We start from the raw sequence: 461373 nt of genomic DNA on the forward strand, positions 1-461373 counted from the left end.
TCCCTACAATGATACGAACCATATGCTGCAAGAAGCCGTTACCACTCACATAAATGTGAATGACACCCTGATCGCGCGGATGGTCTCTGCACATTGATCGGTCCACTTCCATCCATGCTTCATACACCGAACGGACATGATTCTCTTTCTGAGACTTGCGTGAAGCAAAAGAGGTGAAATCATACGTCCCTATGAAATGTCGTAAGCCCTCCTGCATTGCCAAAATATCAAGCTTCGCATGATGATGATATTGCAGTCTTCTGTTGAATACATCCGGAAATTGATTCGCATTGACTGTATAACGATACGTTTTCTTTTTCGCTGCATAGCGAGAATGAAAATCAGCCGAAACTTCAATCGCATCAATAACGACAATATCGGAGGGTAATCTGGAGTTGAGTGCAATACACCAACGTTCAATCGGGATCTGGGACTCCGTAGGAAAATTGAAGATTTGTCTGCGGGCGTGAACACCTGCATCTGTTCGGCCTGAACCTGTAATTTTAACCTTCTCACCGGTTAAAGCACGAATCGCATCTTCAAGATGATCCTGAATGGTATTCCCACCCGGCTGTACTTGGAAGCCGAAATAGGCAGTGCCATCATAAGTTAACGTCATACATAAGTTCCGCATTATTACCACACCTTTGTTCCATACTATACATATCCCTATCCCGAACAGCAAAAGAAGCCCCTTACGGAGCTTCTATTACAGCACGAATTCCGAAATGAAGAGAAAAAAAGGGTTAATCCAGAATCGTTGATTCTGTCCCCTTTCCTCATCTCATCTGTTTTACGCGCGGTCTACCAGTTCCAAGTAAACCATTGGCGCTGCGTCACCACGACGAGGTCCCAGTTTCAGGATACGAGTGTATCCACCTGGACGCTCAGCGTAACGACCGGACAATTCGCTAAACAGTTTTTGGATTGCATCTTGCTCACCATCGATAGTTTCGCGGCGAACATAAGCTGCCACTTGGCGACGGGCATGAAGATCTCCCTTTTTCGCTTTAGTGATCAGTTTTTCAGCAATAGAGCGAACCTCTTTTGCTTTCGCTTCAGTTGTCTGAATGCGTTCGTATAAGAACAGGTCGGTTACCAGGTCACGGAACAAAGCTTTACGTGCGCTGGAATTACGGCCCAACTTTTGGTATGCCATTGTTTTCCCTCCTTCACTTCAAGCACTCGGCTGTCTATTCTTCTGTACGGAGTCCCAAACCAAGTTCCTCAAGCTTCTCTTGAACTTCTTCCAAAGACTTGCGTCCGAGGTTACGGACTTTCATCATGTCTTCTTCCGTTTTCGTAGTCAGCTCTTGCACGGTATTAATACCAGCACGTTTGAGGCAGTTGTAGGAACGAACAGAGAGATCCAGCTCTTCGATCGTCATTTCGAGTACTTTTTCTTTTTTGTCTTCTTCTTTTTCGACCATGATCTCTGCATCTTTCGCTTCGTCTGTAAGACCCACGAAGAGCATCAAATGCTCAGTCAAAATTTTAGCGCCGAGGCTTACAGCCTCTTCAGGACGAATACTTCCATCAGTCCAAACTTCCAACGTGAGCTTGTCATAGTTGGTCACTTGACCGACACGCGTATTTTCCACAGCGTAGTTAACGCGACTGATCGGGGTGAAGATGGAATCGACTGGGATGACGCCGATCGGCTGGTCATCGCGTTTATTCCGATCTGCCTGGACGTAGCCGCGACCGCGATTGGCAAAAATACGCATGTGAAGTCTCGAACCTGGTCCGAGCGTAGCAATGTGCAAATCCGGATTAAGGATTTCAACATCGGAGTCAGCACGGATATCTCCAGCCGTAATTGCTCCTTCGCCTTCAGCATCAATCTCGAGCACTTTCTCCTCGTCTGAATGAATCTTAAGCGACAAAGCTTTCAGGTTAAGAATAACCTCCGTTACATCTTCCATTACGCCAGGAACTGTAGCAAATTCATGCAGAACGCCATCGATTTGAACCGAAGACACTGCCGCACCCGGCAGTGACGAGAGCAAGATTCGGCGAAGCGAGTTTCCAAGCGTCGTACCGTATCCGCGCTCAAGCGGTTCTACTACGAATTTCCCATAGGTGCCATCATCGTTGACGTCTACCGTCTCAATTTTCGGCTTTTCGATTTCAATCACTGCAATACCCCTCCTTCAAAACGTCGGTCCTCTATGAAACATTTACCTTCTCTTGCGAAAACATGTAGTAGTATGCCTAAACAACCATTATTAGCAGATTGTGCCGGAAATATACCACACGCAGGGGCAAATCTCATTAGACACGACGACGTTTTGGAGGACGGCATCCGTTATGCGGGACTGGAGTTACGTCTTTGATCAGGTTAACTTCAAGACCAGCAGCTTGCAAAGAGCGGATCGCTGCTTCACGGCCTGCGCCTGGTCCTTTAACCATAACCTCAACGGCTTTCATCCCATGTTCCATTGCAGCTTTGGCAGCAGTCTCAGCAGCCATTTGTGCAGCAAACGGAGTCGATTTACGGGAACCTCTGAATCCGAGGCCGCCGGAGCTTGCCCACGAAATTGCATTACCGTGAGGATCCGTAATAGTAACGATAGTGTTATTGAAAGTGGAACGGATATGTGCCACGCCAGATTCAATATTCTTACGGTCACGACGTTTAGTACGTACGACTTTTTTCGGTTTAGCCATTTTCTCTTATCCCCCCTTATTATTTCTTCTTGTTCGCTACTGTACGACGAGGACCTTTACGAGTACGAGCATTCGTTTTCGTACGTTGTCCACGAACAGGCAGACCACGACGATGACGAACTCCACGGTAACAACCGATCTCCGTCAAACGTTTAATATTCAAAGAGATTTCTCGACGCAGGTCACCTTCTACTTTGACCTCTTTATCGATACTTTCACGCAATTTGCTGACTTCATCTTCCGTCAAATCACGAACACGAGTGTCCGGATTGATGCCTGTTGTGCTCAGAATTTTCTGGGAAGTCGTTTTACCGATTCCGAAAATATAAGTCAAGGCGATCTCAACGCGCTTATCACGTGGCAAATCCACACCAGATATACGTGCCATTTTACGCTACACCCCCTTCTTTAACCTTGTTTTTGTTTGTGTTTCGGATTTTCACAGATAACCATAACATTCCCTTTGCGGCGAATGACTTTGCACTTTTCGCAAATCGGCTTGACCGAAGGTCTTACCTTCATGTGAATTACCTCCTCAAAGTTTTGCTAAGCAAAACCCTCTTCGTAAGCATTGACCTTGTTCTACTATTGTAAAACCGGCTTCGAAGCTTTCGCAAGTTTTGCCGGGCAAAACCCGCTACATAAGCTTCACAGTTCATTGCAACTGTCTACTACTATTTACGGTAAGTTATGCGACCTTTTGTTAAATCATAAGGCGACAACTGAACAACTACTTTGTCTCCAGTCAGGATACGGATAAAGTGCATCCGCAGTTTTCCGGAAACGTGAGCGAGAATTTGATGACCGTTCTCAAGCTCAACCTTGAATGTTGCATTCGGTAGCGGTTCGAGAACCGTACCTTCCACTTCAATGACATCTTCCTTAGCCATTAGTCAGTCTCCTTTCTCTTCAGCTTGAATGTTGGTGGATTCCAGAAATGAATGAACCGCGTAACGGAGCTTTCCATTTGTCACCCGACCACTCTCGTTTAAACTGTTCACAACCTCGCTGCTAATCATGGGCTGGAGCTCAAGATGAAGAAGATTCTTCTTCTTTGGTTGATCAAACTTACGTTTGTCTCCATCCGCAATATATACGAACTTACCGTCCGCTATAGCAACAATTACTGCGGCTTGGTCCGCATTGCGGCCTTTACGGATCTTCACAAGTTGACCGAGCTGCGGATTAGACTGACTGTTCATGCCTCATCACCTACGCATTCAGTTTCGTGAAAATTTCCATACCATCTGGTGTAACTGCTACGGTGTGTTCAAAGTGTGCACATAACTTACCATCAACCGTGACGACAGTCCAGTTATCTTCCAACGTTTTCACATACCGTCTACCTACGTTAACCATCGGCTCTATGGCCAGCACCATGCCCGCTTTAAGCCGTGGTCCCCGATCGGGAAGACCATAGTTCGGAATCTGTGGTTCTTCGTGCAGATCTGCGCCTATGCCGTGACCGACATATTCACGAACTACGGAGAACCCTTCATCTTCAATATATTTCTGAATCGCATGAGATATTGTAAACAAGCGAACGTCCGGTTTTACCAGCGCCAGACCTGCGTATAACGAAGCCTCAGTAACGTCCAGAAGACGACGGGCTTCTTCGGAAATACGGCCGACCGGATAAGTCCAGGCGGAATCTCCATGATACCCCTGGTACTGCGCGCCAATGTCAAACGTAACGATATCGCCCTCGTTCAACTTGCGTTTGCCGGGAAATCCATGTACCAACTCTTCATTGACTGAAGCGCACACACTGGCAGGGAAACCGTTATAACCTTTGAAAGACGGCACAGCTCCTTGACTGCGGATATATTGATCAGCCATATGGTCAAGTTCTCCAGTCGTAATACCGGGAGCGATATGCTCTGCCAAGAGACGATGCGTTTCCGCAACAATTCTCCCTGCTTCCCTCATCAAGCCCAGTTCCGTTTCGGACTTACCAATGATCATCAATTAACCTCTCAGTAAGGACACGATTTCTTGAGAAACTTGATCGATATCCTGTTCTCCGTTCATTTGACGAAGAAGACCTTTAGTCTCATAGAACGTGAGGAGTGGTGCTGTTTTGTTGATATACTCGTCCAGTCGTGTACCTACACTCTCTTCATTATCATCAGAGCGTTGATACAACTCACCAGCGCATTTATCACAAATACCTTCCTGCTTAGGCGGATTGAATACCACATGATAAGTGGAACCACAGTTTTTACAAATTCGACGCCCCGTCAAACGAGCGAGCAATTTGTTGCGATCCACTTTCAGGTTGATTACATGATCGAGACCTGAGTTCAATCGATCCAGAATGCCATCGAGCGCTTCTGCTTGGGAAAGGGTTCTTGGAAATCCGTCCAAGAGGAAACCTTCTCTGCAGTCAGGCTGCTGCAAACGTTCTTCAACGATGCCAATGGTTACATCATCTGGTACAAGCAATCCTTGATCCATATATTCCTTGGCTTTCATGCCAATGGGAGTTCCCTGTTTGATCGCGAGACGAAATGCATCGCCTGTTGAAATATGGGGAATACCGAACTCTTTCACGATGACGTCTGCTTGCGTTCCTTTTCCTGCCCCCGGAGGGCCCATGAATAGGATGTTCACGTTATGTCACTCCCTCCAAGACTACCCTACATCAACAAACAGCACAATAGGTGCCGGCAAGTAAATCTTCACTCGACCGGTACCTATTGCCTATTTATTGATAAAACCTTTGTAGTGGCGTTTGATCAATTGGCTTTCGATTTGCTTCATCGTATCCAGCGCAACACCGATAACGATCAGGAGGGATGTTCCTCCAATTTGCGCAGATTGAGGCAAACCAGAAAGTGCCCCTAAGAATACAGGCAGAACGGAAATGACTGCCAAGAAGATGGCTCCGGCCATTGTCAAACGAGTCATGACACGGGTCAGATATTTCTCGGTTGCTTTACCCGGGCGAATGCCTGGGATGTAACCGCCGTTCTTTTTCATATTGTCAGCCATCTGCTGTGGATTCATCTGTACAAAAGTATAGAAGAATGTGAAACCGAAAATCATCACGACATACAGCAACATACCAAGAGGTTTGTGTGTAGTCAGATTCTGTCCGATCCACTGTGCCCAGAGGCGATCTGCCCAGAAGTTGGCGATGATCGTTGGGAACATCAACAGCGATGAAGCAAAGATGACAGGGATAACACCTGCTGCATTAATTTTCAGCGGGATATGTGTATTCTGCCCACCGTACATTTTGTTACCTACGACACGTTTAGCGTACTGTACCGGAATCTTCCGAATCGCCTGCTGAATGTAAATGACCCCTATGATGATCAACACAATAACAATTGCGATGATAACACCTTTAAGAATATTCATAAACAGTTGGTCAGGTTGAATGAAGTCAGATTCGATCGTTTGTTTGATAATGTTAGGCACCGTAGATAGGATACCCGCAAAGATCAAGATCGAAATCCCGTTTCCTATGCCCTTCTCGGTGATCTGCTCACCAAGCCACATCAGGAATGAAGTACCGGCCGTAAGTACAATCGCAATCAAGATATAATCTGCAAATGTAGCGTTAGGCACCATCTCTGTATTGTACAAGCGGTTGAATCCGATCGACGTACCAAACGCTTGAATCAATGCCAGCCCGATGGTTAAATAACGGGTCAACTGTGCAGATTTCTTCTTACCTTGTTCACCCTGCTTTGCCCACTCCGCTAATTTAGGAATAACGTCCATGGAAAGCAACTGTACTATGATAGACGCAGTGATGTAAGGCACGATCCCGAGCGCAAATATCGAGAACTGGAAGAGCGCTCCACCCGAGAACGTATTGAGAAGTCCAAAAACTTCTTTACCCGCAGAATTTGTCGCTTCGAACACATCTTTGTTAACTCCCGGTACGGGGACAAAGGAGCCGATGCGGTAAATGATCAGTACAAAAAGGGTAAATAATACCCTTTTGCGCAGATCTTCAACCCGCCAGATATTCTTTAGGGTCTTGAACATTAAATCACCTCAGTTGTACCGCCGGCAGCTTCAATTTTCTCAATAGCAGATTGAGAAAACTTGTTAGCTTTAACAGTCAGCTTCACAGTGACATCACCGTTACCCAGGATTTTGATTCCGGATTTAGCGTTTTTAACTACGCCGTTCGTCATCAAGAATTCTGGAGTTACTTCAGTACCCGCAGCAAAACTGTTCAGGTCTTCAGTATTCACAACTGCATATTCTTTGCGAGTTGGGTTTACAAAACCACGTTTTGGCAAGCGACGATACAATGGATTTTGTCCACCTTCGAAGCCTGGACGTACTCCACCGCCAGAACGAGAATTTTGTCCTTTGTGACCGCGACCTGATGTTTTACCTGTACCACTACTTGGACCGCGACCAACACGTTTGCGTTCTTTGCGGGATCCAGGAGATGGTGAAAGCTCATGTAACTTCATCGTTCGTTGCACCTCCTTAAAGATTTGTGGGATTAACCCGTTATTAAGCTTCTACTTCTTTAACAGCAACCAAGTGGCTTACTTTGTTAATCATACCACGGATGGCAGGATTATCGTTTTGTACCACTTTGCTATTGATTTTGCGCAAACCCAATGTTTTCACAGTTGTTCTTTGCGTCTCCGGACGTCCGATCAAGCTGCGGACGAGGGTAATTTCTAATTTAGCCATGAGAATTCCCTCCTTAACCCAGAAGCTCTTCGACGGATTTTCCGCGCAGTTTAGCCACGTCTTCAGCACGCTTCAAACGGGACAAACCTTCCAAAGTCGCATTGACCATGTTCATGGAATTCGAAGAACCCAGAGATTTTGTCAAAATGTCACCTACACCAGCAAGTTCGAGAACCGCACGTACAGGACCACCAGCGATAACACCAGTACCTTCAGATGCTGGTTTCAACAGCACGCGTCCTGCGCCGAACTTACCTGTTACCAAGTGAGGAATCGATGTTCCTACGAGTGGAACGTGTACAAGGTTTTTCTTAGCGTCTTCAATACCTTTGCGAATTGCATCAGGTACTTCGCCCGCTTTACCGATACCAGCTCCAACCCAGCCGTTGCCGTCGCCGACTACAACCAGTGCGCTAAAGCTGAAACGGCGTCCGCCTTTTACTACTTTAGCTACGCGATTAATATTTACAACTCTTTCAGTCAGTTCCAAAGTATTCGGATCTACACGCAAGTCGTTAACCTCCTTTTGAAAAATATCTTAAAACTCAAGTCCTGCTTCACGAGCCGCTTCAGCCAATGCTGCGATACGACCATGGTACAGATAACCGCTACGGTCAAATACGATGTTGGAAACACCTTTGTCTTTAGCACGTTTAGCAACGAGTTCGCCAACTTTACGAGCTGATTCAACAGATGCACCATTTTTGATGTCAGTGCTCAATTCTTTGTCTACGGTAGACGCGGAAGCGATTGTTACACCAGCAACATCATCGATGATTTGAGCATACATATGTTTACCAGAACGGAATACGTTCAAACGAGGACGTGCTGCCGTTCCTTGGATTTTCTTACGAACACGAAGGTGTCTTTTCAGACGAGCCTTATTTTTATCTGGTTTCGTAATCATCTCAAAGATTCACTCCTTTCAGGTTACCTCGCTGGCTTCAAAGCAGAAGCCACGGGGTATATTAGAAACACACGAAGCAAGCAAGCCGAAAGCCGCGCAAAGGCGGTAAGAGAAATCTTATTTCTTCTTACCGGCTTTACCTTCCTTACGGATGATACGCTCGCCTTCATATTTAATACCTTTACCTTTGTACGGCTCAGGTTCACGTACGGAACGGATTTTAGCAGCGTAAGCACCTACACGCTCTTTGTCAATTCCGCGAACGATGATTTTTGTATTCGAAGGTACTTCGAATTCGATTCCCGCTTCCGGTGTAATTTCAACCGGGTGAGAGTAACCAACGTTCAGAACGATTTTATCTCCGGATTTGCTTGCACGATATCCGACCCCAACCAATTCCAGAGATTTCGCGAATCCTTCAGTAACGCCGCTCACCATATTGTTTACAACGCTACGCGTTGTGCCGTGCAAAGAACGGTGAGTTTTGTTATCGGAAGGACGCACAACTGTGATTTCGTTATTTTCAACTGTAACCTTCATGTCTTTATGAAGCTCACGAGTCAAAGTTCCTTTAGGTCCTTTTACCGTAATAACGGTGTTGTCCAGGGTGATGTCTACACCACTTGGTACTGTGATTGGTTTGCGACCAATACGAGACATATGTTGCACCTCCTATCTTGTGACGTTATATTACCAAACGTAGCAAACGACTTCTCCGCCGGATTTCGATTGACGAGCTTCTTTGTCCGTCATGATACCTTTAGATGTCGAGATGATCGCGATTCCCAGGCCACCAAGTACACGAGGTACTTCGTTGCTTTTCGTGTAAACACGAAGACCAGGTTTACTGATTCTTTTCAGACCAGTGATAACGCGCTCGTTATTTTGACCGTATTTCAGGAAAACACGGATAATCCCTTGTTTGTTATCATCGATAACTTCAGCGTCACGGATGAAACCTTCACGCTTCAGGATATCGGCGATTTGTTTTTTCATTGTCGAAGCAGGCATTTCTACCGTTTCGTGACGAACAGTGTTCGCGTTACGAATACGAGTAAGCATATCTGCAATTGGATCAGACATAGTCATTGTGAGTTAACCTCCTTCCCGTTCAGGACTTTTTACCAGCTTGCTTTTTTCACGCCAGGGATCTGGCCTTTATAAGCTAATTCACGGAAACAAATTCTGCAAATTTTGAACTTTTGCAGGACCGAATGTGGACGTCCGCAACGCTCACAGCGTGTATATGCACGTACTTTAAACTTAGGTGTACGTTGTTGTTTAACTTTCATCGAAGTTTTTGCCACTTAGCCTGACACCTCCTAAATAATTTCGGAGAAAAGGGAGTCTTTCCAGACACCCGGAAACGTTATGCCAACATTACTTAACGAAAGGCATTCCCATTTGCGTGAGCAATTCGCGGGACTCTTCGTCTGTTTTCGCCGTTGTTACGATGACAATATCCATACCGCGGACTTTATCAACTTTATCATACTCGATCTCTGGGAAGATCAGTTGCTCTTTCAGACCCAGTGTGTAGTTACCACGTCCATCGAAAGCTTTACTCGATACACCGCGGAAGTCGCGGACACGAGGAAGCGTTACGTTGAGCAATTTATCTAGGAAGTAGTACATACGCTCACCGCGTAATGTTACTTTCACACCGATAGGCATATTCTCACGCAGTTTGAAACCTGCGATAGATTTTTTAGCACGAGTGATTACAGGTTTTTGACCTGCGATCAGTTGCAAATCGCTTACTGCGGAATCCAACACTTTAGAGTTTTGGACAGCGTCGCCCACACCCATGTTGATAACGATTTTCTCGATTTTCGGCACTTGCATTACCGTTGTATAGTTAAACTTCTGCATCAAAGCAGGAGCGATTTCTTGCAGGTAACGTTCTTTCATTCTTGATGCCATGAATCATAGCCCTCCTTTCTCATTCGGTTCAATTAGTCGATAATTTCTCCGGAACGTTTAGCAACGCGCACTTTCTTACCGTTATCCAAAACTTTGTAACCTACACGGGTTACTTTTCCGCTCTTCGGATCGATGTGCATTACGTTGGAAACGTGAATCGGAGCTTCCTTCTCGATAATGCCGCCTTGCGGGTTTTGCTGGTTAGGTTTCTGGTGTTTTTTCACCATGTTAACACCTTCCACAAGGACGCGGTTCTCACGAGGATAAGCAGCGATGACACGGCCTTTTTTACCTTTGTCTTTACCGCTGATCACCATAACCGTATCTTCCTTTTTAACGTGAAGTTTGTTGTTATGGGATTCCAGAACTTTTTTCACTCTTGGCATTTCGTACACCTCCTGTTTCTAACATCACGAGATTAAGCTTTAGATAACTTCTGGAGCCAAGGAAACGATTTTCATGAAGTCTTTATCGCGAAGTTCGCGAGCAACTGGTCCGAAAATACGTGTTCCACGTGGGCTTCTGTCGTCTTTTACAACAACCGCTGCATTTTCATCAAAACCGATGTAGGAACCGTCTTTACGACGTACAGAACGTTTCGTACGAACGACAACCGCTCTAACTACATCACCTTTTTTGACAACGCCGCCTGGTGTTGCTTGTTTAACAGAACAAACGATCAGATCACCGATTTGAGCTGTACGACGTCCCGTACCGCCGAGTACGCGGATACACATCAGTTCCTTCGCACCGGAGTTGTCGGCCACAGTCAAACGTGTAAATGGTTGAATCATTTAGTATTCCTCCTTTCAGCAATGCTGCTGATGCATTAGATGATAACCGCTTTTTCTACGATTTCAGTAAGTCTCCAGCGTTTATCTTTCGAAAGCGGACGAGTCTCCATGATTTTCACCGTGTCACCGATTTTCGCAGTGTTTTCTTCGTCATGCGCTTTGAATTTTTTAGTAACCTTAATGCGTTTATGGTACAAGTTGTGTTTTTTGTAAGTTTCTACAGCAACAACAATCGTTTTGTCCATTTTATCGCTGACCACTTTACCAGTTTGCACTTTACGTGCGTTACGTTCTTCGCTCATTGTTGGCCTCCTTCCTGATTACGGACGGATTGTCCATCCTATCCCTAATTAACCGATTCCCAATTCTCTCTCACGGATAATGGTTTTAGCACGAGCTATTTCTTTCCGCACATCACGGATGCGAGTCGGGTTATCCAGCTGACCGGTAGCTAATTGAAAGCGGAGGTTAAAGAGTTCTTCTTTAAATCCGGCAATCTTTTGCTCGATTTCAGCAGAGGTTAGGTTGCGAAATTCACTAGCTTTCATTTGCTTCACCACCCAATTCTTCACGTTTCACGAACTTCGTTTTGATTGGCAGTTTGTGAGCGGCAAGACGCATTGCTTCGCGTGCAATTTCCTCCGGTACACCAGCAAGTTCAAACATGATCTTACCTGGTTTCACTACTGCAACCCATTTTTCTACGTTACCTTTACCGCTACCCATCCGAACCTCGAGAGGCTTTTGAGTGATTGGTTTGTCTGGGAAAATTTTGATCCAAACTTTACCACCACGTTTGATGTAACGAGTCATCGCAATACGAGCCGCTTCGATCTGACGGTTCGTAATCCAAGCCGGTTCCGTAGCTTGCAGACCGTATTCGCCAAAGTTCAGAGTCGTTCCGCCTTTAGCTTGGCCTTTCATATGTCCACGTTGTTGCTTACGGTGTTTTACGCGTTTTGGTACCAACATGATTAGTTGCCTCCTTCCTTAGCAGCTTGTTTCTTAGCCGTAGGAAGAACCTCTCCACGATAGATCCATACTTTTACGCCGATAAGTCCGTAAGTAGTATGAGCCTCTGCTGTACCATAGTCAATGTCAGCACGCAGTGTGTGCAGTGGAACAGTTCCTTCGCTGTAGCCTTCAGAACGTGCGATCTCAGCACCGCCAAGACGTCCGCCTACTTGAGTTTTGATACCTTTAGCACCGGAGCGCATAGTTCTTTGAATTGCTTGTTTCAGAGCACGACGGAAAGAAACACGACGTTCCAATTGTTGTGCAATGCTTTCAGCTACAAGAACAGCGTCCAAGTCTTGGTTCTTAATTTCAGAAATGTTGATGTGTACTTTTTTACCGCCAGCAATTTTCGTAATTTGGTTACGAAGATTTTCAACTTCCGAACCACCCTTACCAATAACCATACCTGGTTTAGCAGTGTGAATCGTTACGTTTACGCGGTTAGCCGCTCTCTCAATTTCTACACGAGATAAAGCGGAGTCTTTCAATTTATTTTTCAGGAATTCACGAATTCTCACGTCTTCCATCAAAAGATCACCGAAGTCTTTGCCTGCATACCACTTAGATTCCCAGTCACGGATAATTCCGACACGGAGTCCGACTGGATTTACCTTTTGGCCCACACATTTCCCCTCCTTCTACTTCTCAGATACCACCAAAGTAATGTGGCTAGTACGTTTGTTAATACGACTTGCACGTCCCATTGCACGAGGGCGGAAACGTTTCATTGTCGGTCCTTGGTTCACGTAAGCTTGCGAGATAACCAAGTTGTTAACATCCAAAGAATAGTTATGTTCCGCATTCGCAATAGCGGAGTTAAGCAACTTCTCAACGATTGGAGAAGCAGATTTCGGAGTGTGACGGAGAATGGCAACCGCCTCACCTACTTGCTTGCCGCGAATCAAGTCAACAACGAGTTGAGCTTTACGAGGAGCAATCCGGATAAACTTAGCATGTGCTTTTGCTTCCATTGTGTAACCTCCTTTCAAACATTAAAGATATTCATTTATCTTCTTGTTTTCTTATCATCAGCAGTATGGCCTTTGTACGTACGGGTTGGAGCGAACTCACCCAGTTTGTGTCCGACCATGTCCTCAGTTACATACACTGGCACGTGTTTACGACCATCGTAAACGCCAAATGTGTGTCCGATGAATTGCGGGAAAATTGTAGAACGACGGGACCAGGTTTTGATCACATTCTTCTTACCTGAAGCTTCCATCTCTTCTACCTTTTTAAGCATGTAGCCATCAATGAATGGCCCTTTTTTCAAACTGCGACCCATGTGGAGATCCTCCCTTCAAACATAGCTATTATGCATCCGCAGATGCCTCACGAAGTTATGCACAGTGTGTATTACTTCGTGCGGCGGCGAATGATGTATTTATCAGAAGCTTTATTTTTCTTACGCGTTTTGTAACCAAGTGTAGGTTTACCCCATGGTGACATTGGCGATTTACGTCCGATTGGAGCACGACCTTCACCACCACCGTGTGGGTGATCGTTAGGGTTCATTACTACACCACGAACCTCAGGACGTTTACCCAACCAACGGCTACGACCGGCTTTACCGATTTTGATGAGCTCGTGGTCTTGGTTACCTACAGATCCGATTGTCGCGCGGCAAACTTTCAAAATACGACGAACTTCTCCGGAAGAGAGACGAACGGAAACGTATTTTTCTTCTTTACCAAGCAATTGAGCTTCTGTACCAGCAGCACGAACCAATTGTCCGCCTTTACCTGGTTTCAACTCAATGTTGTGGATAACGGTACCTACTGGAATGTTTTCGAGTGGCAGTGCGTTACCGATTTTGATGTCTGATTCAGGTCCGGAGAATACTTGATCTCCAACTTTCAAACCTTTAGGAGCGATGATATAACGCTTTTCACCATCAGCATAGTGAATCAGAGCGATGTTGGATGTACGGTTCGGGTCATACTCAATCGTAGCAACGCGGCCCGGTATTCCATCTTTAGTACGTTTGAAGTCAATGATACGGTATTTACGTTTGTGTCCACCACCATGGTGACGAACTGTAATTTTACCTTGGTTGTTGCGGCCTGCTTGTTTGCTCAACGGGGCCAACAACGATTTCTCCGGCTGATTTGTGGTGATTTCCTCAAATGTAGAAACGGACATGTTCCGTCTTGCCGGGGATGTTGGTTTATACTTTTTGATTGGCACTGGGTTTCCCTCCTTACTTCAAAAATTCAATTATACAGTTTCAAAGAACTCAAGCGTTTTGCTGTCTTTTGTCAACGTTACAAACGCTTTTTTCCATTCGCTAGTATATCCGGAATAACGTCCGTACCGTTTCGGCTTAGCTGGAACACGAAGCGTGTTCACGTTTTTCACTTTTACATTGAAAATAGCTTCTACTGCCTTTTTGATCTCGGTTTTGTTTGCACGGATATCGACTTCAAATACATATTTCAAGTCGTTCATCATGTCAGCAGTACGTTCCGTAATAATCGGACGTTTTACAATATCACGAGGATCCTTCATTACGCGAGCACCTCCTCTACCTTCTGAACTGCTTCTTTCGTAATGATCAATTTGTCGTGCGAGAGCACGTCAAGAACATTAATACCGTCAGCAGCTACGAATTTCACGCCTGGAATATTCCGTGCGGAAAGAGCTACATTATCATCATAGCTAGGAGCTACGATCAAAGCTTTACGTCCCACTTTGAGGTTACTCAAGATGGCTGCAAACTCTTTAGTTTTAGGCGTACTCAACGTGAGAGCGTCCAAAACGATAATGTCATTGTCAAGCACTTTGGATGAAAGGGCTGATTTGATCGCCAAGCGGCGAACTTTCTTAGGCAGTTTATACGCATAGCTCCGTGGTGTTGGACCAAATACGATACCGCCGCCTTTCCATTGTGGTGAACGAATTGAACCTTGACGAGCGCGACCTGTACCTTTTTGTTTCCAAGGCTTACGTCCACCGCCACGAACTTCAGAACGTCCTTTTACTTTGTGGGTACCTTGACGAAGGGAAGCGCGTTGCATAAGAACTGCATCGTACAGAACGTGTTGGTTCGGCTCAATTCCGAAAACCGCATCGTTCAATTCAACTTCGCCTACTTGGCTACCATCTACATTGTAAACTGATACTTTTGGCATTTTGTGTTCCTCCTTTCTTCAGTGGTTATTTTTTCACCGTTTCTTTAACTCTAATGAGACTGTTTTTCGGTCCAGGAATGGAACCTTTCACGAGCAATACGTTCCGCTCAGCGTCTACTTTAACTACTTCAAGACGTTGAATTGTAATAGTATCATGTCCCATGTGTCCTGGCAGGCGTTTGCCTTTAGGAACGCGGTTAGCTTGGATCGAACCCATTGAACCAGGGCCACGGTGGTAACGCGAACCGTGTGACATAGGTCCAGTGCTTTGTCCCCAACGTTTGATAACGCCGGCAAAACCTTTACCTTTAGAAATACCCGTTACGTCAACGAATTCGCCTTCAGCGAAAATGTCAGCTTTCAGTTCTTGGCCAACTTCATATTCTGCGATGTTGATACCGCGAACTTCACGAACGTAGCGCTTAGGGGCAGTGTTCGCTTTTTTAGCGTGACCTGCTTCTGGCTTGTTAGCATTTTTCTCTTTCTTATCGGAGTAACCGATTTGAATTGCTTCGTAGCCATCGTTCTCAATGTCTTTCTTTTGCAAAACAACACAAGGGCCTGCTTCGATAACCGTTACTGGAACGACGTTACCTTCAGGAGTAAATACTTGAGTCATTCCGAGTTTTTTTCCTAAGATTGCTTTCATGTTGACACCTCTTTTCCTTTATACATGGTCTTTGTTGTAGCTTGTATTACAATTTAATTTCGATATCTACACCGGACGGCAGATCCAAGCGCATCAAGGCATCCACAGTTTGTGGAGTCGGGTTAACGATGTCGATCAAACGTTTATGTGTACGTTGTTCGAATTGTTCCCGAGAATCCTTGTACTTGTGCACCGCACGAAGAATAGTAATGATTTGTTTTTCAGTAGGAAGCGGAATCGGACCGGATACACCAGCACCCGAACGTTTTGCTGTTTCAACAATTTTCTCCGCGGATTGATCAAGAATTCTGTGGTCGTAAGCTTTCAAACGAATACGAATTTTTTGCTTTGCCATTTTAGTCCCTCCTTCTATCGCCCAATTTTTTATCGGACATACTCCGTGAAAATTTTCTAGCCACTCTCCCATGGCAAAGGGGCCGGGTGTGCCAGTAACCTCTCACATCATCGCAACGTCACAGAACAACATTCATTATTATATAGAAAAGATAGGCGTATTGCAAGCATATTTAAGAAAAACATTTAAACTTATCTTTTCTGATGAAATGACTTCGTTTATTGCAGTGTTAATCTTCAATATCCAGGCTGCCTTGCCAATCCTTCTAAACTCGTAAATGATGTTCATTTCGTATGACGCAGGTTCCGAACTTTAAACATAATAAAAGAGTTCTCTATCCGATGTCGGATAAAGAACTCTTCCGAAGCTTCGTTACAATACAATGTTACTCGTTCCAGTACACTGTTACATATGCTTTATTCAGCGTTAAGCCGAATTATTTTTGGATAGATGCTACGGAACCGGCACCTACTGTACGTCCGCCTTCACGAATGGAGAATTTAGTTCCTTCTTCAATCGCGATTGGGGAGATCAGGGAAACAGTAACAGTGATGTTATCACCAGGCATTACCATTTCAGTACCTTCAGGCAAGTTGATGATGCCTGTTACGTCAGTTGTACGGAAGTAGAACTGTGGACGGTAACCAGTGAAGAATGGTTTGTGACGTCCGCCCTCTTCTTTAGTCAGAACGTAGATTTGAGCTGTGAATTCTGTGTGTGGCTTAACAGAACCTGGTTTTGCAAGTACTTGACCACGCTCGATTTGAGTACGGTCAACACCACGCAACAATGCACCGATGTTGTCACCCGCTTGAGCGGAATCCAACAATTTACGGAACATCTCAACGCCTGTTACAACGGATTTTTTAGTTTCTTCAGTGATACCAACGATTTCGATCTCTTCGCCGACTTTAACCGTACCACGCTCTACACGGCCAGTAGCAACAGTACCACGACCAGTGATGGAGAATACGTCCTCGACAGGCATCAAGAAAGGCTTGTCAGTTTGACGCTCAGGCAGTGGGATGTAAGTGTCGATCTCTTTGAACATCTCAACGATTTTTTGAGCCCATTCGCCATCTGGGTTTGCCAGAGCTTCACGAGCGGATCCGCGAGTGATTGGAGTATCGTCACCTGGGAACTCATATTCGTTAAGAAGGTCGCGAACTTCCATCTCAACCAATTCCAACAACTCTTCGTCTTCAACCATGTCACATTTGTTCAAGAATACAACAATGTAAGGTACGCCTACTTGACGAGAGAGCAAGATGTGCTCACGAGTTTGTGGCATTGGGCCGTCTGCTGCGGATACTACCAAGATAGCTCCATCCATTTGAGCCGCGCCAGTGATCATGTTTTTAACATAGTCGGCGTGCCCTGGGCAGTCAACGTGAGCGTAGTGACGAGTGTCAGTTTCGTACTCAACGTGTGATGTAGAGATTGTGATACCGCGTTCGCGCTCTTCTGGAGCTTTGTCGATTTGATCGAATGCAATTGCAGCACCACCGTAAGTTTTGGACAATACAGTTGTGATTGCAGCAGTCAGAGTTGTTTTACCGTGATCGACGTGACCAATAGTACCGATGTTAACGTGGGGTTTATTACGTTCGTATTTAGCCTTTGCCATTTGAACGTGGCCTCCTTAAAATTATAATTTTATGTTTTCACTGAATGAAGTGCTCCGAATTGAATTCTTATGCACTTGCATCCAGTGTGAGAAAACTACTCGGTGCCTTTTGTTTTGGCAACGATTTCTTCAGCGATGCTCTTAGGAACTTCTTCATAGTGGGAGAGTTCCATGGAGAATACGCCGCGTCCTTGAGTACCGGAACGAAGAGTTGTAGAGTAACCAAACATTTCAGACAGAGGTACCTTAGCACGGATGATTTGAGCTCCACTACGGGAATCCATACCTTCGATGCGGCCACGACGGGAGTTCAACATACCCATTACGTCACCCATGTACTCTTCTGGAACGGTTACTTCTACTTTCATGATAGGCTCAAGCAGAACTGGTTTACACTTGTCTTTAGCCGCTTTAAGCGCCATAGATCCGGCAATTTTAAATGCCATCTCATTGGAATCGACATCATGGTAAGATCCGTCTACGATTGTAGCCTTAACGTCAACAAGCGGGAAGCCTGCAATAACGCCGTTTTTCATTTGCTCTTCAATCCCTGACAGTGCAGGTTGAATGTATTCTCTTGGTACGGAACCACCGACAACCTTACTTTCGAACTGGCTGCCTGTACCCGGCTCGAGAGGTTCGAATTCAACCCATACGTGACCGTATTGACCACGACCACCGGATTGACGTACGAATTTACCTTCAACGCGCGCTGGAGCACGGAATGTTTCACGGTAAGCTACTTGTGGTTTACCCACAGTAGTTTCAACCTTGAACTCACGACGCATACGGTCGATGATGATATCAAGGTGAAGCTCACCCATACCTGCCAAGATCGTTTGGCCTGTTTCTTCGTCAGTATGAGCACGAAGAGTTGGATCCTCTTCAGTCAACTTACCGAGAGCAACACCCAGTTTATCCTGGTCAGCTTTGGTTTTAGGTTCAACAGCGATTTCGATAACCGGATCAGGGAAGTTCATTGACTCCAGGATAACCGGATTTTTCTCATCACATAGTGTATCACCTGTACCTGTATCTTTCAAACCTACGGCAGCTGCAATATCACCGGAGTATACTACAGTGATTTCTTGACGGCTGTTCGCATGCATTTGAAGGATACGACCGATACGCTCACGTTTGTTTTTAGTGGCATTCAATACATATGATCCGGATTGAAGAACACCAGAGTATACGCGGAAGAATGTCAATTTACCAACGTAAGGGTCAGTCATAATTTTGAATGCCAATGCGGAGAATGGCTCTTCATCGGATGACTTACGAATTGCTTCAGTTCCATCTTCAAGATGTCCCGTGATCGATGCAACATCCGTTGGAGCTGGCAAGTAGTCGACAACAGCATCCAACATCAGTTGAACACCTTTGTTACGATATGAGGATCCACAGATAACTGGGAATATCTTAACATCTACAACACCTTTACGGAGTACGGTTTTGATCTCATCAATTGTGATCTCTTCGCCTTCCAGGTATTTCATTGTCAATTCTTCATCCAGTTCAGCAACGCGCTCAATCAACTCGTTGCGAAGTTCTTCAACTTGATCTGCAAATTCTGCAGGAATATCGGTTTCTTCGATATCTTGCCCGAGGTCATCTTTGTACATATGAGCTCTTTGTGCAACGATATCAATGATACCTTTGAAATCATTTTCAGCACCGATTGGAAGTTGAATCGCAACAGCGTTCGCTTGAAGGCGATCACGCATGTCAGATACAACGTTCAGGAAGTCAGCACCGATGATATCCATTTTGTTTACATATGCGATACGAGGTACGCCGTACTTGTCAGCCTGTCTCCATACGGTTTCGGACTGAGGCTCAACGCCTTCTTTCGCACTGAATACACCAACTGCTCCGTCCAATACACGAAGGGAACGTTCAACTTCAACAGTGAAGTCAACGTGTCCCGGGGTATCAATAATATTAACGCGGTGGCCTTTCCAAGCAGCGGTAGTTGCAGCGGAAGTAATCGTAATTCCGCGCTCCTGTTCCTGTTCCATCCAGTCCATTGTCGCAGCGCCTTCGTGTACTTCACCGATTTTGTGCGTACGTCCTGTGTAAAACAGGATCCGCTCAGTTGTCGTGGTTTTACCCGCATCAATATGAGCCATGATCCCGATATTACGTGTATTTTTCAAGGAGAACTCTCTAGCCATGTAATGGGTCTCCCTTCAAAATTGAAGTTTTTTTTTATTGTGAACTGAATCCTACCAACGGTAGTGAGCAAACGCTTTGTTCGCTTCAGCCATTTTGTGCGTATCTTCACGTTTTTTAACGGAAGCGCCTGTGTTGTTGGAAGCGTCGATGATCTCAGCCGCCAAACGCTCTTCCATTGTTTTCTCACCGCGGTTGCGGGAGTAGTTCACGAGCCAACGTAATCCCAGAGCAGTACGTCTCTCTGGTTTCACCTCGATTGGTACTTGGTAGTTGGCACCGCCGACACGGCGAGCTTTAACTTCCAGGACTGGCATGATGTTCTTGATTGCTGCTTCAAATACTTCCATAGGGTCATTACCCGTACGTTCTTGAATCAACTTGAACGCATTATACAGAATGCTTTGAGCAACACCGCGTTTTCCGCCGATCATAATGCGGTTGATTAAACGAGTAACCAACTTGCTGTTATATAACGGATCAGGCAGAACGTCTCTTTTCGTAACTGGACCTTTGCGTGGCATGGATATCCCCCTTTCTTTCTTGTTCAGCAGATCCTGTACCTTCCAGACTTAGACCAGAAGGCTTTCAGGCTATCTGCCTATAATAGTTTAGGCTTTTTTAGCTTTTGGACGTTTAGCGCCGTATTTCGAACGAGCTTGCATACGGTTGTTTACACCAGCAGTATCGAGAGCTCCACGAACGATGTGATAACGAACTCCTGCAAGGTCTTTAACTTTACCTCCGCGGATCAATACCACACTGTGTTCTTGAAGGTTATGTCCGATTCCCGGGATATAAGCAGTAACCTCGAGACGGTTCGTCAAACGAACACGGGCATACTTACGAAGTGCAGAGTTTGGTTTACGTGGAGTCATTGTACCTACACGAGTGCAGACACCACGTTTTTGTGGGGCACTGATGTTAGTAGATTCACGTTTCAAAGCGTTGAATCCTTTTTGCAAAGCTGGAGATTTTGACTTCTCAACTTTTGCTTGACGTCCTTTACGAACCAGTTGGTTAATAGTTGGCATGTGATTGCCACCCCCTTCCTCAAATATTCATGTTTCTTTATAAACCTCTTTGCACTAAGCCCACAGACCCAGGCGGTTCATAAAAAGACAAATGAAAAGTTTTTGCCTTGGAGAATCCTTAAAAGTTCTCGGACAAAAACGTTCCTTACCCTATGATTTTACGACAGCAGCCATAGCTGCTCCTACTCCAATCCCGCAAGCCTTGCCGAGATTTTTCATTGTATCCACTTTCGTGCATTTCACATTGTGTTGTTCACACAAAGCAATGATTTTGGAAGTAAGCTGCGGATCACTATCTTCTGCGACATAGACTTCAGAAGCCATACCTGTCTGCACCATCCGCATGGTCTGTTTGGTACCTATTTTGACATGAGCATCTTGCAAGGCTTTTTCATTAGACATTGTGTATTCCTCCGAATAGAACCATGTACAATCAGCTGCCCACGCACCTTTGATATATTAGCATCTAGCGCAAGCATTGTCAATGCTAATCCTAAAACATTTTTTAAAAGTTTACGTACATCAGGATTCGTCCGCCTGTATTATACAAACGTCCGTCTCCTGACGCACAAAACTTTCACTCTCCTCTAATTAAGAAGAAATATATTTAATCAACCGAAACTGGCTCAAGTTCTTCCACTGAAGATTGGCCATCTTCTGGCTCAGCAAATTTGATGCTGCGGTAACGGTGCATACCTGTACCTGCAGGAATCAATTTACCGATAATTACATTTTCCTTCAGACCGAGCAACTGATCGACTTTACCTTTGATCGCTGCATCTGTCAATACACGTGTAGTTTCTTGGAACGAAGCCGCCGAGAGGAAGGAGTCTGTTTCCAGGGATGCTTTCGTAATACCGAGCAGGATTGGTTTAGCAACCGCCGGCTCTTTATCACTAAGAATCGCAATTTTGTTAGCTCTTTCGTACTCATGCATATCCACGAACGATCCTGGCAACAGCGTTGTATCTCCTGCATCTACGATACGGATTTTACGCAGCATTTGACGGATCATAACTTCAACGTGCTTATCGTTAATTTCTACGCCTTGGTTACGATATACGCGTTGTACTTCCTGCAGAATGTAGTTCTGTACACCACGTATGCCTTTAATCCGTAACATCTCTTTTGGATCAATGGAACCGTCTGTCAACTCATCACCCGCTTCAACTTCCATGCCTTCGCTTACGCGTACACGGGAACCGTAGGTAACGGAGTAAACTTTGGATTCCGCCTCACCTTGAATTTCGATTTCACGACGATCCTTCGCTTCGCGAATCTCTTTAACTACACCATCAATCTCACTGATCGTTGCTTGACCCTTAGGATTACGAGCTTCAAACAACTCCTGGATACGCGGCAAACCTTGCGTAATATCGTCTCCGGCTACACCACCGGTATGGAACGTACGCATTGTAAGCTGTGTTCCTGGCTCACCAATGGACTGTGCTGCGATAATACCAACTGCTTCACCAATCTCCACGTGTTTACCAGTCGCGAGGTTGCGACCATAACACTTCTTGCAGACACCATGACTTGCGCGGCAGCTGAGGACGGAGCGGATTTGCAATTTAGTAATACCTGCTTTGATAATCGCTTCTGCTTTATCGGAGTCAATCAATTCATTGCGACCTACAATGATTTCTTTCGTTTCCGGATGACGAAGAGTCTCGAAGCAGTATCTGCCTTCAATACGGTCGTAGAGGTCTTCGATAACCTCTTTACCATCCTGGATACGACTTACCGTAAAGCCTTTATCTGTACCACAATCATCATCACGCACGATTACGTCTTGGGCTACGTCTACGAGACGACGAGTCAGGTAACCTGAATCGGCTGTACGCAGGGCTGTATCCGCCAAACCTTTACGCGCTCCGTGAGTGGAGATAAAGTACTCGAGTACTGTCAGACCTTCACGGAAGTTCGATTTAATTGGGAGTTCGATAATTCGACCGGATGGGTTGGCCATCAGACCACGCATACCGCCCAATTGGGTGATTTGCGATTTGTTACCCCGTGCTTTGGAGTCTACCATCATCATGATCGAGTTGTAACGATCCATGGACTTCATCAGAATCTCAGTTATGTCATCTTTGGATTTTGACCAGATATCAATGATACGGTCATAGCGCTCTTCATTCGTAATCAGACCACGACGGTACTGATTCGTAACGATTTGTGCTTTTTCCTCAGATTGTCTAAGAATTTCAAACTTCTCAGGCGGAACGATAACATCAGATACCGCAACAGTAATACCGGCACGTGTAGAGTATGTGAAACCAAGTTGTTTGATTTTATCCAAAATAACGGCTGTTTCCGTTGTGTGATAAATTTCAAAACATCGTGCGATGATGGAGCCGAGGTATTCTTTACCGACACCGCCAGCCAGAGGAGCATTCATAATAGCTTCTCTGAGATCAGCACCTTTTTCATATACAAATGAGTGATCTGCAGTACCTTGGTACAGGTTAGCACGAGTCGCATCATTGATATACGGGAAGCTTGCCGGGAAAATTTCATTGAAGATAATTTTACCGATAGTTGTCAGCAACATTCCTTCTTGCTGCTCTTCCGTGAAGCTTGTTTTACCAAGCGCCTTAACCGGAATAGCTACACGAGCATGCAGACCAGCAGTACCACGTTGGTATGCCGATACAGCTTCGTTAACTGTACGCAAGATCATACCTGTGCCCTTTTCTTCCTTGTTGTCCATAGTGAGGTAGTAAGAACCAAGCACCATATCCTGGGAAGGAGTAACAACCGGTTTACCGTCTTTCGGGTTCAAAATGTTACCCGATGCAAGCATCAGGATACGCGCTTCCGCTTGAGCTTCAGCGGACAACGGAACGTGCACGGCCATTTGGTCACCGTCAAAGTCGGCATTGTATGCCGTACATACGAGCGGGTGAAGACGAATTGCTTTACCTTCAACGAGAATCGGTTCAAATGCTTGAATACCGAGTCTGTGAAGCGTAGGGGCACGGTTCAACAGAACCGGATGCTCCTTGATTACTTCTTCAAGAACATCCCATACTTCAGGACTTACACGCTCAACTTTACGTTTTGCGCTCTTGATGTTGTGGGCAAGCCCTTTATTTACAAGCTCTTTCATAACAAAAGGCTTGAACAATTCAAGTGCCATATCTTTCGGCAGACCACACTGATACATTTTCAGGTAAGGTCCAACAACGATAACGGAACGACCAGAATAGTCAACCCGTTTACCGAGCAAGTTTTGACGGAAACGTCCTTGTTTACCTTTCAGCATGTGGCTGAGAGATTTCAATGGACGGTTACCAGGACCCGTTACCGGGCGTCCACGACGACCATTATCGATCAATGCGTCAACAGCTTCCTGCAACATCCGTTTTTCATTTTGCACGATAATATCTGGCGCGCCCAGATCAAGCAGACGTTTCAGACGGTTGTTCCGGTTGATTACACGGCGATACAAGTCATTCAAGTCAGACGTTGCAAAACGTCCACCATCCAACTGTACCATTGGACGAAGTTCCGGCGGGATAACAGGAAGTACATCCATGATCATCCACTCTGGCTTGTTGCCGGAGTTGCGGAATGCTTCGATAACTTCCAAACGTTTGATTGCACGATTACGACGTTGTCCTTGCGCAGTCCGGAGCTCTTCTTTCAGGAACTCGAGCTCTTTGTCTATGTCAAGATCTTGAAGCAATTTTTTAACCGCTTCTGCGCCCATGCCAGCATGGAAACCATAACCGTATTTTTCACGGTAGCTGCGGTACTCTTTCTCGGACAACAGCTGTTTTTTCTCCAGTGGAGTTTCTCCTGGATCAGTTACAACATATGATGCAAAATAAATAATCTCTTCAAGAGATCTTGGAGACATATCCAGAGCAAGACCCATACGGCTCGGAATACCTTTGAAGTACCAGATATGCGATACCGGAGCAGCGAGCTCAATATGGCCCATCCGTTCGCGGCGTACTTTCGCACGTGTTACTTCAACGCCACAACGATCACAGACAACGCCTTTATAACGGACGCGTTTGTATTTACCGCAATGACATTCCCAGTCTTTTGTAGGGCCAAAAATCTTTTCGCAGAATAGCCCTTCTTTTTCCGGTTTCAACGTACGATAGTTGATCGTTTCCGGTTTTTTCACTTCTCCGCGGGACCAAGAACGAATTTTCTCTGGGGAAGCAAGCCCGATCTTCATGTATTCGAAATTGTTGACGTCCAACAAGGAGCAACCCTCCTTAACCAATTCCTGTAATCTAGGTTACGCCCACTCCGGCCGAAGCCGGAGCAAGACGTGAGCCTGATGAAAAACGCCGGTCATCATGCGCTCGAAGCGGTTTATTCCGCTCCGACCTCTGTACCCTCAAGGTTGAGGCTGAGCTTATCGCTCGCAGCGTCATCTTCATCGTCCATTTCTCTCATTTCAATCTCTTGCTCATCTTCACTCAAAATCTTAACGTCCATACCCAAGCTTTGCAGCTCTTTGATCAATACTTTGAATGATTCAGGAACGCCTGGTTCCGGAACATTCTCACCTTTGACAATGGATTCATACGTTTTAACCCGACCAACAACGTCATCGGATTTAACAGTCAAGATTTCTTGCAGTGTATAAGCTGCACCGTATGCCTCAAGCGCCCATACTTCCATCTCCCCGAAACGCTGTCCACCAAATTGGGCTTTACCACCCAATGGCTGTTGCGTAACAAGTGAGTAAGGACCCGTGGAACGGGCATGGATTTTATCATCAACCATGTGTGCCAATTTGATCATGTGCATGACACCTACGGTAACTTCACGTTCAAACTCTTCACCTGTACGACCATCATACAGGACAGTTTTACCATTACGTTGCATACCTGCTTCTTCCATCGTATCGAAGACGTCATACTCCTTCGCTCCGTCGAATACAGGAGTTGCAACGTGAATACCCAGTTGCATCGCCGCCATACCCAAGTGAACCTCGAGTACTTGACCGATATTCATCCGGGAAGGTACGCCCAGTGGGTTAAGAACGATCTGAACCGGTGTACCGTCTGGCAGGAAAGGCATATCTTCTTCCGGCAAGATGCGGGCCACGACCCCTTTGTTACCGTGACGTCCGGCCATTTTATCACCCTCGGAAATTTTCCGTTTTTGAGCAATATATACACGAACGAGTTGGTTAACACCTGGAGGTAGCTCATCACCGTTTTCACGGGTAAATACTTTCACGTCTACTACGATACCGTCAGTACCATGTGGTACACGCAAGGAAGTATCACGTACTTCACGTGCTTTCTCACCAAAGATCGCATGCAAGAGACGTTCTTCTGCTGTCAGCTCTGTTACACCCTTAGGTGTTACTTTACCAACCAGAATGTCGCCAGCACTGATCTCAGCACCGATGCGGATAATACCGCGCTCATCCAAGTTACGCAACGCTTCTTCCCCAACGTTAGGGATGTCACGTGTGATCTCTTCAGGTCCAAGCTTGGTATCACGTGCTTCTGACTCATACTCCTCGATATGGATGGATGTGTATACATCTTCCTTAACGAGTTTTTCACTGAGCAAGATCGCATCCTCGTAGTTGTAACCTTCCCAAGTCATGAAGGCAACAACAACGTTACGTCCCAGAGCCAATTCACCCATTTCCGTTGAAGGACCATCAGCGAGGATATCACCAGCTTTGACAGCGGCACCTCTTTTGACAATCGGACGCTGGTTAATGCATGTTCCTTGGTTCGAACGCATAAATTTGTGTAATTTATATTTAACGATATCGCCTTTAACTTCCTGACCGTCCACTTCTTCAACACGACGGACCCAAATCTCGTTCGCAGAAGAACGTTCGATAATTCCGTCATAATCGGAGACAATACATACACCAGAATCTTTTGCAGCTTTGTGTTCCATACCTGTACCTACAAGTGGTGCTTTAGGAATCAAGAGTGGAACCGCCTGCCGCTGCATGTTAGATCCCATGAGTGCACGGTTGGAGTCATCGTTCTCAAGGAACGGGATCAGCGCTGTCGCGACGGATACAACCTGTTTAGGAGATACGTCCATGTAGTCAACTCGTTCACTCGGCATCGTAAGGATGTTATCCGACTGTTTGTTGTAACGTACAATGATCGCTTCTTCTTCAAATGTACCGTCTTCGTTCAACTTCGCATTCGCTTGCGCGATAACATAGTTGTCCTCTTCGTCCGCTGTCAGGTAATCAATTTGCTCGGTTACAATACCTGTCTTCGGATCAACCCAACGATATGGAGCTTCAATGAAGCCATATTCATTCACACGAGCGAATGTAGACAAGGAGTTGATCAAACCAATGTTTGGTCCCTCTGGAGTCTCGATTGGACACATACGGCCATAGTGGGATGGATGGACGTCACGCACTTCCATACCTGCGCGCTCACGCGTCAAACCACCGGGTCCGAGTGCGGACAAACGACGTTTATGTGTCAGCTCACCCAGCGGGTTTGTTTGATCCATAAACTGTGACAACTGAGAGCTACCAAAGAACTCTTTAATCGACGCAATAACAGGACGTATGTTAATCAAAGCCTGTGGTGTAATTACGTTAGCATCCTGAATGGACATTCTCTCACGAACCACACGCTCCATACGGGACAAACCGATACGGAACTGGTTCTGCAGGAGTTCACCCACCGAACGCAAACGACGGTTACCCAGATGATCGATATCATCCGTGCTACCAATTCCCTGCAGAAGGTTAAGGAAATAACTGATGGACGAAATGATATCCGCCGGTGTCACGTTTTTAACGGACTTGTCAATGTTTGCATTGGCAATCAGTTTAACCACTTTACCATCTTCAGTTGGTGAGAACACATCAATCGTTTGCATAGGGATATCATTGGCATCCAAAACGCCGTTACCCACGTGATACGTGCGGAATCCAACGCTCTTCTCCAGATACGGCATGATTTCATCCAACAAACGACGATCAACCATTTGACCTGCTTCAGCAATGATTTCACCAGTCTCAGCGTCAACAAGTGACTCAGCCAAGCGCTGGTTAAACAAACGGTTTTTGATGTGCAGTTTTTTATTCATTTTGTAACGACCTACATTAGCCAGGTCATAACGTTTTGGATCAAAGAAACGTGCTACGAGCAAGCTTTTCGCATTATCCAGCGTCGGCGGCTCGCCCGGACGAAGACGCTCATAGATCTCAATGAGTGCTTTCTCCGTGGAATCCGTGTTGTCTTTGTCCAGAGTGTTGCGGATATATTCGTCATTACCGAGCAGATCCAGAATCTCAGCATCTGTGCCAAAACCAAGTGAACGCAGGAGAACCGTAACCGGTATTTTACGTGTACGGTCGATCCGGACGTAAACAACATCCTTCGCGTCCATCTCCAGTTCCAACCAAGCGCCGCGGTTAGGAATAACTGTAGCGGTATACGTTTTTTTGGCGTTTTTATCTACTTTGGTACTGAAGTAAACGCTAGGAGAGCGAACCAACTGGCTGACAATAACCCGTTCCGCACCATTAATAATAAATGTGCCCGTGTTGGTCATCAGCGGGAAATCTCCCATGAATACTTCCTGCTCTTTGACTTCGCCGGTTTCCTTATTAATGAGCCGGACTTTGACCCGAAGCGGTGCTGCATACGTAACGTCACGCTCTTTCGCATCGTCTACTGTATACTTCGGTTCACCGAGACTGTAATCGATAAATTCCAAAATCAAGTTACCTGTAAAATCCTGGATCGGCGAGATATCCTGGAACATTTCGCGCAACCCTTCCTCCAAAAACCAATCATAGGATTTTTGTTGGATTTCAATCAGGTTCGGAACTTCGAGTATCTCGTTAATTCGTGCATAACTGCGCCGAGTGCGTCGACCATATTGAACAAGATGTCCTGCCAACTTAAACTCACCCCTCAATGTCTACTCACTTTAAAAATTTCGTTGCGAACCTCTGTTTGTAACCTTATAATGGTACACATACAGAGCAAAGCAATGCATCCACAAATAAAGAAAAGCCCTTACTCGAAATGTCGTTCGAAAAAAGAGCAACTTTGATCGGCGGATGTCTTTCCAAATCATTCTTATCCCCAGTTTGCCCAAAATGTACATATTATACGCCAAACGTAGGCATAATAAGCCCGTTCGGCGTAAAAAAAAGGTTGACATTTTTAGTTAGCTAAAGCCAAGTAGGGCATCTTAATACTGACATTTTACAACTATACCACGACCTGAATTTCAAGTCAATAGTCCTATTGCAAAAAAAATGATCCCCTGCTTACTTTACAAACTCGGATTCAGCTTATAGTAGATACCTCTTCCGTTTTCACCGCTTTGAAAATCCGATAGCCTTTATCCTTCGTCACTTCTTCCACTCTTCCAAACAAAGATTCCAATTTCGCTTTCGCTGACGGGGCTCCTTGTTTTTTCTGAATGACAATCCACAACGAACCGCCTACCTTCAGATGGCGATGTGCCTGTTCGAAAATAGTATGAACCGTCTCTTTCCCAGCCCGTATAGGCGGGTTGGTTAGGACAACGTCAAAATCTTGCTTTTTCACTTCAGCCAGTAGATTACTTTGCAATACCGTAACATTGTTAATTCCGTTCGCTTTTGCATTTTCCCTGGAAAGTTCAACGGCTCTCTCGTTGATATCGATCATGGTGACATGCCCATCCGGTACAAGTTTGGCTGCTGTAAGACCCATTGGCCCGTATCCACAGCCCACATCGAGAACATGAGCCCCTGATGGCAACTCTATCGCATCAATCAACACTCTGCTGCCATAATCGATTCCATTTTTGGAAAACACACCGGCATCCGTCACGAATCGCAGACTGAATCCGCGAAGAACCGCTTCAGTTGCTCTGCGATCATGCGCCACTTGCGGTTTGTCCGAAAAATAATGATTGGACATGCCCTCACTCACTTTCCATTTACAATTACAGCAACAAACCCCTTGATATAAGTCAAGGGGTTTGTTGTTTTGTTCATTTAGCTTGTAATAGCTAAATTATTTAACTTCAACTGAAGCGCCTGCTTCTTCAAGCTTAGCTTTAACCGCTTCTGCTTCTTCTTTAGCAACTTTTTCTTTCAATGCTTTTGGAGCGTTGTCAACCAATTCTTTTGCTTCTTTCAGGCCAAGACCTGTGATTTCGCGAACTGCTTTGATAACGTTGATTTTGGAAGCACCAGCGCTAGTCAAGATTACGTCGAACTCGGATTGCTCAGCTTCAGCAGAAGCTACTGCACCTGCAGCAGCTACTGGAGCTGCAGCAGTTACGCCGAATTCTTCTTCGATTGCTTTAACAAGATCGTTCAATTCCAGTACAGTCATGCCTTTGATTGCTTCCAAGATTTGCTCTTTACTCATGAGTGAACCTCCATATATAATATTATTTTTTTAAATTCATTTGCCGCCTAAGCAGCATTCAGATCAAGTTGCTTACGCGCCTTGTTCTTCTTTTTCTGCAACTGCTTTAACCGCAAGCGCGAAGTTGCGCACTGGCGCTTGAAGCACGCTGAGGAGCATGGAGAGGAGTCCATCGCGGGATGGCAGTTCTGCCAATGCCTTAACTTCTTCTACTCCGATTACGCGACCTTCTACGACTGCACCTTTCAATTCCAGTGCATCGTTCTTTTTCGCGAAGTCGTTCAGAATTTTAGCTGGAGCCACAACGTCATTTACGCTGAATGCAATTGCAGTAGGACCTGTAAGAACACTATCGAGTTCTGTCAGTTCTGCTGCTGCAGCTGCACGGCGAAGCAACGAGTTTTTCAGCACTTGGAATTCGATGCCTGCTTCACGAAGTTGCTTACGCAACTCAGTTACTTGGGCAACGTTCAATCCGCGATAGTCAACAACAACAGTTGTAACGCTCTCGCGCAATTTAGCTGTTACTGCATCAACGGATTCTTGTTTTGCTTGAATCACTTTTGCGTTTGCCAATCTGTACACCTCCTGATCAAATTTATCCCATTAAGAAAAGCCTCCGTAGAATCACGAAGGCTTGATATATACTCATCATCGATTTGCATCGTTCTAAGTTCTATAATCACACCTCGGCAGGAAATTAAGCCAAATGGCACCTACTGTCTACGGCAAGCATATTCAAATGTCAACGGTCAGTCACTCGGACTCACAACTTTTATATCTTATCAAAAACAGGACAAGCCTGTCAAGAGATATTATCTAAAAGCTGCTGCGTTCACGCGTGCGCCAGGTCCCATCGTGGAAGAAAGACTAACATTCTTCAGATAAACACCTTTTGCTGCCGCTGGTTTAGCACGATTCAGAGCTTCCATGAGAGCTTTGAAGTTCTCATTAAGTTGCTCAGAAGAGAAAGAAGCTTTACCAATCGGTGCATGAATTTGACCTGCACGATCCAGACGATATTCGATTTTACCAGCTTTAATTTCTTGAACAGCCTTAGTTACATCGAAAGTTACCGTTCCGGCTTTAGGGTTAGGCATCAGACCTTTACCGCCGAGCAGTCGGCCCAATTTACCTACTTCACTCATCATATCTGGTGTCGCTACGCAGACGTCGAATTCGAACCAGCCTTGTTGGATTTTGTTGATCATGTCTGCATCACCAACATAGTCCGCGCCAGCCGCTTCCGCTTCTTTCGCTTTGTCACCTTTCGCAAATACCAATACGCGTTGTGTTTTACCTGTGCCGTGTGGCAAGACAACAACACCACGTACAGCCTGGTCTTGCTTACGAGGGTCTACACCCAAACGAACTGCTGCTTCGATTGTTTCATCGAATTTTGCAGTAGCTGCCTTTTTCACAAGCTCTACAGCTTCTGAAGGCTCGTAAGTTGCTTCGCTGTCAATCAGCTTAGCAGCTTCCAGGTATTTTTTACCGTGTTTAGCCATGTTTTATTCCTCCTTTGTGGTGTTAGCGGATATACCTCCCACATCAACCGGTCGCGAATCGACCGGTTTTACGAAGCCATGTTTCTTATGAAAATTAGTCTTCGATGGTGATACCCATGCTGCGGGCAGTACCTTCGACCATACGCATAGCGGACTCAACGTCTGCTGCATTCAGGTCAGGCATTTTTGTTTCTGCGATTTGACGTACCGCATCACGTTTAACTGTAGCAACTTTTTTCTTGTTCGGTTCGCCGGATCCTTTTTCAACTTTAGCTGCCACTTTCAACAGAACTGCTGCTGGTGGAGTTTTAGTGATGAAAGTAAAGGAACGGTCCTCGAATACAGAAATTTCAACTGGAATAATCAATCCCGCTTGATCAGCTGTACGAGCGTTGAATTCTTTACAGAATGCCATGATGTTGACACCTGCTTGACCCAAAGCCGGACCTACTGGTGGTGCTGGGTTTGCTTTACCTGCTGGAATCTGCAGTTTTACCATTTTAATAACTTTTTTCGCCATGATTGACACCTCCTTGCAAAATAGTGGTTAACGGGTTTTTCAACCCTCCCACAAGAAACTTGAAGAGACTATATCTTCTCCACTTGCGTGTATTCCAACTCAAGCGGTGTTTCCCGTCCAAACATGTTCACGTGCACTTTCAACTTGCTTTTGTCTACCAAAATTTCTTCCACGGAGCCTACGAAATTCGCAAAAGGGCCGACTTTAATACGTACGGATTCCTTAATATCGAACTCAATTTTCGGTTTAGGTTCAACCATACCCATGTGCTTCAGAATTTGTTCCACTTCTTCAGGCAACAATGCAGTTGGTTTGGACCCAGAACCTGTCGAACCGACAAATCCTGTAACACCTGGTGTGTTGCGAACAACATACCAAGAATCATCCGTCTGTACCATTTCCACCAAGACATAACCGGGGTAAACTTTACGCATAACGGTTTTTTTCTTACCGTCCTTGTTTACCACTTCTTCTTCCATAGGAACAAGAACGCGGAATATCTTGTCTTCCATGCCCATAGACTCTACGCGTTTTTCCAAATTGGCTTTGACCTTGTTCTCATACCCTGAATAGGTATGAACGACGTACCATCTTTTTTCCATATCAAGCCACCGGAACCCTTCTTAAATAATCGCTTCGATCACAAAGGAGATGCCAATGTCAATGACCCAAAAAAACAGCGTCATAACCACAACAGTACCAAGTACGATCAATGTGTAGTTGGTCAGCTCTTTACGATTAGGCCAGCGAACTTTTTTAAGTTCAGCCCAGCTTTCTGAGAAAAAGGAAATCAGAGATTTGAAACTTCGTTTCACGCCGACACCTCCAAAAACTATCTGGTTTCGCGATGAGAAGTCTGCTCGTTACAAAACTTGCAAAATTTCTTCATCTCCATGCGGTCGGGGTGATTACGCTTGTTTTTTGTCGTAGTGTAATTTCTTTGTTTGCAGTTAGTACAAGCCAAAGTAATAATTACCCGCATGATGTACACCTCCCGAAGACTTCCACATTCAAGCAGAGTCTCTAAATTGATCCTGAAAAAAAGCCATAAATTTAGGCCTACCTAAAACACTTTATCACAAGGGTATAACCATGTCAATGAAAGAATAGCCTTTCATTCATTGGGTATTACTTCCGTACAACGTACATTCGTTTCTCATCTCTGTTTTTTCTCTTCTCCTGCATGGACCGAGCGATTACTAGTATAAACATTCTTAGATTTTATAAACTTGAGACACTAAAAAAAGACTCAAACACCGAGCCTTTTCCGTCAACGACAACATGTGTTTAATTATCTCGAACTTCCAGGTACTTTTCAAGTTTGCGCTTGACGCGCTGAAGTGCATTATCAATGGACTTCACATGTCTGTCCAAATCAACTGCAATCTCTTGATAAGATCTCCCGTCCAGATACAACATCAATACTTTACGTTCCAGATCACTCAGAATCTCGGACATTTTATCTTCCAGGCCCACAAACTCTTCCTGATTGATGATAAGTTCTTCCGGATCACTGACCTGGGTTCCACAAATCACATCGAGTAACGTACGATCAGACTCTTCGTCATAAATAGGCTTGTCCAGAGATACATAAGAATTAAGCGGAATATGCTTCTGACGTGTTGCTGTCTTAATCGCCGTGATGATCTGTCTTGTAATACACAGTTCGGCAAAAGCCTTGAACGAAGCCAGCTTGTCCCCTTTAAAATCTCGAATGGATTTGTAGAGGCCAATCATTCCTTCTTGAATAATATCTTCCCGGTCTGCCCCAATCAGAAAATAAGATCTTGCCTTGGCGCGTACAAAGTTACGATATTTGTTAATTAGAAACTCTAACGCTTCGCTTTCGCCTTCACGGAAAGCTTCGACAATGTCTTCGTCACTTTGGTAATCATACTTGGATAACATGATATCTTTGAGGTCGACACTCACAGACAATCCCTCCGGCTGCAACGCAAGGTACCCCGTTACTCTACTCTATGAAATATAGGATCAGTATATATGATGGTACCTCACACCGTCAACCACGCTCTGCCTAAAAAAGAACATCAATAACATAAATGTCAAGAGTTTCAATATTCTAAATTCTGTAAAAACGTGCTGTTATTCCCGGCGCCATCGCTCAAACTCTTTTAATACATCGGGACTCAACTTGCCACCGAGTGTGTTACGCGTGGTCCTCGCCTGATCTTCTTCCAGTCGTTTTTTTAAATCTTTTTCGTTCTGCTCAACTTCAATTAGCAACTCCCTCGCAGATACACGTAGCGCTCCCTGTCCAAATATAACATGTTGCTCTACCATATCGCTCGTAGCCACATAGATTTGGCGTCTTCGCATGCTTAGTTCCCGAACGAGTCTCTCAATGCATTCGTCTGCCGTCTCTTTTTCCTTTGTAAAATAGATCTGCACTTTGCTCTGAGTAAAGGATTTACCGAGTCCAGGCACGAGGTAGGCGTCAAACACAACAATGACTCGCCGGCCGGAGAAAGCCTGGTAGTCTGCTAGACGAAAGAGAAGCCTGTTACGTGCCTCTTCGAGCCCACTTTCCGCCAGTTTGGTTAATTCCGGCCAGTCGCCAATCATGTTGTACCCGTCTACAAGAAGCACATCACGGGAATCAGCCATACCTTCTATTCCTGCGCTTGACGCGAACGGAGCACTTCATACATGACAACCCCGGCTGCCACGGAAGCATTCAGGGAATTAATCTGACCTTGCATTGGTAATTTGATCAGCACATCGCATTTCTCACGAATAAGTCGTCCCATTCCCTTGTTCTCATTTCCGATTACCAATGCCACAGGGCCAGTAAAGACTCCATTACCAAAGACACCTTCATGAGCCGTGACATCTGTCCCTACAACCCATACACCTTCCTCTTTGAGGCGATCAATGGTCTGTCCAAGATTACTTACCCGAGCCACTGGCACGTACTCCACAGCGCCTGCTGATGTTTTGGATACTGTCACGGTTACCGCTGCCGAGCGACGTTTGGGTACAATGACGCCATGCGCACCCGTGCAATCTGCTGTCCGCAAAATTGACCCCAGGTTATGAGGATCTTCAATCTCATCCAGCAGAATCAGGAAAGGATGCTCATTCTTCGCTTTTGCTGCGGCAAGAATGTCTTCTACCTCCACATAAGCGTAAGGTGCCGCTTGAGCAACTACACCCTGATGCTGAATGCCTGGTACCGTTTGATCCAGCTTACGCTTGTCCACGTGTTGAATGACAATACCTAGCTTTTTAGCTTCCGAGATAATAGGTTGAGTCAGATGTTTCTGTGCTGTATCGGCAATCCATATTTTGTTAATGGTCCGGCCTGAACGCAGCGCCTCCGTCACGGAGTGTTTACCGGCGATCCATTCTTCTTCCATCGTTGTTCGATCCTCTCTGTAATGCGTTGTTTTGTTGAAATTTCTATTTTTGTGTCGGTGATTGTTGCTCCGCGTGCTCAATGCCAAGCCCGATCAGTTCAATCATGCGATCGTGATGACCACTGCTGTAGAGGTAACCAATGAGACATTCAAAAGCCGTGGCATGTCTGTATTCCAACACATCTGCATTTTTGGGTACACTACCCGACTTGGCATTCCGCCCTTGCCGGACGATATCACGTTCTTCCTCTGTCAGTTCAGCCTCAATCGTTGTAAGTATGCGGCTCTGTGCCTTCGCTGATACCAACCCGGTTGCACTACGGTGCAAATGATTGGGACGCATGTTGGCCTTCGACAACAGATATTGACGAACAGCTACCTCATATACCGCATCACCAATATAGGCCAGTGCAATAGGTGGAATCAACCTCGCAGGTCTGGAAGGAGGATATGGGAACCATCCTCCGTCTGTGACCTGCTCCTGTTGTTTTGGTGTATTTGGATGTCCTTCGCTCATTTGCGCCGCCATCTCATGCCCTGCGCCGTATCTTCAAGCAGAATGCCACGTGCAGACAATTCATCACGAATTTCATCCGCTCTTGCCCAGTTTTTCGACTTACGCGCTTCTACACGCTCTTCAATCAGACGTTCCACTTCCTCATCCAGAAGTTCCGGCTCTGCGTCAGTATAGATGCGCAGCACAGCATTCAATTCACTGAACAACTCGAGGAGCGCACGAATGTCTGCCGCATTAACTACTTCTTGCTGCAACAGTTGGTTGGCTTCCCCTGCCCACTCAAACATCGCAGTAATTGCATCAGGAGTATTGAAATCATCCTGCATCTTCTCGTGATACTGCTGACGAATTTGGTCGAGTCTTGCCGCAAACTCTGCTGTGATATCCTGATCAACAGTTACTGCATTCAGACGATGGTTCAAGTTACCTACCGCATTCGCAATCCGGTCCACACTGTTCTGTGCCTGCTCCATCGTATCATCCGTGAAGTTCAATGGGTTGCGATAGTGGGTAGACAACATGAAATAACGAATCGCTTCGCGTTTATATTGATTCCGCAAGTCTTTAACCAAAACACCATTACCGAGTGATTTTGACATCTTCTCGTTATCAATCCGGATGAATCCATTATGCATCCAGTAGTTCGCAAGTGGTTTACCTGTTAATACTTCGGATTGGGCGCATTCGCACTCATGGTGCGGGAACTGCAAATCCTGTCCACCCCCGTGAATGTCCAGTGTATCCCCAAGGTACTCCCTAGCCATGGCGGAGCACTCAATATGCCAGCCTGGTCGACCATCGCCCCAAGGACTGGACCAATAGATCTCACCTGGTTTGGCAGCCTTCCAGAGCACAAAATCTTCGGGATGCTCTTTGCGCTCATCCACACCCACACGGATTCCAAATTGCAGCTCCTGCAGGTTTTGTTTCGAAAGTTTGCCATATTCGCTGAATTTGCCTGTGCGATAATAAACGTCACCGCCATTTTCATACGCAAACCCTTTTTCAACGAGCTCACGGATAAAATCAATGATCAGCGGCATGTTTTCCGTTACTCTCGGATTGCTGCTTGCCTTGGGAATACCCAGTCCCTCAAGGTCTTCATAATAGGCAGCAATAAATTTCTCAGCCACGTGAGGAACATCTGTTCCAAGTTGTTCTGCTTTGCGAATCAGCTTATCGTCCACATCCGTGAAGTTCACCACATAGTTCACATCATGCCCGGTCTGTTCCAGGTATCCGCGAACTGTGTCGAAAAAGATAACCGGGCGTGCATTCCCGATATGAATGTAGTCATATACCGTTGGTCCGCAAACATACATTTTCACTTTCCCTGGCTCTTGGGGAACAAATTCCTCTTTGGTACGACTCATCGTATTATAAATCTGAAGCGTCATGGTCACTTATCCTTTCATCCTATACTGCCTTATTTTATTGTATCACGTATCACGCACAGTCTCATTTTCACGGGCATTCTGTAGTGTACGTACTTCTTTCTGCAATCGTTCGAGTTCTTTTTGCATACTGCGCAAGGAGTCAACGACCGGATCGGGCAATTGCTGACTGAGGCGATCTACCCGTCGGCCATCCTGTTTAACAATTCTGCCCGGTATACCTACCACGGTGCTATTGGAAGGGACCTCCTTAAGCACAACGGAGTTTGCCCCAATGTTGCTTTGATCCCCCACGCTAAATGAACCCAGCACTTTGGCTCCGGATGAGATAACCACATTATTGCCAATGGTCGGATGTCTCTTTCCTTTTTCTTTCCCTGTTCCGCCGAGGGTAACCCCCTGATAGATAACAACATCATCGCCAATCTCACATGTTTCCCCAATAACGACGCCCATTCCATGGTCAATAAACAACCGATTTCCGATCGTAGCTCCAGGATGTATCTCAATTCCTGTCATGAATCGACTTACCTGTGAAATGAACCTGGCGAACGAGAACCATCTTCGTTTGTATAAAAAATGTGCAATCCGGTGTGCCCATATCGCGTGCAGCCCTGAGTAGGTAAATACCACTTCAAACCATCCCCGGGCTGCCGGATCGTTCTCAAACACCGCCTGGATATCTGATCTGATCTTCTTGAACATGCTCGTTCCCCTCTTGTTCAGGTTCCCGTCCTCCGGCTTACCGGACGGCGCGTTCCTTGGTAGTGTACTGCACACTCGCCTAAACAAAAAACGCCCCTGCAGCATTTAGCTGCAGAGGCGTTTATCGCGGTCCCACTCTGCTCGGTCCATCCTTAAATAGAATGAGCCCTCAAGCGGTTTGGTAACGGAAACCAATCGTCACAACCTATCCTAACGTTTTCCCATGTCATGATCGACAAAGGCGGGGCTGGATTCGGCTATGCAGCTCACGGGTGCATTTCGACTGATGGACAGTGGATGGCTCACAGCCACCGCAACCAAAGAAATCTTTCTTTGCCACGGGACCATCCTCTCTGAATCTGTCCGGGTCAGTCTACTTCTCCCGATCTTTGCTGTTCTATTAGATAAATCATATCAATTATTCGTTGTGTTGTTATTATAGCGAAAAGGCCTCAGACTGACAACAGCCTCCTACGTAATCCATACTTCATAGACTGTGTTCAGATTCCATATAAACGGAATGTCTTCGACTAAAATTATTTTACTTGTGCAAGCAAACGTTCGATCACCGTATCCCGACCCAGAAGTACGATCGTTTGGTTCAGATCCCGTCCATGTGTCTGTCCAGTCAAGGCTACACGAATTGGCATAAAGAGCTGTTTGCCCTTAAAACCGGTTTCTTTCTGTACTTCCTTGATCAATGCAGCCATTTTGCTCGGAGTAAACTCTTCGCTTGCCTGTACTTTATCCGCAAATGCCTTCAGTACGGTTGGCACCTGCTCCTCCGCAAGCACTGCTTCTCCTTCACTTTCAAGCTCCAGATTGGAACGGAAGAATACTTCCGACAATTCGACAATATCAGAGGCAGAATTCATTTGCTCCTGGTACAGGTGTACCAGAGTATAAGCCCATTCTTTTTGTTCAGCAGACAGCTCGGAAGAAATACGTCCAGCCTTTTGCAGATGCGGAATGGCCATTTCGGCAATCCGTTCCGGGTCAGCATGTTTGATATAGTGGTTGTTCAAGTGAGCCAGCTTGTGGGTATCAAATACCGCCGGGCTCTTGGACAGGCGTTTCGTATCAAAAATGGAGATCAGCTGCTCTTGCGAGAAGATCTCTTCTTCCCCTTCCGGCGACCAGCCAAGCAGGGAAATGAAGTTAAACATCGCTTCAGGCAAATAGCCGAGCTGATCATACTGCTCAATAAACTGAATAACGGATTCATCCCGTTTACTCAGCTTCTTGTGATTTTCATTCACGATCAGCGTCATATGGCCGAATTGCGGCGGCTCCCAGCCAAGCGCTTCATAGATCATCAGTTGACGCGGCGTGTTCGAGATGTGATCTTCCCCACGCAGGACGTGGGAGATCTTCATCAAGTGATCATCCACAGCAACGGCATAGTTGTATGTGGGAATGCCGTCTTTTTTCACAATGACGAAGTCACCGGATTCCTTGCTGTTGAACGAGATTGTGCCTTTAACCATATCATCAAACGTATATGTGCGCTCTTCCGGCACACGGAAACGAATACTCGCTACACGGCCTTCCGCTTCAAACGCACTAATTTGCTCTGGAGTCAGGTCACGGTGTTTGCCAGAATAACGCGGTGTTTCTCCACGTGCTGACTGTTCCTCGCGCTCTTGCTCCAATTCTTCTTCCGTGCAGAAGCAACGGTAAGCCAGACCTTTATCCAGCAATTCCTGCGTATATTTACGATAGAGGTCCAGACGTTCCGTTTGACGGTATGGTCCGTATTCTCCGCCCACGTCAATACTTTCGTCCCACTCAATTCCGAGCCATTTCAGGTATTTCAGTTGGCTTTCTTCACCACCGGCAATATTCCGTTTCACGTCCGTATCTTCAATACGAATAATGAATTTACCGTTATTATGTTTGGCATATAAATAGTTAAACAGCGCCGTACGGGCATTCCCGATATGCAGGTGTCCCGTTGGGCTCGGCGCGTAACGCACACGAATATCCGTGCTCATATGATCCCCTCCGTCACTAATTTATTGATGATATCACACACGTACAAGGCAAACAACGGACTGAGCGGCAATGCCCTCTCCCCGTCCAGGGAATCCCAGTTGCTCTGTTGTGGTTGCTTTCACGTTCACCTGTGTTACATCCGCTTCCAGTGCCTTGGCAATAACCTCAGCCATCTGTGGGATGTAAGGAGCCATCTTCGGCTTTTGGGCAATAATCGTTGAGTCAATATTCCCCAACTTATAACCGCGATCCTTCACAAGCTGCCATACATGCTCCAGCAATTTCAGGCTGTCGGCATCTTTGAATTCCGGATCGGTATCCGGGAAATGCTTGCCAATATCCCCGAGTGCCAGCGCACCCAAAATGGCATCACTAATCGCGTGCAACAGCACGTCTGCGTCCGAGTGACCCAGCAGTCCTTTTTCATAAGGAATCGTTACTCCGCCAATAATACACGGGCGTCCCTCTACCAGCTGATGTACATCAAATCCCTGTCCTACACGTATCATCGCTTCTTCTCTCCCCCCAGCAAAAACGCAGCATATTGCAAATCTTCCGGCGTTGTTAATTTGATATTGGTATAATTGCCTTCCACAACCTTGACCGACATTCCCTGACGTTCAGCCAGCATGGCATCATCTGTCCCCAGAAATCCGTCCTGCTCGGCTGATTCGTAGGCGGAGAGCAGGGAAGAAAGACGAAAAGCCTGCGGGGTTTGAATGCTCCACAGACTGCTGCGGTCTGGCGTCGCCGTAACGACTCCTTCCGCATTCACTTGTTTGATCGTATCCTTCACGGGAACCGCAAGTACAGCTGCTCCATTACCGGCTATGGCGGCCGCCATGCATCCCTTGATCTGCTCATGGTTTACAAAAGGACGTACCCCGTCGTGAACGAGAACCCAATCCGTCCCAAGTGCCTCAAGGCCTTTATGGACAGAATGTTGTCTCTCTTTCCCTCCCGGGATAACACGGACACGTGAATCCAGTTGGTATTCTTTTACCCAATCCTGGCAACGTTCAACATCTGCGGTTCCTGTGACCAGCACCATCTCGCGGATCTCGTCCAGCGCAGCAAATACCTCAAGCGTATGTATGAAAACGGGCTTGTCCTGCAGCAACAGAAACTGTTTGCTCTCGGTCGTCCCCATCCGGGTTCCGCGACCTGCTGCCACAATGACAACGCCCCACCCTTTATCCATGCTGCAATCCCTGCCTTGTCTGTCAGTTTATCGTCCAAAGATATACAATATCATTCAACGATACACTACCCATCATACCGCTTTATTGGGCTTTTTCCAACAGTTTCGGCTTGGCAAAAATCATTCGTCCTGCTGAAGTCTGCAACACACTGGTCACCAGCACTTCCATCATCATGCCGATATACTCGCGTCCGCCTTCCACAACGATCATTGTGCCATCATCCAGATAAGCTACACCTTGACCATGCTCCTTGCCATCCTTGATGATCTGCACCATGATCTCCTCACCTGGCAGAACAACCGGCTTAACCGCATTGGCGAGATCATTAATGTTCAACACAGATACACCCTGGAGTTCGCACACTTTGTTCAGGTTAAAGTCATTGGTGACCACTTTTCCCTGAAGCACTTTTGCCAGTTTAACCAGTTTGCTGTCCACCTCGGAGATTTCCTCGAAATCCCCCTCGTAGATCAGGACTTTTACATCAAGTTCCTTCTGGATTTTGTTCAAAATGTCCAGTCCACGCCGTCCTCTGTTCCGCTTGAGCAGATCCGATGAATCAGCAATATGCTGTAACTCCTCCAGAACAAATTCCGGAATTACGATCGTGCCTTCAATAAATCCGGTTTTGCATATATCAGCGATACGCCCATCGATAATAACACTGGTATCCAGAATTTTATGTTCTTCCATCCGTCTGTCCTCGTCCACCTCGGGATGACCCCATCGTCCAGACATCCAGAAGGCCCCCAGGTCGTCTTTCTTCGCCATGGCAAGGGTATAACCGGAATAAGCACTAATCACTGTCAGCGCCACTTGCAGCACTTCTCCTGCCGTCCCCATCCATCCCACAACAGGGTAAAGTAACAAGGCCACGAGCAATCCTGCAACTGTACCTGCGGCACCTGCAGCCAATTCGTTCATAGGTACTTTTGCCAATGAGTCAATTCCACTATGCAACCTGTCTGCCATCAATGTTCCACCAATATTACATACAGCCATAAACATTACAGCTCCCAGCAGCGTTGATATACCAGCTCCCAGTAATCCTGCTGACTGAATCCACTCCGCCATCCATGGGACCGATTTTCCTGCCAGATGATATGCCGTGTAGCCGAACCATGCACCGCACAATCCTGTAAAAGTTAAAATGCCTTTTTTCCACATTAGTCCCTGCACCTCCTTCAATGTATCTTGATCTTTATATCCAGTATGATCCAATTCCTGAATTGCTAATCCCATCTGGAAGAACTTTTTGGAAATGTTGCAATCGTCAGTTGAAAGTAGGTAAATTATTGGCATATAATGAATTCAATTCATATCCCGAGGTGAGTGGCAAAATGAGTACGCTAAGTTTACAGGCTTTCCAGGATCAAGTTTCTGAACTGTTGTTGCGTCATCGCAGCCTGATTGATGTACTGTCCAAAACGGGACAAGCCGGAGCGTCTGTTAACCGTGCCGTGTCCAAAGCCATTACCGAATGCGGCTGCATTGAGCTGCACGCCACCAAGCAGAAATATGCCCCGGAGAGCGATATCGCTCAAACCAAGGGCCTGCTGGAAACGCATGTGGAAGGTGAGTTGTGTGAGAACTGCAGAGAGGTCATCAGCTCTGAGCTAGGGCGGAACCTGTTCTACATGTCGGCTCTCTGCAATCTGCTGGACATTAACATGGAAGAGGTCGTAAATCACGAATCACAGAAGTGTTCAACGTTAGGGATGTTTAATCTGTCGTAAGAAGATATGTATGTCGTTCGCAAGGGTTTCTTTTACCGTAAATAGATCTGAATAAACAAAAAGCACGCATTCTCCAGTTCAGGAGAGTACGTGCTTTCTTTATATAGTGTCTGTCCCCGAGGCGACTTAACGATCGGAAGGACGGGAAGATTTCTCATCCTTGCGCTTTTTCGCCCGACTACGTGAGGCCGCTGTTCGCACATTATGCTTCATTCCATACAGGGCGTATAACACCAACGGAATAAAGATCAATTTGGATAACTGCTCCGGGAAAATAACGGCTACGGCTATGGCAAATAACACAACCCATGGTGCAATCCAGATTGCCTTGCGTGGCAAACCGACCTTTTTGAAATTGGGATATTTAAGCGAACTCACCATCAGATACGATAACAGCAATGTAGCAATCATCATGCTAACCGGGCCAATATCCTTATTGAACAAGGACAGTGTGGCCAGTACCCCGCCGGCTGCCGGTATCGGCAGACCTGTGAAGTATCCAGGAATACCCGGACGAACGTTAAACCGTGCAAGACGAATGGCTCCACAGATCGGAAAAGCCGCTGTTGCAATCCAGGCGAGGATCGGCATCGACTCTTGAAACGACACCATAAATATGATCAGAGCTGGTGCTGCACCAAAGGAAACCATGTCAGACAAGGAATCAAGTTCCTTACCGAATTCACTTTGGGCATTAAGTGCACGTGCCACTCGGCCATCCAGACCATCAAGCAGCATCGCTACAATGACCATAATGGCAGCCAAACTGTAATTTCCATCAATCGCAAGCAAAATTGCCATCATTCCAAGAAACAGATTACCCAGGGTAAAGAGATTCGGAATGAATCTGGTTAGCATCGTTGTTTCACCTCATCCATTTCAAGCCTTTATATAGGCAAACCCTTACATCTGTCTGTCGATAAACATTTGCTCCTGCAAACGTTTGAGGCCTTCCTTAATGGTCCGGGCACGAACTTCACCAATACCATCCACTTCGTCCAGTTCTTCAATTGTAGCCATAATAACATGAGGCAATTGTTCGAATTGATCCACCAGGTTATGGATAATGACATTGGGCAGGCGGGGGATCTTATTTAATACCCGGTATCCGCGAGGTGCAACCGAATCCTCTGAAGTGGCCGCCGATGAAGGATAACCGAGCAGACGGACAATATGATGTGCATCCAACAACTCATCGTCCGACAATCTTTTCAGTCCCACAATAATTTCACGGATTTTGTCATCACTGTCGTCACGGGCATAGTCTTTATACAATAACCAGGCTTCTTCTTCCGTTGTACCCACGAGCTCTTCCATTTGCATGGAGATGAGTCGTCCCTCATTCCCGAGTTCATGAATGTATCGTTTGATCTCCGTTTTGATCCGCATCACCATTTCGGTACGCTGAATCACATTAACCACTTCAGGAATCGTCACCAGTTCCTCAAATTCAGAGGCACTCAGATTCGTAAGAGACTGTGTTAATACCGCTTTGTATTTCTCCAGGGTTTGAATCGCTTGATTCGCTTTGGTCAAAATAACCCCGATTTCCTTGAGGGAATAACGAAGTGTTCCCTGATACAAGGTAATGATATTCCGACGCTGTGATATGGATACGACCAATTTACCCGTTTGCTTTGCTACACGCTCTGCCGTCCGGTGACGAATCCCCGTCTCTGATGAAGAGATAGATGAATCCGGGATTAACTGGGTATTGGCGTAAAGAATACGCTTCAAATCTTCGCTAAGAATAATGGCACCATCCATCTTGGCGAGTTCGTACAGGTAGTTTGGGGAGAAATCACAGTTAATCGAGAATCCCCCGTCCACCACTTCCATGACTTCAGGGCTGTATCCTACAACAAGCAGTGCGCCCGTCTTGGCGCGCAGCACATTTTCCAGACCTTCGCGGAAAGGTGTACCTGGTGCGATCAGCCTTAACAACTCATTCATATTATCCAGTTGGCTCATATCTTTCATCTTGTTATGCCCCCTAATCTAAAGCAACCGCTAGTGCATCTGCCACGGTATTCACACCGATCAGTTGTATCCCGCGAGGATGTTTCCAGCCCTTTAAGCTTTTTTCCGGTAAAATGACTCGTTTGAAGCCCAACTTTGCGGCTTCCTTCACTCGTTGTTCGGCCCGTGATACGGCTCGAACTTCACCTGTCAGACCGATCTCGCCAAAGATGACGTCGTCCGGCTTGGTCGGTACATCTCTCAAACTGGATGCAATGCTGACGGCAACCGCCAAATCTACAGCGGGCTCATCCAATCGTACTCCACCAGCCACGTTCAGATACGCATCCTGGGTCTGTAAGAACATACCCATCCGTTTCTCCAGCACTGCAATGATAAGATTTAACCGATGCAGATCTACCCCTGTTGCCATACGGCGGGGAGAAGGGAAATGGGTGGTTGAGATCAACGCCTGCAATTCCACGAGCAGAGGGCGTGTACCCTCCATACTGGCAACTACCGTTGAACCTGCTACACCCAGTGGACGTTCTGACAAAAAGAGTTCGGACGGATTGCCCACCTCACGAAGTCCATCCTCACCCATTTCAAAAATACCAATCTCATTGGTGGAACCAAAACGGTTCTTCACCGCACGCAGCAGGCGATACGTATGATGCCGTTCTCCTTCAAAATAAAGCACGCAATCCACCATATGTTCTAACATACGTGGACCGGCAATGGCACCTTCTTTGGTAACATGCCCCACAAGAACCGTTGCAATGCCTCTGCCTTTGGCAATCCGCATGAACCTTGACGTACATTCCCTTACCTGTGCTACACTACCCGGCGCACTGGTAACTTCGGGAAGATATACCGTCTGAATGGAGTCGATGACCAGAAAATGCGGCTGGATCTGATCCACCGCTTCCTCTACGCGTTCCATATTGGTTTCACACAATACATACAACTCGGCAGAGAGTGCCCCGAGGCGGTCTGCCCGCAATTTAGTCTGCTTGACTGATTCCTCACCGGAAACATATAACACACGCAAACCCGAATGCGTCAAAGCATGGGACGTCTGCAACATCAACGTTGATTTACCGATACCCGGATCTCCGCCCACCAGAACGAGTGAACCCGGAACAATTCCGCCACCCAATACCCGGTTCAACTCTCCGATTCCAGTCTGTACACGCGGTTCCTGACCGCTATCTATATCTATGATAGGAAGCGGTTTATCTTTACTGTCAAACAGAGGAGAATTTCTCCCTTGTGTTTTGACCACCGTCTCTGTTTCTTCCACCATTGAATTCCATGACTGACAACCCGGACACTTACCGTACCACTTGGGGGCTTCATAGCCGCATTCCGTACATTGAAACTTGGTTTTAACTTTGGCCACTTCAGCACTCCTATAATTTAGTTTTATAACAGCATTTTGCATTATTCGACGAATTTCACCCAAACTCCCTGACGTGCAGGGTTACTAAAAGTTTACCATTGTTTGAGATTTTTCGTAAAGGATTATCGCAAACTTTACACATGTTCCTGACATAATCATGTCCGTCTTCTGTCCAAAGTGCAAAAAATCCTCCCCGGCCGAGGCCGAGAAGGATTTGATTATGGAATAAGGATTAATACAAGCTGAAGCTCACTCCAAAGCTTGATGTATATTATTTGGTTTCGATTTCCTCATTGGACGGAACGACCACGTCTTTTTTCGTAACAGACAGCGCACCGTTCTCTTCGTCGATGAGCAATGAATCCCCTTTGGTTACGTTACCTGTGAGCAACTCTTCGGACAATTTGTCCTCAATATGCTTCTGGATCGCCCGACGAAGCGGACGCGCACCGTAAGCTGGATCAAAGCCTGACTTCGCAAGGAAAGACTTGGCATTATCAGTGAGTTCGAAATCGACCTCATGTTCGAGCAGTCGTTTACGAAGTTCTTCACTCATAAGCGTAACAATTTCAGCGATGTGTTTTTCTTCGAGTGAGTGGAACACGATAATTTCATCAATCCGGTTAAGGAACTCTGGACGGAAGCTTTTCTTCAGCTCATCCATCACTTTCCCCTTCATGTTGTCATAATCTGCTCCTGCATCTACAACTGCAGTGAAGCCCAGTGTAGAGTTACGTTTGATCGCTTCGGCACCCACGTTGGATGTTAGAATGATCAGCGTATTGCGGAAGTCAACGACGCGACCTTTGGAATCCGTCAGTCGACCATCCTCAAGCACTTGTAACAAGATATTGAATACTTCTGGATGTGCTTTCTCGATTTCATCGAGCAGGACTACGGAATATGGTTTGCGACGAACTTTCTCTGTCAGCTGGCCACCTTCTTCGTACCCAACATATCCTGGAGGCGCTCCGACAAGTCGGGAAGTCGAGTGCTTCTCACCATACTCGGACATATCAATCCGGATTACTGCATTTTCATCGCCGAACATCGCTTCAGCCAGAGCACGAGCAAGTTCTGTTTTACCTACCCCTGTAGGACCGAGGAAAATGAATGAACCCATCGGACGTTTCGGATCTTTAAGTCCTGCACGAGCACGACGAACCGCACGGCTGACAGACTTCACTGCCTCATCCTGACCGATGACACGTTCATGTAGAATAGACTCCAGATTCATCAGACGCTGTGTCTCTTCTTCTTTCAGTTGGTTCACAGGAATTCCTGTCCAGCTGGCTACCACTTGTGCGATATCCTCAGGAGTAACCTCGGAATCGGTGCGACCTTGTTTCTCTTTCCACTGGTTCTTCGTTACATCCAGCTCTTCACGAATTTTTTGTTCCGTATCACGCAGAGCTGCTGCTTTTTCGAACTCCTGACTTTGAACTGCAGCGTCTTTTTCCTTACGGATATCTTCCAGACGGCTTTCCAGTTGTTTCAGGTTTGGTGGGATCGTGTAAGAGTTCAATCTTACTTTGGAACCCGCTTCATCAATCAGGTCAATCGCTTTGTCTGGCAGGAAACGGTCTGTAATGTAACGGTCAGACAGTTTAACCGCCTGCACAATTGCTTCGTCCGTAATTTTCACACGGTGATGCGCCTCATAACGGTCACGCAAGCCATGTAAGATTTGAATCGCTTCTTCCGGAGAAGGCTGATCTACAGTAATCGGTTGGAATCGACGCTCAAGCGCTGCATCCTTCTCGATGTATTTACGATATTCATCCAGTGTTGTCGCACCGATACATTGCAATTCTCCACGAGCCAGAGCCGGTTTCAAAATGTTAGAAGCATCGATGGCACCTTCAGCTCCGCCTGCGCCAATCAAGGTATGCAATTCGTCGATAAACAAGACAATGTTACCTGCTTGGCGAATCTCATCCATGATTTTTTTCAGACGATCTTCGAACTCACCACGATATTTGGTTCCAGCGACTACAGAACCCATATCCAGGGTCATTACACGTTTGTCGCGCAATGTTTCCGGAATCTCATTTGCAATGATTTTTTGTGCAAGGCCTTCAGCAATCGCTGTTTTACCTACACCTGGCTCACCGATCAATACCGGGTTGTTCTTGGTACGACGGCTGAGCACCTGGATGACACGTTCAATTTCTTTACTACGTCCAATGACTGGGTCCAGGTTGTTCTCTCTCGCATAAGCCGTGAGGTCACGTGCCAGACTGTCTAGCGTTGGTGTGCTTACATTGGCAGGTGTGCCATTATGGCTGGATACAGCTTCACTGCTGCCAAGCAATTGCAGCACTTGTTGACGTGCTTTGTTCAGGCTAATTCCCAGGTTATTGAGCACACGTGCTGCAACACCCTCGCCTTCACGAATCAATCCGAGCAGGATATGCTCTGTGCCTACATAGGTATGGCCCAATTTTCGAGCTTCATCCATAGACAGTTCAATTACTTTTTTCGCACGTGGCGTATATGCAATGTTGGTAGGTTGCTCTTGGCCACGGCCAATCAGCGTTTCTACTTCATCCTGAATTTTTTCCAATCCGAGTCCCAGGCCGATCAGTGCTTTGGCTGCGATACCTTCGCCTTCACGAATGAGGCCGAGCAAAATATGCTCAGTACCGATGTTATTATGACCGAGACGGACAGCTTCTTCCTGCGCGAGTGCGAGCACCTTTTGGGCCCGTTCCGTAAATCTTCCAAACATCATATCTCCTGCACCTCCATGGTTTTGGATAAAACGAGGTCATGTAATGAAATAACCGTCGTATTCTTCATATCATTTTTGTTTGCAGCCGTGCTGCGAATAAAGTCATTTGGCATTTGTACATGCCTTATTATATAAAAGCCGCAATGCGGCATGAAACCATATTTCAATACAAAATCAGGCTAAACTAGGACTGCTTCGCTGCATTGATCGTATCACGAATCAACTGAGCTCGGTAGATATCTCGCTCATCTGTGCGCATATCTTCCCCGAATGTTTTCTGCAAAAATCCCGGCTGTGTCATCACATTCAACTCATTCATTACCGTGATGGACAGTCCATCCAACAAGCCGAGATCCACGCCAAGGCGTACATCCGATAAGCGCTGTGCAGCTTCCTTGGAATCAACAATAGCTGCATGAGACAATATGCCGTAAGAACGCATGACCCGATCCGTAATCCGAAGTCTGGAGTCGGTCATTAACCGTTCTCTGGCTGTACGCTCATGACCTATCATCTGTAACACAACACCATGCAGGTTCTCGATGACTTCCTGTTCGGTCTGTCCCAATGTAATCTGGTTCGAGATCTGGAACAGGTTACCCATCGCCTCGCTACCTTCACCGTATATCCCCCTTACAGTTAATCCCACTTGGGAAACTGCGGTTAAAATGCGGCCAATCTGCTGTGTCATCACCAGGGCAGGCAAGTGCATCATAACCGATGCTCTTACACCTGTACCTACATTAGTAGGACAGCTGGTTAAGTATCCTCTGCGGTCATCAAAAGCATAATCCACGTGCGCTTCAAAAGCATCATCTATTGCGGAAGCTTTCTCCCAGGCTTCCTTCACCTGGAACCCCGGATAGAGGCACTGGATACGAAGATGATCCTCTTCGTTAATCATAATACTGACAGACTCATCCTCACTGAGAATAACCGCACCATTCCTGGATTCATTCGCAAGACTTGGACTGATGAGGTGTTTCTCCACCAGCACCCGTTTGTCGAGTTCGTCAATATCGATCAGATCCAACGTATGAAAATCCCCAAAGGCATGAACGTCATCGTATTGAAGTACTTCGCTCAGCTTATTCAGCACCTCTTCCGATTGCTCATTGGAAGCCAGCATCGGAAACGGAACATGCTGAAGGTTGCGTGCAATCCGGACACGGCTGCTAATGACGATTTCGGAATCAGCCGCATCACTGCGCATCCAGTCGCTGAGCGCCTTATCTGTAAAGCGCAGATTAGGCATTACGCATCCCTCCTACTCATGACAAACTTTACTCCTGAGCTATTCCTTTTTCAAGTCCTCTGATCTGGTCACGGATCTGGGCCGCCTCTTCAAATTCCTCTTGCGCGATACTCTCCTGGAGCTCCCGCTTCAGATCAGCGATTTGCCGTTTCACCTTGATGCGACCACCAGCTCGTGCAGGCACTTTGCCTACATGGGACGTATTACCGTGAACCCGCTTGAACAAAGGATCCAGACGGCTGTCAAAATATTTATAACATGAACTGCAGCCGAACCGGCCTATCTTGCTAAATTGTGCGTACGTCATACCACACTCTTCACATTGAAGTGCTTTTGCAGGTGGTGTTCCTGTCGATCCACTTTTGCTGGCTGGATCAAAATCAAGCAATCCGGACAACAAGTTGTGAATGGAAAACCCACCTGCTGTTCCAGGGATCATTTCCCCTTTTTCACGGGCACATGACTCACAAATATGGAATTCCGTCTTCTCCCCATTTACGATTTTCGTAAAATGAAGTGTCGCCGGACGTTTATTGCATTCTTGGCACAGCATATTGATGTACCTCCTTTGACCCCGATAGTTTTCATTTACCGAGCAAAGATATTAACATCGCCTTCAACATTCTGGCACGAATTTGATCCCGGTAAGGAAGTTTGACTAATATAACCTCTCTAGATACAGCAGCTCGCATCAACCCGGCTTCCCGCTTGCTCAAGAAGCGCGCTTCTTCCAATTGATAGATCAGACCTTCGGCAGCTGTCTGCCCGATCTCTTCACCAATACTATGGTGCAAATGATTATGCAGAGCTGATTGGGCCGGTAATTCAATACGCTGTATGCGAACATAACCACCACCGCCGCGTTTACTCTCTACCAGGTATCCCTTCTCGAGTGTAAAACGTGTGCTGATGACATAATTGATCTGGGAAGGTACACATGAGAATTGATCTGCCAGATCATTACGCTGAATTTCAACCATTCCTTCGGGACTTTCATGCAAAATACTCTTCAGATATCGTTCGATAATATCAGAGATATTACGCATCCAATCATCCTCCACTGTCTGAAACGTTAAGTCAATAAGGACCCACACGCCCCCACAGAGTACACCTTCTCTACCCATTTAACCAATCAGGGAAACAGCGAATCTTGCTTCCACAGGTGTCAATAGGAGAGCGAAGGAAGCACGAAGGTCCTTTAATATTCCCTTGATCCTCCGATGAGATGAATCCCGTATATTGGCGATCATGCATCAGATTGTAGAAAGAAAGCTACTTAAGTATTGAACCTTTAGTTGACTTTGACTTTCTTTGACTTTATAACCATTATAGCATATTTTGTGGTTTTGCCAAGTGGGGTCACTATTCATTTTTTACGATTTTACACGAAATATTCCCCAGACACAAAAAAACCTCCCCAAAATTGCTGGAGAAGTCCATTTGTCTTTCAATCACGCCGTATTTCTATATAAGCTAATCAAGTTAAATGGAGCAGTGGGAATAGTCATCAGAAGAAATCGAGCAAATAGGTTTCCCGTTCAGGAATGACTTGTTCCAAAGCCTTGATTGCTGCTTCTGGTCCGTGAATTCTTCCGATCCGTGCCATTTCCGTTGGTCTGCGATACCCCATCAGCACTGCGGTAAGAGATTGAATATCCACCTTAATGGTCTGATCATCAGTAATTGGTTCCGAAGTTTTCCATATGGACGCTGTTCCGTTCATTGCCACGTTTAATTGCCATACCCCTTCATTCCATGGAGCGTGTGCATCTTCTACCTGAAGAACAATCTGCAACGGTGAGTCCTGATTTGCAAAGGGATACTGGGATATAAACTGCTCCACACTAACGATACGCGCCATAAAATAAGGTACAATCTCCTGCTGAATCCTCGGGTTATCCAATTGGAAGGCAAGTGTATCACTGGCAGGTGCCTGCAACGTAACTTCCTCGATCATGGAATCATGGTTAGCAATGAAGGTCCACAGTCCTTGCCTAGCCTCTTCGTTCAGATAGATGATCTCTTTAATAGTAAACTTATTTTCCTTAACCTCATATAAAAGATAACCTTGTGCTGCATCAGCTTCATCGTAATATACAGCCTTCTGGCTGCTTCCATTAACCAGAACTGAATTCTCCCACCTTGCATCATCCCGAACCAGAGTTCCGTTATAACGCTCAGCATAAGCACTGTATACTTCCTTTAATATGCTGAGGCCCGGATCCCCACGCCGAATTGTTCCAGGTGTCGCTTTTTTCATAGGCAAATGAGCTGTAGGTACTTTATAACGTTTAAATTCAACATACGTCTCCCATCCATACTTCCGATAGAAACCAAAAGAGAATGGATGCAAGAATGATATGCTCTGTTTGTTGCGATTCATTTCTTCCAACGCATGCTTCAGTAGACCCGCTACCCAGCCTTTGCGTCTATACTCTGGCCAGGTGGCTACACCCGCAATACCGCCCATCTCGAACGCTCTGCCATGAATATAGGTGTGAAAAGGAATGATGTGAAGTTTGGCTCCTAGCTGCCCGTCCTCATATACACCCCATATATCTTGTGACGAAAACTGACTCCGCCGCTTTTCTTTTTGTTCATCATTCATTACCACCTGAAAAGCATATTCGGAGAGTGCCATCGCTGGTTCAAAATCATCTACCGTCACTTTCTGAATTTCCATGTTGTCCTACACCCCATTCGCTAGAGTTATTATCAATCCAAATCATGGCCTGATATGTGATATATGTACCCCTTAGAGTGTGTCAGAGGATTCTTACAAAGTCAAATAAGAGATGCTTTCGCATCCCCTTAAATAAACAAATAAAAACCACCACCGAATAACATCGGCAGTGGTTCTTCGCTTGGCGGCGTCCTACTCTCCCAGGACCCTGCGGTCCAAGTACCATCGGCGCTAGAGGGCTTAACGGTCGTGTTCGGGATGGGTACGTGTGGAACCCCTCCGCCATCGCCACCAAACGTGATTTGTCGAAGCATAGCTTCTTGAAATCAGATATGGAACTGAAAATCATACACACATTCTGTGATGTACCAATTTTCATTTCAGAGATCGTTCTCTGAAAACTAGATTCGAAACGAAACATGCGAATTATCACTTGCTATTGGATAAGCCCTCGACCGATTAGTACTGGTCAGCTCCATGCATTGCTGCACTTCCACCCCCAGCCTATCTACCTCGTCGTCTTCAAGGGGTCTTACATACTGGGAAATCTCATCTTGAGGGGGGCTTCACGCTTAGATGCTTTCAGCGTTTATCCCGTCCGTACATAGCTACCCAGCGGTGCTCCTGGCGGAACAACTGGTACACCAGCGGTACGTCCATCCCGGTCCTCTCGTACTAAGGACAGCTCCTCTCAAATTTCCTACGCCCACGACAGATAGGGACCGAACTGTCTCACGACGTTCTGAACCCAGCTCGCGTACCGCTTTAATGGGCGAACAGCCCAACCCTTGGGACCTACTTCAGCCCCAGGATGCGATGAGCCGACATCGAGGTGCCAAACCTCCCCGTCGATGTGGACTCTTGGGGGAGATAAGCCTGTTATCCCCAGGGTAGCTTTTATCCGTTGAGCGATGGCCCTTCCATGCGGTACCACCGGATCACTAAGCCCGACTTTCGTCCCTGCTCGACTTGTAGGTCTCGCAGTCAAGCTCCCTTATGCCTTTGCACTCTTCGAATGATTTCCAACCATTCTGAGGGAACCTTTGGGCGCCTCCGTTACTCTTTAGGAGGCGACCGCCCCAGTCAAACTGCCCACCTGACACTGTCCCCGCACCGGATTACGGTACCAGGTTAGAACCTAGATACGATCAGGGTGGTATCCCAACGTTGCCTCCACACAAGCTGGCGCTCATGCTTCAAAGGCTCCCACCTATCCTGTACAGATCGTACCCAAATTCAATATCAAGCTGCAGTAAAGCTCCATGGGGTCTTTCCGTCTTGTCGCGGGTAACCTGCATCTTCACAGGTATTAAAATTTCACCGGATCTCTCGTTGAGACAGCGCCCAAGTCGTTACGCCATTCGTGCGGGTCAGAATTTACCTGACAAGGAATTTCGCTACCTTAGGACCGTTATAGTTACGGCCGCCGTTTACTGGGGCTTCGGTTCACAGCTTCGGGATTACTCCCTAACCACTCCCCTTAACCTTCCAGCACCGGGCAGGCGTCAGCCCGTATACTTCGCCTTACGGCTTCGCACAGACCTGTGTTTTTGCTAAACAGTCGCTTGGGCCTTTTCACTGCGGCCCCCTCGTGCTATTCACACTACCGGGGCACCCCTTCTCCCGAAGTTACGGGGTCATTTTGCCGAGTTCCTTAACGAGAGTTCTTCCGCGCGCCTTAGAATACTCTTCTCGCCTACCTGTGTCGGTTTGCGGTACGGGCACCTTCACCTGGCTAGAGGCTTTTCTTGGCAGTGTGAGATCATGACCTTCGCTACTATAATTTTCGCTCCCCATCACAGCTCAGCCTTACAATGTGCGGATTTGCCTACACATCAGCCTTACTGCTTAGACGGACATCCATCAGTCCGCGTCACTACCCTACTGCGTCCCCCCATTGCTCATAACGGCTTACGGTGGTACAGGAATTTCGACCTGTTGTCCTTCGACTACGCCTTTCGGCCTCGCCTTAGGTCCCGACTTACCCTGAGCGGACGAGCCTTCCTCAGGAACCCTTAGGCTTTCGGCGGATCAGATTCTCACTGATCTTTTCGTTACTCATACCGGCATTCTCACTTGTATAATGTCCAGCGCTCCTTACGGTACACCTTCAACCCTTATACAACGCTCCCCTACCCCTGATGCAAAGCATCAAGCCATAGCTTCGGTGGTGTGTTTAGCCCCGTTACATTTTCGGCGCAGAGTCACTCGACCAGTGAGCTATTACGCACTCTTTCAATGGTGGCTGCTTCTAAGCCAACATCCTGGTTGTCTGTGCAACTCCACATCCTTTCCCACTTAACACACACTTGGGGACCTTAGCTGATGGTCTGGGCTGTTTCCCTTTTGACAATGGATCTTAGCACTCACTGTCTGACTCCCGGAAGTAAGTCTATGGCATTCGGAGTTTGACTGAGCTTGGTAACCCTTGCGGGCCCCGCACCCAATCAGTGCTCTACCTCCACGACTCTGTTTTCCGAGGCTAGCCCTAAAGCTATTTCGGGGAGAACCAGCTATCTCCGAGTTCGATTGGAATTTCTCCGCTACCCCCACCTCATCCCCGCATTTTTCAACATGCGTGGGTTCGGGCCTCCAGTGCGTGTTACCGCACCTTCACCCTGGACAGGGGTAGATCACCCGGTTTCGGGTCTACGTCCACGTACTAATTCGCCCTATTCAGACTCGCTTTCGCTGCGGCTCCGGCTCTTCACCTTAACCTTGCACGGGAACGTAACTCGCCGGTTCATTCTACAAAAGGCACGCCATCACCCCTAAAACGGGCTCTGACTTTTTGTAAGCACACGGTTTCAGGTTCTATTTCACTCCCCTTCCGGGGTGCTTTTCACCTTTCCCTCACGGTACTGCTTCACTATCGGTCGCTAGGAAGTATTTAGCCTTGGCAGATGGTCCTGCCGGATTCATACGGGGTTTCACGTGCCCCGCACTACTCGGGATCCGTCTCGGAGGGAACAGACTTTCAACTACAGGGCTTTTACCTTCTTTGGCGGGCCTTTCCAGACCTCTTCGCTTAACCGGTTCCTTTGTAACTCCATGTGAGACGTCCCACAACCCCAAAGAGCAAGCTCTCTGGTTTGGGCTTCTCCGCGTTCGCTCGCCGCTACTGACGGAATCACTATTGTTTTCTCTTCCTCAGGGTACTTAGATGTTTCAGTTCCCCTGGTATGCCTCTACATAACCTATGTATTCAGTTATGAGTAACTGGAAATTACCCCAGCTGGGTTTCCCCATTCGGACACCCCCGGATCAAAGCTTGCTTACAGCTCCCCGAGGCAGTTTCGTTGTTCGCCACGTCCTTCATCGGCTCCTAGCGCCTAGGCATCCTCCGTGTGCTCTTAGTAGCTTAACCAGTTTGCTCCGGTTTTGGCTGCTCGCTTCCCTTGTTTTGGACTACGTCCAAAGCCAAAAGTCACTCCCATCCAATACCATCGCAAAAGCAATTAAGTACCAATTTATTAAACTTGTTTACACAAGTTCAGCTAAAAAGGAATGTTCTAATTCACGTTTGTTTCGTTTCGATATCTAGTTTTCAAAGAACAAGCCAAATAGATGAAATTGTTTGGTGGAGCCAAGCGGGATCGAACCGCTGACCTCCTGCTTGCAAGGCAGGCGCTCTCCCAGCTGAGCTATGGCCCCTCAAATTCCATCAAAACTGAACAAATGGATAAGTAACTGTGTTGCTGGTGCAGGTTCTAAGAACCTGCGTATTTGAATGTTTCCGTTGCAGGAAACGATTCTCCATAGAAAGGAGGTGATCCAGCCGCACCTTCCGATACGGCTACCTTGTTACGACTTCACCCCAATCATCTATCCCACCTTCGGCGGCTGGCTCCTTGCGGTTACCCCACCGACTTCGGGTGTTATAAACTCTCGTGGTGTGACGGGCGGTGTGTACAAGACCCGGGAACGTATTCACCGCGGCATGCTGATCCGCGATTACTAGCAATTCCGACTTCATGCAGGCGAGTTGCAGCCTGCAATCCGAACTGAGACCGGCTTTGTTGGGATTGGCTCCATCTCGCGATTTCGCAGCCCGTTGTACCGGCCATTGTAGTACGTGTGTAGCCCAGGTCATAAGGGGCATGATGATTTGACGTCATCCCCACCTTCCTCCGGTTTGTCACCGGCAGTCTATCTAGAGTGCCCACCCGAAGTGCTGGCAACTAAATATAAGGGTTGCGCTCGTTGCGGGACTTAACCCAACATCTCACGACACGAGCTGACGACAACCATGCACCACCTGTCTCCTCTGTCCCGAAGGAAAGGTACATCTCTGTACCGGTCAGAGGGATGTCAAGACCTGGTAAGGTTCTTCGCGTTGCTTCGAATTAAACCACATACTCCACTGCTTGTGCGGGTCCCCGTCAATTCCTTTGAGTTTCAGTCTTGCGACCGTACTCCCCAGGCGGAGTGCTTAATGTGTTAACTTCGGCACCAAGGGTATCGAAACCCCTAACACCTAGCACTCATCGTTTACGGCGTGGACTACCAGGGTATCTAATCCTGTTTGCTCCCCACGCTTTCGCGCCTCAGCGTCAGTTACAGCCCAGAGAGTCGCCTTCGCCACTGGTGTTCCTCCACATATCTACGCATTTCACCGCTACACGTGGAATTCCACTCTCCTCTTCTGCACTCAAGTCACCCAGTTTCCAGTGCGATCCGGGGTTGAGCCCCGGGATTAAACACCAGACTTAAATGACCGCCTGCGCGCGCTTTACGCCCAATAATTCCGGACAACGCTTGCCCCCTACGTATTACCGCGGCTGCTGGCACGTAGTTAGCCGGGGCTTTCTTCTCAGGTACCGTCACCTTGAGAGCAGTTACTCTCCCAAGCGTTCTTCCCTGGCAACAGAGCTTTACGATCCGAAAACCTTCATCACTCACGCGGCATTGCTCCGTCAGGCTTTCGCCCATTGCGGAAGATTCCCTACTGCTGCCTCCCGTAGGAGTCTGGGCCGTGTCTCAGTCCCAGTGTGGCCGATCACCCTCTCAGGTCGGCTACGCATCGTCGCCTTGGTGAGCCGTTACCTCACCAACTAGCTAATGCGCCGCAGGCCCATCCCCAAGTGACAGATTGCTCCGTCTTTCCAGTTTCCTTCAGGCGAAGAAAACAATTATTCGGTATTAGCTACCGTTTCCGGTAGTTGTCCCAAACTTGAGGGCAGGTTGCCTACGTGTTACTCACCCGTCCGCCGCTAAGTATCAAGGAAGCAAGCTTCCTATCAACTCCGCTCGACTTGCATGTATTAGGCATGCCGCCAGCGTTCGTCCTGAGCCAGGATCAAACTCTCAAATAAAGTATTGAAAAGAGCGATAAGCTCATTTTGAATCTGACGATTCATTGTGAATCAAAAGTTACTATCCATTTGTTCAGTTTTCAAGGAACTTGTATGTCCGTTTATGTTGATGTTTGTCAACCGGACAGGAATCTTATCATATCATGTTAACTAACTTACTGTCAACACTTTGTTTTCGTCATCTTTCAAATGATTATGACAATCATTCGTTTGAAGCGACAAGAAATAATATATCACGTAGTGATTTATTTAGCAAGCATTTTTAATCAACCTTTTGATATCATGATATCTTCATCTACGGTGTCTTGTCTCCAACCTGAATTCGACAGATTAGCACATTCTCTGAACCCAAGATGGGATAACGATCCCCTCCCTTCTGTTCGTTTGAAGAAAGTGATCCAAAAACTCTATAATAAGGTATATAGATATAGAGATAAGGTTAAGCAGTCACGTGTACTACTTTCATAAGTAGCCCATGAACAATCGTATAACCATCTCGCATTGCACCTTTACACAGATCACGTACTCCATTCACAGCTAGCTATTACATATTAAAGTTCTGAATAAACTCATTACTAACCTATATGGGGTGATCGCACTTGAAGCAATGGTTAAAGAACAGACGCAAAGGTTACGGCAAAAAGTTGGTTTCCATCCATGCTTGGAATGCCTGGATTGTTGTGATCCTTGCTATAACAGGTCTTATGCTGGTAGGCGGCTTTTGGCGCGAGATACTCGGAATTGGACGTGTCTGGTTAAAATGGCTACATATCATCGTTGGGCTAGCTATGCTGGCACCCGTAGTATATTACTTGATTTTGGCCGGAAAGCACTGGAAACAGCTTCGTAACAGACCATGGCAGAGGGTGAACACCATCTTTGTTCTTGCTCTGCTGGTAGGCTGGCTCCTCTCGGGTATTGTATTATGGCAGTTCAAGCTGGCTGGACCTCGATGGTCGAATGCTGCACTTTTGATCCATGACCTGCTGACTTGGGTGGGCTTACCTTATATTATCTATCACTCCATCACTCGGACCAAATGGTTAAAGGACCCTGCACGTCGTGCGGTTAAAACCACTACAGCTTCAACACGAACTCAAAATACAGCTGATCCATCTGATTCAATATCGGATGAAAAAGAAACTCCAGCTGCTGTATCTTCTTCCCAGTTTGATCGCAGTTCCGAGAGAGATCCCCTTAAATCTGTGGAGCGACCTCAACCGTTGTATACACGACGAGCTTTTATCCGCTCTGCTGTGGGGGTTGGTCTCGCCGTGACTCTTGGTCCTACTTTTATATCCTGGGTAGGACGAAATCTCAAGATCGATAATAGTATTGATAGCATGCTGGAGAACGATCCTAACCGTATGGTTCCTCTGCCACAACCGCTGTCCGCCTCTTCACCTCCCCTTGGAGGCGGGGCTGAAGGTCATTTCCGCGTATATACGGTTACGCCTATACCGTCCTTCTCCAATGCTAACTGGTCTTTCCGTATTGATGGATTGGTTGAACGGGCACAGGTCTGGAACTGGGAACAGTTCGTGAAGCTCGCGCGTACCGTACAGGTTAGTGATTTCCACTGTGTGACAGGGTGGTCTGTATATAAAAATACCTGGGAAGGCATCTCACTTGCACAGCTTTTGAAGCAAGCCGGGGTCAAACCAGAGGCTCATAGTGTGAAGTTTTATTCCGGTGATGGTGTGTATACAGATGCGATTACGATGGATCAAGCACAAATGGAGGATATTATGGTGGCTGTCATGCATGATGGCAAACCCATCCCAGCTGATCTTGGCGGTCCGGTACGGCTCGTCATTCCTCAGATGTATGCCTATAAATCGGTAAAATGGTTAAATCGCATTGAACTCATCGACAGCGAACATATCGGTTACTGGGAAGAGCGAGGATATGACAAGGATGCATGGCTTACAGGCGCATCTCAGCGCATCCCTAATAATATAAGTGGATCATGATCCGTTTAGTTAAGACTGGCGGCGTTCATTCGTTGTATTAATCATTCAAATAACAGCAAAAGCCCCCGACCACGTATCCGTGTCTTCGGGGGCTTTCTTATAGGAACTCTTTTGTCCGTTATCCTCTAACCCTGTGGGTTCAAAAGACGTACAAGTTCGTCCTCATCCTCAATCGTAGGAATACCGAGATCATGGGCTTTGGTTAGTTTACTACCTGCCTTCTCTCCGGCAATAACCAAATCTGTCTTTTTCGACACACTGCCAGTCACCTTCGCTCCGAGCGCTTCCAGTCTTTGCGTTGCCTCTTCCCGCGTCAATTGGTGCAGCGTTCCGGTCAAGACGACCGTTTTACCACTGAAGAAGGAATCTTCCACAACAGCAACGGTTGGTGCCTCAGGTGCCTGTGCTTTCACACCCAAGTTAAGCATTTTCTCAATCGCAGCCTGTGTAAACGGATCTGCAAAGAAAGTTACGATGCTCTCTGCCACAATACCACCGACATCGGGTAGTTCAACCAGTTCTTCCACGGTTGCATTCATAATGGCGTGCAGATCTCGATAATGATCAGCGAGCATGCGCGTTGTCGATTTACCTGTGTTCGGAATACCCAGTGAGTATAAGAAGGAAGCCAAGTCTCTATCTTTACTAAGCTCCAGCGCAGCGATAAGGTTGTTCGCTTTCTTTTCCCCAAACCGCTCCAGCTTCACCAGATCATCAAACTGTAACGTATACAGGTCGGCAGGCTCACGTACGTTCAATTCATCATACAACTGAATCGCCGTTTTCTCACTGAACGTCTCGATGTCCATGGCATCACGGGAAGCAAAATGGGAAATACGTGCCACCGTTTGTGGTTTACACGCAAGTCTATTGTTACAGAACAAATGCGCTCCGCGTTGCTCCAGTGGGAATCCACATGCCGGACACTGCTCAGGGAAGACGATCTCCTCGCCATCACTTTCCTCCGTCACTTTACCCAGAATTTCTGGAATGACATCATTGGAGCGACGGATAAAGACCCGAGTGCCCAGAGCAAACTTCAGATTTTTGCGCTCAATATCGCCGACATTGTTCAGCGTACAGTTCTGTACCGTTACCCCGGCAAGTTCAACCGGTTCTACGCGTGCCAGCGGAGTGACTTTGCCAGTACGGCCCACATTCCATACCACAGCGTTAAGAACCGTTGTGGTCTCTTCAGCCTCGAATTTATATGCCACCGCCCAGCGAGGGAACTTATCGGTATAACCCAGCACTTCGCGGGTGCGCATGTCCGTAATTTTGATAACAGCTCCATCGATCAGATAGTCCAGCTGACCCCGGTTCTCCTGAATCGCGGCCAGTTGTTCCATCACATCATCAAACTCATGGAAATAAGTAATCGACGGATTAACTTTGAAGCGGTTCTCACGCAGGAAGTCCATCATCTGCTGATGATTGGCGAACTGAATCTCATCTGAATAACCTACGTTATAAAAGTAAGCATTCAGTCGACGCTCAGCCGTCGCCTTCGGATTCAGGTTACGCAGTGCTCCCGCTGCTGCATTCCGCGCATTCTTGAGTGGTTCTGCCGCTGTCTCGTTGTATCGCTCCAGGACAGACAGGTTCATGATACCTTCACCCTGTACTTCAATCGTGCCGCTTGTGTAAGGAATTTTGAGCGGTACAGATCTGATCGTTCTCACCTGTGCCAAAATACCTTCGCCTACAGTACCGTTCCCTCGTGTGGAGGCTTGCACCAACTCACCGTTGGTGTACGTCAGGTTCAGCGTCAATCCGTCAAATTTCAACTCAATGACGTAACCTGGTTCCGGTAAAGGTGTATCGGGATTTTTGCTGTTATAGTCGTTGATCAGTTTCAGTACACGGGTATTCCAGCTGCGCAGCTGCTCAATATTTTGCGCTTTGTCCAGACTCCATAATGAAGATAAATGGCGATGTGGGGTAAACCCTTTGAGCAGTTCGCCGCCCACACGCTGTGTTGGAGAATCAGGCAGAACCATGCCGCTTTCCTGTTCCAGCGTAACCAGTTCATCGTACAGAAGATCATACTCCTTATCGCTGATCTGTGGCTGATCCATCGTGTAGTACTGATAATTATGCTGGTTCAGCTCGGTAACGAGTTGCTCCATCCGGTGCATCGGGTCCATACAGGGCCATCCCTCCGTTAATTTGATCTATGTAGAACTAACACTCCTATTGCACGTGAACTCTGATAACAGAATAACTTTCCATCGTTGATATCACTACATAATTTCAATGAATGAATATCCACACTGACACTCCGATAACAGAATAACTTTCCGATCGCTGTTATCCCCGGATTTCTTTTAATCCATTTTAAAAGGTGGAAATCCGGGGATAAAGGCGAACGCTATGCTTCTTCAAGTTATTTCTGCTCTCTCCGTTATCGTGTGGATGTTAGATTGAACTTATATAGATTTCTATTCATATCAATCTGGTTTAGAAATCCCGTGAAAAAAACGAGAGAAAAAGCAATTTTTTTTATGGAAGTTATTTCTGTTCTCTCTGTTATCGTGCAAAAGGAGGTTTCGTTCTTATTCTACTTTCGTAATAGGGGCAAAGCCGGCAAGCAAACGTTTCACACCCACCGGAGCCGGGAAGGCAATCTGCAGTTCGGTATCATTACCTGTCCCTTTGACCGCAACAATGGTGCCTGTCCCCCATTTGCCATGCTGTACTTTATCTCCTGCCTTGAATCCTGTTTCACCATCAGAAGCTACCGGCTTGGAAGCAGACGATGGCGTAGAGTATGTTGGGCGGGAGGTACTTGTGGTCACACGCGAAGTTGGCGTGGATGAGGTAGCAGATGAACCGCTCTTGCTTTGGTGATCAAAGAGCTTGGTGCCACCACCGAAGTTACTTCCTCCACTGGAACCTAGTCCACGTCCACCATATGAGCCGCCTCCGCTACTTCCGCGACGGTAACGATCACGAGCCATAGAGGTGTCTTCCTTCAGCTCATCCGGAATTTCATCCAGGAAGCGGGAAGGCGGGTTCGCTGTGGTACGTCCAAACAACGTCCGCATCTGTGCACAAGACAGGAAAAGTTGCTCTTCCGCACGGGTGATCCCTACATAAGCAAGTCGGCGTTCTTCTTCCAGTTCTTCATTGTCCATAAAGGCACGGCTATGCGGGAAGACTCCTTCCTCCATACCCACGATAAAGACAACCGGGAACTCCAGACCTTTGGCGCTATGCATGGTCATCAGGGTAACAGCGTCGCTCTGATCCTCTTCATCATCGTTCATGCTGTCGATGTCCGCAATCAATGCCAGATCGGTGAGGAACGAAACGAGAGTTTTGTCTTCATTATTTTTCTCAAATTCCATCGTTACCGACAGGAACTCTTCAATGTTCTCCAGCCGTGCACGAGATTCGAGTGTATTTTCATTTTGCATCTCAAGACGATATTGGCTCATCTCAAGGATCTTCTCGGTCAGTTCAGTTACAGACAGATATTCTACCATCTGATGCAGAGCAGCGATCATGTCATAGAACTCCACCAACGCATTACGCGTACGACCAGCAAAACCAAGATCATCCACGACCTGAAGTACTCGGAAAATGGAAATTCCACGCTCTCCTGCAGCAGCCGCTAGCTTCCCTACTGTTGTATCCCCGATGCTACGTTTCGGTACATTAATGATCCGGGTAAGGCTGATATCATCGTCGGGGTTGGATAACAGGCGCAGATACGCCAGAATGTCCTTGATCTCTTTGCGATCATAGAACTTGATTCCGCCGACAATCTGATACGGAATATCAGACTTGATCAGAATTTCCTCTATAACCCGGGACTGGGCATTGGTACGGTACAAAATGGCATGGTTCTGATAGGATTTGCCGTTCTTCACATTTTTACTAATCTCGGAGGTTACAAAATACCCCTCATCATGTTCGGAATCCGCACGGTACACCTTAATCTTCGAACCACCCTCTTTGTCCGTCCACAGTTTCTTCGGTTTACGCCCTGTATTCAGGCCGATCACTTCATTCGCTGCATTCAGGATATTGGAAGTAGAACGATAGTTCTGCTCCAGCAAAATCGTATTTGCTTCAGGGTAATCTTTCTCAAAGTTCAGGATATTACTGATATCCGCCCCACGCCAGCGATAGATCGACTGGTCACTATCTCCTACAACGCAGATGTGGTGGTGACTGTCCGCGAGCATGCGGCACAACATGTACTGTGCACGGTTCGTATCCTGATACTCGTCCACGTGAATGTACTGGAATTTCTTTTGGTAAAAGTCGAGAACTTCCGGCACTTCTTTGAACAGTTGAATGGTCTGCATAATGAGATCGTCGAAATCAAGTGAGTTGTTGGCTCTTAACCGTTTCTGGTACATCTTATATACCTTCGCCACAATACCTTCGAAATAATCTCCCGACTGCTTCTCATATTGCTCCGGACTGATCAGTTCATTCTTGGCCGTGCTCATCATCGATTGAACTGCTTTGGGCTCAAATTTCTTGGTATCAATATTCTGATCTTTCATACAGCTACGAATTACAGATAATTGGTCCGATGAGTCCAAAATACTGAAGTTGGAGGTAAAGCCAATACGTTCAATGTCACGGCGCAAAATACGCACACACATGGAGTGGAATGTGGATACCCAAATGTCGCGGCCCTGGGAGCCACCTACGAGTTGGGAAACCCGGTCTTGCATCTCACGAGCGGCTTTGTTCGTAAAGGTAATCGCTAAAATGCCCCACGGGGGCGCCTTCCGTGTTGCAATGAGGTAGGCAATCCGGTGTGTCAGCACCCGGGTCTTGCCGGAGCCCGCTCCGGCCATAATCAGCAGCGGGCCATCCGTCGCCTCGACGGCTTGCCGTTGAGGGGTGTTAAGCCGTGCAACGGCATCATGTATATTTACAGGTTGCATGCATGCATGCTCCTTTCATTGGTTGGTCTATAGAGCAAAATTAATAGGTTACACTCGCCACTCCGATGACAGAATAATCTTCCGATCGCTGTTATTCCCGGATTTTTCGATCTACTTTTTCAAAGGTAAAAATCCGGTAATAAATGCGAGCACTTCGTTTCTCCAGCTTATTTCTGTCCTCTACGTTTATCGTGTAAAAATTAGTTTAGCTTAAATTTAAGGGCAGTAAAAATACAAGAGAGAACACTTTTTTTTCAGTTTGCTTCTGCACTCTCCGTTTTTGTGTAAACATAGTTCCTGTAATCGAATTTCTTAGTAAAAAAGAACAAAGTCAGGTAATAGAAGTATGCTTAGGATTTAGCTTTATTACAGAAAGCTTTTAACGAGCATTTCGATTCTCCAGCTCACTTCTCTCCTCTTCGTTCTCGCGTAAACAACATTACGCTCATATAACTTCTTTAATTAGTAAGGGCAAAGTTCTATTTTAACAGATCATAAGGGGAAAATGGGGGAATGGTAAACTAAACCGTTTCATCGTTACCTTTTACGGCCAACACCGTCTCAAGTGCTTTGTTCAGATCACTATACACGATATTACCTACAACGATGGTATCTGCCACCTGAGCAGCTTGCGCGGCTTTCTCCGGATCATCAATTCCGCCGCCGTAGATGAGGTGTGCCCGATCCAGTTGTCTGTATGTCTCACCAACAAGCTCCATATCTCCGAACGTTCCGCTGTACTCCATGTATACAATTGGAAGATTGAGCAGACGCTCCGCTGCCTGCGCATATGCCACCGCAGCTCCTGTCGTCAGATCCGTATCTGCACCCGTCAACCGCGCTACCGTGGAGTTTGCATTAAGCACAATATAACCCTCGGCAATCAGCAGATCCCATGGGATCAGATAACCGTAACGCTCTATGGCTTGCTGGTGGTGCCCAATCATCCATTTGCTGTCCGTTGCATTCAGGACCATCGGGATCAGATATCCGTCAAATCCGGGAACAACAGCCTCCAGATTGGATACTTCAAGCACACAGGGCAACTCATAGCGACGCACGCGGGACATCAGGTCTACCGTGTTATCATAAGTAATTCCTGAAGATCCACCGACGATAATTGCATCGGTCCCCGACATGCAGACCAGATTGAGTTCTTCGTCTGTAATCTCCCGGTCCGGGTCAAGCTTAAATACATGTCTCCACTTCTTAATCATGTCTATCAACGAACATTCCTCCAGAGGTTCTTCTGCATCCTAGAAAGCTTGTAAACTAAGTCTAAGTCAGCAGGCAGTGAGTGTCAATGTTCGTATAAAAAGGGGAACAGAAAATCACAGACATTTCCCGCTCCTGGTTAGGGAAAAGCCTGTGGTTTGGATTTTGTTATAATTATAATTTCGACATTTTACGGTTTCCAGGCAAACCGTGTATTCATCTCATCCAGCTCCTGCTCCGTCAGCACGTCCGAGTACACCCCGTACACGCCCCACTTCTCATAGTTAGCCACCTGTTCAGTGTCATTGATGGTATGCACGTAGGTGACTGAGCCTGCACTATTGAGCTTGGCGACGAAATTCTGGTTTACTTTATATTCCGGCATAGTCACGGCATCAATATCATTTTTTTGAACAAAATCAACAACCTGATCTTCTGTATCCTGTGTGGCATATAACGTATAGATAATGGAAGGGAATGCATAGACTTCTTTCACCGTTTCAAGCATGGGTTCGTTATAGATCTGTACAACCACGCGATCCAGCACAGAGGGATCATGTTCTTTGGCAGCATCCACCAGGGATCTTAACACCTGCTGAATATCCTCATCCTTCTGTTCCTTGGTGTCGGTTACGATATACATATCCGGGTATTTAGCCAGTACATCTATAATGCCGTCTGCATCCATAGGCTGGTACATACCCAGAATAGGCGTATTCATGAACTCATCATGTGTCAGCGCCCCGGCCTGTTTATCCTCCGAAAGTTCTTCGTCTTGTCCTAACATTTTGCTCATATTCGCGGTCCATTCATGTCTGGCTACGGCTTTGCGATCTGATGTCAGCATAAAGTCGATCTCAAATACACGTGTGCCTTTCTCGTAATTGGCAATCATCGCTTCATAGGCGTTGGTATATGGTTGATCCCTGATGCTGCCCATCGCATGGGCGATTAATCTATAAGCGGTAAATCCGTCACGTTGTTCCTCACTCTCGCTTTCATAGGCGAAAAAGAGTGTGCCCACGGTAACGATCAGTAGTATTAACACGGCGGCAATGCGTTTCATATCACATTCACATCCTCAGTACCTTTTTGTTAGCTAACTACCCGAATTGAGGAGGCGTAAAACAAAACAGCCGCTCGAAGGCGGCTGTTAAATGGTGGGATGAAAGATTGTAAATCAATACCGTTAGGTAATCCTAATATGCATTCTTGAGACCATTTCGAATGGTTTCCCATATGATTTTGATATCGAATAATAAAGACCAGTTTTCAATGTAAAAGATATCTTGTTCAATACGATCCTCGATTGAGGTATCTCCTCGTAGTCCCTTGCTCTGTGCTAATCCTGTTATTCCCGGGCGAACGTGGTGTTTGATCATATATTTCGGGATTTCATCCCGGAATTGGTTGACGTAGTAAGGACGTTCTGGCCGAGGGCCAACTACACTCATATGGCCAAGCAAAACATTGAAAAATTGAGGTAACTCATCCAGACTTGTGCGTCTAATAAAAGTGCCAAAAGCCGTTCGTCGCGGATCATTCTTGGTGGACCACCCTGTGTCCATTGTGCCCTCAGGAATGAATTTCATCGAGCGGAATTTGAACATCATGAAGTTGCGTCGGTTAAGTCCTACTCGCTCTTGTTTGAAGATGACGGGCCCAGAAGAAGTAAGTCGTACTCCTACCGCGACAACGAGCATTACCGGAGAAGTTAAGAGGATCGCAGTGAGAGAGAAAAGAATATCGAAAGTTCTCTTCATCAATCGGTTCACCGCAATATCCAGTGGAATGTCGCGAACGTTAATCATAGGCATACCCGCAAAGTTATCGAAATGCGGCCGTGCTGGCAAGTAATCAAAGAAATCAGGAATGATTAGTGTCCGGACACCAGCTTTCTCACACACATTGATAATATGCGAATACTTATCATGAGCATCCAGAGGTAATGCCAGAATGACTTCATCAAGAAGATGCGTAGACAAGAACTCTTCCAGTTCGTCGATTCGGCCAAGAATGGGTTTGTATCTTTTCTGTTCACTCTGATCCCAGTGACGGTAATCATCCAGGAATCCAGTCACTTCATATCCAAGTTCGGGATAATTTCTAAGGTTGTCATAGAAACGTTTACCTAGTGATCCAGCACCAAGGATGAGCACAAACTGACGGTTGAAGCCTTTTTTGCGCAAGCGTTTCAGTTGTACTTTCACTATATAGCGATAGAAGAGTGTAAATGCTACATTGCCAATCATATACATGGCGAGATATGCACGAGAGATGTTTACTTCCTTGAAAAAGAACATCAGGCTCAGCAGCATAAAGAAGGCTATGCCATGAGACTGAACGATTTTCCAAAGTTCGTCTACAAATCGTTTTTTTCGCTTGGCTATATACAGGGAAGACATCAGTCCTGTGATGATGGCAAGAACTGCGTAAACCAAGCTCCACATCATATACTTCTCTATAGGTAGTGGATTTTGGTTCGTTAACAGGTCACTCTCAAATTTTAGCCACCAGGCCAACAAAAATGAAAGCTGGATTACGCCAAAATCAGCCGCAATATACAATTGAGTTAGAAATCGTTGATTACGCCGAATCATGGGTTCACCTCGGAAGATGCTTCATTCTCCGCTCTCATGCGGGTTGCAGTCTGCCCTTGTCGAGAAGGAAGGGACAATTTGCTGCGCAGCAGGGACAAAGTAAATTTGAGCGAGATGCCCACCCACACAGCTGTATTCGTGAGTAGATTGTACTTCTTCGCGTAGTGTTTGCGGTGGAACACCCACATCGCTCTATGAAACTCGTACGTAATTTTCAAAGGTTTGCGACGAGCACTTCCACCCTTATAATGCACAATATATGTACGTGGATAATAATAAATGCCCCATCCAGCCTCTTTAATGCGATAACACCAGTCGATATCTTCACCATACATAAAAAACGTCTCGTCCAATCCACCAACCTGCTCAATGGTTTCCTGACGTACCAGCATAAATGCACCAACGAGACAATCTACGGGATATTCATCATCCGGACTGAGATGCCCCAATTGATATTGATTAAACTTCGGCCGATCCGGGAAAAGTCGAGAAAGCCCAAATGCGTAATAAAATGACGCCGTGGGTGTCGGAAATCCTCTCTTGCAGGCTTTATCCAGTGAACCATCAGGAAGAATAACTTTGCAACCAGAAGCCCCCATCTCAGGATGACGATCCATAAAATAGACCATGGTATGCAACGTATCGGGCTGGATAACCGTATCCGAATTAAGCAGCAGAATATAACGTCCGCTGGCAATGTCCATTCCTTGATTGTTGGCCACAGCGAAGCCTGTATTATTTGAATTGGCAATCATGCAAACATCGGGATACGCTTTTTGAATGGCTCGAACCGAATCATCTTGTGAAGCATTGTCTACGACAATTAGCTCGTATTGGTAAGAGGTCTTGGAAGCATAAACCGATGCCAGGCAATCCAGTGTCAGTTGACGTGTATTGTAGTTAACGATGATGATAGTTATATCAGTAATATCGACCCCTTCTATATTTTCATCATGTAAAATGGCACCATTAATAGATCTGCTCATTTCCTAAAAACTCCCGACTATTATTTCCAAAGTAGAATTTGTCTAAAAGAACCCATCTACTGGGAGTATAGCATATATGGATAAACGATCTAAAGGCAACTTTTAATTGTGGATGACATTTGAATAAATGGAAAAGCTATAAGCTCTACGTTCTCAGCTGATGCTTACCATTCTGGGCAGAACTTCAATTAAATCAATTTATTAATCAAAAGATAATCAACAACAATATTGACACAATCATGAAAGCTCTGTTTATCGGTCTCAACTATCAGTTCAGGATTGATTGGTTCTTCATATGGAGCAGATATTCCTGTAAAGTTAATAATCTCTCCTTTTATCGCTTTTTCATAAAGCCCCTTCGTATCCCGTTTTATACATTCTTCAACAGGACATTTCACAAAAATTTCTACAAACTCTCCTGGTTCAAACAAACTGCGAACATTTTCTCGATCTTCTGTATAAGGAGATATGAATGCAGCAAGAACAATTAATCCAGCATCAACAAAAAGCTTGGACACTTCACCAACTCTTCGTATATTCTCTTTACGATCTTCAGGTTTAAACCCCAAATTAACATTCAGTCCATGTCTGAGATTGTCCCCATCAAGAACATACGTTCTCATACCTCGATCATGTAAAACTTTCTCTAGTGCTACACTTATCGTAGATTTCCCAGAGCCTGATAACCCCGTTAACCACAGGACGCAACTTTTGTGTTGATTTAATTCATATCTATCAGCCCTAGTAACAAAATTCTCGTGATAGACAATATTTTGATGAGTATATTCCGTATTCATATCTCCTTACACCCTTACATAATTATATTTAAGCTTATATGATTTCAAGTACGAAAACTCTCAGTTAAGCATACTGTTAATAGTATCTAAACACCTTCATTTACGATAACCAAAAAAGTTGATAGCTTCTATAGCTTGTTTATTGATAACATCAAGGATGTCTTGTCTTATGTTCTCTTTCCATGCATATGCTCTTGTTTTCATAATATCTTTGCTTATGTTCTCATGATGAGATACATTATGATATTTTTGAGCTCGCGTTGATTTCTCTAACATGTTTTCGTCAAAAGGAACCCCTAAAAAGTCTGTCAACTGATGTAATATATTATGCGGTTCATTAAGCAAATCTTCATATTTTATAAGAGTATATTTTTGATTATTTTTACTATACAAGTGATTGAGATACAAGTTTGAATCGCACCACATTCTTGGAAAAAAGGTTTCGATGTTATCTTTCCAGTCAACATCCCAATCGACGTTTTTTAAAGAAAGAATAACGTCTCTTACATCTCTTACAATATGAATTATCTTAATAGACTCTGAACCAAGACCAGTTTCTTCAAGAACTCTAATATTTAAGAGATCATTAGGAGATTTATCTCCCCCAATCATTGCACCATTATTTTTAGCAGAAGCATTAAACAAGTTAGACAAAATAGAATCTAACTTATAATCCGACTTCCAAACAATATTGATTACTTCATTTACTGACAAAGATTGTCCCAGGCTACAAGAAAAACGTTTAGAGGACACAATCATCGTTGAGATTAAAGACTTACCAATAGCCTCATCTTCTATCCGATTTAAGATAAAAGACAATGGAACAATAAAATCCGTTTCATCAGGTATATGAATATGATTATTGGCACTCAACAATGTAGAGAGTAATGTGGTTCCCGACCTAGGAGAACCGAATATTATAAAAATATCTATCCCCACTCTCAAATTAAATGTTTATCAAAATAGATCTCTTCCAAATCCAATAGTTTTAATAAACATAGGATTTAGAAGAGACGTCTATTTTTACACCTTATATCTCTTTCAGGAAGTCTTTTAACCCTTCGCGCCATAATCGCAAATCGGAAAAACCATTGGTACGAATCGATGTATGATCCATAACTGAATTACGCGGTCGCAGAGCAGGGCGTGGAAATTGTTCGGTCGTACAAGGCTCCAACTTAGCATACACGCCTACTTTCGACTCTTCAAAGATAGCCTGAGCGAATTCATACCATGTACATTCTCCTTGATTCGAAGCATGATAAATCCCGTATTTTTCAGAGGATATAAGCTCAAGAAGAAATTTAGCTAAATCCACAGTATACGTTGGCGATCCTTTTTGATCGTTCACAACTTGTAACTTCGGTTTTTGCTGTCCAAGTTTCAACATTGTTTTCACAAAATTATTCCCATAACTGCCATACACCCACGAAGTGCGGACAATAAACCAACGTGAAGATAAAGATTGTACCAAAACTTCCCCAGCTCGCTTGGATTTCCCATAAATACTTTGCGGATTGGTATTGTCATATTCCTGATAGGGAATCTCAGACATGCCGTCAAATACGTAATCAGTACTGATATATATAATTTTTGCTCCTACCTGCTCAGAAGCTACCGTAACATTACGCGTTCCTACGGTATTGACTCGATATGCTCTGTCTGGCTCCAACTCAGCATCATCAACTGCGGTATAGGCTGCACAGTGAATGACTACCTCTGGATGGTAGGTTGCTATGACTTCCTTACATTGCTGATAATCAGTAATGTCCAATCGTTCGCGATCACATCCCAAAACATCGTGCCCCTCTTTTTCCAAGAGAAGCACTACATCACGTCCCAGTTGTCCGCTAGCTCCGGTCACCAAAACCCTCATTCCGTAGTTTCTCCTAAACGAGACCCATACTGCTTTTCATAGTACTCTTGATAAGCACCAGATTGAATCCGTGTCCACCATTCTTTGTTATCCAGATACCACTCTATTGTTTCTTTTATGCCCGTCTCGAAGTTGTATTTCGGCTTCCAGCCAAGCTCCGACATTGTTTTAGTGGGATCAATACCGTATCTTCTGTCATGTCCAAGGCGATCCTGTACATACTGAATCAAAGATTCAGGTTTACCTAACTGTTCCAGAATGGTTTGTACAATGTGTACGTTTGTTCGCTCGTTATTTCCACCGATATTGTAGACTTCACCATTCCGTCCCTTATGGATAATCAGATCAATTGCACTACAATGATCTTCTACATACAACCAATCCCGAATGTTTAAGCCGTCACCATAAACTGGCAATGCTTCATCACTCAGTGCACGGGAGATCATAAGTGGAATAAGTTTCTCTGGAAATTGCAGTGGGCCATAGTTATTAGAACATCGAGTAATATTTACAGGCAAGCCAAATGTTTCATGATAAGCCCGTACTAGTAAATCTCCTCCGGCTTTAGAAGCAGAATAAGGGCTATTCGGCTGTAAAGGAGTATCCTCAGTAAATAGACCCGTAGATCCGAGTGATCCGTAAACTTCGTCTGTAGATACTTGAACAAATTTAGTGATGTTATGTTTTCTGGCTGCATCCAACAGAACTTGGGTACCATTAACATTTGTTCTAACAAAAACATCTGGTTCAAGAATACTGCGATCCACATGAGATTCAGCAGCAAAGTTGACAACTACATCTACATCTTGACCAATCAGGCGATCCATGTCTGCTGCATCTGTTATATCTGCTTTTACGAAGATATGGCGATTGTTTCCTTCAAGGGATTTCAAGTTTTCCAGATTACCCGCGTAGGTAAGAGCATCTACATTAATAATTTCATAATCTGGGTATTGCTTAAGCATATACATAACGAAATTACTTCCAATAAATCCGGCACCGCCGGTAACGAGCAGTTTCATGGGATTGAAACCTCCTGTTCCTTTGCTATCAAAAATTCATTTCTGCATCCTTAAAAAGTGGTTGCTTTGTGTCTTTCTCTGATAATATGGGGTTAGATGTAGGCCAATCTATTCCAAGTGATGGATCATTCCACAATATTCCACGGTCATGCTCTGGAGAATAGTATTCGTCCACTTTATACAACACTTGGGTATTAGGTACCAACGTACAAAAACCATGAGCAAACCCTTTAGGCACTAGCAACTGTCTATAATTATACTCACTTAGGATAAATGCCTCCCAATGACCGTACGTTGGAGATTCTTTACGTATATCCAAAATAACATCGTAGATCGCTCCAGCGATAACACGGATTAATTTGGTTTGGTCTCTGGGGTCGAGCTGATAATGCAAGCCACGTAGTACACCTGGTTGTGCAGAAAGAGACTGATTGTCTTGTATGAATTGATAATTTAGTCCCTTCTGCAACATGACTTGTTCATTGTAACTTTCCATAAAGAAACCACGATTATCTCCATGAACAATGGGTTCAAGCAATACTGCGTCATGCAGCTTGGAGGAAGTCACTTTCATCATTGAACTCCCCTTATATTATATTTTTAGTTTTCCAAACTCTTCTCCAAACTGAATTTCTTGAGAAAGCTCGTTAGCTCTAGCAAGAGAGGCATGTGTACCTGCATCAGTCCACCAACCTTGCAAGATGTCAAAGCTTAATTCTCCTTTTTGAATATATGCATTGTTTACATCCGTTATTTCAAGCTCACCACGTCCAGAGGGTTTCAAAGTTTTAATGATATCAAAGACTGTGCTATCAAACATGTATATTCCAGTCACTGCATAATTGCTCTTAGGCATCTGCGGCTTTTCTTCAATTGATACTATACGTTCGCCTTCAATTTCAGGAACACCGAAACGTTGCGGATCTGCAACCTCCTGAATTAAAATCTTTGCTCCAGTTCGCTGAGCTCTAAAATTATCCACGTAAGTACTAATATCATCCGAAAATACATTATCCCCCAATATGACGGTCATTTGGTCATTCCCCACAAAATGTTTTGCAAGATCTAGAGCTTGAGCAATGCCTCCAGCCTCATCTTGAACTTTGTAAGTGAAAGTAACTCCCATATCTTTCCCACTACCAAGAAGATTGACGACATCTCCCATATGTTCTTTACCTGTCACAATAAGGATATCTTCAATACCTGCCTGTTTTAGCTTTTGCACCGAATGAAATATCATAGGATATTTCCCAACAGGAAGAAGGTGTTTATTGGTGACTTTGGTCAAGGGAAAAAGGCGTGATCCAGTACCCCCAGCAAGAATTATACCTTTCATAAAAATATCGCCTCCATTTATTTGCTTTTTATAATCATTTTTGATAGAAGAAAAGTGATTGGAACAGTAATTACCATAGCAACCAAGGGCACAATCTGAGCATGCATTTGAGCATACTCTACTAGGATATACATCAATAACATATTGACTAAATACTGTACTATATATACGACCGGAAATTTAAGGAATTTCCGAAATGATATTTTCTCTTTAAAAACAAATACAGAATTTAAATAATACGACAGAAAAATTCCTGCGACATAAGATATCGAGTAAGAAATAGAGTAATTATAGAAAAGTAACAATAATAAATACATCAGATAAGTAGCCAAGGTATTTATTCCGCCACTAATTAAAAACTTTAAAAACTCCTTATTCAAATGTTTGGTCAATAACATAGGAAGGCCGTTCCCTGCTTTCATCTAATATCCTCCAAAGATATTCTCCAATCGTTCCCAACATCACCATTATAACTCCTAATAAAAATGTAATAAGAGCCACAATCGTTGTCCATCCCTGTAACTCAATAATTCCGAATACCGTACTGAATACAACAAAAAGTCCATACAGTATGCTGAACAATGCTGTGAAGAATCCAATGAAAGACATAAATCGGATTGGAGCATAAGAAAAACTGACAAACGAGTCAACGAATAGTTTGATTTTTTTGGCTAGTGTCCATCTTGACTTGCCTAGCTTACGCTCTTGTCTGACATAAGGAATTTGAACTTGATCATGTCCAAGCCAAAAGATCAAACTCATTATATTCGTGTTCTTTTCCTGGATTTGAAGCACTTCCTGAACAACCTGCTTATCAATTAGTAAAAAATCGAATCCACCTTTAGGATATCCCTTTAAAGCCAGTTTCTCTAATAAGTAATAATATGTATTAGAGAATAGCTTCTGGGAAAAAGATTCTTCACGATCGGATCTGGTTCCAAGTACAACCTTTTTACCGATTTTCCAGTGATCCAGCATTTCTCTAAACATTTCAGGTGGGTCCTGTAAGTCAGCGGCTATAATTCCAACACAATCTCCGGTTGCATATGCTAACCCAGCTTGAATTGCAGCCATCGAGCCGAAGTTCCGGCTAAGCTTGACAACCTTAATGCGTTGATCTTGATCCCTTGCCTCAAGAAGCAACTCCAATGATTTATCTTTGGAACCATCATCAACAAATACAAACTCTAAGTCACACTCTGGCAAAAGATTTTGTAGTTTTTGCAACCGTGGCACGGTGTGTGGAATATTCAACTCATTGTAATAAATGGGCACCACTATTGAGAATTTAATTCGTTCTGTACTCATTTATAACCTCCACAACTCTCAAAACCTCTTCCATTTCCATAACTGGACTTATAGGTAGACTTACCACCTCAGCATGAATTTGCTCAGAAATAGGAAATGCAAGATCACTCCACTCTCTGTAAGCTTCTTGCTTATGAGGTGGGATCGGATAATGAATCATTGTTTGCACACCATTCCTGGTCATGTACTCCATGAAGTGATTTCGTTCCTGCACTCTAATGACAAACAAATGCCATACATGAGATTTTGAAGTATGTTGTACAATAGGTAAAATCACTTCTGGATTTAATATATGTTCAGAGTAATACGAAGCTATTTCTCTTCTTTTTTCATTGTCCTGATCAAGCCATTTTAATTTTTCATTTAATATCGGTGCCTGAAGTTCGTCTAGTCTGCTATTGTATCCCTTGTATAAATTCTCATATTTCTTATGTGAGCCATAATTACGGAGGGCCATTAATCGGTTATACAGTTCTTCATCATTTGTTGTGATCGCCCCGCCGTCTCCTAAAGCGCCTAAGTTTTTACCTGGATAAAAACTGAATGCAGCTGCATCTCCCAAATTCCCAACTCGTTTATCTCCATATAAAGCGCCGTGAGCTTGAGCACAATCTTCGATAACTTTCAGATTATATCGATTAGCTATTTCGAGAATTGGATTCATATCACAGGCTTGTCCATACAAATGAACGACTAATATTGCTTTCGTATTTGGAGTGATATGTGCTTCTATTTTGGCAGGATCCAGATTAAATGTTTGTAATTCCGGCTCTACCAAAACAGGGACAGCACCATTGGCAGAAATCGCCAATATCGAAGCGATATAAGTATTTGATGGAACGATTACTTCATCACCAGGTCCAATATCATAACCATGAATAATAAGTTCAAGCGCATCCAGTCCATTAGCCACGCCTACACAATGTTCTGTTCCACAGTATTCTGCGAAATCATTTTCAAAAGCTTTTACGCTACTACCTAAAATGTACCAACCTGAATGAAGTACTTTATGTACTCCGTCCATAAGTGCCTTCTCATGCCGTAAGTTTATTTTCTTGAGATCCAAAAAAGGAATCACTATAGTCACCTATTTCCATGAAGTATTAAATCTCAACAATCAGATTTCGATCAAGACGATATTTTTTATGACATTCCGGGCATTCCAACAATTGATTTAATTTCTCTCCACAATTACAGATATAACTCTTAAACTCTGCTGGATTCCCATACCATAGCGTATTGTTAGGGACATCTTTAGTAACAACAGAACCAGCACCCACCATAGCATATTTACCAATAGTATTCCCAGCAATTATAGTTGAATTTGCCCCTATAGATGCCCATTCTTCAAGAATGGTTTTAAGAAATTCAGTCGGGTATTGTTTAGATCGGGGTCTAAGGTCATTCGTAAAAGTAACATTAGGTCCTATAAAAACATTGTCTTCAATTCTAATTCCGTCCCAAATGTACACTCCCGACTTAACAGTAACGTTATTACCAATAACGACATCATTCTCAATAAATGTATGGTCGTTAATATTACAGTTTGAACCTATTTTTGCGTTTGGTAACACATGAGCAAACGCCCATATCCTAGTGTCGACTCCAATATCGGTAGTTTCTACAATCGCTTGGGGATGCACAAAATGACTACTCATCCGCCATATACCTCCCTAAATTGATTATAATCACGAATGTAATCTTCAGGGTCATATAAATGTGAAGCAAGAACCAAAAGTACACAATCAGCAGAGAAATCATACATTTCATGCCAATCATTCGGTTCAAGTATAAGGATTTTGGTCGGTGAGTCCAAAATAACGTCTAGTTTACGTTCAATATTATCCAAAAAAACCTTGCACGTCCCAGACACACATACTAATGCTTGTCTGGTTTTATGATGAGCATGGTATCCTCTTCGAACCCCTTCCGCTGTGCCATAGATATAAAATACCCTTTTAATTTCAAAAGGAATATCTCCACTACTCTCAAGAACAGTCAGTAACCCTCTCTCATCACCTCGCTCAATCACTCGAACAATTTCGCTAACCATTTGTGTCGCTTCTTTTTTCCTCATACAAATCCTCCTATTACTCAGTAATTAAACCAATAAATTCTATCAGTAGTAGAATCAAGCCAAAACGAAAGAATAAACACTAAAACTATTACTAAAACATATACTAGGCAAATACGGATTATTGGCCAGATCATATTAGGCATTTTTTCTTTAACAACCATAAAATGACTATATACCCCGTAACCGAAAAATGGGAGAAAAAGAAAGAATAATGGGTAACCAAATCTAGACTCAATTACTGTTGTACCAATAAACAAAACATACAATACAAAGGGAATCATAATGCTCGAAAGAATAAATCTGTCCCTTCTCGCTAAATCTCCCTTTCTAATGAAGTATACGGCTCCATAAACAGATGTAATCCAATAAGTATACAGAAAAACAGATCCGACGATCCTACTAATGGGATAAAAATCCTTAATATATGTGTCGATGTACCCCCAATCAAATACACCAAAAATATGTGTGAAGTAAGTTAGCAAAAAGGCAGGGGTATTCTTGAAAATTAAATCATAAATATTCGTACCTGCATCAAAAGTAAAAGGGGTCTGAAAGACTAGTTGTGGAACTTGTCCAGGTATAACTACCGTCCCATATTTTAAATATGTTGCTGCTAGTCTGCTTTGAAATTCATAAAGATTGTCATGGATTAATATAGTCCAGTGACTATAATTGTGAATATTGTTATATAACTGTGGTATGAATACAACGCACGATATCAGGCCTGCAAAGATCCCTTTACTGTAACTTAATTCTTTCAGCATTATTTTCCTCAAAATTAATAATGCAAATATGCAAGGAACCAAAATTAAGGAAGATGGCCTTACCATAACTGCTGAAAAGCTACAAAATAAAACAATATAATAATACCTATCCTTATCAAAACTGTTAAATATCGTTGTAAATATGGATATAGTAATTAAACAGGAAGCAAGCAAATCAGTAAGAAGCAATGTAGTTGACTGTATTAAATATGGATTAAGAAAACCAAATACTATAATGGAATAATATATTATAGAGTTTTGAGTATACAAAAATAAATATCGACCAATCATAGAAATTGTATAAATATATAATACATATTGTAAAATACTGATGATTATTTTAGCATATTGAATTTCGACACCTGTAAAAATTCTAACGAGGGAAATAAGCAATGGCAATAAATATGTCCTTAAAGATTCATTTATGTTTAGTAAACCCACCTCTAAAATTTGCTTACTAAAATTGATATATCCAATCTCATCAAAATAATTGATATCATAATTACGCAATAAATAGTAGAAAAATAAAACAAAAGATATTGCCAGACTTAACCCGTATACTGTTTTCCTGTATTTCAACAACAACTAATTTCCTCCTACGAATAGCACTTTCTAAAACTAAAGAACTATATAATTCAGGATATATTTATAGATTAATTGACAAACAGCAAGATACTTTTTCATTCAAGAAAAAACATAGATACATATTCTTTTCATTTAAAGAATACTAGAAAAGAAGATTGTAGAACTACTTACTCTCATATCACACAAAGTAGAACTTGATTCACTTCAAGATAAAGTCAGTTATAACTATTCCTAATTCTCTAGTATCTCCATTCAAACCAATAACTTTAGGTACAAATGATTTATTAATCTCCATCTTTATTCTCACTTTTGAATTAATAGGAATATGATTATTAAATTGAATATTAAATTTACCTTTACTCAATTTTTGTACAGGAAGTTTGTAGTCATTTACCTGAATAGAAAGTTCAATATTTTCTAGTTCATCTGGAACCATACCTTTAATTGTTAAGACTCCCTCATCACCACTTTGGAAATCTCCTATAGCTTCTTTTGAAATCCAACGATAGCTATTTTCTTTAGGATACCAACCTTTTAAAAGTGACGCATTAAAAAAAGAATCTTGTATTCCTGTTAATTGATGAATATCCTCTTGATTGATTTCTATCATATAAAAATTAGTTGAATCAATACGTCTTGCATTACCTTTACTTTCTAATTCATCAATAACACTTTTTACTTGCTCGTATCCTTCCGTATCTATTTTAGGCATAATGATGAATTTAACATTTGCCCATAAAAGATATTTTTTGAAATTATCTACTGAATTAAATAAATTTAGATTTCCATATCTTGAACTCATATGCGGAATATCTTCATACCTACATGATAGCTGATTAAGTGTTTGTTCTTGTCCATCATACTGTAATAAACCTATACAGTTATTATTGTTCCCACGGAATCTAAGTTCTTTTTCTATTTCCAGTACCCCTTCGTTTTGAAACAGTTGAAGTTTGTTCTCATTTGTTTCAAAATTTGTTTTCAAGAGGTTAGTAGAAAATTTAGATGTCCCCCAACTCCAAGAAAAATGAGAAACCAACATTATATACGACTGCACTGGAATAAATAAAAGTAAACAGAACACTACTACTTTCTTGAGATTAATGTCAAGGTTTGCAATTAGAGCAATGAATGATATTCCTGAAAACAAAATAACCGGTATATAGTAATTACCATCTCCTCCTTGCGGAAAGCTCATAATATTGTAAACTGCTGATATGAATGTAGGTAAAAAAGCTATCAATAAAAAATAACTGTTCTTGGTCAGTTTTTTTCTAAAAAGAATGATAAATACGATACTAAAAATCCAAAAGAACAAGTATATATTACTGGGCCAAACCATAATATAGTGATTATATCCGGCTGGATCAAAAAGAATTTTATACCAATGATTTAGAAAATTCTTTTGATCACTAAGAATGAAATCTTGGGAATTATCTGTAAAGGGATACTTCCCTTCAAATCCCAAACGACTCCAAAAATTTTTCATTATTGGATAAAATGGATATCCAGTTAATTCATAAGTTCTAAATGTTATACCAAGGAATACACATATGGAGCTTATCAACAAGAAGATTGCTTTCTTCGTGTTTTCCGTTTTTTCAAAAAATCTTCTCCCCGTGTCACCTCTACGATTAATTAGGTAAGCCATACCGTAACCTAGAAACAGTAAAGGGATATACATTAAACTGGTTATTTTTCCACCAAAAGAAATTAACGATAGTGAGATTGCGATTAAAAAAGCCCAAGTAGATCTTTCTTTATACCACAACCATAGACTGTAAGCCGCAGCTAAAATAAATAAAGATGAAAACATATCGGTCTTAGCAGTTGATGCCATATTAGAAATAGCTGGGATACTCCCTAAAGCTACAGTTGCCAGACAACTAAAATTATTATTATTAGTTATATCTTTAGTGAATTTGAAAACAACTAACAATAATAATGCATATAACATAATGTTGATAGACAGTATAAAACTAAAATCTCCTAATCCTGAAAGAGGAAGTGCGAATAGTTCAAATAACTTGGGATAGTAGTGAACTACCATAGTAAGTCCAAGGTTATCAAAAAAAGAGTGTTTACCTACAAGAACCTCCTCTGGCCTTAATCCATACCAAATTGAATCATAATCTAGAGCTCTATTTGTTTTTGCAAACTGTGTCATAAGAAGAATGATCACAAATGTGAACCCTGTCATAATAATTCGATTAAAGGACAATCCTTGTTTATAGATATAAACAAACATTGGAGTATTCCATTTAATTAAACCAAAGACTGCTAAAAATAAAGTCAGTAATCTTAAATCATTAATTGTGCCGAACCCTAATCCTGAAAGTATGAGAGCCATTAAGCTCCAACATACAAAACCAATCAAAAATGCAACTAAGTATAGTTTTAATGAACGTACTTTGTAGCGCAACTTAGAAAAACTCATAATAAAAAAGCCAAGTGAAATAATTATTTCGAAATAGATGACTGCTAAAATAGCAGGTAATAACACTTGATGAAGTTGTAAATAAACAGCAATTACAACAAGTGGAACATACTTCAAGTATAGTCTTTCTTTAAATTTCAATATAAAGAAATATATCACTAAAAAAAAGAATATTAGTTCTATACCACCTTGGACAGTTTCAGGCTGAATAGCATGCCACTTATACACATTAATAAGGATATTTTTAACAGAAGCAATATTAAATACTAAACTTGCTACAATTAAAACAAAAGATAGCCAAAAAAATTTGGATTTGAAGTTTACAAGCCTCAATTCCCCACCCTTTTCTATTGATTATTGATTTCTCACAACATCATCTTCCCCAACATACTCCCCAACTTGAACTTCAATCAAATGTAAATCGATCTTCCCTGGATTCTCAACGGTATGCTCGTCACCCATCTGAATGAAAGAAGATTCATTTCTTCTAAGCAGAGATTGTTGCCCATTCACTGTAATTAACGCTGTACCGCTGACCACGATCCAGTGCTCATTACGATGAAAATGTTTTTGCATGCTGAGCCTTTCTCCTGGCTTCACTACGACTTTTTTTATCTTGTAATTCGATGAAACATCCAGTTCTGTATGATTTCCCCAAGGCCTATAAGCAGTAACATGATTATCGCATAGATTAGATTTTCTTAACTTTAATTCATTCACAACTTCTTTTACTTTTTGAGAAGAACCTTGTCTGGATATCATCAATGCATCTGGCGTATCTACAATCATCAAATCTTCTACATCAATTGTTGCAATAAGCCTGTCATTCGATATAACGAGATTTCTAGAAGAGTTAACTTGAATATAATGATCAGTCAAGGAATTACCCGCTTCATCTTGGGGTAATTGTTCATATAGGGCCTCAAAACTACCTAGATCAGACCACCCAATGTCAGAAGAGATGACTTTTACATTTGAGCTGTGCTCCATTACAGCATAATCAACGCTATTGGATGGTATAGATTCCATTTTTTCTCGTGGTATACGTATTGTGTCATGATGTGTAGTTGCATCATTAAAAGCTAAGCGTGATTTATGGAAGATTTCCTCATCGGAGAGTTGCAACTCTTTGAGAAACACACCTGCTTTAAATAAAAACATACCACTATTCCAATAATAGTTTCCTGATCGTAGATATCTTTCAGCAGTTAAATGATCCGGTTTTTCTTTAAAAGAAACTACATCCTGTCCATCTGCTTCTATGTAACCATAACCTGTTTCCGGATAATTTGGATTGATCCCAAATGTCACCATATACCCCTCAAGAGCCAGGTCTTTGGCATTTTCAAGACATCGATTGTATGCTTCTTGATTTTGAACAACATGATCAGATGGAGTAACAAGCACTAAATCGTCTTCTTCTGCAGCAAAACAAGCCAGAGCGATAGCCGGCGCGGTATTCCGGCCGACCGGCTCCAATATAAACTTATCTGCTTTCATCTCAAGCTCATTAAGATGATCCAAAGCCAGAAAATACTGTTCTTCATTAGATACAATATATGTTTGATCACACAGGGAAGTGTTTCTCTCCACAGTCATTTGGAATAAAGAGCGGTCTCCCATCATTTTATTAAATTGTTTAGGATACAGCGTCCGAGACAGTGGCCATAACCGGGTGCCATTCCCTCCGCATAACACAACATTAATCATATCGGTATCTCCTAGTCTTCAAAATCGAGAGCTAGAATATTACTAGCTGCTTCTCTCGTAAAGTATTTTTCTACATACTGGACTGCTTCTCTGGAACAAGCATTCCACATCATTTCGTCTTGATACAGTCGAATAACGGAATTAGCAAAATGTTGAGCATCATTGACGATCATCATCACTTTCTCAGAATCTTCAAGTCCTTCTGAACCGATTGAAGTTGTAACAACGGGAACTTGATAATACATCGCTTCCACTACTTTTCCTTTGACACCGGCTCCATAACGTAAAGGAACAACTACAAGTCTGGACTGATTATAATGTCTTTCAAGTTCTTCATCGGATACAAACCCCGTAATGATTACATCCTCGTTAGATCTTGCTTTCAAATCCTCTGGAGGATTCGATCCTACAATATAAAGTTTTATGCTTGGAATACTCTGTTTGATGCTAGCGAAGATCTCATCTAGGAACCAGATAATTCCATCATAATTAGGTGTGTGATTAAAGCCACCTACAAACAATAAATCTTTTCTATTATCAAACCCATTAAGCTTGTCAGTTGGATAATATGAACTTTCATATGGAAATAAAGGTATATTTCTTACCGGTTTATCAGGAAATTCATTTTGTAGTAATTCTTGTTCATAAGAACCTACAACGTGAATAACATCAGCATTATCAAAGAGTGAAAACTCTGTTTTTTTCCATTCTTCAGAGGACTTCAAAAGACTTCTATTTCCCGTTAATTCATAATTTCTCATTTCTCTAACGTAATGGAGATCATGACCGAAATAAATAATTTTTGCAGAAGTACTTTTACGGAAGATTTCAATATATTTTATAGAGATGTGTGGACGATTGAGATAAACATAATCAATATAGGCACCATTATTTTTTATCCATTTGTCAATATTTTTTGAATAATAGTCTCCATACAGAACTTCAATCCCCATTGATTGTAAATTAGAGGTATAAGGTTCATGCTTGAAGAAGTTATCACCAATGAAAATCACATGAAAGCCCATGGATACAAATAACTTCAAGTAATAATATGTCGCTCTCCCTCCCGCATCTTTATCGAAGTGCGGCACATAATGGTCTACAACAACAATTGTTTTTTTATCTCTACTTCGATCCCTAGCCCAGAAGATATGTTCCGCATTTGAGAAATGTTCTTGCTTAAGTACTGACTCCCATTTCTGCAAAAACTTTTCTTTGTTTGTGACTTGATAACTTTTAATTCCACTATTGGTGTCCGTTCCATGAGATATTCCTTCGAAGTGAATGATAATAGACTTAGGTTGAAAAACAACTTTGTAACCCAAATCTCGAATTGAAAATGCTAGATCTGTATCTTCAAAATAAGCAGGCACATAACGCTCATCAAATCCACCAAGTTTTTTCCATAATTCATGTTTAACTAAAATTGCTGCTCCAGAAATATAGTCAACAGATTTCACATAGTTGTACTCCGGTTTGTGCGGGTCGTCTAATCTTCCATAATTCCATCCACTCGCATCACTCCAAATTATCCCGCCAGCCTCTTGCTGCCTGCCGTCAGGATAGACTAACTTTGATCCTGCCATACCAATTTGTGAATCTGAATCCATTAAATCAACCAGAGAACTTAACCAGTTAGGTTGTACTTTCGTGTCATTATTGAGGAAAAATAAATATTCTCCTCTTGCAGATGTTGCAGCATGATTACAGTTGAGTAGAAAACCTCGATTTATGCCATCTCTTACTACATTAACATTTGAAACATAATCATGTATGTTCTTTGTCTCATCACTCGACATATCGTCTGCTATGATAATTTCATAAGATACATCTGGAGTGTTTTCAAGAATGGAGGCCAAACAAAGATACGTATACTTCCATTGGTTGTAAACGGGGATAACAATTGAAACTTTTGGATTTCTTTCAATCGGAAAATCCAAATGAACATACTCAGTAATATCAGGTTCTGATGCTCTAAGAGACGGAAGCACTTCTTCTTCATGTTTATTGATGTAACTATCAATTCTTCCGTTGAGTCGACCCGTGCCTTCAGATTTCAGGTAATATTTTAGTTTTCGAAAATTACCCCGATTAAAAGCAGATAACATTAATTGAGGTTTCTTGATAGTCATCTTGGTAAGCTTCAGCAACATACGCCGCTTACTATTCATAGGAACTAAACTATCTCTCAAACGATAATAACGATTTAAAACCTTCCAACCACTTGATTTATAAATATTTTGGAGTACCCGCTCTTCTTGAAGTAATAATTCAATATGCCCTTTTTGATTCTCAATTTGTACTAATAGTTCACTCACCTGCTGTAATAAATCTACTCTTCCTTTTTCTGAACCTTGAAGTTTTTCCTCCAATTTCTGTAGAGCGTCGTTAAGCTCATTCAATTTCTTCTCATTATCTTTATTTTCTTTTTCATAGTACTTCAATTCGCTAGTTAGATCTTTTGTCGCATTCTTCATTTCTACGGTTTTGCTACGAATAGATTCAAGTTCAGTATATTTTTCTCTCAAAAATTCAATTTCCTTATTTTGAATTTCAATATGATTATTCCGTTCTCCTACTTCCTCTTGTAGAGTGTTAATACGTTCCACTAAATTTCCATATTGTCTCGATTGAACACTAACAGAATTTATAGGCTTAGCTCTTTGAGAATCATTGGAACAAAATGCAATCATATACTTTTCGTAGTACTCCTCATTTCCCTTTCGCTCTTGTACAACAAACTTAGCCTCTGCTGAGGTCAAAGGATTATCAATTATAGATACCACTTCAAACCTCTGAGAGACTATATTCACAGTGAGGAATTGACTCTTAAGAAGTTCATTAAATTCCTCTTTATATAATTCTTTCACATGAAATTCGTTACTGTACCCTCTTTGATCAGAATAATATTTTTTGTTTGGAGTAGAAATAATGAAAGTTCCATCTTCCTTCAACAACCTTCGAACCTCTTTTAAAAATGATAACTGAGTTTGTTCATCTACGTGTTCTAACGTTTCAAATGAGACAATGATATCAAAAGACTGATCAGGAAAAGGCATATGATCTATGCTCGCGATATAATATTCAAGGTTATCCTTAACATATTTTTTCTTAGCATGATTGATAGTCTCCAAATCGATGTCTACACCAATGACCTTAGATGCCGAATTAGTTAGCAGAAAAGAACCATATCCTTCGCCACATGCAGCATCCAAAACTAATTTATTTTCAACTAATTGATCGAGCATTCTGTATCTTTGTGTATGCTCAATCTCTAATTCTTCATCTGATTCATCAGGTATAAAACGCTCCCCCGTAAATTTCAAATGTATCCTCCCCACTTTCTATACAATTGCTGAAAAAGAAATATCATTTAAACACAGAATACCACTAACCGATTCATAGCCAGTGGGTAACACCTCCACCAATAAAGCATCATGGACCCAACTGTGTTGTTTATGTTCTTGTTGAGAACCAGAAGCAATTGCAGGAGATATTGTATAAGCTCCATGATTAAGGCTCGGGAATCGAAAAGCAAAGTTAAAAACGTATCCTTCTCCCGGCTGAAGTGATTCGATTTCATACCCTAAAATATAGTTGTTTGTTTGAAAAATAATATTACCAAGCCGATCTTTAATTGAAAAACCAATGATGGGGTGTTCAATAGTCTCTTTGATATTCAGTCGAATCAAAACTTCCACTTCCTGTTCAACTTCAACAAGAGCAACTTTCTCTTGACTGTCAGTTTCAACCATTGAAATCCCAGTAATCATCGCTTTTTCATCACCCATCATATCGAGATCACCGTGTAGTGGATCAACTATATGTGACTTTGAAGAACCTTTAAACTGTTCTATAGAATTCGAAAGTTCATCAGCCTCAAGTTTTTTATAATTAGCTCCAATCATAAAAGCTTGGTATTTTTTTGATACATTCCTTGGTATCCCTTCTTCTATAAGCTTTCCTTCATTAATCCAAATAACCCGATCACAATACTTGTTGATTACAGACATATCATGCGTTACAAACAAGATGGTCTTTGTTTGTTTTAACTCATCAATTTTCCTGTAACATTTCTGTTGAAAACGTATATCACCTACACTAAGTGCTTCATCTACAATCAATATATCGGGATCCACATTTATAGCTACTGCAAATGCTAGTCTTACAAACATGCCACTGGAGTATGTTTTAACGGGTTGGTAGATAAATTCACCAATGTCTGCGAATTCCAAAATCCCCTCTAGCTTCTTTTGCATTTCTTCTCTAGAAAAGCCCATAATCGTGCCATTCAGAAATATATTCTCCATTCCAGTAAGTTCAGGATTAAATCCTGCACCTAACTCTAGCAGTGCAGAAATGCTACCTTGAACCATCAAGGAACCAGAGGATGGAGTGAGTACCCCTGTAATCATTTTAAGCAGTGTAGATTTACCCGATCCATTTTTTCCAATAACACCCAAACATTCACCCTTAGTCACATGAAAGTCAAGATGATCTAGTGCAGTAAATTTTTTATGATAAACTTTGTTTGTAAAATGTAAAGCTTCCTTTAAACGATCCACTGGTTTATCATACAATTTGTATTGTTTGGTCAAGCCTTTAGCTTCAATTACATAATTGTTCATTATAATCCACCTTTAAAGAACATCAGCAAAATGCGGTTTAAGTTTACGATATAAAAAGTATCCTACTATAAGTGTAAGAAGTGTAAACGACCAAAAATAAATCGTTAACTTTAGATCTTGCCAAAACCATTGACGATAAATAAAAATTCTTCGGTACCCATCGGTGATGTAGTACATAGGATTAGCCTTAAATAGAAACATATATTTTTCTGGAATCATTTTTAAAGGGTACATAATTGGTGTTAACCAAAAGCCAAATTGAACGATCAAAGCCACAATCTGTCCGATATCCTTAAAAAACAAAATTACTGAGCTGGTAATCCAAGATAACCCTAAAACAAGAAATAATGTAGCACCCAGATAATAGAATATTTGTAGATAATATAATGTAAATTCATATTTATATATAGAAAACATCAGTACAAGAAAAAGCAAAAAAAACAAATGTACAAACAATGAAGAACAAATACGAATAATTGGCAGTATCTCTAATTTGAAAACAACCTTCTTAACAAGGTAACTATTGTCAGTTACTGATGTAGTTGCCGTCTGAAAAGCATCCGAGAAGAAATTCCAGGGGATCATAGCACATATTAACCACAGTATGAATGGTGCATCATCTACAGGAGTTGACCTAAATCCGACCTGAAACACAAACCAAAACAAAAGGATTGTCACTAATGGTTGAATAAATGCCCATACAGCACCAAAATAAGATCCGAGATATCTTTTTTTGAAATCATTTCTAGCCAAATCAAAAATCAGCCGTCTCATCTTTATAAATTCAGCATACATATTTTAAGTTCCTCACTTAGCTCATTTTAATCGAGTGGTACAGCATAATGATCATGTGATAGAATAATGTCGTATCTACCAGAAAAGGAGAATCAAACCTTGTCGAATCCAGTATACGGGAAACAAATGAAATCGTCGAGTAAAGCTACGCCCAACTCGACATCGACGCTTCTATGGTCTTTGTCCACAGGGCTTATCTTATTTTTACTCTGGTCCGCGTTCCAAGTTGCGCTATTTAATGGTCAATTGCTGCAATTTGAGGCACCCATTTATTGGGCTGTTGCCATTACAACCCTCCTGTTCATCCTTTGGGTGGCTATCTACTTTAAGCAGATGAAATTAGAAACACAGCAAGATTGGCTCAAAGTAGCCGTTATATTACTCCCTCTTACCTATGTACTATCACTAATTAATGGAGCATCAGAATACTTGGCCAATAATATGATTCTCATCCAATGTATTTATGCCATGATTTTTGTGATGACAATGTACCTGCTTCAAAACAACAAAATCAATCATATCATACAATCTTCCTTAATAGGAATTGCATATGTTATTGTAGGATTTGGTTTGTTAAATTGGCTAGGAGCCTTTAGATTCGCAGGTAAACTCGTTGGATGGTTTTCCGCAGGCGTAATCAATGGTGTATACAACCAGGCAATCTGGAATGACTCCAACGGTGCAAGGCTTGCATCCGTGTTTCAGTATCCCAATACATACGCAGCATTTCTAATGGCATTTCTGTTTATTTCGATCTTCAGCATGATTCGTTCCAAAAGATTATTTACACAACTTTTACATGGCTTTATGATTGTTCCCATTATCCTGTCGTTGCTGCTAACACTCTCGCGTACAGGACTTGTAATGTTGCCTATCGTATTCGTTATCCTGTTACTTCTGCTTAAACCAGCCAAACAAATTCTGTGGTTTATCTATTGCGGGGTATCGGCAGTTGGCACTTTGCTGGTTTTAAATCCATTGAATACTGCAGGACTTGAGTTACAAAAGCAGTTCACAGGTTCTCTTGCAGCTAAGAGCTGGGCGATTCTTATCGGTGCCTCGCTTGTTGTTGCCTTGTTGTGTTGGGCTATCCAGCGCTTTGTAGCCGCTAGACTTGAAGCCAAGCTTCAATCTTGGTCAGCTCGAAAAGCATCCAGTGTATGGATTCCGCTAGGTTCAGTAGTTCTAACCGTTGTTATTGCTGTGCTTCTGCTCGGTACGAGCGTAAGAAACATTTTGCCGGACAGTATTAGCACACGACTGGAGAATATCAACTTCCAGCAACACAGTGTGCTAGAACGCATCACATTCTACAAAGATGCTACGAAACTATTTGCAGACTACCCTGTAATTGGGGCAGGTGGCGGAGCATGGACTGCATTGTATGAAAAGTATCAGAACAACCCTTATGTCAGTGCTCAAGCACATAACTTTTTCATGCAGTACCTTGTTGAGGTTGGCCTCTTAGGATTTATAGTATTTATGGCATTTTTACTTTATGTCTTTTATCAATATATACGATCATATGTCAGACGGAATGAAGAGGAACGCGAATCACATTTCGTTTACTTTATTCTTTCCATGTCAATCCTCGTGTTGAGTCTTCTTGATTTCAACATGAGTTATGTCTTTATTGGAATGTTGGTATTCCTTGGTCTTGGAGGCATGACTGCGGCGATCGAGCCTCAACCAACTCGTCGTTTAAAAATGGGAGAAGCTACGGCTCGCGGAGTTTACAGTATAGTTGCTGGAATAGCTATCATTGTGCTTCTCATTGTTTCTGTTCGATTCTTACAAGCTAATCATTATGCCATTGAAGGTAACGAGCTCGCAAGGAGCAGTCAGGATTTCCAACAAATCAAAGCGCCACTGGACAAGGATTTGTCCATACGCAGTACACATCCGGATTCACTAATGCTTTTGGCAACCCTTTATCAACAAGGCTACACGCAAACGAAAGATGAGCAATTCTACACAGCAGCCGTGCAATTGCTGCAACGTGGTCTCGAAGCAGAACCATATAATAAAGGTATGGTAAAACAACTCATCGGCATATACGAATTGAAGGGTGAAAATGACCAGGCATATACGCTACGAAAAGAATATGCGAGCAACTATATCTGGGATATGAACTGGTATGATCAGTTGATTGGCCGTTCTTTTGACTTAGGCTATCAAGCACTTGGACAAGGGGATAGTACAAAAAAGAATGCCTATTTCACTTCGGGAATCGCCGCATATCAGCATGTAGTAGACGGAGTGGAGCACCTTAAAACCCTCCCTAAAGGACAGCTTCAAGGCCAGCCATTCCAAGTCACCTCAACCATGATTCTCAACGCGGGGAAAATGAAGTATATGTCTAACGATTCTTCAGGAGCTACGGCATTACTTAAAACGGGAATTGCCGAAGACCTGACGGATGAGACGAATCGTGAAATTGCTCGTTGGTACCTTGCTTCGCTCAAAAGGGAATATAAACTAGATGAAGCTCTATACAATAAGCTGACTGCCATCTCGCCTAGTGAAGCAGACGAAATTAAACGAATTGCTGAATTAAATTTCTAAGTTTCAAAGTTAATAGCCCAAGATTAGAGCGATCTAATCTTGGGCTATATTTAGCTTCTATTAAACTTAAAAAGAGCTACATCAAAAAGAAATTGTTTCGATCTATAAAACTTGTGCAAATAAAATCACTCTATCAAAGTCTGAATACTGGTCATACATTGCTTTAGGAGGTACTGCAAGGTATATTCGATCAAATCCAACTGCATACAACATTTGATACAACGCATCTAATGTAGGTACTATTACAATAGACAGATCATCTTGAACATGATTTTTATCTGACGTATAAACTCCCATGCTACTACCCGTTTTAAGGCTTGTATCTGATCCATTTAATATCTGTGAATTAGGCATAGTTCTTGTTACTTGAGTTTCGATAACACACATTTTACTAGTTAGAGATCTAACTTTTCTAAGTGCTCCGATTGGATTTTCTAAATGATAAAGTAAGCCCAAGAAAAGAGTAAGATCGAATGTTCCAAATTCATTATCTTTTATATCAAACAGGTTTTTGTTAACATAAGAGATATTTTGAATATTTGCTATTTCTTTGATTTCGTTTGCTTTATTTAGATGTTCATTTCGAATATCAAATCCAATTACCTCTGAAGCCCCTCTTATTGCGATTTGAGAGGCAAACCAACCTTGGTTACAGGCGATATCAAGACATTTAACATCCTTCCATTTACCTCCAAAAAAACCATCTAAATATGGAAAAATAATATCTGCTCTAGTTTGATGAATTGTATTTATTAATTCATTATCCAAATTAGTAGAAATACCATTAGAGAAATTATATTTATAAAACCATCCTTCATGCTTCTTTAATGCTGCTTCAGTTTGTTCAGCTGATTGAATTGTTTGAAGATTCAGTATTGATTTTGATGTATACATTGCTTTACCCCATTCATTTTGGATTTATTCATATGCCTTATAATATATTAAATCAAAATCTGAATTCATGAGCCGTATAAATAATATGAAATATTCCCTTCAATGACCATTTAGCCCTAGACTTAACTTTTGTGACGTGTTTTTTTGGTTAAAAAACGGTTTAGAGCTAAAATAAAAATCTTAACCTCATGTGGATACGTTTCAGAAAAGCCCTAAACTTGGTTTAACATTCCTTAATACAATTATTTTTTTTGATTCAAGTCCCAACATGTCTCTGTAAAACTTTTTTTAAATACGCCAACAAATCCTCCCTCAGATCCGGGCGCTGCAACGCGTAATGAATCGACGTTTCAATAAAGCCCAACTTTTCACCAACATCATGACGCAGTCCGTCAAAATGATAGGCGAGAATCTGCCGCTGTTCATTCAATCGGGACAAGGCATCCGTGAGTTGGATTTCCCCCCCTACACCAGCAGATTGCTGACCTAGTATCTCAAAGATATCCGGTGTAAGAATATAACGTCCCATAATAGCCAGGTTGGAGGGAGAGTCTTCGGTCTTTGGTTTCTCAATTAAGCGGCGGGCCCGAAAGACGCGATCATCGGTAGGGGTCAGCAACTCTCCGTCCACAATCCCGTAGCGAGATACCTCGCTCCAATCAACAGGCTGTACACCAACAATTGGAGATTGCAGTTCATCGTAGACATCAATCATCTGTTTCAGGCAGGGATGGTCCGCTTCCACGATGTCGTCCCCTAGCAGGACGGCAAATGGCTCGTTGCCGATAAACTTGCGGGCACACCAGATGGCGTGACCAAGTCCCTTTGGTTCCTTTTGACGGATATAATGGATATCTGCCATCTCGGAGGGTTTGCGAACTTCGTTAAGCAAGTCCCACTTCTGTTTGTCCGCCAGATTCTGTTCCAGCTCAAAAGAATAGTCGAAGTGATCTTCGATGGCCCGCTTCCCTTTACCTGTCACAATAATGATATCTTCAATGCCTGAAGCAACGGCTTCTTCAATAATGTACTGGATCGTTGGCTTGTCCACGATGGGCAGCATTTCCTTAGGCATCGCCTTGGTGGCAGGCAGAAACCGGGTACCCAGCCCTGCGGCTGGAATAATCGCTTTGCGAATACGCACACGAACCCACTCCTTTTGCTAAACAAGTTAAACTAAAGATTATTTACACTGACACTACGATAACAGAACAACCTTCCGATGCAGCTTTCTTTCAGAAAGCTTTTAGGCGAAGTGTACGCTTTCGAAGTAGCTTTCTTGCAGAAAGCTTGTAGCTCCGCTTTTTCAGGTTATTTCTGTCCTCTCCGTTATCATGTAAATGATTAGTCCAACTTGTATAGATTCATATATTTAATGATTCTGAGAGCTACGATGCTTGGACTTCATTATACCATTAACAATTCGCGGATATCCTGTTCGGACAAGGTCGTCGATCCCCCGTCTCCTGGTTCGATCACTTCGGCAATCAAGTCCTTCTTCCGCTGCTGGAGTTCCAGAATCTTCTCTTCGATCGTACCTTCGGTAACCAAGCGGATGACTTGCACCACTTGTTTCTGTCCCATCCGATGGGCACGGCCAATCGCCTGTTCTTCCACCGCGGGATTCCACCATAGATCATATAATATAACGGTATCTGCACCCGTTAAGTTTAGCCCTGTCCCTCCCGCCTTCAGCGAAATCAGGAACAGTTCAGCTTCACCCTCGTTAAATCTGTGACACATCTCAACACGGCTCTGCGCAGGGGTCTGACCATCCAGGTAAAACAGGTTTCTTCCCTGTGCCGCAAGTGTCTGACGAATCAGGTTCAACATGCTTGCAAACTGGGAGAAGATGAGAATGCGTTTGCCTGCCGCCAAACAATCCTCGACCGTTTCAAGCAACTGTTCCATTTTCCCGGAATCGCCTTGATATCCTTCGACAAAGAGGGCCGGATGACAACACAACTGACGCAAACGCGTGATGCCAGCCAGAATTTTGATACGATTCTTCTGGAATCCGTTATCCTCCATGTCCTTCGATGCTTCATCCTGAAGCTGGGAAAGGTATGCGGCGTACAGTTTCTTCTGTTCAACCGTAAGCTCTGAGCGCTGTACCGTTTCAATTCGATCAGGCAATTCTTCCAACACATCCTTCTTCAGGCGGCGCAGAATAAACGGACGCACCATCCGCGAGATCCGTTCCGGAGGAAGGTCGCGGAATCTTCTGTAACTTGGAAATAACCCAGGGAATACGGCTTCAAAAATGGACCACAATTCATCCAGCGAGTTCTCTACAGGCGTTCCTGTAAGTGCAAAACGACGCGGGGCCTGAATTTGTTTCACTGCCTGGGCGGTCTGGGAAGAAGCATTTTTGATTGCCTGAGCTTCATCCAGAATGAGCGTATGGAAGGTTCGGCCCAGGTAGGTGTCCAAATCCCGGCGCAACAGAGGATAAGACGTCACAATCACATCTGCCTCATCCATTCCAGAAAGCATGCTGGCTCGTTCTTCTTTCTGACCGGCTGCGATCAGGACTTTCAGATGCGGGGCGAACCGCGCAAACTCATTAGCCCAGTTGTAGGTCAGCGAGGCAGGCGCCACGACAAGTACCGGGGGATGAATGACCCTCGTTCGGATTGTCAGTCCATCCTGCTGCATCGTGGACCATAAACCATCCTTATTCTCTGAAGTCATCTTATTCAATGGGAGTCCAGTTTCTAGATCGATGTCGGAAGTCACCAGCGTTTCAACGTCCCATAATGATCCGCTCTCCCGGTATTTATCAACGCCCGTATGGTCGATGTTGTACTCGGGTTTCTCCTGAAGAACCGCTGTGATATAGGCGATGCTTTGCAACGTTTTGCCAAGTCCCATATCATCCGCGAGAATGCCGCCAAAACGATAATAAGCGAGGGTACGCAGCCACTGATATCCGCTGTTTTGATAATCCCGCAGGATGGGGGTCAATGCTTTTGGTAATGCAAAATCCATCCGTTCAGGATCGCGCAGATCATCAAGGAAACGTTTCAGGGAGCCTCCCCACTTCACATGACCGGAAACTTCATCCCTGCCCGGCAACTGTAACGCCCGAACAGCTGGCAGCCGGATATGGCTGCTCTTGATGTCATCTGCTCCAAGTCCAAGCGAATCAGCCATGTGAGCGAAGCTGTCTGCACCTTCATTTTCAAGCGAAAGAAAGACACCGCTCTTGAGACGGAAATATGGTTTCTTTTCCACAATGCGGCGCATGAGTTCCTGAAGTTCCTGCTCGTCCACACCTTCCATCTCAAATGAAATCTCCAGCCAGTCCAAACCCCTTCCCAAATCTGCTCGTACTTTCGGCGGTGTTGGATAGGATTGCACCATCGCCTTCACGGCGTTTGGCATATAAATATCTGCCTGTTTCTCAAGCTCAGGCAACAGATGATACATGACATCATAGATGGCATCTTCGCGTTCGCTCGCCCAAACACTACCGTCTCTTTCGAGAAAGGATCGATCAAGCCGTTCAATCAAGTTTCGCTCTTTGTATCGATCACGCACCAAAATAACCTTTTTCTCTTCTTCATCAATCAAGTACTCTGCCAGCGGATTAATAACCATGACCTCATAGTCGAATTCCAGACGTGCTGTAATGCGTTCACGATAGAAGTCGATGTATAGTTTCGGTGAAAGTTCCGGTTCCGCGATCTGTTCACGCACCTGCGAATCAATGGACAAATGCCCGAGCGTACGCAGTTCTGGCACGACATGCTGCACAAACTCATCCACCTGCTGGGTCGAAATATCGATGCTTTCCTTGATTCCATATGAAGTGAGTGCACCACTCAAGTCCTCCAGACTTCGCATCTGCATCGGCTCCAACATATGCAACTGTCCTTCCACCACAGCGGCATCATAAGCAGGGAGAAGAATCAGTTCACGCAGTCCCGAAATTTCAAGCTGATACCCTTCATTCGTTCCCTGGGCAATCCGGTAAAACAAAGGCAATACTCCCTCACCGAGCGTGAGTGGTCCATTGGCAAATCCTGTACCCTCCATCCGACTGTCGGCCTGTAGTAGCAATTCCAGCAATGGCTTCCATACGAGCGGAGCAATCAGTATATCCCGTCCGTCCGACGCTCCCAAATAACCGGAGATGGATTGGCGATAGGCCTCTTCACTCTGTCTCATTCGAATGAGCATCGAGAGAATGGCCTGATCCTGCGAAGTGAACACATGCATCAATGGATCATAGTGGAACAGCTTGGTAAATGACATTGGCTCGCCCTTTTCGATGCAGTTCAGGAATTGCTTCACTTTTTGCACCACATACAGGCGTTTGTTACCCACTTTCAATTCAAGAGCAAGTTTCCCCCCACCCTTGTGAACCTGTGTCAGCTTGCATATAAACTGGACCTGCAATTCTTCCCGCAGGGAGGAACGGCTGACAGGGGCAGTGTATTTACGGTCATTCCCATGCAGCGATCTCCGGTCCTTGGCAAACATGGACAGAATCTGATCCGCCGTACGGTAAGAAGGTTTATCCGCCGAGCGACCCCATCCCGAAGCTGAGCTTGGCCGACCTGCTTGGGCAAAATGAACCGGAGGACGCTCTGGAACATCATTCGGTTGCTCTCGTTGTGAATCAGACTGTGGTCGCTCCCACCTGCTCTCTTCCACTAACGTCCCGACCCTGGACTTGGAACCTATGCTGGAACTGGTATTGGCTCCTTGGCCTGTAACAGGTTGAGGAGGCTTCCCAGATTCAATTGTGACATTACGCTCCTGTTGCTCACCCCATTCGTGAATAGCCAACAGGACAGCAGCCACATGTTTACAATAGTCATAATGCCTGCCGTCACCCGGACAACTGCAGCCTGCCACAACCTCTCCCGTTTCATCTATATCCACCGTCACCTGATAGCGCTCCGATCCACGTACCTGTGCTTCATAATGAAGCTGATCCTTACTGACCACCAGATTGGTCACCCTGCCAGATTGGTTATAATCTTCTCCGCGCTTGAATGCCGTGACCCCGCACAGCAATTTGATATCCATAATTGTGAATGGCGGCACGCTTCTTCGCCTCCTGTGTCATGATGTAAAAAAACCCCAAGAGCTCCTTAAAGCAGAGATTGGGGTTCCTTCATGCTGTAACTGTTGTTGTACCATACAATCTAATTATTTCACCAATTGACCACGTGTAACGCCCAGTTGGTTCGTTGCTTTGAGTGTTTTCCAAACTTGTGTACCACTGATCTCGCCGCGCAGTGCACGGTTGTACAGATCAATGACTTCGCGTACCTGCTCCGGTGTCTCTTCCAGGAATTCCACACGGTAACGGGATACACCCAGATCCATAAAGTTGGTTAGATACTCGGCACCTGACTGTTCCACGGCATTGTATACCGTATTACGGCAGCCTTCATCCACACGTACCGGGTGGGACATACCAATTCGGTCTTGCAGGGATGCACGCTGTTCCTCACAAGGACGTCCACAGTTCGTATAGTCCGTTCCTTCACTCATAAACGTACAATACACACAGTGCTCGGTGTGGAACATCGGCAGATGCTGATGGATAACCACTTCGGTCTGATTTGTACGGGAGTGGCCCAGCAAATCAACCATTTGTTGAATGTTCAGGTCATAAGATGGGGTAATCCAGTCACATCCGGCTTCCAGGAACAATTCTACTGCTTTGTGATTGGCGATGTTCAATGAGAAGTCGCCGATCAGTTCCGGGTGCTTCGAATCCGGGTTTTCCATCCGGTGGCGAAGGTAGAAGTACAGTGCACCTGTATTACGTACCAATACCGCATCCGGCTTCAGACGCAGGATGTTGTTATGATAACCGTTCTCCCCAGGCATGTGAATACGCGGTGTTGCCAGCGCGATCTTGCGACCAGCGGCATGCACAGCTTCCACGGCTGCCGGGAACTGTTTGATAAACTCGAAGTCGGCATAGATCATGCCTATGCCCGCTTCAATCGCTGCCTCCACTTGTGGCAGGCTGCGACAGAGCGCGGTCAGTTCTGCTTGACCGCGAGCGACTGGCGATGCCGGTTTTACCGAATCGCCGTACACATCTACCGCCCGTTTCACGTATACGGGTGGTTTAGGACGCTCGCCCGCGAGTTGTTCTACCGCCTGACGGCGAATGTTATTCAACTCGCGCATCGGGATGATGACGTCACCGTGAAGATTGACGTCCATTCCCTCCAACTGGAACACGGTGCCTCCCAGACGTCCGAACTGCTCTTCGAGCAATTCATGCGTCATTGGACGCTTCTGCGCAATGTCCAGTTCCATCTCGGAATCAATTCGGACAGTCGTACCTTTCTGTATGTCTGTCCACCAGGTGCTAAGCGGCTGGCCTGGGCTGCCGATGACCTTCACCTTCACCGGGAATACACGGTACGGTTTCTCGGTTTCGAAGCTTTGACGCAGACGTTTGTCCAGCGCCGGATCATTCGTTTTCCACACTTTGTCGCCAACTTTCACGCGTCGCAGATCCACATCACTGCGGCCTGGCACGATATCAACGATCCAACCCTCTTCGGCTTCGCCTTCGAGTTTTACGCCTTTGCGACGTACATCGTATACACGTCCGCCCTCTTCCTTCTGAGTCGGGTCTCCGGCGTCAAATACAATTCCGTCTCCACGTTTCACGGGTGCATCCAGCTTCAGGACCACACCATCGCGCAACACTTGATCTACACGACCAAGGTAGACGCCACGGCTTTTCGGGAACGTTCCATCCACTAGTTCTTTGTTGTTTGTACCGCTCAGGAAACCATGCGTGAAGCCACGGGAGAAGCTTTGCTGCAATTCGCGAACTTCTTCCTTGCTTGGCGGTGTGTTATCTCCATCAAAATAACGGTCAATCGCTTTACGATATTTGCTTACGACGTTTGCTACGTATTCCGGCGTTTTGAGACGTCCTTCAATTTTGAAAGAAGTTACTCCTGCTTCGATCAGTTCCGGCATCAGATCAATTGCTGCCAGATCCTTCGGAGACAACAGATAGGCTACATCACCCATCGGCTTGTGCACTCCATCCACCATTAGATCGTATGGTAGACGACAAGCTTGTGCGCACTCCCCGCGGTTCGCCGAACGTCCTCCCCACATTTCAGAAGTCAGACACTGCCCCGAGTAGGATACACACAACGCACCGTGAACGAACACTTCCATTGGAAGCTTCGCCTGTTCACCGATCTTCTGGATCTGCTTCAGGTTGTTCTCCCGTCCCAGAACGACACGTTCCATATCAAACGGCTTCGTGAACTCGACCGCTTCCGGTGACGTAATCGTCATCTGTGTTGAACCGTGAATCGGGAAATCCGGCGAGATCTCGCGGATCATCTTCACCAAACCCAAATCCTGAACAATTACAGCGTCCACACCTGCATCGACACATGCATCAATCAGTTCTTTGGCATCCGTCAATTCATTTTCAAAAATCAATATATTAAAGGTCAAGAAACCTTTTACGCCATAACTGTGCAAAAACGCCATAATCTCCGGCAGCTCGTCCATGCGGAAATTGTTCGCTCGTGCCCGTGCATTAAACTTTTCGACTCCGAAGAAAATTGCATCTGCGCCATTGGCTACCGCCGAACGCATACAATCCCAGTCACCAGCGGGTGCTAGAAGTTCAACGTCTTCTCTTCGTATTGTTGCTGTTTTCATGTAGATCCTCCCCATAACCGGCTATCCGCCGGATTTCATCCCTATATCCTTAAACGCCTGAACATACCAAGCCTAAGACTGCACCTTATCGGGTACACCTACATTGTCACGGTATTACAATATCTATCTATTATGTCTGTATTGCCTGAACTCCAAGCTTACAGTCATTCATATTCACCAGATCAGCAGTCATAACTCCTGAACTAGTATAGTGTACCACTTCTGCACCGACTCTTCTACGTTTTCCTGAAAAAACCGTTTACCATTTTCATTTCCAGTACAACGAAAAAAACCGAAAGGTCTTTTGACCCTCCGGCATGCATCACATTATTTAATAAATGTAAATGAGTTCACTGCTTTTTCCAAGGCTGCCGCCTGAACTTCTGTCTTGTTGGCATCATTCAGGCCACTTGTAATCGTATAGGTTGTTCCGTCCTTTTCAAACACGATCTGGCGACCCGCATATGGCACGCCTTTGTCCAGTTCATGATACGTAAAGGAAAATGCAGGCACACCCGCAAACGTCAGCTCCTCACTGCCAAGCAACTTGAAGTTCTTACGGGTTTTGGTGGCTTCGGCATAAGCTTCTCTCAGTTGGCTGACCGTCATCTCGATCGACTTGTCTTCGCTCGCCGCAATGGAGAATTCTCCGCCGGTAAAGGTATACACCACAGGTGAATATTCGAATTGATCACTGTAAGGTGTCCAGTAACGCGGAATATCTACACTGTATTTATAACGTTTGGACGTACGTGTAAGTGTCTTCGTTTTGTCTGTCAGATAAGGATCTTCATCCAGCTGACCGAAATTATCGGCAACCGTATCAAAATCAATCTCCACACTCTTCATAATCCGTTCAAACCATGCCCGATCTGCAATCTGCTCCTCAGGAAACGTATACTCTGCATAATAGCGATACCCATTCTTCTGCAAAAGAACATCAAACTCGGTCTGCCAGCCCCCGCCAAAGTTATAACGGAATTCATTCACCTCGGCAGTCTCTCCCGAGATATCCATCGTATATGAACCAATTGGCTCGTAACTCTCTGGTGTAAATGTCTCACGCATCCACTTATCCAGTTGGCCGCTCCAGTCTTTTACCGTAGTACCTGCCTTCGCCGATGTGACACGCCATTGCAGATATGCACCATCCTTGGCTTCATAGATCATCTGATTGTTGTCAATCGACCAGCCGGCAGGAATCATCAACTCAATACCATAGTCATCGTTCCACGCGGAGCGCATGCCTTGATCTACGGTAGACAGATCCTTGATCGTTCGATCCGATTCCGCATAGGTTGGCTGGAATGAATTGAGTAGCGCTGCACGTTTGCCCAGATCTTTATAATTCAATGCTTCGTAATCCGCGAGATACACATCATATTGACGACCTTCGCTCAGATACTGACGCATCTCCCATAACATACCGTCTACATCTTTCACGATAATGCGTGCATAAGGCGTTTTACCTTTCGACACCGCTTCACGATCCAGCACCGTATCTCCCGATTGTTTGGCCTCTTGGACAAGTTGCTGCAACAAATCATCCGCATCCAGAGCCACATCCTGATCGCTAACGTACACCTCAAGATAATAACTGTTGTCTGCAGCGCCGAAAGTCATCATGCGCTCCTGCTCACCGGTCTGGAAAACCATAAGGTCTGCCGGGTAGTTAATGGACCAGCCGTAAAAACTGTTGCCGATTCTGGTTTTGCCTTCATCCGGATGAATGCCATCCTCGTCATCCACCGAATCATCGGTTTGCAACAGACGAATGACCATTTCTCCGGAGCTGGTTGGAGCTAGCGTCGCTCCGATACCGGCAGCAACCGGACGAAGTGGGACCATGAGTACGCCATTCACCATCTTGGGAGCGGCACCCATCTCATGTTTCACACCATCCACCCAGGCAATTGAACTTCCAATCGTTAGGGTAACCGTGTGCGGACCTTCCTTGATTTTGACGACATCATTTTTCTCCAGCCGGATTTCACTGCCAAATGCTTTCTTGAACACACCAACAGGCACCATCGTAACACCCTTGAATTTGTAAGGTTTGGCTATGGCCTGCTTATCACCGTTAATGTAGGCGCTCGTGCTACCCGCTTTGACCCGTAGTTCACTTGTCGTCAGATCAGATGCCCATACAGGCAATGCCGCGCCAATGGTCAGCATCCCGGTTAATACACCTGTGCTTAGCACACGTATCCATGACTTTTTCATTCCGTTCTTTCGTCCTCTCTCCATCCGGGCTGATCGCCGGGCTTTATTGTTCTTCATCTGCAAGGAACGCTTCATCTTCCTCGTCTACGATGTCTGCGCGATCAGCAAGTACCAACGTGCGGGTGACGATATCGCCATCCGTTTGCATTAACAGCTTTACCTTTTGTCCAGGCAGATACTTTTTGAGTAACTCATTGATATCCACTACTGAAGAGACACGTGTGCCCGCGACACTGTAAAGGACATCGCCCTCTTTGATTTTGGCTTTCTTGGCTTCAGAAGACAGTACGCCCGTAATCGTTAAGGGATCATCTGTAGGCAGGCCCACAATCGCAGACCAGCTTTCTTCCAGCTGAAGCCCCAGACTTGCACGTTTTATTTTGCCATATTTAAAAAACTGATCGATGATATATTGAACGGTATCCACTGGAATCGAAAACCCCAAACTTTCTACGCCGACCGCAGAAAATTTCATGGAATTGATACCAACCACTTCACCTTTCAGGTTGACCAGTGGTCCTCCGCTATTTCCTGGGTTAATGGCAGTGTCGGTCTGAATCAACCGGTAGGTCGCCTCAACACCACGATTCAAGCCGCTAATTACCCCTACCGTTGCCGAGTTGCGCAAAGAAAAGGAAATCGGCGTACCCAAGGCGATCACCGTTTCTCCAACAGTAGTTTGTGAGGCTTTGGCAAAGCTCGCCGGTTTGAGTGATTTGGCATTGATTTTGATTAGCGCCAGATCACTGAGTGCATCACTGTATGTTTTCGTAATTTTGTATGTATTGCCATCCGTCGTTACGACAACCGGATTCGTTAATCCGTCGACCACATGTGCATTTGTTACGATCCATCCGTTCGACCGGATAATGACACCTGTACCATGTGCAAGATTATAACGGTCGTCTGATGTTGCACCGTCCTGCATTTCGGTAGATTTCCCAATAATGCCTACGACCGAAGGAGATACCTTTTCGATCACTTTGGGAATGGCTTCACTTCCCTTGTACGTGTACGTTCCGGATTTGGCATCATATTGTCCACTTCCACCAACTGCCTTGAGCAAATCTTTGGTGTTCACATAGACTTGACCGTCTACCACCTTCGCTTGCATCGCCGCTTTGGATTCAGCTGCACCGGCCGTTGCCGCTACACTAATCGAGAGTACAGCAGCCATCAGTATGGCTATCCCCTTTTTACCCAACACGCTCATATTCTCACCTGACCCTCTCTATACATCCTTCTTGCGCGACTCGACATCGGATTCATCGCTGAATCTATTCGCTCTTTCTCTCATCTGCAATTCCGGTATCCCTCAATGTATCATACAGAATCTGGATATACAATTGTTTTAAGTCCTATTTTAGTAGAGAAGGTAGAATCTTGTTCAATCGTTTCAGTATAAATGAAAAAAACACCCTCCAAGTCTCTCTGGAAAGTGTTCGTCTGTACCTCTTTTAGAGGTTGTTCAAAAAGTCCGCTTTTGATTACGAAGGATACCTGTGGCATCATCAGCATCGAATATAGAATTCAGCCGAAATGTCCGTTGCTCACGTAGTTCTCCCTACGCTCCGCTACTCCATTTCTAGCTTCATCCCATCTTCTCGGCACTGAAAACCGATCTTTTTGAACATGCACTATTGGCTTATTCAATTCAGCGGCATTCCTACTGAGCAAACCAACCCGTTATCATCGCATAGTCTGTCATCAGAAATACCAGTAGGCTGACTACTGCAAATCCGATCGCAAACAGATTCTTCTTCGGTGCCCGAAGAAGCCGAACAACTCCGATGAAAATCAGGATCGTAAATAAGATGACAAAAATATCAAATGCATTAAAATTCGATGTACTCGCCGTGGCAGCTTCTGCAAACAGCATGGATAGACAGACCTCCTTACCATAGTTGAACAGCTAACGCATACCCTAATATCTTCCTCTATGTTATCTGTACCCTGCTTGTAATGCAAGCCCTATCATCCATAAAAATGAAAAAAATCCAATTTGGCCGAATATTCCTGTAACGCTCGTCATAATGCATATGTAAACACTTTCACGAAATAACCTTAGTCCGAAAGAAACACCGTGCATAATTCATAATGAAAAGCCCTTCTTCTCGGAAGCAGAGCACATCAGATCATAATCCAACGTCTCAACCTTTTCGAAAAGAAGGGCCTATATTGCCACTTCATATTGATATAACTACTGGTTTAGAGGATCTTAGTCCACTAATTGCAGTGCCTTGCTACGCTCGGTATCCCGCTCCAGAACCGGCTTCAAGTACTTGCCGGTATAGGAAGCTTCCACTTTAACGATATCCTCAGGTGTCCCGGTTGCAACAATGGTACCTCCACCGCTACCACCTTCTGGACCCAGATCAACAACATAGTCTGCCGTTTTGATCACATCCAGGTTATGCTCAATCACTAACACCGACTCCCCAGAATCAACCAGACGGTGTAATACGTTCAGCAAACGGTCGATATCATCGACATGCAAACCGGTAGTCGGCTCATCGAGGATGTAGATGGTCTTCCCTGTACTGCGGCGATACAGCTCGGAAGCAAGCTTCACACGCTGGGCTTCACCACCAGACAATGTGGTTGCAGGTTGTCCCAGATTGATATAACCCAGACCCACATCCATCAGTGTCTGCATTTTACGATGGATCTTCGGAATGTTCTCGAAGAATTGGGTAGCATCTTCAACCGTCATTTCCAGCACATCGGAAATATTTCTGTTTTTATATTTCACTTCAAGCGTTTCCCGGTTGTATCGTTTGCCTTTGCAGACTTCACAAGGAACATAAACGTCCGGCAAGAAGTGCATCTCGATTTTGATAATACCGTCTCCACGGCAGGCTTCACAACGTCCACCTTTGATATTAAAGCTGAACCGGCCTTTCTTGTATCCACGGACTTTGGCTTCATTCGTCTGAGCAAACAGATCCCGGATATCATCAAAGACTCCTGTATACGTAGCCGGGTTGGAACGTGGTGTCCGCCCGATCGGTGATTGGTCAATATCGATAACTTTATCGATATGCTCCAGACCACGAATTTCTTTATGCTGACCCGGACGTACCCGAGCACGGTTCAGATCACGAGCCAGCGTTTTGTACAGGATCTCATTGATCAATGTGGATTTACCTGATCCGGACACGCCCGTTACCGCAGTAAATACACCTACAGGGATCTTCACATTGAGATTCTTCAGGTTATTTTCTTTGGCTCCACGTACTTCCAACCAACGGTCTCCTACACTTCTACGTTCTGTACGAATCGGAATGAATTTGCGTCCACTCAGATATTGACCGGTTAAGGAGTTCTCATCGTTCATGATCTCCTCCGGTGTACCCTGTGACATGATGGTACCTCCGTGGATACCTGCACCTGGGCCAATATCAATAATATAGTCGGCAGCCATCATGGTATCCTCATCATGTTCAACCACGATCAACGTGTTACCAATATCTCGCATATGCGCAAGTGTTGAGATCAGACGGTCATTATCCCGTTGATGCAAGCCAATACTTGGCTCATCCAGAATATATAGCACACCCATCAGGCTGGAACCGATCTGTGTAGCCAGTCTGATCCGCTGCGCTTCCCCACCGGACAATGTTCCGGCAGCACGACTCAGTGTAAGGTAATCCAGACCAACATTCACCAGGAAGCCGAGGCGGCTGTTGATTTCTTTCAAAATCAGTTTGGCAATCGTCTGCTCCTTCTCCGACAATTCCAATGTATCGAAGAATCGGCCAGCCTCACCAATGGACAAACTAGTCACATAGGCCATGTTGTGATCATTAATCGTAACCGCAAGACTCTCGCGTTTCAGACGCTGACCTTTACATGTACCACAAGGCTTCGCACTCATGTAACCCTCAATAAATTCACGGATACCTTCAGATGCTGTATCACGATATCTACGCTCTAAGTTATTCACGATACCTTCAAAGGTAACCAGTGCTTCCTTCCGTTGTCCAAAATCATTCTCATAGCGGAAACGGATTTTCTCCGTACCTGTACCCTGCAACAACTTGTTCATCTGCTCAGCTGGCAGATCTTCGACAGGTACATTTTGCGGAATGTTGAAGTGCTCACATACTGACTTCAGGAACTGCGGATAATAAGTGGATGTGCCACCTGTCCAGGCATCAAAAGCTCCATCTTCGATGGTCTTAGTCCGATCCGGTACGAGCAGATCAGGGTCAACGATCATTTTGACACCTAACCCATCACAATCCGGGCAAGCGCCGAAGGGACTGTTAAATGAGAACATCCGTGGTGCAAGCTCTTCAATACTGAATCCACACACCGGGCAGGCAAAGTTGGAACTGAATCGTAGCTCTTCTTCACCCATAATGTCCACCAGGAGTTGTCCACCGGACAAATTAAGTGCTGTTTCAATAGAGTCGGCCAGACGTGCCTGTACATCATCCTTAACAACGATCCGGTCAACGACGACTTCAATTGTATGCTTTTTGTTTTTCTCCAATTGAATATCTTCTGACAGGTCACGCAATTCCCCGTTCACCCGTACACGGACAAAGCCCTGCTTTGACACATCGGCGAATACACTTTTGTGCTCGCCCTTACGACCCGAGATAATAGGTGCTAGTATTTGTAGCCGGGTACGCTCCGGATATTGCATAATACGGTCAACCATTTGTTCTACGGTCTGGGAGCTGATCTCCACGCCATGATCCGGACAATGCGGATGGCCCACACGTGCAAATAACAGACGCAGATAATCATAGATTTCGGTCACGGTTCCAACCGTGGAACGCGGGTTACGGCTTGTTGTTTTCTGATCTATTGAAATCGCAGGAGATAATCCTTCGATGGAATCCACATCCGGTTTCTCCATCTGTCCAAGAAACTGCCTTGCGTAAGCTGACAATGATTCTACATACCGGCGCTGTCCTTCGGCATAGATCGTGTCAAAAGCCAGCGAGGACTTGCCTGAGCCACTCAGGCCGGTCAATACAACAAAGCGGTCACGCGGGATGGTAATGTCGATATTTTTCAGGTTATGTGCTCGTGCGCCTTTAATGACAATGTTATCGCTCGCCAATAGTATTCATCCTCTCAAATTTACTATCCAACCTTTTAAAAGGCTTTTCGATCCCTCCCAAACCCTCCCTTCCAAGGGAGGGCCCCAGAGGGCGCAGCCCTCTGGACACCCGAAACAAGCGGTGCAACGGTGAGGGGTCGGGTCTTGCTATGTGAAGGGTTGTCGTGTGCCCGCGGTTTCTGATAAGGTTCCAGCCTATTGCCGGAACCTTATCAGACCACTCTACTGCGAGGGGACGCTCTCCGCTTCGCCTTGGTCGCGGCAAAGTCGCCATTGCCTTTGGCTCGGCTCCAAGGTCAAGAGCGGGACGCTCTCGGCTTCGCCTTGATCGCGACAAGGTCGCCATTGCCTTTGGCTCGGCTCCAAGATCAAGAGCGGGACGCTCTCCGCTTCGCCTTGGTCGCGGCAAAGTCGCCATTGCCTTTGGCTCGGCTCCAAGGTCAAGAGCGGGACGCTCTCGGCTTCGCCTTGATCGCGACAAGGTCGCCATTGCCTTTGGCTCGGCTCCAAGATCAAGAGCGGGACGCTCCCGGCTTCGCCTTGGTCGCGACAAGGTCGCCATTGCCTTTGGCTCGGCTCCAAGATCAAGAGCGGGACGCTCTCGGCTTCGCCACGTTCGCGACAGGTCGCCATTGCCTTTGGGCTCGGCTCCAAGGTCTACCAGGCGCTTCTTGGCTCTCAGGGGGACACGACTCCCAATTGCTTTCCTATAAACCTTTTAACCAATTTCAACATTTCTATCAGTATAGACTTGATTTCAAGATTTCAACATCTCTTATTATCGGTAGATATCAACGATTTCCTTACTCAACAAGAGAACGGCCAATTGGCCGTTCTCTTGTTACAGATCCATCTTTACTGGAGCATATGAATGAGCAGTATCTTATTCAGCGCGAAGTTCCAGCAACGCATCACGAAGCTCGGCGGCACGCTCGAACTGCAGGTTTTTGGCTGCATCTTTCATCTCTACCTCTAAGCGCTGAATAAGCGCCTGGCGATCTTTCTTCGACATCTTCTCGGCTGCGCCTGTGAGATAGTCTTTCTTGGATTCGGCAACTTTGGTTGCCTCAATCACATCACGCACTTTTTTGCGAATTGTCTGTGGTGTAATTCCATGCTTCTCGTTGTACTCGATCTGAATTGCACGACGACGTTCTGTTTCCTTTATCGCCTTATCCATCGAATCCGTCACTTTGTCACCGTATAGAATAACACGACCCTCGCTGTTCCGTGCTGCACGACCAATCGTTTGGATCAGTGAGCGTTCGGAACGCAGGAATCCTTCCTTATCGGCATCCAATATGGCTACCAAGGATACTTCGGGCAAATCGAGACCTTCCCGGAGCAAGTTGATTCCGATCAGGACATGGAAAACGCCCAACCTTAAATCACGTAAAATCGCCATCCGTTCCAATGTTTTGATCTCGGAGTGCAGATAACGAACCTTGATTCCAACTTCCTTAAGATAATCCGTCAGGTCCTCAGACATCTTCTTCGTTAATGTTGTAATCAATACACGCTCGTCTTTGGCAATCCGGTCGTTAATCTCACCGATCAAGTCATCAATCTGCCCCTTGGTTGGACGCAGTTCAATAATTGGATCAAGCAGACCGGTTGGACGGATAATCTGTTGCACCATCGTATCGGTATGCTCAATCTCATACGGACCCGGTGTGGCTGATACATAAATAATCTGATCCATCTTGCCTTCGAACTCTTCGAATTTGAGCGGACGATTATCCAGCGCTGACGGCAGGCGGAAACCATGCTCAACCAATACCGTCTTCCGCGCTTGGTCACCATTGTACATCGCACGGATCTGTGGGAGTGTCACGTGAGACTCATCGACCACAATCAACATATCATCCGGGAAGTAATCCATCAGTGTATATGGGGTATCGCCGCGTTCGCGGAAAGTCAGCGGACCGGAATAGTTCTCAATTCCCGAACAGAATCCAACTTCCTTCATCATCTCGATATCGTACCGTGTGCGCTGCTCCAGTCGCTGAGCCTCCAGCAGTTTTCCCTGTTCACGCAACACTTCTAGACGCTCCTCCAGTTCACGCTCAATGTTCACCAGCGCAACCTTCATTGTCTCTTCTTGCGTTACGAAGTGAGACGCCGGGAAGATGGCAATATGTTCACGTTCGCCAATCAGTTCTCCGGTTAACACATCAATCTCCGTAATTTTCTCGATCTCATCACCGAACAATTCAACCCGAATTGCATGTTCACCCTTGGAAGCTGGGAAAATCTCAACAACATCCCCACGAACACGGAACGTACCCCGCACAAAGTTAATATCGTTCCGCTGATACTGGATCTCTACCAGACGGGACAAAATCTGATTGCGGGGTTTCTCCATGCCTACCCGAAGTGACAGCAACATGCTTGAATACGAGTGCGGTGAACCCAAGCCATAAATGCAGGAAACACTCGCTACAATGATAACGTCCCTGCGCTCAAACAACGAACTTGTCGCTGCGTGCCGCAGTTTGTCGATCTCTTCATTAATACTTGAATCCTTCTCGATATACGTATCGGAGGACGGGATATATGCTTCTGGCTGAAAATAATCGTAATAACTAACGAAATACTCAACCATGTTATTCGGAAAAAAATCTTTGAACTCACTTGCAAGCTGCGCCGCCAACGTTTTGTTGTGTGCAATAATCAGCGTCGGACGTTGCAGTTGGGCTATCGTCTGGGCAATGGTAAACGTCTTACCTGTACCCGTTGCGCCCAGCAGTGTCTGGTATCTCTTCCCCTCCTGAACACCCTTCACCAATTCTTTAATGGCAGCAGGCTGATCACCTTGGGGAGAAAACTCTGACTCGATTTCGAACGTTTTGTCGCTCATTATAATATCGCTCATTGCCGTATCTCACCCTATCGTCTAAAATAATAGTCACTATATATTGTCGAAGTTCCCCGAATTTTCATATGGGAAAACTTATAGTAATAGGAATATTTGTTCCCGTTTAATTATACCTCGTTCGTTTTAGTGATGCAAACGTGAAATGAAGATAGGAGTGGGTTAATTTATGGATATTGCGACACTTATCGGTATTATTGCCGGAATTGCCGCAGTCATTAGCGGTTTTTTGTGGGAAGGCGGTCAATTGTCTGGTCTCCTGCAAAAAACGGCTGCTTTAATTGTATTCGGTGGAACGATTGCTGCTGTGGTTGCCAGTTTCCCGGCGCATCGCCTTCGTACGATTCCAGCTGCCCTGCGTATGGCTTTTGGACGTAACAATAACGAATCAGGCTTGTGGGTTGAAGAATTGGTGGAGATGTCTTCTATCGCACGCCGCTCAGGTGTACTTGCATTGGAACGCAAGGTTATGGATCATCCGCATCCATTTTTGCAAGACGGTATTCAGATGGTTGTTGATGGTACCGATCAGGATGTGGTTCGCCAGATCCTGGAGATGGAGATTGATTCAATTGAACAAAAACATGAGGGCTACGCCAAAATATTCGAATCTGCTGGTGGTTACGCCCCAACCATGGGCATTATCGGAACCGTGATGGGACTTATTCAGGTACTTGGCAGTTTAACCGATCCAACCGGACTCGGACCTGCCATTGCTGTTGCCTTTACCGCAACCCTGTATGGGGTCGCCAGTGCCAATCTTATCTTTTTGCCCATTGCCTCCAAGATCAAATCCAGAGGTGCCGACGAAGTGCAGACCATGGAAATGCTTCTTGAAGGTGTACTTGCCATTCAGAACGGTGAGAATCCCCAGCTTGTACGCAAAAGACTGGAGTCCTTCACCCTTACGCATCGTCAGTCTATACGCCCTCTAGCAAAGGAGGGATTGGATGAGTCGGCGCAGTAAACGGCGCGGAAAACGTGAAACTATCGATCATCGGGATCGCTGGATGATTACTTATGCCGATCTCATAACGCTGCTTCTGATCTTTTTTGTCATCATGTACGCCATGAGCAATCTGGATTCCGGTAAATATGACGTCGTTACCCAGTCGTTACAAAATACATTCAATGCATCTGACTCTGTCCTTGAGCTTGGTGAGGGACTCGGTGAGAAACCCGGACAGACGATTACAGAGACTCCACCATCCGGAATTCAAGGTGAAGATTCTTCAAAAGGTGAAGGAAACCCTTCCGACTCCGGGACTGTAACGCCAGATGATGATGACAAGCCTCTCACAGAACGGGAAGAACAATTCAGATCACAGGAGCAGGAATTGCAAAATCTGTTCAATGTGATTACCCAATATATCGAGGATAATAAACTGGAAAATCAGATTTTTGTTGCGGACAAGCCACAGGGCCTATCCATTACACTTAGTGACCGCTTCCTGTTTGATCAGGGACAGGCCGCTCTGAAGGACGGTGCAGCACCAACACTCAGTAAGCTTGCCAGCTTGTTCCGTGATCTAAATACCGTTGTCAGCATTGAGGGTCATACCGATAACGTTCCTGTCGGAGCAAACTCCGCCTATACCGATAACTGGCAGCTTTCTGGGGAACGTGCACTGTCTGTTTTACGATTTTTTCTGGATACAGAGAAACTTAACCCGGACAGCTTCCAGTATGCTGGATATGCGGATACTCGCCCAACGGGTGACAACACCACAGCGGCCGGAAGACAAAAGAACCGTCGGGTCGAAATAACTGTCTTGCGTCAACTCCAACCTTAATCTTCACTTCTTAAAATGGTCTAATGTTATCTCATCTTTTATAACTATCGAAAAAGCACGATCTCTGTTCCTCTTCGAACAAGACCGTGCTTTTCGTTATGATGTTACACTTCTCACCATAATCGGTGACTGTTTTCAATCTCATCCAACGTCACTTTCAATTTTTCTGCTTCCTTCTTAATTTCACGATCTTCTTGCTGTTTTAACTTCTCTTCAAACTTCAACATGGCATCTAAGATTACCAAACGTTGCTCTGCCAGAGATTCTTCGTATAAGCGTTCTCCACGCGCCACTAAATGCCGGTTTTCCATCCGCTCACGAGGATGTATTTTGATAGACTCCAACTCTTTGAAACGTTGGGCAATCTCTTCGTGGGACAAACCGCTTTCTTTCTCTTCTATGATCGCCACTTTCTTTTCACCCGTATCCACGGAAGACACTTCCACTTCCAAGATGCCATTCATATCGTAAGTAAAGCGAACATCTATAGCCTGTTCCCCCTCCGGTGCAGGTGGTACATTAATCGTCAGTTCACCAAGTTTAATATTGTTTTCGACCAGGCGACTTTCGCCTTGATACACATCAGCTGTAATTTTAGTTTGATTGTGCCTTAATGTACAGTAACGTTGAACCCTGCTTACCGGAACAACCGTATTCCGTTCGATGATTGGGTCAAAAATACCCGATTCATATCGACCTTCACCTAAAGGTTTCGAGATGGAAATCCCTAAAGTATATGGACATACATCTGTCAGAATAACTTCCTGCACATCCGCATGGCGAGCTTTCATAGCAGCTTGAATTCCCACGCCAATGGCGATGGCTTCATCCGGATGCAAGTAATTTGCTGGCAGTCTGCCAAATAATTTACCCGTAAACGAGTAGATTACAGGCATGCGGGTTGCTCCTCCAACAAGAATAACGGCATCCAATTCATCGAGTTGCACGGCGGCATCACGGAGCGCACGTTCCACAGGCTTTTGCAACCTGGCAAGCAGCGGCTTCGCTAACTGTTCAAATTGGGTGCGATCAATGCTCACCTCTTTCACACCATCTTCAAGTGTCAAGGTTATCGTTCCTTCACGCCCTTCGCTCAATGCCTGCTTGCATAGCTCTGCCTGTTTCCAAAGCGCCATCTGTGTCTTGTCAGACAGATCATTCTGCTGAATTTGGTGATGATTCAAAAACCAATGCGTAATCAGTTCGGTAAAATCCTCCCCTCCCAGAAAGTTATCCCCTGCTACTGACTTCACTTCCATAATTCCGTCAAACAATTCCAGGATGGATACATCAAAGGTTCCACCTCCAAGGTCAAAAATGAGGAATTTTGTCTCTGGTTTCTGTTGATGCAGGCCATACGCAATCGCTGCGGCGGTTGGTTCACTGAGCAGTCGATCCACTTTAATTCCTGCCAGTTGTCCAGCACGTTTGGTCGATTTTCGCTGAGTATCATTGAAATATGCTGGCACACTGATAACAGCCTCTGTTACTTCAACACCTAAATAGGCTTCGGCATCCGCTTTCAAAGATTTCAAGACAAAGGAGGATAACTCTTCAGGCAAAAATTGATATGTACCCAAACTAAACGTTCTGTTTGTTCCCATGTATCTTTTAAATACAGATGCTGTTTTTTCTGGATGCGTGATTAATCGCTCTTTGGCAATCTCCCCTACTAAAATTTCCCCATTGTCGTCCACACTCACCACTGAAGGTGTCAAACGATTCCCAAGAGCATTCGGGATAATAACGGATTCACCGTTGACCCAGCATGATACCAAACTATTTGTTGTTCCAAGATCTATTCCTATTATTGTCATAAAGCTTCTAACCCTCTTTCTGTTTAACATCTACACTTGCTATAGAAGAGACCACGCGCTGTTATGCGCCGACTGCAACATATCATACGTGACAGATCGTAACCTGTCTAGTTCAGCCCTACACAAATAATCTACCATAGATTTAAAGCAACAGAACATAGGTATAACTCCATACAATGAAGTACAAGTCTAGTGTATAAATAAATTCAGTCAAATCATCTGTTTCACTGAGCCCTTAATATAAAAGAACCGAATGCCCCCTTATGCATTCGGCTTCTTCAAAATTAGTATTTACCTTATGCCTCTACTCCTGGCTGGCTAGGGCGTAGAATCGCAGAACCAACCGTCAGCAAAATGGCAGCCATGCCAAACAAAATCAATAGTGGCAATGTGATATCCGACAATGTACCACCAGCAGAGATCGTTTCCACCGCCTGAATCGCCCATTTCTGCGGAACAAAGTTGGCGAGCTTTTGCATATAATCTGGCATCAACGAGATCGGCCAGAAACAACCACCTATCATGCAAGTTGGCATAATGACAAGTGAATTCAGCATGTTGGCATTTTTGGGATTACGGATTAATCCGGCCACGGTACTTGCGATCCCCATGGAGACCAGCATGAATGCGGCCAAGATGATGAAATGAATGCCAAAAGGAATACCGGCATCATAATGCAGCAGCCACCTGCTGACTCCCAAAACCATAACAATCTGAATCATGCCAATGACAAAGCTTCCGAGGAAATTACCAAGCGCAATCTCATATGCACGGACGGGTGCCGTATATACTCTGGCCATCGTACGTTTCCTGCGATCTTCCATGATCACAGCCACTGCACTGGTCAGCAGTCCCATCATAAACATGATTGTAAATCCAGTCACATTGTTCAGGCCTGGCTTGGGATAGATCTGCAGATCGGTGACTTCACCAGCAACCTGATGTTCTCCTATCTCCTGTAAAAGCTGTTCAAAGGGCTTCTGTATACTCGATAGTATGTCAGTCTCACTTGAGACAGGACCTGCCGCCACCTTAACAGCTGAAGCAGATTGTAACAATCCGCTCGTCAAACCTTCAACTGCTGCTCGCAGTGTGTAGGAAGCTTCGCTTATCCGCAGCTCCACCAATTGGATCTCGGTTGGCTTTCCTTTTAACAGATCTTCCGTATAATGTGCCGGAATGATGATGCCAGAACTTCCTTTTTGCTGAGCGATGGATTCCTTCACTTCTGCTTCATTTGTCATCGGCTTGAGCAGGTACTGCTCGTTGCCAGCAAGTTCTTGAATCATCCATGCTCCTGCTACCCCTGTATCCTCATTGACGTAGGGAATGACCGTCCGTGTACTCTGCTCGCTTCCAAAGAGAGCAACCGCTCCTGTAACCACCAGGCAAGGCAGAAGCAGAAACGTAATGAAGCCCATTTTACGGCCAAGTGTACGTCTAATCATCAACCAGGCGATGTGCAGACTATTCATATCGGTATCCTGCCTTTCTATAGATCATTCCTGAGATAAGCAGTAATACAGCGCATACTGCGCCTAGCATTAGAATGTTATACACAATCTCTGCTACAGGTGCATCCAGCATCATTCTCAGAAAACTCTGGAGCGCCCAGTGGTTAACCGTAAATTGGCTAAGCCGTTGTACAAAATCAATCGGAATGGGCATGAACCCACCACTGATGAATGTCATGGCAACGATGATACCTTGTAAGGTTGCACTGGCCGATGCTGTGCTTTTGCATACCAATGCCACGATTACGCCAAGAGTCATGGATGCCAATGTGATGGATACACAAGTCAGCACAATATACCAAGGATGGGTTCCCCAATCCACACCGTAGAGCCAATATGTCATAAGGATAATCGTCGTTGCCTGCAAGAAAGCGAGCAGACTATTTCCTGCAATTTTGCCAGCGAAAATAACTCCGTTACCCATCGGTGCAGCCTGAAGGCGAATTAACGTTTTGTTATCACGCTCTCCAAAAAGGCTGGTACTGGTTGTCATACCCGAGTACAACATAAACATCGCCAGCATGGATGCGGCATAGTATTGGGAGGCACTATACGCCGTACCTGTCTTACCGGGATTAGTGACAGCAATGGAGGTGGAATTCACCGTACCAGACTCCGAAGCAGAGGCCATGGCAGCAATTACTTCCGGACCGAACACTTTGGTAATCGCCATCTGTCGGTTCCATTCATCCGTAAATCGTGTGAACAAAGTTTCACCCAAGGTATTGAGCGTATTATCCTTTCCTCGTATCCACTGTAACCTGGCCTCTTTCCCCGTCATCACCTTCTGCTCAAAATCCGAAGGAATCATTACAGCAAAGTCCAGCTTGCCGGTACGCAGCGAATGAACGGCCTCTTCTTCAGTCGTAAAGTTCTGCACCTTGACCATCTCAGCCACTTCCGGGGATTCAACGAATGTATCCAGCGCTTGATTAACCGTACTTGATCCTCCGCCTGAATCAGTGCTCAAATGGATGATTCCCACACGTACAGTATCCGGAATAACATCCTCCGCCGTACCCATCGTACTGGAAAGTGCCGTGCCCAATATAAAAATCAGTAACAATGGCAAAATAAACAGGTTTAACACCACAGATCGAATCTTAAGAATACGCCTTAATTCAAAGATGCAAATATGCCATATATTCATCTCTTGTTCCCCCTAGTCCCGAAGCGTACGCCCGGTCAGATTGAGGAATAACGTTTCCAGATCCGGCTCTTCGACCTTGAGAGACTGAATGGATACTTCATGTTTGCTGCAAATGAAGAGCAGATCCTGGAGATCCTGCTGTGCCGAAGGCAGCGTAATGGTCAGTGTATTCTCTGAAACGTCTACCATCCGCACGCGGGGGTGAAGTTTCAGTTCTTCCACAACGTCGGGACCGATACCGGAAGTGGAGAGCACTACTTTTTCCTCCGATGCTACTCGTTCTCTCAGCTCTGCTTCAGTCCCACAGGCAATAATTCGCCCCTGATCCATAATCGCAACCCGGTGACTAATCGCCGCCACTTCCTCCATGTAATGACTTGTATATATGATCGTTGAACCCATCTTGTTAAGTGTGCGTACCGATTCAAGAATATGATTTCGAGATTGCGGATCAATGCCAACTGTCGGTTCATCCATGATAATGAGATCCGGGCGATGTGTAATCGCACATGCGATGTTTAACCTGCGTTTCATACCGCCAGAGAAGGTCGAGGGGGCATCCTTTGCTTTATCCTGCAACCCTACAAATTCAAGAGACTCCTGCACTCTTTCCTTAAGCAATTTTCCACGTAGTCCATACAGTCTGGCAAAAAAAGTCACATTCTCCGCAGCAGACATGGTTTCGTATAAAGCCAGATCCTGCGGAACGAGTCCGATCTTGCGCTTTACTTCAAGCGGTCGCTCCTTGACCGATATCCCATCTAATCTGATTTCACCCTGATCCATATTCAGGAGCCCTGCAATCATGCTGATGGTGGTACTTTTTCCTGCTCCATTGGGACCAAGCAATCCAAAAATTTCGCCTTTGCCAACACTAAGGTTCAAATGATCCACGGACAGCTTGCTGCCGTATCGTTTTACTACATGATCTACTTCAAGTATGCCCATCCCTTTTACGCCCCTTTTCCGTTTCGGCCTTCGCCGCTGGATTTCATAATTTTATTGTAACGGATCGCACTCTGTAGCGAAGGTACGAAAAGTCATGAATCGAAGGTGACTTAAGTCATCTCCTGATTCGAATGCTGCTTATGGTATAATCAAGGGCGCATTACCGAGAGATTTTACTCCACTTTTTATATAAAGGATGTCACTGCCCTATGCCGATGCGGTTTCTGCAATACGGATTAATTATCGTTCCAGCCGTGCTGTACATGTTGATGCTGCCCTTGGACAACGAAGCCGTCTACACCCTATATATCATCATCGCGCTTGGACTCTCCGTGTGGAAAGATTTCAACCGTTCAAGTACACAGCAATGGCTGTTGCTTCTGGCCGAAATACTCTGGAGCTGTTGGCTGATTGCTTCATATGGACCATTTATGTTTTTCCTCTCTCTCTCCGTGCTCTACGTGTATATATACAGACTGGAGGGAAATCGGAGATGGTTGATGTTTGCAATTCAGCTTGTCGCTAACAATGTCGCTTTGCATTGGCATTATTCTGACTCACAGGCGCCGCAGCCAGGGTTAATCACACTAAATACAACCGACATTACCTTACTCTCCACAGAGACAACTGCGATGGTTCTTGGCAACCTGCTTCTACTTATCACAGCGGCTCTGTCCTGGCAGGGATCAAGAACGGCGAGCAGCCGCGGACAACTGGAACAAGTCTATGACGAACTTCGCAGCAAACATTACGAGCTCCAAGAAGCGCGTGCGCAGCTGCTGTTATTTACAAAGCAACTTGAAGGAGTGGCTCAGGCAGAGGAACGTACCCGTATCTCCAGACAGCTTCATGACGATATCGGGCATCGACTGATTCGCACCAAAATGATGTCGGAAGCCGCCCTGCTGACCCTCCCTCTCGATATGGAACAAGGAACGGAAATGGTGAGACAGATTCGCGATCAATTGGCCGATAGTATGGATGATATGCGCAACACACTACACAAACTGCAACCGAATTCCTATGCATCCGAAGCCTACGCCCTGGATCGTCTTCTCGAGGAAGTGGGTAGAGATACTGGCGTGAAGACAAATTATGAAGTTCATGGCCCATCCCATGTGCTGTATCCCAGCATACAAATCGTTCTGTTCAAAAATGCCAAAGAAGCCTTGACCAATGCCCTGCGACACGGAAATGCTTCTTCGATCACTGTGGAGTTGGTATTCGGGGATCAAGAAGTGTGTATGAGTGTAAGTAATGATGGCAAAATCAATCCCCATTCTTCCAAGCGAAATGGCATAGGACAGGAAGGCATGCTTCTGCGCACACAAATGGTGGGAGGAGTCCTGGAGATTCAATCTGCTTATCCGTATACAGTGATTACACGCATTCCATTAACGAACCAGATGGATATACTCTGAAAAAAGGAAGTGAATGTTCTCATGTCCGAACGGAATGATGTGAACAACAAGAATGATTCAGGCCAGCTCCCACTTATTCGGCTGATTCTCGCAGACGATGATTACTTCATTCGTGAGAGCCTGAAAGTGCTGCTCGGACTGGACTCCGGCATTCGCGTTACAGGTACAGCCTCAAATGGACAGGAAGCGTTGGAATTGCTTGAAGCAGGGACGCCTGCGGACGTGGTTTTAATGGATATTCGGATGCCGGAATGTGATGGAGTTGAAGGTACCAAACGCATCAAGTCACGTTTTCCTGAAATCCAGGTGCTCATGCTGACTACGTTTGACGACGATGAGTATATTATTCAGGCATTACAGGATGGAGCAAGCGGTTATTTGCTCAAAAATGTTCCACCCGAGCGGATCATTCAAGGCATCAAGACCGTACATAATGGTGATATGTTAATTCATCCAGATATTGCTCGCAAGCTAACAGGACTTCTTCGTCCTGCTACGACTCCCCTGACACAGAATCCAATCGAAGCCTATGGACTGACACGTATGGAGCTGGCGGTTGCCGAGGCCATATCGGAGGGTTTATCCAATAAGGAAATTGCCGCCAAATTGTTCCTCAGTGAAGGCACGGTCAAAAACTACGTCACAGATATTCTCGGCAAGCTGAGCTTGCGTGATCGGACTCAAATCGCCATCTTTATGCTAAAACAATAACAAAAAAGGTATTTCCCTTGCCTGCGACGGCGCTCGGAAATACCTTTTTCATTGCTTGATGTATGCAACATACTTCATCACGTATGCTTAGTTACATCTCTATGGATCCTTTATCACTGGCCACAGGGGCTGGCGGTAACGCCAATGGGGCTTCGTCCCTTTGTGGTTTTTTCAAGCGGGCAAACAATTTGAGATTGATGATATGGAACAGCGTCAGTGGACGTAACCGAATCGCCCAGACCTCGTGATTGTCCGGTGCCATAATGACCCCAAGCTGATGATGCTCCCCTTCATAGATCGCTCGTTGCATGAACTTGCTTTCTCCTTGGTGATTTCGCACCTCAAGTTTGCAAAAAGCCGGGTTCATCCGCAGGGCACGATGTAACTCTTCTGGTGAATGAACCAACTTACCGTTCACCTTGTACAAGGTCTCTCCTGCTTCAATCCCCAAATCTGCAGCAGGACTCTCCGGAATAACAGCCAATACCTTCAGCCCATGCTGCGGATGGACAAATACCGGACTCCGGTTTTGCTCTTCAAACGCGCTGTACCATACCAGAAATTCATGTCCAATAAATGCAATTAGCGCAGCAACCACCATGAGTGGAGACCACCATGCAGCAAGCAAGCTGAACACGAGCAAAGTTGCCCCGTATATCATCAACCGCTTTGATGAGATCTGCACCTTTTGTCCCGGAAGCATACTCTGCGTTATCTCACCAAATCCGAGCATGATGGGCAATGCAACCAGCATATAACTATGTCCTGCATTCATCAGTGGATTCCATGCCAGCTCCGCGCCACCTCCTGTGACGGGAACAAGAATCAGTAGAGGAATGGCCCAGAACTGTTGCAGTTGATATCCACCAACCAGTTTCCCACGTTTCCCCTCGAAGAGAAGTGGTGATGCCATCGATACCCCCTGCATGCGTACCAACAGGGCTTCACCCATATGTAGAAGCGCCGCTAGGACAAGCAGTGCAGGCATATCCAGGGCACGAAGCGTTTCCGTGATAGTGCCCATCCAACCGGATGGTTGCCAGCCTGAAGCCAGATTCAAACCAAATTGCACCACACCCAGCAACCCGGCCGCGTAGGCAAAGCACAGATACCGGATACGGAACAAGGATAGAATTAATGTTGCAGCCCATATGCATATGAGACTTCCCAGTGTAAGATGTGCACCAAGGAATAGGGACAAGATCGAGACAATGGTACCGATGAGTATGCCTCCGAGCACCGCACGAATCGTCTGTGTTATCGAGCTTTGCAAACGGACATGAAACAATTTACGCTCCTGCAGTAACTGACGATGATAGATCAGCGCAATCAGGATCACCGCAATATAATAAAACGGCTGAATAAACAACTGCAACAAAGCTTCCCCTAATGTAGTTAACCACGGCCATACCCATTCCATTGTGGTCGGTCACCCCTCTCTTTCAGCCGGTTCAGAAAAAAAGAAGGCTGAAAATCAGCCTTCTTTATGGCTTCGACACAGCGGACGAAATATCCTTTGAGACATTTTCGATCGCGCGTTTCAGCTGTGCATCATATTGAGGATTGGCAATACGTTCAATCAGAGCCGCTTCCAGTGATTCAGCGGTTTTCTCGTCAATCTGGCCTGTAGCCTGAATGCCTTTTTGCTTCTGGAATGCCTTGACCGCTTCTTCTGTCTTCTGGTCGTAGTATCCATCCACACGATCCGGTTTGAAATCGAGTCCTCTCAGCATCGTCTGCGCACTTTTCACATCCGTGCTATTGCTGTCATATTTAAGTGGTAACTTCTCTTTGTTAATCGGTGCCACCGAGAAATAATCCGGCTGGTCTACCGCAATATCCGGTTTGATTCCTTTTTCATGAATCCAGTCTCCGTTCGGAGTGAGCCATTTGGCAATGGTGATCTTCAGCAAGCTGCCGTCACCCATTTGCTTGTCATAACTCGTCTGCACGGTTCCTTTACCAAAGGAGTTCTCACCAATCAACTTCGCACCTGCTGACTGTTGTAATGCACCGGCCAGAATCTCCGACGCGCTCGCGCTACCTTTGTTCATCAGGACTGTGACTGGATAAGCTTTAGCTGATCCATTGGATTTACTTTGTTCCTTTTTGCCGTTCTTGTCTTCAACTTGCACAATAACCTTGCCTTTAGGAACAAACTGTTCAGCAATATCAATAACGACTTGCAATACACCGCCTGGGTCATTCCGTACGTCGATGACCAGACCTTTCATGTTCTGCTTCTCGAGCTTCGCCAACTCTTCCTTGAAGCGATCGCCTGTATTCAAAGAGAATTGAGTAATGGCAATAACGCCAATTCCGCCATCTTCCATGTGAGCATATACGGTTTCCAGATCAATGTCATCCCGTACAATCACAAATTCAATCAGCTCGGAAGATCCGGCACGTTTGACCTGTACCTTCGCTTCACTGCCCTTGGGACCTCTGATTTTGTTGACAGCCTTGTTCAGTTCCAAACCTTGCAGGGATTCGCCGTTGACTGACATAATCATGTCTTTGGCACGAATACCCGCTTTCTCGGCAGGTGATCCTTTGATTGGGGAAACAACAACAACGTTTCCATCCTGTGAGGATACCTCTGCGCCAATACCGGTAAATGAACCTTCGATCGACTCTTCAAACTGAGCAGCCGTTTCCTGCCCCATATAGTTGGAGTACGGATCACCAAGCGATTCCATCATGCCGTTGATCGCACCGTCAATCAATTTGGTCTGATCCACGTCTTTATAATAGTTGCTTGAGATCAAATCCATCGCAGTTTCAATCTTTTTCAAATCGTTCTTCTGCTGTGTATTGCCGGTTACACTAGCCAGCAAACCTTCGCCAGCTGTGGTTTGGTTTGCTATTCCCGGGTAAGTCATTAGTACCAGGGTTAGCAAACTACCACCCAGGAGACCCACAATGACAAGCAGTAGCGCCGATCTTTTCTTCATCATCCGTTTGTCACCGCCTTTAGTTTTGAAGCGTGTCCGATTCCATTGTTGCCAGAATCCATTCCCTGAACATGCCAGCTTATTATATGTCTAGCTTGTACGGAATATGTTTTTTCCATTCGAACGACGGAGCAATAATTACAAATAGTTCATCGGATTTACAGCGGTACCGTTATCTCTCACTTCAAAGTGCAAATGAGGTCCAGTAGAGTTCCCTGTATTTCCTGACTCAGCAATGGTATCCCCTTTGCTTACTGTGTCTCCCTTGCTGACTTTGAATCCACCTTCGCGCAAGTGACCATATAACGTCCATAGTCCACCGCCGTGGTCCACAATAACCGTATAGCCATAACCGCTATACCATTCAGCCATGATCACGATTCCGCCAGAAGCAGCGTGAACCGAAGTTCCCTGAGGAACAGCAAAATCGACACCTGCATGCATCTTACCAACTACGCCCGTAATTGGATGGGTACGGGGGCCGAATCCAGAAGAAATACGTCCTCCAGATACTGGTTTTGAGAAGATACCATTACCGGATGAATAGGTAACCTCACTGCTGCTATCCGAGCTGACTCTGGTTGGTGCCTTGGCTGCAGCTTTCGCCCGGGCAGCAGCTGCGGCTTTTGCTTTAGCCGCTGCGGCTGCCTGCTGTTCACGTAATTTATTTTTCTCTTGAAGAAGGGCCGAACGTTTGCTGGCAATCTGCATTAACACATCTTCCTGCTCTTGTGTCAGCTCTTCTGACTCTTCAATTTTAGCATCATATGAAGCGAGAAGCACTTGCTTTTCCGCTTCTTTTTCATTCAATTGGGACTTGCGCTGTTTCTTCTGTGCATACAGGCTCTTGGCTTCCGCATATTGCACATCCAATTCTGCCTTTTTGTCCACGACCAGTTGCTTGTCCGCTTTGTGCTCATCCAGCAGATGCTGATCCTGGTCCACAATCGTTTTGAGTGAATCCGCACGGGTCAGGAAGTCAGTGAAGCTAGTAGAGGACAACAATACATCCAGATAGGATACAGCACCGTCCGTATACATCAGGCGCACGCGTGACTCCAACAATTTTTCCCTTGCAACAATGCGTTCTTCTGCCGCTTGCAGATCTTTTTTCGTTGTACGGAGATCTTCCTCCGTGTTCTCGATCTGCAAGGATACACTCGCCAGTTCATCACTAACGACATTGATCTGTTCCATGACAACCTTCAGATAAGCGTTGGTTTTGTTCTTGTAATGCTGTGCTTCCTTTTTGTTGGAAGCCGCTTTTTTTTGCTCCTGCTTGGCAGAAGCCGCCTTGCTCTCCAGTTGCTGAATCTGTTGGTCAATATCGCTGATGCTACTCTTGGCATATCCGTCAGAAGGTTGAAGCGTCAAACTGGCCAATAACGTAAAGGCCAGTAGCGAAGCGGTTTTTTTCAAAATGATGATCCCCCATCCTATGATTTCACAAGAAAGCAACCTGCACAGGTGGTGAACAGCATGTTCTTTGCTTTCTTCAATCTTAAAAGACTCCGTCTTTCCTACATATCGTCAAACAGCGTCCATTAATGAACCTGCTTTACCATTCTTTTCGACATATTCTGCAATTCGACCGTTGAAAACAAAATTAAACATTGAGTGATTTCCGAATGGACAGTGTACTTCCCAAAATACCTACCAGCACACCGAGTCCAATCAACAGTGTTCCAAACAGCAACCAGATTTCGCCGAGCGGAATCAAGTTAAGCATCTGCATGAAGACATCCTGACCAATCGTCTTCATCAACTGGCTGTATCCAACGAACAGCACCCCAACCGTAATGACCGATCCAATAAATCCAATGAGTGCACCTTCAATAAAGAAAGGCCAGCGAATAAAGGTATTGGTTGCACCAACAAGCTTCATAATTCCGATCTCCCGGCGACGTGCCAGAATCGTTACGCGAATCGTATTCGAGATCAGGAACATGGACATCAGACCCAGTCCCCCGACAAAAATAAATCCGATGTTACGAACAAGTTTCGTAAATTTGAACAACACTTCCACCGTTTCCTTGCCGTAGTTCACTTTCATGATCGGCTTCTCCGGGTGTTTTTCGTTCAAAGCTTCGATTTTTTGCGCCACAAAAGTGACGGTTTCCGGTTCAATGACCTCAACTTCAATGGTCTCCGGCAGTGGGTTGTTGTCCACATCGAAACCGCTAAGCACGTTATCTGCACTCTCTCCAAGACGCTCACGGAACTCCTTGAGTCCTTCTTCCTTGGAAACAAAACGAATCTCACTTACTTCAGGCATCGCGCTGATTTCTTGCTCCAGTGTGTTACGCAGGTTCTCGTCCACATTCAGCTCGAGGAACGTGCTGATCTCCACTTGGCTATCAACCTGATTCGCCATGGAGTTCACATTGAGCACCAGTAGCATAAACACACCAAGAATCAATAGCGACACAATGATGGACATGATGGAGGCCACAGACATCCAGCCGTTGCGGAATACGTTTTTGAATCCCTCCCGCAGATGGCGCAAGAGAGTACTAAAATTCATAACCGTATTCCCCTCTCATCTGATCCCGTACAATCTGTCCACGTTCAATGGCGATTACCCGTTTACGCATCGTGTTTACGATATCTTTGTTGTGGGTCGCCATAACAATGGTTGTCCCCCGAAAATTAATCTCATCCAGCAGTTGCATAATCCCCCATGACGTCTCCGGATCGAGGTTCCCTGTAGGCTCGTCCGCGATAATAACCGACGGGTTATTGACGATAGCCCGTGCAATGGCAATACGCTGCTGTTCTCCACCCGAGAGCTGTGAAGGTTCGCGATTTGCCTTACTCCGCAGTCCCACCAAGTCGAGCACTTCCATCACCCGTTTTTTGATATGACGTTTCGGCGCTTCAATAACTTCCATCGCAAATGCCACATTCTCAAATGCTGTCATCCGTGGCAGCAGACGAAAATCCTGGAACACAACGCCGATGTTACGACGCACATAAGGAATCTTTCTTGGCTTCAACTTACCAATATTAAATCCGTTAATGGATATTTGTCCTTTTGTCGGAACTTCTTCTCTGTACATCAATTTCATAAATGTCGATTTACCTGCGCCGGACGGACCGACGATATAGACAAATTCATTGCGGTCGATCTTCACCGACACCCCTTGTAATGCGTGGGTCCCATTGGCGTAGGTCTTCCACACGTCCTGCATTTCTATCACATCATCACTTCCTGCTCGCATAGTTAGCCATTATCATTTCGACACAATCCCGGCATTTCCTTTAAAAAGACCTGAATTTCATCAGGGAAAAATCCACTTCGTTCCTGTTTCAATGGTGAAGCATGGATTCATATGAAGTTTATTGTAACAAATTTGTTACCTATTGAGTACCCGAAAGTTTTCCTGCATTGGATCATATATATAGAAAGTGTTACAAAGTCGGGAACAACTGAAGTATAAAGGAGCGTACGGTTATGAAAAAAATACATTTGACGGTCATTGTTCTATTCTCCATCCTCTTGATCGGCTCCGCGTCTTATGGATTGCTGTATATGTACGTGAATCAACCTGCCCTGCCCAAAGATGTTCATGTTGGCGGCATGCTGGTGGAGGGGAAGAATCGCAAGAACGTATTGCATGAATTGGATGAACAGATCCAAAAGCTGGAGGACTGGCCTGTCACCTTTGAAGTGACTGAACCCACCCCCCAGACGATGTCGTATACCGCAGCTCAGGTGGGGGTGAGCTACAACGTTAACAGCTTGAAAACCGCGATACAGCAGCTGGAGGAAGGTAACCTGTGGGAACGCGCTTATGCACGTTATCATTTTCCGAAAGAGTTCTCTCTCGATATGAACTACGACTCCAGACCACTCCAAGAACATCTCAGCCCTGCCTGGGAAAAAGAAACCTTCGGTACACCTGCGGACGCTGTTCGCCGCATTACCACAAGTGACAAAGTCCAGTATATCCCGGAAAAGGGCGTCCGCCGCATTGATTGGAATACACTCACAAATCTCATACAAACGAAGCTGCACAGGGATTTCAGTGTACTGAACCCGGATGAGAAACCTGCCCCATTGCTAATACATGTACCACTGTATACGCTGAAGCCTGAAGTAACCCTTGATTCGCTGCGCCAGGAAGGCATTGACCGAAAGATCATCCAGTTCTCCACGGGTCTGGGTAATAGTAGTGAAGGCCGCATACATAATGTCAGCGCAGCGGCGGAAGCGATTAACGGCATGATTTTACCACCGGATGCCACATTCGATTATGAGAAAGTCATCCGTAAGGCTGAAAAAGATTATGGGTTTCGTGAGGCCCCGGTCATTGTCAATGGAAGACTAACCCCCGGAATTGGCGGGGGAATCTGCCAGGTATCAAGTACAGTGTATAATGCAGCGCTATTGACGGGTCTTGATATTATTGAGCGTCGCAACCATTCCCTGCCGGTCAAATATTTGCCCAAAGGACTGGATGCCACCTTTGCGTCGGGAGCCATCAACTTTCGCTTCAAAAATAATACTGGAAAATCCTTACTCATTCATGCAGAGGTGAAGAATCACCAATTGATGGTGAAATTTTTCGGCACCTTCCCGGAGAACGTCAGCTATGCACTTGAATCTCGGACCATTGAAACATTAAGTGTTCCAGTAAAATATGTGTCTAGTACGGTACTGCCTGATGGTGCACAGCAGGTGCTGCAAGACGGACAGCCTGGATATATTGTGGAGACGGTAAGAACCAAGAGGCTGGACGGCAAAGTGGTCGAATCCAAAACGATTACACGGGACACGTACAAAGCTCAGAATCGCCTCATTGCCCGCTCCGGTCATAGCAGCCTACCTGACCCGCAAGGGCCTTCTGTGGTCGAGGACGGGATCAGCGATACGAAGCAGCCTTAATTTTGTTCAAAGCAACCGACAACTTACAGATCACGGAATGGTACAAACAAGGTCCTGCCGTAATTCATGGATAAGCATAAGCTGATCACACGAAAACAAAAAGACACACTTCACGTCCCTTTTGAGGATAAGCGAGAAGTGTGTCTCTACATTTTCAAGATAAGTTAATCGAGTTTTACCAATCTAAGATTAACTTTACTACCGTAACTCACGATTTACTGCATTACGGTTTAGTGACCGCCGGTGTATTCGCCTTGCTCTTCGCCTACAACCATCTTCTCTTTTCCCATGAAGAAGGAAGCGACCAACGCGAGTGCAGCCGGAATCACAGCCCAGGCAAATAACTGCACGATGGAAGAAGATAGAGCATGTGTGATGCTATCCAGCACCTGAGGCGGAATCGCCTGTCTGAGTTCTGGTGAGAGCAACGCATGTGGATCGGTCAGATCCATTCCCTGAGGCATACCACCCGCGGAAGCACCACCTGTCTCCGCAGCTGATCCAGCGAGAGCGTCATTCATTTTACGCGTAAATACCTGGCTCTGCACGATACCAAAGATCGTAATACCCATCGTCATTCCGAGGGACCGCAAAAAGTTAAGTGTGGAGCTTGCCGCTCCGCGTCTTCGCGGTTCAAATGCGTTCATGGCTGCATTGCTGAGTACCGAGAACGAAGCCCCGACACCCAGACCAACCATCACCATGTAAATACGTATCGTCCAGAGGGAAGAACTCTCATCCAACGTAGTCAGCAATCCGAGTCCAATGACAAGTAAGGCCAACGTAGGAATCATGATATTGCGATATTTGATTTTGGTCATGAGCACACCGCCCAGGGACGCCGTCACAACGGACCCCAGCATCATCGGTAAAAGTACGAGACCGGAGTTGGTCGCTTTACCACCAAGTACCCCCTGTATAAAGATCGGAATGTACACGGATGCTGTAATGAACGCCGCACCACTGAACATACCAATAACGTTACTGGACCAGTAGACCCGGTTGCGGAACATGTTGAAGGAGATGATTGGTTCTTTGGCTTTTGTTTCTGCAAACAGGAAAAGCAGCGCTAATGCTACAAATCCGGCAAACAAGCCAAGAATCTGCCAGGAACCCCAGGCAAACGTTTTGCCGCCCAGTTCCAGACCAAAGATCAGGCACACAACAGCACCGATCAGCGTTACAGCACCCAGCCAGTCGATCTGTTGGGATTGATGCTGATGAGACTCTTTGTAGAAGAATGCAATAAACACAAATGCAATCAAGCCGAGTGGCAGGTTGATATAGAATACCCATTCCCATGTCGCATACTGAGTAATATAAGCACCAAGCAATGGTCCAAAGACGCTGGACAGACCAAAGACCGCTCCAAACAACCCACCCAATTTACCACGAGATTCTGGTGCAACGACATCAAACATAATCGTAAAGGCAATCGGCACCAAGGCACCCGCACCAATACCCTGAATCGCTCTGTACATCGTCAATTCCACAATAGACGTTGCCGTTCCGCACAGTGCTGAGCCGAGCATAAACACAATAATACCAAATACAAAAAACTTCTTCCGTCCATACATATCGGATAACTTACCGAAGATCGGCATCCCTGCCATCTCAGCCACCATGTACGCGGAGGTAACCCAGACGAACTTGTCGAGCCCACCCAGTTTCCCGACAATATCCCCCATAGCTGTTGCCACGATGGTATTATCCATCGAAGCCATTAGTATGCTGAGCAGTAACCCTGCCAGCACCAATCCAATACTGTTTTTACGTGCAACCATTGTACTCAATCTCTCCATTCACGCTCTATTCATATGACTGCATTAGTATATCCGAAAAGAAGTTTACGTTAATCAGTCCAAGGACCGATTGCTTTGCAGCAAAACTTCCGATTGCGGATGAATTTGCAGAGATGAACGGTATTCCACTGTACCGATCCGGCAGCCAGGACCGATTTTTATTTTATCGCCACGCACAATCTCGGCCTCCGTATTTTCTAATTCAATATCATCACCTTCGATAATCTGTGCCTTGAGAATTGACTTATTCCCCGAAAACAAGTCATTCAACCGGCCACTCTTCACCGAGATGATGGCACCGCCCATTTCCTTGACCTCGGATGGACCCATGATTTTGAGTGACATGTGTTCAGCGCTGAGCATCCCCGCTATCGTCAACCGTCCGTTCAGCTTGATATTTTCCGCCTGACAATCCCCGGACAGATGAAGTTCACCTACCACTTTTATATGCTCAGCTTTGGCATGCAGGCCAGATGCCTGGATTCCATCCTCACCATCGTTGCTGGTCTCTCGCTCTGTTAGAGTCAGGGTTCCGGTAATTTTAATATCTGTGGATTCAAGCGATCCGTATATGACCGATGTACCCGTACATTTGAAGCGATCACAAGATAGATTGTCGTTGAAGGTTGCATCCCCTACGACCTTGACCTTGCCGTACACGCCCCCAGCAGAACTGCCATCACCAACGATGCTGATATCCATTTTTTTGTCCAAAGAACGCCCAGGATTGTTATTCATGTCGATCCCATCCCTTTCTCTCCATATCCAAAATTTAAATTCGCTGACTGCCGCCCACCTTGGCATCCTGATCTACCTCAAGTTCACCTGAATACTCGACCAGCCTAATGTTACAGCCGCGACCGATAAAAATGTTACTCCCCCGAACAATATCAGCTTCGGTATCTTCCAGCACAATCTCATCACCTTCAATTAAGGATGTCTTAAACGATGGAGTCCCGCCCAGGCCAATACTTTTCCAAAATCCATTCTGTTGTTCCTTGCGACGAATATCGATACGCTCTCCGCCAATCTCTTTAGCCGAAGAAGATGTGTGAAGTCGGATCTCCACCGTTCCTGCATTCAAAAAGCCACTGATTTTAATATTGCCTCGTACATTCAGGGACTCGCATTGCACATCCCCTTCAATATCAATCACACCGCCAATATCAATACGTTCCCCATCCACTCTTCCCCGTACGGTGCATTTCCCGTTCACTTCAAGCTCAGGGCTATGAAGATCTCCGTTAATTGTTGTCATACCATCCACACGAACACGCGAACTGGTCAAGGGGCCATTCAACGTACACATGCCGTTAATCGTTGCACTCTCGGAGCTTAAAGCGCCGTGCATCTTCAATGTTCCATTCACTTCCATAGAGGTGCAGTCCAGGTTACCGTTCACCTTAGCCATGCCATCAATAGATACACGGTGAAAATTCCCGCCTGCCGTTTGACTTATGCCCGCCACATTCAGATCATTCCGCTTATTCCGCTCTTCCATAGATGATCCTCTCCTTATCCCAATTTGAGTTTTAATTCTTCCATAAATGTTCCCATCGGCTGCCTAAGAACCACTTTCACACCATTGTCAAAATAAAACTCCGTTCCTGCTGTTACCAGCATGAATGAAGGAACACCCATCTTACGAATAAGCACGAGTTCGCTGGGTTTGCCTGTAAAACGATAATAATGTTCAGACATCACATCGATCAGCAACGCACCCTCTTGCCGAGTAATATCTCCGCTCATTAACAGCTTATCAAGGACGTAGAGCATCATAATCTGCTCCAAAGCATACAACGGTTGTTCCCGACCTGCTTCTTTCAATAGATCCAGCGAGATTTGTGAAACAATGTTTCGCTCTAACAGTTGCTCTGCAGACATTTCCACTTCACCCAACGTAGGTGAGAACACGTCTGCCAGCTCATCCAGTGATAATCCGTCTTTCATATTGAGAATTTTGTCAATGCGCAGTAAAATCTGTTGTTTGGGAAAAAAGGTCTCTTGTCCGGTGTAGGACGACTTCCGAATGAACCATTCTTCCGGAATGAGATTTTTCCGCTTCCAACGGTATAACTGGCCGTATGAGATTCCTGTCAGGTCCAACAATTCTTTCTTGGAGATCAAATCTTCCATCATATATGGTCCCCCTTTTTATTGAAATGAGTGTAACATAACATTGTTACGTTGTAAACAACGTCGTAACAATGTTGATCTCCCCTCCATTCCACTCATCTAACTTAGCCTGTTGAAACCTTACAATTTAGAGATACTCCTTCATGATTTTTTAATGTGCATCTTGTTATTGCATTGCACGAGCAATGCGTATAACCTGTTAAATATGGATACTTAAAAGCTATTAGGGAGCAATCCCGGCTCATCCTCTCAAGTCAAAAACACGTGGTTAACGAACTTATGAAAGGGGTTTCTTATACTCATGGCACTTATTAAATGTGATTTTTACTCCGATACGCTTGGGCTGAGTACCAGCATGCATGTCATCCTCCCGCAACAAACCCACAATCAGATCGGTATGGAGAACGTGACCGGCAAAGGTCTTCACCCAACCCTGTACCTGTTACACGGTCTATCGGACGATGATTCCATCTGGCTGCGCCGCACATCGATTGAACGTTATGTAGCAAACCTTGGAATCGCCGTTGTTATGCCACAGGTACATCGCAGTTTCTATACAGATATGGTCGAAGGCGGAAAATACTGGACGTTTATCAGCGAAGAACTGCCCTCACTTGCTCGTTCTTTCTTCCCTCTGTCACCAAAGCGTGAGGATAACTTCGTTGCTGGATTATCCATGGGTGGTTATGGCGCGTTTAAGCTGGCCCTTCGTAAACCAGAGCAATATGCGGCAGCTGCCAGTTTGTCTGGAGCACTCGATATGTCTGCACATATGGATAGAAACGCATCCTCCGCATTGCAACAGGCTGAGTTACAACGGATTTTTGGACCAGAGGTGGCAGGCACTGAGAATGATCTGATTCATCTGTTAAAAGAAAGCCATTCTAGCGAAAGTCCTCGACCTTTGCTCTACCAATGCTGCGGAACGGAAGATTTCCTGTATGAGGATAATCAAACCTTCCGGCATGCCTGTGAACAAACGAACTTCGAATTGACATACGAGGAAGGGCCTGGTGAACATGAGTGGGGCTACTGGGATGCCAAGATTCAGGATGTATTGAAATGGTTGCCTTTACAAAAGCGCGATTAGTGGAGAATTGCAATGGAGCTACCACGAGTAACTAAACTGGTACTCCGATAGTAGAACAACCTACCTTCCGTTCGCGGTTGAGTTCAATATATCTAGAGCATATCGCTGTAAAACACAAAAAAGCAGGCCGTTGAGAACAAAGTTCTCTGGCCTGCTTCTTTATTGTACTGTCGTATCTGTACAAATACCTATAGTAACCGTGGTATTAACCGCGGTTCTTAATCCATTGCTCGGTAATTTCCAGTACCTTCTCACTGCGTCCGATGGCTTCGGCGACTTGACCCGAAGCTGTCCCGCCGTAAACATTACGAGCGTTCACTACCGCTTCCGGTTGCAGCACATCATAGATCCGGTCATCAAACAGTGGTGAGAACTGACGGAATTCATCAATCGTCAGATCCAGCAAATACTTGCTGTTCTGGATGCAGTACAGTACCGTTTTACCAATCACTTCATGCGCCTGACGGAAAGGCAAGCCTTCGCCCACGAGGAAATCGGCAATATCCGTAGCGTTGGAGAAATCCTGGTTGACCGCTTGACGCATCCGATCCTTGTTCACGGTCATTGTCGCGATCATTGGAGCAAACAGTTGCAGCGCACCCTCCAGCGTCGCCACTGTGTCAAACATGCCTTCTTTGTCTTCCTGCATGTCTTTGTTGTATGCCAGTGGAAGAGATTTCAATACCGTCAGCAAACCGATCAGGTTGCCGTACACACGTCCTGTTTTACCACGAACGAGTTCAGGAACATCCGGGTTTTTCTTCTGAGGCATAATGCTGCTGCCTGTGCAGAACGCATCGTCCAGTTCAACGAATCCAAACTCCGTGCTGCTCCACAGCACCAGCTCTTCACTCAGACGGGACAAGTGAGTCATAATGAGCGAAGCTGCCGCCAGGAACTCAACGATGAAATCACGGTCGCTTACTGCGTCCAGACTGTTCTCGTACACGCCATCAAAGCCCAGTTGTTCCGCCACAAAATGACGGTCAATCGGGAAGGTTGTGCCCGCGAGCGCACCTGCACCCAGTGGCAGGATGTTAATGCGTTTGTAGCTGTCCATCAGACGCTCCGCATCCCGTTGGAACATGGATACATATGCCATCAGGTGATGGGCGAAAAGAATCGGCTGTGCCCGTTGAAGATGCGTATAACCCGGTACGATGGTATCGAGGTTATCTTTTGCTTGTCCAATCAGTGCTTCCTGTAAGGAATGCAGCATGCCTACAAATCCAACCACGCGCTCACGCAAGTATAGGTGCATATCCGTTGCAACCTGGTCATTCCGGCTACGGCCTGTATGTAATTTGCCACCTACAGGGCCAATCGTCTCGATCAGGTTTTTCTCAATATTCATATGGATGTCTTCGTCCGATACGGAGAATTCCACTTCGCCCGCACGAATTTTGTGCAGAACGGTGATCAATCCTTCTTTGATGGTCTCTACATCTTCCACCGGAAGAATACCGCATTTGCCCAGCATTGTCACATGGGCCAGACTTCCTTGAATGTCTTCCTCAGCCAAAGCTTTGTCAAAGTTAATCGATGCCGTATATTCCTCAACCAAATGATTGGTTTGTTTCGTAAAACGTCCTCCCCACAGCTTGCTCACAGTGAGTACTCCCCTTTCGCTCATGGACAAAGCCGCTCCTGCCAGATGTGCAAGAACGGCCTGTCTTGTCAATTATATTAGTGTCGCTCTAGTATGCGGGTTGAAGTTAGTTTTTGTTTTGCTCCACACCGGAGTTTACTTTCAAACGCAGTGCGTTCAGGCGGATAAAGCCAGTTGCATCCCCTTGATCGTAAGCTTGTGTTGGATCAGCTTCCATCGTTGCGATGTCCGGGTTGTAAAGGCTGACAGGACTTTTCACACCTGCGCCAATGATATTGCCTTTGTACAGTTTCACACGAACGGTACCTGTAACGTTCTTCTGGCTTTCGCTCACCAGCGCTTGCAGCGCCAGACGTTCCGGTGCGAACCAGAAACCGTTGTATACCAATGTGCTGTAACGTGTGATCAGGCTATCACGCAGGTTCATCACTTCACGGTCCATCGTGATGGATTCCATTTTGCGATGTGCTGTGAACAAGATTGTTCCACCTGGTGTTTCGTATACGCCACGGCTCTTCATACCAACAAAACGGTTTTCAACCATATCTACACGGCCAATACCATGTTTGCCACCCAGCTCGTTCAGTTGCTCCATCACTTGCAGCGGGCTCAGGCGCTCACCGTTCAGTGCAACACAGTCACCTTGTTCGAATTCCAGTTCAACATATTCCGCTTGATCTGGTGCATCTTCAGGTGCACTGCTCAGCAGGAACATGTCTTTGTTCTCGTCCGCGCTTGGATCGAACCAAGGATCTTCGAGCACACCGCTCTCATAGCTGATATGCAGCAAGTTACGGTCTGTGGAGTATGGTTTAGCCGCAGATGCGGTTACCGGAATGCCATGTTTTTCAGCGTAAGCAATCATCTCGGCGCGTCCCGGGAACTGGTTGCGGAATTCTTCCAGACGCCAAGGTGCAATGACGTTAATGTCGGGTGTCAGCGCAGCCGCGTTCAGCTCAAAACGAACTTGGTCATTTCCTTTACCCGTAGCGCCGTGAGCGATGGCTGTAGCGCCTTCTGCACGAGCGATATCCACCATACGTTTAGCGATCAGTGGACGAGCAATACTTGTGCCAAGCAGGTATTGTCCTTCATAGAGGGCACCTGCCTGGAACATCGGATAGATGAAATCTTTTGCGAATTCATCGCGTAGATCGTCAATGTATACTTTGGAAGCGCCTGTTGCCAGTGCTTTTTCCTCCAATCCATCCAATTCATCCTTTTGTCCGATATCCGCAGTGAAAGCGATAATCTCAGCATCATATGTTTCTTTCAACCATTTCAAAATTACAGATGTGTCCAACCCGCCTGAATACGCGAGTACGATTTTTTCCTTAGCCATGTTCAATGGTCCTCCCCAAGATCAGTTAAGTTAAACAGAGCCTTCATACACTGAATCCTACGAACTTCTTGTTTAACTAACTTTTTAAAGTACATTATAGATGAATCTATCATCGCGAAATCTGCGCCTAAAATCAACCCATAAAGGCAAACAGCATCTATTCGCTCATTAACGCAGCCATTAACGCTTTCTGTGCATGCAAGCGATTCTCCGCCTGATCAAAGATCAGGGAGTTTGGCCCGTCAATTACACCGGCACTCACTTCTTCGCCGCGGTGTGCTGGCAGACAATGCAAGAACATGTAGTCCGGCTTCGCGCCTTTCATCAGTTCCTCGTCCACTTGATATGCCGCAAATGCCTGCTCACGAATCTTCTGCTCTTCCTCAAAGCCCATGCTAGCCCATACATCCGTATACACGATATCTGCATCTTTGGCTGCTTCTTGTGCACTGTAGGTTACAGTCACTTCAGAACCGCTCTCTTGTGCGATAATGCGTGCCTGCTCCACAACTGCGCTATCCGGCTCATAACCTTCTGGCGTTGCTACAGCAACATGCATACCCATCTTCGCTGCTCCGAGCATCAGGGAATGTGCCATGTTGTTGCCATCTCCGATGTAAGCCATTTTCAGACCTGCGAGCTTGCCTTTGTGTTCCAGCACCGTTTGGAAGTCTGCCAGAACCTGACAAGGATGCGCTGCATCGCTCAGGCCGTTAATAACCGGAACATCCGCATGCTCTGCCAGTTCAGTTACATTATGGTGTCCAAAGGTACGGATCATGATGCCGTCCAGGTAACGGGACAACACTTTGGCTGTATCATGTGTTGTTTCCCCGCGACCCAGCTGGATATCATTTTTGCTCAGGAAGAGTGCGTGTCCGCCCAATTGGAACATGCCCACTTCAAAGGATACACGCGTACGTGTGGATGATTTTTCAAAAATAAGTCCGATCGTTTTACCCTTCAACGGTTGAAAAGGTACACCGTTTTTTTGCTTGCCTTTAATCTCGATCGCGAGATCAAGCAGATAACGAATCTCCTCTGCCGTGTAGTCCGTGAATTCGATAAAATCCCGGCCTCTCAGATCAATCTTCTGAATCTTTTCCGTCTGTTGTGCTGTCATCTATAATGTCCTCCTTATTTCCGGTTCCCTGCACCCGCATGGGCAGAAGAGAGAGCAACATTGACACTTTGGCTTCGTGCTTCTCAAATGTATTCATTTCCACCTTCTGCGAGTTCACCGCGCGGCTACAGGGATTCATCATCTCGTTCTGCTTCGAGGCCGGTAATGGCCCCGAGACAGAAAGGTTCTCATTTTTATGTTAGGCTTTCGCCGCTACGTGCTCTTCGATCAATGTAGCTACAAGGGATACTGCCTCGTCGATCTCTTCTTTGCTCACATACAGGTTCGGAAGCAAACGAATCACATTCGGTCCTGCAGAGACAAACAAGATACCGCGTTTTTGCCCAGCAAGCACAATATCACCTACCGGCTCAGCACATTCAATGCCGACCAACAATCCCAAACCACGAACTTCTTTTACAAAGGAATTGCCTGCCAAACGATTCCGCAGGGAGCTCATCAGGTATTCACCCATCTCCGCTGCACGCTCTGGCAAACGATCTTCCAGCATCGTTTCAATTGTAGCAATCACAACGGATGAAGCAAGTGGTGTTCCGCCAAATGTTGTCGCATGGCTACCTGGCGTGAACGCATCCCGCAGGAAGCCTTTACCCAGCATCGCGCCTACAGGGAAACCACTACCGATACCTTTGGCAACGGTGAACACGTCCGGCTCAATGCCATAATGTTCGTGTGCAAACAGCTTACCTGTACGTCCCATTCCGGTCTGTACTTCATCAACAATGAGCAGTAACCCATGCTCGTCACACAATTTCCGTACATGTTTGACGAATTCTGGTTCAACCGGGTATACACCACCCTCGGCCTGAACCATTTCCAGCATAATCGCTGCTGTGTTGGGTCCAATTGCCGCTTCAAGGGCAGGGATATCATGCAAAGGTACGGTTACAAATCCGGCTGGCAATGGCAAAAATCCTTCTTTCACCTTATCCTGTCCGGTTGCTGTCAGTGTAGCGAGTGTCCGTCCATGAAAGGACTGGGCAAATGTGATCACTTCATAGCGATCTGTGCCCTTCACCTTCTGGTGATAACGACGTGCTACTTTAATAGCTGCTTCGTTCGCTTCGGCACCACTGTTACAGAAGAACACTGCGTCAGCGCATGTATTGGCTGTCAACAATGCTGCTGCCTTCTCCTGGCCCGGAATCTGGAACAGGTTGGACACATGCCACAACTCATCAATCTGAGCTTTCAGCTTGGCTCCAACTTTCTCCGGTGCATGGCCCAGGCTAGTTACAGCGAGTCCGCACATGAAATCGAGATAACGGTTGCCCTGATCATCCCACAGCCAGCTGCCTTTACCTTTGACCAGACTGATTGGATAACGTGCATACGTTTGGAAAAGCGAGCTTTCCGTCTGTGCCGCTGCACTTGTTGCTGTTGCGCCCGCTACCGCTGTGCCAGAACCTGGCTGTTCGTTGCCTTTTGCCATGACCATATCACTCCTATTGGTTGGTGCAACGGCACTCGTTATGAGAACACCTTAACTTTACACTTGTCACTTCGATGACAGAACAACCTTCCGATCGCTGTTATCCCCGGATTTTTTTGATTGTCCCTTAAAGGTGGAAATCCGGGGATAAAGGCGCACGCTTCGCTTCTTCAGGTTATTTCTGTCCTCTACGTTATTGTGTGATGTTCAATCTTCACATAAAAAAGCCGTGCACATATTTTTTATTTACTATCAAACCATGAAGACCCTAGCGCACTGAGAATAATTATTGCATACGGATAATTTTTGTTCCGATGATTTCTCCACCAAGCACTCGGCTCAGGATCTGTGGTTCGCTTCCGTCTACGATGATGACCTCACGTACTTGACCATGAATACATGCGATTGCTGCACGCACTTTGGGAATCATGCCGCCATAGATTTCTCCGGTTTGGATCATATCCTCGATCTCTTGTACAGATACGGATGGCAGTACTTTTTTCTCGCCGCCTACGTTCTTCATGATGCCAGGAACGTCGGTCACGACAATCATCCGACTTACGCCAAGATGAGACGCCACAGCACCTGCAGCTGTATCTGCATTGATGTTGTAGCGTTGTCCGGTGGCATCCACACCAACTGGCGCGATAACCGGCATGTAACCCATGTTCACGATGCCTTGGATAATTTCTGCGTTCACACCCGTGACATCGCCTACCCAACCGATCTCTGCGTGGTTTGTAACAGGTTTAGCCTGAATCAGGCCACCGTCCACGCCAGACAAGCCTAGTGCACGACCGCCCACACGTTGGATCAGGCGCACGATCTGTTTGTTGATACTGCCCGCAAGCACCATCTCCACTACGTCCAGCACAGGTTCAGTTGTTTTGCGCAGGCCATTAACGAATTCAGTTTCGATACCAAGCTTCGCCAAGTTATCCGAGATCGCAGGACCTCCGCCATGCACGATTACTGGCTGCGTGCCCTGAGACTGCAAATCACGCAGATCCGCAAAGAAAGACTCAGGCAATGCTGCCAGCGTGCTGCCTCCACATTTCATGACAAACATCTGTTTCTCTGTGCTCGCTTCCGTTGCGGTACTCTTGTTTGGCATTGTTGAATTCATGGGGGCAAGCTCCTTTCTTAGTAAAAATCACAAAAGATGACATTGGCTCGTAGGAGTCCATTCCGAATTCGGATTGTTCTTCGATCGCTGTTGTCTCCCAGATTTCTTGAATTATCCCTATTATAGGGGGAAATCCGGAGACAAAGGCGAACGCTCCGCTTCTTCAGAATCAATTCCGTCTTCTCCATTACTATCGCTATATATCAAACATTAAATAACAAGTTTAAATTTCATTGATGATTTTTGAAATATTTCAAATCAGCTTCACAATAGAAGATAGCTGTTTCGTAAACATTTTGTCCCAAAGGCTTATTACGTACGGTATGCTGCGTTAATTCGGACGTAGTCATACGTCAGGTCACAGCCCCAGGCTGTTGCCGTTCCTTCGCCGTGGTGCAGATCCACCACAATGCGAACTGTATCGGTCTGTAAATACGCCAGTGCCAATTCTTCGTCGAAAACGACTGGACGGGATTGTTCAAGTACCGAGATCTCTCCCAACCGAATATTTACCGTATCCGGGTTCACTGGTTGTCCTGCACGCCCTACGGCTGCAATAATCCGTCCCCAGTTAGCGTCAGCGCCAAACATAGCTGATTTGACCAGACTGGACCCGATGACGGTTTTGGCAATCGCTTGAGCGGATTCATCACTTACCGCACCAGTCACTTCTACCTCTACCAGCTTGGTTGCTCCTTCACCATCGCGAGCAATGGCTTTGGCCAGCACTTGGCATACATAGGTGAAGCCAGCTGCAAAAGCGTCCCAATCCGGGTGCTCTGTTGTCAGCTCTTCATTGCCTGCATATCCACTGGACATAGCTACCAGCATGTCGTTTGTACTTGTATCGCCATCGACGGTAATCATGTTAAATGTGTGATTGGTTGCCTGGCGCAGCAGGCGCTGCAACGCTTCTGCACCAATGACCGCGTCAGAGGTCATAAAAGCGAGCATCGTCGCCATATTCGGATGAATCATCCCCGAGCCTTTGGCGGCACCCGCAATCGTAACCGTTTTGCCGTTAACCAGAACGGAGACGCAAGCTTCCTTTTTCACCAAATCCGTTGTCAGAATCGCTTGTGAAAATTGTTCCGCCTCATTCGACTCCTTGCCCATATGCGCTGGAAGTCCGGTGATGCCTGAATGTACAGCATCCATTTTGAGCAATTCCCCAATGACACCTGTGGAGGCCACTGCAACGTCCTCTTCTGCCACACCCAACTCACGCGCAGCGGCCGAGCGCATCGCATAAGCATCTTCTTCACCTTGTTGCCCTGTACATGCATTAGCATTACCACTGTTAACGATAACGGCTTGAAGTCGGCCATTGTTTAAGCTTTCGCGCGTAACTTTGAGTGGTGCGGCTTGAAACACATTCGTTGTATATACAGCAGCAGCTGTAGCCGGTACATCACATCGGATCGCTCCGATGTCATTCCGAGATGTCTTTTTCAATCCGCAGTGAAGTCCACCAGTAGTGAATCCCCCAGGGGTTACAATTGTTCCGTTCTCAACCACGGTAAAACTCTGTTGCTCCACATTCGTTCCCATATCATATCCCCCGTATGCGTTCAGCTATATGCCGATGATCCGCCTGCTTAACCTGATCCAATCTCCATAAATGACTTCGAGAAAGCACTTTACACTGAATGTTCCAGTACTCCTCCTGAATTCCAATCCCTTATGGATATACCGGTGTCATGTTCAGCCCGAGGTTCTCCTCCCATCCCATCATCAGGTTCATATTTTGAATCGCTTGCCCGGATGCACCCTTCACCAGGTTGTCGATGACCGAAATAATGGTCAAACGCCCTGTGCGAGGATCTACCGCAAATCCGATATCACAATAGTTGGATCCGTACACTTCTTTGGTAGAAGGCCAGATGCCCGGTTCACGTACACGTACGAAAGGTCTGTTCTCATAATATTTGCGGTATAAATCTACGATCTCCCGATCGCTGTGTTCCCCAACGAGTTTTGCATACATCGTACTCATAATTCCACGTGTCATAGGCACCAGATGTGTTGTAAAGGTAACCGTAACAGGCGTTCCCGTTAGATCACCAAGCACTTGTTCGATCTCGGGAATATGTTGGTGTTTGTTCAGTTTATAGGCTTTGAGATTTTCATTCATCTCTGCATAATGGTTTGTCAGACTTGTTCCGCGTCCTGCCCCGGACACGCCTGATTTGGCATCAATAATAATAGTAGAAGGATCAATCCAGCCTGCCTCTACTGCAGGGATCAGTCCAAGAAGTGTAGCCGTTGGATAACAGCCCGGGTTGGATATGAAATTCTGTCCCTTCACCTTTTCACCGTACACCTCAGCCATGCCGTATACCGCTTGTTCCAGCAAATCAGATGAAGGCGCCGGATGTTTGTACCACTCTTCATACACCGTTCCATCCTTGAGTCTGAAATCGCCAGACAGATCAATGACCTTAAGCCCTGCTGCCAGCAAGCTTGGTACGAGCTTTGCACTTACGCCGGACGGGGTTGCTGTGAATACCAGATCTGCACGACTCGCAATTTCAGCCGGATCTACACCGTCGAGTGGCCTGTGAATCACGTCCGTCAAATGCGGAAATCCATCTGCGATGGATTCACCACTGCTCGATGATGAGATCACCGATGTGATTTCAACCTGCGGATGGTTCTGGAAAAAACGAATCAGCTCCACCCCGCCGTAGCCGGTGGAACCGACGATTGCTACTTTTAATTTGTTATTCACTCTCGCTCCCCCAATCTCGATGTATGCGCTACTTGTGCTATGTCCTTGCATGAATGAGGCTCGAACACAGCAATTCCGTCGCTTATATGCATATTTGTGTATTATTATACGACTCTGGTTATATAAATACAACACTCTATCATCAATTTCACATGGATTTCCATCCAATCCGAACATATCTTTTTTAACATCCGGGACGAACAGGTATACTTCTGTTAAAATACGTATTAGTAGGAAACATTACAATCAGGGTCTCATTCATAACTAACCTGCTAATCAAGGACATATGAATAGATTCATGATGGTCATTATGAGACGTGGGGGACTATAGTGCATATCGAATCCATTTTACTTATTGTACTCCTGGGCCTGAATATTATTTTTGCGGCAGCAGTCGTTTTCTTCGAGCGGAAGGATGCTAGCGCTTCCTGGGCTTGGTTGCTTGTCTTGAACTTTATTCCGGTGTTTGGGTTTGTACTTTATCTTTTAACTGGTCAGAACCTGACCCGATATCGGCTTTTCCAGTGGAAGGAACGCAAGAAGCTCGGGCTGGAGGAACGTATTGAAGCTCAGCTCACGCAGTTGCACGATAACCGCACACCTTTCCGCAACCAAGCAACCGAGAGTAGCCAGGACATGATCTATATGAACCTGAAGCAGAACGGCGCTCTGTTAACGGAGGATAATGCGGTTGAGATCATTACAGACGGAACAGACAAGTTCCAACGGCTCTTGGACGACATCGAAGCGGCTCAGGATCACGTGCACGTACAATACTACATTTATAGAGGCGACCGTCTGGGCAAAAGAATTCGGGATGCACTTATCCGCAAAGCGCGGGAAGGCATCAAAGTTCGTCTACTGTATGACGCGCTCGGATCACGGCGGGTTTCCAAACGCTTTTTCAAAGAATTGCGCGAAGCAGGCGGTTTGGTTGAAGTCTTTTTCCCATCCAAATTCAGTCTGATCAACTTGCGTATGAACTACCGGAACCACCGTAAGATTGTCATCATCGATGGTAACTTGGGGTACACAGGCGGGTTTAACGTTGGAGATGAGTATCTCGGCTTGAACTCGAAATTCGGTTACTGGCGTGACACACATCTGCGTATTCAAGGGAACGCCGTTCATGCGCTGCAGACCCGTTTCCTTCTGGATTGGAATGAAGCGTCCAAACAACACGACACACCTTACGTTCCGGCGCATTTCCCTCATATCGAGGGCACAGGAAAGATCGCCATGCAGATTGTCTCCAGTGGACCGGATGCAGAGACTGAACATATCAAGAACAGTTATCTTAAGATGATTAACGGGGCCAAACAATCGATTCTGATTCAAACGCCTTATTTTATCCCGGATGCCAGTGTATTCGAAGCGATTCGTCTCGCGTGTCTGTCCGGCATAGATGTTCGCATCATGATTCCAAATAAACCCGACCACGCCTTTGTATATTGGGCTACGTTATCTTATATTGGTGAGTTGTTGAAGGTGGGCGCCAAAGTATTTATATATGATAATGGCTTCATTCATGCCAAAACACTTATCATTGACAGTTTGGTTGCATCCGTGGGAACCGCCAATATTGACTACCGCAGTTTCCGGTTAAACTTTGAGGTTAATGCCTTTATGTACGATGAAGCGATTGCGACAGCACTTGTACAAACCTTTGAGCACGACCTGCATGTATCGCGGGAAATGACGCTCGATGAATACCAAAAACGTAGTCTAATCATTCGCTTCAAAGAAGCGATTTCCCGTCTGTTGTCTCCAATTCTGTAGTGGTGGCACTCCGATGACAGAATCGCCTTCCGAAGTAGCTTTCTTTCAGAAAGCTTTTAGGCGCACGCTTCGCTTCTTCAGGCTATTTCTGTCCTCTCCGTTATCGTGATGTTTAATTAAAATTATAGTAATAGTAAAAAAACAGGCATATCCTCTCCCGTCATTTCGGAGAAGGATATGCCTGTTTTTTCTTGTCTTGAACTTCCAAACTTATGAGCCTACACGGCTCAATCACCAGTTTCTACACCCGTTCACACATGTTCTCCCCGCTTAAAACCTTCGCCGAGCACTTCGTGCGCGTTACTGATAATGACAAAAGCTCCCGGGTCCACAGACCGGATTAATGCTTTGAGTCTTGGTACCTCATTTTGCCCAACCACGACCATCAGTACGGTTCGTTGATCGTCGGTGTAACCGCCCTTGGCTTCCAGCTTCGTTAATCCGCGATCCAAGTCATCCAGAATCACTTTGCTAATCGCTTCCGTCTGGTTGGAGATAATATAAGCCACCTTGGAGAAACCCAACCCCATCTCAACGGCATCGATCACTTTACCGGTAACATACAACCCAATCAGCGCATAGAGGGATTGCTCCAATGACAATACAAAAGCAGCCATAATAATAACTGTAGCATCCATAATTACGACACACAGAGAATAACTCAGTCCACTGTATTTCTGTACGATTCGGGCAAGAATGCTCATGCCACCTGTTGATCCTCTACCTCGGTATACAATTCCAATCCCTAAACCAACACCAATCCCACCATACAGTGAACCAAGGAGTGGATTCGTTGTTGGGATGGCCCAATCCTTTGTGAGATAGACTAAGAGCGGCAGGACAATACTGCCCAGGACTGAACGAATACCATACTGCTTACCAATAAGCAGAAAACCCGCGATTAGAAGTGGGATGTTAATCGCCCATTGGGTATATGCCGGTTCCCAATTAAGCCATTCCTTGCCCAGGATCGATAACCCGGACACCCCACCTGAAGCGATCTGATTCGGTAATAAAAATAAATTAAAGGCCACTGCAATTAAAAACGAACCTAAAATGATAGATACCGTGTCCACGACGTTTCTCCATGGACCATTGAGTGGAATGAGGCTAGTTATCCTCTTTTTGCGGCTGTTGTGAAGTTGTGATCGTTGTTGCATGTTCTCGTGCTCTCCTTTGTTGTGACTGATCAGTTGTTTGTTCATATTCTCTATATCTTATAAAATGATTCAAAAAAAAGCTCCTGTATACACCAGCATACGCCTACACGTATGGGTCCATACAGGAACTTATATTAATCGGTTTCTACTTTAATCTGGCTACGCAAATAACCATCGATGAATGCATCGAGGTCGCCGTCCATTACTGCCCCTGTATTTCCAGTCTCTACGCTTGTACGGTGATCCTTTACCATACTATAGGGATGGAACACATAGGAGCGAATCTGGCTACCCCATGAAATATCCGACTGATCTCCTCGGATTTCATCCAGCTGTTGTTTTTGCTCTTCAATTTTACGCTCATACAATTTCGAACGAAGCATCTTCATCGCCCGCTCACGGTTCTTGATCTGTGAACGTTCATTCTGACACGTTACAACTACACCTGTTGGAAGGTGGGTAATCCGCACGGCTGAGTCGGTGGTATTGATATGCTGTCCACCCGCGCCACTCGCACGGTAGGTATCAATCTTGAGATCCTCTGTTCGAATGTCCAATTCAATCGTATCATCAATCTCAGGAACCACATCACATGATACGAAGGAAGTATGCCTACGGCCCGAGGAGTCAAAAGGAGAGATTCGCACCAGTCGGTGTACACCCTTCTCGGCTTTCAGATAACCATAAGCATTGTGCCCCTTGATCGACAACGTAACACTCTTGATCCCCGCCTCATCACCTGGCAGATAATCCAATACCTCAACCTTGAAGCCCCGCTTCTCAGACCAACGTGTGTACATCCGGAGCAACATCTGTCCCCAGTCCTGTGACTCGGTACCACCTGCCCCCGGATGAAGCTCTAGAATGGCATCCATCTTATCATACGGCTGGTTCAGGAGAAGTTGAAGTTCGAACTCTGCCACCTTGCTCACGATCGCTGTGACGCTTCTACCGATCTCTGCAGCGAGGTCTTCGTCGCCTTCCTCGTCAGCCAGTTCTACCATCATCACCGCATCATCATAATCCTGTTGGAGTTTGGTGTATTGATCCACAGAACCCTTCACCGCATTTAGCTCAGCAATTACGGATTGCGCCTTGTCACTATCGTCCCAGAAATCGGGGGCAGACATCTTCACTTCGAAGTTGCCGATCATCTCTTGCTTCAGATCTAAGTCAAAGAGACCCCCTAAGGTTTGTTAGTTTTTTGCCTATTTCACGCAGGTCATGCTTCACATTTGGATCGATCATGTGCAATTCCTCTTTTCATTAAGATAAACTCCCCGCATCCAGGGCATTCCTCCAGATCAAGTAAGTGATGCGCCACCCTGGTGTTGAGACTACTGTTATATCAGTATATCTCTTCCCCGTGATCATGGTCATATGATTATAACTATGCACCATTAATCGGTTTTGCATCCTTCACTTCATTCTATGGGATACCCGGCTGCGAGGAGCCGTTCATGTCATGCTATCTAAGTTGACCTCATGCATGTTACACCTGTTACTCCGATTACAGCAGCATCTTCCGATCGCTCTTATCCCCAGATTTTCTTGATTCCCTCTTAGAAGGGAAAAATCCGGGGATAAAGGCGAATGCTCCGCTTCTTCAGATTGCTTCTGCACTCTCCGTTATGGTGTAAAATCAAGGTTCAACTTATTACACTATAGTGTATATAAAAACCATCGATCTACTCTTGACCGTGGCAGTGTTTGAACTTCTTGCCACTACCGCATGGGCATGGATCGTTACGTCCGATTTGGTCGGAAACCTTCACTGGACGTTTCTCAGCAGGTTCACCGCTTGTCGAGATCTGACTTTCCTCAACAACCGCTTGACGCTCCTGATTGCTCTCGATCTGTGCTCTCATCACATAAGTCGCTACTTCTTCTTGAATCGAAGCGATCATTTGATGGAACATCTCGAAGCCTTCGAACTGGTATTCACGCAGTGGATCTGTACCACCGTAGGCGCGAAGGTGGATACCTTGACGCAATTGATCCATTGCATCAATATGATCCATCCACTTGCTGTCTACTGCACGGAGCACAACCACTTTCTCGAACTCACGAACCATCTCTTCGCCAATTCGCTCTTCACGTGCATTGTACTTGTTTTGAACTTTCGTGAACAGGAACTCGATAATCTCTTCTGCTTCCTTACCCCACAGATCATCTTTTGTTATCGAACCATCGTCCAGCAATTTGCTGTTCATGTAATCGGCAACTTCCTGCAGCTCCCAGTTTTCCGGAATATCGTCACCACAATGTGCTTCAACGATACGTTCAATGGAAGGTTTGATCATATCCATAACGATTTGTTTAATATTTTCGGACTCCAGTACCTCGCGGCGCTGTTTATATATAATTTCACGTTGTTGGTTCATAACATCATCATATTGGAGGACGACTTTACGTACGTCAAAGTTGTTACCTTCAACACGCTTCTGCGCCGATTCTACTGCACGGGTAATCATTCGGCTCTCAATCGGTTGGTCTTCTTCAAAACCAAGGCGCTCCATCATGTTCAATACATTGTCTGCTCCGAAACGTCTCATCAATTCATCACCTAGTGACAGGTAGAATTGTGTTGAACCCGGGTCACCTTGACGTCCCGCACGACCACGCAGTTGATTATCAATCCGGCGTGATTCGTGACGCTCTGTACCGATGATATGAAGGCCGCCTACTTCAGCTACACCTTCACCCAAGATAATATCCGTACCCCGTCCAGCCATGTTGGTTGCAATCGTTACTGCTCCCGCTTGACCAGCTCCTGAGATGATCTCTGCTTCTTCCGCGTGGTACTTGGCGTTCAGTACCTGGTGTCTTACACCACGGCGTTTAAGCATGTCAGACAGGCGCTCCGAGTTCTCGATAGACACTGTACCTACCAGAACCGGCTGGTTCTTGCTGTGGCGTGCCACGATTTCTTCCACAACCGCGTTGAACTTGCCATCTATGCTCTTGTACACAACGTCAGCCATGTCATCCCGTTTGTTAGGACGGTTGGTTGGAATCTGGAGTACTTCGAGACCGTAGATTTTTTTGAACTCTTCTTCCTCGGTTTTCGCTGTACCCGTCATACCCGCAAGTTTACGGTACATCCGGAAATAGTTCTGGAAGGTAATCGTAGCAAGCGTCATGCTCTCGTTTTGTACTTCAATGCCTTCTTTGGCTTCAATTGCTTGGTGCAATCCATCACTGTAACGACGTCCAGACATCAGACGACCTGTGAATTCATCAACGATCATGACTTCCTCATCACTGACCACATAATCCACGTCACGACGCATGATTACGTTCGCTTTCAAACCCTGTACAATGTGATGGTTGAGAGTTACATTGGCATGATCATACAAGTTCTCGATACCAAATGCTTTCTCTGCTTTTGCCACGCCCGCCTCAGTCAACGCTACGGATTTCACCTTAATGTCTACCGTAAAGTCTTCTTCCGGCACCAAACGTTTCACAAAACGATCTGCTGCATAGTACATATCTGTCGACTTCTGAGCTTGTCCAGAGATAATGAGTGGGGTACGCGCCTCATCGACCAAGATGGAGTCTACTTCATCAATGATACAGAAGAACAATGGACGTTGTACCATTTGCTCTTTATACAGCACCATGTTGTCACGCAGATAGTCAAAACCAAACTCATTGTTCGTTCCGTACGTAATATCACATGCATACGCATGTTGTTTCAAAGCATGGTCCATACCGCTCAGGTTAACCCCTACCGTCATGCCCATAAATTCATAGATTTGTCCCATTTCCTGGCTATCCCGCTGTGCCAAATAGTCATTGACCGTGACCACGTGTACACCTTTGGACATCAACGCGTTCAGATATACCGGAAGTGTTCCTACCAGCGTTTTACCTTCACCCGTTTTCATCTCGGAAATACGGCCTTCATGCAGAGCGATACCGCCCAGCATCTGTACATCGTAGTGACGTTTGCCCAGTACACGGCGTGATGCCTCACGTACGGTTGCAAATGCCTCTGGAAGAAGCTCATCTGTTGTTTCTCCCTTTTCAATACGAGCACGGTATTCGTCCGTTTTACCTTTCAGTTGTTCATCAGACAACGCCTGAAATTGTGGTTCCAGTTTATTGATCACATCGACCGTCTTCATCAGACGTTTAACATCACGTTCATTCATGTCGCCGAAGATCTTTTTGACAAGTCCTAGCATGGTATACCCCTTTCGTGCAAAACAGAATAGACCCCCTGTTGCCGCCACGCGACACCATCGGATGGATGTTGCATCCACTTGCCCGGGGGTGACAAACAATATAATTTGAGCTTATGAAGGTTACACTTCATCAACTCAGTTGCCAGAATGTCCTTTTGATCGCTGTTATCCCCTGATTTCTTTTAAACTCTCTTCTCAGAGGGGGAATTCCGGGGATAAAGGCGAACGCTTCGCTTCTACAGGTCATTTCTGCCCTCTTCGTCATCCGTGTAAAAATCAAATTCAAATCATATGCTAATAAGTAATATGATGAATCAACTCCAGGCTTGCCAAGGGTTCCTCATGAAGCTGATTCGGTATTCAAACGGATTCGGTTATTAAAAACTAGCCGAAGCCCGAGCCTTGCGAATCATGTTCATGGTGCTGTGCCTGTCATTGATTATGATTAGCGATCATTCGTTGACAATTCCTCATCAGGACAATGATTCTCTTTGCATAAATTGTAACAGTTTGTAAGGGCCGCCGCAACACGCCACGGCACACTTCTTTGAACTTCTGAGACATATCAAATGGAGTTTAAGTGCAAAAAATCATAGTCGTTAGCGGAAGCGTTCGATTGTCATGTTTCGTTTTGCGGGATAGACAGCCCTGTCAACGAATTTTGATGGAAAATTTGGATGGAAATCTCAATATCCAGTTCTCGAATGTAGGCGTACGAATATTTTCGTAAACATCCGAATCTGGTGATAAACTTGTACCAATTATGATTATTCTTACTATCTATTAGACGCAGCAGCATAGAGAATAGTTTCACCATTTTATTTCCAAAGGTGATTTCCCAGCTCCTCTACGCACAAAAGAGCCCCATCCCCTAAGGGATGGAAGCTCTTGTTAAGTCTAATGCAGGAAAATACAGTCCCTGTCTTCATTATTATTAGATATTCAAACGCAAATTCCGATCCGATGATCCTGTACTTTAAGATTAACCTTGTTCGATCAATCCGTACTTACCATCGTTCCGTTTGTAAACAACACTCACTTCTTCACTGTCGATGTTAGAGAATACGAAGAAATTGTGTCCAACCATGTTCATTTGGAGGATAGCCTCTTCCACGTCCATTGGTTTCAACATAAAACGTTTCGTCCGTACAACTTCAAAATCATCGTCATCCGTGTCCGCATCCAGTTCAGCTGTAGCTACCGTACCTGTTGGATCTTCAACGAAGAGTGTCTTCAGGCTGCCTTCCTGGCGGAACTTACGGTTAATTTTTGTTTTGTGTTTGCGGATCTGACGTTCCAGCTTGTCCACCACGGAGTCAATGGATGCATACATATCATCGCTCTCATCCTCAGCGCGGAGCACAATGCCTTTCAAAGGGATCGTCACTTCTACCGTATGCAAACCTCTCGTCGTGCTCAATGTAACAGCACCGTCAGAGTTAAGGGGTGCATCGAAATACTTCTCGAGTCTACTCAACTTTTTGTCGACATAATCCTTCAAAGCATCAGTAACCTCGATTTGTTGACCTCGAATACTTAAATTCATAGGGCACTCCTCCTTTTTCCTTTGCCACTTCATTATAACACGAATGTAAGCGCCATGTAAAAACTCCCGGTGACCGAATAATGACATCTGTTCAAGCCACATCTGCCAACATAGGCATAACGCCATATTTCGCGATATTTCATCATATTCAGCCATAATCGTATATTTACATGGTATGTCTTATTAGGCGCTTGATGATGTATTTAACCGTTTTTGAGCTACCTCAATCTAATATGTAAAATGAACTTCAATCTATCTCTTGAATCTATTAAATTCAATAGAAAAATGTTCCTGGGATGATTCTCAAATCTCTAATCTATTTAATCAAAAAAAGACCCCGGAAAGTACCGGAGTCTGATGCTAGCGATAACTCAATTTGGTAACCATCTAACCATATATGTAGGTCGGATTGTCCGGATGATTATAATTTGATTACGTTAGCTGCTTGCGGTCCACGCGCGCCTTCGACGATGTCGAATTCTACGGATTGACCTTCTTCCAAAGTTTTGAATCCTTCGGTTTGAATTGCGGAGAAATGTACGAATACGTCGCCGCCATCTTCAGTCTCAATGAAACCGTAACCTTTTTCTGCGTTGAACCATTTTACTTTACCTTGCATGCACTAACATTCCCTTCGTCATCAAATGAAGTGAAGCTTTCGGCCTTAACCTCTGCCCACAATTCAGATAATACCATCCAAAGTTATCCATTGTCAATTGGAAAAGTAAATGTTTTCTTGGAATTTTTTGTAGATTAATTGAGGATTCTGTTGAAAGGTGGGGTAACTTGAATATATCAGGAAATTGGAGGGTTGGTAAGTGCAGAAAAACCAGTACTGCAAAGAGCAATACTGGTTTCGAACATTAGTTTACTTGCGTTTATCCATCAAATAACTACCTACTGTGTAGTTGTTCTCATACACGCTCCGCTGAGATCTTGCTGCACTTCGCTGAGTCAGCCACTGTTGCGCCTCATTTTTAAGAGATAACATGTGCCCCTGAATTCTCTGGTCATAACCCAATATACGCTTCAGCTCATCTTGTTGCTCGTTATCCATCTCTTGAACATCCAGAGCCTCTCGCAGTTGTCCCACCAATACCTGTCTTTCATTAACGAAATTTTCGGTCTCATCAGAACTTCTTGTTTCCAATTGCAGCATAAAGCTATGTGTAAGAACCGAAAGTTCACTTAAAACCATATCTATGGCTGCATGGTTATTATTCATTCATTGATGTCCCTATATATTGCTTATTGGCGACGACCCAGGTTTCACGAAGTTCCTGCAAGTAGTTCAATGCCTCTTCTGCAGGTTGTTTCTCTTTTTTAATATTGGATTGAATCAACAAGTGAGTCATGTATTCATATATAGAGAACAAATTTTTAGATACTGGATACGAGTGATCCAAGGTAGACATCAATTCACTAATTATCGTTTGGGCTTTCCCCAAATTAACGTTAGCCTTCATGTAATCCTTGCTTGAAATACCCTCTAGACCAACCTTCACAAATCGGATGGCACCATCATATAGCATAATAACCAACTGTCCAGGCGTAGAAGTTTGCACCGAGGACTGTTTATATTTCTCATAAGGAGATGTAATCATATGGAATTATTCCTCCTTTAATTATTGAAAGTAACTTGATAAACTCGACGACTGTGATTGGAACTGGTTCATCGCTTTTTCCATGGCAGCAAACTGCTTATAATAACGAGTTTCCCAAGCTGTCATTTTTCTTTCCAGATCAGTAATTCTTTTGTTGTAATTCTTTAATTGCTCACCCATGATACTTTCAGTCTTCAATGTCATGCTGGCGTCAGCATCTCTATTGGAAGTACCTACCTTTTTCACAAAAAGGTCTAATGTTGAATTTAACTCAGTTCTCAATCCACTAAAGATCCCTTTACCATCGATATCCGAAATGGAGCCTCGGAAAATACTCAGAACTTTATCTGGATTGCTTGACAGTGCATCATTAAGTTTGGCTTCGTCTATTTGCAACTTACCTTTTTCATAATATTGCCCTGTTGTTATTCCCGCTTCACTCAAACCCTTTAAGTTACTAGTAATTAAAGTTCTCATTGAAGCTACTGCCGAGCTTAAAATAGTGTCATTTTTTAAAAGTCCACTTTTAGCTCTCTCTTCCCAGTTCTTAATGTCATCTTCTGTCATATCTTTCTTTTGTTCTGATGTCAGCGGAGCATAATCTCTATATTTTTGTTCTGATAATTTAGAGTTCATTAACCCCAATAATTCGTTGTATGTGTCAACAAATGATTTGATTGTTTCTACAGCTTTAGATGGGTCAGACTGTGTAGTAATTTTGGAAGGAGTTCCAGACGTCTCTTCCAGAAAGGTCAATTTGACGCCATTTACGGTTAGTGTATCGCTATCAGTGTCAAAAAGCTTACGTGTGGGATCTAAGGCACTAGTAATATAAACCTTACCTTTTGTAAAATTAAGAGTACCCCCTTCACCAAACTTCTTTCCATTACCTAATGGATCTGCAGTAGTATCAGAGAAATTGAGTACTGAGAAAAGAGTACTGGATTTAGACTCGTTTACAACCTTTTCTTCACCTGTATCTGGATCGATAACCTTGCTTTCGCCCAAATCCGTAATCGTTTTGCCAAACTCTTTACTAGTAATTGTGAATTTACCGCTTACCTCATCAAAAGCTGCGGTTACTGTAGGAATTGCAGAGTTAATACGTGCAACCACAGTGGATATTGAATCCCCTTTTAAAAATTGAACTGTTTTCCCATTTATATTAAGATCAAATTCATTTTGTCCTGCATTACCTGATAACTCCCCCAACGTAGTGCTTGACTTCGCATTATCGCCACCCATTGTAAGCAATCCCGAATTGCTCTGTATACCAGACTTTTTGGCGAGTGACTCCACTTCAACAGTCAAAGCTACAGCGCTAGCATCCGCGTTTGCTTCTGCTCTAACTGCTGTTGTATTACCACTGACAGTTGATTTTTGAGTATTTGTCGCTTTAGACATATTCATATCTGCAAGTTTTTGACTAAATTGAACGATTTTGCTATTCAACTCTCTGTAGCTATTTCTTGTCCAATCGAGAATTTGTTTTTGTTGATTCAATTTATCCAACGGAACTCTCTTCACTGTCATCATTGATTTAACCATACTGTCGATATCCATTCCTGAAAAACCATTAATACGCATATTCAACTACCCCAACCCCCTATACCTTCTCATCTATTATAATTCCGGCTATTTCCATCATCTTGGCAACTAAATCCAACGTTTTCTCTGGAGGAATTTCACGAATCAGTTCACCTGTTTCCTTATTAAGAACCTTCACCAGAATTTGATGCGTTTTCTCATGAACGCTCATTTCCAAAGTAGTTGAAGGCCCCTGAAGAGCTTTTACCGCCCTATCAATCGCTTTGATAAGGTGCTCATCTCCAAAAGGAATGTTAACCCCTTGCTGTTCCAGCTTGGATAAATCCACTCCATTCCTGACTGCTTGCAAAAGTTTACTGCTTGGGTTTTGTGATATATCGCTTGGCTGACTTATTGAACCTGACGTTCCATTCACCATATTCGTCGAAAATGAAAATTGTAGATTCATCGTTCATCCTCCGATGGAATTATTTATTATATTTATCGGTTAAAGAGGTTTGAGATTGAATAACAGAAATGATTTTAATGTTTCTTCCTCAAAAAATTATTACAAGCTAGCATTCGTACAACTTGTCTCTTCTCTTTCTTTTTCCAGAACGTTATTATTGTTGAGCTGACCATGTTTCAATATCGACAAGGTTTATATTAAGTTTCTTCTGTTGAACTATTTTCTTTATTTCATTCAGATAATTTGAATTCGTTATAATAATCGTTGCTAAATCTTTATTCCCTACACTTTCAATTCCAATTATTTCATGACCAGTTCCAGGTAAATAATTACCTACCTTATTAGGGTTCACATCTATTACACAATCGATATACTTCATCTCTGGATCAATTAAATTCAAGAATGTTACTCCCTTAGCCCCTGCTCCCCAAATAGCAGTTTTCCCATATGCTGAGTAAATAGAAAGCTGCTCCATTGTTCTACGTTTCCACTCAAATTCATGTTCGGAAAACCCAATACTACTTGAGTCAGCATAATGTACATATGACTTGTCTTTCGATTCTCCATCTAATTCGGTTGGTCTTGCTTCTAACCACATGTATTGACCATTAAATATACGATCTATACTCACAACCTCAAACCCTGCAAGCTCAAATGCCTTGGAAATCGATTTCTCATTAAAATATGAACAATGCTCATAGAAAAAATCAAACATAACTTTATTCTCAAAAATCCAGTCAACGCAGGGCGTTTCGAAAAACACTCTGGCTTGGGGAGAGTGCACCAGTGCTTTTCTTATAGATCTAAGTAACATAACAGGTTCAGAGATATGTTCAATAACATGGCGGCAAAGAACTACATCAGCTTTGATATCAACACTATCTTCATTATAGAGTTTTTTTTCAAATGTCAATCTGCCATCGTAATCAACTTCCGGTCCAATATAACTTGGGTCAAACCCATATCCATAATTATTTCCAGCCTCAACTACTTTTCTTAAGAAGCCGCCTTTTCCACACCCAACTTCTACTACATTGAGATTACTGACACCTTTTTGGTTCACAAGTGTTTCTACCAAATCATCTAAATAACTATTAAAGTATGTGGAGTATGACTGTGTATTTTCGTAGTCGCTACTATAAACGACTTTGTTAGTATCAAACATGCTATTATAAACAAAACCACATTCCATGCACTCCAAAATCTCCAAATCACCTCTCGGGATTTGTCTTGCAGCCTCAAAACTATTAATTAGGACATTTTGGTACACGGGAATATTACTACGTTTTAGTATTTCACTTAAACTAGATGACTGACATATCGGACAATAATTTTCATTCAACATTACTTACCTCCAAACAGACTAGACTTCCACCACTGAACAGTTTCATATAACCCATCTTCCATCTTCGTGGAGGGAGTCCAACCAGTATTTTCTCTCAGCTTAGTTATATCGGCCAGAACGACTTTAGGTTCTTCAAGTGAGGTTGGAATTACCCCTAACCGGATTAATTCTCTATGTTGAAGGATATCAGTAATTTTATATATAATTTCAGATAAGCTTATCGGCTTGCCAGAACCAATATTAACGGGTCCATTACTTTGACTGCTTAGCAATCCCACTAACGCCCGGGCTGCATCTTTAACGTACAAATAATCGCGAATCTGCTGTCCATGGGAACATTTTGCTTCCTTTCCCTCCAGCAAAGATAAAATCACCGACGGAACCAAACGTAAATGATGTTCACGTGGGCCATACAGATAGAAGATTCGTGCCCATGCACTCGAAATCTCATAGTGCTGTGAATATGTCATTAACATATGATGTAATGAGTTTTTACTTGATCCATAGATTGTAGTATAGTTCAATGGGGTCTCAGATTCCTTGCATAATCCCTGACTTAAATCATACTCTGCGCAAGAGCCAACCCCCACAATCCTTTTACCTCCAGCTACACGAAAACGGTCAAATAGAGAAAGACTTGCACTTACCCATTTGAAATTTGATGAGGAGTTCCAATAATGATTTGGTGTGGTGTCCCATGCCAAATGCAGAAGATGAGTGGGTGAACTTACACGAGTGAATACTTCTTCGATTTGATTATCATCAAGTAAATCAGCTTTCAACCATGTAATATTACTAGTATTTATCTTGTCTTCAACTTTTGATGATATAGCATATATTTCACAGTCTGTAATCGACAATTCATCCACTACATGGCTCCCGATAAATCCATTTGCTCCAGTCACAATTATTCTTTTTTTCATGAATGATACCCATCATAATTCTGGTCTTTTTCTGACATAATTCTCTTCTCTTCTTCAGGCCATTCAATATTAAAAGCAGGATCGTCCCACCTGATTCCACGAGCATATTCCGCTTTATAAAACTGGGTCATCTGATAAAAAACTTCCGTATGATCAGACAATGTTTGAAAACCATGTGCGAACCCTTTGGGGATGTAAAGCATTTTGTAATTTTCATCCGACAACTCAAAAGAAAGCGACTCTTTATAGGTTGGAGAATCTGGTCTCAGATCAACGATAACATCACAAATAGCCCCCTTCGTACAACGAACTATTTTGACTTCTTCGTAGGGAGTAGTCTGATAATGTAATCCTCGCAGAGTTCCCTTTTTCTCGTTATATGAGATATTGCACTGAACAAATGAACTCTCAAGTCCATGTAACTTAAACTCATCTTGGCACCACGCCCTAGCAAAATGCCCCCTCACATCTGTCAGCAACTCTATTTCTATAAGATAAGCTCCTGGTAACATGGTTTTGATAAACCTCATCAAATATTCCTCCGTTGGATGCTCATTAGTCAGTAATACATTTCAGATACCCCTCAGGAGCAACAGTTATTAAAAGTTTATCTTCTAGATCTTTATCATTTATAAAGCGATTGTTTCCCCGCAAGAATTGCCTTACAGCACTTTTGGGGCTGTTTCCCGCTTTCCACGGACGGTTTTTAAAAAAGTGATCCGGCATGTCTTCAACAACTGTGTCCAACACGACTAAATAACTCCCCTTGGAAACTAATGGGGAAAACACCTCTAATTCTTTTAAAACATGATCGTGAGTATGGTTAGAATCTAGTATGACCATCACACTTTTACGTTCTGAAATAATATCCTTTACTCGCTCTATAACCTCATCACTAGTAGAATCACCTTCAATTAAATGGACACAATCCGAAAAAGGATGATTCTCAATAGCCTCTTTGTTTTGAGATCTAATATCAATATCTATCCCTATGACTATTCCGCCCTTGCCAATTAATCTTTGCATAGATGAATGGAAAATAATTGATCCTCCACGTGCAATACCTGTTTCAATAATTACATCAGGTTGCACTTTCCAAATAATTTCTTGCAGAGCAATAACATCTTGTGGGAACTGAATGATAGGTAGTCCCAACCATGTGAAATTGTAGGTATAGTTATGTGCTGTCTGCTGAAGAATAAAATTGTGCACAGTATTCCTCAATTCAGTATCAGCAGCTTGTCGTTTCATATTTTCTTTCTTCTCCAACTCGAAGCGTTCTTTATCCATGTGTGCTCACATCCCTTTCAGTCATTCAACAATGTGTATATCCGGTATAGGTAAAATCCATTTACCTCCCCATTCACGAATGAATGAAGTTTGTTCCATAATTTCGTCTTTTAAATTCCACGGCAAGATAAATACATAATCAGGTTGAGCCAATTTTAGTTTCTCAGGTGAGTACACTGGAATTCGTGATCCAGGCAGTAAAGTACCTTGTTTATACTTACTTCGATCCACTGTAAAATCAATAATATCGCAGTCAATACCACAGTAGTTGATAAGAGTGTTCCCTTTAGCCGGGGCACCATAACCCGCTATAACCTTCCCTTCGTCTTTCAATTCGATAAGGAACTTTGTAATTCGACGCTTTAATTGTACAATTCTCGCTTGAAACCCTCTGTACATCTCAATATTTGTCATCCCAAGCTTAACTTCATTAGCAAGCAATTCATGAACAGAGGATTGAATTAGTAAGTCCGGATTTCCTGAATGAGTTGCGTAGATACGAATAGATCCACCATGAGTACTCAATTGCTCGACATCATAAACAGTTAGATGGTGTTGCTTAAAAAGTCGAATAACTGTGGTGAGTGAAAAATATGAATAATGCTCATGGTATATCGTATCAAATTGATTATGTTCTATAAGTTGAAGTAGATGAGGAAATTCCATTGTAATAGTCCCTTGAGGCTTTAACAGTATACTCATACCTGCAACAAAATCATTCAAATCAGGGACATGCGCAAGTACATTATTTCCCAGAAGTAAATCTGCTACCTTTCCCTCTTTCTTTAATTCTTTTGCTACTGGAGTTCCAAAAAAATTCACCGAAGTCTCGATCCCCTTGCTTACAGCGAATTTCGCTACGTTTTCTGCGGGCTCGATGCCTAGTACCGCTACCCCTTTTTCTTTAAAGTATTGGAGTAAATACCCGTCATTACTTGCAATTTCAATCACTTGTGTTTCACTTGTATAATGGAATTTATCCATCATGTGTTGAACATAATTCTTTGAGTGGCTTAGCCAAGTATCTGAATAGCTACTAAAATATGCATAATCACTAAATATATGCTCAGGTGACTCATAGTCCTGCACCTGAACAAGAAAACAGTCTTCACAAACATACGTTCTCAATGGGTACATATTCTCCATTTGGTTTTCTGACTTCACATATGAATTAGCCAGTGGTGAAATCCCCAAATCTAGAAAAACAATATTTAATGTTGCTCCACAACAACGGCAATCCTCAGTTGACATCTAATCATTCTCCTTAAGCTAAGGCAATTTTGCTGCTTTTAATTTTTCAAAATCCTTTATTTGTTGCAACGTTCTGTGTTCGAAACTATTGTTCATATAACCCAAATACCAGTCCATAGTCCATTCTATTGTCTTGTTTATGTTTAACTGAGGCTCCCACTGTAACAAATTAGTTGCCTTGTCAACATTAAGAACCAAACGTGAAGCTTCATACAAATGTTTCTCAGATTCACAGTTCCATTTAATTCTGTTTCCTAGATGTCTGTTACATTGTTCAATTAGTTTCTCCACTGACAAAATTGAAGACTCCCCAGGGCCAAAATTCCAGGCACCTGTGAATTTATTACCAGACCTCCACATGTTTTGAGCAAGCATTAGATACCCATCCAAGCAATCCAACACATGTTGCCAGGGCCGAACAGCATGAGGATATCTAATTTTCATGACTTCTCCATTTATTACAGAGCGAATAATATCCGGTATGATACGGTCAACAGCCCAATCACCGCCGCCGATTACATTACCCGCTCTTACAGAGGACAATAACTTTCCATTGTTAGAATAGAAGGATTGTTCATATGCAGAAGTAACAAGTTCAGAGCATGCTTTACTAGCACTATAAGGATCTTGTCCTCCCAAAGGGTTGTTTTCTACAAAACCCAGAAGGGATTCCTCATTATTCTGGTAACATTTATCAGTTGTTACGTTGATAACAACTCTTACTGAATTAATATGCCTTGCAATCTCTAATAGATTCACTGTCCCAATAACATTTGTGGAGAATGTTCCAACTGGATCAGTATACGATTCACGTACCAAGGGTTGTGCTGCAAGGTGGAATATGATATCCGGTTGAATTCTATGAATAAAAGAATGTAATTTCCCGAAATCCAAAATGTCACCATACATAGAATCCATACTCTCGGACACTTGGGCAATTTCATATAGATTAGGCTGGCTAACCGGAAGGGAGCTACTATAACCATATACATCAGCCCCTAAATGTTGTAACCATAACGCTAGCCAACTTCCTTTAAACCCTGTATGTCCTGTGATTAATACCTTCTTAGACTCCCAGAAACTAGACACCATTTAATCCCACACCTTCCACGGTGCTTTTCTCAAGCTCCACAATTCTTCCAGTTTAACTTTATCTCTAAGTGTATCCATAGGTTGCCAAAAACCGTCATGCTTGAATGCCGATAATTGATTATCATTCGCCAAATTCTCCATCGGACCAAGCTCCCAAACTGTTGTAGGATCTTCGATCAGATCAAAAACCTCAGGTTCAAGGACAAAATACCCTCCATTTATCCAGTTTCCATCCCCTTGAGGTTTTTCTTCAAAACTTGTTATTCTACTATTATCTAAAATATCTAATGCACCAAAACGACCCGGAGGTTGCACTGCTGTTAGAGTAGCTTTAGTTCCGGCATTTCGATGAAAGCTAATAACATCAGTAATATTAACGTCGCTGACGCCATCGCCATACGTAAAGCAAAAAGTTTCGTCTCCTACATACTTTTCTACCTTTTTCAAGCGACCTCCTGTCATTGTTTCTAATCCGGTATCTACAAGAGTCACCCTCCAAGGCTCACTTGTATTATGATGTACCTGCATTTCGTTATTTTTCATATCAAAAGTCACATCCGACATGTGTAAGTAATAATTAGCAAAATACTCTTTTATTAAATAGCCCTTATACCCCAAACAAATAATAAAATCGTTTATACCATAATGAGAATAGTTCTTCATAATATGCCATAGAATAGGCTTTCCACCAATTTCAATCATTGGCTTCGGTTTTAAGTGGGTTTCTTCACTAATTCTTGTACCGTATCCTCCCGCCAAAATAACGGCTTTCATAAATTATACACTCCCTAAAAATAGGCTATTTACATAGCTCTACAGATTAACAACAAACCTTTCTTTAAGTCCCCAACTATTATCTAAGAATGAATCCATTATTTGATCCATACATTCGTCTAACTCATCAGCTTGTTCAGAATTTTCGAATAAACTAACTAAAGCTGATTTAAATACTTCATATTTTTCATTAAAAGAATCCTCTTCGATATAGTTGGCGAATCCCCAAGCTACATGTCCCTCTGAATCCATGCTGAAATCCCGAATATTTAATGGAATGTCCATATTCTCAACCTTACCAATCAAAGGTATTGCGAAATACCATAAATATTCTATGAATACAAAGGGTAAAGATCTCACTTCTTCTTTTGTTAATAAATTCGTTACTATTTTTAATGTATCCTTACGGAATACAGAATAAATCAATTGCGGTACCCAATTTTTTGTTAATTTACTAATTCTATTTACAGGAGAATCCTCTATTAATCTTTCACAACAATCCTTAGGAAATTCAAAAATTTCAGAGATATTATTATTTTTATACACATATGATCTACCTTTTACAGTAACAATCTCCATATTTGCTTCCATAATTTTAATTGATGATATAATACCTTCTTCGGCTATAAAGTCATCATCCGCGCATACTGCACAGTACTCATCTTCAATTTCAGGCAAAATATGTGAGATCCTATCTATAGGAGAAGAAGAGCTATCAAAGTGAGAATAGATAACATTCTTAAAGTTATTTTTTTGTAGCAATTCTAAGTTAATTCCTTTTTCATAAGTATCACTACCATCTAGCACCCTTATATTAAGAGTTATATTTCTAAACCCTGAGAAATATAATAAACATCGTTCTAGCAGAGAAGGTCTGTTTCTTGTAACGATAAGGATTGTAATTCTCAAATTCCCAGACTCATTTTCTCTATGGTCTTTTTCGTACTCCAGGTACTTTTTACAGAGTAATTCGTATCTTTCTTCGAAGTAACTATAGCGATTATTTTTTGATAGCTCTAATAAGTAAGCAATGTTAACTGATGATAATGGGGAATCATGTACTAGATAGTTGTTGAAAGAATTATTCCAATAAATCTGTAAAGCTTTATTTAGGTTACCTACTTCAAAGAGATAATTCGCATAGTCAATTGATTCATTGTAATCTCTTTTGTCATTTAGATAGTTATAAATCCCATGGAAATCATTTATGCAATATAACAATCTAACCAAGATATCTTTACCATTTTCTTTCGCATAAATTAATTCAGCTTTGTATTTTTTATCGATTCCCTCATAATTCAATACGACTTGAGCTGCAGTTGATAATTCATCGTTAAGGATCAGTAATTTCATGTAGTTTTTAAACGTATAGTATATTCCAACTTCTGAATAAGCTTGTTCAGCTAACATTAGTGCACGTACTTTATCGCTCTCTCCAATTAGTAATGAATACATGGATAGTAAAACAGCATTATCGTCTATAGCCGTCTCCCAATTTATCCTCATTTTTTTTAAGATAGAATCTCTATTATATTGATCAGTTCTATCATCAATTAAATTTATCATTTGTATACTTCTCATCGCCCAAGTATTATCGTGAATGAACTCTCTCATTTCATCTTTCGGCAGTTTAAAATTAATAAAGTGAGTTATAACTGAATTCCATTCGTTAATATTTTTACATGTCTTAATAAAAGATCTATTAAGAATGAGCTCAGGCATATTTGTTGCAATCACAGGTAAACCACTCATCACGTATTCATACATTTTTATCGGATCACAATTTATAATTATATCAGTGTTATCCTTAAAAGGAACAATACCTATATCCATAAACTTCAAGTACGATTTTAACTCACGGTGTTCTTTCAAGCCTAAGATGTATAAATTATCTTCTTTTTCATTCAGAATACCTTCTCTTACAGGCCCTATAACAACAAATGATTTATCTTTATTAGTTCTTACAAGCTCATAAAACAATTCTTTATCAAACCAGCTATCAACTGCACCAATGTAACAAATCCTTGGACTAGGTATCTCTAGAAGATCATCAGGTAGTATAGTTTCTTCATACCTTGTGAAGTCTTCAACATTAACAGCATTTTTAGAAAGATATACATTGTTATTTTTGTTTTGAATGGATTTAGTAAGGTAAAGAGCATTACTAGTTGTTGTTATTACATCGGCTCTATCCAAAATTTGAATCTCATATTCTCGATCTTGCTTATTGCTCCAGTATGAATGTTCCAGATCACTATGATCATCTACACATTCATAAACCACCTTGAATCTACCGCTAAGCTGATTAATTATATTAACTTGAGATGGAAGGTAGCATATCAATATAACTTCTTCATCTGATTCATTTATTATATCCTGGACTATGTTGCTATAATTATTTAATAGATAGTTTTCTTTATAATATGCTGAAACCGGATTGTGTATTTTAATTAATTCATATTGTCTGATATGGTCCTCACTAAATTTCATTAATTCATCATTCGTAACTTTTTCATTACTAGCTTCTACTTCAATAGAAGGTTGAATATAATCAATTTTATATCCTAACTTGGATAATGCTCTTGCTATTTGATGTGGGCGTTGAAGCATTACTCCCCATGGACATGATGACAATACAATGAATTTCCTTTCAATAGGAAACTCTACATCCTCAAAATGTGATAATATTTGTTTTATTTGAAACTTTCGTTCTAAATTTTCTGTTTTTTGATAAGCTTGTCTGTAGAAATTTACAGATTTTTCAAGTTCCGCTTTTATTTCATATAAATAAGCCAAATTAAAAAGCGTGTCTGGACTATCTGATTCTATGCCTACTGCTTCCCAAAGAAATCGTTCAGCATCATCTAGACTATTTTCCATTATGCTTATAATAGCTTTCATATTTTGAATTTCTATATCTTTATCTTTTATGAGTTGAAACTCTGCAATCAGTTTTTTTGAGTTTTCTAAATCTCCACTTGATATAAGATATTCTATATTTTCTTTAAAAAGTTTGATCTCTGTATTCAGATCACTATTAATTTTCCCCATCGTCTTTCTTCCTCCTAACGAAGATACCCCTAGTTCAAATAGATATTTACTAAAGAAGAGATTCTCTTACCCACAATACATTCCTAAATCGGTTTTTGATTTCTTCTTTTATTGTTCGACAACTAATTGTGTCTTCTTGTTTTTCATAAAGTTTAAAACTTCTCTCATAGGAACTGTATTGAGAATCCATAGTCAATAGTTTAGAAAAGAACAATTGAGTATCTTCCATATAGCCATTTCTCAGACAAAGATCACCTAGCAACCGGACAAGTTGAACATTATTAGGTTGATCTTTGAACATAGTAATTAACATATCAATAGCCAACTCATCAAATCGATAATCACTTAACAACTTTCCTATACTTAGTCTTGACTCTGATTTGATTCCTATCATTTTCTCGACAAGTAACTGAAATTGTTCAAACTCTTGTAAAATAATCATTTTACAGCAAATATCCAATAGGTGACCCTCAATCACAGGGGTTAACGAGTATTTACCATCTTGATCCGTAATCATCTTCTCCAGAGCATTTCTTTCTTTGTTACTTAAGTTCAATAAATTTTGTATATCCACTAAATTACTACCATCTTTCAGAAGGAAAGCTAGTAGTAACAGATCTTGCCCATTTTCATTTTGTTTATCCGCTATTTCATTCCATAATAAACTAGCTTCCATATAATTTTTGCTGTAAATTTTAGAAGTTGCCAGCACATTAGGTTGTACTGTTATGTTATAAGTTGTAAGATATTTCTCCAACAGAGGACTTCGTACGCCATACATAATATCTAACAACTGCTGCAAATCTTCCACACTTTTTAACGTGTAATGCTGATTTATTCCACTTTGGATGTTTTCGGTACTCACTTTTAACTTAAGCATGAGATTTAAATATTGCTGTAGAGCTGGAGCAAAATTCCGCTTAAGATTTAACACAAATACGGCTTCTCTATGGCTATCTTCTAATTGTCCAATCTCTTCATACAGCTCAGACAATCTCATATGAGCCATATAACCGCCACTACCTTCAGTAATAAGTGAACCCTGATCTCCAAGTTCTATACATTTACGGAAGCATACCTCAGCATCCCGGTAATATTCAGCTTTCTGATAAATCATCCCCAATATATATATCATCTCTGTTTCTTTTGGGAACATCATCACAGCATCTGCCAGTATGGATAGAGCATCTTCCATCTGATTGATTTCTGCCAAAGCATAAGCTAGCTTTGTAAGCAACTCTGGAAGAAAGACTCGATCCTTACTTAATGGATATGCCTTTTTAAAAAAATCTACTGCTTTCTTATATTCCTGAATAGCAAAATAGGTCTTCCCCATATTGTAAAGATTATACGCTGTAGGATTTTCTGCTACTTCAAGTTCCATTAAGGGCACATTTCGTTTGTGTTTATCTTTCTCGAGCATTTTATTATCGGTATAACCAACATGGTTAATTGTTAAATTTGATTCACCAATGGTATAGTTTGCCGTGGTATTAATTATGTTTAAATGTTCATGTAATCTATTTTCATATTTCAACGACATATGATTTTTAAACAATCTAACTGCTGCGAAAGTGAAATTTCTATCCCAAGCTATTTCATTTTTTATTCTAAATAAATAGCAATCACAGTTTTTCTCTAAATCTTTCTGAAAGTCCGCTCCTACTTCCAGATATTCATCTGCATCCAAAACCAGTATGAAGTCTGAAGTTGCATATCTTAGTGATTCATTTCTTGCCGCAGAAAAATCATTTACCCATTCGAAGGAATATATTTTTTCAGTATACTTACGAGCAATGTCAAGAGTCTTATCAGTTGATCCCGTATCTACAATAATAATTTCATTAACGACATCTTTGACACTTTCAAGACATCTACCGAGTACTTGTTCTTCATTTTTGACAATCATACATAACGATATTGTTTTGCTCATGGTTGTCCTCTCATCTCTAATAGTCTTATACTATATGTCGGAAAATTTAATACCTTTTGTTAGCGAATATAGGCCTCAAATAACATGAAATTATAACCAAAAACCAAAATAAAAACTGCCAGGTAAAACCTGGCAGTTTAATGTGATGATATATAATTTTATTGAAATTAACGAAGCAATTGCAGAACAGCTTGTGGCTGTTGATTCGCTTGTGCCAACATTGCTTGGGAAGCTTGAGCCAAGATGTTGTTTTTCGTTTGGTTCATCATTTCTTTCGCCATGTCTACATCGCGAATACGGGATTCCGCAGCAGACAAGTTCTCGGAAGTGGTTCCCAAGTTATTGATTGTGTGCTCCAAACGGTTTTGGTAAGCACCCAGTTTAGCACGCTCGGAAGAAACTGTTTCAATCGCAGTGTTAATCGTTGTGATAGCAGCATTAGCAGAAGCTTGTGTAGAAATGCCGATACCATCAACAGCAACACCTGCAGCAGTACCAGTTGCGGCCACGTTAGAAGCACCTGCTCCGCTTACTGCTAGTGTTTTAGCATCCATTGCTTTAATCTTCAAAGTAATGTTTTGATCTTGGTTCGCGCCGATATGGAATGTCAAGTCAGCAGCACTTGTAACGCCCCCACCAGTGCTAGCAGAACCATCCAAAAGTTTCTTAGTATTAAATTCAGTTGTGTTAGAGATACGAGTGATCTCTTTCGCCAATTCATTTACTTCATCTTGCAATGCAGTACGGTCTTTATCTGTATTTGTATCGTTGGAAGATTGAACTGCAAGCTCACGCATACGTTGCAGGATGGAGTGAGTTTCGTTCAGCGCGCCCTCAGCTGTTTGGATCAAGGAAATGCTATCTTGAGAGTTCTTAGTAGCCATATCCAAACCGCGGATTTGACCGCGCATTTTCTCGGAAATTGCCAAACCTGCAGCATCGTCACCAGCGCGGTTGATACGCAGACCGGAAGACAATTTTTCGATAGCCTTGTTTGTGTTAGTTGTGTTTGCACCCAATTGACGGTGAGTGTTCATTGCAGCAATATTGTGGTTGATAATCATTAGAAATTTCCTCCCTGAAAATAAGTTAGTTCCACATCCTTGTGGTAAACGCCGCGACATTAAGGTCGGCCGCCCTGCCGAAGCAGCGTCTAAACTATATATCGACAGAAAGAGAAGAACTGTTAATAGTAAAATGAAATATTTTTATTTTTTTTTGTTTTCAATGCCTTGAAGCAACTCCATAAAAGCAGCGACACTAGGAGCATCGGGTTTTGCAGACTCTCGATTAGCCTCCTGAATAGATGCATATACCTCTTTACGAAAGATATCAATGTGCTTGGGGGCGGAGATACCAATTCGCACTGTATCACCTTCCACTGCCAATACAGTTACTTCAATGTTATCTTGAATGATAATAGATTCGCCCTTTTTACGTGACAATACTAACATTTCAGACCCCCTCCTTTGCCGAAGTCGCTTCTTCTGTCCAAATGAGATGTTTAGTTATATAACCTGTTTGCTGAAGAACAACTTGCTTGCCAACCCGCTGTGCAGGATTAATTATGACTGGGGCCAAGAGATTCATCGTTGATTTTGTCACATCTGAATGTATAGTGACTATGGAATAGACGGCTACATCTTCTTCGATTTTAAGTTCTTCTTTATCTTCTTCACTCAATTCAAAACTGTAGTCCTTCTTAAACTCAAAAGGACTAACTACCAAGAAAGAGAGCTCTTTCTCCGTTAATGATTGTAAGTAACTAAATGGTGTGTCTTCCCAAGGAATTAGTGCAAAACTAGTTTCGTTTTCAAAACCAGGCAGACCTCTTGGAAATTGATATGTGCTGTTTTCATCTACTTCAATTTTTCCCCATGTACTTGTCTCGATAAAAATAATAAACGCCTCCTTGGCGATGATTTTATAGAAAAAAGCTATAGCGGGGTATTATAACCGTCTATAGCTCTACATTATATATTATAATCCCATATCAATCGTAGGCGGAGTGTATTGTATAGAAGCATATTGCTGCACATAAATATCCAACTTACCACGTTGATATTCAATCTCTGGCTTGTTCACAATTACATTCATCTCGGATTCTGCTGCTTCAAATCGAATGTCTGGTGCTTGCGTAAACACACGTACATCCACATTATCAGAGGAAGCTGCCGTACGTGTCTCAGGAAACGGTTTAGCTTGCCAATTCGTTCCTACAATATTGGCAATTGTATTGCCTGGTTTGTGGATGGCTGCCATATCATTTCCTTGTTGTACACGCTCAGCCATGTTCTGCATGAATAATTGCTGAATACCCGAATATATTCGGGCATTCATATCAATCATATTCCCACCATGATAGGCAGAAAAAGCCTTGGATTGATCCACACTCAACTCTATTGCATGGCTTTGAACCGTTAACTTACTAGGCTTGGTATGGAGTTGGACCTCCGCCTTCGGCTGACGAATCGAATACTGACCAATGTCCGCATCAATATGTAATAGCGTGGGCGTTGTGTGTATTTGTACCACTGGAAGAGTATTCATCAGATGATCTCTCCTTTATTATCTAAGAAAATCAACTAATGACTGAGATATAATTTTAGCACCAGCAGAAAGTGAAGCATTATATATATTTTCTTGAATTTTAGACTTAATGGATAATTCAGCGTAATCTGCATCTTCAACCTTTGCTTGTAAATCCGTTAAGTTCACTTCAAGATCACTTAATCTACCTTGCATGAGTTCAATCCGATTGGTTTTCGCCCCAATCTCTGCACGAATCGCAAGCATCTTGTTTGTTCGAGTATCAATGTTTGCAAGCTGATTCGACACTTCTTTTTGATCTCCACTAGTGAGAGCCTGGCTAATCGTATTAAAGATTACAAATAGATTATCGGCCTCCGTAGAATCACCAAACACTTCATTACCGGTTACGTTAATTGGTAATTGAATACTCTCACCCACGATAAAATTAATTTTACCGGAATCAGTAACAACCGAAGCAGCATTAGTTGTATCGAAAGAACCGTCAGCACTGGTAGGGAAGTCATAAGGTTTAACATCGTAGGTCTCACCATTGAATACATATTTCCCATTTAACGTGCTGTTTGAAATATCAACAAGTTGTGCTTTTAATTGTTTCACTTCTTCATTGATACTATCAAGCGCAGATTGCGGATTAGTCCCTGTAGCTGCCTGCACTGTCAGTTCTCTCAACCGTTGAACCACGCTGCCTGCTTGGTCCATTACTGTATCATTAAAATCCAACCATGATACAGCACTATCCACATTCTTTTGATACTGTTCATTGGATGAAAGCTCTGCACGATAACGAAGGGAGTACGTAATCCCTACCGGATCATCAGAAGGTTTGTTGATCTTACGTCCCGTTGCCAGTTGAGTTTGTGTACTATTCATCTGTTGTGCATTCCGGTTCAAGTTAAGAATCAATTGCGAGCTCAACATATTATTTGTAATTCTCATCGTCTGTTATGTCGCTCCTTTCTATTATCTGCCTACTACGCCAGTAGAGTTAATTAATTTTTCGAGCAATTGGTCATATGTGGTCATAAAACGGGCAGAAGCACTATAAGCATGTTGGAATTTGATCATGTTGGCCATCTCTTCATCCAACGATACACCGCTAACGGACTGACGTCTGGTGTCTACTTGCTCTACAAGGAACTCCGAGTTCGAGGTTTGACGTGCAGCCTCCTGAGATTGAACACCCAACTGTCCAACGATAGCACTAAACTGAGCACCAACCGTTGCATTCCGCAAACCATCAGCAGATTTCATGGGCGTATCTTTCAGATTGGCAAGTAGATTAGCAAGTGTATTATTTCCCTTGATTACAGTCTCTGCTCCTGAGGCATCAGTAGTTGTTCTTAGAGATGTTGCAATCTTATTTGGATCTGCTAGAATCGCTGCATTTAAAGAAATATTTCCAGCTGTAATCGCTGCTCCACCGCCCGCTGCTGTAAAGAAAGGTAATCCTGGCGAATTGGTTCCGTCCATACTGTATCCAAGCTGATGCAATCCGTTTAGGCCTTTGACTGTAACCTTCAGATCAGTTGCCAGTGTCCGTGCTGCACCTGTGTATGTAACTCCATCCAGTACAGTATTATCTGGCAAGACGGAACCCGCAGGTAAGGTGATCTCAATATCCCCATTGGCAAGTGTATTAGCTAAGTCGTCCATTTGCTTCTGATAATCAGTCACTAAAGTGTCTCTGGACTTGATCATACCGTGGACCTCGCCGTTAGTGAGCGTACCTGCTGTATAAGCAGCATTCAGAAAAGCAGGATCTACCGCTACTTGTACCGCACCGCCAGTGACGAGTGCCTGTCCATTCATCTGAACCTGATATCCTTGCGGAGAATCCGTAACGGTAACATTCATGATTTTGGAAAGCTTGTCTGTCATCAAATCACGTTGGTCACGTAAATCGTTGGCATTGTCGCCAAGAGACTCGACTTTTACAATGGCACTATTAAGGTTCGCAATGTTACCCAGGTAGCCCTGAATTTCATTGCCTTTCACAGCAATGTTACTATCAAGATCCTCGCTAAGTGCATCCAGTTGACGGCTAATCTGATTCATCGCATCGGTCAGAGCCAACGTCGTTTCTTTTACGATCCGACGTGCCGTAACGTCCTCAGGATTCTTACTCAGATCTGACCATGATTTGTAGAAGTTATCCATAACCGTCCGAAATCCGGTGTCCGATGGTTCGTTTACAATAGCTTCAAGTTTCTCAAGTGTGTCTCGTTGAATGGACCAACTCCCGAAGTTGGTGTTTTCATTACGATATTGGTCATCCAGAAATTTCTCACGCACCCGTGTAATGGAGTCAAATTCTACCCCTGTTCCGAGCTGTCCTGGTGTTGTACTATGCAGAAATGCGAACGGCTCCATCGGAATAGATGCCTGCATGTTTACCTTTTGGCGTGAGTAACCTTCCGTGTTGGCATTGGCTATGTTATGGCCTGTTGTGCTAAGAGCTGTCGTCTGTGTGAACAAACTGCGTTTAGCCGTTTCGATTGAATGAAATGTAGATGTCACCTGGTTTCCCCCTAATTAATCAGGCACGCGTGTCAAACAGACCGATTCGCCCTGGATTGCCGTTCTTATCAGCAGGATGCTGATATGTGGCATCCTGTTCTGGCCGAGAAGCAAAGATGTCCATGGATAAGTCAATAAACATCAGCGATTGCTCGATCAGCTTTTGATTCAGTTGATTAATTTCTTTTAACTCCTGCAGTGTTCCTGCCAGCTTCTTCTGGACTTCGAGCAATCGCAGTTTGTCAGCCGGATCAAAAATCAGCTTCGAGATCTCGGTGATATTCAGGTTCAGCATGGACTTGATGCCTCGCTCCTGTAGCAGTTCGTGTACTGCACTCTGCCGTTCGATCTCCAATGGCTCCTGTTGTTTCATGAAACGAGATTCTTTGTTGAGGAGGGCAATGAGTTCATCTACATCATTTTTGACAATAACCTTTCTCTTGACCTCGCTAAGTGCCAGCATATCGCGGTGACTTTGTTCCATTTGCTGCAAAACTGCAATCAATCTGTCCAGTGCTGCCATTACGTGATCACCTATTCCTTATCAAAAGACTTAAAATACGGCAGCAGCTTGTCAGCAAGCTTGCTACTATCTACCTGATATGTTCCCGAACTCACCTGTTCTTTGAGTTCCTGTATACGTTGTATGCGTCCTGCATCCTGTGTACGACTTTGTTCTTCAAGCATCTTCATCGCCTCCGGAGAAATGGATACTTCGTCCTTACGGCGGCTCTTCTTGGCATCAGCCTGCTGATTGGATTCAACGTTCCTTTGATATGAATTGATTGCTCCAATTCTACTCGGTTCATTGATTTTCATTCAAAATACACTTCCTTCCATGATTAGGAGTTTATGTTGATATACGTTTTTCTTACTTTAATCTTTATGTTGTCAAAATGATTAGGATAATAAAAAAAACCGATAATCTTTAATAAGTTTATCGGTACGTTTCAAAACATTTGTTATAGCAAAACATGTATTTGAGCCCTCGCTCCTATGAATCGCGTAGTTTGTCGACAGCATTGTAGGTTCGTCCGCCTAAATTGTTGTTATCCTTCTGACCTACTTCACGAGCTGCTCCTGCCAAGTCTTTCGTTAAACGATTGCGGCAAGAGTCACACATATGACCTTCACGAATCAATGTTCCGCATACTTCACAAGGATACATCATATTCGGGGCATTCTCGATGGAAATTCGTCCCTCACGGATGAACTTAGTAATGTTTTTAATTGAAACTTCTGTTGCATCGGATAGCTCCTGTATGTTGGTGCCCTTGTTTTCGCGCAAATAATCTACACAGATCTGATATTCCTTCTCTATTTCCTTAATACAGTTTGAACATACATCTCGAAAATTCAACGCATATAATTTACCACAGCGAGGACAATTGCCTAGATTCATCGCTAAAACGCCCCTCTCAAACTTCCATTTCCGAATAGATAATAACTATACATTACCTTATTTTCTCACAGCACGTCCATAGAGTATTTACTATATATTCAATATACCTTCTCATAATGCTAGTACATGATTAAAATACCTTTCCATTCATATTTGTGCAAGTGGACAAACAAACGATTGAGGATAGATTCTGTATACAAACGTGTTACTAAGGTGCCAATCAAACAGATACAGGAGGGGAATCCAATCTTTGCTTTAATTTAGAAGCCATTATTTTATTATCAATTGCCATATGATACTGCAGCTGATTATAAATAATCCCCTGATCATCAGGAAGCAATATGCTCAAACAACTCAGCATTTGAATCCATCGTAGATCACCTTTATCTAGCGCTTCTAAATATTCCTCTACCAGATGTCCAACTGGTTGATTTAGATAACTTTGTTTTTCTTTTAACCTATTGATAAATTGCGGCTTAAAGTAATTATTTGCTTCTGACATATCAATTCCATTGATAAAATCATTTATTAATGATATCTCTACATTCTTATCTCTAAGATGATTAGATAGGTAGATACGATCTGTTTTGTGATAGAGTGTGGCTAACCATTTTCTATTTTCAATAATTTCTTCAGAAGTAAACTCTAAACTTATACTATCAAGAAGATCACAAGAAACAAACCCCCCCCTTTCTTTCCATAAAAATTCAAAATCCCTATCTGCAACTGGTCTTTCTAGTAATTGCGCGAAAATTTTTGGTCTTAGGTTGTCATAATACCTTTGTTTCGGCTTATTTAAGATGATATCTTTCATAAGTGACCAAGAACTTATATTATAGTTTTCTTCAAAATGTACGGGTGTTACATCCGATTCATAATCTTCATCTGCAATAAAGTATTTTGAAACATCTAAAACATAAGGATTATATTTTTCTATAATATAATTTTCAAGTTCAAACAGAGCCGAATTATAAATTTCATTTCCAAAAGCCAAAAGGTTAGGTGGGGTAGGATTAATTTCCTTATTACTAGTTATATAATTATTGAAACAGCTAACTCTGACTAATACGATGTTATCTCCAAATTTTCCAATCATTTTTTTCCAATATATATCTATGTATCCATACCACAAACAAGTTGGTATTTCCAAAAAATTGATGCTTTGAAATTGGTCTGGTTCATTTTTGTAAGCAGCTGTATTATAAAATGAATAATCGTAAGTAGGAAAAGTTGTGTTTCGATAAACAGCAACTGGCTGGCAAAGATCAAAAAAGTCAATTACAAGGAACTCTGCAATAGAATTCAGTAACATCGGCACTGTGTTCTTTTCAATACCGTTCCGTAAACAACGATGAGAATACTCACTATCAAAAAAAAGCAATTCCTCACGCTTTGTATTAATATCAGCAGGCGGCATCATACTAGAAACAATGTTACTTCTGCTAATGTAGTTATTAACTAATATATCAGTATCTTTATCAACATTAAAAATATTTCTACTTAAACATGAACCATGAATGTCTACTAATACCATTTGTTAGCCCCCATTGTTTATTTTGAGTGTAGGAGTATTATAACTTACATTTCATCTCTGAAGTGATTAAAATGTAGAGAAATCCACTCTTATAAACAGATATAAATGTCAAATCTCTTCTGTAGTCATCAAAATCTGACACTCTAACTCACACTCAATCGATGGTAGAAATAATGCTTCCTAGATGACATTCAAGCCTTCAAACAAACTCGGCGACCTCTCCCATTTAAACTCCGGAAAAGATCGCCGTTAAAATAAAATTCTCTTTCTCAACATTTACTTGACCGTACCAAAATCATGTATGTGCAACCCTCCCCTCTCTTCTATATACAAGTTTAAGTTAATTCGCATCTTTAGTTTAACGTTGCTCTAACACTTATTATCCCCGACCAAATGCTTGTACTGTGATTATTGAATGCTCGAACACGATATTTATGCAAACTGGACGGTAACAGGTCAGAATGAATAAATGTTGTATCACTGACCGTCGCCACAATTTGCCCATCTGCTTCAATTTCGTAGGATGAAGCTTCCCCAACCGCGTCCCACGTCAGAATAACGTTTGTTCTATCTGAAGTTCCCTTCAGCACAGGTGTAGTTAATTGAGTCATTCCCGTTATCATCTCACTCCATGCACCTGCACCGGAAGCATTTTTGGCACGAATCCGGAAGGTATGTTCCGTATTTGGGGCAAGTCCGCTCTTCGTATAAGCGACCCCACTCACGGCAACCACTGTACCATCAATCTCCAGATCATACCCTGTAGCTCCAGTTGCAGCAGTCCATCTCAGCGCGATAGCCGCTGTGGTTGCAGAGGTAATACTTAAACCTGAGACACTGGCAGGCAACGTAGTTTGGGAGAGTATTGCTGTCCAGGCACTCACATTAGTGTCGGTCAGGGCACGTATACGGTACTTATGCGCCGTTCCACCAAGTAATCCATTATGGACATATAAGAGATCACTCACAGTTGCAACCACTATGCCATCTGCTTCAATCTCATATTTTGTTGCACCCGCAACTTCATTCCATGTCAGCGTAACTGCCGTTTCGTCCGGTACAGCTTTCAGCGTTGTTGGTACACTTAATTGAGTAGAAGCGGTTACGATCTCAGTCCAGCTACCCATGCCAGCAGCATTCTTCGCACGAATACGGAAGGTATGATCTGTATTCGCTAGAAGAGCACTTTTCGTATAAGCAACTCCACTGACAGAAATTACAGCACCGTCAATTTCCATATCATAAGCGGTAGCACCTGTAACTGGGCTCCATTTCATTGAGATCGCAACAGGTGTAGCGTTATTTAACATGAAACCGTTAACTGCAGCAGGGATGGTACTTTGCGTCAGCACTGCTGTCCATGCACTTGTGTTTTCACCTTTTAAAGCGCGAATTCTATACTTGTGTGCTGTCCCGGGCAATAAACCATCGTGTATATATACTGGCTCACTAACTATGCCAACAATTGTACCATCGACCTCAACTTCATACGCGGTCATATCTTCTACATCCGACCATGATAGATTGATTGTTGTTTCTTCCGATGTTGCCTTTAATACAGGTGTATTCAAAAGAGTCATACCACTGATTAGATCACTCCAAGCACCTACTCCTGCGGCGTTCTTTGAACGAATACGGAAGGTGTGCTCAGTATTCGCAGCAAGACTACTCTTCGTATAGGCTACTCCCGTTACCGGGACAATTGTGCCATCAATTTCTAAGTCATACCCCGTTGCCCCGGTTACTGCTGTCCATTTAAGAGTGATGCCCACATTCGTAACAGAACTAATATTAAGTCCTGCAACTGAAGCAGGTATCGTACTTTGCGACAGCACAGCAGTCCAGGCACTCGTATTGGTATCCGTCAACGCACGAATGCGATATTTATGGGCTGTTCCTGGCATCAAACCATTATGTGAATATGCCGGATCACTAACTGCGGCAATCACTGCACCGTCGGCTTCAATTTCATAAGTAGTAGCGTCTACAACCGCTGCCCAAGTTAAATTAATTGCCGTTTCTTCTGATGTTGCTTTTAATACGGGTGTATTCAGTAGTGTCTTCCCACCAATCAGATCACTCCAGGCACCTACGCCTGCCGCATTCTTCGAACGAATACGGAAAGTATGGTCTGTATTTGCTGCAAGACCGCTTTTCGTATAGGCTACTCCCGTTACTGGGACAACCGTTCCGTCAATCTCTATATCATATCCCGTCGCTCCAGTTACTGCCGTCCATTTCAATGCAATGGCTACGTTCGTCGCAGAGCTAATATTCAACCCTGTAACCGAAGCCGGTATTGTACTTTGCGTCAACATCGTTGTCCATGCACTCGTATTGATATCCGTAAGAGCACGAATTCGATACTTATGCGCAGTCCCTGGTAACAGATCAACATGTTCATACGCTGGATCACTAATTGTTGCAATTACTGCACCATCGGCTTCAATCTCATAGGTAGTAGCGTCTGCAACAGCTGCCCAAGTTAGGTTAATTGCCGTTTCTTCTGATGTTGCTTTTAATACGGGTGTATTCAATAATGTTGTTCCACTAATCAGATCGCTCCAGGCACCTACTCCTGCGGCGTTCTTCGAACGGATACGGAAGGTATGGTCTGTGTTTGCTGCAAGACCGCTCTTCGTATAGGCCACTCCCGTTACTGGGACAACGATACCGTCGATTTCCAGGTCATACCCCGTCGCTCCAGTTACTGCTGTCCATTTCAAGGCAATCGCCACGTTCGTCGCAGAGCTAATATTCAACCCTGTAACCGAAGCCGGTATTGTGTTTTGCGTCAACATTGTTGTCCATGCACTTGTATTGTTTTCTGTCAAAGCACGAATACGATACTTATGTGCCGTTCCCGGCAATAGATCGCTGTGTACAAATGTTAGTTCGCTGGATGTTGTCATAACCGTACCATCGGCTTCAATCTCGTATGTAGTCGCATCTGGTACATCTGCCCAAGTCAGCTTGATACTTGTTTCTTCTGACGTCGCCTTTAATACAGGTGTATTCAGCAGTGTCGTTGTACTGAGAGGATCACTCCAATCACCCACGCCTGCCGCATTTTTCGAACGAATACGGAAGGTGTGTTCTGTATTTGCTGCAAGGCTACTCTTTGTGTAGGCTACGCCAGTAACAGGTACAACTGCACCGTCAATCTCCAGATCATACCCTGTCGCCCCTGTCACTGCTGTCCATTTCAGACCAATAGCTGCATTAGTGACAGAATTTATAGTGAGATTCGAAACAGGACCAGGGAGTGTACTTTGGGACAAAATTGCAGTCCATGCACTTGTATTGGTATCATTCAGAGCTCGTACACGATATTTATGAAGTGTCCCTGGTGATAGATCAGTGTGTGTATAAGCTGGATCTACAACAAGTCCTACGTTAACTCCATCAGCTTCCACCTCATAAGAGGTTGCCCCCTCAATTGCAGGCCATGCCAAAATCATTTCTTCTTGCGATGAAATTGCTTTAAGAACAGGCATATTTAAAAGTGTCGAAACCGTTAGCATATCAGTCCACTTACCTACACCGCCTGCATTTTTAGATCTCAATCGAAATGTGTGCTCGGTATTGGGCGTAAGAGCCGTCTTGCTGTATGTTGTACCAGAGACCGGAACAATCACCCCATCAACCTCCAGATCATATCCACTAGAACCTTTAATTGCAGGCCAACTTAAAGAGATTTTATTGAATGTATTTTCTGTAATTTTCAAACCACTTGCTGAGTCTGGCACAACAAGTTGCGTAGCCGTTCTACTCCAGTTGCTCTCATTATCTGAAGATACTGCTTTTAATGTATAGGTATGACTGGAGTTGGCCTCCAAACCAACGTGTTCGTAATTCGTTACATTACCTAGATCAATCGGGGCTTCACCATCAACCTGAAGTTGATAACCATCGGCATGATTAATTGCAGCCCACTCTATTATATTTTTCCCTTGCTCAGAGCTCGTGGAGATCACAGGTTCGTTAAGCAGTGTTTTAATAGTAAAGACACTACTCCATTCACTTTTTCCTATCGAATTTATGGCACGTATCTTGTAAGAGTAATTTTGGTTAGGAATGAGCATGGCATCATCGAAGCTGGTACCATAATAAGGACCCATTAAAATACCATCACGCTCAATTTCATATTGTACAGCTTCCTGTGCATGATCCCAACGAATATGAGTCGTGTTTTCACTGGAGTTACCCGTTATATTCGAAGGCACAGATGGTACGTTATTAATTGGTAACGGGTTTACCTCCTGTTTGGTAAAAGAAGCGGGTTCAGCTTTACGTGTATAATACGGATTAAGTTCAGAGTAAAAATCGACAACTTCTCCCGTATCTGCATTTACAACCAAACTCAACTGTCTGACATCATAATCATATACATCAATCGGCGTCAGTTGACCTAGCACATTATAGTGTGTGATCTCCCATTGTCCGACTTGGTTATAGGGTTGTCTGTACGTCATCTCGGTAGCAATTTCACGCACTTTGCTCAGATCAATTAAAAAAGCATTGTCGATCTGTCCGGCATATTTGGATGCATACGATCCAAAGCTTATGTTGGTAATATCACTTGTGAAACCCAGGATAGACTGCATTCTGGTGAACGAATATCCCGTTGATGAAATATTGTAGGATCTAGCCCAACTCAGTTTAACTGATTTTTGGTTCACCTCTAATTGGCCGTTATTGTTGGTCATTACATATTGGTAATCATTGCTTGATGAGACTATCCCGCTTACTACCGCTGCATGTGCCCGGTTCCCCCCGTACACGCCAAACTGTCCGAATACCAGCATGAATACTAGTAGACGGACAGTCCATAAGTAAAATCCATTTTTTCTTTTTCCTGCGACCACTTTTGTTCTCCCCTTCAACAGATATGTTGTGCCACTCCCTATGCTGTCACCTGTGGTGAACGGCAAAACTATCTATTCTGCGCGAGAAAACCAATCCCTCTTTTTTTACATGTAAAAATTTTCTTATTACGCTTTCATTTATAATTTCATCAAACAACTATATTTCAAACGGAATAAATGGAATTGAGACACGCATTAACGTACCAATGATTAATAAAGGAACATATTTTCCTATCTACTAGAAAGCAAAGCGTAGGTTGTGTATGCAGGGAGACTTGAAGAATATGTAAACATCAGCTCAATAGACTGATTTGCCTATTAGGATCTTGCCAGTGTTAGTGTGTAGATCTCAACCCGAATTCCCATGGTAAAACCAGTATTTAAGATAACCTGCCCACAAGCGTCCAAGGTGCTCCCTGTTGTGTATATATCATCAATCAGCAATATCTTTATGGCTCTGGCATATGACATGCCCGTTTGTGTTGGCAGATAAGATTCTCTGTATAGCTCTTCAATTAGATGCATGCCATTCGGGTTGATGGAAAAAGCGTTCTTCATCGTTTCGATACGCTCACCGCGAGATTTAAAGCTTTGTTTGGTAGTGTTGATCTGGCGCTGCAACAGATCAACGATGGGTAGGCGGAAGGCGGTGGCGAGCCCAGCAGCCAGCCGCTCCGCCTGATTGAAGCCGCGCTCGGCCAGGCGCTCGCTGCTCACCGGAACATAGGTGACCGCGTCAGGCCGCCATTGCGGCTTCGTTTGTTGAGCAAGAGTGGCGGGATGAGCCACTGGGGCTGGGGGTTCTTTTGCCAAAATTGAACTCTGTTCCTCGCTCATCGCTTGAAAGGCTTGGATCAACAGCGCGGTTAAGAGCGGCGCGTATCTTTCATGACCTCTGAATTTGTACATGCCTATCCATTCTTTCATAAGAGGGTTGTACTGTACGGCGCTGCGGTTGAGGATAAAAGAACGGTTTTGCATATGTGGACGAGCACAGTCCGGGCAGCCGACACCCCGACCACAACGCAGACAGCGGATGGAACGAATCCATGGAATCTGCTTCACACAACGTGGGCATATACCCGGATAGAGCGAGGAAAGGATCGACCGAGTGCCGCATGTCAGACAAGTCGCTCCCGGTGGGGCGAGCAGATGATGGAGGCGTTGGGTAAGGTGCTGCGCGTGATCGGTTATGTTGCTGAGCCAGTTAAACATAATGGTGTAAACCTCCAATCTGGTCTGGGGAGTCTAATGGTATGTAGGGATCTATAAGCTGTGTGTACTTTGAAATATGGATGCTAATTCATATATCTAGACAGATAACAATTATGTCTGTGATGGTGGATGCAGGTAGCCTTTGCGACGAGCGATCGTGTTCATTTTCCGAATTTGTGCAATGGCCTTCACCTGTGAACGTGTCCGACGAGATGATGCAAAAACCACTCTACCCGCCGGGTCATCCATGGAACGCCCTGCTCTACCCGCCATCTGGACCAGCGACGCTTCATCAAAAAGACCATTGTCTGCATCCAATATAAAAACATCACTGCGCGGAATGGTAACGCCACGCTCCAGAATTGTGGTGGTCACAAGCAGACGAATTGTGCGTTCACGAAAGGCTATAACTTTGCTAGCGCGATCAGGGTCCTGAGATGAAGTTCCTTCGATATAAATTCCGGGAAAGGTACGGCGCATCAAGTTCACAAAAGCCTCAATCTGGGCGATACGTGTTACAAAAACAAATATCTGGGCGTCACGCTTCAATGAAATTTGGATGTTAGTCCTCAAGGCAGAAGGAAGATTTCGTTTCTTAATACATTCAGCAACGGTAAACATCTTGACCAATCTTGGCACGGGCAAAGGATGACGGTGGAAACGTACTGGCACTTTGGCATGAGTGAGTTTTCCCTGCGCTGCTTCCCTCTGTAGCCGAGCTGGTGGTGTAGCAGACAAATAGACGAAATTGCCATCCGGTTTACAGGAAGTTGCAGCCGCGTGAGCGAGCATGGGATCGTTATGGTACGGGAAGGCATCCAGTTCATCGATGATCACGAGGTCAAACCCCTGATAAAAACGCATCAGTTGATGTGTGGTCGCGAGCGTCAGTTGAGCGTCTTTCCAACGTTCGTCACTGCCGCCGTAAAGGGTAGCGAGCGAGGTATCGGGAAAGGCTTTGGCCAGACGCGGAGCCAGTTCCAGTACAACGTCTCTGCGCGGCGTAGCGACCAGTGCTCGTCCACCACGATCCAATGTATGTTGGAGCAGTGGAAAAATCATCTCGGTCTTGCCGGCCCCGGTCACGGCCCATAGCAAGAACCGCCCCGGCCCATCCCCTGCGGGTGGCCGGGCCAAAAACGCAAGCGCCGCCGCTGCTGCCGCGCTCTGCGCTGCGCTAAGCCCCCACCGGGCGAGCCCGCCGCCGGTGGGGGCCAAGGCCGTGCCACGCGGTGCTTCGCCGCGTAGTGGCACGCCCCCTTGCGCTGCACTGCGTAGCAGCAGCGCACAGGCACGGCTGCGCCCCAGCGCGAGGCAAGCCTCGCAGTAGGCGCACGCCGCCAGGCCGCAGGCAGCGCAGGGCACGCGCTGCCTGGCTTCGCTGCCACAACGGTGGCAGCGGGGCGCGCTCCGCGCGTGTCCAAGCCACGCGTGCCGACGGCGCGTGGCAGCCCCTTCGAGGGCGGCTGTGATACTCAGCCGCCCGTGCAAGCGCGCGAGCTGCGCAGCCGCGCGCCACTCCCTTGGCGGCTGGGCGGTATCCGCCAGCAACGCCTCCGCCTCGGCAGCCAGTAATTGGCGGCCGCTGATCCGCTCAGCCAGCAGGGCCGCGTCCTGCTCCAGCTGAGCCCACTGTCCGGCGGGATACGGCTCGTGCATCCCGCCTACCTGAATGCGACGAACAGCGACACTCCCCGCTTTGCCCGCTATACCTTTTCTCGCCTCAACCTTCCCCGAGGACAGCTCATACATATCCAACTTCCGCGCAAGATAACTCTGCCATTCGCGCTCACCCCACTGATCCATACCTCGCTCCATCTCAAAATGTTCAACCAACCATGATGACTGACTTAACGGCAACGCCTTATCTAACAGCAACCAGCACAGCACATGTCGCCCACTTCCTCCCTCCAGCCACCAAGCCACATCCACTCGAATGTCGAGTGATAACACCATGCTCCACCCTTCCCCTACACGGCACACATATAAGGCAACCTTCATTTTCTCTCCTCCCCCATCGTAATTTTTCCGAACGCAAAAAAAGCACATGCCAACCCGGCTATTCGCCGGAGCATGTGCTTCATGTCCATATTCATCTTCTTACGATCAATCTACTTATCACTATACCAATTGAATCTTCACAGCACAAGGTTAGTGACACAATATGAATCCCTCATACAATTCTGCTAATAACCAGAATCTTTCTTTAAAGTTGCGAAACTTTTTCCAATCTGAATCGTCTATACTTTTAAATTAAGAGTTCTGACTTCGAAAAGTTTATTTTAGTGCTCATGAACTCACCATACCCAGACAATAACCATAGATTGCATAAAAACCCATTTTTAATTTAAAAGCAGACTTGGCTACAATTACAAAAAAAGACTACAGCTTCTGCTGTAATCTTTTCACTGTAGATCTGCGAAATGTTAATCCCATTTCCCGCTCACATGATGATTTATTGCTCTGACTCACGCAAATCAATCAGTCGAAACGTGTGATCGGTCTGTGCTACCCGTTCAATATCAGCAGGGACAGCAGGCAGATAAGATGTCTCCATGCCTTGCCTTTGCATAAGCTTTTCAATAATCGTAATCGTTTCCGCTTCTGTACGATCAGCAACAACGGTTAATCTGAAGCTCTTACCACGGTATAATAATTCCCGGCAAAGTTCTCTTACAATGCCTTCGATCCGCCCTGCCTGATTGGAAGGGATTAGCAGAATCTGCTCGAAACCTTCAGATTCCGGACGGGAAAGATGGCGCTGGTGCATGGCATGAACGGCCATTGCCGCCAGGAAGTATATGAGCAGAATCATAGTCAGATGAGCAACCATGGCAACTGCACCTCCTCGGAAGGTCATGCTCACCCATGGCGAACATCCCTGTATACAACAAGTATATGCTGTACTTCCTGAAGGGTTACACTTGCATTTCCTATCACTCATATTCCACGCTGATCGACACCGGACGAAGAAAGACAGGCCAGGTCATTCATTCACGCCTAAGCTTGAACATATGTTCCGCACAACCTTACACTTTGCTCATTTGCAGTGATAAAGTCCATTAACCCGCAGACCAATCCAACATTCTGGAAAGGGCGCGAGTGAACACCAATCTATACTTCGTCTAGGTTGAATCAACCAATGGACTGACTTACCGTAAGAATACTGCTTTACGAAAAACATAAGGTATTAGAGCGTAACCCAACCATATTTGATCGAATTGATAACAGCTTGAGTACGGTCGTCCACTTCCATCTTCTGCAGAATACTGCTGACATGGTTTTTTACTGTTTTTTCACTGATGAACAAGAATTCACCAATCATTTTGTTGCTCTTACCTTCTGCCATCAAGCGAAGTACTTCAGCCTCACGACGTGTAAGCGGGTTATTGTCACCAGCAACAAATTTAACACCCGCTTCCTTCGAAGCCCCTTCACTCATTGCCCCTGTTTCATTAAGATACGTCATACGACGCAGCTGCATGATCAGTTTGCCTGTTACTTTCGGATGTATGAACGCATGTCCTTCATGCACGGAACGAATCGCATTGATCAGAGACTCGGCCTCCATATCCTTCAGCAAGTATCCGTTAGCCCCTTTACGAAGCGTCTCAAATACATAACTTTCATCATCATGAATGGACAAGATAATGACTTTGACATCAGGGAACAGCTCACGCAATTTCTCCGTTGCTTCAACCCCGTTTTCGATTGGCATGTTGATGTCCATCAATACGATATCAGGTTTATCCTGATTGCAGAATTCGAGCACTTGAATACCATCGCCGCATTCGCCGATGACCTCAATGTCGTCCTCCATATTTAAAATGCGTTTCAGTCCCTCACGGAACAGCTGATGATCATCAGCCAAAAGAACTTTAATCGATGCTTTACCAGTATCACGGTTTTCCATCATCCTGCTACTCCTTTCCCTTATCCACGTTTGTCGGGATATGAATCACTATTTTGGTTCCTTGATTTTCTCCGGATTCAATCTCTATTCTTCCTTCTAACAGTTCAACCCGTTCTCTCATCCCAATCAGACCGAAGTGGGTATGATCCTTGCTTTTCTTCGCAAGAAGCTCCGGTTTGAACCCAAGCCCATTGTCCTGAACGACAATTTTGACGAGCTGAGCCTGGTATGTAATTTCCACTACAACATAAGTGGGATAAGCATGCTTTGCAGCATTCGACAGACCTTCCTGCACAAGGCGGTAGATCGCTGCCTCCATCGCGGAAGATAAACGGTGTTCTTTACCTCTTGTTTCAAAAAGCGACCGGATTTTTGTTTTTACCTCAAAATCCTGCACATACTTCCGAAGCGTTGGAATCAGTCCCAGATCATCCAGTGCCATAGGACGCAGATTGAAAATAACTTTTCTCATTTCTTCAAGACTGGAACGAACCTGGCCTTTCAAATCTACTATTTCGGCCTGGACCATCTTAAAATCCTGCTTAATGAGCATTCTTTCTACAATTTCCGTCCTAAGCACTAGATTGGCGAGCATCTGCGCAGGCCCGTCATGAATCTCACGAGCAATACGTTTCCGCTCTTCTTCCTGGGCCAAAATTATTTTCAAACCAATCATTTGTCGATTTTTGGCAGATTCGATGATCCGGGTCACTTGACCCAGTTCACCTGACAGGTACTCGAGTACAACACCCATCTGCGAACCGATGGTCTCGGCACGCTCCACAGAAGCTTCCACATTTTTGGCACGCTTCTGCAGATCATCCCGACGGGCCTTCAGATACATTTCCTTCTCACGATAAATCATCAGATCCAGCTGCAGCTGTGTTGCTTTCTCATACGCCTGCTTGATATCATGCTCGGAATAACGGACAAAGTCGCGGCTAACCTCGGTCAGCCGGATCCGGGAACGGCGGTAGTTCAGCTCCAATTGATCTACTTTCTCGATCGTTTCCGCCGTCTCCTTCAGTACCGACTTCAACTCCTCGTTAAGTGTTTTCAGCTCATCGCGAGTTGCGTCCATAATTTCGAACATTTGATATTTGCTGTTTTCCATGACTTGTATGGCGTTTTTAATGACGCGGTCTATGGCATCGGCTTGTAAATCCACGTTTGTTCGACTCCATTTCTATCGTTTCCGGTATATATCATACCATATCACGATGAGATGGTAACGGTCTTCGTTTTCTGTTCCCATTTTACAGTCAGACCAAGTTGCTCGGAAACGAGTCTAAGCGGGACTAAAGTCCTACCACCCGTTACGTATGGTGCAACAGTTGCGCTCTGTCTTTTACCATTCAGAATGAATTCTTTATGCCCTACAATCAGATCAATCAGCTTGCCACCACGTAATACCGTGATCCGCTGATTTTTGCTATCCCAGCTTGCCTGACCACCAAAAGCGTCCAAAACATGTTTGATTGGCACATACGTCGTACCATTTTTCAGGACTGGTGCTGCATCAATTGCTTTTTTCGTTCCATTCACCGTCATCGATTTCTGTCCAAGCACAAGCGAAGCTGTTCCCGTAGGTAATCCAACTTCACTGGACTTGGAAGGCATCGTGAATGCGATATTGTCAAAAGCAACCGTACCTGATTTCGCACGCTCATCCTGACCCTCTTCTACATTCACCACATAGACCCGCTTCAACTTCGCCGGGTAGGCAATGTTTAGTCCGTTCAGGTCCACGCTCAGCTTCTTCCATCCGTTCCAGTCAATCGCCTTGGCGAGATCGGCATATACCGTTTTCCCATTGGCATCCGTGAATTCAGCACGCAGCCAATTCAGGCTCTTATCTCCCATAACATCCATCGACATCGATGTAGCTGCAGCAGATACTTCTCTGCCGGTAGAACCATTCAGTTGTGCATAAGCATACATTTTGCCTGTTCCAGCAGTCATATCATAATCGAGTTGCAGCACATTCGAGCCGGCTTTTTCACCAGTTCCTGCTGTAACGGTTGCCGTACCTGTTACACCCGCTGCGTTTGTCGTGAAGTTGATCGGATAATTCACATTATCGAAGTTCTCCCAGATCGTTTCGCTTGCAGAAGCCGAGAGTACTACGACTGTACTGTAACCATCATAACGACCAATCGCATATCCCACTTGTGCACCTGAATTAACGGAAGATACGGTTAATTGGTCAGCAGTCACTTTACCTTTGAATCCGATAAATTCCCATGTCAGCGAGTCCGCCGGAACCGTGACACTTTGTCCGCTCTTCGTTGTTGCTGTCACCGGGATGGACATCGTTGTGCCTGCTTTGAGCGAACCAAGACCTGATCCTGCTGTCAGAGAAGCCAGTTCACTTCCACCCAGTACCGATACTTTAATGGAGGATGAAGCTCCATTGCTCGTTGCCGTCAACGTTGCTGTGCCTGGCTTCACGCCTTTGATCGTGCCGTTGCTAACACTCACGATGCTGTTGTTGCTGGACTTCCAGGACATGCTGATATCGCCTGTTGCGATCGGGTTGTAGTAGGTGTCATATCCTTTGGCTGTGTACTTGCCCTCTTGCCCCACCAGCAACGTTTGGCTGCCACTCACGGCAAAGCCCTTCAGTTTACCTGCAGGAGCCGTAGAGAACACACCCAGCGTGTTTACAACCTGACGTTGCTCGGTGCCATACTCTGTGTTGAACGTCAGACCGGCGGTTTGCTCACCTAACGGACGTGTTACCATCGTGGTGGAGCCGCCTCCATCCAGGTTCATGCCTTTCCATACACCCACACTGGTCATAAAGGATTGCAGTTCCGTTAGCGACATCCCGCTGCTGTTACTGTTTTTCTCCGCTGCAATGATGTAGACATACCGACCATCCTGGGAGTATCCTACTGCCGTTCTTGCACGAATGCCACCGATGCCGGAAGATGCGATATCACGGGAAAAGGATGCTGTCTTTCCACCGTTCACAAGAATCGTATGACCGCCAATCATCATCTCCAGGTTACTTGGATCGACCGATTGTCCGGTCGTTTTGCCTTTCAACTTGTAATCCGCATCCAAGGTTTGCCCAACAGATAGATGGCTCATGATCCATGTCGCCGCTGTTCCATGCGCACGCAAAATGTACCCATCCTTCGGCACCGTCATGTTTAACGCTTTTTTATCCGAGATTTGGGTAACTACTCCGTTCTGCACGAGAACCTCTGTCGGCGTTGTGGAAGGGTCATTTGGACGTTTGGTGGACGTCCATGCCGGTGTATAAATATACATCGAGTTGGCATGACTATATTTCACCGCACCCGACTCTACCGTGTAATCCTCTTTATTTATCCCACGCAAAGCAAAGGTTGAACCATCCTGTGCCTTCACAGTTCCGTCAAAGGAATACTCGTCAATCATCGGTTTGCCATCCTTGGTCACCGTGAGGGCATACATCCCTGACAGTTCAGATGGTGTGGAGACCAGTACGCCATCGGAGACCTGTCCACCAATGGGCGCGAGCTCCCCGGATACATTGAAGTAATCGCCATTCACAGCAGCTACTGCACCATTTTCTTTAGCCATGGCCCCTGTGCTCTGTTTACTGTTCAGATTACCGCCCTTGCCTGTCATTACATCCAGCTTCACATACGGGTTCTGCAGATCCACCTGGATTACATCCGCCAGTACGTTGACCTTGGAACCGGAACGTGTTGTTGTATATCTGTATTTCATGAGCTTCGCACCCGAAGTCAGAATTTCTTCACTCAACTTGCTTGTATTCGTAGATGCCGCTGCGGCCACCGATTGCCACGAAGTGCCTGACCACATCTGCCCGCCTGCGCTCATCACCGGTGCAATCCAGATTACACCCGCCAGCGTCACAATTGCCCATTTCTTCACCTTACTGCCCTTAACGTCTTCCAGCTGTTTCCCATGTTTCCCCAGCATGTCTGAAACGTCTCTCCCATCTTGTATATCAATCTTAGACATCACGAACACTGCCAAGTAGGCAGCCGATAGCGAGATCCCTAGTATACTCTTCTATTAATAGACTGCTTTTTGTGGAAAAAGTTACGTTTGTCCCCTATATTAGCATGCATTCATTATGAAAATAACACACTTTCATATCTCGGATGTAATATTCCATTCATTCATATATAGGTATATATAAAAAGAAACACATCAGCGTGAGTAGTTCGGCCGATGTGCTTTTTAGATACCTAACAATGATTATGTCTTTAAGATTATCGGTTAAAGATAACCAATTCTATTTAGCATACGTTTTAGCATGACTGCCGCTTGTGCTTTTGTTGCATGTGCCAGCGGCTTAAATTCAGTATCCGACACACCATTAATAATTTCTGTCTGTACTGCTTTGGCAACAATGTCCTTGGATTTAATAGATTTCTTATCCTTGAATTTAGATAAGGTATCCTTAACTGACAGTTGAAGGGGTGCTGATTGCCCAGCATAATTCATTGCTCTCATCAACATAATGGCCATTTGTTCCCGGGTGATGAATCTATTGGGTTGGAATTTATTATCTCCAACCCCCTCAATAATTTTCGCCTCCACTGCAGCGCCTATATATGCATAAGTTGAACTGTTTGCATTCAAATCTCGGAACTGTTGTGCAGCTGCACGATTGCCTTTTAGCCCTAATCCTTTGGCAATCAACTCAGCAAACTCTGCTCTAGTGATTTTCATATCTGGCTTAAATGCAGTAAGGTTATCAGCACTTATGATCCACTTGGAGGCCAACTCTGTAATAGCATCTCGTGCCCATGGTTTTGCATTCGGGAAACTTACCAAATGAGTCACGGGGGCTACGATCTGATTACCGTTTAATTTACCTCTAGCAACCATTCCAGATGTTGTAGTTCTGAAATTTGTTGGTACATAGGATAAAGTCTGTGTGTTCGAATCCACAGCAGTGAATCCGGATAAGACTGTTGACGTGTTTCCAGGAAGTTGTATCCAAAACTGACTTTTGATATTCTGTTCTACAGTTTGCCCAGTATTTCCGTTATAGAGCTCAATATGAACTTCTGTCACGTTAGCCAGTCGCTGAGCGTTCGAACTTGTTAGCATATACTCTAACGTTCCTAAGGAGAATATAGGAAGGGCCTCTAACTGCACATATAATATGGCAGTACCAGGGGCTGTTGTTATCCCTGCACTTTGTCCCATAGCCACAACTTCCAGTTGCGACAAGGGCACAAGCCAGACACTATCACTATATTTAATGCCAAATGAACCAGTGCGGTAAGTTGCAGCTATCCGAGAGAGCGTATGAAACGGGATTCCCACAGATGCTGTTGCTTCACTCTCTGGAACTTCGAACATGACGGGTTGGTTTAGTTTCCCGCTTGTATACGCATATTCAAATGCTTGGGCAAGCTTGGTCTCATCAATGGTAAACTGCCGTGTTGGACGATTGTTCCGTGAAGTTATAGTTTCGACAGCAGCTGTATCACTTTTCATAATGTACATTGATTGTCCAAAACCGGATTCAGCTGCACCTACTTCACTAATCCATGAGGGACGGCCCTCCAATGGAGCAGTGGGTGTGGGTGTAGCTGTATCTACCTCTTTTATTTGCAATGTCAGTGGACCAAAAGCATCTACTTCAGTATTAAGAGCATCCCGAAGCGAAACTGCACCCGGTGTATAACTAACGATTCCTGTTTGTCCTGCAGATGCAGAAGTGGGCAACTTTAAAGTAACAACTGAGCCGGATGCCGATGCGGAGCTAACAGCTACGTTATTGCTACCAATCTGTACTCTGAACTGAGCTGGACTTAATGCAGACTCTGCCTTTAAAGCATTACGGAAGTTAATGAGTATCGTGTCTCCTTGTAACACACCAGACAGGATCGTTCCATTTCCATATGTGTACGTCACGGGGGTTAAATTCAAGTATCCCGCCGGGTTTCCGTTTAGGTCCGTTAGACGGCTCGTTCCAGGAACGTAAGATAGCGTCACAGTCTGTGTACTTGTAACTGGCGAGGCCAATGTCAGTGTAACGACATCATCTTCAATTTCCGAATCATTAACAAACACAGCTTTCCCGTCTACCAGCACCGAATACTGACTTTTCAAAGGTTTATTTGATCTACTTAGCGGTTCGTTGTAGCGAATCCATAGTTTATTGCCGCTGACCTCCGCGCTTTGGAACTCAGGGTTCTTCGTGTCAATACTATTACGAACGTAAAATTCGCTAAATCCGGCAAGCGCTTGACCGCGACTATCCTTTACAGCCCATTCACCCGGCTGATAGGATACACGGACGACTTCACCATTCGTAATCGAACGACTAAGGTTCAGGGTGATAAGTGAACTGTTATTGGTAGAAATGCTACTTACACCCACAGAATTCCCATCCGCAGTCACGCTGAATTGTTTATATGCTTCACTAGAGTTAATATATACGGTCTCAGGATAATAGAGATTGACCGTACTGTTATAGACGCTGCCTTCTCTAGGCTTGGACATGATTGATTCCAAACTATTTTCCACATCTCTGGCTCCGAAGGCAGCTGCCGCATTCATAGATAAATCCTGAATTTTGCGCGTTGATGTTCCAGAGGAGTATCCAATGCGAACCACTTGTCCTACTGCTACACCTGTATCTAGAACTACGTAAACACTATCTCCAGACACATAAGACGTAGATACACTACGTGACTCCCCATTAACAGTAACGGAGAAACTGGATGGCAGAGGATCAAGACTTGAGAGCAATTTATCATAGGTCAGACGAATAATGGTATTACTGTACATTTTGGAGGTTTTTAGAACAGGAGCAGTTCGATCTAACGTTAGTGTACGGAATGTCCACGATGTGGCTCCGTTAAGTCCTGTATACAGATTACCTGATTTGTCTCGCAACACTCCTCCTGGAATATCCACGGTATAGCTTGTATTGCTAGTTAGACTACTCGATGGGATAATTCGCAGCTGTCGATGATTCGAGCTATTGACAGACGTAGATGTTGTTATTACTGCTCCGCTCGCATTTCTTAGCGTTACTGATCCGGGATAGCGAGGATCAAGCTCTTTGTTATATGTAACTGTCAGCTCTCCTGTCAGCGCGACTCCACTCGCTCCGTTAGATGGTGATAGAGAAGATACCACTAAGGAAGTTGGGTCTGATTGAAAAACTGTAAACTGCCACCCGTTAATTCCTGTTCCAGCGACATCATTCCCTGCCTTGTCTCTTAAAGCTCCTTGATCTATGTCAACTGAGTATGTGGCATTATTGGAAAAACTTTTCACGGGATCAATTGTAAGCGTATTGCCGCTAATCACGACACGAGACTGCGGTAGAGCCATGTCATACTGCTCAAACTCAACGCCGCCTTCGTAAATTACGATTTCTCCCACACCAGCATCAATTGGATTGCTAAAAGTTACTTGTAAATTTGAATCACGAGTAACAGAAACTGCACCGTTAACTGGGAATAAAGAATTTATAGTCGTAGCCCCTAGTCCCAAGGTATAGAATGACCAAGCTTCTTCATTTAAGCCATCAAAAGGCTCATTATCTCCGTATTCAAAGGATTTCGCTCCGATTCGAATGGCGTAGTGCCCACCCTTTAATGTTTCGTTCAACTGAAAATTAATGATTTTTCCTACACCTGGGATATCAGCGGAATCGGCTAAAACATTTACTGCAGAATTCACAGGAACTTCTGCAACCAGCTTGTTCTCCGGTAATCTGTATATGGATATGTTCTCTAGCGTACCTGTAACTTTTCTTACTGGCTTCTTGAAGACAAGACTAAATGGTAATGTACTATCAACGTTTCGAGCACCTAATGCTGGCACAGATGACTCAATCCCCAAACCTGTTAAATCGTCATCTGCATATGCAGTACTCTCTTTCAACCCCAAACCACTATACCAACCTTGCGTAGTCAATAATACAATTAACAATCCGATGATCCCCTTGCGGATCATTCCTTTTATACTCACCTTTCGTTCCTCCTCATCCAGATTCAACTGTTTATTCCATGTATAGACCTCTTTATGTATTTCGGCAAAAAGGAAATATTTGATTAGCGAATAGTTATTATATGTAAATATAACTTTTTTTGAAATTAGAGATATCCATAATACTAATGCAAAAAAAGAAGCCCAAGATTCCTTATAGGAATCTTGGGCTTCTACACGTGTTGAACAGAAGCTTACAGACCTGCTTGAGTTTTCAAAAGGTCTACTTTGTCCACTTGCTCCCAAGGAACATCCAGGTCTGTACGGCCGAAGTGACCGTAAGCAGCGGTTTGTTTGTAGATGGGGCGACGCAGATCCAGCATACGAATGATGCCAGCCGGACGAAGATCAAAGTTGTTACGCACGAGCTCAACCAATTTCTCTTCGCTGACTTTGCCAGTTCCGTATGTATCCACGTTGATCGATACCGGGTTGGCTACACCAATCGCGTAAGCGAGCTGGATTTCAACTTTGTCTGCAAGTCCTGCAGCTACAAGGTTTTTCGCTACGTAACGAGCCGCATATGCTGCAGAGCGGTCTACTTTAGTTGGATCTTTACCAGAGAACGCACCACCGCCGTGACGTGCATAACCGCCGTAGGTATCTACGATGATTTTACGTCCAGTAAGGCCTGCATCTCCCTGAGGTCCGCCAATAACGAAGCGTCCTGTTGGGTTGATGAAATATTTAGTCTGCTCATCCAGCAATCCAGCTGGAACGACAGGCAAGATGACATGTTCTTTAATATCTTTTTGGATCTGCTCCAGCGTAGTCTCTTCAGCGTGCTGAGTAGACACCACGATTGTATCCACACGTACCGGTTTGTCACCGTCGTATTCAATCGTTACTTGCGTTTTACCATCCGGACGAAGATATTCCAATGTACCGTTCTTACGCACTTCCGCCAGACGACGCGCGATACGGTGGGACAGAGCGATTGGCAAAGGCATGAGTTCAGGTGTTTCGTTCGTTGCAAAACCGAACATCAGACCTTGGTCACCTGCACCAATGTTTTCTGTTTCACGAGCGACTTGTTCCGGGTCACGGTTCTCAAGCGCTGCGTTAACGCCTTGGGCAATATCAGCGGACTGCTCATTCAGAGAAGTCAGAACTGCACAAGTGTTATAATCAAAACCGAACTTGGCACGTGTGTAGCCAATATCCTTAATTGTATTACGAACGATGGACGGAATGTCCACGTATTCAGAAGCTGAACTGATTTCACCGATGACAAGCACTAAGCCTGTGGCTACGGAAACTTCGCAAGCTACGCGAGCATTGGGGTCGTTTGCAAGAAACGCGTCCAATACGGCGTCTGAGATCTGATCGCAGATTTTATCCGGATGTCCTTCAGTTACAGACTCCGATGTAAATAGATGCCGGCCTTTAACAGACATGAAGTTTCAACCTCCCATAACTAGTAGTATGGCGATTGCCCGAACAAAACATGACAGCGATTCGTTCACTGTACCCTCGAAGCTTTCCAAAATGGAATAAGGACGCAGAGTCCGCAGTACCGAAGATAAGGATTTTTCAGGTAATTGCCTCAAACGAAAATCAACCTTTCCCTAGTGGAAAAGGTTGCATACCTCAAGTGCCATCTTAACGTATTTGTCAAGACGTGTCAAACGAAATGGGGTAAGGAAAATGCCCTATAAGTGCTGCTCTGCCTGACGAATTAGCCTTTTGGTGATCTCTCCACCAACCGATCCATTCTCGCGGGAAGTCAGATGTCCCCACCCTTTGTATTGCCCATAAGAGTGATCACTCACTTCACCCAGTTCAGATCCAAATTCTGTATCCGCACCAGCCAAACCTCTGCCACCATAACCTACATTGAGACCAAACTCTGCAGCAATCTCATACTTCATCTGATCCAGCATTTGACGACTTTCGGGTACCACTTTGCGATTGCTTCTAGCCATGTTCCTGCACCTCCATTAATTGATTGTCAACAGTTATAGAGTGAGCAGGAACAAGGCACGCTAGCCGTATTAATGATTGTTAGAACTGGGTAATCTGAGCAAATGAAATGTATGACGAATGAATAATTCCTTTAACAGCTACAAATCCTATTTCAGAGTGTATCCACCGCGAACCATTACGGTTAAGCTGTATTTGTTCCCTTCCAATACCGTGATTCCCCGTCCATCCCTTGGAAAAGAGAGCAGGTGATTGGTCGGCGCTGCCTGTCCATTCGTCAGGTCAATCCCGTCCGTCAGATCAGCTACACCATTCGTACCTTCACTGACGATCACAGCTTTACCGCTACGTACAATGAACTCCGCGCCAGACTTGCCAATCAGCTGTTGACCCGGCTTCACCGTTACGATCTCAACGGCATCAGAAGCGCCTGAGACCAGTGGAGGAAGTGAAGTGTCTCCACCTGTGCTACCTGAGTTTCCGGTTCCAGCAGAGCCGTTATTGCTGCCAGATGAGTTGCCAGAACCTGTGTTAGTGCCTCCACCCAGTGCTTTTTGAATCTGCTGGTCTACATAACTCTTCGTTACAACCGGATCGTCTGCTGTTCCTGGCTGGCTTGTACCTGCACCGATGGCTGTATTGCTGTATACCGACCCAACCCACACGCCAACACCAATCGCGAGCGCAGCAAGGGATACTTTCATATAAGGTTTCATGTGAATCATTTTCCTCCTCTGGTAATCTATTAACTTTAACTATAGAGAAAAAATAGGGATGCGACAAGCAAAACCTCGTTTCCTTTGGGGTGGAAACGAGGTCTTGTGGACAAATCTAACGATTATTCGAATATCTGCATTTATCTCAAATCAACCGGTTCTTCCTTCGGAAGCTTGGTTAAGTCATATCCGTAGCTCTGTTCTGCAAGACGAAGACGTTGTCCCTGGAACTGATCATCTACGCTTAAGCGATATGAACCACCACGCAACTTCTCGTAAAAGCTATCTTCTACGCTCCAGCTCAGTGTCTGGTTGGTTCCCACTTTCAGATCGGTTCCCAAAGTCAGCTCTTTCTCATATGATTTACCTGCTTGGTCCGTCATTGTAAGGATTAACTTGTGCTCGTTCTCACCCATCTCAATCTCTTCATTACGGGATAAGCTGTAATTCATCTCGATCTGTACAGACGAACTCCCTGCCAGATATGCTCTCACACTGTTGGCAGTCCAAGAGTAAGGATAAAGATTAATATTGGTCAACGAGCCTTGAACACTAATGGAGGTTGGCGGCACTTCAAATGCCAGAGCATTCACATAAGCCGTCGCTTCACCTTCACCGGTTACAAACTTGCTGTCTGCAATACCTTCACCCACAATCAGGCGCAGGTCTGAGAAAGTAACGGACTTCGGAATCTTAGCCCAGAACGTAACAATCGACTTTTGACCCGGTCCAGGCAGACGCTCTGCTTGCTTCGCTGTTGCTCTGTAATACTGGCCATCCGATGTTTTGAAGTAACCTACCAGTTTACCGAGAACACTTTGACGTAGTGATTTGTTAGTCATCTCGAATTCGGTATATACGATGTCCGATGACGTTCCCGGATAACGAATCGTTCTCCGCACACCCATTTCGGTCTCTTTATCAGCAGTACCCGATGTGTATGTCTTGCCGCTTCCAACATAAGATACAGGCGGAATTAATCCAGACGTATTTAACGTAATCCACTCATTCGTCTCTTCTTCACTAACTTTCTCGTTTAGACTAAGTTCGAGACGAGATATACGTATTTCAGAAGGAATCTTGGTCAAAAGGTAAGCCTCGGTTGTCATGCCGGCTCCAAGTAGCTTGCCACTTTGTGTGTAGATTAACTTCTTGTCTCCTTCAATCTCAGCAGAATCAATCATAAACATTGCTTCAAGTTCAGGAAGTTGAACTGTTTTGTTACCTGCATTACGAATGGTCACTTTTGCGGCAATAATATCACTATCAAGCCAAGGCAACCGCTGTAACGATCCAAAAGACACACCAAATGTTCCTTTGTTATTCTTAATGACCGTTTCGGTTGTCAATCCATCTCCACTGGATACAGATTCAGGAATCCCATAGACACCTACAGGATAGGAGAAGACAAATCCATTTGTTGGAGAAGACGTTGTGGATTCTGTGCTTTCATTTTTGTCTACCGGACTCATCACATACAACTTGATTTTGCTCGTATCTCCATCACCCTGAAGGGTTGCACTGAGCTTAATTGTCTTGATATCCCCCGGGTTCAACTTCAATGTATCCAATGCTTTAGTTTCAATCGGATAGATTGTTCCGTCTGTATTTCGTACCTCGAAGGTATATGTCGGCACCTTAATGGCTTTCTTACCTTCATTCTTGAGCTTCATTTGAAGGTTAAGACTATACTCACCATCATCGATTCGGACTTTGGCAGATTCAAGCAATGTGGACAGTCGTTGTCCTTCAACTGAAATAATGTTTGGTTGATTGGCAGCAACCTCTACATTCGTTTTGCTAGCTTCTGGCAATTGCAATGCAGCAACAGGCAGAACACTTTTCTCTTCACCCTGTTCCTCTACAAGTAACAGCTCAGACTTTTGCAGCTTCACTGACGTAGGAAGAGATGCCATCAGACTGAGAGCCTTATTAGCTTGAGCCTGAATACTGACACTCGTACTGTCTTTATCCGGTGTTAACGGATAGTTCGTACCACTTGGCGTACGTAAAATCCATTTGATATTCGGATTTTCTAGCAATTTATAACTGATATTGTTTAAATTCACGCCAATTTTCACATACTGATTCTTATCTTCACCTGGAAACACTTTAATACCTGACACTTTCACCTTCACAGCAGAATCGCTTAGACGAACCGTCTTTGGTTTTCCTACAGGTGTGGTAATGCTATAGGATGCGGGCACGTTAAACTTACCCAGCGTACGTTCATAGTTAGCTTGACTGAAATCCCATTTCACGATGAGGAAGTTCAGATCACTGAGTTTCACCTCGCGACCCACTTTCATGACATATGTCAAGTCAATTGTTGATCCAGGCGCGACTGTTTTCTTTTCCTGATCTTTTGCGATCAGTTTGGGCGAGAACGATGTTCCACCCTTGGTTTTCACTTTGCTCCAGTAATCGAGCATCATCATTGGGGTACTATCATTGTTCTTGTAAGACAATGTATACGTAACCACGTTACCATCATCCTGCGCCAAAATATTTACATCTGTTAATCTTACGGAACTTCGTGCAGTCACTTTAACAGCCGATAGGTTACCGAGTGTATGTACAACCTGTTTCGTGGTTGTTGTCGTTTTCTTCGATGTACTGCTATTTGAACTGGTCGCAGACGTTTTATTGGTTGTGCTCGCCGCCATGGCAATGCCAGCCGTTGAACTGATCAACAAGACACTCGCGAGCAAACTTACAAACATTTTCTTTTGATTCACTTCCAAACCTCCCATAAGTTGCTTGTTGCTCTTATAGTATAAACGTTTGGAAAGGTGAGAAAGTTACGATGTTGTTGTGTTTTATCGAATAAACCACAAATAAAAAAGACCCTTAGATTTCTCTAAGGGTCTGCTCTAAAAAACTTATAAATTAGTACTGTCTTTGTACGGAAACGTTGGAAGCATCAGCAGCGTTACCGGATTTGTCAGTTACAAATTTGTTAGTTGCATTTGTAGAATTGAGGTACAGTTCTACATAAGAACCAGCCAACTGTGTATCACCAGCAGCTTCAAATGTAACTACTACTTCATTACTGTTAGTACCAGCAGCAACTGCAGTAACGGTAGCTTCGGATCCGCCAAGGCGAGCCAAGAAACCAGTAGTGTTGTTAGCAACATTCAAAGCTTCGTTGAATGTCAATGTAGCTGTGTATTGTTTCTTACCATTGGCTTGGACTGTACCTTCAACAACATTGAGGGTAGTGTTTGCTGCCAATTTAGGTGCAATACCATCTTTCAAACCTTCGTTAACAGTACCAACTTTAATACCATTAGGACTTACAGATTGGATGTTTTCAACTGAACGAATCGTAACAAAGTTAGCTGTGGAAGCTGTTGCATCCAAAGATTGACCTGTAGTGATTTCGAAGTGAGCCAAAGTGTTACCATCTTTAGTCTCAACACTGTTCAATTTCAAACCGTAAGTTGCGCTAGTCGCGCTGATAGCGAAGTCACTTGCACTTACAGAGGACAAGTATCCATTGAATTGAACTTCAATTTTCTTGTCAGATACAGCTTTAGCAGACTCAACACCAATTTTTCTGGAGTCTTTAGCTACAACAGGCGTAGAAACTACGTTTCCAGCGATGTAGTTATCTTTAGTATCTGCTACATTAGCGATACGCAGATTCAGAGTATCAGTTGCAGCCAGGTATCCATTTTCTTTGGCAGGCAAGGAAATGCGCACTTGTTGTGCATTTACTTGAGTTACCTCAGTGTTGTTAGGAAGCGGCAACAAAGATCCACCGTTGATTTGGTAGTTATATTTGTTTGGATCGATCGCACTACCGTTACCACTTACAGCCATTTCTTTGCTGAATGTAACGTAGATATCCAGATCTTTCAAAGATCCATTACCAGTGTTTTCTTGAACGAACCAAGCATCGTTAACTTTTGGTTTAGCAACGTCACTTACATCTACAGTAGTAGTGTATGGCAACATTGTGTTTGCAATTGCAGCGATATCACGGATACCAGCGATTTCCAAAGTATATTTACCTTGTGGCAACTCACCGATTGTAGTGATTTGTACACGTCTGTTACCAGTGCCATCTACGAATTTAGGAGCATTAACTGGGTGACCAGCAGCTGTGAAGCCTCTAGTTGTAACCAGTTCGCCTTTTTCATTCTTCAAAGTGAAGTTAGCGTTTGCTGTTTTAGCAACATCAGTAGATTCAACGGCTTTGCTGAATTCAATAGTGAATACGTGGTTGTTGTTGTAAACTTCAGCAGTTACAGAAGCAACTTCTGGACGAGTAGTGTCAATCACTGGAGTCACTTTAGAAGTACGTGTAGCAGAGTTGTTGCTATAGTCTGTTACGCCTTCCAAAGTAATTGTGTTTTCACCCAAGCTAAGCTTGTTGTCGTTTTCGAAGTCAACAGTTACTTTGTTATCTTCAACAGTAACAGTTCCTGTTTTACCAGAAGACGTGTGGTAAGCTTTGCTCACGGATTTAACAGACTCATTAAATTCGATTTCTACTTTGTTCAGGTTTGTAGCTTTAGCACTAACTACTTCTGGAGCTGTAGTGTCTTCAACTACTTCGAACTCAACTTCTTTTTGCAGAAGTTTGTAACCTGCATAGTCTTCAACACCATTTACTGTCAATGTGTGTTTACCAACGCTCAGGTCAGTTGTGATAACTGCAACACTTGGATAAGTGAAGTTAACATATCCAGAAATTGCTTTACCGTCGATGCGGAAGTTAGAAGTTGTGTTTACAGAAGAAGCTTTAACCGGCTCAGAGAATACAACTTTGAAAGCTTTAGTTCCGAGGCCTTTTACTTCTGAAACTTCTGGCAAAGTAGTGTCAACTGGAGTCACTGTTACTGTCTCTTTGAACACTTTTGATTTGTCAGAGTTTTTAACATTGCTTACATTCAACTTGTAAGCTTTTTGGGAAGTGAATGTTTGTTCTGCTGGCAGCAACAAAGTTACTGTTTTCTTGTCAGAAGACAATGTAGCAGATTTGAATTTGAATCCGTCTACTGTGTAGTTAGACTCAAGCTCAGCGCTATCAGCATCAACATCACCATCAAATGTTACAACAACTTGTTTAAGGTTGTTAGCAGTTGCACTTACAACTTTTTGAGCTGCAGTTACAACATAAGTAACTTTCTCAGTGAAAGTTTTATCTTTGTAAGTAAATTTCACTTCAGTTTCTTTGTTAGCTTCAAGAGCTTTATCCAAAGTTACTTTTACAGTTTCGCCGTCGCTGATTTTGAATTCAACTACTTTACCAGCTTCGGATACTGTGTAAGATTCAACTTTAATGCTTTGAGCTTCATCAATGGAGTAAGCTGCACCTACCAACAATTCACGGGAAGCATTACCAGAGAAGTTAGCGTTAGCGTCGATCAGACCTGCGTTGATCGCTGCTTGAACATAACCTTTAGCCCATGCTGCTGCATTGTTGTTAGTTTCAGTTGGGATTTCAAGATCAAGTGCACGAGTCAAGATTGTAGCCATTTCAGCTACTGTCACTTTACCGTTGAAGTCAAAGATTTTTTTCTCTACGTTTTTACCTTCCATGATACCTGCAGCAGTTACTGCTTCGATGTAAGGTACAGCCCAGTTTTTAGCTGTGTAGTTTTTGTCAGTGTAAGAAAGAGTTCCTGTGATCTCTTTCAGACCGAGCAATTTAGTGATAACTTTTGCGAACTCAGCGCGAGTCATCTCTTTGTCCAGACCAGCTGTGCCATCTGGGTAACCATTGAAGATACCTTTTGCTTTCAATGCATCAAACTGTTGTTGTGGTGTTACTGCTGTGTCACCGAATGCTACAGATGCAAACATTGAGAATGCCATTGCTGTAGACAGTGCTACGGATAAAATTTTCTTCATAACCTTTTTGTCTCCTCCTTGGGCGTTCATAACATTGGAATTTTCTTTAATAGGGTCGCTCGTATTCCTCATTCTATTGTCGCACCCCCTTTCCAGAGTTATGAGCAAGTTAATATAAATGATGTCTGTGAGCATATCACAGAAACTTGTAAACAATAATAAATGATGTCTGTGAGCATATCACAGAAACTTGTAAACAATAATAAATGATAGAATCATACGTAAATAGAGTAGTTTCCTAATCCTACCTTACGTATTATACAATGGGTCTCTCGTGCCGTAAAGCAATTTTTTCTAATAAATAGACAAGATTCTTCACGAGGTCATTCTTGGTAAGTTGCCCAATGTTTTCGACTCTACATCTTAAACGCAACAGATTTCAAAAAGTTGCGGATTCATCAAAAAAAGTTTTGAATTTATTTATGTATTGATGCAGTGCGGGTCTTTATTAGATTCAAAACCTTTATCACAGCTGTATTTATAATGATTTTTTCAAGAACATCTTGCGTAAGAAATGATTTAGACGTTTATTTATACCCATTATTTTCCACGATGAAGCGACAAATTCTACAAAATTAAAAATAAAAGAAGAGGTGCCCCAAGGGGCACCTCTTCTTGAAACACTACAATTGCTATAAGCTAACGATTAACGAATCTTCATTGCCAATTCAATAATCTGAGCACGCATATTCGGATCACTATTCAATCTCAGATACATATCGTCAATTGGTTGTCTGTTCTCCCGGTATGTCTTCTCATGCTTCATCGTGGTGTGAGACCATTCAATCAATTCATTCTCGGCCAGAACCAGACTGTTATACGCATCATGGAAGCCAGTGGACTGTACAAGTCCTTCCATTACTTCCTGAGAGATTTCCTCTTTCTTACGTGTATCTTCCAACTTTTTCTCCAGAATGACTGCCTGCTTCTCGAACTGTGTCTTTGCCTTCATGTAACCCAATTGGGCTCTCGAATAAATCGGTTTCATTAGCTAACTTCACCCTCTAGATCATTGTGTATTTACCGTTATTGTATCTTAATCTCTAACAAATTACAAAAATAGTTATTGGTAAAAAACAGATCTCTTCTATTATAAAAGAGTTCTATATGAGTTGCTTCACAGTCATAAAAAGAACCCACCCCTTGCAAAATAAGGGGCAGGTCCTTCCTAAAATGCATTAATCCATCTCAAAACTAGCTTAAGTTTTTAGGGAATACTTTTGTGCTCTTTTTGAGCAATTCAACTGCAATTTTACCCGCTTCTGCACGTGTCAGATTGCCTTTGGGATTAAATGCAAATTGTGGTTTGCTCTGACCTGTTACTGTGACTGGTGAACCTTCCATAATCTTCGCTTTGGTAACAGCTTGTACCGAAGGTCCCGCATAGTTTTCCATGCTACCTGAGTCAATGAAAGACTTGGCCAATGCACTTTGGAGTTTACTATCATTTGTGGCTAATTTGAGTTCAAGCGCTCTCGCAATCATAACAGCTGCCTGCTCACGTGTGAGAGGACGGTCCGGACCAAATACTCCATCGGTCAAACCGGTAATAATCCCTGCTCTAGCTGCTGTTTCAATACTGTCATAATCCCAAGTGAAGGAACTCGTTCCAGGAGCTACATCCGTAAAGGTTCTTCTGCTGTCCGAAGTGATAGGCAAATTCAATCCTTTTACCAGAAGTGTAGCAAACTCACCTCTGGATGTCCGATCATCTGTACCGAATTGTTCAAATCGCAATGGTGTCATAAAGCCTTTGGCATACAATGCATTAAGAATATTTCTGGCCCATCCATGGTTCGTAATATCGTTATAACTTCTTCTCAATTTCATTACTTTGTAATAACCAAAATTATCAAATGGTACAGTAATTGTGTGTTTCTTGGAATCAACTTCTCCACCGATTCGTTTCCATTCTCGACTTGGAGAGTAGTAGAAGACCGATATTGTAGAACCAGCGTCATCAACGACATTTGAATCGTATGTCAATGTCAACGAACCACGAACAGAGGGTTTAATTTTGCGTTCAGTAGGCGTCAAAGGATTACCATACAAAGAATCCAAAGTATACGGACCAATCCCATTCGTTGGCTCCTTGTAATTATCAGTGCCTCTGGTTCCAGATTCCCCGAGACCACCACTAATCCAATAAATCTCTGAGATTGGACTAAAGTTTACAGAATCACCTGTTATAGCAGAGAATCTTCTATAATATTCGTCTGGTACGCTTAATGGATTAGGATCTCCATCCTCTGTTTTAAAACCAACGATACTGCCATAGTCATTGCGACGTTCCACAATTCCCGTATTCGGGTCTGCAATACCAAATAGCAACTTGTTATTCGGGTAAAACTTAGCAATTCCACTATTGTCTGTGCTCTCCATTACTGTCCCTTTTGGAAAACTCAGTTCTAATTGCTTGTTGAATGCAGAGTATTTATTTGCAACTTTAGGTGCCATATACTGTGAATCCACACCTGCAGCACTCGTATAATACACCTCAATTGTATCGGTGGTCTTTACACCACTACGATCAATAGTAAGTTTAATTTTATTCACTTTATCCGCTTTGAGTCCAACATAGTCGAGAGCAAAACGGTCAGATTCCGTTCCTTGAAGTTTTTTAGCCGTTTCTTTGTCTATGACTATCGAAGTTGCTCCCTCAGCTTCAATATCAAAGTGAACAAAGTTTTTGTTAACAACAATTTGGCTACCAGAAGTGGGTTGTGGGGATATAATGCGATAACCAGCAGCTTCCCTTACCACTTCAATCTTTTGACTTGTTTTAGCACCAGTTTTGTTATATAGGTCAAGGGTATAGATATATGTGCCCGGAGTTTCTGCCTTCAAATCTCTTAGACGTACTACAAAATCCTGTTGTCTACCGGTACGATCAACAATAACTGTACCGTTGTTCAAAGCATACTCAGCAGAAATTTCTGGGTCTTCCCATGTTGTACTTCCGGCAGATCCTTCTGGTATGTTCAGTGTAAATATATTTTGGGTACCCATACTCAGACTCATACGAGTAGCTCCTGCACCACGAATAGCCAAATCGAAATTTTTAAGACTTGTGGTGTACTTCTTATCAGCAAATGTAAAATCGGTGGAAAGGTTGAATAAATTCTTCACCCATTGATCGTCAGGATTAAAGGGTTCCAAAAATGTTGAACGAGCTCTACTTGGTGATGGCTGTAGATTTTTAATGGTAGACACATTATTGTCATTGATATAAATGCGCAATTCTTTGGAAACTTCGTTTAACTGCCCCTTATCTCCCGTACCGGTACCTGTAAGTACAATACGGTTTTCCCCGAAGTAAAGAGGTCCCGTGTCTCCGTCTACTTTAATAATAGCCTTAAAGCTACCATCGCTACCCAAGGTAAGCAATTGTTGTGGCGCTGTTGTCCCAGTTGGATTCTGGGGATGAGTAGAATATACTTTGACACCATTTGCAAAAATTTCAGCTACGAAGAAATTGCTATCCAGTGTCGCAAAATCTACATATTTACCTTCAACTGTAATTTCATCGGTCGCCTTTGAGTTCATATCATATGTTTGACCATCCGATAAATTACTTACGAAAATATAATTTTTGGATGCAAACGAAATGGTTGCATTGCGACTTGACGCCGATCCATCAAATTTAAACTGAACTGTCTGATTACCGTTTTTGAAGCCTTTAATTTGATAAATATATTTGGTTGGCGTAACTTGCTGAACGAACTGCAGATCTATCGCACTAGTTCCTCTTGGAAGATACTCAGCTGATAACACTGCACCGTTTGGATTTCTACTTGTCTCAACCAAAATGTAGAAATCCGCCGCATTGACACTTGCACCTGTCAAAGGTACACCATCAGGAATTGCACCTGTTCCTTTATAATCTCTAAGATACTTCAGATCTGTAATGACTGTTTCATTTGCCAAATACTGAAAGTTCATATTTGTTGTTGCCGTGCTTTTACCATATTTCACAGTAAGTGAATGATTCTGCAAACGATCCAATTCCGCAGGAGTTCCGGAGCTGGTAAAAGTAATCGATGGGATATCAAAAGAAATCAAAGCATAGGACGGTGTATTGACTCCAACACTCGGTATCGGTACAACATTTGGAATAATTGTAGAGTTGATTGCACCATCAATTGTAATTTGTGGTAAAGCATTTGTCTCATCGTCTGGGACAAGCAATTCCACCTTCACATTGGCTTCCGCAGGATTTCCTCCATAAGTCGGTCTAGTAGATAACATGCTTTGAGCCAAAGCACCTGGAGCCACGCCCTCTATCAGATCCAATTTAGAGTATGGGTTGGTTTCATCATAGTATAACAATGAGTAATTGAAGACGTTCTTGTCCACGCCACTCTCAATAGTTATTTTCACATCATTTAAACCAGCCTTCAGTCGCATCATCGGAGAATAAAATTGTCCATCCGGTTGCAAAGCGGTTGGAAGAGACTCACCATTATTCAGGGAGACCGTAACTTTGGATGAGTTTTTGGCAACACCACTAAGTGTTACTTCGCCTGTATCCACGACCACTTGAGATCCTTCATTCAGATCAAGGTTGTCTGCTCCTCCAAGAACTTGCAATTTTTCAATATATGGAACAGAATCATACAAAATATAAAAACTCTCTGATCTTTCACTTGGTCCTTGTGAACCTGTGAACGTAACTTTATTCATACCGGCAAACAATGTTAGTGTTGCTTTAAAGCGGTTATCCGGACGATCCGGATCAACTGTTACAACTGCTGGTGCTACTCGTGTGCTATCTGGAACCCAAGTTCCATCTTTAAGATTCATGAGTTGAACGTTGGCACCCAAAGTGGAGCCTGTAACATTCGTGAACGTACCGGTTACAGGCTGTTCACTACTAGTTACCACAAAAGCAGTTGAACGCGATAGCACATCCGTGCCGGTTCCAGTCAATTTGAGGCCTACTGTATCTTTCAATTGGACATTCCCAGCATTATCAGGAGTAAAGTAACTTGTCTGTCCCGCCGCCGATGCGACTGGTGCAAGGCCAGCTGGTATTAGAGATACAACCAGTGCCACCATCATCAGCCAGATTAACGGCTTCTTCGTACGTTGCATTCAATCATCTCTCCTCTTTTTAAGTCAGTTACCTTTATATATCGGCAAAAGGTTCCAATTATTTAGTAAAAATCTCAAAATAAACAAAAAACCTTATCCACAAGGGATAAGGTTGGGTCTGGAATAATATTCAAGAATAGCTGTAACCATTACATTTATCTATTTATGATTTCGAACGAGTCTCCGGATTCAACTTGACGCGCATGCGCATCAGGAAGTTGATAACCGGTCTTCTCGTTTTGCTAACAAGTCCGATGACTTCTGCTCCTACTTGGAGGAAGAACATCATAATACAGATGACCACGAATGTTACCCAGTTCGCTTCAAACATGGCGGCGGACGATTGGATAATGGCCAGAACTCCGAAGAACGCGGCAATTCCATAGATGATCAGTACCGTCTGACGGTGACTGAATCCAAGTTCACGCAGGCAGTGATGCAGGTGGCCTTTGTCCGGTGCAAATATCGGTTTCCGCTGTACCGCACGACGGATGATCGCGAAGAAGGTATCCGAGAGCGGCACACCGATAATGATCAGCGGGGTAATGAAGGACACGATAGCAATTTGTTTGAATCCGAGCATAGACAGCATCGCCAGAGAGAAACCAAGGAATAGTGATCCTGTATCCCCCATGAAGATCTTAGCCGGGTGGAAGTTGAAGAACAGGAATCCGATGATACTACCCAGCAACACAAGGCACATCAAGGCGATCATCATGTTACCCATCAGGAAGGACATCACGGCAATGGTACCAATTGCAATACCAGATACACCGGCAGCCAGACCATCCAGACCATCTATCAGATTAATCGCATTGGTTACACCAACAATCCATAAGATCGTCAGCGGAATGGATACCCAAGCTTCGAGTGAAGAATAGGAATCCTGAAAAGGAATGTTAACGAAATCTACCCGGATATTAAATCCGAATACAACGACAGAAGCAGCAACGATCTGACCAAGCAACTTCACTTTGGCCGACAGTTCAAACCGATCATCGAGTGCTCCGATCAGCACGATAATTGTTCCACCAATCAGAAACGCACTGACAAAACTCATGTCCCGAGTTGTGAACCATGCCGATACAAAAGGAAGCAATGCAGCAACTGTAATAATAAAGGCCAGAAATATCCCTAGACCACCAAGACGTGGCATGATCCGTGTGTGAACTTTACGTGCATTCGGCGTATCCATTGCGCCAATGCGGACTGCGAACTTTTTGACAAGTGGTGTCAGGGCAAGAGCCAGTCCCATTGACACGATAAATCCAATGATAAAGATCGCTACCATTTGAACATTCGACCCCCAATTATAATACCTGTACGAAATTATAAATCCCCTGATCTCTTTTTATATATAAAAAAATTATTTGTTAGTCACTTTAGATGAAAAATTTTGTTACACGATAACGGAGAGTGCAAGGAAAACCTAGAGAAGTGTAACGTTCGCATTTATCACCGGATTTCATCCTTTGAAAAAGGATAAAAAGAAATCTGGGTATAACAGCAATCGACAGGTAGCCTTGCAATCGTAGTGCCAAGTGTAACGCTTCTGTTTTCATGGAGTGGCACACATGTAATCCGGAATGAATTATACGCTCATCACACCCGAAAAGCCATCCTCAATTTCTAGCATAAACAAGCAATTATCTCTTAATTACCTGTTTTTAACGGACTTTTGTCACGTTTTCTTTGTCCTGCATCACCTTAACAGCGAATTTCGGAAGAGCAAGCATCCGGCCAGCCCGGCTTGGTTCACGCAATAAGCGATAGAACCACTCCAGTCTTAACTTTTGGAACAGCATAGGTGCACGTTTGGTTTTGCCCGAAATCACATCAAAGCTGCCGCCAACGCCCATGGTTACGGGAACCTGTAGGGCATCTTTGTGTTTGTGAATCCACGGTTCTTGTGTGTCGGCCCCACGTGCTACAAACAACAGATCAGGTGCCGCTTCCCGAATGGAAGCGATGACCTGTTCATCCTCAGCCGGACCAAAATAACCGTCGCGATAACCCACAATTCGAATCGCCGGATACTGCTGTTGTAACCGAACTGCCGTTTCTTGAATCACCTCAGGGGTGGAGCCGAGTAAATATACGCCCCATCGATAGTTTTCTCCAACACGCAGCAATTCATGTAAAAGCTCAAAACCCGGCACTCGCTCAGCTACAGGATCTCCACAATAGTTTGCAGCCCATACGACACCTGTTCCATCAGGAACAATCAATTCCGCAGCTTGCATGACTTCCATAATTGCGGGATTTTCTAATGCGGCCATAACCATAATCGGGTTGGCTGTAATGACCTGATGTGGTGTCTGCTTGGACAGCACAGCTTCCTGGAGAACCTTTACCGTTTCTTTCATCGTCAGTTTGGAAAAGGGAATGCCATAGATCGAAACGGTAGGTATTGATCCGGTCTGACTCATCTTTATCTCATCCTTTGCGGCCTAAATAGTTAATAATCTGCTGTGCAGGCACTCTGGCTTCCTGCTTCAGTTGGGTGATGCCTTCTTCATGTTCCTTCAACCACTGTGAACGTTGATCCAGCAGTCCAACAACAGTCTTGGCGAGTTTGTCGCCATCGAGTGTATCCGTATTTCCTGCTGGTTCACTGTCCAGACGAAGCAGGAATTGATCAATTTTCGGATCATACGAGATACCCACCGGAGGCACATATTGCGAAGCTGCATAGATCAGACTGTGCAGACGCATACCGATAACAAGATCACACTTGCCGACTTCTTCTAGCATAAGCTGAGGATCGGTCAGATCTTCTGTGATGCTAATCTCGCTGCCTTTGCTGGTCACATCACCTAGCATTTCCATAAGGAATCGTGATGCCTGTTCATCCACTGGCAAATGAAATGGCAGAAAACGCAAGTGCACCGCTCTTTTGGAGCACAGCTTTTTCAATCCGGCGGCAATAGCCGTAAGTTCCTTCCGGTCTGACTCCCAGAAACGTACTGATACGCCGATCACAGGAAGCTTGGTATGTCCTCCAGATGAAGGCTCCACTCGATTAGCTTGAGTAGAAGCATCTGCTGAATCAGCACCTGCGCCACTCTCCACTTTTGCTTCAGGTAATGGTAGGCCCATTACTGGGTCGGGTACTACATGGATCTGATTCCACTGTAGCCCCAGCCCACGCAGGTAGTCTGCAGATTGTTCATCCCGAACGGATACATAGGTGCAGGCCTTGAAGACCGATTTGATCATTGGATTAAAAATTTTACGATTCACAGGGCCAATCCCCTGTGCATAGATAAACGTTGGTTTTTTCAGCCACTGGGCCAGCTTGATTACACCCAGATAATAAGGAATGGATTTCAGTCCAGTTGCATCCTGCAATAGACTTCCTCCACCACTGATTAACCCATCGCTCTCCTTGAGTGCTTCACGGACTTCCTTCAATTTCATACGATGCACGGAGCGCACACCGTACATGGCGGTTGTCGACTCAGGATCACCCGAGAGAACTATAGGTTCAATCGTTATGTTCGACCTTTGGCTTTCCTCTTCCAGCGCTGTCAAAATCGACTTTAGCACAGCTTCGTCTCCGCTATTGCGGAATCCGTAATACCCCGAGATGACTAACTTTTGAGAAGTGGTGACCATTTTTTCCAACATCCTTCCGCTACTTGCCACACACCCACAGCAATGATACCGAAGATTAAGCCAAGTCCCAATCCCATCACTCCACGAATGAGTGACAATACAGCCGGCGTATGGATATGCGCGAACGTATCCACCATGGACAACTGTCCAATCGCTGCAATAATGAGCACAAAGATGACTTTACGATATTTTAAAGCGGCGAACACGCCAACGATAAATAGCGGGTGTCCCAGCATAAATTCTTTGAATCTCGGCCGCACACCGAACGTATCTTCCAACGTGGTACGAAGGAACATCTCGAATGGTGTTACTGAACCCGAGTTGCCTGTACGGCTCAAGTAATAGTACCCAACAACGGCAGCAACCAATGCCAAAACAACCATTAAAACATTAATTGGCATACGAAGCATTTCTTTAATTTTCTTAATAGAGAACGAACCCGAACCACGATAAAACACAATATAGATCGCTACCAGTGCCATAGGTGCAAAGTGCAACAGACTCACGCCACGGAACTGGTTAATCACCAGACTGTACGTAATGCTGTTAAGCAACGCGATAACAAAAGGTACGGCCAGGAACGACAGAATCGAAGTTCTTATATATAAAACTATAGTCTGTTTTAAACGACGACCCGCAGATGCGTCGGGTTGACGCTGTTGCTGATAGTTCACTGTACGAACGGCCAGCACCATCGCTATGGTCGGCGCGGCTATGGCCACAAGCAAGGCAATTCCTTGCTCTAGCAGCGTTGGTTTCAAGAGGAACAATCCTGCACTGCCCACCAAAGTAACCACAAATGCGATCAAGGTCAGTAGTGGGATAAAATAAGAAACCATAAGTGCAATCATGGCAATTGCACCAACAAGAGCAACCAGCTTGGCAAAACGCTGAATCGAGGAATCCTTAACTGTAAATGCCTCAGCTTGTCCTAGCTCGAATCCATGCTTTGCCATGCGTTCTACGGCATGACCCGGCTCACCCAGGCTGTTGATCAGATTCTCAATTGGATCTGTAATCATGGCCTTGGCTGTATTGCGACTTGGCGATGCATTCATATAGAGCATACGAATGTTGCGATCCTTAGTTGCGAGAACAAAACGGTCAGCGATCGTGTCTACGTCCAGATTGGCATCTCCATCACTAAGCGAGTACAGACGCGTAACGTTGTAATCCGTTTTATAAGCAAGGGTCTGGAATCCAGACTGCGGTTTCTTCAAGTTTTCAATGGCTGCAAGACCAATATTGTGCTTATTCAGCAACTGTGCGAATTGGTCGAGACTTTTCATGTCTGCATTATCATTGTACCCTTTCACAGCATCACCATCAAACAAGATGCGCTTTACGCCATTCTCTTCGAAGAAGGTAAGCAAGCGCTCCATTGATTCCTGGCTGTAGGGCACACTGTCCGAGATCCGCGGCAAAATGTAGAAACCTTTATCACGCAGCATCTTCACGGCAACCGGATCGGGCTGCAAAGGCTGCATGTTGGCATTCTCCGGAGGAGTCTGCAATATTAAGCCGCTACGACCTTCATATTCCCATGGTTGCACCGGAATCTGCCGATCAGCGAACGTTTGTTCAATAATAGGGGTATACGTCTGTGCGTTTTCCTCTGATGTAAATAACACATATGTGTAATTTGCGTTAGAAGGGATCACATCTTTGGTCAGATTCGCGAGATCCTGGCCGTTGTATACCATTAGTCGGCGTGTCTTTCTCAGCTCGTCCAATGTACTTTCGAACACAGCCATCGTTGTTACGCCTGCGTCTTTTAGACGAGTCAATTGTTCATTCATGAAATCTTGCGGATGTGCCTGATACGCGGAGATATCCAGCAGACCTCGATAGTTGAAGACAAGCTCCACCTTTTTGGCAGAAGATTCTGTCTGCACCCGATCACTGATTACAGGGATGGACGCAACCAGACCGATAATAACGACGAGCCACAACCACTTCCGAGAAGCGTTATTCCAATAAAGCCATTTTTGACGCACTACATGTACCTCCTCAAGTGTTGGAACCAAATGCACGTTCAGCTCAAGTAATTCGTTCATTTAACATTCATACAATAGGTTACAAACAGCTTGTGTCAACAAGCCCTGATATATGCTATATAGATTGAACTAAAGCATTATTTACACTTGCCACTTCGATGACAGAACAACCTTCCGATCGCTGTTATCCCCCGATTTTTTGATTAATTTTATGAAGGTGAAAATCTGGCGATAAAGGCGAACGTTCCACTTCTTCAGGTTATTTCTGTCCTCTACGTTCTCGTGTAAACGTTTAGTTCAATTTATATAGAGCCATCTGTAATATTATTTCAAAGAAAAACCCCTCCGCCAACCAACCTTACGGTGCGGAGAGGCCTTCTCATGTTCTTGCTCATTGTTGCATTCGTATTATTGTGCGTCTACACGCGACATCACTGTAGTCACCAGACGCTCGATCCGGCTTTCCGCATCTTCCAAATTCTCTCCACGAACAGCGAAGTATACTTTGATCTTCGGCTCTGTTCCTGAAGGACGCAAGCAGAACCATGAACCGTCTGCCAAAATGAACTTCAGTACGTTTTCCTTCGGAAGACCGTCCAGACCAAGGGAGTAGTCCAGTACATCTTTTACAGCAATTCCCGCTACTTCTTGTGGCGGATTGGAACGCCAGTCCGTCATTTTGGCCTGAATCTGAGCTACGCCGTCTTTGCCTTTCAGCGTACGGGATTCAAGCTTCTCCAAGAAGTATCCAAATTGGTTGTACAGCTCTTGCAAGACATCATAGAGTGTCTTGCCTTGACTCTTATAATACGCAGCAGCTTCAGCAATCAGCATTGAGGCAAGGACAGCATCCTTGTCGCGGGCATAGTTGCCTGAAAGGTAGCCATAACTCTCTTCATATCCGAACAAGAAGGTATGACTGCCTGTTGCTTCGAACTGGTTCATTTTTTCACCAATATATTTGAAGCCTGTCAGTGTGTTCATCACTTCTGCACCGTAATGTTCAGCAATGACAGCACCCATCTCACTTGTTACGATCGTTTTGATAACCGCTCCGTTGCTTGGCAGTGTTCCTGTCTCTTGCAGTCGACTGAGCAGGTAATGTACCATAATGGCACCAGACTGGTTACCAGACAAGACGAAATATTTGCCATCGTTGTCTTTCACCACAGCACCCATACGGTCTGCATCTGGATCTGTTCCGATCAAAATGTCAGCGCCCACAGATTCCCCCAGCTTCATTGCAAGCGTAAACGCTTCGCGTTCTTCCGGGTTAGGGGATTTCACAGTAGAGAACTCAGCATCCGGCTGTTCCTGTTCAGCTACAATGTGCACTTGCTCGAATCCGATCTGCTCCAGCACTCGACGTACAGGGATGTTGCCCGTTCCGTGCAGCGGTGTGTAAACGATTTTAAAGTCACGGCCTATGCCGGATTGGATCAGCTCGCGGCTCAGACTGCGGCTTGCTACGGTATCCACAAACGCCTGGTCTTGGTTTTCACCCAACCAGATCAAGAGCCCCTGCGCTTCTGCTTCTTCTTGCGTCAGCTTTTTCACGTCAGCAAGGGAAGGCACTTCCTGGATGTACCGAATGACTTTTTCCGCTTCATCCGGTACCAATTGACCGCCCTCATGATTGTAGACTTTGTATCCGTTGTATTCCGGTGGGTTATGGCTCGCTGTTACAACGATTCCGCCAGTAGCCTTCTGATGACGCACTGCAAATGACAACTCCGGAGTTGAACGCAGGGATGGGAACAGCTTGGCTACAATGCCGTTTCCAGCCAGTACAAGCGCAGCATCCAGTGTGAATTCAGGTGAGAAATGACGGGAATCATGAGCAATGACAACAGAAGGTTTGCCTTCCTGGTCACCATGCTGCTCAAGCAAATAACGCGCAAATCCTTGCGTTGCCCGACCTACGGTGTAACGGTTCATCCGGTTGCTTCCGGCACCAATGACTCCGCGCAATCCACCTGTACCAAACTCCAGGTTTCTGTAAAAACGTTCCTCCAGCTCTTTCGGCTGATCCTGCAAGTCACGAAGCTCCTGTTTCGTTGCTTCATCAATCGAAGCATCCTCCAACCATTGCTGCAACGTCTCTGCTGCTGCTGTGCTTAACTGTTTCATTCCGATAAACCCCTTCCGTCTATATAAATTCAGGTGTGCTGAGTTACTTCAGCATCTTGTATCATTCGGTCCTCTACGTTCCTGCATGATGTAGATGCTCACGTATGTAATCAGCTTGGGTCAGACAGTGCAAACATAATCTCGCCTTCAGCGACCACTTTGTCGTTTACACGGGCGGTTGCTTTACCTTTACCAATCGAACCCTTCAGGCGTGTAATCTCCACTTCCAGAATCAACGTATCTCCGGGCACAACTTGTCCACGGAATCGGAAGTTGTCCAGTCCCGCCAAAAAGCCGATCTTGCCTTTATTCGCTTCCAGGTTCAACATAGCCGCTGCACCAACCTGAGCCAATGCTTCGGTGATCAAAACACCAGGCATTACCGGATACTCAGGGAAATGACCAATGAAGAATGGTTCGTTAATGGTTACGTTCTTCAGACCAACGGCACGTTTACCATCTTCCATCTCCAAAATTCTGTCCACCAACAGGAACGGCGGACGGTGCGGGATGATTTCTTGAATCTGTTTGATATCGAGCACAGTGTAATCTCCTCTCAGGATGTTTATATGAGCGTTCTTCATCATGGATTTTTCATGTGCGCATAGGTGACCGTTACGGTTACGGATCGTTCTTTCGATCGCTGTTGTTTCCTAATGTTTCTGAATTATTTTCAGATGGATAACATTAGGAAACAAAGGCGAGCGCTTCGCTTCTTTCGAACGATTCCGTTCCCTCCACTGACTTTAGTGCGAACATGGAAAACCTGATTATGATCAAGTCGAAGCTCATATAAATGGGTTTTTAATTTTAAATTTTTGTATGGAAAGCATATTTTCGGTTAACACTAGTTATATCCTTCATGACTGCAGTAGTGAAGGTTAAGATAAGGGGTCTCTCTTCGCGATGACGAATGTCTTTCGCAGGGGAGGCCTCTTTTGTGACGTCAAACGTCATCCATCATTATACTGTTTTCAACATCAAAAAGAAAACTCCTGCCTGCGCAGGAGTTTTCGCTTAACTCGTTACATTATGGAGCGAACACCAGATTATATACATGTTCCCATGTACTCCATTGCCATACGGAACCGATATCCTGTTTGCCCAGTACCACATATCCAGCTACCATTCCGCCAGCAAGGGCAAGAACAAGCAGGACCGGAACCAGGAACCATCTTGCGATGCGCCATCCACTCTTCTTCTTCTTGACTTCCTTTTTCTCCGGCTTACTGTTCTGCTGCTGTGTTTCTGTCATCACATTCACCTTTTACGCTCTCATATTGTTGGCAAGACCCAACATGGAATCACTTGAAGTTAGCGCCTTTGCCGCCAGTTGATATGTCCGCTGTCCTTGCATAAGCAAAGACATCTCCTGTGTCATATCCACATTGGATTGCTCCAGATATCCTGGACGAATCATGGCAACCGCTTGACGTGTAGCTGCATTAGCGCCAAATACATCATCCTCGGTTAATCCCGCATCCAAGCCAAAGAGGTTATCCGCATATTGTACCAGACCTTCAGGGCGTTCAATGTCTACCACTTGCAGTTGTGCCCCAATGGTTGCGTTCGCCCCATTACCACGTCGGATTAACAGGTTGCCATTTTCATCAAAAGCAACTTTGCTATTATTCGGTGCCGTAATACGATTACCTTGACGATCCAGGGCAAAGTGGCCTTCACCATTGACCATCACCATCATATCAGGTGAATTCGGAGTAGGCTTAGGTCTTGTATCAGGCACAAAATGAAATGCACCCTGACGTGTCCACATTTTCTCCCCGTTCGCTTCAACTGCAAACATGGCATTTCCTTCAATGGCCAGATCGGTCGGAAGGCCGGTCTCGTTCAAGGGGCCTTGAGACATATCCTTCGTCACATCCGCCAAACGAGCGCCAAAACCGAGGTTATATCCCATCGGTGTGGAGCGTCCATCCAATTTGTACTTGTCCGGTTGTTGTTGCACCCGGGTCAGCACATCCTCGAAGGCCGCTTGTTTGCTTTTATAGCCTGCCGTATTCACGTTGGCAATATTATCGGCAATGACATCCAGTCGTTGCTGTATGGCGGTCATGGAAACCTTGGCACTAATCATGGAATTATTCATCGGTGGGTACCCTCCCGCTGCGCGGTTATATTTAAACGTCGGCGTTATACACGCCCGACTTCATTGACGGCTTTATCCAGACTGCGGTCGTAGAATTGTACGATCTTCTGGTTTGCTTCATACGCACGGAATGCGGCGTTCATATCAACCGTTGCCTGTGAGGCATCGACATTAGAGCCTTCCAGGTAACCCTGACGGATCTGCACATTATCACCGGCAGCCATCATCCGTGACGTTGCCCCGTTTGCATCACTAAGACTGAAATTGCCATCACCTTGACGAACCAGTTGATTCGGCTGGTCAATGACACTAATTCCGAGAGTAACCCCTGTTGGTGCACCTGTTGCTGCATCCACGAGACGACCTTGCTCATCCACTTTAAATTGCTCTACGGAACCTGTCAACACTACGGGTTGTCCATTATTATCCAACACTTGTGAACCTGTTGAACTCAGCAATTGTCCCGTTCCTGTAATCTCGAAGTGACCATCGCGTGTATATCCGGTGTTACCTTCTGCATCCTGAACTGTAAAATACGCCTGAGGCTGGTAAGTCACCGTGCCGTCGGCCCGTACAAATTTGCCTGATGCGTCAAACGGGACAGGTTGTCCAGTCTGCGGATCATTGACAGTCATATTGGATGAAATGGAAAAATCATTTTTCTGCCCAGTCTCCATAATGGTCCCCTGCAAATTCATGGACAAACTCTCTTCCGCGAACACCCCCGTGTTCAGCTTGCCCAGCCGCTTTGTTGGAAGATTTGCATCTCCGCCTACCAAAGTAATGAGCATTTCCGGGAAGGAACGGCTTACGCTGTTCACCTGTTTGTATCCCGTGGTGTTCATATTTACGATATTCTGTGTTGCTGTGTCATGGCGGCGTTGTTGCGTAATCATTCCCGCAGTAGCGGTGTACAGACCTCTTAACATGAATTAACCCCTCTCCTCAAGCGCTTGACCTGCATCACAGGTTGGCTGCTTGTCCGTTCTGCTTTCCGAGCATGGCGAACCTTTGCTATTTATATCGGCAGATTAGAACTTTTTCTTAACCACCTGATCCAAATTATTAAGCATTATGCCTGTCCCCTTCACGACACAGTGCATTGGATCTTCCGCAACCCATACCGGTACATGCAATTCATTGGACAAAAGCTCGTCCAGTCCGTTCAGCAATGCACCTCCACCAGTCAATACAACACCACGGTCGATAATGTCCGCTGACAATTCAGGCGGTGTACGTTCCAATACCGACTTCGCTGCGACGATGATAGATTGCACGGAATCCCACAGCGCTTCCTGTACTTCTTTTCCCGATACCGTTACGGTAACTGGCAGACCGGATACCATATCGCGTCCGCGAATATCCATCTCCGTTTGGCCTCCATCCGGATGCACGGAACCAATCGCAATTTTGAGATCTTCAGCGGTCCGTTCACCGATCATGAGCTTGTACTTGGCTTTGATAAACTTGATAATGGCTTCGTCGAACTTGTCCCCTGCGACTTTAATAGAAGAGGCGGTGACCACGTCGCCCATAGACAGGACTGCAACGTCAGTCGTACCGCCGCCGATATCCACGACCATATTGCCGCTCGGCTGAAAAATATCCATTCCCGCACCGATCGCTGCCGCTTTCGGCTCTTCTTCCAGAAACACTTCTTTGGCACCGCTGCGTTCTGCCGCCTCACGGATGGCCTTCTGCTCCACGGAAGTAATGTTCGTTGGTGCACAGATCAAAATTCGAGGGTGGCTGTACCAGCTTCTTGCACCCACACGATTAATGAAATGTCTGAGCATCGCTTCTGTAATCTCGAAGTCCGCAATAACGCCGTCACGCAGCGGTCTAATGGCAACAATGTTACCTGGAGTACGCCCCACCATACGACGCGCTTCTTCCCCAACAGCAAGGACACGCTTCGTATCTCTTTCAATGGTCACGACGGAAGGTTCATCGAGGACAACCCCACTTCCTTTCACGTGAATAAGCACGTTGGCCGTGCCAAGATCAATACCGATATCCTTGCTAAACATAAAAGAGCCCCCAAAGTGATATTATTTGGTCAGCGTATCCTGTGAAAAAGAGTCCCTTATCACGTCACCGCTCGTTCGACAAAGTGCAACATATATATGTAAAAATCGGGCTGATAAGATGTCATAATTCGATCCTGTACCAGCATTTAACATATCATACTTCAGGGGAGGGATTCAATGCATGTGTGAGCTTTTTGGCCTACGTCTTTGTGAAGATGCTTACGATTTGGCGGAAGCCAACACCTCACGTTTCTTGCCACTCGTTTTTTTGTATTTAATTTTGGTCGCTTCACCGCCCCGCAAATGGCGGATGGACTTGTGATACTCCAAAATGTGTTTCACCTGGTCAGCAAGATCAGGGTTGATTTCCGGCAGACGCTCCGTCAGATCCTTATGCACAGTACTCTTTGACACGCCGAATTCTTTGGCTATGGTACGGACCGTATTCCTCGTCTCAACAATGCAGCGACCAATTTTGATGGTCCGTTCCTTGATGTAATCGTGCACGCTCCCGCCTCCCTACTGTGTGGATAGTTTGGTACATTATATGAGGAGCATGCCTATATATTCGCGGTTTAGAGGTGTGACAAGCTTCGAAGGTCCCATTATTTTCTGAAAAGCACAAAAAGAGCAGAGGTTCAACCCCTCTGCCCATCATGTTGCTGCGGTAAAATTCATTTATTTTTCCGGAAGATATCCTTGCGGGTTAACTGGCTGTCCGTCTTCGTACACTTCAAAGTGAAGGTGATTGCCAAGCGTTTTACCCAATTCATTGACGCCAGCGGATGCAATCGCATCTCCCTGTTTCACTTCGTCGTCCTGTTTCACTTTGACGTCTGCCAAGCTTTGGTACACCGTCTTCAGGTTATCGCTGTGTGTGATTTCCACAACTTGACCTGTGAGCGGATTTTGCTCAACCCGGGTAACTTTACCGGCGAGTGCTGCTTTGACTTCAAACGTTTTGTTATCCCCACGTGCCAGATCCACACCCGTGTTCGGGATGAATGTATCATTGTACTGCACCATTGCCGCTTCATGTTCCTCGGTTGAAGCTTCGCTATCATAGAAAGGTTTTACTACCGAAATTTCGGACGGTACCGCTACCGGCCACACAAAATTCTCCGACTTTGCAACAACTTCCACACTTTCTTCTCCACCTACTGCTGTTCCTTCTGTACCCGCCGATGCACCTGTTTCTACTACCCCGCTAGCAGGGTCCGAGTTCAGCGTTTTGTCGCCTGTGCCCTGATAGACCCACACTAAGGTTAGTATAATGCCTGCTGCTGCGATGTAGGCTGCCGGGAAGACCCAGCGTTTGGACATTGCTCTTTTCCATGAAGAGGGCTGACTAGCCGGTACTCCTTGAGTTGTTTTAGGAGTTTCTTCTTGGATTGTTTTTTTGTTTTGTTCATTCATGTTAATCACCTCAGTAACAAGTGTTACCGGGTGCAACTCTTTTATACACGCGCGACTCTAATTATTTTCACGGAGGTTTCAGAGAGTGCTATATATATTGGAGATGATGAGTGTTAGTTCGTTCACCGCTTCGGGGCCAGAAAACCTTTCCACCGCTGGTTACTACCAGATTTCTTCTATCACCTTCTTCAAAGGTGAAATCCGGTAGTAAAGGCGGACGCTTTGCTTCTACAGGTCTTTTCTGCCCCCTGCGCTCTGCATACGCTAGCACTCTCCGCATATATAGCCAAGTCTTAAAAACTCCGGAAAGGGCGGTTGGTAAAAAGCGCGAATTGGCTTAATGACCAATCCTTCTCAGAAGTGAGTTTACTAGCAGAAAGCGAAATGATATAGGATGTGACTGGATACCGGCCGACTAAGGCTTTCCTGACGTCCTCATGCGTCAAAGCATTTATCTATCCATCGGTGTTCATCTTCCTACTTCAATGCCAGCATCTTGGATGCCTGTCCGAATGAGATGCCTGTATAGTAGTGTTTGAGAATCTGGGTGGCCGTGTGTCCTTCCTGCGCCATGCCGTTTGCTCCCCACTGGCTCATGCCAACCCCATGTCCGTATCCATACGTTGTAATTTGGACCTCGTCACCTGTGCTCTTCCAACTGAACTGGCTGGATCTTAATCCGAGCAGTTTGCGAACTTCGGGTCCGCTGAATGTTTCACCTGCAATCTGCATTTCCTTAATCCGATGTCCTTTGGTTGTAGACAATACTTCCATCCACGATCCACCCTTCTGGGCGGTAACCGGAATGGCATCCAGATTCAACTTCTGTAGAATTTCGTTACGCTTCATAGTGACGGTCTGCTTGAATCCTGGTGCCAGGTTTTTGTCCCACGGACTGTCTACACTTTGCAGATACGGCACAGCGTTCCCCCACACATCCTCCGCATTCTCGGTATACCCATTACTTGTGGAAAAAAAGGATGCGGTGATCGCCTTACCCTGATATGTCATCACCGTATCTCGACTTTCGCGGACAGCCTGTTGCAGCTTCTCCCATTCCTTCGCCTTCCCTAGACGCGTCCAATCCGCTTTCACCTGATCTGGCGGATTAAACACCTGATGGCTGACCGTATCCGTCACATCCGCCGCACCCGATGGAACACCGCTTGTATCCCTCGCTGCTAACCTACGCACGATAAATGTACGAGCAGCTATTGCCTGCGCCTTTAACGCCTCCAGTCTGAATTCCGCCGGCATCTCAGCTGCCACCACCCCCGTAACATAGTCTTCCAATGGCAGATTCATCGTTGTGCCCGTTGCAGACAGGTATACACGCACTTTAGGTTCAGGGTAGGTCACAGGAACGGCTGGCGAAGGTGCTGGGGTTCTTGTACTGTTGGCATCTGTTGGAGCAGGGATCGGCTTTGGTAATTCACTTGTCCGCGGCCATACCAGCATTACCGGAATCAGCAACGCCATTGCCAATAAGGCAGATACAGCGGCAGCGGGTTGCCATCGCTTCGTATTGCGTCCCCATCGGGGTTTTCGTCCAAATGTCCGCATTCGGCGACGCTTCACTCGGCGGAACTGGTCCAGCTCAATAACGGGTATATGAATATGCTCGGTTGTCTTTCGGTTCAGTTCATCTGCCGACACCCGTCCTGGGTTTGATGATTTTGCAGACTGTGATGGAACAGTCCTCTGGTTCGATGGGGCAGGCTTGTCTTTTTCCACTCCAGAAACGGTATTCCCCTCCGGCTCTTGCATACCTGGACGAGGGACAAGGGGTACCTTTACCTGTACACGAGCTTCTTTCATTCGAATATAACCCTCCATTATCTATGGCCGGTCATGTGCCGGTCGTGTTGTTCAAATCCATAGTTTAGGTTATGAGCTGACTTGATCTGATAGAACCTGATTTGAGAGAAACGAGGCCCTTTTCGTTCTGTTCAATTTCCTGTTTTCTTTTGCTATCTACATCTTAGAAACGTTGATCTGTCGCTGAATACCGGTGTTTAATTGGAACCGACACCCTATATAAATTACACTCTTTCATTTGGTTCGGAATCGATACAGAATACGATGTTATGCTATACAAGGTTAGGACCAGCTATTAATAGAATCAGGTATCAAATATCTCGTTGTCTTCTTAAAAGTAAACACAAAAAAAGCCAAGCCAGATGGCTTAGCTTTATCATTTTTTACAATATACGTCCCTTCACATTCATAATCCACACAACTGTGTGACTCATCATAGGGGGATCATATTTTTTCTAATCAATCCAGTGTTAAGCCAAAGTTGGTTGCACCTTAAACATTGGTACTTCTTTCTCCACTTTTTCACTAGGTGCTTTGGTTGCTTCCAGCTTAGGCTCATCAACCGAGATCCGATAGATGTCAGCGCCAAGTCCATTAAGCTTCTCAGCGAGATGTACATAACCACGGTCTATGTGATGAGTACCGCCCACTTCCGTTGTACCTTCAGCAACAAGACCTGCAATAATGAGTGCGGCACCCGCACGCAAATCGGTAGCCGTTACTTTGGCACCCTTCAGTTTGGCATTACCTGTGATGATGGACGAACGTCCTTCAACTTTGATCTCCGCATTCATCAATTGGAATTCATCCACATGCATGAATCGGTTTTCAAAAACAGTCTCTGTCACCACACTTGTTCCTTCAGATGCAAGCAAGAGTGCCATCATCTGGGATTGCATATCTGTCGGGAATCCTGGGTAAGGTAGTGTTTTCACATCCACAGCCTTAAGAGGACGGTCTGCGATTACACGCACGCCATTCTCATCCGGTTGGATTGTTACACCCATCTCTTCAAGCTTCGCAATAACGGAGCCTAAATGATCAGAGATTGCACCTTCGATATACACGTCACCACCAGAAATTGCAGCAGCAGCCATATACGTACCAGCTTCCACGCGATCCGGAATAACGGTGTGTGTAACACCTGTCAGTTTCTCCACACCTTCGATGCGGATCACCCCAGTACCAGCACCACGTACGATGGCACCCATTCCATTCAGGAAGTTGGCAAGATCCACAATCTCAGGTTCTTTTGCCGCGTTCTCCAGAACAGTTACACCTTCAGCCAATGTTGCAGCCATCATAATATTTTGAGTGGCACCTACGGAAGCCACATCCAGATAAATTTTCGCGCCACGCAACCGTCCTTGGCTACGAGCTTCGATATAACCTTGGCCCAAGCTGATCTCTGCGCCCATGGCTTCAAAACCTTTCAAATGCTGATCAATAGGCCGTGTACCGATGGCACATCCACCAGGAAGTGAGATTCTTGTATGACCCATTCGAGTCAACAAAGGTCCCATGACCAAGAAAGACGCCCGCATTTTACTCACCCATTCATACGGGGCTTCACAGGAAGTAAGTTTCTCCGCATTTACGGTAATCACTTCGTCCCGGTATGTAACTCCCGCTCCCAGCGATTCCAACACCTTGTTAATCGTCATCACATCGTCTAGAGGAGGCGCGTCAATAATAACGCTTTGTCCTTCTTCCCCTAAGAGAGAGGCAGCGATGATCGGAAGAACAGAATTTTTAGCGCCGCTAACTTTGACACTTCCGGTCAACCTTTTGCCACCGCGGACGATAAATTTGCTCATCATGGTTCCCTCCGCGCTTTTATTCCCTTTTCTTCATTCCGGAATACGTAAGCCCCACTGTGTGTAGAAAGGACTGTTGCTGTGTGTGGAATTTCGACATATTCTGGCATATTGCCACAGATGTCTGTTCAGAAAAGAATTGGTTTTTATAATCCATATCAATGATACCATGTGCCGTGCATCTTGCTATTCAGCATGTAAAATCAGTGTCTTACAAGCAAGCAGAGCATCAGAACAGACAGAGTGGGATGGTTATTAGCCGGCATGAACCGGATATCCCGTTTATAACTACAAAATAAGTGAACAATTGTGAATTCCCTAACTTCCATCATAACATTGTTGAATTGTACGATACAAGCATTTTTACATAAAACATCTCAAATTCATCCAATTTTACGTCACATTTTTTTCTTAATTTCTTTACCGACAACTCATACTCTAATTGTTAACACAATTAATCGATGTTATTCGACAATGAGCAGCTTGAAGAACCTAACAGATGATTAACCAACCATCTCAACATTAAAACAAATTACGCAACATTTGAGTCCAGGACAAGTAGTCAATGACAAAGCCAGCAACGGCATGCCCCAAAATGATGGCGAGCAACAAATGCAACAATCTTCCCTGAGCACCCCGTGGTTGCCTGATGATTAAATCCAGTTTGAGATTTGTCAAAGCCCACCAAGACAACGCAATACATAACAGGGAGACGATAATTGAGACCAAGCCGTTGGTGCTTAGCGCCTGGTTCACCTGATTCGTCAGATCAGTATCCATATATTCATTACCTCCACATTTGTTGCAGCGATCAGCATATCATATGCCCAACACCCATAACTTGTTAGCATAGAATGTATTGAGGATAACATGCTGAGCGTACTGTCAGATTTACTCCTGCCAGGCAGGAATCTCCTGATGCCCAATCACCGAGCAGCAACAATGCGGCTGTGCATGACTATGGAATCTACTACGCAGCTTCCTGCTTCTGCTGACTCTATGGAATATAGGCTCTTTCATCATACATTGTCAATTACATTGATTTCCACTTCTAAAATATTTTAATTTTAAAATGCCGGGATTTTGTGACTAAAACGACATAAAAGAGCGCTATTTCGATATCGATTCTGTCATTTCCTCGGAAATAATTTAAATTTACTCATGAAAAAAATGGTTCTCTTAGTGGTAAATGCGCCCACTACTTTAGTCCTACATTCTATTCAAATCCTCATAATCGGTGAATATTTTGCTTAAAATACTTCTTATTACTGGAGGGATAAGATGGATTTGTGGTCAGCCATTTTGATATATTCGATAAAACAATTCTATCAAACAAACTCAAAAAAGCCCGGCAGACTAAGCCGCCAGGCTTCCAAGAATCGTTTATTTGCCGAACACATTAATCCGGTTAACCGCTTTTTGCAGCGCAATCTCTGCACGACGGTGATCAAAGTGGTCCTGATTGCTTTGGCTTGCAAGCCGACGTTCTGCCCGCTCTTTCGCCGCACGCGCACGATCCACATCAATGCTTTCCGGGAATTCAGCACTCTCTGCGAGTACAACAACCTTATCTTTACGTACTTCGATAAACCCGCCACCGATAGCAACTCGTTTATTTTCTTTTCCGTTATGGATATAGATCGGTGCAATCTGCAAAGGTGTAACCATAGGAATATGACCTGGCAGAATGCCCAGTTCCCCTTCAATACCACGAGCCGTAATGCTATTCACCTGTTCTGAATAGACCAAACGCTCAGGTGTTACGATTTCCAACAAAAAGGTGCTCAATTCCATCCCTCCTGAAATATCCGAAGGATAGCCCGCTTCATAAGGACAATCCTGGATTCAGACTAAACCAGTGTTTTGGCTTTCTCCACTGCCTCTTCAATTGTACCAACAAAGAGGAAAGCTGCTTCCGGAAGATCATCATACTTACCTTCGAGAATCTCTTTAAAGCTGCGCACCGTTTCTTTAACTGGAACGTATTTACCCGGAATACCGTTAAATGCTTCAGCAACGTGGAAAGGCTGGGACAAGAAACGTTGGATTTTACGAGCACGGTATACAAGCGCTCTGTCTTCTTCACTCAACTCGTCCATACCCAGGATTGCAATGATATCTTGCAATTCATTGTAACGTGCCAAGATACGTTTAACGCCTTGAGCTACGCTGTAGTGTTCTTCACCTACAACTTCAGGGGACAAGATCCGGGAGCTGGAAGCCAGTGGATCTACCGCAGGGTAGATACCCATCTCGGAAATTTTACGCTCCAGGTTCGTCGTTGCATCCAAGTGGGCAAACGTCGTTGCAGGAGCCGGGTCAGTGTAGTCATCCGCAGGCACGTAGATAGCCTGGATGGATGTTACAGAACCTTTTTTCGTTGATGTGATACGTTCTTGCAGTTGACCCATTTCTGTTGCCAGTGTAGGTTGGTAACCTACCGCGGAAGGCATACGTCCAAGCAAGGCAGATACTTCTGAACCCGCTTGGGTGAAACGGAAGATATTATCGATAAAGAGCAACACGTCACGGCCTTCTTCATCACGGAAGTATTCCGCCATCGTCAGACCTGTGAGGGCTACACGAAGACGTGCGCCTGGAGGCTCGTTCATTTGTCCGAAGACCATTGCTGTTTTGTTGATAACGCCGGAATCACTCATCTCGTGATACAAGTCATTACCTTCACGTGTACGCTCACCAACACCCGCAAATACGGAGATACCGCCGTGCTCTTGTGCGATGTTGTTGATCAATTCCTGAATGGTTACCGTCTTACCTACACCGGCACCACCGAAGAGACCGATTTTACCACCTTTAGCGTAAGGAGCAAGCAAGTCGATAACTTTGATTCCTGTCTCCAGCATCTCTGCTTGGGTAGTCAGTTCATCAAATGCAGGTGCTGAACGGTGAATCGGGTTCTTGTGCTCAGCAGCTACGGCACCGCCAGTATCAATTGCTTCGCCGAGTACGTTAAATACACGACCCAGTGTTGCTTCTCCGACGGGTACAGAGATTGGTGCTCCTGTATCTAAAGCTTCCATACCACGAACAAGTCCATCCGTGGAGGACATCGCAATACAACGTACTCGGTTGTCACCCAGATGTTTCGAAGCTTCGAGTGTAAGGTTTACACTAACGCCGCTCTCACTTACTGTAGTGATCGTAATGGCATTGAGGATTTCCGGCAGACCGCCGCGATCAAACTCGACGTCAACAACCGGACCCATGATGCTCACAACGCGTCCTTTGTTCATCTTAACGTTCCCCTCCTACAAGCCTGCTACTTTTGCAAAAATAATGTACCGTTCGTTTATCTTTGCTCTGCAAGCCTTCATTAATAAAAAAACGGTTAGCCTTGTGCTGCGTTGGCACCTGCCACAATTTCCGTAATCTCCTGCGTAATCGCCGCTTGACGGGCACGGTTGTATGTCAATGACAAGTCGTTAATGAGTTTGGATGCATTTTTGGTTGCATTACCCATTGCCGTCATTTTCGCGCCGAGCTCACTTGCCTTACCGTTCAGAAGTGCACCATAGATCAGCGTTTCCGCGTAACGCGGAAGCAGAACCTCCAGTACAGCCTCAGCAGACGGCTCGTATTCGTAGCTTGCCGTTGGTCCTTCCGCAGCAGTTACCTCAGGTGTTTCCATCGGAAGAAGTTTCTCTACCGTAGGAATCTGGGTCAACGCATTCACAAAGCGGTTATAACAAATGTACAATTCATCAAATTCAGCCAGTTCAAACCCATGAACAGCTTCGTGTGCGATGGATTTGATGTCTGCAAATGAAGGCGAATCCGACAGATCCGTTGTTGTGGATGCCATCGCAATTTCACGACGTCTGAAGTAATCGCGTCCTTTACGTCCAATGACGAACAATTCGTAATCATCCTGAGAGTTGTGGCGTTCTTTGAGCGTCTGATTAACTTGACGCAAAACGTTCGCATTGTATCCACCTGCAAGACCACGGTCCGATGTAATGATCAGGTAAGCTGTCTTTTTGACCGGACGGCTCTCCAGCATCGGATGCTGTATACCTTGCGTGCTTGATGCAATACTCGCTACAACTTCTTTCAGTTTCTCCGAATAAGGACGGGCTGCTTCCGCTTTTTCCTGCGCTTTACGCAGTTTTGCAGCAGCTACCATCTCCATTGCTTTGGTGATCTGCTTGGTGCTTTGTACGCTTTTAATTTGCCGCTTAATTTCGCGCATGCCTTTTGCCATGATTTCACCACCTTAAAGTTTTGACAAAGTCAAAACTACATCGTAAGCACAACCCTACTTTGACGGAGTCAAAGTTACTTCGTAAGCATCACCACTAGTTTTGACAGAGTCAAAACTACATCGTAAGCATCATCTTTTTTGACAGAGTCAAAGTATTACATGCAGACATGCGGAATCAGTTAGACAACTCCGCACCTGCAATCATTTATTTAGACAGAGACAGCAAAGCTCTTTCTGAACTTCTCAATTGCACCTTTCAGTGCATTTTCGTTGTCTGCAGTCAATTCTTTAGTATCACGGATGGATGCAAGAATCTCCGGATGGCTGCTCTCCATGAACGCGAGGAACTCACGCTCGAAACGAGTAACATCACCTGTTGGAATCTCATCCAGGAATCCTTTAACCGCAGTGTACAAGCTGACAACCTGTTGTTCAACAGGCAGAGGCTGGTTAACACCTTGCTTCAGGATTTCCATCATACGCGCACCACGATTCAGGCGGGCCTGAGTCGCTTTATCCAGATCGGAACCGAACTGGGAGAACGCTTGAAGCTCACGATATTGAGCGAGGTCGAGACGCAGTGAACCTGCAACCTTTTTCATCGCTTTGATCTGAGCAGAACCACCGACACGGGATACGGAAATACCTACGTTGATCGCCGGGCGTTGTCCAGCATTGAACAAGTCAGCTTCCAGGAAGATTTGTCCGTCCGTGATGGAGATTACGTTCGTTGGGATGTATGCAGATACGTCGGAAGCTTGTGTTTCAATAAACGGCAGTGCGGTTAAAGAACCACCACCAAGTTCATCATTCAGCTTCGCAGCACGCTCCAGCAAACGGGAGTGCAGGTAGAAGACGTCACCCGGATAAGCCTCACGGCCTGGTGGACGACGAAGCAACAAGGAAAGCTCACGATATGCAGAGGCTTGTTTGGTCAAGTCATCATAGATAACCAGAACGTGCTCGCCTTTGTACATGAAGTACTCACCCATCGAACAACCGGAATACGGTGCGATGTACAAGAGTGGTGATGGATCGGAAGCTGCTGCAGTTACAACGATTGTGTACTCCATTGCGCCTTTACGACGAAGAGTTTCCACAACTTGAGCAACCGTAGACTGCTTCTGACCAATAGCCACATAGATACACTTCATGCCGCTACCTTTTTGGTTCAGGATCGCATCAATCGCGATGGATGTTTTACCTGTTTGACGGTCACCGATGATCAACTCACGTTGTCCACGACCGATTGGAACCATTGCATCAATGGCTTTGATCCCTGTTTGCATCGGCTCATGAACCGATTTACGATCCATTACGCCTGGTGCTTTACCTTCAACCGGACGGAATTCCGTTGTAGCGATTGGCCCTTTGCCATCTACAGGAATACCGAGCGGGTTCACAACGCGTCCAATCAATGCTTCGCCTACAGGCACTTGCATGATTTGACCCGTACGTTTCACTTGGTCACCTTCACGAATATCGTAGTAAGGTCCCAGGATAACGACACCGACATTGCTTTCTTCGACGTTCATGGCGAGTCCCATAACACCGCTTGGGAATTCAACCAACTCGTTGGACATGACGTTCTCAAGTCCGTAAACACGAGCGATACCATCACCAACCTCGATTACCGTTCCGACTTCGACTACATCGATATCGGTCTTGTATTGTTCGATTTGGCTCTTAATTAATGTACTGATTTCTTCTGGTTTGATACTCAAGTGTCCTCACCCCAATCTACTGTACTCGTCTGTTAAAAGACTGCTCAAGACGTTCGAGCTTGCCAGCCAAGCTGCCGTCATAGATCGTATCGCCAATGGCGACTTTCAATCCGCCCAGCAGAGTCGGATCAACAATGTTCTCGATACGAATCTTTTTATTCACACGGCCACCGAATTCACGGGCTACCGCTTCTTTTTCTTCATCATTCAATGCATAAGTCGAGTAGACACGTGCATCAGCGATGCCCAGCGACTCACCTTGGATCTTCCGATAATCATTCAGCAAGTCTCCCAGCAATTCAACGCGTCCGCGCTCAATCAACAACAAGACTGTACGAAGGACTGAATCGGATACCTTGCCATCAAGACTTGAGTGAATTACGTTCTGCTTGGCTTCATCAGAAATATTAGGGGATACGATAAATTTCTCGATATCTGCATCTCCGGTCAATGCACTGACTACTGCAACCAGTTCCTGTTCAACCTCAAGCACCTGCTGTTGCTGAAGTGCAACTTCGAACAATGCTTTCGCATAACGTTTGGCAACAATCGTATCGCGGCTCATTGTCGGCCTCCTACCTCATTGAGGTATTGGTTCACAAGCTCTTCTTGTGCAGGACCGTTCTCAACTTCTTTTTTGATCAACTTGGATGCAATCTGAACGGAAGCTGTACCCAGTTCGCTGCGAAGTGCTGCGACTGCTTTGTTCTTCTCGCTCTCGATTTCGCGTACTGCATCGTCTTTCAGACGATTAGCTTCAGCTTTTGCATCAGCCAAAATCGATTCAGCTTGTTTGCCACCTGTTTGTTTGGACTGTTCAATGATGTCGTAAGCATCTTGACGTGCTTGCTCAAGAGCTTGTTTTTGTTCCTCCACATAGGCAATGGCCTGTTCCCGAGTCTGTGCAGCCTCATTCATCTGCGTCATCACGAGTTCACGACGTTTTTCCATAATGGAGAACAAAGGCCCGAAGGCATAACGGCTAAGCAGCCAATATAAAATTGCAAATGCTACAATCGCAAGAAGCGTATTTTCCCATATGAAACTCAATCTGTTCACTCCTTCCTGGAGGTATCCTTGAAACGTCATCCGTTAGAACGGACATCACCTAAAAAGAAGGCGCGGATGGCTATGGCCTTCCCCGCCAAACCTTTAAAATTTAATTAAGCCATACCGTAGAACATGAACGCGAGTACCACACCGATGATCGGCAATACCTCGATCAAACCTACACCGATAAACATTGTTGTTTGAAGAGTGGATTTTGCTTCCGGTTGACGGGCAATACCTTCCACCGTTTTGCTGATTACCATACCGTTACCAATACCTGCGCCAAACGCGCCCAGTCCTGCAACAATTGCTGCTGCGATTAATGCCATTGCTCCCATTTGTATATCCTCCTTAAAATGATAAATCGAATTTTTTATTGTTCAGCCTGTGAAGTAACCTTCGTAGGGCTTGAAACTTAATGCTCATCGTGCGTCTCGATGCTCTGTGAAATGTACACCATCATCAAGATAACAAATACAAATGCCTGGATCGCACCGATAAAGATACTAAAACCTTGCCACACCATGAGCAGCGGAATCGCTGCAATAGCACCAAACACTTTGAATGTGGTCAGTTTCAGGATCGTTGCGATCAGTACCTCACCTGCGAAGATATTCGCGAATAGACGCATACCATGTGTCAATAGCTTGGATGCCGTCTCAATCAAGTTGATTGGCAAGAACAAGGCGAATGGCTTAAGGTAATGCTGGAGATATCCTTTAGTATTACGGAACAATCCGAGTCCATGAGATACAAGGAACGCTACGAGAGCGAGTCCCATTGTTACAGACAGATCGGCTGTCGGTGATTTCCACCAAGCCAGTTCAACGTGAGGGTGAGCTTCCGGGTCCTTGGCATGCGCTTTATCAAACGCCTCCACCGCTGTAACTATCGGCTGACCGAATACCTGAGCCTGATTAACATCAGTTACTTCAGATACAGCCACGAGCGGAAGACCTAGCATATTCCCTACAAAAATGAACATAATCATGGAAAGAGCGAGAGAGATAAAATGTTTACCTTTCTTCATATCCATTGTACTGGAAATCAGATTGCGGACGAATTCTACTGCCCACTCCATAAAATTTTGCAGCTTGCCGGGGTTCTCAACGGATAATCTTCTTGTCGCTACTACAGCAAAAATAAAAACAATTGCACCTGTAACTACCAGCATCAACAGAACCGATAGATCGAGTCGAAATCCGCCAAGCATAATAATTGGAGCTTCATGCATATTTTTCTCACCCCTTTCTCGACTTGAAAGCTGCAGCCCTTAACATCATTCTGCTCTGCGGGAATAGACAATCCCTATAATCAATAAGGAATATTGTGCAATGACGAGACCGCCTGCAACCGCATATGTATTGAAGTACTGCGGAAAGCGCATCGATATGAATATACCGAGCACAGCGAATGCCGCTCTTGTCAAAAATCCCAAGTTGACACGCTTCAAGTTACCTTCTGCCGCATCATCAGACATTTTCCTTACTTTGTAGCCCAGGTAAAATGCATTGATCCAGCTAACTCCTGTACCCAGGGCCAGTCCCAAAGCAATTGTCTCCACACGTGGCATAAAGGCCGCTGCGAGAAAACAAATCATAAGAAAGTACATGACGAAAACAGTCATCGATCTGCGGTATCTGGTTAGTTCACTCATCACTTTCCCCCATGATTTTTTTCGCGATAAAGTAGATGCTTACACCGCCTGCCGCAAGAAAAAAGAGAACGCTTACGGCGATCCATATTCCGTTACCTCCGATGGTCTTGTCCAACCAGGAGCCAGCGTAATATCCGGCAACAGCGAGAATGGCAATCTCGATCCCAAAAGCTGTCACGAGTCCCATCGCTTTCCATACATTATCGTCATGGTTACGGGATGAATTTGGTTTGTTCGAATCGGCCATTTTCCACGCCACCCTTGCAATCCCAGTTAATTTTACTGAATGATGAGAGCCTTTGTCAATTGAATGATTTTAGCGTTTTAAAGGGGGAAACGACGGGAATACAGACCCTCAAAGCCCATAAACCCGCGTAAACCGTACAGTTTAACTGTATGCTTGCCCTTTATAAATCCGTCAGAAAAAATGTATTATTTTTTGAATTTTCTGTGAAATGATTCCGGACGCTCACTATTTACACCGAAATGATGCAAAATCGCATTGACAATTCTTTCCGAAGCATGTCCATCACCGTATGGATTGGCAGCCTGGCTCATGCTTGCATACAGGGTTTTGTCTGTAAGCAGAGCTTTGGTCCGTTCATACACACGTTCCTCTTCGGTACCTACCAATTCCAGCGTTCCGGCTTCAATACCTTCCGGGCGTTCTGTTGTATCGCGCAATACGAGCACAGGCACACCAAACGAAGGAGCTTCTTCCTGCAAACCGCCTGAATCGGTCAAAATCAAGTGAGTGTGCGGGTAAAAGTTATGCAAATCCACCACGTCTAGCGGATCAATTAATTGAATACGGGGATGATTCCCCAAAATCGCGTGAGCCGGCTCCTTCACAGCAGGACTTGGATGCACCGGGTACACGATGGCAATATCTTCGAATTCGTCGGCAATCCGTTTGACGGCCTGGAAAATGTTGCGGTGAGGCTCGCCCTGAGATTCACGGCGATGAGCTGTCATCAGCACAAGGCGTTTGCCTTGGGCCCAATCAAGTACCGGGTGTGTGTAGTCCTCCCGTACTGTATATTGAAACACATCTGTTACCGTGTTGCCTGTGACGTACGTACTAGACTCTGATTTATTTTCTTTGGCAAGATTGGAAGAAGACCAATCCGTAGGCGCAAAGTGTAGATCAGCCAGTACTCCTGTCAGCTGACGGTTCATCTCTTCCGGATATGGAGACAGCTTGTTCCACGTCCGCAGCCCCGCTTCTACATGCCCTACCTGAATCTGTTGCAAGAATGCTGCGTAGCTCGCTACAAAGGTAGTTAATGTATCCCCGTGAACCAGTACAATATCCGGCTTAGCTTCGGCTAACACTGGATCCAGACCGCCAAGCACACGAATTGTAATCTCATTCAATGTCTGACGGTCTTTCATTACATCCAGATCATAATCGGGATGAATGTCGAAAACTTCAAGTACCTGATCCAACATCTGGCGATGCTGCGCAGTTACGCAAACAATAGATTCAATAGACTCAGGGTGTTTCTGCAATTCCAAAATAAGCGGAGCCATCTTGATGGCTTCCGGACGCACCCCGAAGATCGTCATGACTTTAATTTTGTTGGACATTCGAGCAAAGCCCCTTTTCTATAAGTTCATGTTCAAAAAGTCCGGTTTTCAGTACCAAGAATATGGAATGAAGGTAGAAATGGAGTAGCGGAGCGTAGGGAAAACTACGTGAGCAACCAAAATGTTTCCTTCGGAAACATACTTCGTAAGCCTACCGCTCATTTCGGCTGAATTTCATATTCGATGCCGATGATGCCCTTGGGCATCCTTCGTAATCAAAATTGGACTTTTTGAACAACCTCTTACAAAGCATGCGATATGCTTATTTAGTGCCGTATAAACGGTCTCCTGCATCTCCAAGCCCTGGAACGATATAACCATGATCATCCAGACGGTCGTCCAATGCTGCTACATAGATGTCCACATCGGGATGTGCATCCTGCACAGCTTTTACGCCTTCCGGTGCTGCAACCAGGTTCATCATTTTGATTTGGGTACAGCCACGTTTTTTGAGCACATCAATAGCTGCAATCGCCGAACCGCCCGTTGCCAGCATCGGATCAATTACGATCAATTGACGCTCTGTCACGTCTGTAGGCAGTTTGGTGTAGTATTCTACCGGTTGCAGTGTTTCCGGATCACGGAACAGACCAACATGTCCAACTTTTGCCGCTGGCAACAATTTCACAACGCCATCCAGCATTCCGAGTCCTGCGCGCAGAATTGGCACCAGTCCGAGCATACGTCCAGAGATGACTTTACCTTGTGTTGCAGCTACAGGTGTCTGTACATCAATCGTCTCCAGTTCAACATCTCTTGTAATCTCATAAGCCATCAACGTTGCCACTTCATCCACCAATTCACGAAAATCTTTCGTATTCGTACGCATGTCGCGTATAAACGTCAGTTTGTGTTGAATCAAAGGGTGATCACATATTACTAATTTTCCCATTTAATTTGTCCCTCCGGTAAGTTCTTCATGTTCAGCATTTCCAAATATACCTAGCCACCATTCATGGGCTCGATAAATCCTGTATATTATATCATCACCAACAACGAATTACACCATCAAAGGGCACCCAATCATTACAGATTACCGAATCCTATAAAAAACAGGACCGGAAAATGATCCATCCGGTCCTGTTTTGCTCCTGCTGTTATGTCGTTGAGTGGGAAAAATATGAATACAAGTGATGCTCCGCAAACAGATTGCACCTTCGATCGCTGTTATCCCCTGATTTTTTTGATCTCCTATAAAAGGAGAAAATCAGGGGATAAAGGCGAGCGCTTCGCTTCTCCGGTTGCATTCTGCCAGCTTCGTCTTTTGTATTCCAATTTAAACAAACTCAAAAGAAAGCAGCATGAGCAAATTTTTTTAGTATTTAAGGTCGGTATAGAGTGGGAATTGGTCTGTCAGTGCAGTCACTTCTGCACGAGCTTCATCCAGCTTCGCCGTATCTTTTGGATTTTTCAGTGTTTTGGCAATGATCTTACCAATAGCAACCATCGCTTCTTCGTTCATGCCACGGGAAGTTGCAGCAGGTGTACCAATTCGAATACCACTCGTTACAAACGGGCTTGTAGGGTCGAATGGAATGGCATTTTTGTTCACAGTAATACCGATGGAATCGAGCACATGCTCAGCTTCCTTACCTGTGATGTTCACACTGCGTGTGTCGATCAGCATCAAGTGGTTATCTGTACCACCGGATACGATGTTCAATCCTTCAGCGATCAGTGTTTCAGCCAGAACCTGTGCGTTTTTCACGACGTTCTGTGCATATGTTTTGAACTCTGGTTGCAATGCTTCTCCGAATGCTACCGCTTTGGAAGCGATCACGTGCATCAGAGGGCCACCTTGGGAACCAGGGAATACCGCTTTATCAATCGCTGCTGCCCACGCTTTGCGGCACAGAATCATACCCCCACGAGGTCCACGCAGCGTTTTGTGTGTAGTTGTTGTTACGAAATGCGCATGTGGAACCGGGTTTGGATGCAAACCAGCAGCAACCAGTCCTGCGATGTGAGCCATGTCCACCATGAACAAAGCGCCTACATCATTGGCGATGGAAGCCAGCTTTTCAAAATCAATGGTACGCGGATATGCACTTGCACCTGCAACGATCAGACGAGGGCGGTGTTTGAAAGCCGCTTTGCGTACTTCATCATAATCAATCAGGAATGTATCTTCCTGTACGCCGTATGCTACAAAGTTGTACAGCAAACCGGAGGCGTTAACCGGGCTACCGTGTGTGAGGTGTCCACCATGGGCAAGGTTCATACCAAGTACAGTATCACCAGGTTTCAACGCTGCAAGATATACTGCCATGTTCGCTTGTGCACCGGAGTGAGGTTGAACATTCACGTGTTCTGCTCCGAACAATTCTTTTGCACGATCACGCGCGATGTCTTCAACGATGTCCACATGCTCACAACCGCCATAGTAACGTTTACCTGGATATCCTTCAGCGTACTTGTTGGTCAGAACAGATCCCATTGCTTCAATTACTGCTTCACTTACGATGTTCTCGGATGCAATCAGTTCGATGTTGTTCTGTTGACGTTTCAGTTCAAGATTCATCGCTTCCAGTACTGCCGGGTCATTCTTGCGCAATTGTTCCATGATTAAATTCCTCCCAAGTATAGTGAAGTAGGTTGAATATGTTAGTCACAAAATGTTGAATCTGGTTGTTCTTCCATACGATACACCGCGCGTTCGCCGCCAATCAACTTCGGACGGGTCAACGCTGTGGTCACACGTGCATCTCCAACGTAACGGAGCGCTGTACGATAGGGTACGGCTACATGCCGGAGATGCATCCCAATCATCGTCTCCCCAATGTCCAGACCCGCATGGGCCTGCACATGTTCAGCCAGGCATGGATCGGTCAGCGAACGATATGCTGCGGATGCCATTGAACCTCCGGCCTTGGGCACGGGTATAGCACCAACCTCGGTCAATCCAAGACGAGTAAGCACAGAACGTTCCATGACCAGCGCACGGTTCAGATGCTCACAACATTGGAATACCGTGTCAAAACCGAATTCCTCCTGCACCTCGCGTATACCCGCAAGAAGCTGCTGCGCCACTTCAATGGCACCACTCGTACCAATCCGAGCGCCTGCGACTTCACTTGTGCTTGTACCGATCACAACGATCTGTCCAGGCCCAAGCTGTCCGGCAAGCGCCAGTTCATGCAGAATAGACGCGGTCTGTTCCTGCAATCCGGGTTGTTCCGAATCTAACTCTATAGTCATCCTATCATCGCCTCCCGATAAAATCATGCCCGCTGTCTCTTGGCTGTCCTTCGTATTCTTGAACGGCATCTCAGGTACTATTATAGCGAATAATCAGATGAAAGACGAAAAAAAGAGCAGTCTGCGGGTAACGCAGAATTGCTCTTTTGCCCAGGCGACCGGCCGTTTGTTCCGGTGCTCCATCGTGGTTATGCCCACTTCGTCGCCAGTTACACCGGATCCCTGTTTTCCCCTTCATCATAAAACATCACGCGTTTAAAATCAACGGTTAATTTACATCACGTGTCCTATTTCTATAACCTGCCCCGCAGGATCAGAATTATCCCAGCTTATCCAAAAGCCGGTCCAATGCCGTCCGAATCTCAGCTGCAGCTATATTGTAATCATCACGACTTCCCCCAAACGGATCGGAGATGTCGAAACTTGGAATTCGTTGTCTAATCTCAATGGCTCGCTCCCGCTCCGATGCCAGGATCTCTTGCCCAAGGGCACGTTTCATCTCAAGTGTTGCAAACAGGCTGTCCAACTCCTGAACATCACTTAATACCTGTTCATCATCCTCCACATATTCTTTCAATGTATAGGTTTTGTGGACTGCGTCGGGAAAAACCTGCATGACATGCTGCTTATGACTCCGTGTTAATGTAAGAACCAGATCGGCCCAACCTACCAGGTTAGAGCTAAGCTGTGTGGAATGAGGTGGACCTTCAACGTTATGATCTCTCAAAACCGCTTCAGCATGTCGGGAGATCGGCATCCCCGACGTTGCTGCCACACCTGCAGAGCGAACCTCTAACTGAATGCCGCGCTCCGATGCCAGTTTTCGCAAAAGCCCCTCTGCCATGGGGCTGCGGCACGTATTTCCAGTACATACGAATAAAATATGTTTCATTGTGTTAGCCTCCCCATTTTACATATGATGCGAATGATATGATATCTCAAGTTTTATTCTAAAATATAAACAAAAGTCCAAACGCAAGCAAGATTGCGCCACCAATGGCCTCACCGTAATCCCCAAGATTCTGGCTCACCCGACGGCCTAATAGCAGACCCATAACCGACATCACCCCGCCACAAACACCAAAGGCAAGTACCGTCAAGATCAGATCACTGCTAAACATCCCTAAGGAAACGCCAACGGAGAACGAATCCACACTTACGCTGAGGGAGAACAAAACAACGCCGAGCAGGGAACGGTGGTCCACCAGCTTGGTATCGCCTTCACGGAATGCATTCAGAATCATATGAGCACCTAACAGAACAAGCAATCCACCTGCCGCATACGTCGTAATGTCACCGAGCAGGGAGCTGACGTATTTGCCCATATACATGCCGATGAGCGGCATGATGATATGAAATAGCGCCGTAACAATACTGATTCGCAATACATCCCGCAGCCGAATGCCCTTCATGCCAATTCCGATCCCGAGTGAGAACGCATCGAGGCCAAGCGCAATAGCCATGATCAAAATGGTTACCAACTGCCCTACATGGGCAGACACATCCCACATCCCCATACCCCCAAGTCACGTAAAGGTTCTTGTACACGATATGCGGACAAGGACCTAAACATGACCGATGAAAGGCAAACGGCGACGGATTACTCCATCTCCATGACGCATAAGGCTGGATTGTGTGCATGTGGATGAGATGTTTTAATTGATTTGTTTTGGAAAAGAGTACGTAGCTCTCCTGACTGTATGATCAGGAGAGGTTAAGAGGGTTGCTGGTTGCCAACTTGGATGAGTTGGTTCCCCGCAGCCTTGAGCAGCCGATTCATGACGGCTGCTCCCAGCCCTTCGCGTGAGCAGGCTTCAGCCACAATATATGTGGCGCCTTGCTCATCGCAGCTGCGCAGCGCGGCGTATAGCCGACGCGCTGCTTCCTCCAGCTCGCTGGCGTCACCCAGCGAGAACACGGCATCGGCGTGGTACTGCTCCGCGTGCTCAGCGAACGCCAGCACGGCGGTGCGCTCTCCGCGCTGCGCCGCCTCTGCGAGGGCGGCGCTGATCCAGGCCGCCACCGCTGCGGGCGGCCCCTCTACCACGCACAGCGCCCCTGCGGGTGCGTAGTGCGTGTACTTCATGCCCGGCGAGCGCGGCGCCGGGCTGCCCACGCCATCGGCCCCCTCCGCGAGTAGCGCGGGGTCCGTGGCGACACGGGCGGCAACGGCGGACAGTTGTTCCGCCGTAATGCCGCCAGGGCGCAGGATGGTGACGGTACCGTCGTCACCGACCTGCACAACCGTGGACTCGACGCCCACCCCGGTGGGGCCGCCGTCCACAATGCCGCCGATGCGGCCATCCAGATCCTCGCGCACATGGGCTGCGAGTGTCGGGCTTGGCCGCCCGGAGCGGTTGGCGCTTGGCGCAGCCACAGGGCATGCCGCCGCCGCGATCAACTGCAAGGCCACCGGATGGTCCGGCATGCGCACGGCCACCGTATCCAGACCGGCGGTGACACGTGGCGACACCGCCCCCGGCCTAACCGGCAGCACCAGTGTCAGCGGTCCCGGCCAGAAGGCCGCCATCAGCGCTTCGGCTGTCTCGTTCACTTCCGTGACCAGAGCATCCAACTGGTCACGGTGCGCAATATGCACGATCAGTGGATTGTCGGAAGGTCGGCCTTTGGCGACAAATACAGCCTCCACGGCTGCCGTGCTACGCGCATCAGCACCCAGGCCATAGACCGTCTCGGTCGGAAAGGCTACCGTCTGACCTTGACGAATGCAGGCTGCGGCAGCCTGCAAGTCGGCGAGCGCCTGTTGATCGGCGCTCCCCTTTTTCACATCCAACAATTCAATATTACCCAATCCGTGATCGTTCTCAGCGCTCACCAAGACGCGTACATCCCACATCTCAGTGACCAGTTCTACCGGAGCTTTCGTATCACGGTCTTCTCTACCATCCCTCATCTCAGAGGTGTGTTGCAATTTTTCGTTTTCTCTGCTCATATATCATCATTCCTAAACTTCAAATAGGTTAGTTCATATCCATATTCAATATAAGTAATTATAACATACCTGACTCAACTCGGATGCCCTTCAAACTTCGCCCAGAAATTCACCACCAATTCATATCAAAAGGGCATCTCCCATAATCGAAGTCGCCCTTTACCATAGTATAAATTCGTTGTTATGCGAACAATCCAGTTACCCAACTCCACAGTTTCACGGCCATATCCCACAGAAAGAATCTCGTTTCCGGTGTGTCTCCCTGCACAGATGCCTCGGCATCTCCTGGTTCAGCCGCTGCGGCTGATACCGTTGAAGGTTTCGCCAGTGCATCCCCAGTCCCTGCGTCAATGAAGCACAGCGGCGGGAACAACACACACCACCAGTTCTGACCTTTGCCTTCGCCAAGCGTAATCCGAACAGCTTCATAATCCCCGGCAGGATACACAGTGCCCCCATACAGCTTGGTCGGGAACGGAACAGAACCCAACTCCACCTGATACTCATAATTTAAACCGCGACTGAGCAACTCTTCTCCTACTCTATTCTCAATCTCGGACAAATGCTCACGAATAACCTTGCGCGCTTCATCCAGACTTTGCGGATTCTCCAGTTCGGCTACCCACTCGCCCATCTGAGCAACGACAGCATCCCGAATCTCGCGTTTCACCAATTGATCTCCCGGTGCATCCGAGTTTGCTAGAATACGCAAGCGAATCGATTGTTCCGGAATTGCTGTGGCCGCCACAGCTGCATCCGTTTTCTGACCTTCCCACATCATGATAATCATCATAAGACATACAATAATAAGTCCAACTTGCTTAACAATTCGTCTGTTCATTCCGTTTTCCCCCTCGACTCTCTGATCACGTTGCCTGCAACTCTCTCATGTCTATCAGTATGCCCGGGAGAATCGGAAGTAAACCTAGCATTTGTAATAAATCTACTAAATCGATTCTATGATATACATTCGCTCACCAGTCATGTTAAAAAGGCTGATCCGCACCTGGTTACAGGGCAAATCAACCTCTTCATTTCCACCAACGATCAATTTTATACGCTCCACCGTTTTACTTCTCACCCAGACCGACTCAACAGTTACACAACACTTTTCTCTTTCTTGAGCATATTCCATAAACGTTCCGACAACCGAGGTTGCTGCTCCCCCATCAGAAGTTCATCCTCCTCTTCCTGTCCATACAACTTAATGCTCATGACCACCCCAATACAAGCCATATTAATGAGCAAAGAGGTGCCGCCGTAACTGATGAACGGTAACGTAATACCTGTGAGTGGCATCAGTCCGAGGAACGCTCCCACGTTCTCAAATACCTGATACAATAACATTCCGATAATACCAACAATGATGACGGGTCCTGCGCGTTCTCTGCAAGTCAGAGCAATCAGCACCATACGTTGAATCAGAATAAAGTACAACAGAATCAGTACGGATGCACCAACAAAGCCAAACTCCTCTGCGATCACAACAAAAATGGAATCAGAATACGTATAGGGGACTCGTCCGCTCTGAACGGATGTTCCTTGCAAGTAACCTTTGCCGATGATGCCCCCAGAACCGATGGCTAAACCTGCATTTTTCGTATGCCAGGAAGCTTTGGAGGTAGCCTTTTCCGGTACAAGCCAAGGATCAATCCGTTCTGCCCAATGTTCCCTTTTTATCTTTTCAAGAAAGGTGAACACTTCATCATGGTAGAAAGTATAGGCTTTAACAAAACCAAAGAACGCTACCCCCACGATCGCCAGTGCAATCAATGCGTGCTTCAGCCTCATATTTCCGATCCAGAATACCGCAGCCAAAATTACTACATACCCCAGCGCATTCCCCAAATCATTCTGAGCCATAACAAGGGCAAACGGAATAAACGCCCAACAGCCAATCGGCACAATATCTCTCCAAAATTTCAGCGTGCCTCGTTGTCTCTTCACGATCAAATGGGCGAGAAACAGAATCAGAATCATCTTGAACAGTTCTGCCGGTTGAAAAGAAAAATTGTCGCCCAGCTTCAGCCAGCCGTTAGCATTATTGATCGAACTGCCCAGGACATTAGCCAGGATCAGCAATATAATTCCCAAGCCATACAAATAAAACGCATATTTCACGTATAACTTGTAATTCACAAGCCCGATCACAAGCACCGCAATGAACCCGGCCACATAGAAATAAATTGTTTTGACATGGTGATTCGCCAAGTTGGCATCTGTCTGCGTTCCGCTATAAATCGCAAATACACTAATAATCATGAGCAACAGCATTACAAAGAGAATCACACCATCCATCTTTTTCAACATTCTCAACATGACTCCGTCCATCCCCCTGAAATCTAACAATCTATCATTTCCAATTGAACTCAATATTACCATTGTATATAATTGGATAATAAAATGGAAATCTGGATCTTTTCAGGATGACTATTCAACCATTCAACGGCCTGTCTCCCACACTTAAAACAATAAAAACCCCAAAACATTCACCCCTAAGTGAATAGGGCTGATCTGTTTAAGGGTTCTATTGTTAAGCGGCTTAAATACGAATATCTGACGTTGCTATTTCAAGGTTTGATTCGAGAACGTTATTGCTCCTGCTGGGATGGCTTGCGTCTCAGCACTTTCATCACCAGATCGGTAATACTCGGTTGTTCCGAAGAGCCGAGAATATCTTCGTTCTCTTCCGTGTGAACCTTGATACTCATCACAATCCCCATACTAATCATGTTGAGCATAATGGAGGTACCGCCCGAACTGATAAATGGCAGTGTGATCCCTGTCAGTGGCATCAGACCAATAAATGGGCCAATATTAACAAAGATCTGGTAGAGCAGCATCGCTATAATCCCAACAATGAGATAAGGCCCCGCTCGATCCTTACACTCCAGTGCAATCAGCACCAGCCTGTGAATCAGGATAAAGTACAGGAGAAGCAGTACCGAAGCACCGATGAAACCAAATTCTTCCCCAATCTGCACAAAGATGGAGTCAGCATAGGCCAGCGGCACCCGATTCGACTGAATCGTTGTGCCTTCCATATAACCTTTGCCCGTAATCCCGCCAGAACCAATCGCAAGCTTTGCATTATACGTCTGCCAGAGTACATCTCTTGAGGTCAACTCTGGTACAAGCCAGGGGTCAAAACGATCTGCCCAGTGCGAACGTCCAATGTCATTCAGGAATTTAACAATCTCATCATGATAATGAATATATGCCTGTGTACCACCGATAAAGGTAGCCACAGCAATAATAAAACCAATGAGGGCATGCGTAAATTTAATGTTGCCGATCCATAATAGGCCCACAAGAATGACAACATAACTTAACGCATTTCCCAAGTCATTTTGAAGCAATACGAGTAGTAATGGCGGCAGAACGCAGAGTGAGATCGGAATAACATCACGTCCGAAATAGAGCGGACGATTCTTCTTTCGGGCCAAAAAGGCCGATAAAAACACAATCAGACATAGCTTGAACAACTCAGCTGGTTGCAAACTGACCCCGAAGATGGACAGCCAACCTTTTGCACCGTAATACTCTTTACCAAAAAACATTACGAAAATGAGCAGTAACATACCCACGCCATAGATATATAAATAATTTTTGATTATGAATTTATAGTTGATCATCGACATTCCAAAAAAGACGATGAATCCCAAAATATAAAAGATCACTGCACTTTTCGGGAGTCCCTCCAGCTTCGGACGACCAAACGTTGTACTGTAAATTGACAAAATACTGATAACCATCAGAATAACAAGTATAAACACGATAGAATAGTCTATCTTTTTAAATTTGTGCAGCATGTAATTATGTTCCCCCAAGCATTCAGAAATCTTCGGTATATCTCATTGTAGAGGATTTCACGGTAAAAAGAAAACCCGCGGAACCTTACATTTTCGTCACCTGTTCCGAAGTACGAACACCCAGGACATGCCGCTCGATTCCGGCAAGGTCCGGTACAATGATAATTTCCGGCCAATGTCCCGCCGATTCAAGCAGAGCCGCGATGTCGCGAGCCTGCCCCTGGCCCAGCTCAAAACCAATAATCTGCGGCGGCGCAGGCAGCAGCGACAGTTGCTCCAGCATGATACGGTACGGTGCAAGCCCGTCCGGACCGCCGTCCAATGCCATGCGCGGCTCATGATCGCGCACCTCTTGCTGTAACCCGGCGATATCCGCCGCCGGGATGTAAGGCGGGTTGGACACCAAGATGTCCACCCGTGCCCCGGCGAACGGGGCCAGCAGATCGCCTTCACGGAAGTCGATCTGTACCCCGTTCGCGGCCGCGTTCCGCGCGGCCACTTGCAGGGCAGCCGCCGAGAGATCCCCGGCGCCGACCTGCCAGCGCGGGCGCAGTGAAGCCATCGTCACCGCGATGGCACCACTGCCCGTGCCAATATCGACGGCGAGCGGAGCGCCGTCAGGAAACACGCGGTCGGCTTCGCGCAGCACAGCTTCGACCAACAGCTCGGTCTCCGGCCGCGGAATCAGCACGGCCGGCGTGACCTCGAACGGCAGCCCATAGAATTCCTGGCTGCCGATAATATATTGCGCCGGCTCACCCGCAGCCTTGCGCGTGACGGCGTCCTCCCAGCGGCTGCGATGCTCGCTGGGAAAAGGCTCCGGCTGCATCATGTAGTACGCGGCGCCATAAACGCCGAGTACATGTTCCAGCAGCAGCCGAGCATTGTTTTGCGGCTCGTACACGCCGCACTTTTCCAAAAAAGAGGAAGCCTCCACGAAGGCTTCCCGACAGCTCTGTTCCGGCGTCATGACAAACTGCGCGCGGGTCACAGATTATTCTCCTCTATCCATCATCTCAGTCTGCTGAGCAATGGTCAGTGCAGACAAAATATCTTCAATCTCCCCGTTCATGATCTGATCCAGCTTGTGCATCGTCAGACCGATCCGGTGATCCGTCACACGGCTTTGCGGGAAGTTGTACGTACGAATACGCTCACTGCGGTCGCCCGTTCCCACTTTGCTCTTCCGCTCAACAGAGATCTTCGCTTCCTCTTCCATACGTTTCATATCGAAGATACGCGTACGCAGAACCTGCAACGCTTTTTCCTTGTTGGAGTTCTGTGATTTTCCATCCTGACATGTCGCAACAATTCCCGTTGGAACGTGCGTTACCCGTACTGCGGATTTCGTGGTATTAACCGATTGTCCACCGGCACCACTGGAACAGAACGTATCCACACGGATGTCTTTATCATGAATTTCGATATCAAAATCTTCGGCTTCAGGCATAACCGCAACCGTTGAAGTTGATGTATGAATACGTCCGCCAGACTCAGTTGTTGGAATACGCTGCACACGGTGTGCGCCGCTTTCGTATTTCATTTTGCTGTATGCGCCACGTCCGTTGATCAGGAAAACAACCTCTTTGAATCCACCGAGATCATTTGTGTTAACGTCCATCAGCTCTACACGCCAGCCTTGTGCATCTGCATAACGCGTGTACATCCGATAAAGATCTGCTGCAAACAATGCTGCTTCATCTCCACCAGCTGCTCCACGAATCTCAACAATAACGTTCTTGTCGTCATTCGGATCTTTTGGTAGCATAAGCACACGAATCAATTCGTCCAGTTCCTTCTGACGAGTGCTCAGTTCGTCTATTTCCATTTTGACCATTTCGCGCATCTCATCATCCAGTTTCTCACCCTGCATTTCCTTTGCAGCTTCGAGATCCTGACTTACCTGTTTGTATTCATTGTACGCTTCATAAGTCGGTTGCAGATCGGATTGTTCTTTGGAGTATTCCCGTAACTTTTTGTTGTCACTTGCCACATCCGGGTCACACAAAAGCTCGCTCAACTTGTCATAACGGTCGGCTAACGCCTGTAATTTATCCAACATGTATAGTCACCTCACGCATTATTTTGTCCAAGCACATCACATTTTCAATAATCATTTCAATTCAACATTAATTACATTTATAATCTATATTCCACAACGCACAGGATTCTCACGAATCCCCTGACCGCAGCATGTATTCACATTCATGTATGATCGACGTATAACATCGCTACAACGTCATCAAATCCTTTACTTTTAAAGTTGATATCAAGAAATCGTGTACCCTGTATGAAACTCGCTTCAACTCATCTGTTACAGCGCGAATTTAACGTGGTATACGACTCTTAATTATAGCATATTCTTATGGTTCTGAATAGTAACTGTTCGACGCGCATTACAAAAATAATTCTATTTACATATTTCGGATTGTGTCTTTTCCTTTTATTATATCCACTACGCGCGATCAATCCAGTGCTTGTACACAATATATAGCGATCAAAAACATAAAAAGCCCTGTTATCTTCCAAAGAAGATAACAGGGCTGCTATAACCATTTTTTAAACCATAGTGAACGGTTTAGGAATTATACGTTGAAACGGAAGTGCATAACGTCGCCGTCATTTACAACGTACTCTTTACCTTCAAGACGAAGTTGTCCGCGCTCTTTGGCACCGTTCATGGAACCCGCTGCAACCAGATCGTCGTAGGAAACCACCTCTGCACGGATGAATCCGCGCTCGAAGTCGGTGTGAATGACACCTGCTGCGCCAGGTGCTTTGGTACCTTTGCGGATTGTCCAAGCACGAACTTCCTGTACACCTGCTGTAAAGTATGTGTACAGACCGAGCAATTTGTAAGCCGCTTTGATCAACAGGTTCAGACCGGAATCCTCGATACCGAGTTCTTCCAGGAACATTTGTTTATCTTCGCCTTCCAGCTCAGAGATCTCTTCTTCAACCTTCGCACTGATTGGCACCACTTCTGCGTTCTCAGCAGCTGCGAATTCTCTTACTTTTTGCACGTAAGCATTGTTCGCTACGTCGCCGATTTCATCCTCAGCTACATTGGCTGCGTACAGAACAGGCTTCAGGGTAAGCAAGTGCAGATCGCGCACGATCAGAAGCTCATCATCCGTAAGTTCCATGCTGCGTGCCGGCTTGTCATCGTACAGAACAGCCTTCACTCTCTCCAATACTTCTACTTCTTGAGAGGCAGTCTTGTTGCCGCCCTTCATGTTTTTCTTGGAGCGATCGATTTTCTTCTCAACACTCTCGATATCGGCCAGGATCAGCTCCAGATTGATCGTCTGGATGTCGCTCACCGGGTCAATTTTGCCATCGACGTGTGTGATGTTCTCATCAACAAAGCAACGTACCACGTGTACAATTGCATCTACTTCACGAATGTGGGCAAGGAACTTGTTACCAAGACCTTCACCTTTGCTCGCACCGCGAACCAGACCCGCGATATCTACAAACTCAAACGCCGTTGGTACTGTTTTCTTAGGTACAACGAGTTCTGTCAGTTTGTCCAAACGCTCGTCGGGTACTTCAACGATCCCCACGTTAGGGTCAATTGTACAGAACGGATAGTTTGCCGATTCGGCACCTGCTTGTGTAATTGCGTTAAACAATGTAGATTTACCAACGTTAGGCAGACCTACGATTCCAGCTTTCAAAGCCATGTATATGACAACTCCTCATTGATTACTTGTTCGGTATGGATAATCCTATACATTATATATGACAAACCTCAAGGCATCAAGGAACTTCGCCAATTCGACCAGAGTCCCATCCGCTATTGGTTTACCCTTTGATTTCCTTATACATCGTCAGATCCGTTACCTCATATCCCATCTTGCGATACAGGCTGCTCGCCCGCACATTATGTCCAAACACATGCAGGCCAATGCGATCCACGCCAAGACTCAAGGCCGTCTGTTCAAGCGCCTCCATCGTCTCTGTTCCATACCCTTTACCGCGGTGTGCTTCTTCAACCACAATGTCTAGCAAAAATGCATCTTTGCCACGACGATTATCCGTGATATTAAACCAGATATACCCTACATTTCCGTCTACAGGATGCATCAGATTGTAGAGATACGCTCCGGGTGTGTTCAAGCCTTCTGGCAGATAACGTTCATAAGATTCCTCGGCCAGTTGCTGCGCCTCTTCCTCAGCCCAGGTGCCCGCTTCTACTTTTTCCTGTGCAAAGTCTTTAATCGATCGAATGCGAAAACTCGCATAATCTTCCTGATTCATTGGAGAAAGTTTCAACTTTTTCCCCTCCTTATTTCAAGTGATCTTAATTATGTATGATCTCTGTGCAGTCCTTTTTGCACTACTAGTATCTTATTGTATCCTTTTCTCCCAATAAGCGCATGAAGTTATTCTGAGGATTCGAACTTCAGTTTTCATATTTATCCATTTAATTTATAACTTTTGATCTCTACCCATTGTTTATACCTCATGAAGGAAAGGAGTGGATCATACTGAACACACGTCGCCGATTCTCCAAAAAGAAAATTATTATCTTGTCCGCTATCATACTCGGAATCGCCATCGTCGCTTTTATGAGCTTTCTGAATGCAATCGATCCCTTTCGTCACTTAAGGATCACAATCCATAATCAGTCCGACTATGACCTCACCAATATTCAAGCTAGCCTGGTCCAAGGCGACAACTCGTTAAACAACAATGAGAATGGCTCCACCTACGTAGTCGATAAGGATATTTCCAGCGGAGCAAAGATGAAATTCGCCCCACAGCTGAAACTCTCTGGGGAGGGGGCCGTATCCTTGGCGTTTACGGACAGCCGCGGAAAAACCTATAATAAAACGGTCTGCGGTTATACGGAATACTTGTCCGGCAATTCCTACGTTACTGTAACCAATGAGAATGTCACCGTGAAAGATGAATGTATGTAATAATTCGACAAAACGATTATGTAAGTAATTGAAACATTATTACATAACAATGAATAAGGAGGAAATCACATTGTTATTCAACATAATTTTAGGTGCAAGCGTAGCTTTGTCCATATTACTTTCTGCACATCCAGCTAGTGCTGTTGATGTAGAGGATAGAGTGCAAGATGCCCTTACTACTTCTCCAATCACTATGGAGAACACTGAGGATTCGATTATCAATCCAATGGATGTACAGCTTATCAGACCATTCAATTACAGCAGTTACAATGCGTACGAAAAATCATTCACATTGGTTCCTGACAATGGAGAAGATGCAGATGTTTGGATTCAAAACAATAGTACGGATACTATTTATGCCAAAATTACCGTGGGCAATCTTTCCCCCATTGACATCCCAATCAAGAAAGGGACTCAAAAAACAACAAGAATAGGTGTTATAGGCACAACAAACGTCAAAGTTTATATCTATAGTTCAACAGATCATAAAATGGATATGATTATAAGGGCCCAACAATTTTAATATTATAAATAGTGTAGAGGATACTTCTTAAGAAGTATCCTCTACACTATTTATGTTCCAGATTATCTAGCAAGCAATATGAGTAGACTCAAAATATATAATTAAATAACTCCTAATGAAGCTTATATCACCATCATTTCAACCCCGGCCTACCGCCGTTCCACCAGACGTGACGTCTGCTTCAAATCCTCAATCCGCCCTGAGCCAATGCCGAACATGACGGTACGCAACTCGAACTCCACCTGTTCCAACCGCTCATTTAGCGCATCATCCGAAGCGACCGCAGATTCAAGCAGAGATCGGCCAAAACCAGCCAGATCCGCACCGAGAGCGAGGGCTTTGGCTGCATCCACGCCAGTGTACAGTCCACCGCTGCCAATCAGGGCCCCCGCTGGATTCAGCCCTCGTACTTCCTGAATACACTCCGCTGTCGGAATGCCCCAGTCGGCAAAAGCTTCAGCTGCTGCCCGGCGTACCGGGTTATTGTTGCGGTACTTCTCTACCTGTACCCAGCTTGTACCACCTGCACCGGCCACATCAATGAATGCAACACCAGCTTCATATAAGCGTTGGGCCGTCACACCATCGATGCCAAATCCTACTTCTTTTACGCCAACAGGCACGTCTAACTCACGACACAAGTTCTCAATCCGCTGAAATAATCCGCTGAAGTTAGTATTACCTTCCGGCTGGAAAACTTCCTGCAACGTGTTCAGATGAAGCACGAGCATGTCCGCACCCGCAATATCTACGGCACGATGGAAATCAGCCGTGGTGAAACCATAGTTCAGCTGCACCGCGCCCAGGTTGGCAATGACCGGGATGTCCGGTGCCCAGCGCCGCACATCGAAGGTACTCGCAAGTTCCGGCTGTTCCACGGCAGCCCGGATCGAACCTACGCCGAGCGCCCAGCCTCTGGCGTTTGCTACTCGAGCGAGGCGCTCATTGATGGCGCCCGTTGTTTTACTTCCACCCGTCATCGAACTGATGAGCAAGGGTGTGCGTACTTTTTTGCCAATAAACGAAGTCTCCAGATGCACCTCTTCAAAATCCAGCTCCGGCAGTGGGTGATGGCGAAACGCATACCGCTCCATACCGCTGGTTACCCCTTCTCCTGCCACATTCTCCTCAAGACAGAGGCGCACGTGCTCTAGCTTCCGTTCTCCCGTAGCCACTTCGGGAAGCAGCCGTTCGCCGGCTCGCTCTTGTTCATTCATGATGAGACCTCCTATGTGAGAATCGTGCGGATCGACAGGATAACCTGCCCGTCCCTTACTTCTATGTATATACGTCTTTTGCAAAAGACAAAAACATTAATCCTATAAGCATTGCAGATCAGCAGTTTAACTCTATCCAGTATAACGTTCCAAACCATCTATTGAAAGGATGCCCCGACACCAAAATCTCAGTTAAATCTCGGAGCACCACTATCTTATGCCTACTCAAAAACACGGATCTTCCGTAGCACCTTCAAAGCTCTGGTTAGCACGGACGATGCACACGCACATGGATCAACAGAACATTTCACTCCATCATCCTGCACAACGAACTTATCTCAAGACTTCCGATGCCAACTGCTCACCAACAAGCTGCCCGGATAAGGTCACAATCGGGGTTCCGCCGCCTGGATGTGTTGTACCGCCTACGTACCAAAGTCCTTGTACATCTTTGCTTCGGTTGCCCGGCCGCATGAAAGTCTGCTTCACGGAGTTGGAGGAGATGCCGTAGATCGACCCTTGATGCGCCAACGTATCCCGTTCGATATCTCGCGGTGTGTACCGGATCAACACATCGGATTCATTCAACCCGGTAATTCCCCTCGCCGCCAACTGTTCCAGCACAAACGCTCCATAACGTTCCGTTTGTTCCTCCCAATTCCACGAATCAGACAAGTAGGGGGCATTGACGAGAATGAACAGATTGCTGGCTCCCGCCGGAGCCATGCCTGCTTCGGAATAACCGGAATAACAGATATAGATCGTAGGATCGTCTGGCATTTTACGGTCACGGAAAATATGGTCGAACTCCGGTTCATACTTCTCCGGGAAAAAGACGGTATGGTGCAGCAGTGCATCGTATTGCTTTCGCACACCTGCTAACGTCACAAATCCCGAAATGGATGGTTCATACTTCCGTATGCGGGCATCACTCATCTCTTTCCGATGTTCCGGTGCGAGCAGCAGTCGATTCACGCTAAGCACATCTCCATTGGCAACCACCTGATCGGCTTCGCGGAAGCCTTGATCCGTATCCACGCCTGCCACTTTGCCATCTCGGACAACAATCTGCCGGACCTCTATGCCCGTAATGATCTGTACACCTTTTTCCTGTGCCAATCGAGTCATGCCTTCAATCAGTTGATAGGTTCCGCCTTTGACCCCGTAGATGCCCAACTCTGCTTCCACATGACCCATCATGGCAAAGATCGAAGGAGACTGATACGGCGATGATCCCACATAGGTCGCGTACCGCCCGAACATAGCGAGTGTATGCGGATGCTGGAAATACGAACGCAGCAACTTATCCAGCTTCACCGTTGGCCGCACGCGGAGCAGACTGCGCAGCATCTGAAGATTGTATTTGTCAGAAGGAGACAGCAACAACTTACCGAGAAAATGACGATTGGCTTCCGCATACAGTGCGGCAGACTCATCCATAAATGCATCATAATGAGCCGCATCCACCGGACTGTACGCCGCGATCTGTTCCTTCATCCACCCGCGATTACCTGACAAATCGACCACTGTGCCATCTGCAAATACATTACGCGTGCGTGGCTCCAACTCATATAGCTGTACGTAATCTTCCATTGTTACACCTGCATAGTCGAAGACGGAACGAAAAGTGGATGGCATCGTGATTGTGCTTGGTCCCCGGTCAAAATGATACCCGTCCCGCTCAATCTGTTGCAGTTTGCCACCTACATGATCCTGTCGTTCCAGAATGGTCACCTGCACACCTTGTGAAGCCAATCGGATCGCACATGACAGACCTCCGAATCCTGCACCAATAATTGTGACGTTACCTCTCATGTGACCCTTCAATTATACCGCCTACCTTTCCATACATACCCCTTGCCGGAGCGGCCTGCCTGCCAGGAAGCAAGTCCGATGGCAATGACACAGGCCATGCTGACCGGTTGCAGAAGGGCAAGCCACCAGGGCTGTCCGCCAGCATGATCCGCTACTCTTTTCACAGCCATACCTAGTAATGTTCCTAACACTCCATACAGAATGGACGTCGAACTACCTGAGATTAATCCTATAATCAAGCCCATGGGAGGCACAATATACATCAGCGTATACATTAACATCGTGCCAAGCAGCAGTACGTCTTTGCGCCCCATACCTTCGTACATGTTTTTCTTATATCCGTTCCATACTTCAACACCGTTCTGATACATGCGGGTATTCGTTACATCATGCACATCGGTCAGCATCACCGGGTGACCTGCACGCTTGACTGCTTTGGCGAGACTCATATCATCCACCAGATGTGCCTGAATGGCAGCATGACCGCCGGATGCTTCGTAACTGGAGCGATGAATCAGCAAAAAAGCCCCCGTAGCGGCCACAAACATCGGACTGGATGATCTGCGTATCATGAATATGGGCAGATGACTGATGATGGTGAAGACCATCATGGGCACAACAAGCTTTTCCATCCATGTCTTTGTTACCTGATAAGGAAAACCGGTTATAAGCCCCCCGCTCTGCTCACACCCTGCCGCAAGAGTCTGCCGAATGGCACTTGGCTCGAGACGGACATCCGCATCCACAAACATAAACCATTCTCCCTTGGCCTCCTGAACCAGCCTGTGACACGCATGGGATTTCCCCATCCAGCCCTCGGGAAGATCGACACCATGCAGCAGTCGCACACGTTCATCATGCTCCGCGATTGCCTGGACCATGGCGGCTGTCTCATCTTCGGAGCGATCATCCAGCACCAGCACTTCCATCCGGAATCCCGACGTATCACTCGCGAGCACACTTTCCAGACATCCTTCGATATGTAGTCTTTCATTTCTGGCCGGGATCAGTACCGAGACCATCAGGTCTGGGGGTTGTATCTTGTCTGACCGGAATGAACGTACTTTGGGCAGACAGGAGACGTTCCATAGAGCGAACAGCAACTGTATTCCCAATATGCTTGTAAGCACAATCCAGAAGATTTCAGATGTATTCATCCTAACGGTTCACCCGCTTTCGCGTGGCATCGTATTTTTCACTTGTCGAACGTCCATGACGAATCAGCGGAAGCGCATCTGGCAAACTTCCCTGCCCCAGCCGTACAAGCTCTGATCTGTGATTGTCTAACTGCCGTTCCAGCACATGACCAAGTCTGGTGGCAATCTCTTCACTCTTCCATGCCTTCCAGTCTTCCATCACAGGCGGGCCTACCTGCATCGAGATTTCCGGTAGATCATGCTGAACCATCCCATGGCACAAGGTTACCGGTACGGCAATGGCATTCGGAGAGCGACGAAGCAACAATCCGATGCCTGGACGGAACCGAATCGGTCTGGCCTCCTGATGCAATATTTCTCCTTGCGGAAAAATCCAGACCCTTTTGCCCGAATTCAACAGCTCACTGGTGTACTGTAGAGAAGTCCGAATACCGGACGCACTCTCTTTATTGATCGAATACGCACCCAATTTACGGAAAAAAACATATTGCTGAAGCTGTTGCTCCTCCATCATCACATAATGATCACCCCGCGATGTCTGCCTGGCCGCATGATAGAGCAGCAGACCATCCCACCAGGAGCTGTGATTCATGAAATAGATCACCGGACGAGTCGGATCAATCGGGGAGTTGTCCCTGATGTCCACCTGCGGGTCCAGTGACCCCGTGAGCGTGAAGGAGCGGAAGCGCCGACGCAGCAGATAATAGTGATTGTATAAGGCAAAAATATGGTTAAACGGTTTTGATTTTACGGCGCGAATCATACAGCCAGCTCCCTTCCGCAAGAAGCACTCCTGCAATGGCGATGATAAAGCTGCCTGTAATTCCTTCCTTCAGGGCGAGTAGGCCGAATAGAAGAATAAAGAGCTGATACAACCATTTTGCACGCAGCAATGAGCTACGGTCACCAGGCATGGCCGGAAGGAACAGGGACAGGAATGCGCCCATGATAAACCAGCTTATGTAATTGGTCCACGGGACCCCGTAGAATCCACCTGGAGCCTGCCACTCCCAGAATCCTCTTGCATGCGCGACAGGATCGAGTACCAGATCAAGAACCACCGCCCAGAACCCGGTCTTCACGGCTCGAAGCAGTTTTCCAGTCCAGGTTGAACCCCCGCCACTTAACAGCGCCGAGTTACCCACCACTGCGATCCAGGCGAAACCCAGCGTAACAGGCACACTGAACAGATGAATCCCGAAAAAGTCAGAGTAAGCATACTCACCAAAGGGCCAATGCGTATGCACCCCTACCCACTCCACGCCCATACCACCCAACCAGATGATCACGGAAGCGATCCACAGCCCGGGTTTCAACCAGATGACTGACTGGTCGGACAGACCTGTCCGATTGCGCCCCTGGTAGATCAGATCCAGCACATACAATGCGTAGAAGATTAGAAATAATCCATTTGAAAAGGACAACACATCCGGCACGCCGATCGTCAGCATCAAGGTTGCTCCAATGACATACCAAGCCCAGTAAAGCCACTGGATCATCAGGATACCGCCGTTCGGGAGGCTTGATAGGCCAGCATCGGGTAACGTTTCACAATCGCACCCAGCATCTCCAGTTTCAATTCATCACTAACATATGCCCGTTTGGTATATACGTCATAGTCGTTACGCTCAACCGCGTGTAGAATGGTGGAGTAAAAGGCCGCTGCCAGCTCAATCGAAAACGCACTTTCCGTCGGATAAGTATCCAATCGATCCATGCCAATACGGAACCAGTTCAATGCTGCCGCTTTTAACTCATGAATAATGGCAATAAAGCGTTCGTCCACGATCCCGTCTTCGAAGTCCTGCTCGGAGTAACCATGCTTCTCCATGATCTCCAGCGGAACATACCGGCGCACTCTGGCCCGATCTTCACCAACATCCCGAATAATATTAACGATCTGCATCCCTTTACCCAAAGCAATCCCGTTCACGGCTACTTCTGCGCCGTTATCATCCCGCAATACCGGCAACAACATCTCGCCTACGGTCCCGGCCACCAGATAACAATAATGCTCCAGTTCCTGCATCGTTGCATAATGCGTTACTTTAAGATCTGTGAGCTGCCCTTCCATCTGACGGAAAAATGGGCCCTTATCCAGATGAGGAAAACTGCTGAACAACCATCTCAGTGCTGGCCAGATAAAGTGTCCTTCCGCGTCATCCAACTGATCAAACAAATCATGGATCTCGTGAATCGTATATGGCGAATATTCCGGCTCGTCTACACTGTCATCAATCATGCGGCAGAAGGCATAAATGACATATACCGCTTCCCGACGTGGACTTGGCAGCCCTCTAAAGGCCTGATAAAAAGAGGAAGAACCCTTTTGCATCAACTCTTCACACCTGCTCAAAATCGCTTCATTCATGTTCCCATCTCCTTCATGAGTTGATTGACGGCCATACGTGCACTTTGCATCACAATCGGCACTCCGCCTCCAGGATGTACAGATGCTCCTGCGGCATATAATCCCTTGATATTCGGGAATGGTTTGGGTTGCGGACGGTATACACCGGACTGGAACAACACTGGCGCAATACCGAAGCTTCCGCCCCCATAGAGCCCGTCTCGCTCTGCGTCAGCGGGTGTGCGCACCTTTTTCCACCTGATCGCTGCACGAAGTCCCGGGAATCCACGTTGCTCCGCTTCTTCCAGTACACGTTCTGCCAACGGCTCGCTCTCCTGCTCCCAGTCGACACCTTCGGCATCGGGTACGGGAATGAGGAAATACAATACACTCTGTCCTGAAGGCGCTGCCGCCTCATCCAATGCGACCGGATTAAATACGTAAAATGAGGACTTTGCCGGAATGCGTCGCTGATTGAACACTTCCTGTAAACTGCCTTCGAGACTTGGGGGCAGGAAGAACTGGTGCGTCGTTGCATCTTCCCAGGTTTTGTCCACGCCCACATAGAGCAATACACATCCGGAAGAGGGACGATATGGCTTTCTTTTACGCGCTACCTCTGGTGCTTGACCAAGCAAACCCGAAAGATGGGGGAAATCGCCATTGTAGATAACTGCATCCACATTTTCTGCGCCTGCTACCGTTTCTATACCTTCACATACACCGTTTTTAATCGTGAGCCCGGTAACTTCCGCATTCAGCACAACACGTCCACCACGTGAGATCAGTTCCTGTTCCAGAATGGCCGGTAATGCTGCATACCCGCCCTTCACCATCCAGATACCATATTCATGCTCTGCGTAAGGCAAAAGGGAATAGATACCTGGCGTTCCAAACGGTGATCCACCGATGTATAGACTTTGCAGAGAGTATGCATCAAGCAATTCCTCATGCTCAAAATAATCGCCTACCGCTTTCCGAACACTTTTGTGTGCACGCAATCTGCCCATGAGGGACATGAGCGAAGGGGTGAAGAAATCCCTTTTACGCGGAAAAGCCCTTTCCAGAAACGCTGCCCGGCCTGCCGGAAACAACGTGTCCATATCTTTCATGAATCGTGTGAATCCCCGGCTCTCTCCCGGGAATAAACGTTCAATCTCCGCCGTCTGCTCTTCACGTGACGTCATCTTGGTCATGACACGACCACTATGGTAATGCACTCTGTATAACGGATCACAGCGAAGCAGTTCAATCTTCGAACGATCTACGCCTGCCTCCTCCATGATGCCAAGCAACATCTCAGGCAATAGCACAATCGTCGGCCCTTGATCGATCCGGTATTCCCCTTCCTGCTCATATCCAATGCGTCCGCCAACGCGAGAACCCCGTTCATAGACAGTGACATCCCAGCCCTGACGGTTCAATAACAGTGCAGAAGTAAGTCCGCCAATCCCTGCGCCTACAATAGCGGCCCGCTTCATGAATGCCCTCTGGCTTCTGCCGTCTTCACATACGAGGATCGTTTGGAGCTTGTACGCGCGTCCTCTTCCTGAATCAGTCTGACACTGATCCGTGCCGATTCGAAGATCGTGGGCAACCCGCTGCCCGGATGTGTTCCGCCGCCTACCAGCCATACACTTTTCAACTCTTCAAACTGGTTATGGGGACGCAGATACATCATCTGACCCAGATTATGCGCCATGTTAAACGTTGCTCCGCGGTACACATCCAGTTCATTCTCCCAATCGAGTGGAGTGAACAGCATACATTCTTCGATCCGGCTGCGAATATCTGCCAGCTCAGGAATACCTTCCATGCGCTTCAACATGGCCTCTTGCACATTTTCACGTTCTGCTTCCCAATCGATGTCTGCGGTAAGATTAGGCGTAGGCATGAGAACATATAAAGCGGATTTCCCTTCCGGTGCCAGCGTCGAATCGAGTCTGGAAGGGTTATGAATATATAGAGATGGATCGGCTGACAACATTTTGTGCTTTGTGATCTCATCCACGTTTAACCGGTAGTCCTCGGGAAAATAGATCGAGTGATGCGGCAGATCCACTCCACCATCCACACCCAGATACAGCATCGCTGTCGAGCAGGAGTACTTTTTGCGTTTCATTTTCTCCGGGGTATATTTCCTAAGTACGCCCGGTTCGAACAGATGGTTCACCGCATGTGCAAAGTCAGCGTTCACCACCACATGGTCCGCGTCGATGCGTTCACCGTTCTCAAGCAACACACCTTCTGCACGACCATTGCGAACGATGACCTGTTTCACCGGGGTGGAAGTATGTATGCGTCCTCCGTATTCTTCCACGACATCAGCCATGGCTTGGAAGATCCGATTCACGCCACCAATGGGGTGGAACAATCCGTAGTGATGCTCAATAAACGATAATATGGTAAAGGTGCCCGGACAATCCCAGGCAGACATACCAAGATATTTGGATTGGAATGTAAATGCCCAGCGTAGACGCTCATCTGTAAAATAGCGGGACAAGATCCCATAGACGGTGTTGTGGACATCAAGCTTAGGTAGAGCTGTTACCGCGTCTTTGCGTAGATAGTCAGTCAGCTTGCCAAACGGACGGCGCAGCAAAGGCATGACTTTGCCAAACTTCACTTCCTCTTCTTGCATGAACCGAAGGTAATTGTCTTCATTGCCCGGAAACAATTCCTTAATCTGTGCAGCTGTATCTTCCCGATTACGAGAAGGCGTGAACACCGTATCACCAAAGTTCAGTGCGTACAGCGGGGTTAGTTCTTTCATATGCACATAATCGGATAACTTGCGTCCCACGACGTCGAACATCTCTTCAATCAGCTGAGGCATCATCAAAAATGTTGCCCCCCGGTCGAATCGATACTCGCCCAGTTCCAATCTGGCAGAACGCCCCCCGATGACCGGCTGTTTCTCATACACATCTACTTCGTACCCCTGACCGGACAATAACATCGCTGCTGCAAGTCCACCCGGACCCGCGCCAATCACAGCTGCACGTTTGCGTTGTTGATTCGGTATCATGCCACTCACCTCTCTATGTAGGGAATTCCTATAGTTCTCTAGCCCCTAGCCTATTATTAAACCGCCCAAGAACACTTTAAGCGGTAACTAGCAAAAACATTATACAAATATAATACAAATATTATACGACCTTGTAAACCAAAAAATGACCCGTCGGTCAAAATACGTGGATACTCCATTTATAAACACAAAAAAACACCCCTTGGTCACTTTCGTCAAAGGATGTCCTGTATACACTAACCTATTCATATTATTTGAGATTATGTTTAGTTATTTGCCTGTCCAAACCTCGCACCAGGTGGTCGATTTGAGAGATACTCACGTTCTATCCATGACTGCCAATCCGATGAATCCTCTGGCATAATCCATTCCGAGTAACGAGCATGTTCTGCACGCTCATAGCCCTTTCCACCAAGTACAAAGCGAATATGTGGAAACTCGTTTTTAATTCGCTCTATAAGCTGATCACACCGTTCAAGAAGCCCTGGACTTGTGATCGAAAGGCAGACCAACTTGATCTTTTGCTCCCGAATAATCGGGAAGATGCCTTCTTCTGGCGTGTTCGCACCGAGATACAGTACTTCCGCTCCATTTTTACGCATAAAAAGAGAGAACAGCAGTAATCCAACCTGATGGTGCTCCCCTTCCGGACACAACGCCAGAACTTTGGGCAGATGCGGATAGATCGGGAACAGATGGAAAAACTGATAAAACCGCTGTGATATCAGCTGTGTCATGAAGTGCTCCTGAGCCACCGAAGCCCTGCCTTGCTCCCATGCATCTCCAACCCGAACCAGTATGGGCACCAGCACATGATAGAACATCGAGTCGTACCCGTACATGGTGAAACCAAAATCAATCAAACCATTGGCACGTTCACCCTGAAAGTTGTAGAGCGAGTCATAGATCTGATCTGCCATGCGTGCGTAGGCTTCTTCCATCGTAGGCACCGGAGCCATGATCGGCGTGGGCACAGCCTCGGGCGGATTTAATTTGTTTACTTTCAACATCCGTACCGCTTCCGAAATATTGGTCTGATGTAGCTCAACCTGTTCTTTCAGCCAGCGCAGATCCGCAACATTCTCTTCGGTATACATTCGATAACCCGATTCCGTCCGCTCAGGGGTGACCGCACTATACCGATTCTCCCAAGCCCGGAGCGTCACCGTCGGGATACCGAGCATGGCAGCGACTTGTTTGATGGAATACACCTTATTACCCACTTTCTTTCCTAAATGTCCAGATTTCACAGGTTATATCATTGGTTCCCCGTCCTTGTCAGGCATATGAAAACCCTAACATTCTACAAAAATAATACACTCATTATACACAACGCTCAGACACCTGTCGATTGCATAATGCCAATTTTGCCATATGCATTTTACCGCTGCATTCGTTATGCTGGCGGGTTCTCCTGCGTCAACGTTATCATCCGTGTGGTAATAGAAGTCAGCAAGTACAGAAGGGGGAGTCCACCGTGGTCTCATTACGCCGCCATACATCAGACCGCAAGTCTTCACGCGGCAAATTTCCATACATACGAACAGGACTCGTCCTATTGGTCCTATGGCTCATCGCCGTCATGCTCTATCAGACCTACAAACCATTACCAACGGGCATTTCCTACGAAAGTCCGGAGTATCGTGTGGATCAAGTCGAGTTCCTGCATGACCTCACTTATCCTTCCTCCGACGGACAGATGCAGCACGAACAGCAGATTTTCCAGCGCATGATGCAAATTGTGGAGGAAGCAGAGCAATTTGTCCTGGTGGATATGTTCCTGTTCAATAATTATCAGCATAAGGGACAGAACTTTCCTCCCGTGAGTACTGAATTCACCGAAGCGCTGGTCGCCAAAAAAAATCAGCATCCTGATATGGACATCTGGTTTATTACTGATGAAGTAAATACCAACTATAACTCAGCACCTAATCCGTTGCTGGAACAAATGAAACAAGCAGGCATTCATGTGGTCATCACGGATGTGGACCCTTTGCGTGATTCAACTCCAGTATACTCTGCGGTCTGGCGGACCTTCTTCCAATGGTTTGGGCAATCTGGAGATGGCTGGATCAAAAACCTGATGGCCACGGATGGTCCGGATGTCACTGTGCGTTCCTATCTCAAGCTGCTCAATGTGAAGGCCAATCATCGCAAAGTTGTTGTTAGTGAGAAGACGGCGATTGTCTCTTCTGGCAATATCCATGATGCGAGTGCCTACCACTCGAATATTGCATTTGAAGTAACAGGTCCAATCATTGGCGATATTCTTCAGTCAGAGCAAGCTGTACTGGATATCTCAGGCGGAGGCCAGGTTCCAACCTACACGGACCCTTCCACGGATTCAAACACGGGAGACCTACGAATTCGCTATTTAACTGAAGGCAAGGTTAATGACGCCGTACTCCATGAGATCAATCAAGCTGGCAAAGGTGACACCTTATGGATGGGCATGTTCTATGTGGCCTCTCCGAAAGTGTTGGAAGCCCTGCTGGAAGCGGCAAAACGAGGAACCGAGATCCGGCTTGTACTGGATCCAAATGAAAATGCCTTTGGTCAGGAAAAGATCGGTATTCCGAACCGCCCTGTCGCTGCTGAATTGCATGATAAATCCGACGGTAAAATTCAGATACGCTGGTATAACACCACCAAGGAGCAATACCACACCAAGATGATCTATCTTGCCAAAGCAACTGGTGATCATATTGTCCTCGGGGGTTCAACCAACTTCACACCTCGAAACCTGAATGACTACAATCTGGAAAATGATTTATGGATTGCTGCTCCTCCAGACAATAAGTTCACGCTTGATATCGCGAATTATTTCGAGCGTATTTGGAATAATAATGATGCCGAATTCACGTTAGACCTGGATGAGTTCCAGGAGAAGACTACGTTTTTGAAAGGTATCCTATATAAGCTGCAACTGATTCTGGGTTTTACAACCTTTTGATCAAAAACCACATTCATACCTGTTATATCCGCCTGTACTCTACTGTGCAGGCGGATATTTTCATCTTGACAGGGGATGTGAAGTGTGAAAATATAATTACCTAACGACCGTTAGGAAGGTGATCTGATGACTGCACAATCCATTCGGGATGCAGCCCTGTTCCATTTTGCCAGAGATGGCTATGAGGGGGCTTCTCTGAGAGCTATTGCTGATGAAGTCGGGATTAAAAAACCGTCCATATATGCACATTTCAGCTGCAAGGATGACTTGTTTTTACACACGCTATCGTTTGCATTTCACGAAGTAACACGGCACACACTCGAATATTTCCGTGATCATGAGGATCTGCCATTGGAGCAGAGGCTGAAGGGTTTACTGATCTGGTTCGAACAAGAATACAATGCCCATGCGTCAGCCCGCTTGATGCTGCGCAATTGTTTCTACCCACCCCTTTCTCTGTATGGCGAAGTGATGGATCAAGTGTATCCGTTTATCGATGGTATGGAACGTGCGCTGACTCGTTTGCTGCAACGGGCAATGCGTCATGGAGATATTCCGCCCATTCCTGCGGAACAGGCAGCCATTGCATTTATGACGTTCCTCGACGGGATTACCGTGGAGATTATCTATGGAAGTTCCCGTCGGTACAAGAGACGGTTGGAAGCATCCTGGCCTGTCTTTTGGCATGGCATTCATCATTTGAACGAAGAGGCACAAAGCGTTGTGCCGGAAGGAGATTTAACAACATGAACCGCAACTGGTTATATGTATTTATTGGTGGAATTATTGAGATTGTCTGGGTAAGCGGGCTGAAACATGCCTCGAATGCCTGGGAGTGGACTTTGACGGGGATTGCCATCGTGATCAGCTTTGGACTGATCATTGCCGCTTCCAAAAGGCTGCCTGTGGGTACGGTGTATGCCGTCTTTACGGGAATTGGTACGGCGGGCACCGTCCTTACGGAGATGGTACTGTTCGGCGAACCGTTCCGCTTGGCCAAAGTATTGCTCATTGGATTGTTGCTCTGCGGCGTAATCGGACTGAAGCTGGTTACGGATCAGCAAGAAGCCAAAGGAGGTGCAGTATAATGGCTTGGATGGCAATTGTAGGTGCAGGCATATGTGAGATATTTGGCGTGATCGGTATTAATGGTGCTTCTACTCGCAAAGGCTGGCCTTATATCGTACTGATGCTGGTATCGTTTGTATTCAGCTTCTCGCTGTTATCTTACGCCATGACGTCTATTCCCATGGGCACAGCGTATGCCGTGTGGACGGGGATCGGGACGGTCGGTAGTACGCTTACAGGCATGTTCCTGTTCGGTGAACGGAAAGAAGCGAAGCGTCTCCTGTTTATCGCGATGATTTTGGTGGCAGCCGTTGGTCTTAAACTGATCACATAATGGAACAACTGAATTACACTTTATAACTCCGATTGCAGTACCACTTTCTGATCGCTGTTATCCCCAGATTTCTTTGATTCCCTTTCCAAGAGGGATAAATCCGGTGATAGCATATGCTTCCGAAGAAGCTTTCTTACAGAAAGCTTTAAGGCGAACACTTCGTTTCTTCAAGTCGGTTCTGCAATCTCCGTTATCGTGTACTTCTTAGCTTCCATTAGGATATCTATTAAATTCTGTAATATAAAAAAGACGACTTCGATCAGGAAAGTCGTCTTTTTTGGGATATGATATAAATAGGGAACCTCTTTATACTCTGCCACGTAAGAAAGGATGTTGTAATCATGAGAAAATTATTGGCACGCATGGGCTCTTATACAGGGTATACCCTTCTGATCGGCATGGCCATCTTCTATCTCCTCGCGCTAGTCGCCATTATTATACTCGCCTTGTACGCCTTCACTGGAGGTGCCTAACTTAAACGTTCTTGATAGCAACACCCAATCGTACATACAGGCTACACTTTGTTACATGTTGTTCTTTTTCCCTTTGATCATCCTCTTTCCTCCATATTAGTTTTCCAATTTACTCCCATTTGAATTCCTTCAACCAGATCGTTTATACTTGGTTTGACCTTAAAGTCAATTCAAGAACTCACAAGTTCCCTGATGAGGTGAATGCATCGTTAATGAACCCTATACATGAGATGAATGAGAAGAAAAAGCTCATCATTACTACAGCACTCAAGTTATTCTCATCCAAAGGCAGTGCTGCAACATCCATGCAAGAGATTGCCGAACTATGCGGGATGTCCAAAGGCAGCCTTTATATCATGTTCAAATCCAAAGAGGAATTGGAAGCCAGTACGCTGGAGTACTGCATGTACACGCTAATGGACGAGATGACGCAGATTGAGCATGAAACCAGCCTCTCCTCGCGAGAACGCCTGCACAAGCAGATCGAAACACTGCTCATTCATGTAGCCGAATTCAAGGAATTTTTGCGGGTACAATTGCGAAGCATGATGATGGATGATGAACAGCAACGCAAGGAACAGTGCCATCCACAGCAAAGAGATCTGGAGATCCGTACCTTACATTGGTTTAAGGATAAGCTGGAAGAGCAGTATGGACGGGAGATTGAACCATATACGATTGATCTTATTTTGTTGACACACGGACTGTTCCTCTCCTATGTAAAAATCTGGTTTACAGAGATGCCATCTCTCACCGTTACCAAAATGGCAACAAACTTGCTGCAAATGATGGACTATGCCGCACATGGATTTCTTAACCAGCGACCTGAGCCTTTGATTCCTCTGGAGGAATGGCCTGCCTGGATTACCGAGGCCCAACCCGATTCCACGGTGATGCGACATCCTATCCATATCATCAAACAAATGCAGGATATCGCCGTCTCCGATTTGCCCGCAGGGCAACCGAAGAATGATGCACTTGAAACCATTGCCATTCTCAGACAGGAGATGATGGAATTCACGCCGCGGCGTGCCATTATTCTGGGCATGATGCACAATCTGGAGAACGTAACTGCCATTCAACCCTTGCATTCCGAGCTTCAGCATATTTTGGATGCCATGTATAGCCGGTTCATCCCTGCTGACTCGTCACACACATAAACAGGAGAAACAGAGAGGAGAAGAAACCATCGTATGAAAGGTATTATTAATTTTTCCCTGAACAACAAGTTTGCGATCTGGATTCTGACAATCATCATCTCTTTCGCAGGTTTGTACAGCGGATTGACGATGAAGCAAGAGACCATTCCGAACATCAACGTACCGTTTCTGAATGTCACTGCCATTGATCCGGGGGCTGCACCGGAGGGAATTGTTGAAGATGTCACGAAGCCGCTGGAAGTAAAACTGCGGAATGTTGATGGCGTTAAGACGGTTACCTCCACTTCCATGGAGAATGCAGCATCTATTACACTCGAATTTGATTATGGAACAGATCTGACCAACGCAACGGCAACCGTTCGTGAGGCACTCAATGAAGTACAACTGCCTGACAGCGTGCAGAAGCCGACCATTTCCAAGTTCAGCATTAACTCTTTCCCGGTTGTATCGCTAAGCCTGTCCGACAAGGACGGTGGTGACCTGGAGCAATTGACACGACTGGTTGAATCGGATATTCAGCCTGCACTCGAAGACATTGACGGTGTAGCTCAGGTTCAGGTTTCCGGTCAATATGTAAAAGAAGTTCAATTGAAGTTTGATCAAGCCAAAATGGCCGAGCTGGGCCTAACGGAAGATACGGTAAACGGCATCGTTCAAGGTTCATCCATTCGTGTTCCCCTGGGACTGTTCGAACTGGATAAATCCCAGAAAGCCGTTGTCGTAGATGGCAACATCGTCGACATCGATGATCTGAAAAACCTTGCCATTCCAGTTGTACCCGGCGGTGCCGGCGCTTCTGCAGGCAATGGTTCAGGTGCAGCCCCACAAGGCTCTGGAACACCAACAGGTGAAGGCTCGGCTGGCGGAGCAGGTCAAGCTACCGCTCCTGGCTCTGCCCAAGGAACAGACCCGGCCGCAGGCCAAGCAGCTGGCGGTAATGCCAGTGCGGGTAGCCCTACAGGTGCTGCCAATGCGCCTGGTATTCCAACTGTAACACTAAGTGAAATTGCCAAGATCGAAGTCATCGGTCAAGCGGAATCCATTTCCCGGACAGACGGCAAGGAATCCATCGGTATTTCCGTTGTAAAATCCAATGACGCCAACACGGTTGATGTCGTGAATGCAGTCAAAGACAAAGCGGAAGAATTGCAGAAGCAGTTCAAAAATGCAGATCTGACTGTACTGCTTGACCAAGGTAAACCGATCCAGGACTCGGTGAACACGATGCTGGGCAAAGCTGTTTTTGGTGCTTTGTTTGCTATCCTGATCATCTTGCTGTTCCTGCGTAATATTCGTTCAACCATTATCTCCATAATCTCGATCCCGCTCTCCTTGCTCATGGCATTGACTGCGCTCAATATAATGGATATTACCTTGAACATGATGACACTGGGTGCCATGACGGTTGCCATCGGACGGGTTGTCGATGACTCCATCGTGGTTATCGAGAACATCTACCGCAGATTAACACTCAAAGGTGAGAAACTGAAAGGTCGTGAACTGGTTCGCGAAGCAACGCGCGAGATGTTTGTGCCAATCCTTTCTTCCACAATCGTAACGATTGCGGTATTCCTGCCACTGGCATTGGTAAGCGGTATGGTGGGCGAGCTGTTCCTGCCATTTGCATTGACCATGGTATTTGCCTTGCTGGCATCCCTGATCGTTGCCATTACCATCGTGCCGATGCTTGCGCATTCCCTGTTCCGTAAAGGACTCAAGAACAAGCAGAATCACGAAGAAAAACCAGGCAAGATGGCGGAAGGTTACAAACGCCTGCTGAACTGGACCCTTTCACACAAACTCATCACAGTCAGTATTGCAGTGATCCTGCTGGTCGGCAGTTTGTTCCTGTACCCATTCATCGGTGCAAGCTTCTTGCCGGAACAACAGGATAAATATGTGACCATTACGTACAGTCCACAAACAGGAGCTTTGCGTGAAGATGTAGAAAAAGAAGCACTCGTTGCAGAGAAGTGGTTACTGAAACAACCGGGTCTGGAGAAAATGCAATATTCCATCGGCGGAAGTAACCCACTGAGCAGCATGGGTGGCGGTGGTTCCAACTCGGCCCTCTTCTATATTGAATATAACGAAGATACAAAAGACTTTACAAAAGTGAAGGAACAACTAGTAGAAGGTCTGAAAAAAGAAGTTACCGTAGGAACCTGGAATGAGCTCGACATGTCCGGCGGTCTGGGTGGCAGTGGCCTGAGCCTATCCATCTATGGCGATAATGTAGAGCAACTCAAACCTGTATCGGACGAAATTCTGAAACTGGTTGAAGCGGATACGGATAATTTTGAAAAAGCAGATACGACTCTCGCTGACACCTACGGGCAGTATACGCTCGTGGCAGATCAGGAGAAATTAAGTTCCCTGGGCTTGACTGCAGGCCAACTGGCTATGGCATTGAGCCCGGCACGCGAACGTCCTGTGCTCACGGAAGTCGATATTGATAACAAAACGTATAAAGTATATGTAGAGACCGACGATAAAACATTCAGCAGCATTAATGAGATTGAGGATGAAACCGTCACTTCACCGCTTGGCATCGAAGTACCGATTAAAGATGTTGCCAAAGTGGAAGAAGGCACATCCCCGAACTCCATCATGCAAATTGATGGGAAGGTGGTTGTACAAGTGACAGCCAACATCCTGGCTTCGGATGTAACGAAGGCTTCAAGTAGCTTACAGGCTGAGATCGACAAGTTGGATCTGCCTGACGGCGTTGAAGTGAAGTTCGGCGGTACAACCGAACAGATTAATGATACCTTTACTCAGCTTGGTCTAGCCATGCTGGCGGCCATCGCCATTGTATACTTCGTGCTTGTTGTAACGTTCGGCGGCGGTTTGGCACCATTCGCCATCCTGTTCTCCCTGCCATTTACGGTGATTGGTATTATGGTAGGTCTGTTCATCGCTGGGGGTACACTTGACGTCTCCGCCATGATGGGTGGACTGATGCTTATCGGGATCGTGGTCACCAACGCCATCGTGTTGATTGACCGTGTTATTCACAAGGAAAAAGAGGGTATGCCTACCCGTGAAGCCTTGCTGGAAGCCGGTGCAACACGTCTGCGTCCAATTCTGATGACCGCTCTCGCAACCATCGGTGCCCTGTTGCCACTGGTTACGGGTCTCGAAGAAAGTGCGGGGATCATCTCCAAAGGATTGGGAATTACCGTAATCGGCGGTCTGATCAGCTCCACGCTGCTCACGCTGGTTATCGTACCGATTGTGTATGAGTTCCTGATGAAATTCAAAAAGAAAAGAATCGAAGATTAAGAAGAAGAGAATCGTGCCCATGTAACGGTTCGATTACAACTTAAATATAGACTATAATATTTAGTTTCTCTCCCCTTAGCGCATATTGGAATGATTGAATTCCGATATAAAGCTAAGGGGCTTTTTTATGTAAATTCAAACGAGATATCGACTACTTCAGGAGCATATGCCTCGCTCTCATTGGAGTAGAGAATCCGTCACATAGACTGACATAGAAACACATCTTTTTAATCAAAATCACAAAAAGAAGAGACCTGTTTGTCATTTAAAACAAATGAACGTGAGATTTTAGCCCACCGGCTGTAAATGGAATTATAATATGGATTAATTATGCAAGCTGACGGATTCCAGACTCCAGATAGATCACATGTTATTGGGGAAGGACGGTGGTTGTGTGGGGGAGACAACGCTTCATATTCAAGTCAGAGACATGTTAAAACGACCCGTGTTTCGTAAGGCAGAAATCTTGGCCAGTGATCGTGCGCTGGAGCGGTATGTTCGCTGGGTTCATATCATGGAAGTTCCTGAGGTAGGGGACTTGCTCAATGGCGGGGAATTGGTGCTGACGACAGGCATTGGCTGGCAGGAAGGTGAGCAGCATGGTCTGTCTTTTCTGCGTCAGTTAATTGCACGTGGGGCTGCCGGACTCTGCATGGAGCTGGGGGATCACACCAAATCGCAACTCGGTGCGATGAAAGAAATTGCAGTCGCCGCGGATTTCCCGCTGATCTGGTTCCACGAACAGGTCCGTTATATTGATATTACGCAAGACCTGCATTTCACCTTGATTCGTAGTCATCAGCGGATGATTGCGGAACTCGATAGTCTCACCACCTCCTTTAACCAACTTCTTCTGAATGGAGATGGCGTACAACCTCTTCTTCGATTATTGTCACGAACAACCGGATGTGCCGTGGCATTATATCCACTTGAAGGGGAAGCAAGTGCCGTTCCCTATTGCTCTCCAGAGCAGCTGGAGACTCGGCGGCAGGATTGGTTTTTGCAGCGGGAACATTTGGTGGGAGAAGTTATTCCGAATATAATGCGGCTGTCAGATAACACATTGCATGCACTCAGCATGCCTGTTCAGGCGTTAGACTACACCTTTGCCGACCTTGTGCTGATGTATCAAAAGCCGACGGATCAAGATTCAAGCATACCGATCAAACCATCGGATGAATTCGTCATTCAGGCACTGGAACGGTGCGCGGCCGCGATTGCCCAGGACTGGATGCGAACCAAATACATGGAAGAGAAACGCCGCTACAAAGAAGATATGTGGGTCATTGACTGGCTTAACGGACATCACTCCACGAAGGAAATCCATGAATATGTATCCACCGTTAATCCCCTTCTCGCAACGAGCAAAGCCACGATTATCTTATTTGACAGCAACCCCTCATACACAGACAGCCTCAAACTTCAGAAATTATTGATCCAACGCAACATCGTTGCCCGTTCCGTGTTCGCTCGGGAGAATTTCACCCTCTACAGCACCGTTCTGAATCACCAGATCATTCTTATCATTCTCGACCCATTACCTGGATCTCAGCGCAAAAGCAGTCTCTGGCGCTGCATCGAACAGCTGCAGCAGCACGAGCAGGAACAGACCCACTATCTCTTCTCAGGCTTGATCGGTATCGGTCATAACTGCACAGACCTCTCCCGTCTCAAAGATAGTCTGGAATCCGCAAAGGAGACACTGCGAATTCAAAAGGACATCGGTGTGATGCAACAGCCCTTTTACAGTAATCTTCATTGTTACCGCATCATCGCCAGTATGAAGCAAAGCGGCAGTCTGGATGATTTCATTGAAGAATATCTGGGGCCGCTCATCCGTTACGATGTAGAGAAAGGAGGTCAGTTGCTGCGCACGCTCAAACAATATTTGGTCCTGTGCTGCTCCAAGCAAGAGACGGCCACCGCTCTATATATCGTCAGACAGACGCTGTATCACCGTTTGGACAAAATCGAAGCACTTTTGGGAGAAGACTACATCCTCCCCGAGAAAAGGGTCGCGATCGAACTTGCCATCTACGCCTATGAGTACGTTCATGGGCCAATCGCATGAGGAACTTCAGCATCGTCTAAGCTCCCCGCTGCTCCTGAAGCTGGCGAATCAGGATGTGACTGAACCACTTCCGTCCAGACGCCGTGCCCACGTATTGCTCTTGTTTCTCTTCGGGAAGATCCGGGTGCTCCCATATGACGTGAGCACCCTCCAGATGTTCCCGTACCGCATAGATCCGATAACCCTGTGCAACCATTCGCTCTATGGCGACCCTCTCGGCCTCAAACACATCATGATCCGACATCAGCTTCTCCCTCCATTCACTGCCGTCACAGGCTGTTTCATCGGTATGGGTGCACCTGAATCATACTTGTTGCGCTTCACATATTGTCCTGCCCCTGCTGTTCCGGCATACTGCCGATCTCGAATGACATACTCCCCGCGGCACAACACTGTCACCGGACAACCCTGTACCTGCATGCCTTCAAATGCACTGTAATCCACATTCATATGATGCGTATCTGCCGAGATCACCCTGTTTACAGAGGGGTCAAAAATAACGATATCCGCATCTGTCCCTACAGCCAGAGTCCCTTTCTGCGGAAATAATCCAAACAACTTGCTCGCTCTTGTTGAACATAGATCGACCCACTGATTGAGCGTAATCCGCCCCTTCACTACACCTTCCGAATACAGAATACTGAGGCGATCTTCGATGACAGGCCCACCGTTCGGAATTTTGCTGAAATCATCCTTGCCCAGGTCCTTCTGCCCTTTGAAATTAAACGAGCAATGATCAGAGCCAATCGTCTGCAACTGACCGCTTTTCAGTGCGTTCCAGAGTACTTCCTGATGCGCTGCTTCCCGTAGTGGTGGGGACCAGACATACTTTGCACCCTCGAAGTCCGGCTGATCCATGATCGACTGATCCAACGTCAAATACTGAGGACAGGTCTCCCCCCAGATTCGGTAACCCATTTCACGCATGCGCGCAATCTGCTCCACCGCTTCTGCACAGGTTACATGCACCACATACAACTGTGAATCCGCAAGTGCAGCCAACCGTGCCGCCCGACCTGTCGCTTCTCCCTCCAGCATGGATGGACGAGTCAGCGCATGATGAATCGGCTCCGTGCGCCCTTCGGCGAGCGCTTGTCGAACCAGCAGGTCAATAACATCTCCGTTTTCGGCATGCACCATGACGAGTGCGCCATACTCTTTTGCCTTTTGCAACGTCTGGAAGAGAATCCCGTCATCGGCCTGAAACTGGTTTTTATACGCCATGAACACCTTAAAGGATGACACACCCTCTTCTTCAATGATCTGCGGCAACTCTTCCAACACCTGATCATTCATCTCCCCGATCATCAGATGGAAACCATAGTCGATGACGGCTTTACCCTCGGCTTTGGCATGCCACTCCTGGAGGGATTCGATTAATGGACGGCCTTTTTGTGTCAGGCAGAAATCAATGATCGTTGTTGTACCACCAAAGGCTGCCGCTGTTGTTCCCGTCGCAAAATCATCTGCCGTTACCGTTCCACCAAATGGCATATCCAGATGCGTATGCGGGTCGATTCCGCCAGGAATAACATAACAGCCTGAAGCGTCCACAACTTCCATATGTTCATCCGGGGTAAGCCCGATGCCAATCTGTGTGATTTTACCCTTTTCGATCAAAATATCTGCTTCAAAGGTATCTGACGCTGTCACCAACACACCGTTACGAATCAATTTGCGGGTACTCATGATATCGCCTCCTTGGTTGATTGATCTCTAACGGATTGCAGCATCGCAATCGCAGACTGACGTTCATTCCAGGTTACAGGTTCCTGCTCAGGCACAAGCTCCACCATCTCAATCGCCCCATCCACCGGGCAAACGATCGAACACAGATTACAGCCAACACAGTCCTCTTCCACCACTTCCAGATAGGAGCCAGACGGGTCGGTCAACATATCAATACACTGATGCGAGGTGTCCTCACAAGCAATATGGCATTTGTTGCAATTGATGCAGACATCGCGATTGATGCGGGCGACCACTTTGTAGTTCAGATCGAGATTGCCCCAATCCGAGTAACGCGGAACCGTCTGACCTACCAGTTCTGCTACGCTGCTCAGACCCTTTTCGTCCAAATAATCGTTCAAACCATCAATCATGTCCTCCACAATGCGGAATCCATGATGCATCGCTGCGGTACATACCTGGACCCCTGTAGCACCCATGAGCAAAAACTCTGCCGTATCCCGCCAGTCGGATATGCCACCAATCCCCGAGATCGGCACACCCACCTCCGGATTACGTGCGCACTCGGCAACCATGTTCAGTGCAATGGGCTTCACCGCTGGGCCGCAGTATCCGCCATGTGCTCCTTTGCCCCCTACATGCGGCACGGTATTCCACGAATCCAGATCCACACCTGCCAGGGAGTTAATGGTATTGATCAGAGAGATCGCATCCGCGCCTCCTCGTACAGCTGCCCGGGCGGTCGCCGTAATATCCGTGATATTCGGCGTTAGCTTCACAATCACCGGTGTGGTTGCCACTTCCTTCACCCACATCGTCTGTAGTTCGACCAAGTCAGGTTGCTGACCAGAGGCGGCTCCCATACCACGTTCAGCCATGCCATGCGGGCAGCCAAAATTCAGTTCCAGACCGTCGACGCCGACGGCTTCCACCTTTTTCACAATCTCATGCCACTTCTCCCGCGTAGGTTCCACCATCAGTGAAGCGACAACCGCGCGATCCGGGAAGCGCTTCTTGGTCTCGGCAATCTCCCTCAGATTCACTTCCAGCGGACGATCGGATATCAATTCAATATTGTTAAACCCCGCCACCCGCTGTCCACCGAAATGAACTGCCGCAAAACGCGAGGATGTATTGATAATCGGCTCACCCAGTGTCTTCCACACCGCGCCGCCCCAGCCCGCTTCGAACGCACGCTGAACCTGATACCCCGTATTGGTCGGTGGTGCAGAAGCCAACCAGAATGGATTGGGTGATCGAATACCTGCCAGATTAATGGATAAGTCAGCCATAACGATCCCTCCTTGGTGTTTGACCTTATTAGTTACACTGGACACTCCGCTTCTTCAGATTGCTGCTGTCCTCTCCGTTTCGTGTAAAAATTTAGTTCAATTTTATCGTTGTACTGGATATTTGGTCGTGCTCAGGATCTCTGCGTCGTAATGGTGTGTCTGGATAGCACCTCAATTCTAACGAACCTTACAGCTCTTATTTGACTCATTTGCGGCAATTACAAAATCTAACGAATTGTAGAAAGTTTATATTGCTGTAACAGCTCATTTCGGCTTCATTTCAACGATTTTTTGTCAACATAAGACGTGTGAGATTCGTTAGATTTTTCAATCCTCCATAATTGCCACTATAAGGTGTGTAGGGTTGGTTAGCGCATCAGGGACACAGGGTTTCGATTGCACACCAGACCTCTTGCTCAGATCTACACCTTCAACACTCTAGCCGTCCCTAGCGTCCTCCCACCCGTACTCTTTCCTCGCACCCTTTCATTGCACACTTTCCGTGCTCTTTACTTCCCTTTCCTTCCTCACCACTCACGCCGTCTCTTCCACCTGTCCAGGTAACACCTTCATAACTGCGGCGGCGGCCAGCTTACCCTGCTGTGCAGCCGAGACAACCATCGCCTCACCCTGGCCCTGACCAAAAATGACATCTCCTGCCGCATAAATCTGAGGATGCGAGGTACGGTACGTATGCGGTTCGATCTCAACGACGCCCCAGTGGTGACGCAGTCCAAATGCTTCGATTAATGGTAATAAACGATGCTGTCCAATCGCCCGGATGACCGTATCACATTCGATCATGAACTCCGATCCTTCCACAGGCACAGGCAAAGCACGCCCACCGCCAGGCGGGGTAATTAGCTCCATTTTCACACATTCCACAGCTTGAACCCGACCGTTCTCGTCTCCAATAATACGCTGCGGCATCGTAAACCATCGGAACTCCACACCCTCCTGCTTGGCAAACGTATATTCAAACGCATACGCCGTCATCTGGCTTTCCCCGCGCCGATATAACATCTGTACTCGCTCGGCACCAAGACGTACCGAACAGGTCGCTGCATCTACCGCCGTATTGCCCGCCCCAATCACGGCGACCTTCAGACCATTCAGTGCCGGTGGAACACCCTGCTTGGTAGACTCCACCAGTTCAATCGCATCATAGACACCTTCCAGTGTCTCTCCTTCAATACCAAGCATAGGTACTGAACCCATGCCACAGGCCAAAATGACCGCTTCATACTGCTCCAGCAACTGCGAAGCAGGAATATCTACTCCAATGCGCACTCCATAACGGATCTGTACACCAAGCGCTTCTACCTGCTCCACTTCCCATAGCGCTACCGATTCGGGCAGACGGAAGGATACGATGCCATACGTATTCAGCCCACCGCCTTTGGGTTTGGCTTCATAGATCGTCACCTCATACCCTGCACGCCCCAGTTCACGTGCCGCCGACAGTCCCGCTGGCCCGGCTCCCACAACAACGACGGTTCTCCCATTGGCAGGTGCTGCCTGGAATAACGGCTCATTCTTCGCCCGCGCCCAGTCGGTGGCGTAACGCTGCAAGTCACCAATACGAATCGGCTTCGACGATTCGTTCAGCACACATGCGCCTTCACACAGTTCCTCTGTGGGACAGACACGAGCGCAGCTGGCTCCAACCGGATTCGCATCCATGATGGTGCGGGCCGATCCTTTCAGGTGCCCTGTTGATATTTTGCTAATAAAAGAAGGGATATTAATGTCGGTTGGACAAGCCTTGATACAAGGTGCATCGTAACAGTACAGACAGCGGTTCGATTCCTCCATCGCTTCCTTACCTGTCATGGCGGGTTTCATCTCGGCGAAACGACTCTCCCACCCATAATCGGATAACGTTGTTTCTGAGCTGTTCATCAATGTCATGCACCTCCTGGAGAATGATCTATGCTATCTCAAACAATCTTGCGTGCATTACACATGCCACCCCGCTGACAGAATCACTTACCGATCACTTATTGCCACTTCCTACAAACTAACCAGATGTTCATACGTTTCCGGTCTGCGATCACGGTAGAATTGCCATACATTACGTACCTCACGAATCATCTCCGTATCCATCTCGCCAATGACGACCTCATCCTGATCCCTGCTGCCGATGGCAACCATTCTGCCACGCGGATCGACCAAGTACGACTGCCCATAAAATTCACCCATATTCCACGGCGCTTCCACGCCAACCCGATTGATAGCTGCTACATAATAGCCGTTAGCTACTGCGTGAGCGGGTTGTTCCAGTTTCCACAGATATTCCGATGTACCCGCAACCGTAGCGGACGGATTGAACACAATCTCTGCCCCTGCCAGCCCAAGCAAACGCGCCCCTTCCGGAAAATGACGGTCATAACAGATGTACACGCCAACTCTGGCGTAGGCCGTATCAAAAACCGGAAACCCGAGGTTGCCTGGTTTGAAATAATACTTTTCCCAGAACCCATTTGTACCCTCACCTGCTTCCACATGCGGGATATGATGTTTGCGGTATTTGCCCAGATACGTACCATCTGCATCAATAACGGCTGCCGTATTGTAATACGAAGCAATGCCCTCCACCTCGTACACGGGTAAAATAATCACCACCGCAAGCTCCTTCGCCAGCTCCTGAAAACGTCTGGTCGTTGGCCCTTCCGGTACCGGTTCAGCGGATGCATACCATTTGGGATTCTGCTCTGTACAAAAGTACGGTCCATAGAATACTTCCTGCAACCCGATGATCTTGGCCCCTCTTGCAGCAGCTTCACGGACCAACGTGATGTGCTTCTGAACCGCAGCCTCTTTGTGAACTTCAACGGGAGCCGAACCTTCAATCTCATGTGAAGCCTGGATTAATCCGATGCTGATTTTGCCCATATTGTCACAACGCCTCCTCAGGTAAAATGGTTGGTTGGTTCACTCCACCGCACATCCTTCGAATGGTTCGATACAACACTTCCGTGCCGAGTCCAATATCCTCCGGAGAGGAATACTCGCTGGGATGATGACTGATGCCGTCCTTGCTGCGGACAAAAATCATGCCATATTCACACACACGCGAAAGGGCCAACGCATCATGGAACGGACCACTCATCAGTTCTGGCAAAGTAATCCCGATCTCTTCCGCAGATGAACGAATCACCGATTGGATTGACTCTGCACAATACCTTGGCTCACTGTTCGTATCCTCGGTAAGCGAATACGTTAGACCATATCGGGAACTCACGTCATCCAAAATGTTCATCAAGCGGGCTTCCATCCGGTTCCTGCGTTCCATCTCCATGTCTCGTAAATCAACCGTGAAGCTGACTTCCTCTGGGATGATATTACGCGAATCGGGAAACACCCTCAGACTTCCTACCGTACCTACAGTTGGTGCTTCCGGGTCTTCTCTCACCATATCGTCAAAAGCGGAAATGACTCTGGCGCTGCCTGCCAAAGCATCATGCCGCATGCCCATTGGAACGGAGCCAGCATGACCCGCCATACCTTTCATCGTAACCGTAAGCCACAGCGGGCCCGAGATGCCCGTCACCAGACCTATCGGAGCATTCAGCGATTCCAACACTGGCCCCTGCTCAATGTGCAGCTCCAGATAACTGCCAATGGAACCTGGCGGATAGATCGCTTCTTCAAAAACCGAAGGAGAACAGCCGAAGGCTTCCAGCGCCTCCCGGCGGGTCACTCCGTTTTTATCCTGCCGCTCCAGTTCGCCTTCTTCCAACTGACCAGTTATACCACGTGAGCCGAACAGGCCTTTGTTAAAACGGGAACCCTCTTCATCGCAAAAAGCAATCACCTCAATCGGCATACGGGGCTGAATGCCATTTTCGATCAGGCATTGCACCGCTTCGAGTGCGCCTAGCACACCAATCGCTCCATCATATCGCCCGCCATACGGCTGAGAGTCGATGTGGGAACCAATCATGAGAATCGGCAGTACCTGATCCGCACCTTCCAGACGACCAATCAGATTGCCGAAGGGGTCAAGTCGCGTCATCAGACCGGCCTTTTCCATCCACAGACGAACCTGTATGATGCCGTCCATATCTTCCGGGGTCAGGGCAAGTCGACAGACGCCCGTGTCCGCTATTCGGCCAATACGTGACAACTGCTCAATTCGCTCATTCAGCCGCAGCTGATTAATGACTTTGCCTGTTGTGGTCTGCATCGTCCCTCACCTCCTTGCGAATAGTTATCACGTCATGTGTTGAAACACTTTATTTTGTTTTATTTTGCTTGCCAACACTTCTGTCGTACTTGTCGTACAGTGCGTTCTCATCCATATCCGGTTACTAACTCGCATCCAGACTTCGCAACGCAGCGAGCAAACTTCCTGCGATCAGATCCAGCTCTTCCTCGGTGGTGACAAACGGCGGGGAGATCGTCAAAATATTCGCAAACCCCGGCGCGGTATCTCCGTTCTTGCCAATCAGAATGCCGTCCCGCTTACAACTGGCGAGCACCTTCATCACTTTATCCGCCTCTGCAGGAGAACCATCTGCTTCAATCAACTCCACCCCACAGGCGAATCCGAATGAACGGATATCCCCCACAATGGACAGCTCCAGTAATGGTTCCAGCTTCTCACGAAGCAGGTATCCCAGCTCCTCCGCACGGCTGACCAGATTCTCTCGTTCCAGAATTTCCAGATTCGCCAGCGCTACCCGACAGGACACCGGATTCCCACCAAATGTATTCACATGGCGAAAATGCGCATCCGTTCCGGGTTCCCGGAACGTGTCATACAGATCGGCTCGCACCGCCGTTGCTGATAGCGGTGAATACGCACTGGTCATGCCTTTTGCCATCGTCACCATATCTGGCTGTACACCATAGTTCTGATGACCAAACTTCTGCCCCGAGCGGCCAAAACCACAGATGACCTCATCGACAATGAGCAGCACGCCATAGCGCTGACAGATCTCTTGCACGGTGCGCATATAATCCGGCGGAGGAACAATCATGCCACCTCCAGTGATCACCGGCTCCATAATCACTGCGGCAACCGTCTCAGGACCTTCCCAGCGAATCACCTCTTCATAGATGGTTGCACACTCGAGTCCGCATCCATCCTTGTTTCGCCCAAACGGGCAGCGGTAACAATACGGTGGTGGAACATGAGAGAAACCTACACCGAGCGGCTCGTATTTGATCTTGCGGGCGGCTTGCCCGGTGGCGCCCAGTGCGCCCATGGAGTTACCGTGATAGGCACGGTGACGGGAGATGAATTTGTGCCGAGTAGGCTCACCATTCTGATGGTGATACTGACGGGCTATTTTGAAAGCCACCTCATTCGCATCTGAACCCGAGTTGGAGAAAAAGATTCGATACTCCCCCTCCAACCAGTCATTCAGCTTCTCTGCCAGCAAAATCGCCGGTTCGTGACTCTGCGTCATCGGTACATAAGCGAGGGCTTTCATCTGTTCGTAGGCACTCCTCGCAATCTCCTCACGGCCATGCCCTACATTCACACACCACAGTCCCGACATCGCATCCAGATAACGCGTACCATCCTGATCGGTAATCCAGCTGCCCTCCCCACTTACCGCAATCATCGGATGATCGTTATGAGGCGAGATGTGATGCCATACGTATTTGCGATCTTTCTCCAGCCATTCTTCCTTCGTACCGCCAAGCGGCTGAGGTTGCTGATCCACAGAACTCATTCGTCATCCTCCTCCACACGCTTATTTCACTGCTTCCTCATAGATGCTTTTCTCCAGTGCTTCATCCAGGTTTGCAGCTTTTTTGATCAAGCCATAATTCAGCGCAATATCCGCAGTTCGGGTAAATGACTCATCCACAAAGCTGCCGACTTGCTGCTCTGTAAATCCTTCCGGCCGAATCAGCTTTGCAATCTCTTCAAGCATCGTGACCTGATGCTCACGGGTGGTACTGCCCTCCGTCACATTACTCATCACGATATCCACCGTCTCATTCTGATTATCGATGGCGTAATTCCAGCCTTTCAGAATGGCACGGGTCACTTTGACCGCAAGCTCACGATTACTGTCTACCCAATCTTTCTTGGCAATCAGCGTATCCTCCAGCATGCCAACACCGACATCTTCAATGTTGAACACGTCTAGATCCGATTCTTTCGTTCCACTTTCCAGTACAACGTGGTATTCGTTATAGATCGTTGCCGTCGCCACATCTACCTGGTCATTGAAAAATTGATCCATCGTGAACCCCTGCTTCACCAGTTCAATGTCTTTCTTCGGGTCCAGGCCATTCTTCTCCATGAACGCGAGCACCTGAAACTGCTGGCTGCCAAACCAGGTACTAACCTTCTTGCCTTTCATCTGAGCGGGATCGGTAATACCTAGCGACTTCTTGGCGATCAAGCGATAACTACTCTTCTGTGAGATCTGGGCGAGCGAGACAAGCGGCAGACCGTTATCCCGGCTAACCAGCAGACTGTCTACTCCGGTAATGCCTACATCGGCTGCGCCATTGACCACCTGCTGCTCAATCACGATATCCGGGCCACCCGGAATAATCTCGGCATCAATGCCTTCATCTGCAAAAAAACCTTTTTCCTTCGCTGCATAGATCCCGGCAAACTGCGCCTGCGGCACCCATTTCAGCTGAATTTTCACTTTGGTTAACGGTTGATCTGCTTCGCCCGCCCCTCCTGAACTCGCAGCGAAGGGCTCAGCCGCCGGCTCAGACTTCGTAGAACATGCGCCCAGCATCGTAACCACCAACAGGACCAATACCAGCAAACCCGGCTTCAACGTTTTGTACATGTACAGAACAACCCCCTGTTTATATACGATTTTTCAATCATCAGTCCGTGTTCAAAAAGTCTGGTTTTCAGTACCAAGAAGAGGGAATGAAGCTAGAAATGGAGTAGCACGTTAGTGATCTGTGCGTGCACGATTCCACGGAATGAGTCGCTTTTCTGCCAGGACAACCGCTTCATACAACACAATGCCGAGCGCGGCGGCGATGACAATGCAGGACCAGGCCAAGGGCATGTTCGCCAATCGAATCTGATCCGAGAGCAAGTATCCCAGCCCTTGGGAGGCGATGAAAAATTCACCCACAATGGCCCCGATAATACTGGTCGACATGTTGATCTTCAGACCGGCGAAGAGGGAAGGCAGCGCATGAGGCAATCTCAGCTTCCAAAAAAACTGCATCCTGCTCGCGGCAAGGCCACTCAGCAGATCACTGTACTGCGGCTGAATGGAAGTCAGCCCTTTGAACAGGCTGACGGCCATAGCGGCCATTGTAATCACCGTGACAACAGCAATACGGGACCATATCCCGTCACCGAACCAATTATTCATAATCGGGGCAAGAGCCACGATCGGAACAGCGTTCAGTGCCGACAGAACCGTAACCGCTGCCCTGCCGCTTGTGGGAAAGAACGATGCACCTGCCGCTGCCAGAGCACCCAACAATGAACCGAGTAAAAAGCCTCCCAGCATTTCGGTTCCGCTGTACATCGCATATCGAAAGAGCATATTGGCATTTTCCTGAATGGATGCCGCAATGGCGGAAGGCACGGGCAGTTGGTAGCTTTCCAACGAAAATATCCAATGAAACATCCTGAGCTGCCAGAGGGTGAGAATCAACACACCCGCACCCCATGGAAGCATACTCAGCGCAACAGATCTTCCGCGAACGCCAGAGCCCAATCTGGCCTTTTCGGCTTGTCCCTGTTGTCCATGAATTTCCGAACCTGGAACAGTCGTCATCTGTGAACCAGTGAGGTTCGTAGCCGCGCCAGTTACAGCAGCAATGGCTACACCTTCATCCCTCTTCCGTTGCAAAACTCTACCTTCACTCATATGGCATCCCCTCCTTTGGCCCTGAATTCAGGCTGCCAAGGGGTTAGCCAACGTTCAGCCAGACTGATGGCCAGATACGAGATCAGGCCAATGCCAATGCTAAGCATGATGGTGGCCCAGAACATGCCAACTTGGGCATGGCCGTAATATAACGAACTGACCATCAGGACGCCGAGTCCATCGGGAGCTCCCATCAATTCCACAACGATGGAGGAGGTCACCGCCAGCGGAGCGGCTATTTTCATACCAGAAAATAGTCCCGGCAGTGCTGAGGGCAGCAGGCATTTGATATATCGTGCAGTTAGTGAAGCTCCACAGGAACGCATCAGTTCCAGGTGCTCTGGTGCTGCACTTTTCAATCCTTTTAACGTATGGATGATGATCGGGAAGAAAGTTACGTACGCCGCCATAACAATCCGCGCCCACTCCGCGTTGTGGATGATGCCGTACACAATTGGGGCGAGACCAATAACCGGAACCATCTGTGAGGAGACTACATATGGCGATAACGTGCGCTCCAGCCAGACAGCTGCGCTCATGAGCAGAGCCAGACCCAGGCCAAGCAACGTTCCCCCTGCAAAACCAATGGCTGCATTGCCAAACGTGACAGCCCCCTGCTCTGCGAGCGTACCCGAGTAACGAAACAACGCTGCAAGCACATCGTGCAGATATGGAAGGCGAGAAGCTGCCTGCTGGGGTGACAGGAACAGTTGGAGCATCCAGGCGATTCCTTCCCACAGCACCAATACGGCCATAATCCAGATGACGACCCAGGATCGATATCCTAGTTTAAAGAGCCGCAGGGACATGAGATTCATCACGCTCCTCGTAGAAGCAATTGCGAATGGTTGTAATCATGTGGTAGAAAGCATCCGTTTCTCTCAGTTCACTATGACGTTCAGGAGGCAGATTCACAGAATGAATGGAATGTACTTGCCCCGGATGCGCCGAGAGTACGATGATCCGGTCGGACAGAAATACCGCTTCGGGGATACTGTGTGTGACAAAGAGGAAGGTCTTGCCTGTCGAGCGCTTGATCTCAAGCAGCTCCAATTGAAGCTTTTCTTTGGTGAATTCGTCCAGGGCCGAGAAGGGTTCATCCATGAGTAGCAATGGTGGATCAAGCGCAAGGGCACGCGCAATGGATACTCGTTGCTGCATGCCTCCGCTGAGCTGCCATGGATAATGGTCGGCGAAGCGGGTTAGCCCTACCATTTCAAGCAGCTCACCGCTAATGCGGCGACACTCCTTCCGGCGGGTACCGAGCAGCTCCAGTGGCAATTCCACATTGTGACGAACGGTGCGCCAATCGAACAAGGCAGGTGTCTGGAAGACAATACCGAACTGTCGCTGTAGTCGAGCCCGCTCAGGCTCCTGACCGGCAATGCGAACGGTGCCTGAGGTGGGCTGAAGTAGATCACCCACTAACCGGAGCAAGGTCGACTTGCCACAGCCGGAAGGGCCCAGCAGAGAGACAAACTCATTGGACTGGATCTGGAATGTAACATCCGACAAAGCAGTGACTTGTTGTGTACCTGTGCCAAAGACAACGGACACATGATCTACATCAATATGGCAGGCTTCGGGGACTGTAGCTGAGGGTGCGGAGGACATGGGCATTCTCCTTTGTGGAAGTTATTTTCATTGCACACCAAGGCTGAATGGGAGGTTTATATACACGAACGTAACAGGTTTTGCTTGTTAGATAATACTATATCGCTTTGGGAGGGGATTACATTATACAGTGTGTTTTGAGTATGGGCCTGTTCATGTTACACAATGTAAAATGAGACGGATTCTCAAATACATCCATGTGAGTTTTCCTCGTATTTAGCTAACATACATTTCACTTAACAACAAACGCACGATCATTTGTATTTATTGAATAAATATTCGGAAAATATGACATATGCCCTCGTATTCTTGTCCATTTTCTTGTATAAAGATTGAATAGACGTACAAGGGCTCCCACCTCCACGTGAGTCAAGGCTCCTGAATGATGAAGGCGGTATCACTATTCCGGATCAATCACCACGCAGGCTGGCTTCCTTTGTCATACAAAGATCAGTAGAACGAAGCTTTCAAATCCAGAAATCGGGGTGGTCATGATGTTTGATTGGCTGGGATGGAGAAAAGGATTGCCGCTGTGGCGATCGTATCGGTTGAACGCACATATGAAGGAAGATGTGGAACAGATTTTTGAGGGAATTGCCGAAACGAGACGGCAGATTATGATGGACTGGGCAGATGAACATTGGAATCACCTGGACCGTTTGCTTCAACAGATACAGTCGGTCCAATTACAGGATGTATTAAAAGATTCACAGCAACGAAGCAAACTAGATGCATGGTTTCAAGCCAGTTATATTCGAGCCGTTGATAGCACGGAGCTATTCATGATAAACGAACAGAATCAGGTGGTATTCTCTACATATAAGAAACATATTGGACAGATCTATGAGGATCACGAAGCTTTGATAGGACCAGGATTGAAGTACTCCAGAGCAGATCGACATGAAAAAAAATGCTTGTATGGTCCTTACTCTGATCCACTGACGCTGGATATTGGTCCACGCTCGTCCGCTTTTCACGATGATGTCACCTTGCTGTTTATCTCACCAATTCTGCAGGAAGGTCGCTATGTCGGTTCATTATGTAGCCGTGTACCCGGGGATGTACTGGGTGACCTGATCCAACGAGAATCAGGTCATATCTATCCCGATTCCGGTGACAATTACCTCTTTATGGCTGAGTCGATATTAAGGCCACATCTGCAACCCGGCACCGCCTTGTCCAGAAGCCGCTTCGAGGATCGTACTTTTACACATGGGGAAAATCTCAAAGATGGTGTCACCACCGAATGGGGTATCGTTTCCGTTAAGGAGCATACCGAACTGGAACTCATGTTCACTGATCCGTCGACCGGAGAACTACACCCCGGAGTAGCAAACACCATTCAGAATGGTTCCAATCTGTTCGTAGCTTTTCCCGGCTACTCGGATTATCGCCATATTTCTGTAATCGGCAAAGGCATCACCTTCCAGCTGCCACACTGTCCTGATCGCTGGGGCATGATGTGTGAAGGGGATCTGGAGGAAGTGTATCGGATACGAAGCATCGGCTGGCGTCAGTTCAAGCAACATAGTCTCTTCACGCTTTTGTCAGGCATTGCAGGAGCAGCTCTTGTCTATGCCTTCACTGGTAGTGGTTGGAGCACGGCAGCAATGGCCGCTTTTAATGTGTTATTTGGATTCTTCACTGCATTACAGCTGCATCGTAGCCAATATCGGAGGGTCCATGAAGACTTGCGCCGCATCAGCCGTTTTATTCGAATTAATGCGGAAGGCAGGGGGGATCTGACCCAGCGCCTGGACACATCTGCTTTTGCCCAAGACGAATCGGGTGAACTGGCGAAGTGGATCAACAACATGATTGACTCTCTGGAAGGCATTATGCTGAAGGTACAACTTGCCACAGTAGACGTAATGGACAACCAGTATCAGATGCGAACTTCAACAGAGACAACCCAGGGCACGACTGAACGAGTGAACCAAAAGCTTGGTTCAATGATCCAGGCCATCCGCACCCAACTGGAAGATCTCGACCAGGCCAGAATTGCTGCCGATCACATGCGCATAACGTTGCAACAACTGGAGACCTCTGCAACCGAACAGATCGGCGTGGCCCAGCAGGAAGTGGAACGAATCGGCGATAAAATGACCCAAATCTCAGGAGCGGTATCCGATACTAATCGTACCATCCTGTCCTTCATGGATACGATGAAAGAGATTTACCGCGCACTGGCTGTCATTGATGAAATTTCAGCTCAGACCAATCTGCTGGCTCTAAATGCTACCATTGAAGCTGCACGCGTGGGTGAACATGGTCAAGGCTTCTCGGTTGTGGCAGGGGAAATTCGTAAGCTGGCTGATTTATCCCGTTCTTCTACTGAAAATATTCATCAGATTCTGGACCGAATCTCAACTGCAACAGGAGCTGCATCCCAATTAATCACAGAGGGTGATCAGGTACTTGCTGAAGGAACGACACTGGTTCAGGCCGCTTCGCAACTTCTGCAAAATGCTACCGCTGAAGAACCTGAGCGCACACAAGTCGTGGATCAAGTGGTCATGCTGATGGAGAATATTGCTGCAATCAGCCATCAGAATCGGGCGACTTCTGCTGAGGTAGAAGCAGAGATGATGAAGCTGATCCGTGATATGTTACAGGTTCAGCATTCTTCGCATAATGTGGAAGCCATTACGGTCTTTCTGCAACAAGTCGTGGGACAATTCCACCTGAACCACCCCGCCAAAAATGCTGTCATCTGACGTCATCGTTGACGCGGATTGGAGAAATAGCTAAAATTTGATGCAACTGTTCCTTTTGAAATTGTCGTATCATTTATAATAGAAGATTTCCAATCTGAACCGATGAAAGGGTGGTCTGCATGGAATTGCTTCAGGATTCATTTGGCCGAATACATGACTACATCCGTATTTCTGTTACGGACCGCTGTAATTTACGCTGTGTGTACTGTATGCCTGCGGAGGGCATGGAGTTTGCTCCACATGATGAGATTATGAGCTACGAAGAAATAGCACAGGTGCTGAAGGTACTTGCGCCGATGGGCATGCGCAAAGTTCGGCTCACTGGGGGCGAACCGTTGGTACGCAAGGACTTGCACAAGCTCGTCAGCATGATCTCGGCAATTGACGGGATTGACGATATTGCCCTGACGACCAACGCTCTTCTGCTGGACAAACAAGCTCAGGCGTTGAAAGATGCTGGATTGAACCGGATTAACATCAGTCTGGATTCCCTGCGCGCTGATCGTTTCTCCATGATTACCCGCGGCGGAGATGTGAACAAGGTGCTGAAAGGCATTGAAGCTGCAACAGCTGCTGGGCTTGCTCCGATCAAGCTGAATGTTGTACTGATGAAGGGTATCAACGATGATGAGATCAAGGATTTTATTGCTATGACGATGGATCAACCTCTTCATGTGCGTTTTATTGAATATATGCCGATTGGACAGGCTTCAGATTCATGGCGCAAATCTTATTTGCCGCTGGAAGCCGTGACAGATGTATGCGCTGAAGCAGGCTGGACGGTAGAAAATACAACAGGCCCTGCGGGTAATGGCCCATCACGCAATATGAAAATTGTGGGCTCCGAAGGCACATTCGGATTGATTCATCCCGTGAGCGATCATTTCTGTGACAATTGCAACCGACTTCGGTTGACCGCTGACGGACATATTAAAGCCTGCCTGTACTGGTCGGATGAGTATAATGTTCGCCGCTTCGTGGATGATCCGGATGCCATGGCGGCACTCTTCCTCAAAGCACTGGGTACGAAACCGAAGAATCATGAGATGGCTCTGGCTTTGGAACAAAAAATGCAATCTCATACACCGACGGTACGCCGCATGTCCCAGATTGGCGGATAACAAAGCAGACGAGAACTTGATTGTTCTCGCCTGCTTTTTTGTCATGTTTTCATAAATTTCTGAAAAAAATCAATCCCCCTGTTTCATTTGTTAAAAATTTAATTAATATATCTTATTGCCCTTATCAGGCCTTCAAGATTAACCTCATTCTGACGATGTATACAATACATCTAGATGATACACATACATTATAGGAGCTGAACCTTATTGAACATCGTTGAAGCACTCGTTGCGGCAAGTCCATATTTTAAAATTATGCTGAAAGAACACGATATCATGATTGCAGTAACCGACACGGAGAAGTTCTGGTATTATGTTCCTAGCAATGAACTCGATCTGGGCATCAAGGCAGGAGACCCCGTTTCCCTCGATGACCCTACACTCCGCCGGGCACTTATACATGGCGAAACTTCAGCGAACCGTATTGATGCAAAATTCTATGGTACATCAATCAACTCGGCGGCCACCCCACTTCGGGATGAACAAGGAAATATCGTAGGCACACTTGCCATTGGTTTCTCTCTTCAGAATGAGGAAAAACTGGAGTACTTCACTGAATTGATCGGCGGTATCAGCGGAAAATTAACAGATATGGTGCAGACGGTAGCCGCCCAATCCGAACAATTGACAGCCTCATCTACACAGATTTTGGATAATACTCGCATGGCTGTGCAGAACTCAGGCGAGGTTAACAAAGTCGCCGCATTCATCCGTGAAATCTCAGAACAGACCAATCTGCTGGGCCTGAATGCGGCTATCGAAGCAGCCCGAGCAGGCGAAGCAGGCGCCGGATTCAGCGTCGTTGCATCTGAAGTGCGCAAACTTTCTACGGGTACCAAAGAAGCAACGGTGAATATCGAACGTTCCTTGAAAGATGTTCAGCATTCCATTCAGCAGATGGAGCAGGAGATTACCTCCATCTCACAGTCTAGCAACCAACAGGCTGTGATGGTAACCGAGTTCAGCGAGGTCATTGATCAGTTGAACACTGTAAGCCGTGATTTGAAAGTGTTTATTGAATCCATGCTGTTGAAGGCAGAATAAATTCGATTACGATGACCTTAACCAAATGACCAACCATATATAAATGATGCAATATTGATGCATTATCGAGCACTACATGTTCCAACTCAATAACTAGATCAGCAGGTTATACTGATCACCAAATTCAGCACTCACATTGAACTCCCCGCGCGATTAACGTCACGGGGAGTTTTTTATTTTAACAAGTGTGCCAGCCACATCACAGTCCTTCTAGGAATAGATGAGCTTCCACAGCATCATAACCGCCAGCCCAACCATGACCACAGCGGACAACCGATTAAACATCAGACTGATGCGTCCAGTTCGATCCTTTCTGCCAATCACCCTGCCCGCGCCTGCAATTCCCAAGAACCATATCCACGATACAGTTGCCGCTGTCAGGGCAAAATACATGCGCTCCACCCCTTCATACTGAAGTGAACTGGTGCCAATCACGGCAACCGTATCAAGCAGCGCATGCGGATTGAGTAAAGATACCGATGCGGCGAACGCAATCTGTCGCCCTGCTGACATTACCGTTTGCGAACTTTCCACAGATTCGGATGACCTCCAGATACTCCAAGCCATATACAGCAAAAACAAACTTCCTGCGCCATACAACACATTCGCCAGTACTGGCCATTGCAGCAAAATGAGCGACACCCCTCCAACAGCTGCCCCGATCAACAACGTATCACTGACCCCTGCCGTTATTACAGCAGGCAGGGCATGTACATAACGCCTCTGGCTCATGCCTTGGTTAAAAATAAATACATTCTGCACACCCAGTGGCAAGATCAGGCCAAACGCCAGAACCACTGCATGAATAACAACCTCCATGTTCTTCCCCCTTATCTCTGTCCTCCATATTAGGGCAGATGATAACTGACGTAACCAACCACTTGGATGGCATTAGACCCAACCAAATGATATAGTGTTCGTTACAAAGAAAAACGGAGGTGATTCTGCCAGTTATGGAACGTTCTGATTCTCGGCTAAGCATGGGGTGGAAGCCGAACCCTTCTCTCGACTTGCCCTTGTATCGCCAGATTGAAGCCTATGTCCGGCAGAAAATCACAACGGGCGAATGGTCAGCAGGATATCGTCTCCCCTCACAGCGAATATGGGCTGAGTCCATGGGGGTGAACCGCAGTACATTGGTCACTGCCCTGGATAACCTGACCGCCGCTGGTCTGATTAAAGGCAGACATGGCGGAGGAACTTTTATTTCCGGCTCCGGTTGGCATGGTATGGCTCACGGAGCGATGCCCAACTGGAATGAAGCCATTGAGGAGGGCTGGTATTATCCCAACCTGCCCGAGATCCAGCAGATTAATCAGGCTGAATTCCGGCCTGGCATCATACGTCTTGGTACAGGGGAGCTTGCCCCGGAACTGATGCCTAAGGATGCTTTTAACGACATTCTGTACTCCCTGTCCCAGCGTTCTCGTACCCTCAACTACCTGGAATCTCAAGGAAGCCTGGAGCTTCGTGAGGCTTTATCCGCCCATTTGCAGACGACTGGCATTCAGGCCTCTCCAGATTCCATACTGATCGTATCCGGCTCACTTCAAGCGCTACACTTGATTTCGGTCGGACTGCTCCCTCGCGGCTCAGCAGTTCTGCTGGAAAAACCGTCGTATCTCTATTCCATTCACGCCTTTCAATCGGCAGGGTTGAAAATGAGCGGAATCCCGATAGACGATGAAGGACTGCACATTGCACGCCTGGAGAATGCCTCGCAGCATGTAAAAGATCAAGACCATATCTCGCTTCTCTATACGATCCCGAGCTTTCACAATCCCACGGGCTCTGTGATGAGTGATCACCGCCGGGAAGAACTCATGACCACCGCTCGAACATTAGGCATCTCCATACTGGAGGATGCCGCCTACAGTGATCTGTGGCTGGATACACCTCCTCCGTCATCGCTGAAGGCGCGTGACCAGGAAGGACGGGTGCTGCATATGGGCACCTTGTCGAAGGCAGTCAGTCCCGGCTTACGCCTCGGATGGCTGGTGGGGCCAGAGCCGGTCATACGCCGGCTCGCGGATATCAAGATGCAGACCGACTACGGTACCAGTTCACTCGCGCAGGAAGCCGCTGCCCTGTGGTTCGCCGAAGGGCATCATGCAGAACATATGGAGTGCCTTCGCCCTGAGCTACGCAGACGCAGAGACTTCATGCTGGATCTGTTGCAACGTCACTTTCATGGCATGGCGAAGTGGAAAATACCCGCTGGCGGCTTTTATATCTGGCTGCAATTCACTGTATCCCCTCTCTCTATCCGCCAATTGTTCCATACCTGTCTGGAACAGAATGTACTTATCCACCCGGGCTACCTATATGACCGGCTGGATGCGAGTCATATCAGGCTCTCTTACGCCTACGCTTCTCCTGATGAGATGGAGCGTGGACTACAATGCCTCGTAGAAGCTGTACACAGGCTCATGGATTCTGGCTCATGATTTCAAATGCTGGTTCCTGATTTCACAACCAAAAAAAGCCTTGACCGAAAAGGACGATGTCCTTCAGATCAAGGCTTTTTACGTTAGTTTTTGTAAGTCTGGTCGAATACCCAAAGCAGATCGATACCAGCAGCGCTTCGGGATTTCATCGTATCATCCTGCTATTCGCTATCCTTTTACAGCACCCTCTGCAATACCCTCCATGATGAACTTCTGGAAGAACGCATAGATCAGGATAACCGGGATCGCAGTCAGAACCAAGGATGACAGAATCAAAGGCCACTCCTTGTTATATTCGCCAAATAACATGTTTGTGGACAGAATCAGCGTATACCGATTCACATCGGTTAACATGAGCAGTGGCAACAAGAAGTCATTCCAGATCCACAGGAAGTCCAGGATCGCGATGGTGACTGTGATTGGAAGCAAGAGCGGGAAGATAATCTGGAAGAACGTCTGGAACTCGTTACATCCATCAATCTGAGCCGATTCCTCCAATTCACGCGGAATGGACTTCACAAACCCGTGATAGAGGAAGATGGCCATGTTTACACCAAGCCCGATATAGATTAAGGCCAATCCGTACGTGCTTCCCTGTACACCCATGCCTTTGGCTACCCGTGTCAGCGGAATCATGATTGAATGAAACGGCACCAGCATGGACGCCACAAACAGGAAGAAGATCAGATTGCTCAGTCGACCAGAGGTACGTGACAGCTTGTATCCAGCCAATGAGGCACAGAAGACGATACCACCAATCCCCAGAAAGGATACAATCGCCGAGTTCATCGAACTGCCCAACAGATTGATTTTGTTAAATGCGTCCGAATAGTTCTCCCAGTGCAGCGTCGTCGGCAGCGCAATAAAGGACTGGAACATCTCTCCTTGTGTTTTGAAAGAGTTCACCACCGCCATGTAGATCGGCAGCATGGCCACGAGAGATCCCAAGATCAGCAGCAGGCGAATCAGATAACTGTTCAGTCGTTGCATCCTCATGCTTCCACCTCTTTCTTCTTCATGACGGTGATCTGGATGAGTGTAAAGATGAGTACGATGATGAACAGCACAACCGATTTGGCACTCGCATAGCCGTACCTGAAGTTGTTGGAGAACGCTTCTTCATAGATGTTCATTGTGATAACCTGTGTGGCCCGGCCCGGTCCACCACCCGTCAGTCCATAGACCACTTCGAACACCTTGAAGGCTCCGTTCAGCGTCAGGAAGAAACAGATGGTCACGGCATGAGTAATCATCGGCAACACCACATTGCGAAGTACCTGGAATGCATTGGCCCCATCAATAACAGCCGCTTCCTTGAGGCTTTTCGGCACACCCTGGAGAGCAGCCAGATAGATGATCATCATATACCCTACACCATTCCAGAGCGATACCATCAGAATGGAGTAAAATGAAAACTTCGGATCACCCAACCATTGCTGGTCGAGGAACGAAAAAGCCAGTTTCTCTGCGAGCTGTGGCAGCACCTGAGAGAAGATGAAGGTCCACATGAAAGCACTGATGATTGTACTGATCATGTTAGGCATGAAGAACAGCGTCCGGAAAAGCCCTTTGCTGCGCGTCCGTGACTCAATGAACACGGCGAGCAGCAAGGCAATTCCATTTTGCAGAATCAACATAAATATTACATATTTCATCGTGAACCACAGGGAGTTCAGAAAGTCGGGATCTTCTTTGAACAATTCCACAAAGTTGCCCAGACCGATAAAGCTGTAATCCCGATTGAGTCCGTTCCAATCCGTCAGACTATAGAACAGGCCACTAAACGTGGGATACAGCAGGAAAATCGCATAGATGACAAAGGCAGGCGCAGTGAACGCGAGCAGTGACAGATACTTCTTGAACACATTCGTAGCCATAGGTTCTCCCCCTTTTCACTCGAAGCGGATGATTGCAAAGGAGGGAACGAAGAACGTTCTGCCTGCCGTATCATCTGCTTGGAGACTGCGACGAAACAAAGTACCGCTAATTTGTTGACAAGCTCTCAAACCGTAGAGATTTGCCAACAAAAGCAAGCGGATACTCCATTCCTCGCAACTCCTTACTTGTTGACTTTGTTGTAGGATTTCCACGCCTTGTCGAGCGCATCGATAACCTGCTGTTGATTTAATTGCCCAGAGTAGTAGCCTTGTAACGCTTTGCCTGACTCGTCTTTCACCGCTTGAGGGAGGGATGGGTCCTCATAAGCTTTACCTTCACTCACATATTTCTGGGCATCGTCTACCCACGGGAAGCTCTTGAAGTCATGGATCTTGGCAATCGGATTAAATTTGAGCGCTTCGAAGAATGCACTTGAATCCTTGTCATCGAGAATGTAGTTCACGAAATCGAGTGCCACTTCTTTGTTTTTGCTAGATGACGATACTGCCAGCGAAGTGGAGGTGCTCAGATTGATTTTGGTATCATCCGGATTGTCATTGATCGGCATTGGTGCTACACCAAAGTTCAAGTCCGGGTTGGACTTCAGAATGGTTTCGGCAAACCATGGTCCCTGAATCCACATCGCGGCGCTTCCTGAAGCGAAGGCTGCTGAACCATCATCTCCGCCCACTTCCAGCGCTTTATCTGTACCATTCGCATTGACCAGATCGAAGATATCAAACAATGCTTTCATATCGGAGAAGGAACCCTGATCCTGATTCATCTTCTCCACGAAGTCTTTGTGCTCAGACTGAGTTAATGCACCCACAGTGAGTGGCAGGAATAATTGCGGAATCCAGGATTCTTTGTAGGACAGTTCAAACGGTGTAATGTTGGCTGCCTTGAGTTTCTCCACGACCGCTTTCATTTCCGTTAACGTCGTTGGCACTTCCAGCCCTTGCTCTTTGAAAATATCTTTATTGTACAAATAGCCCCATGATACTGTTTCCAGTGGAACAGCTACGATTTTGCCCTCCGCATCCGTTATGGAAGGTTTAACCGAATCCAGCAGCTTATCGACAAAAGGTTGGCCCGACAGGTCTTCCAGATAACCAGCTTTGCTGAATGGTGGAATCTCATTAACTGCATGCAGAGCGAACACATCCGGTGCATCATTGGAGGCGAGACGTGTCTTCAGAATCTGAGGTGCATTGTCTGCTGGCGGCATCTCCAGTTGCACGTTCACCTCAATGTTTTTCTCTGCTTTTTCCTTGGCTTTGAACTGTTCTATATATTTATCGTAGTGTTCTTTCAGCCGAGGTTGTGCAACGAATACTTTGAGGGACACCGTGCTGCCTGATGCCGATTCTTCCTGCCCATTGTCCGTTCCTGCATTGGAACCGCAACCTGCGAGCAGAACACTGACCAGTACCGCACTTGCTACGCTTTTCCATACTTTCATCTCTTATGACCTCCCGGTGTGTGACTGGTTTGTCTTTCATAGGCTCATTATATATCAGAAAATGAAAGCGCTTCATTGGACAAAATTAGACTTGTGTATTGGATTATTTTAAACCTTAATCCTGCCGCAAATGCTTTCTCGAACAGCTCATTCCGTGCTACTGCCTGAATTGCCTGATATACGAGCCTGTCCCTTCCGCATCTCCCCCGGTGAAACTCCGAAATGTTTCTTGAATACCCGATAGAAGTAGGACACATCCTCATAACCCGCCATCTCGGCAATATGTTTGAACGGGATCTGATCATCCATCACCCATTCCTTCGCTCGTGTCATGCGTAACTGGACGACATAATCGGTCACATTCACCTCATACTCTTTCTTGAATACCTTGCTGAGATATTCCTTGCTGACAAAAAAGATCTGGGCGAGCTGCTCCAGGGTAATCATCTCCATACAGTGCTGCTCCATGTATTGCTTCACCTCATTCAGGTTCAGCTTATTCTTGAATTTACGCTGCGCAATGAGTTGCTCCAAAGCCTGGTAGTATGGAGTCGAAATCCATGCGATCGTGGATTCAATGGAAGCCAGCGCTGTTGAAGGAGGTAAAGCCGTTGCTTCGCGCCCCTCGTACAACCCATTGGAGACACACAGTTCATCCAGCAAAGCCTGTAGTTCATAGGCCACTCGTCCAAGCTGCCGGGGTCTGTTAATCTCGCTATGCTCCAGCTTCTGCTGCAGTTGCTGGAACCATTCTCGCAGACTTTGAATGTTCAGGTCGTTAAACCGCAAGCGAGCCTGCTGTTGAAACAAAGAGAAATCACCAGCAAAGGAAGGCGGATATGCTTCCCATGATTCCGGCGCAGATTCAACCTTTTCCAATTCTTTGGCACATTTGGCCAGTACACCATTCAGTTCATCCGGATTCACCGGTTTGAGCAGATAGTCAGCAGCCCGATGACGGATCGCGTGTTTGGCATAATTGAAATCATCATACCCGCTCACCACGATCACCTTGATCTGTGGGTATTGCCCGCTTAGCGTCTGTAGCAGTTCCACACCGTCTGTACCGGGCATACGCATGTCCGTAATGATAATGTGAGGCTGATGCTGCTTGACCAGTTGTATGGCCTGCTCGCCATCCTCTGCCTCACCAGCAACGGTCATCCCTAGTTCCTTCCAATCCCCCAGGTTGCGCAAAATATCCCGGTTCCACGGTTCATCATCCACCAGCAATACTCTGTACAGTTCCTTGTTCACAAGGCTTCGCCTCCCGTATTGCAGGGGATTCGTACCGTAACACTCGTCCCCTGTCCGTATTCACTTTCCACACTCATCCCGTATTCAGGTCCAAAATGCATTATGATTCTTGAGGCGGCATTGACCAGTCCAATACTTGTACCAGAACTCCACACCCGATCGGACTGCCAAGTCAGACGCTCCAGTCTGGACTGCATCTCCGTTAGTTTCTCAGCATCCATACCCACACCGTTATCACGAATTCGAATCGTTACCTCTTTAGGTTCACAGACGACTTCAATGCCCAGCTTCCACTCACCCGGTTTCTTCTCCAGACCATGCAAAAATGCATTCTCCACAATGGGTTGCAAAGACAACTTGGGAATATAACATTCCCGAAGTTCTCCGGTAATCTCCAGTGTATATTCAAGTTTGCCGCCAAAACGCTGCTTCTGAATGAGCATATAATGTTCCAACTGATCGAGTTCAGACTGTAAAGGGACAAGTCCATCCGGCGCTCGCACAATATAACGAAACATCTCGCTCAAGGCTCGAATGACCTTATAACTGTCAGCAGGTTTTTGCGAATAGACCATACCGCCAATCATCTGCAACGTATTTTGCAGGAAATGCGGATGGATCTGGGATTGCAGTGCTTTGAGCTCCGCCGTCTGTTTCTCCAGATTCATCAGGTAGTTGTCGCGAATGTGTTCCCGGATACGGCTTGACATGCCATGCAGATTTTTCTCCAACAGACCAATCTCATCAACCCGGCCGCTTCGTACCACTTCTCTGTCCTTAATCAATTGAATACCCTTCATGGAATTGGCCAGTCGGACGATGGGCTTTGATGTGCGCCAGGCCACGAGCGCAGCTATTCCCACAGAAATGACGGTTGCCAGGCCACCTACAACCAGTCCGTATTTCATCGTTTCCAAGGCACTCTCGTTAATCACATGGGCAGGTACAATCTTGATCACACGCAGTCCTGACGGTTCGATGGAATGATAGAATACGTATTCCTTGGCTGTACGAATGAAACCGGAACTTTCTTTGGTACCTGCCAATCTCTCCAATGCTTCAGCGGACGGCTGGATGTCTTGATTCGGCTGATAGACCGGGCTGCCCACACTGTCGGCGATGTATACTGCATAATCCCCCCTGCTATCCAGCAGCTCCAAGGTCTGATTGAACTCAGCCCACTTGACCTCCAGACTGATGGCGCCGATCTGTGCCTGATCCTCGAAGCGGTTCATGCTGCGGGTCATGTGAAACTTTTGCGGATCGTCCGGATCATTGATAATCGTAAAATCTTTATGTTGTGCAAAAAGCTCATGATATCCTTCCGGTATTTCCGATACCGCTTTGATGCGAGAATCCATGGAGTTGAAGGTGAACAGGGTGTCCAGTTCCTTCAGATACAGTTCAACGCCAAATACATAATTGCCAGCGGAATAGTATACACTGTTCAGCATATTGAACATGGCCTTCTGTTCGTCAAATCGGCTGGCTGCCGGCGCTTCCTGGTTTAACGCCAGATACTGATGCAATTCGTCACTGATCTGAATCGAATAGATAATATTGTTCATGCGAGCGAACTGTTCACCCAGATAGATGGAGGCCCAGTTCATATTGGCTCGGTTGGTCTCCATAATCTCCTCTTCCATGGAAGAGCGGGTATTCTCAGCTGCCATAGCGGTCATGGCAATGACGGGCAGAACAGCCAGCAGCGTCATGGTAAGAATCAATTTATTGCGAATGCTGCGTTTGAAAGGATCTGTCAGCTTCCGATAACATTCGGTAAACACAGCGCATCCACTCCTGAGCTAAAATAGACAAACGCCCCAGCATGGAAGCCGAGGGCGCTTTGGTCTTGATATTTGTTTGGAAATGTTAAATATCCACGTTATACAATAAAATGAATGGTTACACGAGATCACTACGTGTTCAGAACAACCTTCTGATCGCTGTTATCACCGGATTTTTTTGATTCCCTTTCTAAGGGGAAAATCCGGTGATAAAGGCGAGGTATATGCTTCCGATGCAGCTTTCTTTCAGAAAGCTTTCAGCTCCGCTTCCTCAGGTTATTTCTGCCCTCTCCGTTAACGTGTACTTGTTAATTTCAAATTATATACCTATATCTATTATTTCCTATTATTGTTCGATAATCCGTACGCCCCATGGTTCCAGTTCGATCTTCTCTCCCGCAGCAATAGGGGTTCCGGCCAGAAGTTCAGTCCCTTCTCCATATGCATTCACGAAGGATGTTGCCTCATCTGCATAATTGAAATAGTAGCGAATCATGTTCCCCTGATCGTTCACACCGGTCTTCACTATGATCGGAAAAGCCAGCTCTTGATCAGTACCCCATACGCCCGCTTCCTTCATCACACGTTCCAACACCTTACGGATCACCGCAGAACTGGTATAACAGCCGACATAGGTTGCTTTGCCTTTTCCATAGGTGTTCTGAGTAATTGCCGCATATTCACCCCAGTGTGGATGATCATACCAAGCGAGTACTTCAGCCGTTGTTGGTGTAATCAGCTCCATCCAGGTATGAATCTGGTTCTGTTCTTCACCAACTCCAAATGGATCATCGCGCAGCGAAACATGTTTTGGCTCTACAAAAAGGTTATAGCTGATCCCACATGCCTCACTGATCAGGCCGGGCTGGCGGGTAGAGCGTACCTTGATATGCTCATTTGCAAATCCGCTTTTGAACGAGTAGACGATATGTCCGCCATCCTGTACGAATTGATTCAATTTTTCCAGCAATGCATCCGAAGCAGCATACAGAGCAGGTACAACGAGCACGTCATATTCCGCATAACTCTCAACCGATGGGTCGATGAGGTCACAGCCAATGTTCATTTTATATAATTCATCGTACATCCAGCGCACCACATCATTATAATTCTTGTCACTGGTGAAATTAAAACCAAACCACTTGATTGATGTCAGGGCCTCATTGCTGAACAGCACAGCCACCCGATTTTTTTTCTTCAGATTAACGAGCTTTGGACTGAGACGGGCAAAATCCCTGCCAATGGTCTTGGCTTCGTTGTATACCGGATTCGGTTCAAAGTCATGACTGAGCAAACCTTTCCAGTACGTCTCAAACGAATTGTGTAACGAATGCCAGTGCCAGTAAGCGACCATGTTTGCTCCTGATGCCAGATGACTGAATGCCTGCAAACGCAGCTGTCCCGGATAGGGAACCCAATGCCAGAACGCCTGTGCTTCGGTCTCGAGTACCAGATAGTTCGATTGTTTGGTGGAACGTGCCACATCCCCGCCGAATGAAATCTCAATGCCGGTCAGATCATCCTGGGAAGGATGGTAGATGTCCACACTGGTGATGTCAAAAGGTTTCGATGCGGCAAAATGGTCCACATCCCCTTGAATGCCGTAGGAATATCCACGCCAATCAAAGTCAAAGTTCTGGGTAACAAACTGTTCTTCCTGTTTGTATTCATTCACAATCCCCACTTGCCAAGCCAAAAAGTTGGTTACCAGCTGCCGCTGGAACTTGGCAAACTCAGCTCCCAGACTACCGTTGATCGTTCCTACCACAGACGGGAAGTCTTCCCAGCTATTGATCCGATTACTCCAGTAGTCGAGGCCAAATTCCTTGTTCAACTCATCCAGGGAGCTGAACTTGTTACGCATATATTTGACGAATTGCAGTTGTACATTATCTCCTGCCGTATTGTAATGCTTCGTCTCGTTATCTGTCTGATAACCGATGACCGCCGGATGTGTGCTTACCCGAGAGATCAGCTTGCGGATGATCCGCTCGGCATAGAATAGATAGGTTGGATGGGTAATGTCCATGATCTGTCTTGCGCCATATTTGCCAGGTCCCTGTGAGGTAGTAGCCAGCACGTCCGGATGTTCCTTGACCATCCACGTTGGAACAGCATACGTTGGTGTTCCTACGATAACCTGAATCCCCGCCTCATGCATGGCATCCAGCACACGGTCTACGGAAGAGAAGTCAAATACGCCATTCTGTGGTTCATGAGTACTCCAGGTTGATTCTGCAATACGGACCACGTTGATCCCTGCATCCTTCATCATCTGAATGTCCTTGTCCAATCTTTCGTAAGGCATATATTCATCATAGTATGCTACGCCATATAATAATTTCTCCATGATTTAATCTCCTTTTTAAGTGGAAAATATAATGATCTTGACGTGTGCAAGAGTTGACATATTCCAAACCATAATGGTAGCGTTTACAATATTACCGGTTGAAGAACTTGGATTGTTCAGTAACCTCTTCAAACGCTGATATGTTCCATGGATTATCCATGCTCGCGTTAAACTGATTATAATGAAGTATACTAAGGGTGCCGATTGTATAAGGCGAGTTGTTTTTACCCTTTTCCGAGGTGAATGTTATGGATATCCGATCACAGCTTAGAGAAATGCCTCACCATACGCTGGCCCACTGGCTGCCTATTATCGACTCCAACATCAAATTCTATGGTGCGCACAGCCAACAAGTACCCCATGGATGGGCGATGCCGGAGGAATCACATCCGGGTTTTGAGATTATGTTGATCATCCAAGGTACTCAGGAGAGTGTGATTCATGGTTATACCTATACCGTGGAGGAAGGTTCCATTCTTCTCATTCCTCCCGGGTTCAAACATACGAATCAATGTGTATCGACGGAAGGCATGACTTATTTTAGCGCTCACTTTAATGTGGATGATCCGGTCTTCACCTTGAAGCTGATGTCACAGCACAGCCGAATCTACGCAGCAGGTACGGCAGATAATAAGAAGATGCGCGTTGTGCTGGAGAGTTGGATGGGGATGATTAACGTATCTGAGGCCTACACGTCCACGGACAAAATGATTATGCAGGCCCGCATGTTTGAACTCTTCGCCCTGTTGTCCCAGGCCGCTGACAATGAACCGGAGTCCACAACTTCCGTTGCTGCTTCCCATGCACCAGCGCCAACAGCCATGCATTATGCGGGAGCTATAGCGGAGGCAATCAAGCAGGCATTCCATGCCCAGCTTCGAACCAAGGAAAGCAGTGTATCCACGGTCAAAGTAGAGCAGATTATATCCTCGTTTGGCATCAGCCCGGGATATGGTCTACAGGTCTTTCGCAAGGTGTACGGGCGATCGCCCAGGGCTTACCTGTCCAGCTTGAAGTTGCAGGAGGCCAAAGTGCTGATCGAACAGCCTGAGCTGTCGCTCGGGGAAATTGCGTGGAGGCTCGGCTACACCCACCTGTCTCATTTCAGCAGACAATTCAAACGTTGGACAGGCCAAAGCCCGCTTCAATATCGCAATCATCATGCAGATGCATCAGGTGATCCTGTATCCTACAGATCGGAATCGAGTCCAGAATCTTGATTACGGATACGCTCGTACTCTTCCGGCGTGTTCATATTACTCATTTGCATTGCTACTTGATGAACGCCCACTCTCTCAAGCTCTTCCGTTTCGACATAGAGGCAACCGATCTCTTCAAGCCATCGCATAACTCGAAGATGATCCTGGTTCAGACGCTGCTCCAGATCAGGGAGCACTCGTTTGTGATAAGCCCCTGCAAGAGGGTGGACATGTCCATCCACGCGTGGAACGATAGCAGCATAAGAGTTATGTAATTCGACCAGTTTTTTTATTCCATTAAAGAAAGACGTTTGCAGGAGCGGCATATCGCAGGCGCATACCAGATTCCATTCTCTATCGGAAGCTTCCAGCGCCGCGTGAAGACCGGCGAGTGGCCCCTTCCCCGGATAGTGATCCTGAACGCAGTCGTAGCCCATTGCACCGTAGGTTGTCACATTGGGTCCGGCAGCCACGATGATACGGGATACTGCGGGTCTCATGGCCTTCGTGACATGTTGCAGTACAAGGGAACCGTTTAGTTCCAGCATGGCCTTGTTGGTCCCCATGCGGCTGGATAAACCTCCTGCCAATATGATGCCTGTCCATTCCCTCGTGTTCATGTTGTTATCCTCCTTCAGATCACGATATGTGTTTGACTGCATCAATTTCAAAACGTTCGCTATGCATTGAATCCCCTTTCAACAAATGATACATTGAACAATATGCATTTGAAAGGAATGGCTTAATTGGACAGACCTGCACCTTCAAGAGGCAATCCCTCATTGTTTTCTCTGAAACTATATAACTTTTTCATATATGGGGCCATCTCGATCTTCGCCGGATTCTTGCAGCTTTACCTGCAAGAGATTGGCATGACCAAACTGGAGATTGGCAGTCTCATGGCGATTGGCCCCTTTGTATCCTTGTTTGCTAACCCGTTCTGGGGCTTCTGGAGCGATAAATCTCGCAACATTCGCATCATTCTGATGATTATGATGGGAGGCACATTTGTGCTCGCCCAGGGTGTATTCTATGCGCCCACTTATACATGGATCTATGTAGCCATGATTTTCTTTTATTTTTTTCAAAGTCCATTATTTGCTCAAACCAATAGCCTGATTCTCGGATATATCGATGGTACAAACCAAAAATTTGGGTCATTCCGGCTCTGGGGTTCACTCGGTTGGGCGCTGACTGCTGTCGCTGCCGGACCGCTCATTGACCGTTTTGGCATCGGCAGTGTATCCATTATATTTGCATGCATGATTGCCACAGCCTTTGTATTATCCGTATTTCTACCCAGACAACCAATCGCTTCGGATACACCCGTGGTTACTTTTCGGCGGTTTGGCAAAGTCATGTTCAATCCGTATTTTATGGCATTTATCGGCCTGGGTGTACTCGTATCAGTGCCTAATGCGATGAACAGTACTTTTATGTCACTATATATTGTAGAAATGGGTGGCGACAAACAAATGGTTGGCTGGGCCATCTTCACCTCATCCATTCTCGAAGTCGGCGTATTCCTGCTTCTCGACCGCTTGCTCAAACGCAAAATGAGCATGCTCCTGGCATCTCTCATTCTGATCAGTGTGCTGTTTGCACTTCGCTGGCAGCTCATGGCACTGGCTAACAACCCGCTGGAGATTGTATTCATTCAGTTGATGCACTCCATTACGTTTGGTGGGTACTTCTATGTAGGTACGCAGCTGACCATGCTATTTATTCCAAGACCTTACCGTTCCTCCGGTCAAGCGGTCTACACGATGGCCTGGGGAGGTCTCTCCGGCGTGATTGCCGGTCTGTTCGGCGGCTGGTTGTTCCAGAGTTTCGGTGCGGAAATCATGTATAGCATTGGTGTATTCTTCTCGCTCATTGGCGCTGTTGGATTTGGCATCATGTGGTTATCGAATCGACGTAACGGCTATCAGCCGGTTGTGTTGACGGAGATGGGTAATATGGATGAGGACAGATAATCTTTTGTTAGAAAGAATTGAAAGATTCCCACTTAAGCACTACGATGACAGAAGAATCTTTCGATCGCTGTTATCCCTGGATTTTTTGATTCCCTTTTCAAAGGGTAAAATCCAGGGATAAAGGCGAACGCTCCGCTTCTCCAGCTTTCTTCTGTCCTCTCCGTTATCGTGTAAATTAAACGTTCAAACATTCAAACAAAAGATTATGGATAGTAGTAGTAAAGAGAAAGGCGTCTCCAGGGGTTGTTGCCCTGGAGACGCCTTTTACATTTATAAATTTAAGTCTACAAGTTAGGCTTATATCTCTAACTTGTAGCATTGATCCTACGCCTTGACTTTACCTTACGCCTTCGGCAGTTGGAACGAGCTTTTCAGGGATACGACCCGGTTAAATACCGGACGTCCTGGCTCGGAATGTTTCGGATCTACACTGAAGTAACCGTGACGGAAGAATTGGAATTTATCCTGAGCGTTCGCTTCCTTCATCTCTTGCTCCACAAACCCGTTAACAATCTCAAGGGAGTTCGGGTTCAGTTGATCCAGGAACGTTTTCTCCGGTTGCTCTTCCACAACCTCAGTTTCAGCCCCAGCTACTGCCACTTCCACCTCTGCCTCCGGTGCTTCATCCAGGATCAACGGCTCATATAGACGGAATTCAGCAGGTACCGCTTGAGTCGCTTCTACCCAGTGGATTGTTCCTTTGACTTTACGACCAGTGAAGCCACTGCCGCTCTTTGTCTCCACATCATAGGTACAATGAATCTCAGTCACATTGCCTTCTGCATCTTTGATCACATCGTTACATTTGATGAAGTATGCATGTTTCAGACGAACTTCGTTGCCAGGGAACAAACGGAAATATTTGTTCGGCGGATTTTCCATGAAATCGTCTTGTTCAATATAAATCTCACGGGAGAACGGAATTTGGCGATTACCCATCTCTGGGTTCTCCACATTGTTCTCTGCTTCAAGCCATTCCACTTGCCCTTCAGGGTAGTTGGTAATAACCACTTTGAGCGGGTGCAGGACAGCCATCGTGCGTGGAGCTTTCAGTTTCAGGTCTTCACGGACAAAATGCTCCAGCGTTTGCAGGTCGATAACTCCATAGTTTTTGGAAATGCCTGTCTCATATACAAAATCACGAATAGCTTCCGGTGTATAACCCCGGCGGCGCAGACCCGAAATTGTTGGCATACGTGGATCATCCCATCCATCCACATGTCCTTCATCCACGAGCAGTTTCAGCTTCCGCTTGCTTGTTACCATCTGGGACAGATTCAGGCGACCAAATTCATATTGATGCGGTTTGTTCTCCATCTCACACTCGGCAATAACCCAATCGTAGAATGGACGTTGATCCTCAAACTCCAGGGAACAGAGAGAGTGCGTCACACCTTCAATTGCATCTTCAAGCGGGTGAGCAAAGGCGTACATTGGATAGATACACCATTTGTCGCCCGTGTTATGATGATGTGCATGAGAAATCCGATAAATAACCGGATCGCGCAGGTTGATATTCGGTGCAGACATATCAATCTTGGCACGCAGCACTTTCTCCCCGTTCTTGAATTCGCCTGCACGCATACGTGTGAACAGGTCGAGATTCTCTTCCACCGAACGATCACGGTACGGGCTGTTCTTGCCCGGCTCCGTCAGCGTTCCGCGCATTTCACGGATTTCATCGGCGCTTTGGTCGTCGATGTAGGCTTTTCCTTTTTTAATCAACAAGACAGCACGGTTGTACATCTCATCAAAATAATCCGAGGCAAAACGTTTCTCGTTCCACTCGTATCCGAGCCATTTCACGTCTTCCTGAATCGATTGAACGTACTCCACATCTTCCTTTACCGGATTCGTGTCATCAAAGCGCAGGTTCGTTTTACCGCCAAATTCGCCGCCCAGCGTAAAGTTAATCCAGATCGCCTTGGCATGGCCGATATGCAGATAACCGTTCGGTTCCGGAGGAAAACGGGTAATAACTTCCTGGACTTTCCCAGACCGGAGATCTTCGGTAATAATATTTTTGATAAAGTTAGGTGGGGTTGTACGATTGTCCACAGGTATCAAACCTTTCATGAATGGATTGGAGCCTTCGGGAATTGCTGCAATTCCGGCTATAATTCCTTAATAACGAAGTCATTTCCTGAAAAAATCTATTTTCTTGGAAAGTTTCGTACGCGTTTCATTTAAATATACCTTTAACGGGGGAGGAGTTCAATAAAGAACGGCACCAAAGTCAGGATCAACCGTGCATAAATAGGCCCTAAACCATTTTGACGGGTTCGCTCGAATCATGTAGCATGATAGTAAAACCAAATTAAAGGGAGGGTTTCCCATTCCATTGAACTCGCTTAAACTGACCAAAGAACAGCAGGATGAAGCCATTCGCACCATTCAGTCGTATTTCGAAGAGGAACGTGGCGAAGAACTTGGCGATCTGGCCGCTTGGGGTGTCCTCGACCTGTTCATGACACAGCTCGCTCCCTACATATATAATCAGGCACTCCGTGACGCACGCACAACGGTCAATCAACGCATGGCCTCAATGGAAGAAGACCTGTTTGCACTGGAGCAAAAGTTACCCAAGACTTCCCGTTAATCCACTACAAAATAAACCCATACTATACAAAGAAAGAAGGTTGCATTCATGTTTACCTATTCATTGGATGAATATACCGAACTCCGACCACTCGCCATGGAACATACCAAACCGCTGTTCGAACTGACGGATCGTTCGCGGGATCAACTGAGACATTGGTTGCCGTGGGTGGATCATGTGACAGAAGTGGAACACACCTCGAACTTTATTACCAACGCGTTAAAACAAGGTGCCGAAAATGGCGGATTCACCGCCGGAGTATGGTCAAAAGGGGATCTAGCCGGCGTTATTGGATTCCACGAGATTAACTGGACCAACCGCTCGGTAAGCATCGGATACTGGCTTGGCAAAGGTTTTGAGGGTCAGGGCTTGATGACAAGCGCTTGTCGCGTTCTGGTTGATTATGCTCTGGTGACCCTGGATCTGAATCGCGTCGAGATTCGCTCGGCAACAAACAACAAACGGAGTCGCGCTATCCCTGAAAGACTCGGATTTGTTCTCGAGGGTGTAATTCGTCAGGCAGAGAAACTGCCTAAAGGTTACGTGAACCATGCGGTGTACGGCATGCTTCAGCATGAATGGGAACTCTTGCGCTAATTCGCCTACATAATGAATCGGAGTGATCTCTCCCAACATAATGGAATAATAATAAATACCCTCTATCTCCACGGAATGTGGTGACAGAGGGTATTTTATTGTATTCATGACTTTTATAGGGCTCGGACCATGCCACCATCCACGATCAATGAGGTTCCGGTAATATACGTATTGGCCCCGGATAACAGGAAGACCACCGCTTTGGCAAACTCCTCCGGTTGACCGTAACGTCCTAGTGGAATCTCTTTACGGAATTGGTCAGATACCTCTTCCTCACTAATTCCGTTCTGCTCTGCCCGTGCTGCATCCAGCTCACGAATGCGGTCTGTTGCAATACGCCCCGGCGCTACCGTGTTGATCAAAATTCCGTATGGAGCCAGCTCTTGAGACAAGGTCTTCGCCAATCCAAACACGCCGGTACGGAACGTATTGGACAACACCAGACCCGGAATGGGCTGCTTCACCGAAGTTGAAGCGATATTGACAATGTGTCCTCCGCGTTCTTTCATATAAGGAAGTGCACCACGAATCAGCCTTACATAGCTGAGCACATTTAATTCAAATGCCCGTTCCCAATCTTCGTCGGTTAGTGACTCAAATGAACCCGATGGCGGACCTCCCGAATTGTTCACCAGAATATCAATCTGCCCGAACAACTCCGCTGTCTTGCCAATCAGAGCCTCAATATCTTCCTTGCGTGTCACATCGGTTGCACAATATTCCACACGTCCCCCACCACCTAGCGCCAGAAGCTCCTGCTTCACTGCTGCGAGCTTTTCTTCACTCCGGCTGGCAAGCATGACGTCAGCACCTTCTGCTGCCAATTGAGCGGCTACCGCTTTGCCCAGTCCGCGACTGGAAGCCAGCACCAGTGCTTTTTTTCCTTGAAGTCCCATGTCCATCGTTGTTCCTCCTCCTCAGCTAGTTTCTATTTGGTCTGGATAAAATAACCCATAAGAATATCGTCCACATACTTGTCTCCGATATAAAACTCGGACACCAGCCTGCCTTCCGTCACAAATCCACACTGGGTATAAAACGTGATGGCTCCCGGATTGCTGGAAAGTACGCGCAGCCTGAGCTTGCGAACGCCTTGTTGGGCCGCATGCTGCTTGATGGCATCCATCAAAGCAGTAGCAATGCCACAACGTCGATCATGAGGATGAACCGCAATATGAATCTCGTAGACATGACGGTTGACCGGCATACCTGTGGCTGGCTGAAAGCCAACATAACCACATACCCGCTCTCCCTGCACTGCAATCAATTGACTGCCTGGCGGGCAATGCTGCAGATAGTGCTGCCTGGAACGCCAATGCATCGGTGCAGGAGAGGTGTATTTGTCCCATACCAGGGCATCCAACTCCATTAGCTGGGCTGCATCTTTAATCTCGGATGGACGAATCGTAAATGTATGGCTGGTAAGCATAATGATTCAACCTTTCGTGCTATAGTCGACAACGCTGTGCATTACAACGTCGGGAAAGTTAAGAAATTTGAGAAACTTAGAAATACATTGTTCGTTTGCTTCATTGTTTACATATATTCGCTCTATATATTGTAGCATAGCCTCAGCTTTGACTAAAATTCCACTCGGTGATGAACGAAATTCGATCTTTACCATTCATAAAAATAAAATAAACACTTAACCTTGCCGTTACGTCATAGTTTATACTGGTTCGATAAGGAGGGGATGCATGATGAATATCAAAGAGGCAGCAAGCAGGCTTGGTATATCGGCGAGAGCCATTCGTTTTTATGAAGAAAAAGGATTAATTCTACCTGCCAAACAGTCCAGTAACGGTTATCGCACATACACTGAGAATGATATCTGGCGGCTTCAGACCATTGCTGCGCTGCGTGAGATTGGCATGTCGCTACAGGATATTACACATGCGCTCGGAGAGATCGATCAAGGAAACCAGCAGCGACTGGAAGAATATCTGGAACTGCAACAGGCCGTCATGTATGCCCAGTGGATTGAGCTCAAACGTATGATGGATACAACCCAGCGCATGATTGACCTGAATCGTCAGGACGGACCGCTGGATGTCAGCCATCTGCACGATCTCGCGGACAGTGCACGGCGTCTGCGTGAAGCCCGGCAGAACTGGCATGATCGGTGGAATTATGATACCCAGGCAGCCATCCACGATCAGCGAGTACAGGCGGAAAGCAGAGTCAGTACTGGAAAAGGACAAACCAACCCAGTGGACAGACATCGTTCGGACAACGTCTCGCCCACAAACGATAAGAATGAAGTATCACATCCACACCATCATGCAGATCATTCCACGCCGAACGATTCCAATGACACGGTACAGTCTTCCTTTTATCTGTATCACAACTATGACGAAGCGCTCGAACAGACAGCTCATTGGATCTCTCCCGCCCTTGGTGAGAAAGGACTCGATATTGGTACAGGCACAGGTAATTTGGCTGGGAAACTGCTACAACACGGCGCAGACATGACTGCAATCGACCAATCCCGGGAAATGCTGCGCAGATGCCGTACCAAATATCCCAAGATGCATGTGAAACTTGGTAATTTTCTGGCGCTGCCTTTTACCGATCATTCCTTCGACTTTGTCGTATCCAGCTTCGCCTTCCATCATCTGAGTCCAGACCAGCAACTACTGGCCTTACAGGAGATGCAGCGGGTATTAACCTCGCGCGGACGTATCGGTCTAACGGATCTAATGTTTGTTGATGCGACTCATCGTGAAAACTATATTCGCCAGGCTGAAACGACAGGACACGAGGAACAGCTGCGTGCCTTGCGCGAGCGTCACTTCCCTCTGCTGGATGAGCTATGCCGCTGGCTGGAGCAGCAGGGCTACGTAACCAAGCATGTGCGGCATAATGAGCTGCTGCATACGTTGCTGGCTGTTCCCCTGCGGTGAGCAACCATGAGCATATGCCAAAAAGGCCATCCCGCCTTGAGTAAAGGAGGATGACCTTGGTGTACATCATGCTACGAAATTACATATAAATATCAACAACCGTGCGCTCAGTTGCACTGCGTGCCTGTCTGAACTCATCCAGCGAGATGCAGACCCCGCCCTGACGGTAACGGTTCGCTGTACGCTCGGTACGAATGTCCTTGCCGTTCACCGCTACACGGCTCACAGCACCTTCGTTCAAGTGATAGATAAACGTCACTGGCTCACCCGCATACTCAAATTCGAATTGCATGCCGTTCAGCTCAGCTGGCAATACCGGGTCAATGACCAGATCGCCGCCCTCTTGACGAATGCCAAGCGCGTTGGAGATCAGCTGGTTCATGTAGATTCCAGGGCCGCTGGAGTAGATTCTCCATCCGCCTTTCACTTGTACAGTCCCTTTACGAAGCTGGTCAAAATGCTCCTGTGCCTCGTAACGCGTATTAAACTTACCGTCCGAACTACTGAAGTATGAGTTCGCTTGGCGAATCTCCGCGTTAGGTACAACCTCGCCGATACCAACCGGGTTGATCATCGCGAGACCATTCCACACCTGATCTGTCTTACCCAGCTTCGCCATCGCTTCCACATAACGGATATGAGCATGAACATATTGCAAACCAATCTCACGCCCGAAGTTGGATGCTTGCTCTGCACGCTTGAAGTGTGTGCTAACTCCGCCAGCATATTGAGCCGGACGATTCATCAGACGCACGCCATCCGGGCACAGGAACTGCTCACGGATCAATGCGTAATGCGATTCTGCTTGCTCCGCATTCAGCAATTCACCGATCATGCTGCGCGTCATTGGCAACAGGCGATATTGAATGCCTGTCTCTGTGTCCGTTGGATGAAGCATCAGCTTCGCTTGGTCGGCTTCTTCCATGTACACAAAGCCTGGAATCACGTCTGTGCCCAGCATGTAACGGTTAAAGTCCTCACGAATGCCTTGAGACAGCACGTCAAGCTCCTGTGCAAAGTCTGCATCCTTGAATTTCAGCGCTTGCGAGAGCACATTCACGGACTGATACGTCAATGCCACCGTCCAACTGCTCACCATGTATTGCTTCAGCTGTGCATTGGCTGGTTGGAGCGTATCATCCCAGTCGCCATCTCCGTAGGAAGACAGGAACGTATCATGCAGGAAGTGCGAACGGATATATTCGATCTCTTTTTTCGCGTGATCCAGTACCGTTGCCGTCTCTTCCGTGAACCCGAAGCTATGCTTGACGGTATAAGGTACTTTCTCATCCAGAATCGCATAATCGCGAGTCGCTGTCAGGTAATCCGCCAGCACTTTCAGCGGCCATACGATGATGTCGCCATGACTTTCTTCCTGTTGAATCGCAAAGTATTTATCAAACATGAACCATTGCGGCCAGTTGCCATCATCTTCGTATTGGTGGGTGTAGACCATTTTAATGATATCGCGAACTTGCTCATATTTTTGCGTTGCCATAAAGTACTCCACCGGACCTTGGCACACATCCCGTGTACCCCAAGCCGCGCCGCCGTACTGTTCCAAACCGTGAGGCACAGAGTAGTGAACCAGCATGTTGTGGGTGTACCACCAAGCCAGCGCATTTACTTTGAACAGATCCTCTGCACGCTGACCTTCTCCACGGGACAAACGGAACCCGTTCATCACACCTGCGAAGAACTCGCGGTATGCCTGCACTTCCTCTTCAAATGTCAGGCTTGAACCTGCTACCACTCCGCTGTCCGCTTGGCCTTCCAATACCCCTTGTACCTTCAGCGTCCATTCAGCACTTGCTTCCAGACTAAGCGTAACCAGTGATGCAGAACCACTGCGGATACCACTTGCCAGCAACGTTTCGTCCCCTACATTCACAGCTGCGCCGTCCACCGACATGCGGTATTGCAGATCTGGGTACGTTCCTGCACTAATCGCTTGTGGATCAGCCTTGAAGATCAAAGTATCGCCATCCTGCGTCATATGCAGCGGATACTCGTACTCATTGACATTCATCGTAATTTGGTTCGTTACCAGGTAACGGTATGCCGTACCACTTGTGGAGCGTACGTTCATGCTTACTTCCGTCGTATGTGCACCTGTGTAATTGGTCACGATGATCGTGTCGGATTCGGTTTTGTAGATCCAGCGTGCATAGTTGAAGCCAATCTCGAACAGGGATGGCATTGTCAGCAGACGATATTGTCCGTCCATTTCCACATAGATGCGTTGTCCAGCCGTCTTCGGCACGTTCAAGGCATTGCGGGCATTACTGATCATTTTATTAAAATTGGTGTTCCCAATAACGAGTTGTGAGTTGAAAATACCGTACATATACGATGTCGTTGTAATAACCTGTGCCCCAAGTTGCACGTTGCCACCACTCATCAGAATATGACCGTGTGGACGCTCCACAAGCAGTTCTTTTGCTTTCAGAACGATATGCTCATAGCTGCCTGTGAAGAAGGATAACAATTCCTCGCCACTGCGCTCTTCCTGATGACGATCAGGGAACAGATCATGAATCTCATCTTGTGTCAGATCAAGTGTAACCAGAGGTTCACCCAGGAAGGAGGACAGTTTCACCTGTTCCAACGTGTCACCGTTTTCTATAGTCTTAGCCTGTACTTCATTCCAAGCTGCTGTAACTTCATCTCCGAATTCCAGGGCAGAGATTCCTTCGGCATGATTAGGCTTCGCCAGTCCGTAGAAGACCACCTGAGCCTCTCCGTTCAGATTCAGCAGTTCCGATTGCAAAGCGGTATAGGCAAATTCATACTGATACGTCTCATTCGCCAGCGTTGGGCGATTCAAGCTCTCTGGTTGATTCGTTTCCTTGTACGACAGACCGAAGAATTGGAATCCGTCTGTGGAGTAACCGATAGTTTTCGTCAGGGAACCTTGTTGCATATAAGGAAATGCACCGCCCTGAGGCTGGTTTTGACGGGAACATACGACATAACCTTTCGCTTCATCTTCAAACACCGTATGGTCAATGTATTGTGACAGATAAGCTTCATTGCTGCGTACCGCACCTGGATCAGCAAGACCTACATCCTGTCCGTACACCACGTCTACGTTATGTTGTTGTCCTGTGAGCTTCACATCCCAGAACCAGACACCTTGCGTTGTAGCCGTAAATACGACCTGATAGCCAATGCCTTGTTCATTACCTTCCAGCTGGACTGTACCCTCCCAGATCAACTGGTTGCTGGATTGTGCCTTGCTTGTAATCAACTTGCTGTTCGAACGTACACCGAGCAACGGGAACGAGCTGATTTTCTCTCCCTCATGCACACGCAGGTACAGGTTGTTCAAAGATCCATCAATCTGGTTGCTGAGCAACTGGTTCAACATCGTTGTACCGGATGTAGCTTGGTACAGGTCTCCACTGTTCAAAAAGGTAAAGGATAACTCCCCGGCACTTAAGCGGATCGGTTCATTAATCATCGTTGTCATAAGGTTCACTCCTTGAATTAGTTAAAATCGAAACGTTTCGATAAATTTGAAAAAGAATAGGGGCCTCTTCAAACCGGCTTTTTACAGCCCGTCCGGACGATAACCCCATCATTAAACTTTTACTTCCAGCATGCAGGCAGTTCTTTGTTGTTCAGACTCGGTCTAAACCGAACGTACAGAGCTGCGCTCGATCATATTAATCGTTAACGTATATGAAGGGTCAACCGCTTCGCCATTGAGCATCTGGAATAACAGATGTCCGGCGAGCGACCCGGCTTCATGCTTCGGCTGGCGTATCGTTGTCAGCGGTGGATGCACATATTCGGACAACTGAATATCGTCAAAACCGATCACGGAAATATCATTCGGCACCGATATACCACGCTCTTCCAATGCTTTCAGGCCACCAATCGCCATCTCATCGTTACCGTAAAATACCGCTGAGGGAAGCTCGCCCTGCATGATCATCATCTTGGTTGCACTGTATCCGCCCTCACGTACAAAATTGCCGTTCAGACGCCATTTGGATTTTTCTTCAAGTCCCGCTTCCCGCATCGCTCGCAGATACCCTTGGTAACGGAGCGCGTTGTCATACGAGTTGGATGGACCGCTGATGTATGCAATCTTCTGATGTCCAGCCTGGATGAGGTGGCGGGTTGCAAGATAACCGCCCTGCTCTCCATCCACCAGCACGTTGACCAGATGGTCACTCGACAGCTGACGATCCATCACAATGATCGGAAAACGATGACCGGCAGATTCCACCAGAATATCATCATGGATGTTATGCGCCAGGATGATGGCTCCATCTACTCTTTTTTCACGCAAAAATCGCACTGCCGTTGAGTCCCGTCCACCCATGGAGCTGCACGCAATCAGGTCATACCCGTTCGCGAGGGCTACATCCTGTACACTACGGATCAACTCCGAGTAATACGGGCCCGACAGATCGGTCAGGATCAAAGCGATCGTGTTTGTCCGGCTCCGTTTCAGGTCCATGGCAAAGCCGTTCTTGCGGTAATTCAGTTCTCGTGCTGCCTCAAGCACTTTAGCCTTGGTCTTCGCACTAACCTTGCTATCCCCGCTCAGCGCATAGGAAGCAGTCGAGAGTGCTACACCTGCCAGCTTTGCCACATCCTTAATCGTTGCCATTCCACGTTCGCTCCTTCTAAACTAAGACAAATTCTAAGGTTATCTACATTTTATACGATACATGGTTAGAACAACCACTAAATCCTTCATTATCGTTTATTATCTTTGTACATATCATAGCGATGGATGTCAATCGAAACGTTTCGAGGTGTTCTCAAAAAAAATCCTCGTTCCCATCCTTATGGGACCACGGTTGAATGCGTCCCGTTCCAAACCATACCATTCGTGATGGTCATGACACGTCTTTCAATCTGACGCCCCCTGAACAGTTTGTGCCTAACACAATGAAACTGGCAGTAAACGCCAGATTGAAACGTTTCGACATTTTTATTATAGTCGGTGTTGATAGCGATTTCAACCTCTTTTTTTCATTTTTTCACACGCACACGAATCTGACCCGATATTATCTGTGGCTTCACGTTGGATAAACAGTTACCAATTTATTTCTAACATACAAAAGTCCCCCGCTAGGGGAGCGTTTAAGATAATGATATCAATTATTACGCTTCTTATTTTCGTATATCTTTGATATCGTTACATATAAAATTAATAGGATAATTAAAACGATATATTTAGTTGGTGATTCCATGTTACTAAACCAAATAATAGTTATACATGTAATAATATAAATGACTGATAAGATTATTTTAAATGCATTCATGTACTCCAACCTCCTTGAATCACCAATGAATTCTAGTAGCACCGGCTCGCCCACTATGCTTTTATGCCATTATTACTCTGAGATGAAACAATGCAGGTTCAACATTAATCTTAACTTGATAATCTACTTTATTAATTATTGGTTCTGTTCGATTATACAACCTCTTATGAGCTTACGATCTATTGATTATTTACATCATATTAATTAATGTTAATCCAACCTTACATAAGGAGACCGTTATGTTATGAGCAATTCGAAACAACATGTCCATAAGCATCTCGCACCCCAGTCTTTGCCCTTGCAGGAAACTCGCTCTATTCCTCCGGCAATGTTTAGGCTGTGTCATCTGATTCGGTTCCACGATCGGGAATCCTTCTCTTATATAGATGAGCTATGGAGCAACAAGCACGTTCTCTATGTCATTACCTCGGGACAGGCAAGACTGATTAGTGTACATGGACCATTAACGGTGAGTACCGGCTCGGCTGCTGTGCGTCAGGCGGGGACCTGGCTTCATCATGAAAGCAAACGCGGTTCACTCTCTCCAGTTCAAGGCATTGCCATAATCTTTGACTTTGTTTTAGCCGATAACGCTGAACCCCTCTGGCCGTTTGGATCTCCCACGACCATGACAAATCGTGCGATTGCCGAGATCGCATCTGAATTAATTCTGGCTTGTTCCAGAAGCGCAGAGGCAGGCCCATTCAAACCTCATGCGTTGTTCTATCAATTGTTGGATACATTACGTGATCACGCTATGCGCCTAGCTCATGAAGATCATTCATGGTTGGACTTTGTGATCGCACACATTCATGAGAGGGTTGCCCATCCCCTTACCCGGGAGCAATTAGCGAGGGAGGTTAATGTAAGCCCGGAGCATTTTTCAAGAGAATTCAAAAAGCACACCGGACTTACATTCGTGGAGTACGTTACCCGGCTAAGGATCCGAATGGCTCAGGAACATCTACTGCTCGGGAACCCCACCATGCAGGAACTCGCGCAGGTGACGGGTTACAGAGACACCTTCTATCTGAGTCGCAAATTCAAACAAACGGTAGGTTGTGCACCAACACTTTACCGAAAAACACCAAAAAAAATCGCAAGCCTTACTTACAACTACACCGCATCCCTGCTTGCGCTCGGCCATATCCCTCATCTAGGTGCCGTGGCAGAATGGATGGAGCCGAAAGAGCTTGGACCTAGCTCATTCAAACAGTACTCTGAGCATGTACTTATTAATCATCTGGATCTGATTGCACACGCTCAGCCCGATGTCATTGTCGGGTATGCACCGCATCCCGCTTCTGACGAACTACGTCTGATTGCACCGACCATTCTGATGCCATTTGAGGAACTCGATTGGCAGGAGCAGCTTCTTCATCTGGGACGAATTACCGGGCTTGAGTCCAATGCACAGATGTTATTAGATCGTTATCATCAACTTGAGCAGGAAGCCAATCATACGTTGAATCAATGGATGGAAGGGACACGCGGGTCCGCCGTTTGCATGTTTATGATCGGAGAGGACGGCGCTTATATCTATGGTCATGGCTGGGGCAGAGCTTCTCATGTACTGTATCAATCGCTGGGCTTCACCCCACCTTCACGGATGGAGCAGGATGGGCAGTTACTTACGGGATACGTTCATGTTCCATTGTCTGAGATTCACTTGTATGCTGCAGATCACATGTTTATCGCCTTTCCTGAGGAACCTGCCGAACGAGAAATGTTGGATAACTTGCTGAATCAGGAATCCTGGGGCACCCTATCCGCCGTTCGTGAAGGACGTGTATACGAGATTGATGCCGACATGTTCTACGGATTTGATCCCTTGTCCGTTATGGAGCAATTGCAGCATATCATGCATCACCTGACATCATAATTGTCCATGCGATAGTGATCATAGTTGTCCATGTACAAAACTCACATCTTCCTCTATGTTATTAATGAGAATAATAATCATTATTGATTATATATAGGGGGAACAGGATATGTTTGCTGCAAAAAAACGCTCTTCCGGCTTGCTGCTTATGCTCGCCATCATTATGATTCTGGCTGCTTGTAGCAGCGGAACAGGCTCCACTGCCACCGAACAGACATCGGCAGCGGGAAGCGAAACGACAACAGCCTCTTCCGAGACGAAAACAGACACATCGTCCGGTTCGGACAATTCGAATGCTACGCGAATCTACAAGTCATTAAGCGGGGATGTTGAAATTCCGGCTGAACCCAAACGGATCGTGACGGATATGTACGTAAGTGATCTGCTTGCACTGGGTGTGAAACCTGTTGGTGCTGTTCAATATTATTTGGAAAACCCGTTCTATGCAGATCAGGTGGAGGGCATTGAAAGTATCGGTGATCGGGCAGCGGTATCGATGGAGAAGGTCATTGCCATGAACCCGGATCTGATCATTACCTACTCCGACCAGGCCAGCGAAATTGAGAGTTATCAAAAGATCGCACCTACCGTAGTGATTCCTTATGGTACATTCACCAATGTACATGACGAAATTCGGGGATTCGGAGAGCTGATGAACAAATCCGAAGCAGCCGAAGCCTGGCTGAAAACGTACGATGAACGGATTGAAGCCGCTCGTGCTAAGGTGAAAACCGTCATCAAACCGGAGGAAACCTTCTCCATCCTTGAAGTATCCGACAAGAGTTATTATGGATATGGAGACAATTTTGGTCGAGGAGGACAAGCGGTCTACAGTGCTTTGCAACTTGCCCCACTCGAAATCACCAAAAAAGAACTGATGGGTGATACCCAATGGAAAGAGATCTCGCGTGAAGTTGTTGGTGATTATGCAGGGGATCATATCTTCTTAACCGTTGGAGAGAACAATAAAAATTACCAAGGCGACTCCATCTGGCAATCCCTGCCCGCTGTGAAAAACAATCAGGTGTACGAATTACTGGAAGACCGTTACTGGTACTTTGACCCGATTGCGATTCAAGGTCAGGCTGAAGAATTCGCCGATATGATCGTAGAACGTGCCGAGCAAAATCGCAAATAACATAAGCATGAATACAGGTGTCCGGATAGGCTGATAAGCCTGCTCGGGCATTTGTGTCATATCAAGGAGGACTTACATATGCTTCGCCGTTTCATGTCTTATTATCGTCCTTACAAAAGGCTCTTTATATTAGACTTCTCCTGTGCCATCGCCGCCGCGCTGCTGGAGCTGGCCTTTCCACTTGCCGTTAACCGGGTAGTCGATCAACTGCTTCCGGCTGGAAATTGGTCCATGATCTTGGCGGCATGTGTCGGGTTGCTCGGCATCTACCTGCTCAGTTCCTTTTTCCATTATGCAGTCACCTATTGGGGCCATAAGCTCGGTATTAACATCGAATCCGATATGCGTAGAGAACTGTTCACACGTGTGCAGAAACAGTCTTTCCGCTTCTTCGACAATAATAAGACCGGGCACCTGGTCTCCCGTATGACCAACGATCTGATGGATATTGGTGAGATCGCGCATCACGGACCCGAGGACTTATTCATTGCCTTCATGACACTCGCCGGAGCTTTCGGTATTATGCTGGGAATCAACTGGCAGCTCGCTGTGATGACGTTCATCATTGTTCCGCTGATGATCTACCTGTCGCTGTATTTCAGTCGCAAAATGTCCAAGGCGTTCAAGCGCATGTTTGCAGATATCGCCGATTATAATGCACGGGTAGAGAACAATGTGAGCGGCATTCGTGTGGTACAGGCTTTTGCCAATGAAAAGCATGAAGTAGGCCGTTTCGTTGAGAATAACGAACGTTTCAGACTCACCAAACTGATTACCTACCGCATTATGGCCTGGAACTCTTCACTTAGCTTCATTCTGATGAAATTTGTATCCCTGTTTGTACTGGTATGTGGAACATGGTTTGTCATTCAAGGAAGTATGACTTACGGGGAGTTCATCGCTTTTGTAATGCTGTCCAATGTATTCCTCGGACCGATCGAGAAGATTAACTCCGTCATTGAGACGTATCCCAAAGGCATCGCCGGTTTCAGACGTTATCTGGAGCTGCTTGAGGCCGTGCCGGATGTAGAAGATACACCACAGGCAAAACCCATTTCGGATGTGAAAGGCGATATTGCCTTCCATAACGTCACCTTTTCTTATGGAGAACATAAACCCACGCTGTCTGAGGTCAACCTTAATGTTCAGGCTGGCCAGACAGTCGCTCTGGTTGGACCTTCAGGAGGGGGCAAAACGACGTTATGCAGTCTGATCCCACGTTTCTACGATGTGGATGCGGGACATATCTCCATTGATGGCATTCCGGTGAAGGACATGACCCTGGAATCACTGCGCTCCCATATCGGGATTGTGCAGCAGGATATTTTCCTGTTTGACGGAACGATTCGTGAAAATATTGCATACGGCAAGCTAAATGCTTCCGATGAAGAAATCTGGCAAGCCATTCGCCGGGCCCAACTGGAAGAACTGGTACAATCCCAGCCAGATGGACTGGACACCATGATCGGTGAACGTGGCGTGAAACTCTCTGGCGGACAGAAGCAACGTCTATCCATCGCCAGAATGATCCTGAAGAACCCGCCTATCCTCATTCTGGATGAAGCCACCTCCGCACTCGACACCGAGACGGAAGCTGCCATTCAACTAGCCTTATCCGAGCTGGCTCAGGGACGTACAACATTGGTGATTGCCCATCGATTGGCGACCATCAGACACGCCGATCGCATCGTAGTGGTGGAGAACGGTAGCGTAGCCGAACAAGGAAGTCATGAAGAACTGCTCGCGCGTAAAGGCTCGTACAGCCGACTGCATCAAGCCCAGTTTGGTTAAGTAGCATGCCCTAATATAGCAACCATCGAAAAAAACAAATACGAAATAAAAACAACCTTCCCTCTGCAAACGAGGTGAAGGTTGTTTTGTTCATTTCAGATATCCTTTGGATTTCCAGAATCGCTTCGCAAATGATTCAGCAGCGTACGGTGGCTCTCCATTCAGTAGATCTTCATTTGCTTGAATGAGCACTTGGCGTCCACGTTCGAGCAATTGAACGGCATGTAGTAATTGAGAGCCGCCTATATAATGAAGTTCAAGCAACAACGGTTCTTCTTCCTCATCCTCGTCCGTCTGAGCCGAGTATTCAATCAACACACTTTCCGAGCCGTCCGCATGTTGGTGCAGGGTATAATAGTATTTCTCCACCTGCGTCTCCCCTTGAGCATCCACATACTCTCTTCCAATACGAAGCATGGCTGGCCGGGGAACACCATTAGACATCTGACCTGCTTGTCGAAATGCATAATATAACTCTCCAATCCACAGTCCGTGCCGATCATCATCATAATAATCGTCATATGGCTCCACAACAGGCAGTGCTAATAACTCATGGATCAGTTGGTGCGAAATTAAGGAACGGGCATATTGATAATTCGATACAGACTGCAACAAGGTGCTCCATCCTTGCTCGCTTAACTGTTGAATATCAGCAGGTGAGTTCTCCGAGAATACGTTCCATTCCGAATTCTCATTGTGCAGATAACGATATGCTCCTGAGATCATCCAGACAGGTTTACCCGATTGTACGATATGTTTATCAGGAGAGTTGGAACCTTGATCTGATGGCTCCAACTTAAGCAACAATGCACAATTGTGGTCATCCTGAAAATACAGACTGCGGAAATACCCCTCCGTATGCTCATCTCCATAGACCGATACTCGGCAAAATTGCTCGTCCAACCAAAATTCATAGCTGTTCAGTAACTCATCGTCCTCTCTTACAGGTAACAAAGATGGGTGAGTAAGACGCTCTATGTTCTCAGCGGTAACCCGATGATCTTCGAAACAATCCGGCACATCTGGCTCTGATTCATAAGCATGAATGTACTTTCGGTTGATTACAGGTTGTCCCCGCTGCAGCCTCTTTAACATTTCTTCTCGCCAAGGAAACGGATCTGTATCTTCATCAATCACACATTCAGGAACCAATAACGCCAACATGTCAAAGCCCCGCCATGGTCCGAGATCCTCCCATTCTTCAAGCTGACGCTTCACATTACGCTGTCCTTGAACCTGAATCTTATATTGCTCGGTACTTACCAGCAATCCACCTTCTACATTCCCCCTCACTGTCAATTCTCCATGGTTATAATCCCCCCAGAACATATCCTCCACATAGAGATTACCTGTAATATATATTTCCTGCCCACCCACGATCATATAGGGCGTTATGAGATTCCCAAGTACAACCAGATTTGAACTGGCCGCGTCGGAACTTGTATTTCCAATATAACGATCCACTGTCAGATTCCCTTCAACCAAGATCAAAAAAGGTCCTTCATCCAACAACAGTTCGCTGATATGAAGATCACCAGAATGTAACCATACTTCCTCGGCTTCAAATTCACCGTTGTGGGCTTCATTCTGAGTGTACATCCAACTTTCCTGAGGCAACTTCTTTTGTATATCTGCAAAAGACACTTTGTGACCTATCTGATGTATGGACATGTCCTGACACTCCTCATCCATTAATATATGGATAGAATCTATCTAATCTACAGATAGGACGACTACCCATTTTCATTATACTAGAGGAAATATACACCATTCCATAACAAAAACCCTCACCCGAGTAGAATGAAGGTTGAGCTTGTGAACAACAACAGCCCCAAGCCCATTAAATACATATATGATCTAGTCCATTCTTATAACTTCCCATCCAAGATGGCATTCGCTCGCTCACGAAATTCCACCGCCGCTTGCTCAGGCGTAATTTTGCCAAACAGTAGAAGATCATATAACTCACGTAACACAGCAGTGACCTCTGGCGCACCTACGGGATCAGGCGGGTCCATCTGGCTGCTGTGATCCGCAACCCAATCTATATAGTCAAACACCTGCGCCAGCTCCGGTTCAACCACCAGCTTCATCCGCTCTTTGACACTGGATGAGACAGGCACACCCCGCTCCCCTTTGAGCAGCAGATTGGCATCCAAATCATTCACAAAAAAGCTGATAAACTTGGCAGCCTCCTCCTTATGTCTGGAATTACCCGCCATGGAGAAAAACATGCCTGGCTTCAAGAACAATCCATCCTGGCTGTTTGGCCCAGGCATTGGGGAGATGGTTAAGGGTTTGCCATAACGCTGAGCGGTGCTGATAAATTGGTTGGAATACCCCCAGCTAAACAAAGCCTCTCCCAGATAAAACGGGTCGTTATCAGGCTGGCCAATGTCGGATGTCCAGATATCCGGTGCAAAAATAAGCTTCTTTTCCGCGAGTTGTTGCATCCTGCCAAAGTAATCAATAAACAACCCATCATCCTCATAACCCAACCTTCTGCCATCCTCGGCGTATAGCTTAGAACCATACTGTCTCAAGTAATACGCGAAAAACTGTTCCGGCGTGAAATAGGTTCCCAGATAGATGCCTTTCCCCAGCAATTGCTCGCCCATACGGTCAAAATCCGCCCATGTCCACGTATCCGTTGGCAATTCAATATCATTGGCCTTCAACACTTCCGGATCATAGATGCTAAGCATGGCGTTAACCCCCAAACTGAGACCATAGGTTTTGCCATTCAGGCTTCCACTCTCCAGCTGTTCCTTCTCAATATCTGTCGTGTCAATCAGTCCGCTCTGCATGTACGGCGTCATATCCTCCAACAGTTGCAACGAACTGTACTGGGACAGATAGGAGATGTCCATCTGGATAATGTCGGGCAACGCATTGCCTGCCGCATGAGGGGCAAGTTTTCTCCAGTATTCGTTGAAACTGCTATATTCGTATTCGATGTTCACATGTGGGTTCAACTTCTCATACAGATCGATAACGGCGATCGTTGCATTGTTGCGAAACTCCCCACCCCACCAAGCGATGCGCAACGTTATCGGCTCTTCGTCAACGATCATGCCTGGCCTTTGATCCAGTTGGCTCACGCAGCCAGGAAGAGTCAGCAGAAGACAGATTACGCCTATGGTTCGCAATAATCTTCTCACGGCCTATCCTCCTTACCTGGTGATGGGGGTGGCAGCAGCACCGTTACTCTCGTTCCAAGCCCTGGCTTGCTCTCCAGTAGAACATCATATTCTTCGCCAAAAGCCAGACGTACCCGCTCCCTGATATTCAGCAAACCAATACCTGTTCCTCTGGTCTTCACTTCACCGCGCAGCACTTGTTCCACATATTCGGGTTCCATGCCGGGACCGTGATCCTCCACGATCAGGGCCAGCTTGCCACCTGATATCTCGGCATACACTCGAATCAGACATGATCCAACCTGTGGTTCCAATCCGTATTGAATGGCATTCTCCAGTAATGGCTGTAGGGTTAACTTGGGAATGGCACATTCCAGATAAGGAGCAGGCACATCCAAGCGGAAATCCAGCCGATACCGGAAACGGTAGGTCTGAATGGTGATGTAATGGCTGACGATCTCCAGCTCTTCGGCAAGGGTGATGATATTTTGTTTGAAGCTGATGGAGGAACGCAGCAAATACCCGAGTGACAGCACCATACTGGAGATTTGCTCCTGCCTGTTCTTTTTGGCAAGCCAATGGATTGAATCCAGCGCATTATACAGGAAGTGTGGATTGATCTGCGCCTGAAGCGCCTTAAACTCCGTTTCTTTAATGACCAGCTGACTTGCATAATTTTCTTTGATCAATGTATTGATATGTGTAATCATCATTCGATACGTACGCTGTAATAACCCCAGTTCATCCATGTGCTGGTGTGTTGGAATGGACAGATTGGCATCCATATTCTCCAGATCCCCATACTGAACCTCCTTCATCTGACTGATAAGCTGCCTGATCGGCCTTGTCAGACTGCGTGCGAACACCATACCAAGGGCGAGGACAACCAGAATGGCGATAAGATATACGACAATCAGACTATTTTTCAACCATATGATACGTTCAAAAATCTCATCATAAGAGGCCATATTATAATAAACCCAGCCGGTATAGGCGGATTTTTTCTGGGAAAGGAATATCTCCCTCCCATCCAGATTTTTGATCTCATATCCCCCACTGCCTGGAAGTGGATTGAGCCCCGCGGACACCGCTTCTGGAAGCTGACGATAAGGATAGACCACCTCACTGCCTGCCTTTAAAATAATATCACTGTCCCGGCTATCCATGCCCGCATACTCCTCAACGAGTCGCTCGATATTAATACGCAGAAACAGTATGCCTACCGGTTCCAGGGTCATCGGTTCATAGGCACGCACTTGACGCACCATAACCAGCATCGGGTCATCGTCATCCGGGTATAACCAGCGCACTGCACCATTGGCCTGCTCCGCAGCCGCAATCATCCGATCATATTTTTCCTGGGATACGGTTAGTGTCTCGCCATATTTATTGACTCTTCCCCTGGAATCAATCAGATGGACGGACTGCACATATCGTGCAGCCCCACTAATATGCTCCCATAGCCGATCCGTGATCTTTTTTCGTTCAATAAAGCTTGAATATGCGCTATCGTCATCCAGCAACGACTTCAAGGCTCTTTGAATCTGCGTATCGGAGATCATGTTCAATGATATCGCTTCCAACTTCTGAAGTTCAACATCCACTGTAGACGAAGAAAGGTTCAGAAGTCGGGAAGACTTATCAAACAGCTGTTTGTCATACACCGAGTACGTATAATACAAGGAACCAAACGCCAGGATGATGATAAACGCCATCATGACCATGATCATCAGAAACATTTTCATTTTGATGCTGAGTTTGCGGTAGGCTTTCATGACCAAAGCGCTCCTTTGAACCACGTGATACTACTAGGTATATCACATGCAGGAAGGTTTTCCCAAAGTTTTAGCGCTCGATTTCTCACGGTTTATTTGGACTGATATCGGTCATAGGCCGCCTGATGAACCTCAATCGCCCGGTCAATGTCCATGCTCTTGATTGTTTCGGTCATCGTGTCAAATTCGGTGATTGGTTTCTGTCCGCTAATGATGGCTGTCATTGTCTCATTTAAATACGTATTAACCTGGCTCATGATGGACGTACTAGTGGTTACCTCTTCTGTAGACAAGCGAATTGGGGGAAGTGTTAAGGCCGAGCTTGCTTTCATCCATTCCGCATTCGCTGCACGCTGTCCATCGTCAAATAATAAGGCATCCAGGTAACGGCTATCCTGATTGATTGGACCGTCCATAATGGATAAGGCATAGGATGCCAGTGCCTGATCATACGTCAGACCGTTCGGATTATCAATGATGGTATCTGTGAATTTCACACCTTCTCCGTCCCGAACATAACTGTCATTTTCGATACCAAAGTTGAACAGATCACTACCCTCTTCGCTATAGTTGTAGTCCATCCACTGCACAATATATTTCAGTTTATCTTCGTCTGCAGAAGCCGTAATAGCCTCACCATAACTTAGGACCTTATTCTCCAGATTGAAGGTAGCATAAGAAGTGCCATCCGGAGATACGGGCCACGGTACACCGGTTACGTTAAAGTTCGGATCGGTATCTCTCATCAGATTGAAGTATTTTCCCATACCACTGAACACACCGCCCTGATATGCGCCTGCCAGATTGCTGGTGACTTTATAGTCGAACGCTTTGCCGTCATTGGTCATGATCTCGGGATCAATCAACCCTTCCTTGTACCACTTGGCCATGGTCTCCAGAAAATCACGGTAACCCGGCTGAATCGGTCCAAACTCCACCTTGTCTCCATTCAACTGGAAGCCACCAATGACACCAAAGGCCGCCGCAAAATCATGGAGCTTGGTTAGGTTGCCCGGTCCCCAGTTTCCGGTGAATGGCAGCTCATCTGGCTTGCCATTGCCGTTGGGGTCCTGTTCCTTGAATGCCTTAAGCACCGTATACCACTCATCGATGTTAGTAGGTACCTTAAGGTTCAATGCATCAAGCCAGTCCTGGCGCATAATTAAACCGGAAGTGGCATTCAGCTTCAATGCATCCAGCTTCAGCAGCGGGAACATATAGATCGTGCCATCGTCGAGTGCAATCTGTTTCTTCACATCCGGATCGGATTCAATAATCCGCTTCAAGTTCGGTGCATAACTGTCGATCAATTCATTCAGCCGGATGATGCGACCGTCTTTGATCATTTTTTCCGGTCCGCCAACGGCATCCGCCCAGTTATAATAAATAACGTCCGGCAGCTCTTTTGTGGAGATCAACAGATTGAATTGGTCACGCTGTTGTCCAAGCGGAGGATGTGTAAACTTCACTTGGATTCCCGTCAACTTCTCCTTTTCCTTGTAAGCGGCCATATCGCCAAAGTTGTTCAAGGAAGCTGTCAGTTTGGCGTCATTGGCACGCCAGTAGTCAATGGTAAATGGCTCACTTGTAATCGGTAACGGTATCTCCGTCAACGCCTGAACCGCAGGTTCTGTTCCTTCTGCCGGCTCTGCGTTACCTGATTCATTATCCCCCGTACAGCCCGCCAGTAAAGACATGGTAAGTAGCGATGACAACAGGATGGACCCCATTCTTTTTTTCACGTAATTCGCCTCCATAGGATACATTTTTTATTGTTTCACAGCACCGATTAGAGCGCCCTGAACAAAATAACGTTGGATGAACGGATATACCAGCATAATCGGCAGCGTGGAGATAATAATGGTCGCATATTTGATGTTCTCCCCAATGGCAAAGCCGGTATCGGCGCCAGCACCCATGGCCTCCGTACTGCTGCTGATCAGAATATCACGCATAATAATCTGAATCGGATATAACTCCTGACTGCGTAGATAGAGCATTGGCCCGACATAATCATTCCAATGGTCAACCGCATAATACAGCATCATGACCGCCAGGATTGGCTTTGACAAAGGCAGTACGATTCGGAACAAAATCAGAAAGTCATTGGCGCCATCAAGCTTCGCCGATTCGATCAGACTGATCGGAATGCCTTCAAAGTTTGTTTTCATAATGAGGAAATAAAATGTGCTGATGGCACCCGGAATAATAAGCGCAAAACGGGTATCCACCATCCCGAGATTTTGAATCAGCAGAAAAGTCGGGATCATGCCCCCGCCGAAAAACATCGTGAACGTAATCAACTTCATCAACGTTTTTCTGCCCATCAGATCACTGCGTGATAACCCATACGCTGCCAGCGAAGTCATGAGCAGATTGATGGCTGTACCCAACACAACATAGAACAAGGTGTTCATATATCCCGTATAGATGCGAGTATCCTGAAATACCGACTTGTACGCTCCCAGCTGGAACCCTTCAGGAATGAGCATCAGTGACCGGGAACGCAGCATCTGATCCGGATCGCTGATGGAAGAATTGAACACGTACAGCATCGGGTAAAAGCATAAAATCATGATGACCAAGAGCAGCAGGGTATTAAATACATCAAAAACTCGTTCCCCTATAGACTGTTTCATCGCTTCACCTTCCAATTACCAGAGACTGGTTGAGTTAAGCTTTCTGCTGATTGCATTCGCAATAATGAGCAGCGCGAAATTAATGACGCCGTTAAATAGTCCGATGGCGGTTGAATACGTATAGTTCCCCTCCAAAATACCGGAACGATAAACAAAGGTGGATATGACATCCGATGTCTCATAGGTCGGTGCCGTTTGCATCAGTAATATTTTCTGGAAATCCGCGTTCATGACCGCCCCCATACGCAGAATTAACATGATCACAATTGTGGGCATGATGCCCGGCAGTGTAATATGTAACAGCTGTCTCCAGCGGCCTGCGCCGTCAATTTTGGAAGCTTCATACAACTGAGGATCAATACCACTTAATGCTGCCAAAAAGATAATTGAGGCCCAGCCTGCGCCCTGCCATATGTTGGACAGGATGTACATCGGACGGAACATATCTTTTTCCGCCAAAAACATAATCGGCTGCAGATCAAAAAAGTCACGAATGACGTTAAATAACCCACCGTCCAGAGATGAGAACGTTTTCAACATTCCAACCACGACGACAACCGAAATAAAATGCGGCATATAACTGATGGTCTGTACTGCACCTCTGAACCACTTCTTCCGGACTTCATTCAGCAGCAGTGCTAGTAGAATCGGAGCCGGGAAACCAAACACAATACTGTAAAAACTCAAAATCAGTGTGTTCTTAATCAGTCGCCAGAAATAATAACTTTCAAAAAACATGGTGAAGTTGTCAAATCCGACCCATTCGCCTGCCAAGATTCCTTTGATCGGGTTGTAGGATTCCTGAAATGCCATCAGTAGCCCGTACATTGGCCCATAGCTGAAAATCAGATAGTAGGCTACCACAGGAACGAGCATCAGATAAACGTATCTGTTGCGGACAAGTTCCTTTTTCACCGAACTCCATTTGCCAGCTGGCTTCAAACGCCCAGGTTCAATCCCCCGGCTTCGATTCAGCTCCATCCACTCAACCTCCACTCTCGATGTTCATTCACTAACATGACACTTCTAATGATAGAATCGAGCGCCTTTTCTTCCCATGCTCATTTCCGATAAATGGATGTTCAAAACCGAGTTCCGTCCGACAAAAAAAGACCCTGCTGCCGTTGAATGGCGTACAGGGCCTGATCATAAATCAGATGTGAGTCGGATGTGGATCGGATATAAAGGAAGCTATGTAGAAGCGACAGCAGCGCTGTCTATGGTACCTTTTTATACTCGGAAGGGGAGAAGCCCGTATATTTCTTGAACATTTTGCTGAAATACGGCCAGTTGGCACCAAACCCCGTCTGCTCGGCAAGCGAGGATACCGTGCAGTTCCCGTCCTGCTCCAGAAGCTCCAACGCTTTGCGAATGCGGTAGCTTAACACATAGTTCGTAAATTTCTCTCCAGTTTCTTTCTTGAACATTTTGCCAATGTAGTCTGGATTCATGTATATTTCCCCAGCGATGGACTGGAGTGTCAATGTCTCGTCCTGGTAGCGCTTCTCTACCAGCTGTTTCACACTACCTACCATCTGCGATTGTCTCGAGCGATGTTGTTCATAGCGGCGCAGCGTGATTTCCTTGGCAACGGCAAGCAGAAACTGTTGAAAAGAATGCAGGGTGCTGGATTCAATCATGCCTGGCAACTGGTCCATATACCTTTTCATCTCGGCAGAGCCGCTGAGTCGAATCATCTCCATAAACATCTGAATAAGATAGGACTTCGTTTGGGATATATCGTATCGCAAGCTGGCAAGCATCTGAAACATCCGGTTCAGCTCTGATCCGACTTCCTGCCAGTGTCCCGCCTTGATTGCAGTAACCATCCGCTCCGGATCGTATTCGAACTCAGGAAGAATGCGCTCTCCGGGAGAGTAAATATCCCGCTCCATAATGAGACTGCCCTCACCGAGGTAAAAGCGGTAATTGAGATAAACTAGCGTCTGCATGTACAAATGGCGTGCCTGCGAAAGATCTCCTGGCTCGCTCAGGGCAATCGTGAGATCGTCATGATAATATCGGGTAAATGTGGCGCGAATCTCATCGATATTATGGAACAACTGCGTTTCAGACAACTTGTCCTCCATAATTAGTAGCACATGCCTTCCAACCGTGGCACTTAAGATGGGATTGTGAAAAATATCCTCGGCAATGTTCTTCACCGCGAACAAGTGCAAATACTCATGATCCCCCTCGATCTCTACCAGCAGCAACCGCACACGTTGATCCTGAAACTGTACATCGAATAATTCCTCGAAATACTTCCATTCCTTGACCCCATAGGTTCTGTTGGTCACCAATTCTTTCAGAAAATATTCCTTGGCATGTGGCAGTACACGCTCCAGATTATATTGGATCGACTGCACAAAACGCTCCTGATCGGTCAACTCTCGCTTCTCACTGACCAATTCACTAATAGCCTGTACAAGATGCTCTTCACTGCAGGGCTTGAGCAAGTAGTGCTTCACCCCATACTGCATGGCGGTCTTCGCATATTCAAACTCCGTAAAACCCGTGAGCATGATGAATGAGATATGCTGATACTTCTCTGCCACAGCTTCAACCAGCTGTAATCCATCCATTCCCGGCATGCGGATGTCCGAGATGATGATATCCGGGCGTTGCTGCTCGATTGAAGCAAGCGCTTCCAATCCATCTTGAGCAATACCAATCAGTTCTGTTCCTAATCGGGACCAGTTCACCACACTGGAGATCCCGTCCGAAATCATAAATTCATCATCGACCAACAAAACCTTGTACATCGTATGCATCCTCCTGCCTTTAACCAGTTCCATTCTATTATATGGGCATTATGCACAAATAGAGGGGAGGACGTTGAATGACATGGAATCGCACCCTAACAAGTCTGATTTCTGAACATTTGTATCACGTGTGATGTTATTGGCTACAGAATCATGGTTTGTGTTGGTCCTTTGATCAAACCAAACAACCTTCACCCTGCCACAGGGTGAAGGTTTGCCGCTGTATGCAAATACGGGCTATATAGGTGACCATACATGCCCGGACGATTTATTTTTTTACTGCGTGAATGAAATGTATCGTTTCAAATGCCCTTAGATGATCGATTCGATCCTGGAAAAACTGTTCCTGAATCGCCTCGGGAGTCAGATGCTCATAAATAAGCAGCCCTGCTTCATCAAGCAAGGCCTCCATCTCCACATATGCGTAGCCGGATTGCATCGGCTCACCACCCATTGCAGCCAATTTAATCATATTTTCAACCCGATTAAACATCCCTTTTTCCTCAAAAAGGTGCTCATCTGCATAATCCAGAACTATAGAGCTTCCGATTGGCAGGTTCGCAAACACATGACGAATCACGTTAAACAGATCATTTTTGGGCAAATAATACGAAACACCCAAGAGGCTAGCCAACGTCTTCCGTTTCTTCAACCCTTCAAGAGTCAAGCTGTCATTCGAAAGCTCGCGAGTAAAATCCATGGGTACAAAGTGAAGATTGTTCGGAATAGTCAGCTCGGCCTGATTCAGCCGCTCCTTCTTGAATTGCTGTGTAGCCGGATAATCCACTTCAATGATATCCAGCGTGTCCTCCAATTCCGGATGCCTCAAAGCAAACGTATCCATCCCGGCGCCAAGAATAACTACCTGCTTCAATCCCAACGCAACTTCATGCAAAAGTACATGCTCACAGTAAGCGGCCCGAGCCAGAGTTATTGGAGATAACTGTACCTGGGTAATCCATTTTAGAACCTTTTCCGGGTCGTCCTTGAGCTGGTGAGCCATATCCGGGTTGAAAAAATGAATGCCTCTAACCATGTTATTGCTGATATCTGAAAACTCTTGAGGAGAGATCAGCAATCTCGCCATAAAATCATCAAAAATGAGGGGTCTGTCATGTTGGCTGTGATAGGCTCGGCCAAAAGTCGAAATCAATGATGTGATACTGGATTCATTTTGCTTCATACTTATTCCTCCCGTACAAAAATAAGATTCCCCTGGCCAGGAGAATCTTATTATATACGGAATATTTTTATATGTAAATTATAGCATAAATATATTTTTTTGTCAACTGTAATTTACGGATGAGCAGACAGATTACAGTGGATTTACCGTCCACTTCAACGCGTTCTTCCTTCCGCATCCTCTCCAACACGATGAGATCTGTTAGGCGTCCATCCCCTACTCCTTCACTTCACGATTACGGTTCAACACTGCATGCAGCACAAAACCAAGTACAGCAATAGCTGCTGTGCCTGTTGCCAGCCACGCTACAGGAATAAGTCCCTGTTTGTCATACATAACCCCCATCGCGTAGGGTCCGATAACCCGTCCAACAGCACCAATTCCACCCGATATCCCGATGTAAAAAGGGGCTGCCCTGCCCGCATGCTCGGAGATAAATGCTGGTGTTGCAGGGGAGATCAGCATCTCTCCAAACGTGGCGAGTACCATTGCGAGCACCATGCCCGGATAGCTGTACATGGTAATCATGACGATATAGGCCATGCCATAGAATACCGCACTCGCGGTCATCTGGGCCGTGGAGGTACGGGCCATGGTCCGTTTCACCCAACTGGTGAAAGGTTGGCCTACAAAGATCAGCACCCCGTTCAGGGTCCAGAGCAGACCATACATTCTTTTTTCCATACCCTCAGAAATGATATACGGGGACACACCTGTGTTCCAGATGGAATTGCCGAATAACAGGAAGAGCACGCCCAAGCTCATAAACAGATATAATCGGGTATTACCCAGCAATGCCCAGACGCCCGGCCCATCGGGAACGGTTTTGCGTTTCGTCAGATGTACTTCCCCCTGATCCGGTTCAACCCGAGACAGATAATACCAGAAGAAAATCGCAAACCCAGCTGAGGTTACTCCGTTCAGTACAAAGCTGAGGTGATAGGAAAAGTCAGCCAGAAAACCACTGAGCGCCGTACCAATCGCTACCCCGATATTGTTCGCCACATAGATAACATTGAATAATTCACCGCGTCGCTCCGCAAATCGGAAGCCAATAAAGGCCTGAATCGCTGGCAGCGACAATGAACTAAACAGACCAATCCAGCCCATCGCACATATAAATACGACCCAATACGCACTAATCCAGGGCAACGCAAACAAACCAAACGCATTAAGCGCCAGTGAGCCAATAATCAGCTTCTTTACGCCTACTCTGTGGTACAACGAACCTCCGAGCAACTGTCCGAAGATGCCACCCAGGGACTGAATCAGGATCACAAAACCCGCGTTAGCCATCGTCCGTCCAAGCTCATCAAACACATACATGGTGGTCAGCGGCCACATCAGTGCACTGCCTGTTGCGTTAACCAGACTTGCTAATAAAAATATTCTCACTTCTTTTGGATAGTTATCCAGCCATCTCATCATCGTTAATTCATTCTCCTTAGTACCTCTGCACAAACAAATAGCCATACAAAATAGACCTTTGCCCTGACGGCATAACCATAACCAGCCAGAGCGAAGGTTTTATGAAGTGTTACATCTATTGCACTTTAATCCTGCTCAAATTCTAGCCTTTGTTCATCTTACCTCAAAAAAATCACGCTGCAAGCACACTCATTGACGCTTCACTTCAACAGTGGCCGAGAAAAAGGTCGCCCCGTTCCCCATGTCCGACAAGCGATTGGACGTCAGTGAATTCGCTCGCTGCTTCTTGCCGTCACCATCCCACCATAAACCTTGGCTGATGACGGTTCCCGGCAGCATGGCTTCACTCACCTTGGCGGTAAGTTCGATACGCCCACGATCATTCCATACGACTACTGCATCTCCATCCTCCACGTTTCTGCGGCTAGCGTCCTCAGGGTGCATTTGCAAAAGAGGCATCTTTTCCAAACGCTGGTGTTTGGCTGAATTGCCAAAGGTGGAGTTCAGGAAATTATGGTTCGGCGGCGATAGGAACATCAGCGGATAAGTATCGGCAGGTCCAGCCGGATTCTCCCCATCATATCCTTCAATCAGAGCGCTATAGGTAGGGAGCGGCGGAAGCCCTCGCTGTTCCATCGTCTCCGAATACAACTCGATTTTGCCTGAAGGCGTAGGCAGCTGATCCAGAAATGCAGCATGTGGTGTCATATCCAGCTTCACGAATCGGTGTTCCTTCAGTTCTTCTAACGTAACTCCATTCATGTAAGGATTGCCTGTATCCTGGAGTGCATCCTTAATCATCTGCTCCGGTGTTTCTCCGAAGATTGCAGGATCGTACCCCATAGCCTGCCCAAGCAGTGAGAACAGTTCCACATTACTCTTGCTCTCCCCAATCGGTGCAATCACCGGCTCTTGCAGATGAACGTACTGATGCCAATAAGAGGTGTACAGGTCCGTCGCTTCAAATGAAGATGTGGCTGGCAATACAATATCTGCATATTTCGCGGTATCCGTTATGAACAGATCGTGTACAACCGTGAACAGATCTTCCCGTGCAAAACCTCGCTCCACCCGCTCGGTATCCGGTGCCACCACCAGTGGATTGCTGCAGTAAACCATCATAGCCCGGATCGGCTGCTCCGCTTCCAGCAGCGCTTCCCCAATCCGGTTCATGTTCACCACTCGCGGCTCCGGATTCTGCCGCAGCTCCGGACGTTCGAGCGCGTCGCTATTCGTGCTCGCGTAGCTGTTGGTGCGAACGGCACCGCCGCCTTGCTTCAGCCATTGCCCTGTAATAGCAGGCAGACATGCAACGCTACGCACGTTCATCCCCCCATTATCATGGTGCTGAAGGCCGTTGCCGATGTGAATATGGGCTGCCTGTGCGTTGCCATACAGTTCGGCCAGCTCCACAATGGTTTCCTCCGGCACGCCCGTAATACGTGCAACACGTTCAGGAGTGTAACTGCGGACATGATCACGCAGTGCCTCATGACCCACCGTATACTTTTGCATAAACGCTTCATCCGTTAGTCCCCGTTCGAACAACACATGCATCAATCCTAGCGCCAGTGCACTGTCCGTGCCCGGATACAGCGGAATAAACCAGTCGCCCCACTGTGCGGTACGATTGCGATGAACGTCGATTACGACGATCTTGGCGCCTTTCTTACGGGCTTTCTCCGCCAAAACGACTTGGTGCATATTTGTACTGACGATATTGCCACCCCACACCAGAATGAGATCCGCGTGTTCCGTATCTTCCGGCAACGTTCCCCGGTTGGCCCCCATCGTATATTTCCAGCCCGTATTTCCGGCGGCATTACAGATCGTCTGCTCCAGCACACTTGCACCTAGTGCATTGAAGAAACGCCGATCCATACCGTCTACGCCGAGAATGCCCATGTTACCGTAAAAGCTGTAGGGCAGGATGCTCTCCGGGCCGTAGGTTTCGGACAATGCAGTGAATTTGGTCGTAATCTCGCGAATCGCTTCATCCCAACTGATTCGTTCGAACTTGCCTTCACCTTTGGCTCCTACACGTTTCATCGGATATTGTAGACGCTCGGGGTGATACACCCGCTCAGTCATATTTCTAACTTTATTACAAATGGCACCCTTGGTGATCGGATGATCCGGATTGCCTGCCACCTTCACAATTTTTCCGTTCTCTTTATGTAATAACAGACCACAAGTGTCCGGACAGTCGAGCGGGCACACCGCCGCAAATACACCATTCTCCTGATCGATCATCGTAAGGCTCCCCCTCTTCAAAAGCTATCCCTATATCATATCTTCTTCGAGGTTATCGCGTAAAGAGAACAGTATGTTTTTGCTTCATATTTGCCGCTATAGCAGCTTTAAATTATTTTCAAAAAATGTTTTTGAGTTTGATTCAACTTCAGAAATCAGGGGTAAATTAAAAATAAGGCATTAGGCTAGTGTTTCCCCACTTCCTCCTCATGCCATATCATGGACCACTCCCGAAATTCGCCATGAACAGGTTTCGTTCCCCCGAACCTTGTCATGGCGAATTTATTTTGCGTTTAAACTCCAACAAAAAACCCCATACAAAAAAAACGATCCCGCCCTGCTCCATCACAGCATATTCGCCATGAACCGAGCAAGATCAGAATCGTCTTCACTTCTACATGAATATATATACCTCGCTACGCCTGCTTGCTCAACATCACTCTAGCCTCCGTCTCCACAGCTTCGATCAACCTTGCTGCCTCCGGTTTCACTTTCGGCTCAGCTTGGCGCAGGTACACCACCCAATAGGCTGCAGCTACAAACAGAGCACCACCAGTCAGATTCCCGAGCCATACCGGAATAAAATTCATCACATATTGGCCCCACGAATAATGCCCTTCAAAGATTGCCGCCGGGATGAGGAACATATTGGCCACAACGTGCTGGAATCCAATCGCCACAAATGCCATCGTTGGAAACCAAATGCCCAGTACCTTGCCACTCATCGTATCGGATGCATAAGATAGCCACACGGCCAGTGCCACCAGCCAGTTACAGCCGATGCCAGAGATGAAAGCTTGCAGGAAGCCGTCATGCAACTTATGCCCAGCCATATCCACCACTTTCGCCAGATATACACCCTCTCCGGTCAGGCCCAGCACATGTCCAAACGCGTACGCGACAAACAAAGCTCCAACAAAATTACCAATCGTCACTAAGGTTAGATTTTTCAACATGCTACCCACGGATAATTTTCTTGCAATCGTAGCAAGCGGAACTGCCATCATGTTACCTGTCAGCAGCTCGCCACCACCTATGAGCACCATGATTAGTCCAACCGGGAACACTGCCGCTCCAATCAGATTGACCAGACTCCCCCACTCAGCTGGCGCAGAAGCAATCACCCGGATATCCAGTAGAAAACCCAGCGCGATAAATGCACCTGCCATGAAACTAAGCACCAATACAGAAGACACCGGATATTGAGCCTTCTTCATGCCTGTTTGCGCCGTATATTGTGCAACCTCAAGAGGTGTTTTTGCTGCCATATCATCCATCCTCTCCTTCATTGTTCATCATTGGATAAAACCATCTGAAATTCATAAGTTATACGTTGAATGCCATATCTCAATTGTATCTTGGTACTGCATGAAACTTTGTGCAAATTATCACAATGTAATTTAAAAAGATACTTTAAGAGTGTCTTGGAATAGTTAAGTCAGCAAGAGTATATAAGGCCTTTTGATGCTAAAAAACCACAAAAAAAGACTGACGTTTAATCGCCAGTCTTCTTTTTGCTTATAATCGTCCGCCTTGTTTCGTATTCCTGGCAGTTATTGTACACCTTATATTTACAGATAAGCATGACTTATCTTTGTATGGCGTTTATCAAGATCGCTGTTAAACCATCTATTCTGCTTCCTTACACCATTGCTGGTGCTTTTACTTCTATTGGAGGCAGTGCTTGCAGACCCGCCGTGTTCAGGAAGTTCCATGGTTTGTTGTAATGTGGCTGGAAGAAAAAGTCGATGAAGGCCAGCTCATCTACGGTCATGTTATTTTGGATGCAGACCGAGATCGTATTAATCGATTGGGTCAGATCAACCTGAGACATCACCTGTGCTCCGACGATCCGACGAGTAGCCTGCTCATATACTACTTTGAGCAACAGTTTCTCAGCCGTTGGCATGAACTCCGGACGGTAGCTGTCTTCCAGTACGACAGATTCAACAATCAGACCTTCATCAGCAGCAGACGTTTCCGTCATCCCGGTACCCGCGATATTTTGCTCATAAATTTTGATACCCGATGTTCCTTGTGTACCCATATACGGTGTCGTAGGACGAACCAGGTTACGGGCCACGAGTGTACCCATCCGCACGGCGTTGGTTGCCAGTGGAATGTAAGATGCTTTGCCTGTTGGGTTGTAATGAATAGCACAGCTGTCACCCGCAGCGAAGACGTCTTTTTGACTCGTTTGCATATATTTATCCACGATGATTGCGCCGTTTGGCAGCATATCCACTTGGCCTTTGAGCAGCTCTGTATTTGGACGGAAACCAATACACAGAATAACCAGATCGGTTTCAAACTCTCCTTTGGACGTAATCACCTTGGTCACTTTGCCATTCTCTCCAGTAAACTTCTGTACTGTTTGACCAAGAGCCAGCTTGATGCCGCGTCCAGTCAACGTATCTTCGATCGCATCCGTGAATTCAGGGTCCAGGTATTTGTTCAAAATCCGGTCCACACTGTCAATTAGAGTAACTTCCTTGCCATTCATTTGGAAAGCTTCCACCAGCTCTACGCCGATATATCCTGCACCTACAACAGTAACACGTTTGGCATCTTTGGCTTTTTCAATAATTGTGTTGGAATGATTGTAGTTTTTACAAAGTAAGATGTTATCCATCTCGATGCCTTCAAGCTTTGGAACGACAGGCCATGACCCGGTTGTCACGATCAGTTTGTCAAACGTATCTTCAAATTCTTCCCCGGTTTGCAGGTTTTTAGCCTGAAGGGTATGACCCTTGGCATCGACTGCTGTAACTTCGTGAAGCATCTTGGTCTCAACACCAAGCTCTGCCAGTTGATTAGGCGAAGAATAGAACAAACCGTCAGGGTCTTTCACAACCCCACCTACGTAGAGCGCAATGCCACAAGATAGGAAGGAGATATTGTCATTGCGCTCATACACGGTGATGGTAGCATCCGGGTACAATTTGGCGGTATTTACGATGGCTGCGGTCCCTGCGTGTGTACATCCGATAACTGCGATTTTCATTAAAAGTTCCTCCTCGAAATATATAAATGAGTTTGAATATAATGTTATTGTGGTTGTGAAATATTTCACTTCTTATTCGAAACTGTGTATGTGATTTATTTCACTTTATACACTCATTATAATGTGATCTTTTTCACATTGCAATAGGTTGTGCAAAAAAAGTTTGTCGAAGGAGGTCATTTCCCTGTATTTAAGCCTTTCTTCCCTTCATTGTATTGATTTCATTGTCCCCGGATTCGGGTCGGTTTATGCTATGTAATGGCTTCCGTAATCCCTGTATCGGCGCATAAAGTTAGAGGTCTCTATGGAGCAACGCCTACCTGTGAAGAGAATAAAGCCACGTATATAAAATAACCAAAGAAGCCCATCTTGCTTATGCAAGAACAGGCTTCTCAAACGCTCATGGTTTAACCGAGCAATTTCTCGATATCTGCAATCATTGTCTCCGGAGATTCTTTCGGTTCAACACGACCTACCACTTCACCTTCACGGTTAACAAGGAACTTGGTGAAGTTCCATTGGATGTCGCTTGTTTCGCCTACGCCAGGTTGTTGCTCCTTCAGGTATTGGAACAGGGGATGAGTGTCCTCACCATTCACATCTACCTTGGCAAACACCGGGAAATTCACACCATAGTTAATCTGGCAAAATGATTCCGCTTCCTCACTTGTACCTGGCTCCTGCCCTCCAAACTGGTTACAAGGGAAACCCAGTACAACCAAGCCTTGATCGCGATAACGATCATAAAGCTTTTGCAATTCACCGTATTGCGGGGTCAGCCCACACTTGCTGGCTGTATTGGCAATGACCAATACCTTACCTTGATACAGATCCAGTGAGACTTCCTGGTTCGCGGTGGTTACCGCCTGATATGAATATACGGACATGACTGATTCCTCCCATGACATATGTTGGTTTGGGCTGTTGCGAGCACGTTGGCATAACCAATGAACTCACAGCCTGTCCTATTATTATAGACCTGATCCAATGCGATTACCAAATCCCGGGTCTATACGTTCCCTTTGCTCCCATGCGTTGCAAATTCCCCATGAATGCAAAAGAGCCGCCTGCGATAGCGCACAGCGGCTTCATTCTATAATGTAAGGACCACATATGGCCCAATTTATTAACTTCCTGTCGCTTGAACACGTGGTTCTGTCCGTCCTCCAGCATGAACCATCGCACTGTTCATGACCATCTGCTCTGGCGTCTTCGATTGCTGGCGTTCGCCTGCAAGAGCGTAAGGCAAGCAGAGCGGTACACCGGAACGCGGATCAATCACAATATCTGCTTCAATGTTGAATACTTCACGAAGCACATCCGAGTTCATGACTTCCACAGGTGAACCATGAGCAATGGCTTTACCTTTTTTGATACCAATCATGTGATGTGCGTAGCGGGAAGCATGATTCAAGTCATGCACAACCATAACAATGGTACGGTTGGCTGTGGCATTCAGTTGCTCCAGTAATTGCAATACTTCGAGCTGGTGAGCCATATCCAGGAACGTAGTCGGCTCGTCCAGGAAAAGGATATCTGTTTCTTGTGCAAGTGCCATGGCAATCCAGGCACGTTGACGCTGTCCACCGGACAGTTGATCAATCGGACGATCATGGAATTCAGTCATGGCTGTCACTTCGATAGCCCATTCAATCATCCGTTTGTCTTCCGCACGCATGGAGCCAAATCCTTTTTGATAAGGAAAGCGACCATACGATACCAGTTCAGTAACGGTAAGACCTTCAGGGGCTGTTGGATTCTGTGGCAAAATCGCAAGTTGCTTGGCAACTTCACGCGTGGACTGTTTATGGATGGACTTCCCGTCGAGCAATACATTACCTGCTTTTGGAGCCATAATACGTGCCATCGTTTTCAGGATGGTTGACTTCCCTGAACCATTGGCCCCAACAAGTGCTGTAATTTTTCCTTGGGGAATCTGAATATTCAGATCCTCTACAATTAGTCTTTCCTCATAAGCGATATCCAGCTTGGTCGTCTCCAGACGAAACATGCGATCATCCCTCTCTCATTTATCCCGGTTATGTAATCCGGCTATGACAACAAAAACGAAATTGTAATTCTGTGTATTTCCGACGCAAATATCTTCTACACTAAAGATACTGATAATCATTATCATTTGTCAACATAAAAAACCAAATTTTCTTCTCTTTTCGTGCTTTATTTGGTCTTTCTCTAGCAGAAATCCCGCTCTTTTCCCAAGTACACATGAGATCTTTTCTCATTCATTCCGCGCACTTTATCACTTCTGACTGTCTTTTAAACTCTTGAATCGCAAATTTTGTGTCTGAATTGTGAATGTGTGAGTTTTTTTCATGCAATGGCTGTATAAATTGAACTAAAGGATAGTTACACTAGCCACTCCGATGACAGAACAACCTTCTGATCGCTGTTATCCCCAGATTTTTTCATCCTTTTTTAGTGGGTACATCCGGGGATAAAGGCGAACGTTTCACTTCTTCAGGGTATTTCTGCCCTCTCCGTTTTTGTGTAAATGTTAGTTCAATATATTCATCCGCCATATCAAATAAAAAAAGATGACCTTGAAATCTAAAGTTCAAGGTCATCTCACATACGTTCGTTTAATAAGGTATGAAGCCAGCATTTTTCCTTATTGGATCAAAAGACACTTAATGAATCTATGCAACACGCTCAAATAATATGATTTACAGCTTAATTAGGCTGCGGCATCAATTGGATCACTGTCATATTGCCCTGCGTACTCTTCACACTGACAATGCTCTCGGCATCCATATTCGCCGGAAGATCGATCTGCAATCCATACGGATAGAGACGATCTACCTCTCCAATAGACATCTGTGCAGGATTGTTCGCATCCGCATCCTGTTCATTGGATACAGATGTGTCAGGTGATGTGGAACCAGTAACTTGATCTGCATCCGTACCTTGATCCGTGTCTCCACTCGCAGCATTAGACGATCCATTCGTCCCTGTATCCGTTGTTGTATCGGTAGCAGGATCTGAAGTGGAATCACCTGATGTTGAAGGATCGGCCTGTTGATCGCCATCCTCCGTCTGCTCTGTGTTCCCCGCGTTTCCCGCTGATGAGCCATCCTTGCTCCCTTCGGAAGTACTTCCTGAACTACTATTGGAAGGAACTTGGTTATCTGGCTCCTCGTTCCGATTAAAACTCTCCCATTTTCCTGTAGTAACCAACTCCTGAGTACTATCATCCTTCATCGTCAACTGAAGTTTGCCTTGTTCAAACTCAGTGCTTCCCGTATCGTTCCTGAAACGGATCACCAGTTGAGCAGGTGATTGCGTACCCTCCTGTTCACTCGCAGGAATCATATAAGCAATCTGCTCCGCTAGCTGCACCTCAGGTTCAGCCGGTATGACAGGCTCCTGGGTAGATGGAGGGGATGCCGCTGGCGGCTCTACAGAATCTTTCATCCATGCATATGTACCGCCCGCAATACCAAGAACCAGGATCAAGAGGATTAATCCGAACAGATTTTTCCTTTTACCCGTTAGCATCCGCACCAGTGGAGAGGACAATTCCGTCTTCGCACGGTCATAGACCGGCTTCATTGTCTTGCTGGCTCTCACGTAATACGGTTTGAAAGCTGACTTCGACTTAAAAGCTTCACGGTCATGGGCTTTGAAATACGCCATGATCGCATCCGCATATCCTTTATGCACATTGGAACCCCGGACAAACATCCGATGATCTCCTGACCATTCGAAGAATGGATACAGTCCTTCAGCACGACTTGCATTGGTGCGGATGAATTCAATCAGGCCGGGATAATCCAACCGATTGCTGCCGCTTCCTCCCCGATAAAAAGCCATCGGTAAAGCTTCATATGCTGCGATCCCCGGATGAGCCTGCAGCTCTCCGGCAAGCCAGCGACGCGTCCAGCGTTGAAGTTCATTGCGTTCTGCCAGGGAAAGTGCCTCCAATGCCTCTTCTTCATTCCCCTCGCCACTAAGCCACACTCTCGCAGCCAGCATCATGTTCGTTCGAGCAGATACATCAGAACCTTGACGTGCCGCCCAATCCCGAACCTCATTACCATGCTGCAAAATATCAATGCTTAACAGCTGTTCACGGTTAACCCGTTCCAGATCCAGATCCTGAATCATAAACAGGTTAATGACATAAGCAAGCTTGTCTGCAAGGCGGGTTAACTCCTCCTGATACGCCGGATCTTGACTGGCAGACGGAGATCCCCCTTTGCGATTAGGGCGGGCTGTAGCTTCCGATTGACCAATTCGTGCCGTAATGCCTGTATCATAAGTGACATCAGCGGATACCCGATCCAGTATGCTAACACGCTGGAGGGCTTCATTCGCAGACTGTACCGGATTAGGCGCAGAACATAACCGTTCACGCAGCTCATTGGCTGTCCGCTCCTGCAAGAAGCTGTAGTGGATCGCAGATGGATGGGACGTAACCCATCTTCGGATCACTTCAACAACGTTCGCTGCCGATTCCGTGCGTTTCAGCTGATTGTCCAGATAAGGCTCGAACAACAGCTTGGTAAGCGATTCATTGGCCAGCACTTTATCAAAGAAAGCTTGATTCAGCTGCGGATCCCGATCCAGCACAGCATACAATTCCTGCACAGCACGCATACGCTTCTGGGCGCGAGCATTATTCACACCGTAGATGAAATAGTCCACAATCCGGGATTGCACCACGGGCGCGGCAACACTGAAATACTCTCCAATGCGAGCTGCGACGTCTTCTTCGGGTACGTTCTCACGCTTCACGCTGTCCAGTTCCCTGCTGAGCAAGGTCAGGAACAGCTCGTTCAGACGGGAACGTTGCTGTAATCCACCATCCGGCTTCAAATAGGTCAGCAAGCCACTCAGGACATGACTTTTGTTATCCAAATACAGGTCTTCCATGCCTTGTTCAAGACCATAGAACACCGCAAGTTCGCCATACGCTTCAATGGAAAGTTCCCGACCAGGCTCCATGCCGGACAGCATCTCATCCGCAAATGTATAGAACGCATCCGCCGCACCAGGTTCCTGCAATAAAGCCCAGGCGAATTCCGCATAAGGTAACTTCGCCACAGATGCATCCGCATGTGTCACTCTGCCGGATACCAGATCAAAGGTGAAATCCTTCTCCGTATTCCGGTCTTTCGGACGTAACGTCCCCCGCTCTACAAACTGGACGTGAATGCCCTTCTTGGCCTGTGGCTCCTTGGCAAACGTCATGAATCCCAGTTGCCGCCGGAATGCGTATGGTAAAGCCGTGTACAGCAAACGTAGCAATCCTTTGGCCCCTGCGGTCACTTCCTCTGCGGGAAGGTCCAGCGCAATGTATACTTTTCTGCGTGTCGCTACAGACTGCATTACCGCATAGAGCAGGCGCTTGAACAGCACTTCGTTCATCTTCAAGGCGCTCAGCACTTGAATTGGTGATCCTACGCCAGCATCGGTCGCCCCACCCTGTCCGCTCATAGATGATATAGGCAATTCAGCAAGTGCTGGCAGAACTGTACCTTGTTCGATGTCATAGGACGTGGCAAACACGGCATCCAGCCAGCCGCCTTGTTTCATCTGCTCTTCCGAGCGTTCGGGAGACAAGACGTAATTATGTGCAAAAAAGGCACTGCGCAGCCCGGTGAAATCCGCAGACTGGTACACATTTTGGCCAAGAATCGTCTCTCCACTCTCCAGATGAAGCAGGTGAATGGAAGCCGGAAACTTCGTCTCGTCCTTCTCGCTACGGCCTGTTAGCTCCGCTGGAGCGTCATAGACACAGTAGGGGTGAAGCACTCTTTTGATAAAAGAAGGGTCCAGTCCCGGCGATGCCGCAACCGTATCAAACCCCTCTGTTGTGCGAAACACCCCGCGCCGCTCTCGGGTATACAGCTGTTGTTCAATGGGCGGGGTTACGGAAGAACGCATCATCCCACTCTCCCCTCAATGTACTTCAGCTTGTACAACAGCCACAGGAAGGGTTCATCCACGCGGATCGGGCTAACCACACCCTGCAATTTCATATCCACCGGATTGCTACCCAGCGCAGAGACTGCGAAATAGGCTGTATCCTTGAAGTACACATCCATCGTGCCCTTGAACGGGCGGTCCACCTTCTCGATAAAACGGCGGATCTCCCCGTCGATATTCTCGAACTCGGTTAAGTCGAACCAATCGCGGTGAACCATGTTGCGGAAGACGTTACTGTTGGATTTGATATAATCCCCCTCTTCATCCTTGAGGGAATGCAGCATGTCGCTTTTGGTGAGCACAACAGCTGTGGGAATATTCGTTTTGGCTTTGTCCTGATACGCGATAAAATCTCCAAACATCGTCAGCACCACGTCGCGTGGCTCATCGTATCGTGGTGTCCACTCTCCCGGCTCGTTGCCCAGGTTAATGCGGATTTTGTCCCGAATCGAACGAATCTGAAGCGGGTCCACCATGAACAGGATACCTGCCGAGTTCTTGATGTGCTGCCCGTGAAGTCCGAGATAATCCTGCTCCACCATACCTTCACCCGCAACGTCAAAGAATACCAGTGTCAGCGGCGCTTTATCTTCGTCCTTGAACACAAACTGGAAGATAAACGGCTCCTGCAACTTTTCCTTCTGTGTGGAATCCAGCAGATCGCCCCGTTCAAACAACGGTTCTTCATAATCCGCACGGAACCGGCGGCTGATCTCCGCATTCAATGGCATGCAAGCCGCGTCAAAATGATCAGCCGTATAATGCTGCAATGTATGAATTAATGAAGTCATGTAGACGGATTTCCCCACCTGGGATGCACCGATAATGGAAATGATATTGCTGGGTGCTTTACCTGCCGTAACAGGTAGCTCGTTATGACATTGCGGACACAACCGGCGGCGTGTAACGACACCATACCGATCGTTCAGCCCCATCACGATGTTATCGGAATAAATACGGTGTTCCTCCGGTACATCATGCGGAGCCAATACGGCCTCCATATCAAATACCGTGTCAAGTCCGAACCTTTCGCGATACCGATTCAACTTTGCATCTTCCCCGAGTGCGTAGTCCTCATCATCATCGCGGTGATGGGCGGCGCGGAACACTACCTCTTCCGGTGAAAACTTACTGAAACAATAAGGGCACACAATATCATAAAACAGCGGACGTTCCTCCGGCTGTTGTCTCTTCAAAAACCGACTAAAAAAGCTCATAGCCACTCCCCTCCCCTGATCAGTCAGACTAAGGTGATTTACACTTGCACTACGATGACAGAGTAACATTCCAATCGCTAGTCCAACTATCTAGTCTGATATAAGCCGATAGGCGGCTCCATATTTCGGTCCGTCCGTGAAGAATAATCGCACATAATCATCCTTGGCAACTTCAACGGGCGGCATCTCATTTCTTCCGGGAGCAAAATCACTCACAAAAGGATACACCGTACCATCTTCCTTATTCAGCGGTACCCCGCCCTGCTTGCGAACATAACAGAGGGCTTCCTTTGGAACAGGCACCTCCGCTGTGACGGTGATCAATACACTTTTTCGTTTCTGAAAAAAGCCGCTCTTGTAGCGAATGGAAAAGCGAATATCCGCTTTCCCTGCGCTTGCAATCACCATGTTGTCTTCATCTCGTTGACGGATCAGCACAGGCCCGTCTTCCTGCATCTGACACACATACACCGTGTACTTGATGGCACCAAAACCTGTGATCCGATCCGTGTAACCATTGCTCGCCTTATATTCCTCTCTTGTGTACAGCTTCAGCTTGCCCTGTGCAAGCTCTTCCCTGGTACGATCATCGCTCATCATATCCAGCTCCAGCCGTTCCACATACACAGCTTCTACCCGTTCCGGCCAGAGCCAGCGAAGTGTACAACGCCCTTCGTCCACCGCAAGTGTCAGTTTTCGAATCAAGGGTGTCGAAGGGTCTGCATCCGTAAACCGCATTCCATTGGCCTCCCGACGTTAGAATCCTTTGCTGCGTGTATCTCTTGGTCTTTGACCAAACCCTTCGGCAGAAGAAGTTCCGCCGCCAGCTTCACGACGACCCCGGCTCTTCCGCGGCGTGTTCTCCTTAATCGGAACAATCCAGGAGAAGAGGGTCAACACGCCAGACAAAATTAGTATCGCACCGAGTCGTACAAATGTATCACCCACGTTCGAGCCGTCGAGTCCCCATTCCAGCAGAAGCCCTGCCAGTAGACCCGACACCGCACCACCAATACCGAAGCTTAACGCAAGGTGACGGTTATCGAATACAAGTCCGAGTGATACACCTAGTGCCACTCCAATCAGCAGAACGGCTGCAACACGGAAAATCGCCAGATAAACGCTATGTTCCATCATACCTGTACGCTCCGTCACCAGCGTCCGTTCATCGATCGTATCGTAGATCTGCTGGAATGCCAGATTCAGACCACCGGAATCCGGTACATCATAGTACATGCCACCCGTTTGCTGGGCAATATTACGCAACAGATCCGTACCCGATGGGTCCACCAGGCTTAGGCCGACTGTATTAATAGAAATCTGTTCACTGCTATATTGGGACAAAATATCTGCCGTATCCGCTTCACTGAAGCCATCGGATAACAAGATGACGACCGTACCACGTTTCGGGTCCTGTTTGCCCTGAATCTGTTCCATGCCTTCCCGCAGCACGGCATCAAAATTGGTGCCGCCCGAAGTTGTGACAATGCCATCGATTTTGCTATAAACCTCATTCTTGGCCGCTTCACTATCCAGCGCAATAAACGGTTGCAATAACTGCGGCTGGTCATCAAAGGTAATGACAGCTACCTGTTTGTCACTCTCCATTTGGCTGATCAGTGTCTTGGCTGCTTCAAAGCGTCCGTTATCCGGATCTGTCTCGCTCATGCTGCCCGAGTTGTCGATCATCAGTACGATGTCCTTCACTTGCTTCACACCGCCCGGATTGATCTGATACAACAATTGCAGAGCGAGTCCAACAACAAATAACAGAGCCAGCGTTGCCGGAACAAGCAATTTCCACGACAGTCCCAGATATCGAAGCTTCCATGATGCGCCATTCAGCTTGGGTGAGATCATCTCTGCGATCAAACAGAATAACCCCACACTCAGCGCCAGTACGCCAAAGTATAAGCCCATCAGCAACAGACGCGGCATTTCCCCAAGCCATTGACGCAGCATGATTTCCCCTGCCGCAAAGCCCACTGCCCCGCCAATCAGGCTGAACAGGACCAGGAGAAGATTGATTTTTCGCTGCATGTCCACATGCATCCTTTCCATACCAGCCGTAAGCAGGCTGAGTTAATACAAGATTATAGCAGGGTGTCATGACACAGCCAGACATCTTAACGGATGGGTGACAACTTTTCCGCCAGACCTGCGGGGTGAAGTTCATATCCATTCTCCGTGTACGAGTCATAATATACCTTGCCGTTCCGATACACCATGAGATCCTCCAGATGGAAACCTCCCATCAGATTGAGCTTCTCCACACCACTGCTGCGTTCCTCGTACACCACACCCAGCTTGTAGATGCGTGACGTCTCTTCGGCATGCGCCGCGTAGTCCATGAAAGCACTATGATGGTCACCAAAGAAATACTTCTCTTCATACCGATGTTCCTGCGTATAATCGAATACCCGTACCCGAACAACTGCCTGATCCTCCAGTGTGTGGTATAACCTGCGGAACAGATCATCCCGGGTCAATACGTCTTTGTCTCCGTAGGCAATCGTTACATTGGCCCGCTGCAACAGCTCTTCTTCAAATGGCAATCGCAATGGCTCGGCCGTAAGTAGCAACGAGTGACATACCTCCATCAACCGTTTCAGCAGACGGTCATCGCCTTCCGTTGCAAGGCGGTTCATATCTCCCATATACCTGTCCTCAAACCATACGTCCCGTCCGCGCTTGGCTTCCAGGTCGGTGATTAGCTCTTCCGTCACTTTGCCGTAGTATTCCATCACGTTCTGGCCGATGTATTCATCCGCAGCGGCGATACTTTGGGCAGCCGTTTCTCGCAGTGTACGTTCCAACACTTCAAGGGCTGCTGTGACGTGGCGACTATATCGGTGAAGTTCTTCCATCTCCGTATCGTAGATGCGCAGCAGATGTAATTCATTTTCCAGTCGCAACAAGTCTACCTTGGGTACATACACTCGTTCCAGCATGCAGTCAATCAGATTGCGTACATTCTGTTTATCACGGAACAACGCACGTTTGAACGACTGATCTTCCACCCGCTCTTGCTGACGCTGCTCCAGCAGAGCACGTGCCGATTCAAGTTGCATCGATTTATCCCGAATCAGTCCGAGCAGCGCTTCACGTACACTGCCAGGCTCACCGTCACTCCAGGCTGCCCACTGGAAGTAACCAACCTCTGGATGCTCCGCGCGGGATTGTTCGGCCTGACGGCGCAGAGAGCCGGTAGAACTGCGCTCGCGCACACGCTCTTCAACAAGACGGACAACGTTATCACGGAAGTACGCTTCAGCGCCTTGTCCGAACAACGCTCTCTCCGCTTCACGAAGCGAGATCGGCTTCAGATCGGAGAAACTGACGTTATGCGTCATGATGCCACTCATGCCACTAACCAGATCTTCACTCGGCAGCAGGCCTTCAACTTTACGTTCCACCGAGGCCGCGTCCAGTCCGAAGAAAGCGAGCTTGTCCTTGATGCTCCAATCCGGCTCCTGCCGCATGCGTGCGAGCAGATACCGATACATGTGATATAACACCGCCAGTGCTATCGGCTTGTTTGGCCGCCTGATCTCGGCAAAACCCGCACTTGCATAACCATGCTGATCAGAGGTGGTGCGAATATTGTTTTTGAAGGATGTATTGTTGTATGTGTTCGCTCCCGTGCTTGAAACGCTACCCGAGTGATTTGCATCCTGCTTCCGGTTCTTCAACAGGCAGATCCGGCAGATGATCTCGGCATTTTCGATCCAGCCACCGGGAACGCCGGTTCCACGCTCATTTTTGTCGGACAACAGATATACAAGATCATACAACGGGGACGCGTGATGTGTAACGGGAATGGAGATCCCATCCTCCGTCACCAGCAGATTACAGCTGAACGTGTAGTCCAGCGACTGCATATAATCCAGCTCCCGTAGAAAAGCAAGGCCTGCTGCGCTGGCATATCCAAAGGAATCCACCTGTTCCATCTCGCTGACCAATACATGCAGATCCGTTTGCACCGACTTGAAGGCTTGGGACAAAATGATCTCCGTCAGCTTGGTGAGCTCTGGCAACAATACATTCAGCGGATCATCCGCCCTGGTTACCACCGTAACGTAAATCCGATCAAATGACGAGTACAGCCGTCCATATTCGGCAATCCGGTTACTTACCCGACGAAGCGTACGATTCAGATCAAAGAGCGCCCGATCCGATTCGTGGAAACTGCGGTGTACATCCTTACGCCGTGTTTTGGACGGTCGCTCCGTCTGCCCAGCGAACAGAGGCAAGCGGTGACGAGTCACCTGACCGTCATCGGACGAGCCACCAGTCCTCGTTTCACCCGAACCCGCTTCCTGATCTTCTGTCCCAATCTGAACGTAGACCACACCGTCTCCGTTATCCCATTTCAGCCGATTGATCTCCTGCACAGCAGACACGGCAGGTGCAACCAGATCACCCACGAAAAGGAACAAAGCCGGGTAATGGATACTGCTGCGTCCATCCCCCAGGCTGCCTTGACGCTCCTGCTCTATTGCATACTGTGCTGCATACTTCTCCAGATCGCGCTTCAGGGTATTGTTCGAATTGAACTCCATCCCGGTCACCATCTTACTTCAGCCTTCTGCGAATGTCGTTCAGCTTGGACGACATCGTTCTGTAAAACTGATAGATATCTTCTCCGTTAGCCAGTTCTACCCGCTCATATTCCAGACGATCACGTGATTCCATGAACAGCGCAGCCAGATCATCCAGCTTTGTCAGCAGTGGGGTGATATCCTCTGAAGCCGTGAGATCGTTATCGCGGCGGGAGGCTTTGCGCAGCAATGTACTACGATCCTTCTCCGCCAGACCGCGGAAGTTGCCAAACACTTCATACTCGGCAAAGTTACGGCTCTTCATCAGGTTTGCGAACGGCTCCCATGCGTCTTCTTCCGGGTCACGGTCATAGACGTAGAGCGCACCTTTTTTGACGATGGTGTCAGTATATAACGCTTCGATGAAGCGGTCATACCACTGCTCTTCGTCTTGGTACTGGGCAAGAATGCCTTCGAGTTCCGCAACTTTGGCCGAGATGGCATTCATCTTTGACAGTTCCTCACGTACACGTGCGATCAGCTGCGGGGAGCGTACCAGGTTTTCTTTGGCCATATCTTCATTAATACTTCCGAAAATATCCTTAACTCCTACACGCGGCAACCCTTCGGATTGCAGACGTTTCAGCTCAATCACCGCCCGCTTCACTTCGCCGAGGTTCGGCGTGGTGGACGTCAGACGCATGTCGTAGGCTCCCAGTTTGGCAGACAAATCAAACGCTTCTGTTGTCACAATCGCATACCGGTTGCTTGTATTCTCATCAATGGATTTGGCTGTCACAATGTTGTATCCGAGCGCCTGCTCGAATTCGTTACGCACACGGGCATTATACTGCTTCACACGGGCGTTCTCGTACACATCTCCCCATGATTTCTCCGGAATCGGAGACGGCAGATAGGTCCAGTTGTTTTTCTCCGTTTGCACCAAGTGACGACCAATGCCTTCTTTGTCCAAAATGGTACGTTCATAACTTTCCTCATATACTTTGAGCGGTGTATACACAAAGAGCGGTACCCCGTTTCGTGTGTTCAGCCAGAAGATCCGGTTACGCACTTCACTTTCCTTGACGGTAAAATGAGATTTGCCCACCGCATTGTTCTGATAATTGCGAATCCCTTTCAGAATGCCCGGCGCCTGTGCCGGTACCGATACAAATCCCCATGAAGGGAAATGCAGACTGCCCGTACTGTTGCTCAGATTAAACACCGGAACAGCCTCGTCATCCAGCTTGCCGGCAATAAAACGCTCCACGAATTTCTCGACCGACTCATCCTGACCATATTTGATTACCAGGAAATCCTCCATGGAACGGGTAATCAGATCGCCGAATTTCTCACTCAGGAAGTCGGAGATGGAGCTGACGATATCAATCTCGTTCTCTTTCACCCACTGGCTGGAGTTTTCCAGCAATTCACGGGAGAAGTCGCGGATCAGATCATCTGTATCACGCTTATCCAACAGCCCGTCCACCACACTGACGATATCCGGTACACTTACAACGTTCCAGTAATATGTTTTGTTGCCTTTGTGATCGGCTTGTTCTTCGCCGCGTGTCAGCAGGTCACCGTTCTTGGCAAATATCGAGCTAAGGGCATTCAGCGTTTCGGTAAATACGTTATAAATGCGGCTGTTTTCCTGGTTCAGCAACTCATACAGATCTTCATAGAACTCGATCATCTGATCGTTACGTTCCACGTCGGCGTGCAGCCAGTACTCATGAATTTTTGCTTCAATATAAGCATTCTTTTTCTTCTCTTTGGAGACAAAAGCACTCTTTGCATCGCCCAACTTCTCTTCGGACTGCTCCTGAGCTGCTTCAATATCACGCGGAATGCGGAAGGCATTCTCACGCAGGGTTTCAATGTACGATTGAATCATCTTCAGTACACAGAACCCTTTTTCCGTATAAATGAGACGAGATACATAGAACGGACCTTGTTCTGGATGCAAAAACATTCGACGGATCTGTTCGGTAAACTGACCGGCAATCTCACCCGGCAGTTGTTTCTTCGCCTTGATATATTCTTCACGGGCACGTGCCAGGAAGTTCTGCTCCAGTTCGGTGTCCATATTCACAACCTGGGATTTCACCACGTTGCCATAGGATAGGCGCTCGCTGTTCTGATATCCAGGCAGCGGCTCTGGCACGCGGGCTTCAAAGGACTTGACCACACTTTCGAGATCAATGCCCAGCTTGCGGGCAAACTTCTCGGTATCCTCCTGGTTCGGTGCTTTGGAGAACATGGTGTTCATTTTGTCGAACATGCGATATGCCAGATACGTGGTCATCTCTTCAATCGGCAGTACAGCCGAAGATGCACCAATGATGTTGTAATCATAGTTGGCCGGGTACACCTTGTTCATCTGTGCGATGTTGGTTCGAATGTTGCTGATATAGTCATGGATCGCGAACTCCTCACCCGACTGCTTCTCCTCACTTGCCATGAAGTTGGTAATGTTCTCGGCCGTGACGTTCATGCAGTAATCGTAGGCGTTCTCCAGCAGTTTGCCTTCGGTATTCGTCGCAGAGATCAGATGACACAGGTTAAATGGCGGCAATGGTGAGTTAACGGTTAAAATATTGCCGTACTTCTGTGTGAATCGCTCACCGCGGCTATCCACGTTCATCCAGTAATCCAGCTCTTTGAGCGCAGCATAACCGTTCTTGCGAATGTATTCGCGCGTGTGTTCGCTCAAGCTTTTGTTGGACAGGTTCACGTCTGGCGTGAACAGATAGCCAAGCGTATTCACGCGGTCAATTCCGGCAGAGCCGTGATCCCGTTCTATAATACCGCGCACGATATAGGAAATGTCGAGGAAACAGCCGCTGCCTGTACCGCCGGACAGACCTGTCAGCAGGAACACCATCAGTTTTTTGTTGGTGCCTACGGATAAGGTTTTGATTTTTTTGTCGATGGCCTGCACGACCTGATTAATTTTTGTGAACAGGAGCAGACGTCCAGCCTGACGCACACCTGCGGCGCCATTCATGCCGTCCGTGATGCTCAGTTCCGGAGACAGCCAGTCCGTAATATACGGTTCCAGCACACTACGGTTTTGAAGAAGTCCGCCAATCTCGGCATTGGACAGCAATACGAATTCATTGATCGGATCAAGTCCGATTCCTTTATACTTTTTGGCGCGATCCTGTTCGTTCGTTTCAAAAGCCAGAAACTCCACATTGTCCGGTTTGTCCATTTTTTTCTTGGATACCGGGTCCTGTGGCAGCTTGAAACGACGGTTGATCTGATATTTAAGACGCAGCAACGCGTCAATTCCCGTTCCTCCCAAACCGATAATCAGAATGGGGTTATCAATCGTATCGACCCGGATTTTCTCACTGACAATCCCTCCGCCAAGTGATACATCCAGTTGCTGAATATGTTCTCTAACAATCGGTTTCATTCCATGTCCTCCTTTGATTAACGCACATATGCTTCAATCTATACAATTCAAACTAAAGAAATTTACACTTGCCACTCCGATGACAGAACAACCTTCCGATCGCTGTTATCCCCAGATTTTTTGATTCTCTTTTTTCAAAGGTGAAAATCAGGGGATAAAGGCGAACGCTTCGCTTCTCCAGCTTTTTTCTGTCCTCTGCGTTCTCGTGTAAATGGATTAGTTCAACTTATATAGCTTACATTCACTTAGCTATAATCCTTCACACCAAATACTCGATCAAAATCGTTTTGTCCGCCTGTTGCAGCGGGATGCTCAGTCGGTCACCGTTCTTCAGTTCAACGCCTGAGCTTGCATCGACTGCACGACCGGATTTCTCCAGCGTACCGCCTGCGGTGTTACGAATTATAATTCGATCGCCATTGCTGGGCGTAAATACATATTTTTCGGTTTCCTTCAGCTCAGGGTCCAGCTGCAATAACTGGTGCAGATGGAAACGGCCCCGGAAGGATACCAGCTTTTTATATTGTGGATATGACTTGTCGCCCGTGTTCTCATCACGAATCTCAACGATCATCTGACCGACAAAGCCCCGGTTTTTGCGTTTCAGCCAACCCATCAGGAACCAGACACCAACACCGACCACAATCAGGGCTACAACACCCAGAATGACAGGTAACCAAGGGAACGGCTTGTCTTGTTCACCGCCTGGCGTGGTCGGTTGAGCACCGCTTCCGGTTGCTCCGCCTGCGTTAATCGTGATTGGCGCACTTTCACGGTAGAAGCTGTCTTCTTCCGCACGGATGACCAATTCATAGTTATGATTGTCCGGTACTTCAAACGTTCCGGCAAAACCAGAACCTGTATTGTCCAGGGGTTGTTCTTCAATTTTGCCTGTATCCACATCTTTCACAACCAGCGTGGCTTTCATATCTGCATACAGATCATTATCCTGAAGTGGCTGACCGCCATTCTCCAGTTTGGCAGCAAGATCAACCTTGTCCCCTTTGGTATAGGACTTGGTCTTAATTGGGTCCACAACGAGCTGAAGATCATAGTTGAACAACAGGTTGATATCGATGCTGTCTTTCGGAGCCCCTTTTACCCGAAGTTTCCAGTCTCCTTCTTGGGGTTTCAACAGCTTCACGAGTGAATAACTCTTCGACGTCGAGAGCTTTGCTGCGTCCGAGTTCAGGTCAACGGCTTGTCCGGAAGGGTCTGTCAATTGCACTTCCACCGGCTTCGAGGACATGATCGAAATATTTGCTTCCAGCACACTGTCATTTGGCACGTTCACGGTAACTTCCTGATAACTGCCGTTTCCTGTTACAGAGGGCAGCTTCACCACATTGAGTTTGGCATGGTCAGCGAAGATCTCACTCAGAATCTGTGGCAGATCATCCGGCGTATCGGTAATGAATGACTTGCCTCCGGTCTGCTTCGCGAGGTCTGCGAGTGCATCCTTGTTCAGCTTGCCATCCGCGTTCAGTCCAATCGTATACACCGGGATACCCTGATCCTGTGCTTCCTTCACGGATTTCGCCAGATCAGCGTCGGATTGTGCCTGTGTACGGCCTTTGGTTTTGTTAAAATCATTGTTGCCATCCGCAAGCAGCACGATCATTGGCGAGTGAGACGGATCTGCACCATGATTCAGTATGTTGACGGCTTCGGCGACACCAACTGAGACATCGGTGTATGGCCCCCGGCCGAGCTGATCAATAAAATCCTTCAGGCTGCTCTTGTCCGCATCGGACTGAATCGTAAGCATAGCCTTTTCCCGCTCCACCTGATCGGTATAAGCTACAATCCCTACCTTGTCCCCTTGAACGGGTAACATATCAATAAACATTTTCATGGCTTCATTACTGATCTTGTCACGGTCACTTGTATTCATTGAGTTACTTACATCGGCTACAAGTACCGCATCGATTCCGCTTGTCTGTGCCTGAGCCGCTGCAGCGTGTGGCAGCAACGCCTGAGGTAGCAGTATCGTTAGAATGGCCAGCAGAACCATCGTTCCGCTCAGCCAGCGTATTTTGCGTGTCCGCAGCATTAGGTGTACTCCTTCACGTTTGAGATTAAAATGGGAATAGTTTATTATAGGCGTCAAGCCTTAAGGAAATCTTAACAGTCTACTAATAAATTCTGAAAAGCACCCCTATCTTGAGTTACAGTTTTGTAATGACTGACAAAAATCGACGATTTCATGCCCTGAACTGGCACAAAAGTACCAACTATGGAAATATGATATAGTTATTGCCAGCAAACTGCAATATAACAGCGCTTGTTCACCAAGCCATAGAAGGGAACGGATTATGGTTACATACGGATGCCTCGCCATATTGTTTCTTTTTGTCATCATAAAGGTAATTTCACTCCAGCTTCATCGGCGGAAACCGGTCTCCCGCGAAGGCACGGATCGTACCCTCTACACTATTCTGAATGGTGAGCGTGATTGAGCATGAGTACTAAACTAGTTGTATCCATAAGACCATTTCATCGAACGACCTATGCCTATGAAAAGTTGCAAGTCTGCAGACGTTGTGGACAGTATACCTGCCTGTGGGAAGATGAGTGCACAGCCTGCGGCAGGGGTATCCTGATTTCCGTTCAGGCGAAAGCGACTTCCCGTGTGAAACGTCGAATTGCACGCGACCTGTTCATTACCCTATTGTTCGGTACAGCGGCCACCTATTTTGGTGAAACCATAGATCAGACCATGGCAGCGGCCAGCGTTTCCCTGTTGCTTCTGGCCTTACTGATCTTCATGCAGAAACGTTCGTTCGAGGTAGAGCAGCAGCGCGAGTTGAAGCGCACGTTGCAACAGGACGAGGAACTCATCCGTCAGGGCATCAACCGCAACTGGGCCCTGGTCGCTGAAGCCCGAAAGCAGGATGAAGCACTGGCCTATGAGATGCTTCGCGAGATCGGCTCACTCGTCTACAATGACCGGATTCGACTGCAACAGGTTGCGCTATTACAATCCTTTGTCCTGCGCAGTGATATGGATTTGCAGCTCAAGCCCTTGCTGCTGCACAGCTTCGAGCGGCTGCTCGCTGAATATATCGGTGAGATTGCCCGGCTTAAGCCGGATTTGATCCGAGAAGACGCGATTCGTTATATCGCTACCTATGAAGTGAACATTTTACAGCTCCACAATGGAATTCAGATACTTACAGCCGTAGCTGCTGCTGCAGTGCGCAAGAGTAAATATATTGAGTTATTCCCTAGTCTTATTACCCGCTACGCCCGCTTTATGCCCAAGGATCGCTTCATGAGACTTTATCACACGATTGAACGCTACCCGAGCAAGGCACGCGGGGGATTGGCAGAGTCGGTAGGTCGGGTGTATAACGAGAAATATCGGGATCAATACGCAGATGTTCAGCTGTAGGGATGATATATTGAGAAAGAAAAACGTAGTTTAGTGCAAACTCACTCCGTGTATCTAGACGAATGGAATTTCAACTACCCCTGCATGCACATCGGCAACAGGTATCAAATGTTATGATTCTAATGATATAAGAATTCATCCAAAAACACCCCATCCTTAGGTCTAGGATGAGGTGTTTTGAATTTTATGGCAGTCTGCCAAGTACTATGCGAAGTACATGGACAGGAAGAAAAACTAGATGGCGAATATCTAAATGGCATCTTCCATGGATCAAGCAGGCGCGCAAACAGGCACTCGCAGATGACAAAAAGAATAAGCGGAAAGAATCATCTGTCCTGTTGAAAAAGGGCCGCGACGTGGTTCCGCCCGCGACCCTTGATCTGAGGGTTCGGTACATGTGTACACGAACCCTCTCATATGTGCCATGCCAATCTCTGTGGCATGGCACAGTGCCTGCGCAATTGCGGCTACATCGCCGCTTGCGCTAAGGCTTTACCGTCCGCGACGAGAATCGCGACGGTCGCCCTTCGCCGGTCCGCGTCCTGCGGATTCCGGACGGCGAGAGCCTTCACTGCTGCGCCCGGAGGTGCGCTTGTCGGCGCTACGGCCAGCCCAGCCGCTGCTAGCTGCACCACGTCCGCCTTGGCCCGCTGCACTGCGACTGCTGTCGCTGCTGCGCGCGGAACCACGACCTGCGCTGCGCTCGTCGCCACTGCGACCCGCACCGCGTCCACCTTGACCTGCTGCTCCGCGACTGCTGTCGCTGCTGCGGGCACCGCTACGACCGCCACTGCGGCCGCCTTCACTGCGTCCACCTTCGCCGCCGCGGGAACCACGACCTCCACGTCCGCCATCTCTGCGATCGTTACGGCCTGCACCACGACGGGCACTGCCTGTTCCGGAAGAGCGTCCGCCTGAACGTTCGTCATCCCCTTGACTGTTGATGGAACGTCTAGCTGCTCCAGTTGAAGCAATTGGACCTTCGCTTGTCCACTGGATACGGGACAGCTTCTGGTCAATACCTTGTTCAATACGTGCAAGTTCCGGTCTGTCATGTTCTGTTGCAAACGTTACAGCAAGACCTGTACCACCTGCACGGCCCGTACGACCGATCCGGTGAATATAACTTTCCGCATCATGCGGCATATCGTAGTTAAATACATGCGTAACGCCTTCAACATCAAGTCCACGTGCAGCTACATCTGTAGCAACCAGCACTTGCAGTTTGGCATCACGGAACGCTTTCATTACGTTCTCACGCTTGGACTGGGACAGGTCTCCATGAAGTTCATCACTTGCATAACCTGCTTCACGCAGATCTTGGTTCAGCTTGGATGCACGACGCTTGGTCCGGCAGAAAATAATCGCCAAGTATGGGCGATACGTATCAATCATGCCCCGAAGCGCTTCAAGCTTACCGCGATCCGTACATTCCAGTACCTGCTGACGAATCTGTTTGATCGGAATAACAGATTGAGAAGATACCTTCACATCTTCCGGATCTTTCATGTAGGTCTTCGCCAGGTTGCGAATGCCCTTAGGCATCGTTGCTGAGAACAGCATTGTCTGACGTTTATGTGGTAGCTCGCTAAGGATCGTCTCCACATCGTCCAGGAAGCCCATGTGCAACATTTGGTCGGCTTCATCCAGCACCAGTTTTTTCACATTATCCAGCTTCAACGTGCCACGGCGCAAGTGATCCAGCAGACGCCCCGGTGTACCAATAACGATCTGGGTACCGTTCTGCAATTTACGCAGTTGCTTGTCCACATCCTGCCCGCCGTATACGGCAAGCACATGCAGTTTATCGTCGTTTGCCGTGAGCTTTTTTGCTTCTTCCGTAATTTGCAGCGCAAGCTCACGCGTAGGCGCAATAATCAACGCTTGTGGCGAACGGTCGGATACATTAATTTTCTGAATAATCGGCAGCAAAAATGCCAGCGTTTTCCCTGTTCCTGTCTGTGCCTCGGCGATAATATCGCGTCCACCCAGCAGTACCGGAATCGAACGCTCCTGTACCGGAGTCGGCACGGCGATGCCCTGATGTTTCAGGATCTCGCACCATTCCGGGCGAATGCCCAGTTGTTCAAAGTTTGCCAATCGTTACACCTCTGTATATTCATTTAGATAAGTCCATTTCATAAAGACTTCAGTATCTGCAATCAAGACTAGCTTTCCTTATATCAATCATGATTATGAAATGAATTTTTTAAAAAGCAATCCACTCGTTGCTCTTCTTCTCCATACCCTGTAGTTTACACGTTAGTCAAGCAAAACAAAAGGGGATACAGCGTTACCCCCTAACTTGTAGCACAAAATTCCAAGATCAGCGTAACTTGTATCGACCAAGTGACTTTAAGTCGGGTAGTAAGAGACTCTAAGTCTGCCTTCAGGTTGCTGATCTGTGGATATGACCTAGCATGCCTCAGGCTCTAATAAAAAAACAGCGATGCCCTCTCCCCGATTTCCGGAAAAAGTGCGCCGCTGATTATAAATTATCTTTTTATGTTATCTATTCGCTGTTTACTTCGTTCCAACCAAGTTACGAACCGTGCCCTCCAGCTGTGGCAAATCCACTCCGTTCAAGAATACGGGAACTTTCCTCGTTTAACCCGCGCAGGTGCACGGTTTTGCCCAGCTTCGCGTATTTAAACTTCACTTTGCCAATAGCCACAACCGCAGTGTTATCCCAGATATGTGAACCTCCGAAATCAATCGTGATCTCCTTCGGATCTGCCTCTGCATCAAACTCATCCACGAAGCGGGACGAAGAACCGAAGAAGAACGGTCCGTGAACCCGGTACACCTTCTGCCCTTGTTCCTGGCTCGCCTGTACGCGGATTTTGGTCTGTTTCCAGCCAAAATGCAGCACACTGAGCACAACGCCGACCATGACCCCAATCGACAGATCGTGGGTATAGACCACAATCGCCACCGTCACAATCATGACAAAGGCTTCCGCTCGCGGAACACGGGCAATATTTTTGATGGAACTCCAGTCGAACGTTCCGATACACACCATAAACATCACACCGACGAGCGCACCCATCGGTACCTGCTTCACCACACCGCTGAACAGCAGCAACAGAATCGCAAGAAACGCACCCGCAGTGAACGTGGACAATCTTCCACGCCCACCAGACTTCACATTAATGACAGACTGCCCGATCATCGCACAGCCGCCCATACCGCCAAACAAACCGTTCACGAAATTCGCAATACCCTGACCACGCACCTCACGGTTCTTGCTGCTCTTGGTTTCAGTCATCTCATCCACGATAGTTGCGGTCAGCAGAGATTCCAGCAAACCAACCAGTGCCATCGTGAATGAATAAGGCAGCAGAATCATTAGCGTATCCCAAGTCCATGCAATATTCGGCAAGTGGAACATCGGCAGAGTGCTTGTTATATTCCCCATGTCGCCGACCGTTCTTACGTCCAGATGAAACACCAGGGTAATAATCGTCATCACGATGATTGCAATCAGCGGAGCTGGAACGCCTTTGAAGAACCGCGGCAAAATATAAACGATCGCCAGCGTGCCCGCCACCATCGCATACATAATCCAGTTCGCTCCCGTGAAGTGAGTTAACTGCGCCATAAAGATCAGGATAGCCAGTGCATTCACGAATCCCGTCAGTACCGAATGAGGCACAAACGTAATAAATCGCCCAACCTTAAATATGCCCAGCAGAAACTGGATAATGCCCGTCAAAATCGTAGCGGCAAAAAGATATTCCACCCCATAATCCTTGACGAGTCCAACCATCAGTACCGCCATGGCACCTGTTGCCGCCGAGATCATGCCTGGTCTTCCACCAGCGATCGAGATCACAATCGCAATCGTAATCGAAGCGTACAACCCGACCATCGGATCGACACCCGCAATGATGGAGAACGCAATGGCTTCCGGAATTAACGCCAGCGCTACCGTAATGCCTGCCAGCACGTCTCCGCGAATGTTGCCAAACCATTGTTGTTTTAAAGTATTCATATGTTCTTGCCGTTCCTCCTACGTGTATCAACTCAATTTGTCTTATCACCTGATGGGTAAAGATACGGTTCATCACTGACCCATTACAACAGACAGCACAAATAGCAGAATGCTGTTCGCAAAATTCATCTAATCGTGGATAAATAATATCCTTTCTACAGTATAATCAATTCCGCGTACTTCACTGTTCCCAAGCTTGATCTTGGCCTGTACCTCAAATTGCGAATCCGGAATCTTTTAGCATGAGAGTTAGGCTATCCAACATTATTTCTGAACACGCCCCATCCGTTCCTATGTGTTTCGGTTGCTTCCGTCCAAATCCGTTTTCTTTTCCTTGCCTTCAGGGCGTCATGAACAGAGCATGACACCTATAGTTTTCCCCTCTCAGAAAAACTGGGTCCGTTAATGTACTGACCTATTATTATAACTATAGGATGTAATATGTACTAACACTATTAAGCTGAAAAAATAATATCATACCTCTTAAATTCTAATTTTTTTGTTAATTTACTCAAAAATACTCTATTTTGAACAAAATAATACCAAGCAGTTCCCATTGCAGGATATATCAGCGAGGATGTTAGTTATTCACCCTTGTAGATCCCATAAACAAAAAAACCTTGCTTGTTTGGTAACACGGAAGAGTCACCAACCATGCCAACAAGAAAGGTATGAAGAAGCTCTCCCGCTTTATCGCTGATTATGTGCTGATGTACAGTGGTTTCACACAGGCTCCATTGCTTGCATCCTCATTCATGCTTCGTTGCTTCCTTAACTTCAGTTGCATATAACAACGTTCACTTTTTGTTTGGAGTATTTTGGGGCCGACGTGACAACAATGTCGAGTATTCAGTAATAAAAGCCTTATAGCTCGAGCTGACTTCCAGTTTTCGGTACATATTGACCTTTTCCGTAAAGCGATAGACATCCTTGCTCGGAAAATAAATGCTCATTCCTTCTCCCTTGGGGTGTTCAGGAGACTTCATGTTATAAACAACCGCTTTTTGAATTGTTTTTTTGACGCGGTCCGCCTCGGTCTCAGCTTTCATTCTTTTGCCGATCAAGGTAAACAAATCAGCAAGATCCACCAAATCGGCTTCGTCCGCATAATCCTCGGCTTGATCCCGGGCTTTTCTCAAATGACTTATTCCCTTTGTCATAGCTTGGGGCTTTAACAATCTTTTGCTGAATGACTCGACTGCCCTCATAACCTCTTCCATCCGATCCAGTCGAATGATTGATTGCTGAAGGTCCTCCTCTTCGCCGTTTTCCTTCGACTGTTCCAGATATCCTTGAGCAATAGTTCTGCCCAACTCAAGGGTGGAAATCCCAGGCTTTTCTTGAACTGCCTTCAGCATTTTTGTATAATCCCACCCATTCTGATTCGTGTAATCGACAGAGGCAAGCATATATTCCCCATAGTTCCTAAGTGCATAGGCCACCTCCACACTTGCCATTTTGCAATTATCGAAGCCAATGAGTTCAAATTTAATTCCCGTTTCGTTATAGGCGCGTCCAATTCCTTTTTGAAGCTCGGTCAAGCTCATTTTTTTATTTCCATAGTGCTCGTCGCCGCCGTATCCATCGATCGGTCCAAGACCGTGCCCCCAGAACATAAGCACATGCTTCCGAGCTGGATATTCACGGGTTCCCCAGCGAATGAAATCTGTAAGGGAATTGGATGTATCCATATTTTGTGAGCCTGCGTTATCCAGAAGGGCCAACCTCCCCTTTTCAACACGCCATCGTTGATTCAGACCGGACTCAATGGACGAATGGTCCCAGCTTCGAGCCCCTCCTGTCTGAACAACAACATTTACATTGCTGGAAGAGCCTACACTCATCATTTCCTTCAAGTCATCGCTTGCCATATGAAAATCACTTTCCATATCTGAACCAATCATATAGATGAGAAAGGTGTAATCGGCCTGCCGATCGGATGCTTTTAGTTCAGATATAGGAAGAAACGAGACAAGCAGAATGAACACAAACAGCTGTATTGTTCTTTTCATTGCCATCCCTCCTTGTTTCCGCTCTACACTTTAATATTAGCGATATGCCATAAAGAAAAATAACCGTCTTCATCGGGAGCTTCGTTCTCCAGTACAAAACCAGTAGACTGAAAACACTTCAAACAAGCAGCGTTGTCAGCTTCAATTCCGGCGTACCATTTATGGATCGTTTCCAGTTTGGGAAGCTGCATAGCTTTTTCAACCACTGCTCTGCCGTAGCCCCTGCCTCGAACCGACGGATCGACAACGATGGCAATGCTTCCCGTATTCTGCTCCTCCTGCTCAATCATAATTACACCTACGGCTTTACCCTCCGAGAACGCTACCCACACGTCATAACCAGGATGCTGCTCCACGTGCTGATGCCACTCGTCTAAAGGAAGCATTCCCTCCAAGCGCCGATGAACCTCTGCATCCTTAAACCACTCCTCCAGCATCGCCAGATCTCTTACCGTAAACGGTCGCAAATTGTCAATCACGCTCATTTCATCTCACCTCTTTATCTGTATTTTTGAGCCTGCATATTGTACAGTTCGGCATACCCTGCCCCATTCACCAGCAATTGATTATGAGTTCCCGTTTCCATGATTCTGCCCTGTTCCATATAGACTACATAATCTGCGTGTCGTGCAGTGCTCAACCGATGCGAGACGATGACCACCGTCTTGTTCTTCATTAAATCCCGCATTCGTTGGAACACGTCTTCCTCCATGAACACATCAAGCGCAGAAGATGGTTCGTCCATGATCAGCAATCCGGCAACATCCTTTCTCATAAAAGCACGGGATAATGCAATCCGCTGCCATTCTCCTCCTGAAAGGCTTCTGCCTCCGAATAGCCTGCCTAGCTGTGTATCATATTTTTGCCCCAGCTTGTGGATAAATTCGTCTACTCCGCCCAGCTTGGCAGCTCTTTCGATTATCTTTTGCTCGTTAACAGCCGCAAGATTACCTAGTCCAATATTGTCCCGAAGATTCATTTCATAGCGCACAAAATCCTGGAATACGGCTGTAGCCTGTGTCCGATAGGCAGCGATATCATATTCGCACAGCGGAATACCGTTGTAAAACACCACTCCTTCATTAGGATCAAAGAAGCGCAGGAGCAGTTTGACAAGCGTGCTTTTACCTGACCCGTTTTCACCGACCAACACGGTCACTTTTCCAGCAGGGATGATAAGCTCTGGGATATCCAGAACAACCTTGGTTTCATCATACCGGAAACGGACCCCTTCCAGCCGGAAGCCCTCTTTGACAGACACCGCCGGAGGGCATGGGCCTGACTCCATTTCATTCTCGCTATAGAGAAAAGAACGAATCTTCTCCAGATGTCTGGCTTCTCTAGGACCGATCGCAAAAGCTGCAAACAATTCATTCATTCCCTCATTCAACTGAATAGTGGCGCCAATAAATAAAAAGATGTCCCCTGCTGTGAAGTGGCCGGAAAGCGCATGTCCAACTAGATATATAATGATGAGACCGGCGGCCAGCGACTGGAGCACAGACCACAATAATTGATGGAGAGCCAGTTTCCGTTGGTCGGCTGAAAGTGTAAGCAGAAGCTCTCGTGATGTGTTCAGATATCTCTCCTTAAAAAAAGGAACAAGACCAAATACCTTCAGCTCTCCGGCTGTTTCAGGCCTGAGCGGCGTACCAGCGTAATACTCAGCACGCCGCCTTAATTCCTGGACCTCCTCGCGTCCTTCAAAGGTAGCGTTGTTGAGCTTCGCTTCCCAATACAGCTTGGGAACGACCAACGCCAGCAAGACAATCGGGGCCCAGGGAGCGATCGTTCCAATCATTATACTCCCGGCTGCAATCACGACCAGTCCTCCGATGGTCTGAGAAATAATCGTTAACCACATTGTAACGAAGTATTCGTTATATTGAATAACCCGAGTTTTTGTATGGAACCCTGCCTTTTCAAAAGGAGCAATATCCGGAATCGACATTGCTTTGCTGATCAACAACTCATCAATATGTGCTTGAAGTTTTGCAGTCAACAGGCGTTTGTGCATCTCTGATACGGGTTGGAGGGCATCCACAACTAATGTTAGCCCAATATACAACAGCACCATCCAAGCCAGCGCATCCCATGATGCAAGAACAAACGGCTGCTCAGCCAATCTGTCAATGATCTTGGCACTCAGCCACACAAGCAGCGGACCAAGCAATGCCTCAAGCACTTTAATGGCAAAAACGGTACACACTTTTACTGGCGAGCATGTCCATAACAAGGACAGTCCAAACAAAACGGAGGAAGCCATATGTCGTCGCCTGGCTGTGATTCGTTGCAATGCTATCACTGGATATGCTCCTCCCCTTGAAAAGATTTTCCCTGCAAACGGAACATGGTGGCATACTCCCCATTTTTGCACATTAAGGCCTCATGGCTACCTTCTTCCACAATACAACCATTTTTCAGGACAAGTATTCGATCTGCTAGTTTAACCGTGCTGAACCGATGAGAAATCATGATCACCGTTTTACCTTTTGTCATTTTTTGAAACTGATTGAAAATCTCATATTCAGCCCGAATGTCAAGGGACGCAGCCGGTTCATCCAGAATGACCAGACCTGCTTGACGAACCATCGCTCTGGCTAACGCCACGCGTTGCCATTGTCCACCTGAGAAATCAGTACCTCCCCATTCGGGGCCCAAGAGGGTTTCGATTCCATGAGGCAGCGCCGAAACGATCTGGTCCAGCCTTGAATCTTGAAGTGCCTGATTTATCTCCCTGTCGCTCAGTTGTGTGTTCGGGCTGCCGATCATAATGTTCTCGCGCAGGGATAACTCGTATTTTCCGAATTCCTGAAAAACAACCGAGATATGCTCTCTCAGCTCCCTGACATCAAACGAGCGAATATCCACCCCGTTGATTTTAATCTCGCCTTCGCAAAACTCATAGAAGCGGCACAACAGCTTGACAAGTGTCGTTTTACCCGACCCATTGGCGCCAACAATCGCGATGCGCTCCCCGGGCGATATGCTGAAACTGATATGGTCAAGAACCCAGGGGGAACGTTTATCTTCACTCTCATAAACATCCTCAGCATAGTCGTGGACTTCGTCCTCGTTTTCGTCATCAATTTCCTCACTGTCCAGGTCCAGGTCGAAATCATCAGTTGCTTCCTCGGAAGCAGCACTCTCCTGTTCCTGGTAAGGATACTTGAAGCTTACTCCCTTGAATTCTATAGATAGGGGGCCAGCATTCACTGGAATGGGATGTGAAGGCTTCTGGATATCTTCCTCTGCATTCATAAATAAGACGAAATCATTTCCCATTCTCCAGATATCAATCGTGTCTGCCCCTTCCTTGGCAATCTCTCTTAAGGAAACAGACAATTGAAACACAGCCCCTAAATACAGAGCAATATCCCCCAACGAAATCGAGCCCGATCCAGATTGACTTACTACCCAAAAGTATGCTCCTCCTGCCACCATACCCGAAAAAAGACCGGTAAAAACCGTTCCTTTGGCGCTTTTGGCCTGGATCATTCGAAATTGTTCATACAGCAGAGCAAACGTGTGTTGATAGATGTTATGGAAATGGCTGCCCAAACCAAACAGGCGAATTTCCTTGGCGGCACGTCGACTAATCACTAGGCTTCGAGTATAATCCAATCTTCTTCTTATAACTGCATATTCTTTGGCATATTGCCATTCCATCTCGTTGTAACGGTTCTGCATGAACGCAAAAGGAGCGGTTGACAGCACCAGAATGATGGACAGCATCGGAGAGAGCACGGCAATCAGCATAATAATACCAATAGCTGAGAACACAGACGTGCACATACTTGCGCTGAAGTTCAGGAGCTGTGCAGGCAACCAATTGGAGCGATCCCGCAGTGCTTCCAGCCGGTTTCGGTGTTTCTCCTCTTCAAAAAAGCGCATGCCGGGAATACGTTCGAAGGCATCCAACAAAACACTGTTCACGGTAATGACGGATCGCTCCGATAGCAGCATTTTAAGCCAGGTTTGTGCGGCGTTCACGATGCTAAGCAAGACCAGGCTACAAGCATAGACAATAGACCACCGTGCCGCGTATGATTCTAATCCGTTTGGCGCAATTCCATCGATGATTTGTTTAGAGGCATAGAGCTGAAGTGCTGGAACAGCACCCTCAATGAATATGAACAAAATGATTAGCAAGGTTAACACCGGACCAGATTGCCATAACATTCGCACAAGCAAATGGGTCGTTTGCCGTGTTCGTTGTGCTCTGCTGCACCGTTCTTCATGATCAAACATGTGTTTCTCCATTCTTCTGCACCTTTATCATCGAAATGTCCTTGAATCAGGCATGAAAATACAAGCGTTTCTTCTCATTCATATTGACCTCCTCAATGTCTCCGAGCATCCTTGCCGGAGAAGGTCTGGAGCGGTTGAGCACATGTTCTTTGCCACGACTCATCTCCTGCAGCCAGATCTCCAAGTCGATAACAGAGCGCATATATTGGTAACCCATACCCAAATCATTATTCGGGTCCTCCGAACGGATCGCCATAGCGACTAGATGTTTCCACCACGATCTCTGGTCAATAATCCCCAGTTCCGTAACATACACACGCTTTCCGCTCGCGAACAATTGCAAAATATGCTGGCGGTCATTCAAAAAGCTTTTCCTGGCCATATGGGCATAGGTTGTTTTGGAAGACCTGTTATAGACATACGAAGGCAAGATATCTGTGAATGCTTTTCGAAGCAACAGCTTGGAACCGGCATAGCTTTCTTGCTCACCCTTGAGGAGATCAAAGTGCTGCTCTGGCGGAACCGAGAACGAAAACTCGATTATGCGCCTGTCCAGAAACGGATGATACGCAGGCAAGGTCACACCTACAGCATCCATGTATCTTGCACGAGGCCACAGAAAGTCGTAATGATAACGCTTCCCCCAGTAGTTTAGCGGCCTGCTTTTGCGATATCGGTGAACCTCCTCCGCATTCATCTGCCGTTCTCTCTGGAGATGTTCATTGGTAAAGAATTCGGGCAAGTCATATTCTGTATCCGACCATAACAGCTTGTAGTACCACTTTTCACCAAGATAAGGCAAGAATGGAGCCAAACCATATTGAAATCCTTTTTTCAGCATAGGTCCTACTCGATTGCCAGCCCATTCCCGAAGTTCACGAATACCTTCCCGATAACGCTTTTGCCGGAAATAAGAATCAATGACAGCAACTTCGCCGCTATATACAAAGTCTCCGCCTTCACCTGTCAAAACGGCAGCAGTCCGAAATTGCCGAGCCAGCACCGTAAATGTCTCATTCACAAGCGAATTGGCTCGAGGGTCTGGACCATCCACAAACCATAGCGGGTCCCTGCCAATTTCGGCATTGGGTATTCTGGCCGTTTCGTCCGCATGAATGATCAAGCCGGGAATGCGCAGATCCCTCATCATTTTTTTGACGAGATCCTTATCATGGCTTGGCATCATATCCGGTTCCGCAAAAGAAATGTTAACAGCCAGAATCTGCTCTTGGTTCCCGCTGGCAATGGCGGCAGCTACAACGGCGGCTGAGTCGAGCCCTCCGCTCAATTCAACCATTCGTTTGTTGCCATTAAAGCGTTCCTGGGTCACCTGCTCCAGCAATTGACGAAATTGGGGGACAGCATCTTCCGTGAGCTGTGGCTTGCTTGTCAGTTCCCGCATTCCCCAGTAGCTTTGAACTTTCACCTGGTGATTGTTCCACCAAGCAATGGAGGCTGTGGGAAGCTTGCGAATGCCTTTAAAAAAAGTCCGCTCTTCCAGTCCGTTCTCCCCTACAGCAAAGCCAGAAGTCGGATACATTCGGCACACGTCTTCATCGACCTCAAAAGGAATATCCTGAAGCAACAAAAGCACGCGTAGATCATTGGCAACAAACCATTCATTTCTTGGGCTAATCCAGTAATAAACGGGTCGGGTTGCATAGCTATCCGTAGCAACAATTAAACTGCTTCGTTTCTGGTCCCAGTACACCAGTGTAAATTCCCCTTGGGACTTGCATAGTTGATATTCAGGTTTCTCTTGCAGCAAACGATACGCCTGCTCCTGCTGATCAGATGAAAGGGACGGGAAATCATCGGCATGGGCTTGCAGCTCGCCGCTGGCCCAGCCATCCAGAATGATGGGAAAATCAAGACGGATATCCGCCGAAGTACTGGAAGCCTGTGCTCCATAACCGTAGGAGAGCGTTGCTAAATGGAACGTATCTTCCGTATAACCATTCACACCGGTAACCCTTGCCCACCTTTTAATTGAATCCATCCAATCCAACCAAATACTTTGATTTTGGCCTTGCATAGCGATCCATATCTTCATCCCAGAGATAGCACCCACCTCTCGGCATATTCGCTCATATTATATATTTTCAATACCTTCAAATCATTTCCTTTATGATTGGGGTCAATGGTCCGACCGTCTTCCAGACGCACCCATGCGTGAGAGAACAGTTTTTCATCTATCTTTTTCACACCGATCAACAAGTCACTTTCATAGCCAGCACTGAACAAAATGGCCTGAACTGTCATAGCTATGGATACACATGAGGTGATGAGATGATCATTTTCATCCATTTCATACATCATCTGCCCCAGTCTGCACAATTCGTCCGTCTCAATCCGATTCGCTTCCCTTCGGCCTGCGCTTACATGAAGAGGGTACATATGTATTGCAATTTTTTCATAAGCATCCACAAAATCCGTCTCCAGTAGTAACAGGCGGACAAAAGCATGAACCGTTGTGAAATACACCTTGTTATGGATAGGAATGGCCTTACTCATGAGACATCGACCTTGACCAGTTTTTTAGCCGAGAGTTCCTGAATTGCATTTTGCAAAATAACGGTTAATTCTGCTTCGGATTGATCAAATTCGCTTTTCCATTTACTCAGAATTTGGTTGAACTCCCTTGTTCCAGTCTCCAGTTCCAGCCACAGCTCCATCAACGCGCCCTCGAGCCCAAAATATTCACCGTTATTGATGTCCAGCACGATACATTCCTCACTTAATGACGTGGTGGCAGTTTCCTCGCTTCGGGCAATTTTCATGCCTGCAACCCCTCTCTGCAAGGTAATATGTAGTATATGGAAATGACTAGAGAGAGCCGCAAGGCCCTCTCTGGTGAACTTATAATGCCTTTGAAATTAACCACGTTTTACTCCACGACCGAATTTTCCATCTCCCGGCTTACTTTTCTTGGAGAGAGTTACTGTTAGGAAAGCACCATAACTCTTCAAAGGAGCCACTTGAACTTTACGCATATACTTCACCACCCCTCTACTTGAAATATATTACATTTTTAATATATCATAGAAATAATGGGTTTTGTCCGAAGACAATCCCCAATAACCGCCAAGATTCCACAAACCTGCTTTTTACGGTTATTTTACGGTCCGAAAAGAAAATAATACATACGAGGTGCATATCATGCTGAACGTAATTCTGGTAGACGATCATAAAGCATTCACCTGTGGAATGAAGCTCATTTTGGAACAAAACCATATGAAGGTAACCGTACTTCATTCAGCCCTTGAAACGCTGGACTTCATAAAAGAGCAGGCCAATGCAATAGACCTTTACCTGTATGACTTGTCTATGCCGGACCTCAACGGGATTGAACTGGCAACTAAAACGATGGAGATCATTCCTGATGCAAGAATCATGCTTTTCTATTCCCAAGAGGATATGATTCAGCTGTTTCAAATGTCCGTCCAAGCAGGCATCCGCGGATTTATCGACAAGTCTTTTTCAGCACAGCAGGTGCTCACAAGCATTTCCATGTGCATGGAAGATGCGGTTGTCTTTTCTCTGGATTTCTTTAAATCGATTCTCACTCCGACAGCTTCCTTTAACGCGCCTGAAACTATGCTGACCGAGTTCGAAATTAAATTGCTACAACAGGTGGCCAAAGGAGAAACCAATAAACAAATTGCGGAATCCCTTTTTATGTCTACTCGAAATGTCGAATATCATCTGGGGCGTGTTTATCGAAAGTTGAGGGTCAGCTCCAGAAGTTATGCCGTTCATAAATGCAAAATTCTTAAATTGATATAAGTCCACGAGAGGTGCCTAATCCGTACCCATTTTGGAAGCATGCATGGATTCAGCCGGAATTATATTAGCTTTCATCGCTCACGTATTGTTAAATACTGTCCTGAATATGGCATTCTCCAATAAACGGGTAAAAATAAAGCAAGACCCGCAAAGATCCTTTACCAGGATCTTTTTGCGGGTCTTGCTTTCATGCTAGAATCTTCCTGATTTGAATATCGAATAGAGCAGGAAAGCCACCATCAGAATCGCCACCAGGAAACCAATCTCAATGACCGGAATATCCCACAGCATCGTGGACTGATGACTGATCGACGAACCGATAATCAGGCCCACCATGATAATACAAAAGGCAAGTAACACAATACTGAAGGACAACCGATTGCTGATCTGATCCATTCTGCGCATGAGTGCATCCAGTTCAGGGACACTGATCTCCAGCCTCAGCTTGCCTTTGCTAATAATGGATGATAATTGCCTTAACTGCCCTGGCAAACCGATGACACTCTCAGCCATATCAGCCGCACTGCGGAACAACCGATTCTTGATTCTTCCGGCGCTGAAACGTTCCTTGATCAGCTTCCGCCCAAAGGGTTCGGCCATATCTACAATGCTCAATGAAGGATCGAGATGTTCAATCACACCTTCCATCGTAAGCAACGATTTACCGAGCAGCAGAATATCCGCAGGCATGACAACCCGGTGCCTCTGAGCTACGCCGAACAAGTCATTCAACGCCTGACCCACACTGATCTTGGAAAAGGGAATATCGTAATATTTGCTACGCAACTTGTCCAAATCCACATGAAGACCACGCAGGTCCATGTCATCTGGCATCATGCCAAGCTTCTCAATCGCCCGGATCATACTGTCTGTATCTTTGCGCATTAACCCAATAATAAGCGAAGCGAGCTGCTGTTTCATCTCATCACTCAGACTGCCCACCATACCGAAGTCTATAAAGGCAAGACGTCCATCCTTTAATACCATCAGATTGCCCGGATGTGGGTCAGCGTGAAAGAATCCCTGAATAAAAATCTGATTTAATAATGAATCCACCAGCCGCTCGGCAATGTTATTCAGATCATGACCGCGTCTGACCAGTTCTTTACGATCATTGAGTTTGATACCTTCGATATACTCCATAGTGAGCACACGGGACGAAGTCTGATCCCAGTAAATTGTCGGGATTTTCACCTTGTTGTCCTGTTGGTATTGCTGTGCAATCTTTTCCGTATTGCGGCCTTCGACCGTATAATCCAGCTCGGCCATCAGTGCCTGAGCATATTCTTCGACCATTTGCGGAATCTGATATTGCTTCACCCAGTCCCAGCGCTTCTCGGCCATGGCTGTCAGTTCACGCAAGATATCCAGGTCACGCTGCACAATACGCGATATGCCCGGCCGCTGAATCTTGATGGCTACCAATTCACCGCTTTGAAGTTTGCCCAGATGCACCTGTCCAATGCTGGCCGCAGCTACAGGGGTATCCTCGAACCGGGAAAAGATCTCCTCCAGCGGTGTATCCAATTCCTGTTCCAAAATACCCCGTGCCGTCTCGGACGAGAACGGCGGGACCTGATCCTGCAACTTCACCAACTCACGAATGACAGACTCAGGCAACAGATCTGCCCTTGTGCTTGCGAGTTGCCCCAGCTTGACGAAAGCTGGCCCCAGCTCCTGCAGCACAAGCCTGATGCGTTCACTCAGCGTTTTGGTGGTGTGTGCTTCACGCGACATCCACCGTCTGGGCAGAGCCAGTAACTGGAACAAACCCAGCTCCTCGACCATATAACCGAAGCCATGACGCACGAGCGCCATGGCAATTTCACGGTATCTGCCGACATGTTTGATTCGCACTGCCATCTACTCGATCTCGTTTCCTTTGAGAGGAGGAGGAACTTCAAGTGGAGCTGGGGATTCATCAGGTTGAAGCTGTGGTGAGTGGCCCAGTTCGGCAAGTTTTTTCTCCAGAACGGCAACGCGCTGTTCCAGACTGGTTACATCACTTTCGGATGCCACACCAGCTTCCTGAAGCACACGCTTGACCTGTTCTTGAATCATTCTCTTGAACTGGCCTTGCTCTTCATCGCCCCGTTCCAGCAGGCGTTCAACCAAAGCTTTGGATTCACCGGGCGCAAGTTCCCCGCGCTTGACCAAATCATCCACGGTTTTCTCAATTTTTTCTTTGCTTACGACAGTAAGACCAAGCCCTAACGAGATCGCCTTTTTGAACAAATCGCTCATTTTTGTCATCCTCCTCTTCGTTGATCTCTATATTATACCCCTTACACCCCGCATGCAAAAATGTCAGTCCGATCAGACGTAACGTGCAGCCCATTTGCCTGCTTGCAGAAGTAACTTGCGGTACGTTTCGTGTGCAAAAGACGGTACATGGTGACCTGGCATCAGATAAACAATACGTCCAACACCATATCGATGAGCCCAAACCGCAGGCTTTGGTCCATCTTCGGATTGATATTCCAGCAATATCTTCGTTTCGGCAAAGGAACCAAACTCGAACTGATACGGCTCTTCTTCCATTGTGAAATTCGTAATGCCCTCCGTCACGGGATGGCTTTCCGCCGTTACAGTGAATTCAAGCGGTGCATACGCCGGATGATGCAGGAACTTGGCACCGATCATCTGTTTGAGCTCATAACGATTTTGGAGCGAAATGCCGTTATGTATAATGACCAGTCCACCTCCATTACTTACATAGGACAACAAACCTGCTGTCTGCTGTGGAGAGACTTTACCCTTCCAATCGTCCATGTATGAGATACATACATCAAATCCGGTTATATTTTCTTGCAGCAGCATATTCCGGTTCTCACTGCACTGCACAGTCATAGTATCATGGAAAATTCGGCTAATCTCCGCATCCACCCCCTGAAGCGGGTGCCAATCCGGATGTGTATAATCACCAAGTAGTAATGCTTTTTTACGATGATCCATTCCATCAATCTCCTTTCTTGTTCACCTCACTGTATCAATCAACTACCAGGGGAGCTTCTCTCCCTTGTAGTCCACATATGCGGGCTGATCTCCTTTAAACTGTTCATGGCGGTCGATAAGTACTGCGATATGCTGTGCAGATTGCTCGGGCGTGAGATCCGCAGCAACATCCAATTCGCCCCTCATATAACTTTGTACCCAACCGGGATGCACAAGCATCACTTGTCCGCCTTCATTCTTCAGACCATTGTGCACAAGACGGGCCTGCATGTTCAAAGCAGCTTTGGACATACAATAGGCATACCACCCATCCCGACTGCATTGCTCTATACTTCCAGCCTCGGAAGAGATATCAACAATCAGCTTGACCTGTCCTTGAAGAAGGAGGGGTAACAGGGAATGAGTCACACGCAGTGTACCTAAGGTGTTCACATTAAATACTTCAGCCATCTCCGCCATATTCAACGGCCCGCGGATATGATCCGTAATACTTCCTAGTATAGCCGCATTATTGATCAGCATATCCAGATGATTCGTATCCAGCTTCAATGTCTCCGTGAACAGAGCTACCGACAGGTCGTCCGCGATATCCAGTTCGATGGCGCGCAGATGGTCAGGATATCCTTCTGCAAGCTTACGAATTCCCTCGGAATCTTCCACGTCCAGACCGGCCGCATACACAAGATACCCTCTCTTCAGCATCTGTGCCGTCAAAGCCAATCCCAATCCCCGGGCAGCTCCCGTTACACATACGGTTCTCATCATGATGTCCCTCCCTCGCATAATGATTCTATTCTTTTATTCATTCCACATATTCATCTGAAAACCTTTAATTCAGAATCGGATCGCCAACTTCACGACCAAAGACTCATTAGGTAAAAGAAAGATTAGAGCCATTCTGCTTATTGAATTCAGCTATCTATTTGAGCTATAAAAAGCTGCTATTATCCCTACATATCTCGCTCCTGCCGATAGACTAGACAGTGCTCCACCCATCTTCGAGCGGCTGCCGGATAAGAGCCCAGATGAACGTGCGTATACCCCGCCACAATGTTGCCTGCGGCATATCCCTCTTGCTTCAAGCCACGTAATCCCTTGGTCTCATACGCATAAGGGATCGTTTCTTCATCACGATAGGTCATTGTGGAATAATGAAATTCATGACCCCGAAGTACTTCACCCTTTTTCAGCAAAAAGGAATCCTGAACGCTACTGGCTTCACGGTATCCAAGCGCAGCCCGCTTCTTCTGCATCTGCACCTGTGCGGGGATAATCCCCGCCATGTGGAAGGTGGCACCCTCGCGGTCGGTCAACGTTTCTCCAAGCACCATGTAACCACCACACTCGGCAAATAAAGGCATGTTGGATTGTGCTGCCTGTCGAAGTCCTTCCAAGAACCCTTGGTTAACGGCAATCTCTGCTGCAAATTCCTCAGGAAATCCACCACCCAAATAGATGCCATCCACATCCGTTGGAATATCTTCACCAGCGAGCGGACTGAAGTATTGTAATCGGGCCCCGGCTGCTTCCAGCAATTCCAGATTATCGGGGTAATAGAAATTAAATGCTGCATCGCGCGCAACGGCAATAACAGGCCGTACCACATATGGTACATGTCGATTATTAACGTTGGTCACTGAATCGGAATGTGAATCGTAATTTGAGCCTGATTCAGCCTGATCTGAATCCGTGTGGGCAGTGGTTGAAGGGCTCATTTCTTCTACATTTAGCGGCGGGGCACTTGCTGCCAGATCCAGCAGAAGATCCAGATTGGTGCCTTCCATCAGCACATCGGCAGCACGTTGGAATAATGGTTCCAGTTCGCCGCGCTCAATGGCAGGCACCAGTCCCAGATGTCTCTCCGGGATAGACATGTCTTCGTCCCACTTCAGCCAACCAACCACCGGAATGCCACACATCTGCTCAATGGCTTTTTTCACTATGGTATAATGACCCGCACTTCCACAACGGTTGACAATCACTCCGGCAATATGTAATTCAGGCTCCAACTGTTGAAAACCTAGTACAATTGCAGCTGCACTGCGAGCCATGCTGCGTACATCCACGACCAGGATCACAGGGGTTTGCGTGACCAGAGCAATCTCTGCAGTTGAGCCTGTATTGCTGAGTGGATCTTTGCCATCGTAGAGGCCCATAACGCCCTCAATAATGGAAATATCGTGTCCCGCCGATGCCTTCCTGAACGTATCTCTCACATACTCAGGCGATGTCATCCATGCATCCAGATTACGTGACGGTCTGCCCGTGACGGCGGTATGGTATGTCGGATCAATATAGTCCGGGCCGCATTTGAACCCTTGTACACTCAAGCCACGCTGAGCTAGTGCTCTCATTAGCCCCAAAGTTACTGTCGTTTTCCCTGCACCACTTCCGGTGCCTGCAATGATCAGTCGGGGTCTGGCGTTACGATCTGCAATGGTCATCGTCATATTCACCTTTTCTTCGAGATAACAGAAACTTCTGATCGAAGCACTATCAAGGATGTACATTCGTGTTTTAGTTGTAACGTATACATTCTATAATCTAAACAAAACCGCATCATATAGCGATGCGGTTAAGCTTAATGCACACTTTTTATTCATGAAGCGACGCCAAAAGCTTTTTGTCGAACTGATCTAAAAGCAGGCCACTAATCTCTAATCTTGACCGCACGCCCTGCTGCAAAGTAACGTCCAAGCTCAACGATGAGTGCTCCCATCTTCTCTTCCTCCGGAATGACCAGTGCCTCAATGCCTTCTTCACGCATGGAGTTTGCGGTAACTTTACCTACAGACGCCGGAATTACACCTTGTCTGAAGGCTGCAAGCAACGGCTCAAGCTTGTCCTGGGAGGCCGCATATTGCGTCAGAAATCTGACCTGCGGCCCACTTGTGAACGCAACAGCATCTACTTCGAAATTTAGAATTTCATTCAATAACTGTTCCAGTTCTGCCTCTTCTGGCGGTACATGGCGGTAAGGAAGCACTTGTCTGACGATTGCACCTTGTTCTTCCAACCATGCAACGAGTTTGGGAGCTGTCTCCCCATGAAGCTGCAACATAACTTTTTTCCCTGCGAGATCATGTGGGGTGAATTCTCGAATGAGCCCGTCCGTACTACCGTCATCATCTCGTACCAGCGGTGTTAACTTGCGCTTTTTGAGCGCATTCACCGTCTTGTATCCCCTTGCCGCAATGGAGGATTCCGATAATACATCCAACAATTGGCCTGCCACTTCCATATCCTCAGCCATTTCAAATAATGCATCCAATCCCATACCCGTAGTTAATACCGCCCAGTCTGGCGGGTCTGAGATCCAGGATACCAGCCCATCCCTGATACTCCGATCATCCAGGAATACGGTCCCCTGTGCCGGTCGCACAAGCGGGATTCCACCCATTTTTTCAACCAGTACGGACATTTCTTTCGACTTTCGTGGTCCTGTCAATGCTACACGCACACCTGCCAAATGTTGAGCCATTCATGTTCCCCCCGTTAGTTCAGCCGAATGTTCATCAGTCTGACTACAGTATACAGGGTACTTCTGCGAAGGGAAACTGTGTTTTCCCTCTTTTTGCCCGTTCATCTATAAGGATTTTTGATGGAATGCATCAGGAAGGCTGGAGTTCTCCGCCATGAGAATCTTTCCGCCTTTTCTCTCCATCCTTCTCCGAATCAGCCGATTTTTGTTCCGGCTCATGTTTCTCTTTCTTGGACTGGTCTCCCGATCTCTGTTGGGTAGATTCTTTTTTATCCTTTTTGCGAGGACGAAGGAAAAGAAACAGCACAATAGGGAACAACACTTCAAAAACAATGGCAATCCATGTCCATTCCCGAGTGAAGCGATTGAGCTGAATGGCATTTCGGAAGAACCAGAATGCACAGACAAATCCGACGAGGGCAATCGGGCCTGTCAATACCTTTCCCGATACGTTCGAAATCATTCGCTTCAATCCCCAGCAGACAAAGTACAGGTCAAATGCAATCTTCGTGATCATGGTAGGCAAGGTTGCCGCTGCCAGCGCAAGGTCAAACCGATCCAAGAAGTCACTGATTTGCAATTGTCTTGCCAGTTCATAGGAGGGATACACCAACCTTGAAGCGATAGGAACTCCAATGGAGGTAATGGTCTCAACAAGGATTAGCATCATCAACAAGGCTGACAATATAATGCCTGACACAACCGACTTAAATCGAAAATCACTGCCCTTGATAACAAAAGGCAATGCAATCATCTCTCCGTAAAACGAAAATATGTACCAACTCCCCTTGCCAACTCCCGCAACATCAACGTGGAAATACGGCATCAGGTTATCCATATTGATCTGTTGAATGAGCATGAAAGGCACAATCACGGAGTTTAAGAGAAACAATGTCACATACAACTCCGACATACCGATCAAGGAGCCGAGCCCACCTCTGACGATAAAAACTCCCATAACGATCAGTGATAACGCAATGATGGAGATCGGTGTGGTCTCTAACAACGTTATGCTGATATAATCACCCGTTAACCGGATATCCCTCGCAAACACAAAGAAAAAAAATAGAATGTACATCAATCCTGCGAGCCTTCCCAAAAAGGGAAATCGCCCAGCAAGGGCTTGAAATAGATCCTGATCCGGAAATCTCCGCTGAACCCGACTTAACATCCACATGGATGCGAGCATCACCACGACTACAGGTATGTACGAGAGATAAGCGTGTTGTTCCGCATAGTAGATAGCTTGCGCGTGTGGCTGAATTAACGTACCTGAAATACTGAGCAGCAGTACGAGCAGGATCATTTGACGGTGTGTCACTCTCTGATTCATGAATTACCTCCTTTCCCTCTCGCGAATTCGCAAACCGAATGTTTGCTGTCCATAGCTTATGGCATTGGCAGTAAGCGCTGGATAACGTGGCTTATCCATACCGACACATATAAGGTTTTACTCAGATGGGTTACATAGAACCAAATGCCCGTCCCCAATAAAATCAGGCCATAAGATAGCCATCGATTAATGACAGCCGCTTGTTTCAAATGTCTGAAATCCATGATGATCACCACGATCGCCATGGCCAAGTAGGTATATAACAGCGGCTTAATCATGCACAATGTCCTCCTCCACTACGCCGATAGGTTTATTGCTCACCCCTACATTTTCGATAATGACATGGGGGGTAACCGTTACCTTGACTTCAGGATATATGTCATTCCATCGATCCTTCATTTTGTCCCACTCCGCTGGCAAATGTTGATGAATGGACCGCCCAACTCCAAGAATGTCGGCGTGGTATTTCTCCTGCACCAGACGGACACCTTCGTCGATGTCCGATTTGATTTTCTCGTGAATCGCTTCATTTAACTTCACAATCTCGTTCTCACGCCGATCACCATAATTGGATTCGTTATCTACAAGAACACCCTTTGCATATAGCTCAATGTTCACGACCACCTTGTCATCTTTGATATATGGATGTAGTGAGGCGTTGTTCTCGTTCAGCTTGATGAATATATTTCCTTCTCCGCCAGGGGCTTTGACCATAATTTCTGGCGCATTGGCCTCTCCCATAGCCAGAATCAATGCATCTGCTGGAGCCTTATCAATCATGCCAACCAGCTTGTCTTTTTTGAAAATGGCCAATCCATCCAACTTAATGTTTGATTTGGGGTCCTTCCAACCTTCTGGAACATTGCTCACTTTCGAAGCAACCGGCAGGAATGGATCCACACCATCACTAAGAATGGCATCAATAAATGTTTTAAGTGATCGTGGATTCCGCATGTTTAGGAAGCACAACTCGCGCACCATCTCGGATGGGAACTTCTCTATAGGGGCATCCGTATCCATGACTTTATATGCCGCGCCTTTCGTCACAACTGGTAATGCAGAGAATCGGTTGAGCGGGTAGCGCGTAAACAAATCAAGCATCGGAGCCACGCCGTCCCGGGCGAGATCCTCTCCAATAAGCATGGTACGGCGGTGTGCATAATAAATCTTTCGTGAGAGTGATTTTTGGCCTTCAAGTGTAGTCCCTCTGAGTGTCTTCGCGGTATTGGACAACATGAACCACGATTTATCCCCGCTTGTCCCCCCGCCACCTCCAGAACTCCCGGTAGAACCGGATTGTCCAGGCAGAGCAATCTGGAGACTGGATCTGTAATTGTCCTGCTCCTTATCAACAGCTATACCAATCACAAAGGCAATATCATTAATTTCCTTACGATCCCAACAGCCTGCTATGAAAATGGTACATAGCAGTAACATCAACACATTGCGGAATTTACGAATAAGAAACATGGGTTCACCATCCTTCCTCAGCTTCAGGCGAACCATTGATCTTGTCTTTCATCCGTTTCTGGTTATCCTGAACCGTAGAAGGACGATTGATCATTTTCCACCATGGCACACGAATAAGAATATCCTTGGTATCTGTCTTACTGTACGGGCTAAGACCTGACAGATAAGGTACACCAAACGAAGTCATCTGTGTCAGATGCACCGAGATCAGGACCAAGCCGATGACGATGCCATATAGTCCAAGCATACCCGCCAATAACATGATCGGAAATCTCAATAGGCGTACGGTAATCGCAAAGTTAAACCGCGGTATCGTAAAGGAAGCTATGCCTGTCATGGATACGATAATAACCATCGGTGCAGACACAATCCCCGCCTGAACTGCGGCCTGCCCGATCACGAGCGCACCGAGAATACTGACTGCTTGACCAACTGTTTTCGGTAACCTGACCCCCGCTTCACGGAGGGCTTCGAACGATAGCTCCATGATGAGGGCTTCCACCAAAGCCGGGAAAGGGATGGCTTCACGAGCCCCGGCAATACTGAGTATCAGTGTCGTAGGTAACATATCCTGATGAAATGTGGTAATGGCGATATACAGCGCTGGAAGGAAAAGTGCAATAGCTACGAACAGAAACCGTATCCAACGCAACAGATTACTGATGAAGAATCGTTCATAGTAATCCTCACTGGCCTGAAGCATCTGCCACATCGTGACTGGCGCAATTAACGCAAAGGGAGTTCCGTCTACCAAAATGGAAAATCGTCCTTCCAACAAGTTACCTGCTACTGTATCCGGGCGCTCGGAATAGTGCATCTGTGGGAATGGAGAATACGGGTGGTCTTCAATCAGTTCCTCAATATAACCCGTCTCCAGAATGCCATCGATCTTTATTTTTTCCAGACGTTTCTTAACATCTTGAATCGTTTTTGGATCGGCAATACCTTCCAGGTAGGTCAGCACAATATCTGTCTTGGTGTCTGTTCCAAGAGTCATACTCACCATCTTGAGAGCAGGTGTTTTCAGCTTGAATCGCAATAAGGCCGTATTCACACGGAGCGTTTCAGTAAATCCCTCCCGCGGTCCCCGAATCACGGATTCCGTCTGCGGTTCCTCCACACCACGTCTGACGCCACCTTTGACATTGAACATCCAGGCTTTGTTACTTCCATCGACCACCAGAAGTGCGGAGGATGCCAGCACCCCTTCTGTCGCAGCAGCCCAAGTATCCACTCGCTTCACCTGTGTCAGCTCAACGGTTGTATCATCCAGTGGAACATCAGGTTCATCTGTACGCTGCTGCACCAGCCCTTGAATAATCGGCCGCAGCATGTGTTCCTGGATATCAGCCGAATTAACAATACCTTCGATGTAGACGAGAAGTCCTTTCACTTCAGGCGTAATCATGACGTTGCGAAAAACCACATCCGAGCATTCGGAGAAGATCTCCTTTACCGCCTGAATCTGAATTTCATGTACTGCACTAATCGGCTGCCGAAGAAAAGGCGGGGACGGCAGTCCTAAAGGAATATGTTTTTTTTCTTCTGAAGCTCGTCCCGGTTGTCGGGACTTGTGTTTCCCAGATGTTTTGTCCGCCATATGCCGCCCCTCCGTTCTTGTTTTTATACAAGGTAGCTTGTGCCAGACAGCTGGGAATTATGTGGTCTTTTTTGCAAAATTACGATTAAATTCTCTGAGTTCAGACAGCAAAAAGGCCTCTGTATTTAACAGAGACCTCTGGGATGTTCCAAGTTCTATAGGTACTTATAAGTTAATCCGCAAAATAATCTTCAGGCACATAACGAATCTCCGACTTCGCATAGATGCTTAGCGTGTGACTCTCCCTGTCGTACACAACCCGCTCACCTTCTACGTAGTACCAGTGTTTCAAAAGGGGCTGGTCCTTACGTTGGACGAAACGAAATACGTTCAGTTCTTGTCTAAGCTCCATTATCTGTTCCACAATCTGCTCGTCCAGACCCGTAACGGTAAATATGAAGCCTGTACCTTCCTGTTGGAACCGATAGGACAGCGCATCTGTTTTGCTATTAGCTAATCCTCGCCCGGTCACCGCATGTTTAACCATAAACCATTCCTGTTGCGCCATACGTGTATACCCTCCTTCATCTTGGAGTTCATTTCATCAGCCATCTACGGCAAATCAATAATCATATAGAACGTATCTTCGTTTCCTTGCAGTTCGATTGAATCCCGCTGTTCCACACGAGCCGTGTCGCCTTCGTTCAAGAGGTACTCTCCATCCAACCCCAGCTTGCCTTCGATGGAGAAAATGTACATCCGGCGGCCCGAATCCTGATTAAAGGTTAACGTTTTGTCTTTGGCTAATCGTCCAAGATAGATCGTCATATCCTGATGAATGGTCGCAACTCTTGGTCCCCCAACTGGGGATACAATCGGCACGAGTGCTCCTACCATTGCCGCTGGATCAAATGATGTGGTCTCATACGAGGGCTCCAACCCTTTTGTCTGTGGCATGAACCAGAGCTGAAGCAAACGTACTTCTTCGGTATCGGATGCATTATGTTCGGTATGAATCATGCCACTGCCTGCTGACATCCGCTGAATACCACCAAAGCCTGTAACGGCTACATTCCCCAGGTTATCTTCATGTCGCAACTTGCCGTTCAGTACGATGGATACAATCTCCATGTCACTATGTGGGTGAGCCCCAAAACCGCGACCAGGAGCAATCACATCATCGTTAGCTACCCGCATGGGTCCAAACGCCGTATTCTCCGGGTCCTGGTATTCTCCAAAGGAAAAGCTGTGACTGCCACGAAGCCAACCTCGATCGAAGCTGGAGCGGGAATCGGATGGAATGATGTTAATCATAAGATGCACCGTCCTTATTTTTTCTTAGTAGCATACTTATTCTCATTGTAACAAAACTCAGGCATGTCGTCCAAACGAAAAAAGCTCTCTACCGATCAGCCCGGTTCGCAAATCAATTCCCGAACCGGCCTGGCCAATAAAGAACCTCGTCACAGGACTAATCCTGCACTTCATTATTTTTTAGCAATCGTTAGTCAATTCAAGCACTCACATTCTGGCGAGCGTTCCCTTGTCTGGAGAACAGATAATCCACGGCCAGGAAACGGCTTCCGGTGAAGAGCAGTGTCAGGGAACCCGCCAGCAGCAGGTAATCTAACTCGGTACCGCTCAGGAACGGCTCACCCACTTTGGCTGTAAACAGAACGCCAACCATCACGATGGCAAACAGGGCAGCAAACACACGTGTTCCCAGACCCAGAATCATCGCCGCACCACCTACCAACTCGATGATGGCTACAACGGATGCAAGAAATCCGGGAATACCAATACTTTCGAAAAAACCTACTGTACCGCTGATTCCACCTTCGAATTTACTCCAGCCGTGCAACACAAAGATCAAACCGATCATAATCCTAGAGAAAAGTAATCCAATCTCTACACTTTTATTATTCATGTTCATCTTCCTTTCTCATTATATTCGACTTCACTTTAGCCCAATTAATCTATCCGATGGACCAAACAAACAAGATAGACAGCAATAGAAAAACAGTAGCCGACATCAAAACAGCATAACGTGGCAATCTCAGCGTCACGTCCTGTTCGGGGTCCAGCAGACGTGAAATGCGGACATTCACCGACGTATCCGCAAATGAGGACTGAACGGTCAGTTCCTTTGCCCCCCTAGGTTCAGGACAAGCACGAAGCAGCTTGAGCAAAGCACTGCCAATGCCTGCCACATTGCCTGTACGTTCAATGGCCTCATTGTCTGCCAGAATTTCTCTAACGATATGATATTGCTTTGAAGTGTGCTTCAAAACGGGAATGTACGGCATCATGATTGCAAATACCGACAGCAACGTCGTCTTCAGAGGATCACGGTGCCACAGATGATGTACTTCATGATAGACAACCGCTACCTCCTCTTCCCCATCAAGCATGTCCAGCAGCCCAGTGGAAAGTACAATATAGGGTCTCCATAGACCAATGGTAAATGCCACGGGTGAAGGCTTGTCCACCACAATGAAACTTGGCTGTCCCAGATCATGATATGTGGACTCCAGTTCGCGGGATAGCGCCCGAATCTCCATAGAGCGGAGCTTGCGGATTGCTGCCCGTGTTTTCATCATGCGAACCGTAAGCAACCAGCCTGTTCCCGCAAATGTCAGCAAGACCAGTGCCAGCAAGAAATGTCCCACGGATAACCAGCCCAAGCGACTCATCCAATGATTGCAGAGCCAGAGCAGATTAAACGGGATATCCCAGCCAAAAATTTTGTACATCGCGTACATGAACATCTGCATGAACACGAGTAACGGAATGCCAAACCCGACGGTAAACAAAAGTTTCGAGCGGGTCTTCCACATCTTAATCGCTATCCTTTTTCCATTGTTTGATCTTCTGTTCCAAGCGTTCAATCAGACCCGCATCTGCTTCGTCCAGCGCATCCAGCATATGATTCAATGCCAAAGCTCCGAATTCATCCACCAACTCATGTGACAGTTCCTTGGATTGGTCGTTCATAAACTCCTCCTTGCTCTGTACCGGTTGGTACAAAGATGTTCTGCCCTTTTGTGACTTTCCGAGAAGTCCCTTGTCTACGAGCCGGTTCATCACGGTCATGACTGTATTAAAATTGACGTCTTTGTCTTGTTCAAGTGCAGTCTGCACTTCACGGATGCTACTGCCAGGACGAGCCCATAAAATGTCCATAATCTTGGCTTCCAGCGGACCGAAAAATCGGTTGAGCCCACGCTCACCCACTTTGAAATTGTGTATTCTCATGTTCTGACACCCCTCACACTACCCATTGTAGTGCCATCAAATGAGAAGTCAACCTCTATGTCAGCTATTTTATGTAAATGATTTGTAAATTTGTTTTCCATTTCAGTAAAAAAGGCCAAAGACCGGGAGTTCCGCACGTTTGCGGTTCTGCCCGGTCTTCAACGAATATTAGTCCGTATGATGTTGTAGAACATGGTCAAAATGTGCTTTATTTTCCATCCTGTGACGGCATATGTGCAGAAATATCCACGCCGAGTCCATGAGCCAAACGTCCGCCAAGTTGCCCATCCGTCCGGAAGAAGTGGCATAGAGCACGCATTTGAATATCAACAGATACGCCCTTAAGGTCATTGATCAGATTATCAAGCAAATGCTGCTGCTCTACAGGAGTAAATGAACGGAAAAGCTCCCCTGCCTGCGTGTAATCATCCGTCTTCTCGATTTTCTCTCTTGTAACATGCCCTTGCAACGGAACCTGACTGTCCCGGTATGCCGGATCTTCTTGCGGGCTGTTTCCTGAACTGTTGGGTTCATAGTTCACCGGAGATGGGTCCTGATTCACATTCATGAGTCCATCACGCTGATGATTACGAACGGGTGCGTACGGGCAATTCACCGGAATTTGTAAATAGTTCGTTCCAAGCCGGTGACGCTGTGTATCTGGATAGGAGAATAGACGTCCTTGCAGCAATTTGTCTTCGGAAGGCTCAATTCCTGGTACAAGCGCACTAGGAGAAAAGGCCGCCTGCTCCACTTCAGCAAAGAAGTTTTGTGGATTCCGATTCAGGGTCATGGTGCCCACCGTATGGAATGGCAATATATCTTCAGGCCAAGTTTTGGTTGGGTCGAGTGGATCAAAAGAAAAATCATCCATTTGCTCAGGCTTCAGGAGCTGTACCTGAAGCTTCCACTGCGGGTATTGCCCGTTCTTGATATGTTCATGCAGATCCCGGGTAGCATGATTAAAGTCTTGCCCCTGTACCTCGGCAGCTTCCTGACGTGAAAAGCCGCGAACCCCTTGTGCAGACTCCCACTTATATTTTACATAGTGGACCTGCCCCTGTGCATTAATCCATTTGAAAGCATGTACGCCGAAACCATCCATCTCCCGATAACTTGCCGGTGTGCCCAGATCTGAGAACAACCAGGTCATCATATGTGTTGATTCAGGTGAGAGGGTCATAAAGTCCCAATAACGAGCAGGTTCCTGAATGTTTGTATCTGGAGCTGGCTTCAGGGAGTGAACCATGTCGGGGAACTTCAACGCATCACGAATGAAGAACACAGGCAGATGGTTGCCGACGAGATCATAGTTGCCTTCCCGTGTGTAGAATTTGACGGAAAATCCACGTGGATCTCGTGCAGTCTCTGGTGATCCCGTACCATGAATAACGGTTGAAAAACGAACCAGCACATCCGTCTCCGTACCCTGATTTTGCAGGAAGTCCGCTGTTGTATAAGCCTTCATACTTTGCTCTAGCGTGAATACGCCATGAGCACCTGCTCCTCTCGCATGTACGACTCTTTCGGGAATACGTTCACGGTCAAAGTGGGCTATTTTCTCAATGAGATGGTAGTCTTCAAGTAGTGTCGGCCCTCTTCTGCCTGCTGTGCGAGAATTCTGGTTATCACCTACAGGTGCTCCCTGATTCGTAGTCATACGTTCTGTCATCATATCGTCCTCCTCTAATGGGTCTCACGGCTGTTATATATCTACTATTAAAATCATATTCGGCATCGGTTTAAATATACATTTAGACTTGATCTAACTGTTAAATTGATTCTAACATGTCCCACTCTACTCTTGCATGAGGTTCACATGAGATTAAGATGAGGTTCTTCAACACTTCATGAATGAACTATGAACATGTTTTTAAGGGAATGATCTGATCTGCCTATCTATTAGGGAGTACCCGAAAAAGCATGAAGTGAAAGATAAAATATGGGCAAAAAAAAAGCGGACTAATCCGCCAGGCGGTAGCCCACTCCTCTTACTGTTACAATATATTGCGGCGAAGACGCATTATCGCCCAATTTTTTGCGCAAGCTTTTGATATGAACATCGACCACATTACTTCCACCCGTAAAATCCGTCTCCCAGATATCGCTGAGCATTTCCTCACGGGAAATGACTGCACCTTTGGCATCAATCAGCTTGAGTAAAAGATCATATTCGGTCTTGGTTAGATGAATCCGGTTATTATCGCGCTGCACACTCATCCGTTCACGATCAAGCCACAGATCTTTAAATCCGATACGGTGCCCTTCCTCAGGCAAAAACCCACGGTTGGGCAACGCAGGACTGTTGCCAATCATGCGCTGCACCCGGTATAGAGCTTCCTGCGGGCGTGCAGGCCAAACCAGCAATTCCTCTTGAAGCATCGGTCCACTCGCGCTACCAATCATCTTCTCACCAACCAGATACAGACAAGGGGTTGTATGCTCAGCCTCACGATTCAATCGGCTGCTAATGCCGGCAAATGCATCGATAGTTCCGGCCACAGACAGGTCATAGATCAACAGATCAAAGACAAGACGCTCATGCAGATCCGGTTCCCAGCGATGAAAAACCAGTACATCAAAGCAGCTATCCGTTAAGGCTTTTACCAGTTCATGAACCTGCCCCGGCATCGGGCTGATCAGAATAACACGCCGTGTAACAGGACAATTGTCCACAAGCGGTGCTGCATCGGACAAGGCTGGTTTAACCCTTAGGGGTAAACGGCGGCCAGGCAGTTTTATTTTTACTTGATCCGTTTGTTTCTGCATTCCCCGCAGACACCTCCAAAGACCACATGAGCATGATCGATTGCATATCCGGTTTCTTCAGCTACCTGTTTCATCCATTGTGGAGGAACCTCTGTCAGCACCTCGTCCACTTTGCCGCACACTTCACACATAATGTGCTGATGATCATCCATACGGGCATCGTACCTGCTTGCTGTCTCTCCGAGTTTAAGTTCCCGTATCAATTCTTTGTCCGTCAGATAACGAAGAGAATTATACACCGTACCATAGGCCAGATTATATCCTTGTTCCACGAGTCGATTCATGACATCAGCAGCTGTCGGGTGATCCTCTGAATGGCGCACCACATCATATACCGCTTGCCGTTGTATCGTCAAATTTAAAGTTCTCACAACCATTTCTCCTTTATTATTGATCCGTTTTATATAAAATCAGACACTGATCTTCTACTTATGATGGTCTTCCCAAAAAGAAGGAATACATTTTGATTTAGATTAAGTATAAATCTCATTGCATATTGAAGTCAATATCACTCTAACATCCTGTATATGCAAATAAAACATCTTTCCCAGCAATCCCCTCATAAATTTGGGATAATATGGTTCGCTACAGCACCAATTTTCAGATAAAATATAGGGATGTGCGTAAAAAGGGGGAATGTCGGTTGTTTAGCACTTTTTTCATTAATATCTGTGTCATGATTACGTTTATGTATGTGTCCGGGATCATCGCAAAGTTCTATAGTATCCGATTGCCTTTTCCCTCGTTACGTGTTCAGTTGATCGGCGGCTTATTATTCGGTATATATGGCACAGTACTCATGAACTATTCTTTCCCTCTGAACGAAACTACGATTGTAGATCTACGGCATCTGGCCATCGTTACGGCAGCGGTATATATGGGAGGATTGGCTTCGGTCGTTACGGGACTCATGATCTCGGTCCTTCGTATTCTGATGTTCGGCTTATCATCCTCTGCCATAGATGCAGGATTTGTCATGACTCTGATCGGACTGTCCGGTGTATACTTCGCCTATGCTCCCTGGTCCAGACTGACCAAAATAATTACAATGAATCTGCTTGGCATGACATTAATCTTTATCATCCTTATGTTGAATACAGACAGCATGAATTCATTAATGAAGATATATCCGTTACAAATGACAATTTCCTTTGCCGGTGGATTGTTTATCTATTTCATCGCAGAATTCATTAATAAATCCAATGAAATGTTATTTCTATTGGAAAAAAGAGCATCTACCGATCATCTTACCAACCTGAGCAATCGACGACAGTTCGAAAAATCACTTCAACTGGAACTCCAGCGTGCGAGGGATTACCAACAGAAGCTTTCCTTGCTTGCCATTGATATTGACCGATTCAAAAAGGTAAATGACACCTATGGTCATTCCGCCGGCGATGCAGTCCTGAAGCAACTTGGACAACTGCTCGTTGAGCATGCACGTTCTGCTGATATCGTGTCACGAAACGGTGGGGAAGAATTCGCCATTCTCTTGCTCGACTGTGGGCACCGTCAGGCCGTGGCTACCGCCGAATCTATCCGACAGGCTGTAGAGAAATACCATTTTGCTCTGCCCGACGGACACACGACACGTCTAACCATCTCCATTGGTGTAGCCGTGTATCCCGATGATTGTGATGATCATGACGATGACGATTTCTTCGAACAGGCCGACCGTGCTTTATATGAAGCCAAGAATACAGGGCGTAACCGTGTGTGTGCCTTAACTTTTCGCTCCTTACCTCTTACACTTTAAAGTAAGATCTAACCTTTCAACGTTCTCCAAAAAAGGGATGTCTCGTCCGCCTATTCAGGCGCACAGGACATCCCTTGCTTTATGGATTATTACATATCATCTCAGCTTGTGTACTGACAGGAGATCAAGCAAGGATGCTCTCAATCTCCTCCACAATGGCAGCATCCAGCTTCACGCCAGATGCAGCCGCGTTCTCTTTTACCTGCTCGGGACGACTCGCCCCTACAAGTGCACTGGATACATTGTTTTGGCGCAGAATCCAGGCCAGGGCCAGTTGGCCAACCTTCAGATCCAGCTTGTCCGCCACTTCAATCAGTTGACGAACTTTCCCGATACGATCCGCATTGATCTTTCCTTCGTCCCATCCTAACTTGGCAGCACGGCTATTCTCTGGGATATCGGAAACGGACGTATATTTCCCGGTCAATAGACCTTGAGCAAGCGGGGAGTATACAACTTGTCCGATGCCTTTACGCTCGCCGAGCGGGATAATTTCATTTTCGATATAACGGTCAAACATGTTGTACACCGGCTGATTGACCACGATACGATCCAGAAGCAGACGATCTGCTGTACCCAACGCAGCTTCCATCTGAGCCGCTGTCCACTGGCTGACGCCTACATATAACACTTTGCCTTGGCGTACCAGATCATCGAGCGCGCGGAGTGTTTCCTCAATTGGTGTTTCGGTATGATAACGATGGCAGTAATAGATATCCACATATTCAACGCCCAGGCGCTTCAAGCTGGCTTCACATTGCTCCTTGATATGTTTGCGAGACAACCCCTGGTCATTCGGACCATCGCCCATTTTGCCAAATACTTTGGTTGCAAGTACATAAGAGTCACGGGAGTACGCTTTGAGCGTCTGCCCCAGCAATTCTTCTGCTGCACCCCGTTCGTATACATTGGCAGTATCAAAAAAGTTAATGCCTTCATCAAATGCAGTTTCAATTGATTTCACCGCATTCTCACGTTCCACATATCCTCCGTACGTCAGCCAGCTTCCCAGGCTGATCTCGCTTACTTTCAGTCCGCTTCCACCTAATCTGCGATAATCCATTGATTGCATATCCTCCTCTGTTGGTTATAAAGATGAAGTTCACTTTCTATTGTAACGTAACCAGCTCGGAATAAAAGGGCTTTGGCTCAGAAAATGGAAAATGAAAAAAAGCGCACCTATAAGGTGCGCCGAATAAAGATCTATGATCATGATTTAAGGCAAAGTAATGCTCAATGCATTCAACAGATCAGCCTGTCTGACCGGCTTGGTCAGAACAGCATCAAAGGCTTCTGCTTCATGCAATTCAATATGCATCCCATAAGGAACAAGAACAATGACGGGCAGATTCTCCAGTCGCTGTTTCAGTTCATGTACAAAATCGACCGCGCCGCCTTCCAGTAATCCCACATCCACAACGGCTACATCAGGCATAAACCCTTCCTTGATCCAATCATGCGCTAATGTCACACCCGAGGTCATGTGTACATCCATCTCCCACCTGCGCATCAGGGAAGAGACGCCTTGCAAAATGTCAGGGTCCTTGGCAAGTAACACCTTTTTGCCTTTTAAACGCTGCTGAACACTTGCGAGTTGAGGTAACTCCCAGTATCTGCGCAATGGAAGGGAGATGTTGAATTCCGTCTCATTTTCCTTCACACTACTCACCTGAATACGGCCATGCATGAGAATGGCAAGATTCTGGCTTACAGCTAAACCCAGATTACTTCCAATCAGTTTTTGGATATTCAAATTTTCATCTTGGCTGTTAAAGGTTGGTGTCTTCTTGTCCGATAACATCTGACCCGTGTACTTCACCTTGAGCTGAAGTGTACCGGTCTCCTCCAATTCTTCTCCGTTCACCACTGCTGTGATCAGAACGGAACCTTCACGCGTTGAATCGAGAGCATACTGAATGACGTGTGCAAGCAACTGTCCAATCTTGACTTCATCACCAACAAACACTTGAGATACATTCAGTTCAAGATTTAATCCCAGCTCAATGTTCTTGCCCGTCGCAATCCCGGCATAGAGATACACGGTATTCTCAATGGTGCCTACCAGATCAAACGGATCATCATGTATAACCGTTTTACCTGCTTCATTAATGTTGAAATTCATCATATTATTCAGCAAGGAAAGCAAAATATTTCCGCTTGTCTCAATCATGTTCACATATTCGGACTGCTCCTCAGGCATATCCGGTGTGCGCATCAGATCTGTCAGTCCCAAAATACCGTTCAAGGGATTGCGAATCTCGTGACTCATTAGCTTCAACATCTGTGTTTTGGTCATAGCCTCAGATTCGGCACGTTCTTTCTCTGCCTGGAGCTGCTCTTGCATTTGTTCCGAATCACTCAATTTCCGCTCCTGAACATGCAACGTGCTTTCCAGATCAACAACATAACCCAGGAATACAGCCATCGCCTTCAGTGTCTTCATATCAGTTTCGCTGATGATATAACCAGGATCATCCATCAGACAGATGGTACCAAATGTTTCGCCCGATCTTCTCATAATAGGCACGCCCACGAAAAAGCGATTGCCTAGTCCGCTCGTAACGCCCATGGATCGTGTCATCGGATGTTCACATGTATCCTCGATCGTAAGAACGCTACCTTTGTCTTTTAAGACCAGGCTGCAATATGAATCCGTAAATGGAAGTGCACTGCCTTTAACAATTAGCTCTTCCGTACGATTAAAGGCTTCCAAAATGAAATTTGTCACCCCGTCATTCGTGGCAACAAAGATGGTATTGACCTTCAATATACCGCTTAATACATCTACGATATGGGCCGCAGCTTCCTTTATATCTTCATAGAAGCCTCTCGTAATGCCTTCTGCCGTCCCCATGATCCACCCCTTTTGTCTTAGCTGCACTTTCTAATCTGTATATCAGAATGTTTAATCACGTACAAGGGTTCATCAAGAATCCGAATAGCTGTCACAATCTATACTTATATGATTAACACCGTAGAAGTAAAAGAGAATCATTCTGCCTGCCGATAGCCCGTTGTCGGACAAAAGCAGGTCTTGAACTGATCGTTTAAAAACGGAAAATGTATTGCAAATCGCCTTTTCAGATTGATTAAAGTCCATCTTGTCCGACTTCGTATAATTATCCTTGCAGGCAACTAGCAATTATACGCTTCTACTCAGACTTTGGGAACCTTTATCCGCAGCAATTAAAGGAAAGTCCATTTTGTTCTGTAAGCTGTGTGATCATTATCACACCCAAAAAACCACATATAGTTTATAAATGGATAATACGAATCTACATATAGTATTTAACGTGAATTGAATGATACCAAAATCATTTTAGGAGGAACCTTACATGAACATGCTTGAGTATGCCACTCCACCGGCATCCGATCCATTATCCGACCTGGGAAGACGAATTATTGGCGCAGAAGACGCCGATACGCTGAGGGAAAATGCAAATCTGAACGGGGACTCCTTCAGCGGTAAGATGAGCAGGCTCGGTTCGGAGACCGCCAAGTGGCATGCTCTGCGTCATGTGTTGCCGGAAGAGCTTGCCCAAGCTGTGGAGAACGGAGATCTGTATGTACACGATCTGGATCAGTATGCACTTGGAACGACCAACTGCATCTTTATCCCGTTTGACCGTCTCCTTGCTTCAGGTTTCAATACAGGCAACGGATCCGTTCGCACACCTCAGACGATCATGTCTGCAATGGCCCTGGTTGCGATCATCTTCCAATCCCAGCAGAACAGTCAATATGGCGGTGTATCGGCCAATAAGATTGACTGGGATCTGGCCCCTTATGTACAACGATCATTCCGCAAACATTATCGCAAAGGACAACGGCTCTTTGGTGAAAATGTTCTGATCGGGGATGAACAGGTTCATCTGGATAGCATCGAAGCGAAGAATCAATGTCCACGGGCATATGCCTTCGCCTATGAAGAGACTGAATTGGAGACAGGACAAGCTGCTGAATCACTGATTCATAACCTGAATACGATGAGCAGCCGGGCAGGTGGGCAGATTCCATTTACTTCACTGAACTATGGATTATGTACGTCAGCAGAAGGCCGGTTGGTATCACGCTCATTGCTGGAAGCAACCATTCGTGGCCTGGGCAACGGGGAGACTCCCGTGTTCCCTCAACATATTTTCCAATGTAAACAGGGGATCAATCAGGCTCAAGGTGAGCCGAACTATGATTTGTTCCGGCTCGCAGTCACCTGTTCATCCCGGCGGATGTATCCTAACTTTGTCAATGTGGATGCCTCTTTCAATCTGCCTTTCTATCATCCGGAAGATCCGGATACGATCATCGCAACTATGGGATGCCGCACACGTACACTGGCTGACCGGTTTGGTCGCAATCGTCAAAGTGGTAAAGGTAACCTGTCCTTCAACACCATTAACCTCGTGAAGCTCGGCATCCGGTTTGGCATCTGCCAGGGCAACAGAGCGGTTGCTGATCGGGCGGGATTCTACACTGCACTGGAATCCGTGATGCAAAATGCTGCGCATGGTCTGTTGCATCGGTACCGTATCCAGACTGTTCAACCTGCTAAGGCGTCAGATTTCATGATGCGGGAGGGTGTATGGGAAGGCGGGGAGCAACTTGCTCCGAATGAACCCGTTGGGGATCTGCTCAAACATGGTACGTTATCCCTGGGTTTTATTGGCCTGGCAGAATGTATGACAGCTCTCTATGGACGCCATCATGGACAGGACCCTCATGTACACCGCGAAGCGCTCAACATTATTCGGACCATGAGAGAGTTCTGTGATCGGATGAGCGAGCAGCATAACTTGAATATCACCCTGTTTGCCACACCTGCTGAAGGGTTGTCCGGCAAATTCACGAAGATTGATAGAGAACGATACGGCCTCATTGCCGGGGTTAATGATCGTGAGTATTATACGAACTCATTCCATATCCCGGTATACCACACTCTTCCAGCTTATCGGAAGATTGAACTGGAGGCCCCATTCCACACTTTATGTAACGCGGGTGCGATCTCCTATGTGGAGCTTGACGGAAACGTTCGGGCCAACACCACAGCTTTCCTGCGAATTGTGCAGTATGCACTGGCGCAGGATATCGGTTATTTCTCCATTAATCATCCGATTGATCGCTGCCCTGCATGTGGATATGAAGGCGTCATTGGGGATGTATGCCCAGGCTGTGAAGCCCACGAGAACCATGTACACTTCCAGCGATTACGCCGCGTAACTGGCTATCTGACCGGAGATTACAAAGTACGCTTCAATGCTGCGAAGCAGGCCGAAGTGCGGGATCGGGTGAAACACCGGTGAATCTATATGGTTACATTCCGGAATCGGTGAATGAAGGGACGGGTCTGCGTGCCGTGTTGTTCATCAGCGGATGTCGTCACGCCTGTCCGGGTTGCTTCAGTCCGGATTCATGGAGCTTTCGAGCGGGTGAGCCCTTTACAGAGGAGCGGCAGCAGCAGATTCTGCATGAAGTGACGACCCATCCGTTGCTGGATGGCGTTACGTTGTGTGGTGGTGATCCCTTTTTCTCGGCAGCAGAATGTACGTCCTGGGTCCAGCAGCTCCGCGCTGCACGTCCTGATCTGACGGTATGGGCCTACACGGGATTTGAATATGAAGAATTGATCACCGACCCTGCGAGAGCAGAGCTTGCCCGGTTATGCGATGTGATTATTGACGGTCGATACGTTGAAGCGGAGCGTGATGTCTCTCTGCCCTTCCGCGGCAGTCGAAATCAACGATTGATTGATGTCAGTGCAACAATAGCCACTCAAACCATCGTTACAATGCAGCTCAGTATGCTGTAAACATTGGTTTTATTCCCCTCACCAACTAACAAGGCACGGGTCCCCAGCGGACTCGTGTCTTTTTGGCGTATAGCGGTCTGCTTTAAGAAATAGGATTTATCCATTCTCTCTATTTTCTTCTCTATTGCATGACGATATATTATATAGGTAGTTATTAAGTTAGCATTTAAAATTTAACCGTTTACATAAGGTAACCAGGGAGGAATCATCTTTTATATGGATATTGTTCAAGCATTGATTACATGTATGCCTTTCTTTCGAGATACGATTCGTCAGGATGTAACCCTCTCCGTTATTGATCATGAGAAATTCCTATATTTCTCAGCAGGGGAATCGTTAAAACAACTAAATTATCAACCCGGCGATCCTCTATTGGATGGAAATCGAAATTTTGCTGATCTCAACGGCGGTACAGTCAAACGATTCGATCACTACCCTAAAGATTTATTCGGGGTTCCTTTTGACGTGGCTTTTATCCCCATTAAAAATGAACAAGGTGAAGTCATCGCCCTGTTTAATCTGCTCTACAGTATGGATGACCAGGACCAGCTGCAACAACTCATGGATGTTACCGAAAATCTGACCAACCAGTTAATTGACAGTGTACAGCATGTAGCTGCCCACTCCGAGGAACTCAGTGCTACCACCGAAGAGATCCGGAACAACTCCAAACAAGCCGTACAGAAATCAGGAAATGTCACTCAGGTCGCCAGTTTCATACGTGAAATCTCCGAACAGACCAATCTGCTCGGCTTGAATGCAGCCATTGAAGCGGCTCGTGTAGGTGAAGCAGGTGCAGGTTTTGGCGTTGTTGCCAAAGAAATTCGCAAACTGTCTGTGGATACCAAGGAAGCCACTGCACGTATTGAAGATTCTCTTCTATCCGTTCGGCAATCCATTCAAGGCATGGAGAATGAACTGGGTGAGATCACTGCAAGCTCCCAAGAGCAGGCTGAACTCGTAAACAATTTCATGAGCACAATTGAGCAGCTGAATGAAACCAACAAACAATTGAAGCACTTTGTGCAAAAAATGATTACGTTTGACGGAAAATAAAATACGTGAGATAGCAAAGCATTTTGTATAATTCTAATGTTACCGCTCAGGATAAAAGAGTTGGACAGGAAGAAGCATCCTGATCCAACCAGCGTATAGACCAACAAAAGCCTCCGAATGCATTCGGAGGCTTTTTCATTAGCTATTCAACTTAACGAATCTCGAAGTGACTGATACGTACACCTGCCGACAGCACAATGTATACATCCTGCGCGCCTGATGCACCTGTGAGTTCTGCCTTCACGGTAGACCACTGCTGGGCTTCACCTTGTACCAGTTCCACACGTCCTGCGAGTGTACCATCCGGTGAGCCGAGTCGAACTTCCAACACAGCGCCTGCTTGTTCTGCGGAGACACGCGCTTCAATTGCTGCTGCCCCACTACCCAGATCGGCATCCTTGAAAGCAATCCATCCTTGCTCTCCAACTACACGGACAGCACTTCCGCCCTCTTTGCTCTCATCCAGATCAACACCCAGGTAAGCATCATAATTCTCAGCACGAGTAGCCACACCCAGATTACGGGCAGGGATCGTCTCTCCTTCTACCGTCAGGTCTGCAACCAGCTGGACATCAGAGGATGACTTGGCAACCATGATGGAGTAAGTTCCACTTTCCACGACATACCGATCACGAGTTACATCCCAGATTGCCAGTTCCTGAACAGGCAAGGTGAAGCTGACTTTAGCTGTACCTCCCGCTTCAATATGAAGACGACGGAATCCTTTTAACGTTTTGAGTGGACGTTTCACCCGGGATTTGCCTGCACGAACGTACAACTGTACAACCTCGTCACTGGCAATTGAACCGGTATTGGTTACATCTACAGTTACCGTAACGCTGCCCTCTGTACCCACTTGAGCTGGGCTAAGTTCCAAATTGCTGTATTTAAACGTTGCATACGTCAGACCATGTCCAAACGGATACAATACATTACCTTCAAAATATTGATATGTCCGACCGGATTGAATGATATCGTAATCCTTGATGTCGGTCAGTTGATCTGCGGATTGTACCCATGTCATGTTCAGACGGCCGGCCGGCGCATAATCGCCATACAATACGTCAGCTACTGCGTTACCCAGTTCCTGTCCTGCGTGTGAAGTGTACAATACTGCCGGGATGTTCTCCTGAACCCAATTCGATGTGAACGGATAACTACCCACGATAACGACTACCGTGTTCGGGTTTGCGGCATAGACCGCCTCAACCAGACGTTGCTGGGATTCGGCCAGATCCAGACTTGGACGATCAATCTCTTCTTTCCCGTTTACAAGCGGATTATTACCGACAAAGACAATCGCCGTTTCCGCAACCTTGGCAGCTGCTACCGCTTCCTCCAGTCCATTCACAACCACATCCTGCTTGAACGTCTCTGTGGCACCGAAGGTTTTCAGTTCTTCGGACACCGCAAATGCATCGTTTCCACCATTTGGTGCAGTCACCGTTTTGCCATTCCATGTGGTGAGGCCTACACTGCCATCCTCTTGTGGCAACAGGTGGAATACTTCCTTCACGAACCAGCCATACACTTCATCTGCGGAAGCCGTTACGGTCTCTTCATCTGTCGTTAAATATTTGCCGTTGCTTTCGGCCTGCAAGGTATAACTTCCGAAGCCCCAGTCGGACACCATGAACGTCTCCGCTTCTCCCGATGCAATAACAGGTGATTTCTCACCATCCGCCAGTCCAATCTTCTTCCCATTGGCTACGGAAGTTAACGTGATGCGATCATTTCCATCCTTGAACGATACTTTATCGCTGCCTACTTTGCCACGGATCGCCTCAAGCGGGGATACGTTATACGGCATGGTGCCTGCATACCAGTCACGATAGACCGTTCCACCCAATTGACCAATCACAGCCACTTTACCAGCTTTTGTTTTGTCCAGTGGGAGCGTGCCTTTGTCGTTTTTGAGCAATACTACTTGTTCTCTCGCGGCTCTGAGGGACAATTCTTTTGCTTTCTCCGTCATCATGGACTCTTCACCAATAGCAGCGTACGGGTTGCCTTCTTCCGGATCGAACTCACCCAGGCGGAAACGCACACGGAACGTATTAAACAACGCCTTGTCGATGTCATCCATCGTGAGTGTACCTTGTTCCAATCCTTCACGCAGGGCCAGTTTGGACAGATCAGCATCATCGGTGATGCTATCAATTCCTGCCTTCACAGACTCTACCGTACCTGGTGTGTGGGAATCATAGTATTTATGATCATTCTTGATGCCCATGACGTCGCCTGCATCACTGACAACGAAACCATCCATGCCCCATTCGCCTTTGACAATCTCGTTCACAAATGGATGCAACAACGCTGGCGTACCATTAATGGAGTTGTACGCAGTCATCATGGACTGTGCGCCGCCTTCCTTAAATGGCTTCTCGAACGCTTTAAGATAATATTCACGCATGTTGCGCGGATCAATGCTGGACGAACCGCTTCCACGATCCACTTCGTTATTATTCGCAAGGAAATGCTTCAAGGTAGCGACCGCTTTGTAATACTTCGGATGGTCGCCCTGAATTCCTTTGACCAATGCTGTTGTCAGCTCGGCTGTCAGTTCCGGATCTTCACCATACGCCTCTTCATTCCGTCCCCAGCGCGGGTCACGTTCCATATCCACTGTAGGTGCCCACAGCGTAAGACCGTTCACTGCCGGATTGCGTTTATAAAATACACGTGCCTCGTCTCCGAGCACGGAGCCAATCTCCTTCATCAGATCCGCATCCCACGTGCATGCAAGCCCCACTGGTTGCGGGAAAGATGTTGCTTCGCCAAGCCAGGCCAAGCCGTGTGCCGCTTCTGTTCCGTGTTTGTATGCAGGTACACCCAAGCGATCTACTGCTGGCTGATATTGCAGCATGGATTCAATTTTTTCATCTTCCGTCAAGCGGGATACAAGATCTTTCACGCGTAAGTCTAACTCTAGTACTGTATCTTGAAACGGATATTTCGTTTGGTTGGTCGTCATATGGAATCTCCTTTGGTTATCGGTAGTTAATTAAAATGATAGCGAATACATATCTAACAAAAAATCGGGGGTTAATTCTGATGAAATATTTCTTCTTCTGGATAGATTAACCCTTTTATAATCAACGTTTACAGGTGTAAAACTTGTTCTCCTTTTTAAAACCTAAAACGATTTCGGTAATCTTATCATAAAGCATGTTTAGCAAAAAAAACAGAGGCTCTGCGCAGGAAATTGTGAACATCCCCTCTGCAAAATCTGAACAGCACCGTTTTTTCCTGGCATAGTCTGGCAATCATGGATAAGAGTACAACGATGTGCACTGAACGATAAGCGAATCAACCGAATGGAGATAAATAAGGAGGAAGAAGAAAAATGAGCGACAATCAGCAGTCCAAGACGGGTCTGCCCCCGGTCCCCGAATCGCTGTGGCGTGCTACGCATCAATTCGATGCCTATCCAAAACTGACCGAAGATATCACCGCTGATGTAGCGATTATTGGTGCCGGTATTGCCGGCATTACTACAGCCTATTTGCTGGCGCAGACGGGTATGCGTGTGGTCGTACTAGAGGCTGGAAAAGTGTTGGATGGCACGACCGGTCACACCACGGCTAAGGTATCTGTACAACACGGCGTCATATTTGATGAGATTATGCATCACTTCGGACAAGAACAGGCTCGGATGTACTATGAAGGCAATGCCGATGCCGCGAAGTGGATGCGCAATCTGGTGAAGGAAAAACAGATTGATTGCCAGTGGGCAGAGGAAGATGCCTACGTCTACATTCAATCGGAGGAAAACATCAAAAAACTGGAGATCGAGCTGACCGCCTATAACAAACTCAATATCCCTGGTGAGTGGGTAGACCCACTCCCTATTCCAGTTCCCGCTAGGGCAGGTATTCGCATGCCAGGTCAGGCACGCTTTGATCCGTTGGCCTATCTGCACTACTTGCTCGATTCCGCTGTGAAACAAGGGGTACAGATCTACGAGCATACGACAGTTACGGATGTAGAGGAAGACGCTTCACTGCATGTACGAACCTACGGCGATGGACCATCTGTAACGGCTGAACATGTCGTCGTAGCTTCTCATTTTCCCGTCTACGATCCCGGATTTTATTTCACACGATTACACGCCGAACGATCCTACGCTGTATTAGTCGAACCGGAGAAACCCTATGCGGGCGGCATGTACATCTCGGACGATACACCGTACCGCTCCTTGCGTACCGTCTTACATGACGGTAAGGAACTTATCCTCTTTGGCGGCGAAAATCACAAAACAGGACAAGGCATCTGCACCTTCGGTCATTATGAACGCCTGGAGCAGTTTGCAGCGGAGACATTTGGTATCCGCAACATTCCTTTTCGCTGGTCAGCCCAGGATCTGATCTCCATTGACAAGGTGCCTTACATTGGACCGATTACCGGAAGACATGAAAATGTTTATGTCGCGACTGGATTTGCCAAATGGGGAATGACGACGGGTACAATGGCAGGACACCTTCTTGCGGATCGCATCACTGGACGTGACAACCCTCATGCTGCCATATTCGATCCGGCAAGATTCAAAGCTGATCCGGGCATGAAGCACTTTATTGTGGAGAATTTGAATGTAGCCAAGGAATTAATCTCCGGTAAAGTTGGCATTGTACACAAAAAGGTTAGCGATATTGGTGAAGATGAAGGAGCCGTCGTTCGTCATAATGGCAAACGTGCTGGCGCCTACAAGGACACCAGTGGCAAGCTGTTTCTGGTGGATACCACCTGCACCCATCTGGGTTGCGAAGTCGAATGGAACGAGGGCGAGCGTTCGTGGGATTGCCCATGCCATGGTTCCCGCTTCGATTATGCAGGCCATGTCATTGAGGGCCCTGCTGTGGAAGACCTTAAAGTTCTGGATGCACAAGAATAACCCACATTTAGTGATTAAACCTGTAAACCAAAGAAACAAAAAGTTCATCTCACAGACCGGATCGGAATCCGCCTTCAGACGGAAGTAACCGATCCGGTTTTTGCGTATGCTGAATTATAGCTAAACAGGTAGCTTCAGCTAAGCATCCGTATTAAACGAACTTATTATCGATCAATCGTGATACGGAACTATTTTAAAGTCACTACCTTGCATTAAACAGTACTGGATGCTATGATGAATTCACCACTACTGAACAATATACAATAGCGATAAATGAAGCTACGAAGGAGGAACCTGTGTGAATGTGAACATCCAGTTCAAAAAAGGAGTATTAGAGCTGTGCGTCCTGGTATTAATTAACCGCCAGGATCGGTATGGCTACGAACTGGCTCAGGCGGTCTCCAAACATATCGAAGTTGCTGAAGGTGCACTGTATCCCTTGCTGCGCCGGCTTGTGAATGACGGTTACTGCACCACCTACCTGCAAGAATCAAGCGAAGGACCGCCGCGCAAGTATTACCGACTATCCGATACAGGTCGCGACTACATGACGGCACTGACGACAGAATGGAATGAATTTGTGCGCAATGTCGCAAATCTGATTGAGGAAGGAATCCCCAATGAATAGACAACAATTTATGAAAGCCATGGAAATTCATCTACGGCCGATGGACCCATTCGAACGGGCTGAGTTGCTCGCCGACTATGATCAACATTTCGAGCTTGGACTACGAGAAGGCAGGCTGGAAGAAGAGATCGCTCGGGAACTCGGACAGCCTGAAGAAATCGCCAAGGAAGCACTCGGTGATCGTTATGACATTCATACGCCGGGTTCAGATGCGTTCTATGCACCGACGTATCGCGAGATGCGGTCACCCAGAAACAACACCAGAGCCACTCGCAAATTTTTCACAGCCATCGGCCTGTTATTCCTGAATCTGATCCTTGGCATTCCTCTTGGTCTCATGATGTGGTCGGTATGGCTTGTTATTGCCAGCCTTTCCTTGCTGGTAGTGGCTCCTGTAGCAGCAGTTGTGGACTTTGTATTCCTGGGCCAACTCGATAAACCGGAGATTTTCGTTGCGATTGGCGCTTTCGGTGTCGGCATTTTGTTTGCCATCGCATCGAAGTATGTCTTTAGAACCTTCAAAATCGTTACTCTTCAATATATTAGATGGAATAAAAACACGATGAAAGGAGATGTTTCCGCATGAGCACTAAAAAATGGCTTGCGCTCGCCGTGATATGTATCGGAATAGGTTTACTCGGGACATCCATCTATGGCGTTCAGTTCGGGGATGAACGGGAGCATTATTCCAAACGATGGGATTTCAAAGCAGATGAATTGCAGAACATTATCATGAATGCTAATTTCAGTGCAGATATTGAATTTGTTGTAAGCCCGGATTCGAATGGTTATATCGAAGTGGATGGAAAATGGGACCCTGCTGTAGTCAAAAGCTTCGAACAGGCCACCTTATCCAACGACACATTCCAACTGGCGCAGACAGAACGTGAACGATTGCAATTTTTCACCTTGTACTGGAATGATCAAGACTCCACAATAACCGTTGCCTTGCCTGAAGGACACCAGTTAAATGAGGTTAAGCTGGACTCCTCTTCAAGTGACTGGGATCTGACAGGTCTAAATGCCAAACAGCTTGAGCTGAATAATACCTCAGGTTCCATACGTCTGGAAAACATCAAGGCGTCCAATATTGAATTGGTTCTAACTTCGGGTGACATTAACGCTTCCATGATTGATGGAGACATGACCGTGAAACAGACATCCGGAAGCTTCACGGCAGATCAGATTGCCGGTCAAGTAAACAGTAAGATTAAATCAGGAGATATTGAGATTACTGAATTAAACGGCGCAGCTGATGTTCAATTCACTTCGGGTAGCATTCATATTGAACAGTCCCATTCCGCCCCGATTAATGCGTCTGGAACATCAGGAGACATTTTCATTCAAGCTGCACCTGATTTTGACGGAATCTACGACGCTAAGGCTACCTCTGGAAGTGTCGATGTACCTGAATCGCCAATGGTAAGCCGGGAAATGATCAAGGCCCGTACCTCCTCTGGCAGCATCGAGATTACCAAATAGTGATGAAGCAAATTTCCGAACTGTGGGTAATATAGTATAATCAAATGCCAGTCCAATTCTAAGGAGGAATTATCCACATGGAACTTAAAAATAAAACAGCTATCATCACAGGTGCCGGTAAAGGCATCGGTCGTGCCATCGCTGAAGCACTTGCCAAAGAAGGAGTACACCTCGGCCTTATCGCTCGCACCGCTTCCGATCTTCAGGCTCTGCAGCAGTCTCTTAGTCAAGAATACGGTGTGAAAGTAACCAGTGCTGTGGCAGATATCTCGGATCGCACACAGGCGGAAGCCGCTGTATCAGCCATTGAGATGGAACTCGGCGCGGTGGATATTCTCATCAATAATGCGGGTATCGGAAAGTTCGGGACATTCATGGAGATGGAGCCCGAAGAGTGGGAGCGCATCCTGCATGTTAACGTTATGGGTACATATTACGTTACACGCGCTGTCCTTCCAAGCATGATCAAGGAAAGTAGCGGCAGCATTATCAATATTGCTTCCACTGCAGGTGAACGCGGATTCGCTACAGGTTCGGCATACTGTGCATCCAAGTTTGCGCTACTCGGCATGACCGAATCTCTGATGCAGGAAGTGCGCAAGTCCAACATTCGTGTGACCGCACTGACCCCAAGCACCGTTAATACGGAGCTTGCGACCAATGCCGGACTGAAAATTGGCGACGAAGATCGCATGATGCAAGCGGAAGATGTAGCTGAACTTGCACTCGCAACGCTCAAGCTGTCCGACCGTGTCTTTGTCAAAGCAGCAGGCATCTGGACGACTAATCCACAATAGACAGTGTGCTTCTGATCTTTTCAGTTCGTTAGAAATATAAAAGGACGTTTCCCATTGTACATGTATGCAGGTTCGCATGTTCATGACTTGGGAGCCGTCCTTTTTTATTCTATAAATGATCCAAACCCAATTCTTTGGACACCGCAATGAGTACCACCGCAGGCTCCTCACCGATATTGGTCACTTCATGAGGCACTATTGCATTCCAGGTAAACGAATCACCCACTTCAAGAACTTCCACATCTTCGCATTGCTCCGCACGAATCTTGCCTTGCAACACCAGATGGCTTTCCTCCCCGGCATGTTTGCTTACCCCGGTCGATGCACCTGGCGGCAACTCCACAATGGACATACGCATCGCACCTTTGGCTGTAAGCTGCTGCACTTTGATCTGTCCGCTTCCGGCCGTTGTTTCTTTGCGCTCGTTCTTGCGTACCACGTTCATCCGTTGCTCTGGTGTCAGCAGCAAATAAGGAAGTGGCACTTCCAGATAATCCGCAATACTTTCAAGCGTAGCAATGGAAGGTGACGTTTTGTTATTTTCTACGTTGCTGATAAAACCTTTGGACAACCCCGTGCCCTCGCACATCTGCATGATCGTAATCTGTTTCTGTTTGCGGATCGTACGAATAGCCAAGCCAATATCCATATTGCGTCCCTCCCCTTCTATTGATCTATATAAGACACCAGACGTAAGCTTAGCTACTTCAGGTTGTCTATTCGGCGCTTGCCTCAACAAATATAATCCGATTACCAAACGGATCTGTCACGGTCATTTCTCTTGATTGCCAAGGGGTCTCCTCTATACCAGGTCTCGCATTTTTGTACTCTTTCTGACGAAGTGCACCGTGGAATGTATCCAAGTTATCAGTTTCCACGCGCAAGGCAGCTCCAGGTGTACAATCTCCATGATGTTCGGATAAATGAATCACGATGGAATCGAGCGAAACCTGCATATATAAGGGCATATCCGGTTCAAAGCGATGTTCCCAATCCAATTGAAACCCTAGATATTCAAGGTAGAACTCTCTAGCTTTATTTTCATCAAATATTCTCAAAATAGGCACGATACTTTTTAACATCCTGATCACGTCCTTGGGAATAAGATATGAACCATGCGCAGCGGCTTATCTATTAACTGTTTTTAACTTTTTTTATAAACAACATATATTCATCATACAAAAAAAGTATTGACCCTACAATGAAACCATGATAAATTTTGTTCATAAATAAGAATATTTATTTCATATTGGTGAACTTTATTGTCAGAACGATATATTAACTCATTCCTCATCAGGTGGTGTTTTCAATGAATTCTCCTTATATACATGAAGTCCGATTACCGTCTCATTACAATCCAGATCAACGTTATCCTGTGATTTTCGCCTTACATGGCATGGGATCGGATGAACAGGATATGCTTCGTTTGATGGAGCCCCTTCAGTCTGATTTTATTATTGTCGCCATCCGTGGACCTATCGTTCAGGGTGGAGGTTATGCTTATTTTCAGATCAAAAGCATTGGAAATCCCATCCGTGAATTATATGATGCCTCCGTGCAGGGACTGCAACAGTTGATTGTTGATCTGTCTGCCCAATATGCGATTGATCCCACGCGGCGTTACATCGCCGGATTCAGCCAGGGCGCCATTATGGCAATGACCCTATCACTGATCATGGGAGATGCCATTAAAGGCATTGTAGCCATGAGTGGGTACATCCCGCAATTTGTGAAAGACGAGTACAAGCTGCAACCCGATTCGGAGCTGTCCGTGTTTATCTCGCATGGAGATCAGGATCATCTATTCCCGCTGCAACTGGGCGAAGATAACACCAATTTCTTCCGTCAATACACCAATCACGTCACATATGTACCTTACAACGGTGGACACCAGGTGACCCCCGATCTATATCAACAATTTCAACACTGGCTTCGGACGGATGCAAATCTGACTACCGAAGACCCGAAAGGACTGAATTCAAAATGATGCCATCCCTGTTTGTTGCTCACGGTGCCCCATCACTGGCACTGGAGGAGAATGCGTACACCGAATTTTTGCAGAAACTTGGACAGGAACTACCAAAACCCAAAGCAATCGTATTGTTCTCTGCTCACTGGGAATCCACAACTCAGCTTGTATCCTCGGTAGCCAACTATGAGACCATTTATGATTTTGGCGGTTTCCAGCCCGAGCTGTATCAGATCAAGTACCCGGCTCAAGGACAGCCAGAGACCACAGCCGAGGTGGAGCATTTATTTGCAGAAGCCGGGATTCCGGTACAGACCGATGACGTTCGTGGCCTGGATCACGGCGCTTGGGTCGTTCTGCGCCTGCTCTACCCGGATGCGGATATCCCCGTGGTTGCTCTGTCTGTGAATCGCTATCTGACAGGTGAGCAGCAATATCAGGTCGGACAGGCACTCGCTTCCTTGCGTGAGCAAGACATTCTCGTCATTGGCAGCGGCGGAACCGTCCACAATCTACGTCGATTGAACTGGGAAAGTAACGGCGTTGACCCGTGGGCATCGGAGTTCGACAACTGGCTGCATGACAAGCTGGTGAGTTGGGATACGGAGTCTCTCTTCTCCTATGATAAACTGGCACCTTCAGCTCAAGCGGCCGTGCCTACCCCGGAGCATTTTGTACCGCTGTTACTCGCCATGGGCGCAGGTGATCAGAACAAGCGGGCATCGCTCCTGTTCAAAGCCTATCAGTATGGCAACCTGAGCTTGTCCTGTTGGAAGTTTGATTAAAGAGGACGATGTGAAAAGCTAGTTTCATTTATATAGTTGATAAATAAGTAAGCATGGTTTACAGGGATTCCCCCTGTAAACCATGCTTATTTGTTGTTAGGAGCGACTTTCGTGATGGTTGTACATCATCGACTGGGATGGAGCCGGGTGTACTGATTATGCAACAACCGCCTTAGAATAATGAGACCATTGTAGTATGTAAGCAAGGACTCCGGTTTCTTGTGTGCTTTTTCGGATTATAACTATAATATGAGGTGAAATCAGGCACAGTTTGCTCGCATAACAGTCACCATATTATCTGAATAGTTCATAGGGAGGGAATTGCATGCCAGAACAGCGTATATATGAATTGATGGATGAACTTGATGTTTTACTAGAAGAGAAGGTACAAGATGAGGAAAACCGGGAGCTTCTGGAGGCATATCGCCAGTTTGAAGGTGTGACGGATGAGCAGCTTGACGCATTCGAGCAGGAACATGGCATTCGTTTGCCTGCTGATTTTCGTGCGTTTTATAAACGTAAAGATGGGAGCGGTTATGGCTTTCACGTCTTGTATCCAAGCCTTGAGGACGGACGGGAAACTGAGCCATTTTATCTGTTGTCCCTGGAAAGGATTCAAAAGGAGCAATCCACGCTGGTGGAGAACCGCATGGATGATTATTTTACCGAAGAAGAGATCGGAGAACTTGATCCCCGAATCAAACCCTACCTTTTTCAGAAAAAATGGGTTACGTTTGGCATGCTCGGAGGTGGATCACTGTATCTGATGTTCGACTTTGATCCGACAGAAGAAGGTACGTACGGGCAGATTATTATGTACATACATGATCCGGATTTTGTATATTATGTCGCTGGGACGTTTACGGAACTATTGGAACAGTCCAATCGGAACTTACGTGCCTTGGAGGCCATCGAGTACTGAAATGCGCATGATGATATGGCCTTTTTTGCATAATGCTGGGATATGTCAAAGCGGTTATAATAACATTTAGTGGAAATGCACATGCTGTATAGATAAACTGCCTTTTCTACACCTAATACATTGATCTGGGAGGAACATACGAAGTGGCTGAACAACCGAAGTCTGAGAGCTTTATGTCTCTCGTCAAAAAAGGAAACACATCCTCCGCCGTAGCGATGGCTGGTAATGCTGTTCTTGCTGTGTGCAAAGGGGGAGCCTTCCTATTCAGTGGCAGTGGTGCCATGTTCGCTTCGGCGATGCATTCACTCGCTGATGCCATTAACCAAGGGTTTGTATTTGTCGGAAGTGTGTTGTCCGAGAAAAAACCTACACGCCGCTTCCCGACCGGATTCGGACGGGTCATTAACATTTTCTGCATGATCGCCGTGATTGTTGTTACCATTATGGCGTATGAAACGATCCATGAAGGCATCCATCTGTTGCAGCATCCTGTTGGTCATACCGGCGGTCTCTGGATTAATATCGGAGTACTTGTTCTGAACATTGTCATTGACGGGGCCATTCTGATCAAAGCGATGAAGGAAATCCTAAAAGAAGCACGGGCACCCAAAGCCGCCGGATTTGCCTTGGTCCCTGCTGCGATCAAAAATGTAGGCCGTGCTGCGCCGCCAACCCGTCTCGTATTCTACGAGGATGTTGTCGCTGTACTGGGTGCCACGCTCGCATTGATCTCTGTCGTGGTCATTGCCTTGACCGATTTTGCACTGCTTGATGGCATTGTAACCACGATTATTGGATGTTTGATGATCGCTGTAGCCTTCCGTGTCGGTTACGATAATATGATCGGATTGATCGGTGTTGCGGCTCCGCAGGATATTGAGGACAAAGTGTCCCAAACCATTCTGGCAGACACACACGTTGCCGATATTCAGATGATGCGTATCATTCAGGAAGGCCGTTATTATCATGTGGAGGGTCTGATTGAACTGACCAAAGGACTCAGCCTCGCCGATGCAGATGACATCAAGTTCCGTATTCAGGAGAAACTGATGACAAACCCCGACATCGCCGACGCTGCCATCTCCATTATTGAGGATGACGGCGTGAACAGCTGGGGCAAGAAACATTCGGATGTGGTGAAATAACAGGCTACGTTCAGGATAAAAAGAATGACAGAACCCACTCTCAACAGAGTGGGTTTTTAGCCTGTTCAACTATACTCTCATCTACAGAGAGGTATTTGCCCAAAATGCTTACCTAGACTTTGGTCTAGGTCAACTTTAACTCCAAAGACGGAGGATAGACTTTTCCACTTCATGGTATGCTGTGAGTAACGAAAGTAATTGCTCTACATACGACCGTTCGGAAATTGATCTTGTATTGAGAAGGAGAGATATTATGGCTAAACGTACGATCCTTGCGCCTGTTCTCATTTTGTTGGGCGTGTACCTGATTCTGAACCAGGGAGGTTCACTCGGTCCGGGTACGATCTTTGCGACCTTTTGGCCCACGTTATTCGTGATTCCACTCGGGCTGTTCTTCCACTGGCTCTACTTCTCCATGATTGGCAGAGGGGTTGGACTGCTGGTTCCCGGTGGATTGTTGCTCACTGTTGGTATTGTCTGTCAGATCGCCATGCTGTTTAACAACTGGGGTACGATGTGGCCGGGCTTCATTCTGGCTGTAGCTGTTGGTTTGTTCGAATTGTATTGGTTCGGTGGTCGGAACAAATGGTTGCTGATCCCCATCAACATTCTAACGGTGATATCGTTGCTGTTCTTCGCTGTGATGTCGATTGGCACGATGTTAAGTAGCTTGAGCTTTATCCAGCCTTTTGTAGCGATTGTGCTGATTATGGGTGGGGCGTGGATCATGGTGGGTCGCAAAAAGCGTATGTAACCCTTTATTCGTTTCCACTTGATCACTGCGGTGACAGAACAACTTCTGATCGCTGTTATCCCCGGATTTTTTTGAATCCCATCTGAAATGGGAAATCCGGTGATAAAGGCGAACGCTTTGCTTCCTTCGTTTGTTCTGTCCCCTCCGTTAACGTGTACACGAAAAAAAACATAACCTACGCTATTGCTCTGAAGTAGGTAATAAAAAAGGGTTGCTGCTCGTCATTTCAATGAATGACGAGCAGCAACCCTTTTTGTCTTTTTTACACATCTAACGAACTGTGCACACGTTATTGGCGGTTATTTGCTATGCATTTTAAACTCCAGGAACAGGTCGTTATAATGCGAGAGCATTTTTTTGCCCAGATTATCGTAGACCTCCAGCTTGCCTGTCAGTGCCTCGTCTGGATAAAAGCGCTCATCCTCCGAGATGTCCTCTGGCAGCAGCTTAAGGGCCTCAGCGTTCGGAGTGGAATACCCGACATACTCCGCATTGCGAGCGGCATGATCCGGGTCCAGCATGAAGTTGATAAACTGATGTGCCCCTTCAATATTACTCGCCGTCTTCGGAATAACCATGTTATCGAACCAGAGGTTGGAACCTTCTTCCGGCACCATATAATCCAGCTTGTCGTTCTCATCCATAATCTCGGACGCATCCCCGGACCATACGAGCCCAACGGCTGCTTCCTCATTCGCGAGCAACATCTTGATCTCGTCTCCGACAATTGCTCTGACGTTTGGCGTCAGTGTAGACAGCTTCTTCAGCGCTTCTTGCAAATGGTCTTCGTTGGTATCGTTCAGGGAATATCCGAGACTGTTCAATCCCATCCCAATGACTTCGCGTGCGCCATCAAGGAGCAGGATTTGGTTTTTCAGACGCGGGTCCCACAGGTCGTTCCAGCTATCAAACGTTAATCCATCCACCAGCTCAGGATTGTACACAACCCCCACCGTTCCCCAGAAATACGGGATGGAATACTTGTTGCCTTCATCAAAGGACAAGTCCATGAACCGTGGATCAATGTTATCCAGATGGGTTAATTTGCTATGATCGAGTGGAACGAGCAGGTCTTCTTCTTTCATTTTGCTAATCGCATATTCAGAAGGAATCGCCACATCAAACGTGGTTCCGCCCTGCTCAATTTTGGTCAGCATGGCTTCATTGGAATCAAACGTCTGATAGATGACCTTAATGCCTGTCTCGTCCTCAAACTCCTTGAGCAGATCAGGGTCGATATAATCGCCCCAGTTATAGATAGTCAGTGTGTTGCCGCCAGAATACCCCTGACTCTTGTTCAGATACGAAGCCAAGATCATCAGGGCAAACGCGGCCACAAAAACAAGCGCAAATGTCCGTACCAGTTGCTTCATGGTCGCAGCCCCTTTCCTCCGGGAGGTATCCGTGTTGCACGGCGGTTAATGAAGTAATATCCGACTACCAGCAGCACCGTGAGCAGGAATAACAGGGTAGACAAAGCATTGATGGATAACGAAACGCCCTGCCTTGCTCTGGAGTATATCTCTACCGAGAGTGTGGAGTATCCATTACCCGTGACAAAGAATGTTACTGCAAAATCATCGAGCGAGTACGTCAAGGCCATGAAAAATCCGGCAAAAATACCTGGTTTCACGTATGGCAGCACCACACGCGTCAGAATCTGCCATGAACCAGCGCCCAGATCGCGTGCCGCATCCATCAGTGTTGGACTCATCTCCTGCAGCTTTGGTAGCACCATGATCACGACAATGGGCACACTGAATGCAATATGAGACAGCAGCACCGAAGTGAAGCCCAGTTTGATACCAATCATGGTGAACAAAATCAGGAATGACGCACCAATGATGACATCCGGACTAACGATCAGCACGTTATTAAGTGACAGCAACGTGTTCTTGGTCCGTTTGCGACGCACATGGTAGATCGCCAGTGCTCCTGCTACACCGAGGATCGTTGAAATCGCTGATGACAGGAGCGCAATGATAAATGTATTCAGCACAATGATGAGGAGCCGTGTATCGGCGAACACCTCTCTGTACCATTCAAGTGTGAATCCTTCGAAGCTGCGCATGTGACCGCCGCTGTTGAAGGAATAGAAGATCAGATATGCAATCGGTGCGTACAGAATGGCGAATACAACGGCCAGATAGACGTTAGACAGCTTTCCGTTTCTTCCCATTACGCACCTCCTTCTTGCCTGATCCAGTCAGGAACATAATAATCGCCATCGCAATAATCAAAAAGACGGCAATCGTTGAACCCATCCCCCAGTCCTGGGTGACGAGAAAATGCTGTTCAATCGCTGTTCCCAGCGTAATTACACGGTTTCCCGCAATCAGGCGGGTAATCATGAACAGAGACAGCGCAGGAATAAATACAGCCTGACAGCCTGATTTCACACCGCTAATCGTCAGCGGAAAGATCACCCGGCGGAATGTTAGCCACGATGAGGCCCCCAGATCACGCGCCGCATAGATCAACGATGTGTTCATCTGTTCCAGCGCATTGAAGATTGGCAAAATCATGAATGGAATGAAGATGTACACCGAGACAAAGATAAAACTGAAGTCGGTGAACAAAATCTGCTGTGTACCAATACCCACGACTTCAAGCAGGGAGTTGGTCAGACCATACGTTCCGAACAGACCAATGAAGGCATACGCTTTTAGCAAAAGATTGATCCAGCTTGGCAGAATGATCAGCAGCAACCACAGCTGCTTGTGCTTCGTCCGGGTCAGCATATACGCCGTTGGATACGAGATGAGCAGTGAGAACGCCGTAATCAGAAATGCATACCAGAACGAACTGAGCGTCATCTGCAAGTACACCGGTGTAAAGAACCGGGCGTAGTTGCCAAACGTGAAGTTACCCTCCACATCGAAGAATGAATAATAGATGACCAGCAGAACCGGCGCCACAACAAACAACACCATCCATAATACATATGGAATCAGATACGCATTGCGTGTGCTGGCCTTAGTCTGCATGAGCGGCCTCTTGGTAGGCTTCGAGTCGTTTGTCGAACTCTTCTTCGGTCTCGTTAAAGCGCATGACGTGTACAGCTTCCGGGTCAAAATACAGTCCAATCCGTGCGCCGACAACGGCTTTCTTCGTGGAATGAACCAACCACTCATTGCCAGCATCATCGTACGTGGATATCTCGTAATGCACCCCGCGGAATAACTGGGAGTCCACATTAACCTTGAGCTTACCTTGGTCTTCGGTTGTAATCTCCAGATCCTCTGGGCGAATGACAATCTCTACCGGCTCGTCCGGCTGGAGACCCTGATCGACACACTCATGCTGTGCGCCAGCAAATTCCACCACAAAGTCCTGCTTCATTTTGCCCGATACAATGTTCGATTCACCGATAAAATCTGCTACAAAGCGGTTAATTGGCTCATCATAGATATCATTCGGTGTACCACTTTGTTGAATCACGCCACCATTGAGGACAAAAATCTCGTCGGACATCGCCAAGGCTTCTTCCTGATCATGCGTAACAAAGATAAACGTAATACCCAGCCGCTGTTGCAGCTCCCGCAGCTCGTACTGCATCTCAGTCCGTAGCTTCAGATCGAGTGCCGAGAGCGGCTCGTCCAGTAGCAGAATTTCAGGTTCGTTCACAATGGCACGTGCAATCGCAACACGTTGTCGTTGTCCGCCGGACATTTCGCCAATTTCCCGGTTTTCATACCCGGACAGATTGACAAACTTGAGGGCTTCCAACACTTTGCTGCGAATTTCAGCCGTTTTCATCTTTTTGATCCGCAAACCAAAGGCTACGTTCTCAAATACATTCAAATGTGGAAATAACGCATAATCCTGAAATACGGTATTCACCTGCCGCTGATGGGCAGGCACTCGGTTGATGAGCGCACCGTTAAAATAAATACTGCCCTGTGTCGGCTCCGCAAAACCGGCAATCAGCCGCAATATCGTTGTTTTCCCGCAGCCCGATGGCCCGAGAAGCGTATAAAATTTACCCCGCTCAATCTCAAAGCTGACCGCCTTCAATACGGCTTCATCCTGATCGTATTGCTGAGTCACCGCTTCGAAGCGGATAATCGGTTGTTGTTCTGACATGCCTCACATCGCCCCCTTATACTTGAGGTACCTCTTCATTCTGTACACTTTCGTTCAAGCATCCTTATAGATAACCCATCTATTATATATGATTCAGGTATATCCGCAATGGTTTTGATGTAAACACCACGTGTCATTTCTTCTTATTTTCATAAATCCTGCATACATTACGGGTATATGTCGATATCTACGCATTCCTTTGGGAAGTGAAGCACGTTTGGGATTCCATTTTATGTGTGAAAGGAGTCTTGGCTCTTGGATATTCGTCGTAACCTGCCCTTGCTGATGACCATTTGTTTCCTGAGTCAGATGGGCGGATTCATGATCCTGCCTCTGTTCCCTTTGTTTATTGAGGAATTCGGCCTGTCCGGCTGGATGATGGGGGTTATTTTTGCTCTTTTTTATGTGGGGAAAGTGATTGGTGGCATTCCTGCTGCGGCAATTTATAGGAAACTCGGGGGTAAACGTGCTCTCATCCTCATGCTGTTACTGCTCGCTGTCTGCATGGGTGGCTTCGCTCTGTCTTCTGCTGCGGTGTTGTTCGGCCTGCTCCGACTGCTGCAAGGGCTCGCTTCCACCGGGCTTACCGTGGTCGTGCGTTCTATCATAGGAGATGGAGGCAATGTGGAGAACCGCGGACTGTACAATGGGTATATCAGCAGTAGTGAGGGTGGCGGTATGGTGCTCGGTCCGGTCATCAGTGGCTGGCTGGCACTGCACTGGCCATTATCGGTGCCTTTTTTACTCGTTACCGTATGTTGTCTGATGGCTGTGGTCGCTGCGATGGGGATAAAGACGACAGCACCTCCTTTACCTTCAACAACATCTGATGCACTGCATACGCAAGGTACTATCTCCCAATCCAATCAAGATCCCGACTCAACATCAATTGGCCCAACTACAGAGCTCACTCAGCGTCAACAGCTTCTCGGCTACGGTACAGTACATTTTCTGGAGATGAGCGCCTATGCGGTATTTCTCACCTATTTTGCACTGTATGCAGCTCACATCATGCATTGGGACCCCTTTGCAACCAGTCTCGCCTTCACCGTATCCGGGATTTCTACGCTTGCCGCTGCTCCCTTTGTCGGTTATCTCTCTGACCGGTTAGGCGATCGTCTGTTGCTTTGTATGCTCGGCATGTTCCTGATTGGCATCGAAGTTGCTGTATTTCTAAGCACGTCATCCCATCTATGGGTCTACGTTGGCATGCTGATTGGCGGGGTTGGCGGGGCATGTTACATGGACTCGTTCTTTGCCCATATCGGTGATCATATCCCCGATGAGAGTCGAAGCTCCGTCATAGGCAAAATTGTCTCTGCGGCTGAGATCGGCTCCATTATATCCCCACTGGTTGCAGCACTGCTTATGGAAGTTGGATCGCTTTACTCCGTGTTTGTGTTCAATCTGGTGCTGATTGCTGCTGCCATTGTAGTTCAGGCTGTGATGCGGAGTCAGTACAGGACAAGACGACTGTAAATGCAAAAGGGAGATGTCCCACAAGTCATGAACATGACGGAGGACACCCCTTCATTGGCATAATTATTTTCCTAACAATGTTGCGATGTGCACTGCATTTTCTTGGATTTTACTTTTTAAGTAAGGGTCAGTCCTGTCAGGTAATTCGGTTGGTTTGTAAAACTTTGCTTCAAGAACTTCCACCCCATCTGGCTTCAATTCTCCCTCATACTCCGTGCAAACATAACCAATGACCACATTGTAGTATTCATGCCCGTTTCTTAATTTCGTATATAACTCTTTTCCTGAGAAGACGCCATACAGATGAAGTTTCTTAATCTCTATCCCAATCTCTTCTCTGACCTCTCGTATTGCAGACTCTTCCACCGATTCGCCGAGCTCCATAAATCCACCCGGTAGTCCCCAAGTGTCATCCAGATGTCGAACCAATAGAATCTCACCCGTCTTATTCAAGATCAAAATACTCGGTCTTACCAAAATAACAGGAGCATTACCAACCATTCCTCGCAACGTTTCAATGTAACCCATGGATTGTTCCCTCCCTTATATGAAGCCATGACTTCATTATAGGCATGTTATATATTTCCATATAGAGAAAGAATCTTCTTCGTTTTTTCCTATTTTTAAAGCTCTTCCTTTGAAAAAAAGATCACAAAAAATAACCCGTCTGCACAATTTAATGTGCAAACGGGCATTTCATCAATGCCTCCCCGCCCTGTGGCTGGAGATGCTCTACCTGTGCATTCTGCTGCTCACTGCTTCGCAGTTCTGCGGCAGATGCCACGCCATCTTTCAGCGTATACGCCTGATCCTGATGGAAAAAGTTCGGCTTCACAATCTCATTGCGATAGGAGCTGTGGAAAATATGCGTTGTCGCCGGAGATACCGGCGGAATCAGCCACACCCAATCTCCGGTCAGCTCACGTCCAGCCTTCTCTTCCCGCTGTTCAAACATCGCAAATTGCGCTGCCGCCGTGTGGTGATCCACAATACTCACGCCTGCTTTCTTAAACGAATGCAGCACAGCAACATTCAACTCCACCAACGCCCGGTCCTTCCACAAAGTTGTTTCACTTGACGTATTCAATCCACATGCCGCCGCCACCGCAGGCAGCTTGTTATACCGGAACGTGTCCGCCAGATTACGGGCGCCAATCTCCGTACCCATATACCAACCATTAAACGGCGCTGCCGGGTAGGATATACCGCCAATCTCCAGACGCATATCAGCAATCATCGGCACACCGTACCAGCGCATGCCAAGCTCCGCAATCTCTTCCCGCTCCGGGTGCTCGATCATCACTTCCACAATCTCTTCTTCGGGTATAACATACCACTCTGGCGCTTGTCCTTGTGCCTGAATTATGAGCGGTAACACATCATAAGAGCCACCTGCTCCCTGCCAGCCAAGGGACATGGCCACCTTGGTCAGCTCCACGGAAGCAGGATCTCCAATAACGCCTTGCTCTGTCTCATATCCTGCATATCGAATAAGCTGATGATTCCAGAGACGTACCGGAGCTCCATTTGGTCCATCCGGTGGAAGGATCGTAATCATCGGAATGACCTTGCCTCCGTTGGATGCCACATGAATATGGTTCAACACAGCATCCGCTACCGTTCCTGCCGTATCGGCATGACGAGCATCCACGATCCGCAGTTTATCCCAGAACAGCCGCCCGATACAGCGGTTGCTGTTCCGCCAGGCCATTTTGCAACCTTGCTCCAACTCTTCTGTGGTGTGCACGTAGGTACCCGTTACTTCGATCTGACCCATAACGACAGCAAGCCGGGCCTGCGCGTCTTCACGCGAATGGCCCAGCTCTTCATAACATGTATATATAAACCGTTCAGCTTCTTCCTGCAATTGTTCCAGGTCTGACCGCATCATTCATTCCACCATTCTGTACATCTTGGATGCCATCATTATACGGCAAGCGCACTGGATTTGTAAGCGAACGGGCACTTTGTTCACGGACTCTACATATCGTTGTCAGGATGAAGGGTAACCTTGCTTATTTGCCCAGAAATGCGTTTAACATCCAGACCTCTTTATCCAGCGCAGCGGTGAATCCAATTAACATATCTTCCGTTGCGTTATCTTCTGCTTCTCCCGCTTCGTGAATGCCTTGATGAATCACTTCTACCATTGTACGCAGATCAGCAACCACCGACTCTACCATACGCTCAGCAGACAACTGGCCTTGTGCCTCTTCAATTGGAGACAGACGCAGTTGTTCAGCCATTGTAGCCACCGGACGTCCACCAATAGCCAGCAAACGTTCTGCAACTTCGTCCATATTCGCCGTAGCCAAGTTGTACAACTCTTCGAATTTGGCATGCAGTGTGAAGAAATGAGGTCCTTGGACATACCAGTGGAAGTTATGCAGTTTCGTGTACAATATGGACCAACCTGCGATCTGACGGTTCAGGGCATCTTGAAGTGCTGTGGCATTGTTAGCAAAAGTGTTGTTTCTAGTTTGGATTGTGCTCATGGAATTTATCCCCTCTCGAATATAAAAATAGAATTTGAATGATTGTAAGGGCGTTGCTTTGATTCATCATTTTAATTTAGACTTAATCTAAATCTTGTTTTAATTATAACACTGCATATCCGGTTTGGGAAGGCTTTTGCACGGTCTTATAAATGAAGATTCCATGAAGTACAGCTTCATAGAAACGATGACACAGGCGTTAAACGAAATGAGAGGTGTAAACAAACTATTCCTCAACGATTGGAGCTATGATAGACTCATCTGATTGGGTTTCCATATTTTTTTGGAGTAGGATGATACCATCATAAGGAACGTTGCTATTGTAGGAAGTTAACTTAGTCACGATTGCGGAGGTAAACATGAGGATATTTCAATTTAAACGAGAGTCCGGGAAGAAGATTACCAAATTCGATTCTAATTTCGTCATGTCACGTATTACGCAGACCGACAAAACAGCTCATATCGGATGTATGCACTTACCTGAGGGTGGAGTAATCGGTTATCACCAAGCAGTGGTTCCGCAACTCCTTTTGATCGTTAATGGAGAAGGCTGGGTTAGAGGCGAAGCAAATGAATACATCAAAGTTCATTGTGGCGAAGCGGTTCTGTGGGATACACATGAATGGCACGAAACCAAAACAGAAACTGGACTCATGGCCATTGTAATTGAAAGCGAAGAGTTAGACATCTCATTATTAATGCCTTTATAGCAGGTATAACGTAAAAATGGAGTCCTTCTTTAAACACTAAAAAGCAGACCTGCACCATGAATGGTCACAGGACTGCTCTCCTTTAAACATATTTCTCCTTAAACTCGGACAGCTTCAAAAGTCAAAATACGACTGATCTCTTCATAGCTCGATGTTACAAAATGGGGCTGATGATCGGACTCCGGTTGCGCCTCCCGATGATTGAACCAGATAACAGTCCAGCCTGCATCCACTGCACCTACCACATCATTACGCCATGAGTCTCCAATGTAATAGCTGAAACGGGCATCTGTCCCGGTCTTCTTACTCACATAGTCAAACAACCTGCGATCCGGCTTCGCATAACCAGTCGTACCGGAAATGAAGATCAGATGCTCGTCCACGAGACTGAGCACATCCAGTGCTTCAAGCTTGCGACGCTGATGCTCTCCTTCTCCATTGGTGATTAATCCAACGGTATGGCCCTCTGCCTGAAGCCTTCTAATCAACTCGTATGCTCCTTCAAAAGGCACAATCTCAAACTGTCTGCTCAGATACTGGGCTTGCAGTTCTTCAGCCTGTCCAGATTGTAGGGGGAGTCCAAACTCCTCCATCGTCAACTCAAACCTCCGACGGCGCATTCGCTCCACCGCATCCGGCTCCGGTACAGCAGACAGATCTTCTTGTGCAGACAGCCAGTCACTATAATAACGAAAACGGTGATAGGCATCAGCAAAAGGAAAATCATCTGATAGGCCGAGAACATCCTGCAACGCCCCGCGAAGCGGCTGTAAGTGATCATATAAAGTATCATCCACGTCGAAAAATATAGTTTTGGCATCATTTTTTATATTCATAGTTGTAACTGATCCTCCTGCTCCTGTCTCAAACATTCTCTTCTTATTACTATATATGTAATCCTATGCCTCGTCCAAAAGGGATTTGGTAAACGTGGACAATCCATGATTGCCATATCCCAGTTACTGGAATATAATTTATTAAAGATCACAACCAAAATCATGAAAAGGTGGAATGAACATATGAGTACTACAATTGAGAAATGCACCGATTGTGGAGGCACGTCCTTCGTACAGGCATCCGACTTCATCAATCTTCGTCCATTGGATAAGAAATTGTCGATTGGTTCAGAAAGAGTATATACCGTGTGTTTGGACTGCGGAGAAGTGGTCTCCATTAAGGTGAAGAATCCAGAGAAATTAAAATAAGCAGGGTTCGTATTTAATATAATTACAAGAACATGATAATACGAATATGAATCCGTGAAAAAGAAGCCCTGGCTCACCTGAGTGAACTGGGGCTTCTTTTTCTTATGGAGCAAACAAACGATATAACAACGAATCATCTAATGAATTATCGGAAGAAGACCACCAGATGTCTCTATCCACTTATACAATCAATGATACAACCTTACCTGCATTCACATCAATCAGGCCATGGTCAGTGATCTTCAGCGCCGGACTTACCGCAAGAGAGTGAGTACTGATCGACATGATCGGGTTGTAATGTACATACCCAAGAGACAACATGGCTGCGCGCAATTCCTTCACTTGATGAGATACCACTGCGAGTGGTTCTTCCGTCAAAATGCCACCTACGGGAAGTTCCAGATGGGACAGCACCTTGCCGTCTTCTACCACGCAGAAGCCACCCTGGCTCGAAATTACGGTGTTAGCTGCCAATATCATATCTTCACGATTACGTCCTACCACCAGCAGGTTGTGATTGTCATGTGAATATGTCGTTGCAATGGCACCACGCTTGATGGTGTCTCCACCGATCAGACCATGTGCTCGATTGCCGTTCACGCCATAACGTTCAAAGGTCGCAATCTGCGCATATCCGCTTTCTTCCCACAGCAATTCACCATCCGAAGACTGAACCGGTGCAATATGTTCTTCCACAAAAGTAGAACCATCCTTCACCATCATGACACGGCATTGGTACTCACCTTCACCAGCGAGATCAACACCTGATCCAATGACTTTTGGGTCTGACAACTGAATTGCAAAATCAGCTACGCCCAGCTTCTCCAACTGTACACTCTTATAGAAGTGAGGTGGGAACTGCCCGGTTATGCGTTCCTGCTTATACGGTTCGTAATCGTCATAAGCTTTGCGGCCGTTTTTGTACACCTGATCAATAGCGAGCTCCTCCAGGTTGGATAACAAAACATAATCGGCCACTTTACCTGGGGCCACGCTGCCACGATCGGTCATTTTCATCCGTGAAGCAGGGGTAGATGTTGCTGCGTAGATCGCATCTTCCGGACGCATCCCCATCTGAATTGCTTTACGTACGATATGATTCAGATGACCATGCTCCACCAGTGAATCCGGCATCACATCATCCGTTACGAAGCAGAAATGCTGCGCCACATCATGTTGAATCAGATACTCCATGACTTCCGGGGTCATTGATTTCTCTTGAATTTCAATAAACATACCTGCCGCAATCCGCGCCTGTAATCCCTCAATGCTCTGATGAGTATGATCCGAATCAATACCTGCGTATATAAGTCGATGTAGATCAAGTCCAAGCAGTTTCGGTGTATGACCTTCGATCACAAGATCGGGATAGTTTTTGCGGATATGCTGTAAAATCTGGTTGGTCTTGCACTCCGGATCACGGATGACATCGACATAGTTCATGATCTCGCCCAGACAGATAATCTCGCCAGTGGCGAGCAGCACGTCCATATCTTCAATCTCGATCGAACCGCCTGTTGTCTCCATCGGGGTTGCCGGAACGGAACTTGGGATCGCATAGAACATATCCACGGTGGTGTCCCGACTCACAGCCATCATCTCCTGCACACCTTCCAGCCCGAACACATTTGCCATCTCATGCGGTTCTGCGACAATGGACGTTACCCCGCAGCCAATCAGACCATGAGAAAAGGTTTCCGGTGTCACCATCGTACTTTCGATATGCAGATGGATATCAATCAAGCCAGGAATCATGTATCTTCCTCGTGCATCAATGACTTCGTCTGCCTGAAACATCTCCGTTCCACCGGGTCCAACATATAGGAATCTGCCGTCCAACACAGCAACGTTATTCATCTCAAACCGTTTATAATAACTGTTATACACATGTACATTCACAATTAGTTGATCTGCACGCATGGGGCATAATCTCCTTCTTCACAAACATTTCACCGCGACCCGGACTGGACAATGAACCTGTACTTTAATCTGATGTACTGCACTTGATCGCGTACCACTGCCTCGTCCAGAAACATCGTATGAAATGTCTTCTTTACTGCTCTTATTTCTTCAAGCTATTCCTATACTTCACGGCTACTCCACCAGTACAAGCTTGTCCTGTGGGAAAATCAGGCTAACACGCTGTCCACTAAGGTACGGTGTTTCCATCTCCTGATTTGCTGTAAAGTCACCCAGTTCCGTCTCAATCACATACTGATAACTGCGTCCCAGATACGTGCTGACTTTGATAATCCCCGGCAAAGCATTCACCACTTCCGCAGAGGTATCTCCACTAACGATTAGATCATCCGGGCGAATCGCACCTTTACGTGCACCGGGACGTGCTGTTCCAGGATGCGCTGTTGCCGTAAACATGCGGCCACCCGCATGCAATGTGATGACTTCACCTGCATCGCTGCGATCCGCAAATTCAATGAAATTATGGAATCCGATAAACCGTGCGACAAACTCCGTTGCCGGATATTTAAAAATCGTTTCCGGGCGGTCGAGCTGCTCAACCAAACCTTTATTCATGATTGCTACCTGATCCGAGATCGAGAAACACTCTTCCTGGTCATGAGAGACATACAACGTTGTAATGCCCAGCTCCTGCTGAATCCGGCGAATCTCCACCCGCATGTTAAGACGCAGGTTAGCATCCAGGTTACTGAGTGGTTCGTCGAACAAGAGCAGGTCAGGCTCAATGACCAAGGCACGAGCAATGGCCACACGTTGACGCTGTCCACCGGAAAGTTCTTGTGGAAAACGTTTCTCAAATCCGTTCAGGTTAACAACTTCCAGGATTCGCATTACACGTGAAGAGATATCCTTGTCTTTCACTTTGCGCATCCGCAGGCCAAAGGCCACGTTGTCATAGACAGACAGATGCGGGAATAACGCATAACTCTGAAATACAAATCCGAAGTTCCGCTTGTTCGCCGGAACCTTCGTATAATCCTTGCCGCCGAACATAAACTTGCCCTGTGATGCTTCCAGAAATCCGGCGATGAGGCGCAGCGTAGTTGTTTTGCCGCAACCGCTCGGTCCGAGCAGGGAGAGCAGTTTACCTTTTTCCAGCTCCAACTGAAAATCCTTCAGGATTGTCTGCTTATCGTATGCCACGGATACGTGGTCTAATGTCAGCAATGCCATAGCGTTCTGCGCCTCCAATTAACGTTTAGTAAAGTATGAAAATCCGCCCATGATCCGTTCGATCACGAACATTAAAAGTCCGGTCAGTACCATCAATAGCATGGAAATTGCTGCAATCGTTGGGTCAAAGTAATTCTCCACATACGTCAGCATCTGAATTGGCAATGTACTTACCCCTGGTCCGGTCATGAACACCGAGATATCCACGTTGTTGAACGACTCCAGGAAGGCAATCAGCACCGCAGCGATAATTCCTGAGCGGATGTTGGGAAGAACAATTGTGAAGAACGTTCTCACCCGTCCCGCACCAAGACTCAGCGCAGCTTCTTCCACGGCAAAGTCAAAGCTCGACAGACTCGACGCGATAACCCGAATAATGAATGGAAGCATGATAATCGTATGACCAATCAATAGTCCTAGGTACATCGGCAGATGGTAGATTACGATCAGATATTTCATCAATGTAAAACCAAGCACGATTCCCGGGATCAGTACCGGGGACAGGAACAGTGCGTTCAGCACAGACTTGCCTTTGAAATCGTAACGACTGAGTGCATACGCAGCCGGAACTCCAAGCACCAGTGCCAACAGGTTCCCCAGCAAGGAAATGATGATGGACGTCTGGAACGTGCGGAGGAAACCGCCTGTGTTGAAAATATTCTCATACCAGCGGAAGGAGAACCCTTCCGGCGGAAATTTGAGTACCGTTCCCGGTTCAAACGAAGTGATCGATATGATCAGAAGCGGGCCCAGCAGAAAGATAAAGACCAGCAGACTGAACAGGCCCAGCCCGATATGTTTCTCCCGCATATGTCTACCCCTTCGGATTTAAAGTTTTGGCCATTTTGTTCATAACACCAACCACGACAAATGTAATGACAATCATAATCGCGGCAACAACCGAGGCCAGATACCAGTCGTTGAGGGTCATGGCGTTCTGATACAGGAACGTAGCAATCACGCGCTGCTTGCCTCCAAGGAGGGCAGGTGTGGTATACGCCGTCAGGCTTCCGACAAAGACAAGCACGGCTCCGATGACAAGTCCTGGCACAGCCAGCGGGAACACAACCCGGCGGAATGCCGTAATGCGCGATGCGCCGAGACTTTGCGCTGCCTTGAGCAGGTCACCGTCAATGTTCTCCAGCACGCCCACCAGAGAGATAATCATCAATGGCAGGAACAGATGCGTCAGACCGATCATCATCGCTGCTGGTGTGTACAGAATATCCAGCGGCTTGTCCACGATCCCCAGACCAACAAGGGTGTTGTTGATCAGCCCTTTGCGTCCAAGAATGATCATCCAGCTAAACGAACGCACGACCGGGCTCGTCAGCAGTGGGAAGATCGCCAGTGCCAGCAAAATGCCTTTGCGGCGCGGCGCTTTCTGCGAAATATAATAAGCTGTCGGGAATCCGAGCACCACACAGACGATGGTGGTGACCACGCTGACTTGCAGCGTCGTAAGCAGTATTTTCAAAAAGTATGGGTCTCTGAAAAAATGCATGTATCCTTCAAACGTGAAGGAGTTTTCTTGGAAAAACGTCGATCCGATCGTCAGGACAATCGGAATGATCATAAATGCCGCCAAAAACACAAACCCCGGCAGCAATAGCCAGTAGATTACTGATTTTTTCATCGCCATACTCCTGACTTGTAAATTTAATTCGAGATTGATACTTGAATACTCCGATTGCAGTACCGTCCTTCGATCCCTGTTATCCCCCGATTTATTGATTGATTTTCATAGGTGAAAATCGAGGGATAAAGGGGAACGCTTCGCTTCTCCAGATCGGTTCTGCACTCTCCGCAAGCGTATAAATATCTAATTGGGGCAGAGCAGCTACGCGTTTAACGCGTTGACAAATAGTTCAAGGAAGCTTTTCGCGTCTACGGTTTCGCAGACGAGGGTGTTGGGCTGCTCCCCCAAACGGTTTTGGAAGTCACATACCATCTGGCCATCGCACAGGCGGCTGGCGGTTTCGACATCGACGTAATATGACTTGCGTCCTACCAGTTCAGGGGCAAGGGCTACGCCCACGGCTAGTGGATCATGTAAAGCGCAAGCGCGGACGCCGTTCATTTGTTCGTAACGGTCGATATAAATCTCTGTGCTCTGAGCGACGTATTCACGAATTACAGGATCGGTGAGACGCTCAATCGTTGCTTCATTCAGCAATGTTTGACGCGTTACATCCAATCCGACTTGGGTAAGCTTCTCGATGCCTGCGTGCAGTACAATGCGTGCCGCCTCTGGATCAGCGTATGTGTTGTACTCGGCGGTCGGTGTAATGTTGCCATGTCCGCGAACCACACCACCCATGAAGATGACTTCCTTCAATAAAGAAGGCAATTCAGGACACTTCATCAGCGCGAGTGCCAAGTTAGTTAAGGGTGCGGTCATGATCAGAGTCAGTTCGCCGGGATACAACTTGGCTTGCTCCACGATAAAGTCTGGCGCAAAACCTTCCTCGGCTTGCTTGGACACCGCCGGATCAGGCAGCGCACCGCCCAATCCGTCCTGTCCATGTACTCGGTGTTCATAATGCGACTTGCGAGTAAGGGGTCCTGCCGCTCCAGCAAACACCGGAATTTCAGGTGCACCCGCAAGTTCAAGGATTTTGCACGTATTCTCTGTTGCCTGCTGGAGTGATACGTTCCCACAGACTGTGGTGATGCCGAGAATGTCCAGCTTCCGGCTTTTGACCGCCAGCAAAATTGCCAGTGCGTCGTCAATCCCCGTGTCCACATCCATAATGATGCGATTCCGCGATTCATTCATCCGTTCTCAACTCCTATACGGTGATTGGTTGCTTGCTGCAAATGATAAGTTGAACTAAAGAATAATTACACTTACCACTCCGATGACAGAATAACCTTCCGATCGCTGTATCCCCAGATTTTTTTGAATCCCTTCTTCAAAGGGAAAATCCGGGGATAAAGGCGAACGCTTGGCTCTTCACGTTATTTTTGCCCTCTCCGTTCTCGTGTAAAAAGTTTAGTTAAACTATATAGATCAAAGATAACTATTTAGTCGGTTACTTGTTTTTATTGTGCAATCTCGCGGTTCCAGCGATCTGTCCAGCCTTTAACCTGTTGATTCACAAATTCCATATCCAGCTTGTTCAGCTTCTCAACAACTTCAGCGCCGTATGTTACGCCTTCTGCTTCTTCAGCAGTCAGTTCAACTTTGGTGTTAACCGGGGAATCGACTTTAGCTTTGGCAGATTTCGCTTGTACATCTTGACTGAGCTGCCAGTTGATGAACTCTTCAGCGAGTTCTTTGTTTTTGCTGCCCTTCACGACATTGATTGTGTTCATCACGGCATATGCACCTTCGCTAGGTGTAACAAACTTTGCATTAGGCACGGCTGCTTTCAGATCTTTGAAATACATTTCCATGATCGGTCCGCCCGCAATCTCTTCTTGGGAGAACATGTTCACGAACTCGGAAGTTTGGCTGTAGAATTTCACCACATTGCCGCTCAGTTTTTTCAGTTCAGCAAATGCCGCATCTTCATTAAACGTATCGTTTCCGGCTACACGGGAAGCTGCATCCACAACCATTGGGCCTGCTGTTGCCGTAATATTCGGGATGGTCAGGTTACCTTCGAACGCCGGGTCCCACAGGTCACTCCATGAAGTCACTTCTTTGGATACGAGATCCGGATTATAAGCGATACCGAGCTGTCCAACCGTGTAGGCTGGGCCATAATCTTCACCAAGTGGTGCTTTGGCAATATCATAAATGTCATTTACATTTGGAATTTTGGAGCGATCGATTTTCTCGAACAGACCTTCATCAATACCTTGTTGTGCATAATAATCAGACAGGTAGATAACATCGACATTTGATGTACCTTGACGAATTTTATTCAGACGTTCAGCGTTATTGCCGACTTCGAGCACGATGTCTACATTATGTTCTTTTTCGAATGGACCAAATACTTCTTCATTAAAGAAATCTTCGGAGAAGCCCCAAGTGGAGATAACCAGTTTGTTCGCTGCGGTTCCTCCACTGCCTGATCCGCCTGTCGCATCATCCGTGCTGCTGCCACAACCTGCAAGTAATACTGATGTCATTGCCACTGCTGCCAAACCGCTAATCCACTTTTTCATCATGATCCTGATTCCCCCTGATATATGTGATGTGTATGAAAAAACAAAAAGAAAAGCATTCTTGTATAAACAAGAACACTTTTCTTCGTAAACAAAGGAAAGCGACACCCGCTGCCGGTACATCATCGGTTTCTGCTTCAGAATCAATCCAAAGACAGACGCCATCATATGAAATTGTACGGAACCTGATCATGAATCCGGGTCATAACCTCCATATGCATCAACAAGAATCTATCCTGCCGATCCATCCTTAGGCCTGTTCCAGAATCACATTTGTGATTGCCCACTGAGTGGACGCATCATAATCCCGCAATATAGCTTCAATTGGCAAACCTATGTGTTGCTCGAGCTTCTCCCGGAATTTCTTCTTATATAAGACAGACATGCGGAAGTCCACTTCCAGCTTTAAGCCGGGGGCCTCCCCTTCCAGGGCGTCAGAGCGCGGTGAACGTCGGTGCTTCGCGTAGAAGGTCACAATGTTCTGGTCAATGGTCACTCTCAGGAGAGTGGTGCCAAATCCGAACAGTTCCTTCGAGATTTCGTTATAATACTGGCACATCTTCTTCTTACTCTCATTGCTGTCCAGTAGTTCCATGAACTCACCCACATCTCTTACTACCGTACATTCGACGTGTTAACACGATTGATTATACATAAATCTTCTGAAATGAGCAACCCAAAAGATATACTTAACATGTAAATCACACACAGAAGCGAACGATAAGACATTTACCCCCAAAAACAATTCGTCTTAAACCACAGTAAATTTACATTAATATGCCTGCATGTCAGTCCTATACTATTGTTACTTCTAAACTTCGTTTTAATACACCGTAATTCGAGTCTTCGTTTCAACTTTCCCTATAAGGGTATTAATTCCTGCGAAACATAGACAAACTTCGTCAACAACCGTTAAAATGAGACACAATGTTGACATGTTTTTATTTTCTAGAAATTGGAGGCTTAACCCATGCAATGTCCAGTATGTAATCATGAAAATGGAGATGCCCAGTTTTGTGAGAGGTGCGGAACTAATCTAACGCAAACTACCTCTTCACCCTCACTTGTAAAGAACCCGGAATCTGCTGCTGCTTCAGAACCCGAATATACTCGCTGGTCCAGCACGCAGGCTACCTCTTCCCAGGCATCCGTTCCATCCAACACACCATCCGTCTCCATCCACAAGGAACAGGCGAGAGAATCAACAGGTACCAATGACCATGCTTCTGCGGGAGACAACAGCTCCAATCAGTGGAATAATATCGTGCAGAATGAGAAAGTTCAGCAAGCCAAAGAAGTAAGCAAACAGTACCTATCCTATTTCCTCAGTGTATTAGCCCGTCCTTATCAGACGATGAAAACCGTTGGTGACCAGCATTCACTAAACGGATGGCTAACAATGGCGCTGATTGCAGTCCTATCTTCTACATACTTCTTAATTACCTTTAGTCGTATAGGCATGGATGGCTTGTTCATTGGTGGATTTATCCGGCCGCTATTGTTCACCGTCATTATCCTGATAGCCTCTATTGCACTGATGTACGCTATTCTGAAAATTGAAAAAATAACCTTCCGTCCCAAAACACTGGTTGCCCAGTTCGGTACATTGCTTGTTCCTGCTGTCGTATCCCTTGTTCTGGCGAATCTGTTTATTATCATCTCGTATTCCATCGCGATCGCCTTGCTTGTGGTCTCGTATATCATCATATTTGTCGCTCTAAACTCGGTGCTATTCCAATATCCATTGAATCGTACCAAAGCAGCCATCGACAGTATGTACAGTGTACTCATCGCCAATGTGGTCGTATTCTTTATTCTGTATCGTTTGTTGGGTGAGGTTATTATTGGACTGATTGGCATGATGCTTTCGCCGTTTGGCCGTCTGTAAACACTTGTTACTTCGATGACAGAACAACCTGCCGACCGCTGTCATCTCCAGATTTTTTTAATTCGCTTTTATAATGGTGAAAATCTGGAGATAAAGGCGAAGCAGATGCTTCAATTCCAATAGATATAGATTCCTCTGACTCTTTAGAGTTATATTAAGGCGCTCCCTGCTCACGTGGGGGACGCCTTTTTTAGTTTCCCAAGGCAGCATTGCACTGTGCATGTATCATACACTATAATGTGTAGTGCAAGAGGTATGTTCTTATTTACGTAATAAACTAATCCAGCAACTCCCGTTACGTAATAAGATGATTCATCTTTGCCATCAACACTACATCACGTAGTGTTATGTCACTCATTTTACAAAGAAAGCAGAGGAACTCTCTATGGACATGACTCATATGAATCATATGCAAATGGAGCACGAGGCAGGTACATCCTACCTGTGGCTCTTCGTAGGTGTAATCGTGTTGCTGTTCTCCATCGCCGCCTATATCTGGGCATCGCGCACACAGGGAAAAATCCTGGGCCACATGAAAAAGAAAGAGCGGGCGGACATCCAGAAAAAAAGTCGATCCCTTCGGCTGGCTGCACATGTAATGATGGCTGTGTCGATTATTACGTTTGGCCTGTTCTTCATGCAAGGAGCAGGTAAAACATATAATGTAGCCGATCTGGAATCCAACGCGACAATCGACGTGACGGACGATAAATATTATGGGGCTGACCATACGGAGGACCCCATTCAGTATGAGATGACAATTCCAACATCGGGGCCGCATAATCCGCATGATATCAAGTTTGGATTTTACACCGACTTCCCCGGCTATAATTACCTGGTACACAATCTGGAGCACGGGGATATCATCATCTATTATCGGGAGAACGCAAGCGAGGATTTGAAGGAACATCTGAAATACCTCGCTAAATTCCGCGAAGCCGGAGCAGGTATTCTGGCTGTACCAAACAAGGATATTCCCGAAGGCAGTGAAGTCGTGGTGACCGCATGGACCAAAACGATGGAACTCGACCAATTCGACGATGCCAAGGTTGGTACTTTTATCAATAAATATATTAATCAGGGACCTGAAAAGATTCCTGCCTCTGTTCGCCAGGGCGGCGGAACGATGTAATGACGTAATCACTCAGTCATGTGAAGCCCCTCTAAGTAGTAACAATGGGGTGTGTCCCAATGATGGGCATGGTCAATATAGGATTGAAACGAAACTAGCTCCCGGATCAAATTGACTCGGGGGCTAATTCTTTATCGAACAGATGCCGATATTTCAAGTAGAAAACTGTATATTTGATATACAATACATACGAACCAAAGAAGAACGACAAGCACCAAGTAAAGAGACAAAGAGACGATTGATTCAACAGATCAAGGGGGAACACTTTTACCAATGAACAGTTTGTTTATGAGGATCTTTTTATTTTTTTCCTGTCTGATGCTGGCTGCGGGCGCGGTTCTTGGTATTACCATGTACCGTTCATCAGCGCAACTGGTCGAACAATCCATGGGGATGCAGGCACAGGCTGTGGCTGAACGGGCAGCTGTATTAATTGATACTTCTCTGTATGCACCACTCAGTACCGGACAGAACGAGACAGCGTATTACGCCACATTGCGTGAGCAGCTCAGTCAACTACGCGAGGCCAATGGACTCAAGTATCTGTACACCCTTGGTACACGCGAAGAAAATGGAACAAATACATATTTCTACGTTGTAGATGGGGCTGCTGCGGATGTGGCAGAGGATGACTTCTCCCCTTACGGCTCCGCAGAAGAGACCCATTATGAAGGAATGCTGCAAGCTTTTGAACAGAATGAGCCTATTCGGGGTGAACTCACACAGGATGAATATGGCGCTACCATTACTGCGTATGTGCCAATCCATGGAGATGACGGGAAAGTACTCGGATTGGTCGGTGCAGATCTGGACTCCACTGCGGTCTATGAACTGATGTCCCGCAACCGTATGACCATGATCTGGACAGCCTTGGCTATTGTTCTGCTGAGTGTCTTGTTGGTGTATGGATTCGCCCATTACTTGACCCGACCATTGGTGAAGTTGAAGAAGTTAATTACCCAGGTAGGAAAAGGCGACCTGACCGTCAACGTTGAACTTAGTCGCAAGGACGAGGTGGGACAGCTCGCTTCCGAGTTCAAACATCTGGTTACAGGTACCCGTGATGTCATGACGGGCATCCGTCAAAGCTCCGATTCTCTGCTACAGGCTGCAGAAGGTGTATCGAAACATTCACAGGCGACTGCAGAAGCCAGTCAGCGTATTGCCGAGCATACGAATCATACGGCCAGTGGAGCTGCCGAACAGGTAGCTCGTGCGGGCGAAGTTACGGTAGCCATGGAAGAGATCACGCGCAGCATGCAGCACATTGCGAATTCTTCTTCTATGGTCGCGGATGTATCACAGGAAACGACCAATAACGCGGTGCAAGGTCAAGCCAACATCAACACGGCGATGGACAGCATGGACAAAATTCATCAAGCAAATGTACAGATGGTGGCCTCCACCTCTCAGCTGGAGCAGTACTCAGGTAAAATTGAGTCGGTGGCACACCTGATGAAAGGCATCGCTTCACAGACCAATCTGCTTGCACTTAATGCAAGTATTGAAGCGGCTCGGGCAGGAGAGTATGGCAGCGGGTTTGCGGTGGTTGCCTCAGAGGTTCGCAAGCTTGCGGGGGAATCAGAGCAATCGTCCCAGCATGTCACCGAACTGATCGCCGAGATGACACGCCAGACTGCCCTGTTGTCAGAACATATGTCTGCCAGCACAGCAGCAGTCCAATCCGGTCTCGCTGTTGTTCAGGAGGCAGGCCGTTCATTCACATCCATTCATACCGGGATTGAGACGATGAATGAACGTCTGCACGAAGTATCCGCAGCATCCGAGCAGCTGTCTGCCAGTGCAGAAGAAGTATCCGCTTCTGTGGAGGATATGGAACATATCTCACGCGAATCCTCTTCAAGTATCCAACAGGTATCTCATGCTACCGGAAGCCAACTGCAATCCATGGATGAGATGAGTGCGTCTGCTGAATCTCTGCGGGTACTGTCCAGTGAGCTGAACGGATTAATTAGTCGATTTAAAATATAGCAGGAAGCTTAGAATGTTAGATAGCTCGGCTATATAGTTGGACTAAAGTATATTCACAATTGCCACTTCGATGACAGAACAACCTTCCGATCGCTGTTATCAATTTATATAAACCAGCCCAAAACAAAAAGCCGCACGGCAGGGAAGGGATCATGGGGTTCAACCCCATACCCTGACCACTGCCTGCGGCTTTATTTTTGTACCTTTAATGTTGGCACGCCCTGAGGCTGCCTGAATTAATAGCGCTGCGGAGCAGCTTTTTTACCCAAATCCGTCATGTACGTAAAGAACGCTTCCGGATCGGTATCATACACCAGTTGTACTGGACGTCCGTCTGCTTGCTCCACCGTGCGGCCCTGGCTAGGACCATCCGGGATAACAATACAGTTTACGGTTTTTTTCTTCACGATGTCCTCGCGTCCAACGGAAGCCGTTGTCAGCACATCCCACAGATAATATGTGGAATTTGTCTCACTGTACACCAGTGGCGGACAACCTGCGTAACAGTTACCCAGGAAATCAACGCCTTCGAAGCGACGCTCTGCTGCCCAGCGGTTACGAACGGCTGGAGTCAGAGGTACTTTGTTCGTGCTTTCCAGTGCAACCAGATCGATCTGGATATCACTCTGCCATACACGGTAAGCCGCTTCCGGGTCCCAGAATACGTTCCACTCTGCTGTGCCATCATGCTCAGGCTCTTCTACGTTACCACGCTCGAATGTGCCACCCATCCATACCAGCTTGTCGATTTTCTCTTCAATGTCTGGTGCTTCGTCCAGTGCACGCGCAAGGTCAGTCAGCGGTCCTGTGAACAGGAGCAATGTTTTGCCTTCGGTGTTGCGCACTTTCTCGATTAGATGCTGGTGTGCAGGAACTGCAGAAAGTGGTGCTTCCATTTTGCCGGACTCGTTCAGTACAGGAAGTGCATCTACATAGAAGGAATGCAGTCTCCACGCCGCAGGAAATGGATTTTTCCCTCTGGAGTTGGATTTGGATACCTCTACGGAATATGTACCGAAACGATCGATGATTTTACGGCTGGCATCTGTTGCTGGCTCCAGATATCCGTCTGCCGGAATAACCGATACGCCGGTTACATGTACATTGTCCATTTGCAGAAGCATGAACAGCGATACGAGGTCATCCACGCCGCCGTCATGGTTAAAATACACATTAAGTTGGTTCGTCATGCTTGCTTTCATCCTTCCCCTGGTTGTCCCATTGATGTTGATCATCCGTCTGCCCCAAGGCCGACGCTCTCTCTATTATGTCCCATAACCCTTGGCTACGTAAACCTTCCCCATGCAAAGAAAATAAGGATCACGCCTCATCCTGCGGATATTTTACAGTTCCACCATTCCATCTCAGGAACAGACCCGTTTAACTCAATTCTGTGCCATTATTGTGCAAAAAGAAATGGACAGCAGGCTTGAAGCCCCGCCGTCCATCTCACCCCATCCATGCATTACATGGACTGGTTTTGTTTCTGGTTCTGTTTCTGTTTCTTCTCATTCTTCTCAGCAATCGGGATATACTTGCCTGGCCAGAAGGCCCATTTGCCCAGCAATGTGGTAATTGCCGGAACCATGAACGGACGTACCAGGAATGTATCCAACAACACACCAACAGCCGTTATAATTCCGAATTGCACCAATACTTGAATCGGCAGAGTCGCAAGTACCGCAAAGGTTCCTGCCAGAATCAGGCCCGCAGAGGTAATAACGGAGCTCGTCTCACCGACGCCTTCCTTAATGGCTTGACGAAGCGGCATCGTTTTGCGTTTTTGCCAGATGCTTGAGATCATGAAAATGTTGTAGTCTTCACCCAATGCCACCAGGAATACGAAGGAATACAGCGGAATCGCTCCCTGAATTGCATCTGCTCCAAGTCCATAGTGAATGATGATCCAACCCAGACCCAGTGCAGAGAAATACGAGAGAACAACCGTTGCAATCAGGTACGCTGTAGCTACAACAGAACGCAAGTATAATAGCAGCAACAATGTAATCATGCCAATGACCACTGGAATAATGATCTTGGCATCCCGTTCTCCTGCCATTTCAATATCATATTGTTCAGCCGTCTGACCATCAATCCAGACCTGACTGTCCACATTGGTTACTCCAGCATCTTGAAGCGCCTGTTCCGCAGTAGCCCGCAGATCCGGAATATGCTGCATCGCCTCCATGGAATATGGATTCAGATTAAATTCCACGTCATAAGCCGTAATGTTAGCATTCTTGGCACCCTGTTGGGCATCGCCTACTTTGCTAATGTAATCCAGCGATTCAAGCCGCTGCTTCAAATCGGTTTCTTTACCTTCGGCATCAATGATCACTTTCACTGGAGCCAGCTCACCTTGGGAGAATTGTTCGCCGATGACGGTGAAACCTTCGCGGGAAGGTACATCCTCCGGGAAGGAAGACAACAGATCATACGTGAATTTAACCTGAGTAGAGAATGCCGCCATTCCTCCCAGCAATACCAACGTAATTGCAAGAACGGTCCATGGCTTCGTTACTACAACACGGCCAATCCAGCTTTCCTTCACTTTGCGCGGGGCAGGAGCCGGTTTGCCTTTTTTCTTCGCACGTTCCACTTCCATCTCATGTGTACGTGGTACGAACGGGTAGAATGAACCCCGACCGAAGATCGCCAAGAGCGCCGGAACCAGTGTCAGACTTGCAATAAACATAATAAAGATGGACAGACTGAACGGTACGGCAAAGCGATGATACGCACCATATTCAGCCAGCAACAGCACCAGTAGTGCTGCAACAACCGTGAATCCACTCATGGCAATGGCGCCGGAAGATCCCGTAATGGCCTGGAAGATGGCTTTCTTTTTGTCCGGCTCATGGTAGAGAATTTGGCGGTATCTGGAGATCATGAACAGGCAGTAATCCGTTCCTGCTCCGAATAACAATACAGTCATGATTGAGATTGACTGTGCGTCCACCGTAATCCAGCCTTGATCCGCCATGAATCCGAGAATCGGACTGGTCACCATATACGCGAATCCAACCGCAATAATTGGGATAATCGCTAGCACTGGCGAACGATAGATCAATAGCAGCAGCACCAATACCAGTACAACCGTAGCGATAAGCAAGGATACATCGGCGGAAGAGAATAGTCCGCTCGCATCAATGGATATCCCTACTGGCCCTGTTACACGAGCAATCAGTGTATTGGCATCATCTATAGCTACATCGAACGGGTTTGCCCCGAAGATGTCTTGTGTTTTTTGCTCAAGTGCTTCAATGCCTTGCTCTAATTGTTCTGCATCGGCACCTTCATTGAAGAAAAGCGGCATAACCAGGGTGCTTCCGTCTTCCGAAAGCTGGCCTTTCAACGCCTGTGGCGGCAATTGATAGAGTGGCACAACGGACTGCTGTTGTTCTACCGGATCTTGATCCAGTCGCTCCGTTAATGCCTGAATGTTCTCAATCTGCTCATCCGTCAAACCGCCGGCTTGACGCCATACGATTAACGCGGGCAGTCCTTCACCACCAGGGAATTCCTTCTCGGCAAGTGCAGCTGCCTGAACCGATGGTTTGGACTCACTTAGATCCTGCGCGTTATTAGTTTCACGATCACCAACAGCAGGCCATACCATGCCAAGCACAACGGCGATAATGATCCATACCAACAGTGTAATCCATTTGCTTCGTTTGCCGGCAACCCAGCGGCCGTAACCCGAACCTTCCTGCATTGTCTCTTCATCTCCCTATTCTGTTTCTATGAAGCCCTAATATATATGATGGTGTAGTAATGAACCATGGGTCATAGTATAATTGAGTTAATTATATATACCGGAAGGTTAATTTTGCAATGCCTAATTTGTGAACTTCCTAAACTAGCGATTAAATACGTAAAGAGGTCAGTGATTATGAACAAAAAAACAAACATCCCCCGGTCACCGGGCAGACCCAAAACGGGCGTCGATCAAGCATCTGTGCAAACCAATATATTGATGACAGCTTCACGTCTGTTTATGGAATATGGGTATGAACCCGTCTCTCTCCAGCAGATTGCTTCACTATGCAATGTAACCAAAGCATCAATCTATTATCACTTCACCAGCAAAGCCGATCTGTTCACCGTTGCCATTACCCGCATAATGACGATGAGCATGCAGCAGACTTCACTCCGCCTGGATGAATCTGGCACATTACAAGAGCGGCTGATCAAGGTAGCGCAAGCGAAGATGCAGCACTCCCATATTGAGACGGAGAGCATGATGCGAGAAGCCGAGAAACATCTGAATACGGAGCAACTCAGCCAGATTCGAGAAGCTGAGGTTCAGATCTTCGAGGTCCTTGCGACCCACTTCAAGCAGGAGATGGACAATGGTTATTTGCGTGTTGCCAGTCCCATGCTGCTTGCCCATGCATTTACGTCACTGCTCATGCTCGCGAACCGCGAAGATGTGCGCAGCATGAATGGCGGCAGCATTGAGGAACTTGCACGGGAACTTGTTGCCCTGTTTCTGGATGGAGCAGTTAAGCGGAGCGAGAATATATAGCTGTATCTCTAAGCAGTTATGCCAAAAAACCATCGGGCGATGTAATGAACACACCTACCGATGGTTTATTGGTTGAAATCTAAACATGATTATAGGACTCTGCTCCCGACAATGTTGTATTGATTCTGTAATTACTTACCTGTTACTTAGTCAACAGTGATATAAATAGATATATTAGGGCCATCACTACTATTCTCCGTATAGAATTTACCTTCACCCGTTGGTCTTCCGTTCTTAAACATGCCCACATAGACTAACTTACCGTTCAAGTACCCTTTACCTTTGCCGGTAATAGCTCCATTTTTAGCCTGCCCATCATAGATGATTACACCATCTTCGTACAATTTAATTTTGCCAGAATACGTGGGTACTCCTTTATCAAATGCACCAACATAGGCAATTTCTCCATATTGATATGTTTTACCTTGTCCCTGTGGCAATCCATTCTTAAATGTGCCCTGATAGAACATCTCACCAGATTCTGTATACCACTTACCTTGACCATGAAACGAACCCTTCAAAAAATCGCCCTTATATTTAACTGTTCCATCTGGATAATATTCGGTGCCCTTACCTGAAGGAAGCCATGTTTCCATATCCACCTTACCAACATAATTAAACTTTCCATTTGGGTAGTAGAGCTTTCCCTGTCCATTAGAAATATCCGAGTACAGCTTTCCATCTGCGTTATACCTTTTTCCTTCATGAGGCCTTCCCGCTACAAACTTACCTTCAAAGCTCTTCTTCCCATTTGAAAAATAGGATATTCCTTTACCATTAGGTACGCCATTTTTGACTTCTCCCACATATTTGTGTTTTTCACCAGAAAGAGTAATATAGATCTCTTTTTTCGCTGCTGAGACCTGTCCCGGTGAAGTAAACAGCGGTGTAACCAAAATTAAAAAAACAGTAAACCACTTCAAACAATTCTCTAACTTTCGCATTTCTGTAAATCCCCATTTCTATTTTTATAGAATCTATCGGCCTGCTAAGATTAAACTGATATGCCTCTTTAAACTATGAATGTCTGGTTTACTACAACACAGCTTTGTATACAGTACAGCAAATCAAAGTATGTAATTCGAGCAGAGTAATACGAATCTTCAAAAATGAGTTTCTCTTCGACTTAGCAAGCACGACAATACTTATATCGACCATTATAGCTACAAGCATGAGAAAATATGGTAAAGTGTTGTTAATTATCTATTTCCCGTTGACTTATACGATACATAACATGATTAATACAAACCTTGAACCCATAGGAGGAAAAACCATGTCACCACCAAAATCATCCCCACGCATCCCCCGTCTGCTGGAAACAAAGCGCATATACCTGCGTCCTTTCGAGATTACAGATGTGGATGCTTACTTCCCCGGTCTGTTTGACGCCGAGATGCGCAGGCTGACAGGAACACAGAATAGTTTCACACGCGCTCAGGTTGAACGTTATGTTGAGAGCGCTGCACAAGATGACACCAGACTCATGCTACTTATTGCTTTACAGGAAAATGACCAGATCATCGGAGATGTCGTCCTGATGGACATGCATGCCAAGAATCGCAGTGCACACATCCGGGTTGCCATCGATCGGGTGGAGCATCAAGGAAAAGGCTACGGTAGCGAGGCATTACTGCTTATGCTGGACTACGGCTTCGGCATCTGTAACCTGCATCGAATCGAGCTTGAGGTGTACGCCTTCAACGAGCGAGCCATTCGCACGTATGAGAAACTCGGATTCCAGCGCGAGGGTGTGAAGCGGGATGTCTTGTTCTACAATCACCAATATCATGATGCCATTCAGATGAGCATGCTGGAGGATGAGTTCAGGCAACGTCATATGAAAGATCCGTCAGGTAATAATTAAGTTTCCGTTCAGCCAAAATCAAACCAAAAAACCGGGGGATTTAATAACCCTCCCCGGTTAGAAACTTCAGATGACCCGTGAGCACCGACAGCTCGGCGGGTGTCTTCATATACAATTCGCCATCCGTGTCGGCTGACATTGGGGCATCTGTCTTCACTTTTAACGTAGATGTCTTGAAGTATGAAATGCTCTCACTCTGAGGCTGCCAATCTCCCTCCGGCTTGTGCGACAGAATCTCTCGCAGCAGCGGAATGCCTGTCTCATGAATAATGAGCACGTCCAGTTCGCCATCCTGCAACGCATCCGGTGCAAAGGGCAGGGCATTCGTTCCCAGAAAACGGCCATTGGCTGCGTAGATCATCACAGCTTCGCCTTCCATCTCTTTCCCATCCGCCTCCAGTTGGTATCGAAACGGCTCTGTATGACTAATTGTCTGTAACGTGCTGATGAAGTAACTAAGCTTACCCAGCGCGCCTTTCAGATTCTCGTTAATATTCTGCGAAGCATCACTGATCAAGCCAATGCCAAAAAAGTTCGTGAACACCCGATCATTAGCCCGTCCAACATCAATGGATACCACCCGACCTGCCAGCATTTCTTGTGCCGCAGTCTCTGCATCCGGTGAAATCCCGAGCGAACGCGCAAAGTCATTACACGTGCCTCCAGGCAATATACCAATCAACGGAGGATGTTGCAGATCGGCCAGTCCATTCACGCATTCATGCACCGTGCCATCCCCACCCAGGATAAACACCACATCAAATTGTTCCCCGCGCTCACGAAACAGCTTCTCTCCTTCACCAGCTTCATCCGTACGCACAATGACAAGTTCATGGACAGCGGTAGCCAGCACACCAGCCACAAGGCCCACTGTATTCTCACGATTGGCCTTGCCCGAATGATGATGATGAATTAACAACGCTTTGTTAAATTCCATCCCTCTTCCTCCATTCCAATGCTTGTTAACCTTTACCCACAAAGGTTGAAGCCGTAAACAACAAGCCCTTCGCTAAGCACTCATCATGATTCCGAATATGTTTCCCAATAAGGTATGCATCCTAATCCTCATTCAATTCGTAATAGCTAGATGGCCCGTTTATCCATAAACCAATTCCTTTTTTAACCAGATTTATGCATGAGAATGAGGATTTCTCCGCACCTTAATGTCATAAGGCTGCAAATTTTGCTGGTGAGAACCCATTCAAATCGAGTCAAAACGGTTATATCTATACCATATACGAATGGAGGGATTCCCTATGATTCCGGCAACGTTGGAACAATTGGAGCAAGTTCGCAAGGAATGCCGTACCATGGTTCGCAAAAGAGCTACCGCTTCCGCCGGTACAACACTCGTTCCGCTGCCCGGTACAGACGTACTGGCTGATGTGGGGATGCTGATGCAGTTGCTGCCTGCCATTAACAATAAATTCGGATTATCACAAAAACAGCTGGACGGCATGGACCCCGAGACCAAATCCATGATCTATGGATTCGTCATGTCCATCGGAAGCAAAGTCATCGGTCGTATGATCACCAAGGAATTGGTGGTACAGGTTCTGAAAAGAGTCGGCGTACGCGTAGCCACCAAATCGGTCGCCAAATTCGTCCCATTTGCAGGACAGGGACTGGCTGCCGCACTCAGCTTCACAGCCATGCGCTATGTTGGTAACAAACATGTGGATGACTGTTATGAGGTTGTGAAACGTATGATTGAGCAGCGCGAATTAATTCCGGGTGAACCGGCTCCGTCTGCGCTGGAGGAAGCTAACAGCGACGACGTGAAGGTAGAAGTGAAGTCTGTCTCTAGCAACGACACTGATGAACCTGCGAAGGAGTCTAAGGATCAATAAATAAAACAATCCATATCCTAATGTCAATCCTCTGGATATACGACAAATAGCCGGGAGCACCCCTAGGGATGCTCCCGGCTATTCCTGTTAGTTACATCTGTAATCAGATCGCCTGCGGTTGCTGCTCCGCAAACTGACTATTGTACAGATCCGCGTAGAAACCTTGACTCGCCATCAATTCATCATGATTGCCCTGTTCAATCACGTTACCATGATCCATAACCAGGATCAGATCAGCGCCGCGAATGGTAGACAAACGGTGTGCAATGACAAAGCTTGTGCGATCCTTCATCAGATCATTCATTGCTTTCTGGATAAATACTTCAGTCCGTGTATCCACGCTACTCGTCGCTTCATCCAGAATGAGGATGGCCGGGTTCGCCAGAATCGCTCTTGCAATGGTCAGCAACTGTTTCTGCCCTTGAGAGATGTTCGACGCCTCTTCATTCAGCACCGTATCATAACCATCAGGCAGTGTACGGATAAAGTGATCCGCATGTGCCGCAACGGCTGCCTTGATTACATCCTCTTCCGTAGAATCTTCTCGACCATAGGCGATGTTGTCCCGAATCGTTCCGTTGAACAACCAGGTATCCTGAAGCACCATGCCGAACAGACTGCGCAGCTTGCCACGCTCCATGTCCTTAATGTCGGCACCGTCAATCGTAATCCGACCATCCTGAATTTCGTAGAAACGCATTAACAGGTTGATCAGGGTCGTTTTACCGGCTCCCGTTGGTCCAACAATGGCTACCGTCTGTCCCGGTTTTACATCAATATTCATGTTATGAATGAGCAGTTCATTTTCTTTATATCCAAAATTAACACCTTGGAATGTAACCGCACCTTTAGGCTGCTGTAGTTGCACGGGTTGTTTGGACTCCGGAACTTCTTCCTCTTCATCCAGCAACTCAAATACCCGTTCTGCCGAAGCAATCGTTGATTGAATGATATTGGAGATATTAGCAATCTGGTTAATCGGTTGTGTGAATTGACGGGAGTACTGCGTGAAGGCCAGAATATCCCCGATGGAGATCGATCCGCGTGTAACGAAAATCCCACCAACCACACAGATCAGTACATAACCCAGGTTACCGACAAAACTCATGAGCGGCATAATAATACCGGAGATAAACTGGGCTTTCCAACCGGATTCATACAGTTCTTCATTGACTTTCTCGAATTGCTGTACCGATTGTTCTTCGCGTCCAAATGCTTTGACAACCTTGTGTCCCGTGTACATCTCTTCGACATGACCGTTCAGTTCCCCAAGGGATTTCTGTTGACCCGCAAAGTGCTTTTGCGAACGGGAAGCGACCAGCATGACAACAACCACACTGAGTGGCAACGTCAAAATCGTGATCAGTGTCATCCATGGACTAATCGTCAGCATCATGATAATTACGCCGACAATTGTGACGATGGACGTAATGAACTGTGCCAAACTTTGCTGAAGTGTATTACTGATATTGTCCACGTCATTCGTGGCACGGCTAAGTGTCTCCCCAGTTGTGCGGGAGTCAAAATATTTCAAAGGAAGACGTCCAACCTTCGCACTGATCTGCTCACGCATGTCATACACAACACGTTGGGCCACACCGGCCATCAGGTATTGTTGAACATACATAAATGCAGCACTGAACAGATAGAGTCCGCCCAGCAGGTATAATACTTTCATCAATGCAGGAAAATCAATCCCGGCTCCCTGTACACCCTGGAGGATGGCAATGGCGCCTTTACTGAGTATATCCGTTCCTTCTGCCATAACTTTTGGACTGATGATGCTGAATACGGTACTCAAAATGGCTGCAACCAGCACACCAAGTAGACGAGAACTATGGGGCTGGAGATAACGAATCAAGCGACGCAGTGTGCCTTTGAAATCTTTTGCTTTCTCAGCGGGAGGTCGCATGCCCATTCCGGGACCTGGACCCGGCCCACCATGGGGACGAGGCGACTTGCGTTCTGTACGTTCACTCATGCGATCTCCTCCTCTGTCAGCTGGGAGGATACAATCTCGCGATACACTTCATTGTGCTCCAGCAGCTCTTTATGTGTTCCTGAACCGACAATTCGGCCCTCATCCATAACCAAAATGCGATCGGCATCCATTACTGTACTTACGCGTTGCGCAACAATTAGCACAGCCGCTTCTGTCGTTTCGGACTTCAGCGCAGCACGAAGTTTAGCATCCGTTTTGAAATCAAGAGCAGAGAAACTGTCATCAAAGATATAAACTTCTGGACGGCGAACAAGTGCGCGAGCGATGGACAGACGTTGCTTTTGTCCACCCGATACGTTGTTACCGCCTTGTGCGATAAGGCTGTCATATCCCTCTTTCATCTCGGTAATGAAGTTCTCCGCCTGAGCCGTACGGGCCGCATGAACAATTTCATCCATTGTGGCATCGTCTTTCCCGTGACGAATATTCTCCGTAATTGTACCCGTGAAGAGAACTGCCTTTTGTGGTACAAAGCCAATTTTGGCACGCAAATCTTCCTGCCGAATTTCACGCACATCCGTACCATTTACCCGAACACTGCCCTCGGTCACATCATAGAATCGTGGAATAAGACTGAGCAATGTCGATTTCCCAGAACCCGTACCGCCAATGATGGCTGTTGTCTCACCTGAGCGAGCTGTGAAGGAGATATCGGACAAAGCTGGATTCTCTGCACCTGGATAACGGAAAGTTACATTGTCAAACTCAATCATACCCTGCATGGATTTCATACCACGAGGCTGCTCGGGATTGCTAAGATCCGGCTGCATATCAAGCACTTCGTTGATCCGTTCTGCCGATGCTGAAGCTCTTGGAATCATGACAAAGATCATCGAAACCATAATCAGTGAGAACATGATTTGCATTGCATATTGGATGAAGGCAATCAATGCACCGATATTCATATTGCCGCTGTCGATCCGCATTCCACCAAAATAAAGGATGGCAATCATCGAAAAGTTCATAACCAGCATCATCACAGGCATGATGGTCGCCATGAGCACATTAACTTTGATCGATGAATCTCTCAGTTCTGTGTTGGCCCCGTTAAAGCGCACTTTCTCATGCTCCCCGCGGTTGAATGAACGTACAACCCGAATCCCTGTTAACTGCTCACGCAGCACCAGGTTGAGACGGTCCAGCTTTTTCTGAATGGTTTTGAACAAAGGCAAACCCTTGGCACCAATCAGCGCAATAGCTCCACCCAGTACCGGAAGCACGACCAGGAAAATCGTAGACAATTTGGCGTCCTGAGATACCGCCATGAAGATACCCCCGATACACATGAGCGGAGCCATAATCATCATTCGCAGCATCATTGTAAGTACATTCTGTACCTGGGTGATGTCATTCGTCGTACGCGTAATCAGTGAAGCAGTACCCATCTTATCGAACTCCTGGAGAGAGAAGTTCTCCACATGGCGAAATACTCTGCTCCGCAGTTGTTTGGCAAATCCACCCGCTGTTCGAGATGAGAGATAACTGGCAATCACCGAACACGCTGTTCCGCCAATCGCAATGACCAACATCCATCCACCAATCTGCCAGATATACGGGATATCCCCTTTAATGATGCCGTCATTCACAATATCTGCCATTAACGTAGGCAGGTACAATTCAGCAAGCGACTGAAACAGTACCAACACCAGAATGAAAATAATCGGAATTCGGTATGGCTTCAGCATGCTAAACAGTTTCATCATGGCGTATCATCTCCTCTTGTCGAATCATCCTTTTGCAAGGAAGTTAATGTATCAAAAAAGGTGTATACCTTTGTCAACAACTCAGCCAGCTGAGTACTGTCTTGCTCACCCAAATGCTCAACTAACTTATTGAATATTTCCATGCGCTCTTGGTGAGCAGCCCGAATAATTTCACGACCTGCTTCAGTAATCGTGATGCGGACAGCACGGCGATCCTCCGGGTCCATCGTCCGTTTGACCAGCCCCTCATCTTCAAGGCCACGAATAACGGGTGTAATGGTCGGTGACTTCACTCGTAGCAATGCGCTGATTTCCGAGACTTTCATCCCGGGATGATTGGATTCGATCGTGTCATTGAAATCAGGTGGATTGTCCTGCCAGTTCAATTGTTCTCCCGGATGCATCCCGTGGAGTAAACAACCCAGCACCATAATTTCATTGTGATTGCGCCCATGAGGTTTATGTTGCCTCCATTTGCCTTTATTAAACTGCATAATGGAGTACAAAAGCTTCTGAGCGACCGGATCTATACCAGTCATAATGGGTCCCTCCTTCTTTCTTTATCATTCCATAGACATCCAACATCATAGGACATCTATTAAATAGCAGTACAATTAATTAGGTGTACTAAGTATATTATCGTAAGAAATGAATGTCAAACATCTAAAAATAACCAATATAAACCCATAATCAAGAGCATACACGCGCTTGATTATGGGTTTTGTCATTTTGCCGTCATTGGAGCCAGATATACTTATTATGTGCAATTCCATGAATTCAACTTACAAAGAAGCTCCCATTCCTTACTCCAGTGGATGATGACCCGGGGTAAGAAATGGGAGCATTTTTATTACGTTTGAAAAGTAGAAACTAGAGAATCTTCTTATTGCATAACTTGCATGATTAGATGCGCTTGTTAATCATCAGGACTGTGAAGCAGAGACTGTTTTAGGAACTGAAGCAAACGGGAAATACTCTTTTGCATTGTTGTAGGCGATGCCCTGTACGATCTGACCAAGCAGCTCCATATCCTGCGGTGCCTCCCCTTGTTCGGCCCATTCACCGATAAGGTTGCAGACCAGACGACGGAAGTACTCATGCCGGGTGTAGGACAGGAAGCTGCGTGAATCGGTCAGCATGCCAACAAAACGGCTGAGCAGACCCACATTCGCCAGTGCCTTCATCTGAGCGATCATGCCATCCTTCGTATCATTGAACCACCATGCTGCACCAAGCTGGATTTTGCCCGGAATGCCCCCGCCCTGGAAGCTGCCGATGATCGCCGCGAGCACTTCGTTGTCCCTTGGATTTAAGGAATACAGAATCGTTTTGGGTAACGCCTGCTGCTGCTCTAACGCATCAAGCAATCCAATCATTGCTGATGATAGCGGTGTATCATTCACGGCATCGTAACCGGTATCTGGCCCAAGCTTGGCAAACATCCGCGTATTGTTGTTACGGGCTGCATTAATGTGGAACTGCATCACCCAGCCCCGCTCTGCATACAGTTTGCCAAGGAACGTCAGCGTCACTGTCTTGTACTTGTCCTCTTCCTCACGACTTACCTTCTGATCCGCAAGTGCCTTGGCAAAGATGGCAGCTGCTTCCTCTCGCGTAGCCACACCGTAAGGGACATAATCGAGTGCATGGTCAGAGACTCTGCCGCCGACAGAATGGAAGAATTCCACACGTGACTCCAGCGCAGCAAGGAAGGATTCATAATCTGAAATGGCAGTGCCAGATGCCTGCGACAGCTTGCCCACCCATTCCACGAAGGTATCCCGGTTCAATTCCAAGCCTTTATCCGGGCGGAAAGAAGGTAATACCGCCGTGTCAAAGCCTTCGATTTCCTGAATCTTTAGATGATACTCCAGAGAATCCGTTGGGTCATCGGTTGTGCACACAACAGTGACATTGGATTTGGTAATCAGATCACGTGCACCGAATCCGTCACTGTTCAGTTTGGCATTTACTTTTTCCCAGATGGCCGGTGCGCTTGTCTCATTCAATACTTCGTAGACGCCGAAATATCGCTGTAATTCCAAGTGAGACCAGGCATACAGCGGATTACCGATCATCATAGGGACCGTTTTGGCGTAAGCCAGGAAACGATCGTAATCAGTCACTCCTCCGCCGCCGGTCACATATTGCTCTTCAATTCCGTTTGCGCGCATGAGCCGCCACTTATAGTGATCACCGTATAACCAAGCCTCTGTAAGATTGCCAAAGGTTTTGTTCTCGTAGATCTCCTGAGGACTGAGGTGGCAATGATAATCAATAATCGGCATGTCTTTGGCATAATCCTCATATAACTTGATCGCCGTTTCATTGTGCAGCAAAAATTGTTCATCCAGAAAAGATTTCATTCGCCTCGCACGCTCCCTTTAGGTGAGTTTACGTTCATATGGGTTCACTTCCCATCTTTACGCTACACTGTTTATCATCAAAGTTCAATATAAAATGATAGCGTTATCAAAAAAGGTTGATTTAGGCATATATTCGGGAACAGGGTATACTGGATTTAACGCAAGGATGCTGATCTGAAGATCACACAAGGAGATGAAATGAATTGAAAGTTACTTTTCTGGGCACAGGAGATATGTTTAGCGTGGAGCAGCACCACAATAGTATGCTGGCTGAATTCGGTGACACGCATCTGGTCATTGATTTTCCGGAATCGAATGCCAAAGCACTCAAGGAATACGGTTTTCCAATGACCGATATCCACAACGTGTTCATTACCCACCTGCATGAGGATCATATTAACGGTGTACAGATGCTGGGTTATTACGCACAGATTGTAGGCGACCGCAAACCCCGTCTGTTCATCCATGAACAATTGGTAGATCCACTCTGGAACATTCTATCCCCCGGAATGCGCTACACAACAGATGGTGAACGTACCATGAGCGATTACTATGATGTCGTTCCCCTGCCAGATGGAGGCACATTCGAACTGGGCGGCGTGACGTTTGAGACGTTTCGGACCCAACATGTTCCCGGTATGGTCAGCAATGGGCTTCTCGCCAAGCCTTACTTCTATTACAGTGCAGACAGTACACTCGACCAGGAACGGGTGGAGCAAGTTGCCGCTGATGTGCAGCTGATTTTCCATGAATGTCATATGCATGATCTGGTGATCAAATCCCATACCTCATTGAAGGATCTGGAGCAGTTACCCGCGGAAGTGAGACAGAAAACCGTACTGATGCATTATCATGATGAGTACGCGGATGCGGACAAACGGGAACAGTTCAACCGCGCGCATGATCTGCGGATGGTTGGTACGTTGGAATCATTTGAACTGAAGTAGGTAAACGGAGAGAGGACATCGGATATTATCGTATTCGATCTATATTCTAATGGAGGTCATTGCTATGGAATATCGAATTGAACAAGGTTACTTTCTGATATATTCTCCTGCAAGAAGCACCAGTAGTGGAGACATCATGGTGGTTAAATTACTGGAAAGACCCTTTAAGGATAGAGTTGAATTCCTCATTAACAGCAAAAACTATGAGTGTACTACACACCATGAATACTTAAACTTTGAGCCAACTTCTCATCATAAACCTGAGAAGCCTGGAGCATTTTCAATGGAACGAAGTGAGTTCAATCAAATGTGGGATACGATGAATCAGTATTTTGAAGAGTAATAACCTTATCCTGCTGTTAAATCTAAGCTGATTCCTTTCTCATTTCATGTTTTCACTTGCAGCAGTGATTCGTTTGCCTATGGCGGCGAGCCTTAACTCAGTTAAGCTAACGAATCTGAGAGGCCTTATTCGGCTGAAATCCGAGTTACCAGTATTCGAACGAAACTCAAACACGTTAATCTGGTGATGTTGCTCCAATTGGCGCTATTTCAATCGTTTTTGAGAGTAATAAGGTTACTGAGATTCGTTAGAATTCCAATAACGCTAATTCAGTACAAATAAGGTGCCCTCAGTTCGTTAGGATGGAGTTTTAGTTGTACCTAGAAAAATGCAAAAAACCACCTGGACACAGGTATACTCGCTCTCCTGTTCAGATGGTTTAACGATCAATCTATATACTGTTTTCATATCAATCGGTGTACCTTTTCTTATCCTGCCTGGCACATGCCATTACTCAGCGTCAGCGCAGTCCTCATTCTGTTCGGGAAGGGCCCATACCGACACGCCCCCACCGCACACATGGAAGGTGGCCCAGCCGTCTTTCCCAATGGTAATCTGATCCTCACAGCTCTTCGTCAGATCCACCCAGACTTCACCAGCTCGATGCTCTCCGACGAACATTCTCTTCTCGCCGTCATCGCCGTTGGAGATGACCACCGCACAACCGGAACCTTCGATTTCCTCTACGCCACGACGAACCCAGCCAATCGTATTGGCGTGATCGAAGTAATCTTCCTGCTCTCCATACGCCTTGTTGCAACGGGCAGACAGCAGAATGTCCAGAATTTCTTTTTTGCCATCCACAGGTTCAGGTCCACCAATGCCATAATAATCCCCGTAAAATACAACCGGATAACCATCGCGACGTAATAACGTCAACGCATAAGCGCTCGGCTTAAACCAATCACCAATCCATGATTCCAACGCTTCATGAGGTTGGGAGTCATGGTTATCTACAAAAGTTACCGCATGGGTAGGATGTGTCTGCACCAAGGTATCATCAAAAATTTTGGAGAGATCAAAGTCTCTACCTGCAAGCGAAGCCTCATGCAACTTGTAGTGAAGAGACACGTCAAACAGGTCGATCTGATAGTCTACCGTATCAAGGAATTCACGACATGCATCCAGGTTCGAATTCCAGAACTCACCTACGATGTAGAAATCCTGACCGCGTTTGCGGATCATCTCTGCTGCGAACTCCTTGATGAATTCGTGGTTGATATGCTTAATCGCATCCAGCCGGAACCCACCACACTGGAGGGTATCGATCAGCCATTTTCCCCAATCAATCATCTCGCGCCGAACATCCGGGTGGTTATAATCTATATTGGCGAACATCAGATAGTCATAGTTGCCAAACTCATCATCGACATTCTCATTCCATTTTTTATTCTCTCCTGCGATGCGGAATACACCTGTTCGTTCTCCCTTGGCGTCAAAGTCTGTACCGTTGAAATGTTCAGAGCTCCACTTAAAGGAGGAGTATTGATCTCCGCGACCCGGAAATGTGAATTTGGTCCAGCCCTCAATTTCGAACGGCTCGGAAATTTCCTTCGTTCGATCATTGGGATCAACCTCGATCACTTTGAACACTTCCGTCTCATCTGCTCCGGCCTTGTGATTCATAACCAGATCCACATAGACGGCAATGCCGTTCTTCTGACACTCAGCAATGGCCTCCACCAGTTCCTGCTTGGTGCCATATTTGGTCCGTACGGTACCCTTTTGATCAAATTCGCCCAGATCGTACAGATCATATACACCATAACCTGTATCTTCTGCTGACACTGCCTTGGTTACGGGTGGTACCCATACCGAGTCAATGCCTTTGGCTTTCAGTTCCGGGGCCATTTCAGCCAGTCGCTTCCAATGATCTCCGTCTGCAGCCAGGTGCCATTCAAAAAACTGCATCATGGTATGATTTCTCTTCATTATAACCGACCTCCTTGATTGCTTTCGAAGCGGACCGCGGAACGGATAGGGTAATCGCCGTTGTTCGTTCGTTGCTAACCAAGTTATAACCCTTTCACCCTACCCTTCAATCATATAAAGGAAAGAAATCTGAGAAAAATCGTGTAAATGATTATTTCAACTTATATACATGGATCATTTCATCCGTAGTTCATTCATCAAATTCGTTTATAGTCCCGCCACTCCTCGGGCAACAGGGAACGATACGGTTCTTGGATAAAACGATCATCGACCAGCACCAGCACACCCCTGTCTTCCTCCGTTCGAATCAGCCGTCCACCTGCCTGCATCACCTTATTCATCCCTGGGAAAATATAAGCGTAATTGAATCCGTTGCGTCCTGTCCGATCATAGTAATCACGTAATACGTTGTTCTCCAGACCAATCTGCGGCAGCCCCGCACCTACCACAACCACGCCATTCAAGCGGTCTCCCGGCAGATCGACACCCTCCGAGAATACGCCACCCATGACGGCAAATACCAAGCGTGTTCGTTCAGGATTCGGCTGAAATCCATCCAAAAACTGCTCCCGTTCCAGTTCGTTCATGCCTTGCTTTTGTATGACCGTATCCGCTTCACTTGGAAGCTGTGCATAGGTCTCATATATCTCGCGCATATAAGGGTAGGAAGGGAAGAAGACCATCAGATTACTGCGCGGCCACTCACTTACCAGCTGTTGCAGCATCTCCGCAATGGGCCGCCGGGATTGCTCCCGATCCTTATAACGTACGGATAAGGGCAGGAGTCTCACATCCAATTGTTCGCGCTGAAATGGAGATGGAATCTGCAATGTATAATCCTCTTCCTCTGCACCCAGCATATCCCGATAATAGCGAAGAGGTGACAAGGTAGCCGAAAAATGAATGAGGGAGCGGAAGCCTTTGGCAGTCTGACGAAGCAGTACCGAAGGATCGAGACAAAATAACTTCACTCTCACTTCGCTTCGGACACACTCTGCATACGTAATAAAACGTTCATCATACAGCTTGGCAATGCGCAGGAAATTCTGTGCCGTGAAGTAGGCATCCAACAGCAGTTGATCCGTCTCGGCATTCCCCGAACCACCTTCAACAAGGCATTGCTCCGCAACCATGACAAAAGGTTCCAGTCGTTCAATCAGTTCCTCCGGTGCTTCCTGCTGGATGATCTTTCCTTCTTCTCCACCGTTTTTCCGAAGGGTAATCAGATACTTATCAATGGCCCCGGTGTAGTCAACAATGGCTTTGGCAGCAGGCACACTGCTGTCCAGCGACTGGAACTCTCTTTTCACATCCAGAAATACTGCCTTCTCCAGCTCAGCGGAAAACATCATTCGGCCACGATCGACCAGATTATGAGCCTCGTCCACCAGTAACACCGTCTTGCGTTTCTGCTCCTCCAACATTCTTTTCAGAGAGATCCGCGGATCGAATATATAGTTATAATCGCAGATCACCGCATCGGCTGCATACGCCGCATCCAGCGAAAACTCAAACGGACACACCCGATGTTTGCGCGCATACTGCTCGATGACCGGACGTGTCATCAACGTCTCATGTTCCAGCATGTCCAGCACGGCCCCGTTAATACGGTCATAATACCCTTCACACATGCCGCACTGCCCCGTATCACAAGCTTCCTCTTCCTTAAAACATATCTTGTCCTTCGCGGTCAGACTGATCACATGCATCTTCAATCCTTCCGATTGCATCCGGGCAAAAGCTTCTTCTGCCGCCACCCGTGTCGTCGTCCTCGCAGTCAGATAGAACAATCGGCTCGCTTCGCCTTCGCCAATCGCTTTGACCGTGGGGAACAGTACGGACATCGTTTTACCGATGCCTGTTGGTGCTTTGGCCATCAATCCCTGACCCTCGCGGATCGTTTTGTATACAGCTCCTGCCAGTTTCCGCTGTCCCTCCCGGTATTTGCGAAAAGGAAACGGCAGCTCTTTCACACTGATATCCCGCTTTTCTTCATACGCAGCGATCATCTCTGCGTATGGCGCATAACCAGCAATCACTTCTGCCGCAAACTGCTCCAGTTCCTGCCGTTCTGCCATTCGGCGAAACCGTCTTTCTTCATGGGTTACCGAATGCACATACGTCAACTGCACTTGCATACGTGGTTCATCTTGCTGAACGGCGTACATATAGGCATACATCATGGCCTGCGCCCAGTGCACGGGAAGTCCTTCTCCCAGATCATCCAGATTGCCCGCAGTTGATTTGATCTCATCCACCGTCAACTGACCCTCCAACCGGATCAGGCCATCACATCGTCCCTCCACCACGTAGGTCAGATCCCCATGTTGAATCTCAACTTCGAGCACAATCTCTTTCAGATCCTCTTCGGTGTACTCCTTCTGTACCCGCTGGTGAATCCGAGTCCCCTCTTGCATCGAGGCATTGGTCCGGAACCCTGGACGTATGCTGCCACTGCGGTACACATACTCCACCAAAGGTCTAACCGATATCCGAATTGTTGTTGTCATACGATCACCCGTTCTGTTTGTAGTGATTATACTTTATCATGAAATATGCTCTTGGACACAGCACCACCTCGAAGAAGCGGAAAATATTATAAAGAGAGATTGACATCACATCGTCGCATAAGTAAAGTTAACTTTACGTAAAGCGAACTTTACTTATGGGAGGATATACTTGCAAAATCTAATCAGAGACAAACGAATACATATGCACATCACACAGGAAGAACTGTCTCAACGGCTTAAGGTCTCCAGGCAGACCATCATATCGTTGGAATCCGGAAAGTACAAACCTTCTCTTGTGCTTGCTCACAAGCTTGCCCAATTATTTGGCTGTCAGATCGAGGAATTATTTATTTTTGAAGGAGATGAGAATATTGAGTTCTGAATTACTGAATCGGATGATCGGAATCGGTGGAATTGTAGCTGGTTTGTTATTTGCCATACTCATTATTTTTTTCACAAGGTTGATTGCAAAAAAGCACAACGGACTGGATGAGCGGTACCTCTATTGTATCACGAGAGCAAAGGCCTTCTCCTGGAATGCAACAACCATCAGTCTTGCTCTGGCTTGGATCCTCGTAGTTATGCTAGATGGGATATCACTTTCCTTTTTCATTATTACTGCAGTGTTTGTCATCCATTGTTTATCTTCTATTGCGGCAAACCTATACTACTCAGCTCGGAATTAGTCCACCTGTCCGATACATGTGAACCGATTGGACTCGTACAATCCCATATGCTATCTTGAAATAGAATGTACTTAATGAGGAGGCAGCTTCTATGTATATCTATTTGGTTCCTTCACCGATTCCGGATGCACTTGCTGCGTACCCGCATCTAACTTTGCGAAGCGAAGAGCATGTGCGTCTGGCTATTGAATCCGCAGAACGCCTGATGAATATCGAGTCTGATGATAAAGTAGCCGCATATGAAGCTTTTGATGCCGCAGGCTCCTGGACTGGCGGTGGTTACGCTGTTCTGAACAATATCCCTGTCACAGAGGATGGTCGTAACGATTTCGAAGAACGGTTTAAGAACCGTGCCCGCAAGGTAGAAGACGAGCCTGGTTTTGTCGGTATTCGTGTGCTTCGCCCTCTCAAGGATGATACGTATGTTGTACTTACACTCTGGCAATCCGAAGAACATTTCAAAGGCTGGCAGGAATCCCAAGCCTATAGTCACGCTCACCGAAACCGCAGTACAAGCGAAGGGCTGACTGCACAAAAGCCCACCATGTTCCCCAGACCTTCTTACGTCACAACGTACACTATAGAATAACGGATTGGGTCACGCCTGGCTTTTATCGCAGTAGCCCATGTTTTTTCAAACCTCTTCCTGTATGGAGAGGTTTTTTGCCGTCAATTGTAGAAGGCTCTCATTTTTGACACAGCCATGCTGAGATAGGATAATACTTGTTAAATGAAACTTCGGAAGGGAAGGCGGTACCTTGTCACGCAGTTCACTCACCCGATTTCTAAGCGGACCTTTTATATTCTTTACCATTATCATGATGATCAAAAGTTCACTTGCCTGGATTGTTATCTTCGATGACATCCCTGTCTGGAAACCACTGCTGACCGAATTGCCGCTCATCTGGATCGGCTTCTGTCTAATTGAGTGGTTTGCTGCCAAGCGACGAATGTGGATGTACCTTGCCGTGGATCTGCTGCTTTCAGGGATTTTCTTTGCAGCCATCATGTACTACAAATACTATGGCGTAATCGTTAACTATCATGCGCTGGCACAGGTGAATCAGGTGACCTCAGTCAAGAGCAGTATGTTCTCTTTACTTGATCCCTATTATTTGTTTATTTTTGCAGACGTTCTGATCATTGGGGGGATACTCACTCGTCGTCGGATCAGGCTCGGGAGTACAGAACGCCCAAACCGTATTCCACTTGAACGACGTGCCAGAAGACGGGTCGCTTCGGTCATTCTGATCCTGTCCATGATCCTATGCATGCTTAACATCTATCCCAATCGGGCCAGCATGAGTGAGCTTACACAAGCAGAACAGATGGGCATCCTCGGTTACGAGGCGTATACCATCCTGGATCGACCTGATAAACCTGTGCCCATTGCTCAGATTGATCAGACTGACATCGACCAACTGAAGCAAACGACCGAACTTCCTGCAATTTTGGAGAAGGGTGCCGCAAGCGGACGCAATGTGATTATGCTCCAGTTGGAATCGTTTCAGAACTTTCTGATTGGATTAGAGGTAGATGGACAGGAGATCACGCCCAACCTGAATCAACTGGCTAGAAAGAGCCTGTATTTTCCGAACTTTTATCAGCAAGTGGGACAGGGAAATACATCGGATGCAGAATTTGTTGTGAACACATCGTTCTACACCCCACCGAACGGGGCAGCAACAACTGTATATGCGGATAAAGCTCTGCCGAGTCTACCCAAGTTGATGTCAGCAAACGGATACCAGACAGCCACATTCCATACAAATGATGTTCGTTTCTGGAATCGGGATCAGTTATACAAGGCACTAGGATTCGACCAGTATTATGATATTGATTATTTCGGCACACAGGACTCTATCGCCTTTTCGGCCTCGGATGAAGTACTGTATTCCAAAACACTGGATAAGCTGGAATCCATGCAGTCTTCGGGCAATCCCTTCTATGCCCATATCATTTCCATGTCAGCCCACCACCCGTACACTTTGCCTAAAAACAAGGTAAAGCTGACGCTGCCAGAACGTTACAAGGATACGTTGCCCGGTAATTATCTGATATCACAGCATTATGCGGATGAGGCAGTTGGACAGTTGATTGCTGGATTGAAAGAACGGGGATTATGGGAAAATAGCATGTTCGTCTTGTACGGGGATCACCTGGGGCTTCCCATCTACTCACTGGATCGGGATGACAAAGTCCTTATGAAAGAGTTGTATGGCCGGGAATACACATCAGCAGATATGATTAATATCCCACTCATGATCTCGGCTCCGGGCGTTACCCCGGGTGTACAACTGGAACAGATCGGAGGCCAGGTGGACATTCTGCCAACGATTGCGGGACTCACCGGAGTATCACTGAAGGACCAATTACACTTCGGACAGGATTTGCTTCGTGAAGGGGGAAATCTCCTACCCGAACGCTATTACCTTCCTTCCGGGTCGGTGCTAAACGATGCTTCTCTCTTCATTCCGGCAAAAGGATACGGGGACGGGACGCATTATTCCCTAGCTGATGCAGGCAGACAGGATGCTGGGCAACAACGGACAGGTGTTCCGTCAGACGAGACACCTCAGATTTCGGGAGATGAGGAATCTCCAACTATCGCCACACCCAATAACAGTGGGCTGTCTTCTTCACGGTTTATAACGAAGGATCAATATGATCGAGCATTGGATCTTGCACACTTGTCCAACAGTTATTTAAGCCAGTTACCGGACCGAAAGGCTAAACAATAATTGAATCTTTTCACTCGAACTCATCCATGCGGCGACCCTCCTCTTTAACATAGAGAGAACGGTCGCTATTTATTTTCAGAACCAGACTAGTGGCCTATCCATTCGTAAGCAGACCATCAAAGAGCCAGTTGCCTTCCTCAGAACGAATGAAATAGAAATCTAATGCACCGTTTCCATCAGACCATACTGTAGCCATATGTAAAATGACACGATCTGAATCCAGAGGATTAAATCCACGGTACTCCAAATTATTCAGGCTAACGTTTTGCAGAAAAGGTACTTCGTAATCCCCCTGTTCCAGTTTCGAAATAATGATATTGTTCTGCTGCGATATTTCTATGTTCGGAGAAGACACCGATTCAAGATATGTATAGTTATTGGATTGCATCGCCGCCATCAGTTTAAACGTTATGTTCAGCGTTTCTCTTAAACTTTCTATTTCTTCTTGCTCTGTTGCGTCTTTTTCACCTTTTCTCTTCTGGTTGTTACGTACCTGCTCCTTCAGCAGTTCATTTTCCTTCCGCATTTGTTCGGTATTTATGGCATCCTCACGTTCCCTCTCCTGTACATCTGGTAGTGAAGCATCGTCACTCGAACTGCAGGCTGTTAAAAATAAAGCGAGCATCCATATCAATAAGATTCTGCTTTTTCTCATCTAATCCCCTCCTTAATAAAAAGTGAATAATAGAAACACATATCTTCCATATTTATGGTAACATATCCCATACAAAAGAAAATACTATCGTGTTTATTCTGAAAAATAAACAAAAAAGACCCGAACCCTGTTAGTCCAGGCGCGGGTCTTTCATATGATTACAACGGCAGTAGCGCAACCGACTTGCGAGCAGTCAATTGTTCTACCATGGCAAGCCATTCTTGTGGTTTATTAGGAAGTACAGCATAATATCGATTCAGGAAATCAGCCACCAGACTTGCTGGCAGTTCACCAAGCGACTCATCACCTGGCATGAAGCACAGGTCCAATCCACCAACCGCTTCGCCATCCCCTTGCCAGGATGGATGAACATATGGGAAGTCCAGACGCTGGTATCCCAGATGGGACAATACTTCGCGACGCACATACGGGTCCATCGGCTTGATGCCGCCAAACTCGTGATCCTGACTCAGATAAGGGTTATAGATTTCGGCAAACATACCGAACAATTCTTTCCCGTTTGCTGCAGCCAGCTTTTGCAGATCACGCTTGCGGCGATTCGCCAGGAAACTGCCAATCCCCAGTCCTTCGCGCCCAATAATCGTAAAGTCCGTCATGGCTACGTTCCAGTCGTCGTAATAACGGTACTCCGTCGCGCCAACGACTTGTCCTTCATGTACAGCCACGAACACCCGAATACCCGGATCTTCCAGCGGTTCTTCCCACAGGGGGAAGTCGAGCACTTCCTCCCGCGGGAAAATTCCCTGCATTAGCTTGTGCATTTGGGCAAACAACGGATCTTTAATAGATGTAATACGCGTGAATTCCATAGATTAATGCCTCCTCGATCAATGATGTATTTCATTTGTTTTCTTTATCTGAACGGATTAAGCCACTCCATCAGGGCAGCATAATTACAGGATTCCTCATCGTCCAGATAGTCTGCGGTCACACCAACGGGCATGCGGCCACAGCGAAGCAGAAACGATATCACCGGGTCACGCCTCTCTCCTGCTGTTACCTGATCCAGATATTCCTGCGCAGACAGTTGGTCTGCAACCAGATGGTAACCGGGTATTCTACCAGCGCCTAGTAACCGATCCATACCCTGTGCAATCACAAGATGGTACATCGCCTGCATCATCAACTGAGCCAGTCCCCATTTGCGGTACTTTGGACGAACACAGAGATCAACAATATACAGCGTGTTGCCATCCGGCTGATGGTTACGAATATAACCGTCATCCGTTACTTCGGCCCAGGTATGACTTGCTGGATGTGCAGGGTCCCACTGCATCCGCAGCGAGGTCATTGAGCCAGCCAATTCTCCATCGACTTCAATACAGATGGCACCCTCCGGGTAATGCTGCACATGACTGGTGAGCTGCTCGTGACTCCAGAGCAGCTCTTCCGGATAAGGAGGAGGGAAACTCTCCGCCTGAATGCGAATGAGTTCCTCAAAGTCGGCTGCAATATAATTGCGAACGACTGCTTTTACCCTTTTACCATTCCGCTCCGGGTCGGTGATCAGCATTTCTTTCGTATACATGTTGCCGTTTACTCCTTTCCACTGACAAATGAACTCCAAAACTCTGTTTTGCTTCGGTTTTAAACGTAGTTGCCTACGCCCAATCGGTATACAGATCGGTACGGCGGTCACGCCAGGTCGTTACCGATCCACGTTCGCGCACCTCATACAACAAGTCCAGATCCAGATCGGCGGTCACGATCATATCGTTGTTAATCTCACCCTCGGCCAGAATGCCACGTGGCGGGAATGGAATATCATTCGGCGTAATAATTGCAGCCTGTCCGTAGTTGGCCCGCATGAAATCAACGGTTGGCAAGTTACCCACTGTTCCTGTTAACACAACATACACCTGATTCTCCACCGCGCGGGCATGACTCGTATAACGCACACGGTAGAATCCGTGACGATCGTCCGTACAGGAAGGACAGAAAATCACATCAGCGCCTTTGGCTTTGGCCATCCGCACAATTTCCGGGAACTCAATATCGTAACAGGTCAGCATGGCAATGCGGCCTTTATCCGTGTCAAACACCTCAAGTCCATCTCCGGGAGCCATATTCCATTCCTGGACTTCGGTTGGTGTAATGTGAATCTTGTCCTGGCGAGCGATGCGACCATCTGGATAGAACATGTGGGCTGTATTATACAGCTTCCCTTCACGGCGAATGACGTGGGTTCCCCCGATGACGTGCATGCCATACTTGGCAGCAAGTGAAGTGAACAGTTGTTCATATTGTTCCGTATAGTTCGGCAGATCCTCAATCGTCAGTGCATTGCCTTGTTTGTCCCCAATGGACATTAACTGCGTTGTGAAAAATTCCGGGAACAGCACAAATTCGGTTCCGTATTCGCTTGCTGTCCGTATGTAATGCTCAGCCTGAGCGGCGAACTGCTCAAACGAGCTGATTGTGTGCAATTGGTATTGTACAGCGGATACCCGCAGTTTCATGTTCGTACACCTCCATCATGATTATGCTTCCATTGTAACAACGATCCGGGGTCAACAAAAGAGTATTTACACTGGGCACTACAATGACAGAATAACCTTCCGATCGCTTCCTTACTCACCCAGCATCGACTGTGTGAATCCAATCCACTCTCTCGTGGCAAAAGACAGATAACGATCCTTCCGCCAGATCATGCCGAGCTGCCATGGAATCACCGGTTCCACCACGGGTATAATACGTACGCGCATATGGTCCACCTCACGACAGATCGTCTCCGGCAGTAAGGCTACACCCAGATTGGCGGCAACCATCGCGCTGAGCAGATCCCACTGAGAGCTCTCATATACCACACGGGGCTGGAACCCCGCATGCTGGCAAGCCACAATAATCCGGTCATGCAATGCAAAATCCTCCCGGAACAGCACAAAGGCGTCGTTTTCCAGTTCATGCAGCGCGACCGACTCTTTCTCCGCAAGTGGATGTGAAGGGTGTACGAGCAGGTTCAGCTTCTCTTTCACAAACACAAAATGATCCAACAGTTCATCCACGGTTGGCAGTACGGCAACGCCAATATCCAGTGCACCGCTGATCACATCGGCCTCCACTTTTTTGGCGCCATCCTCAAACAGCTGAATGGTCACCTGCGGGTAGGCTTTGTGAAATTCACCAATGATCATGGGGAAAAAGCTTGATCCTACCATTGGCGGCAAGCCGATCCGCAGATGGCCTTTTTTCAAGTTCATCAGATCGTCCAATTCGGACGACAGACTGCGGAATGATTTTTCAATCTCCAGTGCCTGCCGAAAAAAAACATGACCTGCATCGGTTAGTTCCACCTTTTTGCCATAACGATCCAGTAGCGTGATCCCCAATTCCTCTTCAAGACTCTTGACCGTCTTGCTGATCGTGGGCTGGGTGATATACAGGACTTCGGCGGCTTTTGTGAAGCTCTGCTGCCGGGCAACTTCCAGAAAATATTGCAAATGGCGGATATCCATCGGTTGATCCCCACCTCTCATAGATAAATGGAATAGTAAACATTCTTAATATGCATTTTACTCATGAAAGAATGCCATGTAAAATTTGTGATATCAAATGAAACATTTTCAAAAAAAAATTAAACGATTACGTTGATTATATAAGGAGGGATTGAAGTGAAAAAATGGGGCCTTGGTATTGCACAGGTTGCGCTCTTAATGGTTTTTTCACTGCTTATGGACCTGCTGGCCCGTACTCTCCATCTTCCTGTACCCGGTTCACTACTCGGTATGGTTGTGTTATTCATTCTGCTTCAGACTCGTGTCGTGAAGCTGCGTTGGATTGAAGTTGGAGCTGCCTGGCTGCTCGGTGAACTATTGTTATTTTTTATCCCGTCAGCCGTTGGCATCATGAACTATATGCCCATGCTGGAGCATGACGGATTGCAGATTTTATTCATCGTACTGCTTAGTACATTCCTGGTCATGTCCTGCACAGGCCTGGTTGCTACACGAATTGCCAAACGAAAGGAGCGTCACACCGGATGATTGGATTTCTCTGCCTGCTGTTAACCGTCGGTATCTATGGGGTCGCCAAACGAATGTATCGTAATCTGCCGAAAGTGTACCTGTCTCCGTTGCTCATTACGCCACTGCTTGTCGTTGGCATATTACTTGCAACCGGAACGGATTATGCCACGTATAGCAGTGGCGGCAAATGGCTGAGTCTGCTTCTTCAACCGGCCACCGTGGCTTTTGCCGTTCCGCTCTATACCTTTTTCCATGTACTCAAAAAACATATTTCCGAGATTGTCTTCAGTGTCATGACCGGTTCAGTCGTTGCCGTACTCTCTTCTGCCCTGCTCGCCAAATGGTTGCGCCTGGATTCCGGTCTCATTCATAGTCTGATCCCAAGATCGATTACCACTCCAATTGCCATGAACGTATCCGCCACCATCGGTGGCATACCCGCAGTGACAGCTGTTTTTGTTATTATGACTGGTCTGCTCGGAGTGATTATGGGCCCTTCTATTGTCAAAATGCTGCGCATCGATGGGGAGATTGCACGAGGCACACTGTTTGGAACCGGTGCCCATGGCACAGGGACATCCAAGGCATTTGAACTGAGTTCCCTGACCGGTACCATCTCCAGCATCTCCATGGTGCTCGCTGCATTGTTCACTTTAGCCGTTGCACCCGTCCTTTCCAAACTTATTTTTCCATAATAGATGGCATTATTCCACTTTTTTGAAATATTATTGTTGTATTAAAGCCCTTTCTTCCTTACAATAAGGACAGGTTTTTAATTGTGAATATTGCGGGGGAGATGCGATGAAAAGAACCGGAATGAAGAGATCTCTGGACCGTCTTGGACGAATTGTCCTTCCCAAAGAAATGCGGGATACGATGGAAATCCATATCGGCGATCCGCTTGAGTTTTTCATTGAAGGGAAAGAGTTGATTTTAAGAAAGTACAAATCAACATTATGTATTTTTTGCGGTGATGTAGATACGGAAATGTATTTCAAAGAACAATTCATCTGCCGGACTTGTGCAATTCAATTAAAACACCCGGATGACTCTCCCGACTGGTTCGTACCTCAGAACAAACAGGCTCCTGCACCCGTGGAGCGTCCTGCTTCCAAATCCGCCCCAGTCTCATCTCCCGCTAGGGAAGAAGGGACCACAGCTGACAACCAAGAATACCCGGACCTGCGGCCAAAGACGGCACGCATGCTGCAACAGATGAAAGAAATTGTTGAACAGAATCCCGGTTTGGCTCAACAGCAAATTGCGGAAAAGCTTGGCATCAGCCAAGGACGCGTCTCTCAATTAAAAAAGTTACTATAATCAAAATGGCATTCGATCATTTATAGTCAGAAGACCTTCCGATCAGGAAGTCCCGCTGCAAGAGAACCCGTTGTTTTTCGTGGGTTCTTCTTTTTTTATTCAACTTGTAATGGAAAGGAGCTCTATGGATAAAATTCTGTATTTATCACAATTCGACCTCATGTCCTCCTTATCCGAGGCAGACCTGATTGAAATGGATGGGATGACCTCTATCACGACCATACCCAAAAACAGACAGATCCAGACACCGGATACGTTTACGGAGGGTTTCTATTTTGTAAAACGGGGAAAGGTTCGTTTATATACATTAAATCCGGAGGGCAAACAGTTCACTCTCGATATGTTGACGGAAGGTAACGTGTTTGGAGAAATGAACGGAATCTCACTCGGAACACGCGCCGTTTATATCGAAACGATGGAGGAGTGTGATATTTGCCTGATGAACAAACAACGTTTTGAACAGTTTCTGATTGAACATCCACAATTTATGATGAGACTGATGAACGTACTAAGCGAGCGGATCAAGCAAATGAGTGAGTTGACACGGACGCTCGCACTAGGAAACCTGCATGAAAAGGTGCTACATAATCTCTTCCGTCTGGCTGAACAGATGGGATGGATCGAAGAAGATGAGTTCTGCAAGATTCAACTCGCACTTACCCATCAGGAGATTGCCTGGATGGCGGGGGCTACACGGGAATCGGTTACGATTGTCATGCAAGACTTGGCAAAAGCAGGTCGTATTCGTACCGGATTCAAATCAGTCTCCCTTCATCGTGACGAAATCGCTACCCTTCGGAAAATCACTGCCCACTTGTAAGATGCCTTACATCCCCTTTCTCCAGCAAGTTGTATTGTATAACTCATGATGCTATACAGCTAAGGAGGAATATACTGTTGAATGCTAAGCCAGATCTATTTATCCCTGAAGACATTTTTCTTCGCAAAGGTGCCCGTAGAGCAACGGAGATCCCTGAGCATATCCGCAATTGGCTGCAAGCAGGACATATCGAATCAGTCAATCTGACCGAATGGCTGGCTGTAGATCATGTTTCTCTTTTTCAGAAGGTTACCCATGAATGGGGAATGGATACCGAAACCAGAGCAATTACAGAGCAGTTAACACAGATGGATGAGCAGCGAATCATGAAAATCATCCCGGCCATAGCCATGCAATGGCTTGATCTGTTGAATCGTCTAACCATGAATGAACAAACGGATCTCTTTCGTTCCATTGCAGAGCATCGTTCAGACAGTGTTCGCTGCTGGGCGGCTTATATCATTGGGCTGAATTCTGGTCTGAACCTGACTGAAAAGTTGAAGCATATTCGGCCCTTTGGAGCAGATCATCACTTTGGTGTAAGAGAAATCGCCTGGATGGCTGTACGGGAGTCCATCTCTGCCGAATTATCCTTAGCCCTGCAGCAGTTAATCCCATGGAGCGTTGACCCTGATCCACTGATCCGTCGCTTTGCCATAGAATCAATCAGACCTCGTGGCGTCTGGACCAAGCATATTCAGGAGTTAAAAGAAAATCCGGCCATGGCCCTTCCCTTGCTTGACGCGGTGAAATCCGATGCCCATAAGTATGTACAGGATTCGGTAAGTAACTGGCTGAACGACGCCAGCAAGACCAATCCAGAGTGGGTGCGGCAGGTCTGTGCCACTTGGACTCAGCAGTCGGATACACAATATACGCGGCGAATCGTTAGACGTGCCACGCGAAGTCTTACATAAAAAAAGATGACCACCGCTTACTGGCAGTGGTCATCTTCTGCATAGGCATCCGCGTTTACATTCCTTTTGACAGGAATACCTTTTCCTCGGTAAATAGCCCCATAACGTTCCCTCTTATCTTTAACTTACGCCTGAATCGCGTCCATCTGGCCTTCTTCTTCCGCTTCCAATCTGCGCATGCCTACCACCAGAACAATGATGTTAGCTACCAACAACACAGCCGGGAACGGAACAGCAGCGTATTGTGCATAGATCAGATGACTTCCCACGGCCCCAATCAGAATGAATGTCAGTATGCCTGAAGCCAGGATGCGAGTACGTGGAATCAGCAATCCTACTGCACTAAGCAACTCCGCAGCCCCGAGCAAATACATCGTCCATGTCGGATAAGAGAAACTTTCGAATGTCTGAATCATCATGTCTGCCCCACTAATCTTGTTAAACCCTGTCATGACGAAAACACCTGCTAACACAACCAGAAAAACGTAACCCAAAATCTTGTTCATGTGTATATCCTCCTGCAAGAAATTATATGTTCCTACTATGTAATGATTATTTTTGCTGCACATTGTAAAAAAAGAATCTATGTAAAAGTTCCCAAAGGTCACTCTGTTTTCAACCGTTCAGCCGAGTTTAATTTTCAGAATAGTACGCGTTCATATTATACGTATTATTTATCACAAACTTACTTTTGTGAAGTTAGTATATATTAATAATATAATTTCTTCAAGTAATTTTTCACTGTATGATGTATAATACATACAAAAGGTATGTTACAGTATATTTTGTAGTAACCCTCATTTACTTGGATGTCCTATATTCTTAAAGCGGCAGAAACCATGTCCTTTCATATACAACCTGCGAAGAAAATAATCATGAATCGAGGTGAACACGTTGAAGCTAAAAAAAGTAAAAACACCAAGTCCCTGTATGATCACTCAAGCCATAGACATCATAGGAAAGAAGTGGGTACTGTTAATCATGTA

The 461373-nt window shown here is 46.3% G+C and carries 389 protein-coding genes, 1 tRNA gene, 3 rRNA genes, 1 riboswitch and 1 other annotated feature (2 of these 395 only partly in view); of the genes, 71 read left to right on the forward strand and 322 right to left on the reverse strand.

The annotated features are described in order from the left end of the window. From truA to ACETMN_RS29750, 57 genes are all read right to left on the reverse strand, one after another. A protein-coding gene (truA, locus tag ACETMN_RS29470) for a tRNA pseudouridine(38-40) synthase TruA (RefSeq protein WP_091020540.1) crosses the window boundary here: on the reverse strand, positions 1 to 634 show its 5' portion. Its footprint begins 140 nt before the window's first position; the window shows 634 of its 774 coding nt (coding positions 1-634); it begins with the start codon at positions 632 to 634; the stop codon falls past the left edge of the window. Between the two features lie 159 nt (positions 635 to 793). After that, positions 794 to 1159 (reverse strand): 50S ribosomal protein L17, encoded by a 366-nt coding sequence (rplQ, locus tag ACETMN_RS29475; protein ID WP_017692102.1) that lies wholly within the window; start codon positions 1157 to 1159, stop codon positions 794 to 796. A 34-nt stretch (positions 1160 to 1193) separates the two neighbouring features. After that, on the reverse strand, positions 1194 to 2138 hold the full coding sequence (locus ACETMN_RS29480; protein WP_017692101.1) for a DNA-directed RNA polymerase subunit alpha: 945 nt from the start codon (positions 2136 to 2138) through the stop codon (positions 1194 to 1196). A gap of 136 nt (positions 2139 to 2274) precedes the next feature. Next, positions 2275 to 2670, reverse strand: coding sequence for a 30S ribosomal protein S11 (gene rpsK / locus ACETMN_RS29485; protein WP_017692100.1), 396 nt, complete (start codon positions 2668 to 2670; stop codon positions 2275 to 2277). A gap of 19 nt (positions 2671 to 2689) precedes the next feature. Then, positions 2690 to 3058, reverse strand: coding sequence for a 30S ribosomal protein S13 (gene rpsM, locus ACETMN_RS29490; RefSeq protein ID WP_036607200.1), 369 nt, complete (start codon positions 3056 to 3058; stop codon positions 2690 to 2692). A gap of 20 nt (positions 3059 to 3078) precedes the next feature. Beyond that, positions 3079 to 3192, reverse strand: a complete 114-nt coding sequence (gene rpmJ / locus ACETMN_RS29495; RefSeq protein ID WP_003333770.1) for a 50S ribosomal protein L36 — start codon at positions 3190 to 3192, stop codon at positions 3079 to 3081. A gap of 152 nt (positions 3193 to 3344) precedes the next feature. Continuing rightward, on the reverse strand, positions 3345 to 3560 hold the full coding sequence (gene infA / locus ACETMN_RS29500; RefSeq protein WP_017692098.1) for a translation initiation factor IF-1: 216 nt from the start codon (positions 3558 to 3560) through the stop codon (positions 3345 to 3347). Between the two features lie 3 nt (positions 3561 to 3563). Continuing rightward, the gene (locus ACETMN_RS29505; RefSeq protein WP_036607194.1) at positions 3564 to 3872 is read right to left on the reverse strand and encodes a KOW domain-containing RNA-binding protein; all 309 of its coding nucleotides are present in this window, start codon (positions 3870 to 3872) and stop codon (positions 3564 to 3566) included. A 10-nt stretch (positions 3873 to 3882) separates the two neighbouring features. Then, a complete protein-coding gene (gene map / locus ACETMN_RS29510) occupies positions 3883 to 4635 on the reverse strand; it encodes a type I methionyl aminopeptidase (protein ID WP_036607191.1) in 753 nt (250 codons plus the stop codon). A gap of 3 nt (positions 4636 to 4638) precedes the next feature. Next, complete coding sequence (locus tag ACETMN_RS29515; RefSeq protein WP_036607188.1) at positions 4639 to 5283, reverse strand: adenylate kinase; 645 nt, start codon at positions 5281 to 5283, stop codon at positions 4639 to 4641. Positions 5284 to 5373: 90 nt separating this feature from the next. Further along, positions 5374 to 6672: a preprotein translocase subunit SecY gene (secY, locus tag ACETMN_RS29520; RefSeq protein WP_047841120.1), complete on the reverse strand. Its 1299-nt coding sequence runs from the start codon at positions 6670 to 6672 to the stop codon at positions 5374 to 5376. Next, on the reverse strand, positions 6672 to 7112 hold the full coding sequence (gene rplO, locus ACETMN_RS29525; RefSeq protein WP_091020538.1) for a 50S ribosomal protein L15: 441 nt from the start codon (positions 7110 to 7112) through the stop codon (positions 6672 to 6674). The genes secY and rplO overlap by 1 nt, the downstream gene beginning before the upstream one ends. A gap of 43 nt (positions 7113 to 7155) precedes the next feature. Beyond that, complete coding sequence (gene rpmD / locus ACETMN_RS29530) at positions 7156 to 7341, reverse strand: 50S ribosomal protein L30 (RefSeq protein WP_017692092.1); 186 nt, start codon at positions 7339 to 7341, stop codon at positions 7156 to 7158. 13 nt (positions 7342 to 7354) lie between these two features. Continuing rightward, on the reverse strand, positions 7355 to 7852 hold the full coding sequence (gene rpsE, locus ACETMN_RS29535; RefSeq protein WP_017692091.1) for a 30S ribosomal protein S5: 498 nt from the start codon (positions 7850 to 7852) through the stop codon (positions 7355 to 7357). A 27-nt stretch (positions 7853 to 7879) separates the two neighbouring features. Further along, a complete protein-coding gene (gene rplR / locus ACETMN_RS29540) occupies positions 7880 to 8248 on the reverse strand; it encodes a 50S ribosomal protein L18 (RefSeq protein ID WP_017692090.1) in 369 nt (122 codons plus the stop codon). A 117-nt stretch (positions 8249 to 8365) separates the two neighbouring features. Beyond that, positions 8366 to 8908: a 50S ribosomal protein L6 gene (rplF, locus tag ACETMN_RS29545; RefSeq protein ID WP_017692089.1), complete on the reverse strand. Its 543-nt coding sequence runs from the start codon at positions 8906 to 8908 to the stop codon at positions 8366 to 8368. A 30-nt stretch (positions 8909 to 8938) separates the two neighbouring features. Continuing rightward, positions 8939 to 9337 carry a 30S ribosomal protein S8 gene (gene rpsH / locus ACETMN_RS29550; RefSeq protein ID WP_017692088.1) on the reverse strand — a complete coding sequence of 133 codons (399 nt, stop codon included), beginning with the start codon at positions 9335 to 9337 and terminating at the stop codon, positions 8939 to 8941. A gap of 32 nt (positions 9338 to 9369) precedes the next feature. Next, positions 9370 to 9555, reverse strand: coding sequence for a type Z 30S ribosomal protein S14 (locus tag ACETMN_RS29555; RefSeq protein WP_013312154.1), 186 nt, complete (start codon positions 9553 to 9555; stop codon positions 9370 to 9372). Positions 9556 to 9628: 73 nt separating this feature from the next. Then, complete coding sequence (gene rplE, locus ACETMN_RS29560) at positions 9629 to 10171, reverse strand: 50S ribosomal protein L5 (RefSeq protein WP_076216859.1); 543 nt, start codon at positions 10169 to 10171, stop codon at positions 9629 to 9631. 32 nt (positions 10172 to 10203) lie between these two features. Continuing rightward, positions 10204 to 10557: a 50S ribosomal protein L24 gene (rplX, locus tag ACETMN_RS29565; RefSeq protein WP_017692086.1), complete on the reverse strand. Its 354-nt coding sequence runs from the start codon at positions 10555 to 10557 to the stop codon at positions 10204 to 10206. Positions 10558 to 10596: 39 nt separating this feature from the next. Further along, complete coding sequence (gene rplN / locus ACETMN_RS29570) at positions 10597 to 10965, reverse strand: 50S ribosomal protein L14 (protein ID WP_017692085.1); 369 nt, start codon at positions 10963 to 10965, stop codon at positions 10597 to 10599. Positions 10966 to 11000: 35 nt separating this feature from the next. Beyond that, positions 11001 to 11267: a 30S ribosomal protein S17 gene (gene rpsQ / locus ACETMN_RS29575; protein ID WP_017692084.1), complete on the reverse strand. Its 267-nt coding sequence runs from the start codon at positions 11265 to 11267 to the stop codon at positions 11001 to 11003. A gap of 48 nt (positions 11268 to 11315) precedes the next feature. Continuing rightward, entirely contained in the window at positions 11316 to 11513 is a 198-nt protein-coding gene (gene rpmC, locus ACETMN_RS29580; RefSeq protein WP_017692083.1) for a 50S ribosomal protein L29, read from the reverse strand. Continuing rightward, positions 11503 to 11937, reverse strand: a complete 435-nt coding sequence (gene rplP / locus ACETMN_RS29585) for a 50S ribosomal protein L16 (protein ID WP_017692082.1) — start codon at positions 11935 to 11937, stop codon at positions 11503 to 11505. The genes rpmC and rplP overlap by 11 nt, the downstream gene beginning before the upstream one ends. Positions 11938 to 11939: 2 nt before the next feature. Beyond that, the gene (gene rpsC / locus ACETMN_RS29590) at positions 11940 to 12605 is read right to left on the reverse strand and encodes a 30S ribosomal protein S3 (RefSeq protein WP_036607182.1); all 666 of its coding nucleotides are present in this window, start codon (positions 12603 to 12605) and stop codon (positions 11940 to 11942) included. 15 nt (positions 12606 to 12620) lie between these two features. Further along, a complete protein-coding gene (rplV, locus tag ACETMN_RS29595; RefSeq protein ID WP_017692080.1) occupies positions 12621 to 12953 on the reverse strand; it encodes a 50S ribosomal protein L22 in 333 nt (110 codons plus the stop codon). 35 nt (positions 12954 to 12988) lie between these two features. Then, entirely contained in the window at positions 12989 to 13267 is a 279-nt protein-coding gene (gene rpsS, locus ACETMN_RS29600; RefSeq protein WP_017692079.1) for a 30S ribosomal protein S19, read from the reverse strand. Positions 13268 to 13338: 71 nt separating this feature from the next. Then, positions 13339 to 14169, reverse strand: a complete 831-nt coding sequence (gene rplB / locus ACETMN_RS29605; protein ID WP_017692078.1) for a 50S ribosomal protein L2 — start codon at positions 14167 to 14169, stop codon at positions 13339 to 13341. A gap of 30 nt (positions 14170 to 14199) precedes the next feature. Continuing rightward, positions 14200 to 14490 carry a 50S ribosomal protein L23 gene (gene rplW, locus ACETMN_RS29610; RefSeq protein ID WP_017692077.1) on the reverse strand — a complete coding sequence of 97 codons (291 nt, stop codon included), beginning with the start codon at positions 14488 to 14490 and terminating at the stop codon, positions 14200 to 14202. Then, positions 14490 to 15113 (reverse strand): 50S ribosomal protein L4, encoded by a 624-nt coding sequence (gene rplD, locus ACETMN_RS29615; RefSeq protein ID WP_017692076.1) that lies wholly within the window; start codon positions 15111 to 15113, stop codon positions 14490 to 14492. The genes rplW and rplD overlap by 1 nt, the downstream gene beginning before the upstream one ends. Positions 15114 to 15138: 25 nt before the next feature. Then, a complete protein-coding gene (rplC, locus tag ACETMN_RS29620) occupies positions 15139 to 15762 on the reverse strand; it encodes a 50S ribosomal protein L3 (RefSeq protein ID WP_017692075.1) in 624 nt (207 codons plus the stop codon). Between the two features lie 46 nt (positions 15763 to 15808). Continuing rightward, positions 15809 to 16117, reverse strand: coding sequence for a 30S ribosomal protein S10 (gene rpsJ / locus ACETMN_RS29625; RefSeq protein ID WP_017692074.1), 309 nt, complete (start codon positions 16115 to 16117; stop codon positions 15809 to 15811). Positions 16118 to 16553: 436 nt separating this feature from the next. Beyond that, positions 16554 to 17744, reverse strand: a complete 1191-nt coding sequence (gene tuf, locus ACETMN_RS29630) for an elongation factor Tu (RefSeq protein WP_017692073.1) — start codon at positions 17742 to 17744, stop codon at positions 16554 to 16556. Positions 17745 to 17839: 95 nt separating this feature from the next. Next, positions 17840 to 19918, reverse strand: coding sequence for an elongation factor G (fusA, locus tag ACETMN_RS29635; RefSeq protein WP_047841122.1), 2079 nt, complete (start codon positions 19916 to 19918; stop codon positions 17840 to 17842). Between the two features lie 51 nt (positions 19919 to 19969). Beyond that, positions 19970 to 20440 (reverse strand): 30S ribosomal protein S7, encoded by a 471-nt coding sequence (rpsG, locus tag ACETMN_RS29640; RefSeq protein WP_017692071.1) that lies wholly within the window; start codon positions 20438 to 20440, stop codon positions 19970 to 19972. An 87-nt stretch (positions 20441 to 20527) separates the two neighbouring features. Next, positions 20528 to 20950: a 30S ribosomal protein S12 gene (gene rpsL, locus ACETMN_RS29645; RefSeq protein WP_017692070.1), complete on the reverse strand. Its 423-nt coding sequence runs from the start codon at positions 20948 to 20950 to the stop codon at positions 20528 to 20530. Positions 20951 to 21100: 150 nt separating this feature from the next. Continuing rightward, positions 21101 to 21352, reverse strand: coding sequence for a ribosomal L7Ae/L30e/S12e/Gadd45 family protein (locus ACETMN_RS29650; protein ID WP_036607175.1), 252 nt, complete (start codon positions 21350 to 21352; stop codon positions 21101 to 21103). Positions 21353 to 21557: 205 nt separating this feature from the next. Next, the gene (gene rpoC / locus ACETMN_RS29655; protein ID WP_091020536.1) at positions 21558 to 25172 is read right to left on the reverse strand and encodes a DNA-directed RNA polymerase subunit beta'; all 3615 of its coding nucleotides are present in this window, start codon (positions 25170 to 25172) and stop codon (positions 21558 to 21560) included. Positions 25173 to 25285: 113 nt separating this feature from the next. After that, a complete protein-coding gene (gene rpoB / locus ACETMN_RS29660; RefSeq protein ID WP_091020534.1) occupies positions 25286 to 28831 on the reverse strand; it encodes a DNA-directed RNA polymerase subunit beta in 3546 nt (1181 codons plus the stop codon). 395 nt (positions 28832 to 29226) lie between these two features. Then, entirely contained in the window at positions 29227 to 29847 is a 621-nt protein-coding gene (locus ACETMN_RS29665; protein WP_091020532.1) for a class I SAM-dependent methyltransferase, read from the reverse strand. 96 nt (positions 29848 to 29943) lie between these two features. Next, positions 29944 to 30303 (reverse strand): 50S ribosomal protein L7/L12, encoded by a 360-nt coding sequence (gene rplL / locus ACETMN_RS29670; RefSeq protein ID WP_017692065.1) that lies wholly within the window; start codon positions 30301 to 30303, stop codon positions 29944 to 29946. Between the two features lie 72 nt (positions 30304 to 30375). Further along, positions 30376 to 30879, reverse strand: a complete 504-nt coding sequence (rplJ, locus tag ACETMN_RS29675) for a 50S ribosomal protein L10 (RefSeq protein WP_091020530.1) — start codon at positions 30877 to 30879, stop codon at positions 30376 to 30378. 23 nt (positions 30880 to 30902) lie between these two features. Next, positions 30903 to 31050 (reverse strand) — a sequence feature (ribosomal protein L10 leader region). A gap of 68 nt (positions 31051 to 31118) precedes the next feature. Further along, positions 31119 to 31811, reverse strand: a complete 693-nt coding sequence (gene rplA, locus ACETMN_RS29680) for a 50S ribosomal protein L1 (RefSeq protein ID WP_017692063.1) — start codon at positions 31809 to 31811, stop codon at positions 31119 to 31121. A gap of 94 nt (positions 31812 to 31905) precedes the next feature. After that, entirely contained in the window at positions 31906 to 32331 is a 426-nt protein-coding gene (gene rplK / locus ACETMN_RS29685) for a 50S ribosomal protein L11 (RefSeq protein ID WP_017692062.1), read from the reverse strand. A 68-nt stretch (positions 32332 to 32399) separates the two neighbouring features. Then, positions 32400 to 32933, reverse strand: coding sequence for a transcription termination/antitermination protein NusG (nusG, locus tag ACETMN_RS29690; protein ID WP_024633599.1), 534 nt, complete (start codon positions 32931 to 32933; stop codon positions 32400 to 32402). A 21-nt stretch (positions 32934 to 32954) separates the two neighbouring features. After that, the gene (gene secE, locus ACETMN_RS29695) at positions 32955 to 33146 is read right to left on the reverse strand and encodes a preprotein translocase subunit SecE (RefSeq protein WP_017692060.1); all 192 of its coding nucleotides are present in this window, start codon (positions 33144 to 33146) and stop codon (positions 32955 to 32957) included. 17 nt (positions 33147 to 33163) lie between these two features. Then, on the reverse strand, positions 33164 to 33313 hold the full coding sequence (gene rpmG / locus ACETMN_RS29700) for a 50S ribosomal protein L33 (protein WP_072735843.1): 150 nt from the start codon (positions 33311 to 33313) through the stop codon (positions 33164 to 33166). 305 nt (positions 33314 to 33618) lie between these two features. Next, the gene (gene sigH, locus ACETMN_RS29705) at positions 33619 to 34263 is read right to left on the reverse strand and encodes an RNA polymerase sporulation sigma factor SigH (protein ID WP_017692059.1); all 645 of its coding nucleotides are present in this window, start codon (positions 34261 to 34263) and stop codon (positions 33619 to 33621) included. A gap of 171 nt (positions 34264 to 34434) precedes the next feature. After that, a complete protein-coding gene (locus ACETMN_RS29710; RefSeq protein ID WP_091020528.1) occupies positions 34435 to 34956 on the reverse strand; it encodes an NYN domain-containing protein in 522 nt (173 codons plus the stop codon). A gap of 5 nt (positions 34957 to 34961) precedes the next feature. Continuing rightward, positions 34962 to 35708, reverse strand: coding sequence for a 23S rRNA (guanosine(2251)-2'-O)-methyltransferase RlmB (rlmB, locus tag ACETMN_RS29715; protein WP_017692057.1), 747 nt, complete (start codon positions 35706 to 35708; stop codon positions 34962 to 34964). 43 nt (positions 35709 to 35751) lie between these two features. Further along, a complete protein-coding gene (locus ACETMN_RS29720) occupies positions 35752 to 36225 on the reverse strand; it encodes a Mini-ribonuclease 3 (RefSeq protein WP_105602470.1) in 474 nt (157 codons plus the stop codon). Next, positions 36222 to 37622: a cysteine--tRNA ligase gene (gene cysS / locus ACETMN_RS29725; protein ID WP_091020524.1), complete on the reverse strand. Its 1401-nt coding sequence runs from the start codon at positions 37620 to 37622 to the stop codon at positions 36222 to 36224. The genes ACETMN_RS29720 and cysS overlap by 4 nt, the downstream gene beginning before the upstream one ends. A 42-nt stretch (positions 37623 to 37664) precedes the next feature. Continuing rightward, a complete protein-coding gene (cysE, locus tag ACETMN_RS29730; protein ID WP_091020522.1) occupies positions 37665 to 38324 on the reverse strand; it encodes a serine O-acetyltransferase in 660 nt (219 codons plus the stop codon). A 536-nt stretch (positions 38325 to 38860) separates the two neighbouring features. Continuing rightward, a complete protein-coding gene (gene gltX / locus ACETMN_RS29735) occupies positions 38861 to 40318 on the reverse strand; it encodes a glutamate--tRNA ligase (protein ID WP_036607153.1) in 1458 nt (485 codons plus the stop codon). A gap of 33 nt (positions 40319 to 40351) precedes the next feature. Further along, positions 40352 to 40828, reverse strand: coding sequence for a 2-C-methyl-D-erythritol 2,4-cyclodiphosphate synthase (ispF, locus tag ACETMN_RS29740; protein ID WP_017692052.1), 477 nt, complete (start codon positions 40826 to 40828; stop codon positions 40352 to 40354). Further along, positions 40825 to 41520 carry a 2-C-methyl-D-erythritol 4-phosphate cytidylyltransferase gene (ispD, locus tag ACETMN_RS29745; protein ID WP_091020521.1) on the reverse strand — a complete coding sequence of 232 codons (696 nt, stop codon included), beginning with the start codon at positions 41518 to 41520 and terminating at the stop codon, positions 40825 to 40827. The genes ispF and ispD overlap by 4 nt, the downstream gene beginning before the upstream one ends. A gap of 82 nt (positions 41521 to 41602) precedes the next feature. Beyond that, positions 41603 to 42688: a PIN/TRAM domain-containing protein gene (locus ACETMN_RS29750; protein WP_047841132.1), complete on the reverse strand. Its 1086-nt coding sequence runs from the start codon at positions 42686 to 42688 to the stop codon at positions 41603 to 41605. A gap of 173 nt (positions 42689 to 42861) precedes the next feature. On the opposite strand from ACETMN_RS29750, the gene ACETMN_RS29755 reads away from it, so the two are divergent. Then, positions 42862 to 43257 carry a hypothetical protein gene (locus ACETMN_RS29755; protein ID WP_017692049.1) on the forward strand — a complete coding sequence of 132 codons (396 nt, stop codon included), beginning with the start codon at positions 42862 to 42864 and terminating at the stop codon, positions 43255 to 43257. A gap of 126 nt (positions 43258 to 43383) precedes the next feature. Here ACETMN_RS29755 and pssA read toward each other — a convergent pair whose 3' ends face one another. The 12 genes from pssA to ACETMN_RS29815 all read right to left on the reverse strand — a co-directional run bounded on the left by pssA (position 43384) and on the right by ACETMN_RS29815 (position 58605). Continuing rightward, positions 43384 to 44115: a CDP-diacylglycerol--serine O-phosphatidyltransferase gene (pssA, locus tag ACETMN_RS29760; protein WP_091020519.1), complete on the reverse strand. Its 732-nt coding sequence runs from the start codon at positions 44113 to 44115 to the stop codon at positions 43384 to 43386. A gap of 45 nt (positions 44116 to 44160) precedes the next feature. Beyond that, positions 44161 to 45237: a DNA integrity scanning diadenylate cyclase DisA gene (gene disA, locus ACETMN_RS29765; RefSeq protein WP_091020517.1), complete on the reverse strand. Its 1077-nt coding sequence runs from the start codon at positions 45235 to 45237 to the stop codon at positions 44161 to 44163. Positions 45238 to 45250: 13 nt separating this feature from the next. Next, a complete protein-coding gene (radA, locus tag ACETMN_RS29770; protein WP_036671578.1) occupies positions 45251 to 46618 on the reverse strand; it encodes a DNA repair protein RadA in 1368 nt (455 codons plus the stop codon). Between the two features lie 271 nt (positions 46619 to 46889). Further along, positions 46890 to 49352: an ATP-dependent Clp protease ATP-binding subunit gene (locus ACETMN_RS29775; protein ID WP_036607223.1), complete on the reverse strand. Its 2463-nt coding sequence runs from the start codon at positions 49350 to 49352 to the stop codon at positions 46890 to 46892. 184 nt (positions 49353 to 49536) lie between these two features. After that, positions 49537 to 50607 carry a protein arginine kinase gene (locus ACETMN_RS29780; RefSeq protein WP_091020515.1) on the reverse strand — a complete coding sequence of 357 codons (1071 nt, stop codon included), beginning with the start codon at positions 50605 to 50607 and terminating at the stop codon, positions 49537 to 49539. Positions 50608 to 50635: 28 nt separating this feature from the next. Beyond that, complete coding sequence (locus ACETMN_RS29785; RefSeq protein ID WP_091020513.1) at positions 50636 to 51160, reverse strand: UvrB/UvrC motif-containing protein; 525 nt, start codon at positions 51158 to 51160, stop codon at positions 50636 to 50638. A 31-nt stretch (positions 51161 to 51191) separates the two neighbouring features. Continuing rightward, the gene (locus ACETMN_RS29790) at positions 51192 to 51653 is read right to left on the reverse strand and encodes a CtsR family transcriptional regulator (protein WP_036607135.1); all 462 of its coding nucleotides are present in this window, start codon (positions 51651 to 51653) and stop codon (positions 51192 to 51194) included. A gap of 461 nt (positions 51654 to 52114) precedes the next feature. Beyond that, positions 52115 to 53290, reverse strand: coding sequence for an enhanced intracellular survival protein Eis (eis, locus tag ACETMN_RS29795; protein ID WP_091020511.1), 1176 nt, complete (start codon positions 53288 to 53290; stop codon positions 52115 to 52117). A gap of 179 nt (positions 53291 to 53469) precedes the next feature. Next, positions 53470 to 53586: ribosomal RNA gene (rrf, locus tag ACETMN_RS29800) — 5S ribosomal RNA — on the reverse strand. A gap of 143 nt (positions 53587 to 53729) precedes the next feature. Next, positions 53730 to 56657: ribosomal RNA gene (locus tag ACETMN_RS29805) — 23S ribosomal RNA — on the reverse strand. Positions 56658 to 56868: 211 nt separating this feature from the next. Beyond that, a tRNA-Ala gene (locus ACETMN_RS29810) sits at positions 56869 to 56944 on the reverse strand. A 108-nt stretch (positions 56945 to 57052) separates the two neighbouring features. Next, positions 57053 to 58605 (reverse strand): 16S ribosomal RNA (locus tag ACETMN_RS29815). The 16S, 23S and 5S rRNA genes sit together here with 1 tRNA gene alongside, the layout of an rRNA operon. A 599-nt stretch (positions 58606 to 59204) precedes the next feature. Between ACETMN_RS29815 and ACETMN_RS29820 the strand changes: the two genes are divergently transcribed. Continuing rightward, a complete protein-coding gene (locus tag ACETMN_RS29820) occupies positions 59205 to 60578 on the forward strand; it encodes a molybdopterin-dependent oxidoreductase (RefSeq protein ID WP_091013180.1) in 1374 nt (457 codons plus the stop codon). Positions 60579 to 60703: 125 nt separating this feature from the next. Here ACETMN_RS29820 and ligA read toward each other — a convergent pair whose 3' ends face one another. The 23 genes from ligA to ACETMN_RS29935 all read right to left on the reverse strand — a co-directional run bounded on the left by ligA (position 60704) and on the right by ACETMN_RS29935 (position 89624). Next, on the reverse strand, positions 60704 to 62725 hold the full coding sequence (ligA, locus tag ACETMN_RS29825; protein WP_091013177.1) for an NAD-dependent DNA ligase LigA: 2022 nt from the start codon (positions 62723 to 62725) through the stop codon (positions 60704 to 60706). Positions 62726 to 63133: 408 nt separating this feature from the next. Continuing rightward, entirely contained in the window at positions 63134 to 65488 is a 2355-nt protein-coding gene (gene pcrA, locus ACETMN_RS29830) for a DNA helicase PcrA (protein ID WP_091013175.1), read from the reverse strand. Positions 65489 to 66009: 521 nt separating this feature from the next. Then, the gene (locus ACETMN_RS29835) at positions 66010 to 66705 is read right to left on the reverse strand and encodes a heptaprenylglyceryl phosphate synthase (RefSeq protein ID WP_373419804.1); all 696 of its coding nucleotides are present in this window, start codon (positions 66703 to 66705) and stop codon (positions 66010 to 66012) included. Between the two features lie 188 nt (positions 66706 to 66893). Continuing rightward, complete coding sequence (locus tag ACETMN_RS29840) at positions 66894 to 67769, reverse strand: phosphatidylinositol-specific phospholipase C/glycerophosphodiester phosphodiesterase family protein (RefSeq protein WP_091013171.1); 876 nt, start codon at positions 67767 to 67769, stop codon at positions 66894 to 66896. A gap of 133 nt (positions 67770 to 67902) precedes the next feature. Then, positions 67903 to 69303 carry an undecaprenyl-phosphate glucose phosphotransferase gene (locus tag ACETMN_RS29845; protein WP_411735475.1) on the reverse strand — a complete coding sequence of 467 codons (1401 nt, stop codon included), beginning with the start codon at positions 69301 to 69303 and terminating at the stop codon, positions 67903 to 67905. After that, a complete protein-coding gene (locus ACETMN_RS29850) occupies positions 69300 to 70289 on the reverse strand; it encodes a glycosyltransferase family 2 protein (protein WP_091013166.1) in 990 nt (329 codons plus the stop codon). Before ACETMN_RS29850 ends, ACETMN_RS29845 begins: the two co-directional genes overlap by 4 nt. Positions 70290 to 70477: 188 nt before the next feature. Continuing rightward, complete coding sequence (cysC, locus tag ACETMN_RS29855) at positions 70478 to 71086, reverse strand: adenylyl-sulfate kinase (protein WP_091013163.1); 609 nt, start codon at positions 71084 to 71086, stop codon at positions 70478 to 70480. A gap of 96 nt (positions 71087 to 71182) precedes the next feature. Next, entirely contained in the window at positions 71183 to 72025 is an 843-nt protein-coding gene (locus tag ACETMN_RS29860; protein ID WP_179198403.1) for a sulfotransferase family protein, read from the reverse strand. Positions 72026 to 72116: 91 nt separating this feature from the next. Beyond that, on the reverse strand, positions 72117 to 72962 hold the full coding sequence (gene rfbD, locus ACETMN_RS29865; protein ID WP_091013157.1) for a dTDP-4-dehydrorhamnose reductase: 846 nt from the start codon (positions 72960 to 72962) through the stop codon (positions 72117 to 72119). Then, positions 72959 to 73984 carry a dTDP-glucose 4,6-dehydratase gene (rfbB, locus tag ACETMN_RS29870; protein ID WP_091013155.1) on the reverse strand — a complete coding sequence of 342 codons (1026 nt, stop codon included), beginning with the start codon at positions 73982 to 73984 and terminating at the stop codon, positions 72959 to 72961. The genes rfbD and rfbB overlap by 4 nt, the downstream gene beginning before the upstream one ends. 28 nt (positions 73985 to 74012) lie before the next feature. Continuing rightward, positions 74013 to 74558 carry a dTDP-4-dehydrorhamnose 3,5-epimerase gene (gene rfbC, locus ACETMN_RS29875; protein WP_091013152.1) on the reverse strand — a complete coding sequence of 182 codons (546 nt, stop codon included), beginning with the start codon at positions 74556 to 74558 and terminating at the stop codon, positions 74013 to 74015. Between the two features lie 18 nt (positions 74559 to 74576). Then, entirely contained in the window at positions 74577 to 75320 is a 744-nt protein-coding gene (locus ACETMN_RS29880) for a sugar phosphate nucleotidyltransferase (RefSeq protein WP_091013149.1), read from the reverse strand. Between the two features lie 17 nt (positions 75321 to 75337). After that, complete coding sequence (locus tag ACETMN_RS29885) at positions 75338 to 75742, reverse strand: GtrA family protein (RefSeq protein WP_411735476.1); 405 nt, start codon at positions 75740 to 75742, stop codon at positions 75338 to 75340. Further along, a complete protein-coding gene (locus ACETMN_RS29890; RefSeq protein ID WP_091013146.1) occupies positions 75693 to 76628 on the reverse strand; it encodes a glycosyltransferase family 2 protein in 936 nt (311 codons plus the stop codon). Before ACETMN_RS29890 ends, ACETMN_RS29885 begins: the two co-directional genes overlap by 50 nt. Next, positions 76609 to 77694 (reverse strand): DegT/DnrJ/EryC1/StrS family aminotransferase, encoded by a 1086-nt coding sequence (locus ACETMN_RS29895; protein WP_411735477.1) that lies wholly within the window; start codon positions 77692 to 77694, stop codon positions 76609 to 76611. The genes ACETMN_RS29890 and ACETMN_RS29895 overlap by 20 nt, the downstream gene beginning before the upstream one ends. A gap of 37 nt (positions 77695 to 77731) precedes the next feature. Beyond that, the gene (locus ACETMN_RS29900) at positions 77732 to 78286 is read right to left on the reverse strand and encodes an acyltransferase (protein WP_091013141.1); all 555 of its coding nucleotides are present in this window, start codon (positions 78284 to 78286) and stop codon (positions 77732 to 77734) included. Further along, on the reverse strand, positions 78283 to 78705 hold the full coding sequence (locus ACETMN_RS29905; RefSeq protein ID WP_256974944.1) for a sugar 3,4-ketoisomerase: 423 nt from the start codon (positions 78703 to 78705) through the stop codon (positions 78283 to 78285). The genes ACETMN_RS29900 and ACETMN_RS29905 overlap by 4 nt, the downstream gene beginning before the upstream one ends. A gap of 17 nt (positions 78706 to 78722) precedes the next feature. Next, the gene (locus ACETMN_RS29910) at positions 78723 to 80054 is read right to left on the reverse strand and encodes a hypothetical protein (RefSeq protein WP_091013138.1); all 1332 of its coding nucleotides are present in this window, start codon (positions 80052 to 80054) and stop codon (positions 78723 to 78725) included. A 199-nt stretch (positions 80055 to 80253) separates the two neighbouring features. Continuing rightward, a complete protein-coding gene (locus ACETMN_RS29915) occupies positions 80254 to 82824 on the reverse strand; it encodes a hypothetical protein (protein WP_091013135.1) in 2571 nt (856 codons plus the stop codon). Positions 82825 to 82845: 21 nt separating this feature from the next. Next, positions 82846 to 84201, reverse strand: a complete 1356-nt coding sequence (locus ACETMN_RS29920) for a mannose-1-phosphate guanylyltransferase/mannose-6-phosphate isomerase (RefSeq protein ID WP_091013132.1) — start codon at positions 84199 to 84201, stop codon at positions 82846 to 82848. Between the two features lie 11 nt (positions 84202 to 84212). Continuing rightward, positions 84213 to 87527: a glycosyltransferase gene (locus tag ACETMN_RS29925; RefSeq protein ID WP_091013129.1), complete on the reverse strand. Its 3315-nt coding sequence runs from the start codon at positions 87525 to 87527 to the stop codon at positions 84213 to 84215. A gap of 18 nt (positions 87528 to 87545) precedes the next feature. Beyond that, positions 87546 to 88829, reverse strand: a complete 1284-nt coding sequence (locus ACETMN_RS29930) for an ABC transporter ATP-binding protein (RefSeq protein WP_091013127.1) — start codon at positions 88827 to 88829, stop codon at positions 87546 to 87548. Between the two features lie 12 nt (positions 88830 to 88841). Further along, positions 88842 to 89624: an ABC transporter permease gene (locus tag ACETMN_RS29935; RefSeq protein ID WP_091013124.1), complete on the reverse strand. Its 783-nt coding sequence runs from the start codon at positions 89622 to 89624 to the stop codon at positions 88842 to 88844. A gap of 99 nt (positions 89625 to 89723) precedes the next feature. Here ACETMN_RS29935 and ACETMN_RS29940 point away from each other — a divergent pair, with 99 nt between their 5' ends. Continuing rightward, positions 89724 to 92189: an O-antigen ligase family protein gene (locus ACETMN_RS29940; RefSeq protein WP_091013122.1), complete on the forward strand. Its 2466-nt coding sequence runs from the start codon at positions 89724 to 89726 to the stop codon at positions 92187 to 92189. Positions 92190 to 92291: 102 nt separating this feature from the next. Here ACETMN_RS29940 and ACETMN_RS29945 read toward each other — a convergent pair whose 3' ends face one another. From ACETMN_RS29945 to uvrA, 8 genes are all read right to left on the reverse strand, one after another. Next, on the reverse strand, positions 92292 to 93083 hold the full coding sequence (locus tag ACETMN_RS29945; protein WP_091013119.1) for a class I SAM-dependent methyltransferase: 792 nt from the start codon (positions 93081 to 93083) through the stop codon (positions 92292 to 92294). 256 nt (positions 93084 to 93339) lie between these two features. Further along, the gene (galU, locus tag ACETMN_RS29950) at positions 93340 to 94227 is read right to left on the reverse strand and encodes a UTP--glucose-1-phosphate uridylyltransferase GalU (RefSeq protein ID WP_091013117.1); all 888 of its coding nucleotides are present in this window, start codon (positions 94225 to 94227) and stop codon (positions 93340 to 93342) included. A gap of 263 nt (positions 94228 to 94490) precedes the next feature. Beyond that, a complete protein-coding gene (locus ACETMN_RS29955; protein WP_411735478.1) occupies positions 94491 to 98123 on the reverse strand; it encodes an SNF2 helicase associated domain-containing protein in 3633 nt (1210 codons plus the stop codon). Positions 98124 to 98246: 123 nt separating this feature from the next. Then, on the reverse strand, positions 98247 to 100760 hold the full coding sequence (locus tag ACETMN_RS29960; protein WP_091013114.1) for a U32 family peptidase: 2514 nt from the start codon (positions 100758 to 100760) through the stop codon (positions 98247 to 98249). A 327-nt stretch (positions 100761 to 101087) separates the two neighbouring features. After that, positions 101088 to 103040 carry a stalk domain-containing protein gene (locus tag ACETMN_RS29965; RefSeq protein WP_411735479.1) on the reverse strand — a complete coding sequence of 651 codons (1953 nt, stop codon included), beginning with the start codon at positions 103038 to 103040 and terminating at the stop codon, positions 101088 to 101090. Further along, positions 103027 to 104196, reverse strand: a complete 1170-nt coding sequence (locus ACETMN_RS29970; RefSeq protein WP_256974942.1) for a S1C family serine protease — start codon at positions 104194 to 104196, stop codon at positions 103027 to 103029. Before ACETMN_RS29970 ends, ACETMN_RS29965 begins: the two co-directional genes overlap by 14 nt. A 453-nt stretch (positions 104197 to 104649) precedes the next feature. Beyond that, entirely contained in the window at positions 104650 to 104862 is a 213-nt protein-coding gene (locus tag ACETMN_RS29975) for a hypothetical protein (RefSeq protein ID WP_017692026.1), read from the reverse strand. Between the two features lie 339 nt (positions 104863 to 105201). Next, positions 105202 to 108060 (reverse strand): excinuclease ABC subunit UvrA, encoded by a 2859-nt coding sequence (gene uvrA / locus ACETMN_RS29980; RefSeq protein ID WP_091013108.1) that lies wholly within the window; start codon positions 108058 to 108060, stop codon positions 105202 to 105204. 164 nt (positions 108061 to 108224) lie between these two features. Between uvrA and ACETMN_RS29985 the strand changes: the two genes are divergently transcribed. After that, entirely contained in the window at positions 108225 to 108773 is a 549-nt protein-coding gene (locus tag ACETMN_RS29985; RefSeq protein ID WP_143786457.1) for a hypothetical protein, read from the forward strand. A gap of 170 nt (positions 108774 to 108943) precedes the next feature. Here the strand turns inward: ACETMN_RS29985 and uvrB are convergent, their stop codons facing one another. After that, entirely contained in the window at positions 108944 to 110935 is a 1992-nt protein-coding gene (gene uvrB / locus ACETMN_RS29990) for an excinuclease ABC subunit UvrB (protein ID WP_091013102.1), read from the reverse strand. A 169-nt stretch (positions 110936 to 111104) separates the two neighbouring features. Between uvrB and ACETMN_RS29995 the strand changes: the two genes are divergently transcribed. After that, complete coding sequence (locus tag ACETMN_RS29995) at positions 111105 to 111902, forward strand: flagellar motor protein (RefSeq protein WP_091013100.1); 798 nt, start codon at positions 111105 to 111107, stop codon at positions 111900 to 111902. Continuing rightward, the gene (locus ACETMN_RS30000; RefSeq protein ID WP_091013098.1) at positions 111886 to 112728 is read left to right on the forward strand and encodes a flagellar motor protein MotB; all 843 of its coding nucleotides are present in this window, start codon (positions 111886 to 111888) and stop codon (positions 112726 to 112728) included. The genes ACETMN_RS29995 and ACETMN_RS30000 overlap by 17 nt, the downstream gene beginning before the upstream one ends. A 113-nt stretch (positions 112729 to 112841) precedes the next feature. Here ACETMN_RS30000 and ACETMN_RS30005 read toward each other — a convergent pair whose 3' ends face one another. The 4 genes from ACETMN_RS30005 to ACETMN_RS30020 all read right to left on the reverse strand — a co-directional run bounded on the left by ACETMN_RS30005 (position 112842) and on the right by ACETMN_RS30020 (position 118157). Beyond that, positions 112842 to 114545, reverse strand: a complete 1704-nt coding sequence (locus tag ACETMN_RS30005; RefSeq protein WP_091013095.1) for a molecular chaperone HscC — start codon at positions 114543 to 114545, stop codon at positions 112842 to 112844. Positions 114546 to 114841: 296 nt separating this feature from the next. Continuing rightward, entirely contained in the window at positions 114842 to 116020 is a 1179-nt protein-coding gene (locus ACETMN_RS30010) for an ABC transporter permease (protein ID WP_091013093.1), read from the reverse strand. Further along, positions 116013 to 117209, reverse strand: a complete 1197-nt coding sequence (locus tag ACETMN_RS30015) for an ABC transporter permease (protein ID WP_091013091.1) — start codon at positions 117207 to 117209, stop codon at positions 116013 to 116015. The genes ACETMN_RS30010 and ACETMN_RS30015 overlap by 8 nt, the downstream gene beginning before the upstream one ends. 12 nt (positions 117210 to 117221) lie before the next feature. Further along, on the reverse strand, positions 117222 to 118157 hold the full coding sequence (locus ACETMN_RS30020; RefSeq protein WP_036667718.1) for an ABC transporter ATP-binding protein: 936 nt from the start codon (positions 118155 to 118157) through the stop codon (positions 117222 to 117224). Positions 118158 to 118366: 209 nt separating this feature from the next. Here ACETMN_RS30020 and ACETMN_RS30025 point away from each other — a divergent pair, with 209 nt between their 5' ends. After that, positions 118367 to 119578 carry a sensor histidine kinase gene (locus ACETMN_RS30025; protein ID WP_091013088.1) on the forward strand — a complete coding sequence of 404 codons (1212 nt, stop codon included), beginning with the start codon at positions 118367 to 118369 and terminating at the stop codon, positions 119576 to 119578. A 21-nt stretch (positions 119579 to 119599) separates the two neighbouring features. Further along, positions 119600 to 120289, forward strand: coding sequence for a response regulator transcription factor (locus tag ACETMN_RS30030; protein ID WP_091013085.1), 690 nt, complete (start codon positions 119600 to 119602; stop codon positions 120287 to 120289). A 91-nt stretch (positions 120290 to 120380) separates the two neighbouring features. On the opposite strand, the gene ACETMN_RS30035 is transcribed toward ACETMN_RS30030, so the two are convergent. The 5 genes from ACETMN_RS30035 to ftsE all read right to left on the reverse strand — a co-directional run bounded on the left by ACETMN_RS30035 (position 120381) and on the right by ftsE (position 126443). Next, positions 120381 to 121709: a PDZ domain-containing protein gene (locus ACETMN_RS30035; RefSeq protein WP_091013083.1), complete on the reverse strand. Its 1329-nt coding sequence runs from the start codon at positions 121707 to 121709 to the stop codon at positions 120381 to 120383. Positions 121710 to 121773: 64 nt separating this feature from the next. Further along, complete coding sequence (locus ACETMN_RS30040; protein ID WP_074096593.1) at positions 121774 to 123246, reverse strand: S41 family peptidase; 1473 nt, start codon at positions 123244 to 123246, stop codon at positions 121774 to 121776. A 135-nt stretch (positions 123247 to 123381) separates the two neighbouring features. Further along, the gene (locus ACETMN_RS30045; protein ID WP_091013080.1) at positions 123382 to 124662 is read right to left on the reverse strand and encodes a murein hydrolase activator EnvC family protein; all 1281 of its coding nucleotides are present in this window, start codon (positions 124660 to 124662) and stop codon (positions 123382 to 123384) included. Positions 124663 to 124849: 187 nt separating this feature from the next. After that, the gene (gene ftsX, locus ACETMN_RS30050; protein WP_091013078.1) at positions 124850 to 125767 is read right to left on the reverse strand and encodes a permease-like cell division protein FtsX; all 918 of its coding nucleotides are present in this window, start codon (positions 125765 to 125767) and stop codon (positions 124850 to 124852) included. Next, the gene (gene ftsE / locus ACETMN_RS30055; protein ID WP_024631580.1) at positions 125757 to 126443 is read right to left on the reverse strand and encodes a cell division ATP-binding protein FtsE; all 687 of its coding nucleotides are present in this window, start codon (positions 126441 to 126443) and stop codon (positions 125757 to 125759) included. Before ftsE ends, ftsX begins: the two co-directional genes overlap by 11 nt. 254 nt (positions 126444 to 126697) lie before the next feature. Between ftsE and ACETMN_RS30060 the strand changes: the two genes are divergently transcribed. Continuing rightward, entirely contained in the window at positions 126698 to 128131 is a 1434-nt protein-coding gene (locus tag ACETMN_RS30060) for a VanW family protein (RefSeq protein WP_091013075.1), read from the forward strand. A gap of 230 nt (positions 128132 to 128361) precedes the next feature. Here the strand turns inward: ACETMN_RS30060 and ACETMN_RS30065 are convergent, their stop codons facing one another. The 4 genes from ACETMN_RS30065 to ACETMN_RS30080 form a co-directional block, all read right to left on the reverse strand. Further along, positions 128362 to 129915, reverse strand: coding sequence for an MDR family MFS transporter (locus tag ACETMN_RS30065; RefSeq protein WP_091013073.1), 1554 nt, complete (start codon positions 129913 to 129915; stop codon positions 128362 to 128364). A gap of 72 nt (positions 129916 to 129987) precedes the next feature. Next, the gene (locus tag ACETMN_RS30070) at positions 129988 to 130671 is read right to left on the reverse strand and encodes a hypothetical protein (RefSeq protein ID WP_091013071.1); all 684 of its coding nucleotides are present in this window, start codon (positions 130669 to 130671) and stop codon (positions 129988 to 129990) included. Positions 130672 to 130705: 34 nt separating this feature from the next. After that, positions 130706 to 131434 carry a polymer-forming cytoskeletal protein gene (locus tag ACETMN_RS30075; RefSeq protein ID WP_091013067.1) on the reverse strand — a complete coding sequence of 243 codons (729 nt, stop codon included), beginning with the start codon at positions 131432 to 131434 and terminating at the stop codon, positions 130706 to 130708. 14 nt (positions 131435 to 131448) lie between these two features. Beyond that, positions 131449 to 132072, reverse strand: coding sequence for a YhbD family protein (locus ACETMN_RS30080; RefSeq protein ID WP_091013064.1), 624 nt, complete (start codon positions 132070 to 132072; stop codon positions 131449 to 131451). Between the two features lie 298 nt (positions 132073 to 132370). On the opposite strand from ACETMN_RS30080, the gene ACETMN_RS30085 reads away from it, so the two are divergent. After that, positions 132371 to 133159 (forward strand): alpha/beta hydrolase, encoded by a 789-nt coding sequence (locus ACETMN_RS30085; protein ID WP_091013061.1) that lies wholly within the window; start codon positions 132371 to 132373, stop codon positions 133157 to 133159. A gap of 205 nt (positions 133160 to 133364) precedes the next feature. Here ACETMN_RS30085 and argH read toward each other — a convergent pair whose 3' ends face one another. The 8 genes from argH to argC form a co-directional block, all read right to left on the reverse strand. Then, positions 133365 to 134768, reverse strand: coding sequence for an argininosuccinate lyase (gene argH, locus ACETMN_RS30090; protein WP_091013289.1), 1404 nt, complete (start codon positions 134766 to 134768; stop codon positions 133365 to 133367). A gap of 106 nt (positions 134769 to 134874) precedes the next feature. Next, positions 134875 to 136110, reverse strand: a complete 1236-nt coding sequence (locus ACETMN_RS30095) for an argininosuccinate synthase (protein WP_091013058.1) — start codon at positions 136108 to 136110, stop codon at positions 134875 to 134877. 157 nt (positions 136111 to 136267) lie between these two features. Next, complete coding sequence (gene argF, locus ACETMN_RS30100; RefSeq protein ID WP_091013055.1) at positions 136268 to 137233, reverse strand: ornithine carbamoyltransferase; 966 nt, start codon at positions 137231 to 137233, stop codon at positions 136268 to 136270. After that, on the reverse strand, positions 137196 to 137351 hold the full coding sequence (locus ACETMN_RS30105; protein WP_192135073.1) for a hypothetical protein: 156 nt from the start codon (positions 137349 to 137351) through the stop codon (positions 137196 to 137198). The genes argF and ACETMN_RS30105 overlap by 38 nt, the downstream gene beginning before the upstream one ends. Positions 137352 to 137432: 81 nt before the next feature. Then, a complete protein-coding gene (locus tag ACETMN_RS30110) occupies positions 137433 to 138686 on the reverse strand; it encodes an aspartate aminotransferase family protein (RefSeq protein WP_091013054.1) in 1254 nt (417 codons plus the stop codon). 286 nt (positions 138687 to 138972) lie between these two features. Continuing rightward, positions 138973 to 139812, reverse strand: a complete 840-nt coding sequence (argB, locus tag ACETMN_RS30115) for an acetylglutamate kinase (RefSeq protein WP_091013051.1) — start codon at positions 139810 to 139812, stop codon at positions 138973 to 138975. Positions 139813 to 140124: 312 nt separating this feature from the next. After that, entirely contained in the window at positions 140125 to 141363 is a 1239-nt protein-coding gene (gene argJ, locus ACETMN_RS30120; protein WP_091013049.1) for a bifunctional glutamate N-acetyltransferase/amino-acid acetyltransferase ArgJ, read from the reverse strand. A 130-nt stretch (positions 141364 to 141493) separates the two neighbouring features. Next, a complete protein-coding gene (argC, locus tag ACETMN_RS30125; protein ID WP_091013046.1) occupies positions 141494 to 142543 on the reverse strand; it encodes an N-acetyl-gamma-glutamyl-phosphate reductase in 1050 nt (349 codons plus the stop codon). Positions 142544 to 142873: 330 nt separating this feature from the next. Here argC and cls point away from each other — a divergent pair, with 330 nt between their 5' ends. Beyond that, positions 142874 to 144322 (forward strand): cardiolipin synthase, encoded by a 1449-nt coding sequence (cls, locus tag ACETMN_RS30130; RefSeq protein WP_091013043.1) that lies wholly within the window; start codon positions 142874 to 142876, stop codon positions 144320 to 144322. A gap of 251 nt (positions 144323 to 144573) precedes the next feature. Here the strand turns inward: cls and ACETMN_RS30135 are convergent, their stop codons facing one another. The 30 genes from ACETMN_RS30135 to ACETMN_RS30280 all read right to left on the reverse strand — a co-directional run bounded on the left by ACETMN_RS30135 (position 144574) and on the right by ACETMN_RS30280 (position 180335). Next, positions 144574 to 145482: a YitT family protein gene (locus tag ACETMN_RS30135; RefSeq protein ID WP_091013287.1), complete on the reverse strand. Its 909-nt coding sequence runs from the start codon at positions 145480 to 145482 to the stop codon at positions 144574 to 144576. Positions 145483 to 145616: 134 nt separating this feature from the next. Beyond that, a protein-coding gene (gene prfB, locus ACETMN_RS30140; protein ID WP_101313559.1) for a peptide chain release factor 2 occupies positions 145617 to 146730 on the reverse strand; the annotation gives its coding sequence in 2 pieces (ribosomal slippage) (positions 145617 to 146657 and positions 146659 to 146730; 1113 coding nt in all). A gap of 440 nt (positions 146731 to 147170) precedes the next feature. Continuing rightward, the gene (secA, locus tag ACETMN_RS30145) at positions 147171 to 149675 is read right to left on the reverse strand and encodes a preprotein translocase subunit SecA (RefSeq protein ID WP_091013040.1); all 2505 of its coding nucleotides are present in this window, start codon (positions 149673 to 149675) and stop codon (positions 147171 to 147173) included. Positions 149676 to 150657: 982 nt separating this feature from the next. Then, positions 150658 to 151221, reverse strand: a complete 564-nt coding sequence (hpf, locus tag ACETMN_RS30150) for a ribosome hibernation-promoting factor, HPF/YfiA family (RefSeq protein WP_017691993.1) — start codon at positions 151219 to 151221, stop codon at positions 150658 to 150660. Between the two features lie 421 nt (positions 151222 to 151642). Next, on the reverse strand, positions 151643 to 151840 hold the full coding sequence (locus ACETMN_RS30155) for a cold shock domain-containing protein (RefSeq protein WP_017691992.1): 198 nt from the start codon (positions 151838 to 151840) through the stop codon (positions 151643 to 151645). 249 nt (positions 151841 to 152089) lie between these two features. Next, the gene (locus ACETMN_RS30160; protein ID WP_091013038.1) at positions 152090 to 152446 is read right to left on the reverse strand and encodes a flagellar protein FliT; all 357 of its coding nucleotides are present in this window, start codon (positions 152444 to 152446) and stop codon (positions 152090 to 152092) included. Next, positions 152439 to 152825: a flagellar export chaperone FliS gene (gene fliS, locus ACETMN_RS30165; RefSeq protein WP_091013035.1), complete on the reverse strand. Its 387-nt coding sequence runs from the start codon at positions 152823 to 152825 to the stop codon at positions 152439 to 152441. Before fliS ends, ACETMN_RS30160 begins: the two co-directional genes overlap by 8 nt. A gap of 21 nt (positions 152826 to 152846) precedes the next feature. Continuing rightward, a complete protein-coding gene (gene fliD, locus ACETMN_RS30170; RefSeq protein ID WP_091013284.1) occupies positions 152847 to 154412 on the reverse strand; it encodes a flagellar filament capping protein FliD in 1566 nt (521 codons plus the stop codon). Positions 154413 to 154431: 19 nt separating this feature from the next. Beyond that, on the reverse strand, positions 154432 to 154821 hold the full coding sequence (locus tag ACETMN_RS30175; protein ID WP_047840662.1) for a flagellar protein FlaG: 390 nt from the start codon (positions 154819 to 154821) through the stop codon (positions 154432 to 154434). A gap of 154 nt (positions 154822 to 154975) precedes the next feature. Further along, positions 154976 to 156166: a class I SAM-dependent methyltransferase gene (locus ACETMN_RS30180; RefSeq protein WP_256974938.1), complete on the reverse strand. Its 1191-nt coding sequence runs from the start codon at positions 156164 to 156166 to the stop codon at positions 154976 to 154978. Next, a complete protein-coding gene (locus tag ACETMN_RS30185) occupies positions 156166 to 157089 on the reverse strand; it encodes an NAD-dependent epimerase/dehydratase family protein (protein ID WP_091013033.1) in 924 nt (307 codons plus the stop codon). Before ACETMN_RS30185 ends, ACETMN_RS30180 begins: the two co-directional genes overlap by 1 nt. Further along, a complete protein-coding gene (gene rfbC / locus ACETMN_RS30190; protein WP_091013030.1) occupies positions 157086 to 157619 on the reverse strand; it encodes a dTDP-4-dehydrorhamnose 3,5-epimerase in 534 nt (177 codons plus the stop codon). The genes ACETMN_RS30185 and rfbC (ACETMN_RS30190) overlap by 4 nt, the downstream gene beginning before the upstream one ends. Before the next feature lie 25 nt (positions 157620 to 157644). Continuing rightward, the gene (locus ACETMN_RS30195) at positions 157645 to 158379 is read right to left on the reverse strand and encodes a cephalosporin hydroxylase family protein (RefSeq protein ID WP_047840666.1); all 735 of its coding nucleotides are present in this window, start codon (positions 158377 to 158379) and stop codon (positions 157645 to 157647) included. Between the two features lie 21 nt (positions 158380 to 158400). Then, complete coding sequence (locus ACETMN_RS30200) at positions 158401 to 159630, reverse strand: class I SAM-dependent methyltransferase (RefSeq protein WP_091013027.1); 1230 nt, start codon at positions 159628 to 159630, stop codon at positions 158401 to 158403. A gap of 18 nt (positions 159631 to 159648) precedes the next feature. Further along, complete coding sequence (gene rfbG, locus ACETMN_RS30205) at positions 159649 to 160722, reverse strand: CDP-glucose 4,6-dehydratase (RefSeq protein WP_091013024.1); 1074 nt, start codon at positions 160720 to 160722, stop codon at positions 159649 to 159651. Beyond that, complete coding sequence (gene rfbF, locus ACETMN_RS30210) at positions 160723 to 161496, reverse strand: glucose-1-phosphate cytidylyltransferase (protein ID WP_091013021.1); 774 nt, start codon at positions 161494 to 161496, stop codon at positions 160723 to 160725. A 39-nt stretch (positions 161497 to 161535) separates the two neighbouring features. Then, a complete protein-coding gene (locus ACETMN_RS30215; RefSeq protein WP_091013019.1) occupies positions 161536 to 164547 on the reverse strand; it encodes a TIGR00180 family glycosyltransferase in 3012 nt (1003 codons plus the stop codon). 49 nt (positions 164548 to 164596) lie between these two features. Next, positions 164597 to 166480 (reverse strand): glycosyltransferase, encoded by a 1884-nt coding sequence (locus ACETMN_RS30220; protein WP_091013016.1) that lies wholly within the window; start codon positions 166478 to 166480, stop codon positions 164597 to 164599. A 167-nt stretch (positions 166481 to 166647) separates the two neighbouring features. After that, on the reverse strand, positions 166648 to 167544 hold the full coding sequence (hag, locus tag ACETMN_RS30225; protein WP_047840672.1) for a flagellin Hag: 897 nt from the start codon (positions 167542 to 167544) through the stop codon (positions 166648 to 166650). A 144-nt stretch (positions 167545 to 167688) separates the two neighbouring features. After that, a complete protein-coding gene (gene csrA / locus ACETMN_RS30230) occupies positions 167689 to 167934 on the reverse strand; it encodes a carbon storage regulator CsrA (protein ID WP_024631614.1) in 246 nt (81 codons plus the stop codon). Between the two features lies 1 nt (position 167935). Next, positions 167936 to 168421, reverse strand: coding sequence for a flagellar assembly protein FliW (gene fliW, locus ACETMN_RS30235; RefSeq protein ID WP_411736447.1), 486 nt, complete (start codon positions 168419 to 168421; stop codon positions 167936 to 167938). Positions 168422 to 168460: 39 nt separating this feature from the next. Beyond that, entirely contained in the window at positions 168461 to 169030 is a 570-nt protein-coding gene (locus ACETMN_RS30240; RefSeq protein WP_091013011.1) for a DUF6470 family protein, read from the reverse strand. An 18-nt stretch (positions 169031 to 169048) separates the two neighbouring features. Continuing rightward, positions 169049 to 169969 (reverse strand): flagellar hook-associated protein FlgL, encoded by a 921-nt coding sequence (gene flgL / locus ACETMN_RS30245; RefSeq protein WP_091013007.1) that lies wholly within the window; start codon positions 169967 to 169969, stop codon positions 169049 to 169051. Positions 169970 to 169993: 24 nt separating this feature from the next. Continuing rightward, positions 169994 to 171550 carry a flagellar hook-associated protein FlgK gene (flgK, locus tag ACETMN_RS30250; RefSeq protein WP_091013005.1) on the reverse strand — a complete coding sequence of 519 codons (1557 nt, stop codon included), beginning with the start codon at positions 171548 to 171550 and terminating at the stop codon, positions 169994 to 169996. Positions 171551 to 171569: 19 nt separating this feature from the next. Next, positions 171570 to 172073 carry a flagellar protein FlgN gene (locus ACETMN_RS30255; RefSeq protein WP_091013003.1) on the reverse strand — a complete coding sequence of 168 codons (504 nt, stop codon included), beginning with the start codon at positions 172071 to 172073 and terminating at the stop codon, positions 171570 to 171572. Between the two features lie 11 nt (positions 172074 to 172084). After that, positions 172085 to 172369, reverse strand: a complete 285-nt coding sequence (gene flgM, locus ACETMN_RS30260) for a flagellar biosynthesis anti-sigma factor FlgM (RefSeq protein ID WP_047840678.1) — start codon at positions 172367 to 172369, stop codon at positions 172085 to 172087. Positions 172370 to 172544: 175 nt separating this feature from the next. Beyond that, a complete protein-coding gene (locus ACETMN_RS30265) occupies positions 172545 to 172952 on the reverse strand; it encodes a TIGR03826 family flagellar region protein (RefSeq protein ID WP_017691972.1) in 408 nt (135 codons plus the stop codon). Between the two features lie 220 nt (positions 172953 to 173172). Beyond that, positions 173173 to 174486 (reverse strand): DUF6270 domain-containing protein, encoded by a 1314-nt coding sequence (locus tag ACETMN_RS30270; RefSeq protein WP_091013001.1) that lies wholly within the window; start codon positions 174484 to 174486, stop codon positions 173173 to 173175. 353 nt (positions 174487 to 174839) lie between these two features. Beyond that, entirely contained in the window at positions 174840 to 179294 is a 4455-nt protein-coding gene (locus ACETMN_RS30275) for a fibronectin type III domain-containing protein (protein ID WP_143786456.1), read from the reverse strand. A 378-nt stretch (positions 179295 to 179672) separates the two neighbouring features. Continuing rightward, on the reverse strand, positions 179673 to 180335 hold the full coding sequence (locus tag ACETMN_RS30280) for a ComF family protein (protein ID WP_091012996.1): 663 nt from the start codon (positions 180333 to 180335) through the stop codon (positions 179673 to 179675). Between ACETMN_RS30280 and ACETMN_RS30285 the strand changes: the two genes are divergently transcribed. Next, positions 180336 to 180626 (forward strand): hypothetical protein, encoded by a 291-nt coding sequence (locus tag ACETMN_RS30285; RefSeq protein WP_143786455.1) that lies wholly within the window; start codon positions 180336 to 180338, stop codon positions 180624 to 180626. Between the two features lie 54 nt (positions 180627 to 180680). Here ACETMN_RS30285 and ACETMN_RS30290 read toward each other — a convergent pair whose 3' ends face one another. The 53 genes from ACETMN_RS30290 to ACETMN_RS30550 all read right to left on the reverse strand — a co-directional run bounded on the left by ACETMN_RS30290 (position 180681) and on the right by ACETMN_RS30550 (position 247480). Further along, a complete protein-coding gene (locus tag ACETMN_RS30290; protein WP_091012992.1) occupies positions 180681 to 182570 on the reverse strand; it encodes a helicase-related protein in 1890 nt (629 codons plus the stop codon). A 454-nt stretch (positions 182571 to 183024) separates the two neighbouring features. Then, positions 183025 to 183402 (reverse strand): hypothetical protein, encoded by a 378-nt coding sequence (locus tag ACETMN_RS30295; protein WP_036612497.1) that lies wholly within the window; start codon positions 183400 to 183402, stop codon positions 183025 to 183027. A 357-nt stretch (positions 183403 to 183759) separates the two neighbouring features. After that, the gene (locus ACETMN_RS30300) at positions 183760 to 184482 is read right to left on the reverse strand and encodes a response regulator transcription factor (RefSeq protein ID WP_026081439.1); all 723 of its coding nucleotides are present in this window, start codon (positions 184480 to 184482) and stop codon (positions 183760 to 183762) included. 7 nt (positions 184483 to 184489) lie between these two features. Further along, on the reverse strand, positions 184490 to 185650 hold the full coding sequence (locus ACETMN_RS30305; RefSeq protein ID WP_074092506.1) for a sensor histidine kinase: 1161 nt from the start codon (positions 185648 to 185650) through the stop codon (positions 184490 to 184492). 47 nt (positions 185651 to 185697) lie between these two features. After that, a complete protein-coding gene (locus tag ACETMN_RS30310; RefSeq protein ID WP_091012989.1) occupies positions 185698 to 188421 on the reverse strand; it encodes a stalk domain-containing protein in 2724 nt (907 codons plus the stop codon). Positions 188422 to 188724: 303 nt separating this feature from the next. Further along, the gene (locus ACETMN_RS30315) at positions 188725 to 192450 is read right to left on the reverse strand and encodes an Ig-like domain-containing protein (protein ID WP_411735480.1); all 3726 of its coding nucleotides are present in this window, start codon (positions 192448 to 192450) and stop codon (positions 188725 to 188727) included. Positions 192451 to 192662: 212 nt separating this feature from the next. After that, positions 192663 to 193865, reverse strand: a complete 1203-nt coding sequence (gene metK, locus ACETMN_RS30320) for a methionine adenosyltransferase (RefSeq protein WP_036612510.1) — start codon at positions 193863 to 193865, stop codon at positions 192663 to 192665. A 255-nt stretch (positions 193866 to 194120) separates the two neighbouring features. Continuing rightward, positions 194121 to 194393: an alpha/beta-type small acid-soluble spore protein gene (locus ACETMN_RS30325; RefSeq protein ID WP_017691962.1), complete on the reverse strand. Its 273-nt coding sequence runs from the start codon at positions 194391 to 194393 to the stop codon at positions 194121 to 194123. 147 nt (positions 194394 to 194540) lie between these two features. Continuing rightward, a complete protein-coding gene (locus ACETMN_RS30330; RefSeq protein WP_091012986.1) occupies positions 194541 to 195107 on the reverse strand; it encodes a hypothetical protein in 567 nt (188 codons plus the stop codon). A gap of 140 nt (positions 195108 to 195247) precedes the next feature. After that, the gene (locus ACETMN_RS30335; protein WP_091012984.1) at positions 195248 to 197845 is read right to left on the reverse strand and encodes a hypothetical protein; all 2598 of its coding nucleotides are present in this window, start codon (positions 197843 to 197845) and stop codon (positions 195248 to 195250) included. Between the two features lie 151 nt (positions 197846 to 197996). Beyond that, on the reverse strand, positions 197997 to 200969 hold the full coding sequence (locus ACETMN_RS30340) for an S-layer homology domain-containing protein (RefSeq protein ID WP_256974933.1): 2973 nt from the start codon (positions 200967 to 200969) through the stop codon (positions 197997 to 197999). Between the two features lie 646 nt (positions 200970 to 201615). Continuing rightward, positions 201616 to 201957, reverse strand: coding sequence for a hypothetical protein (locus ACETMN_RS30345; protein ID WP_047840687.1), 342 nt, complete (start codon positions 201955 to 201957; stop codon positions 201616 to 201618). 206 nt (positions 201958 to 202163) lie between these two features. Beyond that, positions 202164 to 206063, reverse strand: a complete 3900-nt coding sequence (locus ACETMN_RS30350; protein WP_091012979.1) for an S-layer homology domain-containing protein — start codon at positions 206061 to 206063, stop codon at positions 202164 to 202166. 163 nt (positions 206064 to 206226) lie between these two features. Then, on the reverse strand, positions 206227 to 207354 hold the full coding sequence (locus ACETMN_RS30355) for a glycosyltransferase family 4 protein (RefSeq protein WP_036612523.1): 1128 nt from the start codon (positions 207352 to 207354) through the stop codon (positions 206227 to 206229). A gap of 376 nt (positions 207355 to 207730) precedes the next feature. Then, positions 207731 to 208492: a WecB/TagA/CpsF family glycosyltransferase gene (locus ACETMN_RS30360; RefSeq protein WP_091012977.1), complete on the reverse strand. Its 762-nt coding sequence runs from the start codon at positions 208490 to 208492 to the stop codon at positions 207731 to 207733. A gap of 7 nt (positions 208493 to 208499) precedes the next feature. Continuing rightward, positions 208500 to 209681: a polysaccharide pyruvyl transferase CsaB gene (gene csaB, locus ACETMN_RS30365; RefSeq protein WP_091012975.1), complete on the reverse strand. Its 1182-nt coding sequence runs from the start codon at positions 209679 to 209681 to the stop codon at positions 208500 to 208502. After that, positions 209657 to 211678 (reverse strand): DUF5693 family protein, encoded by a 2022-nt coding sequence (locus tag ACETMN_RS30370; protein ID WP_091012973.1) that lies wholly within the window; start codon positions 211676 to 211678, stop codon positions 209657 to 209659. The genes csaB and ACETMN_RS30370 overlap by 25 nt, the downstream gene beginning before the upstream one ends. A gap of 408 nt (positions 211679 to 212086) precedes the next feature. Then, complete coding sequence (locus ACETMN_RS30375; protein ID WP_411735481.1) at positions 212087 to 213808, reverse strand: phospho-sugar mutase; 1722 nt, start codon at positions 213806 to 213808, stop codon at positions 212087 to 212089. A gap of 110 nt (positions 213809 to 213918) precedes the next feature. After that, positions 213919 to 214350 (reverse strand): 3-hydroxyacyl-ACP dehydratase FabZ, encoded by a 432-nt coding sequence (gene fabZ, locus ACETMN_RS30380; RefSeq protein WP_062836974.1) that lies wholly within the window; start codon positions 214348 to 214350, stop codon positions 213919 to 213921. A 488-nt stretch (positions 214351 to 214838) separates the two neighbouring features. Continuing rightward, complete coding sequence (locus tag ACETMN_RS30385; RefSeq protein ID WP_017691949.1) at positions 214839 to 215063, reverse strand: DNA-directed RNA polymerase subunit beta; 225 nt, start codon at positions 215061 to 215063, stop codon at positions 214839 to 214841. Positions 215064 to 215075: 12 nt separating this feature from the next. Then, complete coding sequence (locus ACETMN_RS30390) at positions 215076 to 215915, reverse strand: flagellar hook-basal body protein (RefSeq protein ID WP_091012963.1); 840 nt, start codon at positions 215913 to 215915, stop codon at positions 215076 to 215078. A 44-nt stretch (positions 215916 to 215959) separates the two neighbouring features. After that, the gene (locus tag ACETMN_RS30395) at positions 215960 to 216844 is read right to left on the reverse strand and encodes a flagellar hook-basal body protein (protein ID WP_091012961.1); all 885 of its coding nucleotides are present in this window, start codon (positions 216842 to 216844) and stop codon (positions 215960 to 215962) included. 102 nt (positions 216845 to 216946) lie between these two features. After that, on the reverse strand, positions 216947 to 217945 hold the full coding sequence (locus ACETMN_RS30400) for a rod shape-determining protein (protein ID WP_076209800.1): 999 nt from the start codon (positions 217943 to 217945) through the stop codon (positions 216947 to 216949). Between the two features lie 219 nt (positions 217946 to 218164). Beyond that, the gene (gene spoIIID / locus ACETMN_RS30405; RefSeq protein WP_024632710.1) at positions 218165 to 218452 is read right to left on the reverse strand and encodes a sporulation transcriptional regulator SpoIIID; all 288 of its coding nucleotides are present in this window, start codon (positions 218450 to 218452) and stop codon (positions 218165 to 218167) included. Between the two features lie 171 nt (positions 218453 to 218623). Beyond that, a complete protein-coding gene (locus ACETMN_RS30410) occupies positions 218624 to 219361 on the reverse strand; it encodes a M23 family metallopeptidase (protein ID WP_091012958.1) in 738 nt (245 codons plus the stop codon). A gap of 477 nt (positions 219362 to 219838) precedes the next feature. Continuing rightward, on the reverse strand, positions 219839 to 221179 hold the full coding sequence (gene spoIID / locus ACETMN_RS30415) for a stage II sporulation protein D (protein WP_091012955.1): 1341 nt from the start codon (positions 221177 to 221179) through the stop codon (positions 219839 to 219841). 470 nt (positions 221180 to 221649) lie between these two features. Then, positions 221650 to 222996 carry a UDP-N-acetylglucosamine 1-carboxyvinyltransferase gene (murA, locus tag ACETMN_RS30420; RefSeq protein ID WP_179198408.1) on the reverse strand — a complete coding sequence of 449 codons (1347 nt, stop codon included), beginning with the start codon at positions 222994 to 222996 and terminating at the stop codon, positions 221650 to 221652. 522 nt (positions 222997 to 223518) lie between these two features. Beyond that, complete coding sequence (locus ACETMN_RS30425; protein WP_017691941.1) at positions 223519 to 223776, reverse strand: DUF1146 family protein; 258 nt, start codon at positions 223774 to 223776, stop codon at positions 223519 to 223521. Between the two features lie 603 nt (positions 223777 to 224379). Continuing rightward, entirely contained in the window at positions 224380 to 224784 is a 405-nt protein-coding gene (locus tag ACETMN_RS30430) for a F0F1 ATP synthase subunit epsilon (RefSeq protein WP_036612555.1), read from the reverse strand. Positions 224785 to 224846: 62 nt separating this feature from the next. Further along, positions 224847 to 226250, reverse strand: coding sequence for a F0F1 ATP synthase subunit beta (gene atpD, locus ACETMN_RS30435; RefSeq protein ID WP_047840699.1), 1404 nt, complete (start codon positions 226248 to 226250; stop codon positions 224847 to 224849). Positions 226251 to 226345: 95 nt separating this feature from the next. Continuing rightward, positions 226346 to 227218, reverse strand: coding sequence for an ATP synthase F1 subunit gamma (atpG, locus tag ACETMN_RS30440; protein ID WP_036612560.1), 873 nt, complete (start codon positions 227216 to 227218; stop codon positions 226346 to 226348). A 209-nt stretch (positions 227219 to 227427) separates the two neighbouring features. Continuing rightward, on the reverse strand, positions 227428 to 228942 hold the full coding sequence (gene atpA, locus ACETMN_RS30445) for a F0F1 ATP synthase subunit alpha (protein WP_047840700.1): 1515 nt from the start codon (positions 228940 to 228942) through the stop codon (positions 227428 to 227430). A gap of 16 nt (positions 228943 to 228958) precedes the next feature. After that, complete coding sequence (locus ACETMN_RS30450) at positions 228959 to 229507, reverse strand: F0F1 ATP synthase subunit delta (RefSeq protein WP_036612565.1); 549 nt, start codon at positions 229505 to 229507, stop codon at positions 228959 to 228961. Further along, positions 229504 to 229992 (reverse strand): F0F1 ATP synthase subunit B, encoded by a 489-nt coding sequence (atpF, locus tag ACETMN_RS30455; protein ID WP_036612568.1) that lies wholly within the window; start codon positions 229990 to 229992, stop codon positions 229504 to 229506. Before atpF ends, ACETMN_RS30450 begins: the two co-directional genes overlap by 4 nt. 113 nt (positions 229993 to 230105) lie before the next feature. Further along, complete coding sequence (atpE, locus tag ACETMN_RS30460; RefSeq protein ID WP_017691934.1) at positions 230106 to 230330, reverse strand: F0F1 ATP synthase subunit C; 225 nt, start codon at positions 230328 to 230330, stop codon at positions 230106 to 230108. 77 nt (positions 230331 to 230407) lie between these two features. After that, positions 230408 to 231226 carry a F0F1 ATP synthase subunit A gene (gene atpB / locus ACETMN_RS30465; RefSeq protein ID WP_091012950.1) on the reverse strand — a complete coding sequence of 273 codons (819 nt, stop codon included), beginning with the start codon at positions 231224 to 231226 and terminating at the stop codon, positions 230408 to 230410. 45 nt (positions 231227 to 231271) lie between these two features. Continuing rightward, positions 231272 to 231649: an ATP synthase subunit I gene (locus ACETMN_RS30470; protein ID WP_017691932.1), complete on the reverse strand. Its 378-nt coding sequence runs from the start codon at positions 231647 to 231649 to the stop codon at positions 231272 to 231274. Further along, the gene (locus ACETMN_RS30475) at positions 231642 to 231896 is read right to left on the reverse strand and encodes an AtpZ/AtpI family protein (protein WP_017691931.1); all 255 of its coding nucleotides are present in this window, start codon (positions 231894 to 231896) and stop codon (positions 231642 to 231644) included. Before ACETMN_RS30475 ends, ACETMN_RS30470 begins: the two co-directional genes overlap by 8 nt. 185 nt (positions 231897 to 232081) lie before the next feature. Beyond that, the gene (gene wecB, locus ACETMN_RS30480) at positions 232082 to 233239 is read right to left on the reverse strand and encodes a non-hydrolyzing UDP-N-acetylglucosamine 2-epimerase (RefSeq protein WP_017691930.1); all 1158 of its coding nucleotides are present in this window, start codon (positions 233237 to 233239) and stop codon (positions 232082 to 232084) included. 262 nt (positions 233240 to 233501) lie between these two features. Then, positions 233502 to 234131 carry a uracil phosphoribosyltransferase gene (upp, locus tag ACETMN_RS30485; RefSeq protein WP_017691929.1) on the reverse strand — a complete coding sequence of 210 codons (630 nt, stop codon included), beginning with the start codon at positions 234129 to 234131 and terminating at the stop codon, positions 233502 to 233504. Positions 234132 to 234554: 423 nt separating this feature from the next. Next, on the reverse strand, positions 234555 to 235802 hold the full coding sequence (gene glyA, locus ACETMN_RS30490) for a serine hydroxymethyltransferase (RefSeq protein ID WP_167483715.1): 1248 nt from the start codon (positions 235800 to 235802) through the stop codon (positions 234555 to 234557). 41 nt (positions 235803 to 235843) lie between these two features. After that, on the reverse strand, positions 235844 to 236437 hold the full coding sequence (locus tag ACETMN_RS30495) for a TIGR01440 family protein (RefSeq protein WP_047840701.1): 594 nt from the start codon (positions 236435 to 236437) through the stop codon (positions 235844 to 235846). 141 nt (positions 236438 to 236578) lie between these two features. Further along, positions 236579 to 236660: riboswitch (ZMP/ZTP riboswitch) on the reverse strand. A 96-nt stretch (positions 236661 to 236756) separates the two neighbouring features. Next, positions 236757 to 237329 carry a low molecular weight protein arginine phosphatase gene (locus ACETMN_RS30500; RefSeq protein WP_091012945.1) on the reverse strand — a complete coding sequence of 191 codons (573 nt, stop codon included), beginning with the start codon at positions 237327 to 237329 and terminating at the stop codon, positions 236757 to 236759. Positions 237330 to 237387: 58 nt separating this feature from the next. Beyond that, positions 237388 to 237948: a manganese efflux pump MntP family protein gene (locus tag ACETMN_RS30505; RefSeq protein WP_076209792.1), complete on the reverse strand. Its 561-nt coding sequence runs from the start codon at positions 237946 to 237948 to the stop codon at positions 237388 to 237390. Between the two features lie 203 nt (positions 237949 to 238151). Next, complete coding sequence (locus ACETMN_RS30510) at positions 238152 to 239351, reverse strand: L-threonylcarbamoyladenylate synthase (protein WP_411736448.1); 1200 nt, start codon at positions 239349 to 239351, stop codon at positions 238152 to 238154. A gap of 220 nt (positions 239352 to 239571) precedes the next feature. Further along, positions 239572 to 240231 (reverse strand): stage II sporulation protein R, encoded by a 660-nt coding sequence (spoIIR, locus tag ACETMN_RS30515; protein ID WP_411735482.1) that lies wholly within the window; start codon positions 240229 to 240231, stop codon positions 239572 to 239574. A gap of 105 nt (positions 240232 to 240336) precedes the next feature. Continuing rightward, entirely contained in the window at positions 240337 to 240471 is a 135-nt protein-coding gene (locus ACETMN_RS30520) for a hypothetical protein (protein ID WP_411735483.1), read from the reverse strand. A gap of 17 nt (positions 240472 to 240488) precedes the next feature. After that, positions 240489 to 241709, reverse strand: coding sequence for an FtsW/RodA/SpoVE family cell cycle protein (locus tag ACETMN_RS30525; protein WP_411735484.1), 1221 nt, complete (start codon positions 241707 to 241709; stop codon positions 240489 to 240491). A 272-nt stretch (positions 241710 to 241981) separates the two neighbouring features. Next, positions 241982 to 243202 carry an FtsW/RodA/SpoVE family cell cycle protein gene (locus ACETMN_RS30530; protein WP_091012935.1) on the reverse strand — a complete coding sequence of 407 codons (1221 nt, stop codon included), beginning with the start codon at positions 243200 to 243202 and terminating at the stop codon, positions 241982 to 241984. A gap of 85 nt (positions 243203 to 243287) precedes the next feature. Next, complete coding sequence (gene prmC / locus ACETMN_RS30535; RefSeq protein ID WP_091013280.1) at positions 243288 to 244172, reverse strand: peptide chain release factor N(5)-glutamine methyltransferase; 885 nt, start codon at positions 244170 to 244172, stop codon at positions 243288 to 243290. A gap of 24 nt (positions 244173 to 244196) precedes the next feature. After that, the gene (gene prfA, locus ACETMN_RS30540; protein WP_076209786.1) at positions 244197 to 245264 is read right to left on the reverse strand and encodes a peptide chain release factor 1; all 1068 of its coding nucleotides are present in this window, start codon (positions 245262 to 245264) and stop codon (positions 244197 to 244199) included. A 523-nt stretch (positions 245265 to 245787) separates the two neighbouring features. After that, positions 245788 to 246888, reverse strand: a complete 1101-nt coding sequence (ychF, locus tag ACETMN_RS30545) for a redox-regulated ATPase YchF (protein ID WP_017691917.1) — start codon at positions 246886 to 246888, stop codon at positions 245788 to 245790. A 121-nt stretch (positions 246889 to 247009) separates the two neighbouring features. Continuing rightward, the gene (locus tag ACETMN_RS30550; protein ID WP_256974928.1) at positions 247010 to 247480 is read right to left on the reverse strand and encodes a GNAT family N-acetyltransferase; all 471 of its coding nucleotides are present in this window, start codon (positions 247478 to 247480) and stop codon (positions 247010 to 247012) included. A gap of 257 nt (positions 247481 to 247737) precedes the next feature. On the opposite strand from ACETMN_RS30550, the gene ACETMN_RS30555 reads away from it, so the two are divergent. Next, positions 247738 to 248130 carry a hypothetical protein gene (locus tag ACETMN_RS30555; RefSeq protein ID WP_411735485.1) on the forward strand — a complete coding sequence of 131 codons (393 nt, stop codon included), beginning with the start codon at positions 247738 to 247740 and terminating at the stop codon, positions 248128 to 248130. Positions 248131 to 248200: 70 nt separating this feature from the next. After that, positions 248201 to 248653: a hypothetical protein gene (locus ACETMN_RS30560; protein WP_091012930.1), complete on the forward strand. Its 453-nt coding sequence runs from the start codon at positions 248201 to 248203 to the stop codon at positions 248651 to 248653. Positions 248654 to 248802: 149 nt separating this feature from the next. Here the strand turns inward: ACETMN_RS30560 and fni are convergent, their stop codons facing one another. From fni to ACETMN_RS30605, 9 genes are all read right to left on the reverse strand, one after another. Beyond that, positions 248803 to 249870, reverse strand: coding sequence for a type 2 isopentenyl-diphosphate Delta-isomerase (gene fni, locus ACETMN_RS30565; protein WP_411735486.1), 1068 nt, complete (start codon positions 249868 to 249870; stop codon positions 248803 to 248805). Positions 249871 to 250203: 333 nt separating this feature from the next. Then, a complete protein-coding gene (locus ACETMN_RS30570) occupies positions 250204 to 251685 on the reverse strand; it encodes a phytoene desaturase family protein (protein ID WP_411735487.1) in 1482 nt (493 codons plus the stop codon). Between the two features lie 8 nt (positions 251686 to 251693). Continuing rightward, positions 251694 to 252842, reverse strand: coding sequence for a glycosyltransferase (locus ACETMN_RS30575; RefSeq protein WP_411735488.1), 1149 nt, complete (start codon positions 252840 to 252842; stop codon positions 251694 to 251696). Position 252843: 1 nt separating this feature from the next. Next, on the reverse strand, positions 252844 to 253605 hold the full coding sequence (locus tag ACETMN_RS30580) for a lysophospholipid acyltransferase family protein (RefSeq protein WP_411735489.1): 762 nt from the start codon (positions 253603 to 253605) through the stop codon (positions 252844 to 252846). Then, the gene (locus ACETMN_RS30585) at positions 253574 to 254341 is read right to left on the reverse strand and encodes a carotenoid biosynthesis protein (protein ID WP_091012919.1); all 768 of its coding nucleotides are present in this window, start codon (positions 254339 to 254341) and stop codon (positions 253574 to 253576) included. Before ACETMN_RS30585 ends, ACETMN_RS30580 begins: the two co-directional genes overlap by 32 nt. Beyond that, positions 254341 to 255213: a phytoene/squalene synthase family protein gene (locus ACETMN_RS30590; RefSeq protein WP_411735490.1), complete on the reverse strand. Its 873-nt coding sequence runs from the start codon at positions 255211 to 255213 to the stop codon at positions 254341 to 254343. Before ACETMN_RS30590 ends, ACETMN_RS30585 begins: the two co-directional genes overlap by 1 nt. Next, positions 255210 to 256673, reverse strand: a complete 1464-nt coding sequence (locus ACETMN_RS30595) for a phytoene desaturase family protein (protein WP_411735491.1) — start codon at positions 256671 to 256673, stop codon at positions 255210 to 255212. Before ACETMN_RS30595 ends, ACETMN_RS30590 begins: the two co-directional genes overlap by 4 nt. After that, a complete protein-coding gene (locus ACETMN_RS30600; protein ID WP_411735492.1) occupies positions 256670 to 258220 on the reverse strand; it encodes a phytoene desaturase family protein in 1551 nt (516 codons plus the stop codon). The genes ACETMN_RS30595 and ACETMN_RS30600 overlap by 4 nt, the downstream gene beginning before the upstream one ends. 266 nt (positions 258221 to 258486) lie before the next feature. Then, positions 258487 to 259470 carry a MerR family transcriptional regulator gene (locus tag ACETMN_RS30605; RefSeq protein WP_411735493.1) on the reverse strand — a complete coding sequence of 328 codons (984 nt, stop codon included), beginning with the start codon at positions 259468 to 259470 and terminating at the stop codon, positions 258487 to 258489. Positions 259471 to 259697: 227 nt separating this feature from the next. Here ACETMN_RS30605 and ACETMN_RS30610 point away from each other — a divergent pair, with 227 nt between their 5' ends. The 8 genes from ACETMN_RS30610 (at position 259698) to ACETMN_RS30645 (ending at position 269564) form a co-directional block, all read left to right on the forward strand. After that, on the forward strand, positions 259698 to 261173 hold the full coding sequence (locus ACETMN_RS30610) for a phospholipase D family protein (protein WP_105600152.1): 1476 nt from the start codon (positions 259698 to 259700) through the stop codon (positions 261171 to 261173). Between the two features lie 126 nt (positions 261174 to 261299). Beyond that, entirely contained in the window at positions 261300 to 261923 is a 624-nt protein-coding gene (locus ACETMN_RS30615) for a TetR/AcrR family transcriptional regulator (RefSeq protein ID WP_091012907.1), read from the forward strand. Next, positions 261920 to 262261 (forward strand): DMT family transporter, encoded by a 342-nt coding sequence (locus ACETMN_RS30620; protein WP_017691902.1) that lies wholly within the window; start codon positions 261920 to 261922, stop codon positions 262259 to 262261. Before ACETMN_RS30615 ends, ACETMN_RS30620 begins: the two co-directional genes overlap by 4 nt. Further along, positions 262261 to 262575, forward strand: coding sequence for a DMT family transporter (locus tag ACETMN_RS30625; protein WP_411735494.1), 315 nt, complete (start codon positions 262261 to 262263; stop codon positions 262573 to 262575). The genes ACETMN_RS30620 and ACETMN_RS30625 overlap by 1 nt, the downstream gene beginning before the upstream one ends. 341 nt (positions 262576 to 262916) lie before the next feature. Further along, positions 262917 to 263048 (forward strand): hypothetical protein, encoded by a 132-nt coding sequence (locus ACETMN_RS30630; protein WP_411735495.1) that lies wholly within the window; start codon positions 262917 to 262919, stop codon positions 263046 to 263048. A 212-nt stretch (positions 263049 to 263260) separates the two neighbouring features. Further along, positions 263261 to 264208, forward strand: coding sequence for a TetR/AcrR family transcriptional regulator (locus ACETMN_RS30635; RefSeq protein ID WP_091012901.1), 948 nt, complete (start codon positions 263261 to 263263; stop codon positions 264206 to 264208). Positions 264209 to 264241: 33 nt separating this feature from the next. Further along, positions 264242 to 267493 carry an efflux RND transporter permease subunit gene (locus ACETMN_RS30640; protein ID WP_091012899.1) on the forward strand — a complete coding sequence of 1084 codons (3252 nt, stop codon included), beginning with the start codon at positions 264242 to 264244 and terminating at the stop codon, positions 267491 to 267493. A 367-nt stretch (positions 267494 to 267860) separates the two neighbouring features. Further along, complete coding sequence (locus ACETMN_RS30645; protein ID WP_411735496.1) at positions 267861 to 269564, forward strand: PucR family transcriptional regulator; 1704 nt, start codon at positions 267861 to 267863, stop codon at positions 269562 to 269564. A 16-nt stretch (positions 269565 to 269580) separates the two neighbouring features. On the opposite strand, the gene ACETMN_RS30650 is transcribed toward ACETMN_RS30645, so the two are convergent. The 11 genes from ACETMN_RS30650 to ACETMN_RS30700 form a co-directional block, all read right to left on the reverse strand. Next, positions 269581 to 269808 (reverse strand): hypothetical protein, encoded by a 228-nt coding sequence (locus ACETMN_RS30650; protein WP_192134952.1) that lies wholly within the window; start codon positions 269806 to 269808, stop codon positions 269581 to 269583. Then, positions 269808 to 271253, reverse strand: coding sequence for a dihydropyrimidinase (gene hydA / locus ACETMN_RS30655; RefSeq protein WP_411735497.1), 1446 nt, complete (start codon positions 271251 to 271253; stop codon positions 269808 to 269810). The genes ACETMN_RS30650 and hydA overlap by 1 nt, the downstream gene beginning before the upstream one ends. Beyond that, complete coding sequence (gene preA / locus ACETMN_RS30660) at positions 271250 to 272545, reverse strand: NAD-dependent dihydropyrimidine dehydrogenase subunit PreA (protein WP_062836927.1); 1296 nt, start codon at positions 272543 to 272545, stop codon at positions 271250 to 271252. Before preA ends, hydA begins: the two co-directional genes overlap by 4 nt. Before the next feature lie 534 nt (positions 272546 to 273079). Continuing rightward, positions 273080 to 274447: an NAD(P)-dependent oxidoreductase gene (locus tag ACETMN_RS30665; RefSeq protein ID WP_091012889.1), complete on the reverse strand. Its 1368-nt coding sequence runs from the start codon at positions 274445 to 274447 to the stop codon at positions 273080 to 273082. 111 nt (positions 274448 to 274558) lie between these two features. Continuing rightward, positions 274559 to 275440, reverse strand: a complete 882-nt coding sequence (locus ACETMN_RS30670; RefSeq protein ID WP_091012887.1) for a nitrilase-related carbon-nitrogen hydrolase — start codon at positions 275438 to 275440, stop codon at positions 274559 to 274561. 4 nt (positions 275441 to 275444) lie between these two features. Next, complete coding sequence (locus ACETMN_RS30675) at positions 275445 to 276734, reverse strand: M20 family metallo-hydrolase (protein WP_091012884.1); 1290 nt, start codon at positions 276732 to 276734, stop codon at positions 275445 to 275447. 124 nt (positions 276735 to 276858) lie between these two features. After that, a complete protein-coding gene (locus ACETMN_RS30680) occupies positions 276859 to 278232 on the reverse strand; it encodes an aspartate aminotransferase family protein (protein ID WP_091012882.1) in 1374 nt (457 codons plus the stop codon). Positions 278233 to 278253: 21 nt separating this feature from the next. Further along, complete coding sequence (locus tag ACETMN_RS30685) at positions 278254 to 279318, reverse strand: ABC transporter substrate-binding protein (RefSeq protein WP_091012880.1); 1065 nt, start codon at positions 279316 to 279318, stop codon at positions 278254 to 278256. A gap of 111 nt (positions 279319 to 279429) precedes the next feature. Continuing rightward, a complete protein-coding gene (locus ACETMN_RS30690; RefSeq protein WP_411735498.1) occupies positions 279430 to 280368 on the reverse strand; it encodes an ABC transporter permease in 939 nt (312 codons plus the stop codon). Next, complete coding sequence (locus ACETMN_RS30695) at positions 280365 to 281186, reverse strand: ABC transporter permease (protein ID WP_256974925.1); 822 nt, start codon at positions 281184 to 281186, stop codon at positions 280365 to 280367. The genes ACETMN_RS30690 and ACETMN_RS30695 overlap by 4 nt, the downstream gene beginning before the upstream one ends. Beyond that, positions 281158 to 281982, reverse strand: coding sequence for an ABC transporter ATP-binding protein (locus ACETMN_RS30700; protein WP_091012876.1), 825 nt, complete (start codon positions 281980 to 281982; stop codon positions 281158 to 281160). The genes ACETMN_RS30695 and ACETMN_RS30700 overlap by 29 nt, the downstream gene beginning before the upstream one ends. A gap of 491 nt (positions 281983 to 282473) precedes the next feature. On the opposite strand from ACETMN_RS30700, the gene ACETMN_RS30705 reads away from it, so the two are divergent. The 3 genes from ACETMN_RS30705 to ACETMN_RS30715 all read left to right on the forward strand — a co-directional run bounded on the left by ACETMN_RS30705 (position 282474) and on the right by ACETMN_RS30715 (position 286864). Further along, a complete protein-coding gene (locus tag ACETMN_RS30705; protein WP_306299262.1) occupies positions 282474 to 284699 on the forward strand; it encodes a methyl-accepting chemotaxis protein in 2226 nt (741 codons plus the stop codon). Positions 284700 to 284818: 119 nt separating this feature from the next. After that, positions 284819 to 285820, forward strand: coding sequence for a GTP 3',8-cyclase MoaA (gene moaA, locus ACETMN_RS30710; protein WP_091012873.1), 1002 nt, complete (start codon positions 284819 to 284821; stop codon positions 285818 to 285820). A 207-nt stretch (positions 285821 to 286027) separates the two neighbouring features. Continuing rightward, on the forward strand, positions 286028 to 286864 hold the full coding sequence (locus tag ACETMN_RS30715; RefSeq protein WP_091012871.1) for a methyl-accepting chemotaxis protein: 837 nt from the start codon (positions 286028 to 286030) through the stop codon (positions 286862 to 286864). 210 nt (positions 286865 to 287074) lie between these two features. Here ACETMN_RS30715 and ACETMN_RS30720 read toward each other — a convergent pair whose 3' ends face one another. Beyond that, the gene (locus ACETMN_RS30720; protein ID WP_091012869.1) at positions 287075 to 287683 is read right to left on the reverse strand and encodes a LysE/ArgO family amino acid transporter; all 609 of its coding nucleotides are present in this window, start codon (positions 287681 to 287683) and stop codon (positions 287075 to 287077) included. Between the two features lie 134 nt (positions 287684 to 287817). On the opposite strand from ACETMN_RS30720, the gene ACETMN_RS30725 reads away from it, so the two are divergent. Next, on the forward strand, positions 287818 to 289311 hold the full coding sequence (locus ACETMN_RS30725; protein ID WP_091012867.1) for a PLP-dependent aminotransferase family protein: 1494 nt from the start codon (positions 287818 to 287820) through the stop codon (positions 289309 to 289311). Between the two features lie 168 nt (positions 289312 to 289479). Here ACETMN_RS30725 and ACETMN_RS30730 read toward each other — a convergent pair whose 3' ends face one another. From ACETMN_RS30730 to ACETMN_RS30755, 6 genes are all read right to left on the reverse strand, one after another. Next, a complete protein-coding gene (locus tag ACETMN_RS30730; protein WP_062836914.1) occupies positions 289480 to 290307 on the reverse strand; it encodes a carbohydrate ABC transporter permease in 828 nt (275 codons plus the stop codon). Continuing rightward, positions 290304 to 291188 (reverse strand): carbohydrate ABC transporter permease, encoded by an 885-nt coding sequence (locus tag ACETMN_RS30735; protein ID WP_091012865.1) that lies wholly within the window; start codon positions 291186 to 291188, stop codon positions 290304 to 290306. The genes ACETMN_RS30730 and ACETMN_RS30735 overlap by 4 nt, the downstream gene beginning before the upstream one ends. Before the next feature lie 182 nt (positions 291189 to 291370). Further along, positions 291371 to 292651 carry an ABC transporter substrate-binding protein gene (locus tag ACETMN_RS30740; RefSeq protein WP_091012863.1) on the reverse strand — a complete coding sequence of 427 codons (1281 nt, stop codon included), beginning with the start codon at positions 292649 to 292651 and terminating at the stop codon, positions 291371 to 291373. Between the two features lie 147 nt (positions 292652 to 292798). Continuing rightward, a complete protein-coding gene (locus tag ACETMN_RS30745; protein WP_223199793.1) occupies positions 292799 to 293908 on the reverse strand; it encodes a response regulator in 1110 nt (369 codons plus the stop codon). Next, a complete protein-coding gene (locus ACETMN_RS30750) occupies positions 293905 to 295695 on the reverse strand; it encodes a sensor histidine kinase (protein WP_091012861.1) in 1791 nt (596 codons plus the stop codon). Before ACETMN_RS30750 ends, ACETMN_RS30745 begins: the two co-directional genes overlap by 4 nt. A gap of 346 nt (positions 295696 to 296041) precedes the next feature. Further along, on the reverse strand, positions 296042 to 298045 hold the full coding sequence (locus ACETMN_RS30755) for a beta-galactosidase (RefSeq protein WP_091012859.1): 2004 nt from the start codon (positions 298043 to 298045) through the stop codon (positions 296042 to 296044). 248 nt (positions 298046 to 298293) lie between these two features. Between ACETMN_RS30755 and ACETMN_RS30760 the strand changes: the two genes are divergently transcribed. Further along, complete coding sequence (locus ACETMN_RS30760; RefSeq protein ID WP_091012858.1) at positions 298294 to 299265, forward strand: AraC family transcriptional regulator; 972 nt, start codon at positions 298294 to 298296, stop codon at positions 299263 to 299265. Here ACETMN_RS30760 and ACETMN_RS30765 read toward each other — a convergent pair. Then, positions 299235 to 299864, reverse strand: coding sequence for a molybdenum cofactor guanylyltransferase (locus ACETMN_RS30765; RefSeq protein WP_179198399.1), 630 nt, complete (start codon positions 299862 to 299864; stop codon positions 299235 to 299237). The two genes, ACETMN_RS30760 and ACETMN_RS30765, sit on opposite strands and share 31 nt — an antisense overlap. Positions 299865 to 300026: 162 nt before the next feature. Here ACETMN_RS30765 and ACETMN_RS30770 point away from each other — a divergent pair, with 162 nt between their 5' ends. Next, positions 300027 to 301220 carry an MFS transporter gene (locus tag ACETMN_RS30770; RefSeq protein ID WP_091012853.1) on the forward strand — a complete coding sequence of 398 codons (1194 nt, stop codon included), beginning with the start codon at positions 300027 to 300029 and terminating at the stop codon, positions 301218 to 301220. Between the two features lie 342 nt (positions 301221 to 301562). On the opposite strand, the gene ACETMN_RS30775 is transcribed toward ACETMN_RS30770, so the two are convergent. Next, on the reverse strand, positions 301563 to 303296 hold the full coding sequence (locus ACETMN_RS30775; RefSeq protein WP_192134923.1) for a glutamine--tRNA ligase/YqeY domain fusion protein: 1734 nt from the start codon (positions 303294 to 303296) through the stop codon (positions 301563 to 301565). A 265-nt stretch (positions 303297 to 303561) separates the two neighbouring features. On the opposite strand from ACETMN_RS30775, the gene ACETMN_RS30780 reads away from it, so the two are divergent. Next, positions 303562 to 303819, forward strand: coding sequence for a DUF2164 domain-containing protein (locus ACETMN_RS30780; protein WP_091012850.1), 258 nt, complete (start codon positions 303562 to 303564; stop codon positions 303817 to 303819). A 48-nt stretch (positions 303820 to 303867) separates the two neighbouring features. Beyond that, complete coding sequence (locus tag ACETMN_RS30785; RefSeq protein WP_036612698.1) at positions 303868 to 304416, forward strand: GNAT family N-acetyltransferase; 549 nt, start codon at positions 303868 to 303870, stop codon at positions 304414 to 304416. Positions 304417 to 304529: 113 nt separating this feature from the next. On the opposite strand, the gene ACETMN_RS30790 is transcribed toward ACETMN_RS30785, so the two are convergent. Both ACETMN_RS30790 and ACETMN_RS30795 read right to left on the reverse strand, forming a co-directional pair. Continuing rightward, positions 304530 to 305318 (reverse strand): SDR family oxidoreductase, encoded by a 789-nt coding sequence (locus ACETMN_RS30790; RefSeq protein WP_091012847.1) that lies wholly within the window; start codon positions 305316 to 305318, stop codon positions 304530 to 304532. Between the two features lie 26 nt (positions 305319 to 305344). Continuing rightward, positions 305345 to 305845, reverse strand: a complete 501-nt coding sequence (locus ACETMN_RS30795; RefSeq protein WP_091012846.1) for a GNAT family N-acetyltransferase — start codon at positions 305843 to 305845, stop codon at positions 305345 to 305347. Between the two features lie 271 nt (positions 305846 to 306116). Here ACETMN_RS30795 and ACETMN_RS30800 point away from each other — a divergent pair, with 271 nt between their 5' ends. Continuing rightward, complete coding sequence (locus ACETMN_RS30800; protein WP_411735499.1) at positions 306117 to 307319, forward strand: methyltransferase domain-containing protein; 1203 nt, start codon at positions 306117 to 306119, stop codon at positions 307317 to 307319. A 79-nt stretch (positions 307320 to 307398) separates the two neighbouring features. On the opposite strand, the gene ACETMN_RS30805 is transcribed toward ACETMN_RS30800, so the two are convergent. Together ACETMN_RS30805 and ACETMN_RS30810 are read right to left on the reverse strand one after the other, a co-directional pair. Continuing rightward, positions 307399 to 310791: a GH36-type glycosyl hydrolase domain-containing protein gene (locus tag ACETMN_RS30805; protein WP_091012844.1), complete on the reverse strand. Its 3393-nt coding sequence runs from the start codon at positions 310789 to 310791 to the stop codon at positions 307399 to 307401. Between the two features lie 162 nt (positions 310792 to 310953). After that, positions 310954 to 311943 (reverse strand): LacI family DNA-binding transcriptional regulator, encoded by a 990-nt coding sequence (locus ACETMN_RS30810; RefSeq protein WP_091012843.1) that lies wholly within the window; start codon positions 311941 to 311943, stop codon positions 310954 to 310956. Positions 311944 to 312848: 905 nt separating this feature from the next. Here ACETMN_RS30810 and ACETMN_RS30815 point away from each other — a divergent pair. The 3 genes from ACETMN_RS30815 to ACETMN_RS30825 all read left to right on the forward strand — a co-directional run bounded on the left by ACETMN_RS30815 (position 312849) and on the right by ACETMN_RS30825 (position 317415). Further along, on the forward strand, positions 312849 to 314486 hold the full coding sequence (locus ACETMN_RS30815) for an ABC transporter substrate-binding protein (protein WP_091012841.1): 1638 nt from the start codon (positions 312849 to 312851) through the stop codon (positions 314484 to 314486). 109 nt (positions 314487 to 314595) lie between these two features. After that, positions 314596 to 315624, forward strand: a complete 1029-nt coding sequence (locus ACETMN_RS30820; RefSeq protein WP_091012840.1) for an ABC transporter substrate-binding protein — start codon at positions 314596 to 314598, stop codon at positions 315622 to 315624. 78 nt (positions 315625 to 315702) lie between these two features. Beyond that, entirely contained in the window at positions 315703 to 317415 is a 1713-nt protein-coding gene (locus tag ACETMN_RS30825; protein WP_091012838.1) for an ABC transporter ATP-binding protein, read from the forward strand. A gap of 90 nt (positions 317416 to 317505) precedes the next feature. On the opposite strand, the gene ACETMN_RS30830 is transcribed toward ACETMN_RS30825, so the two are convergent. The 21 genes from ACETMN_RS30830 to ACETMN_RS30930 form a co-directional block, all read right to left on the reverse strand. After that, complete coding sequence (locus ACETMN_RS30830) at positions 317506 to 319086, reverse strand: hypothetical protein (protein ID WP_091012837.1); 1581 nt, start codon at positions 319084 to 319086, stop codon at positions 317506 to 317508. Between the two features lie 197 nt (positions 319087 to 319283). Continuing rightward, positions 319284 to 320576: an ABC transporter substrate-binding protein gene (locus ACETMN_RS30835; RefSeq protein WP_091012835.1), complete on the reverse strand. Its 1293-nt coding sequence runs from the start codon at positions 320574 to 320576 to the stop codon at positions 319284 to 319286. Beyond that, positions 320573 to 322330 carry a sensor histidine kinase gene (locus tag ACETMN_RS30840; protein ID WP_091012834.1) on the reverse strand — a complete coding sequence of 586 codons (1758 nt, stop codon included), beginning with the start codon at positions 322328 to 322330 and terminating at the stop codon, positions 320573 to 320575. The genes ACETMN_RS30835 and ACETMN_RS30840 overlap by 4 nt, the downstream gene beginning before the upstream one ends. Positions 322331 to 322422: 92 nt before the next feature. Beyond that, complete coding sequence (locus ACETMN_RS30845) at positions 322423 to 324072, reverse strand: extracellular solute-binding protein (RefSeq protein WP_091012832.1); 1650 nt, start codon at positions 324070 to 324072, stop codon at positions 322423 to 322425. A 27-nt stretch (positions 324073 to 324099) separates the two neighbouring features. After that, positions 324100 to 324969: a carbohydrate ABC transporter permease gene (locus ACETMN_RS30850; protein ID WP_091012830.1), complete on the reverse strand. Its 870-nt coding sequence runs from the start codon at positions 324967 to 324969 to the stop codon at positions 324100 to 324102. Positions 324970 to 324984: 15 nt separating this feature from the next. Next, complete coding sequence (locus ACETMN_RS30855; RefSeq protein WP_235193717.1) at positions 324985 to 325845, reverse strand: ABC transporter permease; 861 nt, start codon at positions 325843 to 325845, stop codon at positions 324985 to 324987. A 341-nt stretch (positions 325846 to 326186) separates the two neighbouring features. Then, positions 326187 to 327734: a response regulator gene (locus ACETMN_RS30860; protein ID WP_091012828.1), complete on the reverse strand. Its 1548-nt coding sequence runs from the start codon at positions 327732 to 327734 to the stop codon at positions 326187 to 326189. A 268-nt stretch (positions 327735 to 328002) separates the two neighbouring features. Then, a complete protein-coding gene (locus ACETMN_RS30865; RefSeq protein ID WP_091012826.1) occupies positions 328003 to 328917 on the reverse strand; it encodes a class I SAM-dependent methyltransferase in 915 nt (304 codons plus the stop codon). A gap of 216 nt (positions 328918 to 329133) precedes the next feature. Then, positions 329134 to 330342 carry an MFS transporter gene (locus ACETMN_RS30870; RefSeq protein ID WP_411736449.1) on the reverse strand — a complete coding sequence of 403 codons (1209 nt, stop codon included), beginning with the start codon at positions 330340 to 330342 and terminating at the stop codon, positions 329134 to 329136. A 192-nt stretch (positions 330343 to 330534) separates the two neighbouring features. Continuing rightward, complete coding sequence (locus ACETMN_RS30875) at positions 330535 to 332598, reverse strand: molybdopterin-dependent oxidoreductase (RefSeq protein ID WP_091012823.1); 2064 nt, start codon at positions 332596 to 332598, stop codon at positions 330535 to 330537. 416 nt (positions 332599 to 333014) lie between these two features. Next, entirely contained in the window at positions 333015 to 333866 is an 852-nt protein-coding gene (locus ACETMN_RS30880; RefSeq protein WP_091012821.1) for a formate/nitrite transporter family protein, read from the reverse strand. A gap of 374 nt (positions 333867 to 334240) precedes the next feature. Next, the gene (locus ACETMN_RS30885) at positions 334241 to 335602 is read right to left on the reverse strand and encodes an FAD-dependent oxidoreductase (RefSeq protein ID WP_091012820.1); all 1362 of its coding nucleotides are present in this window, start codon (positions 335600 to 335602) and stop codon (positions 334241 to 334243) included. Positions 335603 to 336009: 407 nt separating this feature from the next. Next, complete coding sequence (locus tag ACETMN_RS30890) at positions 336010 to 336489, reverse strand: glutathione peroxidase (protein ID WP_047840764.1); 480 nt, start codon at positions 336487 to 336489, stop codon at positions 336010 to 336012. 239 nt (positions 336490 to 336728) lie between these two features. Further along, positions 336729 to 337613: an ABC transporter ATP-binding protein gene (locus ACETMN_RS30895; RefSeq protein WP_091012819.1), complete on the reverse strand. Its 885-nt coding sequence runs from the start codon at positions 337611 to 337613 to the stop codon at positions 336729 to 336731. Between the two features lie 680 nt (positions 337614 to 338293). After that, a complete protein-coding gene (locus tag ACETMN_RS30900) occupies positions 338294 to 341512 on the reverse strand; it encodes a hypothetical protein (protein WP_091012817.1) in 3219 nt (1072 codons plus the stop codon). Next, positions 341509 to 342768, reverse strand: coding sequence for a TRAFAC clade GTPase domain-containing protein (locus ACETMN_RS30905; RefSeq protein WP_024632789.1), 1260 nt, complete (start codon positions 342766 to 342768; stop codon positions 341509 to 341511). The genes ACETMN_RS30900 and ACETMN_RS30905 overlap by 4 nt, the downstream gene beginning before the upstream one ends. Positions 342769 to 342858: 90 nt before the next feature. Beyond that, the gene (locus ACETMN_RS30910; protein ID WP_091012814.1) at positions 342859 to 343506 is read right to left on the reverse strand and encodes a beta-mannanase; all 648 of its coding nucleotides are present in this window, start codon (positions 343504 to 343506) and stop codon (positions 342859 to 342861) included. An 18-nt stretch (positions 343507 to 343524) separates the two neighbouring features. Continuing rightward, a complete protein-coding gene (locus tag ACETMN_RS30915) occupies positions 343525 to 344808 on the reverse strand; it encodes a vWA domain-containing protein (protein ID WP_091012812.1) in 1284 nt (427 codons plus the stop codon). 86 nt (positions 344809 to 344894) lie between these two features. Beyond that, positions 344895 to 347342 (reverse strand): transcription initiation factor TFIID, encoded by a 2448-nt coding sequence (locus tag ACETMN_RS30920; RefSeq protein WP_091012810.1) that lies wholly within the window; start codon positions 347340 to 347342, stop codon positions 344895 to 344897. 1 nt (position 347343) lies between these two features. Next, positions 347344 to 350733, reverse strand: a complete 3390-nt coding sequence (locus ACETMN_RS30925; RefSeq protein ID WP_091012808.1) for a tubulin-like doman-containing protein — start codon at positions 350731 to 350733, stop codon at positions 347344 to 347346. A 259-nt stretch (positions 350734 to 350992) separates the two neighbouring features. Further along, entirely contained in the window at positions 350993 to 352786 is a 1794-nt protein-coding gene (locus ACETMN_RS30930; RefSeq protein WP_091012807.1) for a vWA domain-containing protein, read from the reverse strand. Positions 352787 to 353194: 408 nt separating this feature from the next. On the opposite strand from ACETMN_RS30930, the gene ACETMN_RS30935 reads away from it, so the two are divergent. Beyond that, positions 353195 to 354127, forward strand: a complete 933-nt coding sequence (locus ACETMN_RS30935) for a hypothetical protein (protein WP_210109270.1) — start codon at positions 353195 to 353197, stop codon at positions 354125 to 354127. Positions 354128 to 354619: 492 nt separating this feature from the next. Here ACETMN_RS30935 and ACETMN_RS30940 read toward each other — a convergent pair whose 3' ends face one another. From ACETMN_RS30940 to ACETMN_RS30980, 9 genes are all read right to left on the reverse strand, one after another. After that, positions 354620 to 356227, reverse strand: coding sequence for a DEAD/DEAH box helicase (locus ACETMN_RS30940; RefSeq protein WP_411735500.1), 1608 nt, complete (start codon positions 356225 to 356227; stop codon positions 354620 to 354622). A 442-nt stretch (positions 356228 to 356669) separates the two neighbouring features. Continuing rightward, complete coding sequence (locus ACETMN_RS30945) at positions 356670 to 358121, reverse strand: SulP family inorganic anion transporter (protein ID WP_017691838.1); 1452 nt, start codon at positions 358119 to 358121, stop codon at positions 356670 to 356672. 797 nt (positions 358122 to 358918) lie between these two features. Further along, positions 358919 to 360133, reverse strand: a complete 1215-nt coding sequence (locus ACETMN_RS30950; protein ID WP_411735501.1) for a clostripain-related cysteine peptidase — start codon at positions 360131 to 360133, stop codon at positions 358919 to 358921. A 23-nt stretch (positions 360134 to 360156) separates the two neighbouring features. Next, complete coding sequence (locus ACETMN_RS30955; RefSeq protein ID WP_091012799.1) at positions 360157 to 360618, reverse strand: GNAT family N-acetyltransferase; 462 nt, start codon at positions 360616 to 360618, stop codon at positions 360157 to 360159. A 14-nt stretch (positions 360619 to 360632) separates the two neighbouring features. Continuing rightward, positions 360633 to 362438: an ABC transporter ATP-binding protein gene (locus ACETMN_RS30960; RefSeq protein ID WP_411735502.1), complete on the reverse strand. Its 1806-nt coding sequence runs from the start codon at positions 362436 to 362438 to the stop codon at positions 360633 to 360635. Continuing rightward, a complete protein-coding gene (locus tag ACETMN_RS30965; RefSeq protein ID WP_411735503.1) occupies positions 362435 to 364396 on the reverse strand; it encodes an ABC transporter ATP-binding protein in 1962 nt (653 codons plus the stop codon). The genes ACETMN_RS30960 and ACETMN_RS30965 overlap by 4 nt, the downstream gene beginning before the upstream one ends. A 34-nt stretch (positions 364397 to 364430) precedes the next feature. Beyond that, positions 364431 to 366437, reverse strand: coding sequence for an asparagine synthase family protein (locus tag ACETMN_RS30970; RefSeq protein ID WP_222215840.1), 2007 nt, complete (start codon positions 366435 to 366437; stop codon positions 364431 to 364433). Continuing rightward, entirely contained in the window at positions 366434 to 366898 is a 465-nt protein-coding gene (locus ACETMN_RS30975; RefSeq protein WP_091012794.1) for a lasso peptide biosynthesis B2 protein, read from the reverse strand. The genes ACETMN_RS30970 and ACETMN_RS30975 overlap by 4 nt, the downstream gene beginning before the upstream one ends. Beyond that, entirely contained in the window at positions 366895 to 367164 is a 270-nt protein-coding gene (locus tag ACETMN_RS30980) for a PqqD family peptide modification chaperone (protein ID WP_105600223.1), read from the reverse strand. Before ACETMN_RS30980 ends, ACETMN_RS30975 begins: the two co-directional genes overlap by 4 nt. Positions 367165 to 367543: 379 nt before the next feature. Here ACETMN_RS30980 and ACETMN_RS30985 point away from each other — a divergent pair, with 379 nt between their 5' ends. Then, positions 367544 to 368170: a response regulator gene (locus ACETMN_RS30985; protein WP_091012790.1), complete on the forward strand. Its 627-nt coding sequence runs from the start codon at positions 367544 to 367546 to the stop codon at positions 368168 to 368170. Between the two features lie 192 nt (positions 368171 to 368362). Here ACETMN_RS30985 and ACETMN_RS30990 read toward each other — a convergent pair whose 3' ends face one another. The 18 genes from ACETMN_RS30990 to ACETMN_RS31075 form a co-directional block, all read right to left on the reverse strand. Then, positions 368363 to 370033, reverse strand: coding sequence for an ABC1 kinase family protein (locus tag ACETMN_RS30990; RefSeq protein WP_192134889.1), 1671 nt, complete (start codon positions 370031 to 370033; stop codon positions 368363 to 368365). Next, positions 370034 to 370414 carry a phasin family protein gene (locus ACETMN_RS30995; protein WP_091012767.1) on the reverse strand — a complete coding sequence of 127 codons (381 nt, stop codon included), beginning with the start codon at positions 370412 to 370414 and terminating at the stop codon, positions 370034 to 370036. 72 nt (positions 370415 to 370486) lie between these two features. Continuing rightward, the gene (locus ACETMN_RS31000) at positions 370487 to 371125 is read right to left on the reverse strand and encodes a ThuA domain-containing protein (protein ID WP_210109272.1); all 639 of its coding nucleotides are present in this window, start codon (positions 371123 to 371125) and stop codon (positions 370487 to 370489) included. Between the two features lie 42 nt (positions 371126 to 371167). Further along, entirely contained in the window at positions 371168 to 371890 is a 723-nt protein-coding gene (locus ACETMN_RS31005) for an SDR family oxidoreductase (RefSeq protein ID WP_223199797.1), read from the reverse strand. A 185-nt stretch (positions 371891 to 372075) separates the two neighbouring features. Beyond that, on the reverse strand, positions 372076 to 373569 hold the full coding sequence (locus ACETMN_RS31010) for a cobyrinate a,c-diamide synthase (protein WP_411735504.1): 1494 nt from the start codon (positions 373567 to 373569) through the stop codon (positions 372076 to 372078). 206 nt (positions 373570 to 373775) lie between these two features. Then, a complete protein-coding gene (locus ACETMN_RS31015; protein ID WP_091012762.1) occupies positions 373776 to 374606 on the reverse strand; it encodes a uroporphyrinogen-III synthase in 831 nt (276 codons plus the stop codon). 130 nt (positions 374607 to 374736) lie between these two features. Continuing rightward, a complete protein-coding gene (locus ACETMN_RS31020) occupies positions 374737 to 375939 on the reverse strand; it encodes an endospore germination permease (RefSeq protein ID WP_105600229.1) in 1203 nt (400 codons plus the stop codon). 56 nt (positions 375940 to 375995) lie between these two features. After that, entirely contained in the window at positions 375996 to 376217 is a 222-nt protein-coding gene (locus tag ACETMN_RS31025; RefSeq protein WP_091012758.1) for a hypothetical protein, read from the reverse strand. After that, entirely contained in the window at positions 376210 to 377409 is a 1200-nt protein-coding gene (locus ACETMN_RS31030) for a Ger(x)C family spore germination protein (RefSeq protein ID WP_179198397.1), read from the reverse strand. Before ACETMN_RS31030 ends, ACETMN_RS31025 begins: the two co-directional genes overlap by 8 nt. A gap of 4 nt (positions 377410 to 377413) precedes the next feature. Beyond that, the gene (locus ACETMN_RS31035; RefSeq protein ID WP_091012755.1) at positions 377414 to 379009 is read right to left on the reverse strand and encodes a spore germination protein; all 1596 of its coding nucleotides are present in this window, start codon (positions 379007 to 379009) and stop codon (positions 377414 to 377416) included. Between the two features lie 172 nt (positions 379010 to 379181). Continuing rightward, a complete protein-coding gene (locus tag ACETMN_RS31040; protein ID WP_091012754.1) occupies positions 379182 to 379517 on the reverse strand; it encodes a hypothetical protein in 336 nt (111 codons plus the stop codon). Between the two features lie 44 nt (positions 379518 to 379561). Further along, positions 379562 to 380263, reverse strand: coding sequence for a pirin family protein (locus tag ACETMN_RS31045; protein ID WP_411735505.1), 702 nt, complete (start codon positions 380261 to 380263; stop codon positions 379562 to 379564). A gap of 199 nt (positions 380264 to 380462) precedes the next feature. Further along, positions 380463 to 380876 carry a DoxX family protein gene (locus ACETMN_RS31050; protein ID WP_076209884.1) on the reverse strand — a complete coding sequence of 138 codons (414 nt, stop codon included), beginning with the start codon at positions 380874 to 380876 and terminating at the stop codon, positions 380463 to 380465. A 49-nt stretch (positions 380877 to 380925) separates the two neighbouring features. Beyond that, complete coding sequence (locus ACETMN_RS31055; RefSeq protein WP_411735506.1) at positions 380926 to 381786, reverse strand: M56 family metallopeptidase; 861 nt, start codon at positions 381784 to 381786, stop codon at positions 380926 to 380928. Between the two features lies 1 nt (position 381787). Next, positions 381788 to 382204 carry a BlaI/MecI/CopY family transcriptional regulator gene (locus tag ACETMN_RS31060; RefSeq protein ID WP_017691824.1) on the reverse strand — a complete coding sequence of 139 codons (417 nt, stop codon included), beginning with the start codon at positions 382202 to 382204 and terminating at the stop codon, positions 381788 to 381790. A 208-nt stretch (positions 382205 to 382412) separates the two neighbouring features. Next, positions 382413 to 383876, reverse strand: a complete 1464-nt coding sequence (locus ACETMN_RS31065; RefSeq protein WP_411735507.1) for a catalase — start codon at positions 383874 to 383876, stop codon at positions 382413 to 382415. Positions 383877 to 384166: 290 nt separating this feature from the next. Continuing rightward, complete coding sequence (locus ACETMN_RS31070; protein ID WP_091012746.1) at positions 384167 to 384973, reverse strand: winged-helix domain-containing protein; 807 nt, start codon at positions 384971 to 384973, stop codon at positions 384167 to 384169. Next, positions 384949 to 385344, reverse strand: coding sequence for a Fur family transcriptional regulator (locus ACETMN_RS31075; protein ID WP_091012745.1), 396 nt, complete (start codon positions 385342 to 385344; stop codon positions 384949 to 384951). Before ACETMN_RS31075 ends, ACETMN_RS31070 begins: the two co-directional genes overlap by 25 nt. Before the next feature lie 272 nt (positions 385345 to 385616). Here ACETMN_RS31075 and ACETMN_RS31080 point away from each other — a divergent pair, with 272 nt between their 5' ends. After that, positions 385617 to 386729 (forward strand): GGDEF domain-containing protein, encoded by a 1113-nt coding sequence (locus ACETMN_RS31080; RefSeq protein ID WP_091012743.1) that lies wholly within the window; start codon positions 385617 to 385619, stop codon positions 386727 to 386729. 124 nt (positions 386730 to 386853) lie between these two features. Here the strand turns inward: ACETMN_RS31080 and ACETMN_RS31085 are convergent, their stop codons facing one another. Together ACETMN_RS31085 and ACETMN_RS31090 are read right to left on the reverse strand one after the other, a co-directional pair. Then, on the reverse strand, positions 386854 to 387792 hold the full coding sequence (locus ACETMN_RS31085) for an aldo/keto reductase family protein (RefSeq protein ID WP_047840782.1): 939 nt from the start codon (positions 387790 to 387792) through the stop codon (positions 386854 to 386856). A 153-nt stretch (positions 387793 to 387945) separates the two neighbouring features. Then, entirely contained in the window at positions 387946 to 389583 is a 1638-nt protein-coding gene (locus tag ACETMN_RS31090) for a histidine kinase dimerization/phospho-acceptor domain-containing protein (RefSeq protein ID WP_091012741.1), read from the reverse strand. Between the two features lie 481 nt (positions 389584 to 390064). Between ACETMN_RS31090 and ACETMN_RS31095 the strand changes: the two genes are divergently transcribed. The 3 genes from ACETMN_RS31095 to ACETMN_RS31105 all read left to right on the forward strand — a co-directional run bounded on the left by ACETMN_RS31095 (position 390065) and on the right by ACETMN_RS31105 (position 393588). Next, positions 390065 to 392026: an anaerobic ribonucleoside triphosphate reductase gene (locus ACETMN_RS31095; protein WP_091012739.1), complete on the forward strand. Its 1962-nt coding sequence runs from the start codon at positions 390065 to 390067 to the stop codon at positions 392024 to 392026. Continuing rightward, positions 392023 to 392532, forward strand: a complete 510-nt coding sequence (gene nrdG / locus ACETMN_RS31100) for an anaerobic ribonucleoside-triphosphate reductase activating protein (RefSeq protein WP_091012737.1) — start codon at positions 392023 to 392025, stop codon at positions 392530 to 392532. The genes ACETMN_RS31095 and nrdG overlap by 4 nt, the downstream gene beginning before the upstream one ends. Positions 392533 to 392748: 216 nt before the next feature. After that, positions 392749 to 393588: a methyl-accepting chemotaxis protein gene (locus ACETMN_RS31105; RefSeq protein ID WP_091012735.1), complete on the forward strand. Its 840-nt coding sequence runs from the start codon at positions 392749 to 392751 to the stop codon at positions 393586 to 393588. A 151-nt stretch (positions 393589 to 393739) separates the two neighbouring features. Here the strand turns inward: ACETMN_RS31105 and ACETMN_RS31110 are convergent, their stop codons facing one another. Further along, positions 393740 to 396562, reverse strand: a complete 2823-nt coding sequence (locus ACETMN_RS31110; RefSeq protein WP_091012734.1) for a glycoside hydrolase family 3 C-terminal domain-containing protein — start codon at positions 396560 to 396562, stop codon at positions 393740 to 393742. Positions 396563 to 396934: 372 nt separating this feature from the next. On the opposite strand from ACETMN_RS31110, the gene ACETMN_RS31115 reads away from it, so the two are divergent. The 5 genes from ACETMN_RS31115 to ACETMN_RS31135 all read left to right on the forward strand — a co-directional run bounded on the left by ACETMN_RS31115 (position 396935) and on the right by ACETMN_RS31135 (position 401386). Then, positions 396935 to 398479, forward strand: a complete 1545-nt coding sequence (locus ACETMN_RS31115) for an FAD-dependent oxidoreductase (protein WP_091012733.1) — start codon at positions 396935 to 396937, stop codon at positions 398477 to 398479. A gap of 298 nt (positions 398480 to 398777) precedes the next feature. Beyond that, a complete protein-coding gene (locus tag ACETMN_RS31120; protein WP_036667851.1) occupies positions 398778 to 399107 on the forward strand; it encodes a PadR family transcriptional regulator in 330 nt (109 codons plus the stop codon). Then, positions 399100 to 399693: an HAAS signaling domain-containing protein gene (locus ACETMN_RS31125; protein ID WP_091012730.1), complete on the forward strand. Its 594-nt coding sequence runs from the start codon at positions 399100 to 399102 to the stop codon at positions 399691 to 399693. Before ACETMN_RS31120 ends, ACETMN_RS31125 begins: the two co-directional genes overlap by 8 nt. After that, positions 399690 to 400589, forward strand: a complete 900-nt coding sequence (locus ACETMN_RS31130) for a DUF4097 family beta strand repeat-containing protein (protein ID WP_411735508.1) — start codon at positions 399690 to 399692, stop codon at positions 400587 to 400589. The genes ACETMN_RS31125 and ACETMN_RS31130 overlap by 4 nt, the downstream gene beginning before the upstream one ends. Positions 400590 to 400666: 77 nt before the next feature. Then, on the forward strand, positions 400667 to 401386 hold the full coding sequence (locus tag ACETMN_RS31135; RefSeq protein WP_411735509.1) for a 3-ketoacyl-ACP reductase: 720 nt from the start codon (positions 400667 to 400669) through the stop codon (positions 401384 to 401386). 109 nt (positions 401387 to 401495) lie between these two features. Here ACETMN_RS31135 and ACETMN_RS31140 read toward each other — a convergent pair whose 3' ends face one another. Further along, positions 401496 to 402035: a helix-turn-helix domain-containing protein gene (locus ACETMN_RS31140; RefSeq protein ID WP_017691808.1), complete on the reverse strand. Its 540-nt coding sequence runs from the start codon at positions 402033 to 402035 to the stop codon at positions 401496 to 401498. A gap of 67 nt (positions 402036 to 402102) precedes the next feature. Then, on the reverse strand, positions 402103 to 402468 hold the full coding sequence (locus ACETMN_RS31145) for a glyoxalase superfamily protein (RefSeq protein ID WP_091012725.1): 366 nt from the start codon (positions 402466 to 402468) through the stop codon (positions 402103 to 402105). A 227-nt stretch (positions 402469 to 402695) separates the two neighbouring features. Between ACETMN_RS31145 and ACETMN_RS31150 the strand changes: the two genes are divergently transcribed. From ACETMN_RS31150 to ACETMN_RS31170, 5 genes are all read left to right on the forward strand, one after another. Then, on the forward strand, positions 402696 to 403373 hold the full coding sequence (locus ACETMN_RS31150; RefSeq protein ID WP_105600242.1) for an alpha/beta hydrolase: 678 nt from the start codon (positions 402696 to 402698) through the stop codon (positions 403371 to 403373). Continuing rightward, entirely contained in the window at positions 403370 to 404140 is a 771-nt protein-coding gene (locus tag ACETMN_RS31155) for a DODA-type extradiol aromatic ring-opening family dioxygenase (protein ID WP_411735510.1), read from the forward strand. The genes ACETMN_RS31150 and ACETMN_RS31155 overlap by 4 nt, the downstream gene beginning before the upstream one ends. A gap of 325 nt (positions 404141 to 404465) precedes the next feature. Next, positions 404466 to 405062 carry an SMI1/KNR4 family protein gene (locus tag ACETMN_RS31160; RefSeq protein WP_149846831.1) on the forward strand — a complete coding sequence of 199 codons (597 nt, stop codon included), beginning with the start codon at positions 404466 to 404468 and terminating at the stop codon, positions 405060 to 405062. Between the two features lie 143 nt (positions 405063 to 405205). Next, positions 405206 to 406207 carry a cation diffusion facilitator family transporter gene (locus ACETMN_RS31165; protein WP_411735511.1) on the forward strand — a complete coding sequence of 334 codons (1002 nt, stop codon included), beginning with the start codon at positions 405206 to 405208 and terminating at the stop codon, positions 406205 to 406207. 253 nt (positions 406208 to 406460) lie between these two features. Continuing rightward, the gene (locus ACETMN_RS31170; RefSeq protein WP_017691802.1) at positions 406461 to 406961 is read left to right on the forward strand and encodes a hypothetical protein; all 501 of its coding nucleotides are present in this window, start codon (positions 406461 to 406463) and stop codon (positions 406959 to 406961) included. Between the two features lie 299 nt (positions 406962 to 407260). Here the strand turns inward: ACETMN_RS31170 and ACETMN_RS31175 are convergent, their stop codons facing one another. The 4 genes from ACETMN_RS31175 to ACETMN_RS31190 are packed head-to-tail and all read right to left on the reverse strand — an operon-like array spanning position 407261 to position 411047. Beyond that, positions 407261 to 408334: a PotD/PotF family extracellular solute-binding protein gene (locus ACETMN_RS31175; RefSeq protein WP_105600247.1), complete on the reverse strand. Its 1074-nt coding sequence runs from the start codon at positions 408332 to 408334 to the stop codon at positions 407261 to 407263. Next, positions 408331 to 409140 carry an ABC transporter permease gene (locus ACETMN_RS31180; RefSeq protein ID WP_062836831.1) on the reverse strand — a complete coding sequence of 270 codons (810 nt, stop codon included), beginning with the start codon at positions 409138 to 409140 and terminating at the stop codon, positions 408331 to 408333. Before ACETMN_RS31180 ends, ACETMN_RS31175 begins: the two co-directional genes overlap by 4 nt. Next, positions 409115 to 409948 carry an ABC transporter permease gene (locus tag ACETMN_RS31185; RefSeq protein WP_411735512.1) on the reverse strand — a complete coding sequence of 278 codons (834 nt, stop codon included), beginning with the start codon at positions 409946 to 409948 and terminating at the stop codon, positions 409115 to 409117. The genes ACETMN_RS31180 and ACETMN_RS31185 overlap by 26 nt, the downstream gene beginning before the upstream one ends. Further along, the gene (locus ACETMN_RS31190; protein WP_076332432.1) at positions 409938 to 411047 is read right to left on the reverse strand and encodes an ABC transporter ATP-binding protein; all 1110 of its coding nucleotides are present in this window, start codon (positions 411045 to 411047) and stop codon (positions 409938 to 409940) included. Before ACETMN_RS31190 ends, ACETMN_RS31185 begins: the two co-directional genes overlap by 11 nt. Positions 411048 to 411302: 255 nt before the next feature. Here ACETMN_RS31190 and ACETMN_RS31195 point away from each other — a divergent pair, with 255 nt between their 5' ends. Next, entirely contained in the window at positions 411303 to 412526 is a 1224-nt protein-coding gene (locus ACETMN_RS31195; RefSeq protein ID WP_411735513.1) for an MFS transporter, read from the forward strand. A 63-nt stretch (positions 412527 to 412589) separates the two neighbouring features. Here ACETMN_RS31195 and ACETMN_RS31200 read toward each other — a convergent pair whose 3' ends face one another. The 3 genes from ACETMN_RS31200 to ACETMN_RS31210 all read right to left on the reverse strand — a co-directional run bounded on the left by ACETMN_RS31200 (position 412590) and on the right by ACETMN_RS31210 (position 415021). Further along, positions 412590 to 413054: an NUDIX hydrolase gene (locus ACETMN_RS31200; protein ID WP_091012711.1), complete on the reverse strand. Its 465-nt coding sequence runs from the start codon at positions 413052 to 413054 to the stop codon at positions 412590 to 412592. A gap of 148 nt (positions 413055 to 413202) precedes the next feature. After that, on the reverse strand, positions 413203 to 414414 hold the full coding sequence (locus tag ACETMN_RS31205) for a nitric oxide synthase oxygenase (RefSeq protein WP_411736450.1): 1212 nt from the start codon (positions 414412 to 414414) through the stop codon (positions 413203 to 413205). A gap of 127 nt (positions 414415 to 414541) precedes the next feature. Further along, positions 414542 to 415021, reverse strand: a complete 480-nt coding sequence (locus ACETMN_RS31210) for a Dps family protein (RefSeq protein WP_411735514.1) — start codon at positions 415019 to 415021, stop codon at positions 414542 to 414544. A gap of 359 nt (positions 415022 to 415380) precedes the next feature. Here ACETMN_RS31210 and ACETMN_RS31215 point away from each other — a divergent pair, with 359 nt between their 5' ends. Next, the gene (locus ACETMN_RS31215; RefSeq protein ID WP_411735515.1) at positions 415381 to 415731 is read left to right on the forward strand and encodes a cupin; all 351 of its coding nucleotides are present in this window, start codon (positions 415381 to 415383) and stop codon (positions 415729 to 415731) included. A 98-nt stretch (positions 415732 to 415829) separates the two neighbouring features. Here ACETMN_RS31215 and ACETMN_RS31220 read toward each other — a convergent pair whose 3' ends face one another. Further along, complete coding sequence (locus ACETMN_RS31220) at positions 415830 to 416567, reverse strand: HAD family hydrolase (RefSeq protein WP_091012705.1); 738 nt, start codon at positions 416565 to 416567, stop codon at positions 415830 to 415832. A 183-nt stretch (positions 416568 to 416750) separates the two neighbouring features. Between ACETMN_RS31220 and ACETMN_RS31225 the strand changes: the two genes are divergently transcribed. After that, on the forward strand, positions 416751 to 416936 hold the full coding sequence (locus ACETMN_RS31225; protein ID WP_091013261.1) for a hypothetical protein: 186 nt from the start codon (positions 416751 to 416753) through the stop codon (positions 416934 to 416936). 180 nt (positions 416937 to 417116) lie between these two features. Here ACETMN_RS31225 and ACETMN_RS31230 read toward each other — a convergent pair whose 3' ends face one another. The 7 genes from ACETMN_RS31230 to ACETMN_RS31260 all read right to left on the reverse strand — a co-directional run bounded on the left by ACETMN_RS31230 (position 417117) and on the right by ACETMN_RS31260 (position 424800). Continuing rightward, positions 417117 to 418856, reverse strand: a complete 1740-nt coding sequence (locus ACETMN_RS31230; protein WP_091012703.1) for an adenine deaminase C-terminal domain-containing protein — start codon at positions 418854 to 418856, stop codon at positions 417117 to 417119. 174 nt (positions 418857 to 419030) lie between these two features. Further along, on the reverse strand, positions 419031 to 420089 hold the full coding sequence (locus ACETMN_RS31235) for an ABC transporter ATP-binding protein (protein ID WP_411735516.1): 1059 nt from the start codon (positions 420087 to 420089) through the stop codon (positions 419031 to 419033). 18 nt (positions 420090 to 420107) lie between these two features. Continuing rightward, complete coding sequence (locus ACETMN_RS31240; protein ID WP_124116640.1) at positions 420108 to 420899, reverse strand: ABC transporter permease; 792 nt, start codon at positions 420897 to 420899, stop codon at positions 420108 to 420110. Positions 420900 to 420903: 4 nt separating this feature from the next. Then, complete coding sequence (locus tag ACETMN_RS31245) at positions 420904 to 421725, reverse strand: ABC transporter permease (protein WP_036612869.1); 822 nt, start codon at positions 421723 to 421725, stop codon at positions 420904 to 420906. Positions 421726 to 421929: 204 nt separating this feature from the next. Continuing rightward, complete coding sequence (locus tag ACETMN_RS31250) at positions 421930 to 422868, reverse strand: nucleoside hydrolase (RefSeq protein ID WP_411735517.1); 939 nt, start codon at positions 422866 to 422868, stop codon at positions 421930 to 421932. A gap of 266 nt (positions 422869 to 423134) precedes the next feature. After that, the gene (locus tag ACETMN_RS31255; RefSeq protein ID WP_036613093.1) at positions 423135 to 424205 is read right to left on the reverse strand and encodes a PotD/PotF family extracellular solute-binding protein; all 1071 of its coding nucleotides are present in this window, start codon (positions 424203 to 424205) and stop codon (positions 423135 to 423137) included. Positions 424206 to 424455: 250 nt separating this feature from the next. Further along, positions 424456 to 424800, reverse strand: coding sequence for a DUF2294 domain-containing protein (locus ACETMN_RS31260; RefSeq protein WP_411735518.1), 345 nt, complete (start codon positions 424798 to 424800; stop codon positions 424456 to 424458). Positions 424801 to 425175: 375 nt separating this feature from the next. Here ACETMN_RS31260 and ACETMN_RS31265 point away from each other — a divergent pair, with 375 nt between their 5' ends. The 3 genes from ACETMN_RS31265 to ACETMN_RS31275 all read left to right on the forward strand — a co-directional run bounded on the left by ACETMN_RS31265 (position 425176) and on the right by ACETMN_RS31275 (position 429217). After that, on the forward strand, positions 425176 to 426093 hold the full coding sequence (locus tag ACETMN_RS31265; protein WP_091012694.1) for a zinc ribbon domain-containing protein: 918 nt from the start codon (positions 425176 to 425178) through the stop codon (positions 426091 to 426093). A gap of 385 nt (positions 426094 to 426478) precedes the next feature. Then, the gene (locus tag ACETMN_RS31270) at positions 426479 to 427225 is read left to right on the forward strand and encodes a DUF3105 domain-containing protein (protein ID WP_091012693.1); all 747 of its coding nucleotides are present in this window, start codon (positions 426479 to 426481) and stop codon (positions 427223 to 427225) included. 273 nt (positions 427226 to 427498) lie between these two features. Further along, positions 427499 to 429217, forward strand: a complete 1719-nt coding sequence (locus ACETMN_RS31275; RefSeq protein ID WP_091012691.1) for a methyl-accepting chemotaxis protein — start codon at positions 427499 to 427501, stop codon at positions 429215 to 429217. A 236-nt stretch (positions 429218 to 429453) separates the two neighbouring features. Here ACETMN_RS31275 and ACETMN_RS31280 read toward each other — a convergent pair whose 3' ends face one another. Next, positions 429454 to 430407 (reverse strand): nucleoside hydrolase, encoded by a 954-nt coding sequence (locus tag ACETMN_RS31280; protein ID WP_315371439.1) that lies wholly within the window; start codon positions 430405 to 430407, stop codon positions 429454 to 429456. A gap of 275 nt (positions 430408 to 430682) precedes the next feature. Further along, on the reverse strand, positions 430683 to 432932 hold the full coding sequence (locus tag ACETMN_RS31285) for an MMPL family transporter (protein ID WP_411735519.1): 2250 nt from the start codon (positions 432930 to 432932) through the stop codon (positions 430683 to 430685). Positions 432933 to 433109: 177 nt separating this feature from the next. Here ACETMN_RS31285 and ACETMN_RS31290 point away from each other — a divergent pair, with 177 nt between their 5' ends. Beyond that, complete coding sequence (locus ACETMN_RS31290) at positions 433110 to 433745, forward strand: TetR/AcrR family transcriptional regulator (RefSeq protein ID WP_411735520.1); 636 nt, start codon at positions 433110 to 433112, stop codon at positions 433743 to 433745. A 146-nt stretch (positions 433746 to 433891) separates the two neighbouring features. Here ACETMN_RS31290 and ACETMN_RS31295 read toward each other — a convergent pair whose 3' ends face one another. Beyond that, positions 433892 to 434668, reverse strand: coding sequence for a hypothetical protein (locus tag ACETMN_RS31295; RefSeq protein WP_411735521.1), 777 nt, complete (start codon positions 434666 to 434668; stop codon positions 433892 to 433894). Between the two features lie 350 nt (positions 434669 to 435018). Between ACETMN_RS31295 and ACETMN_RS31300 the strand changes: the two genes are divergently transcribed. Then, on the forward strand, positions 435019 to 435609 hold the full coding sequence (locus tag ACETMN_RS31300; RefSeq protein ID WP_210109298.1) for a GNAT family N-acetyltransferase: 591 nt from the start codon (positions 435019 to 435021) through the stop codon (positions 435607 to 435609). A gap of 40 nt (positions 435610 to 435649) precedes the next feature. Here the strand turns inward: ACETMN_RS31300 and ACETMN_RS31305 are convergent, their stop codons facing one another. Beyond that, complete coding sequence (locus ACETMN_RS31305) at positions 435650 to 436546, reverse strand: diacylglycerol/lipid kinase family protein (protein ID WP_411735522.1); 897 nt, start codon at positions 436544 to 436546, stop codon at positions 435650 to 435652. 319 nt (positions 436547 to 436865) lie between these two features. Here ACETMN_RS31305 and ACETMN_RS31310 point away from each other — a divergent pair, with 319 nt between their 5' ends. Beyond that, positions 436866 to 437459 carry a hypothetical protein gene (locus ACETMN_RS31310; RefSeq protein ID WP_091012679.1) on the forward strand — a complete coding sequence of 198 codons (594 nt, stop codon included), beginning with the start codon at positions 436866 to 436868 and terminating at the stop codon, positions 437457 to 437459. 103 nt (positions 437460 to 437562) lie between these two features. Here ACETMN_RS31310 and ACETMN_RS31315 read toward each other — a convergent pair whose 3' ends face one another. The 4 genes from ACETMN_RS31315 to uxaC all read right to left on the reverse strand — a co-directional run bounded on the left by ACETMN_RS31315 (position 437563) and on the right by uxaC (position 443530). Continuing rightward, complete coding sequence (locus ACETMN_RS31315; RefSeq protein ID WP_091012677.1) at positions 437563 to 439440, reverse strand: ABC transporter ATP-binding protein; 1878 nt, start codon at positions 439438 to 439440, stop codon at positions 437563 to 437565. After that, entirely contained in the window at positions 439437 to 441164 is a 1728-nt protein-coding gene (locus ACETMN_RS31320) for an ABC transporter ATP-binding protein (protein WP_341074090.1), read from the reverse strand. Before ACETMN_RS31320 ends, ACETMN_RS31315 begins: the two co-directional genes overlap by 4 nt. Then, a complete protein-coding gene (locus ACETMN_RS31325; protein ID WP_074092645.1) occupies positions 441161 to 441703 on the reverse strand; it encodes a MarR family winged helix-turn-helix transcriptional regulator in 543 nt (180 codons plus the stop codon). The genes ACETMN_RS31320 and ACETMN_RS31325 overlap by 4 nt, the downstream gene beginning before the upstream one ends. Before the next feature lie 384 nt (positions 441704 to 442087). Further along, positions 442088 to 443530 (reverse strand): glucuronate isomerase, encoded by a 1443-nt coding sequence (gene uxaC, locus ACETMN_RS31330; RefSeq protein WP_411735523.1) that lies wholly within the window; start codon positions 443528 to 443530, stop codon positions 442088 to 442090. Positions 443531 to 443733: 203 nt separating this feature from the next. Here uxaC and ACETMN_RS31335 point away from each other — a divergent pair, with 203 nt between their 5' ends. Together ACETMN_RS31335 and ACETMN_RS31340 are read left to right on the forward strand one after the other, a co-directional pair. Next, the gene (locus ACETMN_RS31335; protein ID WP_105600267.1) at positions 443734 to 444477 is read left to right on the forward strand and encodes an MBL fold metallo-hydrolase; all 744 of its coding nucleotides are present in this window, start codon (positions 443734 to 443736) and stop codon (positions 444475 to 444477) included. A gap of 64 nt (positions 444478 to 444541) precedes the next feature. Next, entirely contained in the window at positions 444542 to 444820 is a 279-nt protein-coding gene (locus tag ACETMN_RS31340) for a hypothetical protein (RefSeq protein ID WP_091012669.1), read from the forward strand. A 450-nt stretch (positions 444821 to 445270) separates the two neighbouring features. Here the strand turns inward: ACETMN_RS31340 and ACETMN_RS31345 are convergent, their stop codons facing one another. Together ACETMN_RS31345 and ACETMN_RS31350 are read right to left on the reverse strand one after the other, a co-directional pair. After that, positions 445271 to 446752 (reverse strand): alpha-amylase, encoded by a 1482-nt coding sequence (locus ACETMN_RS31345; protein ID WP_105600270.1) that lies wholly within the window; start codon positions 446750 to 446752, stop codon positions 445271 to 445273. 197 nt (positions 446753 to 446949) lie between these two features. Beyond that, entirely contained in the window at positions 446950 to 449262 is a 2313-nt protein-coding gene (locus tag ACETMN_RS31350; protein ID WP_411735524.1) for a helicase C-terminal domain-containing protein, read from the reverse strand. Between the two features lie 169 nt (positions 449263 to 449431). On the opposite strand from ACETMN_RS31350, the gene ACETMN_RS31355 reads away from it, so the two are divergent. The 4 genes from ACETMN_RS31355 to ACETMN_RS31370 all read left to right on the forward strand — a co-directional run bounded on the left by ACETMN_RS31355 (position 449432) and on the right by ACETMN_RS31370 (position 452689). Next, the gene (locus ACETMN_RS31355; RefSeq protein WP_036612923.1) at positions 449432 to 449644 is read left to right on the forward strand and encodes a helix-turn-helix transcriptional regulator; all 213 of its coding nucleotides are present in this window, start codon (positions 449432 to 449434) and stop codon (positions 449642 to 449644) included. Continuing rightward, positions 449634 to 449948 carry a hypothetical protein gene (locus ACETMN_RS31360; RefSeq protein ID WP_051449528.1) on the forward strand — a complete coding sequence of 105 codons (315 nt, stop codon included), beginning with the start codon at positions 449634 to 449636 and terminating at the stop codon, positions 449946 to 449948. Before ACETMN_RS31355 ends, ACETMN_RS31360 begins: the two co-directional genes overlap by 11 nt. Positions 449949 to 450039: 91 nt before the next feature. Then, positions 450040 to 450537, forward strand: a complete 498-nt coding sequence (locus tag ACETMN_RS31365) for an antibiotic biosynthesis monooxygenase family protein (RefSeq protein WP_036612926.1) — start codon at positions 450040 to 450042, stop codon at positions 450535 to 450537. 169 nt (positions 450538 to 450706) lie between these two features. Beyond that, positions 450707 to 452689, forward strand: a complete 1983-nt coding sequence (locus ACETMN_RS31370) for an LTA synthase family protein (RefSeq protein ID WP_411735525.1) — start codon at positions 450707 to 450709, stop codon at positions 452687 to 452689. A 94-nt stretch (positions 452690 to 452783) separates the two neighbouring features. On the opposite strand, the gene ACETMN_RS31375 is transcribed toward ACETMN_RS31370, so the two are convergent. The 5 genes from ACETMN_RS31375 to cidR form a co-directional block, all read right to left on the reverse strand. After that, on the reverse strand, positions 452784 to 453344 hold the full coding sequence (locus tag ACETMN_RS31375; RefSeq protein WP_411735526.1) for a hypothetical protein: 561 nt from the start codon (positions 453342 to 453344) through the stop codon (positions 452784 to 452786). Between the two features lie 158 nt (positions 453345 to 453502). Next, positions 453503 to 454174: a GNAT family acetyltransferase gene (locus ACETMN_RS31380; protein ID WP_091012662.1), complete on the reverse strand. Its 672-nt coding sequence runs from the start codon at positions 454172 to 454174 to the stop codon at positions 453503 to 453505. Positions 454175 to 454218: 44 nt separating this feature from the next. Then, entirely contained in the window at positions 454219 to 454893 is a 675-nt protein-coding gene (locus ACETMN_RS31385) for a GNAT family N-acetyltransferase (RefSeq protein WP_091012660.1), read from the reverse strand. A 73-nt stretch (positions 454894 to 454966) separates the two neighbouring features. Further along, positions 454967 to 455824, reverse strand: coding sequence for a carbon-nitrogen hydrolase family protein (locus ACETMN_RS31390; protein ID WP_091012659.1), 858 nt, complete (start codon positions 455822 to 455824; stop codon positions 454967 to 454969). A 111-nt stretch (positions 455825 to 455935) separates the two neighbouring features. Next, positions 455936 to 456820, reverse strand: coding sequence for a cidABC operon transcriptional activator CidR (gene cidR, locus ACETMN_RS31395; RefSeq protein WP_076251770.1), 885 nt, complete (start codon positions 456818 to 456820; stop codon positions 455936 to 455938). 156 nt (positions 456821 to 456976) lie between these two features. Here cidR and ACETMN_RS31400 point away from each other — a divergent pair, with 156 nt between their 5' ends. From ACETMN_RS31400 to ACETMN_RS31420, 5 genes are all read left to right on the forward strand, one after another. Beyond that, positions 456977 to 457348, forward strand: a complete 372-nt coding sequence (locus ACETMN_RS31400; protein ID WP_411735527.1) for a CidA/LrgA family protein — start codon at positions 456977 to 456979, stop codon at positions 457346 to 457348. Beyond that, positions 457345 to 458025 (forward strand): LrgB family protein, encoded by a 681-nt coding sequence (locus ACETMN_RS31405; RefSeq protein WP_047840819.1) that lies wholly within the window; start codon positions 457345 to 457347, stop codon positions 458023 to 458025. The genes ACETMN_RS31400 and ACETMN_RS31405 overlap by 4 nt, the downstream gene beginning before the upstream one ends. A 106-nt stretch (positions 458026 to 458131) precedes the next feature. After that, positions 458132 to 458650, forward strand: a complete 519-nt coding sequence (locus ACETMN_RS31410) for an AbrB/MazE/SpoVT family DNA-binding domain-containing protein (RefSeq protein ID WP_047840820.1) — start codon at positions 458132 to 458134, stop codon at positions 458648 to 458650. A gap of 124 nt (positions 458651 to 458774) precedes the next feature. Beyond that, complete coding sequence (locus ACETMN_RS31415) at positions 458775 to 459470, forward strand: Crp/Fnr family transcriptional regulator (RefSeq protein WP_411735528.1); 696 nt, start codon at positions 458775 to 458777, stop codon at positions 459468 to 459470. A 77-nt stretch (positions 459471 to 459547) separates the two neighbouring features. Then, positions 459548 to 460387: a DNA alkylation repair protein gene (locus ACETMN_RS31420; protein WP_411735529.1), complete on the forward strand. Its 840-nt coding sequence runs from the start codon at positions 459548 to 459550 to the stop codon at positions 460385 to 460387. Between the two features lie 125 nt (positions 460388 to 460512). Here ACETMN_RS31420 and ACETMN_RS31425 read toward each other — a convergent pair whose 3' ends face one another. Further along, positions 460513 to 460893, reverse strand: coding sequence for a DoxX family protein (locus ACETMN_RS31425; protein ID WP_051447288.1), 381 nt, complete (start codon positions 460891 to 460893; stop codon positions 460513 to 460515). 424 nt (positions 460894 to 461317) lie between these two features. On the opposite strand from ACETMN_RS31425, the gene ACETMN_RS31430 reads away from it, so the two are divergent. Beyond that, on the forward strand, positions 461318 to 461373 hold the 5' end (the start) of the coding sequence (locus ACETMN_RS31430; protein ID WP_026081419.1) for a winged helix-turn-helix transcriptional regulator. Its footprint extends 244 nt past the window's final position; 56 of the gene's 300 nt are visible here — the first part of the coding sequence; the start codon lies at positions 461318 to 461320; its stop codon lies beyond the right edge, outside the window.

This window comes from Paenibacillus sp. M2, assembly GCF_046713495.1.
GTDB classification, from domain to species: Bacteria; Bacillota; Bacilli; order Paenibacillales; family Paenibacillaceae; genus Paenibacillus; species Paenibacillus amylolyticus_B.

Coding starts and splice junctions, on each gene's coding strand:
- ACETMN_RS31230 (WP_091012703.1), bottom strand. CDS start 418,856: ATGCGTGCAGATCAACTAATTGTGAATGTACATGTGTATAACAGTTAT.
- ACETMN_RS31405 (WP_047840819.1), top strand. CDS start 457,345: ATGATTGGATTTCTCTGCCTGCTGTTAACCGTCGGTATCTATGGGGTC.
- ACETMN_RS30015 (WP_091013091.1), bottom strand. CDS start 117,209: ATGAATATATGGCATATTTGCATCTTTGAATTAAGGCGTATTCTTAAG.
- wecB (WP_017691930.1), bottom strand. CDS start 233,239: ATGTCCAACAAAATTAAAGTCATGACGATCTTCGGGGTGCGTCCGGAA.
- ACETMN_RS31000 (WP_210109272.1), bottom strand. CDS start 371,125: ATGGATCATCGTAAAAAAGCATTACTACTTGGTGATTATACACATCCG.
- ACETMN_RS30875 (WP_091012823.1), bottom strand. CDS start 332,598: ATGATCGATCAGGAGAATGGTGTATTTGCGGCGGTGTGCCCGCTCGAC.
- ACETMN_RS31115 (WP_091012733.1), top strand. CDS start 396,935: ATGAGCGACAATCAGCAGTCCAAGACGGGTCTGCCCCCGGTCCCCGAA.
- ACETMN_RS30095 (WP_091013058.1), bottom strand. CDS start 136,110: ATGGCTAAGGAAAAAATCGTACTCGCGTATTCAGGCGGGTTGGACACA.
- ACETMN_RS31055 (WP_411735506.1), bottom strand. CDS start 381,786: ATGTGGAAGACCCGCTCGAAACTTTTGTTTACCGTCGGGTTTGGCATT.
- ACETMN_RS30345 (WP_047840687.1), bottom strand. CDS start 201,957: ATGAAACCGATTTATTCGAGAGCCCAATTGGGTTACATGAAGGCAAAG.
- ACETMN_RS30905 (WP_024632789.1), bottom strand. CDS start 342,768: ATGAGCTTTTTTAGTCGGTTTTTGAAGAGACAACAGCCGGAGGAACGT.
- rpsK (WP_017692100.1), bottom strand. CDS start 2,670: ATGGCTAAACCGAAAAAAGTCGTACGTACTAAACGTCGTGACCGTAAG.
- ACETMN_RS30955 (WP_091012799.1), bottom strand. CDS start 360,618: ATGAGCGTGATTGACAATTTGCGACCGTTTACGGTAAGAGATCTGGCG.
- ACETMN_RS29935 (WP_091013124.1), bottom strand. CDS start 89,624: ATGTATGCTGAATTTATAAAGATGAGACGGCTGATTTTTGATTTGGCT.
- ACETMN_RS30765 (WP_179198399.1), bottom strand. CDS start 299,864: ATGAACACGAGGGAATGGACAGGCATCATATTGGCAGGAGGTTTATCC.
- ACETMN_RS29850 (WP_091013166.1), bottom strand. CDS start 70,289: ATGAGCAGATCTATTAATGGTGCCATTTTACATGATGAAAATATAGAA.
- ACETMN_RS30625 (WP_411735494.1), top strand. CDS start 262,261: ATGGCTTGGATGGCAATTGTAGGTGCAGGCATATGTGAGATATTTGGC.
- ACETMN_RS30730 (WP_062836914.1), bottom strand. CDS start 290,307: ATGAGGATGCAACGACTGAACAGTTATCTGATTCGCCTGCTGCTGATC.
- ACETMN_RS30910 (WP_091012814.1), bottom strand. CDS start 343,506: ATGCGGTTTACGGATGCAGACCCTTCGACACCCTTGATTCGAAAACTG.
- ACETMN_RS30275 (WP_143786456.1), bottom strand. CDS start 179,294: ATGCTGGTATTCGGACAGTTTGGCGTGTACGGGGGGAACCGGGCACAT.
- ACETMN_RS31225 (WP_091013261.1), top strand. CDS start 416,751: ATGAGTACTACAATTGAGAAATGCACCGATTGTGGAGGCACGTCCTTC.
- glyA (WP_167483715.1), bottom strand. CDS start 235,802: ATGGAACAATTGCGCAAGAATGACCCGGCAGTACTGGAAGCGATGAAT.
- ACETMN_RS31010 (WP_411735504.1), bottom strand. CDS start 373,569: ATGACCATTGCAGATCGTAACGCCAGACCCCGACTGATCATTGCAGGC.
- ACETMN_RS30740 (WP_091012863.1), bottom strand. CDS start 292,651: ATGAAAGTATGGAAAAGCGTAGCAAGTGCGGTACTGGTCAGTGTTCTG.
- ACETMN_RS31205 (WP_411736450.1), bottom strand. CDS start 414,414: ATGCGGTCAGACCTGGAACAATTGCAGGAAGAAGCTGAACGGTTTATA.
- ACETMN_RS31265 (WP_091012694.1), top strand. CDS start 425,176: ATGCAATGTCCAGTATGTAATCATGAAAATGGAGATGCCCAGTTTTGT.
- ACETMN_RS30830 (WP_091012837.1), bottom strand. CDS start 319,086: ATGTCCATACATCAGATAGGTCACAAAGTGTCTTTTGCAGATATACAA.
- rlmB (WP_017692057.1), bottom strand. CDS start 35,708: ATGGAAGAAGAATGGATCGCCGGTAAACACTCCGTGACGGAGGCGCTG.
- ACETMN_RS30895 (WP_091012819.1), bottom strand. CDS start 337,613: ATGTTTCGTCTGGAGACGACCAAGCTGGATATCGCTTATGAGGAAAGA.
- ACETMN_RS30020 (WP_036667718.1), bottom strand. CDS start 118,157: ATGGGCATACTTGAAGTAGATCATGTAGTAAAACGATACGGCAGCAAG.
- ACETMN_RS30425 (WP_017691941.1), bottom strand. CDS start 223,776: ATGGATACTGATCTGACGAATCAGGTGAACCAGGCGCTAAGCACCAAC.
- ACETMN_RS30395 (WP_091012961.1), bottom strand. CDS start 216,844: ATGTTAAGAGGTCTGTACACCGCTACTGCGGGAATGATTACGCAACAA.
- ACETMN_RS30865 (WP_091012826.1), bottom strand. CDS start 328,917: ATGAAGCAAAATGAATCCAGTATCACATCATTGATTTCGACTTTTGGC.
- rpsJ (WP_017692074.1), bottom strand. CDS start 16,117: ATGGCAAAGCAAAAAATTCGTATTCGTTTGAAAGCTTACGACCACAGA.
- ACETMN_RS30385 (WP_017691949.1), bottom strand. CDS start 215,063: ATGACAGAAACACAGCAGCAGAACAGTAAGCCGGAGAAAAAGGAAGTC.
- ACETMN_RS30705 (WP_306299262.1), top strand. CDS start 282,474: ATGATGTTTGATTGGCTGGGATGGAGAAAAGGATTGCCGCTGTGGCGA.
- ACETMN_RS31280 (WP_315371439.1), bottom strand. CDS start 430,407: ATGACGAACCAACTTAATGTGTATTTTAACCATGACGGCGGCGTGGAT.
- cysS (WP_091020524.1), bottom strand. CDS start 37,622: ATGACGCTTCAGATTTATAATACGATGAGTCGTACCAAAGAGGAATTT.
- ACETMN_RS29970 (WP_256974942.1), bottom strand. CDS start 104,196: ATGAGCGTGTTGGGTAAAAAGGGGATAGCCATACTGATGGCTGCTGTA.
- ACETMN_RS30695 (WP_256974925.1), bottom strand. CDS start 281,186: ATGAATCTCATGTCCCTGCGGCTCTTTAAACTAGGATATCGATCCTGG.
- ACETMN_RS31160 (WP_149846831.1), top strand. CDS start 404,466: ATGCCAGAACAGCGTATATATGAATTGATGGATGAACTTGATGTTTTA.
- ACETMN_RS29710 (WP_091020528.1), bottom strand. CDS start 34,956: ATGGCTGATTCCCGTGATGTGCTTCTTGTAGACGGGTACAACATGATT.
- ACETMN_RS30700 (WP_091012876.1), bottom strand. CDS start 281,982: ATGTCCTCCGCACCCTCAGCTACAGTCCCCGAAGCCTGCCATATTGAT.
- ACETMN_RS30400 (WP_076209800.1), bottom strand. CDS start 217,945: ATGTTTAGCAAGGATATCGGTATTGATCTTGGCACGGCCAACGTGCTT.
- spoIIR (WP_411735482.1), bottom strand. CDS start 240,231: ATGAACAGACGAATTGTTAAGCAAGTTGGACTTATTATTGTATGTCTT.
- ACETMN_RS30350 (WP_091012979.1), bottom strand. CDS start 206,063: ATGCAACGTACGAAGAAGCCGTTAATCTGGCTGATGATGGTGGCACTG.
- ACETMN_RS30930 (WP_091012807.1), bottom strand. CDS start 352,786: ATGCTGCGGACACGCAAAATACGCTGGCTGAGCGGAACGATGGTTCTG.
- ACETMN_RS30995 (WP_091012767.1), bottom strand. CDS start 370,414: ATGAGCGATTTGTTCAAAAAGGCGATCTCGTTAGGGCTTGGTCTTACT.
- pcrA (WP_091013175.1), bottom strand. CDS start 65,488: ATGCAACCTGTAAATATACATGATGCCGTTGCACGGCTTAACACCCCT.
- ACETMN_RS30180 (WP_256974938.1), bottom strand. CDS start 156,166: ATGTTGAATGAAAATTATTGTCCGATATGTCAGTCATCTAGTTTAAGT.
- preA (WP_062836927.1), bottom strand. CDS start 272,545: ATGGCTGACTTATCCATTAATCTGGCAGGTATTCGATCACCCAATCCA.
- ACETMN_RS29780 (WP_091020515.1), bottom strand. CDS start 50,607: ATGCCTAATCTGCGCTTTACAGATAAGGCGCTCAGCGACTGGATGCGC.
- ACETMN_RS31155 (WP_411735510.1), top strand. CDS start 403,370: ATGATGCCATCCCTGTTTGTTGCTCACGGTGCCCCATCACTGGCACTG.
- ACETMN_RS31250 (WP_411735517.1), bottom strand. CDS start 422,868: ATGAATGAATCGCGGAATCGCATCATTATGGATGTGGACACGGGGATT.
- rplA (WP_017692063.1), bottom strand. CDS start 31,811: ATGGCTAAACACGGTAAAAAATACCTGGAAGCTGCTAAGCTGATTGAC.
- ACETMN_RS30590 (WP_411735490.1), bottom strand. CDS start 255,213: ATGAATGAAGCGATTTTGAGCAGGTGTGAAGAGTTGATGCAAAAGGGT.
- ACETMN_RS30975 (WP_091012794.1), bottom strand. CDS start 366,898: ATGAGTAAGGCCATTCCTATCCATAACAAGGTGTATTTCACAACGGTT.
- ACETMN_RS31345 (WP_105600270.1), bottom strand. CDS start 446,752: ATGAAGAGAAATCATACCATGATGCAGTTTTTTGAATGGCACCTGGCT.
- ACETMN_RS31305 (WP_411735522.1), bottom strand. CDS start 436,546: ATGGAATTTAACAAAGCGTTGTTAATTCATCATCATCATTCGGGCAAG.
- ACETMN_RS30825 (WP_091012838.1), top strand. CDS start 315,703: ATGCTTCGCCGTTTCATGTCTTATTATCGTCCTTACAAAAGGCTCTTT.
- ACETMN_RS31365 (WP_036612926.1), top strand. CDS start 450,040: ATGTATATCTATTTGGTTCCTTCACCGATTCCGGATGCACTTGCTGCG.
- ACETMN_RS31245 (WP_036612869.1), bottom strand. CDS start 421,725: ATGAAAAAATCAGTAATCTACTGGCTATTGCTGCCGGGGTTTGTGTTT.
- ACETMN_RS31375 (WP_411735526.1), bottom strand. CDS start 453,344: ATGAGAAAAAGCAGAATCTTATTGATATGGATGCTCGCTTTATTTTTA.
- upp (WP_017691929.1), bottom strand. CDS start 234,131: ATGGGAAAATTAGTAATATGTGATCACCCTTTGATTCAACACAAACTG.
- ACETMN_RS30720 (WP_091012869.1), bottom strand. CDS start 287,683: ATGGAGGTTGTTATTCATGCAGTGGTTCTGGCGTTTGGCCTGATCTTG.
- ACETMN_RS31320 (WP_341074090.1), bottom strand. CDS start 441,164: ATGATGAAACTGTTTAGCATGCTGAAGCCATACCGAATTCCGATTATT.
- secA (WP_091013040.1), bottom strand. CDS start 149,675: ATGCTAGGACTTGTCAAAAAGATCTTCGGCGACATGAATGAACGTGAT.
- rfbC (WP_091013152.1), bottom strand. CDS start 74,558: ATGAAAGTGACTTCCTCCAAGCTGCATGACGCAGTATTGCTTGAACCC.
- ACETMN_RS29650 (WP_036607175.1), bottom strand. CDS start 21,352: ATGTCTAATGAAAAAGCCTTGCAAGATGCTCATGTCAAAATAGGTACC.
- ACETMN_RS30240 (WP_091013011.1), bottom strand. CDS start 169,030: ATGAATACTCTTCCAGTGGTACAAATACACACAACGCCCACGCTATTA.
- ACETMN_RS31260 (WP_411735518.1), bottom strand. CDS start 424,800: ATGGAACTACTGGACAGCAATGAGAGTAAGAAGAAGATGTGCCAGTAT.
- rpsL (WP_017692070.1), bottom strand. CDS start 20,950: ATGCCAACTATTAACCAACTGGTTCGTAAAGGACGTCAAGCAAAAGTT.
- ACETMN_RS31275 (WP_091012691.1), top strand. CDS start 427,499: ATGAACAGTTTGTTTATGAGGATCTTTTTATTTTTTTCCTGTCTGATG.
- ACETMN_RS30175 (WP_047840662.1), bottom strand. CDS start 154,821: ATGAATCTACAATTTTCATTTTCGACGAATATGGTGAATGGAACGTCA.
- ACETMN_RS31285 (WP_411735519.1), bottom strand. CDS start 432,932: ATGCAGGAAGGTTCGGGTTACGGCCGCTGGGTTGCCGGCAAACGAAGC.
- ACETMN_RS31215 (WP_411735515.1), top strand. CDS start 415,381: ATGAGGATATTTCAATTTAAACGAGAGTCCGGGAAGAAGATTACCAAA.
- tuf (WP_017692073.1), bottom strand. CDS start 17,744: ATGGCAAAGGCTAAATACGAACGTAATAAACCCCACGTTAACATCGGT.
- ACETMN_RS31255 (WP_036613093.1), bottom strand. CDS start 424,205: ATGAAAAAGTGGATTAGCGGTTTGGCAGCAGTGGCAATGACATCAGTA.
- rplQ (WP_017692102.1), bottom strand. CDS start 1,159: ATGGCATACCAAAAGTTGGGCCGTAATTCCAGCGCACGTAAAGCTTTG.
- atpE (WP_017691934.1), bottom strand. CDS start 230,330: ATGGGAGCAATGGCATTAATCGCAGCAGCAATTGTTGCAGGACTGGGC.
- ACETMN_RS31180 (WP_062836831.1), bottom strand. CDS start 409,140: ATGGGAAGAAACGGAAAGCTGTCTAACGTCTATCTGGCCGTTGTATTC.
- ACETMN_RS29930 (WP_091013127.1), bottom strand. CDS start 88,829: ATGAACAATTATGTAATTGAAGCTAAAGGCTTGACCAAACAATACAAA.
- ACETMN_RS30760 (WP_091012858.1), top strand. CDS start 298,294: ATGGATATCCGATCACAGCTTAGAGAAATGCCTCACCATACGCTGGCC.
- secY (WP_047841120.1), bottom strand. CDS start 6,672: ATGTTCAAGACCCTAAAGAATATCTGGCGGGTTGAAGATCTGCGCAAA.
- moaA (WP_091012873.1), top strand. CDS start 284,819: ATGGAATTGCTTCAGGATTCATTTGGCCGAATACATGACTACATCCGT.
- ACETMN_RS31340 (WP_091012669.1), top strand. CDS start 444,542: ATGGAATATCGAATTGAACAAGGTTACTTTCTGATATATTCTCCTGCA.
- rplR (WP_017692090.1), bottom strand. CDS start 8,248: ATGATTACGAAACCAGATAAAAATAAGGCTCGTCTGAAAAGACACCTT.
- ACETMN_RS31020 (WP_105600229.1), bottom strand. CDS start 375,939: ATGAATCAGAGAGTGACACACCGTCAAATGATCCTGCTCGTACTGCTG.
- ACETMN_RS30690 (WP_411735498.1), bottom strand. CDS start 280,368: ATGAGTGAAGGTAGAGTTTTGCAACGGAAGAGGGATGAAGGTGTAGCC.
- csrA (WP_024631614.1), bottom strand. CDS start 167,934: ATGTTAGTATTGTCACGTAAAAAGGGCGAATCTATTATCATTCAAGAT.
- ACETMN_RS30795 (WP_091012846.1), bottom strand. CDS start 305,845: ATGCTTACCAGCCATACATTTACGATTCGTCCATCCGAGATTAAAGAT.
- ACETMN_RS30790 (WP_091012847.1), bottom strand. CDS start 305,318: ATGGACATGGGACTTCAAGGAAAAAAAGCACTGGTGCTGGCTTCCAGT.
- spoIID (WP_091012955.1), bottom strand. CDS start 221,179: ATGAAAGAAGCTCGTGTACAGGTAAAGGTACCCCTTGTCCCTCGTCCA.
- ACETMN_RS29905 (WP_256974944.1), bottom strand. CDS start 78,705: ATGAGGAAAAAAGAAGCGACACAAATGGTTAGCGAAATTGTTCGAGTG.
- ACETMN_RS30935 (WP_210109270.1), top strand. CDS start 353,195: ATGAGTACTAAACTAGTTGTATCCATAAGACCATTTCATCGAACGACC.
- ACETMN_RS30025 (WP_091013088.1), top strand. CDS start 118,367: ATGCCGATGCGGTTTCTGCAATACGGATTAATTATCGTTCCAGCCGTG.
- ACETMN_RS30010 (WP_091013093.1), bottom strand. CDS start 116,020: ATGAATAGTCTGCACATCGCCTGGTTGATGATTAGACGTACACTTGGC.
- ACETMN_RS31005 (WP_223199797.1), bottom strand. CDS start 371,890: ATGATGAGAACCGTATGTGTAACGGGAGCTGCCCGGGGATTGGGATTG.
- ACETMN_RS31300 (WP_210109298.1), top strand. CDS start 435,019: ATGTCACCACCAAAATCATCCCCACGCATCCCCCGTCTGCTGGAAACA.
- ACETMN_RS29955 (WP_411735478.1), bottom strand. CDS start 98,123: ATGGATATCAAATTGCTGTGCGGGGTCACGGCATTCAAGCGCGGAGAA.
- ACETMN_RS31350 (WP_411735524.1), bottom strand. CDS start 449,262: ATGACAACAACAATTCGGATATCGGTTAGACCTTTGGTGGAGTATGTG.
- atpB (WP_091012950.1), bottom strand. CDS start 231,226: ATGCATGAAGCTCCAATTATTATGCTTGGCGGATTTCGACTCGATCTA.
- ACETMN_RS30035 (WP_091013083.1), bottom strand. CDS start 121,709: ATGGAATGGGTATGGCCGTGGTTAACTACATTAGGGGAAGCTTTGTTG.
- ychF (WP_017691917.1), bottom strand. CDS start 246,888: ATGGCTTTGAAAGCTGGAATCGTAGGTCTGCCTAACGTTGGTAAATCT.
- ACETMN_RS31235 (WP_411735516.1), bottom strand. CDS start 420,089: ATGGCATTGCTGACATTAGACCACGTATCCGTGGCATACGATAAGCAG.
- rpsG (WP_017692071.1), bottom strand. CDS start 20,440: ATGCCACGCAAAGGTCCAGTTACGAAAAGAGACGTTCTGCCTGATCCG.
- ACETMN_RS31025 (WP_091012758.1), bottom strand. CDS start 376,217: ATGATTAAGCCGCTGTTATATACCTACTTGGCCATGGCGATCGTGGTG.
- ACETMN_RS30525 (WP_411735484.1), bottom strand. CDS start 241,709: ATGTTGAGAATGTTGAAAAAGATGGATGGTGTGATTCTCTTTGTAATG.
- ACETMN_RS31040 (WP_091012754.1), bottom strand. CDS start 379,517: ATGGCGCAACAGGAATGGTTTATGGTTAAACATGCGGTGACCGGGCGA.
- ACETMN_RS30220 (WP_091013016.1), bottom strand. CDS start 166,480: ATGAGCAAAACAATATCGTTATGTATGATTGTCAAAAATGAAGAACAA.
- ACETMN_RS30595 (WP_411735491.1), bottom strand. CDS start 256,673: ATGAAGCGGGCCGCTATTGTAGGCGCAGGGATTGGCGGACTTACTTCT.
- ACETMN_RS31210 (WP_411735514.1), bottom strand. CDS start 415,021: ATGAGCACAATCCAAACTAGAAACAACACTTTTGCTAACAATGCCACA.
- eis (WP_091020511.1), bottom strand. CDS start 53,290: ATGGAAATTCAGAAAGTGACGGTAGATGATTTTGAACCAGCGATGGCA.
- ACETMN_RS30985 (WP_091012790.1), top strand. CDS start 367,544: ATGCTGAACGTAATTCTGGTAGACGATCATAAAGCATTCACCTGTGGA.
- ACETMN_RS30680 (WP_091012882.1), bottom strand. CDS start 278,232: ATGAGTTCTGTGGATCAGCAACCTCAGCCGCTTGGCGGTACGAAGGAA.
- argJ (WP_091013049.1), bottom strand. CDS start 141,363: ATGGGAACGAATGTGGAGCAACAGAGTTTTACCGTGGTTGAGAACGGA.
- ACETMN_RS30685 (WP_091012880.1), bottom strand. CDS start 279,318: ATGTACAAAACGTTGAAGCCGGGTTTGCTGGTATTGGTCCTGTTGGTG.
- ACETMN_RS30945 (WP_017691838.1), bottom strand. CDS start 358,121: ATGAATACTTTAAAACAACAATGGTTTGGCAACATTCGCGGAGACGTG.
- ACETMN_RS30200 (WP_091013027.1), bottom strand. CDS start 159,630: ATGTCAACTGAGGATTGCCGTTGTTGTGGAGCAACATTAAATATTGTT.
- ACETMN_RS29775 (WP_036607223.1), bottom strand. CDS start 49,352: ATGATGTTTGGAAGATTTACGGAACGGGCCCAAAAGGTGCTCGCACTC.
- ligA (WP_091013177.1), bottom strand. CDS start 62,725: ATGGACCCGATGCACCGGATGGAGCAACTCGTTACCGAGCTGAACCAG.
- rpsQ (WP_017692084.1), bottom strand. CDS start 11,267: ATGAGCGAAGAACGTAACGCACGTAAAGTGCAAACTGGTAAAGTGGTC.
- rpsS (WP_017692079.1), bottom strand. CDS start 13,267: ATGGGTCGCAGTTTGAAAAAAGGGCCATTCATTGATGGCTACATGCTT.
- ACETMN_RS30885 (WP_091012820.1), bottom strand. CDS start 335,602: ATGAAAATCGCAGTTATCGGATGTACACACGCAGGGACCGCAGCCATC.
- ACETMN_RS30530 (WP_091012935.1), bottom strand. CDS start 243,202: ATGCTGCACAAATTTAAAAAGATAGACTATTCTATCGTGTTTATACTT.
- rpmC (WP_017692083.1), bottom strand. CDS start 11,513: ATGAAAGCTAGTGAATTTCGCAACCTAACCTCTGCTGAAATCGAGCAA.
- ACETMN_RS31135 (WP_411735509.1), top strand. CDS start 400,667: ATGGAACTTAAAAATAAAACAGCTATCATCACAGGTGCCGGTAAAGGC.
- ACETMN_RS30840 (WP_091012834.1), bottom strand. CDS start 322,330: ATGAAAGCCTACCGCAAACTCAGCATCAAAATGAAAATGTTTCTGATG.
- ACETMN_RS29835 (WP_373419804.1), bottom strand. CDS start 66,705: ATGATTAAGAAGTGGAGACATGTATTTAAGCTTGACCCGGACCGGGAG.
- ACETMN_RS30280 (WP_091012996.1), bottom strand. CDS start 180,335: ATGCAAAACCGTTCTTTTATCCTCAACCGCAGCGCCGTACAGTACAAC.
- ACETMN_RS30775 (WP_192134923.1), bottom strand. CDS start 303,296: ATGAAAGGTTTGATACCTGTGGACAATCGTACAACCCCACCTAACTTT.
- rpmG (WP_072735843.1), bottom strand. CDS start 33,313: ATGCGGGTAATTATTACTTTGGCTTGTACTAACTGCAAACAAAGAAAT.
- ACETMN_RS30870 (WP_411736449.1), bottom strand. CDS start 330,342: ATGAGATGGCTGGATAACTATCCAAAAGAAGTGAGAATATTTTTATTA.
- rplK (WP_017692062.1), bottom strand. CDS start 32,331: ATGGCGAAAAAAGTTATTAAAATGGTAAAACTGCAGATTCCAGCAGGT.
- uvrB (WP_091013102.1), bottom strand. CDS start 110,935: ATGAGCGATATTATAATGAGCGACAAAACGTTCGAAATCGAGTCAGAG.
- ACETMN_RS31380 (WP_091012662.1), bottom strand. CDS start 454,174: ATGGAATTCACGCGTATTACATCTATTAAAGATCCGTTGTTTGCCCAA.
- ispD (WP_091020521.1), bottom strand. CDS start 41,520: ATGGATAAAGGGTGGGGCGTTGTCATTGTGGCAGCAGGTCGCGGAACC.
- rplL (WP_017692065.1), bottom strand. CDS start 30,303: ATGAGTAAAGAGCAAATCTTGGAAGCAATCAAAGGCATGACTGTACTG.
- ACETMN_RS30160 (WP_091013038.1), bottom strand. CDS start 152,446: ATGAATAATAACCATGCAGCCATAGATATGGTTTTAAGTGAACTTTCG.
- ACETMN_RS29885 (WP_411735476.1), bottom strand. CDS start 75,742: ATGAAAGCAGGGAACGGCCTTCCTATGTTATTGACCAAACATTTGAAT.
- nusG (WP_024633599.1), bottom strand. CDS start 32,933: ATGGAAAAAAGATGGTACGTCGTTCATACCTATTCAGGGTATGAGAAC.
- rplE (WP_076216859.1), bottom strand. CDS start 10,171: ATGGCATCAAGAATGAAAGAACGTTACCTGCAAGAAATCGCTCCTGCT.
- ACETMN_RS30630 (WP_411735495.1), top strand. CDS start 262,917: ATGAGAAAATTATTGGCACGCATGGGCTCTTATACAGGGTATACCCTT.
- ACETMN_RS30065 (WP_091013073.1), bottom strand. CDS start 129,915: ATGGTTGCACGTAAAAACAGTATTGGATTGGTGCTGGCAGGGTTACTG.
- ACETMN_RS30475 (WP_017691931.1), bottom strand. CDS start 231,896: ATGGCCGATTCGAACAAACCAAATTCATCCCGTAACCATGACGATAAT.
- ACETMN_RS31185 (WP_411735512.1), bottom strand. CDS start 409,948: ATGCAGACTAAGGCCAGCACACGCAATGCGTATCTGATTCCATATGTA.
- ACETMN_RS31105 (WP_091012735.1), top strand. CDS start 392,749: ATGGATATTGTTCAAGCATTGATTACATGTATGCCTTTCTTTCGAGAT.
- ACETMN_RS31385 (WP_091012660.1), bottom strand. CDS start 454,893: ATGTATACGAAAGAAATGCTGATCACCGACCCGGAGCGGAATGGTAAA.
- ACETMN_RS30375 (WP_411735481.1), bottom strand. CDS start 213,808: ATGAAACAGTTAAGCACAGCAGCAGCAGAGACGTTGCAGCAATGGTTG.
- pssA (WP_091020519.1), bottom strand. CDS start 44,115: ATGCTAACCAGATTCATTCCGAATCTCTTTACCCTGGGTAATCTGTTT.
- ACETMN_RS29975 (WP_017692026.1), bottom strand. CDS start 104,862: ATGCTGTTTGCAGAAGCTGCCACGGCGAGTACATCGAATTTTAATGCA.
- ACETMN_RS30900 (WP_091012817.1), bottom strand. CDS start 341,512: ATGATGCGTTCTTCCGTAACCCCGCCCATTGAACAACAGCTGTATACC.
- hpf (WP_017691993.1), bottom strand. CDS start 151,221: ATGAATTTAAGTATTCGAGGTCAACAAATCGAGGTTACTGATGCTTTG.
- ACETMN_RS30570 (WP_411735487.1), bottom strand. CDS start 251,685: ATGAGAGGTAACGTCACAATTATTGGTGCAGGATTCGGAGGTCTGTCA.
- ACETMN_RS29750 (WP_047841132.1), bottom strand. CDS start 42,688: ATGTGGAAAAAAGGCATTTTAACTTTTACAGGATTGTGCGGTGCATGG.
- ispF (WP_017692052.1), bottom strand. CDS start 40,828: ATGATACGTGTAGGACAGGGATTTGATGTACATCAGCTGGTAGAGGGA.
- rplN (WP_017692085.1), bottom strand. CDS start 10,965: ATGATTCAACCATTTACACGTTTGACTGTGGCCGACAACTCCGGTGCG.
- argB (WP_091013051.1), bottom strand. CDS start 139,812: ATGAATTCAACAATGCCAAACAAGAGTACCGCAACGGAAGCGAGCACA.
- ACETMN_RS29920 (WP_091013132.1), bottom strand. CDS start 84,201: ATGATTAATGTTGTGTTATGCGGAGGGAATGGCACCCGGTTATGGCCA.
- rplO (WP_091020538.1), bottom strand. CDS start 7,112: ATGAAGTTACATGAGCTTTCACCATCTCCTGGATCCCGCAAAGAACGC.
- ACETMN_RS31125 (WP_091012730.1), top strand. CDS start 399,100: ATGAATAGACAACAATTTATGAAAGCCATGGAAATTCATCTACGGCCG.
- hag (WP_047840672.1), bottom strand. CDS start 167,544: ATGATTATCAACCACAATATTGCTGCAATGAACACTCACCGTCAATTG.
- ACETMN_RS30410 (WP_091012958.1), bottom strand. CDS start 219,361: ATGAATGAACAAAACAAAAAAACAATCCAAGAAGAAACTCCTAAAACA.
- ACETMN_RS30675 (WP_091012884.1), bottom strand. CDS start 276,734: ATGCAGACCACAACAGGCAAAGTCATTAATCAGCTGCGGCTGAATGAG.
- ACETMN_RS31310 (WP_091012679.1), top strand. CDS start 436,866: ATGATTCCGGCAACGTTGGAACAATTGGAGCAAGTTCGCAAGGAATGC.
- ACETMN_RS31015 (WP_091012762.1), bottom strand. CDS start 374,606: ATGGCTCAACATTTGGCAGGTGTGCGTGTAGCATTGACAGGACCACGA.
- ACETMN_RS30980 (WP_105600223.1), bottom strand. CDS start 367,164: ATGAAAATTGCCCGAAGCGAGGAAACTGCCACCACGTCATTAAGTGAG.
- ACETMN_RS29960 (WP_091013114.1), bottom strand. CDS start 100,760: ATGAAAACAGCAACAATACGAAGAGAAGACGTTGAACTTCTAGCACCC.
- ACETMN_RS30340 (WP_256974933.1), bottom strand. CDS start 200,969: ATGAAGAAAATTTTATCCGTAGCACTGTCTACAGCAATGGCATTCTCA.
- ACETMN_RS30810 (WP_091012843.1), bottom strand. CDS start 311,943: ATGGCAACGATTAAGGATGTGGCAAAGCTGGCAGGTGTAGCACTCTCG.
- ACETMN_RS30215 (WP_091013019.1), bottom strand. CDS start 164,547: ATGGGGAAAATTAATAGTGATCTGAATACAGAGATCAAACTTTTTAAA.
- ACETMN_RS30785 (WP_036612698.1), top strand. CDS start 303,868: ATGTTTACCTATTCATTGGATGAATATACCGAACTCCGACCACTCGCC.
- ACETMN_RS30265 (WP_017691972.1), bottom strand. CDS start 172,952: ATGAATCTAGGCAATTGTCCTCGCTGTGGTAAATTATATGCGTTGAAT.
- ACETMN_RS30110 (WP_091013054.1), bottom strand. CDS start 138,686: ATGGCAAAAGGCAACGAACAGCCAGGTTCTGGCACAGCGGTAGCGGGC.
- ACETMN_RS29845 (WP_411735475.1), bottom strand. CDS start 69,303: ATGATTCGGCGTAATCAACGATTTCTAACTCAATTGTATATTGCGGCT.
- ACETMN_RS30450 (WP_036612565.1), bottom strand. CDS start 229,507: ATGAGCCGCGATACGATTGTTGCCAAACGTTATGCGAAAGCATTGTTC.
- ACETMN_RS30040 (WP_074096593.1), bottom strand. CDS start 123,246: ATGATGAAGAAAAGATCGGCGCTACTGCTTGTCATTGTGGGTCTCCTG.
- argF (WP_091013055.1), bottom strand. CDS start 137,233: ATGACAGCACAACAGACGGAAAAGATTCAGAAGATTGATCTGAGAGGC.
- ACETMN_RS30860 (WP_091012828.1), bottom strand. CDS start 327,734: ATGTACAAGGTTTTGTTGGTCGATGATGAATTTATGATTTCGGACGGG.
- ACETMN_RS30325 (WP_017691962.1), bottom strand. CDS start 194,393: ATGGCTAGAAGCAATCGCAAAGTGGTACCCGAAAGTCGTCAAATGCTG.
- ACETMN_RS30500 (WP_091012945.1), bottom strand. CDS start 237,329: ATGAAACATATTTTATTCGTATGTACTGGAAATACGTGCCGCAGCCCC.
- ACETMN_RS30920 (WP_091012810.1), bottom strand. CDS start 347,342: ATGGTGACCGGGATGGAGTTCAATTCGAACAATACCCTGAAGCGCGAT.
- map (WP_036607191.1), bottom strand. CDS start 4,635: ATGATCATTGGTAAGTCCGAAACGGAACTGGGCTTGATGAGGGAAGCA.
- ACETMN_RS30470 (WP_017691932.1), bottom strand. CDS start 231,649: ATGAGTGAACTAACCAGATACCGCAGATCGATGACTGTTTTCGTCATG.
- fliS (WP_091013035.1), bottom strand. CDS start 152,825: ATGATTACATCTCCTTATGAGAAATATAAACAGTCCTCGGTGCAAACT.
- atpG (WP_036612560.1), bottom strand. CDS start 227,218: ATGGCAAAAGGCATGCGCGAAATTAAGCGGCAAATTAAAAGCGTACAA.
- prfA (WP_076209786.1), bottom strand. CDS start 245,264: ATGTTGGATAAATTACAGGCGTTAGCCGACCGTTATGACAAGTTGAGC.
- ACETMN_RS31140 (WP_017691808.1), bottom strand. CDS start 402,035: ATGGATATTGGCTTGGCTATTCGTACGATCCGCAAACAGAAACAGATT.
- ACETMN_RS30970 (WP_222215840.1), bottom strand. CDS start 366,437: ATGAAGATATGGATCGCTATGCAAGGCCAAAATCAAAGTATTTGGTTG.
- cidR (WP_076251770.1), bottom strand. CDS start 456,820: ATGGATATCCGCCATTTGCAATATTTTCTGGAAGTTGCCCGGCAGCAG.
- cysC (WP_091013163.1), bottom strand. CDS start 71,086: ATGAATACGGAATATACTCATCAAAATATTGTCTATCACGAGAATTTT.
- ACETMN_RS31325 (WP_074092645.1), bottom strand. CDS start 441,703: ATGACTGGTATAGATCCGGTCGCTCAGAAGCTTTTGTACTCCATTATG.
- ACETMN_RS30950 (WP_411735501.1), bottom strand. CDS start 360,133: ATGAAAAGAACAATACAGCTGTTTGTGTTCATTCTGCTTGTCTCGTTT.
- rplF (WP_017692089.1), bottom strand. CDS start 8,908: ATGTCTCGTATTGGTCGCAAACCAATCACAGTACCAAGTGGTGTAGAC.
- ACETMN_RS30620 (WP_017691902.1), top strand. CDS start 261,920: ATGAACCGCAACTGGTTATATGTATTTATTGGTGGAATTATTGAGATT.
- ACETMN_RS30805 (WP_091012844.1), bottom strand. CDS start 310,791: ATGACAACGATGATTAATGAACCGATCCGCTTAAGTGCCGGGGAGTTA.
- ACETMN_RS30085 (WP_091013061.1), top strand. CDS start 132,371: ATGGCACTTATTAAATGTGATTTTTACTCCGATACGCTTGGGCTGAGT.
- ACETMN_RS29785 (WP_091020513.1), bottom strand. CDS start 51,160: ATGCTGTGCCAAGAATGCAATAAACGTCCGGCGACACTTCATTTTACG.
- ACETMN_RS30880 (WP_091012821.1), bottom strand. CDS start 333,866: ATGGCAGCAAAAACACCTCTTGAGGTTGCACAATATACGGCGCAAACA.
- ACETMN_RS31050 (WP_076209884.1), bottom strand. CDS start 380,876: ATGAATAATAAAAGTGTAGAGATTGGATTACTTTTCTCTAGGATTATG.
- ACETMN_RS29880 (WP_091013149.1), bottom strand. CDS start 75,320: ATGAAAGGTATAATTCTTGCTGGGGGTACTGGATCACGCCTTTTTCCC.
- ACETMN_RS30310 (WP_091012989.1), bottom strand. CDS start 188,421: ATGCTGGGGAAACATGGGAAACAGCTGGAAGACGTTAAGGGCAGTAAG.
- ACETMN_RS30990 (WP_192134889.1), bottom strand. CDS start 370,033: ATGGCAGTGCGAATCAAACATGTCGGCAGATACCGTGAAATTGCCATG.
- ACETMN_RS31110 (WP_091012734.1), bottom strand. CDS start 396,562: ATGACGACCAACCAAACGAAATATCCGTTTCAAGATACAGTACTAGAG.
- ACETMN_RS29900 (WP_091013141.1), bottom strand. CDS start 78,286: ATGAGTAGTCATTTTGTGCATCCCCAAGCGATTGTAGAAACTACCGAT.
- ACETMN_RS29890 (WP_091013146.1), bottom strand. CDS start 76,628: ATGAGTACAGAACGAATTAAATTCTCAATAGTGGTGCCCATTTATTAC.
- ACETMN_RS31425 (WP_051447288.1), bottom strand. CDS start 460,893: ATGAACAAGATTTTGGGTTACGTTTTTCTGGTTGTGTTAGCAGGTGTT.
- cysE (WP_091020522.1), bottom strand. CDS start 38,324: ATGTTCAAGAAGATCAGATCAGATATCCAGGCGGTGTTTGAGAACGAT.
- ACETMN_RS29665 (WP_091020532.1), bottom strand. CDS start 29,847: ATGTCCAATCATTATTTTTCGGACAAACCGCAAGTGGCGCATGATCGC.
- rpsH (WP_017692088.1), bottom strand. CDS start 9,337: ATGACTATGTCTGATCCAATTGCAGATATGCTTACTCGTATTCGTAAC.
- ACETMN_RS29995 (WP_091013100.1), top strand. CDS start 111,105: ATGGATATTGCGACACTTATCGGTATTATTGCCGGAATTGCCGCAGTC.
- ACETMN_RS31190 (WP_076332432.1), bottom strand. CDS start 411,047: ATGTCAGAACAACAACCGATTATCCGCTTCGAAGCGGTGACTCAGCAA.
- ACETMN_RS29505 (WP_036607194.1), bottom strand. CDS start 3,872: ATGAACAGTCAGTCTAATCCGCAGCTCGGTCAACTTGTGAAGATCCGT.
- ACETMN_RS30075 (WP_091013067.1), bottom strand. CDS start 131,434: ATGGAAGAGCGGAATAAGCGGAATGATCTGAATGTGGCGGGCATAAGT.
- ACETMN_RS31065 (WP_411735507.1), bottom strand. CDS start 383,876: ATGACAGAACGTATGACTACGAATCAGGGAGCACCTGTAGGTGATAAC.
- ACETMN_RS30360 (WP_091012977.1), bottom strand. CDS start 208,492: ATGAGTCAGACCGGATCAATACCTACCGTTTCGATCTATGGCATTCCC.
- ACETMN_RS30585 (WP_091012919.1), bottom strand. CDS start 254,341: ATGATCCAGTGGCTTTACTGGGCTTGGTATGTCATTGGAGCAACCTTG.
- ACETMN_RS30330 (WP_091012986.1), bottom strand. CDS start 195,107: ATGAAACCTTATATGAAAGTATCCCTTGCTGCGCTCGCGATTGGTGTT.
- ACETMN_RS31060 (WP_017691824.1), bottom strand. CDS start 382,204: ATGAGAATACACAATTTCAAAGTGGGTGAGCGTGGGCTCAACCGATTT.
- disA (WP_091020517.1), bottom strand. CDS start 45,237: ATGAAAGATATGAGCCAACTGGATAATATGAATGAGTTGTTAAGGCTG.
- rpmD (WP_017692092.1), bottom strand. CDS start 7,341: ATGGCTAAATTAGAAATTACCCTCGTCCGCAGCTTGATCGGACGTCCG.
- ACETMN_RS31270 (WP_091012693.1), top strand. CDS start 426,479: ATGGACATGACTCATATGAATCATATGCAAATGGAGCACGAGGCAGGT.
- rplW (WP_017692077.1), bottom strand. CDS start 14,490: ATGAAGGATCCTCGTGATATTGTAAAACGTCCGATTATTACGGAACGT.
- ACETMN_RS30080 (WP_091013064.1), bottom strand. CDS start 132,072: ATGATGGAAGATTTGATCTCCAAGAAAGAATTGTTGGACCTGACAGGA.
- ACETMN_RS30295 (WP_036612497.1), bottom strand. CDS start 183,402: ATGGTTGCTCATCTGACTATGATTCTGCTCATATACTTCCTGGCGGCA.
- gltX (WP_036607153.1), bottom strand. CDS start 40,318: ATGAGCACGGATATTCGTGTGCGTTACGCGCCGAGCCCAACGGGACAC.
- ACETMN_RS30290 (WP_091012992.1), bottom strand. CDS start 182,570: ATGAAGGTTGCCTTATATGTGTGCCGTGTAGGGGAAGGGTGGAGCATG.
- ACETMN_RS31240 (WP_124116640.1), bottom strand. CDS start 420,899: ATGCGGGAGAAACATATCGGGCTGGGCCTGTTCAGTCTGCTGGTCTTT.
- ACETMN_RS30725 (WP_091012867.1), top strand. CDS start 287,818: ATGGAACGTTCTGATTCTCGGCTAAGCATGGGGTGGAAGCCGAACCCT.
- ACETMN_RS31095 (WP_091012739.1), top strand. CDS start 390,065: ATGAACATGCTTGAGTATGCCACTCCACCGGCATCCGATCCATTATCC.
- ACETMN_RS31315 (WP_091012677.1), bottom strand. CDS start 439,440: ATGAGTGAACGTACAGAACGCAAGTCGCCTCGTCCCCATGGTGGGCCG.
- rfbD (WP_091013157.1), bottom strand. CDS start 72,962: ATGAGGGTTTTGGTGACCGGAGCTAGCGGACAACTGGGACGTGATGTA.
- ACETMN_RS30670 (WP_091012887.1), bottom strand. CDS start 275,440: ATGGGCAAAATCAGCATCGGATTAATCCAGGCTTCACATGAGATTGAA.
- rfbB (WP_091013155.1), bottom strand. CDS start 73,984: ATGAAACTGCTCGTTACCGGCGGTGCCGGATTTATTGGAAGTAATTTC.
- flgL (WP_091013007.1), bottom strand. CDS start 169,969: ATGAGAATTACAAATAATATGTTGAGCTCGCAATTGATTCTTAACTTG.
- ACETMN_RS30300 (WP_026081439.1), bottom strand. CDS start 184,482: ATGGAAAACCGTGATACTGGTAAAGCATCGATTAAAGTTCTTTTGGCT.
- ACETMN_RS30600 (WP_411735492.1), bottom strand. CDS start 258,220: ATGATACCGAATCAACAACGCAAACGTGCAGCTGTGATTGGCGCGGGT.
- ACETMN_RS30070 (WP_091013071.1), bottom strand. CDS start 130,671: ATGAATAACAATCCTGGGCGTTCTTTGGACAAAAAAATGGATATCAGC.
- ACETMN_RS30925 (WP_091012808.1), bottom strand. CDS start 350,733: ATGAAACCGATTGTTAGAGAACATATTCAGCAACTGGATGTATCACTT.
- ACETMN_RS30390 (WP_091012963.1), bottom strand. CDS start 215,915: ATGAATAATTCCATGATTAGTGCCAAGGTTTCCATGACCGCCATACAG.
- ACETMN_RS30505 (WP_076209792.1), bottom strand. CDS start 237,948: ATGTGGGATGTGTCTGCCCATGTAGGGCAGTTGGTAACCATTTTGATC.
- ACETMN_RS30965 (WP_411735503.1), bottom strand. CDS start 364,396: ATGGAGAAACACATGTTTGATCATGAAGAACGGTGCAGCAGAGCACAA.
- ACETMN_RS30060 (WP_091013075.1), top strand. CDS start 126,698: ATGAAAAAAATACATTTGACGGTCATTGTTCTATTCTCCATCCTCTTG.
- csaB (WP_091012975.1), bottom strand. CDS start 209,681: ATGGTCACCACTTCTCAAAAGTTAGTCATCTCGGGGTATTACGGATTC.
- murA (WP_179198408.1), bottom strand. CDS start 222,996: ATGAGCAAATTTATCGTCCGCGGTGGCAAAAGGTTGACCGGAAGTGTC.
- prmC (WP_091013280.1), bottom strand. CDS start 244,172: ATGACGCCGGAACAGAGCTGTCGGGAAGCCTTCGTGGAGGCTTCCTCT.
- ACETMN_RS31035 (WP_091012755.1), bottom strand. CDS start 379,009: ATGGCGGACAAAACATCTGGGAAACACAAGTCCCGACAACCGGGACGA.
- ACETMN_RS30755 (WP_091012859.1), bottom strand. CDS start 298,045: ATGGAGAAATTATTATATGGCGTAGCATACTATGATGAATATATGCCT.
- ACETMN_RS30575 (WP_411735488.1), bottom strand. CDS start 252,842: ATGAATACATCTGAAATCTTCTGGATTGTGCTTACAAGCATATTGGGA.
- ACETMN_RS31220 (WP_091012705.1), bottom strand. CDS start 416,567: ATGAATATAAAAAATGATGCCAAAACTATATTTTTCGACGTGGATGAT.
- ACETMN_RS31145 (WP_091012725.1), bottom strand. CDS start 402,468: ATGTTAAAAAGTATCGTGCCTATTTTGAGAATATTTGATGAAAATAAA.
- ACETMN_RS30495 (WP_047840701.1), bottom strand. CDS start 236,437: ATGACTATAGAGTTAGATTCGGAACAACCCGGATTGCAGGAACAGACC.
- ACETMN_RS29755 (WP_017692049.1), top strand. CDS start 42,862: ATGAGTACGCTAAGTTTACAGGCTTTCCAGGATCAAGTTTCTGAACTG.
- ACETMN_RS30155 (WP_017691992.1), bottom strand. CDS start 151,840: ATGCAAGGTAAAGTAAAATGGTTCAACGCAGAAAAAGGTTACGGTTTC.
- ACETMN_RS30185 (WP_091013033.1), bottom strand. CDS start 157,089: ATGAAAAAAAGAATAATTGTGACTGGAGCAAATGGATTTATCGGGAGC.
- ACETMN_RS30255 (WP_091013003.1), bottom strand. CDS start 172,073: ATGGCAGCACTGGACAGATTGATTGCAGTTTTGCAGCAAATGGAACAA.
- ACETMN_RS30270 (WP_091013001.1), bottom strand. CDS start 174,486: ATGGTATTAGTAGACATTCATGGTTCATGTTTAAGTAGAAATATTTTT.
- ACETMN_RS31200 (WP_091012711.1), bottom strand. CDS start 413,054: ATGGGTTACATTGAAACGTTGCGAGGAATGGTTGGTAATGCTCCTGTT.
- ACETMN_RS30195 (WP_047840666.1), bottom strand. CDS start 158,379: ATGGATAAAGAACGCTTCGAGTTGGAGAAGAAAGAAAATATGAAACGA.
- ftsX (WP_091013078.1), bottom strand. CDS start 125,767: ATGAATTTTAGTACTCTCTTGCGCCATCTGCGGGAGGGATTCAAAAAC.
- ACETMN_RS29720 (WP_105602470.1), bottom strand. CDS start 36,225: ATGAGCGAAGGACATCCAAATACACCAAAACAACAGGAGCAGGTCACA.
- ACETMN_RS30820 (WP_091012840.1), top strand. CDS start 314,596: ATGTTTGCTGCAAAAAAACGCTCTTCCGGCTTGCTGCTTATGCTCGCC.
- rfbG (WP_091013024.1), bottom strand. CDS start 160,722: ATGGTGTCTAGTTTCTGGGAGTCTAAGAAGGTATTAATCACAGGACAT.
- atpD (WP_047840699.1), bottom strand. CDS start 226,250: ATGAACAAAGGACGCGTTGTGAGCATCATGGGTCCGGTTGTTGACGTC.
- rpsM (WP_036607200.1), bottom strand. CDS start 3,058: ATGGCACGTATATCTGGTGTGGATTTGCCACGTGATAAGCGCGTTGAG.
- ACETMN_RS30000 (WP_091013098.1), top strand. CDS start 111,886: ATGAGTCGGCGCAGTAAACGGCGCGGAAAACGTGAAACTATCGATCAT.
- rplX (WP_017692086.1), bottom strand. CDS start 10,557: ATGCCAAGAGTGAAAAAAGTTCTGGAATCCCATAACAACAAACTTCAC.
- ACETMN_RS30030 (WP_091013085.1), top strand. CDS start 119,600: ATGTCCGAACGGAATGATGTGAACAACAAGAATGATTCAGGCCAGCTC.
- ACETMN_RS30640 (WP_091012899.1), top strand. CDS start 264,242: ATGAAAGGTATTATTAATTTTTCCCTGAACAACAAGTTTGCGATCTGG.
- ACETMN_RS30800 (WP_411735499.1), top strand. CDS start 306,117: ATGAATATCAAAGAGGCAGCAAGCAGGCTTGGTATATCGGCGAGAGCC.
- ACETMN_RS31410 (WP_047840820.1), top strand. CDS start 458,132: ATGAAAAGAACCGGAATGAAGAGATCTCTGGACCGTCTTGGACGAATT.
- ACETMN_RS29790 (WP_036607135.1), bottom strand. CDS start 51,653: ATGCGTAATATCTCTGATATTATCGAACGATATCTGAAGAGTATTTTG.
- hydA (WP_411735497.1), bottom strand. CDS start 271,253: ATGAGTACCCGCAAATTGATTCGTAACGGTGTGTTGGTGACAGCGTCA.
- rfbF (WP_091013021.1), bottom strand. CDS start 161,496: ATGAAAGCCGTTATTTTGGCGGGAGGATACGGTACAAGAATTAGTGAA.
- ACETMN_RS29945 (WP_091013119.1), bottom strand. CDS start 93,083: ATGTATACATCAAAATCAATACTGAATCTTCAAACAATTCAATCAGCT.
- ACETMN_RS29965 (WP_411735479.1), bottom strand. CDS start 103,040: ATGAAGAACAATAAAGCCCGGCGATCAGCCCGGATGGAGAGAGGACGA.
- ACETMN_RS31150 (WP_105600242.1), top strand. CDS start 402,696: ATGAATTCTCCTTATATACATGAAGTCCGATTACCGTCTCATTACAAT.
- ACETMN_RS31170 (WP_017691802.1), top strand. CDS start 406,461: ATGGCTAAACGTACGATCCTTGCGCCTGTTCTCATTTTGTTGGGCGTG.
- ACETMN_RS30650 (WP_192134952.1), bottom strand. CDS start 269,808: ATGTCGGATCATGATGTGTTTGAGGCCGAGAGGGTCGCCATAGAGCGA.
- fni (WP_411735486.1), bottom strand. CDS start 249,870: ATGAATGAACAAGAGCGAGCCGGCGAACGGCTGCTTCCCGAAGTGGCT.
- ACETMN_RS30890 (WP_047840764.1), bottom strand. CDS start 336,489: ATGTCCGTATATTCATATCAGGCGGTAACCACCGCGAACCAGGAAGTC.
- ACETMN_RS30615 (WP_091012907.1), top strand. CDS start 261,300: ATGACTGCACAATCCATTCGGGATGCAGCCCTGTTCCATTTTGCCAGA.
- rplD (WP_017692076.1), bottom strand. CDS start 15,113: ATGCCAAAAGTATCAGTTTACAATGTAGATGGTAGCCAAGTAGGCGAA.
- rfbC (WP_091013030.1), bottom strand. CDS start 157,619: ATGAGGTTTATCAAAACCATGTTACCAGGAGCTTATCTTATAGAAATA.
- ACETMN_RS31045 (WP_411735505.1), bottom strand. CDS start 380,263: ATGATTAACATCATTCCATCCGATTCCCGCTCCAGCTTCGATCGAGGT.
- ACETMN_RS31130 (WP_411735508.1), top strand. CDS start 399,690: ATGAGCACTAAAAAATGGCTTGCGCTCGCCGTGATATGTATCGGAATA.
- fliD (WP_091013284.1), bottom strand. CDS start 154,412: ATGCGTATTAATGGTTTTTCAGGAATGGATATCGACAGTATGGTTAAA.
- ACETMN_RS30635 (WP_091012901.1), top strand. CDS start 263,261: ATGAACCCTATACATGAGATGAATGAGAAGAAAAAGCTCATCATTACT.
- metK (WP_036612510.1), bottom strand. CDS start 193,865: ATGTCTGTTAAAGGCCGGCATCTATTTACATCGGAGTCTGTAACTGAA.
- ACETMN_RS30285 (WP_143786455.1), top strand. CDS start 180,336: ATGTGGACGAGCACAGTCCGGGCAGCCGACACCCCGACCACAACGCAG.
- infA (WP_017692098.1), bottom strand. CDS start 3,560: ATGGCTAAGGAAGATGTCATTGAAGTGGAAGGTACGGTTCTCGAACCG.
- ACETMN_RS31085 (WP_047840782.1), bottom strand. CDS start 387,792: ATGGATTATCGCAGATTAGGTGGAAGCGGACTGAAAGTAAGCGAGATC.
- ACETMN_RS30915 (WP_091012812.1), bottom strand. CDS start 344,808: ATGCAGCGAAAAATCAATCTTCTCCTGGTCCTGTTCAGCCTGATTGGC.
- uxaC (WP_411735523.1), bottom strand. CDS start 443,530: ATGAAATCTTTTCTGGATGAACAATTTTTGCTGCACAATGAAACGGCG.
- rplP (WP_017692082.1), bottom strand. CDS start 11,937: ATGTTGGTACCAAAACGCGTAAAACACCGTAAGCAACAACGTGGACAT.
- ACETMN_RS31070 (WP_091012746.1), bottom strand. CDS start 384,973: ATGCAGAAACAAACGGATCAAGTAAAAATAAAACTGCCTGGCCGCCGT.
- rpmJ (WP_003333770.1), bottom strand. CDS start 3,192: ATGAAGGTAAGACCTTCGGTCAAGCCGATTTGCGAAAAGTGCAAAGTC.
- ACETMN_RS30135 (WP_091013287.1), bottom strand. CDS start 145,482: ATGCAACAACGATCACAACTTCACAACAGCCGCAAAAAGAGGATAACT.
- fusA (WP_047841122.1), bottom strand. CDS start 19,918: ATGGCTAGAGAGTTCTCCTTGAAAAATACACGTAATATCGGGATCATG.
- ACETMN_RS31290 (WP_411735520.1), top strand. CDS start 433,110: ATGAACAAAAAAACAAACATCCCCCGGTCACCGGGCAGACCCAAAACG.
- ACETMN_RS30665 (WP_091012889.1), bottom strand. CDS start 274,447: ATGAACAGCTCAGAAACAACGTTATCCGATTATGGGTGGGAGAGTCGT.
- ACETMN_RS30510 (WP_411736448.1), bottom strand. CDS start 239,351: ATGAGGGATGGTAGAGAAGACCGTGATACGAAAGCTCCGGTAGAACTG.
- ACETMN_RS30815 (WP_091012841.1), top strand. CDS start 312,849: ATGAGCAATTCGAAACAACATGTCCATAAGCATCTCGCACCCCAGTCT.
- ACETMN_RS29840 (WP_091013171.1), bottom strand. CDS start 67,769: ATGAAACGCATTGCCGCCGTGTTAATACTACTGATCGTTACCGTGGGC.
- ACETMN_RS31415 (WP_411735528.1), top strand. CDS start 458,775: ATGGATAAAATTCTGTATTTATCACAATTCGACCTCATGTCCTCCTTA.
- ACETMN_RS30850 (WP_091012830.1), bottom strand. CDS start 324,969: ATGAAACAGTCTATAGGGGAACGAGTTTTTGATGTATTTAATACCCTG.
- rplV (WP_017692080.1), bottom strand. CDS start 12,953: ATGGAAGCAAAAGCACATGCTAAGTTTATCCGGATTGCTCCTCGTAAA.
- ACETMN_RS31175 (WP_105600247.1), bottom strand. CDS start 408,334: ATGAAGCAACTGGTACGGACATTTGCGCTTGTTTTTGTGGCCGCGTTT.
- rplC (WP_017692075.1), bottom strand. CDS start 15,762: ATGAAAGCAATCTTAGGAAAAAAACTCGGAATGACTCAAGTATTTACT.
- ACETMN_RS30855 (WP_235193717.1), bottom strand. CDS start 325,845: ATGCTCGTTCCTGTGGTAGCCTACTATCTGATTTTCAGCTATGGGCCA.
- ACETMN_RS30735 (WP_091012865.1), bottom strand. CDS start 291,188: ATGGCTACGAATGTGTTCAAGAAGTATCTGTCACTGCTCGCGTTCACT.
- ACETMN_RS30580 (WP_411735489.1), bottom strand. CDS start 253,605: ATGATTCGCGCCGTAAAATCAAAACCGTTTAACCATATTTTTGCCTTA.
- ACETMN_RS31030 (WP_179198397.1), bottom strand. CDS start 377,409: ATGTTTCTTATTCGTAAATTCCGCAATGTGTTGATGTTACTGCTATGT.
- ACETMN_RS30645 (WP_411735496.1), top strand. CDS start 267,861: ATGTTATTGGGGAAGGACGGTGGTTGTGTGGGGGAGACAACGCTTCAT.
- ACETMN_RS31390 (WP_091012659.1), bottom strand. CDS start 455,824: ATGAAACTGCGGGTATCCGCTGTACAATACCAATTGCACACAATCAGC.
- ACETMN_RS31090 (WP_091012741.1), bottom strand. CDS start 389,583: ATGGGGACGGCAGAAGGCATTACGAGAGGCTTCTATGAAGATATAAAG.
- ACETMN_RS30005 (WP_091013095.1), bottom strand. CDS start 114,545: ATGACAATAATAGGAATAGATCTTGGAACAACAAATAGTTTGGTATCA.
- ACETMN_RS30355 (WP_036612523.1), bottom strand. CDS start 207,354: ATGGTAGCGATCTTTATCATTGGATTTATCGTGTCAATGGGACTGGCT.
- flgM (WP_047840678.1), bottom strand. CDS start 172,369: ATGAAAATCAATGAACCGAGTAGAATTGGAGCAATCAATTCATATCAA.